The following is a 461,373-nucleotide window of genomic DNA, read 5'->3' as shown; positions in this document are numbered from 1 at the left end:
GTCGCGCAGCCACTGCGCGCCGCTGCCGATGCCGGCGAGCACGGTGTCGCCGCGCGGGACCGTCCCCTCCCGGTGGTCGCGCACCTCGAGCACCTTGCCGTCGCGCCCGAGCACCACGGCGGTGCCGTCGCCCTTGTGGATCGGGCCGTCGAAGAAGCCGGTGTACTGGATGATGTCGTCGGTGTCGGTGCACAGCCAGTCGTGCCGGGGGCGGGCCGTGGGCACCTCGTCCGCCGGGCCGCCGCAGGAGCGGATCACGCCCGGGGCGCGGTTGAGCCCGTCGAGGGTGCGCTGCGCCCCGTCGCCGGCCCGCAGTCGCATCGTCGTGCTGAGCTGCTGCACCGAGGGCTTCCGGTGCTGGTCGGAGGGCAGGACGAGGGCGCTGCGCCCACGGACGGCCTCGCTGATCAGCTCGCCGTGCAGCACCGACAGGCCGGCGACGTCGCCGAAGGTGCCGTCCTCCTCGTCGGAGCCGTAGCTGCCGTTGATGCCTGCGATGGCGTGGGTGCGCTGCACCATCTCGGCGAGGGTCTCGCCGCCGGGCACGTGGTCCAGGGACTGCCGGGCCTGGATGCGCTTGCGCTGGTCGGCCGAGACGCGCAGGACGTCGACCACCCAGGGGCCGGAGTGTGCGCGGTCGTCCTCGCCGGTGAAGTAGGTGCGGGCGGGCTTGAAGCCGGCCGTCCGCAGGTCCTTCACCAGCCGGGCGGCCGCGTCCTGGTCGGCGAGGCTGCCGACGCGGACCCGCCAGCCCCACGGCTGCCGGGACGGCAGGTCCTGGGGGCGGTCGTCGACGCGGGTGACGACGGGGGCGAAGCCCTCGGCGGTGAGCCGCCCCGCCAGTTCGCGGGCCGCCTGCTCCTCGCGGAGGAGGGCGACTTCGACGGTCCAGTGCTCCCGCGGGTCCTCGGTGCGTCCGCGCTTGATCCTGGTCCAGGTCACTCCCGGGGCGACCTTGGTGACCGTGCGGGTCTCCGGCAGGTCGCGGTCGCCCAACGGCAGGTGCTGCACGGATGTTTGGGTGGCGGCCGCCGGGGCCGTCATGCCTGCCGCGGTCGGTACGGATGTCAGCACGACCAGGCTCGCAGCCAGTGCCGACCAGCGCATACGTCTGATCCTCACCACTTTTCTCCCCTGCCCTCTCGGTGTCATGTCGCGATGTCATGTCACGGACTGTCGCCGCAGTGTGGACGCGCAGCGTGTCGCCTGCGCGAACACTCCGCTCAGCATGGCGGAATGAGGGGGGAACAGGGATGGGGCGGGAGTGCCGACTCCGACGGCTGATCCCCGGGTGAAGAACGCCCGCGATGGAGGCATCATGCACAGCATGGACCCCGATGAGCTCAGCGCCGATGAGATCAACGACCTGCTCGACGAGAACGAGCAGGATTCCGGGTGGTACGAGGACGACGCCTACGACTGGGTGCGCTGACCTCCCGGCCGGCCGCGCGCGGGCGAACGGGTGAACGCACGGCCGGAAGGCCCCCCGTGGTGCCTTCCGGCCCTGCCGCGTGCGTGCGGGCTCAGCCGCGGACCTTGTGGAACCACAGGCCGACGTTCGCGCCGCCGCTGAAGACGGCGCACACGTGCCGGTCGTAGCGGTTCCGGTCGTAGGGGTGGCTGTAGGCGTACTGGTTGCAGTTGTCGAAGGTCCAGAACCAGGTCTGGTACTCGTAGCACGGGTTGACGTTGCCGTTGTCGGCGCAGTCGGGGGCCGGGGACGCCATGATCCTGGCCGTGGCGGCGGGGTGCGCCGGGACGGCTCCCGATGCGGTGGCGGTGGTGGTGCCCAGGGCGCCCAGGGCGAGTGCCGCGGTGAGGGCGGCGGCGGTGCGGCGGAGCTTGGTCGTCATGAGGGTCCTCCTCGGTGGGCCGGTGCCGGTGCACCAGCGTGTCCGGGCCCGCGGAGCGCGGCCAAGCAGTTCGGGGAGAGCTGAAACGTAGGCCATGGATCGCCGGTTGGGGGGTTTGCCCCTCTCGCCACGATCGGGTGTTGTTTCGGGAAGAGTCGGGCTTTGTCTGTCATGTGCCCTCTAGCGTGGCGCCGTTCGGTCAGGAGGGCGCATGGAATATGTGCGGCTGCTGCGGATGCGGCCCGTGCTGGTGCTGTGGCTGGCCCGGAGCCTCTCCGTACTCGGCGACCACCTCTATGCGGTCGCGGTGATGTGGACCGTCTACGCGAGCACCGGTTCGGCCTCGCTCATGGGGCTCGTGGCGACCCTGGAGTCGCTGCCCTACGTCCTGCTCGGCACGGCGGGCCGCCGGCTGGTGTCCCGCTGTGCGTCCTACCGGGCCCTGTCCCGGGTGGACGCCGCGCGGGCCGCCCTGGTCCTCGCCCTGCCCTTCGTCTGGACGCCGGACGGCCGGGGCGTCTCCGTGCTGCTCGTCGGCGTGTTCGCGCTCGGCATCCTCGGCGCCCTCTTCGACCCGAACCTGGAGGCGCTGCTGCCCGGACTCGCCGGACCGGAGCGGGTGCAGCCGGTGACCGGGCTGTTCGACCTGACCAGCCGCATCGCCCGCATCAGCGGCCGGGCCGGCGCCGGTGTGCTCCTCCTGATGGTCTCCAAGCTGCAGCTCTTCGCGTTCGACGGCGCGGCCTTCGCGGTATCGGCCGCCGCCCTCGGCTGGCTCGGCCGCCGCAGCGCCGCCGTGCACCGGCACCGGCCCCTGCCCGGTCCGGACCCCTCGGTGCGGGCCTGGCCGCTGCTGCGGGCCCACCCCCGGATCGGCGCGGCGATCGCGGTGCACGGCCTCGTGCCGTTCTGTGCCGCCGCGACGAGCGTGGCGATGCCGGCCCTGCTCGCCACCCGGTTCGGCGCCGGCGCCGGGGCCTACGGCCTGGTGACCGCCGCGCTCGGTGTCGGGGCGCTGATCGGCAACCCCGTGGCGGGCAGCTGGCGGCCCGGGGGCTGGCCGGTCGTGTGCTGCTGCGCGTGGGCGGTCGAGGGGCTGGCGACCGTGGGCATGGGACTGGTGGGACGGGTCTCGGCACTGGAGGGCCTGTCCCTGGTGATGGGGCTGGCCGCCCCGCTGGGCACGGTGACGCTCCGGACGCGGCTGGCGCGCTTCCCCGCGGCCCAGCGGCTGCGGCTGATGGCCGTCGAGCACACGGCGGCGCGGTCGGGAGCGGTGGCCTCGACGCTGCTGGTGCCGATGCTGGCCGACGTGTCGGTGCGGGGCGCCTTCGGCGCGGCGGGGAGCCTCGTGGTGCTGGCGGCGGTGGGGGGCCTGTTCTCCCCCGCCCCGCCCTCGTCCGTGACCGGTGCCGGGGCCCCGCCCCCGGCACCGGAGCGCACCGCGCCCGGCGTCACGCCCCCGCAGCTGCCGGGGCGCTGAGCCCGAACGCCGAGTGCAACACCCGTACCGCGTCGCAGAGATGGTCGTCCTGGCACAGTACCCGCACCCCCGGCCGCAGGTACGTCACCGCCTCGATGCCCACGCCGGCATCGGCGAGCACGCTGCAGCAGCGGGCCACCGAGCCCGGCCCCGCCGAAGGGGCGGCGCCGATCACCGAGATGCTGCCGATGCGGTCGTCGCAGCGCACCCGGACCGGGTCCGGGGCCTCGGCCCCGGCGTCCTCGATGGCGGCGAGGACGGCGGGGATGTGGTCCGCGTGCAGGACGAACGACAACTCCCCGGGCCCGGCGCCGTGTTGCCGCATCTCGATGTCGAACCCGCCCCCGGCCGCGGCGGCCGCGTGCAGGATGCGCCCGGCCGCACCGCCGCGCCCGGGCGGTGCGACGACGGTGATCCGGGCGGCCTGGTGGTGGGTGACGCCGGTGACGGAGCCGCCGGGCGCCCCGGAGTCCTCGCAGAGCAGGGTGCCCTGCCCGGGGCCGTGCGCGGCGCGCACCCGCACCGGCACGCGGTGGCGCTGGGCGTACGCGACCGAACCGGCCGCGAGGACCTGGGCGCCGCCCGCCGCGAGGCGGCGCATCGCCTCGTAGCCGATGCGGTCCAGCCGGCGGGCGTCGGGGACGATCCGCGGGTCGGCCGTGTAGACGCCGTCGACGTCGGTGCAGATCTCGCACAGCTCCGCGTCGAGGGCGGCCGCGAGTGCCACGGCGGTGGTGTCGGAGCCGCCCCGCCCCAGTGTGGTGATCTCCGGGCCGCCGTGGGCCCGGCCCTGGAAGCCGGCCACCACCGGGACGAGTCCGGCGTCCAGCGCCTGCCGCACGCGCTCCGGCGTGACACCGGTGATCTGGGCCCGGCCGTGGTCCGCGGTGGTGGCGATGCCGGCCTGTGCGCCGGTCAGCGAGCAGGCGGGGACGCCCAGTGCGTCCAGGGCCATGGCGAGCAGGGCGCTGGAGATGCGCTCGCCCGCGCTGAGCAGCATGTCGGTCTCCCTGGCGGGCGGCAGCGGGGCCACCTGGGCGGCCAGGTCGAGCAGGTCGTCGGTGGAGTCGCCCATGGCGGACACCACCACGACCACCTCGGTCCCGCCGGCGCGGGACTTGGCGACGCGTTCGGCGACGAGCTTGAGCCGCCCGGCGTCCGCGACCGACGAGCCACCGTACTTCTGAACGATGAGGGCCACGGGTACCTGTCTCCTTCGGTGGGGTGGGCCGACAGGGGGGGGCGGCTACCGGCCCGCGGCCGGGCCGGTGACGGAACCGTGCGCGGCCGCGCACTCCTCGACGGCGGACACCAGGAGGGTGCAGGCGGTGTCGACGACGTCCTCGGTGACGTTGAGCGGTGGCAGCATCCGCACCACGCAGTCGTCCCGGCCGCCGAGTTCGACGATCAGACCGCGGCGCAGCGCGTGCTGCTGCACGGCCGCCGCGAGGGCGGACGCGGGCCGGCCGTCGCCGGGTGCGGCCAGTTCCACGCCCCACATCAGCCCGAGGCCGCGCACCTCCCGCACCCACGGGCAGCCGCGCAGCGCGGCGAGCCGGTCCGCGAACTGGGCGCCGCGGGCCCGCACGTTGGCGAGGACGTCCTCGTCGTGGATGATGCGCACGGCCTCGGCGCCGGCCGCGAAGGCGAGCTGGTTGCCGCGGAAGGTGCCGGTGTGGGCGCCGGGGGCCCAGGTGTCCAGCCGCTCGTCGTAGAGGATCATGGCGACGGGGGTGCCGATGCCGCTGAGCGCCTTGGAGGCGACGATCACGTCGGGCTCGATGCCGTACTGCTCGAAGGCGAACCAGGTGCCGGTGCGGCCGCAGCCGGTCTGCACCTCGTCGACGACGAGCGGGATGCCGAGCTCGCGCGTGATCTCCCGGACCCGGGTGACGAATTCCGGCCGGGCCGGGATGACCCCGCCCTCGCCCTGGACGAGCTCCATCACCACGGCCGCGGGGGCGGCGACGCCGCCGTTGCCGTCGCGCAGCGAACGCTCCAGCAGCGCCACGCAGTTGGTCTCGCAGGTCTCGGGCGACAGGGCCAGCGGGCAGCGGGTGCAGTAGGAGTACGGGAAGAAATGCGTGCCGGGCATGCCGTTGGGCACCGGCTGCTTCTGGGCGACGAGCCCGGTGAGCGCCATGGCGGCGTGGCTGCTGCCGTGGAAGGCGCCCTGGAAGGAGACGACGTCGCCGCGGCCGGTGGCGGTCTTGCACAACTTGACGGCGGCGTCGACCGCGTTGGCCCCGGTCGGGCCGCACATGTGCACCTTCATACGGTCGCGGAGGGCCGGCGGCAGCATCGACAACTGGGCCTCGACGAAGGCGTCCTTGGCCGGGGTGGGGAAGTCCAGGCCGTGGGCGAGGCTGCCGAGCTGCCGGGCCGCGGTCGCCACCAGGGCCGGGTGGCTGTGCCCGAGGGACAGGACGCCGGCGCCGGCCAGGAAGTCGATGAAGACGTTGCCGTCCACGTCCCTGACCCAGGGCCCGGAGGCCTCGGCCAGGGCTATGGGGATCCGGCGCGGGTAGGTGCGGGCGTTGGACTCCCGCAGCTCCTGGCGTGCCAGCAGCTCGGCCGAGCGGGGGCCGGGCAGATCGCCGTGGATCCGGGGCCCGGTCCAGGTGGCGGGGTCCGTCAACTGCGCTGTCATGGTTGCTCCGTGGGATGGGGGAGAAGCCGAGGGGACGGGGGTGCGGTGGTTCAGTACGGTCTGGCCGGGATGCCGCGCCAGCTGCTGCGGGCCGGCAGGTTCTCGCCCTTCATGACCAGCGAGAGGGCGTCGAGGCAGGTGCCGTCGCCGACGTGCGCGTCGTAGAGCACGACGCAGCGCGAGCCCACCGAGGCGCCCTCGCCGACCCGGACCCGGGACATCTTCATCACCCGGTCCTCGAACAGGTGGGTCTGCAGGGACGTCGCCTCGCCGACCGCCGCGTCGTCGCCCACCTCGACCAGGTCGAACTCGGTCATGAACGTGGTGTTCAGCCAGGTCCGCCGGCCGATGCGGGCGCCGAACAGGCGCATGACGGGGGCCATCCACGGGCTGCCGGTCAGGAGGTTCAGCAGGCCGGGCACGACCAAGTTCTCGAACAGCCCGGTGATCAGCTCGGTGCGGCGTACCCAGATGCCCCACAGCGGCTCCGTGCGCGCCCGGTAGCGGCCGATCACCAGCCACTTGAGGACGACGACCACGAGGGTGGCGGCCAGCGAGGACGCCAGCAGCAGCCCGGGGGCCAGGGCGAGCAGGGCGAGCGGCGGAGCGGTCTCGGCGGTCAGCGCCATGGCGTAGAGCAGGGCCAGTATGGACAGCCCGCCGAGCGTCGCGGGCAGGGTGACCCGGAAGAACTCGACGGCCAGCCGCGCCGCGATCAGCCCCGGGGTCGGGGCGAAGGTGTACTTGGCCGGGAAGCGCTGACTTTCTTCGCGGGTCGGCAGGAACAGGGCCGGCGAGCCGAGCCAGGTCGTCTCCGGCTCGATGTCGCCGTGCGGGGCGACGGAGTGCACGCCCAGCAGGCTGTTGTCGCCCAGCCGGGAAGAGCCCGGCACCAGCGCCCCGTTGCCGACGAAGCTGCGCCGGCCCACGGTGGCGGGCGCCAGGGCGAACCGCCCGTGGTGGAAGACCGCCGGGCCGACGACGGCGATGTCGGCGACGAAGCTGCGCTCGCCGATCTCCAGCAGGTCGGGATCGACGAAGCTGACGGTGGCCACCTCGGCCCAGCGCCCGGTCCGGGCGCCCAGCGCCCGCAGGAACGGCACGAGGTAGAGCGTGGAGTACAGGGCGTGGGTGACGGTCAGGCTCAGCGTCATCATCCCGTCGCCGAGCCACTTGGCCGCGCCGAAGCCGCTGCGCTCGCGGTGGATGCCGGTACGGGCCCGGGGCAGCAGCCCGCGCTTGACGGCGAGGACGAGCAGGCAGGTGGAGACGGCGGCCAGCGGACCGGCCGCCGCCGCGGCGGCCAGTGCCCCGGCGGGCCCGTGCTCCGCCGCCGCCCAGGCGGTCAGTATCCCGCCCGGCGTGAGCACCAGTGCGGGGGCGAGCAGCAACAGCACGGCGCCCAGGGCGTAGCCGGCCAGCACGGGCAGCGGCCAGCGGCCGTGGTCGGGGTCGGCCTCCAGCCGGGCGAGCAGCGCGGGCTTGCCGCTCTGCCGCACGGCGGGCGAGCCGGCCCAGTACTCCCCGTCCGGGACGGCGTGGTCGGCGGGCACGAGCGACTGGTCGCCCACCGCTGCGGCGTCGCCGAGGTCAGCGCCGGGCAGGACGACGCTGTTGGTGCCCAGGTGACTGCCCGCTCCGAGGCGCACGGGGGCCAGCCGGAGCCAGCCGCCCTCGACCGCGAACGGCTGGACGTGTGCCCCGTACCCGATGCTCGCCGCGTCGCCGATCTCCACCAGCGACGGCACGGCCGGCGGGGCGGCGATGTGGCAGCCGCGGCCCACCCGGGCGCCGAGCAGCCTCAAGTACGGCGGCAGCAGCGGGGATCCGGCCAGCACGGCGGCGGGGGAGAGGGCCAGTATCTTGCCCTGGAGCCAGAACCGCAGGTACGTCGCGCCCCACAGCGGATACCAGCCCGGCCGCACACCGGCCATGAGCAGCCGTCCGGCGAAGGCGGGCAGCAGGACGAGGTCCACCACCGTCCACGCGAGGTCGACGGCGACGAACTCGCCCCAGCCCAGGTGCGCCAGGGTGCCGAGCGGGCCGCCGCCGATGCCGTCGACGGGCAGGGCCAGCGTGACGCACAGCCGGTAGAACAGCACCAGGAGCGGCAGGCTGAAGACGAGCAACCAGACGTACAGCGCCCCGAGTTGGGCCAGCCCGCAGGCCCATACCCGGGCCGTGGAGTGCCGCCGGGGGGCCGGGGCGGGGACGGCCGGGCGCTGCGGGGGAGCGGCGGCGGCCCCGGCGCGCTCCCGGAGGAGCGCGGCGAGCCCACGGACGGTGGGACGGGCGTAGAGGTCGCCCATCGCCACGCCCTCCAGGCCCGGTTCCCTGCGCAGCCGGGAGACGAGGCGGGCCGCGGACATGGAGTGGCCGCCCAGGTCGCAGAAGAAGTCGTCGTCGGCGGAGAGTCCGCCGGTGCCGAGCACCTCCTGCCAGACGGCGGCCAGTTGCCGCTCCGCAGCGGTCTCCGGCGCGGTGCGGCGGGTGCGGCGGCGGCCGAAGGAGGCCGACGCGGGGGCGGGGAGCTGCGAGCGGTCCACCTTGTCGGCGGCGAGCAGCGGCAGGGCGTCGAGGATCTCGACGAAGGCGGGGATCATGTAGTCGGGCAGTCTGCGGCGCAGCGCGGTGTGCAGGCGCTCGCGCAGCTCGTCCTCGTCCTGCCGGCCGCGGTCGTGGAGGGTGAGGTAGCCGACGAGGGCCTGTGCGCTCCCGTCGGTCCCGTGCGGGACGACGACGGCACTCTCGACGGCCGGGTCCTCGCGCAGGACCTCCTCGATCTCGGCGCACTCGATGCGGTATCCGCGGATCTTGACCTGGGTGTCGACGCGGCCGAGGTACTCGATCTCTCCGGTGGGGGTGAACCTGCCGAGGTCGCCGGTGCGGTAGAGGCGGGGCACGTCGGCGCGGTCGGCCTCGACGGGGTTGGCGATGAAGCGCTCGGCGGTCAGCTCGGGCCGGTTGACGTAGCCCACGGCCACGCCCGGCCCGCCGACGCAGATCTCGCCCTCGGTGCCGTCGGGGACCGGCCGCAGCCGCTCGTCGAGCACGTAGACCCGGTAACTGGGCAGCGGGCGGCCGATGGTGACCGGCCGGTGCGGGTGCAGCTCGCCGCAGGTCGCGGTCACGGTGGACTCGGTCGGCCCGTAGGCGTTGAGGATCCGCCGCCCGCTGCGCGACCAGCGGTGCACCAGGTCGCGCGGGCAGGCCTCGCCGCTCACCAACAGGCTGCGCAAGGCGGGGAGTTCGCCCTCGATGGTGGTGAGCAGGGTGGGCACGCAGCACAGCACGGTGATGGCGTGCTCGGCGAGGAAGTCGGCGAGTCCCTGGCCGACGCGGCGTTCGCCGCCCGGCCCGGTGTAGAGGGTGGCCCCGGCGATCCACGCCGGCCAGATCTCCTCGACGGAGAAGTCGAAGGCGAGCGAGAGCCCCTGGTAGACGCGGTCCTCGCCGTGCACCTGGTAGACGGGGGTGGCCACGCGCAGGAAGTTGACGACGTTGGCGTGGCTGACGGCAACGCCCTTGGGACGGCCGGTGGTTCCGGAGGTGTAGATGACGTAGCACAGCGACGAGGGGTCGTCCGGCGGGGCGGCGCGGTCCGGGGGCAGGTCCGCCGCCTCGGCCTCGGCCAGGTCGACGTCGAGCACCGGGCAGGCCGTCCGGGCGGTGCGCTCGCGCAGGGCCGGGGCGGTGAGCAGGCACTGCACCGCGGCGTCCGCGGCGATGAACGCCACCCGGTCGGCGGGGAACGCCGGGTCGAGCGGCACATAGGCGGCACCGGCCTTGAGCACGGCGAGCAGGGCGACGTAGGTCTGCGGCGAGCGGTCCAGGAGGATGCCCACCGTGCCGCCCTCGCGCACCCCGCGCTGCCGGAGCAGCCGGGCCAGCCGGTTGGCGCGGGCCTCCAGCTGCGCGTACGTCAGCCGGGTCCCCTCGCAGATGACGGCGACGGCCTCCGGCGTCCGGTCGCAGGTCCGCTCAAAGAATTCGAAAAGGAATCGTACGTGGCGTACTCCGTCACCTTGTACCGGGTCGGGAGAATTCATGACGTGAGCCGGTGCGGTGGGCGCCGGGCTCACTCTCGTTTCAGGCACATGTCCCCCAGGTGAATGGGACTTGCAGGTTTTTTCGCACGCCTTCGCGGCAGCTTCGGGAGGGGCCGCGAGGTGGGCGGATTTCACGGGCGGAAGATTCGGCTGCCGTTGCCGGCGGTGGTTTTTCCGGGCGGCCGCCATTAACAACGCGTCAGGAAAACTAGGTGGCTGTATCCCGCGGGAACAGCGGGATTCTAGCCGACGTGGGACGCCCCAATTCGCGCCACCGGGACATGTCGCGCGCGTGGCGGGTGGGGCATGGATGAATCTCTGTGGCGCTTGGTCCGGACAGGGGATCTGCCGACGCCGACGCCCGTCCCCGCGTCAAGGTGAAATCCGGCTCCACCGGGGCGGTGGGTGCGGCTGGTTCTCATTGGTTGCGAAGACGCGCAAGTAAAAAATTCATCTTGTTACTTTGCGGTGCTGTAAACACCGCGCCAAAAAACGCTTGGTGATTATTCCGGGCGGCCTGCGCCGGACCCCGGTCCGGGAATTCCGGGCAGCGCCCGGCAGCTGATCCAGTCCCGGAAAAATCCGCCGAGGGGCATGTCCGCCACCTGCTCGGCGAGGGCGATGAAACCCCTGGTGCCGCCATTGCCGCCGCGATACCGGTCGAGCCACTCGCGGATCAGCCGGAAAAACCTCTCGTCCCCCGCGGTCAGCCGCAGCGCGTACATGGTCAGGGCGCTCCGGCTGTACACCCAGTCCTCGAACAGGGCGGCCGGGCCGGGGTCCGCGAGCACCGTGTCCGGGTCCGCGGCGCGCACCTCCGCCAGGTGCTCGGCCGCCAGCGTGCGCGCATCGGCCTCGCCGCACGCCTCCCACCACAGCCACTCGGCGTAGGTGGCGAGCCCCTCCTTGATCCACAGGTCCTGCCAGCCGGCGATTCCGGCGCTGTTGCCGAACCACTGGTGGGCCAGCTCGTGCGCCACCTCGTCCTCGTACCCGCGTCGGCCGTCCACGCGGTCGGTGCCGAACACCGCGAACGTCTGCGCCTCCAGCGGGTCGCCCACGTCGTCGTCGACCACCACGGCCCCGTACGCCTCGAAGGGGTACGGGCCGAACAGTTCGGTGAACACGGTCAGCATCTGCGGCTGGCGGCCGAAGTCGTGGGCCGCGCGCTCCGCCAGCCGTTCGGGGAAGGCGTTGCGCAGCAGCACGCCCGGCGGGCCGCCCGACTGTTCGTGGAAGACGAACCGGCCGACGGCCAGGGTCGCCAGGTAGGGCGCCATCGGCCCCGTGTGCTCGTACACCCACGTCGTGCGCCCCCGCCCGGCCGGACTGCGCAGCGTGAGCGTGCCGTTGGCACACACCTGCCAGCCGTCCGGGACCGTCACCTCGAACCGGTACGCCGCCTTGTCGTCCAGCCGGTCGTTGCAGGGGAACCACGAGGGCGCGCCCACCGGCTCGCTGGAGACGCGGATGCCCTCGCGGGTGGTGAACCAGCCCGCCTCGTCGTCGAGTTCGGGGATCCCGACGGGCCGCGGGACACCGCGGTAGTGCACCGTCACCTCGACGGGCTCCCCGGCGGGCAGCCGCCGCGGCGCGGCGACGAGCAGCTTCCTGCGGCGGTGCCGGAACCGGGCCGGTGCCCCGGCGACGTCGACGCGGGACACGTGCAGCCGGGCCAGGTCGAGCTCGATGACTTCGAGCTGCTCCGCGGGCACGACGGTCAGCTCCGCGGCCGCCAGGATGCGGCCCGAACCCGGTTTCCAGTCCAGGCGGATGCGGTAACGGCACACGCCGTAGCCGCTGTTGCCGTGGCCCGGGAAGTACGCGTGCGCCGGTCCGGGCACCCCGAAGCCCCCGGCGGGACGGCGGTGGGCGGGGCGGCGCATCGGCTCAGCGGGCCAGCCGGCCCAGCAGCGAGGCCGCGGAGGCGATGCCCAGCGCCGAGGCGACGAGGAGCACGGCGAAGTCGGCGCCCAGATGGGCGGGCGTGCCGATGAGCAGCCCGCGCAGCGCGTCCACCTGGTAGCTCAGCGGGTTCGCCCTGCTGACGACCTGCAGCCAGCCGGGCATCGCGGACACCGGGTACAGCGCGTTGGAGCCGAAGAACAGCGGCATCGTGATGGCCTGGCCGATGCCCATGAGGCGGTCGCGGGTGAGCACGATGCCCGCGATCGTCATCGACAGGCAGGAGAAGAAGGCCGAGCCGAGCAGCACCACGACCAGGACGCCCAGCAGCCGCAGCGGATTCCAGGTCAGGGAGACGCCCAGGAGCGCCGCGATGGCGATCACGACCACGGCCTGGATGACGGCCTTCACCCCGGCGGCGAAGGCCTTCCCGGTCACCAGCGCGGCCCGGGGCGTCGGGGTGACGAGCAGCTTGGTGAGCACGCCCGAGTCCCGCTCCCAGATGATCATGATGCCGTAGAAGATGGCGATGAACATCGCGGACTGGGCGATGATGCCGGGCGCGAGATAGTCCAGGTAGGGCACGTGGCCGGTGGGGATGGCGTGGATACGGGTGAAGGTCTCGCCGAAGATCAGCAGCCACAGGGCGGGCTGCACGGCCCGGGTGTAGAGCTCGGTGCGGTCGTGCCGCAGCTTCTGCAGCTCGACGGCGCACATCGCGGCCACCCGGGCCGGCACCACCCGCCAGCCGCTGCGGGCCTGCGGCGGGGTCAGCAGCAGGGCGTAGCGCTCCTTGGGCGGGAGGGGGTCAGCCGATGCGGGAGGCGGTGCGGCGGGTGCGGCGGACATCGCTGAACTCCCCTCGTTCGTCGGGGCCGGGCTCGTCGAGCCCGCTTCCGGCGAAGTGCCGGAAGACGTCCTCCAGGGACGGCGGGGGAGACTCCGCCCCGCCGGACTCCCGGCGGTGGGCGACCAGTTGGTCCTTGAGCTCCGCGGGTGTGCCCAGCGCGCGGATCCTGCCGCGGTGCATCAGCGCCAGCCGGTCGCAGCGCTGGTCGGCCTCCTCCATGGAGTGGGTGGTCACCAGGACCGTCATCCCGGTCCCGGCCCGGATGTCGCTGATGCGCTCCCAGACGCTGTCGCGGGCGATCGGGTCGAGGCCGATGGTCGGCTCGTCCAGGATCAGCAGCCGCGGCGCGCTGACCAGGGCCTGCGCCAGCTCCAGGCGGCGCACCATGCCGCCCGAGTACGTCGCGGCCGGCCGGTCCGCGGCGGAGGCGAGGCCCACCGCGTCCAGCGCCTGCGCCACCCGGGCGGCGCGCTCGCGGCGGGCCACGTCGAAGACCCGGGCGAAGAGGGCGACGTTCTCCTGCCCGGTCAGGCTCCCGTCGGCGGAGAGCTGCTGCGGCACGTAGCCGAGCAGGCGCCGCACCGCCATGCGCTGCCGGGCCGCGTCGTGGCCGAAGACGCCGACCACGCCCGGCGGCACGGGCAGCAGCGTGGTGATCGCCCGGATCGTGGTCGTCTTGCCTGCGCCGTTGGGGCCGAGGAGGCCGAAGACCTCGCCCGGCTCCACCTGCAGGTCCACGCCGTCGACGGCCTTGGTGCTGCCGAACGCGTAGTGCAGGCCGGTGCAGCGGACGGCCGCGACGGGCTCGTCCCCTTCGGTGTTCCGGACCGGGTTCACGGAACCTCTCCTGTCTCGCGCAGCGACTCGGCCAGCCTGCGCAGCGCCGGGAGCGCCGCCGTCAGAGCGGCCCGGTCGGTGGCGGCGAGCCTCTCCATCCGCTCGTGGAACAGGGCCGTGCGCTGCGCGTCCCACTCCTGCAGCTGCTCCCGGCAGGCGGGGGTCGGGTGCAGCAGCGCGGCGCGCCGGTCCTGCGGGTCGGCCTCGCGGTGCAACAGCCCTGCCGCCACCAGCTGGTTGACCAGGGTGCTGACCGAATTGGCCGCCAGGCACAGCTCGCGGGCGGCGGCGGAGACGCCGATGCCCGGCCGGGCCGCCACCACGCGCATCAGCTCGGCCTGGGCCCCGCGGAGCCGCGGCTGGGGCATCGCCCGCCACAGCCGGCGCCGGGCCAGTCGCTGGATGCCCGCCAGCACTCCGGCGAGCTCGTCGGAAAGACCATCTGCAAGACCCTCTGCAGGACCACTTGCGGCCATATCATCAGGTTAGCTCTGTGTGAGAGCTAACGGAAGGCGCCCGCAGGGCGTCCGGGCCGTGGGACGCGCCGTGCCCGCCGGGGTGCGCCGGGTCACCGCGAGCCGGCCGGGTGCACGGGCTCGAACGGGGCGACGTCGGTGGCGTCCACCGCGCGGCGCAGGGTCCGGGCGATCTGCACGGCGTCGCCCACCGCCCAGAAGTGGACGAAGAACAGCCGCGGTTCGTCGTCCAGCCCGTGGTTGTGCAGCTCGATGATGCTGACGCCGCCCCGGTGCAGCGCCGCCAGCACGTGCTGGACCTCGTCGGCCGTCATCGCGAAGTCGCCGTTGACCGCCGCCCGTCCGCCGCCGAGCGGCTGGAAGAGGAAGGCCGACATGGCGCCCAGGCCGGGCGGCATCTCCAGGCAGCCCATCGTCACCGTCTCGCGACGGAAGAAGAGGCACTTGTGGACCCCTTCGTCGTCGAACCCCTTGACGCCCAGAACGGCGGCGATCCGCTTGGTGTCAAGCCCCTTCACCCGCTCGACCGGCCGTGCCCGGGCCGGGGTCGCGGTCCGGTCGAGCGCCGAGCGCAGCGCGCCGGCCAGGGCCTTGGCGTCGTGGCGGTGACCGTGGACGTGGACCCACCAGACCTCGGGGGAGTGGGCCAGCAGGTGCTTGTGGATCGCCGTCTGCTGCAGGCCCTTCGCGTGCAGCGAGCCGATCACGTGCTGCAACTCGCTCTCGGCGATGGCCAGGTCGCCCATCAGCAGGGTGCTGCCGTCGTCGTAGCGGACGAAGGACACGTGGGAGCCCACGGCGAGCGCCGGGTGCACGGACACCCCGCGGGAGGTGACGCGCAGGTCGTCGCGCAGGAAGCCCAGCTGGTACTCGGCGCCTGCCATGATGCCCGTCCGGCCCATCGCCCGGGCGACGCCGTGCCAGTCCTCGGCCGTCGTCGTCACGGGCCGCAGCCGTCTCGTGGCGCCCGCCCCGTCCTGCACCGCCGGTCTGCCGCCGCGCGCCGCGGCCGTTCCCGCACCGGCCAGGACCGGGGCGAGCGCGGCGGCGGTCAGCACCCGCCGCCGCAGCACGTTCTCGGAATCGGAAGTATCCATGCCCTGCTGCGTACTACGAAGCCGCGGACAATGCACTTATTGAAGGGTGAAGCATGATCAACTACGAACAAATGGACCAGTGGTTTGCGGCGGAAGGGAGCGGAAGAGGTATCAGGCATGACCGAGAGCAAAGCGGCGCATGCCGCCGATGTGGCGCGTACCTACTACGACTCCGACGACGTCAACGGCTTCTACGTCCATGCGTGGGGCGGTGACGACATCCACGTGGGGATCTACACCGACGGGCACGACACGGTCGCCGCGGCCTCCCGCCGCACCGTCGGGCACCTGGCAGGGAAGGCGGCCGACCTGCTGCGTCCCGGCGGCACCGTGCTGGACCTCGGATCCGGCTACGGAGGCGCGGCCCGCGCCCTGGCGGAGCAGTACGGCTGCCGGGTGACGGCCCTCAACATCAGCGAGGTCCAGAACCGCCGGCACCGCGAACTCAACGCCGCACGCGGGCTCGACGGGCTCATCGACGTGGTCACCGGCAGCTTCAACGACATCCCCTTCCCCGACGGGAGCTTTGACGTCGTCTGGTCCCAGGAGGCCCTCTGCCACAGCGGCGACCGCGCCCGCACGCTCCAGGAGGCGGTACGGGTCCTCCGGCCCGGCGGCCGGCTGCTCTTCACCGACACCATGGCCGCCGAGGACGCCCCCGAGGAGGAGCTGCGCCCCCTCGCCGAGCGCCTGACCAACGCCGACTTCGCCACCCCCGGCTTCTACCTCCGGCAGCTGTCGCAACTGGGCCTGTCCGACGTGCAGTTCGAGGACCTCACTGCCCACATGCTCACCCACTACGAGCGCATCACCGGCGAGGTCGAGGCACAGGACCCGCAGCTGCTGGGCGCCGTGAGCGCCGCGTACGTCGAACGCCTGCGGGAGAACCTGCCCCGCTGGGAGTCCGCCTGCCGCGCGGGCCTGCTCAGCTGGGGCGTCTTCGACGCCCGCCGGCCGCCTGCGCCACGGTGACGCCCTCGCCGAGGCCGAAGGCCCTGTGCAGGGCGCGGATGCCCTCCGGGAGCCGGGGGGAGCGGCAGACCGCCGAGATCCGGGTGTCCGAGGCGGAGACCGTCCCGACGGGCACCCCCGCCCCGGTCAGCGTCTCGCGGAACGCCGCGAGCACGCCGGTCCGCTCCTTCATCCCGGACCCGACGAGCGAGACCCGGCCGATGTCGTCCCGGTACGTCACGCCCTCGTAGCCCAGCTCGTCGCGGTGCCGGCGCAGCGCGGCCAGCACGGAAGGGGCGTCGCCCGCGGGGAGCACCAGGGTGATGTCGCTGCGCGGCCCGTCCGGCGACGGCACGGCGTGGTGGACGACCAGGTCGCTCTCGGCGCCGGCGTCGGCCAGCAGCCGGAAGACGTCGGCCGTGGCCCCCGGCCGGTCCGGGACGGCCGTCATGGTGACCTCCGCACTGGCCAGGTCGTGGGCCACGCCCGTGAACGCGGCCGGGGGCGTGCGGAGTTCCTCCGGCGCCCCCGCGGACACCAGCGTGCCGGGGCCGTCGCCGTCGTCGGAGGAGCGGACGTGGACCGTCACCCCGTACCGGGAGGCGTACGCGACACTGCTCGCCGCCAGCACCTTCGCCCCGCCGACGGCCATGGCCTGCATGGCCTCGTACGTCAGGTGCTGCAGCTGCCGGGCCTCCGGCACGATGCGCGGGTCCGCGGTGTAGACCCCGTCCACGTCGGTGTAGATCTCGCACACGTCGGCCTTGAGGGCCGCGGCCAGGGCTATCGCGGTGGTGTCGGAGCCGCCCCGGCCCAGCGTGGTGACCTCGTTCGTCTCCCGGCTCACCCCCTGGAAGCCGGCGACCAGCGCGATCGTGCCGTGGTCCAGGGACTCCCGCACGCGCCAGGGCTCGATGCCGATGATCCGTGCCCTGCCGTGCGCCGAGCTCGTGATCACCCCGGCCTGCGCCCCGGAGAAGGAGCACGCGGGGGCGCCGAGCGTGTGGATCGCCATCGCCGTCAGGGCGTTGGATATCCGCTCGCCCGCGGTCAGCAGCATGTCGAGCTCGCGGCGCGACGGCACCGGACCCATCTCGTGGGCCATGCGCAGCAGATGGTCGGTGGTGTCGCCCATGGCGGACACCACCACCACGAGGTCGTGCCCCTCGGCGTGCGCGGCGACGACGTGCTCGGCGACGTGCTTGATCCGCTCGGTGTTCCGGACCGAGGAGCCGCCGTACTTCTGGACGATGAGTGCCATCAGATCGCGCCTTCCCCGGAGGCCGCACCGCCGTCGGGGCGGCCGGTGGACAGGGCCGGCCGGTACGGTCCCGGCCGGGGCGGGCGGAGCGTCATGGACCGCATGACGTGACCGCCTTCACGAGAATCGAACAGGCCGTGTCGACGACCTCGGCCGTGACGTTCAGCGGCGGCAGGATCCGCACGACGCAGTCGTCCCGGCCGCCGAGTTCGACGATCAGCCCCTGCCGCAGCGCATGGGCCTGCACCGCCGAGGCCATCGCCCCCGCGGGCCGGCCGGTGTCCGGGTCCGCCAGCTCGATCCCCCACATCAGGCCGCGGCCCCGCACCTCGCGCACCCACGGGTGACCGCGCAGCACGTCGAGCGCCTCCGCGACCTGGTCCCCGCGCGCGCGGACGTTGTCGAGGACACCGTCACGCCGGATGATGCGGATCGCCTCCACGCCCGCGGCGAAGGCCAGTTGGTTGCCGCGGAAGGTGCCGATGTGGGCGCCCGGCCCCCACTTGTCGAGCACGGCGTTGTAGAGGATGAGGGCGACGGGCAGGCCGGCGCCGCTCAGCGCCTTGGACGCCACGATCACGTCCGGCTCGATGCCGTACTGCTCGAAGGCGAACCACGTCCCCGTGCGCCCGCAGCCCGTCTGCACCTCGTCGACGATCAGCGGAACGCCGAGCTCCCGGGTCACGGCCCGGACCCGCTGCGCGAAGTCCGGGCGCGCCGGGACGACACCGCCCTCGCCCTGCACCAGCTCCATCAGCACCGCGGCCGGCCGCGGCATCCCGCCGAGGCCGTCGGCCAGCGCCTCCTCCAGCGCGCCGGGGTCGTTGTACGGGAAGAAGTGCACGCCGGGCATGGTGTTCTGCACGGGCTGCTTCGCGGCCACCAGCCCGCTGAGCGCCATGGCGGCGTGGGTGCTGCCGTGGAAGCCGCCCCGGAAGGAGACGACGTCGCCGCGCCCGGTGGCGATCTTGCACAGCTTGACGGCGGCCTCCACCGCGTTGGCGCCGGTGGGCCCGCAGAAGTGCAGCTTCATGCGGTCGCGCAGCCCCGGGTCCAGCATCGACAGCTGGGCCTCGGTGAAGGCGTCCTTGGCCGGGGTGGGGAAGTCCAGGCCGTGCGCGAGCAGACCCAGCTGGCGGCTCACGCAGGCGACGAGCTCGGGGTGGCCGTGCCCCAGGGAGAGCACCCCGGCGCCCGCGAGGAAGTCGATGAAGACGTTGCCGTCGACATCCCGGACGAAGCTCCCGGAGCCCTCGGCCAGCGCGACGGGCAGATGGCGCGGGTAGGTGCGGGCCGCGGACTCCCGCTGCTCCTGCCGCGCGAGGAGGGCGGCCGACCGGGGACCGGGCAGGTCGCCGGCGACGTGCGGGCCGGCCCAGGTGCCGGGACGGGCGAGAACGGTCATGACAGGCCTCCGCCAGAGTGAGCCGGTGCAGGGTCGCAGGGACGGGCCGGAATGCCTTGCCACCGGGTCCCGTCCGGCAGCGCCTCGCCCTTCATCACGAGGGAGAGCGCGTCCAGACGGGCCCCGGTACCGACCCGTGCGTCGTAGAGCACGACGGAACGGGCACCGACCGAAGCACCTGCCCCGACCGTCACATGGGACATCTTCATCACCCGGTCCTCGAACAAGTGGGTCTGCAGCGAGGTGACTTCGCCGACCGCGGCGTCGTCGCCCACCTCGACCAGATCGAACTCCGTCAGGTACGTCGTGGCCAGCCACACCCGCCGCCCGATGCGGGCGCCGAAGAGCCGCAGCACGGCGCCGATCCACGGGGTTCCGGCGAGGAGGTTGACCAGCGAGAGCACCACCAGGTTCTCGTACAGACCGGTCACCAGCTCGGTACGGCGCACCCAGATGCTCCACAGGGGTTCCACCCGCGGCCGGTACCGCCCCACGACCAGCCACTTCAGCGCCACCGTGATCAGCGTGCAGGCCAGGCCCGCGCCCAGCAGCAGGGCCGGGGCGAGGAGCAGGAGCGCGGTCGGCGGGAAGCGCCGGGCGATCTCCATCGCGGCGTACAGGACGCCCAGGCCGCTGAGCGTGCCGACGGTCGCGGGCAGGGTCACCCGGAAGTACTCGATGGCCAGCCGGGCCGCGATCAGCGGGCGGGTGGGGGCGTAGGTCAGCCTCTCGGGGAACGGCAGGCTCGCCTCGCGGTGCGGCAGGAAGATCGCGGGCGACCCCAGCCAGGTCGTCTCGGGGTCGACCGGCCGGAGCGGGGCGAGGGAGTGCACGCCCAGCAGGCTGTTGTCGCCCAGCCGGCCGGCGCCCGGCAGCAGGGCCCCGTTGCCCACGAAGCTGCGCCGTCCCACCTCCGCGGGCGCGAGCGCGATGCGGCCGCGGTGGAAGACGGCCGGGCCCACGACGCTCACGTCGGCCACGAAGCTCTGCTCGCCGACGACCAGCATGTCGGGGTCGACGAAGCTGACGGTCGCCACCTCGGACCAGCGTCCCGTGCGGGCGCCCAGCCCGCGCAGGAACGGCACGAGGTACAGCGTGGAGTACAGGGCGTGCGTCAGCGTCAGGCTCATCGTCATCATGCCGTCGCTGATCCACTTGCGGACCCCGAACCCGCTGCGCTCCGGGCGGATGCCGGCCCGGGCCACGGGCATGACGGCCCGCTTGACGAGGAGCGCGGACGTGCAGAGGGCGAGCACGACCAGGGGGCCGCTCGCGGCGACGGCGGCCAGGCCCCAGCCGGTGCCGTGGTACCAGGAGGCCCAGGCGACGAGGGTCGCGGCCGCGGCCGTGGTCAGCAGCGGGATCAGCAGGAACAGCAGGGCCCCGGCCGCGTACCCGGCCAGCACCCCGGGCGGCCAGGGCCGTTCGTCGGCGTCGGCGTCCAGGGCCGCCAGCAGCGGCGGGCGGGCGTCCTGCCGGGCGGCCGGGGCGCCGGACCAGTGCTCGCCGCCGGGCACGGTGACGTCCTCGGGCACCAGCGACTGCTCGCCCACCGTGGCCCGGTCGCCGATCACGGCACCGGCCAGCACCACGCTGTTGGTGCCCACGAAGCTGCCGGACCCGATCCGCACGGGCGCCAGCCGCAGCCGGCCGCCCGCGACGGTGTACGGCTGGAGCCGGGCCCCGTAGCCGATGCTCGTGCCCTCGCCGATCTCCACCAGGGAGACCGGCAGGGGGACGGCCGAGAGGTGGCAGTGCCGTCCGACCCGGGCGCCCAGCAGCCGCAGACAGGGCGCCAGCAGGGGCGAACCGGCCAGCAGCGCGAGCGGGACCAGGGTGAGGATCCTGGTGTGCAGCCAGAAGCGCACATAGGTGACGCCCCACAGCGGATACGTCCCCGGACGCACCCCGGCCATGAGGAGCCGGCAGCCGAGCAGCGGCAGCACCAGCATGCTCACGGCCAGCCAGGCCGCCTCCAGCAGCACGAACCACGGCAGCGGGATGTCGGAGAGCACGTCCAGGGCGCTGCCCGCCACGGGCTCCTGCACGGGGACGTCCCAGGACTCGAACAGCCGGTACAGCAGGACCACCATCGCCAGCCCGGGCAGCAGCAGCCACACGTACACCCCGGCCAACTGGGCCACGCCGCACGCCCGGACGCGGGCGGTGGAGTGGCGCAGCGGGGCCTGCGCCCCGGCGGGCCGCGCGGCGGGGACGGCCGAGGCCTCGACGAAGGCTGCCAGGTCCCGGACGGTGGGATGGGCGTACAGGTCGCCCATGGCCAGGCCCTGCAGCTGCGGGTCCCGGCGCAGCCGGGACATCAGCCGGGCGGCGCTCATCGAGTGGCCGCCCAGGTCGCAGAAGAAGTCGTCCTCGACGGAGACGTCGTCGGTGCCGAGCACGTCCCGCCACAGTGCGACGAGCCGGTGCTCCAGCGGAGTTGCCGGAGTGGCGCCGGACCCCGGGCGCCGGGCCAGCGGGGGAGAGGAGGGCGCGGGCAGGGCGGCGCGGTCGACCTTGTCGGCGGCCAGCAGCGGGAACTCGGGGAGGATCTCCAGGTGCGAGGGGATCATGTAGCCGGGCAGTCTGCTCTGCAGCCGGCCGCGCAGCCGTTCGCGCAGTTCCGCCCCGGCCACGGGGGAGGGGCCGCGGCGGAGGGTCACGTAGGCGGTCAGGCCCTGGGCGGCCCCGTCCCGCTCCAGCGGGGTGACGACGGCGTTCTCCACCGCCTCGTCCTCGCGCAGGACGGCCTCGATCTCGGCGAGTTCGATGCGGTAACCGCGGATCTTGACCTGGGTGTCGACCCGGCCCAGGTACTCGATCTCGCCCGTGGCCGTGAACCGCCCGCGGTCGCCCGTGCGGTAGATGCGCGGCACCTCCGCGCCGTCCCGGGCGACCGGGTTGGGCACGAAGCGCTCGGCGGTGAGCTCGGGACGGTTGACGTAGCCGATGGCCACGCCGGGGCCGCCGATGCAGATCTCGCCGCTCTCGCCCTGCGCGACCGTCCGCAGCCTGTCGTCCAGGATGTAGACGCGGTAGGTGGGCAGCGGGGTGCCGATGGTGACCGGCCGGTGCGGGAGGAGCTCGCCGCAGGTGGCGGTGACGGTCGCCTCCGTGGGCCCGTAGGCGTTGAGGATCCGGCGGCCCGGGCGCGACCAGCGGCGCACCAGGTCGGGCGGGCAGACCTCCCCGCTGACGAGCAGGCTGCGCAGGCTGGGGACGTCCGTCTCCAGGGTGGAGAGCAGGGTGGGCACGCAGCACAGCACCGTGATCCCGTGCCGTACGAGGAAGTCCGCCAGCTCCTGCCCGGCGCGCCTGCCCTCGCCGGGCCCGGCGACCACGGTCGCCCCGGCCGCCCACGCCGGCCAGATCTCCTCGACCGCGAAGTCGAAGGCGATCGACAGGCCCTGGTAGACCCGGTCCTGCGCGGTCACCCCGTAGACGGGGGCGGCCACGCGCAGGAAGTTGACGATGTTCGCGTGCGAGACGGCCACGCCCTTGGGCCGGCCCGTGGTGCCGGAGGTGTAGATGACGTACGACACGGACGCCGGGTCGACGGCGATGCCCGGTCTGCGGTCCGGCACGGCGGCCAGCGCGCCTTCGGACCGGTCGAGCTCCAGCACCGTGCAGGGCAGGTCCCGGGTCCGTTCGCGCAGCGACGACGAGGTCAGCAGGGCGCACAGCCCGGCGTCGCGGGCGATGTACGCCAGCCGGTCCGCGGGGAAGGACGTGTCGAGCGGGACGTAGGCGGCCCCCGACTTGATGACGCCGAGCAGGGCGGCGTAGCTGTCGGCGGACCGGTCGAGCAGGATCCCGACGGCGCTGCCCTCCGCTGCGCCGTGCGCCCCGAGCAGGTGGGCGATGCGGTTGGCGCGGCGGTCGAGCTCGGCGTAGCCGATGCGTCTGCCGTCGCAGAGGACGGCGGTGGCGTCCGGGGTCCGATCGCACGCACGCTCGAAGTAGGCGGCCAGGGTGCGGACGTCCGGGAGGGCGGCGCCGGACGTCCGTGACGGTACGCCCGGGTCGGCGTCCGTCCCGACGGAGTCTGTTGTCGCTGTCGCCTCTGCCATGGCCTTCTCCCTGCGCGCTCCTGCGCGGCAGATCGCCGTGCCCGGCACTGCTCATCCATGAATACGGTCGGGGGCCGGGTTCCATTCAGGCGGTACGCCCGAATTCCCGTACAGCGCCTGGCAAATTCTTGCCATCGATCCTTAAAGGAAAAGGAAAACGGGGAGGTCGGCCGACCGTCCACAGCGGTCACGGGAGGGGTGCTCCGCCTCCTCCGTCCCCTGGTGCGCTTCGGTGCACTTCCCACGGTAAGTAGCCATCCGGAAAAGGGAAAACGGGAGCGGTGCAGTACCCTGCGTCCGCGGCAACGGGCAACCCGAGGGTGTCCATTTGTGCCGTTTCTGCCGGTCAGGGGCGGGTTCCAGCGAAGATGATCTTGTGACTACAGATCTGTAGACAGCTAAGGCTTACCTGAATAAGGTATGGCTTCGCTAACCAGCACTACCGACGCCGCGGCGGGGAGAACAGCATGTGGGACGACGCGTTTCCGAGCTTCTTGATAGGTCTGAGAGAAGGGCTGGAAGCCGGACTCATCGTCTCCGTCCTCGTCGCCACCCTCGTGCGCGCCGGCGCCAAGTCCCGCCTCCCGCAGGTGTGGACGGGCGTCCTGGGCGCGATAGCCCTCTCCCTGAGCTTCGGCGCGGTGCTGACCTTCACCGCCGCGAGCCTCTCCGCCACCGCCCAGGAGGCGTTCGGCGGCACGCTCAGCGTCATCGCGGTCGCCTTCGTCACCGCCATGGTCTTCTGGATGCGGCGCTCGGCCCGCAACCTCTCCGGTGAGATCCGGGAGAAGGTCACCAGCGCCCTCGCCATGGGCACCGGCATGCTGATCGTCACCTCGTTCCTCGCCGTGGGCCGCGAGGGCCTGGAGACCGCCCTGTTCCTCTGGACGACGGCACGCGCCGCCGGCGAGTCCGCGGGCCCGATGATCGGCGCCGGCATCGGACTCGTCATCGCCGCGGGGCTCTGCTGGGGCCTGTACCGCCGGGTCCTGAAGATCAACCTCACGAAATTCTTCACCGCCACCGGCATCGTCCTCATCGTCATCGCCGCCGGCGTCCTCGGCTACGGACTGCGCGACCTCCAGGAGGGCGGCGTCCTGCCCGGGAAGACCGCGTTCGCGTTCGACCTGAGCCAGACCATCGACGCCGGATCCTGGTACGGCACGCTCGTCCAGGGCGTGTTCAACCTGACCCCGTCCATGACGTGGCTGCAGGTCGTCTCCTACGCCGGCTACCTCGCCGTCGTCATGACGCTGTTCGTCCGGGGCGTGCGCGGCACCCGCCCGGCGAAGGCGGAGGCCAAGGCCGAGGCCAAGACCGAGGCCGGGCAGGCCGGTTCCGCCGTGGAGGAGAAGGAGACGGACGGGGCCGCCGAGAAGGCGCCGCGCCGCCGCCCGGCGTGGCTGATCCCCGCGGCCGTCGTCGCCGTGCCCGCCGTCGCCGCCGGTGCCGTCGTCGCCTTCAGCGGCTCCAAGCCCGCCGGCGCCCAGACCGTCGCCGTCTCCGAGAAGGAGTGCGGCAAGGGCTTCACCGCCCCGCAGCCCGGCCGCCAGACCTTCCAGATGCACAACACCGGAGACAAGGCCTCCGAGGTCTACCTCGTCGACCCCGCCACCAACGCCGTCTACGGCGAGATCGAGGGCCTGGCGCCCGGCACCACGCGCGACCTCGTCGCCACCGTCGGCAGCGGCGAGTACGCCTGGCGCTGCGTGCCCACCGGCGGCAAGGCCGTCACCTCCGCACCGGTGCGCGTCAGCGGCGGCGGCAACGTCAAGGCCGTCAAGCCCGTCTCCGAGGAGGACCTGGCCGGCCCGCTGAAGGCCTACAAGGACTACGTCGGCAAGGGCCTGGCCACGCTGACGGACCAGACCGGCAAGCTCAGCGACGACATCCAGAAGGGCGACCTCGACGCCGCCCGCACCGACTGGCTCACCGCCCACCGCACCTACTCCTCCCTCGGCGCGGCCTACGGCACCTTCCAGGACTTCGACAAGAAGATCAACGGCCGCACCGCCGGACTCCCCGACGGCGTGCGCGACAAGGACTTCACCGGCTTCCACCGCGTCGAGTACGGCCTGTGGCACGGCGAGTCCGCCGACGACCTGCGCGGCCCGGCCCAGCAGCTGCAGCAGGACACCCAGGGTCTGCAGAAGGCCTTCCCCACCCAGGACTTCGACCCCTCCGACCTGCCGCTGCGCACCCACGAGATCCTGGAGAACACGCTCCAGTTCGAACTCACCGGCGACGCCGACCAGGGCAGCGGCACCACGCTGGCCACCGCCGACGCCAACCTCGCCGGCACCCGCGAACTCCTCGACGTCCTGCGGCCGCTGATCGCCGCGCGCGGCCCGCAGCTGCTCACCACCGTGAACGGCGACATCGACCGCGTGCAGAAGCTGCTCGACGCCGCGCACCACGACACCGCGTGGACCCCGGTCAACAAGCTCGACGCGACCGGCCGCGCCCGGCTGAACGGAGCCACGGGCCAGCTGCTCGAGGACCTCGCCCCCATCCCCGATCTCCTCGAGATCCGCAAGTCCGCCTGACCCGTGCCCCACGCCGAACCCTCCGAAGGGAACCAGAACATGACCGCCGAATCCGCCTGCCCGATGGGCTTCGCCGCCGGCCGCCGCGGTTTCGTCAAGACGGCGCTCGGGGCGGGCGCGGCCGGTGCCGCCCTCGCCGGAGGCGGCTTCGCGCTCGGCCAGGCCGGGACGGGACAGGCGCAGGCCGCCGACACCAAGAGCGCGGGCAAGGTCGACTTCCACGGCGCGTACCAGGCGGGCATCCTCACGCCGCAGCCCGCCGCCGCGGCCTTCCTCTCGCTCAACGTGATCGCCGACAACCGCAAGGAACTCGCCGACCTGTTCCGGACGATCACCGAGCGGGTCCGCTTCCTGACCGCGGGCGGCGCCCCCGTCGACCTGGGGGTCGGCGCACCGCCCTCGGACAACGGCATCCTCGGCCCGACGGTCCCCGCCGACCGGCTCACCGTCACCCTCGGCGTGGGCGCGTCCCTCTTCGACGACCGCTTCGGGCTCGCCAAGGCCAAGCCCCGCAAGCTCACGCCGATGCGGACGTTCCCCAACGACAACCTCCAGGCCGCCGAGTGCCACGGCGACCTCTCGCTGCAGATCTGCGCCGAGAACCAGGACACCGTCCTGCACGCCCTGCGCGACATCGCCCGGCACACCCGCGGCGCCATGCAGATCAAGTGGCGCATCGACGGCTTCCAGAACGCGCCCCGCCCGACGGGCGCGCAGCGCAACCTGCTCGGCTTCAAGGACGGCATCGTCAACCCCGACACCGAGTCCGCGCGCGAGATGAAGCGGCTGGTGTGGGTGACGGACCAGCTCGGCGAGCCGTCCTGGGCCGTCGGCGGCAGCTACCAGGTGATCCGCATCATCCGCATGCTCGTCGAGTTCTGGGACCGGGTCTCGCTGACCGAGCAGGAGAAGATGTTCGGCCGCCGCAAGGACACCGGTGCGCCGCTGGACGGGGCCAAGGAGACCGACAGCCCCAACTACGCCAAGGACCCCAAGGGCGAGGCGATACCGCTCACCGCCCACATCCGCAAGGCCAACCCCCGCACGCACGACACCGACGACTCGCGCATCCTGCGCCGCGGTTACAACTACGACCGGGGCGTCGACAACGTCGGCAACCTCGACATGGGCCTGGTGTTCTGCTGCTACCAGCAGGACGTCAAGCGGCAGTTCGAGGCCACCCAGGAGCGTCTGATCGACGAGCCGCTCGTCGACTACATCTCGCCGACCGGCGGCGGGTACTTCTACGCGGTGCCCGGCGTGAAGGACTCCAAGGACTGGCTGGGCCGGGGCCTGCTGGAGAGCTGAGCCGCGGGCTTGGCGATTTGCGGTGCTTCCCCGCGTCCCAAAGGGGCGCGGGGAACTGCGCGACCAGCCACGACGAGCCGAAAGCCGACGTACCGGCCTCTCAGTACCGGATGCTCCCGGCCCGGCCGGCAGGCGCAGACGTGCTCGGCCCGCCGCCAGGCGTCACGCTGAACGCCCCGCCCTGCAACGGCCCGGGCACGTACCCCCCGCTGACCAGCGCCTGCGGCCGGACGGAGTCGAACGGCTGCCCGTCCACCGTGATGCCGGAGAAGTCCAGGCGGGCGAAGGACGGATAGCTCTGCGTCGGCGACTCGATGACGGCCTCGGCGCTCGCGTTCTGGCCGCCGATGGTCTGGTCGACGTGCTCGGACCAGCCCTTGGTGGTGTCGGTGAGCGTCAGGGTGTAGCTGCCGCCGCCGTTGGAGACCACCGTCGCGGTGATGGAATCGCCTTCCGAGACCGGGTCGTTCCAGTAGACGGGCGGGGACGGGTACATCTCGTACCAGGCCGAGAGCACGGGCGAGCCGCTGGAGCAGTCGGTCTGCACCCCGGCCTGCTCCACCGACTGCGAGCCGTAGCCGTCGATGCCGACCCAGGGGGCGAAGAGGTCGTTGGCCGAGGTGCAGGTGGCGTGGGGTTCGGTCCACGAGCCGGTGATCGTGGTGAACGAGCCCCGGGCGACGTAGCCGCCCCAGTTGCTGTCCTGCAGGCGGGCGTTCAGCGGACCGAAAGCGGAGGCGTGGGCGCTCGCGGTGCCGGCCGGCACCAGGGCTGCGGACAGCAGGAGTGCTGCTGCCGCAGCCCTGGCCGTGGGGGGTCTGCGGGGGCCGGATCTGCCGATGATGCGCGCGATGCCCGGGGATATGCCCATGGGGCACGCTCCTTGGGGGTGTGGTGTGCCGGTGGGGGTGGTCGGCCGACCGGGGCTCATGGTGCGGGCGACGGTGCACGCCCTCAAGCAGCGCGGTCCGGCCGGAATCCGTTATGGCGGGAACATGTCATGATGTTTGGGTGGTGGTCCCTCACGAGTCCCGCCCGGCCCCCTCCGGACTCCTCGACGCCCTCGGCCTGTCGGAGCAGGAGGAGGCCGCCTACCTCTGTGCGGTGTCCGCGCCGTACTGCACGGCCGCATCGCTCGCGGACGAACTCGGCACCTCGGCCGAACGGGCCGGTCGGCTCCTGCAGTTGCTCACCGCGAGGGGCCTGCTCCACCGCCGCGACGGCGACCCCGACCGCTGGTCGGCGGCCGCCCCCGACCTCGCCGTCGAGGCGCTGCTGCTGCGCCGCGAGGAGGAACTGTGCCGCACCCGCGGCCGCATCGCGGAGCTGATGCGCACCTACCGCTCGGCCCGCCGCCCGTGCGCCACCGACCTGGTCGAGGTCGTCACCGGCACCGCCGCCATCGCCCAGCACTGGCGGTCGATGCTGGCCGGCGCCCGCCGCCGGGTGCTGCTCTTCGACAAGCCCCCGCACATCGTCCGCTCCGACCCGGGCCTCGAACGCGCCCTGCTGGGGCGGGGTGTGCAGATCCGTGTGGTGTACGAGGCCGGTTCGGTCGGCGCCCCCGGCCGGCTCGCCGAGATCCGCGCGTGCGTCGGCGCGGGGGAGCAGGCCCGGGTGCTGCCCGAACTCCCCTGCAAACTGGCCGTCGTCGACGACCGGTGGGCGATGCTGCCCCTGTGCACCGGCTCCGAGCTGCACGGGGCCATGCTGGTGCGCGCCTCGTCCCTGCTGGACGCGCTGACCGGCACGTTCGAGGCGTACTGGAACCGTTCCGTACGGGTCCCGGACACCCGGGCCCCGGCGGGCGGCGATCCCCGGGCGGAGCTGCTCACGCTGCTCTGCGCGGGATACACCGACGACAGCATCGCCCGCCTGCTCGGCGTCTCGCCGCGCACCGTCCAGCGCCGGGTGCGCGAGGTGATGGACGCGCTGGGTGCCCGCACCCGCTTCCAGGCCGGCATCCAGGCGGCCCGGGCAGGGCTGTTGTGACCGCTGTGGTGACTCCTGCGGCCCAAGTGTCACCTTTTGCCGCATCGTCGGCCGACGGCCCGCTGTTACGGTGACCGCGATTGCCGCCGACAGGAAGGTGCCCACTGCCGTGCTCGCGTTCCGAGGCTTCCGCAGGATCGTGTCAACCGCCCTGGCCTGCAGCGCCGTTCTCCTCGCCGCGAGCGGTGCGACGACGCCCGCACACGCGGGGCCGCCGGCCGCGCTCAAGGTCTGCACGACCGGCGACTACAAGCCGCTGACCTTCCGCGACGCCGCCACCGGCGAGTACAGCGGCATCGACATCGACATGGCGCGCGACCTCGCCGCGCACCTCGGCCGGCGCGCACAGTTCGTCCCGACGACCTGGCCGACCCTGATGAACGACCTTGCGGTGCAAGGGAAGTGCGACATCGCCATGGGCGGTGTTTCGATCACCGCCGAGCGCCGGGAGCAGGCGGACTTCACGGATCCGTACCTGACCGACGGCAAGGTCCCGCTCGTCAGGTCGGAGGACGTGGACCGGTACCGCACGCTGGACCAGATCAACCGCAAGGACGTCCGGGTGATCGTCAACCCCGGCGGCACCAACGAGAAGTTCGTCAGGGAACACCTCCCGGACGCCACGGTCACCGTCTGGAAGGACAACGCCACCGTCTTCGACGAGATCGCCGCGGGCCGCGCGGACGTGATGATCACGGACGCGCTGGAGGCCAGGTACCAGTCCGGGCAGCACCCGGGGCTGGCGCCCGTCCACTCCGACCGGCCGTTCACGGTCGTGGAGAAGGCCTACATGCTGCCGAAGAACAGCCCGCTCACCGGACAGGCCGACGACTGGCTGGCGACAGCCGTGTCGGACGGCACCTTCCAGGCGTACTACGACAGGTGGATGGCGTCGAGCCGTACGGAACGGACCGCGGTGGCGGCGGAGAGCAGCGCTGTGGTCTCCGCGAAGAGGTAGAACGTGTGCACCAGGCCGAACCGGGTGGTGAGGAGGCCCGCCAGCACGGAAGGAACGGAGAACGCCAGGTAGGCGACGACGAAGAACGCGGCCAGCGTCTCCCCGCGGCGCGCGAGCGGAGCGGCCTGGGTGATGCGGCGGCTGCTGCCCATGAACGCGAGGCCGAATCCGACGCCGGTCACCGCCGACCCGGCGAAGAACAGCACCGGGCTGCCCGTGAACAGGGCACCGGCAACGGCCAGGATGCCGAGGCACAGCGCGGCGCAGCCGACCGCCGAGGCGACCCGGTCCGGCACGGTGCTCCAGCGCAGGGCCCAGGTCAGCTGGGCGGCTCCGGCGACGCCCTGCATGCTCAGGATCACCAGGCCGGCGACGAAGGAGTCCGACCCGTGGAGCAACTCCTTGACCAGGCTGCCCGCGAGGCCCAGGTACAGCCCTCCGACCGCCCAGGCGACGGCCACCCCCATCGCGGCGACGAGGAACTCGCGGCGCGCCTCGGGCGGCACCCGCAGCGGCTGCAGGCGTACCACCCGTGACCACTGCCGTCCGGGCGCGGCGACCGTCTCGGGGACCCAGGCGCTGATCGCCGCCAGCACGACGAGCGAGACGCCGGCGAGCACGAGGAAGGGGGAGCGCAGCGGCGCCGGCCCCCACTGGGCCAGCGCGCCGCTGACCGTGGCTCCCACCGCGAGGCCGCTCGGCATGGCGGCGCTGTTCACCAGCCCGGCGGTCCGGTGGTCGGCGCGGGGGTGCAGATCGGCGAGGGCCGCACCGGCCGCACCGGTGAACACCCCGGTCGCCAGCCCCTGGACGGCGCGGGCGCAGTAGAGCCAGGTCACCCCGTCCGCGGCGAGGAACAGCGCGTAACTCGCGATCAGCGCGCAGAGACTGACCTGCAGGACCGGACGGCGCCCGATCCGGTCGGACAGCCCGCCGACGAGCAGGAGCGCCGCCAGGACCCCGGCCGCGTAGACGGCGAAGACCGTGGTGAGCGTGCCGGCGGAGAACCCCCAGCGCTCCTGGTAGGTGACGTACAACGGCGTGGGGGTGCTGTTCGCGGCCAGGACCGCGCCGACGCCGAAGGCCACGGTCCGGAAGGGGCGTGCGGGCCGATGGGTGCCGCTGTCGTCCCCGGTGTGCGTGGACGGTCGGTCGTCGTACGCGGTCATGCAGCCGTCCTCACGTCCGGAGCGTCGGCGGTGGCGGGCAGGTGTATCACCCAATGAACTTCTCCGGCATCCCGCAAGTTCCCCTGATCCGAAGGGGGTTGAGGCTTGACTGTGCGGATCGGCGCGAGTATTTGTACGTCGTCGAGCGATGGGGGCGTCCCGTTTCCGAGAATCAAGAGTGCATCAGCATGGTCTTGGCTCACCCCGACTCCCTGTACCGGCAGGGAATCACCGCGCTGCTGAGCACGGATGCCGGCTTCTCCGTCGTGGGGCAGGCTGGCGACGGGGACCACTGCATCGAGACGGTGGAGCGCGAGCAGCCGGACGTCGTGCTCATCGACTGCAGCATTCCCGGCCCGCCCCTGGAAACCGTGATCGCACGCATCGGCGCACTGACCCCGCGCACCAGAACCATGGTCCTGCTGGCCAGACGCGACGACCCCGGCCTGCTGCGGAGACTGGTGCGCCTCGGGGTGCGGGCGTTTCTGGTGCCCGACGGCGACCGCGACGAACTCCGCTCCGCCGTACGGATGGTGGTGAACAGCGGCGACCGGGTGGTCATGTCGATCCCCCGGGACATGATGCGGGGCCTCGGCGAATCCGGCCGGCTGCTCTCCCGGCGCGAGGTCGAAGTGCTCCGCCTCGTGGCGAAAGGCCTGACGAACAGCGAGGTCGGAGGAACGCTCTTCATCGCCGAAGGAACGGTGAAACGGCATCTGACCAACATCTACACGAAGCTCGGCGTGAGATCGCGGATCCAGGCCGTCAACAAGGCTTTTGTGCTGGGAGTGATGGGAGACAGAGGAGGTGTTTCGTCGCATGGCTGACGGATCCCCGGAGAACGACAGGACGGCCTCGCCGCCGTGGGCCGGAGGGTACGAGATCGTCGACCTCTCCGTACTGGTGGCCGAGGACCTGCCCTGCTACTGGCCCACCCACCAGCCGTACCAGGCGAAGGTGTGGAACTGGTACGAGGACAGACAGGACGTCGCCTCGGCCCCGCTGTACAGCAGGGAAGGCCCGTACGCGACCCGCTGGCTCGCCCTCGACGAACACACCGGGACCCACTTCGACGCTCCCTCCCACTTCATCCCGCACGAGGACTCGGGGCTGCCGAACGCAGGGGAGTGGGGCGCGGTGTCGGCGGACCGGGTCCCGCTGTCCCGGCTCAACGGCCCCGCGGCCGTCGTCGACGTCTCGGCGCTGACGGGCTCGGCCGGGGAGGCGTCCGTCAGCCCCCTGGTGACGGTGGATCACATCACCGCCTGGGAGGAGGCGCACGGCGAACTGGCCGCGGGCGACGTGGTGCTGTTCCGCTCCGGATGGGACTCCCGCTACCGCCGCGGTCCGGCCGGGCGGGCGTATGCGCACGACGTCATCGTCACCCGGTGCGGCGACGCCTGGCCCGCACCCGACGTCGCCACGATCGAACTGCTCCTGGACCGCGGCGTCCGCTGCGCGGGCATCGACGCCCCCAGCATCGCCCCCGTACAGGGAAAGCTGCCCGTCGAGGTGCACGTGACGGGCCTCGGCGCCGGCGCGGTCTTCGTCGAGGGGCTCGCCGGCCTGGACGCGCTGCCCCCGCGCGGCGCCTGGTTCTGCTTCCTTCCCGTCAAGCTGGAAGGGGCAACAGGGGCGCCCGGCCGGGCCGTTGCCTGGGTGCCCCACGCACGGTGAAGCGGCTCCGGCCCGCCGCCCGGGACCGGGGCGGCGGACCGGAACCGCCGCTCACTGCGCCAGGTACCCGCCGTCCACGGGCAGCACCGCCCCGGTGACGAACGAGGCCTCGTCCGAGGCGAGGAAGACGATCGCGGCCGCGACCTCGTCCGGCTCGCCGATTCTCCCCATCGGGTGCCTGCGTTCGATCTCGGCGAGGTACGCGGCGCCGCCCGGCTCGTCCGGCAGCCGGCGCACCCGGTCGGTACGGATCGTCCCCGGCGCCACGGCGTTGACCCGGATGCCCCGGTCCGCCCACTCCACCGCGAGGTGCTTGGTGAGCCCGGTGGCCACGAACTTCGCCGGCCCGTAGGTGCTCTGGCCCGCCTGACCGGCGAGCCCGGAGATGGACGACAGGCACACGATCGCGCCGCCGCCCGCAGCGGCCATCCGCTCGATGGCGAACTTGCAGGTGAGGAACATGCCCCTGCCGTCGACCGCCATGACGTGGTCCCAGTCGTCCGCGGACGCGTCCGTGATCCTGATCAGCGGCAGGATCCCGGCGTTGGCGACGAGCACGTCCAGCCGGCCGTACGCCTCGACCGCCGCCGCGATCATCCGCTCGGCGTCGGCGGGCACCGACACGTCCCCGGCCACCGCGGCCGGTTCGGTGCCCTGCGCGGCCAGCTCCGCGGCCAGTTCGCCGAGGGCCTTCCCGTCCACGTCGGTGAGGGTCAGCAGCGCGCCCTCCCGGGCGAAGCGCAGGGCGGTGGCGCGTCCGATGCCGCGGGCCGCGCCCGTGACGACCGCCGACTTGCCGGACAGCCGGCCGGGCCTGGGCTCCGGGGCCGGGCTCACGGCTGCTCCGTCCGGCCGTGGGAGCGCGGACGGGTGGTGATCGCGCCCAGCGCCGCCGAGGAGACGGTGTCGCGGTACTTGGCCATCACCCCGGCGGGGCACCGGGACGGCGGAGCCTCCCATTCCTTCAGGCGCTGGGAGAGCTCGACCGGCGACAGGTCCACGTCGACCACCCGGCCGTCCAGGTCGATGGTCACGAGGTCGCCGTCCCGCAGGGCGGCGAGCGGCCCGCCGTCGGCGGCCTCCGGCGCCACATGACCCACCATCAGCCCCAGGGTGGCCCCGGAGAACCGGCCGTCGGTGACCAGCCCCACCGAGGGCCCCAGGCCCCGGCCCACCAGGGCGGCCGTGACACCGAGCATCTCCCGCATCCCCGGACCGCCGCGCGGGCCCTCGTACCGGATCACCACGACGTCGCCCTCGGTGATGGCGCCGGACTGCACCGCGCTCATCGCGAGTTCCTCTGAGTCGAAGACCACCGCGGGCCCCGTCAGCCTGCGCGTGCCGGTCCCCGTGGTCTTGAGGACGGAGCCTTCCGGCGCCAGATTGCCCCTGAGCACGACCAGCCCCGACGACGGGGCGAACGGGGCACCGGCGGGCGCGATCACCTGCTGACCCGGCCGCTCGGCGGCCTCGGCCACCTCGTCGGCGAGCGAACGTCCCGTCACCGTCAGGGCGTCCCCGGCCAGCAGCCCCGCCTCGAGGAGGCGCCGGCCGACGAGCCGGGTGCCGCCCGCGATGTCCAGGTCGACGGCGGTGTACCGGCCGCTGGGCCGCAGGTCGGCGACGAGCGGGGTGCGGGAGCTGATCGCGTCGAACTCGTCGATGTCCAGTGGGATGCCGCTCTCCGCGGCGATGGCCAGCAGGTGCAGGACGAGGTTGGACGAGCCGCCGGTGGCCGCACACGCGGTGATCGCGTTGCGGAAGGAGTCCTTGCTCAGGATCGCGCTCGGGGTCGGACCGTCCTCCACCAGGCGGGCCGCGAGCACCCCGGCGTCCCGGCAGGCATCGGACTTGCGCGGGTCGCCGGTGGGCGGATCCATCGAGCCGAACGGCGACAGGCCGAGGAACTCCATGGCCATCGCCATGGTGTTGGCCGTGTAATGACCCCCGCACGCCCCGGCTCCGGGGCAGGCGCTGCGCTCCAGTTCGGCGAGCCCCGCGTCGTCGAGCTCACCGGCCGCATGACGGCCCACGCCCTCGAAGACGTCCTGCACGGTGACGTCCTTGCCCCGGAAACGGCCGGGAAGCGTCGTACCGGAATAGACGATGACACCGGGGATGTCGAGGCGCACATGGGCCATGGCCGCGGCCGGAATGGTCTTGTCGCAACCCACCAGCGTGACAAGCCCGTCGAGTGCGTGACCCCGGCCGACGAGTTCGATGGAATCGGCGATCACCTCGCGGCTGACCAGCGAGGTGCGCATGCCCACGGTGCCCATGGTGATGACATCCGATATGGCAATGGTGTTGATTTCCAGCGGAGTTGCCTCGGCCGACCTGACCCCGTGCATGGCCGCCTCGGCCAGCACACGGTGGTTGAGATTGCACGGCATCGTGCCGATCCAGCTGTGCGCGACACCGATCATCGGCTGGGCCAGTTCCCTGCCGGACAGGCCCGTCGCACGCAGCGCCGCCCTGGCCGCCGCCCGGTCGGGGCCCGTCAGAATGTGGTTGGCCCGGGAAGGACGAGATCCCGCCATCGCATCCACCCTCCGTTTCTGGGAGGGCGCTCACCCTAATCGCTCGGCCTGCGCACGGAACGAGTCGGCCGGAGGACAAAACAAAGAATCCGCTTACGTGGCAGACGCGGTGTGCCGAAGGTCGTAGCGCGTGAATGTGACGATGGTGGGATGCGGCTCCTCATGGCCCTGGGCAGAGTTGAATGACCTGATCGGGGCAGCACAGCACAGCGAAGGCGGGCTGGACTACCTTTGGGGGCGGCCGGGTGAGAGTTCTCTACATCGGTGACGTCGTGGGAACGGACGCCGCGGAACTCCTCGTACGCAAGATCGAGGACATGCGCCGGGCGTACGGCGTGGACCTGGTTCTGGTCAACGCGGAGAATTGCGCTCCGGACGGATTCGGCACGACCGTGGAGCAGCTGGAACGGCTCCTCGCCGCCGGGGTCGACGTCATCTGCGGAGGCAACCACTCCTGGGACAGCCCGCAGGCCGTGGCCTCGCTCGACCTGCCGCGGGTCCTGCGCCCCGCCAACGTCGAGGACGGCGTCCCCGGACGCGGCGTCCTCACCGTCGAGGCGGCCGGCACCACGGTGACCGTGGTGAACCTCGCCGACGCCTGTGCCATGCACTCCGCGAGAGGCGTGGCCGACAAGTTCTTCCCCGCCTACCGGGCCTGGAAGTCGGCGGAGAAACAGGGCGCGGTCATCGTCGACTACCACGGCGACCACGTCCTGGAGAAACAGATCTTCGCGCACGCCGTCGACGGCGAGGCGGCGGCGGTGCTCGGCAGCCACACGCACGAGCCGACCATTCCCCTGCACTTCCTGCCGGGCGGCACCGTACTGGTCACCGACGTGGGCATGACCGGCCCCGTCGGAGGCGTCCAGGGCTTCGACCCGACACACCTGGTGCGCAACCTGCGCGAACGGGGAAACCCCTTCGCGGGCGAACTGCCCGTACCCGTCGCCGGAGCACCGATCACCCTCGGCGCGGTGGTGATGAGCATCGTGGGCAACAGGACCGTCAAGGCGGAACGGCTGGACGACGCCGTGCTGACCGGATGAGCAGGAGAGGCCCCAGGATGACCGAGCCCACTGACGGAACCTTCGCCGCGTCCCTCACACCCCGCGACCCCGAACTGCCCGGCCCGCCGGAGTTCGCCACCGTGGAGGAGGAACGCCGGCACCGCAGGGAACAACTCGCCATCGCCTTCCGGATCTTCGGCAAATTCGGCTACGGCGAACACCTGGCCGGACACATCACCGTGCGGGACCCGGAACTCCACGACCACTTCTGGGTGAACCCCCTCGGACGGTCCTTCTCCCGGATCCGGATGTCCGACCTGATCCTCGTCAACGCCGACGGATTCGTCGTCCACGGCGACGCGCCCGTGAACAAGGCGGCCTTCGCCATCCACTCCCAACTGCACCACGCACGCCCGGACATCGTCGCAGCCGCACACAGCCACTCCCTCTACGGAAAGGCCCTCGCGGCACTGGGACAACCCCTGCTCCCCATCACCCAGGACGCCTGCCTGTTCTTCGAGGACAACGTCGTCGTACCCGACTTCCAGGGCATCGTGTACGACCCGGCGGAAGGCGCCCGCATCGCCAAACAACTCGGCACCATGAGCACGGCCATCCTCGCCAATCACGGCCTGCTCACCGTGGGCCGCAGCGTGGAGGAAGCGGCCACCCTCTACGTCCAGGCCGAGCGCGCCGCACAGGTCCAGCTCATCGCGGCGGCCGCAGGTGAACTCCGGCCCATCGACCCCGAAGTGGCCCGGTTCACCTACAGCCAGACGGGGCTGCAGGGCCAGAACTGGCGCGGATTCCTGCCGTTGCGGGAGGAGATCCTTTACGAACAGCCGGACGTTCTGCAGTGAGCCCCGCTGTCTGCCGGCATTCGGCGATGTCATGACCCGTGCCCCGCATCGGCGGGCTTGCGCCGGCCGGGCAGCGCGGGGTTCTCGAACTGGGCGCGCTGCATCTCGTACAGCTCGCGGAACACCCCGGCCGACGACGGGGCGAGGAGTTCCGCGAACGTGCCGGACTCCCGCAGCCTGCCGTCCTCGAGGACGTGGATGAGATCCGCGTACCGCACGGAGGCGAGACGGTGCGTGATCAGCACGACCGTCTGCCCGGTGTCCGCGAGCCTGCGGATCTGCTCGAAGACCTCCGCCTCGGCCTTCGCGTCGAGCGCGGAGGTCGGTTCGTCGACGATGAGGACCGGGGCGTCGCGGTAGCGGGCGCGGGCGATCCCGAGACGCTGCCACTGGCCACCGGAGATCTGGTGACCGCCCTTGTAGCCCTTGTTCAGCAGGGTGTCCCAGCCCCGGGGCAGCTCCTCCACCACCGAGTCGGCGCCCGCGTACGCGGCGGCCTCCTCCAACGCCGCCTGCTGCACCGGGCGTTCGGGGCGGCCGATGGCGACGTTCATGCGGCAGGTGAACGGCCACCGGTGGAAGTCCTGGCCGACCATCGCGAACATTGCCCACAGCCGGGCCCGGTCCAGTTCGCAGGCGTCGACGCCGTCCCACAGGATCCGGCCGCCGGTCGGCTGGTACAGGCCGGCCAGCAGTTTGGAGACAGTCGTCTTGCCCGAGCCGTTCTCGCCGACCAGTGCCACGATCTTCCCGACCGGGATGTCCAGCGTCACGCCGTCCAGCGCAGGGCGTTCCGTCGCCTTGTCGCTGCTGTCGCTGCTGCCGGGGTAGGAGAACGTGACGTTCTCGAAGCGGATGAGCGACAGCCGGTCGGGGACCGGGCGCCCGCCTTCGGGGACGGTCCACTTCTCGGCGTCCGCGAAGAGGCGCTCCAAGTCGTGCACGTAGCAGGCCTGTTCGTACAGGTCGTTGACGCGCAGGACGAGGGTGGAGAGGCTCTGCCCGCCGGTGCGGACGGCGAGCACGGCGGTGCCGGCCACCGACAGGGCCATCAGCCCGGTGGCGAGCAGGCCGCCCAGTGCCCCGTAGGTCAGCAGGGCGGCGACGCCGGTGAGGGCGGAGGCCGCCAGACGCACCTGGGCGGCGTCCGCGGCGAGGCGGGACTGCTCGGCCTCGGAGGCTTCCGACATCTGCCGGAAGTGGTGCAGCAGCAGCGGGCCGACACCGTGGACCCGGACCTCGGGCGCCGGGCCGGTGCGCATCAGGTCGTGACTCAGCAGCCGGCCGGCCCGCGCGTGCTCCATCCACCGCAGGTAACTGCCGTACCGTTCACGGGAGTTCCTCAGCGACGCCCACGACCGGGGCACGGTCATGAGAACCAGCAGCGGCAGCAGCACCGGGTGCAGGACGGTGAGCACACCGGCGGCGGCCACGAAACTCACCAAGGAGCCGATGACGCCGCTGCAGGCGCCGACCATGCGCCGGGCCGACTGGGCGCCGTACTGTGCGGAGTCCATCAGCTGGTTGAACTCGGCGTCCTCGATCGCCGCCAGCTCGACCTTGGCGACGTGTGCCAGGTACATCTCGGTGGCGACCCGTTCGACCTTCGGCTCCAGCCGCCCCGTGCCCGAGGCGGAACCGGCGTTCGCCAGCGCCCCGATGACGCCGGTGACGGCCACCCCGGCCATGGCGGGGACCGCGGCCTGCAGCCGGTGCCCGATCGAGCCGACGGCGAGCACGGCGGCCAGGACGCTGTTGACGGCGACCAGACCGATGGCCTGGCTGACCCCGCGGACCGACTCCCCGATGCCGACGGCCCACAGGGCACGACGGTCGGCCCGCCGGGCCAGCCGCACCGTGAAGCCCACGAGGCGCGGAAGGCGCCGGGCCATCGCCCACAACGACATCTCGAAATACGCGTACCTGTGGTCGTTCCACCGGGCCGAGTAGACCAGCGGCCCGCCGAACAACAGCTGTTCCGACGGCGACCCTTCGGCCTGCTGCTCCCTCTTCTCCTCTGCTGTCCGCTTCACGCCGCACCGCCCCCTGCCGGCCAGCCGTGCTCGGACAGCAGGTCCCCGGCACAGAACCGGCGCAGGACCGAGGCGGTGTACGGCACGCAGTCCGCCGGCGGCCGCGCGGGATCCGCCCACACCAGCGCGGAGCACTTCTCCGGCTCGCGAACGGACGGCTGGCCCGTCCACGCCTGCGCGGTGAACACGACCCCCATGCGGCCCTGCCCCTCGGGGCTGCGGTGGTGGACGACGTGGCAGAACTCCAGGTCGCGGCGTGCGATCGTGACGCCGACCTCCTCGGCGACCTCGCGCAGGGCGCCTTGCGTGACGGTCTCGCCGTCCTCCAGATGTCCTCCGGGCGGGCACAGCAGCCCGGAGGCGTAGACCTGCCCGGCCCGGCGGAGCAGCAGGACCCTCCCGTCGTCGCGGACCATCAGCACCATCACGTCGACCACGAGCCGGTAGCGCGGACGTGTCACCACTGAGGCCTCCCCGTGACCGTCGTGTCCGACTCGGTGAGACTCCGGAACGGCCGCTCCTGAACGTGGTGTTCGACTCGCAAACGCACCCCCGTGGCATTTGCGAGGCGGGTGTGGCGGTGATGCACTGGGCCCCCTCGTTGACAGCTGATCGGACGAGTGCTCGGAAAACGGCGCCCGAACGGGCGAGGTCACGGCTGTCGGCGCGCGCTTTGTCGCGTGGAAATTCGAGAGAGGGTCAACCGCCCCGCCATCACTGGGCGAGGCGCCGGAGCGAGGCTGTGCGATTCACTCCACCGTGGCCGCTCACCCGATCCGGGACTTGCGTTGCGGCCGGAAACGATCAAGGGGGCGGCTGTCGCCCGTGACGTCCTGCGGGTCCGCCGCCCGGCTTTGCAGACGGGGCGTCGGGGGCGGCTGGACGGGTGCCGGATCCGTAGCCGTACACCGGCTGGGACCCCCGACGTCTCCTGAGGTTCCATGGGGCACGTTTGCCAGGTGGTGGCGGTGTGCCCGACACGGGGCGTTCTTGCGGGCCGGTACCGGGTGAAGCGGCGACGCCCGCTCCGACCTGTACGCTTTCGGCTGCGTGCTGCACGAACTCCTCACCGGGGCCACGCCGTTCGAGGCCACCGGGCCGGTGGCGACGGGGGCGACACGTGGCAGTTCGCCGCGCAGGACAGGATCCGCAGCAGGCCCGCCATCGCCGACGGCACGGTCTTCTTCGGCAGCCTCGGCAAGAGCGTGTACGCGGTGTACGCGGCCACCGGCGACAAGAAGTGGAGCCTGGCCGACTCCCTGAACGGGATCGTGCACGCCGTCGACGCGGCCTCCGGCGGCCGGCGCTGGTCCGTCAGGACGGGGCTTCCGTGAACAGCCCGACGTGGCACAACGCCCCGGTCGCGGTCAACGGTTTCGTCCACGTGACCAACGAGAAGGGCCTGCCGGCCATCGATGCGGCCACCGGGACGGCTCCGTCCTGAGGGGCTTCATCGGTATTTCATCGCCTCCCACGACAGTTGGCGCCGACATGCCAACGAAGTGAGTGAACGGGGTCCCGATGGACGATCTGCTGCACAAGCTGGTTTCCGGAGCCATCACCGGGGGGCTGATCGCCCTGGTGGGTGCGCTGAGCATGGCCGCGCGCAGGCGGAGGGCGGCCCGGGATGAGGCCGCCGCGTCGCGCTCGGCGGAATCGCGGCCGGATGCCGGAGGACAGCCGCGCTGAGCCGGTCGGTTCGCCGTGACAGGCGAGGGTGCATGCATCCGGTCATCGGGTAAGGAAACGGTAAAAACGGCTGGTAGTGTCGTCGGCGAGTCAATTCGACCTACCTGAAGGACTTCCGTGACCATGCCCGTTCCGCCCGGTGAGCAGAACCCTGTGGCCCAGGAGCCGGCCGACCGGGATCCGTGGGGCCCACCGCAGGCGGGACCCGCCGCTTCGCACTGGCATCCGTACCCGGCGCCGATGCCGCAGGCCCGCAACGGCATGGGTGTCACCGCTCTGGTGCTCGGCATCATCGGTGTGGTCCTCGGTCTGGCCGTGGTCCTGTTCTGGGTGTCCTGGCTGCCGGCCCTGCTGGCCGTGGTCTTCGGCTTCGTCGGGCTGAGTCACGCGCGCAAGGGGCTGGCGACCAACAGGGCGATGGCGCTGGCCGGTGTGATCCTGGGCGGGGCCGGTCTGCTGATCTCGGCCGGCGTCGGTGTGTTCGCCGCGGTGGTGGTGAAGAAGACCGCCGACGACGTGCGTGCGAAGGCCGTCGAGGTGAAGGAGTCGGCGGCCGCGGAGGACGAGAAGAAGAAGGCGGAGGAGAAGGCCAGGCACCTGTCGTTCGGCCAGTCGTACACGTTCGGCAACGGCCTGAAGGTGACGGTGGCCGAGCTGCAGCCGTTCACCCCGGACGACTATGTGTTCGGCCACGCGAAGGGCAACAAGGCCGTCGAGGTGACGGTCACCGTCGTCAACACCGGCACGGAGCGGGTCTCGGTCGAGACGGGACTGCCCAGCGTCAACGATGCCAAGGGTGCCTCCGCGGAACTGGTGATCGACGGAAGCGGACGTCAGAAGGTCATCACCGGCTACGTCCTGCCCGGCAAGGAAATGGTCGGCAAGTACGCCTTCTCGCTGCCGCCCGACGCGGCCGACAAGGCCGAGGTCGAGTTCAGCCCCGACGCGAAGCGGTGGCCGGACGCCTACTGGTCGGGTCCTACCTCTTGAACAGCCCGCTCCGGCCGTCGAGGAACGCGGTGAGTTCGGCGGCCTCGGGGGCGCTCAGCTCGCCGTCGGCCACGAGTGCCTGCTCGGCGTGGTGGCAGGCGGCGTCGGGGTCGTCGTCCATCAGGGCACGGGCGATGCCCTGATGGGCACGGGCGGTCTGCAGGCTGCTGTCGATGGCGCGGGCGATGTCCAGCGCCCGCTGGTGCCGACGGTGGGCGGTGTCGCGGCGGCCTGCCGCGTGGTAGGTGGCGCCGAGGTCGTTGAGGACCTCGCTCTCCGCGCGCCGGTCGCCCATCCGGCGGTTGAGGGAGAGCGCGCGGGCGTGGTGGGTGATGGCTTCGCCGAACCGTCCCAGCTGCCGGTAACCGGCGCCCATGTTCGTCAAGGTGCGGGCCTCGCCCCACGGGTCGCCGATCAAGCGGTAGCGGTCGAGCGCCCGCCGGTGGTGGTCGAGGGCCTCCGTGGCCTGCCCCAGTTGGGCGTGGGCCGTGCCCAGGCTGGTCAGGCTCAGGGCCTCGCCCCAGGCGGCGTCGACGTCGCCGTCGATGCCGCCGTAGAGGGCGAGGGCCTGCCGGTGGAGGTCGATGGCCTCCTCGATCTGCCCCAACTGCTCTTGTGCGATACCGAAGTTGGTGAGGGTGACGGCCTCGCCCCACGCGTCGCCGATCTCCTGGCACAGGGCCAGCGCCTCCAGCCCCCGACGGAAGGCGTCCTCGTGGCGCCCGGCATGCCAACAGCCGATGGCGAGACTCCTCAGGGTCTCGGAGTGGGCCAGGCGGTTGTCGAGGCTCTCGGTGGCGGCCAGGGCGAGTTCGTGGGTGGTGACCCAGTCCAGGGTGCGTCCCCGGATGTCGAAGAAGTGCTGCAGGACATGGGTGTACTGCCAGACGTGCTCGTTCCTGCCGCGTGCGGCGGCGTGCGTGATCATCGCGACGAGGTTGGCGTGCTCGGCCTCGTACCAGGCCAGGGCAGAGGCCCGGTCGCTCACGTCCGGGGTGCCGGCGGGCGGGTGGGCGACCTCGAACGGGAGCAGCCGCTGCCCCGGAGCCACCACGGGGCGGGCGCTCAGCGCGGTGTGCAGATAGTGGTCGAGGAGCCGTAGCTCCGCCTCTTCCCGGTCTGCGGGCGGCTCGTTCTCCTGCAGGATTTCCTGCGTGTGCCGGCGGAGCAGGTCGTGCAGTTGATAGCGGTGGGGTGTGTACTGCCCCAGCAGGTGTACGTCGACGAGTTCCTCCAGCCACTGCCCTGCCGTCGCCACGTCCGTGTCCGCCAGGGCCGCAGCCGCGTACGCGTCGAGGTCGGCGCCGGGGTGCAGGCCGAGCAGCCGGAACAGCCGCTGACAGCCCGGGTCGAGGCGCGCATAGGAGAGGGCGAAGGCTGCGCTGACCGCCTGCTCGTTGCCGCCGGGGCCGGACCGGACGCGTCCCGCACGGAGCTCGGTGGCGAGGTCCCGGGCCGTCCACGCGGGCCGGTGGGCGAGCCGGGCCGCCGCCATCCGGATGGCCAGCGGCAGGTGGCCGCACAACTCGGCGATCTCGGCGACCGCTTCGGGCGCGTCGGCGACCCGGTGGTGTCCCGCGATCCGGGCCACCAGCGCGCACGCCTCCGCTTCGGGCAGCACGTCGAGCGAGAGCGGGACGGCGCCTTCCAGGGCCAGGAGCCGCCGCCGCGAGGTCACCAGTACCGCGCACGAGGCGGAGCCGGGCAGCAGCGGACGCACCTGCTCCGCGGTGGCGGCGTTGTCCAGCACCACCAGCGCCCGCCAGTCCGACAGCGTGGTGCGCCACAGGGCCGACCGCTCCTGCAGGGTGTGCGGGATGCGCGCGCCGTCGACACCGGCCATGCGCAGAAGGACCTCCAGTGCCGACGCCGGCCCCACCGGGTCGTAGCCCGGGGTGAAGCCATGGAGGTCGCAGTAGAACTGGCCGTCCGGGAACCTCCCGGCCATGAGATGGGCGGAGTGCACCGCCAGCGTGGTCTTGCCGACGCCCGCCATGCCGTCGATCGCGGAGACCAGCACGGCGCTCGCGGTGCCGCTGCCGACCAGCTCGGTGAGCCGGGCCACCTCGGCGGTGCGCCCGGTGAAGTCCGGTATGTCGTACGGCAGATACCGTCGGTGCCCGAGGTGCCCGGTCTCCGCCGCCCCCTCCGGCCCGTCGGCCGCGGCTGCGGCCGTGGCGAGCAGGCGCCGTCGGTCGTCCGCCTCCAGCCCGAGGGCTTTTGCGACTTCGCGCACCGAGGCGGGGCGGGGCACCCGCCCCTGTCCGGACTCCAGCGCGCGGATGGTCCGGGCCGACAGCCCCGCCCGCTCCGCCAGATCCTCCTGGGTCAGCCCGGCCTGCCGCCGGTAGGCGCGCAGCACTGTGTCGAACCGTTCGGCCATGTCCTCTCCCCGTCCTACGGACCCGGACCGAGCGGCCTCGGGCCGCACGGATTGACGTCCCGACTGTGACCACCACTGTGACCACCCGGCGAGAACGTCCGCTAAACGTCCGCTGGACGTCCTGTCGTTGGCGCGGGACGAACGGCAGCATCTGAGCGTGCCCTCTTCCTCACGTTCCGATCCTCGTATCCGAAGGAGCACGGTGAACACACCGCGAAGAATCGTCGCCGCCGCGTCCGTCCTCGTCGCGAGCCTCGGCTTCCTGGGGGCGACCTCCGCCTCCGCCTCCCCGCCTGCCTCGTCCGACGACGGGGTCCGCGTGACCAAGACGGCCGCAGCGGCGTCGGACTGTGCCTTTGCCGTCTACACCCCTGGCAACAGGCGCTGCTACAACGACCCGGGCAGCTATCCCATCGGCCCCATCACAGGGGTCAGCATGGTCTGTGTCAACTCCGGATGGGCGGTCTACGCCTGGGCGTACAACCCCGGAGAGAAGCACCACGCCAAGCTCCAGCACCAGTCCGACCCGTGTGACGACTACAACGGGGTACCGGGCAACACGGTCGTCGACTGGGTGGAGCTGCACCCCTAGCGGACAGGCAGGGGCCCAGGCAGGGTCCCGCCGCTCACGCCCCTGAGCGGCGGGGCTCTTTCCGTTCACCGGTGTGCCGGGCTCAGCCCTGGGTCTTCCAGACTCGTGCTGGGACCTGTCCGGCCGATCACGCGGAGATCGCCGACGCGACGTGGGCGATCCGACTGCAGTCGTCGATGCCGGCGGTCGGCTGGAGTCAGGGCGCACGGAGACACCGAACGGCAGGGCCGTATCCTGAGGCAGGCGATGCTGGCACTGCCGATGCGTCGCAGCCGCCCGTCGCAGCCGGGCGCCGCTTCACTCCGGGTATCAGATACCCGGCGAACGACCAGGAGTTGACCGTTGATCAGTCTGGCCGCAGTGGGGGGAGTGGCCCTGGTCGAACTGGGCATGGCCCTGACTCCGGGACCCAACATGATCCACCTCGCCTCTCGCGCGATCACCCAGGGCCGCAGGGCGGGCCTGGTCAGCCTGAGCGGGACCGCCGTGGGATTCCTTTGCTACCTGCTGGCCGCGGCCGCGGGCCTGTCCGCGTTGTTCGCCGCCGTACCGCTGGCGTTCATGGTGGTCAAGCTCGCCGGGGCCGCCTACCTCGCCTACCTGGCCTGGGCCATGCTCAAGCCCGGTGGCCGCTCGCCCTTCGCCCCGGCCCGGGACCTGCCTCCGGTCTCTGACCTCCGCCTGTTCTCGATGGGACTCCTGACCAACCTGCTCAACCCCAAGATCGCTCTCATGTACGCCGCTCTTCTGCCCCAGTTCATGGATCCGCAGGCGGGCCCGGACTGGGCGCAACTGCTCCAGCTCGGTGGCGTACAGATCACCGTGGGGATCTCCGCGAACGCTCTGATCATGCTGGGCGCAGCACGGGTGTCGGGGTTTCTGGCCGCCCGACCACGCGTGATGACCGCTCAGCGGTTCGCGTCAGGCGGCTTGCTCGGCGTCTTCGCGCTGCGCACCGCCCTGTCCCGTACGCCTGTCTCGGCCTGAGCCATGCCCGCGCGCCTGTGACATCGTGACTTCTACAAGTCGAGGGCGGCAGGCCGTGGCCCCAGCACACTGGAGGAGCTCGAGGAGGCCCGAGCGAAGAGGCCTGCTCCTCGTGCCGCCGATCCGCCTGCCGTCGAAGAGACGGTCGAAGTCGCGGAAGCGCACGTTCCCGTCAGGATCTTCACTCCTGTCGACGGTCCGCCGCGGGGCGTCTACCTGGACATACATGGCGGCGGGTTCTCCATGGACTCCGCAGCGCAAGGAGACAGACGCAACCGCGAGCTCGCAGACGCCCTGCACCTCGCCGTTGTCAGCGTCGACTACCGGCTGGCCCCCGAGCACCCCTGGCCGGCGGCACCCGACGATTGTGAAGCGGCGGCGCTCTGGCTCGTCGAAGAAGCCGGTGCCCACTTCGGAACGTCCCGACTTGCGACCGGCGGGAGCTCCGCGGGAGCCACACTCGCCCTGGCCACCCTGCTCCGGCTGAGAGACAGAGGTGCCGTTGGCCGGTTCACCGGCGCTGCACTCCAATTCGGGACATACGACCTGAGCGCACGAACCCCGGCCGGTCGCCGCATCGCGGACGAATACTTCATCCAGGCGTACGTCGGCCATGCGGAAGACCGCACGGTTCCCGACATCTCTCCCGTCTACGGCGTTCTTCGCGGGCTTCCCCCAACACTGCTGATTGGCTGCGCGACCGGATCACGCAATCGTAGGGACTGACCACGAGTCCGTGTCCGTGCCCGGCCCTGGTGATCCCCACCCCGGAGGCGGGGGAGTGACCGGCGCCGCCCCGACCGCCCGCGCCCCCCTACCTCTTCCCCGGCGACCCCAACGCCCCCGCAGTCTCCCTCAGTTGCCCGTGCACACCCCGGTGCGCACTCCCCGGCGGCAGCCACTCCCTCCGCAGCTTCGCCACACACGTGTAGTTCGCGTCGCAGACATTGGCCAGCGGCGACTCGGACGCCTGCGTCACCAGCTGGTAGGCGTCCAGCCGCGACAGCCCGAAGTCCCGGTGCAGCCAGTCCACCAGGCCGAGCTGGGCGATCCGGAAGGCGTCCTCCAACGGGCGGGCGGAACCGGTGGAGATGATGTGCGTGTCGGACTCCAGGCGCGGCCACGGTGTCGCGACGCCCTTCAACAGCTCGACGATCACGACCGTGTTCATCGCGCACTCCACGGCCACCCCGCACGTCTCGCCCTCGCCCTGCCGTGCGTGCCCGTCGCCCAGGCTCAGCAGTGCGCCCTCCACGTTCACCCCGAGGAAGCAGGTGACCCCGGCCCGCATCTCGGGCGTGTCCATGTTGCCGCCGTGCGCGTCGGGCACGAGTGCCGAGCGGACCTCCAGGTTCGCGGGCGCGACACCGACCGTGCCGTGCATCGGATCCATCGGCAGCTCGATCTCGGTGTCGCTGTCCCGGGCGCTGAACAGGCAGGTGCGGCGCGCCCGGTCGAGCTGCCACATCCAGACGACCTCCGGCAGCGGCTCGTGCAACGAGGCCGTCGCGTGCGTGGAGGTGAGCGCGCCGAACAGCGGCACGGTGGTGGACGCGGCCCGGTCGCGGGCCGGTTCGACGGACACGAAGTGCACGGCCAGCGTGTCCCCGGGCTCCGCGCCCTCCACGTGGAACGGGCCCGTCTGCGGGTTGAGGAAGGGGAACTCGCACACCCGCGAGACCAGGTCCTGCTCGGAGCGGACCCGCCCCGCGAAGCAGTCCTCCGTGTACAGGTCCAGCACGGTGCCGGGCGCGATCCGCGCCACCGGCGGCGCGCCGCCGAACGTCCAGGCGAACTCGCCCGGTTCGGGCCGTACGGTCAGGATCCTCGGATCACTCATGGTCCTGCAGCTCCGCTTCTCCGTCGGGCTCGTCTTCCTCGTCGAGATGGATCCGCCCGATCGCGGCCAGCCGCTCCGGATGCCGCCGCCGCAGCACCAGCAGCAGGACCACGCCGAGCAGCATCCACACGGCCACCACCGGACCGGCGTACGAGACGGGGGCCGTGAGCCGGGTGACGAACCAGAAGACCGGCAGCCCCGCGGCCGTCAGCAGGGCCGGCACGAACGCGACCACGCCCAGCGCCGGGACGAGCAGATGGCGCACGGGCCGCAACTCCGCGCGCCGGCGGCGCAGGAAGAAGCCCGCACAGGCGAGGTCGGCCACGATGTACACCCCCATGACCACGGTCACGATGACCGTCGCCAGGAGCGAGAAGGCCGTCGTCGGGCCGTAGGCGGCACCGAGGCCCAGCGCCACCGCCAGGGTGACCACGCCCTGCACGGCGACGGCGACCACGGGGGAGCGGTGCCGGGGGTGCACGACGGCGAGGGCCCGCGGCCACACCCCGATGCGGCCGAACGCGAAGGCCGTGCGGGTCGCCGCGTTGACACCCGCATTGGCATTGGCCACACAGGAGTTGACGACGGCCAGGAACACCAGCACCCAGAAGAACCCGAACGAGGCCCGCGCCACCCCGCTCCACGACGCCGCCCCGGCCACCCCGAACCCCGCGAACCTCCCGGGCCCGTAGAAGACGGTCATGGCGTAGGTGGCGGCCACGTAGAACAGCCCGACGCCCAACGCCGCCCCGACCACCGCCCGCTGCACCGTGCGCCGCGGCCGCCGGGCCTCCTCCGCCAGCGGCGCCGCGGCCTCGAACCCGGCGAAGCCCAGGACGCAGTACGCGGCGCCCGCGAGCACGCCGCCCGCGCCGCTGCCCCCGGGGGCGTGCGCGGTGGTGAACACGGAGAGGGAGTTGGCCGGTCCGGCCCGGACGACCAGCAGGACGGTGAGGACCAGGAAGACCGCGATCTCCAGCACGCCGAGGACGGTGCCGAGCCGCGCCGAGGCCCGGATCCCGTAGAAGCCCGCGACCATCACGACCGCCGCCCCCGCCAGCGCCCACGGCCACCACAGGTCCTCCGGGTACCCGGCCCACTCGCCGTGCAGCGTCCCGGCCGTGGTGAAGCCGATCTGGAGCATCAACAGCGCCGGGACCAGCGTCTCCACGAAGACGTACGCCCACGCGACGAGGAAACCGGCCGCCGGGTGCAGGCCCTGCGAGCTGTAGGCCGCCACCGACCCGGCGGCCGGAAGGCGGCGCGCCAGCTCCCCGATGCACGAAGCGGCCAGCAGACAGGCGAAGAGGGCGAGCAGCACGGACAGCGGCAGGCTGCCGCCCGCGAAGGCCGCACCGCTGGGGATCGAGGCCGCGATGGCGGCCCCGGGGGCCATCGAGGTGATGCTCTGGAACAGCACCTCGCGCATGCCCACCGCGTCGCGCCGCAGCCCGGCGCCCTGCCCCCGGTTCCCGGTCGTGGTCATCGGAGGCCAGGGTAGGGGCGGGGCGGGTACGGCGGAAGAAGGCCGACAGGCGTGCCCCGCCCGGCTGCTGCGCGGGGTGGAGAGGGAGGCGGTCTACCGCCCCGGGTGCAGGACGGATCTCCACCCCGTGCGGGACGCCCCGGAGCCGTGCGTCTCCCTATCTTTGCGGGTGCAGGAACCCCGACCGACGGAAGCGGGAGACCATGAAGACGACGATCGCGAAGCCGACGTTCTCGAGGACGAGAAGGACCACCGCCCTCACCGGCCTGCTCGGCGCGGCCCTCGCCGTGACCACCGCGGTGGCCGTTCCGGCCGCTGCCGCACCGGCGCACGAACAACCGGCGCAGCGGGCCGGTTACATCGGCTGCCTCTACTACGACGGGAACGATGTCGTCTCGCGCGGCGACCAGGGCAAGAAGGTGCAGGAGGTCCAGTGCCTGCTGGTCTACTGGGGCTACGACATCGAGGTCGACGGCGACTTCGGCCCCGCGACCGAGCGGGCGGTACGGGGCTTCCAGGGCCGGCACCACCTGCACGTCGACGGCATCGTCGGCCCCCGGACCTGGAGGGCCCTGCACAACGAGTGACGTGCGACGAATGACGTGCGGCGGACGGCTCAGTGGCCGCCGAACCTCACGCTCTTGAAGAGGAACTTGGCGGGGGCCTTCTGCCCGTGGCCGAGGCGGTGCTCCGCGCCCTTGCAGCCCTTGTCCGCGTAGACCACGGCGACGCCCTTGGTCTGGTTCTCCGCCTGGCGCGCCTCCTGTTCCAGGGCGAGGCACTTGTTGTCCGGCGGGTTGGTGATGAAGTAGGGCTTCCCCCCGGGGCCCCTCCAGTGGAACTCGCCGCTGGAGGCGCTTGCCGTGACGGCAGGCAGCGAGACGGCGAGGAGGAGGCCTCCCAGGGCGGAGACCGCAGTGCGGAACAGGCGCATCACAGATCCTTGCTCTCGACGGCGAAGCAGGCGGGGGAACGGCCCCCGATGCGCTCAACGAGGCTCGGCCCCGGTACGACACGCAGTTGTCCGCTCACGGTTGGTGACGGCCGGTCAAACAGGCCGGGGGAGCAGGGTGTTCCCTGCTCCCCCGGCACCCTTGCGGGTGAGTGTCCTACGGTGCGTCAGCCGCGGTGGCTCGCCCGGGCGAGAGCCGGGACGAAGCGGGCGGCGTCCACGGTGCCGACGCCGGTCGCCATGTCGTAGCCGTTGACCGCGGTGTAGCCCTCGACGCCCTGGTAGCTGTTGTTCGTACCGTCGTTGACGTCGACGATGCCGGTGTTCTTGCCGTGCGCGGACTGCTTGTACAGCGTGTACAGCGCCTCGTTGATGTTGCCCACGCGGTGCCCGGCGGCCTGGTCGGCCAGGGCCACGATGCCGGAGAACAGCGGGCAGGCCTCGCTGGTGCCGCCGGTGATGTCCCAGCCGGTCGCGGTCGGGTCGTAGCTGGAGTAGATCCAGGCACCGCCGTCGACCGCGGCGGCCATCGAGATGTCCGGGGTGCCGCGGCGGCTGCCGACGATGTTCTTGACGCCGTTCTGGAAGGACGGCCGGCCGAAGACGTGCGACTGGCCGCCGCCGCCCGCGCCGTGGTCGTTGTAGACGCTGTCCGGCTTGACGCGGTTGCCCTTGTCGTCGAGGTGCAGCTGGGTGCCGCCGATGGAGGTCACCAGCGGGTCGGACGAGGGCCAGGAGTTGACGCGCTCCTTGTAGTAGCCCTTGCCGTCGGCCGTGTTGTCGGTGGCGCCGCCGTCACCGGAGGAGGCGAGCACGGTCACGTGCTTCTTCGCGGCGTCCTGGAAGGCGTACCGCAGGTTCTTGATGCTGGAGAAGTCGCCCTTGTCGAAGCCGGGGAAGGTGTTCTCCGTCGCGCCGAAGCTCTGGCTGATCACGTCGCCGACGCCGCGGTCGATCATGGCCTTCTCGGCGTCCATCATCTCCGGCAGACCGGTGGTGCCCTCGGTCTCGGCGACCGCCGTCTCGACCAGGACGATCTTCGCGTCGGGCGCCACGGCGTGCGCCATCTCGACGTCGAGGGTGGTCTCGCCGGCCCAGCCGGTCATGTCCGGGTTCTTGGGGTCGAACGCGGGGACGTTGCCCCACTTGACGACGTCGACCTTGGTGCTGGGTATGCCGAACTGCTTGCTGTAGACGTCCAGGTCGTGCTGGATCGTCGGCGAGCCGAAGGAGTCGACGATGACGATCGTGCGGCCCTTGCCGGTGATGCCGGCCTTGTACAGCGGCTCCAGGTTGTACGCCTTGCGGTACTGGATCGGGTCGTAGCAGTTCAGCTTGAACTTGGCCTGGCACTGCTCGATGGAGAGCGGGCTGCCCACGGCGCGCACCAGGGTGTGGCCGGCGCTGGCCGGAACCGCCTTGGTGTGGGGGATCGTCGCAGCGTGCGCGGCGACGGTGGCCCCGGTCAGCGGGGCGGCCGTGAGCGCAACGGCGGTGAGGGCGGCGGTGACGGCCGTTGCGGCCGCGACGCGCGACCGGAGACGAGCTGCGTGCATGAAATCTCCCTGAGAGGACCGGAGCCGCACGGAGCGGCTGTCGCGATCTCACGGGATGGTCATGCGCAGATCAAGAGTATTTGACGCTTGATATCGAATGTTTTGCCTAAACGCGAAGTTGACGGCCGTTTGCGGAGTCATGCCCTCCGCTACGGCCCGTCCCGCCGGCTCCGTGCGCCGCGTGCGGGCCACCAATTCGCCCGGCCCGCCAGGCACATGACGGCCGGGACCAGCAGGGCCCGCACCAGGGTGCAGTCCAGGACGACGGCGACGGCCAGGCCGAAGCCGATGAGCTGCAGCATGGCCAGGTCGCAGGCGGCGAGGGAGGCCATGACGACGGCGAACACCAGCGCCGCCGACGTGAACAGCCGCGCGGTGCGCTGCAGTCCGGTGGCCACCGCGAGACGGGTCTCCGTGCCGTTGCGGTGCTCCTCCAGGATGCGGGAGAGCAGGAAGACCTCGTAGTCCATCGACAGACCGAAGGCCGTGCAGAACATCACCGCGGGGATGATGACATCGGTGGTGTCCGGGGCGTTGAGCGGCCCGATCAGCCACTCCAGCCGGCCCTGCTGGAAGACCGCGACGATGATCCCGAACGTGGCCGCCAGGCTGAGGGCGTTGAGCAGCACGGCCTTGACGGGCACCAGCAGGCTGCGGGTGTAGGCGAACAGCAGCACCAGCGTGGCGGCCACGGTGAGCAGGATCGCGGCGGGCAGCCGGTTGCTCAGCGCGTCCTCGGTGTCGGTCATCCGGGCCCCGGAGCCGCCCACCAGTGCGGGGGCGGGGGCGGGCTCCCTGCGCAGCCGTTCGGTCAGCAGCCGGCCCTCCGGGGACAGCACCGACGGCACCGCCGGGGTGATGCTCAGCCAGGTCCCGGCGGGCCCGGCGAAGCCCGTCCCCCGGGCGTCCGCGTCGGCCGTGAGCCGGCCGTTGCGGTACGTGCCGGTCGCCGTCTGCACCTGCCGCACGCCCGGCAGCTGCGACAGCCGCGCGGCGTAGCCGTGCACGGCCGCCGCGGCGGATGCCGCGCCCGGGCCGGCCTCGGGCGCGTCGGCGGTCAGGGCCTCGGCCGGGGGCGCGATGCGCAGACCCGGCAGCACCACCGTGGCCGTGTCCTCGGCCTCCGCGGCGAAGTCCGTGCGCAGCCGCTGCGAGGCCCGGGCCACCGGCGAGGAGGGCGGCAGGATGCGGTCGTCGTACATGCCGAACCGCACCCCGGCCCCCGGCGCGGCCAGCACCCCGAGCACCAGCAGGGTGCCCACGGCGACGGCCGCCGGGCGCCGCGTCACCCACATCGCCAGCCGGTACCAGCGGCCCTGCGCCACCGGCCGGCGGGCGCCGCGCCGCCAACGGGCGAACAGGTCGAAGCGGTTGACGCGCGCGCCCAGCAGCACCAGCATCGCGGGCAGCACCAGCAGGGCGCCGGCCGCCGAGCACACCGCCACGGCCGCCCCGCCGACGGCCAGCGAGCGGGTCAGCGGCAGCGGGAAGACCATCAGCGCACCCAGCGCCGCCGCCACGGTCGTCGCGGAGAACGCCACCGCCCGCCCCGCGGTGCCCAGGGCCCGCTCGGCGGCCTGCACGGGCTGCGCTCCCGCGGCGAGCTCCTCGCGGTACCGGCTGACCATCAGCAGGCAGTAGTCGACGGCGAGCCCGAAGCCGAGCGCGGTGGCGATGTTCAGCACGAACACCGACACCGTCATCACCTCGCTGAGCAGCCGCAGCACGGCGGTCGTGGTGACGACCGCGAAGCCGCCCACGAGCACGGGCAGCAGCGCGGCGACCAGACTGCCGAAGATCCACAGCAGGATCAGCAGCACCAGCGGCGCCACGATCAGCTCGGCGACCAGCGCGCCCTCGGTGCTCAGCCGTTCCATCTCGGCGAACAGCGCGGCCTCGCCGGCGGCCGAGACCTGCAACGGTCCCGCGTGCCCGGTCTCCCGGGCCGTCACGGCCTTGCTGGCCGCCAGCACGGCCCGTTCGTCGCCGTGGAACCGCACGGCGACCACGGCGCTGTGCCCGTCCCGGCTCCGCAGCTCGGGCACCTGCTGCGGCCAGTAGCCCCGCACCCAGGCCGTGTGCGGGTCGGACGCCAGACGCCCGGTCAGCGCCCGGCCCGCGTCCGCCGCCGCGGGCGCGTCGACCTGCCCGTCCGAGGTGACGACCAGCACCAGGTGCGGCTCGCCGCCGCCGAAGTGCGACGCGAGGAAGGCGTCGGCCCGGGTCGACTGCGCCGTGGCCGGGGTCCACCCGCCCGGTGCCAGCCGCTCGCCCACGCCGTGCCCGCCCACGGCGGCCGCCAGGGCCACCAGCGCGAGCAGGAGGAGCGTCCCCAGGGCCCGTCGCGGAGAGCCGTGGGCGACCCCTGCGAGAAGGGAATGGCGAGGCTTTCGGGGGAGCATCACATGGGCGTCCTTCGCAGGGGTCGGAAGCACCTCCCACCATTAATCATTCAATGTCAAAATAGGTGCATTGCGGTGATATGGGCGTGTCGCCCGGTCCGGAGGCGCCGGGCCGGCGGACTGCCGCCGCGAGGCCGGCCGCGATCCGCATGTGACATCTGTCAGCTCGCACCGGTGACATGGCCAACTGCACCGGTGTGCCGCTCACTTGCGACGATGGTGAACGCAAAGGTTCATCCACCGAGAGGACTTGGCCTTGTCCAAGCGCATCGTCGCCTTAGCCGTCGCCACCGCAGCCCTGGCGGGAATCGCCTCGGCGCCCGGCGCGGCGGCGGGAGCACCGGAAGGTGCGGAGATCACGGTCGGCGGGCGGGTCACCAACACCGTCTCCGCCACCGCCATCGGCGTCAACACGCCCTTCTGGAACCCCTATCTGAAGGATGCCAGGACACCCGGCCTCCTCCGCAAGGCGGGCATCAGGACGCTCTCCTTCAACGCCGGAGGGCCCACCGACCTCTACCACTTCGACCACGGAGGCTGGCTCAGCCCCGACCCCAACGGCAAGAACAACGGCGGATACGAGGACCTGAACCCCGAGTTCAGCTTCGACCGGTTCGCCGCCACCGCACGCGCTGCCGACGCCCGCATGCTCGTGCACGTCAACTACGGGACGGGCCCGACCGACACCAAGACCGACCCCAGCACCCCCGGCCACCCCAAGCCCGGCGACCCCCGAGAGGCGGCCGCCTGGGTGCGCTACGCCAACAAGACCCGCCACTACGGCGTCCGCGACTGGGTCATCGGCGAGGAGACCTACCTCAACGGCTGGTTCACCATCCCCGGCCGCGACTTTCCGCACGAGCCCGACGCCCACCCCGACAAGTCCCCGGCCGCCTACGCCCGCAACGTCATCGCCTACTCCGAGGCGATGAAGGCCGTCGACCCCGGCATCCGGATCGGCATCGGGCTGTTCCCCTACGACCCGGCGAAGCTGAACGAACCCGGCTTCAACAAGGCCATGAAGGAGTGGGACGACACCGTCCTCAACACCCCCGGCCTGGCCCGCGCCGTCGACTTCGCCGACATCCACTGGTACCACGCCGCCTTCAGCCACAAGCAGAGCGACGCCGACGTGCTGGCCGACACCGCGGCCACCGGCCCCGTCCTGCGCGCCCTGCGCACCGACCTGGACCGGGCCTCGGGGCCGGGGCACCGCATCGCGGTCACCGTCGGCGAGAGCAACTCCGCGACGCTCAACGCCACCCAGCAGCAGGACAACGCCGTGGGAGCCCTCTACCTGCTGGACAACAACCTGTCGCTCCTGGAGAACGGTGCTTCCGACATCGACTGGTGGGCCCTGTACAACGGCCCCTTGAACACGGGCACCGCCAACTGGGGCGATCTCGGCCTGCTGTCGTCAGGAGCGTGCTTCACCGTCGACAAGGGCGACAAGAAGGGCAAGCAGTGCCAGCCCCCGGTGGGCACGCCCTTCGCGCCGTACTACACGATGCAGCTGCTGACCACCGCACTCAAGGGCGGCGGCAGCACCCTCGCCACCGCCGTCTCCGGCGGCAGCGACACCCTCACCACGCATGCGGTCCGCCGGGCCGACGGCACGCTCGCGGTCGTGGTGGTCAACAAGGACCCCCGGCAGACGCAGAAGATCCACCTGAACCTGCCCCGGGGCTACCGCGCCGACCGCACGCTGACATGGCAGCAGGGCGACAAGGACCCGGCCACGCAGCACGGCCGGGTGCCCTCCGCCCTCGCGCCCTACTCCGCCGCGGTCGTGCTGCTCGCGCCGCGCGACTGAGCCGCCCCGAACCACTGCCCGAGCGCGGCGTCGAGCCCGTTGAGGTCCTCGTCGCCGTCCGTGGCCCACGCGACGAAGCCGTCGGGCCGCACCAGCAGCGCCGCAAGGTCCGGGTGCGAGGTGCACCGGGCCGTGACGGTCCGCACCCGGCCCCCGCACCCCTCGGCCCGGTCGGCGAGACCGGGTCCGGCGGCGCCGAGGTCGAGCAACAAGGCCTTGCCGTCGTGGAGATGATCGGCCAGGCGCGTGCCGTCGGCGAAGACGAGGTCCGGCGCGCTGTGGCCCGTCAGCGGATGGTCGCCCGGCAGGTCGTACGCCTGCCAGACGCCCAGGATCTTCTTGACGAAGTACGTGGTGCCCGTGACGGTGTCCATCAGATCGCGCACGACGCCGCGCAGCGCCTGCGCGTGCGGCGTCAGCCGCATGACCGCGATCTGCGCCCGCGTCCACTCCAGCACCCACGCGCCGATGGGGTGCCGCTCGGCCGTGTAGGTGTCGAGCAGCCCCTCGGGGGCCGTGCCGTGCACCGTGGCGGCCAGCTTCCAGCCGAGGTTCATCGCGTCGCCGATGCCCAGGTTCAGCCCCTGGCCGCCGAACGGCGAGTGCACGTGCGCCGCGTCACCGGCCAGCAGGACGCGCCCCTTGCGATAGGTGCTCGCCTGGCGTGCGTTGTCGGTGAAGCGGGTGGCGGTGTGCACCTTGGTGATCCGGACGTCCGCTCCGGAGACCTTGCGCAGGCTGGTCTCCAGCTCCTCGGCGGTCACCGGTGCGTTCCGGTCGGCCGGCGGGCCGTCGAACTCGACGGTGAGGATCCGGCCGGGGAAGGGGCCGTGGACGTAGATGCCGGTGTCCGTGCCCTGCCAGCCGCTGCCCAGGGCCTCCGCGCCCTCCAGCTCCACCACGGCCTGATGGCCGGTGATCTCCGGGTCGGTGCCGGGGAAGTCGAAGCCCGCGAGCCGCCGGACCGTGCTGCGGCCGCCGTCGCAGCCGACCAGCCAGCCCGCGCGGATCGTCCCCCCGCTCGTGCGGACGCTCACGCCCTCGTCGTCCGCGTCGAACCCCTCGAGCTCCACGCCCCGCCGCAGCTCCACGCCCAGGGCGACGGCGCGCTCGAGGAGCACGCGCTCCAGGTCGGCCTGGGGCACCAGGCCGACGTCGCCCGCCGGGCCGAGGTGGGCGAAGTCGGGGTCGGACGTGTCCAGCAGGTTGCCGTACAGCGGTATGCCCGCGAAGTGGCCCACGAACTTCGGCGCGCTCTTCGCCGCCTGCCCCTCGGGGGCGTGCGTGCGCAGGAACTCCGTGACCTCCGTGAGACGGAGCTCCTGCACCGCGGCCATGGCGGGCAGCAGGCCCCGCCGGTCGAACGCCACCGCGCTGGGCGCGTTGATGGCCCCCGCCTTGATCGTCCTGTCGGGCTCCGGCAGTCGCTCGACGACGACCACGGCCGTCCCTGCCAGCGCGAGTTCGCAGGCCAGCATGAGGCCCGTGGGGCCGGCGCCCGCCACCACGACGTCGTAGTCCGTGGCCCTGACTTCCTGGGTCATGTCTTCCATGGCACTCACTGTAGTCACTAAAAAGATGTGGCCGCTATATAATTTTGACGTGGAGGATCACAAGGATCACAAGGATCACAGCGAGAGCCCGGGGGCCCGGCAGCCGTCCCCGCAGGGCCTGACGCTGCGCGAACGGAAGAAGCGGCAGACGCGGCAGCGCATCTCCGACGCGGCCACGGAGCTGTTCTGCGCGCGCGGCTTCGACCACGTGACCGTCGCGGAGGTCGCGGAGGCCGCGCAGGTCTCGGCCATGACGGTCTTCAACTACTTCCCGCGCAAGGAGGATCTCTTCCTCGACCGCATCCCGGAGGCCGTCGAGCTCGTCGGCCGCGCGGTCCGGGAGCGGGAGCCGGAGCACTCCCCGACGGAGGCGGTGCGCCGGACGCTGCTCGAACTCCACGACCAGCGGCACCCGTTGGCGGGAGTGGCCGACCGGTTCGTGAACTTCTGGCAGGTCGTCATCGACTCGCCCGCGCTGCAGGCCCGTGCCCGCGAAGGCGTCGAAGAGGTGGAGGACGCGCTTGCCCGCGCCATCGCGGAGGAGTGCGGCGCCGGTCCCGGCGACGAAGGCCCGCGGCTGGCCGCGGCACTGACCGTCGCCGCCTACCGCACCGCCTACCTGACCGCGGTCCGCCGCCTGCTGGCCGGCGAGCGCGCGGAGGACTTCGCCGACGAGCAACGGGCGCTGATCCACCGCGTCTTCGACGCCGTGGAGCGCGCCCTTGGGCAGTGAGACGGCGACGGGGGCGGGCCCGGCCCGCCCCCGCGCTTCATCTCGCGCTCACGTGCCTCACTTGCACAGCGGCACCGGCGACAGGTTCTGCACGTAACGCGCAGCGACGTAGCCGGGCTTGCCGTTGCCGAGCAGGTACCACAGGTCGTTCCCGTTCACGTTCGCCCCGTGCTTCTTGCAGGACAGTTCGACGACCGTCCCCGGCTTGAGGGCGCCGAGGTACGTGGACGACTGCGTCGGGCGCTCGCGTATGGACAGCGGCAGTTTGGACACCACCTTGCCCTTCGGCGGGACCGGCTTCGCCACGGCGGCCGTTGCGGCCGAGGGCGTCTGGGCACCGGCCGGAACGGCGGCCAGGAGCGTGCCCGAAGTGATCAAGAGTGCGGATGCGCCGACAGCCGCCGCACGACGTACTGGCATATACATCATCTTTCCCCCTGTTTTCTCCTCAATGGGCTCAATGGGAGATGCATGGTGTATGACTCATGGGGGAGCGAAACGGTTGCATGGGGGCGCACGGCCCGTATGCACATCCCCCCTTCGGGGGTTTCCTCCCGCAATGGGGGCGTACGGCACGGGGATTGCTGCCAGCCTCGGCGGACGACGGACGGTCATCGGGACCGTCGGGACTGTCGTAACTGCAGAGGGCGGAGCGGATGAAGCGTACGGTGACGAAAGCGCGTTGGGCGGTGCGCACGGTGGTGAGCGCGGTGGGTGCCGCGGCGGTGTTCCTGGCCTCCGGCCCCGCGGCCTTCGCGGGTACGGCGTGTGAGGGGCCGGTCTGCCTCACCGTCGACAACAGCGGCCGGTACGTCGCCCGGGCCACGGCCACGCCCGCGAAGGGCGGTGACTTCTTCGGCTACTTCGAGCTGCACGGTCCCCCCGGCCTGCAGGGCAAGAGCGCAGCGCGGCACTGGCGCGCCGGCCAGAAGTACGGCGTGGCCCTGGGCCGCGTCGTCCCCGACCACACGAAGGTCTGCGTCGACAGCTGGAAGACGTCCGAGATCAGCAAGGACGTCAAGCCCGAGCACTACGGGCGCGCCTGCGTGGAGGTCCGCGGCCAGTAGCGCTCCGGCGACCGGCACACTGGAGAGGGGAGCCCGGCGCGGGGCCGGGCGACGGCTCCTCGGAAGGAGCGCACAGTGACCGAACGCAAACCGCCGGGCGTCCGCTTCGAGTCGTGGGTCGAGCAGCAGATCCGCGCGGCGGAGGAACGGGGCGACTTCGCGAAGCTGCCGGGCTTCGGCAAGCCCCTGCCCGGCGACGCGCACAGGCCCTACGACGAGAACTGGTGGGTCAAGGAGAAGATGCGCCGCGAGCAGATCTCCTTCCTCCCGCCGGCGCTCGCCCTGCGCAAGGAGGCCGAGGACGCCCTGGCCGCCGCGGCCGGCGCCGGGACGGAGGCGCAGGTCCGGCGGATCGTCGAGGAGATCAACGAGAAGATCGCCGCGGCCCTCAGGATGCCACCCCCCGGACCGCCGCTGCAGCTCGCCCCGTTCGACGTGGAGGAGGTTCTCACGTCGTGGCGCGAGCGCCGCGGCGGTCAGGAGATGGCGTGATGTGGTGAGGACAGGTTCCGGGCCGGGCGGGCAGTGTTGGGGCGGTCAGACACCCCCCGACACACGTGAGGACGGACGACATGAGGCTCACAGCCCTGCTGACCGTGCCACTGGCCGTGGGAGCGCTGCTGGGAGTCGCGGCATCTCCCGCCCCGGCCACAGTGCACGCCCCGGTCCGGGCCGGGGCGGCGGGCGTCGCCGACGTGACGCTCACCGATGCCGACGACGGCCGCACGCTGACCGTGCAGAGCGGTACGGACCTGCGGGTCCGGCTCACCGGATCCCGCTCGCCGGACGCCACCTGGGCGTGGAGCCTGCCGACGGCGGACGACGCCGAAGTCGCCGACCGGACAACGGCGTTGACCTCCCAGAACGGCAACGCCATGGCGGACTTCCGCACGCAACAGCCCGGCACCACGGGCATCGAGGCCTACAAGCGCTGTATTCCGGAGCCCGGCCGGGCGTGTCCCCACCTGGTCGTCCTCTGGAAGGTGACCGTCATGGTGCAGGACGGCCCGGGCCGTACCGCGGAGCAGCTCTCGCTCCCCGAGCTCGTCGAACGGGCCACGGACCGGGTCCGTGCCGCGCACCCGCAAGCCGTGCTGATGCTCGCGGCGGGGGACTCGCCCGGCGGGCCGGTGCGGGACATGGACCGGGTGACGCACTGGCGGTTCGTGTTCAACAACCGCGACAACTCCTCGGAGGAGATCAGCGGAAGCCTCGACGGCACCCTCGGTCCCGTCACCCCGCACACCGGCCGGTGGATGGGCGTGCTGACGATCGGCGAGCTCCCCGCGATGACCCCGGACCAGGCGTACGACCGGCTGGAAGCCGCCGGGCACGGTGACGCCTACCGGTACGTGTCCCTCGTGAAGCCGATGGGCACGCCGCCCTGGCACCTGCAGTACCACTTCTCGCAGCACCCCGGAGGCTGCGACGGGTACGCGGTCTTCACGGGCACGGGCGAGGTGTCTCCCATCTGCGGAAGCTGAGCCCCGGCCGGCTCGGCTGAAACATGACGCAACCTGCTGGATCCGGCATATCCGCTTATGGTGACCCCATGGCGGACGGGAGCGGCGACGGCGGAGACCGTACCGGCGCCGCCGGGCGGCGCAAGCGCCCCGGCGAGCTCTGGACGGCGTTCCGCCACTCGCCGTACCTGCCGGCCACGGTGCTCGTCCTCCTCGTGGCCGCGGCCGCCGGGCTGTTCGCCGGTTCGTACTCCTACGCCATGGCCAACCCCACGCCGCACCGCGTCCCGGTGGCCGTCACCGGGGTGGCCGAGTCCAAGGTCAAGCGCGCCGCGTTCGTCCAGGGCATGGAGAAGGCCCTGGACGCCGAACTGGAGCTGCACCACTACGCCACCTACCGGGCCGCCCGGAACGCGGTGGACGAACAGCAGGTCTTCGCGATCCTCCGGGAGCGCCCCGGCAGCACCCCTGGACTGGACGTCTCCGGGGCCTCCGGAGCCACCGTGGCGCAGCTGCTGGCCACGGCTGCGCCCGAGGTCGGCGCGTCCATCGGCGTGCCGGTGACCGTGCGGGACGTCAACCCGCTCCAGCCGGGCGACCCGCGGGGCCTCGCTCTCTTCTACATCACGCTCGCCGCGGTGGTCGTCGGAATGATCGGCTCCATCCAGCTGAGCGTGCACGCCCGCGACCTCACCCCGGCCGAGCGCATCGTCTTCACCATCGCCTACGCACTCCTGGGCGGCTTCGCCATCACGGCCATCGTGGACTGGGGACTGGGCGCAGTGCGGCTGCCGTTCGTCGAGTCCTGGCTGATCCTCGCGTTCACGATGTTCACGTCGGGCATGTTCTTCACCATGTGCAACACCCTCATCGGCCGGTGGGCGATGCTTCCGACGTGGGCCGTGCTGGTCATGCTGGGCAACCCGTCCTCCGGCGGCGCGGTCTCCTGGCCGCTGCTCCCCTCACTGCTGGGCTCGATCGGCCGCTGGCTCCCGCCGGGCGCCTCGGTCAACGCCCAGCACACGGCGGTGTACTTCCGGAGCCACCAGCACGCCCTCCCCTTCGTGGTGCTGGGCGTGTGGGCGACGGTGTCCTGCGCGGTCTTCTGGATCTGGCGCCACCGGCACCCGGGCGGCCGGGAACGGGAGGTCGGCGCGGTGGCACCGGGGTGACCCGCGCCTCCCTGCTCGCTCGGCTCTCTTGATTCGTCCGTCTCACTCGACGACGCGCACGTGCTCCGCGTGGACGGTGCCGTCCGTGTCCATGGCGGGCACGTACGTCACCCGCATGCCCTCGGTGACGAAGGTGAGGTCGTCGATGGCCTCGCGGGTCACCCGCACCTCGGAGCCGTCGTCGCCGTTGATGTACCCGTAACCCCTGGCCTGGTTGAACCAGCGCACCACGCCACTGACCCTGTCGCTCATTCCCCCGCCTCCCGCAATCGGGTGCTTTCTGTCAACTACCGTGTACCACAAGGGTGTTCCCGCGGTACAGGAGTGCGGCACACGCGGGCTCCGGCGCTAGCCTGCGGCGGGGGCGTACACCCACGCCTCGGCGCCCGAGGCCAGCGGCACCAGGGTGCGCCGGTAGTCGGCGACCTCGTAGTCGTCGGCGGCGGCCAGTTCGTCGTCCGTGACGAGCAGCGCGCTGCCCTCCACGCCGTCGGCCGGGTCGCCGGTGGGCTCCAGGACGGGGTGGTGGGCGGACTTGTCGATCATCCGGAGAGCATCGCCGTGATGCGCCCGCAGGTGCAACTCGGACGATGCACTCCTCGGGCGGTGCGCTGTGTCGTGCTCAGTGGTGCCAGGCCTGCCCGCCCGTGTTGTGGATCATCCGCTGCAGCACCTTGAGGGTCACGAGGTACTCCTCGTCCGTGATGCCGTCGTGCCGTTCCGCCCACATGGCCTTCTGCCGCTCCGCACACCGCAGCCGGACGGCCTCGCCCTCGGACGTCAGCCGGAGCCGGCCCGCATCGTCGAAGACGGCCAACTCCTGTTCGACCAGGGCGTCGATCTCGCCCTGGAGGGTGTCCTTCACGTCGAGGTAACCCTGGAGGAGCGCGGTCACCTCGGCCCGGGTCTTCCCGTGCTCGTCATTCGCCTGGTTGAGGACCCACCACTGGGGCTGGCTCACGCCGAACTCGGCCAGCCCGGCCCTGATATGCGTGACGACGGCCTTGTATGCGGCCCAGCTCCAGTAGCCGATGGGCTGGTTGACGAGTTCGCTGTCGGGGTGTGAGTAGTTCATGTGCACGAAGATAGAACCTCGACCAAACTTGAGGTCAAGTCACGTATCGTGGCCCCCGAAGTAAACGATCAGTCAAGAATGAAGAGACGAGGCCCCCGTTGTCCGCGCGCACCCGCACCGTCGTCGCAGCCCTGCTGCTCCCCGTGGCTCTGGCCGGATGTTCCGGTGGCGGCCACAAAGGCACGGCAGACGCCGACGGCAGGCCGGGGTCCGCGCAAGCGGCCCTCGCCGCACTGCCGGTGAAGAAGGCGGCGTCCAAGGACGGTTACGACCGCACCAAGCAGTTCGGCTCCGCATGGTCGGACTCCACGAGTGCCCCCGGCGGGGGCAACAAGTGCGACACCCGCAACGACATACTGCGCCGCGACCTGAAGAACCCTCGATTCGAAGACGGTTCGAAGTGCGTCGTCGCCTCCGGCACCCTCGCCGACCCCTACACCGGAAAAACGATCCGCTTCGAGCGCGGCCCGAAGTCCTCGGCGGTGCAGATCGACCACATAGTGGCCCTGTCCGACGCGTGGCAGACCGGCGCCCAGAAAATCCCCCAGGACCGGCGCGAGGCCCTCGCGAACGACCCCCTCAACCTCGTCGCGGCGGACGGGCCGGCCAACATGGGCAAGGGCGACAAGAACGCCTCGGCCTGGCTCCCGGCCAACAAGGACTTCGACTGCACTTATGTGGCCCGGCAGATCGCGGTGAAGAAGCAGTACAAACTGTGGGTCACGCCCGATGAGCGCGACGCGATGAAGAAGACGCTGTCGGGCTGCCCGTCCCAGCAACTGCCGACCGAATCCACGTCCGGGGTCCCGCTCAAGCAGTAGAGGGGGCGAACGCCGGGGCGCCCCGAAACGCGGTCACCACTGTCCACCGGAGCGTGACAGCAGGGGGGCCGGCTTGTGAGGCGACCCATAGGGCCCAGGTCACATACGACTCGCGGTAGTGGACCTCGATGGGGTCAATTCGGGCATTCTGCCTGCTTTGGGGGTGTCCCTTTCCGCCCGGTCCGGTAGTAGGTCACACCTTTGCCAGCGGGTTTTTCCGCCGCTAACACTGGTCGGGTCGCACGGCGCCGTCGAACGAGACACGGCGCTTCTTTCGCGCCAATGACGGCCACTGCGACTTCGCGACTGAAAGGGATCTTCTCGCTCATGCGCTCCACCATCTCCGGCTATACCGCTCTGCCCAAGGCCCACAAGTTCTCCGCCGCTGCCGTTGCGGCGACCGGCGTCGCCGCTGTCGCCCTGGCCGCCGTCGGCGCCGGCACCGCCAGCGCCGCCCCGGCCGTCAAGACGGTCGCCCAGAACCAGGCCTTCGGCGAGACCCAGCAGGACGAGCTGAGCAAGCAGACCGACACCGCCGCCGCCCAGGCCAAGACCGCCGCTGCCGCCGCCAAGGCCGCCGAGCGCGCCGCCAAGGAGGCCGCCAGCCGTTCCACCGAGCGCGCCCCGATCAAGGCCGAGAAGGCCGAGGCCGCTGCTCCGGCTCCCAAGGCCTATGGCAACAACCTGGACGGCTGGATCACCCAGGCGCTGGACATCATGAAGGCCAAGGGCATCCCCGGCTCCTACGAGGGCATCAAGCGCAACATCATGCGCGAGTCGACCGGCAATCCCCAGGCGGTCAACGGCTGGGACGTCAACGCCCAGAACGGCATCCCCTCGAAGGGCCTGCTGCAGATCATCGACCCGACCTTCAAGGCGTACCACGTCGAGGGCACCTCCTGGGACATCTACGACCCGGTCGCCAACATCGTCGCCTCCTGCAACTACGCCGCCGACAAGTACGGCTCCATGGACAGCGTCAACTCCGCCTACTAAGAGTCGTCAAACAGACACACAAGGGCGGCGGCACCCCCACCGGGGTGCCGCCGCCCTTCCGTGTTGCTAGGCGCTCTCCGACTTGCAGGCCATGAGATACGCCTGCCGGACCCGCTCACCTTCCTCGGGCTCGCGCACCGTCGTCGCGCGCAGGGCGAAGCCGGCCTCGCGCAGCAGGCCAGTGATGCGGTCCGGCGACAGCCGGTTGAAGTCCAGCGACACTGCGTGGCCGAACGGCTCCGCGATGTGCAGGGGTTCGTCGCCCACCTGGAAGGCGACCAGCAGATGACCGCCGGGGGCCAGCAGCCGGTGGAACTCGGCGAACACGGCCGGCAGCTGCTCCTGCGGCGTGTGGATCAGGGAGTACCAGGCGACGATGCCGCCGAGGGCGCCGTCCGCCAGCTCCAGCGCGGTCATGGAGCCCTCGTCGAACCGCAGACCCGGGTGCTCCCGGCGGGCCAGGGCGACCATCGCGGGGGACAGGTCGACGCCGAAGACGTCCAGCCCGAGCGCGTGCAGGTGTGCCGTGACGCGACCCGGGCCGCACCCGAGGTCCGCGACCGGCCCGGCGGCGCGGTCCCGCGCGCGTTCGGCGAACGCGGCCAGCATGGCGCGGTCCAGTGGCGTGTCGGCGAGCACGGTCTTGTAGCGCTCGGCGTAATCGACGGCTATGGCGTCGTAGAACGCCCGCGTGGTGTGCAGATGAGAGGGCGTGGTCACGGGGGAGCACCCTAGCGCCCGGTGCAACGGAGCCGCCGCGCGGGGTGATTCGCCGGTTTCCCGGACGTGCCGGGTCCGTATGCGGCAGATTCGGCACATGAGTGGCTACGAGGACAAGGTTCCCTCCTATCTGATGTTCCGGGTGGCCCCACAGGAAGGGCCGATTGCGGCATTTGTCGAGCAGGAGGCCTGGCAGGCCCGGAAGTTGTACCCGGACCTGATGGGCGTGGGCGTCGCCGAGTTCTTCTACGCGCACGAACGCGAGGCCGGCGGCTGGGAATTGTCCGCATACGGGTGCGACACCCCGCAACAGGCCCGCGACACGCTCGGATCGCAGTTCCGCATGCGCTCCAAGGAGGCCGAGGACGCGGGCGACGAGAAGGCCGCGAGGACCTGGATGGACGCGGCACTGCGCATGGACCGCGAAGTCGTCGACGAGCTGCGCGTGCTGGGACACCGGTTCAGGATCGTCCGGGCCTCCCACTTCATCCGCATGGGCGGCAGCGGCCCCGAGCCTCCCCGCCCCTCCGACCCCGACCCCGGGGAGACCGGCGAGGCGTACCGACTGCCGTCGCGCACCCAGGGGTTCGTCGTGGACCCGGCCGCCGGCACGGGCCTCTCGGACGGCATCCTGAAGCTGGACCTCGTCCAGTTCGTCGCCGCGCGCGGCGTACCGCCCGAGGTGGCCGAGGACGCGCGCCGCGCCGCCGGACGGTATCCCGGCGGGGTGCTGCTGCCGGCCGCGTTCATGGTCTCCGAGCGGGTCGACGGCCGGTGGCGGGCGCACCGGCCCGGCGCGACCTCCTCCACGCCGCAGGGCGCCCGGGACGTACTGGCGACCTGGCTGCGGGTGATGGCACCGTTCACCATGGAACTGGACGAGGCGGAACGCGCGGTGTACGCGCAGGCCGCCGACCGGCTCGACGACAGCCGCGGCAACGTGGTGAACGTCGCCGGAACCCGCTTCCGGGTGACGCGGGTCGAACGGCTCGTCCGCGTCGGCCCCGACGGCCCGGAGGGTCCCCGGCCCTCCGACTTCGACCCCGACCCGCCCGTCGAGGTCTCGGTGCAGCAGCTGAAGGACCGGGGCGAGTGGAAGGAGGAGGACGAACCGCTCGAACTGGACGAACAGACGCTGCGGCTCAAGGAACTGTGGGAGCAGGAGGAGGCCCGTCGCGCTGCGGTGAGGGGGCGCAGGAAACGCGCAGACGGAGTGTGAGAAAAATGGCGGGTGATGGGGGAGGCAAAGGCGCAACCTTTTACGAGTCCTGAACCTCCTTCAGTTGGGTGTTCGGCCGTGTCGCCGCACGCCAGCGCAGAGCTCGCCGGAAAACGGCTCGTAAGGGAACCGAGGGATACATGGGCTTGGGAGGAAGGGCTGCGGCCCGGATGGCACGGACAAACGTGGGGAGGGGCCGCAATGCCGAGCTGTTGATGCTCGCCTTCGCGGTACTCCTCACGCTGTTCGGCTACGCCTCCGTGGGGATGGCCGTCGACGGGAAGGTGCCGGGCTCGCTGTTCGGCTACGCCCTCGGGTTTTCGGCGGTGGCCGCCGCCGCGCACGGGGTGATGCGCAGATTCGCCCCGAACGCCGATCCGTTGATCCTGCCGCTCGCCGTCGGGCTGAGCGGCCTCGGGCTGGTGCTTGTCCACCGGCTGGACATTTCGTACAAGATCCGCTGGCACTCCGCGCCGGGCGAGACCAATCAGCTGATGTGGAGCGGGATCGGCATCGCCGTGTGCCTGGCCATCGTGGTGCTCCTGAAGGACCACCGCCTGCTCCAGCGCTACCAGTACGTCATGGTGTTCGCCGCGCTCGTGCTGCTGATCGCCCCGGCGTTCTTCGGCGCGGACACCTACGGCGCGAAGCGGTGGATCGTGCTGGGCCCGCTGTCGTTCCAGCCCGGCGAGTTCGTCAAGACCGGCATCGCGGTGTTCTTCGCGGGATACCTCACGCTCTACAAGGACGCACTCGCGCTGGCCAGCCGGCGGATCATGGGCTTCTACCTGCCGCGCGGGCGGCAGTTCGGCCCGATCGCCGCGGTGTGGGTGCTGAGCCTGGTGGTGCTCATCTTCGAGCGCGACCTCGGCACCTCGCTGATCTTCTTCGGCCTGTTCGTGATCATGCTGTACGTGGCCACCGAGCGCACCAGCTGGGTCGTGATGGGTCTGCTGATGTTCTCCGTCGGAGCCGTCGTGGTCGCCTCCTTCGAGCCCCACGTGCACGGCCGTGTCGCCGCCTGGCTGCACCCGATGGACTACTACAAGGTGCCCCGGCCCGCCGAGATCGTCTCCGACCAGGCCGCACAGGCGCTGTTCAGCTTCGGCAGCGGCGGCGTCATGGGCACCGGCCTCGGCAAGGGCCACTCGGACCTCATCAAGTTCGCCGGGCGCAGCGACTTCATCCTGACCACGGTCGGCGAGGAGCTCGGGCTCGCCGGCACGATGGCGGTCTTCGTGCTGTTCGCGCTGCTCGTCCAGCGCGGTCTGCGGGCCGCGCTCGACGCCCGCGACCCGTTCGGCAAGCTGCTGGCGACGGGCCTGGCCAGCGCCCTGGCGCTGCAGGTCTTCGTGGTCTGCGGCGGTGTCATGGGCCTGATCCCGCTGACCGGCAAGGCGCTGCCGTTCCTCGCGTCCGGCGGCTCGTCCCAAGTGGCGACCTGGGTGCTCATCGCGCTGCTGATCAAGATCAGTGATGCGGCGCGGAAACCCGATCCGGAGCCGGCGCCCGACGAGGACGACCAGGCGACGCAGCTGATCAGACACTGAGAACACGCAGAGGCCGGACCCGAGGGGGTCCGGCCTCTGCCGTCTCCGGTCATCGTCAGGGCGTCTGCCGGGGTGCGTCGACGACGGCGCGTTCCAGGACGGCGGTGGCGTGGACGAGCGTGCCCGCCGTGCCCCGGTCGCTCGTCCTGGTCAGGCAGGTGCGGGAGCCGAGGTAGCCGAGGCTCTGCCGGTCGAAGACCCACTCCGTGCGCTCACCGAGTTGCTTGTCCTCACGGGCGATGGCGATGCCGTGCCGGCCCTTGGCATCCGTCGCGTCGGGGATCTCGACAACGCCCGGAATCTTTGCGGCCGCCTTGTAGAGGGCGGCTTCGGTCTCGGGCGGCATGACGGCCGACAGGAGTCCGCCGAAGGCCTCGAAGACGGTCTGGTCCCCGTCCTGGCCCTTGACCGGCCGGACCTCCTTGCGGAGCCGCTCGTACAGGGCGTCGGGGTCGGTGGGCAGCGAGGCCAGCCACTGGTACGTCGGCCGGTCGAGGCCCGCCGGGACGGGATCGCCCATGACCGGGAAGTACTTCCCGTCCTGCTTGAGCAGCCCCTGGTCGTCCTTCCGCGGAGCCGACCTCTGGGGCAGCCAGTTCTCCCACTCCTTCGGCTCGCTCACCTTCACGGGCTTGTAGTGGACGGTCTCGGTCGTCAGGCCCCGCAGGTACACGTACTGGTCCTCGCGCACCGGCCCGGTGCCGGACTTCATGGCCACCGCCGCGATCCGGTCCAGCAGCACGACCGCTCCGCGGCCGGAGGCCGCTTCGGTACGGGGCGCTTCGGCGGGTGTCTGGGTGCGGTGTGCGTCCGGCAGCGTCGCGATCAGGACGCCGGCGACGGCCAGCGCCGTGGCGGGCATCAGTACGGCGGGGCGCAGCAGCCGGCGCCGGACCGTCGCGGCCAGCGCGCGGTCGCGGTCGATCTGCCGCATCAGCCGCTCCTTGTGGTGAAGGTGCCGGCCGGGCGGCAGGTCCCGTTCGGCCGGCGGCGGCAGCAGCCGGGACAGCTCTTCGCGCTCGGTGGTGTTCATCGGGCCTCCTCCTGGACGGTCAGGGCCGCGAAGGCGGCACCGCTCGGTGAATCCGGTGCTTCGAGTGGCTGGTCGGCGAGCCGGCGGAGCCGGGCACGGGCGCGGGACAGGCGGGAACGCACCGTCCCCACCGGAATGTCCAGGGCCTCCGCGACCTGCGCGTAGTCCAGCCCGGACCACACGCACAGGACGAGCACCTCCCGTTCCGGGCGCCGCAGACTGCCCAGGGCCCGGCGGACCGCGGCCAGCTGCCGTGCGTCGTCGATCCGTCCGGCCGCCTCGTCGGCGAAGTCCGCCACCGGCTCCGGGGCCGGGCGGCGGGCCAGGAAGGCGAGACGCCGGCCGACGCTGCGGTTGGCGTTGCGCGCCTTGTTCGTCGCGATCCCCAGCAGCCACGGCCTGAGCGAATCGCCGTCCGGCTCCAGCCGCTCCCGGGTGCGCCATGCCTCCAGGAAGGTCTCGGACATCACCTCCTCCGCCGTCGACCAGTCGCCGGTCAGCCGGTAGGCGTGGTTGTAGACCGTCCGCGCATGCTCCTCGTAGAGCTGGGCGAACGCGTCGCGGTCACCTGCTCGTAGTCGTGCGCGCATGCGGTCTCCTGTGTTTTGTGGTGCTCACACATCATTGCTCTCCGCGGCGCGCAGGCGGTTCCGGGTGACCTGGGTCACGTGTGCCGGTGGCGCCGTACGTAGACTCCGGCGCGGGCGGCGGCCTCGGCGGCCTCCGCGGCCCGGTCGGCGGCGGCCCGGTCGGGCGGGGTGTCGCCGGTCAACAGGCGGTAGTAGAGCGGGGCGGAGACGGCGCGGACGACCTCGTGCGGGTCGGTGTCCTCGGGCACCTCGCCCCGGTCGGCGGCCTGCTGCACGCACGGTGCCCACTCGGCGACTCGGGTGTCGTAGAAGCAGTGCAGGGCTTCGGCGGTCCGGGCGTCCCATGTGGCGGCCGCGATCACCGCCTTGAACAGCGGCCCTTGCCGTGCGTCGGTGAGCGTGCGCTGGACGAGCCGGGCGTTGGCCCTGAGGTCGCCGAGCAGGGAGCCGGTCTCGGTCCGGGGCAGGGACTGCTCGGCCATGTCCTGCAGCAGGTCGGCCACGAGGGCGGTCACCGTTCCCCAGCGGCGGTAGACGGTCGTCCTGCCCACCTGCGCGCGGCGTGCGACATCGCCGAGGTCGAGGTGGGCGAAGCCCTGCTCGGCCAGTACGTCCCCGGCCGCCTGCAGGACCGCCGCCCGCACCCGGGCGGTGCGCCCGCCGGGACGCACGGTCCCCGGCTCCGGCTCGGGCACTGGCTCCTCGGACTTCATAACGGGACTCCTGTTCCTTTAATGGCTCGCAGCTGGTACGGTCGTTGCATCCTAACGGGATCGTAGAACCGTTTATGGGAGGGGATTCGTCATGGAATACAGACAGCTGGGAACGTCCGGCCTCATGGTCCCGGAGCTGAGCTTCGGTGCGGGCACCTTCGGCGGCCGGGGAGAGCTGTTCGAGGCCTGGGGCACCACCGGCGCCCAGGAGGCGCGCCGCCTGGTGGACATCTGCCTCGACGCCGGGGTCACCATGTTCGACACCGCCGACGTCTACTCCGGCGGCGCCTCGGAAGAAGTGCTGGGCCAGGCCGTCAAGGGCCGCCGGGACCGGGTGCTCCTGTCCACCAAGACCGGCCTGCCCATGGGTGACGGACCCCACGACGCCGGCACCTCCCACGCACGCTTGATCCGCGCCTGCGAGGACGCGTTGCGCCGGCTCGGCACCGACTACATCGACCTCTTCCAGTTGCACGCCTTCGACGCGGCCACGCCGGTCGAGGAGGTGCTGGACGCGCTCGACCAGCTCGTACGGGCGGGCAAGGTGCGGCACACCGGCGTCTCCAACTTCTCCGGCTGGCAGCTGATGAAGTCCCTCGCGGCAGCGGAACGGCACGGTCGCCCCCGCTACGCCGCGCACCAGGTCTACTACTCGCTCGTCGGCCGCGACTACGAGTGGGAGCTGATGCCGCTCGCTGCCGACCAGGGCGTCGGCGCCGTCGTCTGGAGCCCGCTCGGGTGGGGGCGGCTCACCGGCAAGGTGCGCCGCGGGCAGCCGCTCCCGGAGCACAGCCGTCTGCACCGCACCGCCGACTACGGCCCGCCGGTCGCGGACGAGGACCTCTACCGCGTGGTCGACGTCCTCGACGAGATCGCGCAGGAGACCGGCAGGTCCGTACCCCAGATCGCGATCAACTGGCTGCTGCAGCGGCCGACCGTCTCCTCGGTCATCATCGGCGCCCGCAACGAGGAACAGCTCCTCCAGAACCTCGGGGCCGTCGGCTGGGCGCTCACCCCCGACCAGATAGCCCGGCTCGACGCGGCCAGCGCCCGGCCGGCCCCGTACCCGTACTACCCCTACTACCGGCAGGAAGCCTTCGCCCGCCTCTCGCCGCCCATCGTCAGGTAGGCGTCGTGGACCTGCTGTCCCTGCGGTACTTCCAGGCCGTCGCCCGCCACGAGCACATCAGCCGCGCCGCGGACGAACTGCGCGTCGCCCAGCCCTCGGTGAGCCGCACCATCGCCCGGCTCGAAACCGAGCTCGGCGTCCCCCTCTTCGACCGCCAGGGCCGCCGCATCCGCCTCAACCGCTACGGCACCGCCTTCCTGCGCCGCGTCGACCGCGCGCTGGCCGAACTCGACGACGCCCGCCGCGAACTCGCCGACGCGGCAGGGCCGGAACGGGGCAGCGTCGCCGTCGGCGCCGAGACCATGCTCACTCTCGCCGGGCTGCTGGCCGCCTTCCGGGACCGGCACCCCGGCGTCACCGTCCGCCTCTTCCAGTCCCACGCCCAGGAAATGGAACGCCGGCTCCGCGACCGCGAAGTGGACTTCTGCGTCGCCTCGCAACCGCTCGCCGGGCCCTCGCTGGCCTCGCTCGAACTCCTCCGGGAGGAGGTGCTGCTCGCCGTCCCGCCCGGCCACCGGCTGGCCGGGCGGGAGCGCGTCGGCATCGCCGAGCTCGCGGACGAGACCTTCGTCAGTACCCGCCCGGGCCACTGGCAACGCGCCCTGCTGGACCGGCTGTTCGCCGAGGCGGGCCTGGTCCCCGCCATTACGTGCGAGGGCATCGAGCCCGGCGCGACCCAGGAACTGATCAGCGCGGGCCTCGGTATCGGCCTCATACCCGAGATGTCCTGCCACGGCGCGGCCGTCGCCCCGGTCGCGTGGGTGCGGCTCGACGCGCCCGGCTGCCACCGCACCCTCACGCTCGTCTGGCGGCAGGACGCCTATGTCTCCGCCGCCGCCCGGCACTTCCGGGAGCTCGCCGTCGAGCACTTCGGCGGGATGCAATCATGCTTTTAGCGGCATGAACATATGGCAGAACTGGTCGTGGAAGGTATGAGAGTTCGTCTCTACGGTCGAGGATGAGTGCTCCGCCCGCCAAGGAGGTACGGCCCATGGCCAGCCCCAACCGTCCCACCGACCCCGCCGCGTCCGGGGAGTTCGTCGGCTACATGGACGCGATCCTCGCCGCCCTCGCCGTGCACGACCCGGCGCACACGGTGCTGACCGCTGCCGACGGACGCCGCATCGCCGCGGGGGAGTTCCGCGACGACGTATTGCAGACGGCGTGGGACCTGGCCGGCCGCGGCGTCGGCCGTGGCACCGTCGTGTGCCTGCTCACCGGCAACACCCCCGAGGCCGTTGCCGCCCGCTATGCCGTGAACCTCACCGGCGCCTGCGTGACCAGTCTCTACGAGGGCATGGCTCCCGAGACCCTGGCCCGCATCGCCGAGAGCGTCGAAGCCGCCGTGCTGCTCGTCGACTCCACCCGGTATGAGGATGCGAAGGAACTGCTGCCCTTGGTCCCGGGCCTCGCGGTGTTCACCCTGGGGCCCGGCCCCTTCGGCGAGGACCTGCAGGCGAGCTCCGCACGGCACGAGCCGCGGTCGTTCGCGTGCCCGGCAGGCCCGGAGGACGTCTGGAGCATCCGCCACACGGGCGGAACCACCGGGATCCCCAAGGGAATTCCCATGGCACACGGCCCCTACGCCGCCTCCGTGAACCAGCCCGCGAACCAACCCGCCGACGAGCCGCAGCGCTACCTCGCCTGCACGCCCCTCGCCCATCTCGCGGGTGTCTTCACCGACATGACCCTCCTCCAGGGCGGATCCGTCGTCCTGCAGCACTCCTTCGACCCCGGCGAGGTCCTCGCCGCGATCGAACGGGAGCGCATCACCGACGTGTTCGTCCTGCCGCCCTTGCTCTACCAGCTGCTCGATCACCCGCACCTGGCCGCCACCGACCACTCCAGCCTCCGCCGGCTCGCCTACGGCGGTTGCGCCGCCTCGCCCACCCGGCTGCGCCGCGCCGCCGAGGTGTTCGGGCCGGTGCTCTACGGCGCCTACGGGCAGTCGGAGGCCCTCACCCTCACCCTGGTGACACCGGAGGAGCATGCGGTGACCGGACGCGACGGCCGGATCACCACGGGCCGCCCGCTGCCCGGCGTCGAACTCGCCATCCGCGACGCGGCGGGCCGCACCCTGCCTCCGGGGGAGGAGGGCGAGATCAACGTGCGGTCCGCCGGGATGATGCGCGGTTACTGGAAGCAGCCCGAGCTCACCGCCGAGGTGATCCGGAACGGCTGGCTGCGCACCGGGGACGTCGGCTATCTCGACGAGAACGGCTACCTGTTCATCGTCGACCGGATCAAGGACATGATCATCGTGGTCGGCGGGCACGTCTACCCGGCCGAACTGGAGGACCTGATCCTCACCCACCCCGACGTCGCCCAGTGCGCGGTCTTCGGCGTCCGCCACGACGACGCGGCCGAGCAGGTCCACGTCGCCGTCGTCCCCACGGCCGGACGCCGCCCCGGCCTGGACGGGCTGCGCACGTTCGTCACCGCTCACAAGGGCCCGATGTACGCCCCGAAGGCCGTGCACCTGGTCCCGGCGATCCCGCTCACCTCCGTGGGCAAGCCGGACAGGAAGCAGCTGCAGGCCACGTACCGCAGCAGTGCCGCTGACTGATCAGGCCTCGGGCCGACGGCCGAAGTGCACGGTCTTGGCGGTCAGCAGGAACAGGTCCGCCCGGCGGTCGACGCCCGCCGGGTCGGCCGGGTCGAGCAGCCGGTCCAGGGTCGCCATGTCGTCGGGGTCCAGGAACTCGCCGAGCATGGAGCGCATCCGCTCCAGCCACAGGCGCACCGACCGCCGCGCCCCGTCGTCGAGGGGAGCGGGACGGTCCACCAGGAAGGACTTGCTGCGGACATCGGTGAGACCGGCGGTGCGCAGCATGCCGGACCAGTCCTCCACCACCGCGACCGTTCCGGGCAGTTCGTCCCGCATCCGGTTGTAGTTCAGCGCGCGCGCCGCATCCAGCCGCTCCTGCAGGCCGGGGCGTCCGAAGCCCAGGTCGCGCGGCAGCCAGCGGGCCGGCAGCCCGCCCTCGACGATGGCCAGCGTGCCGCCGGGCTCCAACAGCCGGGCCAGTCGGCCCAGTGCGTCTTGCTGGTCGCCGACGTGGTGCACGACCTGCGCCGACCACACCAGGTCGGCAGGCTCCAGGTCGGCGAGCCCCTCGGGGAACGCGGCCTCCCGGGTCCGCAGCCGCACACCGAGCCGCCCGGCGCGCTCCTGGGCCCGGGCGAGCAGCTCCGGCGTCCCGTCCACCGCGGTGACCTCGGCCTTCGGGAACGTCTCCGCCAGTCGGCAGGCCGCGACGCCGGGGCCGCTGCCGATGTCCAGGATCCGCCGCGGGTTCAGGTGCGCCAGCTCCTGCAGGGCCTGGCGCACGTAGGGGCTGTGCGTCTCGCCCTCGAGCTCCAGCAGATCGGCCATGGCGGCCCAGTCGAAGTCGCCGTCTGCGTGAGAGTGCGTGTGGGTGTGCGTGTTGGTGTGCGTGTGCTTGCCCATGTTCGTTCCCCTTCCCTCTGTCCGGTACCGCCGACCATGCGCTCGGCCGACGCGGATTGACAAAACTTGTTGCCGTTTCTGCAATAGAGGGATGGAAGACGTGCTCGCCGCCGTGGGGCCGAGGCTCAAGCACATCCGGCAGCAGCGCGGATGCACGCTCGCGGCACTCTCGAAGACGACCGGGATCTCGGTCAGCACCCTGTCCCGGCTGGAGTCCGGGCAGCGCAGGCCGAGCCTGGAACTGCTGCTGCCTATCGCCCAGGCCCACCAGGTGCCGCTGGACGAGCTGGTCGGCGCCCCGCCGGTCGGCGACCCGCGGGTCCGGCTCAAGCCGTTCCGGCGCGGGGATGCCACGATGGTGCCGCTGACCCGGCAGCCCGGCGGGCCGCAGGCGTTCAAGATGGTGGTGGGCACCGCCCGCAGCACCCCCGAACCGCGTACGCACGAGGGGTACGAGTGGCTGTACGTACTCAGCGGGCAGCTGCGGCTGGTCCTCGCCGAGCACGACGTCGTGCTCTCGGCGGGTGAGGCGGCCGAGTTCGACACCCGGCTGCCGCACTGGTTCGGCAGCACGGGGGAGGCGCCGGTGGAGATCCTCAGCCTGTTCGGTCCGCAGGGTGAGCGCATGCACGTCCGCGCGAAGCCGAACAGGGGCGGGGGCGCCCGGAGCGAGTGACTCCGGCAGCGGAAACCCCGAATTTCCGGACGCAGGATTGAGGGTTTCTACTGTCGGAGGCAGCTGCTCCGGCACCGGATGCAGGAGGGATACGCCGGCGTGCCTTTGAGCGAGTCGCAAGGATCGGACACGCCGGGTGTGCCGGAGCTGTTGGGGCTGGGGGTCGACGAAGGCTCGGGTGCCGGTGCCGGGGGTGTGCCGCCGTGGCGGCAGTAGTCACCCGCAGGGCCTGTTGTGGGGCAGGGGAGGGCGGGTGCGGCCGCCACAGTACTGTGGGCAGGGAGGGCGACGGCTGCCCCTGCGCTGCCGACGAGGAGCGCAGCGGCCACAACGGCGGCTGCGCGTCCGGCGATTCGCGTGAACATCTGGACCTCCGGTTCCGGTGGTGGTGTGGAAGGCACGGTAGCCGGGCGGTGATTGACTACGCGCATGGATTTCGCGCGAGCATGCCCTCCCTGCACGGACGTGCCGACAAACCGTTCCGGCCGTCGGGAAGCGCCCCCGTTCGACCCCGAACTGAGCGTGGCGCTGGCGGCTTTGGGGGACGGGGTGAGGGAGCCGTTCACCCCGGAGAACCTTGCGGCCCGGCAGGAGCGGGACGCTGCGGCCCGGCCCCGGCCGACGGTTCGGGAGCTGCAGGCCGACGGCCGCTTCGAGGTCGATGAGCTGCGTGTGCCGGGGACATCGGGTGACCCGGACGTCACGCTCGTGAGCGCACGGCCCGCCGGGATCGCCGGTCCGCTGCCGCTGCTGTACTACATGCACGGCGGCGGAATGATCATGGGCAATGCGTGGTCCGTACTGCCGCGGCTGCTGCACGAATGGGCTCTCGCGCTGGAGTTGGCCGTCGTCTCCGTCGAGTACCGGTTGGCACCGAAGACGCAGTACCCCGGGCCGCTGGAGGACTGCTGCACCGGATTCGTCTGGACGGCCGAGCACGCCGACCGGCTGGGCGTCGACGCGGACCGCATCATCATCGGAGGAAAGAGCGCCGGCGGCGGACTCGCCGCGGCTCTCGCCCTGTTGGCCCGTGACCGAGGCGGGCCCGTACCGATCGGGCAACTGCTTCTGTCTCCGATGCTCGACGACCGCAACGACACGTTCTCCAGCCACCAGATGGCAGGCGTCGACACCTGGGACCGCACCTCCAACGCCACCGTGTGGCGGGCGCTGCTGGGCGACCGGTACGGCGCTGCGGATCTGCCGCCCTACGCGGCTCCCGCCCGCGCCACGGATCTGTCCGGGCTGCCTCCGGCCTATCTCGACGTCGGGTCGGCCGAGACCTTCCGGGACGAGGGCGTGGCCTACGCCAATGCGATCTGGCAGTCCGGCGGCCAGGCCGAACTGCACGTGTGGCCCGGGGCGTTCCACGGCTTCGACACCTTCGCGCCACGGGCCGCCCTCAGTCAGGATGCCCGGAATGCCCGTACGCGCTGGCTCCGGCGCATCCTCACGCAGTCCCGTGCGGGCGGCGGGCGGGCGCCCGCCGCCGTCGGGTGACCGGTCAGCTCGAAGTCACCGGCGGGGCGGTCACTCCTGCATCTGCCGCAGCCGTTGCGCCTCTTGGAAGAGGCGGTCCGTGCAGTCCGCCAGTACGCCGCCCAGGAGCAGTTCCGGGGTGTAGAAGGACCGTGCGGAGTCGGCGACTTCCCGTGCGGACAGGGCGATCTGGTCGAGCCCGGTGCGGTGGAGCTCGTCGATCGAGCTTCCCCAGACGACGCGGGGGAGATTCGCCCAGACCATTGCGCTCATGCACATCGAGCAGGGCTCGCCCGTGGTGTAGAGGGTGGTGTCGGCCCAGCCGTGGTTGCCGTGCCGGCGCACGTAGTCGTTGATGGCGGCCATCTCGCCGTGCAGTACGGGGTTGTCCTTCGAGTCGTTGACCCCGGTCGCCAGTACCTCGCCGGTACGGGTTTCGACGATCACCGCGCCGAACGGGTAGGCAGGGTTGCGCTCGGCCTGTTCGATGGCCACGTGCATGAACCGCTCGTGGGCAGGGCTCTCCTGGGGTACGTGCCGAGGGCGGCTACGCGGAGCCGCAGCCCCCGTCATCGCCGCTCCGGCCACCCCTCCGAGAAACCGGCGTCTGTCGAAGTCCACACGCTTCCCCTCGCCCGAGGCCGACGGCACCGCGAGACCGTCGCACGAGCCTCTTCGGCCTGGGCGTTCTGCGGGCACGTCACAGTTTCTACCGCACAGCACCGCAGCAGGGGAGATGGCGTTGGCGAGGTGACGATCACGTCACCAAGGGATCAATTATGTGTTCGATTGACGTGGTGGCAGGATGAGGGAATGGCGACGACAGGGCAGCCGTGGGCATCTCATAGCGATCTGCTGGCGGCGAAGGAACGGGTGTACGACCCGAGTGGGTTCTCCTGCTCGCAGCCCGTGCCGGAAGCGGAGAGCGCGGAGTACACGGCTCACGAATTCACGCTGGACGGCCTGTCGGTCAGATTCCGTGTGGCCAAGACGACCCCGACGAAGGCCGGCCAGTTCGTCACCGTATGGCAGCGGTCCGCGGAAGGTCCGATCCGGCCTTTCGACGTCGGCGACTCCGTTGATCTCTTCGTGATCAGTTGCCGTGACGGTGACCGGTTCGGGCAGTTCGTGTTTCCTGCGGACGAGCTCTGCGAGCGGGGCATCCTCTCCAGGAACGGCACCGACGGGAAGCGGGCTTTCCGCGTCTACCCACCATGGGTGACCACCACGAGCCGCCAGGCCCGCAACACCCAGGCGTGGCAGGTGAAGTACTTCTTGGCGATCGGCGAAGCCGGGGCCGTGGACTTGGAGCGCGCCGGGATGCTCTATCAGGCCTAGGAGAGTCGGCTATGGGCCGGGGGCGGCTTCGAAAACGCCGGTGATGTTGTCGGGACGCTGCCGTACGGTGCCGTCATGACTGCTGCACCGACTGCTGGACTTGCCCGCCCGGTACGGGGAGTGAAGGTGTACTCCCGCCAGACGCTCGGCGCGTGCGTGCCGACGTACGGGCGGGTGGAGCTGGACTTCGAGCCGGTACCGGAAGGGGCGGCAGCGTCGTGTGAGTTCGCCTGCACTGCACATCCGGAACCGGTAGCCGAGTACCAACAGGCGCTCATACGGGGTGTGCTGCGAGAGCTGGCTGCCGAGGAATCCGACGACCCGGAAGCCCGCCGGGGAAGCCCGGTCGATGCGCGGGTCGTCGTCCGTGCCCTGTCCTGGCACTGGACCGATTCCTGCGAGCAGGTATTCGCCCGCTTGGGCGCTCTCGCGGTACGGGAGGCACTGCAATGTGTGGCGGAAGGCCGGGAGCCGAAGACGATCGAGACGCGAGTCAGGCTGTTCTTCTGATCCTTTCCGACAGGGCAGCTACGATACGGCGCTGAAGACGTCGCCGATCGCCTCCACCCACGCCGGGCCGCCGCCTGTGCCGAAGGCGACCGCGAGGGCGTACCCGATGGACACGTCGAGTGGATGGACGTCGGCCTCCGGTAGCCATTGGGCCTTTGCGCGTCCGTCGAGTTGGGCCCGGAATCGCCCGATGCACTGGCCGTTCCTCGTCAGTCGGCTCCGTAGAAACGACTCCGGCATCAGCTGGTACGTCGCATCCCTGCACCGGACATCCACTGCAAGGGAACGCCGGGTGATACCGGCCGGGCTCGGCAGGAGGATTGCGACGTCGTCGTCCACAAGGATCGTCAGTTCCTTGGCGACACGCGTGCCGATGGGCACGTCGTTCCCTCTGCTGCTGGCGGAGTGGGAACACTTACTCGCTGCTCTTCGCTTCGTTTCGACAGTTCACAAAACGTTCGCCACCGGGATGTCAACGTGACGGCATGTCCCGGCCAGAAGATATATGACCTCCTGCCGAAGCTGCGGAAGAAGGTCGCACAGCGCATGCGTTGACTCGCCGCTGACGGCCATGGCGGACGGCGCCGCCCCACCGTGACGGGGCGGCACCTTTCCTCCTGTTACAGGGCGCTGCCCTTGACCCAGTCGTTCCAGTCCACGTTCCAGGCGTTGAGGCCGTTGTCGGGGCGGATGGTCTCGTCCGGAGAGTTCTTCACGATGACGACGTCTCCGATGATGGAGTTCGCGTAGAACCACGCACCGGGTGTCCCGCTGTCGTTGGCGCCTTGCGCGTCCGCCAGGCCTATGCAGCCGTGGCTGGTGTTGGACCTGCCGAAGACGCCGCTGCTCCAGTAGTTGCCGTGGATAAAGGTGCCGGAGGTGGACAGCCGCATGGCGTGCGGGACGTCGGGGATGTCGTACTCGCCTCCGAATCCCACGGTGGACCCGTCCATACGGGTCTCCTTGTGCTTCTCGGATATCACCATCTGGCCGTTGTAGGTGGGATTCTCCTTGCTTCCCGCCGAGATGGGTATGGTCTTGACCGTCTCTCCGTCGCGCACCACGGTCATGGTGCAAGTGGCGACGTCGACGGTGCTGACCTGCGAACGGTCGATGGTGAAGGAGACGGTCTTGTCCTGTATCCCCTTGACCCCGGATGATGCCTCGACATCGGCCAGGCGGAGTTGCAGTGTGACCGTGGAGTCCTTCTCCCAGTATTCCTTGGGGCGGAAGTCGATCCGGGTGTCGCTGAACCAGTGACCGACCACTTCCTGGCCGCTGCTGCACTTCACCTTCAGAGCGGACTCGACCGCCCTCTTGTCCTTGACGGGCTTGTCGAAGGTGATGGACACCGGCATACCGACACCGACCTTCGAACCGTCCTCGGGGGTGAAGGTGCCGATGAAACTGTTCGCAGCGGAGACCGTGGTGAACGTCGCCTGCTTCGTGACGGGCCGGCCCTGTGCATCCTTGGCGCTCGCCGAGACCTTGTAGGTGGTCTCGCGTTCAAGAGGGGAGTCCGGCTTCCATGTCGTCTTGTCCGCCGACAGGGAACCCTTGACGGGAGTCTGTTTGTCGGCCGTGACGACGGTGACGTCGGTCAGTTCGCCCTTGAGGCAGCTCACCGAAGCGCTCGCGACGCCTGCATCGGCAGTGCCGTCCTCCGGCGTGATCTTGATGACTGCCTCCGAGGTCGGCCCGGCGGCGGCCTTGCCGCTGTCCGCCTTGCTGCGCGATCCGCACGCTGCGATCCCCAGCGTGCCGCCGACCACGGTCACGGCGCCGGCCAGGAATCGACGGCGAGATGAGGCGTCCGATCGCTGCGGCCTGTTGCTCCGGCTCGGCGGAAGATCACTGCCTGATTCGAGTCCCATGGAATGTCCTAGTCCCCGCCGCGCCTGCCTGCAGCAGGTCACGGCGGATGGTGAAGAGAAGCGTCGTCACGACCCACTGGGCACCCCGCAAGGGCGCGATGGCTCGTCAAGGCCGGGCATCGACATTCCGGTCTAGGTCCGCTGGATCTGCAACCGGTGAAGGTCGACCGAGCTGGACTCCGCTCGCGACGGTCCACGGATTCCCGCAGAAACGGCCGTGCTTCGGCCGGAGGATGCATTCGTCCTCGGAGCCGGCACCGGAGGGTCAGGGCTGTGCGGCAGGGCGTACAAAGCCCGGTCCCCGCAGCGCTCGCAGGTTACGCCCTTGCCGGACGACATATTCCCGGGCGAGTGCGCCGACGCCATTTCAGTGCTTGAGGCCTGGGAGGAAATGTTCGTCGTCCGGCTCGCCGCGGTGCCGAGGCATCCGTCCGTCTGCAGTTCCCAGGCCGTGAAGAGAAGCATGCAGAGAGCGGCAATCAGAGGCACAGTCCATCCGGGCACGAGGCAGCGACCGGGGCGTTCACGTCCCTGAGCCCGGATGCACATCCTCATGCCGGGCAGTCTACCGATTTGCTCAATATCTCAAACTCCGTTCCATACCGGGGATTTACACAGCCCATACACAGCGGACCGCCCCTCGCCTTCTGCTGGGCGCAGTTGACCGTGCAACGTCATTTATGTGGCGGAAACCTGGCTTCTGCTTTGCTCATCGCACCGACCGAGATTCGAGGTGTCCTGTTGTCTGCAGCCGACCGTTCACTGAGGAGCCTGCTGGAAGGTCCCGGCATTGTGCCGGCACCCGGGGCAGCTGATTCGATCACCGCTCGCATCGTCGAAGCCGCGGGGTTTCCCGCCGTGTATATGACGGGGTTCGGGGCAACGGCCAGCCGGTTGGGCATGCCGGACATCGGCCTGCTCAGCCAGACGGAAATGACCGAGCACGCGCGGAACATGACGCGTGCGGTGTCGATCCCGGTGATCGCGGACGCCGATACCGGATACGGGGGACCGAGCAACATCGACCGTACCGTTCACGAATACCTCCAGGCAGGTGTGGCGGCAATCCATCTGGAGGACCAGGCCGTACCGAAGCGGTGCGGCCAGATGAGCGGCGTACGGCTGATGGACGTGGACACCAGCGTCAAACGCCTGAGGTGTGCAGTCCGAGCACGCGGCTCGGCCGACCTGCTGATCATCGGGCGTACGGACGCACTGCCCGCGGCGGGAGTGGAGGAGGCGATCCGGAGAGCCCGCCTGTACCAAGAGGCCGGTGTCGACCTGGTCTTCGTCGACGGCATCAAGAGGATCGAGGAACTGGAGGCGGTGGCCGCCGCCGTAGAGGGCCCCAAGGCGGTGTCCGTCGTGGACGGGAACGAGACGACCGCGCTGACCGCTGCCGACCTGCAGGACCTGGGATTCCGCCTGGCCTTCTACGCGGTGACGGCCCTGTTCACCGCCACCCGCGCGGTTGCGGACGCGCTGGCCCACCTGAAGTCGGCCGGGACTCCGGCGGGGGGACCGCCACAACACACCTACGACGAGTTCTCCCGGCTTGTCGGGGCCGAGTTCCACAAGGACTTGGACGACCGGTACGGCAGCTGACAGGCCGTCGGCACCACCCTGATCTGAGCCGGGAGCGTGCAGCTCGCTCCCGGCCCAGCCCAGGTCACTGCGCAGCGGTCACAGCACGCGGACCGCGCCGGTCGGCATGTCCCACTTCATGTCGCGCTCCACGACACCCGTGCTCGGGTTCTGTGCGCCGATGAACTTGCCGCCGCCGATGTAGACGGCGACGTGGTAGGCGTTGCCTGCGGAACCCCAGTACAGGATGTCGCCGGGCTTGAGGTTGTCGAGGCTCACCTGGCGGCCCGCCGTCGACTGGCCCTGGGAGACGCGCGGCAGATCGATGCCGGCCTTCTTGTACGCGGCCATGACCAGGCCGGAGCAGTCGTACGAGCCGGAGGAACCGGTGCCGCCCATCACATAGGCCTTGCCGACCTGGGCCTTGAGGAACGCGACCACGGCTGCGGCGCTGCCGGTTGCAGAGGACGACGAGGACGAGGAAGAAGAAGAGGACGACTGCGAGGACGGTGCCGAGGGCTCGGACTTCTTCTTGTCCGACGAAGTACGGTCCGCAGAACGCGAGGCGCGGGACGGCCCGTTGTCCTTGGCCTGCTCGCGCTTCTTCTCCGCCTCGGCCGACTTGCGCTCGGCCTCGGCCTTGCGCTCGGCTTCCTCCCTGGCCTTTTTGGCGGCCTTCTTGGCGTCGTTCCTGGCGTGCTCGACGGCTTCTTCCACCTGTGCGCGAGCCTGCTGGTCGGCAGCGGCCTGATGCGTGGCGGCCGCGCTCTGTGCAATGGAGGCGGAGAGGCCGATGTCGAACGACGGCATCTCCATGGTCGATTCGGCGGGCTTCTCGGCTGCCGTGGCGGAGCCGGCCCCGGTGACGGCCAGAGTGCTGAGGACACCACCGGCAACGCCCGTACGGACCACCCACGACTGCAGGGCGGGACTGCTGGGCTTCCGGTGACTGCGTATGCGTGTTTGAGGGGACATAACACAACGGGCTATCAGAAATGATGCGGCGAATTCAAACATCGTGGGATATGCCACAGTTGACGCGCTTCGCCCTGTCCGTCAGGAGCGCCAAGAGGAGCCCTTCTCCGCTTCGAACGCCGGGCGGACGTCGACCGTGTCGTAGACGATGCGCAGGGTGGCGATCCGTCCGTCGTCGGCAAGTTCGGCCACGTCGACGACGTCGAAGGGGGGCCTCGGCCCCGGACGGCAGGCGGTCATGCACCCTCCTCGGGGCCGGGGAAGAGGACCCGGACGGTCAGCCCGCCGCCCGGGTTCGCCTCGGCGTCTGCTCGCGCCTGGTGGGCGCGGGCGATCGAGGCGACGATGGACAGGCCGAGGCCGGCGCCCTCGCCGCGGGCGTGCCGGCGCTCTTCCAGGCGTCGGAACGGTTCGAAGAGATACGGGACGGTCTCCGGGGGCACATGGGGCCCGCTGTTGTCGACCTCCAGCGCCCGGCCGTGCGCGGTGACGGTGACGTGGCCACCGTCGTGGTTGTAGCGGAGGGCGTTGCCGACGAGGTTGCGCACGAGGTGTGTCAGCAGGACCGGGTCGCCCTGCACCGTCACGGGCGTGGTCTGGGCCCGGACGGCGATGTGGTGGTCGCGGGCCTGCTGCGAGACGGCGTACTCGGCCGTCACGGTACGGACGAGCTCGTCGAGGGCGACCGGTTCGCGGTGGTCGAGGCCCTGGTCGGAGACGGAGAGCAGCAGCAGGCCCTCGATGAGCCGTTCGCTGCTGTCGGCGACCTCGATGAGCTTGCGGCGGATACGGGCGACGGCCTCGGGGTCCGAGGTGGCCAGCCCGATCTCGGCCGCCGCCCGCTGCACGGCCAGCGACGTGCGCAGCTCGTGTGCGGCGTTGGCGGCGAACCGCTTCTGCGCGCCGACCAGATGCTCTATACGGTCGAGCATGTCGTCGAAGGTGTCGGCGAGTTGCTTGAGCTCGCCCGATGGCGCGTCGAGGGCGATGCGCTCGTGGAGGTTCTCCCCGGACAGCTTCCGGGCGGTACGGGTGATCACCCCGACGGGACGCAGCACCCGCCCGGCCATCCACCACGCGAGCGCGACCGAGACGATGGCGAAGACGGCCAGGGTGATCAGAGAGATGGTCAACAGCTGGTTCTGGGTGGCCTGTTCGGCAGCCCGTGTGAAGGTGCTGACCTCTCCGGAGGGCTCGGCGCGTTGAAAGACTTCCGACCCTGGAGATGCGGAGGCAGCGGAGGGGTGGGAGGAAGGAAGAGGAAGCGCCGGAGTGGCGCCGCTGTCCATACGTGCCACCACCGCTCCACTGATGGTGGTGTACAGGCCCTGGGCCACGAGAAAGTTGATCAGGCCGATGAGCATGGCCCCGGCGAGTACGAGCAGTCCGCCGTAGAGCGCCGTCAGCCGGGCCCGTTCGCCACCGGGCAGCCGCATGCGTCGTGCGCGAAGCGTGAAGGCCCGGCTCATGCAGTTCCGCCGATGCGGTATCCGTGGCCCGGCACGGTGTCGATGACCGGGGGATCGCCGAGCTTGGTACGGAGTTTGCTGAGCGTGACCCGGACGGCGTTGGTGCGGTAGCTGGTGTTCTCCTCCCACACCTGCTCGATCAGGTCGTCGCCGCTGACGACGGCGCCCTCTGCGCGCATCAGCACTTCCAGCACCCCGAACTCCTTGCGCGACAGTGCGAGGTAGCGGCCGTCCCGGAAGGCCTGTCGGCGGGCCGTGTCCAGGGTGATGCCCGCCTGCTCGATGACGGGCGGCAGGGCGGGCCGGGCACGGCGGCCCAGGGCCAGGACGCGGGCGAGCAGTTCCTCGTAGGCGAACGGCTTGGAGAGGTAGTCGTCCGCACCCAGGCCGAGGCCCTCGACCCGCTCGCGCACGGAATCGGCGGCGGTGAGCATCAGCACTCGCGTCAGCAGGCGTGCCTCGACCACGCGGCGGCACACCTCGTCGCCGTGCAGGCCGGGGAGGTCGCGGTCGAGGACGAGCACGTCGTACTCGCCAAGGCGCAGCCGTTCCAGCGCCGTCAGGCCGTCGTGCGCGACGTCGACGGCCAGGGCGTCGCGCCGCAGCCCTTCGGCGATCATCTCCGCCAGGAATTCCTCGTCCTCCACCACCAGCACGCGCATGACATCCACGTATACATGACAGCGACCTTTCGTCGGCATAAACGTCCTCGTTGAGAGAAACGAAACACGGACGCGTGCCAGCCTGCGTGTCGTCGGCCACCGGGTCTTGGATACGGAGGAATTCCATGGGGAACGTCAGGTACGGCATGACGGCTGCATTCATCACGGGAATGGCCTTGTTCGCCGTCGGTTGCACGGGGGGTGGTGCGGATTCCGGCAAGGACAGCAGCGCGCAGGGCTCGGGTACATCCGGAGAGGGCAAGAAGGAGGACGACGCCTACAAGTACCGCCAGTGTCTGCGTGACAACGGTGTGAAGGTGGAGGAGCCCAAGGAAGGCCAGGCCGCGGGCATCGAGGTGAAGGACGAGAAGGCGTTCAAGAAGGCGAAAGAAGCCTGTAAGGACTTGCCCGGTGCCGGCAAGGAAATGAGCGCGGAAGAGCAGCAGAAGGCCCTCGACAAGTCCATCAAGTTTGCCCAGTGCATGCGTGAGCAGGGTGTCGACATGCCGGACCCGGAGCTCAAGGACGGCAACCTGACCGCGAAGGCGGGAGGCGGCCCCGACGTGCCCAAGGAGAAGATGGAGAAGGCCATGAAGGTGTGCAATGACAAGCTCGGAGAGTGAGCGCAAGCGCCCTGCCAGAAAGTACGTGATCGCCTCGCTCGTCGTGGCGAGTGCGCTGGTGGGCGGGGCAACAGTCGTCTCGGTGAGCGGTGACGACGGCAAGGGACAGGAGCGGCACGCGGACGGCCTGCCGCAGAAGACCGACACGGTCAAGCGGCAGGATCTGAGCAGCCGCACCCAGGTGGACGGCACCCTAGGCTACTCCAAGGAGCGCAAGCTCAACGGCGGGGCGCAGGGCACGGTCACCTGGCTCCCGGACACCGGCTCGGTGATCAAGCAGAACGAGGCGCTCTACGAGGCCGACGGCGCCAAGGTCTGGCTGCTGTACGGCGAGCGGCCCATGTACCGGAAGCTCAAGGCCGGGGACAAGGGGCCGGACGTCCGGCAGTTGAAGCAGAACCTGCGCGACCTCGGCTACGGAACGGGCCTGACCGTGGACGAGCAGTTCACCTCCGGAACGGCGGAGGCGCTGGGGCGCTGGCAGAAGTCCCACGGCCTGAAGCAGACCGGCGAGACGGGGCCGGACCAGATCGCCTTCGCGCCGAGCTCGGTGCGGGTCAAGAAGAAGGAGGCGGCCGTCGGCGACCAGATGGCCCCCGGCAAGCCGGTGCTGACCGTCACCGGTGCCGAGCGGGAGGTGCAGATCAAGCTCGACGTCTCCGATGCCGCTCTCGCCGAGCCCGGCACCCGGGTGGAGATCACCCTCCCCGGGGGCGACAAGGTCAAGGGGAAGGTCGCCTCGGTCGACCGCGCGGCCGGTTCGGACGACAAGGACCAGGGCGGTGGCGGGAAAGAAGACTCCGCCAAGATCACTGCACGGGTGACCTTCGCCGATTCGTCGGAGGTCAAGGGCATCGACCAGGCCCCGGTCACCGTCGACCTCAAGGGCGAGACGCACGAGAACGTGCTGACCGTCCCGGTCAACGCTCTGCTCGCCCTGCCCGCCGGCGGCTTCGGCATCCAGGTCGTGGAGGACGGGAAGGCCCGCGAAATCCCCGTCAAGCTCGGCCTGTTCGGGCAGGGCAGGGTCGAGGTCAGCGGATCCGGCCTCAAGGAAGGCATGAAGGTCGGAGTGCCCAAGTCATGACCACCGTCGCCAACATCGTCGCCAAGACCGTCGTCGAGCTGAACCAGGTCACGAAGGAGTACCCGGGCGGGGTCGCGGCGCTGCGCGGGGTGGACCTGCGCATCGAGCGCGGGGAACTGCTCGCGATCGTGGGTCCGTCCGGGTCCGGCAAGTCCACTCTCCTGCACATCGTCGGCACCCTGGACCGTCCTACCGCCGGCACCGTCGCCATCGCGGGCCACGATGTCGCGGCTCTCTCCGACCGCCGGCTGTCCGCACTGCGTGCCCGGCACATCGGCTTCGTCTTCCAGTCCTTCCATCTCGTGTCCGGGGTCACCGCCCAGGACAACGTCGCCGAGGGACTGCTCTACTCCGGCCTGAGCCGGGCCGAGCGCCGCAAGCGCGCGGCCACGGCCCTGGAGCGGGTCGGGCTCGGGGACCGGATGCACCACCGGCCCCACGAGCTGTCCGGCGGACAGCGGCAGCGGGTGGCCATCGCCAGGGCGGTGGTGGGCGAGCCGGACCTACTGCTGGCGGACGAGCCCACCGGCGCCCTGGACTCCGCCTCCGGCGAGGCCGTCATGCGGTTGCTGCACGACCTCAACGCGGACGGGGCGACCATCGCGGTGATCACCCATGACGGCGAGATCGCCGGGGCCCTGCCGCGTCAGGTGCGCATCCGCGACGGCGAGGTCGTCGAGGACACGCGCGCGAAGCCGGAGGACGCGGACACGCAGCCGCTGGAGTCGGCAGGAGGCGAGGAACAGTGCCACGCGACCGACTGACCCCGGCCCGCCTCGGTCCCCGTGACGTGCTGCACGTCGGCTCGGCAGGGCTGCGCTCCCGGCCGATGCGGGTCGTGCTGTCCGCGCTGGGCATCGCCATCGGCATCGCCACGATGATCGCGGTGGTCGGCATCTCGGCCTCCAGCAAGGCCCAACTGCTCCAGGAGCTCGACAAGCTGGGCACCAACATGCTCAAGGTCGCCCCCGGCGACGACCTGTTCAGCGGCCAGAAGACCAAGCTGCCCAAGGAAGCGCCCGGCATGATCGGCCGTATCCCCGGCGTCGAACACGTCGGTGCGGTCGGGGACCTGAAACCGACGGTCCGGCGCAGCGAGAAGATCTCCAAGAGTGACACCGGCGGTCTTTCCGTGAAGGCTGCCGACGAGGACCTGTTGAAGGCTCTGCGCGGCACGGTCGGTTCGGGCACCTGGCTCAACGGCGCGAACGGACGCTACCCCTCGGTGGTGCTCGGCAGCGTCGCCGCCGAACGCCTGGGCATCACCGCGCCCGGTCAGCAAGTCCTCATCGGCAACCAGTACTTCACGGTCATCGGCATCCTCGACCCGCTTCCACTGGCGCCGGAGATCGAACGGTCCGCACTGGTGGGCTGGCAGGCCGCGGGCACCCTCCTGGGCTTCGACGGCCACCCCACGCAGATCTACGAACGCTCCTCGGACGCCTCCGTCGAGTCGGTCGGCAAGCTGCTCGCACGGACCGCCGACCCGGAGAACCCGCAGAACGTCAAGGTCTCCAACCCGTCCTCGGCCCTGCAGGCCAAGGCCGCCACCGAGGGCGCGTTCGACAATCTGCTGCTCGGACTGGGCGGTGTGGCACTGCTGGTCGGCGGTGTCGGCGTCGCCAACACCATGATCATCTCGGTGCTGGAGCGCCGTCACGAGATCGGCCTGCGTCGCTCGCTGGGCGCCACCCGCGGACAGATCCGCATCCAGTTCGTCACCGAGTCGCTGCTGCTGTCCGGACTCGGCGGACTGGCCGGCGTGGTGTTGGGCTCGGCGGCCACGTACGTGTTCGCCGCCTCGGGCGGCATGCCCTGGGTCGTTCCCCTGTGGGCGGTCGGCGGCGGCTTCGGCGCCACCCTGCTCATCGGGTCGGTGGCGGGACTGTACCCGGCAGTCCGCGCCGCTCGGCTCTCGCCGACCCTCGCCCTCCAGGCGGGGTAGGAATACCGACCGCCGTGCCCGGGGTTGCGCGTGTGCCGCCGCGCAGCCCCGGGCACGGCCTTTCGTTGTTGCCCGCCGGGTGCGTCAGCCGGCGGCCGGGGGCGCCTCATGGGCCAGCAGGGCGGCTTGGACGCGGTTCTCGACCTGCAGCTTGGCCAGGATCCGGCTGACGTGCATCTTCACGGTCGCCTCGCTCGTGGACAGGGAGCGGGCGATGTCGGCGTTCGGCAGGCCCTGGCCGACCAGGAGGAAGACCTCGTGCTCGCGCGCGGTCAGCGATGCGATGCGGGTGCGCTCCTGTGCGGTCAGCCCCCGGTGGCGTTGCAGGAGGATCTCGATGACGTGCCGGGTCACCGCGGGGGAGAGCAGGGCGTGTCCCGAGGCCACCGTGTGGACGGCCTGGACGATTTCGGCGGGCCGGGTGTCCTTGAGGAGGAATCCGGCTGCTCCCGCATGCAGCGCCTCGGTCACGTACTCGTCGAACCGGAAGGTCGTCAGGATGATGACGGCCGGGGGAGCGGGCATCGTCATGAGCCGTCGCGTGGCGGCGATGCCGTCCATGCGGGGCATGCGGATGTCGACGAGAGCGACGTCGCAGGCGTGGGTCCCGGCCGCCTCGACGGCCGCCTGGCCGTCGGCGGCCTCGGCGACGATCTCGATGCCGGGGTCGGCCTCGAGGATCGTGCGCAGCCCGTGACGCACGAACGGCTCGTCATCGACGATCATGACTTTGATCAAGGGAAGACTCCGGTGGAGCGTGTGGTCCGGATGGTTCGGTCCGGGCAGGGTCGTGCGGGATGCCGGCGCGGACGCGGAATCCGCCGTCGCGCCGGGGGCCCGCCTCGAATGTTCCGCCCAGCAGGCGCAGCCGCTCGGCCAGGCCGAGCAGTCCGTGGCCTGCGGACGGCAGGTCGTCGGCGGGGCTCTCGGTGGCCACACCGTTGGCGACGAGGATCCGGACGGCCGGGCCGTCATTGGTCACCTCTGCCGTGACGGCGGCGCCGGGTGCGTGGCGCAGTGCGTTGGTGAAGGCCTCCTGCAGGACGCGGTAGACGGCGAGTTGGGTGGCGGCGGGAAGAGCGTCCAGGGGGCCGCGCCGGTCCAGGGTGATGTCCATGCCCAGGCGGCGGCAGTCGGCGACGAGCGCGTCGAGGTCGGCCACGGTCGGGGTGGGCTCCATCGGGGCCGTGCCGCCACGCTCGGGGTAGGTGAGGACCCCGAGGATGTCGCGCAGTTCCACCAGCGCCTGGACGCCCGCGCTCCGGATGTGCTCGGCCTCTTCGCGGACCCATTCGGCGCCGCGCCCGGCGCCGACCTGCAGGGCGCCGGCGGCCAGGACGACATGGCTGACGCGGTGGCCGACCACGTCGTGGAGCTCCCGCGCGATCCGGGTGCGCTCTTCCGCCTTCGCCCGGCCTTCGAGCAGGGCCTGCCGGCTCTCCAGCGCTGCGGCCCGTTCCCGCATTGTGTCGATCAGCCGTTGCCGGGTGGCCACGTAGAGGCCCATCACGAGCGGGGCCGCCACGAAGGGCACGCCGTGCACGAGATCCGGTCCGGCACCGGCCAGTTCCGAAGCGGCCGTCTCGGCGGCCAGCGCGCTCAGGCCCACGGCGGCCAGTTGTGCCGGGCGCCGGTACAGGCCGGCCAGGGTGTAGATCATGACTGCCAGCGCACCGGGTGCGTAGCACAGCACGTGGGCGACGAGGACGACGGCGGACACGGATCGTGTGAAGCGGCGACGCCACAGAACGAGCAGGCCGACCAGCCCCGCGACGAGGGCAGCCCACTCCGGCCTGCCCGTCAGGAGGCCGCTGGCCGGGTGGACCAGGGAGTCGCCGACGCCGTATGCGGCGGCTGCCAGGGCCAGCGCGACATCCGTCGGGGAGGGACGCCAACGACGCGTCGGCCGCGATGCGGAGTCGCCACGTGCCGTGAAATCCACGATGAAATCGTACGAGGCCGGCCGGCCCCGGGGGAATGTTTATCCGGCCGCTACCGGAAACAGTCAACCAAATTCCCGGGGCGGGCAACCGTGGATCCGCCCCCTGCCTCGGTCGATGACGCACCGCATTCGATGCGGTGCATTCCGCTGCCGGTGGGGCCGACTTTCGTCTGCCTGTGCACCCATCATTTGGGGGGTCGAACACGGTTCAGGTTTCTGTTGTCGTTGGCCCACGACTTCTCGGCCGCAGTGGCAGGGAAGACCCGGCTGAGGCGCCCGGACCCCGAAGAGCCAATGGGACCGGACGTTCTGTGGAAAGGAGCCGGAACCATGCCCACGACCACTCCCCGGCCATGCACGTCCCACACGGTGACATGGACCCGGCAGTCGTTCGGTCGACGACCGCTGCGTGACGTCCGGCTCAAGGCCCGCCAATGGCTCGCCGAACGCGGCTGCGACGGCGATCTCGTCGACACCGCCGAACTGGTCATCGCCGAACTGACCGCCAACGCCGCCGAACACGGCGGGCGTCTCACCGCAGTCAGCCTGGACATCGTGCCGCCCGAGGCCGACGGCCCGGGAACCCTCCGGGTGAGCGCGCACGACACGGGCCCGGACCTGCCGCCTCTCGGGGCATCGGGAACCGGCTCTGCGGAAGAGCCGCTGCGCGAATGCGGCCGCGGCCTGTGCATCGTGGCGGCCATGAGCCGTACCTGGGGGGCGGTCCGGCATCAAGGCAGGGACAAGCAGGTCTGGTGCGACCTGACGGTTCCGCAGCACCCCTGAAAGGGCGGCCGTCACCTACCTCCGCCCTGTACGGCCTCTCAGCTCTGCAGGCACCGATTCAACCGATACAGGAGTTCACATGTCACAGCGTCTGCGGGGCTCTGGTGTTCCGCCGTCCACCAGATGCCGCTTCGGCGGCCGAACCGCCTGCTGGCATGCCGCCGTTGACGTTCGTGGGAGATTCTGATGTCTGCTCTGGACTCACTCACCTCCGGCATTGAGAACACCGTCAACGGGATCTTCAACCCCATCGCCGAGAAGCTCGCGGGATTCGTCTTCGGCGAAGTCACGCTCTTCGGCACGACGTTCCCCTGGATCGTCGCCTGGCTGGTCGTCGCAGGAGCCGTCTTCACCTGCTGGTTCGGGTTCGTGCAGGTGAGGGGACTGCGCCTCTCCCTCGACCTGGTGCGCGGGAAATACTCCAAGAAAGACGATCCGGGAGAGGTCAGCCACTTCCAGGCCCTGACCGCGGCCGTGTCCGGAACCGTCGGGCTGGGCAACATCGCCGGTGTCGCGGTCGCCGTGACCATCGGCGGCCCCGGTGCCACCTTCTGGATGATCCTGTGCGGCCTCCTCGGCATGGCCACGAAGTTCGTGGAGTGCACACTCGGCGTCAAGTACCGGGAAGTCCACGAGGACGGCACGGTGTCCGGCGGCCCGATGCACTATCTGCGCAAGGGACTTGCCGAGCGCGGCATGGCGGGCGTCGGCAAGATGCTCGCCGTGGCGGCCTCCGTCGCCCTGCTGTTCTTCGGGCTGTTCGGCGGCAACCTCTTCCAGGCCAACCAGAGCTTCTCGCAGCTCAAGTCCGTCACCGGCGGTGACGACGGCCTGCTGGGCTCCTCCTCCGGGGCCCTGGTCTTCGGCCTGCTGCTGGCCGGACTGACCGGACTCGTCCTCCTCGGCGGAATCAAGTCCATCTCCAAGGTCACCGTCCGGCTCGTTCCCCTCATGGCGGGCATGTACATCCTGGCCTGTCTGGTCGTCATCCTGGTCAACGTGAGCGCGGTCCCGGCTGCCGTGTCCACCATCATCGGGGGCGCGTTCTCCCCCGAAGGCGTGACGGGCGGCGTCATCGGCGCACTGATCGTCGGCTTCAAGCGGGCGGCGTTCTCCAACGAGGCCGGCACCGGATCCGCGCCGATCGCCCACTCGGCCGTCAAGACCCGGCACCCCGTCACCGAGGGCCTGGTGGCGTTGCTCGAACCGTTCATCGACACCGTCATCGTCTGCACGATGACGGCCCTGACGATCGTCATCGCCTCCACCCCCAGCTGGGACAAGGCCCGGTCGGAAGCAGCCGAGTCCGGCGCGTCCCCCGAAGGCGTGACCATCACCTCGGACGCGTTCGCCACGGTCATGCCCTGGTTCCCCTACATCCTGACCGTCGCGGTGCTCCTCTTCGCCTTCTCGACGATCATCACGTGGGGCTACTACGGACTCAAGGCGTGGACCTACCTGTTCGGCCGCCGCCGCTCCAGCGAGCTCACGTACAAGGCCACTTACACGGCATTCGTCGCGCTGGGCTCGCTGCTGTCCCTGACCTCCCTGATAGACATGGCCGACGCCATACTCTTCCTGCTCGCGGTCGTGAACATCACCGGCCTCTACCTGCTGGCTCCCGTGGTCAAGAAGGAGCTCGACTCCTTCCTCGCGCTGGTACGGAGCGGCAAGCTCGGCCCGAACGCCGATGCCGGTCCGGCGGGGGCGGAGAAGGCCGACGTGCCGGTCGCGGTCGACTGACGGCTGTCGTCCCTATGGAACGTCCCACTGCGCGCAGCGCGGTGGGACGTTCGACGGACTGCGCCTCAACCCTGCGTCCGGTACGGCGTGCAGTGGCTCACCGGGCGCCCTTCGTGCGCGGCGAGGAAACGCAGCAGGTCGCAGGACGACTGGCCCAGCACCTGGTCATGGTCGGCCCCGGGGTACGTCTGCAGGGTGACGGCGGGTGAGCCCAACGAGCGCAGGTGACCGACCACTTCCTCGGTCCACACCGGCGGTACGTCGAGGTCGCCTCCGCCCTGGATGACCAGGACGGGCCCCGCGATCGCGGCGCGGTCCGGGTCACCGTAGGCCGCCATGGCGCTCCCGAGCCGGTTCAACTGGTCCTGGGTCAGGGGAAGGGTCTGGTCGGTGCCGACCCGGGACAGGGGCGCGTAGCTGTCCTTGAGGCATGAGGCCAGAGCCTGCTCGGCGGTCGGCAGCGTCGTGGGCCCGATCAGGCGGTGCAGGTCGACCGACGGTTCCGTGGCGCTCAGACCGGCCAACGAGTAGAGCGCGAAGGACAGTTCGCTGGACACGTGGGACGAGATGACACCGGGAAGCATCGTCCCGAGGTGACTGGCCGGTGCGACGGCGACGGCGCCGGCCAGGTGCAGTGCGGGTGCCCTGCGTGCTGCGTTGGCGGCGAAGAGAGCGGCTTGTCCGCCCTGGGAGTGCCCGACGGCGAACCACGTCGGGGCCAGGGACGGCGCCAGATGACGTCCTGCGGTGACGATGTCGACGACGGCGTTGCCTTCGTCGGCGCCCACCAAGTAGGTGTGCATGCCGGGTGTGCCCAGGCCGGGATAGTCCGATGCGGTGACGGCGTAGCCGGCCTGTATCAGGGTGCGCACCTGCTGGGCGTAGGAGTCGTAGCCGAGGTTCGGGGCCTGTGAGGGCGCGCATTTGTCGGCGACGCCGGTGGTGCCGTGCGCCCAGGACACCACGGGCCAGCCGCCGGGCGGGGGCGTCCCGCCGGGCAGGAGCACCGTGCCGCTGACGGCGATGTCGGCCCCGTGGCGGTCGGTCGAGTGGTACAGCACGGTCCAGCGTCTCGCGGCGGCGAGAAGGGGGTCCGTGCCGTGGTCGGTGGCGGCGATCAGCGTGCCGGGGGCACCGGACGGCAGCGGCTTGGGCACCTGGTAGGTGTGATCGCTGAGTGTGACGTTCCGCAGCGGGGCAGGTGCCCCGGACGGGTCGGAGCCGCATGCGCCTGCCGTTGCCGCGAGGGTCAGGGCGGCGATCAGGAGGCAGGCTCTCGTGGAGCGTTTCAGGCCGGGCTTTGTGCCGTCGGTTGAAGCGACGGCTGCGTCGGGTATGTGCCCGGCATCGGTTTCTTCCGCCCCGTTCTGCTCCTTGGGCATGACCCCAGCGTGGCACCTGTGCTGTTGTGGGTCGCAGATATACGCCGCCGCCCGGGTGAATCACCCGAGCAGGACGTGCCGGAGTCAGTCGGGACGCTCGGCGTTCGGATGGCGTGCCAGTGGGTCGGTCCAGGGGAACGAACGGACAGCCGGCTGGCGAGGGATGAGCGGTGTGCCTGTGCCCGGCACATCGGGCGCTGCGGGCTCGGGGTTGCGCCGTGCAGGCCGGCTGACGGTCTCCGGCTCGGATATCAGCAGGTCGCCGACCTCGCAGTCGAGAACGACGCAGATGATGTCGAGGCCCTTGAGCTTGATGGAGGTGGAAGTCCGCACAGCGGCCCGGACCGCAATCGATGCCGTTCGTCCGGATCCGGGCCACTGTGCGGCGGCTGCCCGTGGCCGTCACGGGGGAAGGACGGCCACGGGCAGCCGGGGCGCGCGACGAGGGCCACACGTCGACGTCGCACGCCGGGGCCCAGCCACTCATGCCCCTGCCGGAGTGCGGGCCGCGCTGAAAAACTAACGGCACGCGGGATATCCGTGCGCCATCCAAAGTCTTGTCAGGGCAGAAGGAAGTTGATTCCTGACGGCAGAGGATGAATCGACCGGTGCGCGACGCCCCCGATGCCTCACTGTGCAGTGAGCCTGCCGTGCTTGAGCCGGAGGATTTCGTCCGAGGCCTCGGCGACATCGCGGGAGTGGGTCACCACGATCACGCACTTCCCCTGGTCGTGGGCCAGCTTCCGGAACACGTCGACGATGCCGGCCGCGGTCTCGTGGTCGAGGCTTCCGGTGGGCTCGTCCGCGCACAGGACGTCCACCTCGCAGGCGAGCGCGCGGGCGATGGCCACGCGCTGCTGCTGCCCGCCGGAGAGCTGGAGGGTCCGGCGATTCTGATCCTCGTCAACGATGCCGAGCAGCTCCAGGAGTTCCCTGGCGCGCTGCTTCCTGCGCACCCCCTTCACGCCCGTGATCTCCATCGCCGAGGTGATGTTCTGGACCGCGGTCATGTACGTGAGCAGGTTCAGGGACTGGAAGACGGTCGCCACGTGCCGGTTGCGATAGCGGCCGAGGCCGAGCTCGGCGACGTCGCGGCCACGGAAGCGCACCGCGCCGGACGTGGGGGAGTCGAGGCCGCTGGCCAGGGACAGCAGGGTCGTCTTCCCGCTGCCGGACGCGCCCACGACCGCGTACATGCGGCCTGCTTCGAAGGAGTGGTTCACGTCCTTGAGCACGGCTCGCCTGCCGTTGCGGGTCGGGTAGGAGCGGGTGAGTCCGGTGAGCTGGAGGACGGGGGGCTGTGCGGTCATGGTCAGTCTCCCTTCACGAGGATGTCGCGCGGGGTGAGGCGCAGGACGCGGGTGCCGGGGACGAGGGTGGCCAGTGCCGCGATGCCGAGGCCCGTGGCCCCGACCTTGCCGATGTCGGCCATGCCGAGCCTGACGTCGATCTTGTCGATGGGGTCGACGCCGGACTTGTCGGCGGACGAGCCGTCCGGCGACGGGCCTCCCGGCCCGGTGACGGCACTGTGGTCGCGGCCGCTGTCCGCGTTCGCCGCATCGTCCTTGGCGGACGACACCTCGCCGGCCAGCAGCCAGTTGCCGACGCCCTGGGACAGGAACTGGCTGCCGGCGGCGGAGAGTCCGATCGCCAGCAGCGCGCAGGCGACGACCTCCACCAGGTGCTGGCCGAGCAGTTTCGTCTTCTTCTCACCGAGGGAGAGCAGGATGCCGAGTTCCTTGCGGCGTTCGCGCAGCGAGGAGGCGACGATGAGGGCGAGGATGGCGGTACCGGCGACGGCGACCAGCCAGACGGTGACGGTGGCGAAGCCGGCGGTCCGGGTGATCGGGCCGACCAGGGTCTTGTACTGCTTGTCGTTGACGTCCAGCGGGAAGATCTTCAGGTCCGCCCCGGCCGCCTCGGCATCCTTCTTCAGCCGGTCGACGTCGCCGGGGTCGCCCAGGGTGAATGTGGCCTGCTTGACCGTGGCGCCCTGGGCCGGGTCCTTGCCCAACAGCTTGGTGGCCCCTTCCGGAGTGACGTAGAGCTGGTTGGCGGGGTTCGTGATGGCCGGTACGTACTTGCCGGTGTCCGCGGTGCTGTTCTTGTAGATGCCGACGACGGTGAATTCGTGCTCGTCGGTGTTCGGCTTCTCTCCCGGCGGCGGGAGCTCGCCGACCTTGAGCTTGACCTTGTCGCCGACCTTCAGCTTGTTCTGCTTGGCCATGCGCTCCTCGACGACGACGGCGTCGCCCTTCGAGCCGGGCCCGATGCCGGTACCGGAGACGATTTTCGCGTCGCCGTTGCGGAACGCCGCGACGGAGTTCAGGTCGCGGACGCCGTCCGCCTTGAAGAAGTCGGTGCCCAGGGTGTCCTGCCCCAGCGGCGCAGGCACCGGCTGATACAGCTCGGTGCTCTTGGTGGGTGCGGCGCCGGAGTCCGACGTGTAGTTGCACTGCTTCACGACCGGCGACGTGCAGATCTTGTCGACGAGCTCGCGGTGCAGGTCGCCTTCCTTGCCGATGAGGCCGGGCGTGCCGCCGCCCCCTTGGGACTGCATCTTGCCGGACTCCATGAGGGCGTTGATGTCCAGCTGCATGGTGGCCACGGCACCGACGCGCTGCTTGGCGTCCGCGGCGGCGCGGGCCGCCGCGGACTGGATCAGGAATCCCGACAGGACCAGCGTGCAGATGACGAAGAACAGGCCGACCAGCATCAGGGATTTCCCCGGATGGCCACTGAGCCGCCACCACGCCCGTTTGAACAGATTCATTTCTCTCCCGGTGAACGGAAACGTCCCGAACGGATACGCACGCTAGGGGAGGCGGGATGTGAGCGGTGTTTGAGAAGCACCGTCCCGGCCGGTCGTTTCATGCACAGGACAATGGCGGTGCCGGGCAGGGATTTTGTGGATACTGGCAGCACGGGTTCCGGCCGATGGGCCGGAAACTCTCATGGAATTCTCAGGAAATGGTGATCGCTCGTGCGCGTGCTGGTGGTCGAGGACGAGAAGCACATGGCGCGGGTCCTGGAAATGGGGCTGCGGAAGGAGGGCATACCGGCCGATGTCGTGCACGACGGGACGACGGCCCTGGAACGGCTGGCCGTCTACGACTACGACGCGGTGCTCCTGGACCGGGACGTGCCGGGTGTCCACGGCGACGAGATCTGCCGCCGCATCGTCGCCATGGGGCTGGCCTGCCGGATCCTGATGCTCACGGCCGCCGGCCGGCCCGGCGACAAGGTCGACGGCCTCGGCCTCGGTGCCGACGACTACCTCGCCAAGCCCTTCGACTTCCCCGAACTGGTCGCCAGACTGCGGGCGCTCTACCGGCGCACGCCCATGGCCCACCCACCTGTGCTCGCCGTCGCCGACCTCACCTTCGACACCCACCGTCGCCAAGTCCTGCGCGCAGGCGCCGAGATCCGGCTGACGCCGAAGGAGCTGACCGTCCTGGAACTGCTGCTGCGCGCCGAGGGCGGCGTGCTGAGCACGGAATACCTGCTCGACAAGGCGTGGGACGCGCAGACCGACTCCCACACCAATGCGGTGCGCCTTGTCGTCCATACCTTGCGCCGGAAACTCGGGGAACCACGGCTGGTGCACACGGCCGTGAACGCCGGCTATTTCCTGAGGTCCGAGTGATAGCCGCGGCACTGCGCAGAAGGCTGCGGATGTGGCGCAAAAGGCTTTGCCGGGGGCGCGGTGGCAGGAGTCGTACGCTCGGTATCCACGGTCGGCTGTTCCTGTGGTTCGCCGGTGCTCTGTGCGCCTCCGGGGCCCTGATGGTCGCCGTCATCTACGCGGGCATCCGCTACATCCCGACCTACGACCTGACCAGGACCGTCAGTGCCCCTGCCGACGGCTCCGGGGATTCGTCCGCGCCACCCGTGCGGCCCGGTCAGCAGTCCCGCACACAGGGAGAGCCGGTGAAGAGCGATGCCCGTCCGGTCTCCGAAGGCGGGGTGCGTACCAAGGAGGACGTCTGGGCGACCGTGCTCGCCGTGTCCGTGGGCGGAATGCTGCTGGTGATGGCCGCGGGCCTGATCGCGTGCTGGTTCCTCACCCGGCGGCTGCTGGCTCCCTTGCAGACCATCAGCCAGGCTGCGGCGAAGGCCGAGGCGGGCGAGCTGCACCACCGCATCCACGCCGACGGCCGTGACGACGAGCTGAAGCAACTCGCCGACACCTTCGACGGGATGCTCGCCCGGATCGAGGAGTCCCTCGCCGCCCACCGGCGCTTCGCGGCGAACGCCTCGCACGAACTGCTCACGCCGCTCGCCACCACCCGCGCGATCCTCCAGGTGACGGCTACCGACAGCTCGGGGAAGGAGCTCGCCGAACTCGCCCCGGTACTCAGGGAGACGAACGAACGCAACATCACCATCGTGAACGCGCTCCTCGACCTGGCCTCCGCCGATCACGCGCAGTTCGACCCGGAGCCCGTGGACCTGGCGGCTCTCGCGGCGCGTACTGCTGCCGAACGGACATCGCGGGCGGAGTCGGAGGGGCTCCAGCTCACCGTCGAGGCGGAGGAGGTCGACTGTGCCGTCAGCGGCAGCAGCACGCTTCTGCGGCAACTGGTGCTCAACCTGCTCGACAACGCGCTCAACCACAACATGCCGGGTGGTTCGGTGCATCTGGCGGTCCACCGGGACGACGCCGTGGTCCTGGACGTCGTGAACAACGGAACGCCGGTCGACGAAGAACTCGTCGACCGGCTCTTCGAACCCTTCTACCGGCCACGGACCCGGCTCGCAGGTGACCGTTCAGGCCACGGACTCGGGCTGGCCATCGTGCGCTCGATCGCCGCGGCCCACCACGGAACGGCCACCGCTGTCGCCAACCCGGGCGGCGGGCTCACCGTGCGGGTCGGACTCCCCCCGCACAAGGGGGAGTCCGAGGGCCGGTGAGGCGGGGGCAGTGAATCAGGACGACCGGGCCCGCGGACGCCTTCGCACACTCGGGGTTGGGGTGGTGCAGGTTGAAGGCGGTGATCAAACCATTCGGCCAGCAGAGTGTCGAGAGATTCCGCCAACAGGTCCACACAATGTGACTTCCGATAGTCAAAAGGATCGCGTCGATCCACCATGGGCCACCTGGAGTCGACTTGTGACTCGTCTTCTCCTGTTTTCTTCGTCGTGTTGGTTTTCTGGGTCGTCATGGCGTGTCCGATGAGCCGAAGCGAAGGTGGGTGACCGAGGTATGGGGCGAGCGGAAGAACGCCGCCGACAGCGTGGAGCGGGCCGGGGAAGAGGGAAGGCCAAGAAGAAAGGGATACGCCGGTTCTTCACCTGGAGGAAGCTTCTCGGCACGTTCTTCGGTCTTTGTCTTCTCGCGATGGGCGCCTTCTGCGCCGTCTATGTGATGGTGCCGATCCCCAAGGCGAACGCCATGGCCCAACGCCAGAACAACGTCTACAAGTTCGCCGACGGAAAGGTCCTGGCCCGGCTCGGACAGGTCAACCGGGACATCGTCGGCCTGGAGAAGGTCCCCAAGCCGGTCCAGGACGTCTTCGTCGCCGCCGAGAACATGTCCTTCTACGACGACAACGGCGTGGATTTAAAGGGGATCACCCGCGGCCTGTGGAACACGGTCTCCGGCAAGGGCAAGCAGGGCGGGTCGACCATCACCCAGCAGTACGTCAAGAACTACTACCTGAACCAGGACCAGACGGTCACCCGCAAGCTCAAGGAGCTGGTGATCTCTCTCAAGGTCGATCAGCGGTACAGCAAGAGCGAGATCCTCGCCGGTTACATGAACACCAGCTACTACGGGCGCGGCGCCTACGGAATCCAGGCCGCGGCGCAGGCCTACTACGGCATCGACTCCTCCAAGCTCACCGTCGAACAAGGCGCGTATCTTTCGGCGTTGCTCCAGGCCCCCAGCCAGTACGACTGGGCAGTCGCCTCGGAAACCGGCAAGAAGCTCGTCACCGAACGCTGGAACTACGCGCTCGACAATGCGGTCAAGATGGGGGCCCTGGATCCCGACCGGCGTGCCGCGATGACGTTCCCGACCCCGGGCGCCCCCAAGCCCCCGCCCGGCACGGAGGGCCAGACCGGCTATCTGGTGCAGGCCGCCGACGCCGAAATGCGCCGACAGGGCGTGAGCGAACAGGAGCTGTACAAGGGCGGTTGGACGATCACCCTCAACGTCGACCGGAAGACCCAGAAGCTCCTCGAGGACGCCGTCAAGGCGGAGCTGACCAGCAAGCTCGATCCCAAGAAGAAGGCAGACCAGGACGTACAGGCCGGAGCCGTCTCGGTGAATCCCGAGACCGGTGCGGTCGTCGCGCTCTACGGCGGCCAGGACTTCACCAAGCACCAGCTGAGCAACGCGACCACCACCACCTATCAGCCCGGATCCACCTTCAAGCCGATCGTCTTCTCCCCGCGCCCCTGACGGGGCGCCGTGGTGCCGACGAACTCCCCGTAGGACCGATCGGCCCTACGGGGACCGCAGCGCGTCGACCGCGATCCGGGCGGCGGTGCCGATGACGGCGTCCGCTGCCGGAAGCGTGGCGGCGGTGCTGGCGGCGCGGGTGAAGACCGCGACGGCGTAACGGCCGCCGTCCGGGTACTCGACGACACCGACCTCGTTGCGCAGGGTGGGCAGGCTCCCGGTCTTGCCCGCGACGTGGACGTCGTCGAAGGGGAAGCCGGAGGCCAGCCGGTGCGGCCAGACCTGAAGGCCCATCAGACGACGGATCGCCGCGCCGTGTTCGGCGGGGCAGGCCTCGTCGCGCCACACGGAGCCGAGCAGGCGGGTCATCTCGCGCGGGGTGCTGCGGTTGGTGCGGGCGGGGTCGAGAGCCGTCAGCCGGGCGACGACCTGCGGATCGGTCAGTGCCCGGGCCTGGCCGGGACCGGCGTCCTCCCTGACGGTGGCCAGCATCTCGTGGAACGTGTGGACGGCGTGCGTCCGCGTCAGCCCGAGGCCGGCCGTGGCCGAGTTCACCGCATCGAGGCCGACCCGGTCCAGGAGAAGGTCGGCGGCCGTGTTGTCGCTCACGGCCATCATCAGGTAGGCCACGTCCCTCAGGGACATGCGGACGGTGTCGAGCATGGCGGCGAGCCCCGTGGGACCTGCGGTGCGGCCGGCCGGCGGGCAGGCGATCTGCTCGGTGAGATCCACGCGCCCTGCCGCGGCCTGCTGGTGGAGGGCGACGAGCAGGCAGAGCTTGTGCACGCTGGCGGTGACGACCGCCTCGTCCGCGCCCGCGTCGACCTCCGCGCCGGAGTCGATGTCGAGCGCGTGCAGCCGGCCGGTGACGCCGGCTGCGGCGAAGGCCGCGTGGATGCGGCGGCGGGTGGTGGTCGTGGTCGTCACAGCCAGTACTCCGATGCCGGGCGCAGGTAGAGCGGCCGCGCGGGTTCCTCCGCGCCGCCTGCGGCCGCGTCCAGCAGGGCGCGGGTGGTCGCTTCGGTGAAGGCGCCGACGGCGGCGTCGCCGCGCCCTCGGGGCCAGGCGACGGAATGCCGCCAGGTCAGGGGAGCCCCCGCAAGGGGACGCCAGACGATGTCCGGGTCCCCTTCGGCGGCGCGCGTGCTGTGGGCGTCCTTCGGGCTGAACGCGACGGCGCCCGCCGAGAGGATCAGGCCGCGGACGAAGCTGGTGCCCTGGCCCTGCCGGACGACGGTGGGCGTGTAGCCGTTGCGGGCGCACGTGGTCAGGATGTCGTCGTGGAGCGCCGGAGCACCGGAGCGGGGGAAGAGGACCAGTTCGTGTCCGTCGAGGGCGGCGAGCGGGACCTTGTCCAGCGCGGCGGCGGGTGCGTGGCGCGGGAGCAGCACGCCCACCTCGCGGCGCAGCACCGGGCCCAGTTCGAGACCGGTGATGTCGCAGGGGTGGTGGATGAGCCCGACGTCCAGATCGTGCGAGGCGAGCCGGGCGAGCTGCTGGGCGGTGGACAGCTCGTGCAGTTCCAGCTCGACACCGGCGTGGCGCTGCCGGAAGCCCGCCAGGATCGCGGCGACGGTCTCACCGGAGATGTCCGGCGGCAGCGCGGCGCGCAGCAGCCCGCTCTCCCCGTCCCGGATGCGGCGGGCGGTGGCCATGAGGGCCTCGGACCGGGTGAGCAGTTCACGTGCCTCGTCCAGCAGCAGCGTTCCGGCCTTCGTGATCGTCACCTGTCGGCTCGTGCGCTCGAAGAGGCGCACCCCCAGTTCGCGCTCCAGGCGCTGGATGCGCTGCGAAAGCGGTGGCTGGGCGATGCCCAGACGTGCTGCGGCACGGCCGAAATGTGACTCTTCTGCAACAGCCACAAAGCATTCCAGGTGCCGGATCAGGTCCATGAGCAGGAAGCATATTGCTTTTTAATCAATCTCTGATCGATATGACTCTTGGACATGCGGTGCGGGCCGCTGCTCTCCTCGTCCCGTGAGTACGAACGAAGGTCCGTCGAGGACCGAAGCCGAACGCCCCGCCCGGAAACGCCGCAGAACCGGCCCGGTGATCCGGACGGCCGGTGCGGCGGCCCTGGCCCTCGCCGTCGTCGCCGGTGGCGCGTACGCCGCCGAACTGGGCCCCTTCGCCCCCGGCCCGCCCGTTCCCGACCCCGACGCCACGGCCCAGGCACGGGCCTTCCTGGTCGACTGGGCCGAGGGGCGTCTGCCGAACGCCGGCGAGCGCACCACCAGCCCCGGCAAGGCCCAGGAGGTGCTGCGCAACTTCACCGCCGGACTCGGCATCGACAAGCCGACCCTGACCGCGCATTCGGCCACGGTCGCCGAGGACGGCACCGTCAGCGTCCCGTTCACGGCCGCCATGCCCGTCGCCGACCTCGGCACGTGGACCTACGACGCGACCCTCCCCCTGCGCAAGCAGGAGGACGGCTCCTGGAAGGTGGCCTGGGCGCTCTCCGTCGTCCACCCGCACCTGAGCGACACGGAGAAGTTCCGGCTGGACCGCGAGGGCGGCGACGGGGCCAAGGTGACCGACCGTGCGGGCCGCGCGCTGTCCAAGGACACGTATCCCTCCCTGGGACCCGTGCTCTCCCAGGTCGCCCGCGCCGCCGGAGCCGGTCCGCGCGGTGCGATCCAGCGCGTCGACCGCGCCACCGGACAGGTCAAGGACACCGAGGCCACCTTCGGCAAGAAGCCCGCCCGGTCCGCCGACCAGCCCGTCGGGACCACCATCGACTCCACCTGGCAGGCCGCCGCCGAGAAGGCCCTCGCGGCCAAGGCCGACGGCAAGAATGCCGCGCTCGTCGCCCTGCGGGTCGACAACGGCGAGATCCTGGCCGTGGCCAACTCCCCTTCCGGATTCAACCGCGCCGTCTCCGGCACCTATGCGCCCGGCTCCACCTGGAAGATCGTCACCACGAGCGCGCTGATGCTCAAGGACGCGGTCAAGCCCGACGACATCGTGGACTGCCCCAAGTACCTCACCGTCGGCAAGCAGTTCCACAACGTCGAGACGTCCGAACACCGCAACGCGACGTTCCTCAAGGACTTCACCGAGTCCTGCAACACCGCCTTCATCAGCCTGCGCGACAAACTCGGCGACCGCGAACTCGGCGATGTCGCCAGGAAATACTTCGGCGTCGGCCAGCAATGGCACACCGGCATACCGTCGTTCGACGGGTCCGTTCCGGCTCCCCGCGACGAGACGGAGAAGGCCGCCTCGATGATCGGGCAGGGCCGGGTGCTGGCCAATCCGCTGATCATGGCGTCCGTCACGGCCACCGCGGCCTCGGGCACGTTCCACCAGCCCACGATCACGCGCGGGAACAAGGACACGACGACGACCTCCAAGCTCCCGCAGAACGTGGTCGACCGGCTGAAGGAGATGATGCGCGCCACGGTCACCGACGGCACGGCGAAGGTCCTGGACGGCCTGCCCGGCGGCGTCGGCGCGAAGACCGGCACCGCCGAGGTCACCGAGGACGCCCCCAACAACGGCTGGATCGTGGCCCAGCGCGGCAACGTCGCCATCGCGTGCGTCGTCGAGCAGGGGAAGACCGGCGGCGCCTCGGCAGGGCCCATCGTCCGGAGCCTGCTCTCCGACGTCCCCGGCGACCCGTCATGACACGTACCGCGCGGGCCCACCCCGACCGTATCCACCGCACGACCGCGACGGGACAGTGATGAACGGGCCGATCAGACACATAGCCGTCTTCTGCGGGGTCACCGTGATGGCCCTTCTCCTCCGGGCCACTTGGGTGCAGTTCGTCCAAGGCGACACCCTGGCCAACGAACCGCACAACCGGCGGGTGCGGATCGAGGCGTTCTCCCAGCCGCGCGGCGACATCATCGTCGGGGGAGAGGCCATCACCGGTTCCGAGGCCACGCCCGGCTCGGACTTCCTGTACAAGCGGGTCTTCAAGGACGGCCCGCTGTACGCGCCGGTCACGGGCTACTTCTCCCAGGCGCAAGGCGCGACCTTCCTGGAAGGCGTCTACAAAGACCTGTTGAGCGGCAAGGACGACCGGCTGTACACCGGTCCCCTGGACGCGTTGACCGGTAAGAAGCCCCGGGGCGGCGACGTCGTCACCACGATCGACCCGGCAGCGCAGAAGGCCGCCTACAAGGGGCTGACGGACCTGAACGCCAAGGGTGCCGTGGTCGCCCTGGACCCGCGCACCGGCAGGATTCTCGCCATGGCGAGCACGCCGTCCTACGACCCTTCCGTCTTCGCCGGCATGTCGAGGAAGGAGGGGGAGACGTTCCAGAAGCTGGACAAGGACACGGACAAGCCACTGAGCAACCGCGCGATCCGCGAGACCTATCCGCCCGGATCCACCTTCAAGATCCTCACGGCGGCGGCCGCCCTGGAGAGCGGGGCCGTCACCGACATCAACGCCTCGTCCGGAGCCCCGTCTCCGTACCGGCTTCCGCTCAGCACGACGAAGATCGGCAGCGTCGTCCCCGACTCCCAGTGCGACCGCGTCTCGCTGAAGACCGGCCTGCAGTGGTCGTGCAACAACGTCTTCCTCGACGCAGCGCTCAAGACCGGCAAGGACAAGATGCGCGAGACGGCCGAGAAGTTCGGCTTCAACAAGGAGCAGTTCACCCCGGTGCGCACGGTCGCGAGCGCCTACCCCGACAAGCTGGACAAGCCGCAGACCGCGCTGACCGGCATGGGACAGGGCAGCCTGGCCAGTACACCGCTCCACATGGCCATGGTCACCGCCGGACTGGCCAACAACGGCAAGCTGATGAAGCCGTACATGGTCGAGGAGCTGCGTGGCGCCGACCTGTCCACCGTCGAGAAGACCGAACCCGAGGTGCTGAACCAGGCCGTTTCCGAGGACACCGCGAAGAAGGTGCAGGAAATGATGGAGTACACGGTGACCGATGGCACCGGGGACAAGGTGCGCATCGACGGCGTCACGGTCGGCGGCAAGCCGGGCACTGCGCAGCACGGCGCCGACGTACGCGACGAGCGTCCGTACGCCTGGTTCGTCTCCTACGCCAAGCTGAAGGACGGGTCGTCCCCGGTCGCGGTCGCCGTTCTCGTCGACCCCAAGGACATGAGCATCTCCCGTTCCGACATCGCGGGCGGGCGGTTGGGCGCGCCCATTGCCAAGGCGGTCATGAAGGCCGTGCTGGACCACCAGTAGCCGACCGGCAACACCAACGGCCAGTACTGCAGGACCGGGTGAAATCGGTGACCGGACGGATACTCTGGGACTCCTGGCCGGCCGCGGTCCGAAACGAGGCCTCTCGTGTCCCCTTCGACGAGCAAGCAGCTCGACCGCTTGGCCGACACCCTGCGGCGCACCGTCGATGCCGACCGGGTCGTCACCTCCGGGCCCGACTACGACGCCGGCGCAACCGTGTGGAACGGCGCGGTGCCGCACCGCCCCGGCGTGATCGTCCGGTGCACCGGACCGGCCGACGCCCGGGCGGCGGTCCTTGCCGCGCAGGAGTTCGGCCTGCCGCTGTCGGTGCGCGGCGGCGGCCACGACTGGGCCGGCCGGGCACTGACCGACGGCGGCGTGACCGTCGACCTGTCCGGCCTGCGCCATGTGCAGGTGGACCCCGCAGCAGCAGTGGCGCAGGTCGCCGGCGGCGCGACGGCCGCCGATCTCGTCACCGCCGCCCAGCCCTTCGGCATGACCGCAGCGGCCGGAACCGCAGGAGCGGCCGGCATGGTGGGCCAGAGCCTGGGCGGCGGATACGGCCCGCTGAGCGGCCGGTTCGGACTCGCGCTGGACAATGTGCTCTCCGCTGACGTCGTGCTCCCCGACGGCTCGCTGGTCACGACCGATGCCGAGCAGGAACCGGACCTGTTCTGGGCGTTGCGCGGCGGAGGCGGCAACTTCGGCCTGGTCACCGCGATGCGCGTCCGGCTCCACGCGGTGCCGACGCTCCTGTCCGGCACCATCCTGTTTCCTTGGACGCAGGCGGCCACCGTGCTGGCCCGGCTGGAGGAGTTCGTGCCCGACGGGCCGGACGAGTTGACGGTGCAGTGCGGCATCCTCGACGGCCCGGAGGGAGCGCCCGTCGTGTTCGTCGCCCCGACCTGGAGCGGCGACGACGCCCGCGCGGGCGAACGCGCCCTGGCACAACTCCAGGCCCTCGGCGAGCCCTTGATCGCCCGACTCGGCCCCACCACCATGCCCGACCTGCTCGCGGGCACCGACGCGCGTTTCCCCTTCGGCAGGCACGTCGAGATCCGCCCGCGAATCGTCGCCGCACTCGACTCCTCGGTACGGGCGGCCCTCCACGACGCGGGCAACGCCCTGACCTCGCCCCTGTCCGCCGTCTCCCTGCACAGCCTGCACGGCGCCGCGGCCCGCGTGCCCGCGATGGCAACGGCGTTCGCCAACCGCACCCCCCACCTCACGGCGGAGGCCATCGCCGTCTGGGAACCGGGCGACGCCCGAGAACATGAACACCGAGCCTGGGCACGCAGTCTGTCCGCCGCGCTGAGACCTGCCGCGCTGCCAGGAGGCTGCCCCGACCTGCTCGGGCCCGACGAGACCGAACAGATCGCACACGCCTACGGGTTGAACGCCGAACGACTTCTCGCAGCCAAGCGCCGATTCGACCCCGACGACGTCTTCCGCGCCACGTCGCTGCCCACCCGGCCCGGGACTCCGCCCGACCGGGCCCCGGAAGCAGGGTCGAGCGTCAACCGTTCGTGACCGTGGCGGGCGGCCGTCCGGCCGGGGGCACCGTGTCGGGCAGCGGCTCGTCGGCGCGCAGGGCCTCCCACAGCGCGCGGGCGTCCTTGTCGACCGGTACGACACGGTTGCGGTCGATGGCGTCCTCGGTGACCGGGAGCGTCACCATCTGCAGGTCCGCGGGGCCGAGCCCCGACAGGCTCCGGGCGAGTCCGGCCAAGGCCTTCACGGAGGCGAGGGAGCTGTCCGTGGTGAGCGCACCGGTGGCCGTGTCGGCCAGGTCGTACAGCTTCTTGGGGCTGGTGAGCAGGCCGACGTCCTCGACCCGGGCGATCAGCGCCTTGACGAAGGCCTGTTGAAGGCCGATGCGCCCCAGGTCGCTGCCGTCGCCGATGCCTTTGCGGGTGCGGACCAGGGCCAGGGCCTGCTCGCCGTCGAGGGTGTGCGCGCCGGCCCGGATGTCCAGGTGACTGTCCTTGTCCCTGATCGGCTGCTCGATGGTGAGAGGCACACCGCCGAGTGTGTCGACGAGCTTCTTGAAGCCGGCGAAGCCGACCTCGACGAAGTGGTCCATCCGTATCCCGGACATCGCCTCGACCGTCTTGACCGCGCATGCCGGGCCGCCCACCGTGTACGCCGTGTTGAACATCTGCCGTTCGCGCGCCGGAGCGGTCCCGCCGTCCGGTGTGGGGCACTCGGGACGCTCCACGAGCGTGTCACGGGGAATGCTCACCACGCTCGCCCTGTCACGTCCCGGGTGGAGGTGCACGATCATGGCCGTGTCGGAGCGGGCGCTTCCCTCGTCACGCCCGTAGGCCTCGTTGTCGCCCGAACGCGAGTCGGAGCCGAGCACGAGGATGTTCAGTCCGCCGCTGTCGGCGGAGTCGGGCCGGTCCGTGCCGAGTTGGGCATCGAGGTCGACGGAGTCGATATTGCCGTTGAGCTTCGCGTACAGCAGCGCGGTGGCGGCTCCGGAAACGATCACGAGTGACGCCGCGCCCCACGCCCCGTACTGCAGGGTCTTCCGCTGACGGGCCCTGGATTTCTTCCGCTTCCCCATGACCTGTCACCCCGCCTTCGGGAAACTGAAGCCGTATCCCTGCTCCTTGAGCCAGGGCAGCAGCTCCTCGAGGGCTTCCATCGTCTGGGAACGGTTGCCGCCACCGTCGTGGAGGAGGATCGTGGGACTCTGGGACAGCTGACGTTTGACCCGCTGAAGGATCGTCGTGCTGCCGGGCCGCATGTAGTCGCTCGGATCGACGTTCCAGCCGAGATTCCGCATCCCGTTGTCCGCAGCTGTTCGGCGGCTGTCCGGGGTGAATGCGCCGCCGGGTGCCCGGTAATAATGGACCTTCGCGCCGCCGGAGGCCGCCTCGATGAGCTTCTTGGCATCGAGGATCTCTTTCTGCTGGTACTCCACGGACTTCTTGTCCATGGCGGTGTCGTGGCTCATCGAGTGGTCACACAGCCGGTGACCCGCCGCGACGACCTTCTTCACCAGGTCCGGATGTGCCTGCGCGTTCGGCCCGGTCATGCAGAACGTCGCCTTGGCGCCGTTCTGCCCGAGCAGTTCCAGCGCCCGGGGGGTCCACTCCGGATCCGGTCCGTCGTCGAGGGTGAGATTGACGGCTTTCCCGTCGTCCTCCGTCTCGTGCACGATGTCCGGATCCACCTGATGCGGTTCTGTCTTCGGCGATGGCCCGGCCGACGCTCCGCTCTTGTCCGGCTCCCTGGTTCCGCCCTCCGAGAATGCCGCCATCGCAATGAGCGCGGCCACCAGGGCCACCACGCCTGCGGCCAGCTGTATTCGCTTGTTCCTGTACATCTCAGTCGCCCGCATGCAACCGCCCGCTTCTCGTATTTCCTTGCGTGCTGCGCCCTGTCGAGAACTACACGAAAAGACGGGCTATGCGGAGAGCTGTCATCGATCCATCACAAAACGGGAGTCCGGCCATCATCAACAGGGCCGCCGGGCGGCCCATAGCCGCAAGCGCAGCGCAGTATCACCCGCCGGGACGGAACCGCGGGCGCCAGGTCTCGTGGACGGATCCGTCCGGGGCGACGACGCCGATCTCCGGCCACTTGTCGAAGGCGGAACAGGGGTGGGAGATGCCCAGCTGTACGACGTCCCCGACGGCCAGGCCGGAGGCGTCGGTGAGGACCAGGTGGTGGTCGAAGATCTGCGTCGCGGTGCCTGCCGCACCCGGCGGGCCCACCAGCACCGGCAGCCCTGCATCGTGCGGCAGTTCCCGCTTGCCGGCGCCGACGACGGCCAGTCCCGGTTCGGGTACGGACACCACGACCGCGCGGACGGTCAGCGCGGGCCGGAGGCCGGGGACGGGAGTGACCTGCTGATAGGTGCCGTGGTCGTGGGTGACGTAGCAGCCCGAGCGCAGGACGCGCACCGGCTCGCGGCCGGGGGAGCGCTCGCCCGGCTCGCGGCAGGCGTCGGCGGCCAGGTCGGGGAAGGCGGAGCCGCCGATGGTGAAGACGGGCGGTCCGGCGGTCACCAGCGGTGCCAGCGCGCGAAAGGCCTCGGCGGCGGTGCGGCAGTGACCGGTGACGGCGGCGAGCGTGGCGGGGTCGCGGCGGTTGGGGCGCACCCCTTCATAGGCTGCGACGCCGGCCAGGGTCACGCAGCCCGGCGCCGTGGCCACGGCACGGCCGAGCGCGGAGGCCGCCCCGGCGCTGCGCACGCCGGTGCGGCAGCCTTCGGCGCCCACGTCCACGAGGAGACGCAGCGGCGTGCGGACGCCCTCCAGCGCGGCGACGGCGCGGGCCAGGCCGACGGCGGAATCGGTGAAGGCGTACAGCTCCAGGCCCGCCACCGTCTCCAGCCAGGCCCGGATCCGGGCCAGACCCGCCTCGTCCACCACCTCGTTGGCGATCATGATGCGGCGGACGCCCCACTCCAGGGCGACCTCGGCCTGGTCGACGGTGGCCACCGTGACGCCCCAGGCCCCGGCGGCGAGCTGCCGTTCGACGATCTCCCGGGTCATCGTCGTCTTGATATGAGGACAGAGCTCAAGGTCGCGCTCGCGGCACCAGCGGGCCATCAGCTCGGTGTTGTGCTCCAGGGCGGCCAGGTCGAGACGCAGCTCAGCGGTCATCACGTTCTCCACTATCTCGTACGGTCCGTCCACTATCCTAGACATAGCTGTTCCGTTTCCGGACAGCGTGTATCGCTTACTGGACAGGGAGGGGCCGATGGGACAGGCCGGCGAACCGCAGGAAGATCAGTCCGGGATCGGACAGCATCTGCGACGTGAACGCCTGGACAAGGGGTTCACCCTGGAACGTCTCGCCGAGGCGACCGGGCTGTCCCGCAGCTATCTCAGCAATGTCGAGCGGAACGTCAACAGCCCGACGATCAACACCTTGCGGACGATCGTCGACGCCCTGGGCGTCACGCTCAGCCGCCTCTTCCACGAGATCGACCGCCGCGAGCGGCGCGTCGTGACCCGCCCGGACCAGCGGGTGGAACTCACCCGGGCCGGGGTGGACGGCGTCACGTACACGCTGCTCAACCCGGCCTCGGGCGGCCGCCTGGAGCTGATGATGCTGGAGGTCGCGCCCGGCGCGTCCTCGGGCAGTCAGGCCCACACCCATGTCGGCGAGGAGGCGGGTGTGCTGCTCAGCGGCGAACTCGACTACTGGGTCGACGGAGTTCACCACCGCCTGCACCCCGGAGACGCCGTCAGCTTCGCCTCCACCACCCCGCACCGCTACCACAACCCGGGCACCGAGCCGGCGGTGTGCGTCTGGGCGGAGACACCGCCCGGCTTCTGACGGGGCGCGAAGATCCGCCGGACAGGCCCTAGTCGCGCAGCGCGTGGTTGTTCCACGTCCCGGCATGGATCTCGTTCCACATCTCCGTCCACCACTGCCGCCCGGACTTGCCGGTGATCTCCACGAGGATGTCGTCCGGCGAAGTGGAACCGTTCTGGTGGATGCGGTTGTTGAGCCGCATGATGATGCCCTCGCCCGCCGACTGCCGGTTGACGATGTAGTTCAGCATGTACGCGGTCGGGTTGTAGCCGCCGTTGTAGTCCGCCCCGTTCGGAGTGCCCGGCTTCTCGTGGACGTTGTAGACGTACTTGCGGTAGTAGTCGGCGATGCCCTCCAGCAGCCACCCCTCGCGCACGTTCGCGTCCTGCACCTGGTGCGTCAGCTCGTGGACCAACAGGCCGATGTCACCGGGGTTGTTCATGACCTGGCTGGGCCGGATGACGATGGTCTTCTTGTTGTCCCACTCGGGACGGGGATTCGGGTCCCACACCGCGGCCGCGCCCGATCCGGGGGCGAAGTACGAGGCGTCGAAGACGACGTTGATGTACGGCTTGACCCCGTAGGCGCCGCCGGTCAGGACCTGCTGGATCCTGGGGTACTGGTCCAGCAGCAGGCCCTTGTTCGCCTCGTACCAGGCCATCAGGCGGGCCGGGTCGTAGCCGCCCGCGTCGATGACCTTGCCCCGGATGTCCACCTGGCCGACGGGCGGGGCGGTGGCCTCGTCGAGGTTCCACAGCTGCCGTGCGTCGTTCGCGTCGCACGGTCGGGCCTCGATGCCCTGGTCGCCGTTGCGGTCGCCGATGCGGGCGAGGCAGCGGTCGCCGCCCTCGGAGTTGTGGAGCAGCCATGCCCGGGAGCCGGCGACGGCCTGCAGCCACCACTGCTGGTTGGGCCGGCCCACGTTGTTCCACAGCCCGACGCTGTTCGCGCGCAGGTCGCGGTCCACCACGGTGTTCGTGCCGGGAACCGTGATCGACCAGTTGCCGTTGGTGTCGTTGAGCTGCCATATCTGCTCGCTGCGCCGCTCGTCCCAGTCCCTCGTGTGCACTCCGGCGCCGTTGGCCTTGGAGTCCCACTGGAGGGCTCCGCCTGCGTAGTTCGAGATGCGGTACTGGTGACCGGAGGTGGGGAGCCGGTGGTCGTCGGCATGTGCGGCCGTCGAGGTAAGTCCCGCCAGCAGCGGAACGGCGGTGGCGACGACGACGGCGGACGCGACGGTGCGGCGGCGGTGGGTTCTGTGCACGGTTGACGCTCTCCTTCAGGGGTGTCCGCGGCCCGGTCGTGGGCCGCGGACATCACCGTCCGGCAGCGGAGTCAACAACGGGTCAACGTGTGCCGTGGGCGTGCCGATGAGGCGCATGTTCCACAAGTGGTGACAGTTTGTCTATGCCGGGCCTGCAGGATCCCTCCCGTGCCGCACCGCCCCCACCGGCGTCGGCACGGAACCTGCTCGCCCACCCCATGGAGGACACGCTCACCATGAAGCTGCTCGGTGCCACCCTGAAGGGTGCCGCTGCCGCCCTCGCGGCTGCCGCCCTGTTCGCCGCGTCGCCCGGCACGGCCTCGGCCGCGACGACCGAGGTCGTGAACCACACCAACGCCGGGGCCGGCTCCAAGACGTTCGCCCTCACGATCGACGACGGCCCCAGCCCCACCTGGACGAACCAGGTCCTCGACCTGCTGAAGGACCGTCAGGTCACCGCCACCTTCTGCGTCATCGGCGACCACGCCCGCCAGTACCCCGACCTCGTCAAGCGCATCGTCGCCGAGGGCCACCACCTCTGCAACCACTCGATGCACCACGTGAACCCCACCCGGCAGAGCCCGGACCAGGCGCGCGCCGACCTCCAGCAGGCCTCGGACGCGATACACGCCGCCGCCCCCGGCGCGCAGATCGACTACTACCGCGCGCCGGAGGGCGGTTGGACGCCGGACATCCAGCAGTACGCCGCGAGCCAGGGCATGCAGCCGATCGGCTGGTCCGTCGACACCCGCGACTGGGAGACGCCGGGCGTCGACGCGATCTTCCAGAACTACAAGCGGGAGTTCCAGGGCGGCGGAGTGATCCTCATGCACGACGGCTCCCAGGAGAACGACCGCAGCCAGAGCGTCGAGGCCATGGGCAACATCCTGTCCGACCTGGCCGACAACGGCTACACGGACGACCTCCCGGCCGTGCTCGGCTGATCCGCACACCACCGACAACTCATACGACTCAGGAGAATTCAGTGAAGCTCGCCAAGAAGATCAGCACCGTCCTGGCCACTGCGGCCCTGACCGCGGGCCTGGCCACGACGGTCGCCCTCCCGGCCCACGCCGACGGCGGGGTGCAGACCTGCACCGCCTCGTGGTACGGGGCGCCCGGCGAGATACCGCAGGGCTGGCCCACCGCCAGCGGCGAGCCGTTCGACGCCGAGGCGATGGCCGCTGCCAGCCGCGACCTGCCCTTCGGTACGCAGGTGCGCGTCACGAACACCGACAACGGGCAGTCGGTCACCGTCCGCGTCAACGACCGGGGCCCGACGGACACGAGCCGCTGCATCGACCTGACCAGAGGCGCGTTCAGCCGGATCGCCGACACGGACAAGGGGCTGACGCAGGTGACGCTGGAGGTCGTGGACAACTGACCGCGGAATGCGGGACGCGTCGGCTTCCGGGCTCGCAAGAGCCCGGAAGCCGACTGTTCTGCCCGCTGCTCCGGTCGAGTGGCTTCGCGCCGCCAAGCGCATGGCAGGGAGCTTCTTCGGGCCGCCGCCCTCGTTGGGCGCAAGGGGTCTTGTTCAGCCGGAACGCCGTGGTACGGCGTGAATGAAGAGGAGAATTCCCGTGCGTCGGATGAGTATCGCCCTGGCGGCCGCCCTTGCGGTCGGTGGAATGGGAGCGTCGGCGGCCGCCGCCCAGGCTGCGCCCGCTGCCCCTGCCGCAGTGCTGGTGCCCGGTGAACAGCCGCCCTGGCCCTACGCGGACTGCCTCGACGCTGCCAAGCAGCACAAGGAGACCCCCGAGTACGCCAAGTGGCACTGCGACGAACTGGTGAAGAAGGGCTGGATCAAGCCGCCGAACCCCGGGCCGCAGTCGAAGGCGAAGCCGAAGAAGAAGCCGGCGCCTCAGCCGAAGGCGTCCAAGCCCGCCAAGCCCGCGAAGGGGAAGGCCCCGTCGAAGGCCCCGTCACACGCCCCGCAGCCCAAGAAGAAGGCCGGGGCGCAGCCCAAGCAGGCTCCCCAGCCGGCTAAGCGACGCTGATCCGGTAGGCGAAGGCCGTCACGCTCAGGACGCCGTTGGTCACCCGCTCCTCGAACGGGACGGTGAGGTGATCGGTGGAGGCCGGCGGCGTTATCTCCAGGTAGGAGGCGTGCAGCACGCGCGTGCCGTCGGCGACGGCCCACACCAGGTCGGCCTCGGCCGACTGGCCGGGCTGGAGGAAGAGGGTCTGCTTGCCCGGGTCCTGGGCGAAGTACGTGCTGCCCCACCGGGTGTCGGCCCCCAGCGGCCGGTGCCCGGTGTCCTCCAGCTCCAGCCCCGGGTAGCCGCGCAGTGCGCAGGTGCGGTCGGAGGTGTTCGTCAGCCGGAGCAGCTTGCCCCGGTGGGACATGCCGACCTGCTCGGGGTCGGTGCTGGTGAGTTCGGCCCGCAGGCCGGACGTCCGGCAGGTGGCGGTCATTTCGCCCGGGGAGGCCGGGGAAGCCGGGGCGGCCGATGCGGCCTGGGCGCCGGCGAGCACGGTGCCTGCCGCGAGCGCAGCGGCCGCGACGGCCGCTGCGGCCGCCTTCCGGAGGGTGTCGCGCATGATGGAGTGTCCCTTTCCGTGTGACATGTCCACCCAGTCGATCACCTCGTCGCCGGACTGAACACCTCACCTTCACGCCATTTCCCGGGCGTTCCCGGGCTGGCCTACGCTGCAGAGGACGGCCTGCCGCGGGCGGTGCCGCAATGTGCCGAGGATGTGAGTGAGCTGTTCATCAAGATCTGCGGGCTGCGGACCGCCGAGGACGTGGACGCGGCCGTGACCGCCGGTGCCGACGCCGTCGGGTTCGTCTTCGCCCACAGCCCGCGCCGCGTCGACGCCGCGACGGCAAGGGAGTTGGCGGCACGCGCCGGGGACCGGGTGCTCACCGTCGGGGTCTTCCGCGGCCAGCCGCTGGAGGAGGTGCGGGAGCTGTCCGCCGCCTCCGGGATCCGGGCCGTGCAGCTGCACGGGGACGAGGGCTCCGAGTACTACGAGGCCCTGCGCCCGGAGGGCTACACGCTGGTACGGGCCACCGCACCCGCACCGGAGCGGCCGGAGTCCTGCGGTGCACTGGGGGAGGACCTGTTGCTGCTGGACGCCCCGGCGCCGGGGGCCGGGCGGCCGTGGGACTGGAGCGATCCCCGGTTCGCGCCGCCCGCCGGGCGGTGGGTGCTCGCCGGCGGACTGGACGCGGGCAACGTCGGCCGGGCCGTGCGCACGCTCTCGCCCTGGGGAGTGGACGTCTCCAGCGGGGTCGAGGTGCGGCGCGGCGTGAAGGACCCGGCGCTGATCACCGAGTTCGTGCGGGTGGCCAGGGAGGCCTCTGCCGCGAACGGGTGAGGGGGCCGTAACTCGGCCATTCGGCCAGAAATTGTTTTCCAATGGCGACTGGTCCGGATCCGTTCGGTGTTCGTAGTTTTCCCTTGTGAACACCCCTGCGACCGAAAACCCCGGACCCGTGCTGGCCGCACAGGACATCGACCGCTATTTCGTCTCGCCCGAGGGAGAGGTGCTCCACGCACTCGGCGGGGTCTCCCTGGCCGTGGAGGACGGGGAGTTCGTCTGCGTCGTCGGCCCCTCCGGCTGCGGCAAGTCCACTCTGCTGCGCGTCCTCGGCGGCCTCGACGAGGCCTCGGGCGGCAGCGTCCGGCTGCGGCCGGGGCTGTCGGTCGTCCCGCCGGTGGCCTTCGTCTTCCAGGATTTCGGCGTCCTGCCCTGGCTCACCGTCCGGGCGAACGCGGCCTTCGGCCTGCGCATGGCGGGAGTCGGCCGGGGGCTGTCCGAGCGGGTCGCCGACCGGTGGCTGGGCCGCGTCGGCCTGTCCGAGTTCGCCGACGCCTATCCCGGCCGGCTCTCCGGCGGCATGCGCCAACGCCTCGCGCTGGCCCGGGCGTTCGCCTCCGGCAGCCCGGTGCTGCTGATGGACGAGCCGCTGGGCGCCCTGGATCCGCAGACCCGGCTGGAGATGCAGGAGCACCTGCTGGAGCTGTGGCAGCTGGAGCACAAGACCGTGGTCATGGTGACGCACTCCATCGACGAGGCGCTCCTGCTCGGCGACCGGGTCCTGGTGATGTCCGGCCGTCCCGGCACGGTGACGGACACCTTCACGGTGCCCTTCCCGCGCCCGCGCACCCCGGGGATCCAGGACACCCCCGCCTTCGCACGCCTGCGCGTCCGCGTCCGGCAGGCGCTCCGCGGCCCCCGCATCCCGGCACAACGCACGGACGACGCGGACGCCGGCACCGGGGGAGGCGAGGAATGAGCACCCGCCCGCAGACCGCCGCCGGAGAAGAGGCCGTCCGTACGGCCGTTCGCGGGGCGCGCCAGGACGCCGCCCGTGCCGCCGTCCTCGGCGTCGCCGTGCCGCTGTTGCTGCTCACTGGCTGGGAGGCCGCCGCGCGCACCGGTGTCATCGACGCGCTGCTCTTCCCACCGCCCTCGCGCATCGCCGCTCAGCTGGCCGCCATGACGGCCGACGGCGAACTCGGTGGCCACCTCGCGGCCACCCTCGGCCGGCTGCTCCCCGGCTACGCGCTGGGCGCGCTCGCCGGGGCGCTCACCGGCTTTGCGATGGGGGTGTCCGCGACCCTGCGCGCCGCCCTCGGGCCGCTGTTCGCCGCGCTCTACTGCCTGCCGAAGATCGCCACGCTGCCCCTGCTGCTGCTCGTCTTCGGACTGGGCGAGACGCCCAAGGTGCTCTCCGTGGCGATCACCGTCTTCTTCGTGACCCAGATCAACACCCTCGCCGGGGTACGGCGGATCGACACGCGTGTCCTGGAGACCGCCCGGTCCTACGGGGCGTCCGGACCCAGGCTCCTGCGGTTCGTCCTGCTGCCCGGGGCCGCCCCGGCGATCCTCACCGGGCTGCGGACCGCGGTCGGGCTGGCCGTCGTGGTCGTCGTGGCGGTCGAGTTCGTGGACTCCGAGAACGGTCTCGGCTTCCTGATCTGGAACTCCTGGACCCTCTTCCAGCCCGACCGCATGTACGTGGGGCTGGTGACCGTCGCCGTGCTGGGGGCGGTGCTGTCCGCGGCCCTGGCCCTGGCCGAGCGGTGGCTGCTGCCGTGGCAGGCCGCCCGGCCCCCGCTGTTCGCCCCCTGGCGGGCCCGTACCCCCAAGCCCTGACCGGGCCCGCTCCACCTTTTCCCCTTCCCCCCTCACCCGGCTCCCGAAAGGAACCGTCCCGTGCGCCGCCGTATGCCGTCCGCCGTCGCCCTGTTGCCCGCGCTCGCCCTCCTTGCCGCCTGCCAGAGCAGCGGCGGGAAGGCGTCCGGGGGCGACGCCTCCGGGCCCACCCGTGTGACGGTGGCGCATGTGCCGTCCACGCTCTTCGCCCCGCTCTATCTCGCCCAGGCCAAGGGCTACTTCAAGGAGCAGGGACTCGACGTCGACCTGCGGAAGGTGCAGGCCGGGCAGGACGCGGTCCCGCTGGCCGGCACCGGGAAGGTGGACGCCGTCGTCGCCGGGTTCTCCGCCGGCCTGTTCAACGGCATGGCCCAGGGCCTGAAGGTGAAGGTCGTCGCCTCGATGGGCGCCTCCACCGGAGCCCGGCCCTCGCCCACCGCCCTCGAAGTCGCGAAGCGCGTGCTGGACTCCGGAGAGGTCAAGAACACCACGGACCTCAAGGGCCGCAAGGTCGCGGTGGCGGGCGGTGCGGGTGCCGCCGGCGGATACCAGCTGGCCGCGACCCTGCGCGGGGCGGGCCTGACGCTCAAGGACGTCACGGTCGTCAACGTCGCCATCCCCGACATGCGCAGCGCCCTCGCCGACGGCGGCGTCGACGCGGCCCTGGCACCGGCGCCGTTCACCACGGCCATGGAGGAGGCCGATGTGGCCGAGCCCCTGGCGGTACCGCCGCGCGGCACCTCCGCCACCGGCGTCGTCTTCGGCACCGCGTTCGCCGGGAAGCCGGCCGCCGACAAGTTCCTGACCGCGCTGCGCAAGGGCGCCGCCGATCTGCAGGGCGGCGGCGCGACGTCGGAGGAGACGGTGGGCGTCCTCGCCAAGGCGACGGGGCAGAAGGCGGAGGTGCTGCGCAAGACGCCGCCCTATCAGTGGGATCCCCGACTTGCGCCCGACACCGGCCAGTTGGATGCCCAGAAGCAGGCGTACCGGGATGCGGGGTTGCTCCGCTGAGGGTGGTTGATTTTCGGCTGCGGGTCCGCTGTGGCTGGTCGCGCAGTTCCCCGCGCCCCTGACGGGGCGCGCACACGTTTGCCTTGAGAAGGAGTGCCCGTGCAACGGATCGACCTCTCCCTGCCCGGTCCGGCCTCGCACCGGCGGGGGCGGCGTCGGTGGATCCCCTATGCCGCAGGCGGGGCCACTTTGTTGGCGGCTCTGGGTGTCACTGCGCTCATCACCGTAGGCAGCGGCCCCAACGCGGCCATGAGTCTTCCCGATGCCGGCGGCGCTGCCGACGGGCTCGGTCATAGCCCCGACTCCACGGATCGGGAAGAGAGCAAGAGCACGTCCGCTGCTGTCGTGACCGCCATACCTCCGAGCCCTTCCAAGGTGCCCGCCACGACGAAGTCCGGCCGCAGCGCCACGAGCGCCTCCGCCACCCCCGGTGGCGGTGCCACCTCCCGTACCCCCTCTGCCGCGGCCCCCACCGACGGCACCCTGCGCCGCGGCGACTCCGGTGCGGCCGTCCACGACATGCAGTACACGCTGTGGCGCCTCGGCTTCTACCACGGGCGTCAGTACGGCTCGTACGACGCGGACACCGCCGCCTCCGTCCGGAAGTTCCAGGAGTGGGACGGGGTGCGCGGGGACGTGGCGGGGGAGTACGGGGCGAACACCCGTCGCGCGCTGCAGACTTGGGCCGCCCGGCTCTGACGGCCTCACCTCGCGGACGGAGCCGCCGTCTCCGGCAGTACCCGGTCCCACGCCGCCGGCGCGAGGACGAAGCGGGCCCGGAGGACGAAGCGGTCCGCTCCCGCCCAGCCCGCGGCGAGGGTTCCGCCGGCTCCGGTGACGGCCTGGTGCAGCGCGTCCAGTCCGGCGGGGGCGAAGTCCTCGTGGATGCGGGGGCCTTCGGCGCGCCCGTTCGCCACCTCCAGCTCCACCGCGTCCGCGGTGAACCCCAGCCGGGCCGTGACGGGAGCGCCCGACGCGTGCTTGGCCGCGTTGGCCAGTGCTTCGAGGGCCACCCGGTACACCATCCGCTCGATGCGGACGGGGAGTTCACGGGGCGTCCCGGTCGTCTCGAACGCGAGCTCCACGCCGATGGTCTCCATGTTCCGCGCCAGTCCGGTCATGAGCTCGGTGTAGGAGATCAGGGAGGCCGTGCTGTGGTCCAGCGCCTCCCGCCGGCCCTGCAGCACCTTCGCGGATTCCCTGAGGTCCGCCATCACCCGGCGCGCACCGGCCTCCACGGCCAGCGCGGTCGGGCGGGCCGTGTCCGGGAGTCCGGGTGTCCGCAGCAGGTGACCGGCCTGCAGGACGAGCGCGGTCACCTCGTGCCCCATGCCGTCGTGCAGGCCGGAGACGATGCGGCTGCGCTCCTCCAGCAGGGTGTGCCGGGCCGCCTGCTCGACGGACAGTTCCACCTGGGCGATTCTGCGCCGCAGTTGGACGATTGCCGCGTTGCGGCGACGCATGAGTTCACCGATGACTGCCGGAATGGCGATCGCCGTCAAGGCCCGGAAGTCGGTGACGACGGTGGCCGGAGCGAGGGCCTGCGTCCAGATGCGGCCCGCCTGGTAGGTGAGCACCATGCCCCCGCACAGGGCGTAGCGGGAGCGGCCGCCGTACTGGGCGAGCGTGTAGGCCGCGAAGACCATCAGGGTGCGGTCGTCGGTGACGAGCGTGGCGCCGACGGCGGCGACCGCGCACAGGGCGGGCAGGCGACGACGGGCCAGGAAGGTCAGCGAGGCACCCAGCCCGACGGCGAGCGAGATGCCGTAGTTGTCGACGAGACCCGTGCCGAGGGTCTTGTCGTCCAGGACCAGGACGGACAGGATTCCGGCCAGGGCGACCGTGCCGATGTCGGACGGTTCGCCGTACCGGCAGGAACCCCTCGTCAGCTGCCGCCCCGTCGCCCACATACGCATTCCGCTTCGACTCGCTCTCCATTCGGACAAGAACGGCCACGCTGTCATACCGAACGGTCGGGTATGTCGGGCAAAAGGTGAACGGAAAGGGGAAGAATTCAACCAGTCGGGGACTGCGTTCCCTGGGCGAGGCCCATCTCGTAGGCGATGATGGCCGCTTGGGTGCGGTTGTCCAGTCCGAGCTTGGCCAGGGTACGGGAGACGTACGTCTTCACGCTCGCCCCCGACAGGTGCAGGGTCCGGGCTATCTCGGCGTTCGTCATCCCCGCACCCACCAGGGCCAGCACCCGGCGCTCGCCCTGGCTCAGCAGGGACAGCTTCTCCCCGGCCCCGTTCACCCGGATCGGCGTGTGGTCGGCGGCCCGGCGCACCAGGCTCGTCAGCACCTCCGGCGCCACCACCCGGCACCCCGAGGCGACCGTGTGCAGCGCCGCGAACAGCTCCTCCGGCCGCAGGTCCTTCAGCAGGAAGCCGCACGCCCCGGCCTCCAGCGCTTCGAGCACCCGCTCGTCCGTGTCGAACACGCTCAGCACCAGCACCATCGGCGGCTCGGGCAGCCGCATCAGCCGGCGCGTGGCCTCGACGCCGTCGACGCGGGGCATGTTCAGGTCCATCAGGACCACGTCCGGCCGGTGCACCGCCACCTGGCTCAGCGCCTCGGCCCCGTCGCCCGCCTCGGCGACCACCTCGAAGTCGTCCGAGGAGTCCACCAGCATGGTCAGGCCCATGCGGATGATGGCCTGGTCGTCCACGATCACTACGCGGATGGACATGAGTCCCCTTCGGTCTCGGTTCTCACGGGTCATGGTCGTGCAGGGCGTGGTCACGGCGCGGGCGCAGGTGCGGGCGGCTCCGCCGGGACGGGCAGCTCCGCCCGCACCCGGAAGCCCCCGTCGCGCAGCGGCTCCGCGCTCAGCAGGCCGCCTGCCTCCGCGGTCCGCAGCCGCAGCCCCGTCAGGCCCATCCGGCCCGAGCTGCGCAGCGCAACGGCCCCGGACGGTGGCCCGTTGCGCACCTCCAGCACGACCTGCTCGTCCTCGAAGGAGAGCTCGGCCGAAACCGCCGCGCCGGGCGCGTACTTGGCCGCGTTGGTGAAGGTCTCCCGGCAGATCCGGTACAGCAGCCGCTCGGTCTCCGCGGGCAGCGGCCGGGCGGTGCCGTGCAGCCGGTACTCGGCGGCCATGCCCACGGCGGACATGTTGCGCACCAGCCCGCCCAGGAACTCCGCGCAGCTGGTGGGGCCGGTCAGCGCAGCCCGGCGCCCGTCGCCGTCCCGCAGCACCTCCAGCATCTGCCGCAGGTCGGCCATCACCCGGTGCGCCGCCTCCCGCACGGCGACCGCCCCCTGCCGGGCCTCGCCGGGCAGGCCCGGCACCCGTTCGAGCGCGCCCGCCCGCAGCGCCAGGAAGGTGGCCTGGTGGCCGATGTGGTCGTGGATGTCGAAGGCGAGCCGGGTGCGCTCCTCCAGCAGCGCGAACCGCGTGGCGCTCTCGACGGCGCTCCCCGACCGCTCCAGCCGTTCCTTGAGCAGTTTGCGCACCGAGCGCTGGTGCCGGACGAGCCCGCCGAAGACGGCCGGGAAGGCGATCTCGACGACGACCCCGTAGTACAGCTGCGCGGTGCTGGTGTCGGCCATGCCGATGGAGTGCCGGGTGACGAGGTAGATCACGGCCACGACGGCCACGAGCCCGAACCGTGACCGTCCCCCGTAGTGCGCGACGGCGTACGAGGCGGCGAACAGCGGGGTCCGCTCGTCGGAGGCGAAGCTGGCGGCCAGCCCGGCGAGCAGGCAGAACTCGGGCGTACGGCGGCGCAGCACCAGCGTGGCCGCGGCGGTGACGGCGATCGCCGAGGAGAGGCAGTAGCCGTGCACCAGGCCGGTGGCGCTCAGGGAGTGGATCTGCAGGCACGACGCGACGGCGACGAGGAGCGCGATGCCGGTGTCGCAGAGCAGGTCCCGGAGCGGGCCGTCGGAGGCGGCCGGGAGCAGCGGGCGCCGCCACGCGGAGCGCACGGCCGCGGCCAGGGACGCGAGGCGTCCCGGGCGTGGGGGAGCCGGGACCGGGGGCCGGGCCGGGCGCGTCCGGCTGCCGGCGAGGCCGTCCGGACGGAGGGAATGTTCTGCGTTCATGTGTCTGCCCCTGTGCACCGGACGTCGGTCCGCACCTGTGGTCCACGGCCGCGGAGACCACCCCGGACCGTCACTCGCGGCCCGGGGTGTCGGCCGCGATGCCGGCCCGCTGCGCGAGGAGCGCGGCCTGGACGCGGTTCTCGGCGTGGAGCTTGGCCATGAGGCGGCTGACGTGCCCCTTGGTGGTGCCCTCGCACATGCCGAGGGCTTCGCCGATACGGGAGTTGGGCAGTCCGGCGCCGAGCAGCGCGAGCACCTCGTGCTCGCGCCGGGTCAGCCGGCCGAGCCGGCGGCGCTGGTCGGGGGTGACGCCGGGCGGACACCTGAGTGCGGTGTCGATCACGCGGCGCGTGACCTCGGGCGCGAGCACGCCGTGGCCCTGGGCGACCTTGCGGACGGCCGCGACCAACTCCCGTGGCGGCGCGTCCTTGAGCAGGAATCCGACGGCTCCGGCGGCCAGGGCCTCGTCCACGGAGTCGAGGCGGGCGCCCGTCGTCAGGACGACGACCGCGGGCGGCCGGGGGAGCCGTTGCAGCTCGGGGAGCCCGCACTCCGGGGGCGGCGCGGGAATGTCCGTCAGGACGACGTCCGGTGCGAGGGCGCGGGCTGCCGCAACGGCCTCCCGGCAGTCGGCCGTCTCGGCCACGACATCGATGTCAGCGCATGCCTGAAGCACCGATCGCAGGCCGCGGCGCACGTATGACGCCTCGTCAGATATCAACACGCGGACGGTGGGCGGCCGTTCCCTGGGCGGGGCCGGCCGGACCTCCGAGGCGGGGACGGTCTGCGAGCTGTGGCGGGGGGTGACACAGGGGACCATGGAGCTGCTTTCGGCGTCTCGGAAGACTGTCGGTGCACGCACGCCCCGGCGGAGCGGAGAACCGGTGCGGCATCGGATTTCACACTCTAGCCCACGAAATCGATCGAAAAGCAAAGCGTTTCTCCTGGTGGACGCCTGCCGGACGCCCGCTGGACGCCCGCATAAAACAACGTCAGTTACGGGATTACCGGTAAGTAATTGAAGGCTGATCGGAGTTGTTCCGCCCCTCGCAGGGCGGGACTTTCGACAGGGGCGGACAGGGACTTAGGTCCCTTCTGGTGCTCTCCCCGTGCATGACAGGGTCGGAACGGTCTGCACCGAGAACAGTGAGGGAGCGCGCGTGACCGCGTCCGTGTTGGTGGTCGACGACCAGGCGCTGATCCGGTCGAGCATGTGCCTGCTGCTGGACTCCACGCCGGAGTTCGACGTGGTGGCGGAGGCGGAGGACGGCGCGGACGCCCTCGCCAAGGCCCGCGCCCACCGCCCCGACATCGTCCTCATGGACGTCCGCATGCCGCGCGTGGACGGGATCGCCGCCACCGAACAGCTGATGCGCTTCACGCAGCCGCCCAAGGTGCTGATGCTCACCAACTTCGACGTCGACGACCGCGTCCTCGACGCCCTGGAGGCCGGGGCCTCCGGATTCCTGCTCAAGGACCTGTGCCCCCGGCGGCTCGCCTCCGCGCTGCGCACCGTCCTGGCCGGCGGCCGGGTCGTCTCCCCGGAGGTCCTCGACAGCCTGGTGCGCCGCGCCTCCACCACCGAGCGGGCGGGCGGCGAGGGAGTGGAACAGCGGCTGTCCCAACTCAGCGGCAGCGAACGGCGCGTGCTGGAACTCGTCGGCCTGGGACTGACGAATGCTCAGATCGCGCGCAAGCTGTACCTGTCGCAGGCGAGCGTGAAAACCTACGTCTCCCGGATGCTCGCCAAACTCGGCCTGGACAACCGTACGCAGGCGGCGATCCTCGCGTACGAGGCCGGGCTGACGGAGAGCGGGCGGTAGGGCGACGGGCTGCCGGATGCCTCCCGGGTCCGCCGCCCCGGTCGGCGTACGATCGTCGGGTGCCGTACATCGACATCGGCGAAGCGCAGCTCTGGACCGAGGACACCGGAGGCGACGGACCGCCCCTGGTGCTCCTGCACGCCGCCGCCGGAAACAGTACCTGCTGGGCCGAACAGCGCCCGCTGTTCGAGGCCGGCGGCCACCGGGTCATCACCTACGACATGCGCGGTTTCGGCAGGACCCGCTCCGCCCCCGGGCTGCAGGCCGCCGGGTCCATGACCGCCGACCTCGAAGCCCTGGTGAAACGGCTCGAACTGCCGCAGTTCTCCTTGGCGGGCACGGCACGCGGAGCCGTCTGCGCCCTCGAGTACGCCCTCGACAACCCCTCGTCGCTGAAGGCGCTCGTCGTGTCCACCAGCTACGGCGGACTCACGGACCCCGAGTTCGCCCGGTTCCGCGCGCGACACATCGCTCCGGGCCTCCTCGGCCTGCCGACCGAGGAGAAGGAGCTGGGCGCAACCTACCGGGCGGCACACCCCGAGGGCGTGATCCGCTTCCTGGACATGACACAGGGCAGCGACTGGGAGGAGGGCGGCTCCTGGCAGCCCGTGCGCGAGCCCCTGACCCTCGCCCGCCTCGCACGCATGGCGGTTCCGGCGCTGGTGATCGCCGGTGACGAGGACGCCTACGCCCCGCCTCCGGTCATGAGGACGATCGCCGACCACATCCCGGGCGCCCGGTTCGAGGTCGTGCAGCACGCCGGGCACAGCGCCTACTGGGAGCGGCCGCAGGAATGGAACCGTCTGGTGCGGCAGTTCCTGCACACACACGCCTGAGGGGCCGCCGCCATGTCCGTCCCACACACCGAGGTATCGGTACTGATCGTCGGCGGCGGTCCGGTCGGGCTCACCGCCCGGGCGCTGCTGGAGCGCTGGGGCGTACGGACCCTGCTGGTCGAGAAGCGCCGGGAGCTGTCGCCCTTTCCCCGGTCCCGGCTGGTCAACGTGCGCTCGATGGAGATCTTCCGCCACCTCGGGCTCGCCGCCCGGATCACAGCCGGTGCGTTCGCGCCGGAGTACGGGCGCATCCGCTTCCGCGACACCCTGGACGGCCACGACTTCGCCACGGCGGCGATGGTCGGCATCAACGCGCCGGTTCCCGAGAGCCCCGCGCTCGGCGTGGCCACCTCGCAGGACCGGCTGGAGCCCGTCCTGCTCGCGGCGACGGACGCACCCGTGCGGTTCGGGGCCGAGCTCGTCGGCCTGACCGAAGAAGGCGACGGCGTCACGGCCGTACTCGTCGACCGCCGACGCGGTGAGGAGACCCGGGTGCGGGCCCGCTACGTACTCGCCGCCGACGGCGCGAACTCCACCGTCCGGCAGTGGCTGGGCATCGGCACCGCCGGCCCGGGGGCGATGGGGGACTTCACCACCGTCGTGTTCGACGCCGACCTCACCCGCTGGTGCGCCGGGCAGCCCGCCGGCGTCTACTTCACCGCGCAGGGACTGTTCGCCCCGCTCTACCCCGAAGGAGGCTGGGCCTGGTTCGTCCCCACCCCCGACGACCCTGCGCACGCCGACTGGCGCGACCTCGTCTCGCGCGCCCTCGGCCCCGGCGTCGACGTCCGGGTCGACGTGCTGCGGGTTCAGCACTGGGTGATGAACGCGTTCGTCGCCGAGCGCTTCTGCCACGGCCGGATCCTGCTGGCCGGCGACGCCGCGCACGCGGTACCCATCGTCGGCGGCCTGGGCATGAACGCCGGCGTCTGCGACGTGCACAACCTGTGCTGGAAACTGGCGGGCGTGCTCCACGGGTGGGCCGGACCGGGCCTGTTGGACACGTACGAGACGGAACGGCACCCCGTCGCCGATCGGACGCTCCGTCAGGCGGTGGCGAACACCCAGCTCATGCTTCAGGTGCAGAACCGGCGCCGCGAGCAGCTCCGCGCCGGTGAAGCGGCGTCGGCCCGGATCGAACTGCCGTGGTCCGAGCGGTACTTCGCCCAACTCGGCCTCGTGCTCGGGGTCACCTACCGATCCGGCGCCGTCCTCGGCGACGACAGCGCTCCGGGGCCCGTACCGTCCGATGCGGGTACGGACTACGTCCCCACTGCCGACCCCGGCCGTCGCATGCCGCACGTGTGGCTCGCGCGCGACCGCTCCACGCTCGACACCGTCGGCGAATGGTTCACCCTGCTCACCCCGGATCCCGCCCACTGGGCGCAACAGGCCGCCGGCCCCTGGCCGCTGCGCATCGAGGCCCTCCCGGACGAGTTGTGCGACCCCGCCCCCCACGGGGCACTGCTGATCCGGCCCGACGGCCACGTCGCCGCCCGCCTGCACGACCGCCCGGTGAGCGGCTCCGCCCTCCACGACGTCCTCGCCGCGGTCACCTGCTGGTCGTCCTCCTGAGGCGTTGAGGTGCGCCCGCGCGATCCGCTGGTCCCCAAGGCCGGGATCGGAGTGGGGGGCGCGGAGGGCCCCGCACGGAACCGGGAGGTCGGGGTTCACGTGCGGGGCCGCTCACGAGGTGTGGGCCGTCAGACTCCGGTCAGGGTGTACGTACCCGTACCGTCCTGCCGGCCGCTGGAGTACTGGCGGATCAACTCTCCGTCCGCGTACCGGTCGTGGCCCATCATGGAGCCGGTGTACTTGTTCTGCAGCCCGACCTTCGAGCTGCCGGGTACGTCGCGGTAGATGTAGAACCGCTGGAGGTCGTCCTCCCCGCAGTTGGCCGTCGTCAGGTACGCCTGCTCCTGGTTGGCGATGTCCGCCGGGATGGTCGCGCATCCGCCGTTGCCCCAGTTCCACAGGGACGCCTCGAGGACTCCGTTGTTCTCCGTCACGTTGCACAGGCGCCAGTTGTCCAGGTGGGCGCTGAAGAATGTGGATTCGCGCAGACGGATGCCGTCGTTGGCCAGGAGCGGTGCGCTCCAGTTCAGGATCTTGCCGGGGACGTCGATCCTGTAGACGCCGGACTCGCAGTTGAGCGCGGCCCGCGCGCTTCGCCCGGTGGCCTTGGGCTGTGCGGCGGACGTGCCGCTGGTGGGAGCCGGGCGCTGCACGAGGCGGTCCTGTGTCTGCTTCGCTGTCGGGGCCACCGCGCCCGCCGGGTGCTCGGCCTTCGCGGCGGCCGAGCCGCAGTCGAGGAGGCCTTGTGCCTTGGCCATGATGCTGTTGGCGGGCACCTTGTCCTGGCAGCGCACCGCGCCTTCTTCGAGGGTGGTGTAGGTGGTGAAGCTGCCGCTGCCGGGCCCCTCGGTCCACTTCAACGCCCAGCTGCCGTCGCCCTGTTGGACTCGGTTGCAGTTGAGGCTTCCGTAGGTGCCGGTGACCTTCTTGGTGCCCTTGTAGACGCCGTAGTAACCGGGCCGTTGGAAGTTCCACGTGACCGAGGTCGACTCGCTGCTGGTGGTGGAGTAGTTGACCTGTACGTTCAGGCCCAGGCTGGCGCCGACGGTGCCGAGGGTCTGGACGGCGAAGCTGCCCTGGACGTTGCCGTTGAGGCCGACGGAGACCGAGATGGTGGTCTGGGTGCTGGTGGTGACGTTCTGGTAGCCGGTTGAGCCCTCGGTGACGTACCAGCCCTTGAAGTGGGTGATCGTCGGGGACACTTCGGTGGTCTTGATGAACGGGTGGCGTGTGCCGAGGTCGGCGGAGGTACAGGCGTCGCCGGGCTTCGGCTGGCCGGCGGCTGTGGCGGGGTTCGGATGCCCTGCCGCGGCGGCGGGGCCGGCCACGGCGGTGAGGGCGGCGAACGTCGACGTAGCGGTTACGGCGAGGGCTGCCAGCCCTCTGGCCCAGTGGCCGGGAGATCTTAAGTGGCTCATCATGCCCTTTCCCTGGCCGGGCGCCATGACGCCCCAGGCCGGAACCCTGCCAGTCATGTGGTGGGGAGCGGTGGTCGATCGAGGCGAATTTAGCGTCGGCAGCCACGCAGTGACGATGACGGAATCAGCCGGTCCGAAGCGAAACCCATGCCCCTTCATGGGCTGTTGAGCGGTCTTGACCTGCCCGGGGCTCATCAGAATTTCATCTGCGGAGCTACGATTCGCCATCACCGTCGTACAGATGGGCTGTTTCCGTCGTGATTCCGCTGCCGTCACCTCGACGGCCGGCGACCGCCGGACCGGTCTTTCATCATGCGTCGGCGCGACCAGCCGCCATCAAGCCACCGCGTTATTCGGCCAACTTGCACATTCTGAAACCGGGGGCCTTCGACGGCCGTGGTGCCTTGAATGTTTGCGCGCCGGAGTGAACGGCCCTATGAACGATCGGGGGCAGGCAAACCCCGAGCGCATGTGGTCCAGGCACGGAACACGTATATGCCACCGAAAAAAAAGGGGGGACCACCATTGAAACGTGTCAGACGACTGCCGGCTGCGATGACTGCTCTCGCCCTCACCGCAGCCCTTCTCGCCCTGGGCGCCTCGCCGGCCGCCGCCGCACCACTATCGGCGGCTCCCGAGGGCCACGGCACCTGCACGGCTACCATCCCCGGCTCCAAGCTCGCACGCCAGGGCGCGACATGGGCCTGCGTCAAGGAGCGGCCCGTCACCGCCGGGGATCTCGCCCGTATCCGCGCCCGCACCGCCGCTGCCCCCGGGGCCGCCGCTACTCCCCGGGACGGCGTCGACCCCGGGGACGACCCGGATGCCAGCCCGGAGGCGCTGTGCACCTCCGACAAACGCCAGGATGTCGTCTCCAACCGCCACGCCTACTGCGTGCGACACGGCATCGTGTACGCGCTCATGGACGGCCAGGACAATGTGATCGGCACCGCCCCACTTCTGGTCACCGCCCGGTCCGCGGTGGAATACAACAAGGTGAGGTGGGACGAGAGCATCACCGTGTACTCCTACGAGTTCACCAACGTCAAGAGTGTGAAGCTCTCTCTGTCGTCGTCGTGCACCGTGTGCACGGGCGGAGGGCCGCCCGCCTGGGGCGGCGGGGGCATCACGCTGAGCGCGAACCAGACGGACGAGACCGGGCACCTGTCCTACGAGACCACGACCCGGGGCGGCGGCGAGCGCTCGCGCAGCCAGATCGCCTACCAGAGCCAGACGGAGAGCGCCGACGCGCTCTACCCCATCATCAGCTACGGGCAGTGGGCGGGTCCCGCGGTGGCCTGTGACGGGCAGGTCGGCAACGGCCCCGGCTGCATCGCCACCGACAACCTGGCCAGGGTGACCCTCAGCAAGTCCCGGTTCGGGGCCGCCGCAGTGGCCTACGAATGGGCGCAGAACAACCTGAGCGGCAACAATGCCATGGGCACCGCGAAAAGGCCGCTCACGCGTGACGCCGACGACAAGCGGGAGCGCAGCAGGCGTTACTACAGCTGCGAGGCTCCCCCCAAGCCCTTCCAGCCGGACCTCACCGTCGTGGACGACTCCTGTGACGAGTTCCCCTTCGCCAGGACTACACAGGGCGGCACGCTCGGAGACCTGTGCGCGGAGATCATCCCCCGCGCCATAGGCGGCGGCGCATGGCGCGTTGATGTCGTACGCAACTCCGGCGTCGCGCCCTGCGTCAGGGCTCATGTCCCCAAGGGGGAGAACACGGGCGCGGGAGGGGAAGTGGGCCGTAAGGTTCAGTCCGAGCGCGTCCTCGACGGCGAGGCGTACCAGGTGGTCATCACCCCCTAGGCGGCAGGCCTCCCTCTCCGGGGGCCCGGGGAGGGAGGCCCGGGGCCAACCAGGTTCCCTCTGGCGGGTCATGCACGAAGCCACAGGCGTATGGCCGCAACGGTCACAGTGCCGTAGAAGTCATGGGCCCGCTTATCGAAGGTCGTGGCAACCGCCCGCTTGATTTTCAACTTCCCGATCAGCCGCTCCACTTCGTTCCTGCGAACGTAGCGGGCCTTCTCGAAGCCGGTAAGCCGGCAGGGCTCATCCGGCGCTTCCGGTTCGCCGCCTCTGAGCCCGCCGACCTCGACCGGCCCGGCCTGCGGCAGTACGCTCCGGAGTCCGTCGACGCCGCGCTCGCCGCAGAGGCGCGCCCTTGCCCCTGTGCGAGGTGGTGCGGTTGCGGCGGCCCCTGGAGGGAACCCGATGAGGATCGTGCAGGTCGCCAATTTCTACGGGCCCTCCTCCAGCGGCCTGCGCACCGCGGTGAACGCGCTCGGCGAGGGCTACGTCCGTGCGGGGCACGAGCGGGTGCTGATCGTGCCGGGCGGCCGGTACGGGTGCGTGCGCAGTGCCGCGCACGGCCTGCGGATGACGCTGCCGGGTGTGCCCGTGGGCAGGGGCTACCGGCTTCTGATCGCGCCGGGCGTGCTGCGCCGACTGCTGGAGCGGCTGGCTCCGGACTCGGTGGAGGTGTCGGACAAGTCCAGTCTCGTCCACGCTGGGACCTGGGCGCGCGCACGCGGCGTCCGTGCCGTGCTGTTCTCCCACGAACGGTTGGACGCGATCCTCTCGCCCAAACTGCCGCGATGGGTGCCGCTGCGGCGCACGGCGGACGCGTACAACCGCCGGCTGCTCACGGCGTTCGACGCCGTGGTCGCCGCATCGGCCTTCTCCTGCGCGGAGTTCGCCCGGATCGCGGCGCCCGTGCTGCACCAGGTGCCGCTGGGCGTGGACTTGGAGACGTTCTCGCCCTCGGCGGCGGGCCCGGCCGCCGGACGCGGCGGCCATGAGATACGGCTGGTGTACGTGGGGCGGCTGTGGAAAGAGAAGTATCCCCAGCTGCCCGTCGAGACGCTGCGGGTGCTGCGCCGACGCGGCATCGCCGCGCGGCTGGACGTGCTGGGTGAGGGACCCGAGCGGGCCGGGCTGGAGCGGCGGGCGGCCGGGCTGCCGGTGCGCTTCCACGGCCATGTCGCCGGCCGCCGGGCAGTGGCGGCCATGACGGCACGGGCCGACGTCGCGCTGGCACCGTGCCCGGTGGAGGCCTTCGGCCTGTCGGTCCTGGAGGCCCTGGCCTGCGGCACCCCGGTGGTCACGGCGGACCGGGGAGGTGCGGCCGAACTCCTCGCCCCGGACGCCGGATTCGCCGCGCCGCTGTCCGCACCGGAGACGGCGGACGCCGTCCTCGCCGTGCTCGACCGCCCCGAAGGTCTGCGGCGGGCAGCCGCCCGGGCCCGGGCCGAGCAGTTCCCGTGGTCGCGAACGGTCGCCCGCATGCTGGCCGTTCACGCCGGGCCGACCGCGAGGCCGGCCCTACCCCGAGCAGTCCGGCCCAGGAACAGGAACGTGTGATAGCGGCCGGTACCCGCTTCCCGGCTCGCGTGGGCGCGGCGTGGGGTGTGGCACCTCGACAACTCATGGCACGTCACCCAGCCCAGCAGTGCGGTGAAGGCCTCGAGAGTGACGTCGCGGACGGACTGCCCGACGTGCGTCACGGACCGCCGACACGTATTCAGGCCGGGCGGGCGTCCGTCCGGGTCCGCCACTCGTGTGCCGTGAGGGTGAACTCCTCGACGTCCCACCAGCGTCCCTGCTTGAAGTAGTGGTCCTCGACCCTCCCGGTGCGTCGGAAACCGGCGCCGAGCAGTACGCGCTGGGGCGCGGTGTTGTCGCCGTTCGTCCCGCACCACACGCGGTGCAGCCCGAGTTCGTCGAACGCGATGCCGACGAGGAGCTCGAGGGCGTCCACGGCCAGACCCTGATGCCGGGTGTCCGGGATCAGCGCGCAGCTGTGCACGTAGCCGGCCGTGTCCTCGGCGTCGAGACCGCATGTGCCTATCACGGCGTCGTCGGAGCGCCGTACGACGGCGAGTTGGTGCCGGATCCGCGGCCGGCGCGAGACGTCCGCGAGGATGTCGTCGAGCTTCTCCCCGGCTTCCGAGGGGGACAGGGTCTCCGTCGCCAGGTGTCGCGTGACCGTGGGGTCGCACCAGATCCGGGTGAGGGTGTCGAGGTCGGTCCGGGTGTGCTCCCGCAGGAGGACGCGAGGGTTGCTGCGGCGGACGATCTTCAGATTCACCCACGAATCGTACGCCGTCGCCGGCACCCGGCTGCTCGGTCAGGTCGCCGCCGACCATCCCACGATGCGCAAAGTGTCTGATACAGGCACTGAGACGAAGCGGACGATCGGTTTGGAAAATGTCCTCTTTTGGTGACATGGAACGCGACCTTTGTCGCAAGACTCCCAAGACGCCGCTCCCTAGCGTGGGCGCCGATCATCATGAACATTCCCCTGAGCAACACCTCGCGACCGGCCCCGGGCGAGGACGGCACCCGCCCGCCCCGGAGCCGGGCCCACCGCGGCGACGGACACCTGCGGCTCCTCTCCCGCCCGCGCCACTGGCGTCTGAGGACCCGGATGACACTCGTCCTCGTCCTCCCCGCAGCCCTCTGCATCAGCCTCGCGGTACCCCGGGTGACCCACTCCCTCGACCAGGCGGAGCAGTTGACCCGGACCGAGGCCACCGTCCGCCTCGTCGTCGCGGCCACCACGCTCGCCCACGCCCTGGAGAACGAACGCGACATCGCCGCGCTCACCCCCGGCAAGACCGGCGACGCCGTACGCGAACACCGCGCCGCGACCGACCGAGCCCTGGCCGCCTTCCGCTCCCGGGTACAGGCCACCGACGCGGACACACGCGTCGAACAGCGCGTGGCCGACGCCGAGTCCGCGCTGCACACGCTGACCGACGTCCGCAACAAGGCCTTCACCGACGCCACGGACACGGTGGCGAGCCAGACCGCCTACTCCGACCTCGTCCTCCCGCTCCTGAGCCTGGGCACGGAGGCCAACCACGGAGGCGACACGGCATCCACCGAAGGCTGGGCCCTGTACGCGCTGTCCGTCGGCAAACTGTCCCTGTCCAGCGAACGCGCCCTGCTGAACGCCGCCATTGCCCACGGACGCGTCACCCCCGACGTCGCCGCCGCACTGCTGGTCTCGCAGGGCTTCCAGGACATCGCCCTGCGCCAGTTCCGTTCCGCAGCCGTCCCCCAGGACGCGGCGGCCTACCAGCGCATCACCCAGCACCTCACGGAGACCGGCAAGCTGGCCCGCGCCGCCGCGGCCGCCGCCCAGCGCGACGCCAAGGGCGCCGCACCGACGCTGCAGGCGCAGCAGTGGCACCGGACGGCCACTCAGGCCCTGGAGGGCCTGCGCACGGTGGAGTCCGAGGTTGCCGACAGGATGCTCGGCTCCATCACGGCGGCGAAGGCGCAGGCCAGGAGGGACGCCGCGATGGACAGTGCGTTCGTCGCCGTCGCCCTGGGCCTGTCCCTGCTGGTGGCGGCGGCCGCCGCGCACTCGCTCGTCAGCCGGCTGCGACGGCTGCGCCGCGCAGCCCTGCAGGCCGCCGAGCACCAGCTGCCCGCCCTGGTCGCCTCCGTCTCCCAAGGGGCGCCGGGCCAGGTGGACCTGACCACGGAACCCGTCGACGTCGGCACCCGCGACGAGGTCGGGGACGTCTCCCGGGCCTTCGACGCCGTCATCCACGAGGCCGTGCGCCAGGCCGCCGACCAGGCGATGCTGCGCAAGAGCGTCAACGCGATGCTGGCCTCGATGGGGCGCCGCAGCCAGATCCTGGTCTACCGGCAGCTCGAAATGATCTCCGAACTCGAGCGGAACGAGGCCCACCCGGCGAAGCTGGAAGGCCTCTTCCGGGTCGACCACCTCGCCACCCGCATCCGCCGCCACTGCGAGAACCTGCTGGTCCTGGCCGGCGAACGCCCCGGCCGGGTGCACGCCGTCCCCGCACCGCTGCTGGACGTCGTCCGGGCCGCGGCGGCCGAGGTCGAGCAGTTCACGCGCGTACGCATCGGGGACCTGCCGGACGTGCACGTCTCCGGGCCCGCCGTGCACGACGTCAGCCACCTGCTCGCCGAGCTGCTGGAGAACGCCACCCAGTACTCCGGGCCCGCGGAACCGGTCCACGTGACCACCGGGGCGAGCCCGGCGGGCGGCATCGTCGTCAAGATCCGCGACCGGGGCGTCGGCATGCCCGCCGCCAAGGCCGCGGAGCTCAACACCCGCCTGAGCGACCCGCCCCTGGTGGACGTGGCCACCACGCGCCAGATGGGCCTGTACGTGGTCAGCCGGCTCGCCGAACGGCACGGTATCGACGTCGTGTTGTCCTGCAAGGGCGTCGGCTGCACGGTGGCGGTGGAACTGCCGCCGGCCCTGCTCGTCGTCCGCGCACCGCACCACGAGCCGTACGCCACCGTCGGGCATCGCACGCAGGAGACCCCCATGGCCCCACCCCCTGTCCCGGCCGGCCCCGTCCCGCCCGGACCCATGCCCCCTCCCCGCCCCGGCGGCCCCGTCGCCGCGCACGGGCCCGGCGAACGGCCGACCGGCGCCGGGCTGCCGCGCCGCGTGCCGCGCGCGTCGCTGGGCGGCACGGACACCGCAGGGAGGAAGGGGGCGGGTGCCGAAAGGCCTTCCCGCACCGGCTTCTCGCCCGACGAACTGCGCGGCCGCATGGCCGGGTTCCACGGCGGCGTGCGCCGGGCCCGGGACGAGGGCGGCGCCGCCGGTGTGCCGCGGCGGCCTGGCGAATCCCCGATTCACGAGTCGATGTACGAGAAGGGCACGGGCGCATGACGACGAACGGGACGGTCCACGAAGCGGACCCGCGGACCACGGCCGGCGATGTGGCCTGGCTGATCCGGGACTTCGTCCGGGCGACACCGGGCGTGCGGCACACCGTCGCCGTGTCCGCGGACGGACTGGTGCTCGCCGCCGCCGGCAACGGGCTGAGCGGTGAGGCGGCCGAACGGCTGGCCGCCGTGGCGTGCGGGCTGGTCTCGCTCACCCGCGGAGCGGCCGAGGTGTGCGGGACGGGATGGGTCAACCAGACGGTCGTGGACATGGACGGTGGCTTCCTGTGCACGATGACGATCTCGGACGGATCGGCGCTCACCGTGCTGACCGGCGCGGGCTGCGACATCGGGCTCGTGGCCTACGAGGCGGCCCGGCTGGTGGACCGCGTCGGCGCGGTCCTCACGCCGGAGGTGCGGGCGGGACTTCGCCGGATGCTCATGGACTGAAAGGAACGAGAATGTTCGCGGCGTAAGAACCGCGTAAGCGTGAATTCGCCCGGCGGCGGGCCGTGTTGCCCGCCGCCGGGCGAATTCTCTGTGTGCGGGATTCGTCGGATGCGCCGTGTGATGACAACGGGTCGACCCCTGTCGGCCAAAGGTTGACAAGGGTATCTCCAACAGGCCCGACGGGTAATTCCGAGAGCTAACGTGATCTCAGATCGCGTTTCACGAACCAACCACTTCAGGCAGGGAGTCACGGGTGCCCACATATCTGTCCCCGGGTGTCTACATGGAGGAGACGGACGGCGGTTCGCGTCCCATCGAGGGCGTCGGCACCGCGGTCGCGGCCTTCGTGGGATTCGCCGAGCAGGGCCCGGTCGACGAACCCGTACGGGTCTCGAACTGGAATCAGTTCACCACCACCTTCGGCGACTTCGTCGAGGGCTCCTATCTCGCGCACTCGGTCTACGGCTACTTCGCCAACGGCGGCGGCTCGTGCTACGTCGTCCGCGTCGGCGGCCGGCCGAACGGCCCGGAGGCCGTGGCCGCGAGCGCGGCCGGTGCCCAGACCGTGCCGGGGGCGGCACGGTCCCACGTCCTCGGCGGCTTCCGGGTCGCGGCGCTGCCGTCGGCGGCCGACAAGGACGTCACCGTCGAGGTGCAGCAGCGCCCCGCCGCCCAGCCGCCGAAGGCGCGCCGGGCACCGGCGGCGGGCGACAAGGCCGCAGGCAAGGACGCCGAGCCGCCGACGGGCGGCGCCCAGGACGGCGCCGGCACCACGGGCCCGGATCTCTTCCAGCTCGTCGTCAAGTCCGGTGGCAAGCAGGTCGAGTCGTTCGACGTCTCCGCCGACCGGGCCTCGGACCAGTACGTGGTCACCGCGGTCCGGGAGCGCTCGCAGTTCATCTCGATCCTGGAGGGCACCGCCGCCAAGGACGCCGCCCTCGCCCTCCCCGAGAAGCAGGAACTCACGCTCGCCGCCGCCCCGGCGGCCGGGGCGGCCCCGGCCGCCACGGGCGCCGAGGTGTCGGCCGTGGGCCGCTACGTCGGCGATGTCGCCAAGCGTTCCGGCCTGTCGGGCCTGGAGGCCATCGAGGAGGTGACCATGCTCGCCGCTCCCGACCTCATGGCCGCCTACCAGCAGGGTGCCCTGGACCGCGAGCAGGTCAAGGCCATCCAGCTGGCGATGATCAACCACTGCGAGAACATGGCCAACCGCATGGCCATCATCGACCCGCTGCCGGAGATGCTGCCGGCCGAGGTCCACGACTGGCGGCAGAACGAGGCGGGCTTCGACTCCAAGTACGCGGCCCTGTACTACCCGTGGGTCAAGGTCGCCGACCCGGCCACCGGCAAGAGCATCATGATGCCGCCCTCCGGCCACGTCGCCGGCATCTACGGCCGCAACGACTCCGAGCGCGGTGTGCACAAGGCTCCCGCCAACGAGGTGGTGCGCGGAGCCCTCGACCTGCCGCTCCAGGTCACCAAGGGCGAGCAGGAGTTGCTCAACCCGGCCGGCATCAACTGCATCCGCAGCTTCCCCGGCCGCGGCATCCGCATCTGGGGCGCCCGCACGCTCTCCAGCGACCCCGCGTGGCGCTACCTCAACGTCCGGCGGCTCTTCAACTACCTGGAGGAGTCGATCTACCAGGGCACCCAGTGGGTGGTCTTCGAGCCCAACGACGAGCGGCTGTGGGCCACGATCCGCCGCAACGTCGGCGCCTTCCTGGACGGCATGTGGCGCCAGGGCGCGCTCTACGGCGCCAGCCCGCAGGAGGGCTACTACGTCAAGTGCGACGCGGAGCTCAACACGCCGGACGTCATCGACTCCGGACAGGTCATCGTCGAGATCGGCGTGGCTCCCGTGAAGCCGGCCGAGTTCGTGGTCTTCCGGCTCTCGCAGCAGTCCCTGGGCGGAGCCTCGGCCGAGTAACAGGGCCTGCTCCCCGTCCAGTCCATCCAGTCCATCCGTTTCCAACTGAGAGGAACAGTCAGCCATGAGTGGCGGTACCCCGGCCGAGATCGTCGGCGGAGTCGGGCAGACCTTCGGCTTCCAGCTCGACAAGTCCCAGATCGGCCACCTGATCAGCATCGGTGAGATCACCGAGAGCCTGTCCGTCGAGAAGACCCAGGTCCAGACGGGCGACGGGAAGTCGGACTGGGTGCTGGTCACCACCGACCAGCAGCCCGGCAGCGTCCAGGTCGTGATCGTGGCCAACGACAAGAACATCTCCGAGGTGGACAAGTGGTGGGAGGAGTGCCGGACGGGCCAGCCCGGCCGCTACCGCAACGTCACCCTCGAACGACAGGGCCAGGACGGCAAGGTCGTCGGCCGCACCAACCTCATCAACGCGGTGCTGGGCTCGCGCAGCAAGAGCGGCATGAGCGCCGGTCAGAACAACATGACCACGCTCACCCTTGAGATCCACTTCACCCGGGTGGAAGAGAAGAAGTGAGGCGCGGGCGTGTGACGGAGGGGCCCGCCAGGACCCCCGACCCGGCCCCGGCCGGGGCTGCCGACCGCACGCGCGAGGAGGGCGCGGGACGGACCGACCCGTCCCGCCCCCTTCCCACCCTGCCCACGGAGTTCCCGTTCACGCTCCCGCGTGGCTACGTGGACGACGAGGGCCGGGTGCACCGCGACGGCGTGATGCGCCTGGCGACTGCCCGTGACGAGCTGTTCCCGCTGCGGGACCAGCGCGTCCAGGACAACCCGCCGTACCTGTCGGTCGTCCTGCTCGCCCGGGTCGTCACCCGGCTGGGAACGCTGACGGATATTCACGCCAGCATGATCGAGGACCTGTTCGCCGCCGACCTGGCGTTCCTGCAGCGGTTCTACGAGCAGATCAACACCGACGGCACCGCGATCGCGCGGACGGCGTGTCCGCAGTGCCACCACGAGTTCCCGGTCGACATGGGGAGCCGCCTGGGGGAATGACGGTGTACGCGGCCGACGACCTCTATGCCGAAGTCGCGTACATCGCCTACCACTTCCACTGGCCCCTCAACGACATCCTCGACCTGGACCACGGCGAACGCCGCCGCTACGTCGCGGAGATCGGCACCATCAACCAACTGACAGGCAAGGAGTAGCACCGTGCAGCAGCACCCCGCGCCCGTCGTACCGCTCGCGCTCGGCGGACGGCTGCGCACGGTCACGGAGGAGGAGCGCACGCGCCGCCTGCTGGCGACATGGCGCGACCACCGGCTGTCCTCCGGACTGGCCACCCAGGTCTCCCCGGTGCCGCCGCTGGTGTTCCGGGCGCCGGAAGGGCGGTATCCGGTGGGGTCCGGGCGGTACCGCGAGAAGGCCCGCCTGGTGTGGGCCGTGTCCGAGGAGGAGGCGTGGCCGCCCGGGGCCGTCGGTGTTTCGGCTCCGGATGCGCACCCGGTCTCGGAGCAGACGGGTGCCGCCTGGTGGCGGCGCGCACTGGGCCGTACGTCGCGGACGGTGGTGCGGCGGGCACGGCGCTCGTCGCGGCGGCGTGCCGAGGGCGGGACGGGTGCGGCTGCCCGGCAGACCCCCGAAGCCCGTGGGGCCGAGGGTGACCGGCCGGCGAGGGCGGCCGTGGGGCGGTCCGCGACGGAAGGCGATGCCAGGCCCGAGCGGGTGCGCACGCATCGGCAGAAGCGGTCGGCTTCCGGCCCGTCGGCAGTTGGCTCTTCGCTCGGCGACGACCGGGCGGCGTCTGAGCCTCGCTCGCGATCCGCTCGGCGGGTCGGTGCGAGTGGCGTCCCCCGAGAGCCGGATTCCACCAGTGCGGAACGTGCCGGTGCCGTGTGGTCGACCGGGGCCGTTGCCCCCGAGCCGGTGGCGCGCGAGGCCACGCTGCGTGGCCAGGACGGCCGTGGGGACTGCAACCCACCTGCGGCAGGCGATGATCGGGATCAGCGCCGGCGTAGCAGTGCCGAGACGCACACCGTGCAGTCCGGTGCTCGCACGGTGTCGCCTGCGGCGCCTCCGCGGGGTGCGCAGACGGACACCGGCAGGCGCGCTGAGGCACAGGCCTCGGAACACCGTCGCACGGCACGCGACGGTGGCATGGCCGGCGGGCGGCCGCAGGTCTCGCAGCCCGGGAATGCGGGAACGGTGGGGCGGATCGCCGATGTGCCTGCGCACGATGCATCGCTGTCGGACCTGGCGCAGTCGGACGATGGCGCTCGCGCCGATCGCAGTGTCCGAGCGGCTTCGGAGTCCGGTGTCGTACCGGCGCCCGAATCGAGCGCGCCCCGTGCCGGCACGGGGCGCACGGCTTCACCGGGTTCGGCAGAGCGCACCGGTCGCCGTGAGAGCGTGTCTGACGCGCAGCAGGCACGACTGCACAGCGTGGCCGAATGTCCCTCGGACAGCGGAACTTTGGTGCCGCGGCCCGAGGTGAGTGATGCAGTATCGGCGAACGGTTCGCGCACGCTCGATGAGGAGATGCTGCCGGCGCATGCCGTTCGGCGGCCTGATGGTCACGTCTCTGTGAGGCGTGACAGCCTCGGAGAACAGGCCGCGTCGGGCCGCGAGGTGACGCGCAGCGGCGCAACCGGCAGCGGGCCGACGACGCCGGACGCGGGCGTGACGTCTGCTGGTCCGGCCGAGCCTGATGCAGGTACGGCGAGCCCGTGGAATCCGGATGCGCGACAGTCGCGCCCGTCGCCGGGCAACCGCATGCTCGATGCACGTGACGACGGCGGTGACGGGGAACGCGTCCAGACGTTTACGGCTCCTCCGGTTCCCCTCGTCCGGCGCGGCAACAGCCGCGGCGGGGAAGGGCTGTCGATATCGTCCCGCCGCCCCGTTCCGTCCCTTGCCGCCCGGTCGACCCAAGGTCAGGGCATGCCGACGCGGGCCGCTCAACCTTTGAGCAGAGCGGAGGCGCGACGGTCGGCGCTCACCGTCGGGGAAGCAATGGCGCCTGGCGCCACGCCGACGAACACTGCCCGGTCACATGTGGCCGGCGCCGCGCCGCTCCGATTCGTCGTTCCTGGCCTTGACCAGGCCGGTGCGCCGGGTCCGGGTGCCCTGCACCGCCCGCAGCAGCTCTTCCGCGCCGTGCCCGTACGGTCCCGTGTCCCTGTCCGCGACGCAACGCCGTTCGGCGGGACCGGCACGTCAGGACGAGCCCAAGCGCCCGCTCCGGAAGGAGCTGCGGGCGGTGCGGCGGGGTACGGGGCTGCGCTCGCCGCACCCACCGCAAGCACGGGCGGCCACGACGTCCGGGTCCGGGAGCCGGCCGGAGCCGCATGGCGGGGTCCGGTGCACCTCCCGCGCCGTGGTACTCGGGGGCCTGCCAACGGCTTCGGCCCCGAGCCGCGCGTGGCCACGACACCGCTGCAGTCCCTGGCCAGTATGCCGGCCGGAAATTCCGCAAGACCGGTCGCCGTACTGAATCAGGCACACCCACCGGCCGTGCAGGGTGCGGGAGTTATCGGGCACGTTGAACTGCTCGCCGCGCCCGTTGCCAACCGGCCCGCTGTGCCGAGGCGGGCGCCTGTGCCGCATTCGCTTGCGCTCCGGCATCCGAAAGTCCTGGCGCCCGTTGCCGACCGGCTTGTTCGGCCCATGGCTGCACGGTCCGCGGGGTCTGGACCCGCGGCGGGCCCCCGGTCCGCCACCGGCGCGCTCACTGCGCTCACGACCGACCGGCTTGGCGAGACGGCCGCCGGTCCGGCGGTCGACCGACCTGCCGTGTCGGAGTGGATATCGGTGCCGCACTCACCGGCCGTGCGGGGTACGGGAGTTCTCGGTCTGGTTGAGCCGCTCGCCGTACCCATTGCCGGCCGGCTTGCTCGTCCTGCGGCTGCGCGGTCCACGGTGACCGAGGCCAGATGGCCCGCTGGTACCGCGGCCGGCCGGGAGGCCGGCTCTGTCACTGGTCCGTTTACTGTGCCCGTGACCGACCTGCTTGCCGGTCCTTCCACAGGGCCGGACCGGCCCGCAGCGCAGGAGTGGGCATCCGTGCCGCACTTGCCTGCTCTACGGGGTCCGGGGAGCATCGGTCCGGTTGAGCCGCTCGCCGTGCCCATTGCCGGCCAGCTTGCTCGGCCTGCGGCTGCGCGGTCCACGGTGGCCGAAGCCGGACAGCCCGCCAGTCCCGCGCCTCGTCAGGACACCAGCTCCGTCACCGGTCCGTTCACCGTGCCCGTGACCGACAGGCCTCTCGGCCCTTCCTCAAGTCCGGTTGAGCCGGTCGCCGTGCCCGTCGCGGACCGGCTTGTTCGGCCTACGGCCGCGCGGTCCATGGCAACCGGGACCGAATGGTCCGCTGCTCCGGCGGCCGGCCAGGACGTCAGGCCCGTCACCGGTCCTTCTGCAGGGCCGGCCGGTGCTCCGGCGGGTGACTGGCCCGCCGTGTCGGAGCGGGTGTCTGTGTCATACCGACTTCCCTTGTGGAACCCGGGAGTTGGCGGTTCCGATGAGCGTCTCGCCGTGCCCGTCGCGGACCGGCTTGTTCGGCCTACGGCCGCGCGGTCCATGGCAACCGGGACCGAATGGTCCGCTGCTCCGGCGGCCGGCCAGGACGTCAGGCCCGTCACCGGTTCTTCTGCAGGGCCGGCCGGTGCTCCGGCGGGTGACTGGCCCGCCGTGTCGGAGCGGGTGTCTGTGTCATACCGACTTCCCTTGTGGAACCCGGGAGTTGGCGGTTCCGATGAGCGTCTCGCCGTGCCCGTCGCGGACCGGCTTGTTCGGCCTACGGCCGCGCGGTCCATGGCAACCGGGACCGAATGGCCCGCTGCTCCGGCGGCCGGCCAGGACGTCAGGCCCGTCACCGGCGCTTCTGCAGGCCCGGCCGCCGCTCCGGCGACTGCCCGGCCCGCCGTGTCGGAGCGGGCGTCTGCACCGCACCGACCTCCCTTGCGGAGTCCGGGAGTCAGCGGATCCGTCGAGCGCCTCGCCGTGCCCGTCACCGGCCGGCTCGTTCGGCCTACGGCTGCGCGATCCGCCGTGCCCGGGGCCGAAGCGCTCGCCGTGCCCACGGTCGGCCGGGACACCACGTCCGTCACGGGTGCGTCCACCACCCCCGTCACCGGTCGGCCCGTCCCCGCCCCCGTACCCGAACAGATATCAGAGCCACAGCCGCCATCCGCCCTCCTGCACCGAGGAGTTCGCACCGTCAGGCCCACCCGCGCACGCATCGTGCCGCTCACGGGCCCGGCCCTCCCCAACAGTGCGGTTGCCCCGGAGTCGTACGCGACGGGAAACGTCCGCGTACCCGCCGCCCAGGCCCCGGCACCGGGCGCCGGGCCCGCCGTCACCGAGCGCTGGGGCATCCCGGCCCCCTGCCTCCCCCGGCAGGGCACCGCCGCACCGACATCAGCACAGAATTCAGGGGTTTGACGACCATGCCACCCGCCAAGACCGACCTCCTGGTCAGCCACCGCTTCCGGCTGACCATCGACCGCCAGGACCTCGGCTGCTTCACCACCTGTGAAGGACTCGGCTGTGCGGTCGAGGTGGAGGAGTACGCCGAGGGCGGCAGCAACGGGTTCACCTGGTACCTGCCCAAGCGGCTCACCTACCCCCCGCTCGTGCTGTCCCGGCCCGTCGGGCCCGACGCCGGGAAGGCGTTGAGCTGGATGCACGCCGCCGTGACCGACCGGCGCCGGGTGACCGGCGAGATCGCCGCGCTCAAGAGCGACGGCACCGTGCTGGCCCGGTGGGGGCTGATGGGTGTGGTGCCCGTCTCGTGGAGCGGGCCGACCTTCGACGTGAACAGTCCCATGGCCGGCATGGAAGTGCTGGAGATCGTGCACCACGGGTTCTCCGAACCCGGAAGCCGGTGAACGACCAGTGAGAGAAAGGACGCCCACCCATGCGGGGTGAGAACACGGACAAGATGGAACGCGCCGCCCTGGAGTGCTACGCGCCACCCACCGGCTCCGGCGGTGAGCCGCGCAAGCTGTCCGGCGAGACCGTCAACCTGCAGTTCAACCCGGCGGAACTCACCCTGGTGAAGGGCGCCGCCTGGGCCCGGCACCACGTGCGCTCCGCGGCCGCGGCCGCGACGCCGGAGTTCACCGGGTCGGAGCCGCGCGTGCTGACGCTCCGGGTGCTGCTGGACGGGGAGGGCAAGGACGGCTCGGTGGACGAGCGGGTGTCCCGGCTCCTGAAGTGGTGCGCGCCCACCGAGGACAGCATCCACGCGGACCTGCCGTCGCCGCCCTGGGTGCGGTTCCGGTGGGGGAAGTCCTCGTCGGTGTCCTTCATGTCCTGTCTGCGCAAGGTCGAGGCGGTCTACTCGCTGTTCTCGCCGCAGGGCAGTCCGGAGCGGGCGGTGTGCGCGCTGACGCTGGAGGAGATCGGGCTGGCCCGCAAGCGGCAGAACCCGACGTCCGGTTCGCCGGACTCCCGCCACGTGCACACGGTCGTCGCCGGGGACACGCTGCCCTCGGTCGTCCACCGCAGGCTGCGCAAGTCGCCCACCGAATGGCGGGAGATCGCCGAGCGGAACGGCATCGACGACCCGCTGCGCCTGCGCGCCGGCCGCTCCCTGGTGCTGCCGGCCGGGGGCGGGGACCGGGAACCGGCCTGAGGCACGGACGCCCCGAGCCTGTACGAACACGACCGAGAGAGAAGGCTGTTGCCGTGGTGCGACGTCACACCGCCGGGCTGCTCGCCCGCATCGGCGGCAAAGCGCTGCCCGAAACCCTGACCCAGACCGTGGCCTGGGCGTCCGTCGAGGAGACCCGGCACTCCTCGGCATCCTGCGAGCTCGGCTTCCGGGACCCGGGATGCGAACTGCCGCGCCGGACCGGGCTGCGGCTCGGTTCGCCGCTGGAGCTCGTGGCCCGTACGGGCACCGGCAGCAGCGAGCTGTTCACCGGGGAGATCACCGGATGCGAGGTGGTCGCGGGGGAGTCGGGGACGTACACCGTCCTGCGGGCCGAGGACCTCTCGCACCGGCTGCGCCGCGGCCGCCGCGTCACCTTCTACCGGCAGATGGCGGCGAGCGAGATCGCCGCCAAACTGGCACAGAAGGCCGGGCTCAAGCGGGGGCGCATCGACAGCACGCCGCTCGTGTACGAACACCTCGCGCAGGCAGGGGAGTCCGACTGGGACTTCCTGCGCAGGCTCGCGCGCGAGAGCGGCCACGACGTGTTCGTCCGCACCGGTGCCCTGCACTTCCGCACCCTCGCCAGTGCCTCCGAGGCCCCCTCGCCGCGCACGCGCGCGGAACAGAGCCCGCTCGTCCTGGAGTACGGGCAGAACCTGCTGAAGGTGCGGTCCACCGCCTCCCTGCGCCACCAGGTCACCGGTGTGCAGGTGCGCGGCTGGGACCCGGACGCGGGCAAGGCGCTGGTCGCCGAGCGCAAGGCCGGGCGGACCGCTTCCCGTGACGTGCCGTGGCGGCCGGGCGGCGACGCGGTGCGCGGCGAGCCGCTGTTGCTCACCTCGCTGCCGCGCACCGGGCAGAACGAGGCCGAGCACGTCGCCGCCGCCATGGCGCAGGAAGTGGCCGCCGGCCTCACCGGGTTGCACGCGGTCGTCGGCGGGGCGCCGGAGCTGCGGGTCCGCTCGGCGGTGACGCTCACCGGGCTCGGCGACGGCTTCGACGGCCGCTACACGGCCACGTCCGTGCGCCACGAGTTCCACCCCGACACCGGCTACCTCACCGAGGTCACCGTCCGGGAGGGCGACGGTCCGGCGGGGGAGGAGACGCGCCCCGGCGACCCCGAGGCCGCCGCCCCGCGCCTGGCCGGGCTGGTGTGCGGGCTGGTGAAGGACATCAAGGACCCGATGAAGCTGGGCCGCGTCAAGCTCACCTTCCCCTGGCTGTCCGACGACTACGAGAGCGACTGGGCGCGCACCGTCCAGACCGGCGGCACCAAGGACGGCGGGATCGTCTCCCCCGAGGTCGGCGACGAGGTCCTCGTCGGCTTCGAACAGGGCAGCCTGGACCGTCCGTACGTCATCGGGGGCCTCTACAGCAAGCAGCGTCACCCCGGCAGCCACGCAGTGGACGCCTTCTACGACGGGACCAAGGGCGTCACCAACGTCCGCTCGTTCGTCTCCCGCACCGGCCAGCGGCTGGAGCTGCTCGACGCCGACGGCGGCCCGAAGGGCGTGCTCATGGCCACCGGCAACGGCAAGCTGCGGCTGGAGCTGAACCAGGCCAGGAGCACCGTCACCGTCTCCAGCACCGGCGACGTCGAGATCACGAGCTCGGGGGCCGTCAAGGTCAAGGGCAGCAAGGGCATTTCGCTGGACGCCGGGACCGGAGCCCTGGAACTCAAGGGGGGCAAGGTCGACCTCTCCGGAACCTCGGTGAACGTCGAGGGCAAGGGCATCACGACCATCAAGGGCTCGATGATCAAGCTCAACTGACCGTCCCCCACCACCTCTTCACGCAAGGAGACCGTGCCCATGCCGCCCGCAGCCCGTGTCGGCGACGCCATGTCCCACATCCCCAACCCCGGCCCCGTGCCGGTGCCCGCCGGCACCGGGGCCGTCGCCCCGCCCGGCATGCCCAACGTCCTGGTCGGCGGGCTGCCCGTCGCCGTGGCACCCGGACTCGCCCTGTGCGCGGTGCCGCACGGACCGACGCCCCTGCCGCCCGCACCGGTCATCCCCACCCCCATGCCCCGGCCCGTGTTCGTCGGCGGCCGGCCCGTGCTGCGCATGGGCGACAAGCTGCCGTGCGGCGCCGCGATCGTGGGCGGCTGCGCAACCGTCGTGATCGGCGGGTGAGATGAGCGACGCCTTCATCGGACGGGGCTGGGCCTTCCCGCTCGGCGTCGGCCCCTCCGGCGGGGTCGGCATGGTCGACGGCGACGAGGAGATCCGGCAGGCCATCCGCCTCGTCCTGGGCACCGACCCCGGGGAGCGGCCCATGCGGCCCGAGTTCGGCTGCGCCATCCGCGACCACGTCTTCGGCTCCGTCGACGCCTCCGCCATGGGCGCGGTCGCCCACGAGGTGCGCCGGGCGCTCGACCGCTGGGAGCCGCGCATCGTCGTCGACGACGTCGAGGTCACGCAGGACCCCGCCGAGCCCGAGGTGCTGCGTGTCCACCTCGCCTACCACCTGTCCCACACCAACAGCCGCCGCAACCTCGTCTTCCCGTACTACGTGATCCCCGCCCGTCACGGCGCGGACCACGGCACGGCCACCTCCCTCCAGGAAGGCACCGATGCCCCTGCCTAGCCCCCACCTCGACGACCGGCGTTTCCAGGACCTGGTCGACGACGCCAAGCGCTTCATCCAGCGGCGCTGCCCGGAGTGGACCGACCACAACGTCTCCGATCCGGGCGTCGCCCTCGTCGAAGCCTTCGCGCAGATGGTGGACCAGCTGGTGTACCGCCTCAACCGGGTGCCCGAGAAGGTGCACCTGGGATTCCTCGACATGCTCGACCTGAAGCTGACGCCACATCGGGCGGCGCGGGCGGACGTGACGTTCTGGCTGGCCGCGCCCCAGGAGACGGCCGTCACCGTGCCCGTCGGCGCGGAGGTCGCCACCCCGCGCACCGGCAGCGGCCAGGCGTGCGTGTTCACCGTCGACCGCGAACTGCACATCGTGTCCAGTGCGTTCCGGCACATCGCCACCAGCGAACCGGGCCACGCCGCAGTCGTCGTCACCGAACGCTTCGCCGCCGGCGACCCCGTCACCTGCTTCGCGCAGCAACCCGCCGTCGGCGACAGTCTGCTGATCGGCCTGAGCGAGGCGGCACCCCGGTGCGCCGTGGCCCTGCGCGTGGACTGCGCCCTGGAAGGCGTGGGCGTCGACCCGAGCCGCCCCCCGCTGGTGTGGGAGGCCTGGTGCGGCGAGCAGTGGCAGCCCTGCGTGGTGGACCACGACACCACCGGCGGCCTCAACCGCCCGGGCGAAGTGGTCCTCCACCTCCCCGAGGGCCACACGCCCTCCCTCATCGGCCGCCGCCGCGCCGGCTGGCTGCGCTGCCGCGTCGTGGAGAGCGAACCGGGACAGCCCGGCTACTCCGCCTCGCCCAGGATCAGCCGCATCGAGGCCTTCACCATCGGCGGCACCACCTCCGCCACCCACGGCGAGATCGTCCGCGGCGAGGACCTGGGAACCTCCGACGGCACGCCCGGTCAGGTGCTGCCCGTCGAACAGAGCCCCGTCGCCGCCGGATCCCTGCGCACCGTCCTCACCGACGGTCCGACCGGCCGCCACAGCTGGACCGTCGTCGGCTCCTTCGCCGACTCCGGTCCCGCCGACCGCCACGTCACCGTCGACGAGGTCGCCGGCGAGGTCCGCTTCGGCCCCGCCGTCCGCGAACCCGACGGCACCGTCCGCCAGTTCGGCGCCGTCCCCGAGCCAGGCGCCCGCATCAGCGCCGCCGAGTACCGCAGGGGCGGCGGACGCGCCGGCAACGTCGCCGCCGGAACGCTCAGCGTGCTGCGCACCCCGCTGGCCGCCGTCGCCCGCGCCGCCAACCGCGCACCGGCGAGCGGCGGCGTCGACGCAGAGACCGTCGAGGGCGTCAAACTCCGCGCCGCCCAGTGGCTGCGCACCCAACGGCGCGCCGTCACCGCCCGCGACTACGCGGTCATCGCGCGCGGCGCCTGCCGCGAGGCCGGGCGTATCGAGTGCGTGGAGACCCTCGGCGAGCACGGACACGGCCCCGTCCGCGTACTGGTCGTCCCCGACGTGCCCGCCGAGGCCCTGGAGAACGACTGGCGCACGGCCGTGCCCTCACAGGCCCTGCTCGCCGCCGTCGCCCAGGCCATCGACGTGCGCCGCCCCCTGGGCACCCGGGTCGCGGTCAGCGGCCCGTCCTACCAGGGCGTCACGGTCGTCGCCGGTGTCGAGGCCGCGCCCGGCGAGGACCCCGAGCGGGTGCGGGCCCGGGTGCTCGACGTCCTGCACGCCTTCCTCAGCCCTCTCCCGGGCCCCGACGGCAGTCCCGGCCGGCCCCTCGGCCGCACCCTGCGATCGAGCGAACTGCACGCCGCCGTCGCCGCGGTGGAGGGCGTCGACGCCGTCGAGAAACTGGAGATGTACCCCGCCGACCTCGCCACGGGCGAGCGCTCGGCCGCCGCCCAGCGCATCGAACTGGACCCCACGGCCCTGTTCCTGTCCTACCGGCACCAGGTCGCCGTGGCCCCCGCACGGCAGCGCACGCACGGGCCGCGCAGCGGGGGGACGGCATGACGCCCACGAGCCGGCGCCCGGGCCCGGACCGCTCCGCGGACACCCCCGCGTACCGGTCGCTGCTGGCCGCCCTGCCCGCGGTCTACCGGCAGGGGGACTTCGCCGACCGGTTCGTCTCCGGCTTCGACGACGTCCTCTCCCCGGTCCTCGAAACGCTGGACTGCCTGGACGCCTACACCGCCCCCGGCACCGCCCCCGCCGACTTCCTGGACTGGATGCTCGACTGGACCGGCGCCGACCTGCCCGCCTCCGTCCCCGAAGCGGGGCGCCGCTACGCCCTGGCCGCGGGCGTCCGGCTGCAGGGCCTGCGCGGCACCCGCACCGGTCTGGAACTGATGGTCCGTCATGTCCTGTGCGGCCACGTGGAGATCGCCGAGACCGGTGGCACCCGGTACGGGCCGTGGCCCGACGACACCGCCGAGGACCACGAACCGCCCCGCGTCCGGGTACGCGTCACCCCGCCCGCCGGCATGCCGGCGCAGGACGTCGTGCACGTGGTGCGCGACTGGCTGCCCGCCCACGCCCACGCGACGATCGACGTCGCGGACCCCCGGCCGGCGGGCCCGCCCGGCCCGCCGCACCCGGACGTGAGGTGACATGGCACGCCACGCGCACACGCCCGGCGTCCGGGAGCCGTGCCCCGGCTGCGAGAGCCCCGTGGGCCGTGGAGAGGTCTTCTGCGGTGCCTGCGGGGCGTACCTGGACTGGACGGCCACCCCCGCCGAACCGCCGGACGCCACCCAGGTCCTGCCGCCCGTACCCCGGCAGCGCACCCCGCGGCACCGCCGCCAGGACGAGCAGGAACCCCGCGCCCCCCGGCCCGCACGGGACCACCGCCCCACCACGCTCCTGCCCCCCGGCGACGAACCCCGGGCCGAACAGACGCTCAGGCTCTTCGCCGTCAAGGACACCAGGGACACCGGCACGCCCCCGCTGGCCTGCCCGTCCCCCGGCTGTGGCCGCGACAACCCGCAGGAACGGCACTTCTGCCGGCACTGCGGCGAACTGCTGCGCCCGCCTCCGGAACCCGAACACCTCCCGTGGTGGCGCCGGATCGTCGAGGACGCCCGCACCCGCATCCGCGAACGCCCCGCCGTCTGGCACCGCAACCGCTCCTGGTACGTGCTCGCCGGTGCCGGCGGCGTGGGCCTGGTCGTCGTCCTCGCCGGAGGCGGACCGTGGCTGGCCGGCCCTGCGGTCACCGCCGCCGGACGCGTCCAGGACAGGTTCGCGGCGAAGACCGCCGTGGTGCCCGACACCGTCTCGGCGTCCAGCGAACGCGACGGCTTCGCCGCCCGCTGTGCCGCGGACGGCGTCAACAACCGTGCCTGGGCGCCGAAGAATTCGGGCGCGGACGCGCGCGGGCAGTGGTGGGAGGCGGACTTCGGCCAGCCCTTCCGCCTCACCTCGCTGGTCATCCTCAACGGCGTGTCCCAGCAGCCCAAGGACTACCTCGCGGCCGGCCGGCCGCACCGCCTCAAGGCCGTGGCGATCACCGCGGACGACCGGGCCTTCGTCAAGGACATCACCCTCGCGGACCAGCCGGGCCCGCAGACCTTCGGCTGGGGCGTGGACGACGTGCGGGCGGTGCGGCTGCAGATCGAGGACGTACGGGTCGACGACGCCGCCGGCGCCAAGGCGCCGGTCGGGCTGGCGGAAGTGCAGTTCTTCACCCGCAAGGGATGAGGCGGACAACGGAACACATCCGATGAAAGACGGAAGGAGGAAGAGCACACATGAGCCTGCGGGCCGAACTGATCGTCCCCGGCGACTCGGTCGCACCCGGCGAGCGGACCTCGGCCGACCTCCTCGTCTGCAACGACGGCCACATCGTCGACGCCTACGACCTGGAACTCCTCGGCGACCCCGGCGACTGGGACACCCGGCGCCTGGGCCGCGTCGTCGTCTTCCCCGGCACCAGCGAGCAGATCACCATTCCCCTCGCCCCGCCCCGCAGCGGCCAACTGACCCCCGGACCCCTGCCGTTCGCCGTCAAGGTCGTCTCCTCGGAGGACCCCGGCCGCATCGCCGTACCCGAAGCCGCACTGGCCGTGGGCGAGTTCTTCGACGTGGAGGCCAAGCTCGCCCGCAAGACGGTCAAAGGCCGCTTCAGCGCGGCCCAGTTCGTCACTCTGCGCAACGCCGGCAACGCCCCCGCACACATCCGGATCCGGTGCGCCCCCCAGGAGGACACCGCGCCCGTACGCGTCCGTACCCGCCGCGCCCGGGTCGAACTGGACCCGGGGGAGCGGGCCCGCATCGGCATCGACCTGAACAACACCAAGCCCACCCTGCTGGGCGGGACCGAGGCCTGCGCCCTGCGCCTGCGGGTCGAGTGGGACGCGCAGGCCGAGCAGGAACTCGAGTTCACCTACGAACGCCTGCCCTTCCTCACCAAGAAGGCCGTCAAGGGCCTCGCCCTCCTGGCCGCCGCGGCCGTGGCCGGCGTCGCCCTGTGGCTCTCCCCGGTGGGAGGCAAGGCCACGCCCAAGACCCAGTCCCTGCCCGGGCCCTCCCAGCAGAAGCAGCAGGAACAGAGCGAGAAGGACAAGGAGAAGGCGCAGAAGCAGGAGCAGGAGAAGCAGGACAAGGAGAAGGAGGCGGAGGAGAAGAAGAAGGAGGAGGACAAGGCGCCCAAGCAGAAGAGTCTGCAACGGCCCCTGAGCGTGACGGCCGAGCGGGGCACCAAGTCGGACCAGTACACGGTCCCCAAGGGCTACGAACTGCGGCTCGCCAGCGTCTCCGTCACCGTCGGCGGACCGGCCAACGGCACCTGGAAACTCACCGCGCACCAGGGGACGTTCGCCAACGGCACGATGGCCCAGGGATACCAGCACGAGTGGAAAGAGCCGCCCTACACCGTCCCCGAGGGCAAGTCCGTCAAGCTCACCGTGGAATGCCCCGTCACCGCCGCCGGTGCTCCGTCTCCGCAGCCCTCCGCCGGGCCGTCGGCGAGCGGCGCCCCCTCTCAGCCGCAGCCCACCACCTGCACCGTCACGGCCCAGCTCGCCGGAATCCTCGTGCCCACCAAGGGTCCCTTCAACTCCCCGCCGCCCCTCAAGCCCGCATGAACGGAGCAAGGCAAGTGAGTGTTGTCCAGCGCGTCGACGACGCCCTCAAGGAAGGACTGGGCCGGGGGCCGCTCAGCGGGTCCCGGATACCCGTCACCTTCGACACCCCCGGATCGGAATGGTCCGCCCGCCGCAGCGGCCCCTGCGTCAACGTCTTCCTCCACTCCGTCGAGGAGGACGCCCAGCGCACCCAGACGGGCCGGATCGGCGTCGTCGACGAAGAGGGGACGGTCATCGGCTACCGCCGCCCGCCCCGCTACTTCGTCCTCTCCTACCTCGTCACCGTGTGGGCGCAGACCGTCGCCGACGAACACCGCCTGCTGGGACGGCTGCTGGAGTGGTGCGCCGTCACCGAGGAACTCGCCCTGCCCCAGGACGGATTCGGCCCCCAGCCGGACCGCCTCGGCCTGCGGGTGCGCGCCACCGGCGGGGAGAGCAGCGAGACGCCTGCCTCGCGCGTCTGGTCCTCCCTGGGCACCCCGGCCCGCCCCGGGCTCGACCTCGTCGTCACCGTCCCGCTGGAGCGCGAGCCCATCGGCACCGGCCCCGCGCCCGTGCACGGCCTCGCCCTGCGCACGGGCCGCCTTCCGGCCCGCCCCGAGGACGACCCGGCGCCCCGGTCCGCGCGCCCGCGGCGCCGCGTGGAGGAGGTCCGGTGAACCTGTTCGCACAGCGCTTGGCCATGGCGGAGGAACGGCTGCGCCGTCTCTACCTGGAGCGCGAGGAGTACGAGACCGGCAGTGAACCGGAGGAGTCTCCCGCCCTGCCGGACGCCGACGAACTCGGCCGTCTCGCGGCAGAAGGCGACCCGCTGGCCCGCCTGATGACCGAGTTCGCCCTGACCGGACAGGAGGCCGACCTCCTGGTCACCTGCCTGCTGCCCGACCTCAACCCCGTGTGCGGCGCGGCCTTCCGCGCTCTGAGCGGCCTGGCAGGATCCCGGCCGACGGTCGCCGTCGTCCTGGCCGTCCACGGCATCACCGTCCCGGACGCCGTCACCCGCGGCCTCTTCCGCGAGGGGTCGCGCCTGTCGGCCGCCGGCCTGATCGCGTACGAGAACCCCGAAGCCGCCTTCCCCGACCGCGTCCCGTACGCCCCCGACCGGGTGCTGGGATTCCTCTCCGGCGACCGCGACGGCGTCCACGGGGGCGGCCGCTGGCTGCACCTCCTGCCCGACGGACCGGCAGCCCCGGACCCGGACGCGACGGCCCGGCTGGCCGCCCGGCTGGAGGCCGAGCCGCACCGAGCCCACTACCTCCGCCAGGGCATCGCCGGCGAGGCCCTGCCCACCGGGCGCGCCGCCCTGGCCGCCGTCGGCCGCGTTCCCCTGCTGCTGGACCCCGACGCCCTGGCCGCAGCCGAACTCCCGCCCGGCAGGCTCGCGGAGAGCATCGCCCTGGAGGGCCGGCTGCTCGGTGCCGGCTTCCTCGTCCCCGTTTCTGACGCTCCGGAGAACACGGAGGTGCTGCGGCGCGTCGTGGCCCGCCTCGACGAGGAACCGGTGCCCTTGCTGCTGTACGGCGGGCAGGAGTGGACGGCCTGCGGATGGGAAACGCCGCTGCTGCCCGCCGAGACCGACCTGCGGCCCGTCGACCCGCCCGCCGAACGCCTCTGCCCGGCCGCGCTGACGGCGGTCGAACGCCTCCACCGCAGCGCGGCCCTGCGCTCGACCACCGTCCCCCCGGAGACCGTGCGTACGGCGGCCCGGGACCGCGCCGCCGCCGAACTCGGCCGCCTGGCCCGCCGGGTGACCCCACAGGTGGGCTGGACCGATCTCGTCCTGTCCACGCCCGTGCGCACCCGCCTGGAGATGCTGGTCGCCCGCGTGCGCCACCGTGACGCGGTCCTGGACGGCTGGCGTCTGCGCCGCGGCGGCGGCCGCGGGCGCGGCACGGCGGCCCTCTTCGCGGGGGAGTCCGGCACCGGCAAGACCATGGCCGCCGAGGCCGTCGCCGGTGAACTCGGGCTGGACCTCTACATCGTGAGCCTGCCGTCGGTCGTCTCGAAGTACATCGGCGAGACCGAGAAGAACCTGGAGCGCATCTTCGCCGCCGCCGAAACCCTGGACGCCGTCGTCCTCTTCGACGAGGCCGACTCGATGTTCGCCAAACGGGGTGAGGTGCGCGGCGCCAACGACCGCCACGCCAACATGCAGAGCGGCTACCTCCTGCAGCGCCTGGAGGCCTTCGACGGCCTCGCCGTCCTCACCACCAACCTCCGCTCCAACATCGACACCGCCTTCACCCGCCGCTTCGACGAGGTCGTCGAGTTCGACAGCCCCGGCCCCCAGGTCCGCGCCCGGCTGTGGCGCACGTTCCTGGGCCCGGCGGCCCCCGAGAACGCCCCTCTCGACGCCCTCGCCCGCGCCTACGACCTGGCCGGCGGCAGCATCCGCGCCAGCGTCGAGACGGCCGCCTTCGCCGCGGCCGCGCACGACCGCGAGGTCACCCTCTCCGACCTCCTCGACGGGGTCGAGACCGAATATCGCAAGCTGGGCCGCCTCTTCGACGGCTCCCCACAGATAGGCACCTGACGGTGGAACAGGAACACCTGCAGCGTCCCGCTCCGAAGTTCACCGCGCGGCCCGACGCACCGCGCCCGCAGCACGCCGACCGCTTCGGCACCGGCGGCCGGGGACTGCCCGGACTGCTGTGGAACCGGGGCGCGAAGCGCCGGGAGCGCGAACTGGGCGCCAGGCTCGGCGTCACCCTCGGCCCCGGCGACGGTGGCGGTCAGCACTTCAGCCACTCCGAACTCAACAAGCTGGACAAGGTGTTGAGTGCCCTCCCTGCGAACGACCTCAACAACGACAGCGGCTCTCTGCGCGGCATCGTGCGCGGCGGCGGCCAGGGTGGCATGGTCAGCCTCTACGACTCCGAGACCAGCCAGGTCCACATCCAGCACCCCGCCGGCATGCCCGCCTGGATCTACACCCGCCTCCAGAAGGGCTCCGGCTGGCAGCGCCGTCTGATGGACCTCGGCGCGGCCGTCGGCTACGAGGGCCTGAGCGTAGGCCAGCGGTGCTCGGTCATGGGCTGCTCGCGCAGCCGGCGCCAGGTGATGGGCGGCGGCGCTCTGGCCCACGGCAGTCTGCTCGGCTGGACCCTGCGCCACGAGATCGGCCACAGCGTCGACCAGCGCCACCGGTGGGCTTTTTCCGAAGCGGACAAGCCCGAATTCGGCGGCTGGCAGGCATATGCGGGTTCCTATGGATGCCGGGCAGTCGCCCGCGCCTTCCTCGCCCCCCACGGCATCACCGACGAGGACGTCTGCGGATGGCTGGCCAAGCGCATCGCACCCGATGCCGACGGCAACGTGGCCCTGAGCGACACCCTGGCCGCCGACTTCACCCGTGACTGGCCCGAAGCGGCAGGGAACGTGGGCCGGGACGGCCTCCGACAGCTGGCCAAGGACCTGAAGTTCGCGACCGCTCAGCCGTGGATGCTCCCCGACGGCGGCGCATCCCGCCTCACCCGCGACGGGCGCGTCTACCAACTCGACCAGTACGGCTCCTGGTGCAGCTACCTGGCCTCGGCCCGCGACCACATCGTCTCGCCGTACCAGTTCTCCTCCGCGGACGAGTGGTTCGCCGAGGCCTACGCGGCCTACCACGACCCCGTACCGGGCAACACTCCGCGCCACCGCCTCCACCCGGACGCCGCGGCGTGGTTCGCGGCGAAGGCCAGTGGCAAGTAGCAAGTGATCATTTGAGGGATCGGCGGCGGACAGCCTGCCCGGGTGCCGTCGCCGAACCTGCGCCACTCCGTCAGAGCGGTCGTCCTCGACGAGGACGACCGCATTCTGCTGTGCCGCCTCACCATTGGCGGCGCTGATCGCCGACGGGGTTCCGGACGGACCGGTCTTGCTGGGTCTTTAGGTCGGCAGCAGCAGGAAGTTGAGCCAATGGAAGTCGTGGCATGCAACTTTTGGCGATGGTCGCGGCGTGCAGATGCTCCCTAGCCTGGAAATCAGGTCACATGTCCAGGGATTGGCGGGATCATGCACAACTGGCGCAGTGGACGGATTTGCGGGATTGCCGCAGGGGCGATAGCGATCGGGCTGACAGGTTCCTCACTGGCGAGCGCGGACGGGCGGGTCACAGGCGCGCAGCCGAAAGCGGAAGTCGTCGTGGAGGAGCACGCCGCCGGGCGGCAGGACGACCCCGTGAAGGTGGAGGTGGACGGCCCTGCGCAGGTGAACTTCCGCAAAATCACCATTCCCCCGGGATCGGGCACGGGGTGGCACTGCCACTACGGCAACCTGGTCGCCGTGGTGAAGCAGGGCGAGCTGACCCATGAAATGCAGTCGGGCGGTACTCACACGTACAAGGCCGGGGACTCGGTGATCGAGGGCAGCGGTTACGTGCACCAAGGGGTCAACAACGGCACCGAGGACGTCGTGCTCTGGGTCACCTATGTGACGCCCGAGGGCAAGCCGCTCGCAGAGACCGACCTGACGAAGTGCGACAAGAGCGCCAAGGGCCAGGGAGGGAACTGACCGCGAGGTTGCGGAGGCCCTGAACGATCAGGCCGGTCTCCTCGGCGACTTCACGCCGCAGGGCATCCAGCAGGATCTCGTCCGGAGCGACACCACCGGAGGGCAGCTCCCACAGCCCGCTGAGGTAGTCGTCGGCCGACCGGTGCAGGAGCAGCACTCTGCCGGTCGGGGTCGGCGATGACGGCGCCGACGACGGTCTTGCCGATGCCGTCGCGCACGGCAGCGCGGATCAGGTCGGCCAGGAGCCCGGGCGTGGTGGGGTGTTCAGTCCGTGAAGCTGTTACGCCCCGGTCCAATGTCCTTCTCGATAGGCTGCTTTGGCTGGAGGGCGGTGGCGGTGCAGCCGCGCCGGGTTCAAGACGTGTCGAAGGAAGGCTGGTATGGGGGAGAGGCTGAGGCTTGCCGACGTCGAGCACGTGCTGACGGACGAGCTTGTACCGCTGATCACCGACAGTTTCGACAACCTCGTCACAGTAGCCGTTGCGGAGGCCACCAACGGCTACCTCCCGCAACGCACCCGTCGCCTGTTGCGCAAGGCAGAGTGGCGACTGGACTGGCAGGACGCTCTGCTCTGCGCCTGCGGAGAACTCCAGGTCGCCGTCGAACGGATGCGCTACACCCGTGACCCTCGTCTGGAACCCACCGAGCACCGGCTGCGCCGTGTCCGCAACCGCGCGCACGAGGCCGGTGTGCTGGCCAAGAAGTTGCGCAGCAACGATTTCAACAACAGCGCGGAACGAAAGAGCGGAACGAATTCCCACCTCACCGCTCTGGGCTGGTTACGGAAGGCGTTCCCGGGTGAGTACGCAGAGCTTCTTCAGCAGGAGCGCGCCCGCCGGAACGTCCGCGACAAAGTCGAGAGTCCCTCGTTCCGGAACGTGCACGAGCAGATCAAGTATGCCTGTGAGCAAGGCGAGATCACCGCGCCGCACACTCCGGAGGCCGAAGCGCTGCTCGGTGCCGATGACGCTGCCGTACGGCTCGCTGCTGCCGACGACGCCAAGGACCAAGAAGAACGCAACATGGCGCTGCGCCATCCCCTGATGCTGGGACGGTGGGAGAACGCTCTGAGAGAACTCGGGGAGAGGACCGCAGAGCGAGCGCGCGTGGAAACTCCTCATGGGTTGGGAACCCTCCCGGACGACTTCTACGCCCTCCCCATGGAGGAAGCGATGGCAGTGCTCAACGCCCGCCGATTCCTCGCGGCCATCCAGCAGCGGCGTCTTGAGTACAAGCGGTACGTCCGTCAGATCACCCAGGCGCTGCGCGAACGGGGACGCGAAAGCCCCCACGCCATCGCTTCGGCCGAAGCCAAGGCCGCAGCCGGCCAGCTGCTCATCGAGGGGCACCCGTCCGAGTACGCCTACGTCCGCGCCGTGCTGCGGCCCCATGAAACGCACGATGGCTTTCTGCCCGGCTCGCTTGTCACCAGCCCGCAGCGCGCCGAGATCAAGCGTCGTGTCCTGGCGGCCTTGGCGGACGGGACGTGGAAGCAGCCGGCGGCGTCGGAAGCGTATGGCGTGGGGTGAGTCCCGGCACAGGCGCCACAGCCGTCCGGTGCCGGAGCAACTGCCTCCGACAGCGGAAACCCTCGATTCTGCGTCCGGAAATTCGAGGTTTCCGCTGCCGGAGTCACCCGGTACAACGTGGCCGGCCTGCTGCAGATGGCCGGCACCTTCGTCACCGCCGTTGCCTTGAAGAGGGCCGGGACCGCCGATGCGCTTCAGCAGTCCACCGCCGTGGTGGCCGTCTCGGACCTGCCCAACCCGGCGGCCGCCGCCTTCGCCATCATCTTCGTCCGCAAGCTCACGGCCATGCAGGAGCCGGGGCCTGCACCCGAACCGGCTGTCCGGTAGCCCTCCAGCAACGTGCCGTTTCGCTCGTGACCTTGATGACGTTCTCGACGTCATACGGCGCGGCCCGGACCTGGAACAGGCATGGGAAACCGTGGTCGAGAACGTCACGCGCCCCCGCCGATCGCCCACGACCGGAACGCACGCGGCCGGTGCGTGATCAGTTGCCGACCCCGAGCCGGTCCTTCCAGACGTGGACGTGCTCGGCAGGGGCGAACCGCCCCGCATAGGCAGGGGTGTTGAGCACCCGCTCGTAGGCCGCATAGTCCGCTGCCAGACCGGACGCCTGCTTGGCCAGGTCCCGCCCCTGCTTGCGGAAGGCGTCGAACTCGTCGTCCGGGACGCCCCCGCCGAAGCACGAGGTGAGGGACAGAAGGCCTCCACGGGTACGGGCCTTCTCCGCCTTCCGCACGGCCCGCTCGAACTCCTCCGCCTGTGCCAGGCGCTTCGCCTGCTCCTCCCGGAACAGGGCGTTCGCCCCGTCCCGCCCCAGGCTCGGGATCATGTCCCGCACCGTGCGGATGCGCTTCTCGTCCTCCACTCGCGACAGCAACTCCTCCAGCCGCTCCGCCTCCGCCGGATGGAAGCCGTGTACGTCGGCGATCCGGGCCCGCAGGAAGTCCGGCAGCTCCGTGGCCAGCTTCTGCTGGGTCTCCAGCGCATGCGGACCGGTGAACGGCAGCAGGTACTGCAGCGAGAAGACCGTGCGCAGGTTGTCCCGGCCGGCGAGGAACAGGGCCTCGGCCTCCAGCCGCTTCAGCTTCTCGCTCTCCCTGTCCCGGTGGAACACCCGCAGCGGCATCGCGGCCCGCTTGCGCGCCAAGCGGTCCTGATGACTGAGCAGGAACCCCTGGACGTCGCCGGACCGCGCGGCGGCGTGCTGGGCCCGGGAGCCCACCGCCGTCTCCCACAGCCGCCGCGACAGCGGATCCCGTGCCCCCGCCAGCCGCTCCACCTGCGCGTCGAGCTCCTGCTCCGGCAAGCCGGTCAGGGACGCGGCGAAGGCCCGGGCCTCGCGCTCGTGCAACCAGTCCCGGACGGCTCCGTGCACGGCAACGGCCTGTGCAGCCTCCGCCTTCCCGGACGTGGCGCCCGCCGCCTTGGCCAGCAGGCGTTCGGCCGCACGGACGGCCTCGACGGAGTGCCCCGCCAGGTCGAGGCCCGTCCCCGCACCCACCGCCTGCCGCGCGGCGGCTGCGACGGACGAACCCGCCACGTAGTCCTTCTCGTCGTCCGTCAGCGTGTCCAGCTGCGGCAGCGTCGCCGTCAACTGGTCCGCGAGGCGGCCCAGATGCTCCACGTCCGCCTTGCGCCGGCGCCGCGCAATACGGGCACGCCGGGGCTGCAGCCCCGGCGGCAAGTACTCCAACAACCCCTTGTCGTGGTCGCGTTCACGCGCCTCGGTGCGCCAGCCGGCCACACGCACCTCGGTCGCCGCCCGGTAGCCCTCCACACCGCCCTGCGCCGCCACGGCCTTGAGCAGGCCCGCCCGTACCGCGGCCGCCGGGTCGGCCGCCTGCGCGTCGTCCAGCGCGAGCATCCGCCCGGCCTCCCCGCCGGGCAGCGGGCCCGCCTCCCGCACGGGATTCGCCATCCCCAGCCCCCGGCGCACCCGCTCCAGCAGCGCGTCGGCCCAACGCCGCGGCGCCGACCGGGCCGCACGCCGGCGCTCCCGCTCCTCCTCGTGCCGCTCCTTCTTCACCGCGGCCCGGGCCAGCTGGCGCAGCTGCAGGTCCGCCAGCGACGCCGACACGGGGGCGGGGCCGGCCTGGGGCTGCGCAGCCGTCCTCGCCCGCGCCGCGGACGACTTCTTCGGCTTCGGCAGCAACTCATGCGTCACGGACGCCGGTCCTTTCGAGGGACGGTTCAATCGACGGTGAAGACAGATTGCGCGCAAGAGCCGTCGGGTCGATGTCCGCCCGGCGGCACGCACGCGCCAGGACGTGCGGCAGATCGGCACCCACGGGCGCCGTCGCCAGCGCCTCCGCCACCACCCCCGCCCGGTGCCGACCGAAGTCCGGCCGGGGCCCCGCGGGTTCCCATGCCGCCGCCACCCCCGCCCCGAGCGGCTCCGCGAACCGGGACACCGAGACACCGACCCCGGGCAGCCTCTGCAGGGCTGCTGCAACGGCGTCGGCGACGTGCCGGTCCGCGGCGGAGAGCCGGACCGTCAACGCATCCTGCCGCGGATACCGGGCGGGTTCCGCGAGGACTCGGGCGGTGAAGGACACAGCCGCTCTGTCCTCCAACGCCTGCAGGACAGAGCCCCAGACCGCCGGTGCGAGTGCCGGGTCGGCGAGATGCACGTACACGCGCAGCATTTCGCCGCTGCCCGGCTTCTGCACCCGCGAGCCGCACGCCGTAACCCAGCCGGGCGAGGCGTCCGGTACGACCCGGCAGTCGTCCGGCACGGCTCCGGAGAGGGCCGCCTCGTACGCGGGATCGGCACGCGGCGGTTCCGCAGGAAGCGCCGGCGCGGAGTGTCCGACGTGCAGGAGCGCGTGGAGCGCGACGGCGAGCCGGCCCCGGAACTCCTCGGGCGAGCGGCCCGTGATCCGGTGCCCCAGGACGTAGGCGGCGTGCCGGTCCTCGGCGATCTCGACGCCGCTCAGCGCCGCGAGCAGGTGGGTGGAGGAGCGGTGGGGGACAGGGACGTCGAGGGTCACGGAGGCCCTTTCGGTGTCATAAGGCATAGGTCGTAAGGGAAGTGATGGAACATCAACTCCGTAAGTACGCCTCTCTGACGAACCTGCGCGCCGCGTCCCGCCGCTCGCGCGGCACCGCCGCGACCACGTGCGGCGTGGCGATGCGCAGGCCCGTCGCGGCCGTGCTCACGTACGGTGTCATCTCCAGCACGGCCGGCACCACGACCTTCTTCGCCGCCCAGCCGGCGGCCTCGCCCGGCGTGTGCAGACGCTGCTCGCGCATGTACGCGGGCGGCAGCCCGCCCGCGACGGCGGCCTGCGCGTCCTTGACGTCCCGCACGGCCTGCAGCAGCCGGTCGACCGAGGTGGTGTCGACGGCCTGCGTGTACGCGTCGTAGCGGACGGGCAGGCGGTTGAGCGTCTCCTCGGCGGCGTGCAGCGGCGCCTTGTCCACCTCGGCGGGCTTCTCCGCACCGGCGTAATGGGCCACCATGCGACCGGCGTTGGCCAGCCGGTACAGGTTCTTCACCGGGTTCACCACGACGCTCGGGACGGCCCCGCCCGTGAAGGCGTTCACCGTGGCCTTGACGGGGGAGAAGAGGTAGTCGAGGTACATCGCGCTCTCCCACCACCGCTCCCAGGAGTCCTTCAGCCCGGAGAACGCGTGCGGTGCGCCGACCTTGCCCTTCACCCACGCCGAGTACGGGCTGTCGACCAGGTTCTTGTCCCTCACCAGTTCCCTCGGCTCGACCAGCAGGGTGCGCTGCGAATAGTCCCGCTGCCCCGACTGCTCGTGGCTCTTGCGCGGCTTGTAGCCGAACTCCCGGGCGACGGCCGCCTCGTTGAGGCGCCACACCGTGTTGCGGGTCACGGCCGTCTCGTCGTATGTCTTCGCCAGGCCGGCCGCCTCCGCGGGCAGGGCGTCGCGGAAGGCACGCGCGGTGCGCGAGGCGGCCTCGAAGGCCGGCAGCTGGAGGAAGTTGTCCGCATGGAGGAAGGAGACGCCCGAGGCGCCCAGCAGCGCGTGCCGCAGCGCCGTTTCGTCGCCCAGCGCGATGGCGGCGCTGCGCGTGGTCGCGTACGTGCCGAAGGCGCCCGGCGTCAGTGTCCGTGGCACCGTGACGGGGGACGTGTCGTACGCCCCTGCCAGCATGTGGGTGGCGTGGCACAGCAGGCTCGCCAGCATCACCACCGGGCTCCACAGGAACGCATCGGTGACGCCGCCGAGTTGGAGCACGGTGGCGTACGGCAGGCCGATGACCGCGCAGCTGCCGCGGCCGTCCCGCGCCGCCTCCGCGTCCTGCGGCACCACGGCCGTCGAGCGTATGTCGCGGCCCGCGTTGGCGATCAGCACCCGGATGTCCCCGGCGGGCCGGGGCGGTCCGCCCGCGGGATCGAGCTCCCGGAAACCGCCGTCGTGCCCTCCGCCCGGGGGAGTCGGTACGGGCAGCAGCTTGGGCACCGCGCCCGTCAGCGCCCTGCCGGTGGGCACCTGCCCCAACTGGTCCACCAGTTGCGCCGCGTACCCGGCGAAGGACAGCCCGCCCGCGGGCCTGCGGTCCTTCTCCCGCCCGCGGGCCCGGCGCAGTGCCTCGGCGACCGGCAGCACGGTCTTCTGCAGGGCCTTGGTGGTCAGCCACGTGTCGGGCGCACCGTCGTGCCGGCGCTGCCAGTACGGCTGCGCCGTGCCACCCGTCACCGACTCCAGCGGTTCCTCGGTGCAGGCGATGCCGGGCGCCAGCATGACCGCGTCCACGTAGTACGGCTCGGGACGCCCGCCGCCCTGCTGCCGGTCTCCCAGGTACAGCCGGCGTCGCCGACGCGCGGGGGCCGGGCCGCGGCCGTCGGCCGGGGTCCGGGGACGCTCGGGAGCACAGGGACGCATGGCTGACTTCACGTGGACCCCCACCGCTTCTCACTGCAGATGATCACGACGATCGCAGTACCCGCGGCCTCGCCGAAGAGCCGAAAGTTGACACTTCCGGAACAGAGGTTGACCGGTCGGCCGACGGGCCGCCCCCGCCCCCCGCTCAGCGGCGAACGGGTATCAACCATCGACTGACACACAGTCAACTTTACGGATCCTTTAACTCCCGTCGATCCGGGCTAGCTTGCGTTCCGGTTCGGGGAACCTGATGTCGGATCGAGACCAACGCGAGGCGTGTCCCCACCCGTCTCGCCCGGAAGGACAATCCATGTTCCGTGCACACAGCCGGGAGGCTGGTGCGGGTGCCGTCATGCGCCGGAGCCTCGTCGCGACGGTGATCGCGGCGGCGGGAGTGCTCGCCGCCGCGGCACCGGGGGCGGCGGACGGCAACGACGGCCCGTCCGGCGAGGGCGCCGGAGCCACCGCGACCCTCAAGGGCCTCGCGGCAGCGGGCACGGTGGAGCTCAAGCGCAACGGGCGCCCGGAGCAGGTGCAGGCCGGCCTGTTCAACCTGGACGTCGCGGGGACGGGCACGCTGCAGACGTACTGCATCGACGTCTTCAACCCGACGCAGCCCAGCGCCCGTTACCAGGAGACGCCCTGGAAGCAGAGCTCGCTCCACAGCAACCGCGACGCCGGAAAGATCAACTGGATCCTGCAGAACTCCTACCCGCAGGTGAAGGACCTCGCCGCCCTCGGCAAGGCGGCGGGCACCGGGCCGCTCACCAAGGAGCAGGCCGCCGCCGGCACCCAGGCCGCGATCTGGCGGTTCTCCGACCACATCGAGACCCGAGCCAAGGACCCGGCGGCCGACAAGCTCGCCACATACCTGGAGAAGGCGGCCGAGCCCCTGCAGGAGCCCCGCGCCTCCCTCGCCTTCGACAAGCCGGCCGTCTCCGGCAAGAGCGGCGAGAAGCTGGGGCCGCTCACCGTCACCACCTCCGCCTCCGGCGTCCGGGTGGGGCTGAACTCCCAGGAGAAGGACGTCAAACTGGTCGACGGCGACGGCAAGCCGGTCACCACTGCCTCCAACGGCACGCGCCTGTACGTCGACGTGCCCAAGGGAACCGCCGCCGGAACCGCCAGGCTCCGCGCCGAGGCCACCGCAACGGTCCCCGTGGGACGGGTGTTCACCGGCGTCGGGCAGAACAAGTCCAGCCAGACCATGATCCTGGCCGGTTCCACCAGCAGCACCGTCACCGCCGCGGCCTCCGCGAGCTGGTCGGCCGATGCCAGGGCCGCCGTCCCCTCCGTCGAGGCACGACAGAACTGCGACAAGGGCACCGTGGACATCACGGCCACCAACAAGGGCGGCACGGAGTACACCTTCTCGGTCGCCGGCAAGCAGCACACCGTCAAGGCGGGCGGCTCCGTGACCGTCCCGGTCCCGGTCGCCGACAAGCAGACCTACGACATCAAGGTGACGCTGCCGGGCGGCGAGGAGCGCCGCTTCCAGGGCGTCCTGGACTGCCGCACCGTCGCCCAGGGCGCCACGGGCGGCACCGGCGGCAAGCCCTCCGCCCCGGCCACGCCCGCCACTTCGAGCCCCGACGCCTCACCCTCCGCAGGCACCGCGGGCGGCGGCTCCGGCAAGTCCGCCGGCGGCGACCTCGCGAACACCGGAGCCAGTGCGACCACTGTCGCGGCGGGCATCGGGGCCGCGGCCCTGCTGGCCGTCGGGGCCGGTGCGGTCGTCCTGAGCAACCGTCGAAAGGCCCGCGCGGGCAAGTGACCCGGGGCCCCGCCGCGTACGCGACGACCGACCCGGAGGGAGGTGGCGTTCGGTGACCACCGAAGAGATGCAGTTGGAAGAGCTGCTCGTGGACGGGTGGTGAAGGCCGGCCGCCGAGAAGGGTCTCGGCGAGTGCGACGCGGAAGACGCGCACTGACCTGACCTGACCGCACAGCGAGAACGGATGGCCCCGGCAGAGGTGCCGGGGCCATCCGCCGTTCCCCGCGAGGCGCGCACGCCCCGCCGGACACGCCCTCGCAGCATGTCAACTTTCGAGGACGTCACTCGTCACCATCCGCCGACACGGCCCGCGCGCCTCGCCGCCTACAGTCGAGCGCCGGGGGATGAGCCGCCCCGTCCCCGACCCCGAATGAGGCCCCCGGTTGCTGCTGGACGACCTCGACGCCGTGCGCCGGTTCGCCGGACTGCTCGATCCCGACCTGCCGTTCAAGCTGGCCCTGGCCGCCATCCTGGACGACCGTTTCCCCGGGGGCGCCGACTTCCTCACCCTCTACCGATGCGTCCAACAGGCCGCTTGGTCACCGACGGAGACGGCCACCGGCCCCGGGCACCTCGGAGCCCATGAGCTCCGGGCGCACCTTCAGGGCCCGCTCGCCCCGCACCTCCCTCTCCGGGACAGCGCGCTCCCATCCGTCCGCCGGCTGGACGAACTCCGCGTCCGGGCATGGGAGTTCCTGCGCACCGGGTCGGTGGGCCCGACTGATGCAGCTGACCCGATGGCGGACTGGCCGGCCCATGTGCGCGCACCGGAATCCATACGGTGCTCCGTCCAGGCCTTGTCGGCAGTTCCCGGCGAGCCGCAGTTGGTCTTGAACGGCCTCGCTGCCGGACACGGCACGGGGCCTGCGCGCCCCGAAGACGGCCGGGTCCATGCCGCGGTGGGCATCTCGTCCGCTTCCACGGTCGATCACGTCATCGACCACCCTGCGGACTCCACCCACCACACCCCCGACCGCCGGATCCCGCTCACCGATCTGACAGTGGTACTCGACCGGCGCCGAGGCGTGCCGGTGCTGCGTTCCGTCAGGCTGGACGCCGAGGTGATCCCGCTGCACCCGGGCGCCCGCCCTGTGGCACTCCTGCCGTCGGTGCTGCGCTTCCTGGTCCGCGCCTTCACCGTCCACGGCTCCCTCGGCCGCCCCTTGTGGACCCACGCGCTCACCGGTGCCGACCGCCATCCGCGGGGCGTCCACCACCTGGCGCGCGCCACCCTGGGCCGGATCACCCTCGGCCGGGCTGCGTGGTACTTCCCCGCCCGTATCCTCCCGTCCCCGTTCGCGGACGGTCTCCGTGAACTCGGCCTCCCGCACCGCTTCTTCGCCCGCACCCTGCCGGGCCGCGCCTGGCGGAAGGGGCCGCACCGCCTCGGCAGGCCGGTTGCACCCCTGTACGTGGACGTGACGTCGCCGCAGCTGCTGGAATCCTTCGCGCGGCTGCAGCGCGGCGCCGCCGCCGACGACGTCCTGCTCCTCCACGAGGCACTGGGGACGGTCGGTGCCGAGTACGCCCTCGACGTCTGCTCACCGGACCTGCGCGCGCGAACGGACGCCGCCACCGGCGCCGGATGAAGCGCCTCAGAACACGGCCACCGTGGCCGGCCCCGCCGGGATCCGCACCCAGGACATCCCCACCGCGCCCGTCACCCGCCACTGCCCGGGCCGGCCCAGGGCCACGTCCTCCGTCGCCCAGATACCGCCTTCCGTCGCCCGCAGTTCGGTCGTCACCGTGCGGCCGTCCGTGATGTGAGTGAAGGTCAGCCCCACGGCCTGCAGGTCCCGTACCGTCCCGGAACGGTCGGTGGCCACCGCGCGGACCGCGGAGCCGCCGGAGTCGGCACGGTCGAAGGTGACGCTGAGAACGCCCTTGCCGTGCAGGCCGCACAGCGATCCGGCGGCCGGGTCGTAGTCCAGCGCACGGGTCACCGGAGCCGACCGCAACTCCCGTGGCGTCTCGGGCGCTGCGGCGAGGTACCCCGACGCGCAGGCGGCCGCGACGACGGACAGCAGCACGGCGGCGGTGAGTGCCCGACGCCGTCCCTCACGAGCACGGCGCCACAGCACGGCCCCCGACACCCCGGCCGCAGCGAGCGCAGACACCCTCACCACCGAGGCCGCGCCGTAACCGGTGTGCCACAGCGCCCATGACGACCCCGCCTCGCTCACCGCCAGACCAACCGCACAGACCACCGCGACGGGCAGGGCGGCCAGAGCCCCGCGCGCAGCCGCGGCACCCCGGGGCCGTAGGCACGACAGCAGCACGGTGCCCAGCCCGTACACCGACGCCGCCGACTGGACGGCGGCGACGGCCGGGACGAGCGGAGCCGTCTCATCGGGGTAAGGGAGCCGGGCCGTCCAGATCCAGCACAGGGCGAGTACCAGCGCCGCACAGCCCGCCCCGACTCGCATGCCGGGCCCTCCGGTTCCGCGCAGCACACCGGTGAAGAAGCCCTTCATGCGCGGTACGTACACGCACGCCAGCAGCACGGCGGCTGCGAAGGCCACGGCATACGGGACGGCGGAGAGCAGCAGGCTCATGGATCCTCGGTCGGTGGAGGGAAGGGCAGGGAGCGCCCCCAGGAGGAGCGCGCGGTCTCCGACCGTAGGCAAGGAGTTCGCGGATCACGCGTGCACAAAGGCGACGGCGGACCGCAGATGGTTGATCAAACGGGGCGTCAACTGTCAGCCATCGGTGACATGTCGACGACTTTCTACGGACAGATACGGACCAACGCGGCGGATAGCTTGCCCGTGAACTCTCCCGTGCCGCACCGGCACCGCTCCGGGAAACCGTCCCCGCGTCCCCGCGTTCCACGAAGAAGGACTGCCTGCCCATGCCCCTCCACAAACGCCGGACCAAGCGGAAGGTCCTGATCTGCGCCGCGGCCGTCGCGGCGGCAGGCGCCCTGCTGCCGCTGGCCTCACTCGCGAGCGCGGGGGAGGACAGCCTCCAGGCCGAACTCGACATGGGCCGGACGACCACCTGGTGGTCCAACGCCGCCTTCGTCCTGAAGAACGGCACCTCGTCCGCCGAGAAGGACTGGACACTCGAGTTCGAGGTGTCGGCGGGCACGGTCCAGGTCAACTCCTCCTGGACCACCTCCGCCGAGCAGCAGGACCGTCACGTCGTCCTCAAGCCGACCGAGCACGGCGCCGTCGCCGCCGGGGCGCACCAGCGCATCGACCTCGGCATCCAGGGCGACGGCAAGGCCGTCCCCGAGATCACCGGCTGCAAGCTCGACGGCGAGCCGTTCTCCTGCGGCGGCAAGGACGACGGGCCCGACACCGAGGCGCCGACCGCGCCCGGCAACCTCACCGGCAAGGCGGAGACGAATGGCACCATCTCGCTGAAGTGGAGCCCCTCCACGGACAACCGGAAGGTCGTCTTCTACGAGGTGTTCGACAAGGGCAAGAAGATATTCGCCACCAGCGGCGACGTCACCGAGGCGCTGCTGACCGCGCAGAACACCGGCATACGGCCCGAGCAGCGCTACGACCTCTCGGTCAAGGCCGTCGATGCGGCCGGCAACGTCTCCACGCCGAGCAACCGCATCACCGTGACCACCCCGGCGGACACCGGCGGGGACCACTGGCCCCCCACCGCCCCCACCTCGTTGGAGGCCAAGGCCACCGGCGCCACCACCGCCCGGCTGACGTGGAAGAAGTCCACGGGCACATCGTCCCCCGTGGCCGGATACCGGGTGTACCAGAAGGGTGTTGCGGAACCGGTCCGCACCACCGGTCCCGACACGCTGGACGCGGACATCGCGGGCCTGAAGGCGTCGACGGCCTACGCCTTCACCGTCAAGGCCTTCGACGCCAAGGGCAACGTCTCGCCCGCCAGCAACGAGGCCACGGTCACCACCGATCCGTCCGACGAGCCGGCCCCCGGCGGCAGTGCCCCCACCAACCTGGAGGCGAAGACCTGGGCGGTGAACGACGGCCCGGCCGTCGTGCACTACCTCGGGCTGACCTGGGACGTCCCCAAGGGCCAGGGCGACATCCTGCGCTACGAGGTCTACCTGGACGGCAAGTTCAGCACGACGGTGAGCTACTACGACCCGGCCACCGCCACCGGAGTGCCGCCGGGCCCCGCGAAGGGCGGCAAGGCGCTCGCGGAGATCACGCTCGGCGGGGAGCCCGGCGCGACCCACAAGGTGAAGGTGCGGGCCCAACTCGGGAACGGCAGCTGGGGCGAGTTCTCGGCCGAGAAGTCCGTGACCGCCAAGAAGAACCCGTCCTGACCCCTGCCCGCCCCCATGTGAAGGAACACGAGCCCGCCCCATGCGCATCCGCCACCTCACCCCCTGCCGCACCGCGGCCCTCCTCGCCGCCCTGTGCACCGTTCCCGTCCTCGTCCTCGGCCCCGGCGCCCCGGAAGCCTCCGCCCACGGCTCCAACCAGGGCCCGATGTCCCGCAACTGGTACTGCGTCAGCGGTGCGGGCGGCAGCATCTGGAACCCCGACTCCATCAACGATCCCGCCTGCCGCGCCGCCGCCCGGGCCAGCAACGACCTCACCGCGTACGGCACATGGCAGCAGCTCGCCCAGGGCAACGTCGCGGGCAAGCACCGCAGCATGATCCCGGACGGGAAACTGGTCGGCGCCAACGTCAAGGGCTTCGAAGGCATGGACCTGGCGCGCGGCGACTGGAAGGCCATCGACCTGTCCGCCATCCGCAAGAACGGCGGCGACTTCGAGTTCGTGTGGCAGGCCACCGCCTCCCACACCGGGCACATCTCCTACTACATCACCAAGGACGGCGTGGACACCACCAAGCCGCTCAAGTGGTCCGACCTCGAACCCACCCCCTTCCTCGTCGGCTACACGCACGCAGGCCGCACCACCTCCGGCGGCACCGACGGCATGAGCGCCACCTACCGGCACGCCACCCGCCTGCCCGAGGGCAAGACGGGCCGGCACGTCATCTACGCCATCTGGCAGCGCCAACTGCCCGCCGCGCACGACGCCTCGCCCAACCACCGGCTCGAAGAGGAGATCTTCGGCTCGAACAACAGCGACGAGTCCTTCTACGCGACGCTGGACGTCACCCTCTGAACAGCCCCTCGCCACCCACCGACCCACCACCGGCCGGACAGCACAGCAGGGCTCCTGCCGGAGACAGGAGCCCTGCGTGTTCGACACCGCGCCCACCAGCACGACCCACACGCACCGGCGGCCCTCCGGCGCCCGTCCGGTGCCCGCCACCACCAGCGACCCCACCGTGGCCGCGCGCCACCGCCTGGCGGAGGCCGGCGACGACTGGACGGAGGCCAAGCGCCGCTACTCCGGCAGCCCGGCGGGCAAGGAGGCCATGTGGAGCCTCGTCCGCTTCCGCAAGTGGTACGTCGACGCCAAACTCCTCGAACTGCGCTTCAGGTTCCCGGGCCTGCGCATCCGGTCGGTCGGCAGCGTGACCCTCACCTCCGACTACGACATCACGGTCAGCGGCCCGGGCGACGTGGACGCGGTCGAGTGGTTCAACGACACCTTCCGCCGGGAGTGGGGGAAGGAGTCCGCGACCGTCTTCGACACCAACCTCTACGTCAAGGACTTCATGCCGGAGCGCAGCAACTTCGCCCTCCCGCCGATCGATACGCGCGGCCCGGACGCGCCCTGGTGGGGTGACTCCCACCGCCCCCGCCCCTGGACACACGACGCGGCCACGGGCACCTGGCAGCCCAGCGGAAAGCCCCGTATCGACCCGGAGGGGACGGACACCCCCATCGCCCAGCCGAACTCCGAACCGGGGCGCACAGAAGCGGAGTTCGACCAGGACGTGGCCGCCCTCACCAAGCAGCGCACGTACATGAGCCAGGAGGAATGGGACGCCTACGCCACCGACCTCGTCCGGCGCACCGACCCCGCGCAGCGTGCCGCGGTCGTCACCCGCTACCGGATGGCCGACAGCGTGCACGCCCGGGCCGTCACCGACCTCGCGGCCCAACTCGCCGAGGAGACCGGCGGAGCGCCGCGCGGCCTCACCGGCAGGCAGCTGATCGACTTCCATGAACACCACCAACCCGACGCGGTCGTCAGGGCCCGCAACAAGCTCTACGTCCGCACGGCCCGGCAGGTGCGCGCCACCCAGGCCGCCCACGCGCTCACCCCGACCGACGCGCTCGCCGTGCTCGCCAAGCAGCAGACGAGCTACTCCCTGTGCCACGCGATGGAGGCCTACCACTCGGAGGGAGCCGTCCGCCACGTGGTCGGCGGCCAGGCCGGTTCCGGCATCAGCGTCACGGCGGCGCAGTATCTTCAGTCCTTCAACGAGCAGTTGGGCGACTTCCTCAAGGACCTCCTGCACCACCCGGAGTCGGGAGAGGCCTTCTACCAGAGCGCCAAGTATTTGATGCGGCTGGTCGACGCCGCGCAACGAGCGGTCGCCGCCACCGGCGCCACCCTCCGCGACGAGGACCTCGCCCTGCTGGAGCAGCTGTCCGAACTCGGCCACGACGACTACGTGCTGTTGCGCATGCGCAAGAACAAGGACCGCTTCGACGGCATGCCCGTGGCCGACAAGTCGGCGACGGCGACCTACGCCTACCAGTACGCCCTCGGCATCGCCGACAAGGACGAGTTGCGCCGCCGCGTCCTCGCCCTCGCCGCCGAGATCAATGCCCGCGTGCGCGGCAGGCTCGGCTGAGCCCGGCCGTGGACCGTCACAACGCGGCCTGGGCGCCGGGTTCCAGGGTCAGCTCGCCGTCGTCGTGGTCGTAGTCGTACAGCTCGGCGTAGCGGCCCCAGTCGATGGCGGTCCCCAGCTGGTTGCGGGCCTCCTCGGCGGAGAAGCCGCGCCGGAGCAGGTCCAGGAAGAAGCCTTCGCGCAGGGTGTGGCCCTCGGTCGCGGCCAGGGCCTGGACGATGGCGCGGATCAGAGGAGCCCGCGTTGCGGCATGGCGGGCGAAGAGTTTCTTGCTGGTGAGGATGTCGGCCGCGGAGAACTCGCGGCCGGCGTCGGTGATGGTGATCCGCGGACCCTCGACCCGGGCGAGGCCGAGCATGACGGCGGCGTCGACGAGGGGGAGGAGGTCGTCGACCTCGAAGTTGAGCTCGTCGGCGATCTCCGCCAGCCCGTCCTCGCCCCCGCGGGCGATCAGGATCTCCAGCAGGCCGGCCAGTCCGCCGACGCTGACGTCCGGCAGCGGAGCACTGATGGGGGTCGGCGCGGGTGCCGGACGGGCCGGTGCGCCCGCCGTCGTGTCGACGGCCTGGGCGGCTGCCGTCTCACGGCCGGTGAGGACGGCGTAGACCGTGTCGACGAGGGCTTCGAAGCGGGGGTGCTGCCGGTCGCGGGGGCGCGGCAGGCCGACGGTGAGTTCGGCCTGGATCCGGCCGGGGTTGGAGGACAGCACCAGGATCCGGTCCGCCAGGAGTACGGCCTCCTCGATGTTGTGCGTGACGATCAGGATCGACTTCACCGGTGCCTCGTGCCCCTCCCACAGGCCGACGAGTTCGGTGCGCAGGTTCTCGGCGGTGAGCACGTCCAGGGCGGAGAACGGCTCGTCCATCAGCAGGGCGTCGGGCTCGACGACGATGCCCCGCGCGAAGCCGACCCGCTGGCGCATGCCGCCGGACAGCTCCTTGGGGTAGGCCGACTCGAAGCCGTCCAGGCCGATCAGGTCGATCGCCTTCAGAGCCCGTCGGCGGCGCTCCTCCTCGCCGACGCCCAGGGCGGCGAGGCCGAGTTCGACGTTCTGCTGCACGGTGAGCCAGGGCAGCAGCGCGAAGGACTGGAAGACCATCGACACCCCGGGGTTGGCGCCGGTGAGGGGTGTGCCGCGGTACGAGACCGAGCCGGCCGACGGGTTGATCAGGCCGGCGACGCAGCGCAGCAGTGTGGACTTGCCGGACCCCGACTTGCCCAGCAGGGCGACGATCTCCCCCTCGGCCAGGTCGAAGCTGATGCCGTCCAGCACCGGCAGGGCACTGCCGTCCGGGGTGGTGAACGTCTTGGTCACCGAATCGGCCCGGACGATCACCGCCCCGGGCGGACGCGGACTGGAGGTGGGGGCTTCGCTGCTGGACACGGATCCTGCCTCGGGAAGCGGACGGGGACGGACGGAGGGGAGACGGAGGGAAGGGGACGGGGTCAGAGGGCGTAGCGGGTCTCGGCCAGCCGGTACAGGCGGCGCCAGAACAGCCGGTTCGCGGCGACGACGTACAGGCTCATGGAGAAGATGCCCACCAGGATCCTCGGGAAGTTCCCGGTGGCGGTGGCTTCGGTGATGTAGGCGCCCAGTCCGGTGGCGGTGAGATGGTGCTGCCCGTAGTCGACGACCTCGGCGACGATCGAGGCGTTCCACGCGCCGCCCGCCGCCGTGATGCCTCCGGTGACGTAGGAGGGGAAGACGGCGGGCAGGATGAAGTCCCGCCAGCGCAGCCATCCGCTCACCCGGAACGTGGTCATCGCCTCCCGCAGATCGGAGGGGATCGCCGAGGCGCCCGCGATGACGTTGAAGAGGATGTACCACTGGGCCCCCAGCGCCATCAGCAGCACCGCCCCGAAGTTCAGCGAGATGCCGAGCGCGACGAAGGCGGCGGTGGCGAAGGGGAAGAGGAAGTTCGCCGGGAAGCTCGCCAGCACCTGGACCACCGGCTGCGCGAACCGGGTCACCCGGGGGTTCATCCCGATCCACACACCGATCGGTACCCACACCACGGTCGCGACCACGAGAAGGACGATCACGCGCCCGAAGGTGGCCGCGCCCAGCGCCAGTGCGTGGCCGAACGCGCCCAGTCCGACGGTGGAGTTCACATAGCCGAAGGCCTTCCAGGCCCCGTAGACCACGACCGCGCTGACCACCCCGGCGAAGAACACATCGCCGGTCCGCTCCCGCACCGGCGATCCGCCGATGGCGTGCTCGGCCAGTCCGAACGGCCGCATCAGCCGGTCGAGCGCGGGCCAGAGCGGCTTCAGCGGACGCCCCATCATCCGCGGTACCTCCGAGCGCCGCAGGAAGTCCAGCACGAAGCTGCGCGGGTGCTCGGCGGCCCCCGCCTCCTCCACCCGGAACCGCTCCGCCCAGGCGGTGACCGGCCGCCAGAAGAAGGCGTTGACGGCGATCACCAGCACGACCATCACGGCGATGGCGTAACCCACCTTGCCCAGGTCCCCCTGGGCGATCGCGGCAGCGGCGTAGGAGCCCATGCCGGGCAGTGCGTACTGGTGGTTGAGCACGGAGATGGACTCCGACGCGGCCAGGAAGAACCAGGCCCCGCCGAAACTCATCATCCCGTTCCACACCAGGGGGATCACGCCGCTGGGCACGTCCAGCTGCCAGAACCGCTGCCACTTCGTCAGCCGCATCACCCGGGCCGCCTCGTCGAGTTCCCGCGGCTGGGAGACCAGCGAGGCGTAGAAGGCGAACGTCATGTTCCACGCCATCGCCGTGAAGATCGCGAAGATGGAGGCGCACTCGAGCCCCAGCTCCGAGCCCCGGAACAGGCTGATGAACGCGGTGACCGTCACCGACAGGAAACCGAGGACGGGAACGGACTGCAGGATGTCCAGCACCGGCAGCAGTACCTTCTCGGCCCTGCGCAGGCGGGCCGCCGCCGTGGCGTACACGAAGGTGAACAGCACCGATGCCAGGAGAGCGAGGAACATCCGCAGCAACGACCGCGCCGCGTAGAACGGAAGGTTCGACGGATCGGTCGACACGGCCTTGGGCGCGGTGCCCGGCAGGAACGGCGCGTTGAGCGACGGAGCCAGCCGCAGCAGCCCGTACAGCAGCGCCACCAGCGCCACCACGACCACCAGGTCGACCCAGCGCAGGCCCGGCCTCCGCCACACTCCCTGGGAGGGAAATCCGCCCGTCTCCACTGCCGGCCGCCTCCATGTGTTCGCGGCTCGTCCGTTCGTCCGGCCAGGAAAGCATGCCCTGCACCATTGGTGTCACACCTGCACGGGCGACACGTCGGCCGCCCCCCGGCGAGACCGGCGCGCCCGGCCGGTTGGCCTAGGGCGTGTCCGATGGGTCAGCACGGGCCCCGCGGCGCTCCCCCAGCTACCTCCCCCAGCTACCGCTGGGGGTGCCCCCAGGAGGTGCCCCCAGGCACGGCACCTCGCCGCGTTGTCGCATCACCCGAGTACGCCCAGTACGCGGGTAATGCTCCGCCTTGCGATGCTCCCCCAGCTACCGCTGGGAGGTGCCCCCAGCACCGGACGCCGCGGGGCCCGCACTGACCCATCGGACACGCCCTAGGAACCCGCCGGGTTCCCGGGGACCTCCTGCTCGGCCCAGATGATCTTGCCGGTGGGGGTGTAGCGCGTCCCCCAGTGCGCGGTGAGCTGGGCGACGAGGAAGAGGCCACGGCCGCCCTCGTCCTCCATGGCCGCGTACCGCAGGTGCGGCGAGGTGCTGCTGGCGTCGTGGACCTCGCAGGTGAGGCGGTTGCCGTGGATCAGGCGGACGAGGATGGGAGCGCTCGCGTAGCGGATGGCGTTGGTGACCAGTTCGCTGAGGACGAGCTCGGTGGTGAACTCCAGCTCGTCCAGGGACCATTCGCGCAGTTTCCGCAGGGCCCGGTTGCGGGAGTCGGCGACGGCGGCGAGGTCCGGCGGCACCTCCCACTGGGCGATGCGGTCGGCAGGGAGGGTACGGGTGCGGGCGACGAGGAGCGCGATGTCGTCGTCCTGCCGGTCGGGCACCAGGGCGTCGAGCACGGCGGTGCAGGTGTCCTCGGGCGCGCGGCCGGGGCGGGCCAGCGTGGTGTGCAGGAGGGCGAGCCGGGCGTCGACGTCGTGGGCGGGGTGCCTGAGGAGGCCGTCGGTGAAGAGGACCAGGCTGCTGCCCTCGGGCACGGACAACTCGGCGGCCTCGAAGGGGATGCCGTCCACACCCAGGGGCGGGCCGGTCGTCAGGCCGGGGAAGTCCGTGGTGCCGTCGGGCAGGACGAGGGCGGGAGCCGGGTGGCCGGCCGTGGCGACGGCGCAGGTGCCGGTGGTGGAGTCGTAGACGGCGTACAGGCAGGTGGCGCCGGCGACCTTCGGCTGCCGGTCGGCGGCCGCGGTCTCCTGGTCGATGCGGGCGGCCAGTTCGTCGAGATGGCCGAGGAGTTCGTCCGGCGGCAGGTCGAGGGTGGCGAAGTTCTGCACGGCCGTGCGCAGCCGGCCCATGGTGGCCGCGGCGTGCAGGCCGTGCCCGACGACATCGCCGACGACCAGCGCGACGCGCGCCCCGGGCAGGGGGATGACGTCGAACCAGTCCCCGCTCACCCCGCCGGGAGCAGGAAGGTAGCGGTGGGCGACCTCGAGCGCGCGCTGATCGGGCAAGCCCCGCGGCAGCAGGCTGCGTTGCAGGGCGACGGCCATGGCGTGCTCGCGGGTGAAGCGGCGTGCGTTGTCGATGCAGACCGCGGCGCGCGCCGACAACTCCTCGGCCAGGGACAGGTCGTCCTCGTCGAGGGGGGCGCTGTCCCCGGTGCGCCAGAAGGCGGCCACACCCATCAGGACGCCGCGCGCGGAGAGCGGCACGGTGATGACCGAATGGAGGCCGTGACCGAGGGCGCGCCGGGTCACGGACTCGTCGGACGAAAGGGCGTGGGGGCTGGTCCGTACGTCCTTGACCAGGACGGAGCGCCCAGTGGCGAAGCTCTCGGCCGTCGGCGTGGTGGCGGGGCAGGCGTGGAGTTCGTCCACGCGGTCCAGAGGCCGGCCGTCCTCCTGGCAACTGGCCGCCACGCGCAGCAGTTCCGGCGCCTCGCCCTCGCCGCCCGGCTGCGGCTCCTCACCGCTCAGGACGGGCTCGGCGAGGTCGACAGTGACGCAGTCGGCGAACCGGCGGGCCACGTCGGCCAGTTCCTGGGCGGTGCGGCGGACGTCCAGCGTGGTGCCGATGCCGGTGCTCGCCTCGTACAGCAGACGCAGCCGCTGTCGGCCGAGCTCGACCTTCTCGGAGAGCAGGTGCAGCTCCGTCGAGTCCCGGAGCGTGGCCACGCCGCCGGGAGGGCCGCCCGCACGGTCCGTCCGCCGGCTGTTGACCACCAGCTGCCGGCCTCCGACCGGTACCACCTCGTCGCTCGTCGCCCGACGGAAGCGCAGGAGGTCGGCGAGCCGGGGCGGAAGACCGAGGCCGCCGACCGGAAGGCCTTCCACTGTCCGCGGCAGGTCGAGCAGCCGGCGGGCTTCGTCGTTGGCCATCAGGACCCGGCCGTCGCCGTCGACGATGATCACGCCCTCGCGGACGGAGTGGAGCACGGCGTCGTGGTGCTCGTACATCCGCGTCATCTCGGCCGGGCCGAGGCCGTGGGTCTGCCGCCGCAACCGCCTGCTCACCCAGGCCGTTCCCGCCGTCGACAGGCCCAGCGCCACCGCTCCGGCACCCAGCATGATCGGCACGTCCTGCAGGACGGCGCTGCTCACGTGCCGGACCGTCACCCCCGACGCCACCATGCCGACGACGGTGCCGCCCGCATCCGTCACCGGGACGATCGCCTGCACCTCGTCGCCGAACGGAGAGGTGTCGACCTCGGTGATGGCACGGCCGTTCTGCGGCGGACCGATGTCGCCGTGGAACTTCTTCCCGATCAGGTCCGTCTTCGGACTCGTGTAGCGGATGCCGTCGCGGTCCATCACGGTGACGAAGTCGACGGCGGCCTGCGCGCGGACGGCCTCGGTCAAGGGCTGGAGCACCGCTGTCGGATCGGAGCCGCGCAGGGTGTCCACCAGGCCGGGGCCGTGGGCGAAGGCCTCGGCCGCGGCGAGGGAATGCTCGCGCGCCGCCTCGATCTTGTCCGCCCGCTCCTTGAACAGCAGTGTGGTCGCCACGACCGCGACCAGCAGCAGGGCGATCAGGAACTGCAGCACGAACATCTGTCCGGCGACGCTGCGCAGCCAGGCCATCGGATCCGGACGCCGCTTCGCCGCTCTCCGGGAACCCGGGTCCGGCAGATCGCGCCGGGAGCGGCGGGGGAATCGGGACATGGCCACCTGTGTACCGCGCGCACCTGGTGCGAACACCGCGCACCACGCCGATTCCCCCGACCGCCGCGGCGCCCGTCAACCGGTGAGCGCTGCCGCGGTCGCGCGGGCGAAGGCCTCCGGGTTGTCGAGCATGATGTTGTGCCCGCAGTCCGGGACGGACACCACCTCCACCCCGGCGGCAGTGAGCGCATCGGCACCGGGCAGCGGCCCGTCGGCCTCGGGGAACAGGAAGGTACGGGGTATCTCCAGGTCCAGCAGCAGTTCGCGCATCGTGGGAACGGTGCCCCTGACGAGGTGGGCGGCACTGCGGTACAGCGCCTCGCGGCCGGCCAGCCGCATCGTGGACCACCAGTGCGGGCCGACCCGGTCGCGGACCTCGCGCCAGCCCCGCTCCACGAACTCCTGCTCGGAGTACGCCGCGATGCCGCTGCTGCCGCCGGCGCCCGGCGTGCGGGGCAGCGGGTCGAGGTTGGCGTCGACCAGCACCAGCCGCGAGACCAGACGTGGGTGCCGCGCGGCCAGGACGACGGCCACCGAGCCGCCCATGCTGTGCGCGATCAGCTCGGCGCCGGCCACCGCTGCGGCGTCCAGCGCTTCGGCGAGGGCGTCGGCATGCGACTCCAGGGTGTAGTCGAAGTCGGTGGGCCGGTCGCTGATGCCGTGCCCGAGCAGGTCGACCAGCAGCGAGCGGCGGCCGGCCAGGAGCGGGTGGACGGCGATCTCGGTGAAGTAGGCGGGCGAGGTCGAGCCGAGCCCGTGGAGGTAGACGCGGGACGGTTCCTGCCCGGGCAGTTCGACCCAGCGGATCCGGTCGCCTCCGGGTGTCACGGTGGCGTGGTGCATGTACTGATTCCCCCTGTGCCGGTGGTCAGGATCAAGTGCCGGTGAGGCTACTGGACGCAGAACTCGTTGCCCTCCGGGTCGGCCATGGTCACGTGACTGCCGGCCGGCTCGTCGACGACCTGCAGCACCCGGGCACCGAGCCGTTCCAGGCGCTTCACCTCGGCCTCGCGCTGCTCCGGGCCCACGTGCAGGTCCATGTGGAGACGGTTCTTGCCCGGCCTGGGCTCGGGAACGGTCTGGAAGAGGATGCGGCGGCCGAGGCCGATGCCGGTCGATGCGTCGACCGGGTCCTCGGGGTGGCGCACCGCGGCGGCGTGGGTCCAGGCCTTGCGGCCGTCGACGACGGTGAGGAGCTCGTCGCCGATCGCGCCCATGCCGAGCAGCCGCTCGATGAGCACGCTGTTGTCCTCCACCTCGTAGCCGAGGGCCTCGGCCCAGAAGGCGGTCAGCCGCAGGGGGTCGGCGCAGTCGACGACGAGCTTCCAGTGCACGGCCATCGGGTCCTCCGGTGTCTCCACGGGGCCCGTCCGGAACGCGGTCCCCTCCACGGGAGGATCATCGCGTACGGCTATGACAATGCGTCCGGAGCGATGACCAGGATGGCCACGTCGTCCTGGAAGACGCGCGTGTGCCGCGGCAGGTCGGTGTCGAGGAAGTCGACGACCTCGACGGGCCCGGGCGCCGGCCGCCCGGCGAAGCGGGCGTCGAGCCGGTCCAGCAGCGGATAGAAGGCCCCGTCCGGATCGCGGGCCTCGATCAGCCCGTCGGTGCACAGCAGCAGGACGTCGCCGTGGGCGACGGAGTGGGTGTAGGCGACGGGACGCTCGGACGACAGCGCCGCCAGTCCCAGCGGGAGGGAGGGCGGCCCGCTCAGGACGCGGACCTCGCCGCCGGAGATCAGAACCGGCTCGATGTGCCCGCAGTTGACGATCGTCACCCGGCGCGCGAGGTGGTCGTACTCGATCAGGGCCGCGGTGACGAAGAGTTCGTCGTCGGGGATCTCGGCGGCCTCGCGGGCGATGCACCGCTGCATGCTGGTGGCGACCGCGAGCAGGCCGCCGGGTTCGTGGGCGGCCTGGCGGAAGCAGCCGAGCAGGTCGGCGACGGTCCGCACGGCCTGCAGGCCCTTGCCGCGCACGTCGCCGATGACGGCGCGCTCGCCGGCCTCGGTGGCGCGGATGTCGAAGAGGTCGCCGCCGACCACGGCCTCCGCGGGGCGGTAGAGACCGGCCGCCAGCACATGCCCCACGCGCTGGGGCACGGGCCGCAGCAGGGTGCGCATCAGGGCCTCGGCGACCGAGTGGGAGTGGACCAACCGGGCCTGCTGGTGCCGCCGGTGGGCGGCCAGGGCGGTGCCGAGGACGCCGACCAGGGCGGTGGAGACGTACGCGCCGACGTAGTGGCGCTCGAACGCGAAGTGGGCCGGGCGGCCCGCGCAGCACACGGTGCCGGCCAGCACGCCCTCCAGCGCGGCGGCGAAGACGGTGATGGCGGCGACGGCGACGGGCCCGTAGGAGTAGGCCGCCACCACGGGCAGGGCGATGAGCAGGAAGCTCACCGGCCATTCCACGGGGGTGAGCGGTTCGAGCAGCAGGACGAACGCGACGTAGGCGGCGGGCATCCAGCGCATCCAGCCCGGCGTGGCGGGCTCCTCGAGGACGGAGTCGCTCAGTCTCACCGTGCGGTGCTCCCCGGCCGTGCCGGCGCCGCCCCGGTGTTGCCGGTTCACCTAATGCCCCCAGCGGAGTCGCAGCTCAGGGCCCACAGCGTGCCGCGGCCGGGCGGCCCGTACCGGCCATTACGCCGTCAGCGGCATGTCACAGACCGTCCGGCACGGTGGCCGTCGGGCCGGATATCCCCTCTACTGGGCCATGACGCAGCAGCAGGAGGAGACGCCATGCAGAAGATCACGACGTTCCTGTGGTTCGACGACCAGGCCGAGGAGGCGGTGGAGCACTACATGTCCTGCTTCGGCGACTCCCGCATCGTGGACGTGCGGCGCTACGGAGAGGCAGGCCCGGGCCGGGCGGGCGCGGTCATGACGATCGTCTTCGAGCTCGCCGGACAGCGCTTCATCGCCCTCAACGGCGGCCCCCAGTTCACGTTCAACGAGGCCGTCTCGCTGTCGGTCGACTGCACGACGCAGGAAGAGGTCGACGAGCTGTGGGCGAAGCTCTCCGCGGGTGGTGAAGAGGGCCCGTGCGGCTGGCTGAAGGACAGGTTCGGCCTGTCGTGGCAGATCGTCCCGCGCAGGCTCATGGAACTGCTCGGCGACCCCGACCCCGCCACGGCGGAGCGGGCCATGAAGGCCATGCTCGGGATGAAGAAGATCGACATCCAGGGGCTCGAGGACGCCTGCGGACAGTGAGCCGGAGGCGGTCGCGAGCACGCCGGGTAGGGTCAACGGCCATGAAAATACTCGTGCTTGGCGGTACCTCGTTCGTGGGCCGCGCCATCGTGGAGGACGCCCTGCGCACCGGCGCCGACGTGAGCCTGTTCCACCGGGGCAGGACCGGGGCCGGCCTGTTCCCCGGGCTGCCCCGGTTCATCGGAGACCGGGACACCGGCGACTACGAAGCCCTGCGCGAGGGCAGTTGGGACGCCGTCGTGGACGTCAGCGGCTTCCGTCCGCGCGACGTCCGGCAGGCGATGGACGCGCTCGGCGACCGCGTCGGCCGGTACCTGTTCATCTCCAGTCACGCGGTGTACGAGAGCGCAGGGCTCGCCCCCGGCTCGACCGAGGACACCCCGCGGCGCGAACCCCTGCAGGACGCCGAGGTCCTCGACAACCAGACCTACGGCCGGCTCAAGGTGGCCTGCGAGGACGCCGTCCTGGCCCGCTACGGTGCGCGGGCGACGATCGTGCGGCCGGGCAAGGTGGCCGGTCCGTACGACCCGACGGACACGTTCACGTACTGGGTGCGACGGGCCGCGCGCGGGGGACGGGTGGCGTTGCCCGCCGACCCGGAGCAGCCGGTGCAGGTCGTCGACTCGCGCGACGTGGCCCGCCTGGTGGTGCAGTTGCTCGCCGACGACCGTCCGGGAGCGTTCCACGCGGTGGGCCCGGCCGAGCCGGTCACGCTCGGCGGGCTGATCGGGACCTGCGCGCAGGTGGCGGGCACCGAGGTGGAGATCGTGCAGGTCCCGGCCGACGGCGTACCGCCCATGTTCCCGCTCGTGCGCCCGCATTGGCCGTCGCAGCAGCGCAGCCCGGCACGCGCCCGGGCGGCGGGGATGCCGGCCACCCCGCTGGAGAGGACGGCTGCCGACGTCCTGGCCTGGGACCGCGAGCGCGGCGAGCCGCCCTTGCAGCGCGGGTTCTCCCCGGAGGAGGAGCGGGCGTTGCTCGCGCGGCTGTCCGGCTAGGGCCTGTCCGGCGGATCTTCGTCGCGCGGCCCCGCAGCGCCCCGTAAGGGGCGCGGGGAACTGCGCGACCAGCCACGATGCACCCGCAGTCGAGGTTCCCCCAGCTACCTCCCCCAGCTACCGCTGGGGGTGCCCCCCCAGGAGGTGCCCCCAGGGGCTTCGCCCCGGACCCCAGAGGTAGTGCGTCGGCTGCAGGCCGTCGCTGGCTGGTCGCGCAGTTCCCCGCGCCCCTTACGGGGCGCACCGCACCCACGAGCGAAGATCCGCCGGACACGGCCTAGAGTGACCGCATGCCGCCCCTGATCATCTTCTGCCGTGACCCGCTCGCGCCCCGGCGCGTCGACCCGCACTTCGCCGACGAGGCGCAGGCCGCCCGCGGGCTGGGGCTGCAGGTGGCGCTCCTCGACCACGACGCGCTCCTCACCGGGGACGTGCGCGGTGCGCTCGCGGGGGTGCCGCGCGACGCCGGTGCGGCGTGGTACCGGGGCTGGATGATTCCCGTTGACCGGTGGGACGCGCTCGACGCGGCGCTCGCAGACCGTGGGGTCACGCTGCTCACGTCCGCCGAGCAGTACCGCCGGGCCCACGAACTGCCCGGCTGGTACGGCACGTTCGCCGAGGCCACGCCGCGCAGTGCGTGGTGCGCGACGGCCCCCGGCCGGGTGCCTGCCGCGGCGGAGCTGGCGGAGTGCGCCGCGGTGCTCGGTCCCGGTCCCGGCATCGTCAAGGACTTTGTGAAGTCGCGGAAGCACGAGTGGGACGAGGCCTGTTACGTCCCCGACCTCGCCGACACCGGCCGGCTCGCCGCGGTCGTCGCGCGGTTCGTCGAGCTGCAGGAGGAGTTCCTGGCGGGCGGCGTGGTGCTGCGCGCCTTCGAGCGGTTCGCGGACACCGGCGAGGCGCGGGTGTGGTGGGTGGACGGCGTCCCCGTCGTCACCACGGCCCACCCCGACACCCCGGACCGGCTGCCCGGGCCGGAACTCGCGGGCGTGGCACCCCTGGTCGCCGCCCTGGACTGCCGGTTCGTCACGACGGACCTCGCGCTGCGCGAGGACGGTGCGTGGCGGGTCGTCGAGGTCGGGGACGGGCAGGTCGGCGACTGGCCGGCCGGGACCGCCCCGGAGCCCCTGCTGCGCGCCCTGGCCGCGGCGGGGGAGACGGGCGCCTGCGGCGAACGAGTGAGCGTTCGGAACTTCCCCGCCTGAGAACGGTTACCCAGGTGACCTCCTCTCGGAGGGCATCCCTCGCAGGCGAAAGGCAAGAACGTGCTCAGGAAGGTACTCGCGACGGCCGCCCTGACGGCATCGGCGGCCGGTGTCATGGCCGCACCCGCCGTGGCATCGGGTGGCACCCAGGGACACGACGCGAAGAGCGAATTCGGCAGCACGCAGGCCGGGGGCAAGGACAGTCCCACACTGAGCATCCTGCAGGGCGCGCTCAACGATCCGTGCGTCGCCATCGGCCGCCTCAATGCCGATTCGCTCCTGTTGATCCTCAACATCGGGATCCAGGACGTTCCTGTCCTCTCCGCGCAGCATCAGTCGCAGTGCACCGAGAACTCCATCATCCAGGACGGCGACGACCAACTGTCGCACCTGCTGGATCGGATCCCGGTGGTGTCCGGAAACGGCTCCGGCAACGGCTGAGTCCGTCGGCACCGGCCGGAACCGGCCTCCGCGGGCTGCGGGGGCCGGCGTTCCGGTCGCCCGGGCCGGCGGGCAGAACGCGAAGTCACCCCGCTGCAGCCGCCGGGACCGGCCGCCCGCTGCAGCGGCAGGCGCACAGCCGTCGGCGTACGGCAAGGCCCGTCCGGAGTCCGGACATGCGGCCGCCGGGTGCGTGACGAGGACCCATACGATTACGACACATGCGTGCAACGGGCGGCCACGCACGGGCGCGTTGCCGTCTCGGCATGCGTCCGCGGTGTGCACCACGCCGCGGCACTGGCCTGAACCAGGGCTGGCCAGTGGGCGGTTCGTGACCCGGAGGGGCAAGGCGACGCCGCTGACGTGCTCGGCACAGGAGTGGAGTGGTTGCTCGGCGTCCGGTCGGCCGATGGTGCCGCGCTGACCCGCGAATCCCCGTCCGCGACGCAGTCGTGGCATTTCCTCTTGTCCAGCTGCGGGCCGTGTCACGACCCACGGCGGCACCAAGACGGCCCGGCTCACGGACGAAGCTGGGCAGGCACCCGATCCACTTGACATTCTCGGTCTGGCCGCCGACATGCTCGCCGTGGTCAGCGCCTGGCTGACCAAGCTGATGCTGGACGGCTGAGCACCGGAGCCTCGTCAGCCCGGCTGATCAGGCTGGGCGCGGGACGGAACTCGACCGCAGCGTTGGACTGCTTCCGACGACCGGCTGTTCACGGTCGTGGAGGGCTTCGCCGGACTGGGGAATTTCGAACCTCCGGCTCCTCGACTGGCTGGCTCGCCTGGCGTGGAACGTCGGCGGCGGCCCCGGCTTGGCCGTCGACAGGGCCATCGGCATCGCCTGGGCAGCCGTCACGATCGACGGCTTCCTTGGGTCGTTGAAGGGCGGTGGACGAAAGGAAGTGGTGGGTCCAGCAGGCGCTTGGGCTGCTTGTGGTGGCACGGGCCAGAATCCGCAAGACCGTTTCGCAGTCAGGAAGGGCGTTCACTTTCAGCAAATCTGCACGGAGTCACAAGTCATCCTGCTAGCTTGTGAGTTGTGACCACTCATGTGAAGCGGGCGTTCAAGTACCGCTTCTATCCGACTGATGCGCAGGCGGCGGAGCTGTCGCGTACGTTCGGGTGTGTGCGGAAGGTCTACAACATGGCGCTGGCCGCGCGGACCGAGGCGTGGGTGCTGCGGGCCGAGCGGGTGAATTACAACGCCACGTCGGCGATGCTGACTGAGTGGAAGAAGACGGAGGAGCTGGCCTACCTCAGCGAGGTCTCCTCCGTCCCGCTCCAGCAGGCGCTGCGCCACCTGCAGGCGGCCTTCACCGGTTTTTTCGCCAGGCGGGCTGGGTATCCGCGTTTCAAGTCGCGGAAGAAGTCGCGGAGGTCGGCGGAGTACACCACGAGTGCGTTCCGGTTCCGGGACGGCCGGCTCACTCTGGCGAAGATGGCGGAGCCCTTGGCGGTCGTGTGGTCCCGGCCCTTGCCCGAGGGGGCGGAGCCTTCGACGGTGACGGTCTCGCAGGATGCGGCCGGGCGCTGGTTCGTCTCCCTGCTGTGCGAGGACCCCGCAGTGCGGCCGCTACCGCAGACGGACATGGTGGTCGGTATCGACGCCGGGCTGGAGCACCTGCTCACCCTGTCCACGGGGGAGAAGATCGCCAACCCCCGGCACGAGCGGCGTGACCGGGCCCGGCTGGCGAAGGCCCAGCGGGCGCTTGCTCGCAAAGCCAAAGGGAACGGTGCCAACCGGGCCAAGGCCAGGCGCAAGGTGGCTCGTATCCATGCCCGGATCGCCGACCGCAGGCGTGATGTCCTGCAGAAGGTCACTACTCGGCTCGTGCGTGAGAACCAAACGCTCGTGATCGAGGACCTGTCCGTCCGGAACATGCTGAAAAACGGCAGCCTGGCCCGGGCGATATCGGATGCGTCCTGGCGGGAGTTCCGGAGCATGCTGGAGTACAAGGCCCGGTGGTACGGCCGCGAAGTGATCGCGGTCGACCGCTGGTTCCCCTCCTCCAAGCTGTGTTCCGTGTGCGGCGCCCTGCAAGTACGGATGCCGGTCAACGTCCGTACGTGGACGTGCGGCAGTTGCGGTACGACCCATGACCGGGACGTGAACGCGGCACGTAACCTCAAGGCCGCCGGGCTGGCGGTGTCGGCCTGTGGAGCCGGTGTAAGACCTCAACGGGAGCCCTCCCGGACGGGGCAGTCGGCGACGAAGCAGGAAGCCCTACAGCGCGAGCTATAGGAATCCCCCCTCGCTCACGAGGGGGGAGGAAGCCAAGGAGTCCGACAAGGACAACCCGGAGACCGGCGTCGTCCTCTCCGGCGGTCAGCGCCAACGGCTCGCGCTGGCCCGGGCGTTCCTGCGGGACCAGCGCGACCTGATGATCCTCGACGAGCCCTCGGCCGGCCTGGACGCCGAGGCGGAGCACGAGGTCCACACCGCCCTGCGGCGGCACCGCGGCCGCCGGACCAGCCTGCTGATCTCGCACCGGCTCGGAGCGGTGCGCGACGCCGACGTGATCGCCGTGCTGGAGGACGGCCGCATCGTCGAACAGGGCACGCACGACCGGCTCGTCGAGGCGGACGGACGGTACGCGCGGCTCTTCACTCTGCAGGCCACCGGCTACCGGGCCGCTGGACCCCCGGGCGACCCCGCGTTCACGGGAGACCTCCGGTGACGGCGGCGCCCGCACGACGGTTCCTGCCGGTCTGCGGGGCACTGGCCGCGGCCGGCCTGGCGGTGGCGGCGCGCAGCGTGGTGGTGGTCACCGTGCGCGGGGAGAGCATGGCGCCGGCCTTCCGCGACGGCGACAGAGTGCTCGTGCGGCGCGGCCGGCGGCCGTCGGTGGGCGAGGTGGTGGTGGCCGAACGCCCCGCGGCCGGCGGCACCTGGCCGGGGCCGCCCGTGCGCGCGTCGGACGGAGCGACGGCCGTGCAGGGGCGGGTGTGGCTGATCAAGCGGGTGGCCGCGGTGCCCGGCGACCGGATCCGCTTCCGCGGCACCGGCGGCGCGGAGCGCGTGCCGCCCGGCAGGCTGGTGCTGCTCGGCGACAACCGGGCCGTCAGCCACGACTCGCGGCACCTGGGGTACTTCCCGGCCGACCGCGTGCTGGGCCGGGTGCTGCGGTGGAGGTCACCGGCCTCCTGAGCACCGTTGCCCTCCGTTCATCCGGCGGTGGCCCGTCGTTCGGAATCCGGTCTTCCATTCACCGCCGTCATGCCCTCATACTGGGCCGCCCACGTCACTTTCGTTGAAAGATCCACGACAGAGTGCCCATACCCGTTTTCCTCCACGGCCGCTCCGTGCGGCTGGAGCCGCTCGGCGAGCAGCACATCGAGGCCCTGGCCGCCGCGGCCGGCGAGGACCGCAGCAGTTTCCTCTTCACCCCCGTGCCCAGCGGCGTCGAGGCGATGAAACGGTACGTCCACGACGCCCTGGAGGCCCGGGCGGCCGGCCGTGCGCTGCCCTTCGCCACGGTGCGGACCACGGACGGCGCGGTGGTGGGCTCGACACGGTTCTGCGAGCTGGACTACTGGCAGGGCCCGGTGCAATGGCCGCCGGCCCCGCGCGGACCGCTGGGAGATCCGCTCACCGCGGTGCCCGACGCGGCGGAGATCGGCGGCACCTGGCTCGCGGCGGGCGCCCAGGGCACGGGGATCAACACCGAGACCAAACTGCTCATGCTGCGCCACGCCTTCGAGACCTGGGGCGTCCGCCGCGTCTCGCTGCGCGCCGACGCCCGCAACCTGCGCTCGCGCGCGGCGATCGAGCGTCTGGGCGCGGTCCTCGACGGGGTCCACCGGGCCCACACCCGCGGCCTGGACGGCATGGTCCGGGGCACGGCCTTCTACTCGGTCCTCGACGAGGAGTGGCCCGCGGTGCGGGACGGGCTGGAGAAGCGCGTGGGGCGGCAGTTGCGTCCCCTCGTTCCAGCCGCGTAACAGGAGAACGCCCGAAATCTACCTATGTGTACCGGTCGCTTGTGAGGCCAGGTCCAGGTGTGTCACGGGATATGTGGATTCACTGAACTGACGGGGTGTATCACGCGGTAACAGGCACGTATTTGTGTGATGGAAGTGTGTGCGAAGATTCCGTCGCCCGGTCCGCTCGGGCCGGGAGGCAAGGAGTCACTACGTGAAGAGAAAGACGCTGAAAATCGCCGTCGGCGTGGCAGCGGCTGCGGGCGTGGGGGCAGTGCTGCTGCCCAGCACCTTCGCGAACGCGGGCGAGGCCCGCAACACCGTGGACAAGGCAACGGCCGCTTCCTTCGGCCGCATAGCCGACGACGTGATCACGCAGCGCTCGGCCGTGCTCGTCGACGGCAACCGTCAGGGCAGCCGAATAGAGACGAACGAGAAGAAGGTCCGTCTCTCCAGCCGCTGGGAGCGCAACGAGGAGGACGGTCTGTCCTCGCTGCGGACCCGTAAGAAGCGCCTCAACTCCCTCGGCGAGGCGTACACCGGGGCCGAGACCCGGGTCACCACGGACAGCACCTCGGTCAAGGGCGGCCGCGCCACGGTCGTCGTCACCGAGGTCACGGTCTACCACTACAAGCAGCTCCGTGGCGACGAGCCGCGCACCACGGGCTTCACGGCCCACCACGAGCTCAACTTCCACCGCGTGTCGGGCGGCAAGTGGGAGCTCGCGGACATGAAGCCGCTGGACGACGGCCCCCGGGCCATCAACCAGCCGCAGAAGACGCCGGCTGCGACGCCGGACAAGGGCGGTCCCCTCAAGGCCACGCCCGCGTCCATCGACTGGCCGGCGCGTTCGGTGCCCAAGTCCCAGAAGCCGGGCGGCTACGACTACAAGGCCATGGCCGCCTACGCGGAGAAGTACTGGCGGAACTACAACCCCCAGTACCGCGACTACAACGGCCAGGGCGGCGACTGCACCAACTTCATCAGCCAGGCCCTCAAGGCCGGCGGATGGAAGGACGAGGCCGGCTCGGCCTCGGACTCCCGCAAGTGGTGGTCCAACTCCAAGGCCGACTCCACCTCGTGGGTGGGCGTCAACGAGTGGTCGACGTTCGCCATGACCTCGAAGCGGGCGACCAGCCTGGCGAACGTCTACCAGATGGACGTCGGCGACATCCTGCAGATGGACTTCGAGGGCGACGGGTCCAAGGACCACTCCATGATCGTCACTTACCGGAGCCGGCTCGGCATCCCGTACGTGACGTACCACTCCACCAACACCTTCCGGAAGTCGGTGGCGAGCATCATCGCCGCCAACCCGGATTCGGTGTACTTCGCGTACCGCACCTGATGAACGGCACCGGTCGTGCGGCTCGCTCCCTGCGGGGCGGGGTGCACGGCCGGTGTGCCTTTGTCTGCGGGTCGGCTGTGGCTGATCGCGCCCACGCGGCGGAGCCGCATGACGTAACGGTCCCGCGCCCCTGACGGGGCTAGCATCCGCACATGGCTTTCGATCCCTGGTCTCCCGCCTTCGTCGCCGACCCCTATCCCGGCTTCGCCGAGCTGCGTGCTGCCGGACGGGTCCACTGGTTCGCCCCGAGCGGGCAGTGGCTGGTGCCGCATCACGCGGACGTCCGGGCCCTGCTGGGCGACCGGCGGCTGGGGCGGACCTATCTGCACCGCTTCACGCACGAGGAGTTCGGGCGCACCCCGCCGCCCGCCGCGCACGAGCCCTTCCACGTCCTCAACGACAACGGCCTGCTCGACCTCGAAGCCCCCGACCACACCCGGATCCGCCGCCTCGTGACGCAGGCGTTCACCCCGCGCACGGTCACCGCCCTGGCGCCCGTGGTCGAACGGCTGGTGCGCGAGCTGGTGGACGGTCTCCTCGCCGAGGGCGGCGGCGACCTGATCGCGGACGTGGCCGAGCCGCTGCCCGTGGCCGTCATCGCCGAGATGCTCGGCGTCCCGGAAGCCGACCGCGGGCTGCTGCGGCCCTGGTCGGCCGCCATCTGCGGGATGTACGAGCTCAATCCGGACGAGGCGACGGCACAGCGCGCGGTACAGGCCTCCGTCGAGTTCTCCGCCTACCTGCGCGAGTTGATCGCCGACCGCCGGGCCCGCCCGGCCGACGACCTGATCAGCGCCCTGGTGGCCGCCTGCGACGAGGGCGAGCGGCTGACCGAGCAGGAGGTGGTCTCCACCTGCGCCCTGCTCCTCAACGCCGGCCACGAGGCCACCGTCAACACCACCGGGAACGGCTGGTGGGCGCTGTTCCGCCACCCCGGCCAGCTCGCCGCCCTGCGCCGCGATCCTGCGCTCGTGCCGCAGGCGGTCGAGGAACTGATGCGCTACGACACCCCGTTGCAGCTCTTCGAGCGCTGGGTGCTCGACGACATCGAGATCGACGGCACCGTCATCGAGCGCGGCAGCGAGGTGGCCCTCCTGCTCGGCTCCGCCAACCACGACCCCGCCGTCTTCCCCGACCCCGAGCGCCTGGACGTGACCCGCACCGGCAGCGCCCACCTCAGCTTCGGCGCCGGGATCCACTACTGCCTGGGGGCGCCGCTCGCCCGGCTCGAACTCGCCGCGGTCTTCGGTGCGTTGCTGCAGCGGGTGCCGGACCTGCGACTGGTGGCGGAGCCGCAGTGGAAGCCGGGGTTCGTCATCCGGGGGCTGCGGGAACTGCGGGTGAAGTGCTGAAAACTCCACATTTCAGAGGTTGGTTACCTTTTCACCCTTCATGTCCTGAAGAGTGTGATCCACGCACACCGCCAGAATGATCAGCAGCGTCGGGTCCTCCTGGCTCATCACGTCGACGGCGTAGGCGTCGCGGATGGTGAACCAGCGCCGGGAGATGTGGGCCAGGGTGACGCCCTGGTCCCGGTCCTGGATGTCGAACTCCTTGTCCCAGAAGTTGCCGGCGATCCGCAGCCGCCGCCCGTCGCGCAGGCTCACCTTGAAGCGGTCCCCGAAGAACGTGAACGCCCGCTTGCTGATCCGCGCCTCCACCACGCCGTTCCGCTCGATGAGGATCGTGTGGTGGAGGGTGAAGAACTTCTTGACGATGCTGGCCACCTGGTTGTTCTGGGCGTCCACGAAGACGAAGGTGCCGCGCAGCCGGAAGAACTTCCTGTTGACCTTGAAAATCTTCTCCCGGTGCTCGGTCTCGACCCACGCCTCCTCGTGGAAGGCGAGCATGCGGTCGCGTACCAGATAGCGCATATTCCTGACCCCCGTTCACCACGCCCGTCCGGGCGGCGGCACTGTATCCCTTCCGAGCGTAGTCGGTCGGAGCGGGGGCTCCGTATGATCGAACACCCTGTACGCGATCACCGGGAGGCAGGACGGCCATGACCGACCGACGAGTTGTCATCGTGACCGGCGGGGGAACGGGCATCGGAGCCGCAACGGCGAGACTGCTGCGTGCCGCCGGGCACCGGGTGGTCGTCTCCGGCCGCAGGCCCGGACCGCTGCAGCGCATCGCCGAGGAGACCGGCGCCCTGGCCCACCCGTCGGACGCCGCCGACCCGGATGCCGCCCGGGCGCTGGTCGAGGCGGCCGTCTCCGCCTACGGGCGGCTCGACGGGCTGGTGCTCAACGCGGGGATCGGCCGCAGCGGCGCCGTCGGCGACCTCGCGGTGGAGGACTGGGAAGCCGTCATGAGCATCAACCTCAACGGCCCGTTCCACCTCATGCGTGCCGCTCTGCCGCACCTGTTGCAGGTGCAGGGCTCGGTCGTCGCCGTGGCCTCCGTCGCTGCTCTGCGCAACGGGGTCGGCAACGCGGCCTATGCCGCCTCCAAGGCGGCCCTGCTGCAGCTGTGCAGCTCGCTCGCGGTCGACTACGGGCCGCAGGGCCTGCGGGCCAACACCGTCTGCCCCAGCTGGATCCGCACCGAGATGGCCGACCGGCGCATGGCCCGCTTCGCCGACGAGGAGCAGCTGGGGGAGGGGGCGGAGGGCCTGGAGGCCGCGTACGAGGAGGCGGCCCGGCTCATCCCGGCCCGCCGCCCGGGCAGGCCGGAGGAGGTGGCGGAGGCGATCGGCTGGCTGCTGTCCCCTGCCGCCTCCTTCGTCAACGGTGCGGTGCTCACGGTCGATGGCGGGGTGACGTCCGTGGACCCCGGGACCGCGGGCTTCGCCTTCCGTATGGAGCCGCGGGGGAGGGGACAGGGCTGACGCTCCGTCAGAATCAACTGAGCAAGTTGCCTGGAGCTACGACCTGGTGTTGATCGCCTGCACATGCTTAGCATGGCCACCTGTTCAACGAGGTGGATCGCAGGAGGCGTTCGTGAGCACCGACCAGCAGTGGGACATCGTCTCGGGCATCGGCATCACCGCACTGGCGGTGGCGGCCGCCAGAGCCGTCGAGACCAGTCGGCCGGACGCCCTCATCCAGGACCCGTACGCGGTCCGCTTCGTCGAGGAGGCGCGGCCGCCCGTGCCGATGCCGACGACGGCTGCCGAGGCCGAGGCCGACGGTGCGCGGCGGTACTGGCCCGACACCTCCACGTACATCGCGGTACGGACCAGGGCCTTCGACGACTTCTTCCAGGAGGCCGTAGCGGCCGGCGTGACCCAGGCGGTGGTGCTGGCCTCGGGGCTCGACGCCCGGGCCTTCCGGCTGCCCTGGCCGGCGGGGACCGTCGTCTACGAGATCGACCAGCCGCTGGTCCTGGACTTCAAGCTGCGCGTCCTGCGCGAGCAGGGAGTGGCCGCCTCCTGCGAACACCGGCCGGTCGCCGTCGACTTGCGCAACGACTGGGCCACGGCGCTGGAAGCGGCGGGCTTCGACCGATCGCGGCCCACCGCCTGGCTCGCGGAAGGGCTCCTGCCCTACCTTCCCCCGGAGGCCGAGGAGGAGCTCTTCCAGGAGATCCACCGGCTCTCCGCCCCCGGCAGCCGTTTCGCGGTGGAGACCTTCGGCAACGTCGCGGCGGCGATGGGCAAATCGGCTGCGGACGGCAGCATCCGCAGCATGGGCGTCGACATCAGCGGCCTGATCCACACCGACCGGCGGCCCAAGCCGGCGGACCGCCTCGGGGACCTGGGCTGGCGCACGCGCAGCGTGGCGGCCGAGGAGGCGGCCGCAGCCCACGGGCGCCCGCTGAGTGACGAGTTCGCGAAGCGGGAGGCCGTGCACGTCTTTGCCCGGTTGCCTTAGCGCCCCGTAAGGGGCACGGGGAACTGCGCGACCATCCCCCAGCTACCGCTGGGAGGTGCCCCCAGACGCGCCCGCAGTTGCGGTTGTCGGGGCTTCGCCCCGGACCCCTGGGTGGTGCGTCGGCTGCGGGCCGGTGGGGGCTGGTCGCGCAGTTCCCCGCGCCCCTTACGGGGCACCGGCCCTCAAATATGCGCCCGCCTGGGCCAGATAAAGCTGACGGTACGTGTCGTTCACCCCCATGAGCTCCTCGTGCGTCCCGCTCCCGACGACGCGTCCGCGCTGCAGCACGTAGATGCGGTCCGCCGCGAGCACGCTGGAGAAGCGGTGGGAGATCAGCAGGACCGTGCGCCCGGCGAACAGGGACCGCATGCGGTCGAAGAGTTCGGCCTCGGCGCACGGGTCCATCGACGCCGTCGGTTCGTCCAGGATGACCAGAGGCGCGTCCCGGAAGAAGGCGCGCGCCAGGGCGATCCGCTGCCACTGGCCGGGCGACAGGTCCGCGCCGCCGCTGAACTGGGGGCCGAGCCGCGTGCGATATCCGGAGGGAAGACCGGTGACGATGTCGTGCACGCCGGCCCGCCGCGCCGCGCGCACGGTCCTGGCGGCATCGCCCAGGTACCGCGGGTCGCCCAGGGCGATGTTCTCGCCCGCGGTGAACCAGTAGCGCAGATAGTCCTGGAACAGGACGGTGGAGGTCACCGTCAGCTCCGCCGGGTCCACGACCGGCCTGCCGTCGACGAGCAGTTCGCCCGCATCCGGCCGGTACAGACCCGACAGCAGCTTGGTGAGCGTGGTCTTGCCCGAGCCGTTCTCGCCCACGAGCGCCACCGTCTCGCCCGCGTGCAGCCGGACCGACACCCGCTCCAGCGCGGGCCGGCGTCCCGACGGGTACGTGAACGAGACCTCCCGGGCCTCCAGCACGGCGAAGGAACGGCCGGTGAGCGGGGGAGCGGCGGCCGGTGACCCGGTGGGCGCGGCGGTGAACTTCCGCAGCGCATCGAGGTAGAACGCCGAGGCATTGGCACCGCCGAGGGCCGTGCTGACCATGACGCCCTGCTGCGCGGCGAAGAACAGGCACGCCACGGCGGTGAGCGCGGACGCCGTGCCGAGCTGCCCGGCGGCCGCCGCCGCGATCACGACGGCCAGGGCGCCGGCGACCGTGGCGTCACCGGCCAGCCGGGCCAGGACCTCCCGCCGCAGCACCCGCAGTTTCAACACCCTCTCCTTGGCCAGGACCTGGTCGTAACAGTCCGACAGCCGACCGAAGAACACCCCGGCCAGCCCGAACGCGCGGATCTCCTTGGCCTGGTCGCGGCCGGTGAGCAGATCGATCAGGTACCAGCGGGTCCTGCTGTTCTCGGCGAGCCGCCGGTCCAGGGCGAACGTTGCACGCTGCCGCCACATCGACACCCGGACGGCCGGGATCGTGGCGACGGCGAACAGGGGGAACAGCCACCACACCATGGTGGTCAGCGCCGCCCCGACCGTGACCGTCGTGGCGACCGCGCGCAGGGCGGTCACGAGCAGTGCCGGGAGCTGCGGGAGGTACGCCTGCGCGGCGGTGAGGGCGAGCCTGACCCGGTCGTGGAACTCCGGATTCTCGAACTCGGCCAGCTCGGCCCGCGCCGCGGCCGCGACGACCCGCTCCACCGCGTCGCGCTCGATGCTCAGCCGGAACATCGACTGGTGGTATTCCAGGGCCTGTTTGACGATGCTGCCCACGAACCCCATGGCCAGCAAGGCCGCGGCGTACCCGGCGGACGTGCCCAGCGAGGGTGATTGCCCGCTTGTGGATCCGGTCAGCCCGGACAGGGCGTTCTTCCCGACCAGGACCGCACCGCCCGTGCCCAGCGCCTGGACGCCCTGCAGGGCGAGGACGACGATCAGCCGGTGGCGGTCGGCCTGCCAGGCCGCGGAGAGGCCGAAGACGATGAGCAGCCGGAGGCTGTTGAACGGGAGCCGTTGTGCGGGGGCGCCGTCCGGAGCATCGTGGTGTTTGCTCATTGGCCTCTCCCTGCGGGCCGTTCGTGGCTGGTCGCGCAGTTCCCCGCGCCCCTTCGGGGCGCGGGGGACCGGGCGGCACAGGCAATTGCATGCCTGTGCCGCTGTGAGGGTCAGGTGCTCACCTGCCGGTGAAGACCTTCAATTAGGAGCAAGCTCCCTGGCAGCAGTACTTCTTGACACCGCTCATACAGCACGCGCCGTCGCCGCAGCTGTCCGTACGGCACTCGTTGTAGCCCGAGGGGCAGCTGCCCGCGCAGAACGGCGCTGTGCCGTCCCAGTAGCAGTTGGCCTCGCGGGACGCGGTGTAGGACACCATGGTGATGCCCGTGCGCGTGGTGGCGATGTCCTCGATGTTTCGCATGGTCGTGATTCCTTTTCTTTTCAGGCGTGTTCGGTGATGTGCGTGTCCGTGCACTGCCTTCAGGCACGGCGGGTGCTCGCCTCCTTTCCGGTCGTGGTCAGCCAGTGGGATTTCGCCGCCAGACTCGCGGCGAGTCCTTCTCGTGTCCGTACGGTGTGGCCCTCTCCCGGGAGCACGGCCAGCCGGGCGCGGGTCCCGTTGGCGGCGAGCGCCTGGAAGAGGAGAAGTGCCTGGGTGAGCGGTGTGGCCGGGTTGCGGTCGTCCTCGCCGTGGATGATGAGGACGGGCATCCGGATGTCCGGGGCCCGGACGATGGCATCGACATCCCGGTAGAGACCCGGGGCCTCCCACAGGCTGCGGGTCTCGTCCTGGAAGCCGAGGGCGGTGAGATGACGGGAGTAGGCGCCGCTCTGCGCGACGCCTGCGCCGAACAGGTCGCAGTCGGCCAGCGCGATGAGGGCGAGCGTGGCACCGAAACTGGTGCCGCCCACGGCCAGCGGGACGGGGCCGGTGTACCGGTCGAGCCCGCTGCGCAGGACGCCCTCGCGGATCTGCCGGACGATCCGGGGCCGGATCCGCTCGTCCGGCGTGCGCCGCCACCAGCCGAGGTCCAGGCGCAGGTCGAGCACCGCGTGCCCGTCCAGGGCCAGCCACGCGGGGTCGGGCCCGAGCGGGACGTACCGGCCGGCCGCCTGGGACAGCCAGACCAGCACGCCCGCCGCCGGGCCGCGCGGGAGATGCAGGTACGCCTCGGTGCCGGAGCGTCCCGTGCGCAGCCGGACGGGCGCAGGGGCGGCCGCGGACGGGGTTTCCGGGACCGTGACACCGCCGAACGCGACGTCCTGCCAGCGGCGTACGGTGACCGGCCGCCTGCTGCCGGGCAGGGCGTGACGGGACAGCGGGACGGCCGCCGTCGCGCCGGGGGCCATGCTCCACATCACGGCCTCGTTGCCGGCGTGCAGGGTGGCGAAGCGCATCCTGTCGGCGGTGCGCGGGCCGACGGCCAGGATCTGCAGGGGAGTTACCGGGTGGCCGTCGAGTCCGGCCACGTGCACGGCTCCGCCGTCCACCACCACGACGGCGTGCCCGCCGTCCCGGTGCTGCGCCAGAACCGTCAGCAGCCCCGCGTGGTCGCTGTGCAGGAACCGTCCGTGGTGCCGGTGGAGGACGCGCCGCGCGGCACCGTTCCAGGAGACGATGTCGAAGCCGTCCGCGTGCCCGGTGACCAGGACGAGGCCGCCGAGCCACTGGAAGTCCAGCAGCGGGGCGCCGTCCAGTTCGATCACCTGCTCCCCGGCGCCGTCCGGCCAGGCGGCCGCGACCAGGCCGGGTGCGTGGGCGGCGACGGCTCCCCGGGCGGTGGCGCGGACGTCACGGTAGCCGCGGGGCGCCAGGCCGGCGTGCCGGAGCGTGCCGGAGGCGGGGTCGGCGAACCGGTAGTGCAGCCGCAGGTGTTCGGCGGTGGCCTCGGCCAGGGCCATCCGGATGCGCTGCCCCGGTACGGCCTCGAAGAGGTACTGGGGTTCGCGCAGTCGCGCGGGTGCGGCGGCGGGCAGGACGAGCGCGCCGCCGCTCCAGGCGACGGGTGTCCCGTCGCCCGCGGTCATTGCCGCCGGGGTGTCCAGCAGCCGCACCCGCCGCGCCCGGACGTCGGCGATCCAGCAGCGGGGCTCGCCGCCGACGAGTGCCGTGCCCGCGAACCGCCCTGCGCTGTGCGCCGGTTGTCCGAGCACGTCGTGGAGCTCGGGCGGCGCCCAGTGCCGCCCGTCCGGCGAGACGGTCTCCAACTGCCCGGTGCGCAGCCCGGCAGGAGCACTGTCGTCGCCGGGCACGGCAGGCGGGTAGCGGTGCCGGTGCACCGCCCAGCCGTACCCTTCGCCGGCCGAGCCGGTGACCGTCCCGGCCGGGTCGTTCAGCAGGGCGTGGACCGTCCGCGCGAAGCCGGTCATGGTTGTTCGGGGAACCTGGCGAGTTCGATCAGATAGGTGTCGGGCGGCCGGTCGGTGTCGACCGGCACCCCGTCCACCGCGACCCAGGTGAAGACCGGGTACTCGCCGTCGTTCGCCGGAAGGGGCTCGGCCCCCAGGACCAGTTGTGCCGGGTAGCCGCAGTGCCGCAGGGCGGCGACGACGGCGGCGGTCTCGTCCATGGACGTGCCGAAGCCGGACAGCAGGCGCCGCATGACCAGCACCGCGGTCACCGGCGGGCGCGCCCCGGCCGTGCACTCCACGGATCGCTCCGCCTCCTCGATGAGCTCGGGCAGCGTGCGCCGGCGCAGCCGCAGCGAGGTCCGCAGTTCGGCGATCATCGTGTGCTCCCCGTCAGCGCGCGGTCGGCTGCGGAACGCCGAAGCACGTCGCGGATCAGCGACAGCCCGTGGACGGGCCCGGTCACAGGGACGCCGTCTCTGTCGTAGCCGACCACCGCCGGGAACGCCCGGCCGGCCTGTTCGGCGTCCTCCTCGGTGACGGCTTGCCGGAACTCCAGCGACTTGTCCGTCAGCGCCGCGTACCTGCTGCGCTGGGCCTCCAGCGCAGCACAGTACGGGCATGACTCCGCGGTGAAGACCACGAAGTGGTCGACGTCGCCCACCGGTTGGCGCGCGCGGGCGGCGGCGCGCCACCACAGCCCCGCGGCCACGGCGCTCGCCGCCGCCACGGACGAGGCGGCCACGACCGTGGCCGCGCGGACGGACAGGTCGCCGGGCACTCCCGTGACCGCGAGGGCGGCGACGCATGCGCAGCCCACCGCGTGCAGTGCCGAGAAGCGGGTGGGCAGCCAGCCGCCGAAGCAGGCGCAGCGGCGCCCGTGCAGGACCGTCGCGGCTGCCGCGTACGCGCTGAAGCACGCCGCGAGCGGCAGCAGCCGCACGGCCACCGGGAGCGGGGCCAGCAGCACGGCCACGACCAGGGCCTCGGCGGCCGACACCGCACCGGGCCCGAGGACTGTGCCGAGGCGGCCGGTCACCGGCCACACGATGCGCGCCGACTCGCGGTCGGCGAGCTTGGCCACCAGGCTGAGCCACAGCAGACCGCAGCCCGCCGCGATCGCGGCCCCACCGGACAGAACGTTCATGCCCCCTCCTCACCCCTCCTCGAACGACATCCAGCCGTCCGCCAGGCCGCGGCGGATCTCCTCGGTGAGCGCGGGCGGCAGCAACAGGTCCACTACGGCGCGCTGTTGGATCAGGCCCGCGAGACGGGTGCTGATCTGCTGGACGCCGAGCCGTGTCCGGTCGATGACGACGGCGTCGCCGAACGGCATCACGACCAGGCGCACTCCCTCGTTCAGGACCAGGATCATTGCGGCACCGCCGTGTGCATGGCTTCGCCGTACCGCTCCGCCGTGACGTACAGGCGGTGCAGGGCGGGCGCGTCGAAGAGGACCTTGCGGCTGTCGGCCAGCACGGCCTTGAGGCGGTCGGCGTCGATCCACGGGCTCGACTCGACCCGGGCCAGCAGCCGGGCGCGCTGTTCGGTCGTCGCCAGGCAGCGCGTCACGAAGGCCGCCGCGAGGAGCTTTTCGCGTTCGGCGGGTGTGGTGTCGGCGGGCCGCCACCCCACGGGCACCAACTCGCGCAGCAGCGGCACCGGATCGACGTAGCCGCCGCGCAGGCGCCGGCGCAGCCGGCCGTCGAGGGCGAGGTGCGCGAGGGCCCCGACCACCACCGGATGCGCGCTCAGCAGCACTGGTTCGGGACCGTTGGGCCGCCGGGAGGGCAACGGCCTGGACTCCAGTGCGTCGATGACGGCGGCGAGTGCGGCGCCCGCACCCTCGGCGGGCACCAGGTGGCTGCCGGCGTCGGCGGAGCCGACCGGCGCCCGGGTCGCCCGCGCGGCCTGCGACATCCAGCGCGCGGGCTCCAGGCGGTCACGCTCGACGTCCGCAGGAGGAGACGGCTCCGCGGGTGCGGATGCCGCGTGCTCCGGTGGCAGCCAGGCGCGCCAGCCCCGGTGCCCGCGCAGAGCGGGCACCGGAGGGGCACCGGCCAGCCGCATCCAGCCGGTCCGCAGCCGTCCCGCACCGGTGGGCGGCCCGGTCAGCGCCCGGACCAGCGCCCGGCCGCTCAACAGCCGGACCGGGCCCGGGCCCAGCAGCTCCGGACCGGGCGGCCAGGGGTCGGCCTCGTGGGCGTAGCAGGCCCCGAAGCGGTTGCAGGCCTGCAGCCAGGTCTGCGTCCCGTCGATCAGGGTGGTGCCCGGGACGAGCCGCGCCCGCCTGCGCTCCAGCACCGGCACGTCCACGTGGAGGTGCACCCTGCGCACCTGGTCGCCGCAGGATGCCGCGATCGCCGCCGCCCCCAGGCCGCCTCCGTCCCCGAGCAGCCCGTCGGCCGCGCCGGCCGGTGTGTCGGCGGCGGCGTGGGCGAGCGCGCGGCGCAGTGTCGCGACCGGGCCGCACCGTCCGACCAGCCGCCGGGCGCGGTGGGCGAGTTCGGCGAGATCGAGTTCCGCGAGGTCCAGCCGCTCGTGCCCGCCGCTCACTGAGAGGGCCGTTCCGCAGGCCAGTTGGAAGACATTCTCGTAAGGGGTGAGCGGCGCGGGCAGCACCGCACCGTCCAGCGCCGCCGCGACCGCCGCCGGCCAGGGCTCCGTCGTTTCGCCCGCCAATTCCCGGAGATCGGTGGAGAAACGGACTGAACTGTTGAACACGGAATAGAAGAGCGGGACCTGGGACAGGGCGCCGCGCCCCAGTTCCCCGGTGCGCGGGCACACCCACGTCTCGGCGATGCGGCCCGCAGTGGCGAAGACCCCGGCCGTGACCGGCTGTTCGCCGCGCCCCCCGATCGCAGCCCGGTGACGGTTCCCGCAGGAGCACAGGGAGTCCACGGCCACCCGCCCGTCCTCCACGGCCCCCGCGAATCCGGTGCGCACACCTCCCGCTGCGCATGCGGCCAGAAATGCCATCGGGAACCCCCATCCGAATGGCCGACGAAATTACGCCCCTTTTCGTGATGGTGGTCCTGACGGGTTGACGCGTCAAGGCGTTGGAATGCCAAAAAAGACTTCCGATAATTGAATCGTCCTATTGGCCGCCCGGTTGCGTTGCCGCCTCGCACCGCCGTCGAATTCCCGGGGCTTTCGTGCCGCGTCGTGCCGCGTCACTTCTCTCGGGCGACGGCCTGTTCGTAGAGCTTCCGGACCGCGGCGTCGAAGTAGGGGCTGTAGGAGACGTCGTCGGTGTTGCCGCCGTGCTGGTAGCCGCCGATCACGCCGATGACGGAGCCGCTCTGGGTGACCGGGTCGAAGCCGACGAGCCACGGGCTGCCGCTCGTCCCGCCGCTGTAGCCCGTGCAGACGATGCGCATCTGGTGCGCGCTCTGCTGCGAGGTGCGGTTGCCGCAGGTGATGGGCTCGTCGCCGCCTTCCGGATAGCCCGTGACCCGCACCCTGTTGGTGAAACCCTTGTCGGTGCCCAGCTTGTTGGCGCCCAGCACCTCGCCGATGTGCTTGCCCTTCAACGGCTTGAGCACGATGAACGCGACGTCGAAGTCGGGGTCCCCGGCATCGGCCCAGCGCGGGTCGACGACGATGGACGACGGCTGCCAGATCCCGTCGGGCGTACGGCCGTTGCGATAGGCCGGGGTGAAGACGATGTCGCTGTTGTAGCCGCCGCGGCCCCCGCTGTGCACACAGTGCGCCGCAGTGATCAGAAGGGATCTGCCGGGGCTGGCCACGACGCTGGCCGTGCAGAAGTGGTCCCCTGAGGTGTCGTGGGCGAACAGCGCACCGACCCGCGCGTTGGACAGCGTGGGCCGCGCCGTGCGGGACGTGCCCGGATGGTGGACGATCGCCCTCGCATGCACCAGCCGGGAACTCGACCAGAGGCTCGGCGCGGACGAACCATCCAGCCCCCCTTCCTGTTCGCCGGGCCCCTGGGCGCAGCCGGCGAGGGGGAGCAGGGCGAGGAGGAAGGCGGCGACAAGGGGCGGACAGGATCTTCGCCCGGGGGCCGCCGGGCCGGTCGTCGAAGGCATCTGCGTCCTGGCGCTCTCTCGGTCCGGGGGATGCGGGTCTGCAGGGGAGCAGCGCGGAATCAGGACGGACGGTACACAGAAACGGCTGCACCGTCCGGGATTTGGCCGCCTTCGGCGGTCCGGCGGGTCGCAGACCACCGACGCGCGCCGGGCGCGGTGTGCTCAGGAAATTTTCCGTCCATCGGAGGAATTCGGGGGTGAACTCGCTTGCACGCGGGGATGATTGAGCACGCTGGTCCGCGTGACGGGATGGCTGTGGCTGAGGACCGGGTGTGCGGTGACGTTGACGGCGGTGGCCGTCCTGGCGCCTGCGGGTGCCGCTGCTGCGGACGACGGGAGTGCGGCTGCGGCAATCACCGGGGCGCCGGTGCTGTCGGTGGTCGCCAAGAATCTGCTCACCAAGAACCTGCCGCTCCGGGTGCCGGACCACCCGCCGTCGCACGCCCATGTGAGGGCGCTGGGAGGCGCGGTGACCGCAGATGCGGTCGACACCGGCGTAGGGCAGATCTGCGTGGACGCGCATGTGGTCGTCATCGATGCGCATGCGGAGTTGGTGCATCCGGGGCTGACCTGCCCGAAGCCGGCCCCGCCGGGGGCCGCGCCGCCTCCCGCGCCGCCCGCGCCTCCGGCTCCGGCGCCCCCGGGCGGTGCTGCCCCTCCGGCTCCTGCTCCTCCGGGCGGTGCGCCACCCGGGGCTCCTCCTGCGCCTGCGCCTCCGGGCGGTGCGCCCCCTGCGCCCGCGCCTCCCGGAGGTGCACCTCCGGCCCCCGCTCCTCCGGGCGGTGCGGCGCCTGCGCCTCCGGGCGGAGTGGCGCCTGCGCCTCCCGGAGGTGCGGCGCCTGCTCCCGTGCCTCCGCCGGGCGGGGCCGTGCCACCGGGTGGCGCTGTCCCTCCGGGCGGCGCCGCGCCTCCGGCTCCGGTACCCCCGGCCCCTGCGCCTCCGGCTCCTCCCGCCCCGGCGCCCCCTGCTCCGGCACCCCCGGCACCCCCGGTCGTGGTGCCGCCCCCTGCGCCCGCCCCGGCACCCCCACCCGCTGCCCCGGCCCCGCCCGCTCCTCCTGCTCCGGCGCCCCCGGCACCCGGGCCCGTACCGCCTGCCCCCGGTGTGCCCGGTCCGGCGGCGCCCGGTCCCGCCGGGCCGCCACCCGGTGCCGTCCCTGTCGTCAACCCGCCGGCACCGGCGGCCCCCAACCCGCCGGCCGCCCCGTCCCCTTCCCCCTCCCCGCCGCCCTCTTCACCGGCTCCGCGGCCGCCTGCGCACCCGCCCGTGCCCCTGCACCCCGGCTATCACCACGCCTCAGGATCCGTGAACAAGCCGCCCGCATCCGGGATTTCGATCGTCACGTTCGCCCTGCTCATCACCGCACCGGCCATCCTGGCCGCCGTGCTGCTGCGCCCCCGCTCCGGCTGGGGTCGGCGCAACTGATGCAAACGGCCGCGCCGTCGTCGGACGGCGCGGCCGGGATGGGCGGCCCGCAGGCAGCCGGCTGACCCTTGAGACGGTCACCGGGGAGCGTGCGGCCCGGGGCGGAAACGGTCGACCAGGAAGACCGCGAGGCCCAGGACGTAGAAGGCCAGGCCGAAGGTCACGGCGTTGCCGAGCACGCCGAGGTAGCCGTGGAGGTCGACGTCGAGGAAGGGGTACGGGTAGCGGCCGTCGGTGCCCGGGGAGAGGAGGGCGCCGCGGGCGAGGGCGAAGGGGAAGTAGAGCAGCGGGTAGACCAGCCACTGCGCCGCGAAGACGAACCGGAAGCGGCCCGGTGCGGTCAGCAGCAGCCAGTCGAGCACGGCCGCGATGGGGGTGACCGTGTGGAGGAGCTGGTTGGCGATCGATTCCAGCTGCGTGCGGTCCGCGGTCATGGAGAAGCCGCTGGAGGCGTTGTCGAGCACGAAGTGGAAGACGATGCCCGTGATGCAGATGTAGAGGAGGGCTGCGCCGGTGATCCTGGGGGACACGGCGGGCCGGGCGGTCCAGGCGCGGTGGGCGGACCAGGCGAAGACCAGCGCGATCAGGAGATTGGACTGGACCGTGAAATAGCTGAAGAGCCGCCCGAGGTCGTGCGAATCGGTCACGTCGAAGGCGACACCGGTCAGCGCGGCCAGGGAGACGAGGGCGCGGAAGACCGCCGCGACGGGACGGCGGTGCAGCGGGACGACGGCCGCCGCCGGCACGCCTGCGGTGCTCGTCGTGCCCACGCGGCTACGAGAGGAGGACGGATCGATCATCCGTCCACGGTACGGGTGGGCCGGTGCTGATGATCCGGTCGCCGGCGGGGGCGGGAGGCGGCGGGCCGTCGCACCAGACCGGGACGACCCGCCGGATTCCACCGCTCCTGAAGGGGTGTTCGGGGGAAAAGGGTGCAGAATGCCTGCTGCCTGCACGCTCGGACGCTGCCCGGCACTGTTATCCGTCCGTAACCGTCCGGGCTGTGACCTGGGCCGCTTTCTCGCGGCGCGGGAGCAGCAGCGGGGTGGCCAGGAGAACGACTCCGGCGGCGGCTATCGCGGTGCGGGGGCCGGTGAGGGCGGCGAGCAGGCCCCACAGGGCGGTCAGCGTGGCGATGGCGGCGCTGCTGCTGACCGACCATGCGGTCAGGGTGCGGGCGACCCGGTCGGGGGCGGTGTGTTCGAGGCGGCAGGTGGCCAGGACGGGGTTGAACACGGCGCAGCAGGTCACCAGGCCGAACTGGACGGTGATGATGAGGACGATGCCGGGGATGCCGGGTTGGACGAAGGCCAGCCCGAGGGGCCAGCAGGCGCGCAGTGCCCCGGAGGTGAGGAGCACCTTGCGCTGCCCGAACCGCGCGACGAGCCGGGGCGCGAGGCGTGAGCCGACGAGGCCGCCGATGCACGGGGCCGCGAAGACGAGACCGTACTGCCAGGGCGCGAACCCGAGAGGGCCCAGCAGGAGGACGGCGAGCAGCGGTTCGGAGGCCATGATCAGACCGTTGACCACGATCGCGTTGAACAGCAGCGGGCGCAGCGTGGAGTGGCCGAGGATGTGGCGCCAGCCTTCGAGCAGATCGCCTGCCCGCAGGCGCGGTGCGCCGGTGCGCTCGGGACGGGGTTCCGTCCCGCCGATGGCGCGGATGCCCAGCGCCGAGAGCAGATAGCTGACCGCGTCGGCCGCCACGGTCGTCACGGGGCCGAACATCCCGACCGCAGCCCCGCCGAGCGGCGGTCCGACCACGATCGAGGTCCACGTCGTGGACTCGAACCGGCCGTTCGCGACGAGCAGGTCCTCCGGCGGCACGAGCGACTTCAGGTACGCGCCGCTGGCCGCGTTGAAGGCGATGTTGGCCGTGGCGACGACGATGGAGACAACCAGGAGTTGGGCGAAGGTGAGCAAGCCGAGCGCGAAGGCGGCGGGGATGCTCGCCAATGCCGCGAACCGGGTCAGGTCCATCGCCATCATGACCGGCCGCTTGCGGCGGAACTCCACCCACGGACCCAGCGGCACTGCGGCCACCGCTCCCACGGCCCGTCCCGCCGCGGCCAGCGCCGCCACCTGGGACGGCCCGGAGTGCAGCACGAGGATCGCGATCAGGGGAAACGCGCCGAACCCGAACGCAGTGCCGTAGGAGCTGACGGCGAACGCCCCCCACATCCACCCGAACCGCCGCCCCAGTGCCCGCCTGCCCGCCATACCCCACACACCCCTCGCCGCTCCGAACGATCACACGCTGATCACCGGCATCAAAGCGACTTGCAGCTGGCGGGATCAAACAACCGACGAGCCAGGAAAGCACAACTATGCGTTGTGCGCTTCCGCGCCTGCCCCGTCGACCTGGTGGACCTGGTGAACCTGGTGGACCTGTGCGCGGGCACGGGCGTACGCGGCCCGGACCTTCTGCTCGGCCGCGCCGCCGTCGGCCGGGGCCGGGACACCGGCGTCGGCGTGGCCCTCGGCCCGCTCGGGGTCGAGGGCGTGATGTGGATCTACGCCGGTGCCCGAGTGAGCCGCATGGCTTCGGCGGTGACGTCGGCGTCGATGTGCGCGAGTGTCCTGTCGCCGTATTCGAGGATGCGGTATTCGTCGTCGAGCTCGGCGAGCCGCCGGGTCAGGGGCAGTTCGTGCCCGAAGCGGTTGTGGACGCGGAAGGCCAGATCCGGCGGCGTCAGTTCGCCGGCCAGCATCCGCCTCGCGAGTGCACGCGCTGCGGCTTCCCGGCCGGCGATGCTGCCGACGGGGTAGAAGACGAGCCCCAGTTCATCGAGCGCCGAGGGCAGTAGGTCCGGGACGTCGTAATCCGCTTCGGCACGAGTGCAGGCGGCGAGGGTCTGCAGAGCAGGACTGTCGAGGCCGGCAACGAGGGCGTCACAGGCAGCGGAGACGACGTCCGCTGCCGAGACTTCGCGGAGGCTCCAGAGAACGGCATGGTCCTGAAGCTTGCGGGCTGCTGATGCGACCGACGACATGGGTACATGCTTGCACCCACGGATCAACGGGTCGAACGGCTTTCACGGCGACGTTTGCGCCTGCTCAGGGCACCAGGACGACCTTCCCGAACTTGCCCGGACCGGCCAGGCGGTCGTAGGCGTCCGTGAACCGGTCGAGGGAGAAGGCCGCGTCGACGGGCACGCGCAGCCCGCCCCGGGCCAGCAACGGCATCACGGACGTCCGCACGGTGGCGGCGAGGAGCGCCTTCTCGGCGGGTGAGCGCCCGCGGATGGTCGTGCCGATCAGCTGGGCTCGCGCGAGCATGAGGTCGAACATCCGCAGTGGCGCCGTCGTGCCGGCCTGGACTCCGACGACGAGGACCTTGCCGCGGCTGCGGAGCAGGGCGACTCGCTGCAGGCAGTCCTCGCCGCCGACCAGTTCGACGATCACGTCGTACGGCGCGTGCGCGGCTTCCTCGTTGGGCGTGACGACGTCCAACTGGCCTTCGGGGGCAAGTGACTTCACCCGGTCGTGGAGTTCGGCTCGTCGCACGCTGGCCACGACGTGCGCCCCGGAGACCGCGGCCACCTGCACCATGGCCGTGCCCACCCCGCCTGCCGCGCCGCTGACCAGGACCCGGTCACCGGCGCGGATCCCGGCCTGGGTGACCAGGGCGTCCCAGGCAGTGCTGAACGCTTCCGGGAAGCCGGCGGCCTCCTGCCACGACAGGCCTTCCGGCACCGGCAGGAGGAGATCGGCGGGGATCGCGATCCGCTCGGCGTGGCCGCCACCGCCGACCAGTGCCATCACCCGATCTCCCGGCGCGGCCCCCACGACACCGGGTCCGACCTGCTCGACCTGGCCGGCGACCTCCAGGCCGGGCACGTCGGCCGGCCAGCCCGGTGGCGCCGGGTAGTCCCCGCGTGCCTGCTGCAGGTCGGCGGCGTTGAGCCCCGCAGCCCGTACCCGGACCACCACCGTCCCCGGTCCCGCGACCGGCTCCGGACGCTGCTCCAGCTGGAACGTCCCTTGCGAATTGATCACTACGGTTCGCATGAGGGCAATGTATGCCGGTGTCCTTGCGGGCGCGGACGAGGGGGCCGGGGACTACCGGCTGATGCGGATCAGCGGACGACCTTGTAACTGAGGGCCGGGTAGGGGAAGTCGGCCTGGTGCAGACTGCCGAGCCCGAAGGACAAGTCACTGGGCCGGCCGGGGAGCCCGGTGTGGCAGTCGCGGTCGAAATAGACCTCGATATCGGCGGCGGTGAAGTTGACCGCGGACAGGGCGGGCTCCGGAAGGTTCTGGCAGGCGGTGTTGCTCATGTCGACCGGCATCTGTCTGCCCGTCAAGTCCTGGCCTGCGGAGAAATAGGCCACGGGGGCGTGGGGCAGGCCGGTCGCCGCGGCAGGCTGGGCGAGGCCCAAGCCCATCAACAGCGCGGCCCCGGAGGCGGTGACGGCGCCACCGGTCAGATACTTCTTCCTGAGTGCAGACATGAGCGCGCTTCCTTTCGGGCGGAACGGTGGAACGGTCCGGGCAGCGGTGAGCCGCTAAAGCCATTGCATCTTCAAACAAGGGTGTCATGGCGTCAACTCCTCTCTGTGCAAGAGAAGTTCGGTGATATCCCCTACATCTCCCTTTTGCATCTCCCTTTCGAGGAGGGTGCGGAAGGTCCCCGCGGGCCGACCGGTGGCGCGGTCCATGCCGGCCAGCATCGCGGCGAACTCCACCGGCATCAGCTCGGCGAGGCGATCGCGCAACTGCTCGTAGGGCAGTCGACGGCCGCGATGTCCTCGGCATCGACGAAGCCGACCCGGCCGCTCCCGGTTGCGGTCAGGACGGCGCCGTCCTCACGGATGCTCAGAGCGTGCGCATGCGCGCCGGTGAAGTTCTGCATGAACCACGAAGGCCGCAGCACCGCCCACTGTGCGAACAGATCGGGCAGGGCCTGGTGCACCTTCCCCACCGCCGGGCCGCCATCGCGGCAGCGGCCGGCGTCGGCAAGGGCACGCTCTTCCGTGCCTTCGGCGATCGCGCGGGCCTGCTCCGCGCGCTGTACGAGGCGCGGCTCGAACCGATCGGGGAATCCGTCGAGGCCGGCCCACCGCCCCTGGGGCCCGGCGCCCCACCCCAGGAGCGTGTACTTGCCTTGCTCGACGCCGTCTTGTGCTTCAAGCTCGACAACCGGCGCCTCGCGCCGGCCCTGGAGGAGGACGGGAGCAGCAGTCCGTACGAGGCGGAGCACTACCGACGGTGGCACGGTCTGCTCCGCGCCGTCGTCTTCACGCCACATCGTCAACTCGCCGCATGTGGAAAGGAAAAGGGGAAACCCGGCAGGAAAGAGGATCTCCGCCCGCAGGAGTCCTGAGGCAACAGGAAGGGGGCCGCTCCCATGTACGCATCCCCGTTCGCCTTCACTGCCGAACAGGAGCGCATACGCTCCGGGGTACGGGAATTGCTGCACGGCGACGCCGTGCAGCGCGAGCTCGCCGGGCTGCGCGGCGCGCGCCCGCAGCCCTTGCCCCGGGACGCCTACCGTGCGCTCGGCGCCCGCGGCTGGCTGGCCCCCGACTGGCCGCCCCGCTACGGCGGACTCGGGGCGTCCCTGGCCGAAGCGGCCGTCGTTGCCGAGGAGATGGCGCTGTGCGGGGTCCCGGACAGCGCCCGCGTCAACACGATCGACAACGCCGGCCGGACGCTGCTGGCCGCGGGCGACGACCGGCAGAAGGCGGAGCACCTGCCCGCCATGGCCGCCGGGGAGGTGCTGTGCTGCGTGCTGTACAGCGAACCGGGCGCGGGATCCGACCTGGGGGCCCTGCGCACCCGGGCGGTCCGGGACGGGCCGGGCTGGCGGCTGAGCGGCGAGAAATGCTGGAACGTGGGCGGTCACGTCGCCGACTACGGCATCTGCGCGGCGCGCACCGGCAGCGGGGCGAGCCGCTATGCGGGGATCAGTGTGTTCCTGGTGCCGTTGCGGGACCGCCGTGTACACATCGAGGATGTGCCCGGCGTCCTCCCCGAAATGTTCCAGCGCATCGTGCTCGACGGCGTCCGGGTGCCCGCCGGCGCGCTGATCGGCCCGTGCGGCGGGGGCTGGCAGCTCATCAACGACGCGCTCACGCTGGAGCGTACCGGCGTGTATCTCTACGGCCGGGCCAGGCGCTGGCTGGATCTGCTCGACCGGCTCGGTGCGGTGCCGCGCTCCGACGAGCGCGCCGTGCGTCTGTCGGAGAAGCTGGCGGCGGCGCGGCTGCTCGCCTGGGACTGCGTCGCGCGCCTCGCGTCCGGCGAGGACACGACCGCGGAAGCCGCCGCCGCGAAGTGGTGGAATGGTGAACTGGCCTCGCAGGTCGCCCGGTTGGCCTGGCAGGTGGGCCCCGCATGGGAGGGCGGCGCGCGGGAAGCGGACCCGGCCGCAGCCGAACTGGCGGACGCGCTGTGCGAGCTGCCCGCCCTCTCCCTCGCCGCCGGCACCTCGGAGATGATGCTCGCCACGGTCGCCTCGGCCCTGCTCGACCAGGCCTCGTCCGCCGCCGCGCCGCGCACCCTGCGCGACGGCGCTCCCGACGAGGGGGCGGCGGAGGCGGTCGTATGAGGACGCGCCTGTCGTCCGCGCAGGAGGAGCTGGCCGCGCACTTCGAGGCCGAACTCGCCGCGGCCGCCGACGAGGACGAGGTGTGCGCCCGCTGTGACCGGCACGGCTGGCTGCGCCTGACCCTGGCGGCCGACCGCGGGGGCCCGGGTCTCGGCGAGGCGGAGGCTGTGCTCCTCGCCGAGCAGCTGGGCCATGCCCTGCACGGCACCGCGGTGCTCGACCGGCTGGCCGCGGCGGAGGGCAGGGGCGTGCACGGGGCGAGAGTCCGGCTGCGGCGTGGCGCGTACCTGCTGGGGCTGGCGCGGCGAGCCCTCGGCCAGGCCGTCGCGTATGCCCGCTCCCGCCGCCAGTTCGACGGCCCCCTCTCCCGCTTTCAAGCCGTGACGTTCCCCTTGGCGGCCCACCATGTGCGGGTCCGGGGCCTGTGGTTGCGTGCCTGCGAGCTCGCGGCGCGCGTGGACGCGGCGCAGGGCGTGCGGGCCGGGGCCGCGGCGTTCGCCGACCTGGCCGACGCGACCGCCTTCGACGCCGTCGGGCATGCCCTGCACGTCCACGGCGCACGTGGCCTGACCCGGCAGGAGCCGGTCAGCGCCTGCTACCGGCTGCTGCTGGCCGCCGGGGCCCGGCCCGACGACAGGCCCGGGACGGCGGACAGCACCGGAACGGCCGACAAGGCCGGTCGAGGTGAAGCGGCCTGTCAGGGTGAAGTACCCGGTGCGGCACGGCTGCTGGCCCGGCGGGTGCCGGCCGCCTGGCGCGCGGACCACGCCCCGGTGCCGGGACCGGAGTGCGCGCACGTCCTCTTCGCGGATTCCGTACGGCGGTTCGCGGACCTCCCGGCCGTGTGCGCACCGGACGGAGCATATCTGACGTATCGTCAACTCGACGAGCGTGCAAACCGGCTCGCCCACGCACTGCGTCGCCGCGGCGTGCGCGCGGACACCACCGTGGGCATCTGTCTGCCACGTGGCGTCGACCTGGTCGTGGCGGTGCTGGCTGTCCTCAAGGCCGGCGGCGCGTACGTGCCGCTCGACCCCGCCTACCCGCCGCGCCGGCTGGCGTTCATGGCCGCCGACAGCCGGGCGATCGCCATCGCCACGGCGGACCCGTGGGCCGGCCGCCTCCCCGCGACTCCGGCCCCGCTGGTCCGTACGGACGCCGACGCCGACGAGATCCGTGCCTCTCCTGCCGGGCCGCCACCGGACGACGCCCGGCCCGGGTCCCTCGCGTACGTCGTCTACACCTCGGGCTCCACAGGCACCCCCAAGGGCGTCGAGGTCGAACACCGTGGGCTGGCCAACCGTCTGCGCTGGGAGCGGCAGATGTTCCGGCACGGCCCGGGGGACGCGGTGCTGCACCACGCCCCGCTGGGCTTCGACGTCGCCGCGTGGGAGATCCTCGCCCCGCTCGTCTGCGGCGCCCGGCTCGTGTTGGCCCCGCCCGAGGGGGCCCGGGACCCCCGCCTGCTGCTGGACACCGTCGTCGACCAGCGCGTCACGGCGCTGACCCTCGTGCCCTCCCTGCTGGATGTGCTCCTGGACTGGCAGCCGGGTCTCGAGCGGGCCACGGCACTGCGGCACGTCTTCGCCGGCGGCGAGGCACTGTCGCCGGAGCTCGCCCGCCGGTTCCTCACGGCCGTGCCGCACGCCGGGCTGTACCACTTCTACGGGCCCAGCGAGGCGAGCATCGATGCCACCTGGTGGCACTGCACCCCGGACAACATCGCCGAGGGCGTGCCCATCGGACACCCCCTCGCCGGAGTGCGCACCTATCTCCTGGACGACGCCGGGGCGCCGGTGCCCGTGGGCGCGACCGGCGAGCTCGTCGTGGGCGGCGTCGGCGTGGCCCGCGGCTACCGGGGCCGCCCCGGGGACACCCGGGAGCGCTTCCTGCCCGACCCGTTCGCCGCGGAGGCCGGGGCGCGGATGTACCGGACCGGGGACCTGGCGCGCCACCGCCCCGACGGCGCCCTCGACTTCCTCGGCCGCGCCGACGACCAGGTGAAAGTGAGCGGATTCCGGGTGGAGCCGCGCGAGGTCGAGGCCGCGCTGGAGGAGCATCCGGCCGTCCGGCAGGCGGTGGTGAAGGCGGTCGGCGCAAGCGGGCTCGTCGGCTTCGCGGCCTGCGACGGCCACGCGCAGGACGCCGAGAGCACCGACGCCGTGGACGGAACGCACAGCCCGTTGTGGCAGGAGCTGATCGGCTGGCTCCGTGAACGGCTGCCCGCGCACATGGTCCCCGGTGTCGTACAGATCCTTCCGGCGTTCCCGCTGCTGCCCAACGGCAAAGTCGACCGTGCCGCGCTGACGCCGGTGCAGGAGGGCCCGGCGCCTGCCGCAGCGGACGGGCAACTGGCCGGGCAAGTGGCGCAGTTGATGGGCGACGTGCTGGACCGCTCCGGCATCGGCCCCGACAGCGACTTCTTCCGCCTGGGCGGCACCTCGCTCCAGGCGGCCCGCTTCGTCGCGCGCCTGCGCACCCGGCTCGGCGCCGGCATCGACTTGCGGCACTTCCTGGAGGACCCCACCTGTGGCGGTGTCGTGCGCCGCATCGAGGACGGCGACGTGCAGGGGCGGGGGCTGCCGTGAGCGGTACGCCGACGCGGCTGTACTGCCTGCCGCACGCGGGCGGCACCCCGGCCGCGTACCGTGGCTGGGCCGAGGCCCTGGCACCCGGCATCGCCGTGGTGCCGCTCCAACCGCCGCGCCGGACCGGGCCGGACGCGCGGCCCGCGACAGTGGCACGGGCCGCCGGCACCCTGGCCGGGCGGCTCGCCCCGGAGACCAACCGCCCCTACGCATTCTTCGGGCACAGCCTGGGCGCGCTGGTGGCGTTCGAGACCGTACGGGCACTGCTGCACCGCGGCTGCCCGGCGCCGCGCCGCCTGTTCGTGTGCGGATGCGGGCCGCCGCCCGTCGAGGCGGTCGCGGGCCGCGCGCTGCACACCCTGCCGGACGAGGACTTCCTGCGGGCGGTGGGCCGGCGCGGCGAACTGCCGCCGGAGGTGCTGGCGGACGAGGAACTGCAGGAGGTGCTCGTGCCGCAGCTGCGCGCCGACTACGCGCTCGCGGAGACCTACCAATACCGCCCCGGACCGCCTCTTCCGTGCCCGGTCACGGTCCTGTGCGGGCAGTCGGACCCGCTGGTCGACCACGGACGGTTGCCCGCCTGGCGGGAACACACCACGGCCGCCGCCCCGGTGCGGTTCGTGCCCGGCGGTCACCTGCTGCTGCACAGTGCTGCGGCGCACCTGCACGGCGCGGTGCGCGCGGCCCTGTGAGCAGCAGCGGCCGGCGACACGAGGGAAGGAGAAAAGATGGCCTCGGCATCCAGCGCCCACCCGCTCGACCCGCTGTCCAAGGACGAGATCGGCGCCGTGAACGGGATCCTGCGCGCCGACGGGCGGATCGGCGACGCGTCACGCTTCGTCAGCATCACCTTGAAGGAGCCGCCCAAGGCGGTCGTCCAGGTGTTTTCCGACGGCCCCGTGCCCGACCGGGAGGCGTTCGTGGTGCTGCGCGAGCCCCGGCGCCGGGCCACCTACGAAGCGGTCGTCTCGCTCACCCGTGGCAGCGTGACTGCCTGGCGGCACGTGCCGGGAGCCCAACCTGCGCTGACGGAGGCGGAGTTCCGCGCATGCGAGGAGACGGTGCGCGCCGACGCCCGCTGGCAGGCGGCCCTGCGCCGGCGCGGCGTGACCGACTTCTCCCTGGCCGTCGTGGACTCATGGACGGTCGGCTGCCGGGGCCCGGCGGACGAGCGGCGCAGCCGTCGGCTGGTGCATGCGCTCACCTTCGTCCGCACGGGTCCGCGCGACAACCCGTACGCGCGGCCGGTGGAGGGGCTGCGCGCGCTGGTGGACCTCGACGAGATGACGGTGCTCGAGGTGGCCGACGAGGACGGGCCGCCACTGCCCCCGCACGCCGGGAACTACGCGGCCGACCTCATCGCCCGCGACGACAACTGGACCACCGTCACCGCCCCCGGGCCCGCGCTCCGTCCCCTCGACATCACTCAGCCCGAGGGCCCCTCCTTCACGGTCGACGGGCACGCGGTGTCCTGGTGGAAGTGGCGGCTGCGACTGGGCTTCACGCCCCGCGAGGGCCTGGTGCTGCACCGCGTCGGCTTCATGGACGCCGGACGCGAGCGGCCCGTCCTGTACCGCGCCTCGCTGTCGGAGATCTTCACCCCGTACGCCGACCCGGGCCTCGTCCACCGGCACAAGGCCGCCTTCGACGAGGGCGAGTACGGGGCGGGGTTCGTGGTCAACTCGCTGGAGCCGGGCTGCGACTGCCTGGGCGAGATCCGCTACGTGGACGTCGTCGTGCACGACGACCACGGCGCTCCCGTCACCCTGCCGCGCGCGATCTGCCTGCACGAGGAGGACGTCGGGGTCGGCTGGAAGCACACCGACTTCCGCACCGGGGAGGTCGAGACCCGCAGGCAGCGCCGCCTGGTCGTCTCCAGCTTCGCCGTCCTCGGCAACTACCAGTACGGCTACTTCTGGTACTTCTGCCTCGACGGCACGATCGAGTTCCAGATCAAGCTCACCGGCATGGTCTCCACGGGCGCGGCCGGTCCCGACGCCCCGCCGCGCTGCGGCACGCTGCTCGCCCCCGGCCTCTACGCCCCGAACCACCAGCACTTCTTCAACGTCCGCCTGGACATGTGCGTGGACGGCAACGAGAACGCGGTCCACGAGGTCGACGCCGAGCGCCTTCCGCAGGGGGAGGACAACCCGGAGGGCGGCGCGTGGGTCGCGCGGCGCACCCTGCTCGCCGACGAGGCCGCGGCCCAGCGCCTGGCCTGCCCCGCGACGGGCCGTTTCTGGCTGATCACCAATCCGGCCGTGCGCAACAGGCTGGGCGAGCCCGTCGCGTACAAGCTCGTGCCGGGCGCGACCGCGCTGCCCCAGGTGCGCGACGACGCGTCGGCGCACCGGCGCGCGGCGTTCGCCTTCAAGCATCTGTGGGTGACGGCCTACGACCCCGGGCAGCTGTTCGCCGCGGGCGCCTACCCCAACCAGCACCCGGGCGACGGCCTGCCCGCGTACGCGGCCGCCGACCGGCCGCTGGACGGGACGGACCTGGTCGTCTGGCACACCTTCGGCGACCACCACGTCGTGCGGCCCGAGGACTGGCCGGTCATGCCGGTGACCACCGTCGGGTTCCAGCTGAAGCCCTTCGGCTTCTTCGACGGGAACCCGGCCCTCGACGTGCCGCCGCCCCGACCGCACTGCTCCCGGGAACACAGGAGGGAGAGCAGGCAGTGACCGACCGCTACCCGACCCGTACGTCACGAGCCCCCGAACTGCTCGCACGCGAGGACCCCGTGTGCTGGGGCGAACCCGGCGGGGGACCGCTCGGCGAGGAGGACCTCGCCGTGTACGCCGCCACCGGATTCCACTGCGCCGAGCGGCTGCTGACCGACGACGAGGTGGCGCAGTGCAACGCCGAGCTGACACGGCTCGCCGGCGACCCGCGGCTGCTGCACGACGACCGCCTCGTCCGCGAGGGCGGCACGGGCGAGGTCCGCTCGGTGTTCGAGGTGCACCGGCTCAGCGAGCCGGTCGCGCGCGTCCTGGCCGCGCCCAAGGTGGTCGGCCTGGCGTGCCAGATCCTCGGCTCCGAGGTGTACGTGCACCAGAGCCGTATCAACTACAAGCCGGGGTTCGGCGGTGGGCCGTTCTACTGGCACTCCGACTTCGAGACCTGGCACGCCGAGGACGGCCTTGCGGCCCCGCGAGCGCTGTCCGTCTGTCTCGCGCTCGCGCCGAACCACCCGCACAACGGCGCCCTGATGATCATGCCCGGCTCGCACCTGACGTTCGTGACGTGCCGGGGGTCCACCCCGCCCGGCCACTTCCGGCGCTCGCTGAGCAGCCACGATCCGGAGATCGGCACGCCTGACCGGGCCAGCCTCACGACGCTGGCGGACCGCCACGGCATCCGGATGATCACGGGACCGGCCGGGTCGGCCACGGTCTTCGACTCCAACTGCATGCACGGCTCGAACGGCAACATCACGCCGTTCCCCCGGGCCAACCTCTTCGTGGTGTTCAACAGCGTCGACAACGCGCCGGGGAAACCGTTCGCCGCCCCGGGGCGGCGCCCGTCCTTCATCGCGGCCCGCGACATCACGCCGTTCGGGAGGTGAGCCGTGCGCCTGGCCCCGGCCGGTGGAGGGGCATGCCTCCGCGGCCTGGCGGCTCAGGGCCGGGTAAGGGAGGTTGGCCCAGTGCAGGCTGCGAGCCCGAAGGGCAGGTCGCTGGGCGGTGAAGCCGACCGCGGACAGCACGGGCTCCGCAGGTTGCACCATGAGTGTTGAGGCATCCAACCCCGTTGTGCGAAATGGCATTTCATGCCCTCTCCCGGAGGCCGATACGGTCGGATTCATGGAGTGGAATTTTGCGACGGTCGAACAACTCGCGGCTGCCTTGCGTGCCGGTGAAGTGACCTCGGCGGAACTGACCGACGAGGCGATCGCCCGTATCGAGCGGGACGACAAGGAGATCAACGCGATCTGTGTGCCGGACTTCGACCGTGCACGGGCCGCCGCGCGTGACGCCGACCAGGCGCGCGCCCGCGGTGAGGACCGGCCGCTGCTCGGTATTCCGGTGACGGTCAAAGAGTCCTACAACATCGCCGGACTGCCCACGACTTGGGGCATGCCGCTGCACCGGAACCACATGCCGGCCGAGGACGCGGTGCAGGTGTCGCGGCTCAAGGCCGCGGGCGCGGTGGTGCTCGGCAAGACCAACGTGCCCTTGGGGCTGCAGGACATACAGAGCTTCAACGAGATCTACGGCACCACCAATAACCCGTGGGACCACGGTCGCACGTCGGGCGGATCCTCCGGCGGATCAGCGGCGGCCCTGGCGTCCGGATTCGGCGCGCTGTCCATCGGCTCCGACCTCGCCGGTTCGTTGCGCACCCCCGCACACTTCTGCGGTGTCTACGCACACAAGCCGACACTCGGGCTGGCGGCGTACCGCGGTATGGTCCCGCCGCCCGCACCGGCATTGCCGGCCGACCCCGACCTCGCCGTCGTCGGTCCGATGGCACGCTCTGCCCGCGACCTCGCGCTCCTGCTCGACGTCATGGCCGGACCGGACCCGCTGACGCTCGGTGTGGCGTACGACGTGACGCTGCCGCCCGCGCGCCACGAGCGGCTCTGCGACTTCCGGGTCCTGGTCCTCGACGAGCATCCGCTCATTCCGACCGGGTCCGCTGTGCGGGCGGGCGTGAAACGGGTGGCCGACGCGCTTGTCGACGGCGGCGCCCGCGTCGAATGGCACAGTCCGCTGCTGCCCGATCTGACCGAAGCCGCGATGCTCTACAGGCAGTTGCTGTTCTCGGGCTCCGTTGCACGTTTTCCCGTCGAGGCGTACGAGCAGCTGCGGACCCGCGCCGCCCGACTGAGCGCGGACGACCAGAGCCTCGATGCGGCGCTGCTGCGCGGCATGGTGCTCAGCCACCGCGACTGGATCGAGGCGAACAACCGTCGCGAGCTCCACCGCCACGGCTGGCGGCAGCTCTTCGCCGAGTTCGACGCCGTGGTGTGTCCCATCACGCCCACTCCCGCGTTCCCGCACGACCACAAACCCGATCCAAGGGAACGCCGGATCGACATCGACGGCGTCGAGTACCCGTACTTCGACCAGCTCGTCTGGGCCGGTCTGGCCACCATGCCCGGCCTGCCCGCCACCGCCGTACCAGCGGGCCGGTCCCCCGAGGGTCTGCCGGTGGGAGTGCAGCTCATCGGTCCGATGTTCGAGGACCGCACCCCGCTGCGGCTGGCCGAACTGCTCGAGCAGAAGACAGGCGGCTTCCAGGCACCGAAGTAGGGCGTACTGCCTGGGTGCCCGTCGAGGGCGAGGTGCGGATCGCGACGAGGTCCCCGGAATGCACACAGTCGCTGCGCGGCACGCGAGTGCCAGCCGCCTCCCGCAACACGACAGAAGGTCGTCGCTGCAGAAGATCGGGGAGGCATTCATCTCCGTCGGCTCCGCCCCAGAGGTTACGACTTGCCGAACGGCAGCCACCTGATCTGGGCATGCGGACGCGGCCCGGTCCACCCTGCGCCCTGACACAGCGTCACACGTCACCCTTTGCCGATGAGATGTACGCCGTCCTGTGACAGCCGAAAGAGATGTACCAAGTGGTCGTCCGGAGACAGATCTGCTGACTTCTCCCCTCTTCTCTGCGCTGCCGGCCGGGGCCACGATCTTGGCGTGAGCCGATCTTGCGGCTCCGTTGTCCCGGAAGACCCAGCAGAGAGGAAACATCCATGAAGAACAACAAGAAGGCCATGTCCGCGCGTTACACCGTTCCCGCCCTGACCAAGGTCGGCAGCTTCGGCAAGGACACCAAGGGCGCCTCGCAGCGCGGCAAGATCGACACCACGGCGTCCGGCTACCGGATGGTCTGACCCGGATCGCGTGATGGCCGGTCATCCCCGATGACCGGGGAGGCGGGGGCGCTCAGTCTCCTGAGTGCCCCCGCCTCCCCACCTCATCCGGACAGGAAGCGTGAGCTCGTATGAGTGCTATGCCACTGACAGGACATCTGCTCGTCTTCCCCGATTCGCCCGGTGGAGCGTGGGCCCGAAAGAAGGTCCCCTTCACTCTCCCCCAGGACGCGGTGCACCCGTCCGGGCGGCCGTGGCTCGCCGGGTGCTGGGCCGCGGACGACCTCGTCGTGGCCGGGGCGGGGCCGGTTCGGGTGGCGGTGTTCGGGACGCCCGGCACGGTCGACCGTGAGCAACTGGGCGCAGCCGCCGCCCGGATACGGTGCCCCCAGGATCTGGACCGGCTGGCCCGGGAGCTGCCCGGCAGCAGTCACCTGGTGGCCTCGGTGCACGGCCACGTACGGTTCCAGGGCACGGTGACCGGCACCCGCTGCGTGTTCACCAGCCGGTTCGAAGGCGTGCCGGTCGCGAGCGACCGTGCCTGGCTGCTGGCCCGGCTGACCCGTGCCGAGCCGGACGAGCAACTGCTCGCGGCCAGAGTGACCACGACGGAATTCATCAGCCCGCTCACCGAGCGGAGTTGGTGGCGCGGGGTGGAGCAGGTGGAGCCAGGCTCCTGTCTGTTGCTCACCGGGGACGGCGCGTCCCGTACGCAGCGCTGGTGGACTCCGCCGGAGCCGGTGTTGCCGCTCGCCGCCGGGACCTGGCGGGTGCGCGAGGCGCTGCGCGAGGCCGTCGCAGTGCGGCGCCCTGTGCACGGCCGGCTGTCGGCGGACCTGTCCGGCGGAATGGACTCCACCTCCCTGTGCTTCCTCGCCGCCGAACACACCCCCGGTCTGCTGACGTTCCGCTGGACGGGCGGAAGCCCGATCGACGACGACGCCAACCACGCCGCCCGGGCCGCCGGTCTGCTGGAGCGGGCCGAGCACCTCGTCGTCCCGCCGGGTGAGGCGCCGCCCGTATTCGCTCCCCCGTATGCGCTCGCCGACGCCGAGGCGCCGCCACGGCTGACCCGGGGGCTCAATCTCATCCGCTACGGCGCCCGGCGCGTCGCCGGGCGCGGCGCGCGGCTGCATCTGGCCGGGCACGGCGCCGACGAGCTGTTCTGCGGCAGTCCCGCTTATCTGCACACCCTGGTACGCCGCCGCCCTGTGACCGCCCTGCGGCAGGCTCGGGTGCACCGCGCGCTGCGCCGCTGGGAGTTGCTGCCCACGCTGGCCGGGCTGGCGGGGCGGGAGGATCTGGGGACGTGGTGGCGGCGGTACGCGGTCCGACTCGGCGCCGTCGGGCCGTCCGCGCGGCCGGCTGCTCCGCCGCTCGGCTGGGGCGAGATGGCACCTGCGGCACCCTGGGCCACTGGTGATGCGATCACCGCCAGCAAGCGCCTGCTCCGCACTGTTGCGGACGAGGCCGGGCCGCTGGCCGCGGACCGGGGGCAGCACCGGGCACTGGTCCTGTTGCGTGCATCCGCCGCCTCCGCCCGTGACCACGCCCGGGAGTACGCCGCCCAGGGCCTGCGGCTGGAGCTTCCGTACCTGGACGACCGGGTCGTCGAGGCCGGGCTCGCGATCCGCACGTACGAGCGGTACACCCCCTGGCGGTTCAAACCGGTCCTCGCGGACGCGCTCCGCGGTGACGTACCCGACTTCGTCCTGGACCGCTATACCAAGGGCCACCACGACGACACCGTGCAGCAGGACCTGCAGCGGAGTCTGCCCTTCCTGCTCGACCTGTTCGACGGCTCCGAGCTGGCCGCACGCGGGCTGGTCGACACCGGCCGGCTGCGCACCGCCCTGCTGACCCCGCCGGAGGCCGGCAGCGATGCCCTGCTCCCGGCCCTCGAAGCAGCACTCGGCGCCGAGTTGTGGCTGCGAGCGCCGGCCGGCACACACGGGACCGGCTTCGGGGAGGCGGCATGAGCAGCCCCTGTGCCGTGCCCCCGCGGATCCGTCTGCCGCTGCACCGACGCATCCTGCCGTGTGCCGCGGCGGCCGCCTCGGCCCTGCTGATCAGGCTGCCGCCCCGTCATCTGGCCGCCGTCCTGCGGCGGGTGCGCGGCCGGGCCCGCCCGGCGGGCCCGGCGCAGACGTCCGCCGCCCGCACCGAGGTCATCGCGGTGAGCCTGCGCTGCGCGGTCGACGGATGCCTCCAGCTCTCGACCGCGACTGCCCTGCTGTGCCGGATGCGCGGGGCGTGGCCGACCTGGCGGGTCGGCGTGCGCACCACCCCGTTCGCCGCCCACTCGTGGGTGGAGGCGGACGGACAGGTGATCGACGAGCCACTGCCGGACGGCTACTACCAACCCCTGATGACCATCGCACCCCTGCCGGCTCCACCGGACCACGGGGAGAAGGAGAAGAGATGTTCCTGCGCCTGACGCCCGGCACGGTCACTGCCGAAACCGATGACGGAACGATCCTGCTGAACCAGCGGAGCGGCGGCTACTGGCAGCTCAACCCGACCGGGGCCCAGGCCCTGGCAGGACTGCTGGCAGGCCGCGCACCCGACCGGATCGCCGACGACTTCTCCGCCACGTACGGCATCTCGGCCGCACAGGCACGGACCGACCTCACCGCGCTGACCGAACACCTCGTTGCGGCCGGGCTGGTGGAAGCGGTCTGATGTTCCGCAGGCTGTGGGAGATGACCGAGGGGCACCGGAAGGCGCTGGGCGGCGCGCTGCTGCTCACCCTGGCCGCCGCCGGGCTGGGCATCGCCCAGCCCCTCGCAGCTCAGGCACTGGTCGACGCGCTCACGGCCGGGCAGCCCGCCCGCAGCTCGGCCGCCGTCCTCGTCACGCTGCTGCTCGCCCAAGCGGCCGTCGGCGGATCCGCGTACTACCTGCTGGAGCGGACCGGCGAACGCTTCACCCGACGCCTGCGCACGGGCCTGTTCGCACATCTCCTGCGGATCGAGATCCCCGTCTTCGACCGAATGCGGGTCGGAGACCTCCTCTCCCGCGCCTCCACCGACGTCCTCGTGCTGCAGGAAGCGATGACCCAGGTCTGTGTGCAGCTTGCCGCCAACCTGATCGTCGTCGCCGCCGTCGCCACCGCCCTGTTCCTGACGGACCCGCTCCTGATGGGCCTCGTCACGGGCATGCTGCTCGCCGACGCCCTCCTCGTCGCGCGGATCTCGGTACGAGTCGGCCACGCCTCCACCCGGTTCCAGGCTGCCGTGGGCCGTATCGCCGCCGAGGCCGAGCGAGTCCTGGGCAGTCTGCGCACCGTACGCGCGTACCGCGCCGAGGAACGGGAGCTGCGCGCCCTTGCCGACGCCGCCGACGAGGCGTACGCCGCGGGGCTGCACCGCGTCCGGCTGACAGCAGCCGTCAACCCGCTGGCGGAGGTGGCCGTCCGCAGCGCCTTCCTCCTGGTCCTGCTCGTCGGCACCGTCCGGGTCAGCCAGGGGAACCTGTCTCCGGGCGCGCTCGTGGCCGTCCTGCTGTACGTCAGCCAGCTCGCGTTTCCCCTGGGCCAGGCCATCGAGAGCATCGCCGCCGTCTACAAGCTCAAGGGGGCGGCCGACCGGGTGCAGGAGGTGTACGCCTGCCCCGCCGAGGACGCCGCCCCCGCGGCACCCGATGTCCCGGCCGCGGTATCCGGCGCTCCAGCGCTGGAGATCCGTGACCTGGCCTTCGGCTACAGCGCACACACGCCCGTCCTGCACAACCTCACCCTGACCGTCCCACGACACGCACTGGTGGCCCTGGTCGGCAGGTCCGGGTCGGGCAAGTCGACCGCCTTCGCCTTGGTCAACCGCTTCTATCAGCCCTGGAGCGGATCCATCCGGATCGACGGCCGGGAACTCGCCGACCTGGCTGGGCCGCAGGGCCGCGGCGCGCTGCCGGCATGGCGCTCCCGAATCGGCTGGGTCGAGCAGGACTGCCCCGTCCTGCACGGCACGCTGCGCGAGAACCTCCTGTACGGCGCTCCGGACGCTCCGGAGGCGGAGCTGTGGCGCGCAGTGGACCTGGCCGGCCTGCAGGGGACGGTCGACCGGCTGCCGGACGGGCTGGACACCGAGGTCGGAGAACGCGGCAGTCGGCTCTCCGGCGGGGAACGTCAGCGGGTGGCCATCGCCCGGGCCGTACTCCCCAGGCCTCGCCTGCTGCTCATGGACGAACCGACCGCCCACCTCGACCCGGCCTCCGAGTCGGCCCTGACCACGTCCCTGGGCAGGCTGCGCCGGGAGTGCGCGCTGCTGGTCATCGCGCACCGGATGTCCACCGTGCAGGCCGCCGACTCCGTCGTCCTGCTGGACGGCGGCAGGACCCTGGCCTCCGGCACCTACCACGAACTGCTGCAGTCCCGGCCGGAGTTCCGACGACTCGTCGGGCGCTCCGCCTCCGTCCCCGAACCCCCGGGACCCGGCTGACGAGCCGGCCGGAGACCAGCAGAACACCAACCAGACACGACAGAGAGAGACGGCATGTCCCAGATATCCCGACGCAAGGCCCTCGGACTCGCAGCCGCGGCCGGAGCCGCCGCCTCGGCCACGGCACTCGGCGCCACCCCTGTCTCCGCGGCCCCCCGTAAGTCACCCGACTCCGCACCGACTCCGAAGTCCGCGGCACCAAAGGCCGGTTCGACGCCCCGTTCCCTCCAGGAGATCACCGACGCCTGGGGCAACTGGATGGCCCGGACCCAGTTCCCCCATTCCGGGGGGTATTGGTTCACCGAGTCGACCGCCTACGGGCGGCAGGGCGCGCTCGATCCCTACCACCAGTACCAGGTCAACCAGAAGTACAGCGGCATCGTCTACGACGCCAGCGCGCCCTCCCCGGAACCCGGCGAGGTCACCTCCGTGGTGACCAACTACCGCAACGGCACCGAACTCGAGCAGACGGTCGAGTACCGCCAGGCCATGCTGACCCGGCGGAACCTGAAGCTCTCGGTCACCGAATCACTGCAGATCGGCGTTACGTCGTCGGCCAGCGTGACCATCCCGGGAGTCGCCGACATCGGCCAGACCACCACCATCCAGACGGATCTGTCATCCACCAAGGAATTCGGCATGGACAAGGAGCAGGAATGGTCGGTGACCCTGCCGCTGCGCATCCCGCCCAAGTCACATGTGGAGGCGACGCTGGTGGTGGGGACACAGGAGTACGACATCGACTGGACCGCCATGGTCACACTGACCGGCCGGGCCGCCATCTGGTTCAACAACAAGGTCGACTTCAACCACAACGGTGACCTGCACTACCTGTGGTTCCCGTCGATCGAGCGAGTGCTGAGCGACACACGGAAGAACAACCTGATCGACACCACCGGGTACGAGGTCGTCGGCAGCAGTGTGCAGGCCCGGGCCCGGGGCGTCTTCTACGGCGGCCAAGGTGTCGCCGTCAGCGTGAACACCAAGCAGTACCCGCTCGACGGGCGGGGTGCCGTCCTCGAGCGGCGCATCCCGCTCGGCCCGGACGGCAAGCCGGACTCCCTGTCGGCCCGCTGACCGCCGCCCGCCGCTCGGTTCCCGTGGCGGCGTGCTGCCTCCGACAGTGACCCGGAGGTCTGCGCCCTGGCCGTCGACGGAGCAGACCTTCACGGCCGTATTGCCGATCTCGTCCACCAGCGTCCTGTCGGCGTGAGGGTCGCGTCCTTGGTTTGGCGGCGGCGGCCGCGATCGTCGACGGATCCGAGAACACGGGCACGAGGGCCAGGGCGGCGGTCGGTACCACCGCTGTCCTGACCGACGTGGATCGTAAGGATCGTGTGAAAGGTGGCTTCGTTTCTCCTCACGGATGTTGCAGGTGTTGCGGGTGTTGATGTCTGTCTCCGAGCGGTGTTTCAGACCCGCACGCCGTGGCCGTGGGGGAACACGGGGTCCGCCGTGTCGTTCGGTACATCGGGCCGTGCGGCCTCGACCGCGGCCATGGAGCGGGGGAGTTCGAAGGGAAGCAGGCCCTCCGCGTGCGCGCGGCCGAAGGCGACGTCCAGCAAGGCCTCGTCGCTCGCACCGTAGTCCGCGATCAGTGCCGCTGCGCGCTCGGCGATCTCCGGTATGACGGCGGGCCGTTCCAGGTTGATGCAGACCAGCGTCGGCACCGTGTCCAGGAGCGCGAGCACGGGGGCGAGCTCCTCCTCGGTGAAGGCGAGCGTGCCGGAGTGGAAGAAGGACTCGAAGCGGTTCGGGCGGTGTTCGTAGGGCGTACGGAGCCGGATGATCGCGAGGTCGGCCGTCGCCGGGTCGGTGACCACGGAGCCGTACACGGCCGCGGCCTCGGCGTCGAGGTTCTCGACGTACACCTTGGGCCGCCCGGTGACCGGCAGCAGCGATGCGTTGTCGGCCAGGACGGTGAGTGAACGGCGCTGGGCCTCCGCCCCGGCAGCGGTGAACTCGCTCGCGCCGACGATGTCTTCGGCCAGGTCCGGGTCGACGCGGCGGTTGTCGAAGAGGCCGAGCACGAACTTCTCGCGCAGCAGGCGGCGTACCGATGCGTCGATGCGGGATTCCGCGATCCGGCCCGAGCGGACGAGCTCGACAACGATCTCGGGGCAGTGCTCCCCGCCGAACTGGTCCGCGCCCGCTGCGAGGGACTTCTCGGCGCGCTCGGCGACGGAGAGGTGTTCGCAGCCCCAGGCACGTGCGGAGTGCATCTCGCCGAAGATGGGAGCGTCGTTGAGCAGGCCCCAGTCGGTGCAGATGATGCCCGTGAAACCCAGTTGCTCGCGGAGCAGACCGGTGAGGACGCCCTTGTTGAAGCCGAACCCGACCTCTTCCCAGTCGGTGCCGACCGGCCGGCCGTAGTACGGCATCATCTGCGAACACCCGGCCGCGATGGCCGCCTTGAACGGCTCCAGGTGCAGGTCGCGCAGGCCGCCCGGGTAGACCTGGTCCTTGCCGTGCGGGAAGTGCGGGTCCTCGCCGTCCTTCTGCGGGCCGCCGCCGGGGAAGTGCTTGACCATGGCGGCGACCGACTCCGGACCGAGCTCGTCGCCCTGCAGCCCCTTGACGTACGCCGCCGCCAGCTCGCCCGCGAGCCGCGCTTCGGAGCCGAAGGTGCCGGACTGGCGGGACCAGCGGGGCTCGGTCGCCAGGTCGATCTGCGGATGCAGCGCCACACGGAAGCCGACGGCCAGGTACTCGCGGCGGACGGTGTCCGCGAACCGGTGCACCAGCTCCGGGTCCCCGATCGCAGCCAGCCCCAGCGGTTCCGGCCAGGCCGAGAAGGCACCGGCGTTGAAGGAGGCGCCGATGTTGTCGGTGAAGGAGTGCCGGGGGTCGGTGGAGAGGGTGACCGGGATGCCGAGCCGGGTGGCGGCCGCCAGCTCCTGCACCGCGTTGTGCCACAGGGCCATCTCGCGGGGGCCGTACTGGCCGAGGAGGTTGAAATGGGTGAGCTGCCTGTCCTTGATCAGCTCGGTGGTTCCGGCGGTCGGGGTGGAGCCGTCGGGGTCCTCGGCCGGGGAGCCGTCGGGGTTCATCGTCAGCATGTCCTGGAACAGCTGGCCCGCCTTCTCCTCCAAGGTCATCCGGGAGAGCAGGTCGTCGACGCGCCGGTCGACGGGGAGCGAAGCGTCCTGGTACGGGTGGACGGTCATGTGGCCGGTACTCCTTGCTACTTGCTGAGAGTTACTTGCTGCGAGCTACTTGACGGAGCAGATCAGCTGGACGAGTGCCGCTCCGGCCGCAGCCGCGATGCCGCCGAAGAGGAAGAGCGCTCCGTAGTTGCCGCCGCCCGGGCCGATGGCGAGCAGCAGCGGGGCGATCATCGGGACGAGGGACTGCGGCAGGGCGTTGGCGATGTTCAGCACACCCATGTCCTTGGCACTGGTCTCCGGATCCGGCAGGACGGCCGCGGCGAGCGCCACGTCGACGGCGAGGTAGAGGCCCTGCCCGAAGCCGAAGACACCCACGGCGGCCAGGAATGCCCCGAAGGACGAGGCCGTGGCGATCCCGGTGAGTCCGACGGCGATGACGAAGGCCGAGGCGAACACGAAGGGCTTGCGGCGGCCCGTGCCGTCCGAGAGGGAGCCGCCGAGCAGCGAGCCTGCGACCACACCGGCGACGGTCACGAGCGTGGTGAGGAACATCCTGCCCGGCACGTCGCCCTCGGCGACGCCGATCCGGTCCATCAGGAAGTACACCTGGTAGCTGGTGACACAGGAGATGCCGACGAAGACCAGGAAGCGACTGGCGAAGTTCCAGGCGTAGTCGGGGTGTTGGACCGGGTTCACCCAGAAGCTGCGCAGGAACTCGCGGACGCCGTACGGCGCGAAGCTGCCGGGCCGGGCCGGACGGTCCTTCATCACCAGGGCGAGGGCGCAGGCGCCGGCGACACCGAGGAAGGCCGGGACGACGAAGGCCGCGGCAATGTTGCCGTTGAAGACCTTGGCCAGGAACGTGCCGCAGACCATCGAGACCGACAGCATCATGCCCACGAGCCCGGAGACCCGGCCGCGCTGGTGGTCGGGGATCAGGTCGGGGATACAGGCGGTGATCATGCAGAGAGAGGCGTTGCAGCCGGCCTGTGCGATCGCCCAGCCGACGAGCAGCAGCGGCACGCTGTCCGCAAGGGCGACGACAGTGAGGCCTGCGCCGGCGACGAGCGCGCCGCCGACGAGCCAGGGGCGCCGGCGCCCGAAGCGGCTGGTGGTGCGGTCGGAGAGGGCACCGAACAGCGGGTTGCCGATCAGCGCCAGCAGGGCGCCGACGGACAGCACCGTGCCGAGGGCCGTCCCCCGCTCGGCCTCCGGCACGATCTGGGCAACCCGCAGGGCCAGGGTCACGACGAGCGGGGTGAAGACCGCCGTGCAGACGCCGAGTTGGGCTGCGGCCAGGGCGAGGATCAGCTTGACCGGCGCGTCGGGGGGAGCCTGTTCGGCGGGAGCCTCGAGGGCGGGGACGGCCGGCGTCCTGCGCAAGCAGGAATGGGTGTGGGCATGGCGGATGTCGGCCATGGCGGCTCCAAGAAATTCCGGTGCGGCTTCTTTGCCGCGCCTGCGGCCTCAGGCTAGGAGCGGACCGCCGGGTAATTGCGCGGAAAAGGGTGGTAGCAGGTCGACAAATGGGGACGTGGATCGGTCGACTGGGGATGTCTGGATGTGCTTTCCCCGGGGGGCTGGATGGCTCTCCATGTGTCATATGGAATCTAACTAGTCGAATCGGTGATCATATGTCGACGAAGTGAGGCCATTACTTGACGAAAGTTGAGATCGGGGGCGCAGTCCGGTCAAGGGGAATCCTGATGTGACCGTCCGCCGCCGTCATCCGCTTCAGACTGCTTGGAGTGCGGCAGTCGGCGCGTGCCGTGAGGCGCGGACGGCGGGGTAGACACCGGCGGCGGTGCCGATGAGGAGCGTGGAGCCCAGGCCGGTGGCGATCGCCCACGGCGGCAGGTCGAACGGCACACCGCGCCAGGCGGCGTAGCCCGCGGTCGCACCCGTGCCCAGCAGGGCGCCGGCGATGCCGCCGAGGGCGGACAGGAGCAGTGATTCGGTGAGGAACCGCATCCGGATGTGGCCCCGGGTGGCGCCCAGCGCTCTGCGCAGGCCGACTTCGTGCCGTCGTTCCAGTACGGAGATGACCATGGTGTTGGCCACGCCGACCCCGCCGACCAGGAGTGCCACGCCGCCGAGGGCGAGCAGCAGCCCGGTGAAGGCTCCGCCCGCGGCCGCCTTCGCCGCCAGGGCGTCGGAGGGGCGGCTGACCGCCACGTCCGCCGGGCTCTGTGGGTTGATCGCCCGCGGGAGCAGTTCGCGTACCTGGTCCACGGCGTCGTCCGCTGAGCGTTCGTAGACCGTGGTGGGGTGGCCGTCGAAGCCGAGCAGCTTGCCGGCGGCGTCCCGGGCTCCGGGTCCTGGACGTCCAGGCCGTTCTTCCGGAGGCAACTCGCGTACTTCACCTGCTGATCGTGATCCTGGGACTGTCCGGACGAGCCGCCCGGGCTGCTGCCGGCGGGACCCTGCCCGTCTCCCTTGTGGAAATTCCTTCCGTGGGCGTTGACCGGGCGAAAGTGAATACGCCAACCATGCTGCCTGGCAGGGGATTTCCATCACCTAGCCATTCATCCGACCCTTCTTTTGCCGACCCTGCGGTCAACTTCTGGAAAACCCGCCCCCGTATACCCTGTCCGGAACGGAGACACCCCTGTTCAGGTGAGGGAGCGGATTGCGATGCGCGTCCTGGTGGTCGAGGACGAGGAATTCATTGCGAACATGACCGCGGCCGGGCTGCGCCGAGCCGGGATCGCCGTCGACGCCGCCCACGAACTGCGCACCCCGCTGGCCGTCCAGCGGGTCGGCCTGGAGGTGGGGCTGCTCGACGCCGATCCGCAGCAGGTGGCCGAGATCCGCTCCGTGCTGCTGGATGCGGCCGACCGCATCGAACGGCTGCTCGCCGGGTTGCTCCTGCTCTCCACCAGCGAGCAGGGGCTGGACCACTCCGAGCCGGTGGACCTGCACACCGTGGTGCGGGAGGTCGTCGCCGACAGCGCGGAGGACGCAAGCGCGGCACAGGTCGCCGTGGACGCGCGTCTGGACGCGATGACCGTCGACGGAGACGGGGTGCTGCTCGACCGGCTCGTCCGCAATCTCGTCTCCAACGCGATCCGGTACAACACCCGTCCGGGCCGGGTCGAGATCCGGCTGGGGCGTGACAGCGGTGAGGGCGGCAGAGAGCGGGCCGTCCTCGAGGTCGGCAACACCGGGCCGGCCGTGCCTGCCGATGTGGTCCCGCACCTCTTCGAGCCGTTCCGCCGGCTGCGTCCCCGCCAGCACGCCCCGGGGGAGGGCAACGGGCTGGGCCTGTCCATCGCGGCGTCGATCGCCACCGCCCACCGGGGCACGATCACTGCGGAACCGCGCCCCCGCGGCGGCCTCACCGTGCGCGTGGTGCTCCCCCTGCTCCCCCTACTTTCGTCGGCCGGCGAATACCGTCCTTCGTCTGCTGACGCGGGCGCGACGTCCTGCAAGGATCGGGATCCTGTCCGCCGCCCGTGATCTTTCGACGCGCGGGCGCACGATCGACGACGGGATGCAGGGAACACAGACCATGCAGTCGAGGAACAACGCTGTCACCAGCCTCGCCGACCCGGGAACCGTGGCTGCGCCGGGGGTGGCCGTCGACGGGGTCAAGGTGCTCGAAAGGGTCGCCGCCCTGCCGGTCAGCATCTGGCGCTACCAGTGGGACCCGGACCAGGTGTGCCATCTGGGTCCCATGTCCGAGGACTGGTACGCCGCCTTCGGCCTCGGCCAGGACGACACGGCGATCGACTGCGTCGACGCCCAGGGCGTCGCCCTCGTCGCCATCCAGGCACTGCACCGCGAGATCGTCGAATTGCGCCGGGCGCTGGACGCCCTTCGCGCTACGGGGCCCGGCTGCGCAGCCCCGGCCGGTCCGTGAGGCATCCTGCTCGCATACCTCGACCGCATCCGTCCCCCGTCTGCCCCTGTCCGTCCCACCGAACGAACACACCGCATGAAACATCCGGAACCGCAGCGCGCCTGGCGCCCGTCCGCGACGGACGTCGCCGTCGCCATGGCGGCCGCGGCCTACGGCGTGGGCGACTCGCTGGTCCTGCCCCGGTCCGGTCTCCTCACCGGCCACCCCGAGCCGGCGGCCGTCGTGTCGGGGCTGCTGGGTGTCCTGGTGCTGTGGCGCCGCCGCTGGCCGCTGGCCGTGACCGCGGGCGTGCTCGTCGGGCACGTCGTGTCCTACGCCCCGGCGGCGCTCATCGCCGCCCTCTACACCGTCGGAGGCAACTACCGCTCCCGGCCCCGGATCCTGGTGACGGTGTTCGTCGTGGCGCTGGGCTCCCAGATGTGGTCCGCGCAGGCGGGCGGACGGGGTCTGGACGTGTTCCACGGTCTGGCGTTCGTGGCCGGGCCGCTGCTGGTGGGCCTGTACGCGGCGACGCAGCAGCAGCTGACCGCCAGCGTCAAGGAGCGGGCGGCAGCCCTGGAGAGCGAGCAGGCCCTCATGGCCGAGCAGGCCCGTGCGGAGGAGCGCGCCCGTATCGCCGGTGAGCTGCACGACGTTGTCGCCCACCGGGTCAGCCACATGGTGCTCGCCGCGGGCATCCTCAGCGCCGGCGCCGACCGCGGGGGCGACCGGGTGCGCACCGAGGCCGAACGCATCCGCCGCACCGGGGTACAGGCCCTGGAGGAACTGCGCGAGATCCTCGATGTCCTGACGGCTCGTCAGGCCATGGGCGACGTGCCGCTGGAGCCCGTCCCCACCGCCGCCGACCTCGGTGCGATGGTCGAGGACTGCCGCCACCTCGGCATGGACGTCGCTCTGACGGTGAGCGGCGCCCTCGACGACCTGCCCGCCGCCGTGCAGGCCACCGTCTGCCGGGTCGTGAAGGAGTGCCTCACCAACGCCTTCAAGCACGCCCCCGGCGCCGCCGTCGCCGTCGATGTCCGGCGCGGGACGGACACGGTGTGCATCGAGGTCGCCAACGGGCCTGCCACCACCGCCCCCCGTCCGGACCTGCCGTCCGGCGGCCACGGCCTGGTCGGACTGGCCGAGCGGCTGCGCGTGCTGGGCGGCACCTTCCGGGCCGCCGGCCGCCCCGACGGCGGCTTCGTGGTCCGCGCAGAGGTACCCGTCCACCGCGAACGGTCCGCGCCGTCCCCGTCTGCTCCGGAGGAGCCGTGATCAAGGTTCTGATCGTCGACGACGACCAGTTCGTCCGCTACGGGCTGCGCACCGTCCTGGAGGACGACCCGGAGATCGAAGTCGTCGCCGAGGCCGACAACGGCCTGACGGGCGTGGTGGCGGCCGGCGTCCACGCCTGCGACGTGGCCCTGGTGGACATCCGGATGCCGCGGATGGACGGCCTCGCGGCCACCCGCGCGATGCTCGCCCAGCCCTCGCCGCCCGCCGTCATCGTGCTCACCACCTTCGGACTGGACGCCTACGTGAGCGACGCCGTGGAGGCGGGGGCGGCAGGGTTCCTGCTGAAGGACACGCCCCCCGCCGAACTGGTACGCGCCGTTCACCAGGTCGCCGAGGGCCATGGCATGCTCTCCCCGGCCGTCACCCGGCAGATCCTCGACCTGCTGCGCCACCGCCCCAGGACTGCCTCCCCCGAAATCCGCGGCAAAATCGACACGTTGACACCTCGCGAGCGGGACGTGCTGGAGCTGCTGGCGCAGGGCCGGTCCAACGCGGACATCGCCGCTGCCCTGTTCACCAGCGAAGCCACGGTCAAGATGCACGTCAGCCGGGTGCTCGCCAAGCTCGGCGTCGACAACAGGGTGCAGGCGGCGCTGCTCGCCCGCGACGCGGGCCTCGGCCTGCCCTGAGCCGAGACCACAACTCGGCAGCGCCACTGCCGATTTCGAGAACGGCCGATCAACTTTCGCCGATTCCGTGCACAGGCTCCGTGGCCGTAGCGTCAAGTGGCCGGTCCGGGCTCACGCCCTGCCGTCCCGCATCGACGACGAGGAGTCACCACCATGTCCGTTCCGCTGGTCCGCCCCCGTGAGAACCGGATGATCGCAGGCGTCTGCGCCGGCCTGGCCCGTCGATTCGACATGAGCGCCAAGACGATGCGGGTACTCGCCGTCCTGTCCTTTCTGCTGCCCGGAACACAGGTGCTGCTCTACCTCGTGCTCTGGGTGCTGGTGCCCGAGGAGGAGCGCATCGTGACGACCACGGTGGCGTGACCGGCTTACCGCCCACCGCTGCCGCAAGGGGGAGGGCCCAGGTTGCCGAGCGCGCGACCTGGGCCCTCTCTTCCTCCTCCCGGGCTTCCGGTTCAGCGGGTGCGGCCCCCGGCCCGGCGGCCCGCCTCGACCAGCCCGGCCACCGTCGCCGCGGCGTCGGCACCGGTGACGACGGCCTCGCCGACGAGGACGGCCCCGGCCCCCGCCGCCGCGACGGCCGCGACGTCCTGCGCGTTGCGGATACCGGACTCGGCCACCTTCACCGCCGATTCCGGCAGCAGCGGCGCGATGCGGCCGAAGGTGCTGCGGTCGACCTCGAGCGTCTTGAGGTTGCGGGCGTTGACGCCGATCAGCTCCGCCCCCAGGGCGGCCGCACGCTCGGCCTCCGCCTCGTCGTGCACCTCGACGAGGGCGGTCATGCCCAGTTCCGTCGTCAGCCGGTACAACTCCGTGAGCTGTGCGTCCTCCAGAGCTGCCACGATCAGCAGCACCAGGTCCGCACCGCAGGCGCGGGCCTCCCACACCTGGTAGGCGGAGACGATGAAGTCCTTGCGCAGCACGGGGACACCGACGGACCTCCGTACTGCGCGCAGGTCTGCCAGCGAGCCGAGGAACTCCCGTTCCTCCGTCAGCACGCTGATGGCGGCGGCTCCGCCGCGTGCGTACTCGGCCGCGAGCAGAGCCGGGTCGGGGATGCGGGACAGCCGGCCCTTGGACGGGCTGGCCCGTTTCACCTCGCAGATCACCGCGACGTCCGGGCCGGACCACGCGGACACCACGTCGCGCGCAGGGACGGTCGCCAACGCCCGGTCCCGCAGCACCGGCAGGGGCATGGACTCCTCTCTCCTGAGAAAGTCCTCCGTCGCGCCGGCCACCAGGTCGTCGAGCACGGTCATGGGTGCACCATCCATTTGTCTGAGCCTCGCTCTGGGCAATGCCGATCACGGTAACAGTGGTCCTTCGGCCTTGGCTGCGGCGAAAGTTGACGCTGTCAGACGACTTCGTCGAGGTTCGGCACCGAACCAGTCCATCGGGTGCCTGGCATTCCGGAACTGTGCCGCCGCCAAGTGGGTCAGCGCATGCAACTTCTGCCGACAGACGCGGGATGCCGCACGTTCCAGCATGGAACTTCAGCCGGATTTCCGACGTTTGAGAGGCCAGCCATGCGTAAGTGGCTTGCAGGATTGATCTGTGCGACAGCCGCGGGAGTGTTGGCGCTCGGAGTGGAGAGTTCCTTCCCGGCCAATGCGGGTGAGCAGCGTACGGACATGCAGCTGAGGGAGATCTCCGTCGAGGAGCACGCCGCGGGCCGGCAGGACGACCCGGTCGAGGTCGGGGTGAGCGGGCCTGCTCAGGTGAACTTCCGCAAGATCACGATTCCGCCGGGCAGCGGAACGGGGTGGCATTGCCACCACGGCAACCTGGTCGGAGTGGTGCAGCAGGGGGAGCTCACCCACCAGTTGCGGGCGGGCGGCACCCATGTCTACAAGGCAGGGGACGCGGTGATCGAGGGCAGCGGCTATGTGCACCAGGGCTACAACAAGGGCACCGAGGACGTCGTGCTCTGGGTCACCTATGTGACGCCGGAGGGCAAGCCGCTCGCGGAGAACGACCTCGCACGGTGCGACAAGGACGCCACGGACCATGAGAACCGGTGACCGGCGGCGCTGCCGACCGTGAACCGGGACAGGATCCCCGTGCCCGGCAGAATGCTGCGGAACACCGCACCGCGTCAGCCGTCCCCGCCGTCCGGACCCTCCGGGGACAGCCCGGCGCGGTACGCGAGCAGCGCGGCCTGCACCCGGTTGTCGGCGTCGAGTTTGGCCATGATGCGGCTGACGTGGCCCTTCGTCGTGCCCTCGGCCATGCCGAGGACTTTGCCGATGCGGAGGTTGGACATGCCGGTGCCGAGCAGTGCGAGCACGTCGCGCTCGCGGTCGGTGAGCCTGTGCAGCAGCCGGCGCTGGGCGAGCGTGAGGCGGGGGCCGCGGTCGCGGGCGGTGGCCAGGACACGGCGCGTCACCTCGGGGGAGAGCGCCCCGTGGCCCTGGGCGATCCGGCGCACGGTGGTCAGCAGTTCGCGGGGCGGGGAGTGCTTGAGCAGGAAGCCCACGGCGCCGGCGGCCACGGCCTCGTCCACGTAGTCGTCGAGGGCGAAGGAGGTCAGGACCACCACGGCGGGCGGGCGCGGGAGTTCGCCGATCTGCCGCAGTGCGGACAGCCCGGACATGCGCGGCATCCTGATGTCCATGAGGACCAGGTCGGGGGAGAGCCGGCGGACTTCGGTCACGGCCTCGACACCGTCGGCGGCCTCGCCGACGACGATGAAGCCGTCGCTCGTGTCCAGCATCGACCGCAGGCCGTAGCGCACGAGCGGGGCGTCATCGGCGATCAACACCCTTGCTTCTGGGGCCGGTTCGGCTTCCGACGTGGACGACGGCCGTTCCGGGCCTGCGGTGAACGGCGCCGTATCCGGCGACTCCTGCGGGCTGTTGTGGGGGGTGCCGGCACAGTGGGCCATGGGAGCTGCTGCTTTCGGCCTTCGGGGCCCGCCGGTGCCGTGCACGCCGTTGTGGTCCGGTCGGCGGCGCACTGCTGGGGTGACCGGCTCCGTGCTCCTGGGTGCCGACCGGGGAATGGATCCGGCGTTGCGCTGGGATTGCCCGACTGTATCCCAGGAGTGTTCAAGGAGAGGTAAAGGTCGAATGGCCGGCGGGTATCGCGTTTCGCGTTCCGCAATCGGCTGCCAGAAGTACAACAGGGTGGCGCGGAAAGGGAATTCGCGATGCCAGGACTTCAGCCCCTCGGGCAGGGGACCTTGGGCCCTTCTGGAGAGGATTTCCGGGCTGGCAATGTTCAGGCTGGTCATGGCCTTTCAGGCCGGTGTGGCGATGAAAGGATCCGAAGTGCCCGCATCCGTCATGGTGGTCGACGACCAGGAGGCGATCAGGTCGAGCCTGCGCCTGCTGGTGGAATCGACCCCCGAATTCGAGGTCGTCGCGGAGGCCGGTGACGGCTTCGAGGCGCTCGCCAAGGCACGTACCCACCGCCCCGATGCCGTGCTCATGGACATCCGGATGCCGCGTGCCGACGGGATTGTGGCGACGGAACGGCTCATGCGCTTCGTCAGCCCGCCCAAAGTGCTGGTGCTGACCAGCTTCGACGTCGACGACCGGGTGCTGGACGCCCTGGAGGCGGGCGCTGCCGGTTTTCTGCTCAAGGACCTGTGCCCGCAGCAGCTGACCGCCGCACTGCGCACGGTGATGGCGGGCGGCCGGGTCGTGGCGCCGGAGGCGCTGGAGAGCCTCGTGCAGCGGGCCTCCGCCGGTGAGCGGGAATGTGGTGCGGACGCGCAACATCGCCTGTCCGGGCTCAACGGCAGCGAACGGCGGGTGCTCGGGCTGATCGGCGCCGGTCTGAGCAACGCGCAGATCGCCCGCCGGCTTCACCTGTCGCAGGCGAGCGTGAAGACCTACGTCTCGAGGATGCTCGCCAAGCTCGGGCTGGACAATCGCACCCAGGCCGCCATCCTCGCCTACGAGGCCGGGCTCGCAGACAGTGAGCGGGACCACGGCCTGATCTGACGGGCCCGGCGGCGCAGGGCGTCCCGTCACCTTCGCCGACGGGGCGCTCTGCGCTGCGGTCGTTTTGATTGTCATGCTCTGGATAGCTACTGCCGGGTTTCGGCCCGTGCGCCGAGAGCCCCGGCGACGAAGGCGCCCTTCTCGCAGGCGGTACTGCCCGACTTTCGTCGGGGGTCGAAGGCAGACGTTCAGTTGTTCTCGCCCACGTCGACCGGTGCTTGAGTGAAGAACGGATCCGGGGGAGTTGTCGCCTCGGCCTTCTGTTCGGAGATATACACCCAGATGCACGCAGAACAATTCTTCCGGCTGCGCCCGCCTCCCTCCCTGCCCCGCGCGGCCGACCGGCGCCTGCTGCGCGACGGCGGCTTCCGGCTGCCGGCGGGCGCTCCCGACACCGCCACCGGCCGGGGACGAACCGGCGGTGACCGGCGATCCGGCCCGGCCGGAGCAGGAACGAAGCGGTGATTCCAGCTACCAGGGGGCATGGGCAGCATGACTATTCGCGTGATGATCGTGGCCGACCAGGCCATCATCCGGATGGGGCTGACGACGCTGATCGACTCCTCCGACGAGTTCGAGGTCGTCGGCGAGGCGGGCGACGGCGCCGAGGCGTTGCCGCAGGTGACCGCGCACCGGCCCGACGTGGTGCTGATGGACCTGAACATGCCCCGGATCGACGGGGTCGAGGCCACCCGCCGCCTGAGCCGGCTGCCCGAGCCGCCCCGTGTCCTGGTGCTCGGCGTCTTCGGCACCGACGACCGGGTGCTGGAGGCGCTGCGTGCCGGAGCCTGCGGGTTCCTGCTGAAGGACCTGCGCCCCGACGAGCTGTTCGCCGCCATGCACACGGTCGTCCTGGGCGGCCGGGTGATCGCCCCCGAGGTACTGACCAGCCTGGTGCGCAAGGCCGCGGACCGCACGCCGATCCGGCTCAACGGGGCGCGCGAGAAGTTGTCGCTGCTGAGCCAGGGCGAGCGTCGGGTCCTTGCCCTGGTGGGTGCGGGCATGACGAACACTCAGATCGCCCGCGCGCTGGAGCTGTCGGGGGCCAGTGTGAAGACCTATGTCTCGCGCACCCTCGCCAAGCTGGGGCTCGACAACCGTACTCAGGCCGCGATCATCGCGTACGAGACGGGGATCGCCGGGCCCGGCGCGCCGCCGCCCGCCGCCGGCGCGGGGACGCCGGAGCCGTAGCCCGGCTCCGGGTCGGATGGCATGGCATCCGGAGCCCGGTCGGCTTCGGCCGACCGGGCTCCGCGTGGCTTCGGGCCTGCCTGAACCATGTTCAGCCGACTTTTCGGCCCGGTCCCTGATCCGGCCTGCTCCGGGCGGCCCGCCGCAGGGCGCGGCGCTCGTGTTCCGCCGTGCCGCCCCAGATGCCGTGCGTCTCGCGGTTGGTCAGTGCGTAGTCCAGGCAGGGCTCCCGGACGGGACAGCCCGCGCAGGCCTCTTTCGCGGGTTCGGAAGACTGGCCCCGGACGGGGAAGAAGATGTCGGGATCCGTCTGTGAACATACGGCATCGGACTGCCAGTCGAGTGCTTGGACGTTGAACTCTGCGGCAAGTATGGGCAGATTGATTCTCTTCTTCACAGGGATCTTCCGTAAACTGCTTTGTTCGTCAACTGAAGAGGGACGTTAACCGACGGTCCGGCAGGTGAGCGGCGCGATAAGTTGATCCCGTCAATCGTTTTGCGACCCTTGGTCGATCCGGGACCCGGTGCAGTCCAGAACGGCTCTGAGGCGGTAGCCGCCGTCCGGCAGTGCACCGGCTTCGAGCCGCCCTCCTTCGGCGGTCAGGGCCTCGCGCAGGCCCCGCAGCCCCAGGCCGCCGGAGTCGCGGGCCCGGCCGGCGGCGGAGGACGGCCCGTTGTCCACCGAGAGGGACACGGCGGCGGCAGTGAACTCCAGCGTCACGGTGACCGGGGCGCCGGGGGCGTGCTTGGCCGCGTTCGTCAGTGCCTCGCGGCTGACGCGGTGGAGCACCGCATCGGCGCCGGAGGACAGTTCGCGGCGGGTGCCCCGAACCCGGTAGGTGATGTCCATCCCGGCCACCTCCATGTTCCGCACCAGGACCGGCAGGAACTCGGCGCACGGGAGCTGACGACGAGCAGGCCGGCCGTCGGCGTCCTCGTCGTGCAACACGCTGATGACCGCGCGGAGTTCATGCATCACCGCGATGGCGGTGTCCGTGATCCTTTCTGCGACGGCGCGCGCAGGCGGCGGCAGGTCCGGTACCTGCTGGAGGCAGCCCGCGTGCAGCACCAGAACGGAGGTCTGGTGACCGACGTTGTCGTGGATGTCGTAGGCGAGGCGAGTGCGCTCCTCCAGAGCCGCGAACCGGGCGGCGTGCTCCGCGGTCAGTTCGGTGTGGCGGAGACGGTCGCGCAGCAGAGCCTGAAGGGACCGTTCCTTGCGCAGCAGTTCACCCATGAGCGCCGGCAGGAAGATGTCCACCGCCACCCCGTAGCCCAGCTCCTGGAGCGATGACGCGGCGGTGCCGACGAAGCACCGGGTGGTGAAGTAGAGGGAGGCCGTGCCGACGACGGTGGGCCAGCGCATGCGGCCGCCGTACTGGCCCAGCGAGTAGAGGGCGACGATCAGCGGGGTTCGCTCGTCCGAGGCGAAGGTGGCCAGCAGGGCCGCGGTCACGCAGACGATGGGGTGCCTGCGGCGGATCACGAGTACGGCCGCGGCCGCGGTGGCGGCGGCGCAGCTGAGCGGATAGCCGTCGATCAGGCCCGTACCGCCCACCACGGTGATCAGTACGCAGGACAGCGCCGCGACCGCGCCTGCCAGCGCAACGTCGATCGTGCGTGTATCGCTCCACCGCTGCCGGTCCCGGCGGTCGGAAATCATCGGTGTCCAGCTCCGGTTGTCACGTTCTTCGTCACGTTCTTCATCACCTTCGTCGTCGCTAGGAGCGTAGGGTCCGCCGCCGGCCGCCCCGGGCGGCAAACGGTGGAGGCGGAGCACCGAAGGAGGACACGGGACCAACCAAAGGCGCCCTGCTGTGTGGTGGATGCATCCATAACGTTGGTGCAGTGCCCCTGTCGTGGCACTGCCTCTGCACCGCATCCCCGAAGAGACGGAACGCCCGCGCCGTGATCCCCACACCGCCGCCGCAGCGAACTCGCCTGCTGGGCTGGGAACGTGGAGCGGGCGGCCGTGTCCGCCCGGCCGTCCGGGTGTGCCCCGCCCTGCTGACGCTGCTCGTCGGCGCATGGCGGATCGGCCGTGCCGAGGTGTGGCGGGACGAACCGGCCACCTGGAGTGCCGCCACTGGCTCCCCGGGCCGGCTCGTGGCGTCGGCCGGTGAGGTCGACGGGGTGTACGCCCCGTACTACGCGTTCATGGACGGCTGGGCGCACCTCTTCGGCGACTCCGCGGTCTCCCTGCGTACGCCGTCGCTGGAGCGGCGCTCGCTGCCGTGCGTCCGCGGGCAGTGGCGGTTGCCGCAGCCGTGGCTGCGGCAGGAGCTCCCGGCCAGGTGGCCGTGCGCACCCACGACCACGTCTCCCGCGCCAACCACCCCACGAGCCGGACCGGTTACTCCGATGCGGCCCGCATCATCGCCGACCGGCAGCAGTGGGGCGACGCGATGGTGTACGGGGAGCGCCGCACGTGGCTCCTGGACGCGGGGCTCGCACGCCTGCTGGGTGACCGGCTGCCGCGCGACGTGTTCCTCGACCGCACCGACTACGCCGAGTGTCTCGGCGACAAGCCGCCCCTGCGGCTGTGGGTGCTCACCGCCGGTGAGAACTCCGGCCCGTTCACGCAGGACGCGGTCAAGGGGGCACCGCCGAGCCGCCGCAGAAGACACACGTGCTGCGCACCTACTACGAGACCGCAGAGACCTTTCACCCGCCGGGGCTCACCATGACGCTGATGACCTTGCAGGAGAGCGATGAGTGACAAGAACCTCACCTGTGACGTCCCCTGTTCCCCACCCGTAACGCCCCTTGTTCCCCGTCCCGAAGGAGTCACCGTGCAGCAGCCCGCACAGACCGCCTCTGCACCGCCCCGCACAGAGGTGCCATGCGCGGGCCGACGCCCGGCGGGTGCCGACATCACCCCGGACGAGCAGCTGCGCAGGGCGCCCTCCGGCTGGCTGGCCGTGATCGCCGCATGCGCGGGGGCGGTGGCCGCCGCCTGGCCGGCGATCGGCCTGCTCCCTGCCGGACCGGCCGAGTACCTCGTGCCCGACACTCCCCGCAACGCGCTTGCCGCACATGCCACGTTGGGCGCCGTCGTCGCCGTGGCCTCTCTCGCGGTCGTCGTCGTGGCGCTCGCCGGGCTTGCCCGGGTGCCCGGCGGCAGCGCCCTCGTGCTGACGTTCTGTGGCCGCTACTGCGGCACGGTGCGCAGGGCGGGACTGGTGGGGACGAACCCGCTGCCCCTGCGCCACCGGGTCGATGTCCGCCTGCACCACTGGCGCAGCGACGAAGTGCAGGCGACCGACCGGGAAGGCGTTCCGCTGCGCTACGCCCCGGAGGTCGCCGACGTCGTGCGCCACAGGCAGTTGGCCGTACTGGAGGCGAAGGACCGGGAAGCGGTGCTGAACCAGGTGGCCGGGACCGTGGAGACCGCGACCGCGCGACTGACGCGGAGCGATGCCGTGGAGTGGGACGCCTACGAACGTAAAAGTTTCGTCCGGGAGTTGACCCTCGCACTGTACGCGGACCGAACCGCCGCCCCGGTGCCGCCCGTGGCGAAGGCCGACGAATGACGCCGCCCGCGGCCCGGCCGCCCGTGCGCGTCCTCGTCGTCGACGACCAGCCCCTGATGCGGTGCGGGCTGCGCGGGCTGATCGACACCTTCCCGGACTTCGAGACCGTCGCCGAGGCGGCGAGCGGCGCCGAGGCGGTGGACCGGTGCCGCGAGCTGCGCGCCGACATCGCCGTCGTGGACCTGCGCATGCCCGGGATGGACGGCGCGGAGTGCACCGCCCGGCTGCTGGAGCTGCCGGAGCCGCCCAAGGTGCTGCTGCTCACCGGTTTTCCCCTCGACGGGCGGACCCTGGGCAGCCTGGCCTCCGGCGCCGCAGGGCTGCTGGGCAAGGACCTGCGGCCGGCCGAACTGGCGGCCGTCCTGCGCTCGGTGGCCGCCGGCACCGGGGTCGTCTCCTCGGACGTGCTGTCCCTGCTGCTGACCCGGCAGGAGGAGAGCACGGGCATGGGGCAGCAGCGGGCGCGGGAACTGCTCACCCGGCTCAGCGCGAGCGAGCAACGGGTGCTGGCACTGGTCGGATCCGGCATGACCAACGATCAGATCGCCGACCGGCTCGGCCTCTCGGGGGCGAGCGTCAAGACGTACGTCTCCCGCGCACTCGCCAAACTGGGGCTGGAGAACCGCACCCAGGCCGCCCTGATCGTGTTCGAGGCCGGACTGAGTGCGGAGCCGTGGGAGTCCGGCGGCTGACGCGGCCTGCCGGGCATGCCGTTCGTCGATCCGCTGTCCACTTTCTCCGACGCTGCGCCGCGGTGGCCGGCCCTAGGGTGACGAGAACAGGCCCGGACGCCGCCGAGGGACCGACACAAGCGTGCCCCTCGCCGTCGGGCAGCCGACAGGACAGACGCCCGGCGCCCCGAACCGAATGCAGGAAGAAACAGATGACCGCTGGGCCCCGCGCCGCCCTCGTCCTGCGCCGGCGCCAGAACCCCCAGGACCTTGATCGTCCCAGGCGAAGTCCGGCTGACGGGCCGGGACTTCGAGTGCCGCGTGCCTACGCGTGAACTGCTGCACAACCGGCTGCTGCGGCAGGAGAACCGGGGACCTCCGCCTGGCGGCCGTTCCGGTACGGGGTGGAGCCCGCCAGGGTCGCGGTCCGCCCGTTCTGCACCGCGGACAACGACCTGTCCGCGGTGGTGACCGAACTTGCCTGACGACAACAGCACAAAGAGCGGAAGGAACGGCATGAAGGTCGTGTTCCTGATTCACAACGCCTACGCCATCGGAGGGGTGGTCCGCGCCACGGCGAACCTCGCGGCGGCCTTCGCGGAGCGGCACGAGGTCGAGATCGTGTCGGTGTTCCGCAACGCCGACAAGCCCGCGCTGCCGCTGGACCCGCGGGTCAAGCTGGTGCCCCTGGTGGACCGGCGGCCGGGAGCGGGCGACGAGGCACACCCCCTGCACGCGGAGCCGTCGCGCGTCTTCCTCACCCTGGACGGCTTCGCCCCCGGCTACACCCGGCTCGCCGACGAACGGGTCGGCGACTTTCTGCGCCAGACCGATGCCCAGGTCGTCGTCTCCACCCGGCCGGGACTGTCCGCCTACCTGGCGGCCTGCACGGATGCCCCGTACCTGCGCGTGGCCCAGGAACACGAAGGGTTCCGCGCCGCGCGGGGACGGATGCGCGCCGATGTCGACGCCGTCTACCGGGAGTTGGACGCGGTGGTGCCGCTGACCGAGGCGGACGCCCGGCTGCACCGCGAGCACTTCGGCGACACCACAGTGCGGATCACCGTCATCCCCAACGTCGTTCCGGCACCGTCCGTCACTCCGCCACGGCAGCGCGCCGCACTGGTCGTGGCCGCAGGAAGACTGGCCCGGACCAAGCGGTTCGACCTCATCGTCGACGCCTTCGCCCAGCTCCTCCCCGACCACCCCGACTGGCGACTGCGCATCTACGGCCGCGGCCCGGACGAGGCACGGCTGCGCCGCCTGATCAACGAGCGGGGCCTGTACAACCACGTGAGCCTGATGGGTTCCCGGGCGTCGCTGGACACGGAGTGGAGCAAGGGCGCCATCGCCGTCGGCGCCGCCGTCCGCGAAACCTTCGGGATGCCCCTCGCCGAGGCCATGCAGTGCGGACTGCCCGTGGTCAGCACCGACTCCCCGCACGGGCCACGGGAGATCATCAAGGACGGTGTCACCGGACTGCTCGTCCCCAACGGCGACGCACAGGCGCTCGCGGGCGCGCTGCGCACCCTCGTCGAGGACCGCGAACTGCGCGAGCGCATGGGCGCCGCGGGCCGGCTCGCCGTCCGCCGCTTCGCCCCCCACCGGATCGTGGCCCGCTACGAGCGGCTGTTCGCCTCCCTGGCCCGCACGGAGCCGCCGGCGGCGGACTGCACGGTGCTCAGGCCGGGCCTGCTGCGTATCCGGCTGCGCCCGGTGGGGATGCTGCCCGCGGACACCGCGCTCGTCCTGCGACGGCGCGCCAGGACGGCGGACGAGGTCCGCCTCCTCCGCAACGGGGCCGACGGCGGCTGGGTCTTCGACGTGGAGACGGACATGACGGAACTGCCCGAAGGACACTGGGACCTGACGGCCGATGTGCCCGGGCGTCCCCCCGTGCCCCTGACCGCAGGGGTGGTCGAGACCGCGGAACTGCTGCTCCGGGGAGGCTCCGGCCCGGCGCCGCTGAGCTGGTCCATCCCGTACGCCACCGTCGACGGCAGGCTTGCACTGCGGGTATGGAGACGGGAGCGGCACGCCGAGATCACCGACGTGGCCGTCGAGGCGGGCACGGTCACGGTCACCGGGCGGCTTTTCGGACCGGACGGCGCGACGCCCGTGGACCGGCCCACCGCCGTGCTGCGCGCCCGGCGCAGCACCCGCGCGGCCGACCTCGAACTGCCGCTGGAGATCCGCGCCCCGGGACCGGGCCGGCGCGACCCGTGCACCTTCACGCTCTGCTTCGCCGCGGCCGACCTCGGCAGCGCCGGGGCCGGGCCGCACGACGACTGGGACCTGTGGCTCGTCCCCCGTGCGGAGCAGGATCCCGTGCGCGCCGGACGACTGCTCGACGACATCGTCAACCGCAAGAGCGTCGACGTGTACCCGCACATCGAGGTCACCGCCGCGGACCGCGGCCCGGTGCGCGTCCGCCCGTTCTTCACCCCCTCGAACGAACTGTCCGTGAACGCCGTGGAATCGATACCGGCCCCTGCAGAGCAGGACAGCGCCGGATGAGCGACTCACAGCGGCCCGGCGAGGCTGTCCCCCTGCAGATCTGCTGCCACCCCGACGACGACCTCTGCTGCATGAACCCCGACCTGCACCACGCCCTGGCGTCCGGGGCCTCCGTGACCATCGTCCGCCTCGCCGCGGGCGAGGCGGACGGCCGCAACGGCTCCCGTGGCACGCCGCAGAGGCAGCCGAGGCCGGCGATGCCGGCGAGGAGCAGGCCGACCATGCTCCACACGGTGATCCGCAGCGCCCTGCGGCGGGAGGGGGTCTTCGGTGACATGCCAGCGACGCCAGGGGCGGCCGGAGCCGGGAGACGCTCTCCAAGGTCGACTGCGGAGCATGCAGGGATGACCGGGTCAGCTCCCAAGCAGCGCTGGAACGCGGATGGTTGCCGCTGCGTGCGGGACTGCGGCCAGCGTGCCCGCGGCCACCGCGGCGGCCAGCGCCGGGGCCGGCGCGACCGGTACGAGCACGTGCGGCGGCCGCGGCCCGCGCCACCGCACCGCAGCCGTTGCCACCATCGTGCCGCACACCGCGGCGCCCGTGCTCACCAGCGCCGCGAGGCCGAAGTCGGTGCCCCGCGGCGCCCGGTCCGAGCCCGCCCCGGTCCAGGCGGTCCAGCCGCCGGTGACGGCCGCGAGGGCCAGGGCGGCCAGGGTCGTCATGGCCGGGACGCCGCCCCAGCGGTTCAGGGCACCGCACGAAGTGAGCACGCCCAGCCCCACGGCCGAGGCCGGCAGGTGCGCCACGGTCAGCGCATCGGTCCCTTCACCCGGGGTGCGGTCCCACAGAGGCCACAGCAGGCCGACCGACAGCGTCAACAGGACCGAGGCCCCCAGGACTTCGCCGGCACGGGACGGTCCGCGCAGCACCCGATGCTGCGCGGTCGGCGCGCGAGGAACCCGGCCGGCGCCCCGGACAGCAGGGCGCAGGCGGCGGAGGTCAGGGAGTACAGGACTGCCGTCGTCACGTGGTGGTCGGGAAGCAGCCTCATGGTCCTCGGTGTTGCTTTTCGGCCGGTTCGCGTGGGCCGGTGCTCCGGCCTGCTTCAGCAGACCCGGCGTCTTCTCCCGGAGGGATCGGAACTGCTGGGTGTGCTGCCAATGTGACGCAGGTCGCCGTCCTCTTTGGATACGTGCCTGATCAACTCGCCGGGTCACCGAAGGGCAACTCCAGCACGAACGCCGCCCCGCCGCCCGTCGGTTCGGGCGCCACGTACAGCCGTCCGCCGTGCCGCGCGGCGATGTCGCGGGCGATGGCCAGGCCCAGGCCGCTGCCGCCCGCGTCCCGGCTGCGGGACTCGTCCAGCCGCGTGAAGCGCTCGAAGATCCGTTCCCGGTCGGCGGGTTCGACGGCCGGGCCGTCGTTGTGCACCTGCACGCGCCAGACGTCCCCGGTGTGCTCGACGGACACGGTGACGGTCGTACGGGCATGGCGCACCGCGTTGTCGAGGAGATTGCGCAGCAGTCGCATGAGGTGCAGGGCGTGGCCGCGCACGGGGACGGTCTCGGGCGCGTGGACGCCGATCGCAGGCCCGTCGGGCCGTACCGCACGTGCCTCGTGGGCCAGTTCACGGGCCAGGCCCGCCAGGTCGACCAGGGCATCCTGCTGCCCTCCGGCATCCGGGCGGGCGAGGAAGAGCAGGTCGTCGGCGAGCGCCTGGATGCTGCGGGCGGCCGTCAGCGCGTGCCGGGTCGCCTCCGGCCAGGCGGTCCGCTCGGGGTGGGCGAGAGAGATCTCCAACTGCGAGCGCAGCGCCGTGATGGGGCTGCGCAACTCGTGCGAGGCATCGGCCACGAAGCGCCGCTGCTGCTCGGCCGCGCGCTCCAGCCGGTCGAGGGTTTCGTTGGTGGTGACGGCCATGCGGGAGATCTCGTCCCGGGCGCGGGGTACGGGGACGCGCCGGTCCAGCTGCCGTTCGCCGAGCTCCGCGAGTTCGGAGCGGATCGCCTCCACGGGGCGCAGGGCGCGCCGGGTGGCGACGTAGGCCGTGGCGGCCACGATCAGGGCGGCCACGGGGACACCCGTCCACAGGGAGGGGGCCAGGCCGTCGACGGCGGCCTGGGCCACGTCGGGCAGGACGACGACGTAGACCGTGTAACGGCCCCCGGAACGGCCGAACATGGTGGGCTCGCCCTGGGCGACGTCGACGGAGGCCGCGACGAGGGTCAGGGTGCGGTGGGCGAGCGGGGCGGCGGAGGGGGCCCCGTCGCCGGGTGCCGGCCCGGCGGCGAAGCTGACGGTGCCGGTGTCCGGGTCGGTGGCGGGGGACGCGCCCACGGGTGCCGGTTCGAGGGCGCCGAAGCGGACGGTGCGGGTGTCGGTCCAGTCCGGGCGCGCGTCGGCGGGCGCGGCGGGCAGCTGCTCGGCGAGCCCCTGGTAGCTGCCGGCGCCGTTGCCCTCGGTGCCGATCCTGCCGTCGGGCTTGAGGACCAGGTACGGCCAGTCCGACTGGTCGGCGGAGATGCCGTTCGCCCGTTGGCTGAGGATGATGTTCCGGGCCACGGCACGGGCCTGGACCCGGGCCTTGTCCACGGTGTCCGCGTAGCACGCGGCGTACAGGCGCTGCTGGAGCCACCACGCCCCGCCGCTGAAGACCACGAGCGCCGCCAGCCCGGCGAGAGCGGCGGTGCGGACGCGGGTGGGCAGCCGGTCAAACATGCAGGGGGCCGTCCTCGACCAGCCGGTAGCCGGCGCCGCGCACCGTCTCTATGGAGTGCCTGCCGAAGGGCGCGTCGATCTTGCGGCGCAGGGTGCTGATGTAGACCTCGACGATCGCCGTCCCGCCCGCGTAGGCCATGTCCCACACCTCGTCGAGGATGTCGGTCTTGGACAGCGCGGTCCCCGGGGCCTGCAGGAGGCACTTGAGGACGGCGAACTCGCGTGGGGTTACGGCCACTTCGGTGTCGCCGCGGCCGCAACGGCGGGTGGCCGGGTCGAGCCAGAGGTCACCGCAGCGGAGCGTTTCCCCACCGGTTCCGCCGCCGCGGCGGATCAGCGCGCGCAGCCGGGCGCACAGCACCACGTAGGAGAAGGGCTTGGTCAGGTAGTCGTCCGCGCCTGTGTCCAGGCCTTCGGCCTCGTCGTGCTCCCCGTCCTTGGCGGTGAGCATCAGGACGGGGGTGTGCACGCCGGCCGCGCGCAGTTCCGCACAGACCCGGTAGCCGTGCACGCCGGGCAGCATGATGTCGAGGATGATCGCCCGGTAGGAACGCCGCTGGGCCAGCCGGAGCCCGGCCAGACCGTCCGCGGCGAGGTCCACCGTGTATCCCTCGGCCTCCAGACCGCGCCGCAGCGCTGCACCGACCTGCGGATCGTCTTCCACCACCAGGATGTTCATGGCGACCAGGATGGCAGATGTATGCGTCTGTTCCTTAAGCCGTCTTAGGAATCTTTAGTGGCTGTTAGGCGCTTTTCATGCACTCTGTGCGAACCTCCGGCCGACCCGTGCCGGGCCCCGAGCGTGAAGGGTGCTCATGGACGCACAGGACGACACCGCGACGCTGCCCGCCGTCAGAGACGCCGCCCACACCCCCGACGGCGGCCGTCCAGCCGCCCCGTCCCGGAGGAAGAAGGCGGCGACGGGCACGCTGGTAGCCCTCGCCGTCCTGCTCACGGGCGGCGGCGTGACCTACACCTGGCTCCGCGACCGCCCCGCCGCGGAGGCGCCCGAAGGACCGGGCGAGGCCAGGTCGGTCGCAGTGATCAGGACCGACCTCGGCGAGCAGAAGACCATGGCCGGAACCCTGGGGTACGGCGAGGCGACGACCGTCAAGGGCCCGGGCGCCGGCACGGTCACCTGGCTGCCGAAGGCCGGGGAGACGGCCGAACGCGGCAAGCCGCTCGCCCGCATCGACGACCGGCCGGTGACCGTCTTCTACGGGGACATGCCCCTGTACCGCAAGCTGGGCCAGGCCCCCGAGCCGTCCGCCGGAGCCTCCGCGAAGAGCAGCTCTCCCGCCTCCGGCGAGCCCCGTCCCGCCACGACCCCCTCGCCCGGCGGTGCCGGCGACGTCGCGGGACCCGGCACCCGCGGCGCCGACGTGAAGATCCTGGAGGAGAACCTCTACGCGCTGGGCTTCCGCGACTTCGGCCGTCCCGACACCCTCCTCACCGACGCCACCGTGACGGCCGTCAAGCGCTGGCAGAAGGCCAACGGCGACCAGCATCCGTCCGGCGTCGTCGATCCCGCCGACGTCCGCGTCATCGCGGTCAGCGCACGCATCGGTGAGATCAGGGCCCACGTCGGTGACCGCGCCGACGGCGAGCTGCTCACCCTCACCGGCGGCACCCGCTCCGTGACCGTGCCGTTGCCGGTCGCCGACAAGCCGCTGGCGCCCCAGGGCACCAAGGTGACCGTCGACCTGCCGGGAGGCGCGAAGAGCACCGGCACGGTCCGCGACGTCGGCACCGTCGCCGCCCAGGACGGCAAGACCGGCTCCGGCGGCGACGGCGGGGGAGCGGACAGTGCGGCGGGCGATGCCAAGGTCAAGGTCACCGTCTCGCTCGACGACCCCGGCGCTGCCGACGGCCTCGACGGGGCCCCGGTGTCGGTCGGCTTCACCAGCGGTTCCCGCACCGGCGTCCTGGCCGTGCCCGTGGGCGCCCTGGTGGCGCTGCGCGAAGGCGGTTACGCGGTGCAGGTCACCGGACAGGGCGCCGAGAAGCCGCACCTGACCTCCGTGAAGACCGGGATGTTCGCGCAGGGCCTGGTCGAGGTCTCGGGACCGGAGATCAAGGAGGGCGTCCGGGTGGTGACCGCACAGTGACCGGCGTCGCACGCCCGATCCCGCCGCCCGTCCTGGAGCTGGAGGACGTCTGGAAGAGCTACCCGGGCGGTGTCCATGCACTGCGCGGCGTCTCCCTGTCCATCGCCGAGGGCGAACTGCTGGGCATCGTCGGCCCGTCAGGCTCCGGCAAGTCCACCCTCCTGCACCTGATGGGCATGCTCGACCGCCCGACCTCCGGCAGCGTGCGGGTGCGCGGCCGGGACGTCGAAGGGCTCGGCGACCGCCGGCTGTCCGCACTGCGCGGACGCTCGCTCGGCTTCGTCTTCCAGCAGTTCCACCTCGCCGAGGGACTGACGGCCACCGACAACGTGGCCACCGGCCTGCTCTACGCGGGCGTGCCCGCCCGCCGCCGACGGGCCATGGCCCGCGAGGCCCTGGCACAGGTCGGTCTCGCCGACCGGGCCGGGCACCTGCCCCACCAGCTCTCCGGAGGCCAGAAACAGCGCGTCGCCATCGCCCGCGCCCTCGTCAACCGCCCCGCCCTGGTGCTCGCCGACGAGCCGACCGGGGCCCTCGACAGCCGCACGGGCCACGCCGTGATGGACCTGCTGCGGGAACTGCACGCTGCCGGCACCACCATCGCCGTCATCACCCACGACCGGGAACTGGCCGCCACGCTGCCCCGCCGGGTGGAGATCCTCGACGGCCGCGTCCGGCACGACACCGGCACCCGCCCGCCGGCGAAGGGAACCGCATGATCCCCCGCTTCCGCAGGACTGCCCGGCAGGACGCCGGAGCGTACGGCACGGAGGACGTCCGGCCCGTACGCCTGCCACTGCGGGACGTCCTCGCGCTGGGCGTGCTGCGCCTGCGCACCCGGCCCGCCCGCGCCGTGCTCTCCGCCCTCGGCATCTCCATCGGCGTCGCGACCATGGTGATGGTCGTCGGCATCCCCGCCTCCGGAAAGCAGGCGCTCGACGAGGACATGGCACGACTCGGCACGAATCTGCTGAAGGTCCAGAAGTCCGCCGACGCGGGCGGGATGCGCAGCGAGGAACTGCCCGAGCAGGCCGCGGCCATGGCCGCGCGCATCGGGCCCGTCGAGGCCACCGCGGCGGTCGGCAAGCTGCCCGGCGTGTCCGTGCGCCGCTCCGACAAGGTCCCCGCCGGCGACACCTCCGGCGTTTCCGTCGTCACCGCGAGCGGTGACTTCCGCACGGCACTCGGCGCCGAGGCCCACGCCGGCGCCCTGCCGGGCGGGGCCGCCGGCGCGTTCCCCACGGTCGTCCTCGGCGCGACCGCGGCCCAGCGGCTCGGCATCACCGACCTGCAGCCTCAGGACGGCACCGCCGGACCCCAAGTACGGCTCGGCGAGCACTGGTTCACCGTCACCGGCATCCTCAAGTCGATGCCGCTGCTGCCGGAGATGGACTCCACGGCCGTCGTGAGCCTGCCGGCCGCCAAGGAACGGCTCGGCTTCGACGGCCACCCCTCCGTCGTGTACGTCCGGGCGAGGGAGTCCGCCCTGGACGACGTCCGCGCCGTGCTCGCCGCCACCGTCAACCCGGAGAAGCCCTCCGGCGTCTCCGTCAGCCGGCCCTCCGATGCGCTGCGTGCCAAGAAGATGACCGAGACGGCCTTCTCCTCCCTCTTCCTCGGGCTGGCCGGGGTCGCGCTGCTCGTCGGCGGGGTCGGAGTGGCCAACACCATGGTCGTCTCCGTACTGGAGCGCCGCACCGAGATCGGCCTGCGCCGCGCCCTGGGTGCCGCGCGGGGCCAGATCCGCGCCCAGTTCCTCACCGAGTCGGTGGTGCTCTGCCTGCTGGGCGGCATCGCCGGCGTGGTCCTGGGCGTCGCCGGGACCGCGGCCTGGGCCGCCTCCCAGGCCTGGCCGGCCGTCCTGCCGCTGCCCGCCGTGTTCGGTGGCCTGGGCGCAGCGCTCGTCGTCGGCACCCTCGCCGGGCTCTGGCCGGCCGTGCGCGCCGCACGCCTCACTCCCACCGAAGCACTGGCAACGTCCTGAACTCCCCGGAAAGAGAAGGCCCTTATGCATCGCATCATGCGCTCCGCCGCTCTGGCACTGGCGGCTGTCACCGCCACCGCACTGCTGGCCGGCTGCGGCAGCAGCAGCGGCTCGGGCAAGGACGGCGACAACGTCGCATCGCTCCGGAAGCCCGGTGACGCCGCGACGCCCCAGGGCTCCGGCGGCCCCTCGGCCAAGAAGTACAAGGCGGGCAGCAAGGAAGCCGCTCAGGCGTACGACGCGTGGCACGCCGAGTTCCGGACGTGCACGGCGAGGAAGGCCGAGCAGCAGGGCATCGAGGTCGTGGAAGGCACCGGCAAGGACGAGGGCGAACTCAGGCCGAAGGGCCGGAAGCAGTTCGTGTTCGGGCAGGACGCGAAGGGCAATACCACCTACGACAGCCCTCTTACCCAGAAGTGGTTCGAGAAGGTGATCGGCCCGTGCCGCCAGGAGCACCCGCTGCCGGAGGCCGACGACGACAAGGGCGACGCCGCACACCTCGCGCAGCTGCGCAAGACCTACGAGTGCCTGCGCGGCGAGGGACTGCAGGGGCTGCACGAGCCGACTGCGGACGCCCCGGAGCTCTTCACCCCGGAGGGCACGGGCAAGTACCTCGGCGACAACCCCGACCCCAAGGCCAAGGCGGCACTGGACAAGTGCGGAGCCGGCCGGGGCTGAGCGCCGCCGCGCCCGGGGCTGCACCGTAAGGGAACCCGCGGCGTGGTGCGCCCCCCTCCGCTCCGTGGCCACGGTACACACGGGGGCATGGCCCGACCGAGTATCCGCAGCGTTGCCGCCCAGATGTTCGTGCTGCAGGTGGTGATTGTGCTGCTGCTCGTGGTGGCGGCCGTGACCACGCTGCTGCTGAAGGCCCGCGCAGACAGGTTCCAGTCGGCCCGCGACCGCTCGCTCGCCGGGGCCGAGGCCTTCGCCCACGGCCCCGGCCTGGCGGACGTGCTGGGCGGCCCCGACCCGACCGCGGTGCTGCAGCCGCTGACCGAGGCGGCCCGCAAGGAGGGCGGGCTGTCCTTCATCACCGTCATGAACCCCGACGGCACCCGCTACACCAACCCCGACCCCTCCCTGATCGGAAGACCCTTCCGGGGCACCCTGGGGCCCGCGCTCAAGGGCGGCCGCACCGTCGAGACGGTCGAGGCCACGCAGGGCGAACGGGTCCAGGCGATCGTCCCGGTGAAGGACGCACGGGGCGCCGCCGTCGGCCTGGTGGCGGCCGGCATCCAGGTCAGCCAGGTCAGCAGCACGGTCAACCGACAGCTCCCGGTCCTCGTCGGCGCCGGCGCCGTCGCGCTCGCCGTGGCGACGGGCGGCACGGCGCTGGTCAGCAGAAGGCTGCGGCGGCAGACCCACGGCCTCGGCACGGCCGAGATGACGCGGATGTACGAGCACCACGACGCGGTGCTGCACGCCGTCCGCGAAGGCGTGGTCATCGTCGACGGGGACGGGAAGGTCCTGCTGGCCAACGACGAGGCGCGCCGCCTCCTCGGCCTGCCCGAGGACGTGGACGGGCGGCACGTCTCCGGGCTCGGCCTCGCCCCCCGGACGGCCGATCTGCTGGCCTCCCGGCGCGTGGTCACCGACGAGGTGGTCCCCGTCGAGGACCGGCTGCTGGCGGTGAACACCCGGCGCACCGACCGCCGCGGCGGCCCGCCCGGCAGCGTGGCCACCCTGCGGGACACCACCGAGCTGCGCGCCCTCGCCGGCAAGGCCGAGGTCGCCCGCAGCCGGCTCGCGCTGCTGTACGAAGCGAGCGTGGCCGTCGGCACCACCCTCGACGTCGAGCGCACCGCCGCGGAGCTCACCCAGGTGGCCACCCGGGAGTTCGCGGACTACGCGAGCGTCGACCTCGCCGAGCCGGTCCTGCGCGGCGAGGAACCGCCGGTGCTGACATCGGGCACCGAACCGGCCGAGCTGTACCGCGTGGCGCTCAGCGGCGCCCGGGACGACCATCCCCTGTACCGGGCGGGCGGGCCGGTGAGGTTCGCCGCGCCTTCTCCGGCGGCCGTGGGCTTCGTCAGCGGACGACCCGTACTGGTCGCCGACTTGGAGACCGAATCCAGCTGGCGGACCCAGGGCGCCGAGCAGAACCGGGCCGTGCTGGACCACGGGCTGCGTTCGCTCATCACCGTGCCGCTGGCGGCGCGCGGCGTGATGCTGGGAATCACCACCTTCTGGCGCACCCGCGACAGCGAACCCTTCGAGGAGGACGACCTGTCCCTGGCGGAGGAGCTGGCGGCCCGCGCCGCGGTGTGCATCGACAACGCGCGCCGTTTCACCCGCGAGCACGCCATGGTCGTGACCCTGCAGCACAGCCTGCTGCCGCGCGAACTCCCCGAGCAGAACGCCCTCGACGCCGATCACCGCTACCTGCCCTCGCCGGCCGGGGTGGGAGGCGACTGGCTCGACGTCATCCCGCTGCCGGGAGCCCGCGTCGCGCTGGTCGTCGGCGACGTGGTCGGCCACGGCCTGCACGCCGCCGCCACGATGGGCCGCCTGCGCACCGCCGTGCAGAACTTCTCCTCCCTCGACCTGCCGCCGGACGAACTGCTCAGCCACCTCGACGAGTTGGTCGCCCGCATCGACCAGGAGGCGGCATCGGCGGACGACGCGTCCCCCGTCGCGGGAGCGACCTGCCTGTACGCGGTCTACGACCCGTCCACCGCGACCTGCTCGATGGCCAGAGCAGGCCACCCGCCGCCCGCGATCGTCCTGCCCGACGGCACGGTGGAGTTCCCCGAGCTCGCCGCCGGACCGCCGCTCGGCGTGGGCGGCCTGCCCTTCGAGGCCAAGAAGCTGCACCTCCCCGAAGGCACCGGCCTGGTGCTCTACACCGACGGCCTCGTCGAGGACCGTGACCGCGAACCCGGCGCGGGCCTGGGGACGTTGACGGCCGTGCTGTCCCGCCCCGGACGGACACCCCGGGAGGTCTGCGACGCGATGCTTGAGGCGCTGCCTCCGGCAGACGACCGCCGGGACGACATCGTCCTGCTGGCCGCCCGCACCCGCGTCCTTCCACCCGACCGCATCGCCGCCTGGGACCTCCCCTCCGACCCCGCAGCGGTGGCCCAGGCCCGCGCCGACGTCACCCGACAGCTCACCGCATGGGGCCTGGACGAGGCCGTGTTCACCACCGAGCTCATCCTCAGCGAGCTCGTCACCAACGCCATCCGCTACGGCACCGAACCGATCCGGCTGCGCCTGCTCCTCGACCGCTCCCTGATCTGCGAGGTCTCCGACGGCAGCAGCACTTCCCCGCACCTGCGCTACGCGGCCGACGAGGACGAGGGCGGCCGCGGCCTCTTCCTCATCGCCCAGCTCGCCGACCGCTGGGGGACGCGCTACACGGCGAGGGGAAAAGTGATCTGGGCCGAGCAGGCGCTGCCCATGTAGCCCGATGGAGGATCAGCAGACCAGGACGCCGACACCACCTGGAAAGTCGGCCAGGGCACCGCCATCGAGGGACGGCCGCGAGTCCGCCCAGCGCGCCACGGTGGCCTTCACCGTCAAGTAGGCGAGCAGGCGAGCAGGCGAACCGGTACTCCTCCTGCGCACCGAGCGCCGGGGGTCAGGACGTCTCGATCCGGGATCGTCCCGTCGGCGTTCACGGCATGAAGTCCGGCGAATGGAATTTGAAGCTCGGTGACTGAGAACACGAATCGGAGTGGCGCCATGCCGAACACAGGAACAGAAGCCCGCCGCGTCCGGGGCCGGGTGGCGGCCGCGCTGATCGCGGCCGCTTCACCGGCCTTGTCCCTCACCGGATGCGCGGACAATGCGATCTCGCCGCGTTCGGCACGCAACCTGGCGCTGGACGACAAGGATACGGCTGGAACGGGCTCCGAAGTCGACTGCCAGAAGGCCAAATGCATAGCCCTGACTTTCGACGGCGGGCCAGGCAAGGACACGCCCCGACTGCTGTCCTTGGGCATCCTGCTCCAGGGAGCGTCAGGTACGTGCTCCCTCCCGGCCCCGGAAGTCCTCGACCGGCGAGGAGAGGAAACTGCCGGGGCCGATTTGCCCGTCGGGGCGGTACCGGAAAGGATCGGCGGGCCGCTCGGTGCGAGCGGCCGGTGATGCCCGGGAAGAACAAGGCGGGGGCGGGATGAGCGAGCACGGCCGACGGCAGCGGCACCGGACGGTGGATCGCGTCGTGTGGATCCTGGAGGCCGCCGCGCGGGCGCCGGGCGGGGTGACCGTGGCCGAGTTGGCGCGGACGGTCGGGGCGCCCGCGAGTTCGGTGCAGGATCTGGTCAACGGCCTTGTCGCGACCGGTTTTCTGGTGGAACAGCACCGGCGCTTCGGACTCGGGCCCGCCCCGCACGTCCTCAACCTCATCGCCGGCCGGGTCGTCCCGCGGATCAGTCGGGCCGAGCTCGGCGAAATGAGCCGCGTCGCGGGTACCCCGGTGCTGCTCACGGTGCGGGTCGGGCTCGATGCCGTGTACCTCGCGCGCGGCGGCGAGGACCACATTCCCCGCCTCGTGCCGCTCGCCGACCAGCACGTCGCCCGGCCGCTGCTGCGCACCGCCGCGGGCCGTCTGCTGCTGGCCTTCACCGACGAGGCGGAGCGCCGCGGGCTGCTCGACGAGCTCGCCCGCCACGACCCCGAGGCGGTCGCCGAGTTCCGCACTGCTCTTCCGGCGATCCGCGCGTCGCGGATCAGCCGCAGCGAGGGGCTGGCCGACCCCGAGGTCAGCGCACTCGCGATCCCCGTCACCGACGGCCCCGTCGTCACGGGAGCCCTCGCCCTGATCCACCAGCGCCGCGGCCGCTCGGAGCGGCTGCGCCTGGACCGGGCGGCGGCCCGGCTCCTCGCGCACATCCAGGAGAGCCGGATGTGATGTCCGCATCGATTCACGGATATCCGTGAATCCGGGCGCTCGTCCGGTGCCGGGAACGAGCATCCCGGCATGACTTCGAACGCACTGACCACGACCGGTGAGATCGTCTCCCGGCTGCTGCACACCCTCGGCGACCCCGATCCGGCCCGCGGGGCCGAGGACATCACCGTCGTCGGGGCCGACCCCCTGGTGCCCTCGGTGCACCGCCTCGCCGATGCCATGTCCGCCGCGATCGGCGTCTTCGGACGGCAGACGGCGGCGGTCGGCGAACAGCGCGGTCACCGCCACCAGAAGGTGGAGGTGCAGGCCGGCGCCGCGATCGACCAGCTCATGGCGACGTATCACACGACGCTCTCGCGGCGCCCGCTCACCGCCCTCCTCGACGATCCGACACTGCTCGGCAACAACGACTTCTACCGGGCGCGCGACGGCCGCTGGATCTACATCATCACCACCTATCCGCATCTGCGGGACGCGGTCTGCTCCGTGCTGAGGTGCGGGCTCGACAAGGTGGGGATCGCGCAGGCCGCGGCCGGCTGGGACGCCTTCACCCTGGAGGAGGCCATCTGCGCGCGCGGCGGCGTCGCCTGCGCGGTGCGCAGCCGGGACGAGTGGCTCGCGCACCCCGCGGGGCGCTATGTCGCGCAGCGCCCGGTCGTCGAGATCGAACGCATCGGCGACGGACCGGCCCGCCCGCTGGAGCCGATCGACGAAGCCGACGAGGCGCTCACGGGCGTACGGGTGCTCGATCTCACCCATGTCATCGCGGGTCCCGTATCGACGCGACTCCTCGCCCAGTTCGGCGCCGACGTGCTGCACCTGACGCGTCCCGACCGCCCCGACCCGATCCCGATGATCGCGATGACCGGCGGCGGCAAGCGCAACGCCTACTGCGACCTGCGCGACGACCACGACCGTGCGGCCTTCCACGACGCACTCCAGGACGCGGACGTCTTCGTGCACGCCTACCGGGGACTCGCCCGGCACGGGGCGTCGACCGAGGAACTCGTCCGGTGCCGCCCCGGACTCATCACCCTCGAATACCACGCCTGGGGCGCCGAAGGCCCCTGGGGCGAACGCGGCGGATTCGACCAACTCGCCTGCTCGGCCACCGGATTCGCCGTCGAGGAGTGGACGGACCGGCCCTCGCTGCCGCCGACGTACCTGCTCAACGACTACCTCGCCGCCTACCTCGGGGCCGCCGCCGTCGCAACGGCCCTGGGCCGGCGTGCGACGGAGGGCGGCTCCTGGCGGATCCGCGTGACCTTGGCCGGGGTGTGCCACTGGGTGCAGGAACTCGGGCTGCTGGCGCGGGAGGACGTACTCGGCCTGGCCCTGCCCGGGCGCGTACCGCTCGCCCCGCTGTCGACCACCGCGACCGACTTCGGCCCGCTCACCGAACCGGCGACGCCGTTCGCGTACAGCGGGCGCACGGTCCCCCAGCCCGGCCGCCGTTCCCCGCTCGGCTCCGCCGATCTCCAGTGGCGCTAGGCCACGTCATCCGTCCGCCCCGCCAACTCCCCAGAAGGAACCCGAAGATGCCCGAGAAATCGAGCGGCCCGTCCGGCAGCGGACTCCTCGCCGGAGTCCGCGTCATCGAACTGGCCGGCGTGATCATGGCCCCGTACGCCGCCCAGCAACTCGGCGACCTGGGCGCCGACGTGGTCAAGGTCGAGCCGCCCGCCGGTGACATGACGCGCCACTACCCTCCACGGCGCCACCCCGGCATGGGCGGCACGGCGCTCAACCTGAACCGCAACAAGCGCAGCGCCGTCATCGATCTCAAGGCCCCGCACGGCCGCGACGCCCTGCTCGCCCTGCTGCGCACCGCCGACGTCTTCATCACCAACCTGCGCCCGCAGTCCCTGGAGAAGCTCCGCCTCGGCTACGGCGACGTCGCGGCCGTCAACCCCCGCTTGATCTATACCAACGCCCAGGGCTTCCGCAGCGACAGCCGCTACGGCACCCACGCCGCCTACGACGACATCATCCAGGCGGCCAGCGGCCTGGTATGGCTCAACCACAAGGTGTCCGGCCAGCCGCACTTCGTCCCCACCGTCCTCGCCGACAAGATCTGCGGCATGCAGATCGCCCAGTCGGTACTGGCCGCACTGCACTACCGGGAGCACGGCGGCAGCGGCCAGCACATCGAGGTCCCGATGGCCGATACCATGCTCGCCTTCAACCTGGTCGAGCACCTGGGTGCGGCCACCTTGGAGACCGACGGGGAGTTCGGCTCGGCCCGCTCGCTCAGCCCGCAGCGCCGGGCCCAGCGCACCGCCGACGGCTGGATGTGCATCCTGCCGCACAGCGACGGCAACTGGCGGGACTTCACCGCCTTCGTCGGCCGCCCCGACCTGGCCGACGACCCACGCTTTGCCACCGGACCCGAACGGGCCCGTAACGCCGACGTGTTCTATCCGCTGCTCGCCGAATTGACGCCACGTCACACCAGCGCCGAATGGCAGCAGTTCTGCGACCGGGTGGGCATCGCCGCCGCCCCGGTGCTCGATCTGGAGTCCGCCGCCACCACCGCCTACGCCCAGGAGGGCGGCCTGCTGCGCAATTCCGAGCACCCCACCGAGGGCCTCTACCGGGTGATCGGCCGCCCGGTCCGCTACTCGGCCGACCCGGATCCGGAGCTGCGCCACTGCCCGGGCATCGGCCAGCACACCGACGAGGTGCTCGGCGAAGTCGGCTTCGACCCCTCCTTGCTGCACTCCACACACTGACGGAGCGAATCGCCCATGTCTTCTTCGCCTTCGACGCTTTCGCCGATCGCATTCCCCGACGTCACCCTGCCCGAATCGACCCGCCGGCTCCGTACCGAGGTCCGCGCCTTTCTCGATGAGGAGCGTGCCCGCGGCACCGTGCTCGGCCGTCCCGACTCCTGGCTCGCCGGCTGGGATCCCGGCTTCAGCCGTCGCCTCGCCGAGCGCGGCTGGGTCGGCATGGCCCTGCCCACCGAGTACGGCGGAGCGGGCCGCGGCTTCCTCGAACGCTACGTGGTGATCGAGGAACTGCTCGCCGCCGGCGCCCCGGTCAGCGCCCACTGGGTCTCCGACCGGCAGGCCGGCCCGTCCATCCTCCAGCACGGCACCGAGGAGCAGCGCCGCTTCTTCCTGCCCCGGATCGCCGCCGGACAGTGCTTCTTCTCCATCGGCATGAGCGAGAAGAGCAGCGGCTCCGACCTCGCTTCGGTGCGTACCCGCGCCGAACGCACCGCCGACGGCTGGCGGTTGACCGGAACCAAGATGTGGACCGGCGGCGCCCACGTCAACGACTACGCCATCGTGCTGGCCCGCACCGACGACGCCGAGGACAAGCACGCCGGCCTCAGCCAGTTCATCGTCGACCTGCGCGCCCCGGGCGTACGGGTCGAGCCGATCCGGCTGATGAGCGGCGAGCACCGCTTCAACGCCGTCCACCTCGAAGGCGTCGACGTCCCCGACGGCATGCTGCTCGGGCAGCGAGGCGACGGCTGGAAGCAGGTCACCGGCGAACTCGCCTTCGAACGCAGCGGCCCGGAACGCTACTTGTCCACCTTCCCCCTGCTGGTCTCCCTGCTCCGCGAACTCGGACAGCACTCCGCCACGGCCGAACAGCTCACCCAGGTCGGCATCCTGACGGCCCGCCTGTACAGCATCCGCCGGCTCTCCCTCGGCGTGGCCGCCGCACTGGACGCCGGAGCCTCGGCCGACACCCGGGCCGCCCTGGTCAAGGACCTCGGCACCCGCCTGGAGGGCACGCTGATCGACACCGTCCGCAGCGTCCTGCCGACCCCGGCCGACCCGCACGCCACCCCCGGCAGCCACCCCGAACTGCTCTCCTTCGCCCTGCTGCACAGCCCCGGCTACAGCCTGCGCGGCGGCACCAACGAAATCCTTCGCGGCATCATCACTCGTGGTCTGGAGCAGCACTGATGAACACCCACACGATCGACACCGGCGCTCCCGTCATCCCCGCCGACGCCTACGACACCACCGCCTTCTACGCCGACCCGGACGCCATCGCCACCGTCACCAACACCACTGCCGCCGACGCCGTGGCCCTCCCGTCCCCGGACGCGTCCACCGCCGAACTCCTCACCGCCGCCCAGGAGGCGGGACGCCGTGCCGTCCCCGCCCCGTTCGCCGAGACCGCCCTGGTGGCCCGCCCATTGCTGCGTCGCGCCGGTCTCCCCGTCCCCGAAGGCCCGCTCAGCTACGCCATTGCCCCCGACCTGACGATCCATTACGCCCACCCGGCCACTTCGGGCGTCGGCTCGGCCGGCTGCTCGGGCGACGACGACACCCTGCTGGTCACCGGCACCCTTCGTCGCGTCCCCTGGGCCCGCGCCGCCGGCGCCGTGGTCGTCCTGGCGACCGCCCCCTCCGGCCCCGTCCTGTTCACCCTCGCCCCGGACCGGGCCGTTCTCACCCCCGGTGGCAACCTCGCCGAGGAACCCCGCGACGACCTGCACCTCGCCGCCCTGGACATTCCCGCCTCACAGGTCCGCCGGATCCCTCGGGAACTGCTGGAGGAAGCCGAACTCCGCGCGGCCCTGGCCCGGTCGGCCCTGATGGCCGGAGCCGCCGAACGCTGCGTCGAACTGACGGTGGCCCACACCACGGCCCGCACGCAGTTCGGCCGCCCGCTCAGTCGCTTCCAGGCCGTCAAGCAGGAGGAGGCGCGGCTGATCGAGGAGACCGCCCTGGTACGCGCCGCCGTCCAGGCCGCCGCCGCACCGCTGGACACCGGCGGCCCGGCCGCGCGGTTCACCGTCGCCGCCGCCAAGACCCAGGCATCCGCCTCCGCCGCCGAGATCGCCCGCATCGCCCACCAACTCCACGGTGCCATCGGCATCACCCGGCTCAACCCCCTCCACCTCGCCACCACCCGCCTGTGGTCCTGGCGCGACGAGGACGGCGACGAAACCCACTGGGCACGCCGCCTGGCCCGGTCCGTCCACGCCGCCACCCTCTGGCCCGCCCTCACCACCGAGCCCTGATCCCTTGCCCCCGCACCCTCCCCACGCTTCGCAGCGATGTGGGCCGGGGAGGACCGCGCGGGCGCGTGTGGCGCCTTCACGGCTTTCTCGGCGCCAACCGGCCCCACCAGTCCGGCCTCCGGCGGGGCGCCTGGGGTCTGCCGAGGCAGTCGCAGATGCTGGCCAGCTGCGTCGGACTCGAAGCAGCCGACCAACTCGGGGCGGTGGGAGGCCGGTGCGGGGCCACCGACGGCCTCCCAGCCGGCCGCCCATCGACCAGGCGGTGTCGATTCAGGACCGGGGGCTCTTCAGGCTCCGTGCGGTGAGTCCGATGAGTGTTGTTCTTCTTGTAGAGGTGCCTCCCAGGTAGCGGTGATGTCGCGGGCGACGTCACGCAGGAGGTCGATCAGCATGTCGGCGAGTGGTGTGAGGCCGGCGTCGGCCTTGGTCAGGGCGTAGAGCTGGCGATAGGGCCTCGGGTGGGCCAGTTCGCGATGGGTGGTGCCGGGCGCATGGGTCAGGGCCAGGCGTGATACCAGAGCCACAGCGCTGCCTGTGCCGACGAGGGCCTGGACAACGTCGTAGGACTCGGTCTCGAACCGCACGGTGGGAGTGAAGCCGGCATCGTGGGCAGCGTCGTGGAACTGTTCGCGGGCGGCGTGGCCGGCCAGGATGGAAACCCACGATTCGTCGCGCAGTTGCTTCAGGCGCAGTTCGGTGTCGGCGGGCTGCCCGGTGGCCAGCGGGTGGTCGTCGGGGAGAACCACGACCATCGGGTCCAGCAGGAGCGGGTGGGCGCGTAGGTGCGGGGGCGGCACGAGCGGTGTGCCCCAGGACGCGACGATGACGAGGTCCAGGCGCCCTGCGCTGATCTCGTCCGCTCCGCGTCCGGACACCACGTCCACGACGGAGACGTCGGCGTCCGGATGGCGGTGCCGCAGCGCCGTCAGGGCGGGTGGCAGCAAGTGCAGGGCAGCCGCCTGGAACGTTCCGATCCGCAGCCGCAGGGAGAGATGACCGAGCAGCGAGGCCAGTTGCGCCTCGGCCTTGTCCGACGCCTCCTCCACGGTTCGACCGTGGGAGGCGAGCAGCGCACCGGCTGCGGTGAGTGTTGCTCCGCGAGGACCACGGATGACCAGGGGCACCTGCCAGTCGCGCTCGGCCTTGACCACCTGCTGTGTGACCGCCGCGGGCGTGAGCTGGAGAGCGCGAGCCGCCGCCGTCAAGGAGCCGTGCCGCTCGATCAACGCGAGAAGCCGGAGTTGTCCCGGGTCCACCACCATTCACTAATTCTAACGCTGCACCACCATCTTTTAACTTCCCTTACAAGTGCGGGAGAGGAAGCCTGGTGGTCCACCCATCGACCGTGATCCCCGGAAGGGTTCCGCCCCCATGCCTACGCATGTGCCCGTTTTCATCGCCACCACCTTGCTGCTGGCGATGCTGCCAGGCGCGAGTCAAGCCATGTTGATCCGTCAGGTTCTGGAAGGCGGGCAACGCACAGTCCGAGGCACGCTCGCGGGCAACGCCACCGGCTTCCTGCTGTGGTCCACGGCCGCCGCGGCCGGGCTGTCTGCCGCCCTGCTGGCCAGCCCGCGCGCGTACGCGGTACTCCGGATCGCAGGCGGCATCGTGCTGATGATCCTCGGAGTGAACACGCTGCGGACCGCGCTCACCACCGCCTCCACCCGTCCGCTCCGCGAGAGCGGGCGCCGCACCGGCTTCGCGGGCGGATACCTCACCGGTCTGAGCACCAACCTCGGCAACCCGAAGGCCGGCGTGTTCGCCGTCTCGGTCCTGCCCCAATTCGTGACGGCGAACGGCCCGGTGTTCCTGTCGACCGTCGCCCTGGGAGCCCTGTGGGCGCTCGTCAGCGCCTCCTGGTACCTGCTGCTCACCTGGGCCGTCGGCCGAGGGCGCGCCTTGGTGTCGCGGCCGACCGTCCTGCGGGGGCTCAGCGTGACGACCGGCGTCGTCCTGCTCGGGCTGGGCGCCGCGGTGGCAGCGGGTGTCTGAAGGCCGGTCCGGTCGTTCTTCCGACACCCGGTCGCGCGGGCCATCTGCCGCCCTTGTGCACCGGCAGCCATGGGGTTGCCCTGCACGGCCGGTGGCGACCGAACACACCAGGACAGCCGCCCCGGCTTCACCGCCCACTCAGGCCCACATAGATCCCACGCGGGAGCGAGGAAGCCGATGACGCACGCGATGACACCGGACGGAACCCGCATCGCCTACCAACTCCAGGGCCAGGGGATGCCCTTGGTCCTGCTGGCGGGCCAGGCCAACAACCACCACTGGTGGGACTCGATTCGCGCCGACTTCCACCCCGCCCGCAGCACCCTCACGCTCGACTACCGCGGCACCGGCGACAGCGACAAGCCCAACACTCCTCACAGCACCGAACTGTTCGCCCAGGACGTCATCGCCGTCCTCGACGAACTCGGCATCGACCGGGCCGACGTCTACGGCACGTCCATGGGCGGACGGGTGGCCCAGCAGCTCGCGGCCCGCCACCCCCACCGGGTGGGCGCCCTGGTCCTCGGCTGCACCTCACCCGGCGGCCCGCACAGCGTCGAACGCGGCAACGACGTCCGCCAAGCCCTGGCGCAACCTCAGCCCGGAGCCGCGCGACAGGCCCTGCTGGAGCTGATGTACACCCCCAATGGCTCGACACCCATCCCGGCCCGCACCACACCGTCGGCGACCCCGGCATGCCTGCCCACGCCCGGCGCCACCACCTCGCGGCCGGCAACCGGCACGACGCCTGGGACACCCTGCCGGACATCAGCGCACCCACCATGGTCGTCCACGGAAGCGACGACCTGCTCAACCCCACCGCCAACGCACACCTGCTCACCGACCGCATCCCCAACGCCCGACTCCATCTGATCCCCGAAGCCCGGCACGCCTACTTCGAGGAGTTCCGCACCCACGCCAGCCCCTTCGTCCTGGACTTCCTCACCACCGCGCACAAGCTGTAGAACAGCGCAGCCGATACTCGTCCAGCCAGTCGAAGCCCATACCGCTGCGGGTGATGCGGCCGGCCCCGCTCTGGGCGTGCGGTGCGGGGTCCTGCGCGGCCGGCTGGAGCGGTCCCGCAGTCCCGGCTCGCCCTCGGCCCGCCACCGGCGGATCCACTTGTGGACGGTCGTCCAGAAGATGCCCACCTCGGCCGCGAAGGGAGCATCAGCGGGCGCTATCGGCCGGCAAGGTGCTCCAATGGGTCGGGGGCCAGGCGACGGCAACGGCGCGGCCCACCACGTCCTCCACCGGGACCATGCCGTGGTTCCTGTCGCCCTGGTGGTAGCGGGAGTCCTCCGAGTTCTGACGGTGGTCGCCCATCACCCACACCTTGCCCGGAGGCACTGTCACCGTGAACCGGCCGCCTCGCTCGTCGACGCTGCACGGGGTGTTGCCGCCGTAGACGTACGGTTCGGTGAGCGGCTTGCCGTTGACCTTCAGCGGGTCCGTGCCGTGGCACTCGACGGTGTCTCCCGCCACCCCGATCACTCGCTTGATCAGATCCTTCTCATTGGCGGACGGTGTCAGTCCGATGTACGCGAGGGTCTTGCGCAGGGCGTTCGGGTGCGGTGTCGGCTGGTCCTTGAGCCAGCCGTCCGGGTCGTGGAAGACCACGACCTCGCCGCGTTGCGGCGTCGAGCCGAACCACGGGGTGAGCTTGTCGACCAGAACGCGGTCTCCCAGCTGAAGAGTGTTCTGCATCGAACCGGAGGGGATGGAGAACGCCTGCACCAGGAAGGTCTTGATGCCGAGTGCCAGCACGAGCGCCAGCACCACGAGGACGGGGATCTCCTTCCATAAGGGGCGCCGTTTCGAGGACCGAGACCTCTGCCCGGTCCTCTCCGCCACATTGTCCACGCCCGTCTCCCTAGTCGATTGCCGCACCTGGTTTGTCTGTCTCCCCGCACAACGAACGGGAGTTCCCGCCTCGCCCTGAGATACGGTGATCACAGCAGGCCGTGGGCAGGGAATCCGGGAGGCGGCAGTGTCCAACGTTGTGCTGGTGCACGGAGCGTGGGGCGACGGGTCGATCTGGCAGGCGGTGATCGCCGCCCTCCAGGACGAGGGGCACCGTGTGGTGGCCGTTCAGCTGCCGTTGACCTCGTTGGAGGAGGACATCACCTGGACGCGGCGGCAGATCGCGGCATTCGACGAACCGGTGACACTGGTCGGCCACTCCTACGGCGGCATGGTGATATCCGGGGCCGCGCATCACAACCCCAGCGTCGCCGCGTTGGTGTACGTCGCGGCCTACGCCCCCGACGAGTCCGAGACGCTCCTGGCGCTGACCGAGCGCGGGGCAAGGGCCCAGGGCCGTGATGCGATCCGGTTCGGCGAGGACGGCTGGTCGACCCTCGACCCCGACCTGTTCGGAGAGGTGCTCGCAGCCGATGTTCCGGTGACGACGACCCGAGTCCTGGCAGCGGTGCACAGGCCGACTCACGGTGCCTGCTTCTCCGGTCCGTCAGGGCGCGGTGCGTGGCACGACCTGCCGTGCGGCTATGTCCTCTCCACGGACGACCGGATGCTCGATCCCGGGCTGCAGAAGTGGTTCGCGGAACGGACGAATGCCACGGTCACGGCACTACCCGCCAGCCACTTCTCCATGGTCTCGCGCCCCGGTGACGTGGCTGCCGCCATCAGCAGAATGCTGTCGGCCGGAGCCCCGCCCGAGCCGGTCTGACCCGTCAATCGTCATCGTCGACAGGGACGTTCAGCCTTTGGAGTGGAGGACGGCTCTCGTCGCATGGCCCGCATGGCGTTGGGCAGAAAGGCCGCAGCAGGGCCGGGGGGGCGGTCTGTCACGCGCGTCGTGTTGGGGGAGGGGGTGGGTCGCCGTGGCGGTTTCCCGTGTCCTGGCCCGTGTTGCCCGCCCATCCGGCGGCCCTGCGGGATCCGGCGGTGCCTATCAGGCCGTCCTGGCCCGGGGCGAGGACGACGTGCGCAGTGCCCAGCGGCTGCGGTACCAGGTGTTCGCGACGGAGCAGGGGGCCCGCCTGCCCTCCGCTGCCGACGGGCTGGACGTGGACGGGTTCGACGGGGTCTGCGATCACCTTCTGGTCCGTGACGAGGCGACCGGGGAAGTGGTGGGAGTCTACCGGCTGTTACCCCCGGGAAGATCCCAACAGCTGGTATCCGACGGACTGTTCGAGCTCGGCGCCGTCACCTCACTGAGCGGAGGGCTGGTCGAGATCGGGCGGGCGTGCGTGCACCAGGGGCATCGCAATGGTCTGGTGGTGCTGTGCCTGTGGGCGGGCGTCCTGCGCTACATGACGGACCGCGGGCTCCGATGGCTCGGCGGGTGCGCCTCCGTGCCCCTGGCCGACGGCGGGGCCCAGGCCTCCGCTGCCTGGCAGACCGTCCGCGCCCGGCATTACGCACCGGCCGCGTACCGGGTGCGGCCCCGGACCCCTTGGAACCCGCCGGACCCCGGTCCGTGCCCGCCTGCTGCGGTGCCGTCGCTGCTGCGCGGCTACCTCATGCTGGGCGCCTGGGTCTGCGGACCACCGGCGCTGGACAGCAGCTTCCGTACGGCGGATCTGTTCACGCTGCTGGCAGTGGACCGGGTGCCGAAGAGCCGCCTGTCCCCGCTGCAGGCAGTGGCGTCATGACCAAGGCAACCGGCGCAACCGGTGTGACCGATGCCGCCGATCCATGGCGGCCCACGTCGCCGTGCAGCCGATCCTGCCTGCCCGGGCCGGCGGAACAGAACCGGGTGGGGCCGCTGCGGCGACTCCTGCGGCTGACAGCGGTGCTGCTGTCCTGCTCATTGATCGTCGTGCCTGCGCTGTCCTCCGCAGCAGGCCGCCGACTGCGGTTGCGGGCCTACCGCTGGTGGATCCGGCTGACCGTCCGGGCCATGGGCGTCCGGGTGTGCTTCACGCCGTCCGAGACACCGCCCGAGGCCCGGCCGCAGGACACGGTGCCCGGCCTGCTGGTGCTCAACCACACCTCGCTGCTCGACGACCTCGTTCTCATCGGCTACGACCCCGCCCGGCCGCTGAGCAAAGCGGACGTACGGCGATGGCCGGTCGTCGGATGGGCCGCAGCGCTCGGCCGCACGCTGTACGTCGACCGCGAACGGCTGTCGGCGCTGCCCGCCGCCGTCGCCGGGGTCACCCGGGCGTTGCGCGCCGGCGACCGGGTGTTCGTCTGTCCCGAGGCGACGACGTGGTGCGGCTCGGCCTGCGGGCCGTACCGGCCGGCGTTCTTCCAGGCCGCCCTGGACGCGGGCGTGCCCGTCCTGCCCGTGGTGCTGCGGTACCGGTCGGCCGGCCGTACCACCACGGCGGCCGCCCTGGTCGGCCCCATGTCCGTGGTGGAGTCGGTCATGCTGCTCATCGCCCAGCGTGACCTGGTCGTCGAGGTCGAGCGGCTCGATCCCCTGCCGGCCCGCCCGGAGTCCGACCGGCGGTCCCTGGCCCGGGCCGCCGAGCAGGCGGTGGACCGTGCCATACCGGAGGTGCCCCGGCTCCGGAAGCCGGGAAGCCCCTGCCGGCCGGCCGCTCTCGTGGCCACCGGCGAGCCGTGACGCCCGTCGTTCGTGGGCCTGTTCAGTCTTCCCCGGTCCTTCCGGACCTCGACCGCCCGAGGAATCTCGTCCATGACCGACAGCCATGACGGTTACGACCGCGTCTATGCATTTCTCACCCGGGCCCTCGTGGAGAGGATCGGCTGCGCACCCCACGAGCTCGGCCCCGGCCGCACCTTCGCCGAGCTCGGGCTCGACTCCGTGTCGATGCTTGAAGTCTCACTGGTCCTTGCGGAACACGCGCCCGGTACCGTCACGTTGGAGGACTTCACCATGAGCACGTCCCTCGGCGAGGCGGCACGGATCATCGGCGCCGCGTCGCGCACCGGCACCGCCCCGTCCGCCGCCGCACCGGAGGAGGCCGGGGACAGCCGGTGAGGCGGACCGCGGACACCACGGACGTGGCCGTCACCGGACTCGGAGCGGTGACTCCGGCCGGTCCGACGGCGCCGGAGACCTGGGCCGGCCTCCTCTCCGGGGTCCCGCGCGCAGTGCCCGATCCGCTGCTCGCCGGACTGGCCGTCGACTTCTCCTGCCCGGTCCCCTTCGACGTGTCCGCACGCCTGGGATCACGCCTCGCTGCCCGGCTCGACCGCTACACGGCCATGGCGGTGGGCGCAGCCCGCGAGGCCGTCGCCGACGCGCGGCTGGACACCTCCCAATGGGATTCCTCCCGCGTCGCCGTCGTCATCGGTACGGCATCCGCCAGCACCGAACACCACGAGCAGGTCTACGCGTTGATGGGTGCCGGCACACCGGAGAAGGTGTCTCCGATGGCACTGATGCGCAGCATGCCCAACATGTCCGCCGGGGAGGTCGGCATCGACCTCGGTGCCCGCGGCCCGAACCTGTCCGTCTCGACCGCCTGCGCCTCCGGCGCCACGGCAGTGGGTCTGGGCTGCCACCTCGTACGGTCCGGCGCCTGCGACATCGCGCTCGTCGGCGGCAGCGAGTCGATCCGCACGCGCACCGCTGCCGTGTGCTTCCACCAGATGAGGGCGCTGTCCACCCGCCGGTCCGATCCGAGCGCCGCGTCACGGCCCTTCGACGCCGGGCGTGACGGTTTCGTCCTCGGTGAGGGTGCCGGGGTGCTCGTGCTGGAGAGGGCGGCACACGCCCGCGCCCGGGGCGTCGCCCCGTACGCGTACCTCGCCGGGTACGGCGCCTCGTGCGATGCCCACCACATGACGGCACCCCACCCCGGCGGCCGCGGCGCCGCACAGGCGTTGCACAGTGCCTTGGCAGACGCCGGTCTCGCCCCGGCCGACATCGGCCACGTCAACGCCCACGGTACGTCGACCAGGGTCAACGACCTCGCCGAATACCGTGCGTTGAGAACGGTCTTCGGCCAGGAGCCGCCTCCGGTCACCGCGTTGAAGGGGGCCCTGGGACACGCGGCCGGCGGATCCGGCGGCATCCAGGCGGTGTGCGCGGCGCTGATCCTCCGGCATCAGATCATCCCGCCCACCCCCAATCTCGACGTCCTCGACCCCGCCATTCACCTCGACGTGGTCACCGCAGCTCCCCGGCGCACAGCGGTGGGTGCCGTGGTCAGCAATTCCTTCGGCTTCGGAGGCCAGAACGCGGTACTGGCCTTCCGCGCAGCGTGACGGTCGCGCTGCCGAGCCAATGGCTCGACGACTTGAGGTGCCCCCACCGTGCACGGCGCGCGCCAGGCCGTGCCCGCCGACGTCCGCCACCGCACCACCGGTCGCGCGTACACGCATCGCGGCGTGGCCGGTTCTCGTCGCTCATGAGCGGGAATTGCCGGTGCGGCAGAGGCACTTGGGGCGGGGGTTTTGCGATGACTGCTGCGAAGGCGGGGAAGCATCCCGCGGCCTGCGACCCTTCCGGGGTGCCGGCCCGGCGGAGGGCCGGGGCGCACACCGGTGTCGTCGAGTTCTTCGAGCGGGATCCGTCCGGCCGGTTCGTTCCCGATCAGGTGCTCAAGGTGCTGCAGCGGGCGGGTGTTCTGGCGGACGACCCCCGGATCGCCGAGACCATCGCCTATCTGAAGCGGGCCCGTCCGGCCGGATCGTCGGTGACCGTCGAGGAGTTCACCGCCGGGACCCAGCGCAACAGCGGCATCATCGAGCGGGCCGCCCGGGGAGAGCTGGCCGTACCCGACTTTCCCGCGCTGGTGGCCGATGTGCGGCGGATCCACCGGGAGGTCCGGGCCGATGTGCGCGGTGCCGTGGCCGACTACATTCCGCAGCTGGCGCGGGTGGAGGCGGACCGGTTCGCGATCTCGGTGTGCACGGTGGACGGTCAGCGGTTCTCCATCGGCGACGCGGGAGTGCGCTTCTGCCTGCAGTCGGTGTCCAAGACCGTCAACTACTGCCTCACCCTGGAGGAGCACGGGCCCGACACCGTCCATCGCCATGTGGGACGCGAGCCCAGCGGCCAGGGGTTCAACGAGCTGACCTTCAACAAGGCCGGGCTGCCGCACAACCCGATGATAAACGCCGGGGCGATCATGAGCTGTGCGCTCATCCAGCAGGGTCTGGACGCCGCGGACCGCTTCGACTTCGTGGCCGACGCGTGGCGGCGGCTCGCCGGCGGGCGGGCCGTCGGCTTCAACAACTCCGTCTACCTGTCCGAGCGCACCACCGCGGACCGCAACTTCGCCCTGGGGTATTCGATGCGCGAACGCGGGGCGTTCCCGCCCGGCACCGATCTGCTGGACACCCTGGACTTCTACTTCCAGTGCTGCTCGATCGAGCTCACCGCCCGGCACCTGGCCATCGCGGCGGCCTCCCTGGCCAATGCCGGGGTGTGCCCGCTGACCGGGGACCGGGTCTTCTCCGCGGGGACGGTGCGCCACTGCCTGTCGCTGATGTCCTCGTGCGGCATGTACGACTTCTCCGGGGAGTTCGCCTTCACCATCGGGCTGCCGGCCAAGAGCGGCGTCTCCGGCGCGCTGATGCTGGTCGTCCCCCAGCTGATGGGCATCGCCGTGTGGTCGCCCCGGCTGGACGCCCAGGGGAATTCGGTGCGGGGCATCGAGGTCTGCCGGCGTCTGGTCGACTGCTACAACGTGCACACCTACGACCTGCTCACCGGCTTGGGGCCCGGGACCGGCAAACGTGATCCGCGTCTGCGGCGCGACCAGAGCCGGATCGAGGGCATCGTGGGCCTGTGCTTCGCCGCCAGCCAGGGCGACCTCGACGAGATACGCCGCCTGGCCGCCTGCCACGTCCCCCTCGACGCCGCCGACTACGACGGACGCACCGCGCTCCATCTGGCAGCGGCCGAAGGCCACATGGACGTCGCGGCCTTTCTGCTGTGCAAGGGGGTCGACCCCCGGCCGGTCGACCGGTGGGGCCATACGCCGCTGGACGACGCGAACCGTTCCGGACACCGGGGGCTCGCAGAACTTCTGGCCAACGCCGTTGAGGCGTCTGCCGCCGGGTAACGCGCAGGGCCCCGGCACGTGCCGGGGCCCTGCGCGTACCGGGGTTCAGGCCCCGACAGCCACCTTCGCCGGCTCGTCCCCGGCCTCGGGCGCCGTCTCCCGGGCGGTCCCGAGGACCGGGTCCGCGTCCGGCAGCCCCGCCTCGTGGGCGCGGACGCCGGCGCGGACGGCCCAGAAGTAGAAGCCCAGGGCGGACACGGCGACGAGCGCGATGTCGGCTCCGCCCGTGATCACGCCGTGGCCGCCGAACTCCTTGCCGCCGAGGGCGGAGAGCCCCGCCATCCACAGCAGGAACGCGGCCATCCACCAGGCCGGTGCGAACTGGCGGCGCAGGTCCGTCTCCCCACGGCGGCGCAGGACGATCGCGGCGATCGGCACGGAGACGAGGGTGAGCAGGGCGACCTTGCCGGTGTTGGGCCACTTCGACCAGTACAGGGCGCAGGCGGCGAAGGCGAAGGTGAGCGGGCACAGCACCGAGGCCGCGGGCAGGCGGAAGGGGCGGGGCAGATTCGGCTTGGTCTTGCGGAAGACGCCGACCGCGATCGGGCCCATCAGGTAGGAGACGACCATGGCCGCGGAGACCACGCTGGCGAGCGCCTCCCAGCTGTGCCCGATGGTGAGCAGCAGCAGCACGGAGAAGGCCAGGTTGAGCCACATCGCGGGGCGGGCGACGCCGTAGCGGGGGTGCACCTCGGCGATCTTCTTGGGGAAGAAGCCGGTCTCGGCGAGGTTCTGGGCCAGGTAGGCGGCGGAGGCGACGTTGCCGATGTTGGCGCCGTTGGGGGAGATGAACGCGCCGAACTGGAGCATGGTGACGACCCAGTGCAGCATCAGCAGCTTGGCGAGGTCGGCGAAGGGGGAGGCGAAGTTGATGCCGCTCCAGCCGCCGGCCTCGGCGAGCTTCTCGGGCGGGACGGCGCCGAGGAAGGCGACCTGCAGGGCGAGGTAGATGACCAGGCCGAGGGAGAGCGCGCCGACGAGGGCGAGCGGGATGGCGCGGCCGGGGTTCTTGGCGGCGCCGCCGAGGTTGACGACGGCCTGGAAGCCGTTGAAGGCGAAGACGACGCCCGAGGTGGTGACGGCGGTCATCACGGCGGACCAGCCGTTGGGGGCGAAGCCGCCGTGGTCGGTGAAGTTGCCGGTGTGGAAGCCGGAGGCGATGAGCGCGGCGACGGCGAGGACCGGGATGGCGAACTTGACCAGGGTGAGCAGGTTGTTGGCGCGGGCCAGCAGGGCCACGGACCAGTAGCAGGCCAGCCACAGGGCGAAGGTGAGGACCAGGGCCGTCGCCATGCCGGTGGCGGAGAGCTTGCCGTCGGAGACCAGGTCCTGCGCCCAGCCGAAGCTCCAGGACGACATGTACTGGGTGCCGGCGATGGCCTCGATGGGGATCAGCGAGGCTGTCGCGATCCACACCGCCCAGCCGGTGACGAAGCCGAGCACCGGGCCGTGCGAGAGGGAGCCGAAGCGGGCCATGGCCCCCGGCAGCGGGTAGGCGGCACCGACCTCGGCGTACGACATGGCGATCATGCCGATGAAGACGGCGCCGATCACCCAGGCGACGAGCGCGGCGGGCCCGGCCACCTGGGCGGCCTGCCCGGCCCCGAAGAGCCAGCCGGAGCCGAAGATGGAGCCGAGGCCGATCATGATCAGGGCGAAGAGGCTCAGGCCCTTGCGATTGGCCGCGCTCATGTCCACAGTGGGCATCCGTTCTGGCGTGGGGTACACGAATCGAACGCCTACTGTATTTACTTTTAGCCAGTCTTTGCCAACCGGCCCCGGGAGCCCGGCCCGGGCCCCGGGAGCCCGGCCCGGGCCCCGGGGCCGGCCCGTGGTCACCGGGCGGTGTCGGCCCCCTGGTACGGCGCGGCCGCGTGCTGGGCGGCGTAGACCAGAGCGGGCTTGATCTTGGGCCAGAAATAGCCGTCCTGGCAGGAGAAGGCGGGCGTGAAGCCGCTGCACCCGCGTCCGTCGCTGTCACCGATCTCGATGGTGAAGCTGGCCAGGCCGAGCTTGTCGTACGTCCAGTCGTCGGTGCCGCCGGAGGCGTCGTAGAGGATCTCCCCCGCCTGCCCGGACTGGTAGCCGGTGATCGACCCCATGCGCCCGGCGAGCGCGCGCAGCGCGGCGTCGTTGCCGGTGTGGATGGTGTGATCCGCCTCCCACGGGAAGAGGACCATGCTCGCGTCGCTGTGCAGGCTGATCATCAGGCCCTTGGCACCGGCGGGCGCGGGGTCGCTGTCGCCCGTGCCGGTGCGCACGGCCGGGTACAGCTGCCGGAAGAGGCTCTCCAGCCCGGTGTTCTCCGCCTCCGAGTCCGCGGCGGGCCCGAGGTAGACCTCGCTGCACGGCTGGGTCGAGGTGCCGAGGCCGCCCCAGTGGGTGCCGGCGTTGCGGTTGAGGTCGACGCCGGTCTGCCCGGTCCAGCCGCAGGAGACGCCGTTGGCGTTGTCGGCGTTCTTGCGCTGCAGGACCGGGTTGTCGCCGCCCTGGGCGACGATGTCGACGCCGTCCGGGTTGGCGATGGGGACCACCCACATCTCGGTGGAGTCCATGAGCCGGGTGATGTCCGGGTCCTTGCCGTAGTCGGTCGTCAGCGTGTCGATCCAGCGCCAGGACATCTCGCCGGTGGTGATCTCGCGGGCGTGGATCTGGCTCATGAGGAAGAAGCGGGGCTTGGCCGCGTTGGGGTTCAACTGGCAGTCGCCCGGCTTGATCTTGGTGATGCAGATCGCCTTGAGGTCGTGGCCGCCGGCCCCGGCCTGCTTGAGCCAGGACTGCCCGTAGGTGACGGTCGTCGCCATGTCGGGGTGTGCGGCGGCGACCTGGTCCAGGTGCGCGTAGTGGGCGTCGACGGTGTGGTAGCCGCCGTCGTAGGTGCCGTCCGCGTCGGGGCGGGCGTGTGCCGAGGGATTGGATCTCGGCATCGTCGACTCGACCGTCGGCGCGAAGCCGAGCCGGCGCAGCCCGGCGGCCGAGCTCCGGTCGCCCAGGACGAACAGGTCGTCGCCCTGGCGGCGTTCGAGGAGGTCGTAGCCGGCCCGGATGAGCTTCTGCGCATCCTGCTTGTGGTGCGCCGGGACCCGGTAGACGACCGCGGTGTCGGGGGAGGGCGGGGGAGCGGCCGTGGTGCCGGCCACTGCCGATGAGGCCTGCGGGAACATGGCCGCGGCGGCCAGGGCCGTCGCTCCGGCGGCCAGCGCCGCCAAGCGTGTGCGGGACATGGATGGCCTTCCGTGGGGGGGGGTAGCGGTACCGCGCGCGGGCCGGGCCGGAGAGCGGCGACCGGGCGCGCGCCTCGGCCGGCCGCCGTGGCCGTGCCGCAGGGCCCTGCGGCGGTCCCGGGCAGCCGGTCCTTCGTCCGACGGCGCTGACTGCGGGAGGCGCCGGAGGTGTGGTGCGGCGCTCCGCGGGGGGCTGATGCCGTCAGGCCGACGCTCGGAGGATGGCATGCTCGCGCCAAGAAGAGAAGGGGGTGTGCGGGACCCGACGTGCTGCCGGTACGCCTGCGCCTGCCAGAATCGGCACCGTGCGGGAGGTCAACAGCCTTGGGGAACTGGCCACATGCTGCCGCGGCGACTCGTTGTGCCGCTGGGCGGCCCAGCGTCTGGGCGAGGGCAACCGCGCCTGGGCGAGCGCCGACGGCCGCGCGCTCGCCGTGGCCGGGCGCGCACTGTCGACGCGCGACCGGCTGGCCGTATGGGGCGACCCCCGCTCCGCCGTCCCCCTCGCCCGCGAAGTGCTGGACGAACTCGGCCCGACCTACCGCCCGTTGGGCGACCGCGACCTCATCGACGTACTGGCGGCCGAACTGCCCGGTCTGTCCCGCTCCGGCGACTTCGGCTGGATGGACCGCACACGGCCCGGCCCGCCCCTCCCCGCCACGGGGGACGCGCGGTGGCTGCCGCAGAGTGCGCTGGACGAGGCAAGTGCCGTCGTGGCAGCGGGATTTCCGGAGTCGTACGCGCAACCCGGCGGCCCCGGGGCCGGGCGCTGGGCCGGAGCGCGCGACGGCGCCGGCCGGCTCGTCGCCGTGGGCGCCCTCGCCTGGTCCGCGCCCACCGTCGGCCTCCTCTCCGGCATCGCCGTGCTCCCCGAGGCGCGAGGCCGCGGCCTCGCGCGCCAGGTGTGCGCACTGCTGCTGGCCGAGGCGCTCTCCCGGTACGGCACGGCCGCGCTGATGGTGGACGACGACAACCGGGCAGCCCTGCAGCTGTACCGCAGCCTGGGCCTGCGGTACCGCCCGCTGCGGGCAGCGGGCCGACGAGAGCGGGACACGCCCTGAGTTCCCGGTGCTTGTCCCTCCTGTCCGCGCCGGTTATGGATGGTCGGCATGCACCTGCGGATCACGCTCGTCACCGCGTCGGCCCTCGCCCTCCTCGCCTCCTCGGCCCTCACCGGAACCGGCCGCGCGGCCCCCGCCCGGCATCCGCACGGCACGGGCCTCGACAGCCCACGTGCCAAGGAGGTCGCCATGGAACTGGTGGCCAGCGCCGAGAACTCCACCCTCGACTGGCGCAGCCAGTACGGATACCTCCAGGACATCGGCGACGGGCAGGGATACACCGGCGGGATCATCGGCTTCTGCTCCGGCACCGGCGACATGCTCGACGTCGTGCTCCGCTACACCCGCCGCAGACCGCACAATCCGCTCGCGCCCTACCTGCCCGCCCTGCGCCGGGTCAACGGCACCGCCTCGCACGCCGGCCTCGACGCCCCCTTCGAACAGGCATGGCGCACCGCCGCCCGCGACCGGGCCTTCCAGGCCGCCCAGGAGGAGGAGCGCGACCGCGTCTACTTCGGCCCCGCCGTGCGGCGCGCCAAGGCGGACGGGCTGCGCGCGCTGGGCCAGTTCGTCTACTTCGACGCGATCGTGATGCACGGCAACGGCCACGACAAGGACAGCTTCGGCGCCATCCGCGCGAACGCGATGAAGAAGGCGCGGCTTCCGGCCCGCGGCGGCGACGAACGGGCGTATCTCAACGCCTTCCTCGACGCGCGCAAGGTCGCGATCAAGGACGAGACGGTGCACGGCAACACCACGCGCGTCGACACGGAGCAGCGGGTCTTCCTTGATGAGGGCAACTTTGCCCTCAGGCCGCCGCTGAGGTGGCGGACGTACGGCGACGCGTACGAGATCGCCCGCTGGCCTCGGCCTGCACGCGGCGCCTGAGCGCGTCGCGCCGATGTCCAACTGTGCTGCGGAGCGCGCCGGTCACGCCCGTCCCCCGCTGCTCCAGGCCAGCGAGTCGGCGAGCGCCCGGGCGTAGTCGGCCGCGCCGAGCGGGACCGGGCGTCCGGTGCCGGGGGAGCCCATGACCCCCTCCAGCAGGCGCAGCCGGGGCAGGAGCAGGTCGCACAGTTCGTCCATCGCGCGCGGCAGGGCGCGCACGGTACCGGGGCCGAGGACCTGGGTGGAGAGCAGGCCGCCGGACAGGCGGCGTGCCTCCGCGACCCCGTACAGAGCCGCCAACGGGCGCAGGGCGGCGGCGAGTTCGGGGTCACGGACCTCGCCGACCGTGCGGGCCACCTGCTCGGCGGCCAGGCGGCTCGCGTGCGCCGCGCCGAGCTCGTACGCCGTGGTCAGCAGGGGGTTCCACAACTCAAGGCCGCGCAGCCCGTGTTCCTCTCCCCGGTGCAGGGCCCTGCGCAGTCCGGCGGTCAGGCGCGCCTCGTGGGCCCGGGCGGCGGTGGGCCACCAGGTGAGGCTGCGCGGCGGGATGCGCGAGGGCGGGGCCGTTCCCCCGTCGGCGGGCCTCGGCCGTTCGGCCAGGGTGAGTCCGGTGTCCAGGAGTATCAGCCGGTTGTCGCCGCCCGCGCTGTCGAAGGCGTGCGCGAAGCCCTGGTACGCGGCGAGCCGGTTGAGGTCCAGGTATCCGGCGAGGCCGCAGCGGTGCTGGCACTCGGCGGCCAGACGGGCGGTGGTGCTCGCCGCGTGGGCCTTGTACACCGAGAGGACCGGGTCGACCGCCGCCCAGGGGGAGAAGGCCGTCCCGGCGGAGCGTGCCGCGCCGGGAGACCGCTGCCAGGCGTCCAGGGCCGCGTTGCCCATGCACGTCAGGGCGAAGGACTCGGCCAACGCCCCCAGCACCGCGTGCTGCTGGATCCGGTAGGCCAGGACGGGCGAGCCCGGCGCGAGCCGCCCGTTGCTGCGACGGTGGGTGGAGTGACGCAGCGTCAGGACCGCGCACTGGCGGGCCATCGCGGCCAGGGCCGAGGGCAGGGTCGCCCACAGCGCCTGCCCCACGCTCAGCGTGCGGTGCAGCCGCGCGTCCGGGCCGAGGAGGGGGTCGTGGAAGGTGCCGTGGTCGTCGATGCGGGCGGTGTCGCGCAGCCAGTTCCGGTAGGGCAGGCGCACGCCGTCGAACCGGACGAGGGCGTGGTCCAGCGGCAGGGTACCCAGGTCCAGGGGTGCGGAGATCCGCACGCCGGGCAGCAGCCCTTGCTCGTCGCACAGGTTGACCAGAAAGGAGAACACCCCGCAGTCCTGGTGCGCGGTCTGCAGGCGTGCGCACACCACGGCGGTCTGCGGCTCCCCGAGAGCGCCGACGCCGGCGAACTTCGCCGCTCCCGCATCGGGGGTGGTGAGGACGAACTCCCGCTGCTCGGCGTCGAAACGGGCCGTGGTGCGCAGCGCCAGGTGGCTTCCCGCGTCCCCGGTCTCCGTCGCCAGGAAGACGCCCTTGGCGTAGCCGCTCTCCAGGGCGTCCAGTTGTGACCGGAGCTCGGCGGGGTCGCCCGCCAGGGAGAGCACGGATCCCAGGCAGAGCACGTAGTGCGAGAGGGCGGCCAGGTACAGGGGCGGGTCGGCGGTGGCCGTGCTGGTGCTCATGAGGGCGAGCAGGTACGGGTCACCGAGCAGGTCCCGGGCCGGCGGCAGGGCCTTGGCCAGCCGGCGCAGGGCGTGGTGGGTCCGCCGGCCGTGGCCGGCGCGATCCGCCTCCGGTGCGGCGCCGGCCGTGAGCGCGGCCGTCAGCCGCTCGTACAGCTCGACCGGGTGCGGTCCGCCGACGATGCGGGTGAGTTCGGCCTCGGCCCCGGTGTGGGGGATCATCGCGAGGCCTCCGGGGCGGGAGGGGCACAAGTGGTGGCGGGGGCGGTCTGGTTGCGCAGGCGTTCGGGGTGCCGCCAGGGGAAGCCGGGGTCCGCCAGCGGGGCGTGGGCCGTGGCCGCGGCCGCGGGAAGCGAGCTGCGGACGCTGCGGGTGAGGGCTTGCCCGGTGCCGGCCTCCAGCAGCAGCGTGACCGGCGACGTCCACACCTGGCGCAGCACCTCGGGGACCCGCGCGGGGTGGACGAGGCAGTCGGCGAGCCCGCGGTGGACGTCGTCCTCCTTGCCGTACGCCCGGCCGAGAACGGCGGAGTGCACGGGGAAGCGCGCAGGTGCCGCGGGAACGCGGCGGATCGACGCGGCGAAGCAGTGCGCCTCGTCGGTGAGCGAGGGGTGGTGGGAGAGGAAGGGCAGGTGCAGGCGGGTGGCGGACACACCGCGCCGCCGGGCGGTGCGCTCCAGGGCCGCCACGGCGGCCGAGGCCCCGCCGACCACCGTCTCGCCGGGGTCGTTCACACAGGCCAGGGCCAGCCCGCGGGTGTGCGCGGCGCACATGAGGACGTGCGCCTGCTCCTCTCCCGTCCGCAACACGAGCATGCTCCCGTCGCACCGGGCCAGGGAACGCGCGAGCAGACAGGCGATGTGGGCGCCCCCGGCGGCCTCGAACACACCGGCCGCCGTGAGGGCCGCGATCTCGCCGAAGCCCACCCCCAGGGCCCGCTCGGGCGGCAGTCCGACGGTACCGAGGGCCCGGCTGACGGCCAGCGAGGAGCAGAACAGGGCCAGTTGCGGAGCCCCCGGCGCGGCCGCGGCCAGCTCACGGCCGCTGGGCGGCGACGTCCCCAGCAGCCAGGGACCCAGCGGCCTGATGCCGAACTCGGCGGCGACGCCGTCGGTCTGCCGGAGCACCCCGGCGAGGGCGTCGTGCACGGGCCGGTGCATCCGGGCGGCCCGCAGCAGGGGACCGAGCGCGAAATCCCCCTGCCCGGGGAAGAGGTGGACGATGCTCACGGCACAGGCTCCTTTCGCCGGCCCGCGGAGCCCGGAAAGGCATGAAGGCATTTCCCTTGCTCATTTCCCTTGCTCAATTCAACAATGCCGGGCGCGCCGGGAGTTGTGCAGGCGGCACCGGAGGTGTTGAACGGAGTGAAAGTGTCCGCCCGGCCGCCGCCTTCCCGGCGCTAAGCGCCGGTACCGTCCGCCCTGTTCCGCCGCGACCCGCGCGAGAACCCGTGCGGCGGCCGGGGTCCGCCGATAAGGGGCGAGCAGACTGCGCAGCCGGACGGCTGCGGTGTCGGCCGCACCGGAGCGCAAGTACCGGTAATGCTCCAGAAAAGAGTGCCACGAGAGGCAGGCCTCCTCGATATGCCCGCTGCGGAGCAGAATTTCCGCCCGTTGAGCGTGGCTGAGCGCCAGTCCCCGGCGGTCCGTTGCGGGACGTACGGCCAGTGACCGGGCCAGTGCCTCGCACGCGGCGGAGGAATCCCCCAGGAATCTCAGGGCTCTCGCGCGCTGGAAGTCCAGTGCGGCAGGCGTGTAGGTGGTGAACGGCCCGTGCTCGTGGCCCGGTTCCGCGGCCGGTTCCATGGCCGATTCCATGCAGTGTTCCGCATGGCCGAGGGAACGCAGGGCCTGGCGCCGGAGGCCGTAGGCGGCCTGGGCCACGGCGAGTTGGGCGAGGAGATACGCCCCCGGCCCGCCGCCCGCCCGCTGCCCCGCCTCCGCTGCGGCCTCGGCGGCGTGCAGCGCGGCCCGGTGGTGCCCGAGTGACAGTCCTTGTGCGCTGAGGCCGCGCAGGCCGATCGCCCAGGCCAGTCGGTCACCGGATTCGGCGGCGAGTTGCTGGGAGATGACGAAGCACTGTTGCGCGAGCCCGTGGGCCGCGGTGTCCTCGTACATCCTGGCCAGCAGGAACGTCAGTCGGGAGGCCTCCACCAGGGCCGTCCTGTGCGCGTGTTCCGTGCGTGCGGAACGGAGCCAGTGGGCGACGTCCTGGGTGAGGTAGGCCGCCAGGGAGGAGCGTGCGGCGCGGCCGCCGTGGGCGTCGAGCGACGCGGCGTAGAAGCGCTCGGCGCACTGCAGCATGCGGGTCTCCGCGTCGGCGGGGTGGTCACCGTGCCAGGGGAAGGGCTTCCGCGGCGCCGGTGTGTCCTGGTGGGCCGTGCGGAGCAGCGCCTCGCGGTAGGGCTGCTGTTGTGCCGCGACTCTGCGGGCAGGGTCGGCCTCGGCGCCGGCGAGGGCCACGAGTCCGGCCTCGGGGGAACGTTTCCTCCGCCGGTCGGAGCGGGGGTCTCCCTGCGGTGGCGCTGTGGCGAACCCCGCGGAGGCCGGGGAGACGGTGCGCTGCAGGCGCCGCGTGAACACCTCCGCCACCAGCTCCGGCACTGGCGCCCTGGGCCGGGTGCCGCTGAGCCAGTGCGCCACGGAGGTGCGGTCGTAGCCCAGGCTCAGACCGACCTCGGCGGCGGCCGCGTTGACGGCACGGGCGAGCGCGCCCTGCGTCCACCGGGCCTCCGCCAGCAGGGCGCGGAGCCTTCTGTTGGGACGGCGGCCGGATCGGCGGTGGGGGCGGTGCGGTACGGGCATCCCGTTCTCCTGCCGGGCCGGTTCGGCCGGTTCGGCCGGTCGCCGGGACATTGTGATTTCCGCACCATTCCACGGCGCGCGGATGCCGGGGGTGTCCGGATAATTCCCCGGGTGATGCCCGCACGAACCGGAAAACGGTCTGCGGGGAAATGCGCCGGTGCACAACCGGGCACGCTCGCGGGGGTGCACCTGGATACACCCCTCTTGGGCAGCTACCCGCAATGGCCGCGCTCTCGCGGACCGGCATCGTCGACGTCGACGCACAAAGACCGAGTGAGCGGGAGACCAGGCAACATGCGGGAACGGGAACAGGAACAGGAACGCGAATGGAAGGCGGAGGCAGGGGTGTACCTCGCCGTCGCATTCGTGGCGGCAGGGGTGTTCGGGGCGGTGCAGCCTGCGACGGGGATTCCGCCGGAGGTCGTCCAGCTCACGCAGTTCGGCCCCGCCGCAGGGGTGGTGACGGTGGGCCTGCTGTGGCCCTCCCGGGTGCGCCGCCGGCTCTCCGGGATCCTGCCCGGCCGCCGCACGCGGGGCCCGGTGGGGCGGGAGGCGCTGTTGCTGCTCACGGCGCCGCTGATCATCGCGCTGAGCGTGGGCGCGTACGCGTGCGTGGAGGGCACCGCCCGGATGACCGGTCCGCGCACGCTGCAGAACCCCTTCGCACTGATCGTGGTGGCCCAACTGGTCGGCGCGTGCGGCGAGGAGATCGGCTGGCGGTGCCTGCTCCAGCCCCTGCTGCGGACCCGGTTCGGACCGCTCGGCGCATCGGCCCTGGTGGGTGTGGTGTGGGGCGTGTGGCACGTACAGGTCTTCGCTGAGGCCCCGGCGTACGCGGCCGGCTTCCTGCTGGCCACCGTGGCGATGTCCGTCGTCCTCGGGCTCGGCCTGGAACGCGTCCAGGCGAACCGGCTGCTGCTGGCAGGCGGATTCCACACCCTGGTCAATCTGGGGATGCTCCTGTTCATGGACGAGGAGTCCGGCGCGGTGCTGCCCATGGTGCTGTTCGGCGGCGCGTGCCTGCTGGCAGCGGTGCCCTGGGTGCTGCGTTCACCTGCGGTTAAGATCCTGGCGGCGACGCAGGGGGCGCGCCGGGGGTGACGGAGCGACAGGTGATCATGGCACGGGGGAAGGGGCATCTGCGCGACGCCTGGGTCGCGGTCGGCCGGTGCCAGCTGCTGTCGCTGGCCGCCCTCGGGGTGTCCGCGACCGGCGGGCTCGTGGTGTGCGTGCTGCTCCTGCTCCCCGTCGGAGCCGGATTCCCTCTGCTGCCGCGCGCCGCGACGGCCCTGCGCCGGCTCTCCGACCGGTACCGCTCCTGGGCCGCCCGTTGGACGGGCACGCACATCAGCCCGCCCGGACCGCTCGCCCGCGAAGGCTCGGTGAGCCGGCGCCGGCAGGCGTCCGGCATCCTCGGCGACGAGGGGTTCTGGCGCGACCTCCGATGGGCCTGGCTGGAACCGTGGGCCGGCGGAGTGCTCGTCGCGGTGCCGCTCGCGCTCATCGAGTACGGGGTGTTCGGCGCGCTGGTGCAGCCCTTCATCTGGCGGATCCTCGACGACGGCAACTGGTACGCCTTCATCCCCGTCCACTCCACCGTCACCATGGTCGCGGCCCTCCTCCTCGGTCTCGCGTTCATCGCGGCGGGGCTGCGCCTCGCCCCCGCGGTGCTGCGGCTGCACGGCCGCTGGAGCCGCCGCGTCCTGTCGGCGCCGCGCACCACCGAACTCGTCCGCCGCATCGAGCACCTCACCGACACCCGCGCCGAGGTCCTCGACGTACAGGCGGCCGAACTCCGGCGCATCGAACGGGACTTGCACGACGGGGCGCAGGCCAGGCTCGTCGCCCTGGGCATGACCCTGGACGAGGCGACCCGGCTGCTGGACACCGATCCGCAGGCCGCCCGCGAACTGCTGCTGGAGGTGCGCGCGACCTCGGAGCGGGCGCTCCAGGACCTGCGGGACCTGGTCCACGGCATCCACCCTCCCGTCCTCGCCGACCGTGGTCTCGGCGATGCCGTCCGGTCCCTGGCGCTCGACAGCTTCCTCGACGTCCACGTCGAGGCCCGGCTGCCCGGACGGCTCCCCGCACCCGTCGAATCCGCCGCCTACTTCGCCGTCGGCGAGCTCCTCGCCAACGCGGCCAAGCACTCCGGCGCCCGTGAGGTGCACATCCGCCTGGACCATACGGACACCGCACTGCGCATCACGGTCACCGACGACGGCCACGGCGGTGCGGACGCCTCCCGGGGAAGCGGACTGCACGGCATCCGGCGCCGGTTGAGCACCTTCGACGGAACCCTCGCCCTGCACAGCCCGCAGGGCGGACCGACCACCGTGACCCTGGAGATACCGTGCGCGTCGTCCTTGCCGAAGACCTCTTCCTGCTCCGGGACGGGCTGACACGGACCCTCCAGGAGCACGGATGCGAGGTGGTCGCGGCCGTGGACAACGGCCCGGCCCTGCTGCGCGCCCTGTGCGAGGAGGACCTGGACGTCGCCGTGGTCGACATCCGGCTCCCGCCGACCTTCACCGACGAGGGTCTGCAGGCCGCCCTCCGGGCCCGTCGCACCCGCCCCGGACTGCCCGTCCTGATCCTCTCCCAGTACGTCGACCAGCTCTACGCCCACGAACTGCTGGCCGGAGGCGAGGGGGCCATCGGCTACCTGCTCAAGGACCGGGTCACGCACACCGCCCAGTTCATCGACGCCGTACGCACCGTCGCGGCCGGCGGCACCGTCATGGACCCCCAGGTCATCGCCAAACTCCTGGCCCGCAGCGACGCCAGGGGGAACACCGGGCAACTGACCCCGCGCGAACACGACGTGCTGAAGCTGATGGCGGAGGGCCGGTCGAACGCCGCCGTCATGAACGCCCTGCACATCAGCGAGAGCGCGGTCGCCAAGCACACCGCGAGCATCTTCGCCAAGCTGCGGATCGAACCGTCCGCCGACGACAACCGCCGCGTCCTGGCCGTCCTGGCCTACCTCAAGAGGTGACGTCAAATGGTGACGTCCACTCACGCTAGGGTGCGGGCGTGAGTCTTCAAGTGGTTATCGGTTACGGGCCCGCCGGAGCGGCCACCGCACGGCTGCTGGCCGAGCAGGGGCACTCCGTGTGCGTCGTCACCAGGTCCGGCCGTCGTCCCGAGCCCGGCATCGAGCACGTCGCGGCGGACGCCGCCGACTCCGCGCGGCTGGCCGAGGTCGCCCGGGGCGCGGTCGCGATGTACGGCTGCGCCGCGCCGCCCTACCACCGCTGGGCGGCGGAATGGCCGCAGCTGGCCGCGTCGATGGGCGCGGCGGCCGAGGCGACCGGGGCCGTCCTGGTCGTGCTGGGCAACCTCTACGGCTACGGTCCGGTGGACCGTCCCCTGACCGAGGACCTGCCGCTCGCGGCGACCGGCCCCAAGGGGCGGGCGCGGGCGGCCGCGTGGGAACAGGTGCACAAGCTGCACGAGGACGGCCGCATCAGGGCGGTCGAAGTGCGGGCCTCGGACTTCTTCGGGCCCGGCGTCACCGACGGGGGCCACCTTGCCTCGCGGGTCGTACCGCGCCTGCTGCGGGGCAAGTCCGTCTCGGTGCTCGGCGACCCGGATGCGCCGCACAGCTGGACGTACCTCCCCGACGTGGCCCGGGCCCTGGTCGAGGCCGCGGGCGCGGAGCAGGCCTGGGGGCGGGCATGGCACGTGCCGACGGCTCCTGCACAGTCGGTCCGGGAGATGACCGGCCGACTGGCCGCCGAGGCGGGCACGGGCCCGGTCGCGGTACGGAGGCTTCCGCAGGCGGTCCTGGGCGCGGCGTCGCTCTTCTCGCCCCTGATCCGCGAACTGCGCGAGATCCGCTACCAGTTCGACCGGCCGTTCGTGGTGGACTCCTCCGCCTACGAGTCCGCGTTCGCGGTGCACGCCACACCGGTCGAGGAACAGGTCGGGGCCACGGTGACGTGGTGGCGTGAGCGACAGCAGGCGTGAAGTGCGGTGCGTGCTCGCGACCCTAGGCGCGGGGAACTGCGCGACCAGCCACGACGGCCCGCAGTCGACGCACCGCACTTCCCGCGGACCGCTTAGGCGGCGGCGCCGGCCCTCCGGTCGCGGCGCTGCTTCAGGTGACCCACGGTTGCCAGCGCCGCGACCACGATCGCTGTGCCGGCGAGCTGCTTGAGGCCGTCCCCGCTGCAGGCCATGACGACGAAGACGCCGATGATGGCGGCGAACGCCAGCCAGGTGAGATACGGGAAGCCCCACATCCGCACCGTCAGCAGCTCGGGCGTCTCGCGCTCCAGGCGGCGGCGCATCCGCAGCTGGGTGAGGCAGACGATGCACCAGACGACCAGGACCGCGCAGCCGGCGATGTTCAGCAGCCAGGCGAACACGGTGGTCGGCCAGATGATGCCGGCGATCACGGCCGCGAAGCCGAACACGCAGGACGCCAGTACGGCGGCCATCGGCACGCCCCGGGTGACCTTGGCCAGGAAGCGCGGGCCCTGGCCCCGGCTGACCAGGGAGTGGGCCATGCGCGACGAGCCGTAGATGTTGGCGTTCATCGCGGAGAGCAGGGCCACGAGGACGACGACCTTCATGATCGTGCCGGCGGCGGGGATGCCGAGGGTGTCGAGGACGGTGACGTAGGGGCCGTCGGTGGCGACGCGCGGGTCGTTCCACGGCACCATCGTGACGACCACGGCCATGGAGCCGATGTAGAAGACGGCGATGCGCCAGACGGCGGTGCGCACGGCACGCGCCACGTTGCGGCTCGGATTGTCGGACTCCGCCGCCGCGATGGTGACGGTCTCGAGGCCGGCGAACCCGGAGACGGTGGTGAGCAGTCCGGCCGCGAGCCCGGCGGCTCCGGCGGGGAAGAAGCCGCCGTGGCCGGTGAGGTTGCCGGTGCCGGGGGAGTCGCCGAAGACCCCGAGGATGCCGAGCAGGCCCAGGACGAGGAAGGCGACGATCGCCGTGATCTTGACGGCGGAGAACCAGAACTCGAACTCGCCGAAGTTCTTGACCGCGGTCAGGTTGCTGGCGCAGAAGAACACCATGAAGACCGCCACCCAGCCGTAGGCGGGGAGGAACGGCACCCAGCTGTGCATGATGGCGCCCGCCGCGGTGGCCTCGGCGGCCACGCCGGCGCACAGCATCAGCCAGTACATCCAGCCGGAGGTGGTCCCGGCCCAGGTGCCGAGCTCCTCCTCGGCGTGGACGGAGAACGATCCGGTCGAGGGCCGGGCCGCGGACATCTCGCCGAGCATCCGCATGATCAGCATGACGAGCGCGCCGGTGCCCGCGAAGAGCAGGACGATGGCCGGTCCCGCCGCGGCGATGCCGACGCCCGAGCCTACGAAGAGCCCCGCGCCGATGACCCCGCCGAGCGCGATCATCGAGAGGTGGCGCTGCTTGAGTCCGTGCGACAGCACGGGCGTGGCAGGCTCCGTCGTGGGCGGCGGGTCCTGGGGGGACCGGGTGATCGTCCGACTCATGGTCGCACCTGTTCATTACGTGAGACGTTCGGTGAGCCCCACGAGTTTGCGGGGACAGCCTGCGCTTATGACGTGAACGCCCACTATTCGAACGTTTTCCTAACGTGGGGTGAGGGTGCGGATGCGCAGCGGAAGATCCAATTGAACATGATGTTTTCAATAATCCATTGACGCCGCATCGTGCGGTGATCCACTCTGGAGGCATGACGACGACTCCCGGACAGCCCGCCGACCCCTTCGCACCCCCGCACCCGGAGCAGGCCCGGGCGCAGCGCGTCCACGCCTCCCTGTTCCGCATCGCCGAGCGCCACGCGGCCACGGACGAGCAGCGCCGGCGGCAGGTCCACCCCCATGTCCTCGCCCCGCACGAGGCCGTCCGCCTCGTGGCCTTCCTGCTCAGCGGCGCCGCCCTCCCCGAGGACGGCGAACCGGAGGTGGACCGGGCCGACATCACCGCCGCTCTCAGCCTCGTCCCCCTCGCGCGCGGGGACATGGACGAACTGGAGGCCGGACTGCTGCGCATGGCCCGCGGCCGCGGGATGACCTGGCAGGAGATCGCCTTCGGCCTCGGGCTGGGCACCCCGCAGGCAGCCCGGCAGCGTTACGAACGGCTTGCAGGGCGCACCGCGGCGGAGGAGGAATGAAAGGCGGCGCAGGTTACTTGAATTGGTGGATGTCGGTTTCGGTGAAGAACTTCAGCACGGCCAACACCGCGACCACCTGCGCCAGTACATAGGCGATCTGCGCGGAGAAGCTCCTGATCTGGTACACGGACAGCAGGAGCCCGACCCGGTTGGGCCAGAAGCGCCGCTCGGAGCGGAAGGTGTCCGCATCCATGGCGAGACCGGTGAGGGTCAGCACCGGAAGCATCAGGAAGATCCCGAAGATCCCTGTACCGATCCCCTGGTCGGTGATGAGGTTGGCCACAGAGCCCAGGCCGATCAGCAGGGCGTAGGCGATCACCAGGCCCAGGGCGCGCGAGGGGCCTCTGCGGCCGGGAAGCAGCCGCCAGAGCGCGCCCAGGACCAGGCCCGCGCCCGCCCAGGTGAGTTCGGAGGAAACGAACGTCCACGCCACTTCGGGGGCCCCGAAGAAGTACTGGCCCGTACGCATCCACTGATGCTCCGGCGAGTAGATCAGCCACACGATGATCACGCTGGCCGGCAGGCCGAAGGCAGCTGCCAGGAGCGCGGCACGACGGGCGTTGTCCCACCACTTGGCGTGCGGCCCCCAGCTCAGGGCGACGTCGACGACGGTGATCCCGCTGGGCATCGACGGCCGTGCGGTGCCGGTGCTCCCTGGCGGTGGGCGCCAGCGATGCAGGCCGCTCAGTTCCTTCTCCACTGCGTGGCGGCTGCGCGTGCTCTCGGAGTGCCCCTGCTCCATGCTGCGCAGCGCGCCGACCAGCTCCCGGTAGCGGTGCGCACGGGCGATGAGGTCGTTGCGGGCCGCTTCGGTGATCGACTCGCCCAGTGCCGGAGCGCCCTCGTAGCCCTCGAAGTGCTGGTTCAGTACCGCCCGGCGCTGCCCCACGGCCAGCAGGCCGTACAAGGCGGCGATGTCCAGAACGAGCCAGAGGCTGGCCAGGCCCTGGCTGCCTGCGTACGAGCCCTGCCGCCAGGCCACCACGACGGCGAAGAACACGGCGAGCAGCAGACAGTCCAGCTTGGTGGGGCTCGCGAAGGGCACCCGCAGCCCCAGGTCCCTGGCCCGCAGCAGGGCCACGACCGCCAGACTCGTCAGGACCCAGGTGTGGGAGTAGGCCCATGTCGGGGCCTGGAAGGTGGCGTTCACGAAGGCCTGGCCCAGGGACGTCAGGTATTGCGAGTCGTACCCGGTAGCGGTGCGGTCCATCAGCCAACTGATCCGTTGCCAGTTCCGCTGGTCGGCCCACGCGGCCCAGCCCATGAACAGCACGGTGACCCCGGCGGTCCAGGTTCCGACCCGGCGAAGCCGCCACGGGGCCGAGGCCGGCTTGAGCAGCCCGCCTGCGTGGGCGAGTGACCAGGCCCAGAGCATCAGAGCGGTGAACCACAGCCACAGCATTGCCGCGTTCATCGCCGCCAGCACGATCACGCCGGAGACGGAGAGACTTTTGAAGGCGGTGAACGAGGAGGGAAGTCCGAACAGCGGCGGTGCTGCGGCCACCAGTGCTCCGGCCGCTGCCGCCAGCGAGCAGGCCAGCAGCGCCGGGAGGCGCGGACGGGCGGAGACGGCCAGGATCCAGGCCGCCAGGAAGCCGATCAACGTCTGCCAGCGGGCTACGTCGCTCAGCCAGTGCGGTGTCCCGCCTGTCACCGTGGTGAGGTTGACGACGAGCCTGTACAGCAGCAGGATGGTCACGCCCATGGCGGCTTTGACCAGACCCCAGCGCAGCAGGGCCGTGCTGCTGCTCTGCTCCAGCTCGGTGAGCTCGTCCCCGGCGGGCTGACGGCGGGCCCGGAGGGCGGCGAAGACCACTACGGCCGACGTCCCCAGCCACCAGGTCGTCTCCCCGGCGGCGCTGGCGACCAGCCACGGTGCGGTCTGTGAGCTGTTCTTCGCCGTCCAGGCGCGTTGCCACGGCGGTGCCACCCGGACCGTCACCTTGCGGTCGGGGGTGAGGCCGGTCCACACCAGGTGGCCGTTGCCGACGGTCGAGGGCCTGGGGGACACCTGGGAGACGTCAAGGCCGCCCAGATCGATCCGAATGCGGTCCCAGTGCGAGTTCTTCAGCGCCGGTGACGGAGCGAGGGCCATGCCCCACTTGCCCGTTCGCACGTCGATCGACCACGGTCCGGTCAGAGCCGCCCCTGGCCGGTTGAACCAGAAGAGCGTGTCGTACCGCACCCTGACCCAAGAGGCCTCCGCATCCACGCGCGGACTGTGCGGACGCCACTCGTCGCGGCGCAGCGCGGGTTCCGGCCCGCGCAGGAGGCATCCCATGGCGTGCCGGTAGGTGCCGGAATTCTCGCTCAGCAGCAGGTCATTGGCGTAGGGCCAGGAATTGGGGACCTTGATGACCATGGTCCCGGAGGCCTCGACGACGGCGTGGCCGTGATTGACGATACGCAGTTCGGCTTCCGTCCGGGCCGTGGCCAGCTGCTCGGTGCGGCAGTCGCCCGCGGCCTCCGCCCGGCCCGGCCAAGCGCCCCACCACGCCAGGCAGGCGAGCAGCAGTGCGGCGCACTGTCTCCACCAGTGCGCCGCTGTCCGGGTGTTCTGCCGCACGTGGGTGCCCTTACGATGCCGTCTTCGTCTTCTGCTTGCTCGTCGGGCATCCACTGGCCGGAGTGCACTGCAGGATCACCTGGTATGCGTGGCCGGCGACCTTCTGGTCGCCGTTCCTCACGAACCGCCACTGCGACGGCCGCGTGTGTTCGGTCGTCGTCGCCTTCTCGACGCTGACCCGCAGGGTGCGGGCGGCGACGTCGTGGGTCTCGACCAGCACCTCGTCGGAGGCGACGGGGAAGTGGTCGTGCAGCAGGCACAGACCGAAGCGGTCGAGGTTTCCGTGCTTCTCCAGCACGGCCACGAGATCGCGCACGAACCGCTCGTCCTGCGGGCCCAGGCCCTCGGCCTCCTCGAACCGCGGAAGGGCCCCGCGAGCAGTGCTGGCCTGATTTCCCATGATGCGCTCCCAGAAATGGCGTAGTGGCACGTGAGTGGCAGTGGAAGCGTAAATGCGGGCATATGCTCCCCGCATTTCGGGCAAGCCGCACGGGGTGTCCGGGCCATTGACGGCAGTCGCGGACAACTTTATTTTTTGACGAACGCGAAGGGGGTTCCGAGGGTGAACCGTCGATTATCACGTGTGCTCGCGGCCTGTGCCGCAACGGCCGCCGTCCTGCAGCTCCCGGCCACCGCCGGGGCGGCATCGCCTGTGCCGTACAGCGATACCTGCGCGGTCAAGCCGAGACCCACCGGCCCGGTGCTCCAGGGATATTGGGAGAACTGGGACGGAGCGGCCAACGGCGTCCATCCGCCGCTCGGCTGGATCCCGATCACCGACGCCCGGATCCGCGACCACGGATACACCGTCGTCAACGCGGCATTCCCCGTCATCCGCCCCGACGGCACCGTCCTGTGGGAGGACGGGATGGACGCGACGGTGAAGGTCGCCACCCCGGCCGAGATGTGCGCGGCCAAAGCAGCCGGTCTCACCGTCCTGCTCTCCATCGGCGGCGCGGCGGCCGGGATCGACCTGAGCTCCGGCGCCGTCGCCGACCGCGTCGTCGAGACGCTGGTGCCCATCCTGAAGACGTACAACTTCGACGGCATCGACATCGACCTCGAAACCGGACTCACCGGCGGCGGCAACATCAACGAACTCTCGGCCTCGCAGGCCAACCTCATCCGCATCATCGACGGCGTGCTCGACCGGATGCCCGCCGGATTCGGCCTGACCATGGCGCCCGAGACGGCCTATGTCACCGGGGGCAGCGTGACCTACGGCTCGATCTGGGGCGCCTACCTGCCCATCGTCAAGAAGTACGCGGACAATGGCCGCCTGTGGTGGCTGAACATGCAGTACTACAACGGCAGCATGTACGGATGCTCGGGCGACTCGTACGAAGCCGGAACGGTCGCGGGCTTCACCGCGCAGACGGACTGTCTGAACACCGGACTGGTCGTCCAGGGCACCACCGTCCGCGTCCCCTACGACCATCAGGTCCCCGGACTTCCCGCCCAACCGGGAGCCGGCGGCGGATATATGCCGCCGGAAACCGTGGCGCAGGCGTGGAACACCTACGCAGGCGGACTGAAAGGGCTGATGACCTGGTCGGCCAACTGGGACGGTTCACGGGGATGGACCTTCGGCGACAATGCCAGGGCTTTGCAGGGCCGCTGAATTCGGCCCGCGGGCGTGTCCGTGGACAACCCCATCCCCGATCCGTAGCGTGACGCGCAACGCAATCGGCTGTTCGATCGGCCCGATTGTGCCGAGACGCACGAACGACACGTCCATGATTCCCGCGGAGGCCTCCGGCATCTCCGATCCCCTCGGCAGGCAATTCCCTTGCCACGCCCTTTCCCTGCCCTTTCCTTCGCCCGCGAAGATCGGGGCGTGCGGGATGCGCAGCGAATGCGCCACCGGGTTTTCGTGGCAGACGCGAGACGGAGCCGAGGATGGAACGCATCGACAGGGCGGTGGCCGTCGTGGGCGTCGGCTGCCGGCTGCCCGGCGGCATCACGGACCTGGACGGCCTGTGGACCGCCCTGCGCGAAGGGCGCGACCTGGTCGGCGAGATCCCGGCGGACCGGTTCGACAAGAACCGTTTCGTCGACCCCGGCGCCGTCCGCCCCGGCCGGAGCCGCACCGCGGCCGGGGGCTTCCTCGACGACGTGGCCGGCTTCGACGCCGCCTACTTCGGGATCGCGCCGGACGAGGCCGCGCACATGGATCCGCAGCAACGGCTGCTGCTCGAAATGGCCGTCGAGGCCCTGGACGACGCCGGCATCCCGGCCGAGTCGCTGGCCGGCTCGGACACCTGCGTCTTCGTCGGCATCTCCGAAGCGCACTACGGCACCTTCCAGACAGCGCTCGGGAGCCACGCGAGCCCGTACGCCGTGACGGGAGCCAGGCCCTCGATCGCGGCGAACCGTCTCTCGTACTGCTTCGACCTGCACGGCCCGAGCATGGCCGTCGACACCGCCTGCTCCTCCGCCCTGGTGGCCCTCGACCGCGCCTGCCGCACCCTGCTGGACGGCACCAGCCGCACCGCCCTCGTCGGCGGGGTCAACGTACTGCTCAACCCCTTCTCGTTCACGGGACTCTCGCACGCGGGGATGCTCTCGCCGAGCGGTCGCTGTGCCGCCTTCTCCGCCGAGGCCGACGGGTTCGTGCGGGCCGAGGGCGGGGGAGTGCTCGTCCTCAAACGGCTCGCCGACGCGCTGGCCGACGGCGACCGGATCCACGCGGTCATCGCCGGTACCGGCACCAACTGCGGTGGCCGCACGGGGGGTTTGACCCTGCCCGGCACCGAGAGCCAGGAGGCACTGCTGCGTTCCGTCCACCGGCAGGCGGGAGTGGCCCCGGACGACCTGGTCTACGTCGAGGCACACGGCATCGGCACCGCTGCCGGCGACCTGGCGGAAACGGGCGCGATCGGCCGGGCGCTGGGGCAGCGCCGCACCACCGGCCCGCTGCCCATCGGCTCGGTCAAGTCCAACCTGGGCCATCTCGAACCCGCCTCCGGCATGGCCGGCCTGCTCAAGGCGCTGCTGGTGCTGCGGTACGGCCTGGCCCCCGCGACACTGCACGCCCGGCCGCTCAACCCGGACATCGACTTCGCCGGGCTCGGCCTGGCCCCCACCGTCGCCCCCGTGGGGCTGCCGCGCCGGGCGCGGGCGGCGGTGGGGGTCAACTCCTTCGGCTTCGGCGGGGCCAACGCCCACGCCGTCCTGACCGCGCCTCCGCGCCTGCCCGTCCAGCAGGAGCACGGGGCGGGCCCCGTACCGGTGGTGGTCTCCGCCCGGTCGCCCGAGGCGCTGCAGGAACTGGCCGCACGGGTCGCAGCACGGCTGCGCCGGGCCACGGACGCCGAGTTCTACGACCTCGCCCACACCACCACCCTGCGCCGCAGCGCCCACCCCTACCGCGCCGCCGTCCTGGCCGGCGGCCCGCAGCAGGCGGCGGACCGGCTGGACCGGATCTTCGCGGACGCGCCCTCCGCCGCGGCCGAGGTCCGCAAGGCCGAACGGGACACGGTGGCCTACGTCTTCTCCGGCGACGGCTCCCAGTGGCCCGGCATGGCCGCCGAGCTGATGCACGCTGATCCCGTCTTCGTCTCGGCCGTCGAGGAGGCCGACGCCGCCCTGGCCCCGCACCTGGGCTGGTCGGTGGCAAAGGAGCTGACGCACCCCGTCGCAGCCCGCTGGCAGCGCACCGAAGTCGCCCAACCCCTGCTGTTCGCCGTGCAGATGGGCATGGTCGCCGTGCTGGCCGCCAACGGACTGCGCCCCGCGGCCGTCGTCGGGCACGGCGCGGGCGAGGCGGCCGCCGCCCTCGTCTCCGGGGCACTGACGCTGGACCAGGCCGCCCGGGTGATCGCCGAACGCAGCCGCGCCCAGGGCGCCACCGTGGGCACCGGGCGGATGGCCGCCGTGGGCCTCTCCGGACCGGAGGCCCGGCAGTTGCTGGCCCCGTACGGAACGGCCCTGGAGCTCGCGGGGATCCACAGCGACCGGGACGTCACCGTGACCGGCGACCCGGACGCCCTGGCCGCCCTCGGCGCCCGGCTCAAGACCCGCGGCGTCTTCTTCCGCGACCTCGGCCTCGACTACGCGTTCCACAGCCGCGCCATGGACCCCATCGCCGTCCGGCTGTGCACGGCCCTGACCGGGCTGGCCCCGGCCGCCGTCCGGATCCCCATGGTCTCCACCGTCACCGGAGCCCCGCTGTCCGGCGAGGAGCTGACGGCCCGTTACTGGTGGCACAACGTCCGCGAACCGGTCCGCTTCGCCGACGCCGTCGCCCATGTCCTCGCGGACGCGGCCGACATCGTCCTGGAGATCGGCCCGCACCCGGTGCTGCGCCCCTACCTGCGCCGCACCCGCGCCGTCTGCATCCCCACCCTCCACCGCGACGGCGACGGATCCCGCGACACAGCCGCCGCGGTCGCCGCCCTCGTCGCGGCGGGCGCCGCCGTGGACTGGCGGCCGCACTTCCCCCGCCCCGGCCGCGTGGCGGACCTGCCCGGCTACCCCTGGCAGCGCGAGCGGCACTGGCACGGAACCCCGCAGGACTTCGTCCTGCGCACCGGCGGCACCGGCCTGCTCGACCACCCCCTGCTGGGCGAACGCCTCCCGGCGCCGCACCCGTTGTGGGAGGGCGCCGTCGAACCCCAGCTGGTGCCCTGGCTCGGCGACCACAGGGTCGCCGGAACCGTGCTCATGCCCGCCGCCGCGTACGTCGAGACGGCCCTGTCCGCCGGACGCCGGACCCTGGAACGGCCGGTGGAGCTGCGCCACCTGGAGATCGCCGGACCGCTGCCGCTCGACTGGCCCGCCCCCGTCGGCGTCACGCTCCACACCGCCCTCACCCCCGAGGACGGCACGTTGGCCATCGGCAGCAGCCAAGGCCGCGGCACCGCCTGCCGGCCCGTCGCCCGCGCCCGGGTGCGCACCCTGCCCGGCACGGCCCCCGCCCCGCTCGACCCCGACGCGATCCGCGCCCGCTGCCCCCGCACCGTCGACGGCCCCGACCACTACCGCGCCTGCCGCCGCGCCGGCCTCGACATCGGACCCGCATTCCAGGTGCTGCGCGAACTGCACGTCGGAACGGAGGAGTTGCTGGCCTCCTACGAGCACGAGGCCCCGGGCGATCCGTACACGGTGCATCCGGCGGTCCTGGACGGCCCCCTCCAGGCCGCCGTCGCCCTCGTCGGACAGCAGGCGGGCGACGGGCAGTTCTGCCTTCCGTCGGCGTTCGGCTCGGTACGCGTCTGGCGCACCCCCTCACCCGCCGGCATCGTGCACCTGCGGCAACGCAGCCGCACCGGGAGCGAGTTCGGCTGGGACATCACCTACGCCGACGCGGACGGCACCGTCACGGCCGAGATCGAAGGCTGCCGCGTCCGGATCGCCCACCACCCCGACCACGCCCCCCTGACCGTCCGGCACACGGTCCTGCGCGCCGCCCCGCTCCCCGCAAGCCCGGCCGCCTCCTCCCCGCTGCCCCCGCCGCCGGACCTGATGGCGGCCGTCCCGGACCGGACCGCGGCTCTGCGCACGGCCTTGAACGACACCGGATACGACCGCTTCACGGCCGCCGTCGAAGAGACCGGCGCGCACTGCTGGCGCGCAGCCCTGGACGGGCTGCTCGCCGACGCCGGACCCGGCGCGCCGTTCCGCGTCTCCGGCCTCGTGGCGCACGGGCTCCGGCCGCGTCACCGGCGGCTGGCCCGGCTGATGCTCCCCCTCGTCGCCCGGCACGGGCTCGCCGAACCCGCCCGCGACGGCTACTGGCGGCTGACGGGCACGGCACCGCGGCACACGGCCCTGCTGCGCAGCCTGGTCGAGGACCATCCGGCCTTCCACCCCGAGACCGTCCTCCTCAACCGGCAGCTGTGCCGGCTCCCCGAGGTGCTCCGCAGCACCGTCGAACCGCTCGACGACACCGCGTACGAACACCTTTGTGCCACCGCCCCCGCACACCGCTTCACCCAGGACGTCGCCCGCGCCGCGCTGGGCGAGATCCTCCGGCACTGGCCCGAGGACCGGCCCCTGCGCATCCTGGAGCTGGGTGCGGGAACACACGCCCTCACCGCGGCCCTGCTGCCCCTGCTCCCGGCCGACCGCACCCGCTACACCTGCACCACCAGTGGTTCCGTCCGTGCCGAACACCGCTTCGCCGCCTACGACTTCGTCGACCACCGCACCCTCGACCTGGACACCGACCCCGTCGCCCAGGGCTTCCACCCAGGGGAGTTCGACCTCGTCGTCGCCGACGACACCCTGCACACCGCTGCCGTCCTGACCGCCGCCCTGCGCCGCCTCCGTATCCTGCTCGCCCCCGGCGGTCTGCTCCTCGCCACGGAACCGCACCACGCGCAGCGGCTCGGCCTCCTCGAAGGCAGCACGGAAGCCTTCTGGCAGCGCGCCGACCGCGCGATGCGCCCGCAGCACCGGCTGCTGCCCTGGGACCGGTGGGTGCGACTGCTGGGGGAGTGCGGCTTCACCGACACCGCGCGCACGGGCATCGAGGAGCGTTCCGTCCTCCTCGCAACCGCCGACCGGCCCCCCGTACGCGAACCGGCCCTGCCGGAGCCGACTCCCGGAGCCCCCTGGGTCGTTGCCGTCGAGAACCCCGCCGAGGTGCCGACGGGCCAGGCCCTGTGCGACCTGCTGGGCGGCACCGGAACGGTCGTCGCAACGGACGACGTTGCCGCCTGGAGCGCCCAACTGCCCCACGGGGCAAAGGAACCGGGCGTCGCCCTGCTGCTCGCCGAAGCCGAACCGGGCGGCACCGCCTCCCGGACGGCCGCGCGCGCTGCCGTCCTCCGGGCCCTGGCCGCCGCCTGCGCCGGACTGCCGGACGATGTGCGGCCGCAGGTGTGGCTGATCACCCGGCCCAGCGGCCTGTTCCCCGCACCGGAACGCCCCGACCACCCGGCCGACGCAGCCGTCTGGGGCGTCGCACGCACACAGGCCGATGCGCACCCCGGCCTGCAGCTGCGCCGGATCTCCCTGGACCGCAGCGGCGACCCGGCCGCCGACGCCCTGCGCCTGGCCCGTGAACTGCTCGCGCCCGGCGACGAGGACGAGATCGTCCTCACCCGGCGCGGCCGGTTCGTCCCCCGGGAGACCGAGCGCACCGGCGGCGAGCCCGCGCCCGTTCGCGCCGGTGCGCCGTTCGTCCTGGACGTCCGCACGCCGGAGCCGTCCCGTCGGCCGGTGTGGCGGGAGGCCGGGCCGCTCGCACCGGGCCCCGATGAGATCCTGGTCGAGATGCGGGCCGTCGCGCTCGGCCATGGCGACCCCCTGGACACCGAGTTGCACACGGAGGGTGCCGGCATCGTCCGCGCCGTCGGACCGGGGGTGTTCTCGCCCGAAGTCGGCGACGAGGTCTGCGGCATCATGCCCGCCGCGCTCGCCTCCCACGCGGTCACCCGGACGGACACCGTCATCCGCATCCCCGAGGGCCTGAGCCACGCCGAGGCGGCGACCCTTCCGGCGGCCTTCACCACCGCCCACGTCACCCTCGTCCACCGGGCCCGGCCGGAACCCGGCGAGACGGTCCTGGTGCACGAGGGCGCCGGGTCCGCCGGTCTCGCCGCCCTGCAGTGCGCCCGCACCCTGGGCGCCCACGTCATCGCCACAGCCGGCAACGAGATCGCACGCGACCTGCTGCGCACACTCGGCGTCGAGCACGTCCTGGACTCCGGCAGCCTCGACTTCGTCCCGCGTGTACGGGAACTGACGGGCGGGCGGGGAGTGGACGTCGTCGTCAACACCCTCGGCGGCGAAGCCGCCGCCCGGAGCCTCGACCTGCTGCGCCCCGACGGCCGCTTCATCGAACTCGGCACACAGCCCATGCCGCTGCGCCCCTTCCGGCGCAGCCTCACCGTCATCGGCTTCGACCTCGACTCCGTACGGGGGCGGCAGTCGGCCCACGGCCTCGCGGAGTGCATCGCCTCCGGCGCATACCGCCCGCTGCCCCACTCCGTCCGTCCGGCTGCCAGGGTGGAGGAGGCGTTCCGACAGCTCCGGAACCCCCGGCACACGGGAAAGGTCGTCGTCTCCTTCGACCCGCTGGACGAGCCCGTGCCCGTCGAACCGGGGCCGACTGCACGGACGTTGGACCCGGAGGGCACGTACCTGGTCACGGGCGGGCTCGGCGGCCTCGGCGCCGCCACCGCCGCATGGCTCGCCGACCGCGGCGCCCGGCACCTCGCCCTGATCGACGGCCGTGGAGCCGGTGGACCCGACGCGGCGGCCGTCCTGCAACGGCTCGCCGGGCGAGGGGCGGCGGCCACCGCGTACGCCGCCGACGTCACCGACGAGGCAGCCGTACGCCGCGTGATCGCCGCTGTGGACGCCACCGGACATCCTCTGCGGGGCATCGCCCACTGCGCGGCGCACGAGGACGAAGACCCGTCGGCCGGCTTCGCCGCCGCCTTCGCTGTCCGGGCCGCCGGGGCGGACGTCCTCCACCGCCTCACCGCCGACCGCGAGCCGGACGTCTTCCTGCTGCACTCCTCCGTCGGCGCGCACGCGGGCACCCCGGCCCACGCGCCGTACGCCGCCGCGAGCGCCTACCTGGACGCGCTCACCCGTGCCCGCCGCCGTGACGGACGGTGCGGCGCTGCGGTCTCCTGGGGGCCGATGGCCGACGCCGGTACCGGCAGCGGCGAGGCGTTCGGCGTTGCCGGGCGGGCCCTTGACACGGGGGCCGACGTCTTCGGAGTCGGCCGCCACCGCTGGGCGCGCACCGACAGCCTGCTCGCCGCGGCCGGTACCGCAGAGCCGGACGACGACCGCGCGGAACTGCTGCGCTCCGTGGCCGCCATGCCCCCGGAGGACGCCGTCCGCACCGTCACCGGCATCCTGGCCCGCCTCCTCGGTGCCGTGCTGCGCACCGACCCGGCCGTTCTCGACGCGGACCGCGGGCTGCAGGAGTTCGGCCTGGACTCCCTCATGAGCGCCGAGTTCCTCCTCCGGGCCCGCGAGTACTTCGCCGTGCGGCTGCTGCCCGCGGAACTCATGGGCAGCGGCCGCACCTTGGCCCATGTCGCAAGGCTGGTGCACCGGCACCTCGCGCAGGCGCCCGCCGGCATGCCGCCCGGCCGGTAAAAGATTTTCCCCAAAGCGACTCCCCGCCGGCCCGATGGCTGAATCACACTCTTCCCATGAAGATCCACAATCCCATCGGGCGGCAGTTGAGGGAACGAGCCCTGCGTGCGAAGGCGGCCGTCGCCGCGACGGCCGCGGCCCTTCTCGCATCGGGCACGCTCATATCGGGCACGCCGTCCGCCCACGCCGACGCCCCGGCGGCTCCGCCGAGGATGACCGACGGTTCCGGACTGACCCAGACCGGCGAGGCCACCGGCACCGCCACCAACTTCGTGATCACGGTGAAGACCGCCGCGGTCGCCGGGGAGCACCACATCCGGATCCTGCTGCCGGACGACTACGCGACCGCGCCCGCGAAGCGCTACCCGGTCCTCTACTTCCTGCACGGCGCGTCCGACGACCCGGCCAACCCGGGCCTGGCCTACCCCGCCCTCGCCGCGACCCAGAAGATGATCACGGTGATCCCGGACGGAGGCCGGCGGGGCTGGTACACCGACTGGCGCGATCAGAACACCGCCGCCGGCGCGCAGAAGTGGGAGACCTTCCACATCGGCCAGGTGCTTCCGTTCATCGACGCCAACCTCCGCACCATTGCGGACAAGAAGGCGCGGGCCGTCGCCGGCATCTCGATGGGCGGCTTCGGCGCCCTGCACTACGCCCAGCGGCACCCGGACCTTTTCCGCCAGGTCGCCTCGCTCTCCGGCGCCAATGACCTCTCGGTGAACCACCTCGTCATCCGGGGCGCCGTCGTCGCCACCCTCACCAACGTCGGCGCACCGTTCTGCGGTTCCAGCTCCGGCACCACCTGCGCCCTCGACTTCGGTCCCGCGGTGTCCAGCGACGCGGTCTTCGGCTCGCCGTACCCGGTGTTCAACGCCGACCGGCTGTGGAACGAGGCGGACCCCACCTCCCACATGGGCATCCTGGCCGACGCCGGCATCGGCGTCGCGCTCTACACCGGCAACGGCAACGGCAGTCCCGCCAACGCGGAGTTCTGGGCGGAGTCGGCGACGGTGCACGCCAAGAACGCCCTGGAAGCGCGTGGATACCCGGTCCACTACGTGAACTACGGCAACGGATCCGGCTGGGGCACCACCTGCAAGGGCGGCCACGACAGCGGCTGCTGGACGCAGGACCTCACGGACTACGTCCCGCGCCTGGAGGCGGCGTTCGCCGAGGCCTGAGCCCGGCAACGGGCACCTTCGCGGGAAGCAGTGCGTCGACTGCGGGCTCGTCGTGGCTGGTCGCGCCCACGCGGCGGAGCCGCATAGAGAACCGTCCCGCGCCCCTTCGGGGCGCGATCACGCACCGCACTTCGCCGAGGCGGCCTAACGTGTTGCCATGCGCGACGACACACCCGACGCAACGCGCCGTGTCCGCCTGAGCCGGACGTTCGACGAGGATGCCGAGCTGTACGAGCGGGCCAGGCCCGAGTATCCGCCGGAGCTGTTCGACGACCTCGCCGAGACGGCCGGTACCGGCCCCGGCTGTCGCGTCCTGGAAGTCGGGGCCGGCACCGGCAAGGCGACCGTGCCGCTCGCCGGACGCGGGTGCCGGATCACCGCCGTCGAACAGGGCGCGAACATGGCCGCCGTCGCCCGGCGCAAGCTGGCCGGGTACGAGGCCGTGGAGGTCGTGACGGCCGGTTTCGAGACCTGGCCGCTGCCCGGGGAGCCGTTCGACGTGGTCGTCTCGGCGACCGCGTTCCACTGGATCGATCCCGCGGTGCGGATGGTCAAGGCCGCCGACGCACTGCGGCCCGGTGGCGCCCTCGCCGTGATCGACAACCGGCATGTGGCGGGCGGCAGCGAGGAGTTCTTCGCCGAGGTCCAGGACTGCTACGAGCGTTTCGATCCGGCCACCCCTCCGGGGCTGCGGCTTCCCGCTGCAAAGGACCTCGACACCTCGGAGTACGCGGACGAGGTCGCACGCAGCGGCCGGTTCGGCCCCGTAGTCTTCCGGCGCCACGAGTGGGAGCTGACGTACACCACGGCGGAATTCCTGGACGTGCTGCAGACCTACTCCGGTCACCGGGCGCTGCCGCCGAAGGCCCTGGAAGGGTTGCTGGGGTGTATCGCCGCACTGATCGACGCGCGGTACGGGGGCCACGTCACCAAGCGGTATCTGACGGAGCTGCGGGTGTCGCACACGGCTCCGTCGGCTCCGCGCCTCCGGTGAGTGCGGTCATGCGCCGCCCTGTGGGCGCGTCCTGTCGAAGCGGAGCACTGCTTCGACGGTGCGGCGCAGGGAGCGGACGGCCGGAGGTGCGGCGTAGGAGAGCCGGAACAGCAGGAGTTCGGCCTCGTCCGGCCTGCGGGGGACGACGGCGGTGAACCTGGTGCGCAGGGTGCGCAGGGTGTCCGTCTCGGAGGCGTCGAGCCCGGCGCCGTCGCCCCGTTCGGCGCGGGCGAACAGGTAGAGGAGGGAGGACAGGGGCTGGAGCCCCAGGCCGTGAGAAGTCGCGGTGAGCCAGAGGCGTTGCAGCGCGCGGCCGCCGTGGACGTAGGCGCGGGGTTCCGTACCAGGGACGGTCAGGCAGCCGATGGCCGAGGAGGCGGCAACGGCCTTGCGGGCGCCTTCCTCGAATGCCGCGCCGCCGCCGATCCGGCGGATGAAGGCGAGGTTCGACCAGTGCCGGGCCATGCGGACGCCGGCGAGGTCGACGTCGTCGAGGCCGAGAGTGGCGACGTCGAGGCCGTCCCGGGTGCGCCGTGCCTCTTCGGGGCTCCAGCGCAGTTCGTTCATCATGTCCCGGTGCAGCTGCGGGGAGAGCATCCGCAGCCGGTCGCCCGCGCCCAGGATGCGGCCTGCCTCGTCCAACTGGGCGCGGTCGGTGACGAGATGGAGCCGGGTGCCGTTCTCGGTGGCGCAGTCCGTCAGCGCTGCGGCGTGCGCCTCGGCGAGCGGGCGGTCCGGACCGGGATCGCGGTTGGTGGTCCGCCGCTCGATCCAGTCGAACAGGGCAGGGCGCGGGGCATGGGCCGCTCTGGAGAAGTCCAGCCGGCAGACGAGGCCGGGGTCGGCCGGATCGGGGAAGACGCGCGCATGGCAGGCCCATCCCGAGGCCTGGGCGGCGAGGTGAATGTTCTCCACCGCCGCACCGATGGCCAGATGGGTGGCGGACCGTTCGAAGTCGAGCAGGGTCGCCGGCTGTGCGGCGTCGATGCGGCAGTCCAATGCATCGCCGTATGCGGTGAATTGCCAGGGCTGGCTGTTGCCGCCGGACGGTGCCCGGATCGCGTGGGCGACCAGGCGGCGGATCCCCTCCTCGCCCAGGGTGTCGCTTCCGGGATCGGGCAGGAGGAGTGCGGCGGGTGTCGCTTCCGGGACGGGTTCCGGTGCGGGAACCGGTGCGTTCACGGGGACTTGCGTTCCTGCGCGGATCAGGTCGTCGGGATCGACGACATAGCGGCCCGAGGCGGTGAACCGGCCGAGGAGGAGGCGGCGCGCGGTGTCCGTGACCAGTGCGGCACCCAGGGCCACTCCGGAGGCGAGCTGGGGCCATGAGGAGAGGGTGCTGCCTATTTCGACCAGCGAGGGGACGAAACGTTCGGAGGGCTCGTCCTGCCCCAGGATGCGGAGGACGTACGGGACTTTCTCGCGGGTCGACATCGCCTTGACGTCGGCGGCCGCCACACCGTCCAGCAGCCCGTGCAGGAGCGGGCGGCCGGGTTCGCGGTCGAACCGTTCCACGTCCAGCATGCCGCGCTCATTGGTCTCCATCACGACGGGAATTCCGAGCGCACGGGCGCGTTCACGGGCATGGATCTTGAGGTACAGGTCGTCGCATTCCTCGACGAGCAGGTCGGTGCGGCCGCCGCCGGCGAGGAACGCGTCGACGTTCTCCTCGGCCAGCCCGTCCGGCCAGACGGCGATGTCGAGGTAGGGGTCGATCTCGTACATCTGCCGTGCGGCGATGACGACTTTGGGCAGGCCGATCTCCGCGACCGAGGCGCGGAGCCGGTTGATGTTCGACAACGAGAGGCTGTCGAAGTCGGCGAGCCGGAACCGGTTGCCCACGCCTTCCTGGGCGAGGGTGACCGCACTCGCGGCACCCACGGAGAGGCCGATCACGGCCAGGGTCTTCTGCGCCAGGAGGCGCTGCTCCGCTGCCGTGATCTTGTAGCGGTTGCGGGACTGGCGGAGCTCGCGGTACTCGGCCGGCGGCAGCACGTGGACGAGCTGCCGCGACCACGGGTACCACACCCAGGTGCCGTACGAGGCCGGACGCATCCCGCCGAGGTGGTCGGCGACCGCCGAGGCCAACTCGCCGGAGTCCGGCCGCCAGTCGGGTCGCCGGGCGGTGAGGAGTTCCGCCAGCTGTTCGGTGAGCGTGTCCCTGACCGAGATGACGGCACCGCGTTCGAGCAACTCGGCCAAGGCGGAATGCTGCTCCGGGTCGGCCGGTGTGTACAGCTCGGGGCGCCACGGAGCCGTGCCGTCGGCCGGCTCGGTGAGGGCGTCGAGACGTGCTTCGAGATGCGTGTCGAGATCCATCGGGCGCCTATCGTGCCGTCGCCGACAACTGCGGGCCGGCGAAGAGCCGGAGGCCGAGCCGGTCGGAGGCCGCGCGGGCGACGTCGTCGGATATGCAGGGAGCCCGGTCCAGGGCGCGGTCCAGCAGCGTCATCGCCTCGGTCAGCCGTTCCTCGCGGCGGCGGACGTTCTCGGCCTTGTCGATGGAGTAGTACGAAGTGACCCCCGGAAACGGCCTGTCGGACAAGGGGTGGTCGAGTCCGAAGCGGTAGCCGCACCATTCGTAGGCCCTGACGCGTTCCGCGGCGCAGCTGCCACAGACCACGGTCGCCCCCAGCTTCTGTGCCGTCACGGTGGCGACGACGACCAGCAGGGCGGCGAGGTGGCGACCGCTCCAGTCGCTCTCCACCCATAGACCGCAGACCTCTGCCACCGACTCCCCGGCCGTCAGCTCGTCCGCAAGGGCCCGGTCGAACTCCTCGCTCGCGAGATGGATTTCGGAGGGCAGTCGACCCGCAACCCTTCGATGGATACGGATTCCGCCGACGAGCCCTCCCTCGTCGTCGAACGCCGCAAGACAACTCGGCGGGTCGAGCGTGGTGCGCGCATCCGTGCTCCCGTACCGCGTCATCGCCCCGTGGCCGAGCCGGGAATAGGCGCGCTGCTGCGCATCGGGATAGGCACGACGGGCGGGGTCGTCGAACCGGGCGTCGAGCAGCCGGATGTGCATCGGGAATACCTCGAAGCGTGGGGCCGGCCCGGAGCGCGGCTCGGCTCGGGGCAAGGCCGAAAACTACGGGTCCGCCCTGCGGCCGACCATGTGATTTTCGGTCATGTGCGCTGCCCTGATGGCGCGTTCCCGAGCCGGTACGCTCGGCCGCGAGACAGGGACGGCTCCGGCAGGAGGGCGGAACAGAGTGGTCACGGACCGGCACGCTCACTCGATGACGTACACCGACGCCGATGCGGCGCGGCACTACGAACAGGCCCTCGGCAGCCTGCTCCACTTCCGCGAGGAGGTCGCCGCCGAGGCCGGGGCGGTGCTCCAGGCCTCGCCCCGGTCCGTCATGGGGAACGTCCTCCGGACCTACCTCGGCCTGCTGGGCACGGAGGAGAAGGACGCGGCCGAGGCGGCCACGGCCTTCGGGGCGCACCGCCGGGACGTGCCTCCTGCCGGCCTGACCCCACGGGAACGCATGCACGTCGAAGCGGCCTCCTGCTGGCTGGGCGGTGACATGCACCGGGCGGGGCGCATCCTCGCCGAACTCGTCGTGGCGTACCCGAAGGACGCCCTCGCGCTCGCGGTCGGCCACCAGATCGACTTCCTCACCGGCAACGCCACGCTGCTGCGCGACCGCATCGGCGGCGCCCTGTCCGCCTGGGACGTCGACGATCCGCACTACGGCCTGCTCCAGGGCATGTACGCGTTCGGCCTGGAGGAGGCCGGGCACTACACCCTGGCCGAGCGCGTCGGCCTGGAGGCCGTGGAACGCAACGCGCGCGACGTCTGGGGCATTCACGCCGTCGTGCACGCCTACGAGATGCAGGGACGGCACGAGGACGGCATCCGCTACCTCGACGCCCGCACGGACGACTGGTCGACCGGCAACTATCTCAACGTGCACAACTGGTGGCACTACGCGCTCTATCTGCTGGCGACCGGCCGCACGGACAGCGTCCTGGCCGTCTACGACGACGCCGTGCACCACGAGGGCTCGGCCGGGGCGGCCATGGAACTCCTGGACGCCGCATCGCTGCTCTGGCGGCTGTACTTGACGGGCACCGACACCGGTGACCGCTGGCCCGCGCTGGCCGACGCCTGGGCACAACGGCATGACGGCGCCTACTACGCCTTCAACGACGTCCACGCCGTCATGGCCTACGTCGGAGCCGACCGCATCTCCGATGCCGAACGGCTCGTCCGAGACCGCGAAGCATGGTTGCGCGGCGCCGGGACCGGTCGTCCGGCGCTGTCCAATGTCGCGATGACCGCGGAGATCGGCCTGCCGGTGTGCCGGGCGCTCGTGGCGTACGGGCAGCGACGGTACGCCGACGCGGTCGACCTGCTCGTGCCCGTACGGCACCGCCTCCACGGCTTCGGCGGCAGCCATGCCCAACGGGACGCCGTGCAGCGGACCTTGGTCGAGGCGGCTCTGCACGCCGGACGCCACGACCTGGCCCGCACCCTGCTCAGCGAACGCCTCAACCTGCGCCCCCAGTGCCCCTACGGCCGGGACGCCCGGGCCCGCCTGCAGAGCGCATAGCGTTTCTCGTCGCGTGTGACGTGCGGGTTGGCCTGCCCGCATGGGACTGGACATCACCGTGCTCATGGTCGATTGGGGACAGCTGGCCCGCATAGCCGCCGACGAGCGCCTGGAGGCGCTGGACGACGCCGCGTACCCGCCCTTCTGCTGCCCCTCGTGCGCCGAGGCCGACGCGTCGGTGAAAGGCGGCTGGGTGTGGCCACGAGGGGAGGAGCACCCGTGGTACGCCGAGTGCCGGTTCTTCCGGACCACCGGTTCCTACCAATGGCACGTTCATCTGAGCAACGCTTGGAAGGACATGAGGGAGTTCGCAGCCTCCGACCTGCGCGACTCTCTCGACACCGTCCTCGGCGGCCTGATCCCGGACGCCCCCGCCCCCTGGGGCCCGGAACTGCTGCTGCTCCGCACACCGGACGAGGTGCCTGCCCTCGCCCGGTCCTGGCACTGGGCCGCGCCCCGGCTGGGTGAACTCCGCGAACCCTGGCGCCTCGATCAGGGCGCCGATCCGGAAGGGTGGGGCGGGGGGAGGCCCTTGCACAGGGCAGCGGCCTTCGGCTCGCCGGAGGTCGTCGCGGAACTGGCGCGCCGCGTTGCGGACGTGGATGCGCTCGAAGACGGGGTGACCGCATTGTGGGAAGCCGTTCTCTCCGGCCGGCCGGACAACGCGCGGGCCCTCGCCACTGCCGGGGCGGATCCCTGGCGGCCCCTGACCGGCGGCTGGTCGCCGGGACGGCTCGGCCTGGCCGGGCCGACGCCGGATCTGTTCCCCGTGCCCGAAGGGGAGCGCGGTCTCACGGAGGTTGAGCATGTGGCCGCGCAGGAGGGCAGACGGCTCGTCGCGGCATTGGGCAGCATCTGCTCCGAGGGTACGGGCCTGGCGTGCGTGGCCGGGATCGATGCCGAGGAGGCAATACGCCGCCTGGAGGCGACACTTGTCGTCGGCGACGAGCTGGACGTGTTGGTGGAGGAGCCGTACGCGTACGACATGGACGACGGCCCGCGGACCATCGGCGTGACGACCGTGCCGGGCGGCTGCGTCGTCACCCAGCCGTGGGGGTACGCGCCGCAAATGCCGGGCGCACTACAGCGGTTGTCCGTCGGAACCGTCTGCTATGGCCTGTACGCCAACCCCAAGAGCGGCAACCAGGGCAGCATCGCCCGCAACGGGGTCATCGAGGGCTGGGACCTCCACCCCGGCGGCGGGCCGCACCCGGGGGACGCACCCGAGGAGGTCCTGGCCTCCTACCTCTACCACCACAACGCGGTGGCCTACTCGTGCGCCTGGGCGGGACTGCGCGTGACCGATGCGCGCGCCGTCGTCGGGCCGCCCGACAAGTGGGTCGAACTGCCCGAGCGCGACTACTGGAGCCACAACACCACCGACTGAACACCCCTTGGAAGGGCTCCCCATGGCACTGCCCGCCATCACCCCGTACGCCCTGCCCGCGCCCGACCGGTTCCCCGCCGCCCGCGTGCCCTGGAGGATCGACCCGGCACGCGCCGTGCTGCTTGTCCACGACATGGAACGCCACTTCGTGGACGCCTTCACGCCCGGCACCGAGCCCATCCGCTCCGCGGTCGCCAATATTGCCACTCTCACCACGGCCGCCCGTGCGGCCGCGGTGCCCGTCGTCTACTGCGCCCAGCCCGCCGGGCAGTCGGCCGAGCAGCGCGGTCTCCAACGGGAGTGGTGGGGCCCGGGCGTGGGCGACGACCCCGCCCGCGCGGAGATCATCGACGAACTCGCCCCCGTCCCGGGTGACATCGTCCTCACCAAGTGGCGCTACAGCGCGTTCCACCGCACGGCTCTCGCCGATCTCCTTGCAGAGCGCGGGCGCGATCAGCTCGTCGTCACCGGCGTCTACGCCCACATCGGCTGCCTGATGACCGCTGCCGATGCCTTCCAGCGGGACGTCCAGGCGTTCCTGGTCGCCGATGCGGTCGCCGACTTCGGCGAGAAGGAACATCTCGACGCCCTCGCGTGGGTTGCCGGGCGATGCGGGATCGTGCTGTCCACGGAGGCAGCCGCCGCGGCGCTGACGTCCCGATGACGGGAGAAAAGGAATGGCCATGAGGAGCGGGCCTCCACCGTCACGGCAGCGGCGGAAACCTTGCAGACGCTGGCCGAGCGTTGGAACCGGCCATCGGCTGTGGCAGAGCGTCAAGGGCGGGTCGCATGCGGCCCGTTCTCCGCATTCCTGCTGACGCCGACCCGCTAGTGCGACAGGATGTCCGCTTGTCGTCCTGACGAGCGAAAGGCGGTCCGCATGCCGCACCCCGCCCCGCAGCCGATCCCCGAACGGGCCGACCCGCTCACCGCCGAACTGGTGGTGGACGTCGCCGCCGCCGTGGCACCGGCCATCTCGCCGGACGGCCGCCTGGTCGCCTACGGAGTGGTCGCGAACAGCGGAGGCGACGGGCGTCCGCACGGGTCCATCTGGGTCGCCGCCGCCGACGGCAGCACATCCCCGCGCAGGCTGACCGACGGCACGGCCCGCGACCTCGCCCCGAAGTGGGCGCCGGACTCGGCCTCTGTCTTCTTCGCCTCCGACCGCGAGGAGCAGGGCACCGCCCAACTCCAGCGGATCCGTCTGGACGTCAGCGAGGCCATCGCCGAGGCCGAGGCCGTGACGAGCTGGCGCGGCGGCATCTGCGGCTACTGGCCGCTCTTCGACGGCCGCACCGTCGCCCTGCTCGCCGAGGACGAACCCGCCGCCGAGGACAACCGTCGGGAAGCCGGGCGCGACGACGCCAAGGTCTGGGGCCGGCACCTTCCCGCCACCCGGCTGCGCCTGCTCGACCTGGAGACCGGCGTGCTCCGCACCGTGGACGGCCTCGGTGACCGGCATGTGGTCGAGCTGGCCCAGCGTCCGGACGGCGGCCCGCTGGCGGTGCTGAGCTGGTCCACCCCCGAGCTCGACCCCGGCGTCATGACGGCGGAACTGCATGTGGTCGACCCGGGCTCGGTGACCGTCCACGACCTGGGTCCGGTCGGGATCGAGGCTCGGTCCCCGGCCTGGTGGAACCACAACGGTGTCTGGCATCTGGCCCACCTGGCAGTGACCCCCGGGCACCTGGTCGGCGGGCTCGCCGTGATCGACACCGTCCCGCCGGCGACCGGCCCGGCCGTCGGACACCGCAACCTCACCGTCGGCATGTCCGTCTGTCCGACCGGGCTGGTGCAGGTCGCGGACGGGCCCCCGCTCGCGCTGTTCGCCGACGGGCTGGACACCGCGCTCTACCGGCTCCACCCGGAGTCCCTGCGCTTCCACCGGTTGTCCTGCGCCCCCGGCATGCTCGCCGGGCTCACCGCGAGCCGCTCCGGGGAAACCCTCGCCGTGCTGGCGAGCACGGCGTACGAGCCCAAGAACGTCCATGCAGGACCCACCGGCGGACCACTGGTCCGGCTCAGCGACACCAGTCCGGAACTGCGCAGGATCCACTGGGGTGTTCAGGAGCGCCTCGGCTACCAGGCCTCCGACGGACTCCCGTTGGACGGCCTGCTGATCCTGCCGGCCGGCCGGACTCGGGAGACCGGTCCGTTTCCGCTCGTCACCCTGGTCCATGGTGGCCCTTACTTCCGTGCCGCCGACGAGTTCACCCTCAATGTGGTCGATTGTGGCCAGTGGCTGGCGACCGCCGGGTACGCGGTCTTCCTGCCCAACCCCCGAGGCGGGTCGGGCCACGGCCACGAGTTCGCCGCCGTGGCGGCGGGCGCAGTGGGCGGCGACGAGTGGACCGACATCCTCGCCGGGATCGACCTCCTGGTCACCGAGAGAGTCGCCGACCCCGAACGCCTGGGCATCTCCGGATGGAGCCACGGCGGTTTCATGGCCGCCTGGGCCATCGGCCGGACCGACCGGTTCAAGGCCGCCATCGTGGGCGCGGGCATCAGCGACTGGGGCATGCAGGCCGGGACCGGCGACTGGGGGATCCTCGACGCGGCGCTCGGCGGCAGCACCGGATGGCAGGGCCCGGGACCACACGTCCACGACCGGCACAGCCCCATCTCCTACGCCTCCAGGATCCGCACCCCGGTGCTGATCCTGCACGGAGAGCAGGACACCAACGTTCCGCTCGGCCAGGCGATCCACTTCCATCGCGCGCTGCGCCACTTCGGGGTCGAGCACGAGTTTGTCGTCTATCCCCGCGAGAGCCATGGACTCGACGAGCGCGCCCACCAGCTCGACGCCCTCCGGCGCATCCGTGCCTGGTACGACCGCTGGCTGTAGGCCCGGGCCGGGGCGTGTATCGAGGCGGGGCCGATCTGCGGAATCGACCCGAGCTGCCTCGCCGGCCTCCACCTCCGCGCCTCCATGATCCGGATCAAAGACCGCACCGGAGCCACTCGTTGATCACGATTCAATACGCGCCCCAGCGGTCCAGGCAGGTCCGGCCCCACGTCGAAGGGGGGCCGGACCTGTCGACGAGCGGCGTCAGGCAGCTCGGCGCCGGCGGCGCAGCGCCGCCACGGCCGCGCCCGAAGCCGCGAGGGCGACCGTGCCGAAGGCGGCGGGGAGCCACGAGGCGGAGGTGGCGGTGCCGGGCTGCTGCCCGGCGTCCTCGGCCAGGGCGTAGCCGCCGGCCAGGCCCTTGCGGTCGTAGGACGAGCCGGGGAGTTTGTCGCCGTAGCGCTTGGCGACGAGCTGCTGGTAGGCGGCGAGCGTGACGTGCGGCTCGCCCTGCAGGGCCGTGGAGGCCTCCTTGTTGAGGGGTTCCACGGTCCCGGCGCCCGTCAGCCGGTACCAGGCGTGGAGCTGCGGTTCCAGGAATGTGCGAGCCTGCTCGGTGCCGCGCTCTGCGGCGCCGATGTCCGCCTCGCCGTCGCGGATGCCGGCCAGGTGCCAGGAGCCGCTGCCGGGTTTGGGCATCAGGAACACGGCGGCCTGGTGGCCGTCGGCGGCCGAGACGCGGGAGGCGAGGCCGGAGAGCCGCAGGGCCGTTCCGGCCGTGGGCCGGGTCCTGCCGGTGACGAACTCGGGGGCGAGTTCGTACAGGGGTACCGGCTTGCGGAGGTCGAAGTGCGGTGCCGGGGCAGGCGGTTGTGCGAGTCCGCGCCGGTCGCCGCCGGCCGTTCCGCCGTCCGCGCCGGCGGCCGGGGCCGGGTGTCCGGTGGTCGTCAGGAAGCGGGCCACGGTGGAGTGGACCTGGTCGGAGCGCAGGACCTGCTGGGCGGCGGCGTAGTCGGAGGCGGCGGGTGCGGCGGGGCCGTCGGCGGCCTGCGCGGGGCCGGCCGCGCACAGGGCGGCGACGGCAGTGGCCGCGCACAGGGTGGCGGCGCGTCTGGTCGTACGGTGCATGGTCGGTGGTCTCCTCAGCCCTGGATGCCGGTACGCGTGTGGGTCCACCGGAAGGAGTTGTTCCCGGCGTAGGTGGAGTAGTCCCACCACGTGTAGGTCTGTGTGCTCGGCCAGGGATCGCCGACCGCGATCATGTTGCTGTTGCCGTCGTAGCCGTAGATGACGTTCATGTGGCCGCCGCCGGAGGTCCAGCCGATGCGGACGGCGAACGGGCGCCCGCCCGCGATCTCGGTCTGCGTCTCGGAGAAGGACGCGTTGCGGTAGAGGTCGCGGCCGCTGTTGCGGAAGCCCATGTTGGCGAGGCCGTTGGCCATGTCGCCGAGTGTCGCGGGCTGGTTGTTGCAGTCGAGGCCGCCGTTGCCCTGGGCCGCCAGGCGGCAGAAGTCGTACTGGTTGTACTTGGTGTAGCCCCAGTAGTTGGCGATGGTCAGGCCGGAGGCGTCCCAGCACCACTGGTCGCGGACCTGCTTCTGCATGCCGATGTTGAGGACCTTCTGGGCGGCGGGGCGGCTGGTGCCGCAGACCGGCAGGCCACCGGTGTCCTCGCGGATGAACGCGTCGGCGAGGTAGTAGCTGCCGGACCAGATCCAGCGGGAGTTGTTCTCGACGACGTCGCCGGTGGTGCGGCAGGCCATGGGGATGCGGTCGCCGGGCCGGGACGTTCCGGTGACGCCGGCGGACAGCGACGGCTGTGAACGCTGGTTGATGGTCGCGAAGTTGCCCTGTCCGCCGGTGACCGTGCCGGTGGCGGCGGCCTGGGCCTGGGGCGCTAAGGCCGTCAGCAGCCCGCCGGAGAGGGCGGCGACGAGGGCGGAACGCAGCGCCTTCTTGCGCGCTGGTATGCGGAATCTGTGCATGGGGGGTTCCTTGGTCGTGCTGAGGATGTGCTGGGACGTGCTGGGCGTACTGGACGTGCTGAATCTGTGCGCTTCCTGTGTGGGGCGAGGGGGTGGCGGGAAGTGTGCCAGAACAGATGTGCCGTCAGGCAGTCATGATTTCGAGGCGAGATGCGGCCGAGGGATCCGAGGATGAGGCGGGAGGGAGCGGACGCCGGGCAACTGACTCCAGAGTCAGCAGCCTTACCGGCCGGAAACAAATGGTCCGTTCCAAGTCCCGTCGTTTTCCGTTCCGTTGCTTAATGAGATCGTTATCGTGGAACGGAAAAATCCGGTTGTGTGCACTGGCCCTGAGTGGCGGCACTGTCACCCACGATCACTTCGACGGGAGCAGGTGAGATCGACGTGCTCGTGGCCAACGCCGCGCTGCCGGCGTCGGGTCTGCTGTCCGACTACTCCATCGACCAGATCGACCGCGCGCTCGACGTCAACCTCCGCGCGCCCATCGTGATGGCGAAGCTGGCCGGTGAACGCATGGCCGCCCGGCGCCGCGGCCACCTGGTCTTCATCTCCTCGCTGTCCGGAAAGGCCGCGTCCGGGCAGGCATCCCTCTACAACGCCACCAAGTTCGGGATGCGCGGCTTCGCCCTCGCGCTCCGCGAGGACATGCGGCCCCACAACGTCGGTGTCTCGACGGTGTTCCCCGGCTTCATCAGGGACGCGGGCATGTTCGCCGACTCCGGCGCGACCCTGCCCCGCGGAATCGGCACGCGTTCACCGCGGGACGTGGCGCGCGCGACCGTACGGGCCGTCGAGCAGAACCTCGCCGAGGTGGACGTGGCCCCGCTGAGCCTGCGCCTGGCGACCCTGTTCGGCGGCGTCGCCCCCGGCCTGGCAGCCGCCGTCCAGGGCCGTTTCGGCAGTGACGGGGTCACCGAACAGATCGTCGCGGGCCAGCGCGACAAGCGCAGCGCTAGCGCTCCGCCGGAAGTGCAGTGCGTCGGCTGCGGGCCCGTTGTGGCTGGTCGCACAGTTCCCCGCGCCCCTTCGGGGCGCGATTCGGGGGCGCGATCAGCGAGGGGTGGCCGGGCTCACGCGCGTGCCGGTCCGTCAAGCGCGTCGCCTCCGCCGTCGACGAGGGCCGCGTCAGGTGATCTGCCGCCGCACCAGCTCGTGGAACAAGCCGGACGTGTCGGCGAGTAGTCGGGCCGGCGTGCCCTGCTGGACGATCCGGCCCTCCGACATCACCACGACCCGGTCGGCGTCCATGACGGTGGAGAGCCGGTGGGCGATCACGACGCGGGTGGCCCGCAGGGCGCGGGTGGAGTCGATGACGATGCGCTGGGTCTCGTTGTCCAGCGCGCTGGTCGCCTCGTCCAGGAACAGGATGCGCGGCTTGCGGACGAGGGCCTGGGCGACCATCAGCCGCTGGCGCTGGCCGCCCGAGACGGCGCCGCCGCCGTCGGACAGCATGGTGTGCATGCCCATGGGCATGGCCCTGATGTCGTCGGCCAGGCCCGCCGACTCGGCGGCCTCCCACGCCTCTTCGAGCGAGAAGCTCTCGGCCCCGCAGATGCAGTCGAGGATCGAGCCCGAGAAGGGCTGGGCGTTCTGCAGGACGACGCCGCACTGGCGGCGGACGGCGGCCCGGTCGAGGGCCGCCAGGTCCTGGCCGTCGTACAGGACGCTGCCGGTGGCCGGTTTGTCGAAGCCGATGAGCAGGCGCAGCAAGGTCGACTTGCCGCAGCCGCTGGCCCCGACGATCGCGACGAACTCGCCCGGCTGCACCCGGAACGACACGTCGTCGAGGACGAGCGGGCCGTCTTCGGCGTACCGGAAGCTCAGGTTGTGCGCCTCCAGGGCACCGCTCAGCGTTCCCGGCCGGACACTGGAGCCGCTCACCTCCGGGGTCTCCCGGAACAGCGGCCCGACCCGCTCGAACATCGGCTGTACGGCGGCAGCCGAAAGGAGCGCACCGGTCAGCTGGGTGACCGAGGACAGCAGCATGGTCACGGCGGTGCTGAAGGTGAGGAACGCACCGGCGGACATGCTGCCCCGTGCCGGTCCCGCCAGCAGCACGAACATCACGAGCGTGCACAGCGGCAGACACACCGCGTTGAGCACCGTGACGATGTTCTTGATCCGGCCGATGCGCTGCTGCAGCACCCGGGTCCGGGCGAACTCCTTCGCCCAGGCTGCGTACGCGAAACTCTCGGCGGCGGCCACCCGCAACTTGGGCAGCCCGCGCAGGGTCTGGAAGGCGCGGTTGTTGAGCCTGTCCTCGAGCCCGATCAACTGCCGCTGGTAGCGCAGCTGCCACAGCCCCAAGCCCAGGAAGGCCGCGGCGATCACGAGCAGCAGCGCGATCGCCGCCAGCGCCAGCGGCACGCTGTAGGCGAGCAGCAGGACGAGGTTCACCGCCCCCACGGTGCTCGCCTGCACGGTCACCGAGCCGATGCCGGACAGCACGCGCCGGATGGCACTGATGCCCATGGCCGCGCCGGCCAGTTCGCCGGTGGAGCGGTCGGTGAAGAATCGCGTCGGCAGGCGCAGCAGCCGGTCCCATACGGCAGGTTGCAGGGTGGCTTCGATACGGCCCTCCAGACGGAGGACGGAGATGTTCTGCAGCAGCATGAAGGCGGCCGAGACGACACCGGTGGCGACGAGCGCCAGAGAGGTCTGCACGATGAGGTCGTTCGCGGCCTGCGGGACGTACGAGCCGAGCACCTTGCCGGTGGCGACGGGCACGAGCGCGCCCAGGCCCACCGCGACCAGCCCGCCCAGGAGCAGGGAGCGCAGCTCCCGCGCCGTGCCGCGCAGGCTGAAGCGCAGCAGCCGCAACAGGCCCAACTCGCCGTCGGGCAGCGGTCGGTAGAACATGACGGCGCGCGGCGCGAAGGCGGCCTCGTCGGCCTTGCCGACGCGTTCGCGTGTGCCGGTGGCGGGATCGACGGCCTGGTAGCCCCCGCGCCGCCACAGCAGTGCCACCGGAGTCTCGTCGTCAGCGCGCCGGCCCACCAGGGGCCCGTTGTCCTCCCGCCACCAGCGGCCGTCGAGCCTGACGACACGGGTGCGGATCCGGGAGGCGAGCGCGATGCGCTCGACGGGATCCACGGGCCCGGAGCCGGCGGCGCCGCTGCCGCCGGGCCCGGTCAGCGTGATGCCGGCCTCGTCGGCGACCAGGCGGCACACGGCGAACGTCGCGTCGTCCCCCGTGCTGCGGTGCGCGCTGCCACGGGAACGGCCGATGGAGGCCAGCAACGCCCGGTCGGCCTGCGCGCGGGCGGCCTCACCGGCCTCGACACCGGCCGCCGCGCGGTCCTCGTGGGCGCGTTCGAGCTCCTCGATCCGGTCGTCCAGGGCGTACAGCAGCCGGTACTGCTGGTCGACCATGCCCTGCCACATCGCCGCGTCGACGAGGAGCACACCGGCGGTGTCGTGCCCTTCGTAGAGGGCGCCGTACTGCACGTCGCCGGGGGAGATCTGCATCCACAGGACGTCGTCGTCGGCCGCACCCTCCTGGTAGAGCGCACGCAGACCGCGTCCCACGCCGAGCGCGAAGGCGTTCTCCAGGGGACTCGGCGCACCGCCGACGGCACCGTGGGAGACATGCCCGTACGGATCGTGTCCGTACGCGTTGTGCCCGTACGGATCGTGTCGGTACGCGCCGTACCCGTACGGATCGTGGTCGTACGACGGACGGTTCAGCTCGCGCAGCTCCACGCGGCGCAGCCGGCAGCCGTGGACGGGCCTGCCGAGCAGGGTGTGCCGGGGGCCCTGGGCCGGGCCCAACAGCAGTGTGCCCGCTGCCAGTCGGCCCAGGAAGTGCCAGTGGCCGGCCTGCGCCGCGTCGACCGCGAACAGGTCCAGCTCGCCGTCCACGACCAGCCACAGGACGTGCGGCCCCTCCAGGGAAAGGCTGCGCAGCCCCGCGCAGTCGACGGCCGTGCCGAGTCCGCCGAGCGCCTCCACGACCGGGTCGGTGGCGGCGGCCGGGGCGTGGTGGGGAGAGGTCACGTCAGTGCTCCTTGACCAGTCGGGCGTACGCGCCCTGCGCGGCGAGCAACTCCTCGTGCCGCCCGCGCTCGACGACCGTGCCGCGGTCGAGCACGACGATCTCGTCGCTGTCGCGCACCGTGCTCAGCCGGTGGGCGATGACCACGCAGGCACAGCCGCGCCGCCGCAGGTTGTCCATGACGATCTGCTCGGTCGCCGCGTCGAGTGCGCTGGTCACCTCGTCCAGGACGAGGACGCTGGGGCGCCGGACCAACGCCCGTGCGATCTCCAGGCGTTGGCGCTGGCCGCCGGAGAAGTTGCGGCCGTCCTGTTCGACGCGGCTGTGGATGCCGCCGGGGCGCCGGGCCACGACGTCGTGGACGGCGGCGTCCTGGAGGGCGGCGACGACGGCCTCGTCGGAGACGGACGGGTCCCACAGGGCGACGTTGTCGCGGACGGTGCCCTCGAAGAGGAAGAGGTCCTGGTCGACGAAGGAGACGGAGGCGGCCAGCGCGCCGCGCGGAATGTCCTCCAGCCGCATGCCGTCGATGCGGACGGCGCCCTCCCAGGGGGCGTACAGGCCGGAGACGAGCCGGGAGACGGTGGACTTGCCGCTGCCCGAGCCGCCGACGAGCGCCACCTGCCGGCCGGGGCCGACCGAGAGGGAGAAGCCCTTGAGCAGGGGGGCGTCCAGCGGGCTGTGGCCGAAGGTGACGGCGTCCAGTTCGACGTGGCCCGTCAGGCGGCGGGTACCGGCGGGCGGCTCGCGCCGCGCGTGGAGCGGATCGACGGGGAAGTTCTCGACGTCCTTGAGGCGGGCGACGTCGGCGGCGAAGTCCTGGACGCGCCCGGCCACGCCGTTGAGACGGGCGATGGGGGCGGTGAAGCCGGTCACCAGGGCCTGGAAGGCGACCAGCAGGCCGACCGAGAGATGCCCTTCCACCGCCCGCAGGCCGCCGATCATCAGGATGAGTGCGCTGTTGAGCGCCGCCAGCGTAGGGGCGACGACCGCGAGCCAGGCGCTGGGCACGCCGAGCCGCTGCTGCACGTCGAGGGTGACCGCATGCCGCCCGGCCCACCGGCGGAAGAAGCCGTTCTCGCCGCCGGTGGCCTTCATCGTCTCGATGAGCTGCAGGCCGCTGTAAGCGGTGTTGAGGAGTCGCGCGTTCTCGGCGCGCAACTGCTCGGTCCCGGTGGCGCGTACATGGACGGCCACGCGCAGGGCGACGACGTTGAGCAGCGCGATGCCGATGCCGACGACGGTGAGTTGCGGGTCGTACGTCCACAGCAGCACCGCGTAGAGGACCACGACCACCGCGTCCACTGCGGCGGCGGCCACGTCCCTCGCCAGGGTCTCGGCCACGGCGTCGTGGGACTGCAGCCGCTGGACGAGATCGGCGGGACTGCGCTGGGCGAAGAAGGTGACCGGCAGCCTGAGCAGGTGCCGCAGGAAGCGGGCGCTGCCCAGGGTGGAGGAAATGATGCGCCCGCGCAGCAGGTTGGCCTGCTGCAGCGCGGTGAGGGTGGCCGTGAGCAGCAGGGCGGTCGCCATCGAGGCGAGGAGCACGCCGGTGAGGGAGGTCCGGCCGCCGATGAGGAACGTGTCGATGTACGTACGGCTCAGCGCGGGCACCGCCGCGCCGACGACCACCAGCAGGAGGCTGGAGAGCACGGCGGCGAGCATGGTGCCGGACGTGCCGCGCAGGCGGGCGGGCAGGGCGGCGAGGATGCCGGGTCTGCGGCCGGTGCGGCGGAACCCCTCGCCGGGCTCGAAGGTGAGGACGACGCCGGTGAAGCCGGTGTCGAACTCCTCCATGGGAACGAAACGCCTGCCCTTGGCGGGGTCGTTGACGTACACGCCCCGGCGGCCGAGGCGGCGGCCCATGCCGTCGTAGACGACGTAGTGGTTGAACTGCCAGAAGAGAACGGCCGGGGCGGGCAGCCGGGCGAGTGCGGCCAGGTCCATCTGCATGCCCTTGGCCCGCAGCCCGTGGCCGCGGGCGGCCTTGAGGAGGTTGCCGGCGCGCGAACCGTCCCGGGAGACGCCGCAGTCGATGCGCAGCTCTTCCAGGGGGACGAAGCGGCCGTGGTGGCCGAGCACCATGCCCAGTGCGGCCGCGCCGCACTCCACGGCCTCCATCTGCAGCACGGTGGGGGTGCGTACGGGCCGCGGCGTCCTGCCCCTGGGCACGGGCACGGGCACGGGGGCTGTGCCCCGGCGGCGCCGGTGGCCGGGAGCGGGCGTGCGCAGCGGGGCGTTGTCCTGTGTCGCGGTCATGGGAGCAGCCAGTCGACGGGCCGCTGCGCGGCGAGGTGGACGGCGGCGGTGACGGGCGTGGTGGAGCCGAGGGGGTACGGGGGCCCGTCGGCGGAGGTCCACCGGTAGCCCGACTTCGTGGCGGAGGAACGCTCCAACTGCACGAGCACTGCGACGGGATCGCCCTGCCGGGAGAACTGCGCGGCGAGTCGGGTGTCGCCGAGGAAGCTGCTGATCTGGGCCTGCGACTGGGGGGCGTGGCCGACGGCCTCGACGCGGCCGCGGAGCATGCCGAACCGTTCGCGGGGGACGGACTGGACGGTCAGGTCGACCGGGGCGCCCGGGGCGATCGTCCCGCCGCTGTCACCGGGTACGTAGAGCATGGCCACCAGTGGGTCGTCCGGGTTCTGCACGCGCTCCACGATCGCCACGTCCGCGCCCGTGGCGAGGACGCTGCCCGTCCTGGCGGCCAGCGTGGTCACCCGCCCTCGGGCCACTGCCCGCACGGTCCGGGTGCCGTGGTCCGTGGAGACCTCGACGAGCGGGGTGCCCGCGGAGAGCAGCTGTCCCTCCTCGGCGAGGACTGCGGTGACTTGTCCTGCGTAGGGGCTTTGCAACAGGTAACTACCGTCGGGGTGGGTGAGGATGCCGGGTGCACTCAGCCTGGAGGACACCGATCCGGTGAATACCCAGACGCCGGCCGCGGCCATCACGAGGAGTGTGACGGCGAGGACGAGACGTCCCTGCGGGCGGGCGAAGTGCACGGGCAAATCGAGTTCTTCGGGCGATTGCAGCTTGGAAAGCGCCTTCTGGCGGAACTGCACGAACCATTCCTTCGACTGCATTCTCGACAGGCTTGTCGAATTGCTCGGGGGGACTTGGGGATCTCGGGGAAACGGCCATGAGCCCCGGAACAGGGGAGTAGTTCCGGGGCTCATGGGTTTCCTGCGATGCATCACGGCAGCGCGGACGCGACCGTCAGGCCGTGGAACTCCCCGGACCCTGCTGTCCGGTGGCGGAGTTCACGCTCAGAGGCCGGCGACGCCGACGTTCAGGCCGACGATGCCCTCGACCTCACCGGGCAGGGCCTTGGCGGCGCCCACCGTGTTCAGCGAGGTCACGGTGTTGACCACGTTGTGAACGTCGCCGGTCACGGCGCCGAGAAGACCACCGGAGATCGCGACGCCACCGGCAATGGCGTCCAGCTCGGCGTCGTCGATCTCGCGGGTCTCGATGTCGTTACGCATGGTGTGTGCGCACCCTTCGTTCGTCTGACTCTTTCTCAAAAAGACGATGGGCAACGGGAAATCCGTCCCACCGCCTCCCACGACAACCCGGCCGAAATCGACCGCCGTTCAAAGGGTCGCCGCGGTGCCGCAGATATAAGCACGCGAACGGGCTGCGCGGCCAACCGCGTTGCTGAATGCGGGCGCGGGAGCGCGCCGTCCGAACAGGTGACTTTCCGATTCCTTTGCCGTATCGGTGCGACTTCTTCACAAGATCGAGTAACAGATTCGCGCCCTCTGTCCCGCTCCCGGAACATAGTTGGACACAGCGCCATCAAGCGTGCCGGGCATAACCGGCATTCCGCGGGGTGGTGGGGAGGGGGGTGCGATCAGGCGTCGCAGTTGTAAAGATTTTTTGAAGCGACGCACGGTGGGGGTCGTGTGACAAGCCGTGGTGGCCCCCGGTCGGCCAGGGCGCGCCCGTGCGCCACGCTCAGGCCACCGTGGCGAGTTCCCGGGCCGGCTGCGTCTGCTCGTAGGCGTGGCCGACCCGCAGGAGCGTGGGCTCGCCGAGGGGACGGCCGAGCAGCTGCATGCCGATCGGCATGCCGACAGAATCGTGACCGACCGGAACGGTCAGGGCGGGCAGCCCGGTGATGTTGGCGGGGGAGGAGAGGCGCACGTAGGCGTCGGAGACGCCCTCGACCGTGCCGTCGGGCCAGCTGACCGTCTCCTCGTCGGCGCCGACTGCGGGCATCGGCACGCTCGGGGCGGCGATCACGTCGACCTGATCCAGCAGCCGGGCCCACTCGGCGCGCATGAGCGTGCGGGCGCGTTGCGCACGTACGTAGTCCCCGGCGCTCATCAACTCGCTTGCCTCCAGGAGGATGCGGACGTCGTCCTGGTACAGCTCGGGGACCGTGCGCAGGCTGCTCTCGTGGTAGGCCCCGGCCTCCGGCACCATCAGGCCCCACTGGGTGGCCTGGACGTAGCGGGTCATCGGGATGTCGACCTCGACGAGCCGTGCGCCCAGGACTTCCAGCTGCCCGATGGCCTGCCGGACGGCGCTCTCCATGCGCGGATCGACGTTGTCGAAGTAGTAGGTGCGCGGCAGGCCGATGCGCAGCCCCGTCAGGTCCGTGCCGGCACCGGGCCGGTAGTCCGTGGCGGGCACGGACAGCGAGGCGGGGTCGCGCGGATCGTGTCCGGCCAGTGCGGTCAGGACCAGGGCGGCGTCCTCGACGGTGCGGGTGATCGGGCCGACGTGGTCCAGTGACCAGGACAGGGAGGTGACGCCGTGGCGGGGGACGAGACCGTAGGTCGGTTTGAGGCCGACGACCCCGTTGAGCGCAGCGGGCACCCGGATCGACCCGCCGGTGTCGGTGCCCAGGGCGAAGGTCGCGGTGCCCGATGCGACGGCGACCGCGGAGCCGCCGCTCGAACCACCGGCGACCCGGCCGGGGTCCCAGGCGTTGCGGGTCTGCGGAGTGGTCAGGCCGAACGCGAACTCGTGGGTGTGGGTCTTGCCGAGCAGGACCGCGCCGGCCGCGCTCAGCCGCGCGGTGACCGTGCTGTCCGCCGTCGCGCGATGGCCGGCGCGCACCCGGGAGCTGGCCGTGGTGGCCATCCCGGCGACGTCGATCAGGTCCTTGAGCCCCATCGGGATGCCGTGCAGCGGCCCCCGGTAACGGCCGTGCGCCGCTTCGTGTTCGGCCTCGCCCGCCGCCCGGCGTGCCTGCTCCGCGGTGACCGTGACGTAGGCGCCGAGGTGCGGTTCCACTTTCTCGATGCGGTCGAGGACGGAGTCGACCAGTTCGACGGGGGAGAGCCGCCGGGCACGGATCGCGTCCGCGGCGGCGGCGAGGGACAGCTCATACGGTTGCACCGTGCGGCTCCTGTCCGGCGCGGTAGGCAGCGGCGGGCGGGACGTCCGCGAAGTCCAGCTCGCGCAGGACCGCGACGACGCCGTGGATGTGGTCGGCGACGGCGGCGACCGCGGCGTGACGTTCGGCGGGCAGTACGAGCCCGGAGCGGGCGGCCCAGCGGGCGGCCTCCGGCGGTGTGAGTTCGACGGCGGTCATGGACCTTCTCTTTCTCGGTCGGGGGTGGAGCGGCGGAGTGTCCGAAGGCGTCAAAGGCCGTGCGCGGCATGGAGCCTTAAGGCGAATTCTTTGCGTTAAGTATTCTAGGTCGGCGTCACTCCGAAACGCAAACCCTTAGCTTTTAGCTGTTCTCAGGGGACCCGTCGACAGCCTTCAACCAACTGCTCGACGTTCGGCAGGACAGCACGAGGGAGGTCACCGATGCCCGTGGACTCCTTCATCCGGCTCCGCAACCGCCGCTTCGCCTACCTGGACTTCGGCGGCCCCGGACCCGTACTGCTGGCCCTGCACGGCCACTTCGGGCGCGGGCGGATCTTCGCCCCGCTGGCCGCCGCGCTCGCCGGGCGCTGCCGTGTCGTCGCGCTCGACCAGCGAGGGCACGGATTCTCGGACAACGGCGGCGACTTCACGCCCGACGCCTACGTAGCCGACGCCGCGGCCTACGCGGACGCGCCGGACGTGTGCGCCGCGGAAGTCCGGTCGTTCCTGGACCGGATGCGCGCGGTCCCGGATATCCTCGGATGTCGTGCGACGACATGACGGGGACGTCGGGGACCGGCCGGGCGCGGGCCGTCGCGCGGCGGCGCTCCAGCCGGGCTGGGGCTTCACGCACACCCGGTACAGCGCGGACCACGGCACACCGGACGCCACCGAAAGGGCCGGTGCCCTGCTCTCCGCGCAGCCCCTGCCGCAGAACCAGCACATCATGGGCTGGGGCGCCGAAAACCCCGAACCGGCGCCCGGGCGGTACGACTTCCAGGCCCTCGACGAGCGCGTCGCGCTGATGCGGGCCACCGGCGCGACACCCGTCCTGACCCTGTGCGGTGCCCCCGACTGGATGAAGGGCGGGCGGAAGGGGCGTACCGACTGGTCGCGGCTGGAGGCCGCGCCCGACCCCGGGCACTACGCGGACTTCGCGCGGCTGGCGGGGGTGGTCGCCCGCCGGTATCCGGACATCCGGCACTTCCTCGTGTGGAACGAACTGAAGGGCTTCTACGACGAACGCAAGCGCCGCTGGAATCACGAGGGGTACACCGATCTGTACAACCTCGTGTACGCGGAGCTGAAGCGGCAGAACCCGGAGAACCTGGTCGGCGGTCCCTACGTGGTCGTCGACCACGATCCGCCCGGCGACGAGGACGGCTCACCCGAGGTGCGCGGCCCCTGGGGCGGGCTCGACCGGCGCACCGTCGACGTCGTCCACTACTGGAACGCGCACAAGGCGGGTGCGGACTTCGTCGTCGTCGACGGAGCGAGCTACACCCGTGAGGGCCACCGGGCGATCCCCGACGAGTTCGCCGCCACCGGGAAGTTCGCCGATGTCACCCGCTGGCTGAGGAGCGTCACCGGGCTCCCGGTGTGGTGGGCCGAATGGTACGTCGAGCCGCCCGCCGAGGACGACGGGCCGGGCGGCCGGGACGGCTGGAGCGAGCGGCACCGCACCGCCGTGCATGCCACCGCGCTGATGAAGCTGGCGGTGGGCGGTGCGGCGGCCGCCTTCTACTGGAATCCGCAGCAGGCCGGGGGCGACTGCCCCGGTTGCCTGTGGCGGAGCACTCAACTGCACGACGGAGGCGGCGGGTTGCCCATGGCGCGGCTGCTGGCCCGGTTCGCCCGGGAATTCCCCCCTGGCACCGCGTTCCGGCCGGTCCCTGCCACCGCGGCATTCGGCGCCAGGATCGAGGTCCTCGCCGACGAGGCGGCCGTGCTCGTCGTCAACACCGAGCGCCGGCCGGTCGCGGCCCGGGTCGACGGGCGGGTGCTGGCCCTCTCGCCGTACGAGGTGCGGTGGTTGGACCGGGCATAGCGCCCCTTCCTCTGAACGGCTTGTCGCCCGTCGGCCGCTTCCCACCCGGGCACGCTGCCCAGCCGGGCGAACGCCAGGGAGACGTCGGCGAGTCGGGATGCGGCGGCATCGGTGCCGGGGGCGGTGTCCAGGGGAAGCGAGCCGGGCGGGAGACCCGTCGCCGGAGCGGGGGTTCGCAGTGCCGCGGCGATCTGTGCGGCCGCGGCGTGCGCCGCGTCGTCCTCCGGGGCCGTCGGCCGGAGGCGGGGGCGCAGCAGGAGCAGCCCGTCGTGGATCTCGATGACCCGGCGGTAGAGGGCGAAGCGGAGCCGGCGGGGGAAGAGGAGACGGCGATTCCCCGGGAGAGCCGTCTCGGGGAAGGCCCCGTGCAGCGCCAACCACAAGAGGCCCAGCGCCCGGTAGGTGCGGCGGCACCACCACCAGTGGCGCAGCGCGGGCCAGGCGCGGCCGCACTGCCTCCGGCGGTCACGAGGGCCGTGCACAGCAGGCCCAGCGCCATGGAGACCGCGTCGTCGCCGTCCGTGTGCCGGCCGGCGAGCAGGGCGAGCCGGACGTCGTCGAGTCCCCAGGCCGTCCAGACCAGCCCCGCGGCCGCGGCGGCGGTGAGCAGGCGCAGCCCGGTGCGGTGCGCGCCCGCATCCGCCCGGCGGGCCCGTCGCGCGACCGTCCTGCACAGCGCCGTCAACTGCCAGGCGGGATAGAGCACGAGCACCGCGTCGTAGGCGGCCAGGACCGGGCGGTGCCCGTCGTCGACGAAGAGCCGGCCGTCCATGTGGGCGGAGTCTCCTTCCTGAGCTCGCGAAGGGAGGAGGGCACTTCAACTCATCGGCAACCAGCCCGTCGACTACTGGGTGACGGGCAATGTCGTCACCGGCGACGGCACGTCGTCCGCCCTGTGCAACCGCCCCCGGTCCTGGGCGACCAGGACGATCCGCCCGGTGGTGATCGGGGTGACGGGACAGCAGGGCCGGCTCGTCGGCTACGGCGGCAAGTGCGCCGACATCCAGCACGGCAGCACCAATGTCGCCACTCCGGTGCAGATTTACGACTGCAACGGCACCGGTGCGCAGTGGTGGACCCTCGGCACCGACCACACGGTCCGCGCCCTCGGCATGTGCCTGAACGTCGTCTGGGGACGCAGCGAGAACGGCACCAAGGTCGAGATCTACGACTGCATCCCCTCCAGCCAGGGCGAGCAGTGGATCCCGCAGGCCGACGGATCGCTGAAGAACGTCCTCACCGGCAAGTGCCTCGACGACCTGGGCTTCAACACCGACAACGGCAACCAGTTGGGCATCTGGGACTGCAACGGCCTGCCCAACCAGAAGTGGACACTGACCCCTTGACGCACCGTACGTGAACGGCGGCCCGGGTCCGCCGGTCACCCCGGGCGCGGCCCCGCCGCGCCCGGCGGGTCCGGCAGGGCCTGCGACTCCACCCGGGGGAGTACCAGCACCCCGGCAGTGATCATGAGCACCCCGACGGCCTCCGGGACCAGCCACCACCCGGTGCGCACGTGCTCCTCGTACACCACGAGCCCCAGGGTGACGCTGACGAGCGCATCGCCCAGGGTGAGCGCGGGCTGCGAGGCGAGCAGCGGCCCCGATTCCATGGCGTTCGAGAGCAGGAAGAGGGAGACGGCGCCCATCACCACGAAGCCGTAGGCCTGCCAGGTGGTGAAGAAGGCAGCGGCGCCCTGCCGGGCGAAGGCGACCGCGGCGTCCTTCATCAGGGCGGCGGTCAGCGCGTACCCAACGGCGGCGGAGGTGGCGAACAAGGCGGCGCGGGCCTTGCCCCGGGGGCGCGGAAGAGCGGCGACGACACACACCGCCATCGCGGCGAGCGCGGCCACCACGGCCGCCAGCCACCGCGCGGCGGCCACGTGCACGTGCTCGCCACTGGGCGCGGCGGCGGCCAGTCCCAGCCCGAGGCCCCCGGCGACCGCCGCGATGGCGGCCCAGCCGTACCCGGGCAGCCGGCGGCGCAGCACGGGGCCGGCGATCAGCAGGGCGAAGGGGAGCTCGCTGACGACGATCGGCTGCACCAGGGAGAGCGAGCCCAGCGAGAGCGCGAGGGCCTGGAAGACGGCCGCGCAGATCACGGCGGCGATCCCGCCCAGCCACACGGGACGGTGCAGCAGATGGCGCATCAGCCGCAGGCTGAAGGCGTCCGACCGGGGCGCGGTACGGGCGGCCGTCCGCTGGAGCACCACGGCCGCGGCGTTGCTCACCGCGGCCAGGACGGCGAACAGCACGGTGAGCACGGCGGCCACGGGGTTCCCTCCGGTCACAGGCGGTCGACGGCGCCACGATGACCGCCACGATGACAGAGCCGCCACCGGGCCCGCGCGGCGCACCACCGGGGCGGCCTGCACGGTCACCCGGCCGCGCCCGCCCGGGCCGACGCCGTCGCTCGGCGGCCGAGGGAGGCGAGGGCGAAGAGCAGCCCGCCGGCCATGAAGAACGGCTCGTACACGAAGGTCGAGAACCGGTCCATCGCGTCGAGACCGGAGGCCGTACGGGCACCCACGGCCAAGGCCACCCACTCCGGGACGGACGATGCGGCGTGGAGGAGCAGCAGTGCGGCAGTGCCCCGGACGGCGACGGTGAGCAGTCTTGCCGGGAACCGTGTGCCCCAGGGCCGGACGAGTGCCAGGGCCAGGGCAGCGGCCACGGCGGAAAGGGGGACGGCAAGGATGTCGATGACGAGGAGCGGGGTGTTGCCGAGCACGGAGAGGCCGGCCGGCAGTCCGATCCGGCCGCCGAGGAGCCAGTACACGTGGACCAGGGAGAAGGCGGTGGCCCAGACGGCCGCCGCATAGGCGGCCGCCCGGAAGATCGAGCGGCGAAGGCCGGCTTCACGGGAGTCGGCGGTGGTGCGGGTTTCGGTGTCCATGCGGTCCACGTTCGCCGGTCGGGCATGCCGTGCGAATCGTCCGGCCGGTCCGTTCCGGTCCCCTGTCCGGGGGAGCGGTACTCGCCCCGGAGGCGGACCTCGGCGCTGGTGGCCGAAGCGGCTGTGCCGAGCGCCGGGCATGCCCTGCTGCCCCGTAACTGCCCCGTAAATGGCTGGCCTTCGTGATGTCCTCGGCGGGATGATGTTCTCCCCGCCTGCGAAGGGACCGAGATGACGACTGCCGCATCCGAGCCGGCCGGCTCCGAGCCCGAAGTCCGCACAGCAGCAGGGACGGTGCGCGGCGGTACGGAAGAGGGCGTGGCGGTCTTCCGCGGCATCCCGTTCGCCGAGCCGCCGGTGGGTGCGCTCCGGTTCGCCGCACCGCAGCCGGTCAGGGGCTGGGACGGTGTGCGCACGGCCGTGTCGTACGGCCCGCCGCCTCCGCAGGCCGGGGCCTTCGGCATGGACGCGCTGTCGCGGGACGCGGCGGGTGACGACTGGCTGACGGTCAACGTCTGGTCGCCCGAGCCACACGCGGGAGCGGGGCTTCCGGTGCTGGTGTGGATCTACGGCGGCGCCTACATCATCGGCATGTCCAGCCTTCCCGAGTACGACGGGGCCCGCCTCGCGCGGGAGGGCGGTCTCGTCGTGGTGACGCTCAACTACCGTGTGGGCATCGAGGGCTTCGCGCAGCTCGACGGTGCGCCCGCCAACCGGGGACTGCTCGACCAGGTCGCCGCGCTGGAGTGGGTGCGCGACAACATCCGGGCCTTCGGCGGCGACCCGGACCGGGTCACGGTCTTCGGCCAGTCCGCCGGTGCGGGGTCGGTCGCCGCGCTGCTGGCCATGCCGCGCGCGGCCGGTCTCTTCCACCGGGCGGCCGCGCAGAGTGTGTGCGGGACGTTCTTCTCGCCGGAGCTCGCCGCCGACATCGCCGGTGTCTGTGCCGCCGAGCTGGGGCTGCACCCCACGGTGGCCGATCTGTCGACCGTGGCTCCGGACCGGCTGCCCGCAGCCGGTGATGCGGTCGCCGCCAAGGCGGCCTCGTTCGCGGAGCGCTGGGGGCAGCCTGCGCACAAGTCGGTCCTGTTCTCGCCCGTCGTCGACGGTGACGTGCTGCCCGCCACGCCCTGGCAGGCCCTGGCGGACGGCGCCGGCCGGGGCGTCGACGTCCTCGTCGGGCACACCCGTGACGAGCAGCGGCTGTTCACCGTGGTCGAGGGCATGCTGGGCAAGGTGACGGAGGAGCAGGCGGCGACCACTCTGGATGTCTTCGCCCCCGGCCCGGACGGCGCGCGCCGGTACCGCGACGGATACCCGGCCGCAGGACCGGGCGAGCTGTTCGAACTGGTCGGTTCGGACTGGCTGTTCCGCATGCCGAGCCTCCACCTCGCCGAGGCGCAGGCCGCCGGCGGCGGCCGGGTCCATCTGTACGAACTGGCCTGGCCGGCCCCGGGGATGGGGGGTGCCTTCGGCGCCTGTCACGGCCTCGACATCCCTCTCGTGTTCGGCAACCTGAGCAGCGGCCTGCCCGCCATGCTGCTCGGTGAGAGCCCGTCTGCTGCCGCGGAGGAGTTGTCCGCGCAGATGCGTACCGCGTGGACCTCGTTCGCCGTCCACGGCGACCCCGGCTGGCCCGCGTACGACGCCGAACGGCGCCTCACCCAGGTCTTCGACGCGTCATCGGCCGTCACCGCCTACCCGGAGGAGGCCTCCCGCCTGCTCTGGCAGGACCACCCCTTCCCGGTGCTGCCACTGATCGGCGGGTAGGCGGCCCGACTCAGTCCGCTCTCGGCGGCATGGCTGCCAGCGCGGCCCGCGCGATGTCCCGGGCCTCCGTCTGGCATGCGGGGTGTTTGGCGCCGTCGAGGTAGACCCGTATCGCGAGGTTGCCGTCGCGGACGTTGAGCTGGCAGCTCTTCCGTTCGGCCGCGGAGTCCGACCAGTAGGCATCGTCGCCGAATCCGAGGCCGGTATCGCGCTTGCCGAACCTCGCGCCGTCGGTGAAGTCCTTCCGCTGGCTCTCCGTGCCGTTCTTGCCAGGGTCCGAGCGGAACACCTTCCACGAGACGTCGGCGCTGGGGGAGTAGTTCCAGCCGTCCGGCTGGGGCTGGTCCCTGTCGTACCAGGAGCACTCCGTATTCCCGGACGTGCCGTCTTCGCGGGTGATGTCCTTGTCCTTCCTCCGCTCCTCCCGCAGCGGAAGCTTGGGCACGGCCTCCGAACACACCGGCATCGTCACGTACTTGTCCGGTGTGCTGCTGCCACCGTCGTCGCGCAGCAGCAGGTAGGCGCCCGTGCCGAGTCCCGCCGCGAGCACCGCACCCGCCGTCACCCAGGCCACGGGGCGCCGGCGGCGCGGCGGCCGGGCGGGGGCGGGGGTGTCGTAGGTGGTGAGCACGGCCGTCCGCGGGGCGGCGGGGCCGCCGCCCCGCACGAGCGCCGTCCGTTCGGGGTCGCCGTCGAGCAGGCCCTCGACCCGGGCCCGCTGCTCGTCGACCATCCGGTGCACGGCGGGCGGCCAGGGCCGGGACGCCGGGGCCACCGGGCCCAGGAGGGCGAGCAGTTCGGCCGGCGTGGGCCGGTCGGCCGGGTTCTTGGCCAGGCAGCGGGCGACGGTCCCGTGCAGGGAACGGGGCACACCGCTCAGGTCGGGTTCGGTGTGGATGACGTTGTAGAGCGTCTGGAGGGCGGACGGGCCGGCGAAGGGGCTGCGGCCGGTCGCCGCCAGGACGAGCACCGCGCCGAGGGAGAACACGTCGCTCGCCCCGGTCAGTTCGCGGCTCTCGGCCTGCTCGGGCGACATGAACGGGGGCGAGCCGATCACCCAGCCGGTGCCCGTGAGTTCGGTGGCGTCCCCGGTCTCCGCCGCCCGTGCGATGCCGAAGTCGATGACCCGGGCGCCGTCCTCCGCGAGCAGGACGTTCTCGGGCTTGAGGTCGCGGTGGACGAGACCGGCCCGGTGGATCTCGCCCAGGGCCGTCGCCAGGCCCACCGCCAGGCGGTGCAGGGCCCCTTCCGGCAGTACGCCCGCGCGCTCCACGGCCGCACCCAGCGAGGGTCCGGCCACGAACACCGAGGCGAGCCAGGGCTGTTCGGCGTCCGCGTCGGCGTCGAGGACGGCCGCCGTGTACGCGCCGGACACCTTCCGCGAGGCTTCGACCTCCCGCCGGAAGCGGGAGCGGAAGCCGGCGTCGGCCGCGTGCCGCGCGTGCACCAGCTTCACCGCCGCCGGCCGGCCGTCCGGTGCGAGCCCGAGCAGGACGCGGCCCATGCCGCCCCGGCCGAGCTCGGTGAGGAGGAGGTACGGCCCGGCCTTCTCGGGTGTACCGGGTACGGAGTGCGGTGCGCTCACAGGGACTTCACCGCCGCCACGCTCTGGCGGGCCATGTCCTTCGCGAGGTCCTCGCAGCTGCCCTTCGGGTAGTGGACGCCCTTGATCGCGATGAACAGCTCCAGGTTGACGTCCCGGGCGTACAGCACGCAGTTGTTCTCGTCGGAATCCTTCAGCCACATGCCTTCCTCCACGAACCCGAGCCCGGAATCGCGCGGGGTGTGGCCCTGCATGAAGAGGCCCTCGTAGTGCTCCTTCGCCTGCTCGGCACCGGTGGGCCCGCCCGGGCGGGAGCGGTAGAGGTCCCAGGTGATGTCGATCCGGTCGCCGGAGCGGCTGTCCCAGACACAGGCGCTCTGCGGATGGGTGTGCCCTTCGCTGTCGCGGTACTGGAACACCTTGTCGGGGAAATTGCCCCAGGCCCTGCCGAAGGCGGGCGGGGCCTTCATGCTGGTCCCGACCTGATTGCAGGTCGGGACCGACTTGATGTACTTGTCCTGTACCTGCGCGAGCGGGGTCGAGCCGGGGGCCGGCACGGGGGCGGGGAAGGCCGCGTAATAGACGTTCTCCGGGCCGATCGCCAGGACCGCGCCGGCCGCCATCGCGAGCACCACGCCCGCCACGGTCGCGGGGGTCCGCCACCGGGGGCGGCGGCGCGGCGGCGGGGGAATCGCTGCCGGGGGCGCGGTGGGCGGCGGGGGCACGGGGGCGGGCGTGGCCGCGAGCCGGTCCGCCCAGGCCCGGCGTTCCGCGATCCGCCCGTACACGGTCTCCGGCCAGGGGTGTGCGGAGGGGGGCAACGGGCCGATCAGCTGGAGGAGTTGCGCGGGCGTCGGCCGCGCGGCCGGGTCCTTGGCCAGGCACGGCTCGACGATGCGGCGCAGCGGGGGCGGCACGGAGTCCAGATCGGGGAGGTCGTGGGCGACGGCGTGCATGAGCGCGAACGGCGAGTCCCCGGCGAACGGGGTCCGGCCCGTTGCGGCCGTCACGAGCGTGACGCCGAGGGAGAACACGTCGCCCGCCGGGCCCGGTTGCTCGCCCCGGACCTGCTCGGGCGACATGAACGCGGGCGATCCGATCAGCGCGCCGGTGTGGGTCAGCTTCGTCTCGTGGTCGGCCGCGCGGGCGATCCCGAAGTCGACGACCCGTACGCCGTCCTCGGTCAGCAGCACGTTCGACGGTTTGAGGTCCCGGTGCACGAGCCCCGCCCGGTGGATGTCGTCCAGGGCCTGCGCAAGTCCGGCCCCGAGCAGCCGCACCGCCTCCTCGGGCAGCGCCCCGCCCGCGTCCAGAGCCTCGCTCAGCGAGGGACCCGGCAGGAACAGCGAGGCGAGCCACGGTGTCGGCGCGTCCGGGTCGGCGTCGACGACCGGCGCGGTGTAGGCGCCGGACACCCGCCGCGAGGCGTCCACCTCCCGCCGGAACCGTGAGCGGAACCCGGGATCCTCCGCCAGGTCGGCATGGATCCGTTTGACGGCCACGAGCCGCCCGTCCGGTGCCACCCCGAGCAGCACCTGTCCCATGCCGCCCTGGCCGAGCACCCCGACCGTCCGGAACGGCCCCACGTGCGTCGGGCCGTCCGCTCCGAGTATCTGCATGTCGAATCGTTCCTCCCCCTGGCCTCCCCTGAGGCTTGCTGGATCTTACTCAGTGACATTTGTTATCCGTTCGGATAACGTTATCCGCATGGATAACGAGCTCTACGGCCGCACGACGGCTTCCCGGTGTGGATGAAGGCGGAACAGGCCGTCGTCGGTGTGCTGCTGGCGTCGGCCGCGGTCATGGTGGGCCGCAAGGGTGTCCGCCGGGCCTACGCCGGGACCGGCGGGCAGGCGTGAAGGCCATGACGACCCGCCAGGCCGCGACCGCGGCCCGCAAGGAGCAGATCACCCGCGCCGCGACCGTCCTGCTGGCCGAGCGCGGCTATCAGGCCACCACCTTCGAGGCCATCTGCAAGGAGGCCGGGCTCAGCAGCAAACGGCTGATCACGTATCACTTCTCCGGCAAGGACGAGCTGTTCGCGGCCGTCGCCGATCTGGTCGTCGCCGACGGCGAGACCTTCATGCGGCCCGCCCTCGACGCCGCGACCGGCGCCCGCGAACTGCTCGCCACCGTCATCCGCGCGAACGTCGCCTTCCTCGCCGCCCATGCACAGCAGGTACGCGCGCTCCAGCAGATCCTGCTCAACGGCGGCCTGGGGGCGTACGAGCGACACCACGTCGAAGGGCTGAGACGACTGTCCCGCCTGTTCGCCGACGGGCAGCGCGAGGGGGTCTTCCGCGCCTTCGACCCGCAGGTCATGGCGGCGTCGCTGCGTGCCTCCATCGACAGCACGGCCCCGCTGCTGTCCGCCGGCCTCGACCCCGACACATGCGCGAACGAACTGGTCGAACTCTACGACCGCGCCGTACGGCCCGAGTGATCAGCTGCTCAAGCGTCGTCGTTCCGTGGCGCGGTGACCGGCAGCGCGGTGCCGTTCGGGCTGCAGCGCAGGGTCCAGGCGCCGGGCGCGGCGATGTTCTCGTGGATGTGGATGTCGACCTCCGTGGCCGGCCGGCCGCCCGGGACGTCGGCGTGGTCGGCGGTGCAGACGATCTGGGAGATGGCCGTCACGTCGAGTTCGCCCGAGGCCACGGTCACCGGCACGTGGACGTCCACGGCTCCCGGCTCCGTGGTGGCCCTGACCGCGCCGAACCCGGTCGGCACCACGAGGACCGCCTCGGCCTCGGGGGCTGGTCCCGCACCGGCGTCATCGTCACCGCCTCCCTCGCCGCCGCCGTCGCGTCCAAGATGCTGGTAGAGGACCCCGTCCGCTTCCGGGCCCGCTGGGCCGCCGGCCGCCGGGGCCTGGTGGCTCTCGCCGCGGCCTGCGCAGCCCTGCTCGCCCTGTGGGCCCTGCTGCCCCAACCGTCGTCCGGCGCGGGCTCGGTCGACGTCACACGGCTCGCGGCGGCCCCGGACGACCCCGCCGGGCCCGGTCGGCATACTGGGAGCTGATGACGACCTTCAGCTACCCCGAGGTGGGCGCCACCCGGCGGCACCGGCTGCCCGACGGGTACCGCCACCTCCGCGAAACCACCCATCTCGGCCGCGGCCGGGCGGTGTTCGAGGCCGCCGCCGACGCGGTGCTCGACTGGACCATGCACCGCGCCGCCGGCGTGCGCATCGCCCCCGGCACGCCGCCCGCCGCCCCCGGCGTCGCCGTGACCCCCGTCCTGGCCCGCGGCCCGCTGCGGATCGCCGCGCCCTGTGAGGTGGTGTGGACCGTACGGGACGAACGGCGGGCCGGCTTCGCCTACGGAACGCTGAAGGGCCACCCCGAATGCGGCGAGGAGTCGTTCGTCGTGACCCTCGACGGGGCCGAGGACGTACGGCTGACGGTGACCGCATTCAGCCGCCCGGCGCGCTGGTACACCCGGGCCGCCGGACCGCTGGTCCCGGCCTTCCAGCGGGCGTACGCACGCAAGTGCGGGCGCGCGCTGCGCGACAGGGCCGGCGGCTCCGCCTGATCCGTAACTTCTTCTGTCAGGGTGTCTTGACGCGCCCTCATTGTCAGGCAATCCTGACAGCATGAGCGCCGAGGACTCACCGGCCGCCGAGCTGGCAGGCCAGGTCACCGACAAGGACCCCGCCATCGGGCTGCAGGCCGTCGTCTCGCTGCGGCGCCTGCTGGAGGAACTGGAACGCCTGCACGTGGACAACGCCCGGGAACAGGGCTGGACATGGCAGGCCGTCGCGACGGCACTGCAGGTCAGCAGGCAGTCGGTCCACGAGAAGCACGCAGGCCGGCGCAAGGCCATGGGCAAGGAGGAGTAACAACGTGTTCGATCAATTCACCGAGCTCGCCAAGCGGGCCGTGGTGGCCTCCCAGGATGCGGCTCTCTCCCTGGGGCACGACTTCATCGGCACCGAGCACATCCTGCTCGGCCTGGCCCAGACCGCGGGCACGGCAGGCGAAGTGCTCCGCGAACACGGCGTGGACCTGGCGCAGACGCGCCAGGAGGTCGTGCGGCTCCTGGAGGAGTCCGGGGCGTCCGCGACCGGCGGCCAGGCGGCGAAGGACGCCCTCGCCTCGATCGGCATCGACGTCGCCGAGATCCAGCGACGCGCCGACGACACCTTCGGCCCCGGGGCCTTCACCTTCCCGCGGCCCGCCTACACCCCGCACGCCAAGACGGCACTGGAACTGACCCTGCGCGAGGCGGCCGCCCTCGGGCAGCAGCGCATCGACACCGAGCACATCCTGCTCGGCCTCGTCGCGGAGGGCGAAGGCCTCGCCCTCGCGGTCCTGACCGCACTCGACGTGGACCCGGCGGCCCTGCGTGCGTCGGTCCTCAACCGCGTGACGCCGCAGGCCTCTTAGGGCGTGTCCGATGGGTCAGCACGGGCCCCGCGGCGCCCCGGCACGGCACCTCGCTGCGTTGTCGCATCACCCGAGTACGCCCGGTACGCGGGTAATGCTCCGCCTTGCGATGTACCGCACCGGACGCCGCGGGGCCCGCACTGACCCATCGGACACGCCCTAGTACGGCAACAACGTCTCGTTGCTCGTGGTGGTCCTGGGGACGAGTGCGCGTGCGATGCGTCGTCGTGCCCGCGGCGGGCTGCTGCCGCCCGGCCCGGCTGCGCCCACGACATCACCGCCGCCCGTCGCGACCGCATCACCACCCGTGGCAGGCGGTCACGCCGCATCCGGCGGGGGCGTCGGGAACATCAGCACCCCCGCCCCGCGTCCTGCACTTTCGCCGGTGGCTTCATGACGGGCAAGGCGTTTCCTCCGGGGGAGCGGGTCCGTCCGGGCCGCGCGCCTGAGGGAGGCGGTGGAGTCTGCTGTGGCCGAGGCCGAGGCCGAGGCCGAGGCCGGGGCCGGTGTGCGGGGGTGTGTGGTGTGCAGTGGGTCCTGGCGGCGGACGTCGATCACCTGGCCGGTGAGGGGGGAGAGGAGGGCGTCGATGGAGGTGGTGGCGACGGTGTGGGAGGTGAGCAGGGAGTCTTCGGGTTCGTCTCCGAAGGCGTTGAGGCGCATGGGGGTGCGGGTGCGTTCGGGGTTGATGCAGTTGACGCGGATGTGGTCGTCGGCCCATTCGTCGGCGAGGGACTGGGTGAGGTTGACGGTGGCGGCCTTGGTGGAGGAGTACAGGCCGTAGTGGGCGCGGCCGCGGGTGTAGCTGCTGGAGGTGTAGAAGAGCAGCTGGCCGCGGGTCTGTCTGAGGTAGGGGTGGGCGGCGCGGGCGATGTGGATGGGGGCGAGGTAGTTGACGGCGGTGGCGTGGGCGATGTCGTCGGGTGAGGTGTCGGTGAGCTTGCCGATGCGCAGCAGGCCGGCGGTGTTGACGACGTAGTCGATGCGTCCGGCGCTGGTGTGGGCGTCGGCGAGGGCGGCCTGGACGTCACGCGGGTTTTCCACGTAGGTGCCGGTGGTGGTGCGGCTGTATTTGAAAACCCGGGCCCCGTGCTGTTCGGCGAGGGCGGCGACGTCGGCGCCGATGCCGTAGCTGGCTCCGAAGATGACGACGACCTTGTCCCTGAGCCTGCTGTGGCAGGCATCGTCGCCGTCGTGTCCGGGGATGCGGTGGGTGGCGAGCTGGAAGAGCTTCTCGGCGATGAAGATGTCCACGGGGTGGGTGATCTTCATGTTGTGCTCTTCGCCGCGCACGACGTGGACCGGGGTGTGGGGGAGGTAGCGCAGGACGACGGAGCAGTCGTCCGTTGCCTCGAACTGCGGGTCGCGGGCGGCCTTTTCGTAGGCCTGGCGGATGGTGGAGAGCTTGAAGCCTTGCGGGGTCTGTCCCCGGCGCAGGGCGGCGCGCTGGGGGACGGAGGCGATGAACTCGCCTTCCTCCGCGCGGGTGTGGGTGGTGATGACGGTGTCGGCGGAGGGGATGGCCACATCCACGGCTCGGTGGCGGGACAGGGCGCGGACGCAGTCGCAGATGATGCGCCGGGAGACCAGGGGGCGTACGGCATCGTGGAAGAGGACGTTGGGGTCCTCGCCCGGCCGCGCACTGGCGGTCAGGGCCGTGATGGCACGCCGGGTGGTGTCACTGCGGGTGCCTCCGCCGGCGTGGATTCCGCGGACCTTGGTGAAACCTGCCCGGGAGACGATGGCCTGGACCTCGCCCAGGTAGTCGGGGTGCATGTAGACGACGATGTCGTCGATGTCGGGGGAGTCCTCGAAGACGGCGAGGGTGTGTTCGATGACGGGTTTGCCCGCGATCTTCACCAGTTGCTTGGGCAGAGGCAGCCCGACGCGGCTGCCGGTTCCGCCGGCCAGGACAACGGCGACGGTGCGGGCGGTGGTCTGGGGGGAGCTGCTCATCACGGGTGGGCCATTTCCTGGGCGGGGGAGGCAGAGGGTTCCTGGAGGGAGGGATCGGTATCGGGTGGCGCCGGGGTGCTGGGGGTGCACAGGCGGTTGACTTCCGCCGTGAAGCGCTCGGTGCTCGAAGGGGTGCTGGGACCCAGCAGGTGGCTCTTCAGCGCGAGACGGTCGGTGAACAGCGTGTCCAGGCCGGGGCAGCGGGCCGCGGCGAGCGCCTTGACCAGCCCCGAGCTGTCCGGGCTGATGAGGTAGGCCGCGTCCGCCGCCGGGTTACGGGCCCGGAAGGTGCCGGCGGGGGTGCCTTGGGGGTTGGTGATGGCGTACGGCTTGGCCGAGTGCAGGAAGTCCGTCACGACGCTGGAGATGTCGCTGATGAGCACATCGGCCTGGTTGAAACAGGAATACAGGCCCGGCCGGCTCGAGGTGACGGCGCGATGAAGATCTGCACTGCCGGTTTCCCAGTACAGAGCCTCCCACCTCTCGGCGAGACTGCGGGCAGCCGCCGTGCGGCCTCGCAGATCCTGCAGACGGGCAGCGTCGTAGAAGTCGTGGCGGGTGAGCTCGGTGAACCGCCCGTGCAGCCGGGCCAGCTCGCACGAGCGGGGCCGCAGCGGTGCGGGGCCACCATGGCGCCGGAGGTTGTCTTCCTCCAGCAGGGCCAGCACGGCGCGGTGCGCGGCCGCGGCGGCCGGTGAGCGGGTGCCGGTCAGCGGATGCGGCCGGTAGATCACCCGCACCGGCTCACGCTGGGCCAGCAGGGCCGCCACCAGGGTTTCGCCCATGCCGGTCAGCGAGGTGTAACAGGCATCATCGGTCCAGCCCTCCCAGGTAGGCGCATACAAGACCGTCGGCATGCCGCACGGGCGCTTGCCGGTGTACGGGGTGATGGCGCCCAGCTGCGGGCGCCCCACCTCGACGATGGATCCAGGGCTGATGGCATGCCCGGTACGGCGGTAGCGCTCGCGACCGGCGGGGCCGGCGACCCAGATCTCGTCGTAGACCTTGCTCACGCGATTGCTGCTGGCCTGCTTGTCACTGTCACCGTGACCGATGAAGACGTGTTTGAGGTGGGCACGCTGGAGCATGTGGACGTTCTTGCCGGCATTGCCGGGGTAGAGGACCACCCGCAGATCACCCATGTCCAGACGGGCAAGATGCTCGGCCTTGGGCACACACACCACCGGCACCGTGGTGGGAGCCAGACGCGCGAGCATGGCCCGCTCACGCAGGATCAGCACCGGCCTGTGCTCAAGACTCTCCAACGTCTTCAGCCACATGTTGACCTGGTACATGAAGTTCTTCGGCAGCGCGGCGAAGCTGAAATACAGCGCCACCTCGGGCCGGTAGGCATCCAGCGCCTGATTGACACCCGCAAGGACCGTCTCGGCGTCAGGGGTACGCAAACAGGCACGGGCACGCCAGACGAAGACGGCCAGGGTCACAGCAGTGGCGGCAACGGCCAGGGCGGTGCCGGCCACCGCAAAGCCAAGGACACCAGTTGCCAGGCTCGTCAGTATTCCCGTGGTCAGGAGCAGATCCAGGTGCAGGATCTTGCGGGTGGAGTGGCGGTAGAACAGCCGCGGAGGCAGCGCAGCAACCGCCGATCCCGGCACCTCGAGACCCTGCACATCCACCGGATGCAGGCGCCGCTTGCGCTTGATCCGCAAAGCAACCGCGTAATAGGCATCTTGCAGAGGCTGCAGCGCCATCAGACCTGCCACCGTGACCGGGACGAGAACGTCTCCGGGCCCCGTGGCCATGGCAACCAGGGCAAGCAGCAGGACCTGGCGCAGCACGAAACGCATCACCAGACCGAACCGGCAACTGCGCATCCTGGCCAACTGGCGCGCCCCGCAGCCATGCAGGGCCCCATCGGCGACGTAAGTGGCAGCGGCAGCCACACCGAACAGGACAACCGAGCCCTGCAGAGCAGCAACCAGCATCAGCACATAACTGGTGACCAGAACGGCCGTCAGGCCCTGTCCCAGCCACGCTGGAAAACTCTTGCTGTACACGGGTCCTTACCCCTTTCCGATGTTCCGGGACGGCGCGCCCCCGCGCCACAGCGGGGCCGCAGGCATGACAGACGGGCATGAATGACGGACGGTCAAAGTCCGGCCGGAGACGGTGAGATGCACACGCACCTCCGCCACACCGTGGGCGAAGCGTGGACGCACAGCCATGGGCACCACCGCGGTGAACAGTTGCCACCGCCCGGTATGGTGCTCACGCCCCACGACCTTGGGCAGCGGGTCCTCGGCGTCGGTCGGCACCAGCCGGGCCACCGCCTGCGAGCGGTTGCCCCGGCGGTCCACCACCTCCACCCGCAGCCCGCCCTCGGCAAGGCCCTGGACACCCACACGGCCCTGGACGATCACCTCCTGGCGGTTGCCTGGATGACGCCGTACCCGACTGACCAATACCTGCGTCTGCGCAGTGAAATAGCACCCGCCCACATCCAACGCGGCATGACGGCCCATGGTCAGATACGGCGTCACCAGCTGCACACCGCCGCACTGCGCACCCGGCAGCACCCGCAGACGCCACAGATCACCGACGGGCAGTTCATCAGCCGTCTTCAGACGCACCTCACGCAGGACACCAGGCGCGCACAGCCGCACCCACACGTCCCACACACCGGACGACAGCGGCCCGGCGGCATCTGCTGCCAGCGGGTCCACCACAGCCTGGAAGCCGACATCCGCCGCCGTACCAGCCGGCGCCGAGCCCGCCGTATCCGCCGTATCCGCCGGCCCAGCCTCAAAGGTGGTCGGCAGGAGGGCCTCCGCATCGGTCGCACGGTGTCGCAAAAACGCCTCCACACCCACCGCGGCACCAGGCACGTTCTCCACCCGGCAACTGCCGCGCAGATGCAGCAGATCACCACTCCACCCCATCGAAGCCAGGACTGCCCGGGGCGTCAGCCGGTGATAGACACCGCCGACATCCACAGCCAGCTTGCCGCCCTTGGTCCGGTACGCAACCGCCGACACCGCAGGCACCGACAGATCACGGCCGCCGGGCAACTGCCACCCCCCGCTCTCCGGCAGAGCAAGCCGCGCCTCCTTGACCACCCCCTGGGCCTCCACCTGGACATACACATCCCACACACCGCGCCCCAGCCCACCGCCGGCCGCCACACGGTCAAGACCGACCACAGCCCGGAAGCCCACACCGCTGTAGTCATAGCGCCCTGCCCCGTGCTCACCGGTCGGCTCAGGCATCGGCACCGATTCCGCCGGCACCGTCCACTGCTGCGTACCACCGCGCCGGCGCAGAACCAGGCGGGTGCTCACCTGCCGGGCATCGACCCGGTCGACATACGCATACCCCGACACCACCAGCCGGCCCTTGTCCCACCCCAGCCCGGTGACCGCCTGCCGTACCCGCAGCCGATCCGTGACATCGAAAACATGATCAGGAACACCGGCAGCAGCGTCACGGAAGAACGGGTACGGACGGTAGATGCGCCCGCCCTCGACCAACTCCTTGCCCACACCGTCTCGTTCGGGCCGGTAGCCGGCCAGGTGCTCAAGCTCGGCATCTCTGCCCTCCATCAGGCAATAAAGACGCAGCCAAGCGATCGCGGAGACCTCCCCCACCATGCCCGCCTCCCAGTACCGGCGACACAGCACACGCCCCCGGCGCACCACCTCCGCCCGCTCCGCCGCATCACTGTCCCGATCACACAGCACGGGAAGCACAGCCTTGTCGACCAGCGCGCGGAAATGCCGTGCCAGCAACCGCCGCCGCCCCAACGGATCATCCACACGGGCATCGACCAGCGCCATGACCCGCTCGATGTGCACCACACGCTCATGCACCGTGCGCCTGCGCGCCGAGATGTTCTCCCCGACCTCCCGCCGCCGCAGAAAATAGCAATCATAGTTCCCGACCACAGAAATAGTCCGGGCGGCCAGATACACCTCGGTCATGAAAATCTGGTCCTCACCCAGCCACAAATCCTCAGGAAAACGGATCCGGCCACGCTCCAGAAGCGACCGCCGGATCAGCTTCATGGAATTCAGCGAACGATACACCTCGGACGAAAACAGATCAGCCCTGTCGGCATGCCGGTACGCCCTCACCGAGGACCCCCGACCGACGCCGACAACCTTCCCCAGCACGACATCGCTGCCCTGCTCGCCGGCCATCGCCAGCATCCGCTCAAGCGCCTCCCGGCCCAGGTAATCGTCCGCGTCCACAACGAACACATACCGGCCGCGCGCCAGATCGAGCGCACGGTTACGGGGGCGAGACGGACCACCGGAATTCTCCTGATGCACGACCCGGATCCGCGGATACTCGGCCGCAAAACGGTCGAGCTCCTCCGCGCTGCCGTCCGTGGAACCGTCATCGACAGCGATCACCTCGATACGCCGCCGGTCGACCGTCTGGCAGACAATCGAATTGAGACATTCGATCAAATAAGGCATGGCATTGTAGACGGCCACGACAACGGAAACATCAGGGCTGGAATTCTTGCGGGGGGAATTCGTGAAAATCATATCGATCAGGGGTGGGTGAAGGGGTGACGCACCCACCTTTCCCTTTCGGGTGTCGGGGGGCGTATGCAGACGGCAGGTCGGGTCGCCCGTAATGTGAACTTGCTGAACTGCCACCGGCAGCAGCCTCATCAATATGCTGCAAGGAAGCCCTACCGCCGTAAATGGACACAGGTAAACCATCGACAGCGAAAGATGACTTCCTCCTGTGCGCATCGCACATCCGCCTTCAGGAGACGCACACCGCCCCGGCTCGTGAGCAAGGCTCCGAGGCCGGGGTGCCTCACCCCGCTCAAGGCACTGTTCGATGTGGTGGCCGGTCCGCTTGCCCGGTCCGTGACACCAGGAGTGTGCTGACGGCGGTGGCGGGCAGCCGTCTTTGACGGCTGCAACTCGCTACGGGCGCCCGACCAGCACCGGCCGCCAAGATCCACAACTGCGACTGGAGTGCAGCCGAAGGCGGCCATCGTAGGCGGCCGAGAGTCATCTTTTGGCTAGAACTGTCTTGTGCCCTTGATGGGAAAGTTGCCTTGTCGTTTCCGGAACGGGAACGTGCCGGCCTAAGCCGTAGGCCATTGCGCCAGAAGATCTGACGCGCGACACCAGGTGTTCCAATGAGCCTGACAGTGAGGTTCCGTAAAGGGTGCAGTCGGGCGGCGCGATCAAACGCCTCGCGTGGCCGCATGGATACCGTTTCGCTGAACGGTGGAAATTCGAAGAAAATTAAGGAGTGGAATCTCATGGCCTTCAAGGGTGACGCTGCACTGAGTAGAGACGAAGCATCATCTCCTAAGCCCAGTAGCCGCAAGAGGCCGTGGCTGCAGGCGAGCGCCGCCGCGGTGGTGGCCGCCGCTATCGCCGCCGGCGGAGCGAGTCCGGCCATGGCCGTGTCCGAGCCGAAGGCGGGGCTGACCGCGGTGGCGGAGAAGCCCGGACTTGGTTCTGCTGCGCAAGGGAGCAGCACTGAGGTCGTGGGCGAGCGGGGTTACGGGCTCGACAAGGTTCCCGAGGAAGTGAAGGCCGGCGGAGTCACTCAGTTCGCCGGTGGGAGTCTGGCCCTTTTCGCCTTGAAGGAAGGAAACGTGTACGCGTGGGGTTCTGACGCCTACGGCCAGATCAGCAAGATGCCGGAGGAGATCAAGAGGGGAGGTGTCGACCAGATCGCGAGTGGTGTCACCGGAACGTACGCCGTCAAGGACGGCAAGATGTACGCATGGGGCCAAAATGACTGGGGCAGCATCGATGTCCCCGACGAGCTCAAGGACGCCAATAACGTCAAGTCGATTTCCGCCGACATGTATAACGGCTTGGCTCTCCTCGACGACGGGAAGGTAATTCCGTTTGGCTCGCAATGGTGGGGCATGCGGGACATGCCCGAAGAGATCAAGGCGGGCGGAGTGGATGATATTGCCGCCGCTTACGATACTCAGTACGCCCTGAAGGGAGGGAAGGTCTACTCGTGGGGCTGGGAAGCGGGAGGGAGCAAGACCAAGGTTCCAGACGAAATCAAGGCAGGGGGCGTGGAAAAGATCTTCCCTGCTTACCATTCGGTCTTCGCGGTGAAGAACGGGAACCTTTACGGGTGGGGAAATGACGAGGGTAATATTGTCTCGAAGATACCGGAGGAGCTGAAGTCGGGGGGCGGGGTGACGTTCGCAACGGGTAACGCTTTCACCGCCTATGCCGTCAAGAACGGCAAGCTGTACGCATGGGGTACTGACTACATGGGCAGCCTTGACAACGCCCCCGTCAAGCAGAACGTCGGCACTTCCGTGATGGCAAAGTTCCAGTACGGAGCGGTGTTCGCCGTCAACAACATTGCGGACCCTGCCATCACCAGCCCAGCCGGCGGGGCCACTGTGGGCACGTCCTTCACGGCGACCGGGACCGCCGAGCCGCAGGCCAAGGTGAAGCTCCAATTGGGCGGTACGTCTGTCACCGTGGTCGCCGACGGTAATGGCGCCTGGCGCCATGATTTCAAGAACGTGGCTGAGGGAGCCCAGGCTCTCAAGGCCACGCAGTCCAATCGCGGCCTGACATCCAATGTAGCGACGCGCAATTTCACGGTGGATGCCAAGAAGGACACGGCTGCGGCTCCGGTGGTCACGTCGCCGGGCGCGAACACCACGGTGAATTCTCCGGTCAAGTTCGAGGGCACCGCGGACTACGCCAAGGGCGTGCGGAAGGTCAAGCTCACCGACAAGGACACCGGCAAGACCCTTGCCACCTATGGCGTGAACACCGCGGGCAAGTGGTGGTCCGGCAAGAACGCCCTGGTGAAGATGGATGCCGGCAAGCACACCGTCACCGCCACCAGCATCGACGCCACGGGCAAGACAGGCGCCACCAGCACCACCTCCTTCACCGTGAAGGACACGGCTGCGGCTCCGGTGGTCACGTCGCCGGGCGCGAACACCACGGTGAATTCTCCGGTCAAGTTCGAGGGCACCGCGGACTACGCCAAGGGCGTGCGGAAGGTCAAGCTCACCGACAAGGACACCGGCAAGACCCTTGCCACCTATGGCGTGAACACCGCGGGCAAGTGGTGGTCCGGCAAGAACGCCCTGGTGAAGATGGATGCCGGCAAGCACACCGTCACCGCCACCAGCATCGACGCCACGGGCAAGACAGGCGCCACCAGCACCACCACCTTCACCGTGAAGTAGGTATCCGTCGGCTGGTTCGAACTCATACAGCCGCAACACGGGTTGGGTGTGCACTGTCGTGCGGTACACACCCAACCCTGCTCGCACGCCACTATCAGCTGCCTGCGTCAATACGCACAGGCGGGGAGCGAAGGAAGCCGGCCGGCTGCCTGACTTCTGCCAAGGCGGAGGCTACAGTGATCAGCCACAGAGGACGTACGGGATGGCAGGTGAATCCTCATCGTCGCCTTCACTGCTGTGACGCTCGACGAGGTGACTCAGTCGTGGTAAATACCGGCTCCCCTAATATGCGGATGAATCTCAAGGGCGAAGGAGCCCTCGGTGGCACGTGTGTCGGCGCGGCCATGTCCGGTGCACACCGGACTTGTCACCGGGTGCAGTCCGGTGCGCGCATGAGTCGCAGCATCGAGACGTTCCGGCACGGCATCAGGTTGCACTGGCAGATCATCGACTGGCACCCCACGCGGCCAGTCGGCACATTTCCCGAGTAGCCCGTTCCCTGAAGGACAGCATGGGTTCCAAGACTGAACGAGCGGTTGCCCGGTGCAGACAGGTCATTGCTGCGATCAGACCGGCCGGCGTCCGGCAGGGGAGCTTCGAGGACGCGAAGGTGGTGGTGCGGCTGAGCTTTCTCGACCGTTTCCACGACCTCGGCCCGTGGGCGATCGATGCCATGCTGTGCGCCATCGCGGTGGCCGTCTCAATCCTCAGCGTTCATTATTATGGAAGAACTGGCTCTTTCTACGGACCTTTCGGGACGTCGCTGTTCGTTGCACTGCGTATCTTGGCGGTATTTTTGTGGCGTAGGCTGCCGGTTGTCACGTTGATTCTCGGTTTCCTCGCCACCGCTGCCGACGGTGATCGCGTGATCATTCCTCTGGCGGCTCTCGGGATAGGCCTCTACACCAATCGTCCGGAGACGTACGCGGGTCTCGCCGTCCTGATCTACCCGGTCGTCGGACTCCACTGGAACCCTAACGTGGTGGGGTTTTTGTTCAACGCTGTCACCGGGGTGTATCTTATCGCGCTTCCCATGGTCGCCGGCGTATTCGTCCGCCGCAAGAGGGAGCTGCAGTTCTATATGGAACAGAAAGCTCGAAAGCTGAGGGAGTCGATCGACCAGTCGGTCCATTATGCCGTGGCAGAGGAACGGACCCGCCTGGCCTTTGAAATCCACGACGGCTTGGGCCACCAGCTTTCTGTTCTCGCGATCCAGGCTCGGGTCGTGCAATTGGCGCCGAGTGATTCTGATGCGATGCGGTCGGCAGTTGCAGCAATTCCTGAAGCTGCCCAGAGAGCCGTGCAGGAGATGCATGTCATCCTTTCCTCGCTCAGAGGGGGTGCCGACCATGATTCCTCTCAAGAGTTTTCCGCGACGGCTCGTCTTGAGTTCGTGCCGACACTCATCGAAAATCTCCAGAAAACTGGCGTGGACGTTGAGTATGTTCGACGAGGGGAATCTCGTGATGTCCCTGCCGAGGTATCGCATCTCATTTACCGCGTCGTACAGGAAGGGCTCACCAACGCGGTCAAACACGCCACCGGCACGCATATTCGCATCACGCTCGAGTTCTTGGCCCGCCGTATCGACGTGAGCGTCTACAACTCTCGTCCCGAGGGGGTATTGCTCGACATCGGATCGGGCGGGACAGGCCTGGACAGCCTGCGCAGGCGCTTGGAGTCCGCAGACGGAAACCTGACCGCGCTGTCCACCCGCGAAGGCGGGTTCCTTCTCAAGGCCGCGCTTCCCACACCGCACCTCCCCGGGACCCCGCCGGTCACCCCGTGACAGGCGGCACCAGCGCCAACGCAGTCACTGCAAGCACGGCGACGGTGCCGCATCGCGTCGGGGGTGTCGGTGCGGAGGTGCTTGTTACGCAGTGCCGGCGGATCCTGTCCCTCGTGGCGGTGCCGGAGACCGCCGGCGGAGCAGGGCCACACAACCGCCTCGCGCGTCGGGCCGGGGCAACTGACCGCCAACAGGCCCCGGCCCGTCGCTCGACAAGCCTCCGCGCCTGAGCCCCCGCCTGCTCCCTTCTTTCGGCATCTACTCCCGTTCCCCGGACGTCACCTTTCGTCCAGCGGAATCCGTCGTGCAGTGCATCATCTTGGTGAGAATGAAGCCAAGATTCCCCGAACAAACATGTGCGGATTCCTCGCCGGCGGAAGGCAAAGGCCGACGGGTCAAGCTCCGGGCGGTGTTGATCGCCGCATCCATCGGAGTGCCGGCCATCGTTTTTGCCCTCGCGGCCTGGCTCGGAGTCATGGTGGGAGAAGCGATCGGCTGGTGATTACGCCGCGCGTAGTGAATGTGCACCGACTATATGCTCTCATCGGCGTGGCGCCCCGTATGCAGCTGACAGGCGTGCAACATTCACCGATCGCACACGACTCCCTCTGGTGCCTGAGGCGTGCAGTAGGCCGCCCGACGGCTCCACCAGCCTCTCGCATCCTCGGACTACGGCACAGACATCCTCACAGCTCGCCTGAAGAAAAATGGAGACCGCGTGATTCGCGTACTCATCGTCGATGATCAACCCGTGATCCGTACTGGTCTGCGCACACTGCTCGCCATGGCGGAGGACCTCACCATCGTGGGCGAGGCGGGTGACGGGGCCGAAGCGGTCAGCGTGACACGCGAGCTGGAGCCGGACGTCGTACTCATGGACCTCGACATGCCGAATGTGGGGGGCATCGATGCGACGCTACAGCTCCTGCGGATAGTCCATCCGCCCAAGGTCATCATCCTGACCACCTTCAACACCAACGACGCCGTCCTCGGGGCCCTGGAAGCAGGCGCCTCGGGCTTCCTGCTGAAGACAGCCACCCCCCAGGAGCTGACCTCCTCCATCCGTTCCGTCGCCTCCGGCGCAAGCGTCCTGTCGTTCGACGTCCTCAGACGCGTCACCAGCCGCTCCGCAGCCCGAACCCCGGTGCGCGTGCGCGACCTCAACAGGAAGCTCGCCCTGCTCAGGGAAACCGAGCTGAAGGTCCTCGCACTCGTCGGCGGCGGGCTGGCCAACCAGGAGATCGCCAAAGCCCTCAACCTGTCGCTGACCAGCGTCAAAACCTACGTCTCCAGGATCCTCAACACCCTTGGCATGAACAACCGGACACAGGCCGCGATCCTTGCCTACGACCTCGGCTTCGCCTCCAGCGACCCGGCCACCATCGACATCGAGCTCCCGGCCGCCGACGAGGGCGACCCGCCCCAGTAGCCCCGCTTTCCCGCGGTCGGTCGCTGACCATGACCGCCCCCTACCCGCTTGGCCCCGTCCAACGGCACAGGCCAAGAGACCAGTCGGCGGGCCCCGAGGGCGGCCTGCACGGTACACGACGCGGGCACGCTGCACCCAGGAGCCCTCCTGGATCGGCGCACGCAGAAGGGCCGTCGCAGCTTGCCCTTCTGCCGCCCCAGGCCCAGTCGGCCATCCATCCGGGTAGGGCGAGCGGCGGACATCGCGGCGCGTGCTGCACCCGGCCGGCGCCGGTCAACAGTACTCAAGACACGAATTGGGCGACCAGTGCGCCAGCTTGGCCTTTCTGGCATGCGCGACCGTGGCTATCGGCGAGTACCGCCATAGGCCGATTTCCCTTTCAGCTGTTCTGGTCGCTGGAAAGGTCACCTTCCAGCGTCGGTGGATCGACTTTTGCCGTCCTCCGTAGCAGGAGCGCCTGGCCATGATGGGAACTCCGTCACCGGACCCGCCGTGTGCCGAGGTCTTGATCTTGCTGCCTGAGGCTCCGGGACGGAAGCCCCCATATACAGCTACATCGCGGCGGTCGCCCAGGTGGTCCGCTGCGACGGCTTGAGAAGGGACCAAAGCCCGATGGCGACAGATACCGACACTCGCGCGAGCATCATGGCTGCGAGCGCGACGGGAGCCCCTCATCAGCAGGCTGCCGCTTTCGGCCTTGGCCGACAGCCGTCCCGACAGTTGTCCGGGCCACCCGGTCGGAGTCGGCGTGCCAGGACGGCAAGACGTTCACGTGAGGCAGGGCCCGCGGATGGCCCCGGAGAGCGGATGGGCCTGGGCCGCCTGGCCGGCAAGAGTGTCGGGGTGACCGTGTTTGCGATGATCGTCATCTCGACGCTCTACCCGATTGCCTCGTACCTCTTCGGAATCGTCCAGTATTTCCCAAGATAGAACGTCCACCGGCGCGAGCGAACCGCCGCCGTGGCGCTCCCATCAGCTGGGAATCGCCTTCCCGTGCCTTGCAGATCTGCGCTGCCTGTCCTGTCATGGAGTGCCGCGAACATGCCGCGGCTGTGCCCGAACCGTTCGGCATTTGGGGTGGCACCACGCCCCAACAACGCGGCTGGGACGCGACGGGCCGTCCCCTGCGTACCCCAAGCCCCTTGATCCTCGGGATGCCGGTCGGTGTGCTTGTTCTCGGCTGTACCCGTGCCCGTCGTCGTGCTCCTGTGCCCTGTCCGCGGCCGTGTCACCGGTACCTCAGGCGTGACGCTGCTCCAGAGCTGGGGTCCGGCGGTTCGAGGCCAGGCGTCCCGCGAAGACAGACGGGCGTGCACCGGCAGCGCCGGCGGCAGAAGCTCCAGCTCACGCTGGAGATCGTCAAGCGTAGCGACGACACCGAAGGCTTCACCGTCCTGCCTCGCAAGTGATGTGTGGAGAAGGCGCTTTCGTGGATCATGCGGGCTCGTCGGCACTGCCAGGACCACGAACGGCTGCCGCAGGTCAGCGAGTTGCTCATCACCTGGGCGTCCATCACGCTGCCCCTGGTCGTTTGTGTTCCGCCACTGCGGTTACCTGACGCGAAGGAACACCTGGCGGCCTGTTGGCCGGTGGCCCTGCAGGTGTGCTGCCATCACGTGCAGGGTGGGGTGGCAGAGCGTGTGTGTGGGCAGGAGGGGCAGCTACGCAGTGTCTGCAGGGGCGGGCAGGGGGCGGCGTTGTGCTACTTCGAGGCTGAGGTTGTTCCATCCGTGGGTGTAGAAGACGGAGACCGTGAGCTCCAGGCCGTCCTCGTCGGCCGGGACGATGACTTGCGGCCGTCGTGCGAGGGTGTCGAGGCCGTCTTCCTGGAACCGACCGAAGCGCACAGTGCGCAGTACTCCTTCGGCCCGTACGTCGAGGAAGAGGTCCCAAGTGCCGTGGGTGATGGGACTGCCGGCGTCGAGGGTGCGCAGGTCGATGTCGGCGGTGAAGCCGGCGAGGCTGTGGTCGGGGTGGCGGGTTCCTTCGGGAGTGGCGAGGTGGGGGGTTGCGCGGGTGGCGGCGGGGATGCGGTGTTCTTGCTGTGTCTGCCGGTTGAGCAGGGTGATTTCGGTGGCCATGTGGCGGGTTTCGAGGGTGTCGATGTAGGCGTGACCGGTGAGGCGCAGGGTGGAGGTGCTGCGCCATTGGATGTGGTCGAGGCGATGGGGGGTACGGAGAGTGTCGGTGATGTCGTAGAGATGGTCGGGCAGGCCGGCGCCGGGGTCGCGGAAGAGGGGGTAGCGGCGGTACATGCGGCCTTGGTCGACGAGGGTGTCGGGGTGGTGGTGACGGGGGTTGTAGTGCGCCAGGGTGGTCAGTGCGTGGTCTTTGCGGTGCTGGAAGGCGTGGAGGCGTATGCGGGCGAGTTGGGAGAGCTCTTGTGTGATGTCGGGGGTGTAGTGGGTCTCGCACAGGGTCCGGCACCGCTTGAGGACGTCGTGGCTGTAGTCGGGGTCGGTGGTCTGCTGGCGTACGGCGGGGACGATGGCCTTGTCGATCAGGGCGCGGAAGTGGCGGCCGAGGAGTCTGCGGCGGCCGGTGGGGTCGGTGACGCGGTCGGCGATCATCGTCATGACGCGTTCGATGTGCTGGACGGTTTCGTCGGCGTTTTTGCGGCGTGAGGTGATGTTGCCGCCGTCCTCGCGCAGGCGCAGGTAGTAGCAGTCGTAGTCGCCGACGACGGAGATGGTCCGGGCGGCGAGGTAGGCGGCGGTGACGAAGAGCTGGTCCTCGCCGAACCAGAGGTCTTCGGGGTAGCGGATGTGTTCGCGTTCGAGCATGCTGCGGCGCATGAGCTTGGCGCTGTGCAGGGTCCGGTAGACCTCGGAGGTGTACAGGTCGGCGCGGGGGGCGTGGCGGTGGGCTTTGTCGGAGACGGCGCGGCCGAGTCCGACGAGTTTGGCCAGGACGATGTCGCTGTGCTGTTCATCGGCCATGGCCACCAGGCGCTGGAGGCTTTCGCGGCCGAGGTAGTCGTCGGCGTCGACGACGAAGGTGTAGCGGCCGCGGGCGAGGTCCAGGGCGCGGTTGCGGGGCTGGCTGGGGCCGCCGGAGTTTGTCTGGTGGATGACGCGGACCTGGGGGTAGCGGTCGGCGTAGCGGTCCAGTTCGGTGCCGCTGTTGTCGGTGGAGCCGTCATCGACGGCGATGACCTCGATCTTCTCCATGCCCAGGGTCTGGGTGACGATCGACTGCAGGCACTCGGACAGGTAGGGCATGGCGTTGTAGACGGCCATGATGATGGTGATGTCGGGGGTTTGTGCGGGGGCGGGGGGCTGGGTGTTCACGGCAGGAGAGGTGCTTTCGGCGGACGGGGGCGGGGTGGCGGACCGCGGTGTTGTGGGCGGGTGTGGGGGTGAGGGTCAAGTGGGTTGAGGGGCGGGGGTGTTGCAGGGTGCTGCGGGTGCGGGTGCGGGCTGGGGGGATGGGGGTGGTGCCGGGCGGGCGGGGGGTTGGGTGAAGGGGTTGGCGGTCACGGGTTCGGCGACAGCGCCCGGGGGGTAGGCCTCGGTGGCCTGGCGGGCGAGGGTGTTGACGGCGTCGTTGAAGCGGGCCATGGGGTCTGCTGCGCCGAGCAGGTAGTGCTTGAGAGTCTGGCGGCGGGGTGCGCGGGGGTCGTCGGCGGCTGAGCGGGCGGCTGCCAGGCAGTCCTGGAGGGTTTCGCAGGAGGGGCCCAGGAGGTAGGCGGCGGATGCTGCGGGGTTGTGGGTGCGGAAGAGTTCGTCGTCCATGCCCTGGGGGTTGGTGACGGCGTAGGGCTTGACGCTGGCGAGGAAGTCGGAGACGACGCTGGAGACGTCGCTGATGAGCAGGTCGGCTTCGTTGAAGCAGTCGTGGAGTGTGGGCAGTTGGCCCGTCAGGACCTGGTGGCGGGATCCTCGGGACTGCCAGAAGATGCGGTTCCATTCGTGCTGCAGGTCGGCCCAGCGGTCCCGGGGCGGGTGGGCGAGGGCATGGCGGTCCTTGCGCCACAGGCCGTAGACGCCTGCCACGGTCCAGTTCCTCAGGGCGTCCATGCGGTGTTCGAGGCGGGCGAGCTGGGTGTCGCCCTCGGCCTGCGTGACCCGGTGGCTGGTGTGGTCGCCGTGGGCGTGCTGGTGGCGGTCGGCGGCGTGGTTGGCGGATGCCAGCAGGGCAGTGATCTTGCGGTGTGCGGCTGTCGCGGCTGCCGAGCGCTTGCCGGTCAGGGGGTGGGGCCGGTAGAGAATGCGGACCGGGTCGGGGTGGTTGAGGAGCATGCGGATGATCTTCGGGCCCATCAGCACGAGCGAGGTGTGGTAGGGGTCCTCGGTCCATCCCTCCCAGGTAGGCGCGTACAGCACGGTGGTGGCACGACCGGTGGGCAGTGGGGATGCGGGGGTGACCGAGGTGAGCTGGGGGCGGCCGACCTGGACGATGGCAGCGGTGTCGACGGCGTGCCGTATACGGGTGTAGCGGTCCTGTCCGGCCTGGCCGGCGACCCAGATCTGGTCGTAGACCTTGCTGACCCGGTTGCTGCTGGCGAGCTTGTCGCTGTCGCCGTGGCCGATGAAGACGTGCTGGGCCTCGGCCATGCGCAGCATGTGCACGTTCTTGCCGGCGTTGGCCGGATAGAGGATCACGCGGGCTTCGGGCAGGTCCAGCAGGCTGAGGTCATCGGCCCGGGGAATGCACACCACCGGCAGGGGGGTGTAGGCGAGGAAGCGCAACGTGGTGACCTCGCGCAGGAGGATCAGCGGGCGCTGGTCCAGGCGGGCGAGGGTCTCCAGCCACATGTTGACCTGGTAGGCGGAGTCCCGCGAGCCGGCGGCGTAGCTGAAGTAGAGGACCACCTGGGGGCGGTAGGCGGCGAGCTTGGCGTTGAGCAGGGCGAAGACCTTGGCATGGGAGGGGACGCGGCGGCACCGCACCACGGTGGGGAGCATCGCCAGGAGTGCGCCGGTGGTGAGCACGATGGCTGCTCCGCAGCCCAGGAGGGCGTGGCTCCACTGCTCGGTGGCCAGGGCGGCGAATCCGCCGGCCATGACGAGCAGGTCCAGGTGCAGCAGGAGCTTGACCGCGCGGCGGCGGAAGGCCAGGGCGGGCGGGGGCGCGGGCATGCCAAGGGCGCTGAGGTCGAGGTTGCGTACCCGCGCGGGCAGGGAACGACGCCGCTGGACGAAAGCACACAGGAACAGATGGCCGAGGCGCAGCATGTTCAAGACCACCAGCGCCACGGTCAGGTCCAACAGAGCGGCGCGCGGTGCACCTGCGGCCGGGAGAAGGACCAGCAGGGAGGTGTGGCGGATGACGGTGCGGGTGCTCAGCCCGTACTTGAGGCGGCCCAGCAGGCGCAGACATGCCGGCTCCGCGCGGTGCAGGTGGACATCGGCAGCGAAACCGGCCACCACAGCGGCCGCATAGGTTTGCGTGGAGGCGCCGGCGGCGGCCACCAGCAGGACGGGCTGGCACAGCAGGAGTATCAGCACGACCGGAAGATTCCGGGCCTGCTCCACCTCGGAATGCCGCAGGACGGTCGACAGCACGATGTTCACCCCCGTCCCGCGGTGCGACGGCGGCGAGGGGCCAGGCGCGCCGGCCAGCGGCGGGGATGTCGCTCAGCAGGTTCGGCGGGGGCGCTGGGCAGGGGGAGGCGGCGGGCCACCTCCAGGCTGAGATTGCCGTGAGGTCGGGTGAAGAACACCGTCGCCACCAGAGCGGTCTTCGCTCCCCTGCCGGCAGGGGCAATGATCAGCGGCCTGCGGGCGGTGGCGTCGAAGGAGGCCGAGCGCGCACTCCCGATCCGCACGCGTCTGCTCACCCCCTGGGCATGAACGCGCAGCAGCACATCCCATGTCCCCGCAGTGACCGGCCCGCCGCCGGCCACCGTGCGCAGATCGACCTCCACGGCGAAACCGGCCGTGCCGCGGTCGAGACCGTCGGCGTCGGGGTGGGGGCCGGAGGCCAGATGGGGGGTGGCTTGCAGCTCGACGGGCACATGGTGCTCCAGGCGCGTCCCACGCTCCCGCAGGACCAGCTCCGTGCCGCGGTACCCGCTCATCAGCCCCTCTATGTAGGCGTGGCCGGCCAGATGCACTCTCGTCCCCCGCCAGGCCATACGGTCCAGTCGGTGCACCACCTGCAGGGTGTGGGTGACATCGAACAACTCGTCCGGGATACCGGCCGTTTCGTCCTTGAACCCGGGCAGCCGCAGATAGACACGGCCGCCGATGACCGCCTTCTCCGGCGCCTCACGCCGGGCGTCGTGGCGGGCGAGCACCTCGAGCATGTCCGTCTTGTCCTGCAGGAAGCAGTGCAGGGTCACGCGGGCGGGGGCAGACAGCTCGCCTGCCATGTCCTCGTCCCACCACTGCCGGCACACAGCCATCGCGCGCTCGAGTGTCTCCTGGCGGTAGGCGCCCTCGAAGCGAGGTGAGCGCACCACGGGAACCACGACCTTATCGACCAGAGCACGGAAATGCCTGGCCAGCATCCTCCGCCGCCCCACCGGATCCTCCACCCGGTCCGCAACCAGCCGCATGACCCGCTCGATATGAGCGATCCGCTCACCCGGTGTCTTCGGCCGCGACGTCAGCGGCGTACCGCCGTCACGCCTGCAGGCGAAATAGCAGTCGTAGTCGCCGACCACAGAAATCGTCCCGGCAGCCAGATACGCCTGCGTCATGAACAACTGGTCCTCACCCAGCCACAGATCCTCGGGAAAACGGATCCTCTCACGCTCCAGAAGCTCACGCCGAATCAACTTTATTGAATTCAGCGTCCGGTACACCTCAGAGGTGAACAAGTCCACGTGCTCAGCGTGCTGGTACGCCTTCACCGACACCGGCCGGTTCACACCCACATGCTTGGCCAGGACGATGTCACTGTGCTGGGTGTCGGCCATGGCCACCAGGCGCTGGAAGGCTTCGGGGCCGAGATAGTCGTCGGCGTCGACGACGAAGGTGTAGCGGCCGCGGGCGAGGTCCAGGGCGCGGTTGCGGGGCTGGCTGGGGCCGCCGGAGTTTGCCTGGTGAATGACGTGGATCTGGGGGTGGAGGGCCGCGTATCGGTCGAGTTCGGCACCACTGCCATCGGTGGAACCGTCGTTGACGGCGATGACCTCGATGCACTCCATCCCAAGGGTCTGGGTCACGATCGACTGAAGGCACTCGGTCAGATATGGCATGGCATTGAAGACCGCCATGACCACTGACACATCAGGCACCGTCTCACTCTCATGTGCCACATCCGCAGGAGGTACGGAAGGAAACATCGTGCAGCCTTCGGCGGTCGAACAGCCGTCGATGCGGCCGTGGGAAGAGAAAAGGAACACCTGGACGCAAGCGACCGGGTCACCCCCCCCACACACACAACGCTACGGATCACCCCCAGGCCACAGCCCCGTGAAGGTACACGGCCAACATCGAAAGTAGACACCACATTCCGTGGGTTCCCCACTGCCCGGTTCCTCTTCGGCGAGGAAGGCGCAGAAGTGGCAAGTGGCACGTTCGAGGCTGTGTATCTGGCAACCGATATCGACTGCTGCACGAAGGAGGTCATCGGCTACGCGATGGACGACCATTGTCAAACTCCTCTGATGTTCCGGGGCAACCGTAATTCGGCCCGCAGCAGGAAACTCATGAAGGGGGTGATATTTCACTCCGACAGAGGAAGTGAATGTATGTCGGTCGAGTATTCAGGCGTCCTGAGGGAACTCGGGCTGCGACGTTCCTCCGGGCGTACCGGAATCTGTTTCGGCAATGTCATGGCCGAATCATTCTTTGCTGTTCTGGAGAACGGGCGCGTCTCCTGAAAAGGCCGGTCGAAGCCCTGTCCGGAAAACGTGAGGCGCTCAGCACGCCCCCGGCGTGGAGCGGGTACGCCGGGTGACGTGACGTGTCAGGCGGGAGCCGATGGCACGGGCAAGCAACGCGTGGAAAGGAAGTGCAGGCGTGGACATGGAGAGGGTTCTTCGCGTGTAGTGGGTTCGGGGGCGTTGCGTGCGAGGCGGTGACAGGCGCGGGACGATGCCCGGGCGGGTCAGGCCACGCGGCGGATGTCCCAGGGGAACTGTTCCCAGTAGTCGCCGAGTTCGGTGGTTTCCACGGTTTTGCCGGGGTGGGGGGCGTGGACCATCTTGTCGTCGCCGATGTAGATGCCGACGTGTCCCCAGTTGCCGTCGTTGTCGAACACGATGAGGTCGCCGGGCTGTATGTCCTTGCGTTCCACGGGCTGCCCGGCGTGGCGCTGTTCCTGCGTGGTGCGCGGGAGGGTGACCGCCCCGTCGGTGGCCTGGTGGACGGCGTAGGTGGTCAGGCCTGAGCAGTCGAACCCGCCTTGAGTGGGGCCGTCGGTGTTTCCGCCGCCCCAAACGTAGGGAAGGCCGACCTGGGCCAGGGCCACGTCAACGATCGCGCTGGTTTTCAGGCTGCCCAGCTCGGGGGCGGGGCCGCCCTGGGCCAGCCCGGCCTTGGCCGAGCACACCGGCCATGCACCCGGCCCCTGGGAGGCGAGCACGTTTTCGGCGATGGCGATCTGCTGTTCCTTGGTGGCGAGATCGGCTCGGGCTGCATACTGGCTGCCTCCGAACTCCTCCCAGGTGCTCTGGGTGAACTGCAGGCCGCCGAAGAAGCCGTTGCCGGTGTTGATCTTCCAGTTGCCGCTGCTCTCGCAGTCGGCGACCTTGTCCCAGGTCGAGACGGTCGCGGCCTGTGCGGAATCGGTGCCGCAGTAGCCGATGAGAGACGCGGCAGCGAACATGACGAGGGCGGGCAGTGCGTACGGCCGGAGGCGGTTGAGTCTGCTGGGCGAGGGCACGGAGGTCTCCTTCTTGGGGATGCGGGCTGGTGGCGGAGCAAGTGAGGCGGCCGCCTGCGAGTTGCGCCTGGCCGGCGCAGACTCTGAGCGAGGCCAGGGCTGCCCTTGGGCATGTAGCCGTCGGGGCAAACCCGGCGCGTCACGGCCGCTGCACTGCGCCGTATCCGAGTCTGCGAGTGCACGAGTTGTGCGAGAGACGACAAAGGTTGACCTCGGCACGCCTTAGGCGAGGGGCTTTGGTGAGCGTCGGGGTGTCTTTCGGTCTGCCCGTGCCGGGATGATGCTGATCCGCATCGCTGGATCACCGGGACGGCGAGTGCCTTTGGGCGCGTCCTCTCGCGACGGGGGAGTCGGAGCCGGTTGCGTACCCGGGTTCCGGGTCCCTGTTTGACGGTGAGGTCGTGTCCGCAGAGCCGGCGTGAGTACCGTCGGCGAGTGCCGTTGCAGCTGTTGAAGCTGCAAGAGATTCCGGCCGTCAACTTTCGCTGAAAGTTACCAGGATTAGGTCTGCCTAATGTGTGCCAACCGTGCCTTGTTCTAGCGGCACATGTTCACCGGCCGCTTCGAGGGAGCCACCACGATGAAAAGTTCGGTCAGCGCAGCGGTGCACGCCCGCCGCCGACCCCGCGCCCGGCGTGTCCTGCTGGGAGCGCTGGCTCTTCTGCTGACAGGTACCGTCATGACCGCAGGGGCTGCGTGGTGGGCGGTTGACCACTACACCGGGAGGATCGGGCGTATACCCGGGGTGTTCCCCACCGGTGTGCCGCAGCCGGCATCGGGCAAGGGCGGGGTGACGTTCCTGTTCGCCGGGCTCGACGCGCGCTCGGATCTTCCGACCACGGGGACGGACGCGCAGGGTCCACTGTGGAAGGAAGGGATGCAGCGCAGTGACACGATGATGCTGGTGCACCTTCCTGAGGACCGCTCGGGTGCTTTTGCTGTTTCCCTGCCCCGTGACTCGTGGGTGGATGTTCCCGGGCACGGGAACGCCAAGCTCAATGCCGCATTTTCGTGGGGTGGTCCCCCGTTGCTGATCGATACGGTGCAGCGTCTGACCGGTGTGCGGGTGGATCACTTCGCGGTGCTGGACTGGAGTGGCTTCACGAAGCTGACCGATGCGCTGGGGGGTGCTGACATTCCCATGGCGGATGGGAGCAAGCGGCACATGAGCGGTGAGGAGGCCTTGTCGTATGTGCGGGCCAGGAAGAACCTCCCACGCGGTGACCTGGACCGGACACATCGTCAGCAGAACTATCTGCGTTCGGTGTTCAGCAAGCTGCTCTCCAGCGGTTCCGTCACGGACCCGTTCCGGTGGAAGAAGCTGCTGGATGCGGTTACCGAGACGGTCAGTGTGGACGACCGGCTCTCCGACAGCGATATCCGAGGCCTCGCCTGGGACCTGAAGGGGGTCAAGTGGGCGGGCATGGTGTTCATGAACGCGCCGGTGACCGGTACGGGCATGGTGAGCGGGCAGTCGGTCGTCCATCTGGACCGGGAAGCCGGCCAGGGGCTGTGGGACGCGATGGCAGAGGACACCATGGCGCAGTACGTCGACAGCCACACCCTCGACCGCCTGGGTGACCGTACCCCCTGACGGGTTCCGGCGTTCTCGGGCCGGGGCGGGCAGTCGGCCTTCGGTGTCAGGGGATGTCCTGAGCGATACCGTGTGCTTGTGGGGTCTGCGGGCGTGCAGCGGTGGAAGACCTGTGCCGGCGACCCGGCCCGCCGCGCCGCCGTGGAGCGCCGCGCCCTGCGTCCGGCCCGCGATCTCGTGACCGCCCCCGGAGGCTTCCGGGGCGTGGCGGACTTGACGCGGGCCGCCCGACGGACATGAATTCAGGGGAAGCACCGATCGAGCAGCGAACACCCAGCGTGAAGGATGTGCGATGGCGACAGGGACCGTGAAATGGTTCAACGCGGACAAGGGATTCGGATTCATCAGCCAGGACGACGGCGGGCCGGACGTCTTCGTGCACTTCTCCGCTATTCAGTCCCAGGGCTTCAAATCCCTCATGGACAACGACAGAGTCGAATACGACCTGGTGCAGGGAGCGAAGGGACCGCAGGCCGAGAACGTCATCGTCCTCGAGCAGTAGGCGCCCCTCCCCGACGCACGCGCAGTGCCGTGCAGGCCTCGGCCTGCACGGCATCGCCCTGTGCGGAGCCCCGCTCGTCGCGGCCTTCGACCAGACCACCTGCGTCAACGAGCACTGACGGCGCACGCTGATTCCTGCCCCCCCTTCTCACGGCCGCACGGCCAGGGGATTCGGGATCGGCAGATAGCAGGGGGCGGTGCCGTCCGCGTCGATCCACCGGGACAGGAGGCTGGCCTTGCCCGGTACCGTCGGCGTGGTGAGGAGCGCGGTGGCCCCCGGGAGGCCGAGCTCCTTCTCGTACCGCGCCAACTCCCGCCGCGCGAGGGGCCACAGCGCGTCCGCGGACCGGGGGAAGCAGTGGGCCAGGGCGTTCGCGATCTCGGTGAGGTTGTTGACCACCAGGCAGTAGGCCAGGCGCTGCGCAGCGGCCGCGCGGGGCGTCTCGGGGACCACTCTGGCGCCCTCGGTGTCGCGGAAGACGGCCTGGACGGGGGTGCCGTCCGCGTCGACGGCGATCAGGGTGTTCTGGAGATGGCACTCGACCGCGACGCCGTGGCGGGTCCAGGCCTCCAGCACGGGCGGGACGACCCGGCCCAGGTAGGCCGACCACCAGGGCAGCGGGTCGGTGAGACGGTCGAGGGGGCTGCCGTCGAAGCCCTCGGGGAGGGCGGCGGCCAGCACGGCCGTGGCGCCCGGGACCAGGCGGCCGTCCAGGCCGTCGCGGACGAGGACGGGGAACGTCTCCTCCAGGCCGCGGACCGTGCGGTGCCCGCGCTCGCCGAGCCAGGCCGCGGGGCCGCCCATGGCCCGGAAGGCGGCGGCCACCAGCGGGTCGGTGCGGCTCACGTGGCGGAGTTCGTGCGGCCGTATCCGCCGGACGTCGTTGGTGATCTGCACCTCCAGGCTGAACTTCAGGAACAGGTCCCGGGCCCGCCCGGGGCGTTCGGGGCTTCCGGGGACGTGGACCGTGCGGACCGAGGACGTGGCCCTGGCCTCCCAGGGCGTGCTGCCCAGCCGGACCAGGCGGCCCCCGGCGAAGGCGGCGCGCACGGCGGGCAGGCGGCGGGTCAGGCCGAGCTGCCAGGGGTGGGCGGGCAGCAGCCGGTAGCCGGGCGGGGCCTGGCCCAGGGCGTCCAGGGCACGGGTGTCGCCGTCGTCGATCACGGCGTCCTCCCGCACGCCCAGCAGGACGAGCGGGAAGCGGCCGTACGCCTCGGGGGCGTAGCGCAGCCAGGCACCGGGCGGGCCGCCGCCGGTGCGGGCCTTGGGAGCCGGGTGGTAGGGATGGCCCATGACCAGCGCCTGTTCGGAGCGCAGCCACGGATCACCGGGCGGCACGGTACGGGCGCGGGCGGCGAGGAGGGCTTCCACGGCCGCGCGACTGGCGGCCATCTCGGCGGCCAGGGCGGCGTTGGAGCGCCCGGTGACGGCACGCATCTCCTGCACGGCCACCTCGACGAGGCCGGAGTGGCACAGCGGCTGCCAGGTCGTGCCGGTCCACAGTTCGGGCGCGGAGGGCCGGTGGCCGGTGCGGACGCGCAGCAGCCGGCCGCTGACGCGCAGGCGGTGGACGGTGCGGCCGGCGGCCGGTTCCCCGGCGGGTGCGGCTGCTTCGCGGAGCAGGCAGTTGAGCAACGGTGCGACGGCCAGTGCGTCGGCTGTCCGGGCTGCATCATTCATCGCCCGTCAGTATGTGTGGGAGGTGTTCGAATGCGGTAGGACACGCGCGTGTGTCGCACTGATGCCGAGCGGGACCTTGCGAAGGAACTGGACAACGTGCGCCCGGAGTTGGCGGCCGCGTACGACACCGTGCTGCCCGTGGCGCGGGCGGCGGTGCTGGCGCGGCTGTGGCGGGGGCTGGTCCACGAGCCGCTGCCCTGGGTCGCGGACCGGGCCGTCGGGCGTGACGGTGTCACGCTGCATCTGGCGGACGGGCGGCGGTTGCACGGCCCGCCGTCGGACCCCTGGGCGACGGGCACGGAAGTCGACGTCCTGGCGCTGGACGGTCGCCCGTACGACCATCCGGCCCGGCTGCTGACGGCCCTGGCCGTGCCCGGCGGAGAGCGGCTGGCCGCCGAACTGGACCACAGCGTCGCCTCCTTGGCACTGTCCCGCACGACGCCCCGCCCCGTGGGCCCGCCCGCGGCTCCGTGGGAGTGGGAGCAGCGGTCGCCGGACGGCCACCCCTACCACCCCACCTGCCGGTCCCGGCCCGGCTTCTCGGCCGCCGAACAGCTGGCGTACGCACCGGAGCACCGGGCGGTGGTGAGCCTGCGGCTGGCACCGGTCACGGGTGCCATGGTGCGGGGCCCGTGGCCGCGGCAACTGCGGGACGGCGAGGCCGTGTTGATCCCGGTGCACCCCTGGCAGGCCCGGCACGTCCTGACCGGCCGCACGCTGCTCCCCGGCCCGCAGGCCCGTCCGCTGCTGGCCCTGCGCTCGCTCGACCTCGGCGGTGACGTGCACGTCAAGACCGCCCTGAGCACCCAGATCACCTCCGCCGTGCGGGACATCTCCGCCTACTCGGTGGAGAACGCGCCGGCCACCTCCGAGGTCGCCGCGCGCGTCGCGGACCGCCTGGAGGGCCGGCTGCACATCGCCCGCACGCTGGCGGCGGCCGGGGCCGGCACGCCGGATCTGGCGGCGGTGCTGCGGGAGTCGCCGTACGCCTGCGCAGGCGCGGGGGAACAGGTCGTGCCCGTGGCCGAGTTGCCCGCGCTCTTCGCGCCGCTCGCGCCCGCGGAGCGCCGGGAGCGGATCACCGGGTTCGCGCGGCTGGCCCTGGGGGTCTGCCTGGAACTGCTCGACCTCGGGGTGGCCGTGGAGGGGCACGGACAGAACCTCCTCGCCGTCGTCGACGCCGGGGGCCGGACCCGGCGGCTGGTCTACCGCGACCTCGCCGACATCCGCATCAGCCCGGCCCGGCTGGCCCGGCACGGCTTCCCGGCGCCGCCGCTGACCGGCCGGCTGCTGAACGACGACCCCTGCGTCCTGCGCCGCAAGGTCTTCGGCTGTCTGGTCACCGGCGCGCTGGGCCCGCTGGCCGGCGACGCCGCGGCACTGGGCGCCCTCCTCGAGGACGCCACCCGGGATCTCCCCCCGACCGAGGACCTGCGGGCGCTCCGGGAGGAACGGCTGCCGGTGAAGGCGCTCACGCTGATGCGGCTGGCGCCGGGACGGGACCGGTGGGCGCTGCTGCCCAACCCCATGACGTCGTGGCCGCGGTGACGCGCCCGGCAGACTGCGTCGGCCGTCGTCGAAACGGTGCTTTCGGCGAAGTGGGACCGGGGCGGCCATACGGTGAATTGCCGTGTCTGCTTTCGGAGTCCACTTCGGTCGGAGCCGACGGGCCGGTCATGGGCTCTTAAATTCTTCTCAAATTCCCCTGCCAACGTGCCGGTCATGCGCACAGACCGGACCGGCGCTCCGACCCACAGCGCCCCTCTTTCCGTAGTCATCGGTGCGGGCGGCACCGGTGGACATATCTATCCAGGCCTTGCACTTGCCGACGCATTGCGAAGGGCCGTGCCCGATGCGGTCGTTTCCTTCGTCGGGACCGAGCGCGGACTGGAGACCACGCTCATTCCCCAGGCCGGCTATCGGCTGCACACCGTCGACATGATTCCGTTCGACAGGTCATTGGGCGCCAGACGCTATCTGCTGCCTGCCGCACTGCTGAAGTCCGGTGCCCAGTGCCGGACGATCCTGCGCGAGCAGGGTGCCCACGTGGCGGTCGGCATGGGCGGTTACCCGAGTGCCCCGGTGATCGTGGGGGCCCGGATGGCGGGTCTGCCGAGCCTGGTGCACGAGTCCAATGCGGTGCCGGGCCGCGCGAACAAGTTCGCCGCCCGGCTCACCCCGCACCTCGCCCTGGCCTTCGACCGCAGCCGCGAGCATCTGACCGGCGGCGAACGGGCCGAGACCGTGGGCATGCCGCTGGTCGGACCGCTGGCCGGCCTGGACCGCGCGGCACTGCGCGAGCGGGCGCGGCGGGAGTTGGGCATACCCGGGAACGCCCGGATGCTGCTGGTCAACGGCGGCAGCCTGGGCGCGGCACGGCTGACGGAGGCCGCCATCGGGCTGGCGGCCCGCCGGCGGTCCCGCACCGACCTGCGCATTCTGATCAAGACCGGGCCGGCGGCCCTGGACGAGGCGCGGGCCCGGCTCGCCGCGCTGGGCGGGGACGCCGTCGCCGAGGCGGTGTCCTACCTGGACCGCATGGACCTCGCCTACGCGGCCGCCGACCTGGTGGTGTGCCGGGCCGGCTCGGCCACCGTCGCGGAACTGGCCACCATCGGCATGCCGGCCGTCCTCGTCCCGTACCCGCACGCCCCCGGCGACCACCAGACCCACAACGCCCGCGTCCTGTCGGACGTCGGCGCGGCCCTGCTGCTGCCCGACGCACAGACCGGCGCCGAGAGCCTGGACGCCCTCGTCACCCCGCTGCTCGACAACCCCGCCCGGCTGGCCGCCATGAGCCACGCCGCCGACCCCGGCACCCATGCCCGGGCCGCCGACCTGCTGGCCGCCAAGGTCATCGACCTGGCCGCGAACCCCCAGTCCGACCGCACCGCAACCCCGTTCCAGGAGTCCGCATGAACACCCAGGCCGCGACGGCACGCACGAGCACGCCGCAGCACCCTGCATGGAAGGGCCGTACGGTCCTGGTCACCGGCGCCGAAGGCTTCATCGGCTCCACCCTCGTCGACCTGCTCGTCGAACAGGGCGCGAACGTCCGGGCGTTCGTCCACTACAAGCCGTATGCCGAAAAGGGCCACCTCGCCCATCACCTGGGCTCCGCCGGCCCCGTCGAGATGCTGGCGGGCGACGTGCGCGACGCGGGCCGGGTGATGGACGCCGTGGCCGGCTGCGACACCGTCTTCCACCTCGCCGCCCTCATCGGCATCCCCTACAGCTACGACTCGCCCGGCGCCTACGTCCAGACCAACGTGGTCGGCACCGAGAACATCGCCGAAGCCTGCCGCCGCCACGCGGTGCGCCGCCTGGTGCACACCTCCACCAGCGAGGTCTACGGCACCGCCCTGACCGCCCCCATCAGCGAGGACCACCCCCTCCAGCCGCAGTCCCCGTACTCCGCCTCGAAGATCGGCGCGGACATGATGGCGCTCTCGCACCGGCACGCCTTCGACCTGCCCGTCACGGTCGTGCGCCCGTTCAACACCTACGGTCCCCGCCAGTCGGCACGCGCCGTCATCCCGACCATCCTCGCCCAACTCCACTCGGGCGCACGGGAGATCAAGCTCGGATCGCTGACGCCCACGCGCGACTTCACCTACGTCACCGACACCGCGGCGGGTTTCATGGCGATGGCCGACTGCGACCGCGCCCTCGGCGAAGTGGTCAACCTGGGCACCGGACGTGAGATCGCCATCGGCGACCTCGCCCGGGCGCTGATCGCCGCTTCCGGACACGAGGCCGAGGTGGTCGTGGACCCGGCGCGACTGCGGCCCGCGGGCAGCGAGGTGCAGCGGCTGCTCTCCGACAACTCGCGCGCCCGTGAATGGGCGGGCTGGGAACCGCAGGTCTCCCTGGAGGACGGGCTGAAGCACACCTCGGCCTGGGTCGCCGACAACCTCCACCTGTTCGCACCGCAGCGCTACCAGGTGTAGGGGACGGATGTGGACCGGCTGACCTCGTGTGCTGATATATCAGGCCATATGTGCGATTCGTCACAGAGGGGGCCTCTGGTCTACACCTCCATGCGAAGCAATAATTTTTCAAAGCTTTGATGGAATTTTTGCTTCCGGACGCCCCGAAGGACGCCCCATGAGCGCAATCGACTCGTTCATCGTCGACGTCAACGACGTCTTCTGGACCTACCTGCTGATCCCGCTGGTGATCGGCGCGGGCCTGTATTTCACGGTCCGCTCCAAAGCGGTGCAGGTACGACTGTTCCCCGAGATGCTGCGTGTCCTCAAGGGCAAACCGCAGCCGGGGGAGGACGGCGGCAAGGCGGTCTCGTCCTTCGGCGCGTTCACGATCTCCGCTGCTGCGCGCGTCGGCACCGGCAACATCGCCGGTGTCGCCACCGCCGTCACGCTCGGCGGCGCGGGCGCGGTGTTCTGGATGTGGATGATGGCCGTCATCGGCGGCGCCTCGGCCTTCGTCGAGTCGGCCCTCGCCCAGCTCTACAAGGTGCGCGGGGCGGGCGGCTCCTACCGGGGCGGCCCGGCCTACTACATGCAGCGCGCCCTGGGCAAGCGGTGGCTCGGCGTCCTCTTCGCCGTCACGATCACCGTGACCTTCGGTTTCGTCTTCAACGCCGTCCAGTCCAACACCATCACGAGCGTCGCCACCGCCTCGCTGCCCGCCTCCGAGGCGGAGTGGTTCGGCCCGGCGATCGGCCTGCTCCTGGCGGCACTTCTGGGCCTCGCGGTCTTCGGCGGCGTCAAGCGCATCAGCTCGGTGACCACCGTTCTGGTCCCCGTGATGGCCGTCGTCTACCTGCTGCTCGGCAGCGCCGTGGTCCTGCTCAACCTCGGTGACCTGCCCCGGGTGTTCGGCGACATCGTCGGCGGCGCCTTCGGCTTCCGGGAGCTGGCGGCCGGCGGCATCGGAGCCGCCATCCAGCAGGGCATCCGGCGCGGCATGTTCTCCAACGAGGCGGGCCTGGGCTCCGCCCCCAACGCGGGCGCCGCCGCCGAGGTCTCCCACCCCGTCAAGCAGGGCCTGGTGCAGGCGCTGGGCGTCTTCTTCGACACCCTGCTGATCTGCTCGATGACAGCCTTCGTCATCCTGACGACCAATCCCGAACTCGGCGGACGCCAGGGTGCGGACCTCACTCAGAGCGCCCTCACCGACACCCTGGGCGGCTGGGCCGGGCACGTCCTGACGCTCGTCGTCTTCATGCTCGCCTTCAGCTCGATGATCGGCAACTACTACTACGGCCAGTCCAACATCGAGTTCATGACCGACAGGCGCTGGGTGCTGCCCGCCTACCGCACCCTGGTCCTGGTGGTCGTCTTCCTCGGTGCGCTCGGGTCGGTGAGCGTCGTGTGGAACCTCGCGGACGTCTTCATGGGCCTCATGGCCCTGATCAACCTCCTCGCCATCCTTCCGCTCTCGGCGATAGCCTTCCGCCTGCTGGACGACTACCTCGCGCAGCGACGGCTGGGCCTGGACCCGGTGTTCACCCGCGACCGGCTGCCGGACCTGGACGGCGTGGAGTGCTGGGAGGCCCGGCCGGACCGTTCCCCGGCGACTGCGCCGGTGTGATCCCGGCCCGGGCGGGCGGTGGCTGGCATGCCCACGATAATGACGTCATGATCGCTGAAGCGGACACCCCGCTCGCCCACCGCATTCTGCTCGTGGAAGGCCGCGCCACCGAGAAGGTGCTCGCGGATGTCAGCCGGGCGCTCCCACGGCTGTCCGTGAACGAGGAAGCCCTCTTCCTCTCGTACAACTACGCGGATGTTCCGGTGGGCAGAAGCTACGGCTGTTGCTACCGGCGCACGGACGCGAGCGACGTCGTCCGGGTCACCACCACTGTCGTGGCGGTGACCCAGCAGTGGGCCCACAAGTGGGACGCGATCCCGCACGGCTGGAAGACCCTGGCCGTCCTGCGGTTCGAGCCGGAGATTCCGGAGATGATCCGCGACCTGCCGACGGCATCCCGGTGGCACGAACACCCCATCGCCGTCCACATCTCGGACCAGGACACCTGGGAAGCGCGCGTCAAGATGGGGGAGGCGCAGGCCGATTAAGCTGATCCTGCAGCTGGTTCGCCCCCGCCCGCCAGGCGGGGTGCGTCGTAAGAGGGAACCCGGTGGGAATCCGGGACTGCCCCGCAGCGGTGAGCGGGAACGACCGCCGTCATACGCACTGGGCCCCGCGAAGGGGCCGGGAAGCGACGGCCAGTGGGTGTCTGCTCCCGGCAGATGTGCCCGTGAGTCCGAATGACCCGGGAGTCCGCCGGGGTCTCCGCGGACCGCATGACCTTCCTCGCCCCTGTACGGGCCGGAGACCTCCTCAGGGCCCACGCCGCATGTATACCCGCTACATATCCGCCCCGCGCGCCTTCGGGGCGCGGTGATGCAGTGCACTTTTCCTGCGGCCGGCCAACCCCGTTCAACGCAGCTTGTCGGCCTCCCGTACGTGGTGGAGGTGGATGAGGACGTCGAAGGACGGGCCGATCGGGACGTCGGTGAGAGGGCAGGGGTATTCGGTGCCGATACTGCGTCTGGGACGGGCGGAGTCGAGCCATGCGCGGGCCTCGGCCGGGGCGGTGCGGATGTCGAGGAAGTAGTCGGTGCGACGGACCCGGTCGAGGGTGTACTCACTGGTGCCGGGGTCGGCCGCACCGACGGTGAACTTCTTCCACGGGCCCACAAGGCTCTTGTCCTGCGCCAGGAAGGAGCCCTGGCCGAAGGAGAATCCGATGGGGACGTAGCCGTTGCCGAGTGCCTCGCGCAGGAACCCGCCCTGCGCCTTCGGGTGCGTCTCGGGGTCGTCGGGCACGTAAGCCACATGCCCGTTGTGTGCGGACAGCAGCATCCGGTGGCCGGTGTGCCGATGCCACCAGGCGACGGTCTCGGCCATCACCCGGTCGCGGTAGACCATCGCGGCCGGTATCGCCGCGGCGTCCTCAAGGTCGCAGGCGAGAAACGTGGCGGTCCGGGCGAGGAACCGGGCGTGCTGCACCGTCCAGGTGAACTCGTCGCCCTCTGCGTCTCGTTGGGCTTCCAGCAAGCCGAAGGCCTGCTGGGCGTCGGCCGCCAGTCGCTGTCGCTCCGGCAGCGGCCTGCGCAGGTAGGCGGCGCCGTCGTCGAGGGGACGCAGGCCGGCGTAGAGCTCGGTGAAGCGCGGCAGCAGATCCGGGTGGTGCCGCCGGACGTAGCCCGTCACGCGCTCGAAGAGGTCGTCGCCCACCCTGGGATAGCCGATGTCGTCGCCCATGAAGTGGACGCGGTGGCCGGGATGCCGGCGGTTGTGGTCCCGCATCCACTCGATCAGGTGCAGGAACTCCTCGCGCTCCCACGGTGATCCGCCCAGGGCCTCCTTCACGACCTGACGCGCGTCCCCTCGCCCGCTCTGGACGTACTCGTCGAGGCGCAGTCCTGCGGGCCAGCTCATCTCCAGGGCGAAGGTGGTGAAGCCCTTCTCCTCGACGAGATACCGGAAGACCCGTTCCTTCATGGCGAAGAACTCGTGCGACCCGTGCGTGGCCTCGCCCAGGCCCACCACCTTCGCGTCGCCGATCATCGCCCCGAGGGGCCGCAGGTCGGCCGTGTCCGACCCCGGTTCCGTCGACCGCAGCGGACGGGCCGCCTGCTCCAGCACACGGACCGGGTCCTGGCCACCGGGCTGTGCCGGGTCCCTGCGGGCTGCGTGGGCGGTGGTGGGGGCCAGTAACGCACCCACCCCGGCTGCCGCCGCGATCAGCAGCCGTCGTCGCCCTATCCGTTCGGTCATCCCGATCACTCCTCAACTCGCATGGTCCAAGCCGGGAATGATGATCGCGCCGACGGCGCGGTCGCGCCCTGGTGCCAGCCCCCGGGTTCTCCTGGGGCAGCCCCTATGGCGCCTGCTCCACGATGCGCCGGGCGATCGTGAAGGCCGCGTTGGCCGCAGGCACCCCGCAGTAGACGGCGGTCTGGAGGAGTACCTCGGAGATCTCCTCCGGCGTGAGGCCGTTGCGCAGCGCGGCCCGTACGTGCAGGGCGAGTTCCTCGTGGTGGCCGCCTGCGACGAGGGCGGTGAGGGTGACACAGCTGCGGGTGCGGCGGTCCAGGCCGGGGCGGGTCCAGATCCCGCCCCACGCGTAGCGGGTGAGGAAGTCCTGGAACGGCGCGGTGAAGGGCGTCGTGGCGGCAGCCGTCCGGTCGACGTGGTCGTCGCCGAGGACGGCGCGGCGCATCGCCGCCCCCGGTGCCGTGGACTCCGGGGTTCCGGTGAGGTGGTGGTGCAGGGCGGCGAGAACGGCCTGCGGCTGCTCGACGGTGGCCAGATGGGCGGCGCGGGGGAGTTCGACGAGGGTGGAGTCCGCGATGCCGTCGGCCAGTTCGCGCGCCCGGTCCAGGGGGACCGCCCGGTCCTCGCGGCCGGCGACGATCAGGGTCGGGGCGGTGATGCGGGGCAGCTCGGCACGCAGGTCGGCGGCGGCCAGGGCACGGCAGCATGCCGCGTAGCCGGCCGGGTCGACGGACCGGTGGTCCCGCACCAGGGCCTCGGCGGCGGCAGTCCGCCGGAAGGCCGGGGTGAACCAGCGGGCGGGTGCCGAGGCGGCGAGGGCGCCGATGCCCTCTTTCCGTACCAGACGGCCGCGTTCGTGCCACGCCGACGGCGTGCCGAACCGGGCGGCGGAGCAGATCAGGGCGAGGGAGGTGACGCGCTCGGGATGGCGGGCGGCCAACTGGGCGCCGACCGCGCCACCGAGGGAGATCCCGGCGTGGGCGAAGCGCTCGGCGCCGAGGGAGTCGGCGAGGTCGAGGACCAGGCGGGCGAGGTCGTCCACGGTGGCGTCCGGCCCGAGGAGGGAGGCCGGTGAGCCGCCGTGCCCGGGCAGGTCCCAGCGTATGCTCCGGTGTCGGCGGGCGAGGCCGGGAAGCTGTGGGTCCCATACGGCGAGCGAGGTGCCCAGCGACGGGCCGAGCATCAGGACCGGGGCGTCGTGCGGACCGTCGATGCGGTGGTGGAGGAGGCCGCGGTTCACGGGCGTTCCCCGAGGGCTCGGTCGGTCAGGGCCTGGGAGCAGCCCAAGTAGCCTGCAGGATCAGCAAGTTCCTGCAGGTCGGGCAGTTCGGTCGTGGAGAGGTCGGTGCGGAGGGCCTCTTCGAGGCTGCAGCCCACGGCGGCGGTCACGCGTGCGGCCCGGGACAGCGCGCTCCTGGCCGCGCTGCGGCCGATCAGTGGAGTGAGGGCCACGGCGAGGCGTTCGGCGGCGATCAGGCCGCCGGTCCGGTCGAGGTTCTCCCGCATGCGGTGCGGGTGGACACGCAGGTTCTCCGTGAGATCGGCTGCGTGCCGTGCGGCGGCTCCGGCCAGACGCAGTGCCTCGCGCAGGGGTTGCCACTCGGAGTGCCAGGCTCCGGCCGGCCGTTCGTCCTCGGCGGTGAGGGCGCCGAACAGGACGGCGGCGAGCGCGGGGAGTTGACGGGCAGCGGCCGTGATGAGCACGGCGCGGACCGGGTTGGACTTGTGCGGCATGGCCGAGGATGCGCCGCCGTCGGCCTCCGTGAGCTCGCCGATCTCCGTGCGGGACAGGGTGAGCACATCAGCGGCGATCTTGCCGAGTGCGCCTGCGGTGAAGGCGAGCGAGGCGGCGAGGTCGGCGATGGGCGTGCGCAGGGTGTGCCAGGGGAGGACGGGTTCGGCGAGCCCGGTCCGCAGGGCGTACGCGGTGATCAGCCGCAGGCCGAGGCCGGGGTCGGGGGCCGCGCCCGTCGCCTCGGCGCGGGCGTGGAAGGCGGCCAGAGTGCCTGCGGCACCGCCGAGTTGGGCGGGAAGGGCGTCGCGGGTCGTGGCCAGGCGGCGCTGTGCTTCGCGGACGAGGCGGTACCAGCCGGCCGCCTTGAGCCCGAAGGTGATCGGCACGGCGTGCTGGGTGAGGGTACGTCCCGGCATCACGGTGTCCCGGTGCACGGCGGCGAGCCGGGCCAGCGCACCGGCGGTACGGTCCAGGTCGGTGAGGGTGAGGTCCAGGGCGCGGACGGCGACGAGCATCAGCGCGGTGTCGAGGATGTCCTGGCTGGTGGCGCCCTGGTGCACGGAGGCGGCGGCGTCCGGGACGCGGGCCGCGACGGCGGCGGTGAGGTCGGCGACCAGGGGGAGCACGGGGTTGCCGCAGGAGCCGGCGCGCGCCGGGATCGTCCGGACGTCCAGCTCGCGGGCGGCGGCGGTGACGGCGTCGGCGGCCGTGCCGGGCGCGAGGCCGAGGTCGGCCAGGGCCTGCGTCAGGGCGGCCTCGGCCTGCAGCATGGCGGTGAGGACCGCCGCGTCGCCGGTGGCGGCGGCCACCGGGGTTCCGGCGGCGACAGGGGTGAGAAGACCGAGGTCGTCGGGCGGTTGAGGGACGAGTGGTCCCTCGTCGTCAGTCGAAGTCAAGGAAGACCGTCTCCTTCTCGCCCTGCAGCCGGATGTCGAAGCGGTGCACGCCGGCGCCCTCCGGCCGGGTCCGGAGCGTCGCCCGGCGTTCGGCGGGCAAGGCCGCCAGCAGAGCCTCGGCGTGGGTGAGGTGATGCCCGGTGAGGTAGGCGCGGGTGAAGAGATGGTGGAGCAGGCCGCGGGCGAAGACGCACACCGAGAGGTACGGCACGCCCCCGGGCGGCAGGGTATGCAGGGCGTAGTGGCCGTCGGCGTCGGTGGCGACGCGGCCGAAACCGGTGAACGTCACGCCGTCACGGCCGGCGTGGCCGCCCGTGGCCGGGTCGCGGCGCAGGGAACCGGGCGCGCCGCTGCGGCTGCCGTCCGGCGCGGGCTGCCAGAACTCCAACAGCGCGTCGGGGACCGGTGCTCCGGCACCGTCGAGGACGTAGCCGTGCACGGTGATGGTCTGCGGGTGCCCGGCCGGGGCGACGTGATGGCCGTCGGGGGAGGACAGCGCGCAGCCGTAGAAGGGGCCGACGGTCTGGGAGGGGGTGGCGAGGGGATTCATGAGCGGCTTCCCTCGGTGCGGGTGGCGGCGGGGCCGTCGAGGACGATGTCCCAGCGGTAGCCGAGCGCGTCCCCCGCCGCGGACAGGTCGTGGTCGTAGCCGGCGATCAGGCGGGAGCGGGCGGCGGTGTCGGTGACGGACTGCAGGATCGGGTCGTAGGGCAGCAGCGGGTCGCCGGGGAAATACATCTGGGTGACCAGGCGTTGGGTGAACGCTGCGCCGAAGAGCGAGAAATGGATGTGGGAGGGCCGCCAGGCGCCGGTGTGGTTGTGCCACGGGTAGGCGCCCGGCCTGACCGTGGTGAAACGGTAGCCCCCTTGACGGTCGGTCAGGCAGCGCCCGGTTCCGGTGAAGTCGGGGTCGAGCGGGGCGGGGTGCCGGTCGCGGCGGTGGGCGTAGCGGCCGCAGGCGTTGGCCTGCCAGATCTCGACGAGCTGTCCGGTGACGGGGCGTCCGGCCCGGTCGAGGACGCGGCCGGTGACGGTGATGCGCTCGCCGAGCGGTTCCCCGGCCTGCCCGCGGGTCAGGTCGGCGTCGGCCTCGGTGACGTCGGTGATGCCGAAGACCGGGCCGGAGAGTTCGGCGGCCTCCGGGTCCCGGAGGGGGACCAGCGGCTGCCGGGGGTGGCGCAGGAGGCTGCTGCGGTAGGGCGGGTAGTCGCGCGGGGGATGGTGGCGGACGGTGCCGGAGGCCGCGTAGGCCGTGGCCTGTTGGCCGATCTCGTGCGTGATGTCCTGCTGGGTGGGAGGCCTGGAGGGCACGGGGTCACCTTTCGGGGGAAAGCCCGGGAGAGAGCGTGGGGCCTGGTGTCACCGGCGCCGCGGTCCGGCGCGCGACCTCGGCGGCATCGACCCCGGGCGCGGTCCCGACCAGGACCAGTCCTGTGCCGGTGACGTCGAGGACGCCGAGGTCGGTGATGATCCGGTGCACGCAGGCCCGGCCGGTGAGCGGCAGCGAGCACTCCTCGACGAGCTTCGGGGAGCCGTCCTTGGCGGTGTGTTCCGTCAGCACGATCACGCGGCGCGCCCCGTGCACGAGGTCCATGGCGCCGCCCATGCCCTTGACCGTCCTGCCGGGGACCGACCAGTTGGCCAGGTCGCCGTGGGCCGAGACCTGCATCGCGCCGAGGACCGCGGTGTCGATGCGGCCGCCCCGGATCATGCCGAAGGAGAGCGCGGAGTCGAAGAAGGCCGCGCCCGGCAGCGCCGTCACGGTCTCCTTGCCCGCGTTGACGAGGTCCGGGTCGACGGCGTCCTCGTCCGGGTACGGGCCGACGCCGAGCAGCCCGTTCTCCGAGTGCAGGACGACACCCGCGTCCTCGGGCAGGAAGTCCGCGACGAGCGTGGGCAGTCCGATGCCGAGGTTGACGTACGAGCCGGCCTGCAGCTCCCGGGCGGCACGGGCCGCCATCTGGTGCCTGGTCCAGCTCATGCGGCGCGCACCGTCCTGCGTTCGACGGGCTTGTGCGCGGCCTGCTGTGGCGTCAGTGCGACCACGCGCCGGACGAAGATGCCCGGCAGGTGCACGTGGTCGGGGTCCAACTCGCCCGGTTCCACGAGCTCTTCGACCTCGGCGACGGTGATGCGCCCGGCCATGGCCGCGAGGGGGTTGAAGTTGCGGGCGGTCCTGGCGAAGACCAGGTTCCCGTGGCGGTCGCCCCGGGCCGCGCGGACGAGGGCGAAGTCGGTGGTGATGGCGTGTTCCAGGACGTGGGCACGGCCGTCGAACTCGCGGACCTCCTTGGACCGGGAGACGGCCGCGACACGGCCGTCGGCGGTGTGGCGCCGGGGCAGCCCGCCGTGGGCGACCTGGCTGCCGATGCCCGCCGGGGTGTAGAACGCGGGGATGCCGCAGCCGCCGGCCCGCAGGCGTTCGGCGAGGGTGCCCTGCGGGGTGAGCTCCACCTCCAGCCCGCCGTGCAGGTAACGGCGCGCGAACTCGGCGTTGTTGCCGATGTACGAACCGGTCACCCGGCGGATCCGGCCGGCCGCGAGCAGGATGCCCAGGCCGTGGCCGTCCGTGCCGCAGTTGTTCGAGACCACGCTCAGTCCGCCGGCGCCCTGTTCGTACAGGGCCCGGATCAGGGTGTCCGGCACGCCGACGAGGCCGAAGCCGCCGACGGCGAGGGACGCGCCGTCCTCGATGTCCGCCACTGCCTCCGCGGCGGTGGGCACCGCCTTGTCCATCACGGCTTCGCCCGTCACGCGGCGAAGCGGTAGACGGCCTGCGCGACGGCGGCCGGTTTGGGCTGTCCGTCGACTTCGACGGTCAGGTCGACCGTGACCTCAGCGCCGCCCTGGACGCCCCTGGCGGCGGCGATGACGCCGCGGGCACGGATCCGGGAACCGACGGGGACGGGAGCGGGGAAACGCACCTTGTTGAGGCCGTAGTTGACGGCCATGCCGACGCCCCGGACCTCCAGCAGCCGGTTCCACAGCGGGATGAGCAGGGCGAGGGTGAGATAGCCGTGGGCGATGGTGCCGCCGAAGGGGCCTTTCCTGGCGCGTTCGACGTCGACGTGGATCCACTGGTGGTCGCCGGTGGCGTCCGCGAAGGTGTCGACGCGCTCCTGGCCGACCTCCAGCCAGTCACTGTGGCCGAGGTCGGTGCCGGTGAGCGTGAGGAGTTCGGTGATGCCGTTGACGGTACGGGGCATGGTGGAGCCTCTCCGGAGAAGGGGGGAGGGGGTGGTCAGTGCTGCCCGTGGGCGGCCCGGAGCAGGCGCTTGAGCAGCTTGCCCGCACCGTTGCGGGGGAGGGAGTCGGTGAGGACCACCGATTTGGGGATCTTGTAACGGGCCAGGCGGCCGTCCAGATGCGCGGTGAGCTCCTCCGCGGACGCGGTGGCGCCGGGGAGCAGGACGACGACGGCGCGGCCGGCCTCGCCCCAGATCGGGTCGGGCACGCCGAAGACCGCGCATTCGGCGACGGCCGGGTGCTCCAGCAGCGCTGCCTCGACCTCGGCGGGGCAGACGTTCTCGCCGCCCGAGATGAACACGTCCTTGAGCCGGTCCACGAGGTGGAAGTAGCCGTCGGCATCGACGGTGGCGAGGTCGCCGGAGCGGAACCAGCACCCGTCGCGGAAGGCGGCGGCGCTCTCTGCAGGGCGGCCCCAGTAGCCGGGGGTGACGTTGGGCCCGGCGACCAGGACCTCGCCCGGCTCCCCGGGGCCGGCCGGCTCGCCGGCCGGACCGAGCAGCCGTACGTCGGTGAAGAAGTGCGGGACGCCCGCCGAACCGGCGTGGCCGGCCGCGTCGTGCCGGTCGAGCAGCAGCACACCGGGCGCGGTCTCGGTCATGCCGTAGCCCTGGACGAAGGCGAGACCGCGGTCGAGGTAGCGGCGGATGGTCCCGTCCGGGACGGGTGCGCCGCCGCACATCAGGGTGCGCAGGCTGCCGAGGTCGGCCCCGTCCCAGCCGGGAGCGGCCGCCAGCGAGTCGTACATGGCGGGGACGCCGAACAGGCTGGTGATCCGGTGCCGTTGGATCAGCTCCAGGACGCGCTCGGGGTCGAAGGCGGACTGGAGGACGGCGGTGCCGCCCTTCAGGAGCGTGGGCAGGCAGGTCATGTTGAGTGCGGCCGTGTGGAAGAGCGGCGCACTGACAAGGGTGATCTCGTCGGAGGTGAGGTCGCTGTCGACGAGGACGTTGAGGCTGTTCCACAGGACGTTGCCGTGGGTGAGCACGGCGCCCTTGGGGCGGCCGCCGGTCCCCGAGGTGTACATGATCATGCACAGGTCGTCGGGGCCGACCGGCTGCTCGACCGGCTCGTCCCTGGATCCGTCCAGCAGTGTCTCGTACGTCTCTCCCTCGGCCTCCAGCACTTCGGTGCAATCGCCGAGTTCGGGTGCGGCCGGGTGCTGCAGGCTCAGCAGCAGCCGGCTGCCGGAGTCCTGGAGCTGGTGGCGCAGCTCCGGCACCGCAAGGCGGGTGTTGAGCGGGACGAAGACCGCGCCCAGTGATCCGGTGGCGAACAGGGCCTCCAGGAAGGCGGGGTGGTTGGGGCCGAGGAAGGCCACCCGATCGCCCTGCCGGATGCCGTGTGCCCGCAGCAGGTGCGCGAGGCGGGTGGAGCGGTCGTGGAGCTCGGCGTAGCTGGTGGTGTGCTCCTCGTGGAGCAGGGCGGTGCGGTGCGGGGTCCTGCGGGCCCGCCGGGCGGGCCAGGAACCGATGCCGTGGTGCTGCAACGCATGACTCCCCTGGTCGGCTTCACTGGTGGCGGTCCAGGCCGAGCAGCCTGGCGGCGTTCTCCTTGAGGATCTTGGGGCGGACCTCGTCCTTGAGCGGGAGTTCGGCGAAGTCGGCGAGCCAGCGGTCGGGGCTGATGAGCGGGTAGTCGGAGCCGAAGAGCACCTTGTCCTGCAGCAGGCTGTCGGCGTAGCGGACCAGTTGCGGCGGGAAGTACTTCGGGGACCAGCCGGACAGGTCGATGTGCACCTGCGGTTTGTGGGTGGCGACCGCCAGTGCCTCGTCCTGCCAGGGGAAGGAGGGATGGGCGAGGACGATGGGCATGCCGGGGAAGTCGGCGGCGACGTCGTCGACGTCCATCGGATTCCCGTACTTCAGCCGGATGCCGCCGCCTCCGGGCGCGCCGGCGCCGATGCCGGTCTGGCCGGTGTGGAAGACGGCGACGGCGCCCGCCTCCTCGATCGCCTCGTACAGCGGGTAGGCCGACCGGTCGTTGGGGCGGAACGCCTGGAGGACGGGGTGGAACTTGAATCCCCTGATGCCGAACTCGTCCACCAGGCGGCGCACTTGGCGCACGCCGGCCCTGCCCTTGTGCGGGTCGATGCTGGCGAACGGGATGATGACGTCGGGATTCTGCCGGGCGGCCTCGGCGACCTCCTCGTTGGGGACGGCCGGGGTGCCGGTGGCGGCCTCGGCGTCCACGGTGAAGACCACGCAGGCCATGCTGCGCTCGCGGTAGTGGGCGGCGATCTCGGGGAGCGTGGGACGGCGGTGAGCGGCCTTGAAGTACGTTCCGGCCGCGGCGTCGAGTTCGTCGGAGAGGGAGGCCTGCCCGCGGGAGGAGACCTCGGCGTGGGTGTGCACGTCGATGGCGACGAGCCCGTCGACGTTCACCGGGAGGCCCCCCGCGCGGTGCGCGGCGCCGGAATGCCACAGGTCTCGGGGGCGCGCCCGACGGAGACCGGCCAGGCGGCGGCGATCGCCTCCGCGCTCCAGCCGCCGTCCGCGTAGGCGACGGCGCTCTCCTGCGGGTGGGACCACAGGGCGAGTTTGTCGCCGCCGATGCCGATGCACTGGCCGGTGATGCCGGCGGCGGCGTCGGAGGCGAGGAAGACGGCCAGCGGGGCGACGTCCTCGGGGGTGCCGAAGCCTTCGCCCTTGCGCAGGGCGTCGGGCAGCGGGGTGCCGTGCCGCTCCAGTGCCTCGACGTACGGGGCGAAGGCCGGGACGGTGCGGGTCATGGCGGTGGCGGCGACCGGTATCACGGCGTTGGCCGTGATACCGTCGCGCGCCAGCTCCATGGCCCAGGTGCGCACCATCGCCGCGATGCCGGCCTTGGCGGCGGCGTAGTTGGTCTGGCCGAAGTTGCCGCGCTGCCCGGCGGGCGAGCCCGCGACGACGACGCGGCCGCCCCTGCCCTGCTCGCGCATGCGCCGTACCGCCGCCCGTACGCAGGTGAAGGTGCCGCGCAGATGGACCCGGACGACGGTGTCGAAGTCGTCGTCCGTCATCTTCCACAGCACCCGGTCGCGCAGGACGCCCGCGTTGGTGACCATCACATCCAGCCGCCCGAAGGCGTCCACGGCGCGGGCGACCAGGGCCTCGGCGGCTTCGCTGCCGCCGACTTCGGCGGTCTCGGCGACGGCCCGGCCGCCGGCCTCCTCGATCTCCTTGACAGCGGCGGCTGTTGCTTCCGCGTCCACATCGTTGACCACGACGGCGGCACCGGCTGCGGCGAGAGCTTTGGCGTAGGCGAGCCCCAACCCGCGCCCGCTGCCGGTGACGACGGCCACTTTCCCGTTCAGATGCATGAGTTGCATGGGAGTGCTCCTCGACTGGGGGTGGAAGGAGGCGTTCACGTTAGGCACTTCTCTCGTATGTCGTCAATCAAGTGCCTAATATTTCGGCCTGCCCCGCACGGCGGCCGCAGCGCCGCCTACGCTGTGCGCGTGACCAGCCTCGAACCCGCCCCGCGCCCCCAGTCGTTGATGCTGAACTTCTTCGGCATCCATGTGCTCGGCCGGGACACCGCCCTGTCCTCCGGCTCCGTGATCGAGGTGTTCGCCCGGGTCGGCGTCACCGAGGAAGCGGTCCGCTCCACCTTGACCCGCATGGTCGGCCGGGGTCTGCTGGAGCGGCACCGCAGGGGCCGCAAGGCGTACTTCGCCCTCGCCCCACGTGCGGTGACGGTCCTTCAGGACGGCCACGACCGCATCTGGCGCACCGGGGCCGTCAACCGTGACTGGGACAGGCAGTGGACCCTGGTCGGCTACTCCTTGCCGGAGGCCTGGCGGCGCGAACGGCACGACCTGCGCTCCCGGCTGACCTGGGGCGGCTTCGGGCTCCTGCAGAACGGGCTGTGGGTGGCCCCCGGCGTGGTGGACGTGGCCGCGCTGCTCGGCGACCTCGGGCTGGATGCCCATCTGCGGGTCTTCCGCGGCACGGTGCTGGCGCCTACGGAGGCCGGACAGGTGGTCGAGTCCGCCTTCGACACCGCCGCGATCGCCGCCCAGTACCGCACCTTCCTGGACCGCTGGAGCCCACCCGGCGCCCTCGGCGAGGACCCGCTGAGCGGCCAACTGCTGCTGCACACGGACTGGCTGGAACTCGTCCGGCGCGACCCCCGCCTCCCCGCCGAACACCTGCCGGCCGACTGGCCCGCGATCCGCGCCGAGCAGCTCTTCCACACCCTGGCCCGGCACTGCGCGGCCGCGGCCCGCGCGGAAGCGGAACGGATACTGGACGCCATCCCCGCCCCTTCTCCCTCGGCAACCCCTTGACCGCTGCTGAAAATCCGCCCTACATTCGACGCGCTCTCCGCCGCGCCGGCGCATCGCTGCGACCCGTACCGCTCCTCCCCGCCCACCGCCCCAGGAGCACTCCGCCATGCGCACACGCCTCACACGCCGCATCGCCCTTGCCGGCGCCGCCTTCACCCTCGCCCTCACCCCCGCCCCGCCCGCCGCCGCCCGCGCCGGGGCGGCCGCAGAACACCGCACCGGCACCCTCGCCGACGGCGCGAACTGGGTCGCCGACATCCCGCCGCACTGGAACGGCACACTGCTGCTGTACAGCCACGGCTACGGCCCCCTCCGGGCCCAGGACGCCCCCGACCCGGCCACGGGCGCCGCCCTGCTCGCCGAGGGCTACGCGCTCGCCGGCTCCTCCTACGACCCGCACGGCTCACAGTGGGCCCTCGGCAGCGCGGAACGCGACCAGTTCGCCACCCTCGACGCCTTCACCGCCACCGTCGGCCGCCCCCGACGCACTATCTCCGTCGGCCAGTCCATGGGCGGCCTCGTCAACGCCCGGATCGCCGACGACACGCACGGCAGGATCGCAGGCGCACTCGGCCTGTGCGGCCTCGTCGCAGGCGGGACCGACCTCAACAACTACCAACTCGCCGGCGAGACCGCCCTCGCCGCACTCCTCGCCCCGGCCGACCGGATCCCTCTGACCGACTACCCCAGCACCGCAGCAGCCACCGCTGCCGCCAACTCCCTGACCGCAGCGGCCGAAACCGCCCAGCGCACCCCGCAGGGCCGCGCCCGCATCGCCCTGGCGGCCGCCTACCTCAACCTGCCGGCCCGGTCCCCGGACCAGGACCCGCCCGACGCCGACGACCCGGCCGGACAGGAGACACAGCAGTACCAGTGGCTCGCAGCCGGACAACTCCGCTTCATCATGACCGCACGCTACGCCGTCGAACAGGCAGCAGGCGGCGACAGCGGCACCACGGAAGCGCTGAACTGGCGCGCTCTGCTGGCTGGTTCACCCCACTATCGTGAGGTCCGCGCCCTCTACCGGACAGCCGGCCTCGACCTGGACGCCGACCTCGCGACCCTGTCCCGGGCCCCCGCCCACCGCGCGGATCCGGCCGCGGCCCGCTGGATGCGCAGGACCTCCACGGCGGACGGGCGGTTGACCGTGCCGCTCCTCGACCTGCACACCACCGCCGACCCCCTCGCCCCCGCCGAACAGGAGACGGCCTTCGCCACCCGCGTCCACGGCACCGGCAACGGCCCGCTGCTGCGGCAGGCGTTCGTCGCCCGCAGGGGCCACTGTGCCTTCACTCCCCACGAGATCCTCGCGGGCCTGCACGCGCTCGTCCGCCGGATCGACAGCGGCCACTGGCCCGCGACCGGCGCCGCCGCCCTGACCGCCGACCAGCCGGCCGGCACCACGGCGTTCACCGACCACCGCCCCGGCCGGCTGGTCACCCCCTGACCACGGACCGGGCGTCAGACCCCCGGTCCGTCGCCGGCCTGCCGCGCCCAGTAGCGCCAGCCCGCCTCGATCTGCCGGGCCGCCCAGACCGTGGAGGCCTTCTCCACGCTCTCCTCATGGCCCGTGAAGTCCCGGATCTCACCGGCGGCCAGCGCGGTGAGGTGCAGCGCGCAGGCACGGTGCAGCAGGACCGCCGTCATCACCGCGTGCGCGACGTCCGGGCCGGCCGCCACCAGGCCGTGCTGCGGCATCAGGCACGCCCGCGCGGCGCCCAGGTCGCGGGCCAGCGACCGGCCGAGGCCGGGGGAGTCGACCAGGCTGGCGGTCGCCGTGAACCGCGGCAGCCCGTGCTCGGCGAAGAGCACGGCGTCGTGACTGATCGGCCGGAGCGGCACGTCCAGGGCGCTGAAGGCGTTCACGGCGGCCGCGTGGGTGTGCACGGTCGCCCCGACCTCGGGGCGGGCCCGCATGATCTCGGTGTGGATCGGATACTCCTTGTGCGGCGCACCCGCACCGACGAGCACGTCGCCCTCCCAGGAGACCAGTTGCACCCGGTCGTGCCGGATCTCCTCCAGCCCCCAGCCGGGCGCCTTCATCCACACCCCGCGGCCCTCGTCGTCGCGCAGCGCCAAGTGCCCCCAGACCATGTCGCCGTGGCCGGCCGCCGCCAGCGCCCGGCTGCCGAGGGCCGTGAGTTCGGCGAGAGGGTGAGCGGTGTTGTCCATGGGGCCTCCTGTCAATGCCGAGGTCTCCCATCCGACCACTCCGGGATCACGTCGTCCACGCCCAGCCGCCGCACACCCGGCACGTGGTCGTCCAACTCGCCGGGTTCGAAGCGGCACATGCCCACCACGTGCCAGAACTCTCCCGCCATGTCGCCGTCGAACTTGTAGCCGCCGGACGGTGTCAGGGCCGCCCAGCCGCTCTCCACGCCGATCAGCGTGGCCCGTGCCGACGGGGTGCCGTCCTCCGGCACCGCCCAGAGCCGGACCGTGCCGTCCGCGCCCCCGCTGGCGAGCAGGGAGCCGTCGGGGCTGAAGGCGAGGGCGAGGATCCGGCCGGTGTGGCCGGTGAGGCGGCCGGCGTCCGTGCCGGTCAGGGGGTTCCACAGGCGCACGACGCGGTCGTCGCCCCCGGTCGCCAGGAGCGGGCGGGTGGGGTGGGCCGCGGCGGTCCACAGCCGGCCGGCGTGGCCGCGCAGCCGGTGGACGACGGTGCCCTCGCGCCAGACGATGGCCTGGCCGTCCCAGGACGCGCTCGCCAGCCACGCGTCGCCGGGGCCGTATACCACCGCGTACACGCGGTCGCTGTGCCCGGCGAGTTCGGCCACGAGGCGGCCGGCGGTGAAGTCCCACAGGCGTACGTACCGGTCGTCGCAGCCGGTGGCCAGGCCCGAGCCGTCCTTGCGGAACGCGATCGACCGGACCCGGCCCCGGTGCTGGGCGAGGTTGGTCACCAGGGTGCCCGTGCTGCGGTACCACAGCCGGACGGTGTCGTCGTCGTTGGCGGTGGCGAGGAGCTCGCCGTCGCCGCTGAAGGCCTCGGCCCACACGTGGTCGGTCTCGGCGTCGAGTTCGCGCTCGTACTCGCCGGTGGCGGCGTTCCACAGGTAGACGTCGCCGTCGCTGCTGGCGGTGGCGAGCACGGAGCCGCGGGGGTGGAAGACGGCCGAGACCAAACGGTCGTTCCGGCCGGTCAGTTCCCGCACCCGGCACCCGGTCGCGGTGTCCCACAGCCGTACGACGCCGTCGTTGCCGCAGGCGGCCAGGTGGTGGCCCGTGGCGCTGAAGGCCAGCCCCGTCACCTTCCGTCCGTGGCCGCGCAGGATGCGCCGGCCCTGTCCGGTGGAGGCGTCCCACATGCGCACCACGCCCTCGTTGCCCACGGACACCAGCAGCGGGCTGCCGTCCGGGGCGCCGCCCCCGGGGCGGAACAGGCAGGCCCAGACCGACCCTTGGTGCTCGTCGGGCTGCCGGCGCAGCGGGGTGACCGACCAGGCGTCGGCGTCGAGTGCGACCTGCCAGAGGCAGACCTCGCCGTCGCTGTCGCCCGCGGCGAGGAGGGCGCCCGCGGGGTCGAAGACGACCTGATAGACGGCGCCGCCCCGGTTCTTGACGGGATCGCCGACGGCGGTGCCGGCCACCGGGTCCCACAGCCGCACCTGGCCGTCGGTGTCGCCGCTGGCCAGCAGCCGGCCGCCCGGGTGGAAGGCGAGGGTGTAGACGCGGCCGGTGTGGCCCGTGAGGTGGTGGAGCAGCTGCCGGTCCGCGACGTCCCAGACGCGCACGGTGCCCGGGCGGCCGTCGCCGCCCCGGTCGCCGGTGGCCAGCAGCGTCGCGTCCGGGCTGAAGGCGGCGCGGTAGACGGCCCCGCGGTGGCCTTTCAGTTCGCCCAGCAGGTGGCCGGTCGCGGTGTCCCACACGCGTACCGCCGCGTCGGCGTCGCCGGTGACGAGCAGGGTGCCGTCGGGGCTGAAGACGGAGGTGTAGACGGGCGCCCGGTGGCCCGGGAGCCGGTGGGCGACGGCTCCCGTGGTGGTGTCCCAGAGGGTGACGGTGCCTTCCGCGTCGCCGGTCGCCAGCCGGGTGCCGGACCGGTCGAGGGAGACGGGCCACACCCCGTCGCGGTGTACGTCCAGTTCGTGGCGGCAGGCCCCGGAGACCGGGTCCCACAGCCGTACGACGCCGTCCGCCCCGCCGGTGGCCAGCACCTGCCCGCGGAACTTCACGGCGTAGACCCGGTCGGTGTGGCCCTGGAGGGTGCGCAGTGCGGTGCCGGTCGCCGCGTCGCACACCAGGACCCCGCCGTCGTCGCTGCCCAGGGCGAGGAGTTCGCCGCCGGGGCTGAACGCGACGGGCTCGGGCAGCCGGCCCGTGCGCATGCCGTAGCCGTACGGCACCCCGACCGCCGAGGGCCGCAGGCCGGGTTCGGCGGGCAGCCCGGGCGCGACGGAGGCGAACCGCAGCTCGGGGCTGTCCAGCAGCTCCCGGTCGGCCGCGGTGTTGATGAGCGCCGACTGGTACCAGCGGCTCCCGGCCACCCGGACCCCGTGCAGCGTGGTCCGCATCAGCCGCGCGCCGCGCAGGTCGGCGTCGCGCAGGTCCGCGCCGGTCAGGTCGGCGTCGGCGAGCCGGGCGCCCGCGAGCCGGGCACCGCGCAGCACGGCGCGGGACAGGCCCGCGCCGATCAGGCTCGCCCCGGTGAGGTCGGCACCGGTGAGGTCGACGCCGGAGAAGTCGCGGTAGGAGAGGTCCTCCCCGGCCAGCAGGGCGCCGCGCAGGTCCGCGTGGGCGGGGACGCGGAGTCTGCTGAGGACCTTGATCGCGTTGGCCCTGGCGGTGCCCTGCGCCTCGCCGCCGGCGTCCGGCCAGTCGACCAGGGTGCGTTCGGCCCACTCGCGGACGGTGCGGTGGTCGGCGATGTCGCACAGGAACTCGACGGCCAGCTGGCTCAGCGGGCGGCGGGTCAGCAGTCCCAGGGCGCCCTCGTCCGTCCCGCCCAGGCCGGCCGCCACCTCGCGCGCCACCAGCCACTCGACGACCGAGCCGTGGATGAAGCGGAACTGCCCCTCGTCGGTACGCACGAGGAGGCTTCCGGCGCCGACCGCGTGCGCCGCCTGCGGCACCGACAGCCTGCTGTCGGCCAGTTCGGTGAGCGCGGTGGCCACATCGGTCAGCTCGTCCATGCGCAGGCCGCTCTCGCCGCTCTCCCACAGCCGCAGGGCCAGCGTCGTCACGGCACGCCACAGCTGGTCCAGGCTGAGCCCGGGAGGGCCGCCCCGGCCGCCGCGGCCGCGCCGCTCTTCGAACTCCAGCCACGCGGTGAAGACCTCCTCGTACAGCCCGGCGGGACTCAGGGCGCGCCCGGCACCGGTCACGGTCCGCAGCCGCTCGTGGTCGAGGCCCGCGACGAAGCTGAGCAGCCGCGGGTTGCGGCACATCGTGAGCAGGTCGGGAACGGCCTCCAGGAGCCGCACGCGCCGGTCGGCGGCCACGTCGTCGCCGTAGCGGGCGGCCAGGTAGGCGCGGATCTGCTCGGGGCTGAACTCCTGGAGCGCCAGCAGCCGGCGCTGCGGCAGCAGCCCGACGCGCTCGCCGAGCGCGGTCAGCACCTGTGCCTGCGACCTGAAGTGCTGGGTCCGGCTGGTGACCACGATCTTGGCGTTGTCGACGGCCGCGTCGAGGAGCACCTGGAGATGATCGGCGGCCCGGTCGTAGCTGACGTGCCGGACCAGCTCGTCGAACCCGTCGAAGAGCAGGACGATCCGGCCCTGCCGCAGCATGTAGCGGAAGGCGCGCAGGTCGATGCTGTCCACGCCGTGCGTGGCCAGGTGGGCGGCGACGAGCCCGTCGAGCGAGTGCGCCTTGTCCAGGGTGTTCAGCTCGATGAACAGCGGGGTCAGGTGCGGCAGTTCCGCCGGAAGACGGCGGGCCAGCTCCCGCAGGGCGAACGTCTTGCCGTGGCCGAACTCGCCGAGCAGCAGGATGAAGCGCCCGTGCTCGGCCTCCAGCAGCTGCAGCAGGTCGTCCACGACCGCGTCCCGCTCCACGGCTCCCGGCCGCTCGATCTCCCGGTAGCGCTGGGGCAGGTAGAGGCCGGGCGGGTACTGCGGGTCGGCGCCGATCCGCTCGGTCTGCGCCGCCACGTGGTCGCGGAGGTCCAGCAGGCCCTGGAACTCGGTGAAGCTGCGAACGAGGACGCCGCGGCGACGGGCCAGTTCGCGCACCGTAGAGGGCAGCGGCGGGCCCTCGTGGACGAGGACGGCGTCGGTGTCGGTGCCCGACGCGCGGAGCGTGTCGACGAGTTGCTGCGCCTCCTCGGGGCCGAGGGCGCCGGTGCGGACGGCGATGCGCTGCTGCCGGACGAAGCCCGCCTCGGTCCAGGTGGCCAGCAGCCCGGGCGCGTCGCCGGGGATGAGCCGGAGGTGGACGCCCTCGTAGCGGACGCGGCAGACCTCGGAGACCCGTGCGACGAGGGCGTCCAGGGGGCTCTGCACGGCACGGCTCTCGGGCTCCGTGTCCTCGCCCTCGGCAGGCAGCGCGGGGTCGAGGTCAGCCGACGGCTCCGGCTCCTCGGCGGCGGAGAGGGGCGACGGGCGCGGCGGCCCGAAGACGTGCCCGGCGCCGCGCCACGAGGTCTCCCACTGCCAGGGCGGCCGGCCGGGCCAGCGGGTGAGCCCCTCGGAGGTGATGCGGAGCAGCTGGTACCGGCCCGGGGCGGAGGTGCCGAGGACCGGCAGCTCGCCCGCTGCCAGCGGCAGCGCGGCGGCGGTGGGCGAGCCCGACGCGGTCCGCGGGGTGCCGTGGGGGCCGTGCAGCAGCACATGGAGGCGCGGGGCGACGAGGCGTGCGAGGGCGTCGGTGTCGCGCAGCACGGCCGCACTCTGGCGGCGCCCCCGCTCGCCGGTCCGGCCGTGCTCCGGGCCGCCGGGGGACGCGGCGGCGCCCCGTCCGGCGTCCAACCGCCCGTGGGTTTCCGGCGGATGGCGCAGCGCGCCCAGCCGCAGCCAGCCGTCCTGCTCGTAGCGGCGCAGGGCCTGCGCGAACCAGGCCGCCTGCTCGGGGCCGAGCCACGGGTACTGGTCGTCCGGCCGGTGGCTGTGCGCCATCGAGGAGTTGAGGCCCGCGACGACGGTGCGCAGGGCCGGTACGGGGAACAGGCTCCAGGGCTGGTCGGCGTCGAAGACGGCGTCCAGGCCCTGGTAGAGCTCCTGGAACAGGCGTGCGTAGTGCCGCCACTTCGGCCAGTAGGGCGGTCTGGGCTGCAGTTCGTCGGCCTCGCAGGTGCTGAAGTAGGCGCGGCAGGCGGCCAGGTTGACGTCCTGCTCGCCGGGCACCACCACGAGCCGGTCGGCGGCCAGGCCGAGGCGGGCGCGCAGCCCGGTGAGGAAGGTCAGCGCCTGGTCGCACTCGCGGGGGCCGCCGGAGGCGGTCAGGTCCCCGGTGACGACGAGCAGGTCGGGCGCGGGCGCCCCCGCGTCGGTGAGTTCGACGAGGTCGCCCCAGACCGCGGCCTGCAGTGCGGCGGGGTCGGCGCCCCGGCCGAAGCCGGGCCCGGCGAGGTGCAGGACGGAGACGGCCTGGCGGGCGTGGCCGCCGTCGGCCGCCAGGGGGTAGCCGGGCGGTGCGGCGGGACGGCGCCGCCCCGGCCAGCCCGGGCCGCCGGGCTGCGGACCGGACGAGGGGTGCGGGGCCGGTGCCGGGGCGGGCGGCTCGGCCGGGCCGCCGGGGAAACCGGGGTGCCGGTCCGGGCGCGCCCGTCCGGCGAGCGCCTGGCCGACCCGGGTCATCAGCAGGTCGCGGGCGGCCGCACCCTCCTGGACGCCGACCAGGTCGACATAGGTGATGGTGGCCAGCAGGCCTTCGACGGGGATGTCCTCGACGCGGACCGTGATCAGCCTGCGGTCGGGGGCGTCCGGATCGGCCCGCAGGGCGGCCTGCCACTCCATGCGGCCGTAACGGGAGTTCTCGTAGTGGTGGGAGAGCACGGCGATCACGGCCGCGGACTGGCTCACGCCGCGGTCCATGAAGTCGACGAAATTGGTTCCGGGTACGAAGTCCCAGGCCTGGACGACGGTGCGGTAGCCGGCCTCCTCCAGGGTCCAGGCGATCCACGTCGCCCAGCGCTCGTCGGCCGGGGAGTAGCTGATGAAGAAGTCCAACAACCCTTGTTGTGCCGCCTGTTCACGCCCCTGGGCCATGTCTCCATGGTACGGGTCGTGAAGTCGTCGGTCACTGGATCGCGCGATGCCCGTGCGACACCCGTGCGATGCTCTGACCATGTATGTTGTTCGGGCCCTGGCCGCCCTGAAGCGTCTCCACAGGCTGGACTGGCTGGCCGGGGGAATCCTGCTCTGCGGTCTGCTGTGCCTCGCCGGGGGCGCGCTGCCCACGGAGCACGCGCGGGACGCGATGGAGCGAATAGCCCCGTTGCTGGCATTTCTCGGCACCGTGATCGTCCTGGCCGAACTGGCCGGGCGCGCCGGTGTGTTCGACGTGGTGGCGACGGGCGTGGCCCGCGCGGGCCGGGGCAGCTACGGCGTGCTGTTCGTGCTGTGCGTGGTGTTCGCCTCGGTGACCACGATGACGCTCAACCTGGACACGACGGCGGTGCTGCTGACCCCGGTCATGCTGGCGCTGGCCTCGCGGGTGGGGATCGCGGCGGTGCCGCTGGCCATGACCACGGTGTGGCTGGCGAACACCGCGAGCCTGCTGCTGCCCGTGTCCAACCTGACCAATCTGCTGGCCGCGGACCGGGTGGCGCTCACCCCCCTGGGCCTGGCCGCCCGGATGTGGGCACCCCAACTCGCCGTGATCGCCGTGACCATGGGCTGCCTGTGGCTGTTCTACTGGCGGCCCGGCAGACGGGGGGCGCAGATCTACGTGCCGCCGGAGCCGTACCGGCCCGCCGACCGGGTGGTGTTCCGGGTGTGCGGGGCGGCCTGCGCCGCTTTCCTGCTGGTGCTCCTGCTCGACGTCGTCCCGCTGTGGGCGGCGTCCGCCTCGGCCGCCGCGGTCGTGGTCGCGGTGTACGCGGTGCGGCAGCGCGCGGCGCTGCGCCTGTCCCTGGTTCCGTGGCGGCTGCTGGTCCTCGTTCCGGGGCTGTTCCTGGTCGTGGAGACGCTCGACGTCCACGGACTGCACCACGTGCTGTCCGCGGCGGTGGGTTCCGACGGCGGGCTGTTCGGCATGTTCCGGGCCGGGGCGGTCGGCGGAGGCATGTCCAACGCACTGAACAACCTGCCCGTCTACCTGGCCGGCGAGTCCGCCGTCCCGGTGGCCAACCACGACCAGCTGTTGGCGCTGCTGATCGGCACCAACGCGGGCCCGGTGATCACCCCGTGGGCGTCGCTGGCCGCCCTGCTGTGGTTCGAGCGCTGCCGGGCCCAGGGGGTGGAGGTGCCGCTGGGACGGTTCATGGGCACGGGTGCGGTGCTCGGGGTGGGGGCGGTGCTGGCGGGCACGGTGGCGCTGGCGGTGGTGCGATAGCGCCCCGAAGGGGCGCGGGGAACTGCGCGATCGGCCACGACGCGCCCGCAGTCGAGGATCTCGGGGCTTCGCCCCGGACCCCTGGAGGCGGTGCGTCGGCTGCGGGCCGTCGGTGGCTGGTCGCGCCACGCGGCGGAGCCGCATATGTCAACAGCCCCGCGCCCCTACGGGGCGCCTGGTCAGGCGACCACCAGTCCGCTCGGGGAGGCGGCCAGCCCCAGGGGAGCGCTGCCGACGACCTTCAGCGTCCTCGCGTCGATGGCGTCGACCGTGCTGGAAGCGTTCGTGGACACCCAGACCGTGTCGCCGACGGCCGTGATGCCCGTCGGGACGTGGGCCACGCGCACCGTGGCGATCAGCCGGTGGGTGCGGGCGTCGAGCACGGTCACGGTGTCGTCGTTGGCGCCCGTGACGTAGACGCGCGAGCCGTCCGGGCTCACGGCGACCTGCCAGGGGGCCTTGCCGACGCGGATGCGTTCGCCGGTCCGCAGGCCTGCGGCGTCGACGACCGACAGGGTGTTCTGGAGGGTGTTGACGACGTAGACGTGCTGCCCGTCCGGGTGCACGGCCACGCCGTTGGCCTGTGCCTGGTCGGTCAACGTGTGCCGGACCTCGCCCTGTTCGGCGTCCATCACGGACAGGCCGTCGGAGCAGGTCACGTAGAGCGTCCGCCCGTCCGGGCCGGGGGCCACGCAGCGCGGTGCGAGACCGGTCTCCCAGGTGTCGCTGAGTTTGTCGGAGCCGGTGTCGACGACCGAGAGGGAGCGCGATCCGTCGGTTCCGGTGGCCGGGCCGGTGGCGGCGACGTAGAGGTACGCGCCGTCCGGGGAGACCGCCACCCCGTGCGGGAAGAGGCCGACGGAGACGGTGGTGACGATGCGGCCCTTCGCGGTGTCCAGGACGGAGACGTTGCCGGCGCCGGAGTTGCTGATGTAGACCTTGCTGCCGTCGGGGGTCCTGGCCGCGCCGAAGGGGTTGGTGCCGGCGTAGATGCTGGCGACGAGTTTGTGGCTCGCCGGGTCGACGACGGAGATGGTGTTGCTGACGATGCATGCCGTGTAGACGTGCGGGCCCGTGCGCGGGGCGTTCCTGGGCGCCGCGTCCTGGGTGCCGGGGAAATCGGTTCCCGCGGTGCCGTGCGGGAAGTCGCCCCTGTGCGTGGTGGCGTTCTCGACGATGCGGCTCTTGGTGTACCGGGGGACGGCGCCGATGAGGCTCTTCGTTCTGCTGTGCGGTGCCGGAGCAGGTGTGGATCTCGTACGTGCGTCCGGTTCCTCCTGGTGCGGCGGGCTCTGGTCCTCGCCCGGGATGGTCGCCGGGGGCAGCGTGGCGACGTTGTACTCCGCGTCCCAGAACCGGTCCCTGGTCGGCGGCAGGGGCGGGAAGGCGCGGTCGCCGGGCAGGCCGAGTGCGGAGGTGAGGTCGCCGAAGGTCCGGCGTCTCCAGTCGCTGATGTTCGGCTCGCGTACTCCGGTGAGGCGCTCCAGGAAGCGCAGGACGGAGGTGTGGTCGAAGGGCTCGCTCGCCACGAATCCGCCCTGGGTCCACGGCGAGACGATGATGCACGGCACCCGGATGCCGCCCCCGATGGGCTGTCCGCCGACGAACTCGTCCGGCGTGCCCTGCGGCGGCAGCGGCGGGACCACGTGGTCGAACAGGCCGTCGTTCTCGTCGTAGTTGATGATGAACACGGTCTTGCGCCAGACGTCCGGGTTCGCGGCGACGGCGTCCAGCAGCCCGGCGAGGTAGTCGGCACCGGCTGCGGGGAGGTAGTCCGGGTGCTCGCACTGAGGGGACGTGGGGATGATCCAGGACACGGTGGGCAGCTGCCCGGCCCGTGCATCGCGTTCGAACGCACCGGCCGGGCCGATGGTCAGGCCGTGCTCGTAGAGCGGATCCCCGGGCCGGGCGTCCTGGAAGGCCTGGAAGAACTCCAGGGGGTTGCAGCCGTAGTCGTCCTCCTCCTGGTAGACGTGCCAGGACACGCCCGCCTTGGTCAGCCGCTCGGGGTAGGTCGTCCAGCGGAAGGGCGACGGGATCGAGTTGCTGATGACGGGCCCGCCGTGCCGCCCGTTCGGGTCGATCGTGCCCGTCCAGTGGTAGAGCCGGTTGGGCCAGGTCGGGCCGAGGACCGAACAGTGGTAGGCGTCGCAGAGGGTGAAGGACTCGGCCAGCGCGAAGTGGAACGGGATGTCCTCGCGCCGGTAATAGCCCATGGTGTACGGGCCGTTGTGTTCGCCGTCGGCCTTGCGGTGCGCGGGGAGCCAGTTGTCCATGCGGCCGCCGTTGACCGCGCTGTGCTGCACCGTCCACGCGTGGCTCGTCGAGGGGATGGCCTGCGAGCTGGTGTTGAGGGTGTCGAGGTGGAAGGGCAGCAGGTAGCCGTCGGGGTTGGCCGGGTCCGGCTGGTAGAAGACGGAGCGCCCGCCGGGCAGGGTCACGGCGTGCGGGTCGTCGAAGCCCCGGACCCCGCGCATCGTGCCGAAGTAGTGGTCGAACGACCGGTTCTCCTGCATCAGGATCACGACGTGCTCGATGTCGTCCAGCTTCTCCAGCCGTCTGGGCGCGTCCGCCATGGCACGTCTCAGATTGGGCGGGAGCAGGGCGAGTGCGGCGGCGAGGCCGCCGCCGCCCAGTGTCGATGTGAGCAGCCGACGACGGGAGAGCTCGGTCATGGTCCACCTCGGTGCCGGGATCGGGAACGCGCGCCAGCACACACCACGCAGCTCTCAGGCACAAGAGGGCACACGCGTCCCATAGGCCTGTGGCTCAGGGCGACTTGTGGTGGATGCAGCAGCGTGCATGGTGTGCAGCGCCGGGCGGAGAGCTTGCGTCAGCGGGGCCACTTCTCCGGAGTGCTGCTGGTGGTCACGTGGCAGACGGCGGGCTTTCCGGGGCCGGGGGACTTCCCCTCGGCGACGACGCGGATTCCGTCCAGCAGGATGCGGCAGGAGGCGGTCGCGTCCCCGGTCGGGGTGATCTCGACACGGGCCTCTTCGCCGGTGATGACGGTGACCTGCGTGCTCCAGGGGAGTGAGGTCGTTCCCAGCCGTTCGATCTTGTGCCCGGGCTTGGTCCTGTCGGGGTTGTGCCGGTAGCCGAGGGCAGTGGCCTGCGGTTCGCCGCCGGTGGAAGCGGCCTCGTAGGTGAGGTCCCAGGCGTTCCCGCCCCGCCACTCCTTGATCTTGGTGATGTTGCTCTTGCCCCAGAGCAACCCGCCGGCTATGAGGGTGACGATCGCCACGAAGGCGATCACGAAAAAGGTGCCGCCCCGGGTGCGGCGAGATGACTGGTGCGGGGATGCCATGGTGACCTCGGCCTGTTTCTGTGCTGAACGCTCAACCGTGCCGCGTGGTGCTGTCTGCGGTGCCGCAGGCGGCTTCTTCACTCTCCGTGTCACCGTACCCGGGGTCATCACGGCGAGTGATCGTCCTGTTGGCCGGTCTCCTGCTCCCCCTCCGGTCGCATCCTTCCCTCCGTGGAGGACGGCCCAAGGGTGGGGAGGCTTCAACTTTCGTATCGCTCCTTCAGTGATCGCCACACGTGATCACCACACAGTGATCACCACGCAGCGTTCCCGCGTGTTCGTCAGGACTTCATCCGGCAGCAGTTGACCAGGCCGAGCAGGTGCGGCATGTCCTCCGGCCGCCCGGCGACGAAGCTGCGGTCGGTGTCCGGGCCGATGGCACCGCCGCGGAACGGCCCCCCGTCCAGGGTGCGGATCTCCACCCCCGCCTCCATGGCGAGCAGCGCCCCGGCCGGCAGGTCGACGGCCTCCGCGCGGTAGCCGACGAACCCGTCGATGTCGCCGCGGGCCAGCATGGACCACGTCAGCAAAGGGGCCCACAGCTGCAGCAGCCGCCGGGAGTTGCGTTCGAGGCCTGTTTTGAGCGCGCGCGCCCGGGGGTCGTCGCGGGCCACCCCGTACCCCTGGGTCCAGCCCAGCAGGGGCCCGGCGGGCGAGGGCGTGCGGGAGGCGACCCGCAGGGGGCCGTGCGGCCCCCGGGCCCCGCAGCCGTGCAGCGCGGACCACGTCCTGCCGGTGACCGGATCGTGCACCACGCCGACGACGGGCACATCGCCCGCGCACAGGGCGATGCCGACGACGCAGGCGGTCAGCCCGATGGCCACGTTGTTGGTGCCGTCCAGCGGATCCACCAGCCACGTACGGCCGTTGGCGGCGGCGCCGGCCAGCTCCCCGGCCTCCTCGGCGAGGATCCGGTCGTGCGGGAAACCCGCCCGGATCCGCTGCACGATGACGTCCTCGGCCATGGTGTCCAGATCGGTGACGACGTCCCCGAGAGACCCCTTGGACCTGACCGCGTACTGCTCGGAGGCCTCGCCCCGGAGGTGCGCGCGCAGCAGCGCGCCGGCCTCGCGCGCGGCGCCCACCGCCAGCCGGTGCTCGGCGGCGAAGCGGGATGCAGGCAGTGGCAGGTCCTGCGCGTCATCGGCGGTGAGGAGCATGGATCCTCCTGAGGACGGAGCCCGCGGTGCGGGCGGACTGCTCGGCGTCGCACTGCTGTCGTACCACCCGGTGCCCCGCACCATGCAACGGCCCGAGGGAGAGGTCACGGCCGCCCGGCCGGGAGCAGCCCAGCAGCACGGTCGCGGCGCTCCGGCCGGACACGAGGGTGGTGTGGAACTCCCCGGCGGGAAGGGTGTAGACCTCTCCGGCGCCACTGGTCTGCGCCACGCCCGGCTCGTACGCCACCAGGCGGGGCGTCGGCCGGAGTTCGTCGACTCCCGCGGGATCGCTGACGATCTCGAAGACGCGGTGCGTGGGCCGCTCCTGATGACCCGTCACCCGCACCGGAACATTGACCACTTGCCCGTACAGCACACAACTGGTCAGGTCCCAGCTGTGGGCATGCACCTGCGACGTGGTCAGCGCGGATGCCGTCCCCTGCATCCCCTGCATCCCATACGTCTCGTGCGCGTCGGCCCCGAAGACGTGGATGCAGACGCCGCAGCCGCCCTCGCGCTCCACGGGAAAGCAGAGGAAGCCCAGGGGATGCCGGACGGCGCGCATCTCCCGCCGCCCGGCGGCGATGTCACCGAGCACGGAACGGGCGGCCCGGAGCAGCGGTCCCGTACCGCAGCGGCCGTCCGCTGCCTGCTCGAAGAGCCGGTGGTCCACTGATCGGTCGTCCACGGCGCCTCCCGCTGCGCAGGTCACCTCCGGTAGGGGTTCTCCGCATGCAGCGCCTTGTCGATGATCTCGCCCACGTCCGGGTCGGAGAAGGCCGTGGGCAGGGCCAGTCCGATGCTCTCGAAGAGCCGGTGGGCCTCGTCGACGGTGGGCTCCTCGCTCAGCGGCTCGGCGTGGCGCAGATCGACGGTGGCCGCCTGCTCCCGGCTCTGGTGGAGCTCGGTGACGTAGTAGTCGTACAGTGGCCGGTCGCGCTCCACCAGCAGATTGGCCCGTCTCGGATCGTCCTGCGTGATGATGAGGCACGAGTCGGACAGATCGAACCGCAGCGTCGGAACGCCCGAGGACAGATAGACCTCGGCCTCCAGGGTGTCCAGCCGCTGCCGGTACCAGCAGACGGCGAGCACCGTGGCGAAGGCCTCCTTCCGGGCCCGGTCGACGCTCCAGGGGTCGGACGGCAGGAAGTCCAGCCGGTGGGCGAAGGTCTGCCGGAACCGCGCGTACGCCGCGCACGCCCGCTCGTCGGCCGGATTCACGATGTCGATCTTCATGGACAGGGGGCGGCGGTGGATCCGGGCCTGCTGCACGCAGACCGGCAGGGTCACCGCCCGCAGGTACGTCCCCGTCCCGCCCTTGAACACCCAGCGCTCGGTGGTCTGCCGGGCCCGGTCCAGCGCCCGTTCCAGATCGCCGCCCGACAGCGACTTCACCATGACCAGGTCCTCGATCGCCCGCTGCGCCCCGGTCGTGGCCTCGCGGATGTCGGCCATCCGGTGCCGCCGCTCGGCGAGGTTCCCGTAGACCAGCGCGCCGAGCACCAGCAGGGTCGCCCCGGAGCCTATGCCCGGCCCGAGATGGTGATCGAAGATCTCCATCAGGCCGATGACCAGGGCCGCGCCCATCGCGACGACCGCGTCCAGGTTCTTGATGGTCCAGGCGACGGCATTCTCGACCCGCCGACCGGTCCCGCCGTTTCCGACTGTCAACGTCAACAACCCTTCCCCCGGTAGGACTTCATCGTAGGAGGGGGCGGAGGGGAGGGGATAGGGAGCAAGGCATGCGAGGGATCAGGAAGAGCCCTTGCGCGCGGTGACGTAGCTGAACGGCGTGGAGACCCCGGCGCTGTGGTGGCCTGCGGCCGCGAGCGCCATCGCCAGCCGCTCGCGGGGCTTGAGGTCCAGGCCTGCGGTGGCGTGCAGGGCGCCGAGCGCGAACTCGCCCCCGCACCCCACGGCGGCGTATCCGTCGGCGGGTTCGGCTGTCTGGTAGTCGTCGTAGACGGCGAACAGGCGGCCGTGGACGCCGACGAGGAACGTCCCGGCCTGCTCCTGCTCGGAGTCCTTGCGCGCCCAGCCGCCGTCCTTGTGCCCCGCGCGCCGGAGGCGATGCGCTCTGGGCGGCCAGGACGTCTGCGGCCGGTACGTGGCGGACCCGGTCGGGTGACGCGCCCAGCTCCCGGAACAGGCGCCGGGACAGCGAAAGACTCTGGTCCCGTGTGGCCACGAAACCGGCCCCGCTGGAGGAGGCCGCCCGGTGGATCATCCCGCGAGTGAGCGGGGAGGCGAGCATGTTGGTGAGGGGCGGTGACATTCAGGAACAGGCAGTCCTCGGACGGAGGCGGCAACTCCACCGATGATGCTGCCCCGCCTATGTGATCCGACGCGACAGCAGGGCCGGCGGCTGCCGCCACAGCCGCAAGGGCGCCTGCCGCAACTGCCCCGGCCAGCACACTGCGCCGGCTCAACGGCCGCTCTACCACCGGCGCGGCGCCGACGCCGGCGGCCGCCCCCGTTGGCCGCCACGGCGGGCCCGGCGCCGACGGCCCGGGCGGGCAGGCCGCTGCCCGTCCCACCGGCCCCGGGCCGCCTGCCGTTGCCACGGCACACCGCACGGCCTGCCCCGCTGCGCGCTCAGGCGGCGGCAGCCCCGAACCACCGGGACAGCCCGCCGAGCAGATCCTCCTGATCCTCACCGACCCACGCCACGTGGCCGTCAGGCCGCAGCAGCACTGCGGGCACGTCCAGTTCCTCGGCGGCGTCGACGACATGGTCGACGCGGTCGGCCCAGCCCTCCACCGAGAGCCGGCCGGTCCGGTCGAGCAGCAGCCCTCGGCCGCCGTGCATCAGCTCGTAGAGGCGCCCCTGCTCCAGCTTCATGTCCGTTATCCGCCGGCCGAGCAGGTCGTGACCCTCGCCGAAGTCGTAACGGACCCCGAGAGCCGTGATCTTCTCGGTGAGGTAACGGTTCACCTCCTCGAAGTCCATCAGTTCCGACACCAGTCGGCGCACCGCCTGGGCACCCGGCTCGGTGGACATCAGGTGCATCTGCGCGCGGGTGTTGTCCAGCACGTCGGCGGCCACCGGGTGCCGTTCTGCCTGGTAGGTGTCCAACAGCCCCTCCGGGGCCCAGCCGTCGACCTCGGCGGCCAGCTTCCAGCCGAGGTTGAACGCGTCCTGGACGCCGAGGTTGAGGCCCTGCCCACCGGTCGGCGGGTGGATGTGCGCGGCGTCACCGGCCAGCAGCACCCGGCCGGCGCGGTAGCGCTCGGCCTGCCGGGTGGCGTCGCCGAACCGGGACAGCCAGCGCGGCGAATGCACGCCGAAATCGGTGCCGGCGACCGCCCGCAGCTGCTTCTTGAACTCGTCGAGCGTCGGCGGGACCGTGCGGTCCTCGGCCAGCCCGTCGGCGGGCACGACGACGCGGTACACCCCCTCCCCGAAGGGCCCGAGGCCGAACCGCTTCTGCGTCTTGCGGACTTCGGCCACCACCTCGGCCACCGTCTCCGGGGAGACGCCCACCTCCATCTCGCCCAGCAGCGTCTCGACCCTGGTGGGCTCCCCGGGGAAGCCGATACCGAGCAGCTTGCGCACCGTGCTGCGGCCGCCGTCGCAGCCGACGAGGTAGCGCGAGCGCAGCCGCGTGCCGTCGGTCAGCTCGGCGGTCACCCCGTCCTCGTCCTGGCTCAGCCCGGCCAGCGTGCAGCCGCGCCGGATCTCGGCGCCGAGCTCGGTGGCCCGCTCGGCCAGCAGGCGGTCGGTGACGGGCTGCGGGATGCCCAGGACGTAGGAGTGGGTGGTGTCCAGCTCGGGCGCGGGCTTGGGAATGGCTGCGAAGAAGCCCACGTTGAGCGGGTACTGCCGGCCGTTCTCGAGGAACCGCTCCAGCAGCCCGCGCTGGTCCATCACTTCGATGCTGCGCACGTGCAGACCGAGCGCGCGCACGAACGGGGTCGGCTCGGTCTCCTTCTCCAGCACGACCACGTGCACGCCGTGCAGCCGCAACTCGCTTGCCAGCATGAGGCCGGTCGGTCCGCTGCCGACCACGATGACGTCGATCACAAAATCCCCCATTGAACAGGTTGAACGCGGGCCAGCCGCTCTGCGCGTTTCTGGCCTCGGCCGGAGATTCTGCGTCATGACCGGGGCCTTGTGGCAAGGCCCCCAATGCGCTATATCTTAAGAGTGGCAAGGAGTGGTCGTACTCCTTGCCTTTGTCGTTTCTGCGGCAGGTCGGGCGGCCGGACCGGCATCACTTCATCACTTCACCCACCCAGCAAACATGCAGGTCAGATGGGGGTAGCTCCCTTTGGGAGGCCCCTCATCCGACGGCCTGCGATCGACAGCTCGTTGAGCAGGCAGTCTGGGACGTCGAGACCGCATACGGCATCCGCACCCCGACCGCCCCGGACGCCGACATCCCGAAGGGCACCGTGGACCCGAAGTCCGCCGGCATCCTCTTCGCTCATCCAGTGCTGTGACCGGGATGGTTCACCGTGATCGGAAGGCGGCTCGCGGGACGGGCGCACGCGAAACGGCTGGTATTACTGGGGCATGCAGGAAGAGATTGCACGCTCCGCGATCGACACGTTCATCTCCGCGTTCAACGCCTCGGACGACAGCTATGTGACTGCGCTGCTCTCCCAGGCTCTGACTTCGGACGTGGTCTTCTGGGGGCCGTTGGGTCGCAGCGAAGGAATCGCGGCGGTCGAGCGGTTCGTGCTGGACATCCGGCGCCACCCGGCGGGGACCGGCACGATGGTGCGCTGCTCGGCGGTGGACATGCCTGACGAGTGGGCCCGGTACCAGTGGGTCTTCACCACGCCGGATGGAGGTCCCCGCCTGGCGGGAACGGACGTCGTCCATCTGCGGCGAAGCCTCATCGACCAGGTCATCGTCTTTGCGGGGGAGATCAAACCGTCAGCCTCCTGAATCATCCTTCTGTCGCTGCCCTTCTCCTGAACGTGCCTCCTTCGGCGTTCGGGGGCTGCGGTTCGCGGCTGGTCGGGTGGCGGTGTTGAGGGGGTGTCCGCCCCAGCGGATGCCCTTCTCGCTGCGGACGCGGGCGCGTTCCTTGCGTTGGGCGGTGAGTAGTCGGGGTGACGGGCGTTGGTATTGCGCCAGCGCAAGTAGCGGTGCAGTGCCTGGGTTTGCGCGGGGTGGCTGCGGTGGTGTGGGCGGAGAGGTGGTCCAGGATGATGGAGACCGGGGCGCCGTCGAGTCGGGCGGTGCGGATCGATTTGAGCGCGGCTGCCAGGGTGTTGGCGGTGCCCTTGCGACGCCGGTTGACGCCCCACAGGCGGCCGTCGCCCACGGAGTAGCAGCCGTGGAAGCAGGTGACGCCGTGAGTGCGGCGGTAGGTCGCTGGCAGCCGGTTTGGCTTGCCCTGTTTCGCCCACCTGCTCGATCCGGTCGAGCTTGGCGTCGCGATCAGGGTCGGGCGACTCCTTCCCGGTCTTGGTGCGCTGGAAGGTGATGTTGAAGCGGTGGATCACATCGCGCACGGTGTCCTCGTCGGCCTGGACCAGCTGGGCGATCACCGGCACCCGGTTCCGCCCGCCGAGGCGAGCAGCATCATCGCGCGCCGGTAGCGCCCCGAACTCGTGCTGCCCCTGCGCATGATCTGCTGCAGCTTCTGCCCCTCCTGGTCGGTCAGTCTGACACGGACAGGCTCGGCCACCGGGCCTCCAGCGATCGGATCGGACGTCGCCGCACATCCAACCGCCACGACCGCCAACCCGGTGAACCTATGCGGTCACAGCACTACTAGCCGACATCCGGCAGGGGTGGGCAACTGCACCTCTCACCGTCGGCGAGCGCAGGCCCTCGTCCCGAGGTACGGCGCCGACCTCGCAGACGACGAGGCCGGCACCCTCCAAGGCGCGACGGACCGAGCGGTCCGGTACAGGTGCGAGCGCGGTGTCGGCAAGATCGCTGCGCACCTGAACGGCCGTGACTACGTGGATGGATACGAGGATTTCGAGGAGTGACCGCGACTAACTGAGGGCGTCTTCCAGATCAGCAGCGCCATGCACCGGCAACACGTTCTGCGGCGCGAAAGCTCCCATCGGCGACCCGCCGGGACACCTCTTCCCATTCGCGGATCACCCTGCGCTTGCCGTCGGGGATTTGAAGCCATTCCGCACGCGTGACGAGTCTTCCTGCATACCAGGGATCCCAGGAGATGCCGTAGAAAGTGCCGATATCAGGGAGCAGGGTCGTAAGGCAGTGGAGGGTTCGGCGGTGGTACCACTTACTGACAGCCGTGATTTTCAGCCCGGAATCCAGGGCTTCGCGCAGGAACGGCAGCGAGAACTCCACGTTCTGCCAGGTGTTGCTGGACCCGTCCTCGAACCTTATGGCAGCCTCGGGGACATCGCGCTCCATGAGGAGCCTGCGGAACTCCTGACCCTCGATAATTCCGTTGTGGCGGTTGACGCCGCCGGTAGCGATGATCAGCGGCGCCAGTCCTCGGTGATACCGCTCCGCCGCGATATCAACCGGCTGGATCTGATTCGTTCCGAAGAGCAGGTGAGCGGTCGGCTCATCCTCTGGTGGAGGCGCTTCGATGTCCACGAATGCCGTACAGGCGTCGACTTGCTCACTGCTGAGGTGATCGTCGTGCACTTATTCTCCCGTCGGTGCGAGGAGCTGAAGACGGTGCGATGCCTCCAGGTACCGGACGCGGTACTCCTCGGCCTGCTGCGCGTTGGCGAAGTCTCTTTCTAGTGCCCGGTCGAGCTTTCCGGCAAGGGCCAGCGTGGGCCACGCAGGGCGCTTCCCGGCGAGCGCGGCGTGGCCTGCGGAGACGGCTTCGTCAAGGTTCCCGCTACCGGCGTGAGCAAGGCCCAGGATCAGCAGGGCACGGGCGTAGCCGGATGGCTGCTCGCCGCGCTTCCGCGCCTCGTACTGGTAGTGGGTCTGGAGTACCCGGTTCGTTGCCGATACCGACTCCTGGAACTGTCCCAGCAGCAGGAGGGAGGTTGCCGTGTAGGGCGGCTCTTCCGCCGGGGTGATGGAGAAGGCCCCGGTTTCCCTGCTGCCGGGAGCGAGCCGTACCAGTGCCTTCGTGGCGTAACGCCGGGCTGTTTCCGTATGGCTGACGTCGCCGGCCATCGCTGCCGCACGCATTTCCTGTGCGGCCAGCTTGGCGTGAACCGCTGTGCCCATCGCTGTCGCTTCCCGGCCTTTCGACGCCAGGAGGACGGACTGTCGCGGCTGCCCCTGGTAGAAGGCGATCATCGATCGTGTCAGAACAGCCCATCCCGCCAACTCCGGGTGCCGCGCCTCCTGGCTTCTGCGTTCGGCGTCAGCGCACCAGATATGGGCAGCTGCGTGATCTCCTGCATCGCACGCGGCAATGCCGAGCAGGCACGACAGCCAACCGACGGCGAGTGAGATGTCTTTGTGCTGCGGAACCTGCCTGGAGCCTTTGAGGATTTCGCTTGTATATGACCTCACCGCGAAAATCTCGTCGTACGCGGCGTCAGGGGGTGCGGCGCAAATAGCCAAAGAATAGTGATCGATCAGTTCGCTGAGGTTGTCCGCTATGGACCTGGGGCTGTCCTGGTTCACCAGGTCCAGAGCCTCGATAGCGCGTTGCCCTCTGCCCAGGGACAGAGTGGCCAGCGCGGCGGCACTCATCGAGAATAAAGCGCGCCGTTTCATGGAATCGTCCTCCACGCTCACAGGGGTGCCGTACGGGATGTTCCCCGTCAGTGGCATTGTCTCCCCGGCATGTGCGAGGGGCGGCCGAAGATCCAGCTCCAGGACGGCCGCCAGGTGCGGCAGCCACTCGTTGGGCTTCCGCCGTCCGGTCTCCCACCGGTAGACGTCGTTGGCCGTGCAGGTGTCCCAGCCAGAGACGCGATTGAGCTCGTCGGCGAGGTGCTTCTGAGTCCATCCGCGTTTCAGCCGAGCTGCCTTGGTCACAGATCCCAGGTCCGAGGGCGGCATCGTCGGCATGCTTCAACTCTCCTGTCAATCTGCCCCGTTGGCAGAACCGTGGCAGATCGCACGGCAGATGTGCAGAGTGCCGCCCATGCCGTTGAGTCGGCGTAGCCGCCCGGGACCGTCTCCAGGTGGGTTATGTCCCTGGTCCTGGAGATCCCGGACGGCACCCCGACAGCGGCCCCTTGCCTGAACGCGTCCCCCGGAAGGGGGAAGAGGGTCCGCCTCCCTCGAACGAAAGAGGACAAGGTGAGTGCAGCAGCCTCACGGGCGCACCCCGAGAATGCCGCCAGCCGGGAGGCGCGATGAACGCCGGCCTTCCCCCGTGGCTGCACGAGGGCGCAAAGGTCTTCGACCCCGGGGTTGAGAGGGAAGCCATCGTCCAGTTCATCGGGGAGTGGCAGGACCCCTATACCAATCGCCGCTTTCCCAACGCGGTCTTCCTCCGGCCTCCCAGCGGTGGCCGGGAGTGGATCGCCAACAACCCGAGGGTGCTGAGGAAGGCGGACCGGTGAGCGGCCGTCGCGCCCGCGACGACGACCTGATTGACGTCACCCACCCGGCGAAGGCCGTACTCCTGCTCCTCACCGGGGCCCTGAGCGTGGGTGGTGTTGCTCTTGCCGGACACGACGCCCACGGCGCTTCGGCACCGCCACTGACAGCCCGCTGCACGACTGAACCGGCAGGAGGCTCTGCGTGCCTACCCACCGCTTAGCCGTCCGCAACTTCCTGGACGGACCCGCGCTCACCCCTGCGGACCTGACGATGGTCTTCCTCGTCCGCGAGGACGGTGATCGGCCGGACCGGCCCATGCCGACGATTGTCGTCGGTGAGATCCCCAAATCCGTGCATGAGCTGGCCGCCCTCGGAATCCGCTCGGTGAAGATCTTCGCCGGAAGCCGACTGCGCGATGCTCGTGCGTCTCAGTCGGTGTCGTCGCACGGGCTGATGATGCGCGCGATCCGGCAGGTGAAGGAGACAGAGCCGGGTATCGCCGTGATGACGGAGACCTGTCTGTGCTCCCACACCGACACCGGCGAATGCTTCCTGACCAGCTGTGGCGCCCCCGATATCGAGGCCACGGCCGAGGTGCTGGGTGAGCAAGCCGTGGCGCAGGCCGACGCCGGCGCGGACATCGTGGGCCCGGCCGCGATGATCCCCGGCACCACGGCCGCCGTACGGGCAGCACTCGATACGGCGGGGCATACGGATGTGGCGATCATGCCGCATCTGATCTTCAACTCGGCGCTGTACGAGGGCTACCGCACCACCATGGGCGCCGCTCCGGCCTCCGGGCAACGGGCCTTCCAGATCGCCCCGGGGCGAGCGGACCAGGCCGTTCAGACGGGGCTGGGGTTCGTCCGCGAAGGGGCGGACATGCTCCTGCTGGAGCCCGCACTGTTCAGCGTGGACACGCTCCTTCGGCTGCGGAAGCTCTGCGCGGCGGCGCTGATGCCGTTCTCCGTCTCCGGCGAATACCAGCGGCTCACCAGCGACGGAGATGTGCGCCCGCTCGCCGAGGCGTTCACGATGCTCAAGCGGGCCGGGGGCGACCGCATCATCACCTATGGCGCAGTGGAGATCGCCCGCAGGCTCTAGGCGCGGATCCCGGCCAGGATGCCGTCCGCCCCCCGCTTCATCAGTTCCACAGCTACCGCCTGCCCCAGTCCCTCCGGGTCGTCCAGGGGCCCGTTGGCGGTGGCACGGACCTGTTCTTTGCCGTCCAGGGAGGTCACCGTGCCGGACAAGTGCATGCTGTCGCCGCTCGCCGTGGCGTGGGCGCCGACCGGCACGGAACACCCGCCGTGCAGCGCTTCCAGCATCGACCGTTCCGCGCGTACGGCCGAGTCCACGATGGGGTCACCGATGCCGGCCAGCAGTTCCCGCAGGTGCTCGTCTTCGGTGCGGACCTGGATCGCGAGTGCGCCCTGCCCCGGCGACGGCGGGAACGTTGCGACGTCGAGGTGTTCGGAGATCTCGGCGCCGATGCCGAGCCGACCGAGTCCCGCGGCGGCTAGGAGGACTGCGTCAACGGCGCCGGGGCCTTTGATCCGGCCCAAGCGTGGAGGGACGTTGCCGCGGATCGGGACGGTGACGACGTCGGGGCGCAGGGCGCGCAGCTGGGCGATGCGGCGCTGGGCCCCAGTGCCGACGCGGGCCCCGGGCGGCAGGGATGTGAGGGTGTGGCCGCACAGCACGTCCCGGACGTCTTCCCGGGGGCCGGGGACCGGCAGGACCATCAGGCCCGGTGTGGGCTCGGTGGGCAGGTCCTTGAAGGAATGCACGACGACATCGACCTGGCCTGCAAGCAAGGCGCGCTGTTGCTTTCCGGAGAAGGCGGACCCGCTTTCCGTTTTCGCCGCGACCTCGGCGAGCGAAGCCGTCCGGCGGTCCTCGTCACCGCCTTCCAGGATCACGCGCTGCCGGAAGGTGACGTGTGGGAACCGCTCGCGCATCGGCCCCAGCCATTCCCTGACCTGCGCTCGGGCCAGACGACTGGCCCGTGATCCGACAATCACCGTGGTCATAGCGTCAACTCTCCTTCTTCGGAGGGGCGTTGGGCGCACATGCTACTGCGGTTCATCAGTGCCTTTTTCCAACTATTTGTCGGCGCGTTTTCCGACTGATTGTCGGCATTTGAGAACCGGAGGAACAACCATGGTTGAGCACCTGGCAGGCCGGTCGCGAGCCGCGTTCGAGACGTCGCTTCCACACATCACCTCATGGGCTGCCACGCTGATCCGCGATCACCTCGGGCGCGTGCTGCTCCTCCACAAGTCCGGAGCCGGGCCCCGCGCATGGCAGCTCCCCGGCGGTCACCTCGACCACCACGAGTACCCCATCGGGGCCGCGCTCCGGGAACTGACCGAAGAGGCGGGCGTCGCTCCTGGGCGGCGGCTCCGACTGATCGGCCTCGATTTCGCCCTCCCCGCGAACGACTGGACCGGTAATCGTATGGGGTTCTTCTTCGACGGCGGTCGGCTCGAAGTCGAATACATGGACGCTTGCGTCGAGTTGTCCGGCGAGCACGACGACTGGGGGCTGAGGGCGATGGACGACTGGTGCACCTTGATGAAGCCCCCGGACTGGCAACGCATTCAGTACCTGGTCGGTGCGGCCGACAACGACACGGTCGCCTACCTCCACGAGATGGGACAACCCAAGTGAGCAGCACGCCCGAACTGATCCGGATCGGCACCCGCGCGGCACCCATGGCGACCTTCCAGGCCGAACAGGTCGCCGCACTGATCCGCAAGCACGCCCCCGACACACGGACCGAGATCGTCACCCACACCACGGAAGCCGACAAGTGGCAGGGCGACCTGGCGCGGCTCGGCGGCAAGGGCCTCTTTACCAAGGCCATCGACGAGAAGCTCCAGCGCGGACAAGTCGACGTCGCCGTGCACTGTATGAAGGACGTACCAGGCGACCAGCCCTTACCCGAGGGGCTGATCTTCGGCGCGTACCTCCCCCGGGAAGACGTCCACGACGTTGTTCTCTTCCCCAACGGGTCGGACCACAGCAGCCTCGAACACCTGCCCCCGGGCGCGGTCGTCGCTTCCTCCGCCGTTCGCCGCAAAGCCCAGATCCTCCGCGACCGGCCTGACCTTCAGGTGGAGCGCGTACGCGGGCTCGTCGGCAGCCGCGTCGAAAGGCTCGACAAGGGCGCTCACGGCTGGAGCGCCATGGTTCTATCCATGGCCGGCCTGCGACGCCTCGGCCTGGAAGGCCGGGCGGAACAGGTCCTCTCCCTGGAGGAGATGCTCCCTGCCGTGGGGGCCGGGGTCATCGGGGTTGAGTGCCGCCGCGACGACGGCCCCGTGCTGGGGGTGCTCCAGCAGATCAACGACGAGAAGACGATGAAGGAGCTGACGGCCGAGCGCGTCATGCTTCACGGCCTCCGAGGGCACTGCAATTCGCCTATTGCTGGCCGCTGCGTCACCGGCCCCGACGGGCAGCTCGTCTTGCGTGGCATGGTCTTCAGCCGTGAAGGCGCACACTTCGCGCACGCCCAGCTCTGGGGAGAAGACGGCAACGACCCCGCAGTCCTGGGCGCACGGGTCTGTGCCGAGCTTCTTCGACAGGGAGCCCGTGACCTGATCATGGGCATCCCTCACTGAATGAGCACGCGGCGACCCCCGGCTCGCCACTCAGGCCAGGGGTCGCCGTACCGGACTTAACCCGGCAATCTGGCGCGCGACAGCCGCGTCAGACCCTGGGCTCTTCTGGCGGAGCAATGCTCTTTGCCGCTTCGTCTGTCCATGGAGGCGTCGAGCAGTCAGCTATCGGCATTTTCCCGACCCTCCCGGCGGAAAACTTGCCCCTGAGGACTCACTGTGGGAACCGTAGAGGACAGGGCCCTTTCTCTCCCGTACCCCACGGCCGCGACCCCCACGGCAAGTGCGCCGAGCAGCACGGCCGGCAGGGCCAGCCAGGGCGGCGGGCCGAACTGAAGGACCGCACCGCCCAGCGCGCCGCTCACGGCCATGCCCAGGTAGAGCACGGAACTGTGCAGGGCGACGGCCAGGGGACCGCCCGAGCCCGCGAGGAACAGCAGCCGGTGCTGCTGGGGGACGACGTACATCCAGGCGGTGAGCCCCCAGCAGCACATCGCCGCCGCCGCGGCCGGCAGGCTCCGGCACCACCAGGGCAGCAGCGCCAGGTCCGCGGTCATCCCGCCGACCGCGAGCAGCAGCGTGATCCGGCTGCCGAACCGGTCCGTGGCCCAGCCTGCCACCGCGTTGCCGACGAGCGCGCCCAGGCCGAAGACGAGCAGGAGCGCGGCGAGCACGCCGGCCCGGGCCCCGGTGGCGGGTGCCAGGGCGGTCCCGATGTAGGTGTAGACCACCTGTTCCGAGGTGACGGTGAACAGCGAGACCACGAGCACGGCGAGGACCGCGGGGTTCCTGAGCCCGGCGAAGCGCTCGGCGAGCGTGTACCGGGGGCCCGGCGGCAGGGCCGGCAGCCATGCCGCCACGCCGAGGAGTGCCGCCAGGCCGAGCACGGCCACACCGCCGAGCGTGGCCCGCCAGCCGAGTGTCCCCGCCGCCAGGGTGCCCAGGGGGACGCCGAGTGCGGTGGCGGTGGTGATCCCGCCGATCACGGCGGCCAGGGCCTTCGCCCGGTGGCGGGGCGGCACCAGGTCCGCGGCCGCCGCCGAGGCCGCGGGCGTGAAGCCGGCCGCACCGGCGGCCGCCACGATCCGGCCGAGCACGACCAGCCCGTAGCCGGGGGCGACGGCGGTCAGCGCGTTCCCGGCGGTGAACACCGCCAGCGCCGCGGCCAGTGCGCTCCGGCGGGAGAGCGAGGCGGTGAGCGAGGAGACGACCGGAGCGGACAGGGCGTACACGGCGGCGAACACGGTGACCAGCTGGCCCGCCGCACCGACCGTGACATCGAGGTCCCGGGCCAGGTCCGGCAGGACCCCGGCGATCACATAGGCGTCCGTGCCGATGGTGAACGCGGCGGCGGTGAGGATCCACAGGACGGGTGGCACAGGCTTCTCCGGGGTGGGGCTGGCATCAGCGGAGGGCGAAGCGCCGCGGGGCCGCGCGTCGGCCCTCGACGACGTCGCAGACGAACTCTCCCCAGGCGGGGCCGTGTTTGAAGCCGTGCCCGGAGTCGCCGCCGACGATCCAGACGTCGGAGCGGCCCGGATAGCGGTCCAGGAGGAAGTGCTCGTCGGCGGTGAGCGCGTACGAGCACACCTCGCGGTGGGTGACGGGCGAGTCGGCGAGGTCGGGCAGGCGGGCACGGACGTAGGTGCGGAGTGCTTCCGGGTCCTCGGCGGGAACGGGGTCGGCCGGGGCGCCGGGGGGCGTCTCCACGTCGGGGACGACCTTGACGCCGTGGGTTCCCACGGCGGGGATGCCGTAGCAGCCGTGGGCCCGGTCCAGCCAGGCCGGTTGGCCGGCGCCCGCCGCCCAGGGGCCCTCCGGTGGCAGGTACCAGCTGTCCTGCCGCACCGGGCGGACGGTGGTCAGTCCGGGGAAGAGCGCGGGCAGCGCGGTGCCGACGGCCCAGACGGTGAGGTCGGCGCGGCAGGGCTCGCCCTCGACGACGGCGGTGCCGCCGTCGGGGCGGGCCGCGGCCCTGAGCAGCACGGCGCTCCGCTCGACGGCGGATTCCGCGAGTGCGGTCACCGCCTGCCGGGCCAGGAGCACCCCGGCCTCCGGCTCGAACAGGGCCGTGCCGTCGGAGAGTTCGAAGCCGTTGGCGAAACCGGGGAAGCGGCGACTCATGGCTCCCCCCGGCAGGACGTCGGCGGGGACGGCCAGGCGGGCGAGGTGCGCGGCGGCGGCCCGCTCCCAGGCGTCGTCGTCCGGCGGGCCGAGGGTGAGCACCCCCGTCGGGAGCAGGAGCCGGCGGCCGGACTCCCGTTCCAGCGCCCGCCAGGTGGCCGTTGCCCGGTGGGCCAGCTCGGTGTACCAGGGTTCGGCGCCGTGCGCGCAGCGCAGGATGCGGGTCTCGGCGCTCGAAGGGCCCTGCGTTCCCGGCTCGTTGGGGTCGACGACCCGTACGGACCAGGAGCGCAGGGCGAGTGCGCGGGCGACGGAGAGGCCGAAGACGCCTGCTCCGACGACCAGGGCCGTTCTGCTCACGTGCAGGTCACCACGGCCTCGTCACGAGGGAGCCCCCCGAGGAGTCCCGTCACGGCTTCATGATCCGCTCTTCGAGGTCGGCCGGCAGCGTCTCGAAGAAGCGGGCCCCGGTCTCGACGCGCTGTCCGGCGGCGGGCGGGCGCACGCCGTCCCAGTGCGGGGTGCCGGTCTCGCCGAGCGCGGTCCACAGCTGTTCGGCGAACTCCGGCATGACCGGGTGGGCGAGCTGGGCCAGCAGGCGGGCGGCGGCGGCCTCCGCGGCGAGCGCTCCGGCGGTGCGCCCCGCGTCGCGCGTGCGGCTCTGGGCGGCGTCGAAGTCCTGTGCGCAGGTGACGAGTTCGCACAGCAGCCGGGTGGCGCGGCGGGGCGAGAAGGCGGCGGGGGAGTAGGCCTCCAGGCACTGCTCGGCGATGCCCTCCAGCAGGCGAAGGAACCGCTCCTGGGAGGGCAGCGGAGCACCGGCGGGTATCGCGCCGTCGGCCTGGGTGGCGAGCCGGGTGAACAGCCCGGTGAGCCAGGACTGCCAGCGCCCGGCGAGCTCCTGGTCGGCCAGCTCGTGGAAGCGGCTCCAGGTGAAGGACGTCCGCTCGTTCTCGGGCCGGTCGTGGGCGAGGACGAACCGCGCGGTGCTCGCGGGGACCGCGGCCAGCAGGTCGTTGGCCCAGATGGCGTGGCGCCTGCTGGTGGAGAACTTGGACGCACCCAGCTGGTAGAACTCGTTGGTCACCAGCGCCTTGGGCAGCTGGAAGTCGGGGTCGTAGGCCATGAGCAGGGCGGGCTGCAGCAGGGCGTGGAAGTAGCCGTTGTCGAAGCCGAAGTACTGGGCGATCTCCGTGTCCGGGTGGTTCCAGACCGTGCGCCACTCCTCGGGGTCCCGGCCCGCCGCGCGCAGCGCCTCGGCCAGCTCCGCGAAGTAGCCGGGCATCATCTCGGCCCAGACGTAGATGCGGTGGTCCTCGAAGCCGGGGACGGGCATGGGCAGGCCCCAGTCGGTGGGGTGGCCGACCGGGATGTCGGGCAGCCCCCGGTCGATCATGTCGGCGCACAGCGCCTCCAGTTGGGGGCTCATCGCGGTGGCCGCGTGGAAGGCGCGCAGCCGCTCGGCGTACTCGCTGAGCGGGAAGACCAGCCGCTCGACGGCGCGTTCCACGGGCCGGCCGCCGCACGCGTTGCACACGGGGGCGACCAGGTCGGTGACCCGGTTGGGCAGGGCGCAGTTCTCGCACGAGTTGCCGTCGCTGCCGGCGCCGCAGTGCGGGCACTTGCCGGTGAGGTGCGCCTCGAAGAGGTAACGGTCGCAGTCGGCGCAGAACAGGGCCTGTTCGGTGCGGACCTGCAGCGCTCCCCGGGCGTGGAGGCGGGCGAAGAACTCGCGGACGAGGGCGGTGTGCAGCTCCGAGCGCCAGGGCCGGACGTAGACGTCGGGGGCGAAGCCGGCCGAGTCGAAGATGCGGGCGATCTCGTCGGCGAAGCCCTCCGCCATCTCCAGCGGGTCGCCGCCGTCGCGCCGGGCCTTGGTCGGCACGTAGCTCTGGTGGAGGTCGGAGCCGGTGAGGAACAGGCCCTCCCCGCCGAGGAGTCGGTGGGCCCGGATCCTGATGTCCGCGCCCGAGTACGGGCCCGACAGATGGCCGAGGTGGAGGTCGCCGTTGGGGGTGGGAGGCGCTGCGGTGACCAGGGTGAAGGAGGGCATGTGGGCTCCGGTCGGAAGCGGGGTGCCGGGGCGCGTGCGGCCCGGGTCGGCACAGGGTGGATCAGAGGTCGATCGGTCCGTGCGGGACGGGCCAGTACACCGAGAGGAAGACCAGCCGCTCGGTGTCGCCGGCGTTGCGCACGTGGTGCAGGCTGCCGGCCGGCAGGAGGGCGGTGACCTCGGGTCCGACCTCGCACTCCTCGTCGTCGACGGTGAGGACGCCGTGCCCGGAGAGGAACACGAACATCTCGTGGTCGTCGTGGCTGTGCGGCTCGGTGGCTCCTCCGGGCTCGACGACGGCGCGGCCGACGCCCCAGGGGGCCAGCTCCTCCCCGCCGTGGGGGTAGATCTGCTGGAAGCGGATGCCGTAGGCGTCGACGAGCTGGTCGTCGCCCGTTTTTCTGATCAGCATGGCTGCTCCGGGTTCTCGGGTGGGACGGGATGCGGTGCTCCCCCGGCTACTGCTGGGGGAGCACCCAGGCCCAGGCGGCGGTCAGGTGCGGGCGGCGGAACCGGCCGCGCGGCCGGACGCGCCGGCGCCGGACGGGCCGGGGACCGGGGGGATCCCGAAGGTGGTGAAGGCGGTCCGGGACGGCAGACGGTGGACCTCCCGGCCGGTCAGCGCGTTGAGGATGACCGCCGAGCGCCAGGCCGCGAGCCCGAGGTCCGGTGCGCCGACGCCGTGAGTGTGCCGCTCGGCGTTCTGGACGAAGACCGAGCCGCGGACGGGGCCGTCGAGGACGAGCCGCTGGTCGGCGTCGACCTCCGGCCGTCCGGCGGAGTCCCGCACCAGGAACGGGTCGAGGCCGCGCAGGAGGGCGTCGGCGGGACGCTCGGCGTAGCCGGTGGCGAGGACGACCGCGTCGGTCACGAGGGTCTCGCGGCCGCCCTCCTGGGTGTGCTCCAGCTCCAGCTCGATGCGGCCGTCCAGGCCGCGGGCGCCGACGACGCCCGTCGCGGGGCGCAGGACGGCGTCGGGCCAGCCGCCGCCGATGGTGCGCCGGTACAGCTCGTCGTGGATGTCGCCGAGGGTGTCCCCGCTGACCCCCTTGTACAGCTGCCACTGCGCGGGCAGCAGTGCGTCGCGGGTCCGCTCGGGCAGGCGGTGGAAGTAGCGGGTGTAGTCGGGGGTGAACTGCTCCAGGCCCAGCTTGGAGTACTCCATGGGCGCGAAGGCGGGGGAGCGGCTGATCCACTGGATGCCCTCGGCGCCGGCCGGGCGGGCGCGCAGCAGGTCGAGGAAGACCTCGGCGCCGGACTGTCCCGAACCGACGACGGTGATGTGCCGTTTGGCGAGCAGGTCCTGACGGTACGTCAGGTAGTCGGCGGAGTGCAGGGCCGTGACTGCCGCGTCGGCCGCGAGGGGACGGAACACTGCAGGAACGGAGGGCTCCGTTCCGATGCCGAGGGCGAGGTTCCGGGTGAACTCCCGGCCCGCCGACACCTCTTCGCCGCCCGCGCTCTCGTAGGTGTAGTCGACGGCGAACGCCTGGCGCCCCTCGTCCCAGGCGACCGCGTCGACCTGGTGGCCGAAGCGGCAGTGGGGCAGCGCCTCGGCGGCCCACCGGCAGTAGGCGTCGTACTCGGCCCGGTCGATGTGGAACTTCTCGGCGAAGTAGAACGGGAAGAGCCGCTCGGTGGCCTTGAGGTAACCGAGGAACGACCAGGGGCTGGCGGGATCGACCAGGCTCACGAGGTCGGCCAGGAAGGGGACTTGGAGCGTGGTGCCCTCGATCAGGAGGCCGGGATGCCAGCGGAACTCGTGGTTCCGGTCGAAGAACGCGGCGCGCAGGCCGGGGACCCCGTCGGCCAGTGCGGCGAGCGAGAGGTTGAACGGGCCGACTCCCACGCCCAGGAGGTCGAGCGGCTCCGCCGCGGGGTGTGTTTCTGTCGTCATCCCCGTACTTTCGTCATCAAGGCGTCATAAGGCGGGTTCCGTTCGCACACCCTTGCGCAGTCGCGTCCCAATGGCAAGCGTTCCACGGTTACTTGATCAAATACTGGTTCCCTGCGGGGTCCCTGCGGGTTCCGCCCCGGGTGATCAGGACCTCCCTTGCCAAAACGCCCCCGGTGCAGGCAGTCTGACGCTCGTCTTCGAACGGTTCGTTCGAGTCGCACCGATGAGAAAGCCGCGATATGACCGAGCAGGCGCCGAACGTGCCGCCCGACGTCCTTCCCGAGGTCCTTCCCGAGACCGAACGCACCCGGCACCGGCGCCTGCGCGAGCAGGGCAGCCACAGCCGTGCCGACCTCGACGCCGTCCTGCAGGCCGGATTCCTGTGCCACCTCGGCGTGGTGGTCGACGGCACCCCGATGGTGGTGCCCACCGTGTACGGGGCCACCGCCGGAACGCTCTACTTCCACGGCTCGGTCGCCAGCCGCAGCCTGGTCGCCTCGCCGCAGGCGCCCGTCTGCGTGACCGTCACCCACGTCGACGGCCTGGTGCTCGCCCGTTCCGTCTTCGAGCACGGCGTCAACTACCGCAGCGCCATGGTCTACGGCGTGCCCCGGCTCGTCACCGACCCCGAGGAGAAGCTCGCCGGCCTGCGCCGCCTCACCGAGCACGTCACTCCCGGCCAGTGGGACTACGCGCGCCGGCCCAGCCGCAAGGAACTCGCCGCGACCTCCCTGCTCGCGCTGGATCTGGCGGAGGCCTCGATGAAGATCCGCACCGGACCGCCGGACGACGGTGACGGCCCCGACGCCGAACTCGGCCTCTGGGCTGGTGTCCTGCCGCTCCGTCAGCACTGGGGCGCGCTGGAGCCGGACCCGGCGCTGGCCGACGGCATTGGTGCCCCCTCCCACCTCACCGACCGGGAACACAGGCCGTTCTAGGGCGTTGCGCCCCTTACGGGCCGGGGCCTCGGGAACGTCGACTGCGGGCGCGTCGTGGCTGGTCGCGCCCACGCGGCGGAGCCGCATATGTCAACAGCCCCGCGCCCCTACGGGGCGCAGACCCTGCCCCGCAAACTCGCACCTCAGCTCACCGGGCGCCCACCCCTGCCCGGATTCCCAGGAGTTACCGCGATGACCCTCGCCACCGGCACCCCCCGCGACACCCGGGACGCCGTCCTGCACCGCCAGCACAGCCGCGAGTCCGCCGCGCGGACCTATGCGCGCACGTTCCCCATCGTCCCGGTCCGCGCCGACGGCATGACGGTGGAAGGCGCGGACGGCCGCCGCTACCTCGACTGCCTCTCCGGCGCGGGGACCCTGGCCCTCGGCCACAACCACCCCGTGGTGCTCGACGCCCTCCGGCGCACCCTCGACAGCGGGGCCCCGCTCCACGTGCTCGACCTGGCCACTGCCGAGAAGGACGACTACACCGGCGCCCTCTTCGAGAACCTGCCCCGGGACTTCGCCGAGAGCGCCAAGGTGCACTTCTGCGGCCCCGCCGGCACGGACGCCGTCGAAGCCGCCCTGAAGCTGACCCAGACCGCCACCGGCCGCCGCGGCGTGCTCGCCTTCACCGGCGCCTACCACGGCATGACCGCCGGCGCGCTCGCCGCGACCGGCAACGTCGCCGTGAAGCAACCGCTGCCCACCGGCGGCGAAGTGACCCGCCTGCCCTACCCCTACGCCTACCGCTGCCCCTTCGGCGTCGGCGGCGAACGCGGCGCCGAACTGTCGGCCGCCTACGTGGAGCGGCTGCTGGACGACCCGTCCGGCGGCGTCCTGCCGCCCGCCGCCATGATCCTCGAAGCGGTCCAGGGCGAAGGCGGCGTCATCCCTGCCCCCGACGGCTGGCTGCGCGAGATGCGGCGGATCACCGCCGAGCGCGGCATCCCCCTCATCGTCGACGAGGTCCAGACCGGGGCCGGGCGCACGGGCGCGATGTGGGCCGTCGAGCACAGCGGGATCGTGCCCGACGTCATGGTGCTCTCCAAGGCCATCGGCGGCAGCCTGCCCATGGCGGTCGTCGTCTACCACGAGGACTACGACGGCTGGCAGCCCGGAGCGCACACCGGCACCTTCCGCGGCAACACCCTCGCCATGGCGGCCGGCGCCGCGACCCTGCGGCACATCGCCGCGGCCGGCCTGGCCGAGCGCGCCGCGGTCGTCGGCGCCCGGATGACGGAACGGCTGACGGCCTTGCGCGGCGAACTCCCCGTGATCGGCGACGTCCGCGGACGAGGCCTGATGATCGGCGTCGAGCTCGTCGACCCCAGCGGCACGCCGGACACCTGCGGCGCGCACCCCGCCGCCCCGGAGCTCGCCGCCCGGGTCCGCGCAGGCTGCCTCGCCCGCGGCCTCATCGTCGAACTCGGCGGCCGGCACGACGCCGTACTCCGCCTGCTGCCGCCCCTGACCATCACCGACGAGCAGGCCGAGGCGGTCCTGGACCGCCTGGCGGACGCGATCGCCGAGGCCTCCGCAGCCACGACGGGCGGCCGGCCGTGACCGCACACGCTCACCAGGGCACCCCCGACGCCGCGGCGCTGGCCGGAGGCGTCGACGGGCCCGACGCCCTGCGGCCCCTGCTCGCCGCCGTCCTCGACTCCCTCGCCGAGGGAGCGGTGCGGCGTGACGGGCCGCTGCCGGCGGGCGGCCCCGCCGGCGTGGCCGCCCAGGTGGCCGACTCCCTTGCTGAGCTGGGAGACCAGGGAGATCAGGGAGTTAAGGACGCCCTCGCGCACCTCACCAACCTGCTCGCCCGCGGCAGCGCCGACCCCGCCGACCCGGCCTGCGCCGCCCACCTGCACTGCCCGCCGCTCGCCGTGGCCGTCGCCGCCGACCTGGCCGTCAGCGCGCTCAACCCCTCCCAGGACTCCTGGGACCAGGCACCCGCCGCGACCGAACTGGAAAGGGTGCTGGTGCGGGAGCTCGCCGCCCTGGTCGGCTACGACCCGGCGCAGGCCGCGGGCGTGGTGACCTCCGGCGGCACCGAGTCCAACCTGATGGGCCTGATGCTCGCCCGCGACCGGGAACTGACCCGCGAGAGCGGCCGCCCGACCGAACTGGCGGGCGTGCCCAGTCATCTGACGCCCCGTCTCTTCGCCTCCGCCGCCGCGCACTTCTCCGTGCAGCGGGCGGCCGCGGTGCTCGGCCTCGGCGAGGCGGCGGTGGTCTCCGTCCCCGTCGACGCCGACCTGCGCATGGACCCCGACGCGCTGGAGCAGTGCCTCAAGCACGCCGTCGCGGAGGGCGAGATCCCGGTGGCGGTCGTGGCGACGGCGGGCACCACCGACACCGGCGGCATCGACCCGCTGCCGCGCATCGCCGATCTCGCCGCCGAGTACGGCGCCTGGCTGCACGTGGACGCCGCCTACGGCGGCGGCGCCCTGCTGTCCGACCGCCTGGCCCCCCTGCTCGACGGCCTGGGACGGGCCGACTCCGTCTCCCTGGACTGGCACAAGCTGGGCTGGCAGCCGGCCCCGGCCGGGGTGTTCCTGGTCCGCCGGGCCGAGACGTACGCCCCGCTGGCGCGGCGGGCCGTCTACCTCAACCCCGCCGACGACGAGGAGGCCGGCTACCCCAGCCTGCTGGGACTGTCCCTGCGCACCACCCGCCGCCCCGACGCCTTCAAGATCCTGGCGACGCTGCGGACGCTGGGCAGATCCGGCCTGGGCCGGCTCGTCGACGCCTGCCACGACCTCGCCCGGCACGCGGCCGCGACGATCGAGGAGCATCCGGCGCTCGAACTGCACACGGCCCCCGTGCTCACCACCGTCGTCTTCCGCTACCGGCCGGCCTCCGCCGACCCTGCCGGGGCCGACAAGATCAACGCCGCGCTGCGACGGCGCCTGCTGCACGAGGGCCGGGCCGTGGTCGGCCGCACCGAACTCCCCGGCGAGGGCCCCGGCCGGGTACGGCTGAAGCTCACCCTGCTCAACCCGCACACCACACCGGCCGGGGTGGACGCCCTGCTGCACACGGTCGTCGCGGCCGGGAAGGCAGAGGAGGCCGAGGTGCCGAGGTTCGACCAGGGCCTGTCCGACGGGTCAGCACGGACCCCGTGATGCGCGTTGGAGGCCGCCATTTCTTCTGCCGTGCGGAGTGAGTGACTCCGGCACCGGATGCCGTGGGGCCTAGAACGTGTTCGATGGGTCCGGCGATTGGCCGTGGGTGTCCTGCCGTTGCGTGGTGCCCCACTCCCACATGCTGCGCACCACCGGCTCCAGTGCCCGGCCCTGCGGCGTCAGTGTGTAGCGGACTCGTGGGGGCCAGCCGGGGGTGCGGTGGCGCTCGATCACGCCCGCGCCGGTCAACTGGGCCAGCCGGTCGGAGAGGACCTTGTCCGAGAGAGCGGGCAGGGCGGCGGACAGCTCCGAGTACGTGGCCTGGCCACGGCGCAGGAACTCGCGGAGCACCAGGGGCGTCCATCGGCCGGCCAGCGCGGCGAGGGTGATGTCCACGGGGCAGAACGGCTGGCGGCCTGGCGGAACAAGGTCGCTGTCGGGACAGTCCGCCAGCGGGCCGTGGTCACCCGGCCATGTGTGTCCAACCGTTTGGTGAGTCACGACAGCCCTTTCTAACGTCCCGTGTGAACAGTCCGCCTGCTCCTCTCGGGGGTCCTCATGCGCATCCATCACCTGAACTGCGGTTCTCTCCGGAAGATTCCCCCGCTCGGCGGGGAACGCCGCACAGGCGCCGCGCCCGGCCAACTGGCCACCGTGTGCCACTGCCTGCTCATCGAGACGGACTCGGACGGGCTGGTCCTGGTCGACACCGGTCTTGGTACTGCCGACCGGCGCGACCCCGAAGGGACACTGGGCGCGGACTGGGTGGCCTACGCCCAGCCCGCACGGGACCCCGAGGAGAGTGCGCTGCAGCAGATCATCCACCTCGGCTACGCACCGCAGGACGTGCGGCACATCGTGCTCACCCACCTGCACCGCGACCACACCGGGGGGCTGCCGGACTTCCCCCGCGCACGGGTGCACGTGCACCCTGCCGAGTACCGGGCCGTCACCGACCCCGACAGCCCGCACCACCAGCACAGTCTCGACCGCTTCATGCCGGCGCACCGGGCGCACGGACCGCTGCTGACACCCGCCGTCGCGGAGGACGGTGCGCAGTGGTTCGGCTTCCCGGGCGTGGCCCGTCCGCAGGGACTGGCCTGCGAGTTGCTGCTGGTGCCGCTGCCGGGCCACTCGGCGGGCCACTCGGGCGTCGCCGTGCGCGACGATGCCGGAAGGTGGCTCCTGCACGCGGGAGACGCGTACATGTACCACGGCGAGATCGAGCAGACCCCGCCGCTGTCCCACCCCGCCTTCGCCCCGGTCCAACACGGAGCACAGACCGACATCGAGGCCCGCGTCGCCACACGCGACCGGCTGCACGCCCTCCACCGCGACCACGGAGACCAGGTCACCGTCTTCAGCGCGCACGATCCCTGGGAACTCGCCCGCTTCACCACGCCCACAAGTGCGTGATCCCCCGGGAGACCGTCAACGGGGCCTACTGAATGTCAGAGTGGCCAACGAGGTCAGGGCTCAGGCCGAGATGCCGGCACTGCCCCGCACCCGTCACGCCGCGCCGAACACCACCGCCGAATTCTGGCCTCCGAAGCCGAAGTTCTGCTTGACGGCGACGCCGATCGAGGCGGGCCGGCCCACGATGGGGGTGTAGTCCAGGTCGCAGTCGGGATCGGGGTGATCCAGGTTCGCGGTGGGTGGCACGTACTTCTCGCGCATGGCGAGCAGCACGCCGACGCTCTCCAGCACCCCGCTCGCGCCGCACGCGTGGCCGATGACCGATTTCGGCGCCGTGATCGCCACGTGCCGCGCGTGCGCGCCGAAGGCGCGCTTGATGGCCGCGGTCTCCGCCCGGTCGCCCTGCGGCGTCGCCGTTCCGTGCGCGCTGACCAGGTCGACGGCATCGGTGCCGAGCCCGGCGTCGGCGCAGGCCAGTTCGATGGTCCTGGCCGCCACCGCGCCGTCCGCCCGGGGAGCCAGCGGATGGTGGGCGTCGCAGGTGGACGCGGCGCCGAGCACCTCGCCGTGGACGGTCGCGCCGCGCCGCAGCGCGGAACGTTCGGACTCCAGCACGAGCACGGCGGCGCCCTCGGCCGGCACCATGCCGTCACGGTCGCGGTCGAAGGGCCGGGACGCGCGGGCGGCCTCTGCCGCCGGGCGCCGGGAGAGCACGTCCAGCAGGGAGAACGGCGCGAGGCACGGCACGTCCAGCCAGCTCTCCACGCCGCCGACGAGGGCCACGTCGGCGGTGCCGTCGCGCACCGCGCGCATTCCGGCCCCGATGGCGTCCGTCGAGGAGGCACAGGCGGTCGAGAGGGTGAGCACCGGCCCGGTGACGCCCAGTTCCTGGGCGATCAGCCCGGCGGCCTGGTTGGGCAGCAGACGGAGCAGACCGAGCCGGTTCATCTGCGACCACCCGCTGCGGCGCAGCACCGTCACGAGCTGCGCGGTCTCGTCGAGCCCGCCGCCACCGGTGCCGACGTACAGCGCCCCCGGCGCACTGTGCAGCCGTGCGTCCGCCCGGGCCTTGACCGCCGCGGCGAACAGCAGCTGCTGAAAGCGCGAGGTACGGCGGACCTGCGGGGCGGACAGGTAGTCCCGGGGGTCGAACCCCTCGATCACACCGCCGACATGGCACGGAAACGGTTCCTCGAGGTCCAGCGCCGAAAGCGCGGGGCGTCCTGCGGACAGGGCGTCCCACAGCGCGTCCGGTGTGGAGCCCGCGCACGACTCGACGCCGATGCCGGTCACCAGCACGCGGTGACGCACGGCTTCGGTCATCGCAGCGTCCCCGCCATCGCGTCGGCCACGTCCCCGACCGTGCGCAGGTCGGCGATGCGGATGTCGGTGTCCGCCAGGTCGACCCCGAATTCCTGCTCCAGCACGGCGATCAGCTCGAGCGCCTCCATGGAGTCGAGCCCCAGCACCGGCCGGCCGGGATCATCGGAGTAGAAGAGGGCCGATTCGCGGGATATCGCCGTTCGTGATGCGCCCAGCTCCGGCCGGATTTCGATGATGGCCCGGGTCACCACGTTCAACACCTCGGTCATGAGGCATTCCTTTCGTCAACTCTTTCGGGTCTTTCGGGTCTTCAGGTGTTCAGGGCCGGACGGCGGAGAAGTAGACGCAGCGCCGCGTGATGGTGAACGGGGCGCGCTCGTATTGCTGTTCCAGCGTCTCGGCGAGCAGTTCCGCAGCGGTGACCCTGTCGATCCCGGGCAGTGCGGCGGTGGCGAACATCGGGGTCGCGCACAATGCGGTGAGAAAGCGCGGGCCGAGGGTGAACTCCCGCTCGGTGGTGACCAAGTCGGTGAATCCCGCCGCGCCGAGGGCGGCCCGGTAGTCCGCGGCACTCCTGCGCAGCCCCGAGGGCCGGCCGCCACCCGAGCGGGCCAGAGGGAACCCGCGCTTCCGGGCGGTGCTGCGGGCCGTGCCGACCAGCTCGGCGTACAGCGGCAGGTCGGCGGCGGTCTCCGCGCCCGCGTAGAAGGCGGAGTTGAACACCAGACGGCCGCCACCGGCGAGGACCTGACCGATCGCGCCGAGCGCCTCGCCGAGGTCGGGGACCAGGTGAATGCAGTTCGCCAGTACGACGGTGCCGAAGGCGTCCGGTGGGAACAGCCGGGAGACCGAGGCCGCGTCCCCCGTGACGAACCGGGCCCGGTCGGCCAGCCGGGCCCGTGCCGCGTCGAGCAGGCCCGGATCGGGATCGACCCCGACCAGGGACATGTCCGGGTCGCGCAGCAGCAGTTGCTCGCTGACCGCTCCGTCCCCGCAGCCCAGGTCGAGGACGGTCCGCCCGGAGCCGACCGGGACCAGGTCGAGCAGCATACCGTTCAACTCGGCGTATTCCGGGTCACGACGCAGCGCGGCGTATTCCGTGGACGGCTGTTCACCTGCCCCGTCCCGGGAGGAGGCGGAACCGGTGTCTGCTCGTGCTTGTTCACTCATGAATTATCCTCCGGCGGAACGAATGACGGAGGCTGACGCTAGCAGCGCATTCCATGGGCAACAAGCGGGGTTTCATTGCCACTTCATCGTGGCCGGATAGCTTGATCACGCAACATCGGGAACTCGTGAGGAGAGCATTGTGTCGGTGACGACGGTCCGGCTTCACGCATTGTCCGGACGGTAAGTGCATTGGATTTCACGGAATTGGGCGACAGTACGGTTCCCGCGGGGCGGCTGGTGTTCTGGACGCCGACCGCTTCGGCCGCGGCCTGGGCCGACGACCCGCGCGTGCCCGCGCTCGTCCATGAGCACCACGTGCGCGGCGCGGCCGCGCGAGGACCGCGGCACGTCGACCCGGCTTGGATCGGAGTGGCGTTCGGCGTGGGCCGGGCCGCCCGCCACCAGGTGGGTTCCGCGTTCTCGGACTGGCTGCGCAGGCACGAGCACCTGCGCAGCAGGCTGGACCCGGCCCGCGAGCACTGCATGCGCCGCACGCTCCCCGCGGGCGCGGTCACGCTGCGACAGGAGCACGTCGGCGACTTCGCCGACGGCGCCTCGGTCCGACGACAGATCGAGGCCTTCTTCGACCGCAGCGCCCGACCGCAGGGCTGGCCGCACGTCGTCTTCGCGACGGTCGAAGGCGCGGGTGGCGTGACAGTGTTCGTCGGCACGGACCATGGCATCGTGGACGGCTGCACGCTCGCCATGATCCCGGGACAGATCCGCGACGCCCTGGCGGGCCGCGCCGAGGACGCGCCCGGGCCGACCTACCTCGATTTCGGGGCCGAGGAACGGAGTCTGGTCGACCGGTTGCCGCCGGGGCCCGAACACGCCGACCACTGGCGTGCGTTGCTCGGCGACGCCCACGGCAGGACCCCCGCCTTTCCGCTGCCCCTCGGCGCGTCCGAGACGCCGGCCGCGCAGTGCAGCGCCTACCGCTGGCTGCTCGGCGGACCGGCGGCCGCGCGGTTCGCCGACGCGTCACACGCAGGAGGCGGCACGACCGCCGCAGGGCTGCTCGCCTGCCTCGCGCTCGCCGCGGCGGAGGTTACGGGGGAGGATGCGGGGGAGGATGCGGGGGAGCCGCTCCTGTCCGTGGTCAACCTGGCCGACACCCGGCCCGACCGGTGGCGCGGGGCACCGGGCTGGTTCGTCGGCCTGCACCCGGTGCGGATCCCGGCGCTTCCCGGTGCGGCCTTCGCCGACACCCTCGCCCTCGCCGCCGCCGAACTGCGGCGGCGCCGGCCGGGACCGGGCAGTTCGCTGCCGCACATCAGCCGGATGCTGCGCAGGGAGGTCCATCCGCGGTTCGTGGTGTCCTACATCGACGTACGGCGGGTCGCGGGCACCCCGCCGCGGCCGGAGGACCGGATGCTGCGCAGCCGGATCCACGGCGCGGCCGAGGTGTATGTGTGGCTGACCAGGAGCGAGCGCGGCGTGCACCTGTCGACACGCTTCCCCGACACGGCCGTTGCGCGCGTCAATGTGGGGCGTTTCGTTCTGGCTGCGGCGCGGGTCGCTGCGGGTGTTGCGGAGGGGCGGCGGGCCGAAGTGGTGCCCTTGTCGGCTTAGGGCCTGTCCGGTGGGTCAGCACGGGCCCTGGCGCGGGTCCGTCGTGGCTGGTCGTGCCCACGCGGCGGAGCCGCATGTGTAGCTGCCTCGCGCCCCTGACGGGGCGCGGTTCGGCGTCCGATTGCATCCGATGAAGGAGGAACCCCACCGTGCGTATGACCCAGATTCTCGACTGGCAGCCCGAACCCGGTGAAGTGGTCGAGTTCCAACTCTCCACAGACCAGGCGCCCGTGGCGCACGACGTGCCTGCCTCGTATTTCCAGCAGGCGCACTTGCGGCTGGCTGCCGCCCATCGCGCCTCCGGGCGGCAGCAATCACCCTGGGTGGCCATGGCGTTCGACCTGGAGGGCCGGGTCGACCTCGACGCGCTCGCCGATGCGTGGCAAGGGCTCGTGCGCCGGCACGAGGCGTTCCACACCTGGTACGAGCCCGATACCGAGGCCCTGACCGGGTTCCGCATACCGCCCGATTCCCTCACCGTGCGCCCGGTGCGCATCGGCGACTTCACGAGTACGGGCGAGCTGCGCGCCCACCTGCACCGGCGGATCGACGAGCAGACCGCGGTGAGCCGGCTGGGCATGCTGGCCGGAGTGATCCGGCGGGACCCGGCATCCACCGTGTACTTTGCGATCGACCACGCCTACAGCGACGGGCACTCCCTGGCCCTGCTGTTCCACGAGATCCGCGCCCGGTACCACGCGGCCCGCGGCAGGACCTCGTTCGGCCCGGCGGCGGCACCCGGTTACCTGGAGTGCAACCGCCGTGAGCGCGAACGCTCCGCGTCGCTGACCGCGGCCTCGCCGGAGCTCGTCGCATGGTCGGAGTTCCTGGCCGCGGAGGACGGCGGATTTCCCGACTTCCCCGTGGACCTGGGCAACGACGCCCACGCACTGCTGCCCGCCGTACGGCTCGAATACCCGGTGCTCACCGGCGTCGAGGCACGCGCGTTCCGCGCCTACTGCGCCCAGCACGGCGGCGGGTTCGCCGCGGGTGCCTTCGCCGCACTGGCCCTCGCACAGCGGGAGTTCACCGGCAACGACGTCTACCGTGTGCTCACCGCCGTCTCGACCAGGGCCTATCCCCGGCTGCTCCACGTGCACGGCTGGCTCGTCAACCTCGTGCCGCTGCTGTTCCGGCTGCCTGCTGCGCCGACGCTCGCCGACGCGATCGGCTCCGCACAGCAAGGCTTCCAGCGCGCCCGCGCGGGGTACGACGTGCCGCTGCACCGGGCCCTCGAACTGCTCCTCGACGGCGGTGAGGTCCCCGGCATCCCGCCGATGGCGTCCTATCTGGACGGGCGGACCGCGCCGGGCTCCCGCGACTACCCGAGCGCGAACGCGACCGTCCTGACGGGCCCCGACAACGCCAACGGCGTGTCGCTGTGGCTCAACTGGTTCCACGACCGTGCCGACCTGGTGGTCAGCATGCCGGACACCCCGCAGGCCGCCGCGGGCGTGCCGAAGTACCTCGACCGGGTCAGGGAGATCATGCTCACCGCAGCGTCGGGCCGGAGCGCCCTGCCCCATTAGCCCGGCGTGACCAGGAAAGACAACCCTGTGTGGGATGGGTAATGTTTGACCTCGTGTGACGGTTGTGATGACTGTGACGGGGGTGTGAGGAGGGGGCAGTGGGCGGGATAGTGATCTATCTGCCGCAGGGGAGCGGCGATGCCGGTGCGGAACCGTACGCGGACGATGCGGTGACGCTGCGGCTCGGCCCGGGGGAGGTGGCGCGGTTCGGACGGGGATCCGCGACGACACCGGTCGAGCTGCGCCTCGTCGACGAGGCGATCTCCCGGCTGGCGGGCGAGATCCGCGTGACCGACGACCATTGGCAGCTCAGCAACCACAGTACGACCCAGAGCTATCTGGTGGAGAACCCGGAAGGGGCGGGGGAGTACCTGAGGGTGCCGCCGCGCCGGGCCGGAACGCCCATCCCCTTCGAGTTCTCCCGGGTCGTGCTGCCCACCCGCCGCAACACCACGGTCGCCTTCCAGGTGTTCGCCCCCGACCACGTCTACCTGGACCCGGACGGCATGGGCGGGCCGTGGGGGAGCCGCACGGTCACCGCGTACTCCCTGGACGAGACCGCCACGTACTTCCTGGTGCTGGTCGCGCTCTGCGAACCACGGCTGCGGGACGAGTCGCCGGTCGCGGTGCCGACCACCCCGCAGATCGTCGAGCGGCTCAAGGGCCACGCCACCTGCTCCCGGCTGACGCCCCGCGCCGTCAGCTCGCACATCGACTACCTCGCCGAGGAGAAGATGCGCATCAGCGCTCCGGCCGGATACGACCCCGGCAGGGCGGCCCGCCGCAACGGCAAGCGGGAGGCGATCGTCGGCCTCGCCCTGCGGTTCGGGCTCGTACGCGAGGAGCACCTCGCGCTGCTGCCGCTCCGGGCGGTGGGATGAGGCGCGTACCGGGAAGCGACGACGCGGAACCGCTCCCGCCCGGCTGCCGCATCGGCGACTGGGAGGTCACCACGCCGATCGGGGCCGGGGGCTGGGCAACGGTCTATGCAGGAAGGCGTGTTGGCGGCGATGCGGGCGACGATGTCGCGCTCAAGATCCTGTCCACCGAGGGTCTCGCGCCGCGCCAGGCCCGTAAAGTCGCCGAATCCGCCCGGCGCGAGGTGGAACTCGACCGCCGGGCCCGGCACCCGCGGCTGATCCGCATCCTGGACTCCGTCGTGCTCAGTGAACCGGACCAACCATTTCTGGACGGCGCGATCGTCCTCTTCATGGAGCGGGCCACACGCAGCCTGCGCGACCTGATGGACGCCGGGCCCACCGAGGCCGAAGGCGCCCGGCTGATCACCGAGATCTGCGAGGGCCTGGCGCACCTGCACCGCGCCGGCTGGGTGCACGGCGACCTCAAGCCGGACAACGTCCTGCTGATGGCGGACGGTTCGGCCAAGCTCGCCGACTTCGGGCTCGCCACCGAACTGACCGGCACCCGCGGCACCCACGGATACGCGCCCCCGATGGGCACGTTCGACTACCTCCCGCCCGAACGCTGGAAGGCCCCGCTCGGCGAACACGGCGTGCAGGTCCGGCCCAGCGCCGACATCTGGGCCCTGGGCATCATGATCCACCAGCTGTTCGCGGCCGGCACCTCGCCGTTCCCCGGCGCCACGCCCGCCGCACACGCCGCCGCGACGCAGGAGTACGCCGCCGGGCGGGCACCGCTCCGCATGGACAACGCCGTACCGCCGTTCTGGCGCGCACTGGCCGCCGACTGCCTGGCCCCCACCCATGCCCTGCGCGCAGCCCACACCGCCGAGAGCCTGCTGGCGCGCATCACCGCGCGGCAGGCGGACAAGAGAACGTCACCAGCAGGACGCCGGTACCGACTTCCCCACGCCGCCCTCATGGCCGCCGCAGTGTGCGGGGTGGCCGTGGCGAGCTGGTCGTACGCCGCGCACGACAGCGAAGCCGGTGCGCCCGCCGCAGCGACTGCCGCCGAAGCCGTCGGCCGGATCCGGGTGTTCAACACCGAGCAGGCCTGCAAGGACCGGACGGATCGCGTACCGGACTGCAGCCTCGGCCTGGCGATCGACCCCCTGCATCCCTACACCGTCGACAACGTCGTCCCGACCCGCGTGTGGCACGGCGACGTCCTCGCCGCCGACTGTCGGTTCCCGCAAGGGGTGCCCATCGTCGACGAGGCGGGCAGGTGGTCCGCCCAGTGGTTCCGCGTCCGTCTCCCGCACGGCTCCGCGCAGCCCACCGCCTGGCTGCCCGCCGTGCGCACGAAGGACCGCCCAGCCCTTCCCGAGTGCCCGCGCCCCACGCCCCTGCGGTGAGGCGGCACACCCTTCCTATCTCCGGCCGTCGAGCGCTGTCACCCCGGATCGTTCCGGGTGCCGTGCTCACGCGCCCCACGGCTACCTTGCGGGCCGTCGGTCCACGGACCGCCGCACCCACCGCGGCCCGAACGGGAGGAGCAAGCACGTGCGTGGCCTACGTACACAACGGGCAAGACGGAGAACGACGATCCTGTCCGTCATCGCAGCCGTTTCCGCCGTTTCCACCCTTTCCGTCCTGGGAACTCCGGCCTGGGCACAGGGCGCCGGCAGCATTCCGGGTCCCCTGGCACACGCCGCACCGGCTGAGGCCTACTGCGACATCCCCGCGGAACGGGACATAGCGGTGACCCGCAAGGTCTACGAAGTGGGCCAGCGCCGGAACGTCTCCGACAAGGTGATGCTGGCCGGTTTCGAGACGGGCTGGGTCGAGTCCCGCATGAACAACCTGGCCTGCGGAGACCGGGATTCGCTCGGTGTCTTCCAGCAACGGCCCTCGCAAGGCTGGGGCAGCCGCGAGCAGATCCTCGACGTCGACTACGCGGCGAACAAGTTCTTCGACGTCGCCCAGCAGATGGAGCCCCGCATGGAGGGCAGCTCTGCAGGCCAACTCGCCCAGGCGGTCCAGCGCTCCGCCTATCCGCTGCGATACGACCAGGCCGAGGGCACCGCCCGGACGATGCGGGACGAGGCCTTCCAGCCGTACGGCACGATCGGCGCGAAGTACGGAAACCTGGGCGGTCCCGGCGGCCCGCTCGGCGATCCGGTCCGCGCCGAGGAGGACGCCCAACTGGGCGGGCGTTTCCAGCTGTTCCGCAACGGGATCATCATCTGGCATCCGGATGCGGCGTTTGCGATTTACGGCGACATTCTGTCGAAGTTCTGGGCGACGGATGCGGAGCGGGCCTGGGGTTTCCCGACGATGGACGAGGCCGATGCGGCCCAGGCGCCGAACGGGACGAAGGGCCGGTACCAGTTCTTCGAGCGGGGCTTGTTTCTGTGGTCGCAGCAGACCGGTGTGCATGTGGTGCACGGGGAGATCTACAAGGCGTTCCACAACGCCGGACATGAGGCCGCACTGGGCTACCCGATGACTGACGAGGTCGATGAAGCGGGCGGCGGCAAGGCCCAGAAGTTCCAGAAGTCCACCATCCACTGGAACCCCGCCAAGGGCACCTGGATCACCGACAACTGAACGGGGGAGAGCCATGAGATCGAGAAGACCGAATCTACTCCTCCGACGGGCATGGGGAGCGGCGGCGCTGACGCTGGCGGCCCTCGCGGCCACCCTCACCGCGGCACCCGCCGCGAACGCGTCCGACCCCGACGGACCGATAGGCCGGGGCGAGACCATGGACCGCTCGTGGTCGTGGGTCGCCGAGCAGGTGCCGTACAGCTGGGACGGATGCCACCGCAACCAGTTCGGCTGCTATCGCCCGGACTGCTCGGGCTTCGTGTCCATGGCCTGGAACCTGGGCTCGTCCCTGACCACCTGGACCCTGTGGAACGTGACCTCCGACATCCCGGCGAGTGACCTGCAGCCAGGTGACGCCCTGTTGAGGGACGATCCGGACCCGAAGGCCACGCACCATGTGGCCCTGTTCGTCCGGTGGGCGGACGCCGGTCACACCCAGCCCGTGGTCCGTGAGGAATACGACTTCGGGCACGTGGCCGAGGAACGCACGTGGGGCAATGGCCTCCGCGGATTCTCGCCCCGCCGCTACAACCGCCTGGACGACCTGATGCCCTACGGCTCGATCAGGGCGAAGTACGACGGCATGGGCGGCCTGAACAGCCCGCTGGGCCCACCGGTCACCGGCGAGCGCGACTCCATGATGGGCGGCCGTTTCCAGCAGTTCCGCAACGGGATCATCATCTGGCATCCGGATGCGGCGTTTGCGATTTACGGCGACATTCTGTCGAAGTTCTGGGCGACGGATGCGGAGCGGGCCTGGGGTTTCCCGACGATGGACGAGGCCGATGCGGCCCAGGCGCCGAACGGGACGAAGGGCCGGTACCAGTTCTTCGAGCGGGGCTTGTTTCTGTGGTCGCAGCAGACCGGTGTGCACGTGGTGCACGGGGAGATCTACAAGGCGTTCCACAACGCCGGACACGAGGCAGCACTGGGCTACCCGATGACTGACGAGGTCGATGAAGCGGGCGGCGGCAAGGCCCAGAAGTTCCAGAAGTCCACCATCCACTGGAACCCCGCCAAGGGCACCTGGATCACCGACAACTGACGATTGTTTCCTTCCCCCTTTCTTCCTTCCCCATCACAACCTGGAGGTCATGTTGAGCGAGCACCGCCCCACCCGCAGGAACATCCTGAAGGCCACCGGAGGGTTCTCCGCGGCCATGGCCCTCGGCGCCGGAAGCGTCCTCGCGACGGCCTCGGCCGCCCACGCGGCCGGCGACGGCTTCGGGCTGCACATCGCGGAACGCGGCGAGGCCGATCCCCGCATGTGGTACTACCGTTTCGAGACCGCCGAGATCGGCTGGAAGCCCGCCGTCAACGTCCTGCTCCCCGACGACTACCACACCAGCGGGCGCACCTACCCTGTCCTCTACCTGCTCCACGGCGGTCTGCAGGACTTCATCGAATTCGACCGCCAGGGCGTCCGCGCCTGGACCGCCGGCAAGCCGATCATCGTCGTGATGCCCGACGGCGGCCAGGCAGGCTGGTACTCCAACCCCGTCAGCACCAACGTCGGCCCCCGGAACTGGGAGAGCTTCCACATCAACCAGCTGATCCCCTGGATCGACGCGAACTTCCGGACGTACGCCGAATACGACGGCCGCGCCGTCTCCGGATTCTCGATGGGCGGCTTCGGCGCCCTGAAGTACGCGGCCAAGTACTGGGGTCACTTCGCCTCGGTGAGCGCGCACTCGGGCCCGGCCAGCCTGCGCCGCGACTTCGGCGCCGTCGTCCACTGGGCCAACGTGTCCTCCGCGGTCAAGGACCTGGGCGGCGGCACCATCTACGGCGCGCCGCTGTGGGACCAGGCCAGGGTCACCGCGGACAACCCGGTCGAGCGCCTGGAGAGCTACCGCAACAAGCGGATCTTCCTGGTCGCCGGCACCAGCCCCGACAAGACCAACCCCTTCGACATGTTCAACGAGACCCAGGTACTCGCCGGCCAGCGGGAGTTCCGCGGCCTCCTCGACCGGGCCGGCATCCCGCACGAGTGGCACGAGGAGCCCGGCGGCCACTTCATCCGCCCCGACATGATGATCCGCGACCTCGACGGCATCATCGACCGCCTGCGGAAGGCGTAGGGCCTGTCCGGCGGTTCAGGACAACTGGCCGTTGTAGTCGGGCAGCTTGAAGCCCTTCTCGAAGTAACCGCCCTCGAAATCGGTCGAGCGGTTCCCGATGTTGGCGGTGATCGTGTAACCGTCCTCGCTGAGCTCCTGGCGGCAGCGGGCCTTGCCCTCGCCCTTGCTCTCCCCGTGGTCGCGCGTGCAGACGGCGTCCACGGGGTAGCCGGCATCCTCCAACTGCTGCTGCGCAGAGGACGGGGAGGTACGGGCGGTGACGAACAGCACGGCCACACCGTGCTCGTTCGCCCACTGGGCCACCTTGAGCACCGGCTTGTTGGCCCGGCCCGCGTGGTAGTACGTCTCCAGCGCGGTGTTGTCGATGTCCAGCACGATGGCCGGCTTCTCGGCACCCTTGCCGACGCGGCGCTCCAGCCACGGAATCACGGGCGCGACGGCCTGCTCGACGTCGCCCTGCCACGTCTGGTAACCGGGCACCGCACGTGCCGGAGCGGCCTGCGCCGCGGTGGCGGCGGTCAGGGAAGCGGCGGGCAGGGTGACTGCTGCCAGCGCGGCGAGAGCGGCTATGCGGGACTTCATGACGGACATCGATCCAGGTCCTTCCGGTGAACGGCGTGCCATTCAAAGATCAACATCGCGAAAGGACGTACGGGCGAATCACAGGTGTCACACGTGTGAAGAGTGCAGGGCGCGCGGCGCCGCCCGCCGGCAGACCGTACTCGACCTCGCCCAGCGCCTGATCGACCCGGCCTTCCTCTGACCGTCGGCCTGATGCCGACCGTCAGGCGTTCGGCACGGCGACCGCACTGTCCTCCGGCTCGGTGGCCTGAACGGGAGTGTCGGTAAGACCGAGACGCAGGTGTTCGACGTGGTAGAGGGCCTGGTCGAGGAGCTCTGCGACATGGTTGTCGTGAAGGGCGTAGACCACGGAGCGGCCCTTGCGGGTGCCCGTGACCAGGCCGAGGTTGCGCAGCAGGCGCAGCTGGTGGGAGCAGGCGGACTGTTCCATGCCCACCGCGGCGGCCAGCTCGGTGGCGGGCAACGAGCCGTCGCGCAGGCGCGCGAGGATCAACAGGCGGGACGGAGTGGCCAGCGCCTGGAGCGTATTGGCCACTTGTGCGGCATTGGTCGCGTCCAGGCGTGCACGCGGGACGGCGTTCTTCGCGGGAGCGGCTCCATGACCCATGGATTCATGTTACCGGCCCGCATGAACACATGAATCGATGTTCATGTGTTCCTGTATGGTGGCGGGGCTGGACCTGCTCTCCCTCCGCATGCGAACGAAGGATCTCCGCTGCGATGACCTCCACCCTCACCCTCCCGTCCCCGGCGGCCGAGGGCGTCCGTGACACGGTGGCACCCCGGCGCCGTACCCGGATCCTCGCCCTGCCCGAAGCGCGCTGGGCCGCCGCCGCCCTGGTGCTGTTCTTGATCGCGCTGCCGCTGCAGTTGCTCGGCGCGCCGGTGTGGGCGTGGGGTCCGCTGTACGCGCTGACCTACCTCACCGGCGGCTGGGAACCCGGCTGGGCCGGGCTTCAGGCCCTGCGCGAGAAGACCCTCGACGTGGACCTGTTGATGGTGGTGGCCGCGATCGGCGCGGCGGCGATCGGGCAGGTGCTGGACGGCGCGCTGCTGATCGTCATCTTCGCCACCTCCGGCGCCCTGGAAGCGATCGCCACCGCCCGGACCGCGGACTCGGTGCGCGGTCTGCTCGACCTCGCCCCCGCCACCGCGACCCGCATCGCCGACGACGGCAGCGAGGAGACGGTGCCGAGCGCGGACCTGCGCATCGGCGACACGATCCTGATCCGGCCCGGTGAGCGCGTCGGCGCGGACGGCCGGGTGCTGGACGGGGCGAGCGAGGTCGACCAGGCCACCATCACCGGCGAGCCTCTCCCGGTCGCCAAGGAGACCGGGGACGAGGTGTTCGCCGGCACCCTCAACGGCACCGGTGCCCTGCGGGTGAAGGTCGAGCGGGATCCGTCGGACTCGGTGATCGCACGGATCGTGGCCATGGTCGAGGAAGCCTCCGAGACCAAGGCCCCGACCCAGCTGTTCATCGAAAAGGTCGAACAGCGGTACTCGATCGGCATGGTCGCCGCCACCCTGGCCCTGTTCGCGCTGCCGCTGCTCTTCGGCGCCGCATTCCAGCCCACGCTGCTGCGGGCGATGACCTTCATGATCGTCGCTTCACCGTGCGCGGTCGTGCTTGCGACCATGCCGCCGCTCCTCTCCGCGATCGCCAGTGCCGGGCGTCACGGCGTCCTGGTCAAGTCCGCCGTGGTGATGGAGCGGCTCGGGCAGGTCGACCAGGTGGCGCTGGACAAGACCGGCACCCTTACCGAAGGCACTCCCCGCGTCACCGACATCCGCCCCCTGTCCGCCTCGGGCCTGGACGAGGACGGCCTGCTGGCCCTGGCCGCGGCGGCCGAGCACCCCAGTGAGCACCCGCTGGCCCGCGCGATCGTGGACGCCGCCCGCACCCGCGGCCTGACCATCCCCGTGGTGGAGGACTTCGCCTCCGCTCCGGGCACCGGCGTCACCGCCATCGTCGACGGCAGGACCGTCGCCGTCGGCAGCCCCGCACGCCTGCTCGACGGACGCGACGGCCACCCCGCCGCCGACCTGGCCGCACAGCTGGAACAGGAAGGCCGCACCGCGGTCCTCGTCGACGTCGATGGCGTCCCGACGGGCGTGCTCGGCATCGCCGACCGCCTGCGCGACGAAGCCGCCACGACCGTCGCCGCTCTCGCCGCGCTGACGGGCACCGCACCCGTGCTGGTCACCGGCGACAACCCGCGCGCTGCCGCCCGCCTGGCCGAGGAAGTCGGCATCACCGAGGTCCGAGCAGGTCTCCTGCCTCAGGACAAGGTCGCGGTGGTCGGCGAACTGGAGAAGGCCGGACGCAAGGTGCTGGTGGTCGGTGACGGCGTCAACGACGCCCCGGCGCTGGCCGCTGCCCACACCGGCATCGCCATGGGCCGAGCTGGCTCCGACCTCGCCCTGGAGACCGCCGACGCCGTCGTCGTCCGCGACGAACTCGCCACGATTCCCACGGTTGTCGCTCTCTCGCGGCGGGCCCGCCGCCTGGTGGTGCAGAACCTGGTCATCGCCTCGGTGTTCATCACCGGCCTGGCCGTCTGGGACCTGGTGGGCACTCTGCCGCTGCCGCTCGGTGTCGCCGGGCACGAGGGGTCGACGGTCATCGTCGGTCTCAACGGCCTGCGCCTGCTGGCCGATGCCGCCTGGCGCCGCGCCCGCAACGGCGGGTGACTCGCCGCAACCGCAAGGCCGCACCCGCTGCACAGCCACCGCCGTCATCGACGGGCGGGGAGAGTGATCCATGCGGACGCGGATCCCCGCATGGTCGTGCTGTTCCCGGGCGGTGATCTCGACGGAACTGCTGCCGAGGTCAAGCCGGGATGTTCCACCCGCTGATCACCCGCCGTCCGTGCTCCGTGCCGAGCACGGACAGCGTGGCGGTCCCCAGCCGGTACAAGGCGCCCGCTTCCGTCCCCTGTCCCAGCCAGTGGGCGGTCAGGGCGCGCAGCACGTGGCCGTGGGCGAAGAGGGCGACGTCGCCGCCCGTCTCCTCCAGCACGGCGCAGGCGCGGGCGAGGACGTTGTCGCAGCGATTGCCGACCTGGGCGAGCGTTTCGCCCGGGCGTTCGGGGCCGTCGGTCGGGACGCCGTCGCGCCACAGGTCCCAACCGGGCCTGGCCTGCTGGATCTGCGCCGTGGTCATGCCCTCGTACGCGCCGTAGTCCCATTCCATGAGCCCCGGCTCCAAGGCGACGCCCGTCCCGCGCGGCAGGCTCAACTCCGCCGTGCGCACCGCGCGTTGCAGCGGGCTGCACAGCACGGCGGTGATGCGCCGCGCGGCGAGGACGGGGACGAGCGCGCGGGCCTGCGCCTCGCCCTCCGGGGTGAGGGGGACGTCGGTGCGGCCGGTGTGCCGGTCGGTGCGGCTCCATTCGGTCTGGCCGTGCCGGATCAGCAGCAGTTCGCCCGTGTCGGTGGTCATCGTTCCTCCGGCAGGTACCAGCGGTAGGGGCGGATCAACCGGTGGACGCTCTCCGGTCCCCAGGATCCGGGCGCGTACGACTGTACCGGCGGCGGGTCATGGAGCAGCGGTGCGGAGACCTCCCACAGGCGCTCGATGCCGTCGGAGCTGGTGAACAGCGACTGGTCGCCGAGCATCGCGTCGAGGAGGAGGCGTTCGTAGCCCTCCAGGGCGTGGGCGGTGGTGAAGCAGTCGGTGTACGCGAACACCATCTCGGCCTCGCCGAGGCGCATTTCGGGGCCGGGTTCCTTGGCGAGGAAGCGGGTGGTGATGCGGCCGGGGTCGTCGAAGTCGATGACCAGCGCGTTGTGACGGCCCTCGGCGGTGTCCTGCGTCGTGAGGGGGAACATGCGCAGGGCCGGTTCGCGGAAGCCGAGCGTCACCATGTGCCGTCCCTGGCCCAGGGCCTTGCCCGAGCGCAGGTAGAAGGGCACTCCGGCCCAGCGCCAGTTGTCCAGTTCCACGCGCAGGGCGACGAAGGTCTCGGTGTCGGAGTGCGGGTCGACGCCGGGTTCGTCGCGGTACCCCTCGTACTGGCCGCGCACGACGTGCGCCGGATCCAGGGGGCGCAGGGCGGCGAAGACCTTGTCCTTCTCCTGCCGCAGGGAACGGGCGGTGAGGGTGGCGGGGGGCTCCATCGCCACGAAGCCGAGGATCTGGAAGAGGTGGGTGACGATCATGTCGCGGAAGGTGCCGGTTCCTTCGAAGAAGCCGGCCCTGCCCTCGATGGTGAGCTGCTCCGGTACGTCGATCTGCACGTGGCTGATGTGGTTGCGGTTCCAGACGGGTTCGAAGAGGCCGTTGGCGAACCGGAGGGCGAGGATGTTGTCGACGGACTCCTTGCCGAGGAAGTGGTCGATGCGGAAGACCCGGGACTCGTCGAAGACGGCATGGATGGTCGCGTCGAGCGCGCGGGCCGACGCCAGGTCCGTGCCGAAGGGCTTCTCCACGATGAGCCGGCCGCCTTCGGCGAGGCCGGTCGAGCCGAGCTCGTCCACCACGGAGGGGAACGCCTTCGGCGGCACCGCCAGGTGGAAGAGCCGGCGCGGGCTGCCGCCGACGGCCCGCTCGGCCTCGTGCACGGCCGCCAGGAGCGGTCCGGTGTCGTCCGGGTCGGCGGCGCCGAAGGACAGCGCGTCCTCGAACTCCCGCCAGGCCGGGCCCTCGGGCCGGGCGCTGCCGAACTCGGAGACGGCCTCCCGGGCGTGCTTGCGGAACTCTTCGGTACCGAGCGCCTCGGCGGCCGGCGCCGAGCCGACGATGCGGTACCGGGAGGGCATCAGCCCGGCGCGGGCGAGGTGGAAGAGGCCGGGGAGGAGCTTGCGTTTGGCGAGGTCGCCGGTGGCGCCGAAGAGGACGATGACGTGGTCGTCGGGGCGTGGACCGTGTTTGCCGGCGGTGCGGGCGGGGCGGCTGGACACGGTCACTCCTTCTTCTCGTCGTGGCCCCCGAATTCGCTGCGCATCGCGGAGAGCACCTTGCCGGTGAACTCGTCCAGCCCGCGCGAGGCGTAGCGCTGGTTGAGCGCCGCACCGATGACCGGGGCGGGGACGCTCTCGTCGATCGCCGCCTGCACCGTCCAGCGGCCCTCGCCGGAGTCGGAGACCCGGCCGGTGAAGGCGTCGAGCCCGGGGGAGCGGGCGAGCGCGTCGGCGGCGAGGTCGACCAGCCAGGAGCCGACGACCGAGCCGCGTCGCCACACCTCGGCGACCTCGGCCACGTCGATCTCGTACCGGTAGGCGTCGGGGTCGCGCAGCGGGGCGGTCTCCGCGTCGACGGTGCGGCCGCTCAGGCCCGCGTCGGCGTGCCGGATGATGCTGAGGCCTTCGGCGATGGCGGCCATCATCCCGTACTCGACGCCGTTGTGCACCATCTTCACGAAGTGCCCGGCGCCGCTGGGGCCGCAGTGCAGATAGCCCTCGGGAGCCGTGCCGCCGGCCCGGGTCCGGCCGGGGGTGGGCTCGGCGCTGCCGGTGCCGGGGGCGATGGTGCGGAAGACCGGGGCCAGCCGGGTCACGGCCTTCTCGTCGCCGCCGATCATCAGGCAGTAGCCGCGGTCGAGGCCCCAGACGCCGCCGGAGGTGCCGCAGTCCACGTAGTGGATGCCGTGCGGGGCGAGCCGGCCGGCCCGGGCGATGTCGTCGCGGTAGAAGGAGTTCCCGCCGTCGACGACGATGTCGTCGGCGTCCAGCAGGGGCACGAGCTCGTCGAGCGTGGACTCCACCGCTCCGGCGGGCACCATCAGCCAGACATTACGGGGCGGTTCCAGCGCTGCGGCAAGCTCTTTGAGTGAGAAGGCCGCGGTCGCGCCTTCCTGCGCCAAGGCCTGGACCGCGTCGCGGCCGATGTCGTTGACGACGCAACGGTGGCCGTCGCGCATCAGCCGCCGCACCAGGTTGGCGCCCATCCGGCCGAGCCCGACCATTCCGATCTGCAGGGGCGAGTCCGTGGTCATGGCTGGTCTCCCCGTGGTCGGCGCGAGCTCTCCTTTCAGTACACGTCGTCCCGGGCCGGCTCGCATCCGGGCCGGGGGAGCGTCCTGCTCATGGCTGCAGGGCGGCACTCAGATCACGGGCGAGTCGCGCGGTCGGCGCCCCGGCCTGTTCGACGGGGTACATGTGGCGTCCGGGAAACACGGGCTGTTCAATGCGTACCAGCCGAAGGCACTTCCCGGGCGAAGAAGCGTCGGGTCCTACCCGCGCGCGGGCTCCAGTACGAAGACGGGGATCACGCGGTCGGTCTTCTCCTGGTATTCGGTGTACGGCGGATACGCGGCGACCGCGCACTCCCACCACTCGGCCTTCTCGTCCCCGGTGACCTCACGGGCCACCATCCCCCGGCGCACGGGCCCGTCCTGGAGCTCCACGTGCGGGTCGGACTTGACGTTGAAGTACCAGACCGGGTGACGTGGGAAGCCGCCCTTCGAGGCCACGGCCGCGTACCGCCCGTCGTGTTCCACGCGCATCAACGGGATCTTGCGGATCCTGCCGCTCTTCGCGCCGCGCGTCGTGAGAATGACGACGGGCAGGCCCGTGTCCCAGAGCGTCGTCCCCTGCGTGCCGCCCGAACTCTCGTACAGCTCGACCTGATCGCGATGTGGTGTCCGACAGGTGGTCAGGCGAAACGCAAAGTGCCCACGACCAGCAAGCAGCAGGACGCCACCGCTCCTCCACCGCAACGATAGGGACGAGCAGCCTCCGAGCGCACCCCCAATTTCCTCGGTGCACCGCGCTGTCGATGTGCACGTGTCCTGCGCAGGAACGGACCTTCTTGGTGCCCTGGGTAGAGAAGTTTTCGGAGTGCGGCTTTCGGTCAGGTAGAGGGTTCTTGAATTCGCTGCTGTCGCAACTGACTCCCGGGTCGGTTCGCGCCCCGCTGGTGGCACTTGCTCACCCCACGGCGCACGACTGCGCGACCTTCACTCCAGCCGCGCGCCACTGGGTCACATCCTTGTGTCCGGCAAGGCCGGGTCAGAGGTTTTTTCGCAACTGCCGCGGCGATGCGGCATGAGCTTTCCGCACCCGGCGTCATCGGTGTCCAATATTGCACTCCCCTGTCCTCCGCGGCGCTGGAAAGGTGTGGGCGGCAACGCGGCCGGAAAGCGGCCGGCAGAGCGGGAATCCCATCGACGACAGGAGTCTGGCGATGACCACCGCGTCCTCCTCGGTCCAGTTGATCGACGAACTCAGGGACTATCTGGCCGAGCACAAGGAGTTGGCCGACCTGCTGACGGATTCGCTCAAGCAGGCGCGCGCGAATGCGGCAGAAAAGAACAATCTCAAGCCCGATTTGTTCGACGCGCTGGAATGGCCGCAGGACGTCTCCGGCTACCTCGACTACCTGGACACGTTCTCCCGGTGGGCGCCGAGTCAGGGCCGCAGCGCCGCCTGGACACTCGACGCAAAGCACGGGCAGCAGGAAGTCTTCGACCGGCTGTGCCACTTCTACTACCTCATCGACCAGCCGGTCGGCAATGGAAAGCCCACGATCGTGCAGAACGATCCATGGTTCAAGACCTGGCTGGTCGAATACGTCACCGCGTGGGGGAGCTTCCTCGACACGACGGCGTCGTTCAGCGACGAGCACCTCGAGACGTTCAGGCGCTCGCTGCTCTACCGCATTGACGACTCGATGGTCGGCGAACAGCCCAACCAGAAGCCCAACGAACCGAGCGGCTGGCTCACCTTCAACCAGTTCTTCGCCCGCGAGCTCAACCCCGGCCTGCGGCCGATCGGCGAACCGGAGGACAACCACACGGTGACCATGCCCGCCGACTGCACCTACAAGGCGACGTACGACATCGACAAGGACTCCAACGTCGTCGAACAGTCCGCCGGTCCGCTACGGCTCAAGCTCACGCACACCATCGGATCGGTCCCGGAGCTCCTCAAGAAAAGCGCGTACGGCGACAAGTTCGCGAACGGCAAGTTCGTGCACTACTTCCTCGCTCCGTACTCGTACCACCGCTTCCACACCCCCGTGGCCGGGAAAGTGATGGAGTGCTTCCCCGTCCACGACAGTGTGTACCTGGACGTCACCATCGGCAGTAACGGGCAGTTCGACGCCCCGGACAACAGCGCCGACGGCTACGAATTCACCCAGGCACGCGGAGTCGTCGTGATCGACACCGCCGGCTCCCCATACGGAGACGTCGGGCTGGTCGCGGTCATCCCGGTGGGCATGGCACAGGTTTCGTCGGTCCACATGACGATGACCAAGGGTGCCCAGGTGCCGAAGGGCGAAGAGTTCGGCTACTTTCTCTTCGGCGGCTCCGACATCATCCTCCTGTTCCAGGAGGGCCACGTGCCGGACATCAACACGGACGGCGGGTACCGCCTCTACGGCACTCCGATCGCCGACCCCGCGCCCCCGACAGAGCTCTGACGCCGACCGCCCCCCCAGCCACGTCAGGCGGCGGTACCGGCGCAGCCCATCCGGCAGTATGGCCCCCGGCGGCGACCACGCGCCGGGGGCTCGCGCGGGGCGTCAGGTGCGGTCCGCCGCGATCAGGAGGTAATGGAAGCTGCCCTCCTTGTATGCCGTCAGGAAGGGGTCCTCGATCCCGGTCGCCACCGAGGACTGCGCCCGCAGTTCCCAGTACGGAATGGTCTGGGCGGTCAGATCGACGACGTGGACGGGGACCTGGCCGGCCACACCCCGTTCCCCGGCCTGGGAGTTGGCGAAGCCGACCTGGTGCTCGGAGATCGTCACGCCGTCCACCGCGCAGCCGAAGCGCTGGTGTGCCATGAAGCTGGTGCCGCCGCGGCCGGACCCGGCGTCGAGGAGCTGGTCCTGGGCCGTGATGCTGCCGAGGTGGTCGAGGAGGACCTCGGCCTGTGCGGTCTCGAGCCGGTGGAGTTCCTCGATGACGCGCCGGTCCCGGGTGCTCTCGGGGCCTCCGTAGTGGTGGTGGTAGAGGCCGTCGACCTCGCAGAGGCGGAGGTTGACGGGGGCCTGCTCACTGTCCCAGTACGCCGCGACCGACTTCTGGTAGGAGGTGCGGAGGACCTTGGCGGTGTGTCCGATCGTCGAGGCCATGGGGAACTCCTCTGTTCTGCGCGGCGGTCATGCCGCGTTGTAGCGTGGGGTGGTGCTGTGCCATTCGCGATTGCCGCCGAGCCAGGCCCAGGTGCCGGCCAGGAAGCGGCGCAGCGCGGGTGAGCCGTCGGCGGCGAGGACGACGGCCTCGGCCTCGAAGGTGTGGACGAGCTCGTCATGGACGAGGACGCTGCGGTGCACGGCCTCTTCGAGTGCGCATTTCTCCTCGGCCGCGATCACCGTCGGGAGGTTGAACTCCAGGCCGGGGCCGGTGCTCTCGCGTGCCATCGAGTAGAGGTCGTTGACGAGTGTGGCGGCGGTGCAGGCCATGCTGAAGGCCCGGCGCACCCGGGGGGCGTAGTACTCGGCGGCGGGGACCTCGTAGCCGCCGACGGCGTCGACGAGGGCGACCATCGGCAGAAAGCTGTTGCACTGGCGGTTGACGAGGTACTCCCAGACCGGGGGCATGCGTTCGACGGTGCGCCAGCCGGCCTCGGCGTTGAAGCCGGCGAAGAGGCCGGCCATCTCGTGGGCGAGCCGTCCGAGTTGAGCGGGGGCGGCATAGCGGGCGATGTGGTCGAGGGCCGAGCGCAGGGCGGTCAGGGCGGGGTCCACGGCGGCGTTGGCGACGCACAGCCGGGGGCCGAGCGCCCGGGGATCGGCCCCGATGAGGTAAGCCTTGGCTACGGCGTGCCGGGAAGCGGAACGCAACCCGGCAAAACAACTGCGCCTGTTGACATCGCGGTTGTGGTGATTCACCGGGGGACTTGTGGCGGTACTGCTTCCATCCGGTCCCGGTGCCGCCGTACGAAGAGCGCGCTCCGCGAGCAGACCCGGCTGCCCGGGCGGCGGGGGTCAGTCGACGCGGATGGTGCGCCCGCTGATCCGCGCCGGGACGATGCGGATCCACAGGCTCCGTGCCCCGCCGGCCCACGGCTGCGCCCCCGGACGTTCCGCCAGGGCGCGTACCGCGTCGGGATCGGTGACGTGATCCGCGGTTCCGGCGACGAGGACGCTCCAGCCGTTCCTCAGCTGTTCGTCGATGTGGTCGGTCTCGAAGGCCAGCCGGTCCCCGGCGGCCGCAGCCGCTGCGCCCCCGGGATCCGTGCGGTAGACGATGGTGCACGCGTCGACCAGGAAGTTGACGGGCAGCACCACGGGGCCTGCGTCGGCGGACAGGCCCAGGCGGCCGATGCCGTGGGTGCCGAGCCTGTTCCAGCATTCGCGTTCCGAAAGCTGCATGAGGACCGGATGGGGCGCTGCCGTCGACCTGCCCGGCGCGGCATCGCTGCGGCCCTCCACCAGGTCTTCGTAGGGCATCTCCAGCGTGGCGGCCAGCCGCATGAGAGCGGCGGGGTCGAAGCCGCCGCCCAGCGACTCCAGATGGCGCAGGTACGCGACGGACATGCCGGCGCGCTCGGCCACCTCTTCCCGCGTCATCCCGAGCTGCTCGCGTCGCAGCGAGGCACGGGCGGCCATGCTGTCGCCGCGGGACGGTGCACCGGCCGGACCACCGGGTTGCCCCTCTTCGCCGTGCACGGCCGCTCCTCCGCCGCTCGCCCGTCAGTGACTGCCCGGGCCGCGTCGTCGCCACGGCCCGGTTGCTCACCCTCCAGACGATCAGACGGAGCGGCGTCGTGCCAGTGCTGATCGCCCGTTCAGCGGGACGTCAGGCCTGTGGGTCGTCGACCGGCGGCTCCGGGACCCCGGCCCCGGCAGCGGGTGTGGTGAGCCGGAGCTCGACGTTCACGACGCCCTCCACCGCCCGTACGAGCCGTGCCACGAGGGGGACCATCGACGTGTCGGCCAGCGAGCCGGAGAGGGTGACGACGCCTTCCGTCACCGTCACCTCCACCGTCGGTTTCCGGTTGCGGAACAGTCGGGCGACGACCTCTTCGCCGACCTCCCGTGCGATGTCCTCGTCGTCACGGAGGTACACCTTGAGCAGGTCGCTGCGGCTGACGATGCCGGCGAGCATGCCCTGCTCGTCCACGACGGGGAGGCGCTTGACGCCCTTGCGGGCCATCGCCCGGGCGGCCTCCGCCACGGTCGCGTACGCGTGGATCGTCACCGCGGGGGCGCTCATCAGGTCCTCGGCGGTGCCCCCGGCCGCCTTGGCCAGGTCGTCGATGCGGCGGAGCCGGTCGAAGCGGGCCGGGTCGCCGTCCTTGAACTCCTCCTTCGGCAGCAGATCGGCTTCGGAGACGACGCCGATGACGCGGCCTTCGCCCTCCAGGACCGGCACCGCGCTCACCTTCCACTCCGCGAGCGTCCTGGCGATCTCCTTGTAGGGGGCGGAACGGCTGACCGCCACGACCGTCTGGGTCATGACGTCGCTGACGGTGCGCTGGGTGCTGTTCATCTCTGACTCCTCGCGAGCCGGACAGCCTTATGGAGCGGGGAAGCGGCCGCCCGTGTCGTCGTCCGTGTACGCGAGCCGCTCGTGGACCGCGACCACGCCGTCCACGGAACGGCACAGCCGCTCGATGACCGGGATCATGCTGCGCGCCTCGACCGTCCCGGTGAGCGATACCTGCCCTTCCGAGACCTCGGCGGTCACGGCCGACGGTGTCAGGCCCAGCGTCTTCTGCAGGAGGTCGCGGTGGATCTCCTCGCGGATGGCGGTGTCCTCACGGAGAAAGACCCGCAGGATGTCGGCACGGCTGATGATGCCGACGAGCCTGTCGGTCTCGTCGACCACCGGGAGCCGTTTCACGCCCTGCACGGACATGAGCCGGGCCGTCTCCACGACGTTCCATTCCGGCCTGGCGCACACCGGAGGTGCCGACATCAGCTCTTCGGCCCTGGCGCCCTCGGCCTTGGCACGCTCCCACGCCTCCAGGTTCGGGACCAGGGGACGGCCGAAGGGATCGGGCTGGTCGGCGGCCTTGCGCATCAGGTCCGCCTCGGACACCACGCCGACCACCCGGCCGTCGCGGGCCACGACCGGCACGGCGGTGACGTCGTTCTCCGCGAGCTCCCTGACGATCTCCTTGAAAGGGGTGTCCGGGCGCACCCGGACGACTTTCCTGGTCATGAGTTCGTCGACCGTTCGGTGCTGCAGCATGGCCCCGCTCCTTCTCCCGAAGTTCTGGGTGCCCCGATTCCAGCGTGGCAGGATCCGGTCCCCACCGGATGAGCCGGTCGGCCCAGGTCCCGGGGACGCTCGGCCCTCCTGGTGCCGGACGGCAGCGGAGAGACGATGGAAGAGGCCCCGTACCGGGCCTGCCATCCCCGGAAGGGAGAGTCCGGTGACTGCACCACTCACGATCGACGACGCACGCGTGGCGGAACTGGTGCGGGACGCGGTGGCCGCCCCGTCCATGCACAACGCACAGCCCTGGCGTTTCCGTTACACGCGCGGCAGCCACAGGTTCCGGCTCTACGCCGACTTCGAGCGGGCCCTGCCGCACTCCGACCCCGACGCTCGCGCTCTGCACCTGGGGTGCGGAGCCGCCCTGTTCAACCTCCGTGTCGCCGTCGCGAACGCCGGCTTCCACCCGAGTGTCACGCTCCTGCCGGATCCCGACGACGCGGCGCTGCTCGCCACGGTGCGGCTCGGCGCCCCCGCCACCGGCGACGTCGCCCTGGCCCTGCTCCACCCGGCCGTCCACCGGCGGCACACCAGCCGGTACCCCTTCTCGGAGACCGAGATCCCCGCCAACCTCAGGACGGCCCTGGTCGAAGCCGCCCGGGAGGAGGGCATCGCACTGGCCTTCCCGGCCTCCTGGCACCTGCGCTGGATGGAGGAGCTCGTCGAGGAGGCCGAGGCCCGCAACCTCACCGACGACGGCAGCGAGGACGACCTGGCCCGGTGGACCCGCATCGGGCCCGCCGAGTCCGACACGGCCACCGACGGCGTCCCGGACTACGCCTTCGGGCCGCGGAAGCGCGGCGGCCGGGCCCCGATGCGCGACTTCTCGGGCGGAAGGCCGGTGCCGGACCTGGGGTCCACGCCCTTCGAGAACGAACCGCACCTGGCCGTCCTCAGCACCGACGGCGACCTGCCGCGGGACTGGCTGTGCGCGGGCGAGGGCATGGAGCGCGTCCTGCTCCTGGCCACCCTGGAGGGGCTGGCCACCTCCTTCTCCACCCAGGCCCTCGAATGGCCCGACCTGCGCTGGCCCCTGCGCGACCCGTCCTCCGGAACGGGCCACGTGCAGATGATGCTGCGCCTCGGGTACGGCCCGAAGGGGCCCAGGGTGCCGCGCCGGCCCGTGCAGGACGTCCTGGTCACCGAGGACTGAGCCACCGAGGACCGTCCGCACGTCCGTCACGCCCTCAGCCGTGCGGGACGACCGCCACCGGGCACCGTGCGTGATGCAGCACGGCATGGGTCACCGGCCCGGCCGTGCTCCAGGCCCTCCTGGGCCATGACCTCCGGCACACCACCGACCCGGCTGCCGCGCCAGGGCCGGGTGGCCCCGTCCCGGTCCTGACCGGCCCGTGCGGGCGGAGCATCGAGGGCTCATGCTGGGAGGAAGCCGCCTGTGACGGGGTCCGGCACAGCAGTGCCGACGCCGGAGCGGACCGGCCGGAGAACCGTGAGGGGTCATGCACGCACACCTCGGAGACCGCCTTGTCGTCGAGAGCCCGTCGACGGGGGCGACCAGGCGCGACGGGGAGATCGTCGGTCTGCACCACGCCGACGGCACGCCGCCGTACGACGTGCGGTGGTCGGACAACGACAGGGTCACCCTGGTCTACCCGGGGCCCGACGCCCATGTGCAGCACCTCGAACACGAGGACAAGGCGCCGCGGACCTGGCGAGGAGCGGCCTGAGCCTCATGCGTGCGGTACGACGGCGACCGGACAGGCCGCGTGGTGCAGCGCGGTGTGGCTGACACGGCCGAGCTGGAGGCCGACCCGGCCCTGCCGCCCGGCGGCTCCGAGAACCAGCAGGTCGGCATCGGCAGAGAGATCGACGAGCACCCTGTGTGCCCGGCCTTCGACGGGTGTCCGGTGGACGGTGACCTGTGGGTGCTCGCCCTGCGGCCCGCTCAGCGCCTCGGCCAGGAAGGCCGAGGCCCGCTGTTCGTGGGCGTACGCGGTGTCGCCTGCCAATGCCGTACGGTCCGCCGGGTGTTGCTCCGCGCAGCGCCAGGCGCGTACGGCCCGGAGCTCGCACCCGCGCGCTTCCGCCTCGCGGAGGGCGAAGCGGATGGTGGCTGCGGACTCGCCGGGCTCGCCGACGCCGACCACGATCCTGCCGCACCGGCCCTGCACGTTGCGGTCCTCGCCCCGCACCACGGTCACCGGGCAGTGCGCGCGGCCCGCCACGGAGAGGCCGACCGAACCCAGCAACAGCCCCTTGACGGCTCCGCGTCCCGAGGAACCGGTCACCAGGGCGGAAGCCTCGTGGGACTCCTGTACCAGGGCGGGCACGGCGTCCTCGGGCACCACCACGGGCTGTACCTTCACGTCCGGAGCCCGCTTGCGGGCGCGCTGCTCGGCCGAGGCGACGACCCGCTCGGCCATGACCTCGTCCGCGGGCCGTTCGCCGCCGAAGGACGGGACCGACCCCTCGTAGCGCTCCCACAGCGATGCGTACACGATCCGCAGGGGCAGACCGAGGCGTGCCGCCTCGTCCACGGCCCAGTCCAGAGCCGTCAGGCTGCCGTCGGATCCGTCGACGCCGACGACCAGGGGAAGCTCCATCGTCCTCACCGCCTTGCCTTGTGATCACGGGGAGTACGGGCCTCTCCGGGGGCCGGTCCGGCCCCCGGAGGCGGCATGGCGTGGTCAGTCGGCACGCCGGATCGGAACCGTGCGTGTGGCCGGTTGCTCCTTGGCTGCTCGCGGCACGGTCACGGTGAGGATGCCGTCGCGGTATTCGGCTTCGGGCCCCTCGTCCGCGATCGGGAACGGCAGCCGGACGGACCGCTCGAACGAGCCGTAACGGAATTCCGAGTGCCGCTTGTCCTCCTGGCTCTCGGTGTGCTCGGCCCGGACGGTCAGGGTGTCGCCCTCGACCGTGATCCGGATGTCCTTCTCCGGGTCCATGCCGGGCAGTTCGGCGCGCAGCACGTACCGCCCGCCGCCGTTCGTCACCTCGATCGGGATCACGTGCGAGTCCCGGACTCCCCAGCCCACCGGCACATTGGGGAACCCTGCGCCCAGCCACTCCATCAGCTCCGGCAGACCGGAGCGGTGCCTGAGCCTGCCATGACGGGCCTCCTTCTCCCCGGCGGTGCTTCACCGTCTGTGCCTTCTCTCCTCCCACCATCCCGCACCCTCGTGACCCGGCCTTGGGCCACCCGGCCCTGAGACCGGGGCCGGACGGGACAACATCGCCGCCCGTGGGCCGTCCGGCTCGTGACACGCGGGGGAGCGCGGGATCATCCTCGGAGGCGAGGAGAACGAGCACCACGGCAAGGAGCACGGGACCATGGCGGGAATCGTGGCGTACGGAGTGACCACCGACGAGAGGCCGCTGCTGGAACGGGCGCTCGGCCGCGACCACGACCTGCGGTGCCTGGACCTCGTCCTCGACGCGGACACGGCGTCGACGGCGACCGGCCGGAGGATCGTCTGCAGCAGCGTCAACGACGTCCTGGACGAGGACGTCCTGCACGCCCTCGCCGCAGGCGGCACCGAGCTGATCACGCAACGGGCCACGGGGTACAACAACATCGACCTCGACGCGGCCCGCGGGGCGGGCCTGGCCGTGTCCCGGGTCTCCGCCTACTCCCCCTATTCCGTGGCCGAGTTCGCGTGGGCGCTCGCCCTGGCCGTCGACCGCAGGATCCCGCGGGCCGTCGGCCGCACCCGTGACTTCGACTTCCGCCTCGACGGCCTGATGGGCCGGGACTTCCACGGTCGCACGGCGGGCGTGCTCGGCACCGGGAAGATCGGTACCGCGTTCGCCCGCATCGCCGCGGGATTCGGGATGCGGCTGCTCGGCCACGACGTCGCGCCGAACCCGGAGTGCGAGGCGCTGGGCATGGAGTACGTCGACCGCTCACGTCTGTTCGCCGAATCCGACCTGCTCAGCCTGCACGCGCCGCTGGTGCCCGCGACGTATCACGTCGTCGACGCCGGGGCACTGGCGCGTATGAAGGACGACGCCGTTCTGATCAACACCAGCCGCGGCGGCCTGCTGGACGCCCAGGCGCTCGTCGAGACCCTGCGAGCCGGGCGGCTGGAGGGCGTCGGCCTGGACGTGTACGAGGAGGAGGCGGGCGTCTTCTTCTTCGACAAGTCCCTCGAGGTCATGACCGACGACACCCTCGCCCGGCTGATGACCTTCAAGAACGTCCTGATCAGCTCGCACCAGGCGTACTTCACCCGCGACGCGGTCGGCCAGATCGTGCGGGCCACGGCGGACAACATCGCCGACCATCTCGCCGGGCGGACCGGGGAGAACACCCTGGTGCCGCGTCCTTCGCCCGTGTGAGGCGGCCTTCGGCCCCTTCGCGGCCGAAGCGTCAGCAGATGCGGGGCAGTTGTTCCCCGACCGGCATGTCCACCACGCGGCGGGCGCCGACGACCGTCCGCATCACGACGCGCCCGGGGCGCCCGCCCGCCGGAGCCACGTCGCCGATCCGCACGGCCCCGCTGCCCTCGGGCAACGAGCGCATGGCCCGCAGGGCCTCGTCGGCCGCCCGAGGAGACACGAAGGCGACCAAGCAGCCCTCGTTGGCGACGTGCAGCGGGTCGAGGCCGAGGAGGTCGCAGGCCGCTGCGACCGGGCCCGGCACCGGCACCGCGCCCTCGTCGATCTCCACCGCCACGCCGGAGTCGTGCGCGATCTCGTTGAGCGCCGCCGCGAGCCCGCCCCGGGTGGGGTCGCGCAGGGTGTGGACGTCGGCGCCGAGGCCGGCGAGGGCGGCCACCAGACGGTGCAGCGGGCGGGTGTCGGAGGCGATGTCGGCCTCGAAGCCCAGCCCTTCGCGCGTGCTGAGCACGGCGGTGCCGTGCAGCCCGATCGGCCCCGAGAGCAGGACGGCGTCCCCGGGACGGGCCGCGGCCGCGGACACGGAGAGTCCCGGCAGGCGCCTGCCGACTCCGGTCGTGGTGATGAAGACCTTGTCGGCCGCACCCCGGCCGACGACCTTGGTGTCACCCGTGATCACCGGCACGCCCGCCTCCTGGGCGGCCTTGCCCAGCGAGCGGAGCACGGCCTCCAGCTCCGAGAGCTCCAGCCCCTCCTCCAGGAGCAGCGCCACGGACAGGGCCACGGGTTCGGCCCCGCGCATCGCCAGGTCGTTGACCGTGCCGTGGACGGCCAGCGACCCGATGTCCCCGCCGGGGAAGAACAGCGGGCTGACGACGAAGCCGTCCGTGCTCATGACCAGGCCCCCGCCGCCCGGCAGGAGTGCGGCGTCCTCCAGCGGGGCCCCGCGGCCGTCGCCGAGGGCAGGGAGCACCAGGGACTCCAGCAGCTCGGCGGTGAGCCGCCCGCCGGCTCCGTGGCCGAGCAGGACGCGTTCGTTCTCCGAGTAGGGCAGAGGGCATGCGGCGGTCATGCGGAGCTCCCTTTCGTGGCTGCGGCGGCGGTTCGTCCGGCGGAGTGGAAGGCCGCGCAGGTGCCCTCGGCCGACACCATGGGGGCGCCGAGGGGGTGGCGCGGGGTGCAGCGCGTGCCGTAGGCGGTGCAGTCGGTGGGCAGCTTGGCGCCGGTGAGGATGCCGCCCGCGATGCACTCGGGATGCTCGGCGGAGTGCAGGGTGTCGACCGCGTAGCGCTCGGCGGCATCGAACGCGGCGAATTCCGGGCGGAGTTCGAGGCCGCTGCGGGGGAGTTCGCCGACGCCCCGCCAGGCCCGGTCGGTGATCCGGAAGACCCGGGCGACCGCGGACTGCGCCTCGCCGTTCCCTGTCCGGCGTACGGCGCGCACGTACTGGTTCTCGACCTCGGCCCTGCCTTCCTCCAGCTGCCGGACGGCCATCAGAATGCCCTCCAGCAGGTCCAGGGGCTCGAATCCGGTGACGACGACGGGGACTTCGTACCGGGCGACGATGGGCTCGTATTTCGTCCAGCCCATCACTGCGCACACGTGGCCGGCCGCGAGGAACGCCTGGACCTCGCACTCGGGGGAGTCCAGCAGCGCCGTCATGGCCGGCGGCACGAGGACGTGACTGACCAGCACGGAGAAGTTCCGCAGTCCGAGCCGGGAGGCGTGCAGGACGGCCATGGCGTTGGCCGGCGCGGTGGTCTCGAACCCGACGGCGAGGAAGACGACTTCGGCCTCGGGATGCTCCTCGGCGAGCCGCACCGCGTCCATGGGGGAGTAGACGACGCGTACGTCCGCGCCGCGTGCCCGCAGCGCCAGCAGGTCGGTGTGCGACCCGGGGACGCGCAGCATGTCGCCGAAGCTGGTGAGGATCACGCCCGGCCGGGCCGCGACGGCCATGGCCCGGTCGAGGGTCTCCAGCGGGGTGACGCAGACCGGGCAGCCGGGCCCGTGCACCATGCGCATGCCGGCGGGCAGGAGTTCGTCGATGCCCTGGCGGACGAGCGTGTGGGTCTGGCCGCCGCAGACCTCCATGATCTGCCAGGGGCGGGTGGCGGTGCGGTGCAGCTCGTCCAGCAGGCGCCGGGCGAGCAGCGGATCGCGGTATTCGTCGAGGTACTTCACACGGCTGTCCTCACGCTCGTTCGACGGTCAGGTCGAGGAAGTGGGCGGAGCAGGAGATGCACGGGTCGTGGTTGCGGATGGCGCGTTCGCACAGGCGCGTCAGCCCGGCGTCGGTGGCGTCGCCGCGCGTCAGTTCGGCCTGGACGATCCGCCGCAGGTCCTCCTCGATGGCACCCTGGTTCTGCGACGTCGGCGGGACGAGGCGGGCGTCGGTGACGATCCCGTCCGCGTCGAGGACGTAGCGGTGGTACAGGGTGCCGCGCGGGGCCTCGGTCGCCCCGTGGCCGGCGCCGGCGCGCGGAGTGACGCCCACGGCCGGGCGCGGCGGCGGCTCGTAGGCGTCGATCAGGCGCAGGGCCTCCTCGATCGCGTACAGCACCTCCACGGCCCGCACGACGATGCTGCGGAAGGGGTTGCGGCACGCGCCGTCCAGCCCGGCGGCACGGGCGACCTCCCGGACGGCGGGCGGGAGCAGGTGGCCGCTGACGGCGTACCGGGCGAGGGAACCGGTCAGGTGCCGGCGGCCGTCGAGCCGGGCCTGGAGCGCGGTGGAGTGCGGCACTTGCTCCTCCACCACGTGGGCGGTGAAGTCCCGCACCGGAAAGCTGCGCGGCTCCTGCCCGTCCCCGTACGGGAGGACGGTGGGGGTGCCGCCGTCGATGGCGTACGTGCCGGGTTCGGCGAGCGCGAACAGGTCGGCGTCGCACACGGCGTCGGGGAAGTCGAAGCCCGCCACCCAGCGGACGGTCTCCTCCGCATCGTCACGGGCCCGGCGCAGTCGCTCGGCCAGCGGGCGCAGTTCGGCGCGCGTGGGAGTGCGGTGGAAGCCGCCGACGCGGACGTTGACGGGGTGGATGGAGCGGCCGCCGAGCAGTTCCAGGACGGCGTTCCCGGCCTGTTTGATCCGCAGGCCCCGTTCGACGTCCGCGCGGCGGTCGCGGGAGAGGTGGATGGCGCTGTCGTACCCGAGGAAGTCGGGGGCGTGCAGCAGATAAATGTGCAGGGTCTGGCTCTCGATCCACTCGCCGCAGTACAGCAGGCGGCGCAGCGCGGCCAGTTGGCCGTCGACGGTCACGCCGCAGACGTCCTCGATCGCCCGGCAGGCGCTCATCTGGTAGGCGACCGGGCAGATGCCGCAGACCCTGGAGGTGATGTCGGGCGGTTCGGTGTGCCGGCGCCCGCGCAGGAACGCCTCGAAGAACCGGGGCGGTTCGTAGATCTTCAACTGGGCAGCGGCGACCGTGCCGTTGTCGATGCGCAGGAGCAGCGCTCCTTCTCCCTCGACGCGGGTGAGGGAGCCGACGTGCAGGACGCGCGAACCGCGGTGCGTCACGGTTCCTCCCTCTCCGGCTCGATCGCCGCGAACTTCGCGGCGTTGAAGGTGTGGAGGATCCGCAGCACGTCGTCGTCGCTCATGCCGTCGCTGCGCAGCAGCGGGATCATCGCGGGCATGTTCGTCGAGCCGGACGGTCCGAAACAGCCGTAGCAGCCGCGCCCGTAGGCCGGGCACAGGGCGCCGCACCCGGCGTGGGTGATCGGCCCGAGACAGGGGGTGCCGTGGGCGACGGTCACACAGGGGGTGCCGCGCCGCTTGCAGGCGAAGCAGACGCTGTGACGGGGGATGTCCGGCCTGCGTCCGGCGAGGAAGGCCGTGATCACCTCCAGCAGCTGTCCACGGTCGATGGGACAGCCCTGGAGCTCGAGGTCGACGGGGACATGGGCGGCGATGGGGGTCGAGGTGGCCAGGGTCTCGATGTACTCGGGCCTGGCGTACACGATCTCGCGGAACTCGTCGACGTCCGCGAAGTTGCGCAGCGCCTGGACGCCGCCGGCCGTGGCACAGGCGCCGATGGTGACGAGCGTGCGGGAGTCGGCGCGGATCCGCCGGATGCGTTCGGCATCCTCGGCGGTGGTGACGGAGCCCTCGACGAGGGACAGGTCGTAGGGGCCCGGTTCGACCGCGCTGGAGGCCTCCAGGAAGTGGGCGATGTCCACCTCTCCTGCCAGCGGCAGGAGTTCGTCCTCGCAGTCGAGCAGGGTGAGCTGGCAGCCGTCGCAGGAGGCGAACTTGAAGACGCCGAGTCGGGGACGGCGCGGAGCGGTGGCGTCCATGGTCACAACTCCCGCACGGACAGCAGGGGCTCGGCACGCTCGTAGCCGACGACGGGGCCGTCGCGGCACAGCAGCAGGGGCCCGAGCTGGCAGTGGCCGCAGTGGCCGGTGGCGCAGTGCATGTTGCGTTCGAGGGAGATCAGGATCCGGTCGGGGGCCAGGCCGCGGTGGAGCAGTTCGCGGGCGGTGGCGCGGATCATGACCTCGGGGCCGCAGACGAAGGCGGTGGTTCCGGCGGGGGAGAAGACCGCTTCGTCGAGCAGAGTGGTGACGACGCCGACCCGCCCGCGCCACCCCGGCCCCGGGCGGTCCACCGTGATGCCGCAGTACGGCCTGGCCCAGTCGTCCGACTCGTCGCGGTAGAGCAGATCGTCGGGGGTGCGGGCACCGACCAGGACGTTCAGCCGGCCGTGGCCCTGCGGCGCGGTCAGGGCGGCCTGCACCAGCGGCCGCAGCGGGGCCAGGCCGATGCCGCCGGCGACGACGAGCAGGTCGTCGCCGGCGGCCGATGGCAGGTCCCAGCCGGTGCCGAACGGCCCGCGCATGCCGACCACCGCACCCGGCGCGAGCGCGTACAGGGCGCGGGAGACCGCGCCGACCGCGCGGACGGTGTGCACCAGGCCGCCGTCGGGGAGGATACCGGCCACGGAGATCGGCGCCTCGCCCACGCCGAACGCGTAGACCATCGCGAACTGGCCCGGTACGAAAGGCGGCAGCGCCTCGTGGACCGGCTCCAGGCGGACGGTGACGGTGTCGGCGGTCTCGGGACGGGTCTCCGCCACGCGGTAGGGAACGGGAACCGCCGTCACCGCGGTCCTCCGCTCCCGTACGGGCCGTAGAGGTCGAGCAGGCGGGTACGGGCGGACCGCAGCCGGTTGCCGATGGTCCCGATGACGTAGGTGAGCAGCGCGTGGTCGAGTGCCGGGTCGCGGTTGCACAGCTCGAGGACCTCCTGGGCGTCGAACTCCCAGGCGCGCACCGGGCTGACGGCCTCGGCACCCAGGTGCCACTGCCGGGGCGGGCACACCCAGGACCAGCCCAGCAGGTCCCCGGATCCGATGGTCTCGACGACGGCCGGCCGCCGACCGGGCACGTGCAGGTCGAGGGCAACTCCACCGGTGTGGATGACCCAGAAGCGGTCGGCCTTGGACCCCTCCTCGAAAATGCGGGCGCCGACGGGGAACGACACTTCGCGGCCGAGTGCCATCAGCCGGTCGCGGTGGTCCTCGGGGATGGTGGAGAAGAGGCCGGTCCTGATCATGACGGGCTGTCCTTGTCGCGGGCCTCCTGGTGGAGGGCGTGGGCTTCTTCGGTGATGTCGATGGCGACCGGGCACCACACGATGCACCGGCCACAGCCCACGCAGCCCGAGCTGCCGAACTGGTCGTACCAGGTGCCCAGTTTGTGGGTCATCCACTGCCGGTAGCGGCTGCGCCCGGACGCCCGGACGGGGCCGCCCTGGAGGTGGGAGAAGTCGAGGTCGTAGCAGGACTCCCAGCGGCTCCAGCGCTCTGCGTGGTCGCCGGTGAGGTCGGTGACGTCCTCGGTGGTGGTGCAGAAGCAGGTGGGGCAGGCCATGGTGCAGTTGCCGCAGGTCAGGCAGCGGGCCGCGACATCGTTCCAGCGCTCCGCGTCCAGGGTTTCGGCCAGCAGCGCCCGCAGGTCCACCTCCGGCATGGTGCGGCCCATGCGGCCCGCTGCGGCCTCGACCGCCTCCGTCGCCGCGGTGCGGGTCGCGGAGTCGGCGGTCCGGCGCGGCAACTCGGCCAGGACCTCGGCCCCTTCGGGTGTTCCGGCGCGGGCGAGGAAGCGGTGCCCGGCGTCGTCGAGCACTTCCGTCATGGCGATGTCGTATCCCGGTCCGGCGGCCGGGCCGGTGCCCATGGAGACGCAGAAACACGTGGCGCCGGGCTCGGTGCACTCCATGGCGATCAGGAACGCGCCGCTGCGCCGGGCCCGGTAGGCATCGTCCTTGTGGCGTCCGCCGGTCAGCACCCGGTCCTGGACGGCGATGGCGCGGAGGTCGCAGGGCCGCACGCCCAGGAAGGCGTACGAGGCCGGATCGTGCCGCTCGGGCCGCACCGTCAGCTCGCCGTCGGGGCCGCGGTCGGCCGTCCACTGGCGGACGCGCTGCGGGAGCAGGAAGTTCTTCCAGGACTGCGGTCCGGCACTGTGGGCGAACGCCGCCTCGTCCTCGCGGCGCACCACCCGGTAGTGGCCGCCCTCCAGCTCCACGCCCCAGCCGTAGGGCAGCTCGGCGGCGGACTCCAGTTCCGCCAGGACGATGACGCCGTCGCGCTGCGCGGGACCGACCACCGTGCGGCCGCGCGCACGCAGGACCTGCACGAGAGCGTCGAGCCCGGCCCGGTCGAGGACACACACCATGTCCTCCGGGTCCGCAATGTCCCGCGCAGTGGTCGCGGAAGCCATGGCCTCTTCTCCCGTCCGGTCGTGGGCGGTAGCGGATCAGTCCTCGGCGAGGCCGAGCAGCGTCTGCTCGGGGGGCCGGGGCGGACGCGAGTCGTCGACGCGGTACGCCAGCTCGTCGACGACCGAGACGACCCCGTCGACCTGCGCCGTCAGCCGCAGCAGCACCGCAACCTCGCTGCGCCGCTCCAACTGCCCCTTCAGCGTGACCACACCGTCGAGCACGTGCACCTCGAGCGTGCCGGGAGTGAGCCACATGGTGCCCACGACCAGGTCGGAGACCACCTCGCGGTGGATGTCCTCGTCGGGCCGCAGGAACACCCGCAGCAGATCGCGGCGGGTGACGATGCCGGCCAGCCGGTCTTCCGCGTCCACCACGGGGAGCCGCTCGATGCGGTGACGCGCCATGGTCCGGGCGGCCCGGGCGATGGTGTCGTCGGCGTGCACGGTGATCGCGGGGCGGGACATCAGCCCCTCCGCGGTCGACGCGGGCGGGTCGCCGCGGCGCCTTCCGCCTGCACGCCGCCACGGACGCCGGCGGGCGGGGGAGGGATCCGCCGGGAGGGCGGCCTGGCGCAGCATGAGGTCACTCTCGGAGATCACTCCCAGGACCCTGGCATCGTCGTCCACCACGGGCAGGCCGCTGATGTCGTGCTCCGCCAGCAGCCCGGCGACGTCCTTGAAGGGCGTCCGGGGAGGCACCGACACGACGTCCTTCGTCATCAGGTCTCCGACCCTGTCCTGCCTCATGATCATCGTGGCCTTTCCCTCGTGCCGCGCCCGCTGTCAGCGCAGCCGGCGCAGGTACGGGTCGTGGACGTGGCGCGGAACCAGCCGGATGCGGGCGTCGAGTGCGGTGACGCCGTCCGGGCCCGCCACCACCGGGTTGAGGTCCGCCTCCACGAGCTGCGGCAGGTCGCACGCCATCCGGGACAGGCGCAGCAGCAGCTGCTCCAGCGCACCCAGCTCGACGGGGGTGCCGCCCGCGCCGCCGGACAGCAGGCGCGCGCAGCGCGGTGCGGTGATCAGCTCGTCCACGTCGCCGGGGGTGAGCGGGGCGAGACGGGCGGCGTGGTCGGCCAGGATCTCGGTGGCGGTGCCGCCCTGGCCGAAGAGCACGAGGGGGCCGAAGACCTCGTCCTGGACCACTCCGGCCACCAGTTCGAGGACGTGGGGTGCCTGCGGCTGTACGACCACGCCGGAGAGCCCGGCGCCGAAGCGTGCCGCGAAGTCGCGGTAGGCGCTCCGCACGTCGTCCTCGCCCTGGAGGTCGAGGCGGACGGCGCCCTCGGCCGTCTTGTGCACCAGACCCGGCCGGTGCGCCTTGAGCACCACGCGCCCGCGCGGCCCCACCAGCCGCCGTGCCGCGGCGACGGCGGCGTCCTCGTCGCACACCCACTCCCAGGCGACCTGGGGGACGCCGTAGTGCCCCAGGAGCCGTGCGCAGGCGGTGGGGTCGAGCCAGCCGCCCTCGGGGTGCCCGGCCAGCCAGGCGGCCGCATCGGCCCGGGCGCCGTCCGTGTCGATGCCGGGCAGCTCCGCCGCCTCGGCCTGCGGCCGCGCACGCCACCGGGCGTGGGCGACGGCGTGGGCCAGAGCGCGGGCGGCGTCCTGCGGGTCGGCGTAGGCCGGCACGGTGCCGCCGCCGTCGGCCGCCAGCAGCGCGACGCGCGTCGGCTGTTCGAGGAGAACCGCCGCCGTCGTGCACGGCGCGCGGTCCGGGCCGTGCGTGAGGGCCCGCGCGAGGTCGTCGCCGGTGGCCGCGGCGAGGGCCGTGGGGACGAACACGCCCAGCACGGCGTCGACATCGCGGTGCGCCGCCAGACGGTCGAGGCAGGCGCGCAACTCGGCCTCGGAGACGGCCGCGGTGGCGTCGACCGGATTGCCCGTCGTGGCACCGGCGGGCAGCACGGCCGTGAGCTCCGCGGTCAGCCCCGGTTCCAGCGGCAGGACGTCCAGCCCGGCTTCGCTGCAGGCGTCGGCCGCCAGCACTCCGGCTCCGCCGGCGTTGGTGACCACCACCACCGAACCGCCCGACGGCAGCGGCTGGGAGTGCAACAGGGCCACGGTGTCCAGGAGTTCGCCCAGACTGCGCGTGGCGATGATCCCGGCCTGGGCGAAGAGCGCCTGCCGGGTCATCGTGGGCGTGGCGGCCGCGGCCGTGTGCGAGGCCGCCGCCCGGCGGCCGGCCTCGGAGCGGCCGGCGTCGACGGTGAGCAGCGGCATCCGGCGGCCGACCCGCCGGGCGGTGCGGGAGAAGGCCCGCGGATTGCCGAAGGACTCCAGGTGCAGCACGGCGAGCCGGGTGCGCCCGTCGCCCTCCCACCACTGGAGCAGGTCGTTGCCGCTGACGTCGTACTTGTCCCCCAGCGAGACGAAGCTGGAGACGCCGATGCCGAGCCGGGAGAGGCCGCTCAGCAGGGCGATGCCCACGCCCCCCGACTGCGTGGCCACGCCGGCCGTGCCGGGCAGCGGCACGCGGGCGGCGAAGGTCGCGTCCAGCCCGACGCCCTGCTCCGTGTTGGCCAGCCCCAGGCAGTTGGGGCCCACCAGCCGCATCCCGTACCGGCGGCAGGCGGCCCGCAGCGCAGCGGCCTGACCGGCGTCGAGTCCCGAGGTCACGACGAGCAGCGCCCGTACCCCGCACCTGCCGCACTCGTCGGCGACGGACGGCACCGCGGCGGCGGGGACGGCGAGGACGGCCAGCTCGGGTGCCTCGGGCAGCGCGGACACCGTCGGGTGGCAGGGGACGTGTTCGATGGCCCGTGCGTGCGGATTGACAGCCGCGACGCAGCCGGTGAACCCGCCTGCGCGCACGTTGTGCAGGATCGCCCGGCCCACCGAGCCCGGCCTGCGGCCCGCTCCGACGACGGCGACGGAGCGCGGGCGCAGCAGCGGTCCGAGGCTGGCGACGTCGGCCGTGCGGCCGCGGGACTCCACGGCGGACAGGTAGTGCTCGTCCTGGGACAGCCCGACCGTGACGTGGACCTCCGGGCCGTCGAACCGGCGCTTCAGCGGGAGGCCGAGGTCCGAGAAGACCCGGAGGACCGGGTAGTTCTCGCTCAGCGCGTCGGCGGTGAAGACGTCCAGGCCGTCGGCGCGGGCGGCGTCCGCCAGATGCTCCAGCAGCAGAGTGCCCACGCCCCGGTGGTGCCAGTGGTCGGCCACGGCCAGCGCGATGTCGGCCCGGCCCGGGACGGCGGGGTCGGCGTGGTACTCGGCGACGCCCACGGCCTCGCCGTCCGCCTCGGCGAGCAGGGCACGCTCGCCGGGCCGGGCCGGGGCGCACAGGTGCTCGGCCGCCTGCCGGCCCGAGCCGGAGCCCGCCGAGAAGAACCGCAGACGGAGGTTCTCCGGCGACATCCGCTCGTACAGCCGCAGCACGGCGGCACGGTCCCCGGGCCCCGCCTGCCGGACCCGTACCGTCGTGCCGTCCGCCAGCAGAGCGTGCACGGGCGGCGCAGGCGGTGAGGGAAGACCCGTGGTGTCCGTCATCGTCGCTCTCTCCCTCCGGTCCTCTCCAGAGTCCACCGGGGACGCGGCCCGCGCGGATGGGCTGACCGGGCCGGAGCAAGGGCCGACCGGCCCCTGCCGGGGGTACGCGTCGTGCCGGCTACTGCGCCTCCGCCGCGGGCAACGGCTCGCCGAGCTCGCCCTCGACGACGTCGGCCATGGCCCGCAGCACGTCCAGGGTGCGCCGCGCCTCCGCCTCGTCGACGGTCGTGATCGCGAAGCCGACGTGGACGACGACGTACATGCCGACGTCCGCCGCGGGCGTGTAGTCCAGACACGCCTCGCGGCGCACCCCGCCGAAGTCGACCGTCGCCATCCGCAGCCCGGCACGCTCACGGATCTCCAGAATCCTGCCCGGAATGCCCAGACACATCGCGCTCACTCTCCTCGCTGGAAACGGGCCGCGGCGACCGCCGCCTGCCCGTAGCCGATACCGCCGTCGTTCACCGGCACCGCACGGCCGACCAGGACCCGGAGCCCCTGGGACCCCAACAGCGCCGTGACATCCCGCAACAGCCGGACGTTCTGGAAGCAGCCGCCGGACAGGCACACCGTGCGCGGTGCCCCGGCCGCCACGACCCGCTCGACGAGGGCACTCGTCACCTCGGCGACGGTCCGGTGGAACGCGGCCGCCAGCCGGGTCACCGGCTCGTGCCCGTCGACTCCTTGGAGCAGGGCGGTGAGGGTGGGCACCGGGTCGTACACCCACAGGCCGTCGACGGACACCAGACGCCAGGGCAGCGCGTCGGCACGCCCGTTGCCGGCCGCCGTCTCGAGCGCCACGGCCGACTGGCCCTCGTACGTCGCGTCGTCGCCGAGGCCGAGCAGGGCGGCCGCCGCATCGAAGAGCCGGCCCGCGCTCGACGCGCGGGGGCAGTTGACGCCCCGCTCGACCATCGTCCGCACCACGTGCACCTCGTGCGGATCGCGGCGCTGCGTGAACGAGCGGACGAGCGCGGCCGAGGGCAGCCGCGCGCCGAGCGGTTCGACGCCGTGGAGGTATCCCAGGGCCATGCGTGCGGGCCTGCGCACGGCCGCCGCACCGCCCGGCAGCGGAGCCGTGGCGAACCGGCCCGCCCGGCGGTAGCGGGCCAGGTCGGCGACGAGGATCTCCCCGCCCCACAGCGTGCCGTCGTCGCCGAACCCCAGCCCGTCGTAGGCGACTCCGACGAACGGCCCCTGCACGCCGTGCTCGGCGGCACAGGCCGCGACGTGGGCGTGGTGGTGCTGCACGGCGATCCGGCGGGCCAGCGGCAGGGCCCTGGCCCACTGGGTGGACAGATAGCCCGGGTGCAGGTCGTGGGCCACGGCCTGCGGTGCGATCCCGGTCAGCCGGACCAGGTCGGCGTACGCCGCCTCGAACGCCTCGAGCGTGCCGGCGTCCCCGAGGTCGCCGGTGTGCGGTCCCAGGAAGGCCTGTTTCCCCTCCGCGAGGGCGAAGGCGTGCTTGAGCTGCGCGCCGGCCGCGGCGATCGGCACCGTGGCCGGCGTGTGCAGGGGCAGGGGGGCGGGTGCGAGCCCGCGGGCCCGGCGCACGGTGAGGACCGTACGCCCCGTCGGCCGCACCACCGAGTCGTCGTAGCGTGCGTGGATCGGCCGGTCGTGGGAGAGAAAGCCGTCGGCGACGGAGGCGAGCGTGGTCCTCGCTGCCGCGTCGTCGATCGCGATGGGTTCGCCGGAGAGATTGCCGCTGGTGACGACGAGCGGTCTGTCCAGGTCGTGCAGCAGCAAGTGGTGCAGGCCGGTGGTGGGCAGGAACAGGCCGACGGAGCCGGTGCCCGGGTGGACTCCCGGTGCGAGGCAGGTACCGCGGCGTGCGGCGAGCAGCACGACCGGCCGTGCGGGCGAGGCCAGCGCGGTGCGTGCGGTGCGCGGCAGGCGGGCCAGCCGTCCGGCGGCATCGATGTCGCGCACCATCACGGCGAACGGCTTCGCAGGCCGGTGTTTGCGTGCGCGCAGCCGGGCGACGGCACCGGCCTGCGTGGCGTCGCACACCAGCTGGTAGCCGCCGAGGCCCTTGACAGCGATGACGGCGCCGTCGTCCACGGCGGCCACGGCCGCGCGCAGCGCGTCGTCCCCGGTGATCCCGTCCCAGGACAACCGCGGTCCGCAGGCGGCGCAGGCGACGGGTTCGGCATGGAACCGCCGGTCGCCGGGATCGGCGTATTCGGCGGCGCACGGCGCGCAGAGCGTGAAGTGCCGCATGGTCGTGCGCTCACGGTCGTACGGCAGGTCCACGATGACGGTCGCGCGGGGGCCGCAGTCGGTGCAGTTGACGAAGGGGTAGCGGTGACGGCGGTCGGCCGGGTCGAACAGCTCCGCCAGACACGCCTCGCAGGTCGCGGCATCCGGGGGGATCTCCCGCGACGGCCCCCGGCCCCGCTCGCCGGTGCTGCCGCGCACGGTGAAGCCCGAGCCGGGAACCGGGGAGGGCTCCGTGAGCGGTGCCGTTCCCACGTGGCGCACCTGTGCGAGGGGCGGTGCGTCCTCCCGCAGGGCCCTGACCAGAGTGCTCAGGGCCCGTGGCGATCCGGCCACGGACAGCTCGACGCGGCCTCCGGTGTTGACGACCCAGCCGTCGACTCCCAGACGGGTGGCGGTGCGGTGGACGAAGGGGCGGAAGCCGACCCCCTGCACCGTGCCGGACACCGTGATCGTGCACGCGACCCGCTCGCTCACCGGCCCGGTGCCCCACCGCGGGCGGCGGCGTCGCGGTGCTGCGCGATGTCCGCTTCGATCCGTTCCGCCAGCGGTTCCACCGCCGCGGCGACGGCTGCCGTGAGCCCCGTCCCCAGCGAGCCGTCCGCGCCCTCGACCGCGTACACGATCATGTGCCGGGGCATGCGGCCGAGCGTCCGCGACAGCTCCACGGCCTCGCCGAGGCCGAGTCCGTGCGTGCTGGAGGTTCCCGCGTGCCCGATCTCGTGCCGGTCCAGCTCCAGCCGGTGGACCCGCCCCGGGTGTCCGGGGTGCGCGTGGGCGGCGTCCACGACCACGGCCAGTGCGCTGTTCTCCCAGAGCCCGATCAGCCGGCCCGGGTCGCCGTCGCTCGCGGCGAGAGCGGTTCCGGCGGGCAGCGGCCGCCGCTCGGCGCGCTCCTGCAGCCGGGCGACGACTGCGGGGCCCACGCCGTCGTCGCGCCGGAACTCGTTGCCGACTCCGATGACCACGATGCCGGTCGTGACCGCCATGGCTCACTCCCTGTCTCCGGGCGTCCGGACTTCGATGATCGGTGGAACGGGCCGGTCCCGCGCGGGGCCGAACGGCCCCGGTCCGGTCCGAACCGCCTTTCCCCGCACCGGCCGCACGACCACCGGCGCGGAGGCCGGTGCGTCCGGACGGGTCACCACGGACCCGCCGGGGTGACCGGCGCACCCGGGTCACGGCGGTGTCTGCTCTTCTGGACGGAGGACCGGAAGCGAGGACGGCCATGCCGGAGTGGACCTGGGAGTACGAGGGCTACGACCCGTCCGCCGAGGGGCTGCGGGAAGCCCTGTGCACCGTGGGCAACGGCTGCTTCGCCACCCGCGGGGCGGCGCCCGAGAGCAGGGCCGGCCTCGGGCACTACCCGGGCACGTACGCGGCCGGCTGCTACGACCGCCTGGTCTCGGCCGTGGCGGGGCGCGAGGTCGAGAACGAGGACCTCGTCAACCTCCCCAACTGGCTGCTCCTGCGCTTCCGGCTGCTGCCGGCCGACGGCCCGCCCGGCCGGTGGTTCGCGATGCACGACAGCGAGATCACCGACCACCGGCTGGTCCTGCACCTCAGGCAGGGCACGCTGACACGGACACTGCGCCACCGGGCCGCCGACGGCCGGGTGCTGAAGGTGGAGCAGTGCCGGCTGGTCCACATGGGGGACCCGCATGTCGCCGCACTGCGCACCGTGTTCACTCCCGAGGGCTGGTCGGGACGGATCGAGGTGGAATCCGGTCTCGACGGGGACGTCGGCAACGCCAATGTGCCCCGCTACCGCGCCTTCGAGCGCCACCACCTCACGGGGTTCCGCACCGGCGCCGCCGAGCCGGACGCGGTCTGGCTGCGCTGCCGCACCAGAACCTCGGACATCGGCATCGGCATGGCCCAGCGGACCGTCGTGACCGGCTGCACACCCGCGACGACGGCCAGGGAGACGGGCGGCCGCCTGGCCGTCCACCGCCTCGAACTCCCCGTCCGGGACGGGCGGTCCGTCACCGTCGACAAGACCGTCACGCTGCACACCTCCCGCGACCGGGCGATCAGCGACCCCTTCACCGCCGCCCTCGAACGTCTCGCTGCGGCACCGGACTTCACGGCCCTGCTGCGGTCGCACGCCGTCGCGTGGGAGCAGTTGTGGCGCCGGGCGGACCTCCGCGTGCCGGACGAGGCGGGGCGCGTGTTGCGTCTGCACGTCTTCCACGTGCTGCAGACGCTCTCCCCGAACACCGCCGACCTGGACGTCGGGGTGCCGGCGCGGGGTCTGCACGGCGAGGCGTACCGCGGGCATGTCTTCTGGGACGAGCTGTTTGTCCTGCCCTACCTGAACCTGCACTTCCCGGAGGTGTCCCGGGCGCTGCTGAACTACCGCCACCGCCGGCTGCCCAGGGCGCTGCTGGCCGCGCGGCAGGAGGGACGGGCCGGGGCGAGGTATCCGTGGCAGAGCGGCAGCGACGGCCGCGACGAGACCCAGACGCTGCACCTCAACCCGCGGTCCGGCCGCTGGGTGCCGGACCGCTCGCGGCTCCAGCACCACGTCGGGTCGGCGGTCGCGTACAACGTGTGGCAGTACTGCCAGGCGACGGGCGACGTGAAGTACCTGCACACCAAGGGCGCGGACATGCTGCTGCAGATCGCCCGTTTCTGGGCGGGCAGCACCGAGCCCCACCCGGCGGGCGGCCGTTACCGCATCCGTGGGGTCGTCGGCCCCGACGAGTACCACGACGCCTACCCGGACGCCGACCGTCCCGGCATCGACGACAACGCCTACACCAACGTCATGGCCGTGTGGGTGCTCACCCGGGCCCTGGACCTGGTCCGGACCCTGCCGGACCGGCGACGCCAGGAGCTCGTCGAGCGCGGCGTCCTGGACGTGGACGAACTCCCGGCCTGGGAGGAGATCTCCCGCCGCCTGCACGTGCCCTTCCACCACGGGGTCGTCAGCCAGTTCGACGGCTACGGGGACCTGGCCGAGCTGGACTGGGACGGTTACCGGGAACGGTACGGCGACATCAGGCGGCTGGACCGCATCCTCGAAGCCGAGGGCGACTCGGTCAACCGGTACCAGGCCTCGAAGCAGGCGGACGTGCTCATGCTCGGCTATCTCTTCTCGCCCGCCGAACTGTCCGCACTCTTCGGGCAGTTGGGATACCGGCTGACGGACGAGGCCTGGCGCCGCACCGTCGACCACTACCTGCGGCGCACCAGCCACGGATCGACCCTCAGTGGCCTGGTCCACGGCTGGGTGCTGGCCCGGGCCCGCCGGGCCGACGCCTGGCGGTACTGCCGGGAGGCGCTCGAGGAGGACGTCGCGGACGTCCAGGGCGGCACCACCGCGGAGGGCATCCACCTCGGCGCGATGGCCGGCACCCTGGACCTGGTACAGCGCGGCCTCACCGGCCTGGAGACCCGCGAGGACGCCCTCTGGCTCGACCCGGTGGAACTGCCCGGACTGTCGGAATGCGGATTCACCATCCGCTACCGGGGCCACTGGGGGATCGGAGTGCACCTGAGCGGCGACCGGCTGACCATCGGCGTGCCGGACTCGGAGGAGTCCGCGCTCAGGGTGGTGGTGCAGGGGCATCCGGTCACGATCGCGCCGGGGGAGACCCGTGCGATGACGCTGCAGCACGGCCCGCCGGAACCCGGGGACTTCAGTGCTCGTGCAGGACGGCCTTGAGGAGCACGATGACCAGGCCGAGGACCAGGTTGACGACCCCCGAGGCGATCACCCGCCGGCGGGAGCCGCCGGCGCGGACCTCAGCCGCGCCGGCCCAGCCGATCTGTTCGGCCAGGGCGACGGAGAGGGCGAACCAGGCCGTCCCCTCCAGGCCCAGCCCCAGCAGCGGGCTGATCGCCACGGCCACGGCCGGGGGCACCGCCGCCTGGGCGATCGGCCACTCCTGGCGCGCCACGCCGCTGATCACGGCCCGGGTCGGGTGCCGGTAGGTCTCCCGCTCGCCGACGAGGCGGGAGTAGACGTGCGCGGCCCAGAACACCAGGCCGGTGACCAGCAGGAGCAGCACGAGGCCCACCCGGCGGTAGGGCCCGAGCGCCCCGGTGCCGGCCACGACGGAGGCGGCCAGGAGCGCGCCGTAGACCGCGCCTCCGTAATCGGTCCGCGGCTGCTCCCGCCGGTGCCGGCCCTGGTCGTCCGTTCCGCCGTCCGTGCCGGCGCGAGCTGTCACGTCCTCAGGATCACCGGGGACGCACCGGTGCGCACGACGGGCGGGGCGGGCCAGGGGAGTGACAGTCGCCCGTGCGGGTGTCGCCGGGCCGTGCCCGCGGGGACCCACTGCACGACGAGGGCTCGGCACGGGAGCACCAGCCGGAGGAGGACGCCATGCGGAGCAGCGGAAGGACGGCAGGGCAGGGGTTGCGGACACCACGCGTCGCCGCGGTGGCGGGCATCGTGTCCGCGCTGCTGCTGGCCGCCGCCATCGTCCTGGTGCGCCTGGCGGTGCCGGAGCATCCCCAGGACGCCGCGGAGTGGTTCGCCGACACCTCCCAGCGCGGCAGCCTGACCACAGCGCTGGCCCTGGTGCCGTTCGCAGGAGTCTTCTTCCTGTGGTTCATGGGCTGCTTCCGGGACTACGTCGGCGCGGCGGAGGACCGGTTCTTCGCCACGCTGTTCCTGGGCAGCGGGCTGCTGTTCGTGGCGATGCTGTTCGTCCTCGCGGCGACGGCGGGCAGCCTGCTGGCCGTGACCGGGTTCGCGACGCACTCTCCCGGGCAGGGCCGGGACGAACTGTGGCAGTACGGGCGCCACTTCGTCCTCACGCTGCTGTCCGGCTACTTCACCCGGATGGCCGCCGTGTTCGTGCTCTCCACCACCACGATCGGGCACCGCCTGGGTGTCTTCCCGCGCTGGCTGGCCTGGCTCGGCTACCTCGTCGCCCTGGTGCTGCTCTTGTCCGTCAGCAGCGCCGGTCACCTCGAACTCGTCTTCCCGGTCTGGATGCTGGCCGTCAGCGGTCACATCCTCGTCTCCGCCCTGCGCACCCGCGTCAGCCCGTCTGCAGGTCCTGCAGGGTCAGCGCCGCCGCGATCACACCGAGATGACTGAACCCCTGGGGGAAATTGCCGAGTTGGCCGCCGGTGCCGGGGTCGATCTCCTCCGCCAGCAGCCCGAGGTCGTTGGCGCAGCCGAGGACGAGGGCCAGCCGTTCCTCGGCCTCGGCCGTGCGGCCCGTGCGGGCAAGGGCGTTGACCAGCCAGAGCGTGCAGAAGACGAAGGTGCCTTCGTCGCCGGGCAGGCCGTCGTCGGTGCGGTAGCGGTAGCAGTGGCCGCCGCGGGTGAGTTCCGCGTCGATCCGGTCGACGGTGGCCCGCATCCGCGGGTCGTCGAAGGGCAGGAAGCCGCGCAGCCCCAGCTGCAGCGCGGCGGCGTCGAGGGCGGGGGAGTCGAAGGCCTGCATGAAGGCGCCGGTGCGCGGGTCCACCCCGTGGCTCTCGATCCGGGCCCGGATCGCGTCGCGAGCCCGGGCCCACCGCTCGCGGTCACGAGCGTCCGCGACGCCCTCGCCGTGCCGCTCCAGCAGGCGGACCCCGCAGTCGAGGGCGCTCCAGGCCATGAGCTTGGAGAAGACGAAGTGCCGTCTGCCGCCGCGCACTTCCCAGATGCCCTCGTCGGGCTCCTCCCAGCGCCGGGCCGCCAGGTCCACGACCTCGCGCAGGAACGCCAGCCCCCGCGGCCCGGGCAGTCCGTTCCGCTCCGCCAGGTACCCGGCGGCGGCGACGATCTCGCCGTAGACGTCCAGCTGGAACTGGTTCCAGGCGCCGTTGCCGATGCGCACGGGCCGGGAATCCTGGTGGCCCCGCAGATGCTCCAGCCGGAACTCGGGCAGCAGCCGCTCCCCGCCGATGCCATACATGATCTGCAGCTCCTCGGCGCGGCCCGCAGTGGTGCGCAGCAGCCATTCGCCGAAGCGCCGGGCCTCGTCGGTGTAGCCGATGCCCGCCAGCGTGGCGAGCATGGCGGCGGAATCGCGCAGCCAGCAGTAGCGGTAGTCCCAGTTGCGCTCCCCGCCGGGCGCCTCCGGCAGCGAGGTGGTGGCGGCCGCGGCGATGGCGCCGGTGCGGTCGTAGACGAGCCCCTTGAGGACGAGCGCGCTGCGCACGACCGCCTCCCGGTACGGGCCCCGGTAGGTGCAGCGTGCCGTCCAGCGCTCCCAGAAAGCGGTCGTCTCCTGCAGGCGGCTGCGCAGTTCGGGGGTGGGCAGCCGGCGCACCTGCAGGCGGCCGGCCTCGCCGTGCGTCAGTGCGACGTACCGCTCCTCGCCCCGGGCGACCGTGGCCCGGGCGGTGCAGGTTCCGTCGGCGTGGGGGAGCAGGGGCAGCAGGTCGCTCTGCAGCAGCAGGGTGTCGGCCCCGCCGCCCGCGACGAGCAGGCCGTCGGCGGCGGGTTCGAGGAAGGGTGTGGTCAGGCCGTAGTCGAAGCGGGGTGCGAAGACCATCTCCATCGGTACCTCGCCGGTCTCGCCGTGGATGCGGCGCAGCAGCAGATGGCCGGGAGGCCGGCGCCGGGGGCGGCCGGGGTGGTCCGGGTCCTCGTGCACGGGCAGGCAGTCGGTCACCGTGACGGTGCCCGTCGGCGTCCGGAACCGGGTCTCCAGGACGTTGGTGCCGGGCAGGTACCGCCGTGTCGTCTCGAAGACACCGGCCGGTGCGATGCGGAAGTACCCGCCGATGTCCCGGTCCAGCAGCCGCGCGAACACCGAGCGGGCGTCGAAGCGGTGGAAGCAGGCCCATTCCACGGACGCGTCCGGGCCGACCAGCGCGAGCGAGTGGCAGTCGCTGAGGAAGGCGTGGTCACCGATCGCCGGGGGATCGTGCGCGGGCATGGGCTTCCCTTTTGGTGGCGCTCCACATGCGGACGACGCGCAGATGCGCAGTAAATGGAACATACCTCGTGAAAAGCGTCGGAGCGCGACAGCGGCGAAGGGCCACGTCCGTCATAAAACTTGTCGTCGACCTCAACCGGTGCCAGGGCTGTGCGCAATGCGCGTTCCTGGCACCGGACGTGTTCACCCTGCACGGCGAGGAAGCGCTGATGTACGCGCCCGTGTGCGACGACGCCCAGCGCGAACACGTGCTCAGAGCCGCCGCGACATGCCCCGTCCGCCTCGACCAGGATGGCCTGGACCCCATCCCCCGGGGAGCGACGGTCCTGCTCGCCCTCGGCTCGGGCAACCGCGACGAGCGGCGCTTCACGGACCCCGAACGCTTCCGCCCGGAACGCCCGGACAACCAGCACCTCGGCTTCGGCAGCGGCATCCACAACTGCTTCGGCGCCCCGCCGGCCCGCCTGGAGACCCAGCTCGCGCTGACCGCGCTCGCCCGCAGGCTCAGGAACCCCGCCCTGGTGGAGGACCCGCCCCCGTACCGGCAGAACCCGGCCCTGCGCGGGCCCCGGCACCTGCCCATCGCCTTCCAGGGACTACAGGCCCGAGCCCGCTGCATCCGTCGCGGTGAGGCGGAGGGTGAACCAGATGGTCTTCCCCCGGTCGACGGGACGGGTGCCCCAGCTGTCCGCCAGGGCGTCGACGAGCAGCAGGCCGCGGCCCGACTCGTCCCCCACCTCCGCGAGCCGCGGCTGAGGGGGCTGGGGACTGCGGTCGGTCACCTCGACGGTGAGCTCGTCCGTCCCCCTGCGCACCCGCAGCTGGATCGGGCCGGTGGCGTGGCAGATCGCGTTGGTCAGGACCTCGGAGGTCAGCAGCCGGGCGTCGTCGAGCGCCGCGGAGCAGTCCCACGCGGCGAGGGTGACGGTGAGGAACCGCCTGCCGTCGGCGGCCGCGCAGGGCTCCGACGGCAGCTCGGTGCAGGCCCAGGCGAGCGGGGCGGGCGGCAGCCGGACCAGGAGCAGGGTGATGTCGTCGTTGTGGCCCGCGGCACCGGGCAGAAGGGCCGCGAGGGCCCGGTCCGCCGCCGCCTCGAGGCCGCACGCGGAACGGAAGGCACAGCTCAACTCCGAGGCGAGCAGGGAGATCTGCTGCTCGATGTCGGTGGCGGGGGTCTCGACGAGGCCGTCGGTGTAGAGGGCGAGGGTGGAGCCGGGCGGTACGTCGACGACCGCTTGCTGATGAGGGACGTCCCCGACGCCCAGGGGAACGCTGACCGGTACGGGTATCGGGCTGACCCGGTGGTCCGGGGTCGCGAGCAGCGCGGGCAGGTGACCGGCCGAACAGATCGCCATCTGGCCGGCGTCGGGATCGATGACCAGGTAGCTGCACGTGACCAGCTGGTCGGGCAGATCGGCCACGATGGTGTCGAGCGCCTGCATGAGCTGCCGGGGCGGCATCCCCGTGCGGGCCAGGGCGTTGGCCGCGGAACGCAACTGCCCCATGACGGCGGCGGCTTCGAGGCCGCGGCCCATCACGTCCCCGATGAGGACACCGACCTGGCCGCCTCCCAGAGGGACGAGGTCGAACCAGTCCCCTCCGACGCCGGCGCCCTGGGTGGCCGGCAGATACCGGCTGGCGGAGTGCAGGCCGGGGACCTCCGGCGGGGTTCCCATGAGGCTGCGCTGCAGGGTCAGGGCGACGTGCCGCTGCTGCTCGTAGAGCCGGGTGAGTTCGGCTTCGGCGCGTTTGCGCTCGCTGATGTCGCGGACGATCGCACAGGCACCGATCACGGTGCCGTCCGCGTCACGGGTCGGCCAGAGCGTGACGTCCACGTCGAGCAGCGCGCCGGTGTTCGTCACCCGGAGCGTCTCGAAGTGCTCGACCTTCTCGCCGCGGCTCAGTCGGTCCATCAGGGCGCCGATCTCGTCCTTGCACGCGGGAGGGGCGAGCAGGGACACATGGCGGCCGACGGCCTCGTCCGCCGTGTAGCCGTAGAGCTGATGGGCGGCGGCGTTCCAGTAGGTGATGCGGCCTTCGAGGGTCTTGGCGAGGATCGCGTCCTGGGAGGACTCCACGAGGGCCGCCAGCTCGTTGATCCGCCGTTCGGCTGCCTTGCGTTCGCTGACGTCGCGCACCGCCGCGGAGAAGAGGAGTCCGTCGGCCGTCTCCAGGGGGCTGAGGCTGATCTCGACGGG

Annotated in this window: 389 protein-coding genes, 19 pseudogenes and 1 riboswitch (2 of these 409 cut by a window edge); of the genes and pseudogenes, 211 read left to right on the top strand and 197 right to left on the bottom strand. The window is 71.6% G+C overall.

Annotated elements, in window-relative coordinates; genetic code table 11:
- Both ACMATS_RS03855 and ACMATS_RS03850 read right to left on the bottom strand, forming a co-directional pair.
- Positions 1–1,122, bottom strand: the 5' portion of a protein-coding gene (locus ACMATS_RS03855; protein ID WP_414166879.1) for a phosphodiester glycosidase family protein. It extends 465 nt beyond the left edge of the window; 1,122 of the gene's 1,587 nt are visible here — the first part of the coding sequence; the start codon lies at positions 1,120–1,122; its stop codon lies beyond the left edge, outside the window.
- Between the two features lie 401 nt (positions 1,123–1,523).
- On the bottom strand, positions 1,524–1,853 hold the full coding sequence (locus tag ACMATS_RS03850) for a hypothetical protein (RefSeq protein WP_390778850.1): 330 nt from the start codon (positions 1,851–1,853) through the stop codon (positions 1,524–1,526).
- A gap of 211 nt (positions 1,854–2,064) precedes the next feature.
- On the opposite strand from ACMATS_RS03850, the gene ACMATS_RS03845 reads away from it, so the two are divergent.
- Positions 2,065–3,336, top strand: a complete 1,272-nt coding sequence (locus tag ACMATS_RS03845) for an MFS transporter (RefSeq protein ID WP_414166878.1) — start codon at positions 2,065–2,067, stop codon at positions 3,334–3,336.
- Here ACMATS_RS03845 and ACMATS_RS03840 read toward each other — a convergent pair.
- The 8 genes from ACMATS_RS03840 to ACMATS_RS03805 form a co-directional block, all read right to left on the bottom strand.
- Entirely contained in the window at positions 3,308–4,537 is a 1,230-nt protein-coding gene (locus ACMATS_RS03840; protein WP_391149621.1) for an aspartate kinase, read from the bottom strand. The two genes, ACMATS_RS03845 and ACMATS_RS03840, sit on opposite strands and share 29 nt — an antisense overlap.
- A gap of 45 nt (positions 4,538–4,582) precedes the next feature.
- Positions 4,583–5,986 carry an aspartate aminotransferase family protein gene (locus ACMATS_RS03835; RefSeq protein WP_414166877.1) on the bottom strand — a complete coding sequence of 468 codons (1,404 nt, stop codon included), beginning with the start codon at positions 5,984–5,986 and terminating at the stop codon, positions 4,583–4,585.
- A 50-nt stretch (positions 5,987–6,036) separates the two neighbouring features.
- Positions 6,037–10,035 carry a Pls/PosA family non-ribosomal peptide synthetase gene (locus ACMATS_RS03830; protein ID WP_414166876.1) on the bottom strand — a complete coding sequence of 1,333 codons (3,999 nt, stop codon included), beginning with the start codon at positions 10,033–10,035 and terminating at the stop codon, positions 6,037–6,039.
- A 503-nt stretch (positions 10,036–10,538) separates the two neighbouring features.
- Positions 10,539–11,921 (bottom strand): M1 family metallopeptidase, encoded by a 1,383-nt coding sequence (locus ACMATS_RS03825; protein ID WP_414166875.1) that lies wholly within the window; start codon positions 11,919–11,921, stop codon positions 10,539–10,541.
- 4 nt (positions 11,922–11,925) lie between these two features.
- The gene (locus ACMATS_RS03820; protein WP_390778856.1) at positions 11,926–12,789 is read right to left on the bottom strand and encodes an ABC transporter permease; all 864 of its coding nucleotides are present in this window, start codon (positions 12,787–12,789) and stop codon (positions 11,926–11,928) included.
- Entirely contained in the window at positions 12,749–13,627 is an 879-nt protein-coding gene (locus ACMATS_RS03815) for an ABC transporter ATP-binding protein (protein ID WP_391149628.1), read from the bottom strand. The genes ACMATS_RS03820 and ACMATS_RS03815 overlap by 41 nt, the downstream gene beginning before the upstream one ends.
- Positions 13,624–14,103 (bottom strand): MarR family winged helix-turn-helix transcriptional regulator, encoded by a 480-nt coding sequence (locus ACMATS_RS03810; protein ID WP_414166874.1) that lies wholly within the window; start codon positions 14,101–14,103, stop codon positions 13,624–13,626. The genes ACMATS_RS03815 and ACMATS_RS03810 overlap by 4 nt, the downstream gene beginning before the upstream one ends.
- Positions 14,104–14,195: 92 nt before the next feature.
- Positions 14,196–15,200: a DUF1259 domain-containing protein gene (locus tag ACMATS_RS03805; RefSeq protein ID WP_414166873.1), complete on the bottom strand. Its 1,005-nt coding sequence runs from the start codon at positions 15,198–15,200 to the stop codon at positions 14,196–14,198.
- A gap of 117 nt (positions 15,201–15,317) precedes the next feature.
- Between ACMATS_RS03805 and ACMATS_RS03800 the strand changes: the two genes are divergently transcribed.
- Positions 15,318–16,172 (top strand): SAM-dependent methyltransferase, encoded by an 855-nt coding sequence (locus ACMATS_RS03800; protein WP_414166872.1) that lies wholly within the window; start codon positions 15,318–15,320, stop codon positions 16,170–16,172.
- On the opposite strand, the gene ACMATS_RS03795 is transcribed toward ACMATS_RS03800, so the two are convergent.
- The 3 genes from ACMATS_RS03795 to ACMATS_RS03785 all read right to left on the bottom strand — a co-directional run bounded on the left by ACMATS_RS03795 (position 16,126) and on the right by ACMATS_RS03785 (position 22,887).
- On the bottom strand, positions 16,126–17,412 hold the full coding sequence (locus ACMATS_RS03795; RefSeq protein ID WP_414166871.1) for an aspartate kinase: 1,287 nt from the start codon (positions 17,410–17,412) through the stop codon (positions 16,126–16,128). The genes ACMATS_RS03800 and ACMATS_RS03795 overlap by 47 nt on opposite strands.
- 91 nt (positions 17,413–17,503) lie before the next feature.
- Entirely contained in the window at positions 17,504–18,817 is a 1,314-nt protein-coding gene (locus ACMATS_RS03790; RefSeq protein ID WP_414166870.1) for an aspartate aminotransferase family protein, read from the bottom strand.
- A complete protein-coding gene (locus ACMATS_RS03785; RefSeq protein ID WP_414166869.1) occupies positions 18,814–22,887 on the bottom strand; it encodes a Pls/PosA family non-ribosomal peptide synthetase in 4,074 nt (1,357 codons plus the stop codon). The genes ACMATS_RS03790 and ACMATS_RS03785 overlap by 4 nt, the downstream gene beginning before the upstream one ends.
- A 467-nt stretch (positions 22,888–23,354) precedes the next feature.
- Between ACMATS_RS03785 and efeU the strand changes: the two genes are divergently transcribed.
- Together efeU and efeB are read left to right on the top strand one after the other, a co-directional pair.
- A complete protein-coding gene (gene efeU / locus ACMATS_RS03780; protein WP_414166868.1) occupies positions 23,355–25,433 on the top strand; it encodes an iron uptake transporter permease EfeU in 2,079 nt (692 codons plus the stop codon).
- Positions 25,434–25,472: 39 nt separating this feature from the next.
- A complete protein-coding gene (efeB, locus tag ACMATS_RS03775) occupies positions 25,473–26,741 on the top strand; it encodes an iron uptake transporter deferrochelatase/peroxidase subunit (RefSeq protein WP_391149650.1) in 1,269 nt (422 codons plus the stop codon).
- Positions 26,742–26,841: 100 nt separating this feature from the next.
- Here efeB and ACMATS_RS03770 read toward each other — a convergent pair whose 3' ends face one another.
- Complete coding sequence (locus ACMATS_RS03770) at positions 26,842–27,612, bottom strand: G1 family glutamic endopeptidase (RefSeq protein ID WP_414166867.1); 771 nt, start codon at positions 27,610–27,612, stop codon at positions 26,842–26,844.
- A 140-nt stretch (positions 27,613–27,752) separates the two neighbouring features.
- Between ACMATS_RS03770 and ACMATS_RS03765 the strand changes: the two genes are divergently transcribed.
- Both ACMATS_RS03765 and ACMATS_RS03760 read left to right on the top strand, forming a co-directional pair.
- Positions 27,753–28,733: a helix-turn-helix transcriptional regulator gene (locus ACMATS_RS03765; protein WP_414166866.1), complete on the top strand. Its 981-nt coding sequence runs from the start codon at positions 27,753–27,755 to the stop codon at positions 28,731–28,733.
- Positions 28,734–28,842: 109 nt separating this feature from the next.
- A complete protein-coding gene (locus ACMATS_RS03760) occupies positions 28,843–29,691 on the top strand; it encodes a transporter substrate-binding domain-containing protein (protein WP_414166865.1) in 849 nt (282 codons plus the stop codon).
- On the opposite strand, the gene ACMATS_RS03755 is transcribed toward ACMATS_RS03760, so the two are convergent.
- Positions 29,607–30,860 (bottom strand): MFS transporter, encoded by a 1,254-nt coding sequence (locus ACMATS_RS03755; protein WP_414166864.1) that lies wholly within the window; start codon positions 30,858–30,860, stop codon positions 29,607–29,609. The two genes, ACMATS_RS03760 and ACMATS_RS03755, sit on opposite strands and share 85 nt — an antisense overlap.
- 53 nt (positions 30,861–30,913) lie before the next feature.
- Here ACMATS_RS03755 and ACMATS_RS03750 point away from each other — a divergent pair, with 53 nt between their 5' ends.
- Both ACMATS_RS03750 and ACMATS_RS03745 read left to right on the top strand, forming a co-directional pair.
- A complete protein-coding gene (locus tag ACMATS_RS03750) occupies positions 30,914–31,687 on the top strand; it encodes a LuxR C-terminal-related transcriptional regulator (RefSeq protein WP_391149668.1) in 774 nt (257 codons plus the stop codon).
- The gene (locus ACMATS_RS03745; RefSeq protein WP_414166863.1) at positions 31,680–32,537 is read left to right on the top strand and encodes a cyclase family protein; all 858 of its coding nucleotides are present in this window, start codon (positions 31,680–31,682) and stop codon (positions 32,535–32,537) included. The genes ACMATS_RS03750 and ACMATS_RS03745 overlap by 8 nt, the downstream gene beginning before the upstream one ends.
- A gap of 51 nt (positions 32,538–32,588) precedes the next feature.
- On the opposite strand, the gene ACMATS_RS03740 is transcribed toward ACMATS_RS03745, so the two are convergent.
- Together ACMATS_RS03740 and ACMATS_RS03735 are read right to left on the bottom strand one after the other, a co-directional pair.
- Positions 32,589–33,374 (bottom strand): SDR family NAD(P)-dependent oxidoreductase, encoded by a 786-nt coding sequence (locus ACMATS_RS03740; RefSeq protein WP_414166862.1) that lies wholly within the window; start codon positions 33,372–33,374, stop codon positions 32,589–32,591.
- A complete protein-coding gene (locus ACMATS_RS03735; protein ID WP_414166861.1) occupies positions 33,371–35,077 on the bottom strand; it encodes a dihydroxy-acid dehydratase in 1,707 nt (568 codons plus the stop codon). Before ACMATS_RS03735 ends, ACMATS_RS03740 begins: the two co-directional genes overlap by 4 nt.
- A gap of 245 nt (positions 35,078–35,322) precedes the next feature.
- Here ACMATS_RS03735 and ACMATS_RS03730 point away from each other — a divergent pair, with 245 nt between their 5' ends.
- Positions 35,323–36,123 (top strand): YmdB family metallophosphoesterase, encoded by an 801-nt coding sequence (locus ACMATS_RS03730; RefSeq protein ID WP_414166860.1) that lies wholly within the window; start codon positions 35,323–35,325, stop codon positions 36,121–36,123.
- A 17-nt stretch (positions 36,124–36,140) separates the two neighbouring features.
- Entirely contained in the window at positions 36,141–36,944 is an 804-nt protein-coding gene (locus ACMATS_RS03725; protein ID WP_414166859.1) for a class II aldolase/adducin family protein, read from the top strand.
- Positions 36,945–36,973: 29 nt separating this feature from the next.
- On the opposite strand, the gene ACMATS_RS03720 is transcribed toward ACMATS_RS03725, so the two are convergent.
- A complete protein-coding gene (locus ACMATS_RS03720; RefSeq protein ID WP_414166858.1) occupies positions 36,974–38,977 on the bottom strand; it encodes an ABC transporter ATP-binding protein in 2,004 nt (667 codons plus the stop codon).
- Positions 38,974–39,441 (bottom strand): NUDIX domain-containing protein, encoded by a 468-nt coding sequence (locus ACMATS_RS03715; protein WP_390778877.1) that lies wholly within the window; start codon positions 39,439–39,441, stop codon positions 38,974–38,976. Before ACMATS_RS03715 ends, ACMATS_RS03720 begins: the two co-directional genes overlap by 4 nt.
- 504 nt (positions 39,442–39,945) lie before the next feature.
- Here ACMATS_RS03715 and ACMATS_RS03710 point away from each other — a divergent pair.
- The 3 genes from ACMATS_RS03710 (at position 39,946) to ACMATS_RS03700 (ending at position 41,656) form a co-directional block, all read left to right on the top strand.
- On the top strand, positions 39,946–40,311 hold the full coding sequence (locus ACMATS_RS03710; RefSeq protein ID WP_414166857.1) for a PQQ-binding-like beta-propeller repeat protein: 366 nt from the start codon (positions 39,946–39,948) through the stop codon (positions 40,309–40,311).
- A gap of 187 nt (positions 40,312–40,498) precedes the next feature.
- On the top strand, positions 40,499–40,666 hold the full coding sequence (locus ACMATS_RS03705; protein WP_390778879.1) for a hypothetical protein: 168 nt from the start codon (positions 40,499–40,501) through the stop codon (positions 40,664–40,666).
- 123 nt (positions 40,667–40,789) lie between these two features.
- Positions 40,790–41,656: a DUF4190 domain-containing protein gene (locus ACMATS_RS03700; RefSeq protein ID WP_414166856.1), complete on the top strand. Its 867-nt coding sequence runs from the start codon at positions 40,790–40,792 to the stop codon at positions 41,654–41,656.
- On the opposite strand, the gene ACMATS_RS03695 is transcribed toward ACMATS_RS03700, so the two are convergent.
- A complete protein-coding gene (locus tag ACMATS_RS03695) occupies positions 41,646–44,039 on the bottom strand; it encodes an ATP-binding protein (RefSeq protein WP_414166855.1) in 2,394 nt (797 codons plus the stop codon). The genes ACMATS_RS03700 and ACMATS_RS03695 overlap by 11 nt on opposite strands.
- 202 nt (positions 44,040–44,241) lie before the next feature.
- On the opposite strand from ACMATS_RS03695, the gene ACMATS_RS03690 reads away from it, so the two are divergent.
- From ACMATS_RS03690 to ACMATS_RS03680, 3 genes and pseudogenes are all read left to right on the top strand, one after another.
- Positions 44,242–44,631, top strand: a complete 390-nt coding sequence (locus tag ACMATS_RS03690; protein WP_390778882.1) for a hypothetical protein — start codon at positions 44,242–44,244, stop codon at positions 44,629–44,631.
- 342 nt (positions 44,632–44,973) lie between these two features.
- On the top strand, positions 44,974–45,618 hold the full coding sequence (locus ACMATS_RS03685) for a LysE family translocator (protein ID WP_414166854.1): 645 nt from the start codon (positions 44,974–44,976) through the stop codon (positions 45,616–45,618).
- A 24-nt stretch (positions 45,619–45,642) separates the two neighbouring features.
- Positions 45,643–46,308 (top strand): annotated as a pseudogene (locus ACMATS_RS03680) (alpha/beta hydrolase fold domain-containing protein); the annotation flags it as partial.
- 124 nt (positions 46,309–46,432) lie between these two features.
- Here ACMATS_RS03680 and ACMATS_RS03675 read toward each other — a convergent pair.
- Together ACMATS_RS03675 and ACMATS_RS03670 are read right to left on the bottom strand one after the other, a co-directional pair.
- Positions 46,433–47,458 (bottom strand): acetamidase/formamidase family protein, encoded by a 1,026-nt coding sequence (locus ACMATS_RS03675; protein WP_414166853.1) that lies wholly within the window; start codon positions 47,456–47,458, stop codon positions 46,433–46,435.
- A complete protein-coding gene (locus ACMATS_RS03670; RefSeq protein WP_390778885.1) occupies positions 47,451–48,944 on the bottom strand; it encodes an APC family permease in 1,494 nt (497 codons plus the stop codon). The genes ACMATS_RS03675 and ACMATS_RS03670 overlap by 8 nt, the downstream gene beginning before the upstream one ends.
- A gap of 203 nt (positions 48,945–49,147) precedes the next feature.
- On the opposite strand from ACMATS_RS03670, the gene ACMATS_RS03665 reads away from it, so the two are divergent.
- Complete coding sequence (locus tag ACMATS_RS03665; protein WP_391149692.1) at positions 49,148–49,531, top strand: peptidoglycan-binding domain-containing protein; 384 nt, start codon at positions 49,148–49,150, stop codon at positions 49,529–49,531.
- A 29-nt stretch (positions 49,532–49,560) separates the two neighbouring features.
- Here the strand turns inward: ACMATS_RS03665 and ACMATS_RS03660 are convergent, their stop codons facing one another.
- From ACMATS_RS03660 to ACMATS_RS03650, 3 genes are all read right to left on the bottom strand, one after another.
- Complete coding sequence (locus ACMATS_RS03660; RefSeq protein WP_414166852.1) at positions 49,561–49,878, bottom strand: hypothetical protein; 318 nt, start codon at positions 49,876–49,878, stop codon at positions 49,561–49,563.
- 185 nt (positions 49,879–50,063) lie between these two features.
- Positions 50,064–51,452, bottom strand: a complete 1,389-nt coding sequence (locus tag ACMATS_RS03655) for a S8 family serine peptidase (protein WP_414166851.1) — start codon at positions 51,450–51,452, stop codon at positions 50,064–50,066.
- Between the two features lie 149 nt (positions 51,453–51,601).
- Positions 51,602–53,854: an MMPL family transporter gene (locus ACMATS_RS03650; protein ID WP_414166850.1), complete on the bottom strand. Its 2,253-nt coding sequence runs from the start codon at positions 53,852–53,854 to the stop codon at positions 51,602–51,604.
- A gap of 256 nt (positions 53,855–54,110) precedes the next feature.
- Between ACMATS_RS03650 and ACMATS_RS03645 the strand changes: the two genes are divergently transcribed.
- Positions 54,111–55,667 carry a hypothetical protein gene (locus ACMATS_RS03645; protein WP_414166849.1) on the top strand — a complete coding sequence of 519 codons (1,557 nt, stop codon included), beginning with the start codon at positions 54,111–54,113 and terminating at the stop codon, positions 55,665–55,667.
- On the opposite strand, the gene ACMATS_RS03640 is transcribed toward ACMATS_RS03645, so the two are convergent.
- Positions 55,628–57,211: an FAD-dependent monooxygenase gene (locus ACMATS_RS03640; RefSeq protein ID WP_414170650.1), complete on the bottom strand. Its 1,584-nt coding sequence runs from the start codon at positions 57,209–57,211 to the stop codon at positions 55,628–55,630. The two genes, ACMATS_RS03645 and ACMATS_RS03640, sit on opposite strands and share 40 nt — an antisense overlap.
- 58 nt (positions 57,212–57,269) lie before the next feature.
- On the opposite strand from ACMATS_RS03640, the gene ACMATS_RS03635 reads away from it, so the two are divergent.
- On the top strand, positions 57,270–57,953 hold the full coding sequence (locus ACMATS_RS03635; RefSeq protein ID WP_414166848.1) for a TetR/AcrR family transcriptional regulator: 684 nt from the start codon (positions 57,270–57,272) through the stop codon (positions 57,951–57,953).
- A gap of 57 nt (positions 57,954–58,010) precedes the next feature.
- Here ACMATS_RS03635 and ACMATS_RS03630 read toward each other — a convergent pair whose 3' ends face one another.
- The gene (locus tag ACMATS_RS03630; RefSeq protein ID WP_391149699.1) at positions 58,011–58,373 is read right to left on the bottom strand and encodes an SH3 domain-containing protein; all 363 of its coding nucleotides are present in this window, start codon (positions 58,371–58,373) and stop codon (positions 58,011–58,013) included.
- A gap of 248 nt (positions 58,374–58,621) precedes the next feature.
- Here ACMATS_RS03630 and ACMATS_RS03625 point away from each other — a divergent pair, with 248 nt between their 5' ends.
- The 4 genes from ACMATS_RS03625 (at position 58,622) to ACMATS_RS03610 (ending at position 61,655) form a co-directional block, all read left to right on the top strand.
- The gene (locus tag ACMATS_RS03625) at positions 58,622–59,020 is read left to right on the top strand and encodes a hypothetical protein (protein ID WP_390778893.1); all 399 of its coding nucleotides are present in this window, start codon (positions 58,622–58,624) and stop codon (positions 59,018–59,020) included.
- 75 nt (positions 59,021–59,095) lie between these two features.
- The gene (locus ACMATS_RS03620; protein ID WP_390778894.1) at positions 59,096–59,512 is read left to right on the top strand and encodes a DUF1992 domain-containing protein; all 417 of its coding nucleotides are present in this window, start codon (positions 59,096–59,098) and stop codon (positions 59,510–59,512) included.
- A gap of 80 nt (positions 59,513–59,592) precedes the next feature.
- Positions 59,593–60,504 (top strand): hypothetical protein, encoded by a 912-nt coding sequence (locus ACMATS_RS03615; protein ID WP_414166847.1) that lies wholly within the window; start codon positions 59,593–59,595, stop codon positions 60,502–60,504.
- Positions 60,505–60,572: 68 nt separating this feature from the next.
- Positions 60,573–61,655 (top strand): ABC transporter permease, encoded by a 1,083-nt coding sequence (locus tag ACMATS_RS03610; RefSeq protein ID WP_390778896.1) that lies wholly within the window; start codon positions 60,573–60,575, stop codon positions 61,653–61,655.
- Between the two features lie 42 nt (positions 61,656–61,697).
- On the opposite strand, the gene ACMATS_RS03605 is transcribed toward ACMATS_RS03610, so the two are convergent.
- From ACMATS_RS03605 to ACMATS_RS03595, 3 genes are all read right to left on the bottom strand, one after another.
- Positions 61,698–61,907 (bottom strand): cold shock domain-containing protein, encoded by a 210-nt coding sequence (locus tag ACMATS_RS03605; protein WP_390778897.1) that lies wholly within the window; start codon positions 61,905–61,907, stop codon positions 61,698–61,700.
- A gap of 96 nt (positions 61,908–62,003) precedes the next feature.
- Positions 62,004–62,237 (bottom strand): gamma-glutamylcyclotransferase, encoded by a 234-nt coding sequence (locus tag ACMATS_RS03600; RefSeq protein ID WP_414166846.1) that lies wholly within the window; start codon positions 62,235–62,237, stop codon positions 62,004–62,006.
- A gap of 40 nt (positions 62,238–62,277) precedes the next feature.
- Entirely contained in the window at positions 62,278–62,730 is a 453-nt protein-coding gene (locus ACMATS_RS03595) for a MarR family winged helix-turn-helix transcriptional regulator (RefSeq protein WP_414166845.1), read from the bottom strand.
- 98 nt (positions 62,731–62,828) lie between these two features.
- Here ACMATS_RS03595 and ACMATS_RS03590 point away from each other — a divergent pair, with 98 nt between their 5' ends.
- Positions 62,829–63,551: an HNH endonuclease family protein gene (locus ACMATS_RS03590; protein WP_390778900.1), complete on the top strand. Its 723-nt coding sequence runs from the start codon at positions 62,829–62,831 to the stop codon at positions 63,549–63,551.
- A 327-nt stretch (positions 63,552–63,878) separates the two neighbouring features.
- On the top strand, positions 63,879–64,547 hold the full coding sequence (locus tag ACMATS_RS03585; RefSeq protein ID WP_414166844.1) for a transglycosylase SLT domain-containing protein: 669 nt from the start codon (positions 63,879–63,881) through the stop codon (positions 64,545–64,547).
- A gap of 66 nt (positions 64,548–64,613) precedes the next feature.
- Here the strand turns inward: ACMATS_RS03585 and ACMATS_RS03580 are convergent, their stop codons facing one another.
- Entirely contained in the window at positions 64,614–65,267 is a 654-nt protein-coding gene (locus ACMATS_RS03580) for a class I SAM-dependent DNA methyltransferase (protein WP_390782422.1), read from the bottom strand.
- Between the two features lie 97 nt (positions 65,268–65,364).
- On the opposite strand from ACMATS_RS03580, the gene ACMATS_RS03575 reads away from it, so the two are divergent.
- Positions 65,365–66,486, top strand: a complete 1,122-nt coding sequence (locus ACMATS_RS03575; RefSeq protein ID WP_390782423.1) for a DUF5954 family protein — start codon at positions 65,365–65,367, stop codon at positions 66,484–66,486.
- A 170-nt stretch (positions 66,487–66,656) separates the two neighbouring features.
- Positions 66,657–68,036 carry an FtsW/RodA/SpoVE family cell cycle protein gene (locus ACMATS_RS03570; protein WP_390782424.1) on the top strand — a complete coding sequence of 460 codons (1,380 nt, stop codon included), beginning with the start codon at positions 66,657–66,659 and terminating at the stop codon, positions 68,034–68,036.
- Positions 68,037–68,091: 55 nt separating this feature from the next.
- On the opposite strand, the gene ACMATS_RS03565 is transcribed toward ACMATS_RS03570, so the two are convergent.
- The 3 genes from ACMATS_RS03565 to ACMATS_RS03555 all read right to left on the bottom strand — a co-directional run bounded on the left by ACMATS_RS03565 (position 68,092) and on the right by ACMATS_RS03555 (position 70,372).
- The gene (locus ACMATS_RS03565; RefSeq protein ID WP_414166843.1) at positions 68,092–69,069 is read right to left on the bottom strand and encodes a CU044_5270 family protein; all 978 of its coding nucleotides are present in this window, start codon (positions 69,067–69,069) and stop codon (positions 68,092–68,094) included.
- Positions 69,066–69,659 carry an RNA polymerase sigma factor gene (locus ACMATS_RS03560; protein ID WP_414166842.1) on the bottom strand — a complete coding sequence of 198 codons (594 nt, stop codon included), beginning with the start codon at positions 69,657–69,659 and terminating at the stop codon, positions 69,066–69,068. Before ACMATS_RS03560 ends, ACMATS_RS03565 begins: the two co-directional genes overlap by 4 nt.
- Before the next feature lie 74 nt (positions 69,660–69,733).
- Positions 69,734–70,372: a TetR/AcrR family transcriptional regulator gene (locus ACMATS_RS03555; RefSeq protein ID WP_414166841.1), complete on the bottom strand. Its 639-nt coding sequence runs from the start codon at positions 70,370–70,372 to the stop codon at positions 69,734–69,736.
- A 91-nt stretch (positions 70,373–70,463) separates the two neighbouring features.
- Between ACMATS_RS03555 and ACMATS_RS03550 the strand changes: the two genes are divergently transcribed.
- From ACMATS_RS03550 to ACMATS_RS03540, 3 genes are all read left to right on the top strand, one after another.
- On the top strand, positions 70,464–71,501 hold the full coding sequence (locus ACMATS_RS03550) for an aldo/keto reductase (RefSeq protein WP_414166840.1): 1,038 nt from the start codon (positions 70,464–70,466) through the stop codon (positions 71,499–71,501).
- Between the two features lie 5 nt (positions 71,502–71,506).
- Positions 71,507–72,397, top strand: coding sequence for a LysR family transcriptional regulator (locus tag ACMATS_RS03545; RefSeq protein WP_390782429.1), 891 nt, complete (start codon positions 71,507–71,509; stop codon positions 72,395–72,397).
- A gap of 95 nt (positions 72,398–72,492) precedes the next feature.
- Positions 72,493–74,067 carry an AMP-binding protein gene (locus ACMATS_RS03540; RefSeq protein WP_414166839.1) on the top strand — a complete coding sequence of 525 codons (1,575 nt, stop codon included), beginning with the start codon at positions 72,493–72,495 and terminating at the stop codon, positions 74,065–74,067.
- On the opposite strand, the gene ACMATS_RS03535 is transcribed toward ACMATS_RS03540, so the two are convergent.
- Entirely contained in the window at positions 74,068–74,952 is an 885-nt protein-coding gene (locus tag ACMATS_RS03535; protein ID WP_414166838.1) for a class I SAM-dependent methyltransferase, read from the bottom strand.
- Between the two features lie 91 nt (positions 74,953–75,043).
- On the opposite strand from ACMATS_RS03535, the gene ACMATS_RS03530 reads away from it, so the two are divergent.
- Both ACMATS_RS03530 and ACMATS_RS03525 read left to right on the top strand, forming a co-directional pair.
- Positions 75,044–75,628 carry a helix-turn-helix domain-containing protein gene (locus ACMATS_RS03530; RefSeq protein ID WP_414166837.1) on the top strand — a complete coding sequence of 195 codons (585 nt, stop codon included), beginning with the start codon at positions 75,044–75,046 and terminating at the stop codon, positions 75,626–75,628.
- A 465-nt stretch (positions 75,629–76,093) separates the two neighbouring features.
- Positions 76,094–77,128: an alpha/beta hydrolase gene (locus ACMATS_RS03525; protein WP_414166836.1), complete on the top strand. Its 1,035-nt coding sequence runs from the start codon at positions 76,094–76,096 to the stop codon at positions 77,126–77,128.
- Between the two features lie 30 nt (positions 77,129–77,158).
- Here the strand turns inward: ACMATS_RS03525 and ACMATS_RS03520 are convergent, their stop codons facing one another.
- Entirely contained in the window at positions 77,159–77,608 is a 450-nt protein-coding gene (locus ACMATS_RS03520) for a nucleoside deaminase (RefSeq protein WP_414166835.1), read from the bottom strand.
- Positions 77,609–77,920: 312 nt separating this feature from the next.
- On the opposite strand from ACMATS_RS03520, the gene ACMATS_RS03515 reads away from it, so the two are divergent.
- A complete protein-coding gene (locus tag ACMATS_RS03515; protein ID WP_414166834.1) occupies positions 77,921–78,445 on the top strand; it encodes a MepB family protein in 525 nt (174 codons plus the stop codon).
- 126 nt (positions 78,446–78,571) lie between these two features.
- Positions 78,572–78,955, top strand: a complete 384-nt coding sequence (locus ACMATS_RS03510; RefSeq protein ID WP_414166833.1) for a hypothetical protein — start codon at positions 78,572–78,574, stop codon at positions 78,953–78,955.
- An 18-nt stretch (positions 78,956–78,973) separates the two neighbouring features.
- Here the strand turns inward: ACMATS_RS03510 and ACMATS_RS03505 are convergent, their stop codons facing one another.
- Together ACMATS_RS03505 and ACMATS_RS03500 are read right to left on the bottom strand one after the other, a co-directional pair.
- Positions 78,974–79,336, bottom strand: coding sequence for a hypothetical protein (locus ACMATS_RS03505; RefSeq protein ID WP_414166832.1), 363 nt, complete (start codon positions 79,334–79,336; stop codon positions 78,974–78,976).
- 239 nt (positions 79,337–79,575) lie between these two features.
- Positions 79,576–80,829 carry a L,D-transpeptidase gene (locus ACMATS_RS03500; protein ID WP_414166831.1) on the bottom strand — a complete coding sequence of 418 codons (1,254 nt, stop codon included), beginning with the start codon at positions 80,827–80,829 and terminating at the stop codon, positions 79,576–79,578.
- A 705-nt stretch (positions 80,830–81,534) separates the two neighbouring features.
- Between ACMATS_RS03500 and ACMATS_RS03495 the strand changes: the two genes are divergently transcribed.
- Positions 81,535–82,434, top strand: coding sequence for an isocitrate lyase/PEP mutase family protein (locus ACMATS_RS03495; RefSeq protein ID WP_414170649.1), 900 nt, complete (start codon positions 81,535–81,537; stop codon positions 82,432–82,434).
- Between the two features lie 78 nt (positions 82,435–82,512).
- On the opposite strand, the gene ACMATS_RS03490 is transcribed toward ACMATS_RS03495, so the two are convergent.
- The 4 genes from ACMATS_RS03490 to ACMATS_RS03475 form a co-directional block, all read right to left on the bottom strand.
- Entirely contained in the window at positions 82,513–83,388 is an 876-nt protein-coding gene (locus ACMATS_RS03490; RefSeq protein ID WP_414166830.1) for a C40 family peptidase, read from the bottom strand.
- An 81-nt stretch (positions 83,389–83,469) separates the two neighbouring features.
- On the bottom strand, positions 83,470–83,628 hold the full coding sequence (locus ACMATS_RS03485; RefSeq protein WP_414166829.1) for a hypothetical protein: 159 nt from the start codon (positions 83,626–83,628) through the stop codon (positions 83,470–83,472).
- Positions 83,625–84,824: a sensor histidine kinase gene (locus tag ACMATS_RS03480; RefSeq protein WP_414166828.1), complete on the bottom strand. Its 1,200-nt coding sequence runs from the start codon at positions 84,822–84,824 to the stop codon at positions 83,625–83,627. The genes ACMATS_RS03485 and ACMATS_RS03480 overlap by 4 nt, the downstream gene beginning before the upstream one ends.
- 29 nt (positions 84,825–84,853) lie before the next feature.
- A complete protein-coding gene (locus ACMATS_RS03475) occupies positions 84,854–85,519 on the bottom strand; it encodes a response regulator transcription factor (protein ID WP_414170648.1) in 666 nt (221 codons plus the stop codon).
- A 125-nt stretch (positions 85,520–85,644) separates the two neighbouring features.
- Here ACMATS_RS03475 and ACMATS_RS03470 point away from each other — a divergent pair, with 125 nt between their 5' ends.
- From ACMATS_RS03470 to ACMATS_RS03455, 4 genes are read left to right on the top strand one after another with little or no spacing between them, the layout of a single operon-like run.
- Positions 85,645–86,142 (top strand): hypothetical protein, encoded by a 498-nt coding sequence (locus tag ACMATS_RS03470; protein ID WP_390781676.1) that lies wholly within the window; start codon positions 85,645–85,647, stop codon positions 86,140–86,142.
- Positions 86,123–87,229 (top strand): peptidoglycan-binding protein, encoded by a 1,107-nt coding sequence (locus ACMATS_RS03465; protein ID WP_414166827.1) that lies wholly within the window; start codon positions 86,123–86,125, stop codon positions 87,227–87,229. The genes ACMATS_RS03470 and ACMATS_RS03465 overlap by 20 nt, the downstream gene beginning before the upstream one ends.
- On the top strand, positions 87,226–87,993 hold the full coding sequence (locus ACMATS_RS03460; protein ID WP_390781674.1) for an ABC transporter ATP-binding protein: 768 nt from the start codon (positions 87,226–87,228) through the stop codon (positions 87,991–87,993). Before ACMATS_RS03465 ends, ACMATS_RS03460 begins: the two co-directional genes overlap by 4 nt.
- Entirely contained in the window at positions 87,975–89,174 is a 1,200-nt protein-coding gene (locus tag ACMATS_RS03455; protein WP_414166826.1) for an ABC transporter permease, read from the top strand. The genes ACMATS_RS03460 and ACMATS_RS03455 overlap by 19 nt, the downstream gene beginning before the upstream one ends.
- Positions 89,175–89,258: 84 nt before the next feature.
- Here the strand turns inward: ACMATS_RS03455 and ACMATS_RS03450 are convergent, their stop codons facing one another.
- Together ACMATS_RS03450 and ACMATS_RS03445 are read right to left on the bottom strand one after the other, a co-directional pair.
- Positions 89,259–89,900: a response regulator gene (locus ACMATS_RS03450; RefSeq protein WP_391152266.1), complete on the bottom strand. Its 642-nt coding sequence runs from the start codon at positions 89,898–89,900 to the stop codon at positions 89,259–89,261.
- Complete coding sequence (locus ACMATS_RS03445; RefSeq protein WP_414166825.1) at positions 89,887–91,116, bottom strand: sensor histidine kinase; 1,230 nt, start codon at positions 91,114–91,116, stop codon at positions 89,887–89,889. Before ACMATS_RS03445 ends, ACMATS_RS03450 begins: the two co-directional genes overlap by 14 nt.
- 330 nt (positions 91,117–91,446) lie before the next feature.
- Here ACMATS_RS03445 and ACMATS_RS03440 point away from each other — a divergent pair, with 330 nt between their 5' ends.
- Together ACMATS_RS03440 and ACMATS_RS03435 are read left to right on the top strand one after the other, a co-directional pair.
- Positions 91,447–91,902: an ATP-binding protein gene (locus ACMATS_RS03440; protein ID WP_414166824.1), complete on the top strand. Its 456-nt coding sequence runs from the start codon at positions 91,447–91,449 to the stop codon at positions 91,900–91,902.
- 186 nt (positions 91,903–92,088) lie between these two features.
- Complete coding sequence (locus tag ACMATS_RS03435; protein ID WP_414166823.1) at positions 92,089–93,645, top strand: alanine/glycine:cation symporter family protein; 1,557 nt, start codon at positions 92,089–92,091, stop codon at positions 93,643–93,645.
- Between the two features lie 65 nt (positions 93,646–93,710).
- Here ACMATS_RS03435 and ACMATS_RS03430 read toward each other — a convergent pair whose 3' ends face one another.
- The 4 genes from ACMATS_RS03430 to ACMATS_RS03415 form a co-directional block, all read right to left on the bottom strand.
- Complete coding sequence (locus tag ACMATS_RS03430) at positions 93,711–95,027, bottom strand: alpha/beta hydrolase family protein (RefSeq protein ID WP_414166822.1); 1,317 nt, start codon at positions 95,025–95,027, stop codon at positions 93,711–93,713.
- An 84-nt stretch (positions 95,028–95,111) separates the two neighbouring features.
- A complete protein-coding gene (locus tag ACMATS_RS03425; protein ID WP_414166821.1) occupies positions 95,112–95,360 on the bottom strand; it encodes a hypothetical protein in 249 nt (82 codons plus the stop codon).
- A 296-nt stretch (positions 95,361–95,656) separates the two neighbouring features.
- Positions 95,657–96,337 carry an ABC transporter ATP-binding protein gene (locus tag ACMATS_RS03420; RefSeq protein WP_414166820.1) on the bottom strand — a complete coding sequence of 227 codons (681 nt, stop codon included), beginning with the start codon at positions 96,335–96,337 and terminating at the stop codon, positions 95,657–95,659.
- 2 nt (positions 96,338–96,339) lie between these two features.
- Entirely contained in the window at positions 96,340–97,800 is a 1,461-nt protein-coding gene (locus tag ACMATS_RS03415) for an ABC transporter permease (RefSeq protein WP_414166819.1), read from the bottom strand.
- A gap of 210 nt (positions 97,801–98,010) precedes the next feature.
- Here ACMATS_RS03415 and ACMATS_RS03410 point away from each other — a divergent pair, with 210 nt between their 5' ends.
- The 3 genes and pseudogenes from ACMATS_RS03410 to ACMATS_RS03400 all read left to right on the top strand — a co-directional run.
- Positions 98,011–98,673, top strand: coding sequence for a response regulator transcription factor (locus ACMATS_RS03410; RefSeq protein WP_390781664.1), 663 nt, complete (start codon positions 98,011–98,013; stop codon positions 98,671–98,673).
- Between the two features lie 140 nt (positions 98,674–98,813).
- The gene (locus ACMATS_RS03405; protein ID WP_414166818.1) at positions 98,814–99,941 is read left to right on the top strand and encodes a sensor histidine kinase; all 1,128 of its coding nucleotides are present in this window, start codon (positions 98,814–98,816) and stop codon (positions 99,939–99,941) included.
- 292 nt (positions 99,942–100,233) lie between these two features.
- A pseudogene (locus ACMATS_RS03400) lies at positions 100,234–101,421 on the top strand (transglycosylase domain-containing protein); the annotation flags it as partial.
- 57 nt (positions 101,422–101,478) lie between these two features.
- Here ACMATS_RS03400 and ACMATS_RS03395 read toward each other — a convergent pair.
- Together ACMATS_RS03395 and ACMATS_RS03390 are read right to left on the bottom strand one after the other, a co-directional pair.
- Positions 101,479–102,360 carry a serine hydrolase gene (locus ACMATS_RS03395; RefSeq protein WP_414166817.1) on the bottom strand — a complete coding sequence of 294 codons (882 nt, stop codon included), beginning with the start codon at positions 102,358–102,360 and terminating at the stop codon, positions 101,479–101,481.
- Positions 102,357–103,325: a LysR family transcriptional regulator gene (locus ACMATS_RS03390; RefSeq protein ID WP_390781661.1), complete on the bottom strand. Its 969-nt coding sequence runs from the start codon at positions 103,323–103,325 to the stop codon at positions 102,357–102,359. The genes ACMATS_RS03395 and ACMATS_RS03390 overlap by 4 nt, the downstream gene beginning before the upstream one ends.
- An 85-nt stretch (positions 103,326–103,410) precedes the next feature.
- On the opposite strand from ACMATS_RS03390, the gene ACMATS_RS03385 reads away from it, so the two are divergent.
- The 3 genes from ACMATS_RS03385 to ACMATS_RS03375 all read left to right on the top strand — a co-directional run bounded on the left by ACMATS_RS03385 (position 103,411) and on the right by ACMATS_RS03375 (position 108,124).
- Positions 103,411–105,060: a penicillin-binding transpeptidase domain-containing protein gene (locus ACMATS_RS03385; RefSeq protein ID WP_414166816.1), complete on the top strand. Its 1,650-nt coding sequence runs from the start codon at positions 103,411–103,413 to the stop codon at positions 105,058–105,060.
- Positions 105,061–105,118: 58 nt separating this feature from the next.
- Entirely contained in the window at positions 105,119–106,594 is a 1,476-nt protein-coding gene (locus ACMATS_RS03380) for a peptidoglycan D,D-transpeptidase FtsI family protein (protein ID WP_414166815.1), read from the top strand.
- Positions 106,595–106,699: 105 nt separating this feature from the next.
- Positions 106,700–108,124 (top strand): FAD-binding oxidoreductase, encoded by a 1,425-nt coding sequence (locus ACMATS_RS03375; RefSeq protein ID WP_414166814.1) that lies wholly within the window; start codon positions 106,700–106,702, stop codon positions 108,122–108,124.
- Here ACMATS_RS03375 and ACMATS_RS03370 read toward each other — a convergent pair.
- The 3 genes from ACMATS_RS03370 to ACMATS_RS03360 all read right to left on the bottom strand — a co-directional run bounded on the left by ACMATS_RS03370 (position 108,111) and on the right by ACMATS_RS03360 (position 111,213).
- A complete protein-coding gene (locus ACMATS_RS03370; protein ID WP_391152253.1) occupies positions 108,111–109,163 on the bottom strand; it encodes an LCP family protein in 1,053 nt (350 codons plus the stop codon). The genes ACMATS_RS03375 and ACMATS_RS03370 overlap by 14 nt on opposite strands.
- A 6-nt stretch (positions 109,164–109,169) precedes the next feature.
- Positions 109,170–109,943, bottom strand: a complete 774-nt coding sequence (locus ACMATS_RS03365) for a polysaccharide deacetylase family protein (protein ID WP_414166813.1) — start codon at positions 109,941–109,943, stop codon at positions 109,170–109,172.
- A 163-nt stretch (positions 109,944–110,106) separates the two neighbouring features.
- Positions 110,107–111,213 carry an alanine racemase gene (locus ACMATS_RS03360; protein ID WP_414166812.1) on the bottom strand — a complete coding sequence of 369 codons (1,107 nt, stop codon included), beginning with the start codon at positions 111,211–111,213 and terminating at the stop codon, positions 110,107–110,109.
- Positions 111,214–111,310: 97 nt separating this feature from the next.
- Here ACMATS_RS03360 and ACMATS_RS03355 point away from each other — a divergent pair, with 97 nt between their 5' ends.
- Complete coding sequence (locus ACMATS_RS03355; RefSeq protein ID WP_390781654.1) at positions 111,311–111,892, top strand: helix-turn-helix domain-containing protein; 582 nt, start codon at positions 111,311–111,313, stop codon at positions 111,890–111,892.
- Positions 111,893–111,920: 28 nt separating this feature from the next.
- On the opposite strand, the gene ACMATS_RS03350 is transcribed toward ACMATS_RS03355, so the two are convergent.
- Positions 111,921–113,135 (bottom strand): basic secretory protein-like protein, encoded by a 1,215-nt coding sequence (locus ACMATS_RS03350; RefSeq protein ID WP_414166811.1) that lies wholly within the window; start codon positions 113,133–113,135, stop codon positions 111,921–111,923.
- Positions 113,136–113,278: 143 nt separating this feature from the next.
- Between ACMATS_RS03350 and ACMATS_RS03345 the strand changes: the two genes are divergently transcribed.
- The 3 genes from ACMATS_RS03345 (at position 113,279) to ACMATS_RS03335 (ending at position 115,135) form a co-directional block, all read left to right on the top strand.
- Positions 113,279–114,079, top strand: a complete 801-nt coding sequence (locus ACMATS_RS03345; protein WP_414166810.1) for a polysaccharide deacetylase family protein — start codon at positions 113,279–113,281, stop codon at positions 114,077–114,079.
- 41 nt (positions 114,080–114,120) lie between these two features.
- Positions 114,121–114,519, top strand: a complete 399-nt coding sequence (locus tag ACMATS_RS03340) for a septal ring lytic transglycosylase RlpA family protein (RefSeq protein ID WP_390781651.1) — start codon at positions 114,121–114,123, stop codon at positions 114,517–114,519.
- 199 nt (positions 114,520–114,718) lie between these two features.
- Positions 114,719–115,135 (top strand): hypothetical protein, encoded by a 417-nt coding sequence (locus ACMATS_RS03335; protein ID WP_414166809.1) that lies wholly within the window; start codon positions 114,719–114,721, stop codon positions 115,133–115,135.
- Here the strand turns inward: ACMATS_RS03335 and ACMATS_RS03330 are convergent.
- Complete coding sequence (locus ACMATS_RS03330) at positions 115,122–115,679, bottom strand: DUF4232 domain-containing protein (RefSeq protein ID WP_414166808.1); 558 nt, start codon at positions 115,677–115,679, stop codon at positions 115,122–115,124. The two genes, ACMATS_RS03335 and ACMATS_RS03330, sit on opposite strands and share 14 nt — an antisense overlap.
- 165 nt (positions 115,680–115,844) lie before the next feature.
- Here ACMATS_RS03330 and ACMATS_RS03325 point away from each other — a divergent pair, with 165 nt between their 5' ends.
- From ACMATS_RS03325 to ACMATS_RS03305, 5 genes are all read left to right on the top strand, one after another.
- Positions 115,845–116,459 carry a phosphoribosylanthranilate isomerase gene (locus ACMATS_RS03325; RefSeq protein WP_391152314.1) on the top strand — a complete coding sequence of 205 codons (615 nt, stop codon included), beginning with the start codon at positions 115,845–115,847 and terminating at the stop codon, positions 116,457–116,459.
- 85 nt (positions 116,460–116,544) lie between these two features.
- Positions 116,545–117,381, top strand: a complete 837-nt coding sequence (locus ACMATS_RS03320) for an ABC transporter ATP-binding protein (protein WP_414166807.1) — start codon at positions 116,545–116,547, stop codon at positions 117,379–117,381.
- Complete coding sequence (locus tag ACMATS_RS03315; protein ID WP_414166806.1) at positions 117,378–118,244, top strand: ABC transporter permease; 867 nt, start codon at positions 117,378–117,380, stop codon at positions 118,242–118,244. The genes ACMATS_RS03320 and ACMATS_RS03315 overlap by 4 nt, the downstream gene beginning before the upstream one ends.
- Before the next feature lie 60 nt (positions 118,245–118,304).
- Positions 118,305–119,255, top strand: coding sequence for an ABC transporter substrate-binding protein (locus ACMATS_RS03310; protein WP_414166805.1), 951 nt, complete (start codon positions 118,305–118,307; stop codon positions 119,253–119,255).
- A 345-nt stretch (positions 119,256–119,600) separates the two neighbouring features.
- Positions 119,601–119,954, top strand: a complete 354-nt coding sequence (locus ACMATS_RS03305; RefSeq protein ID WP_414166804.1) for a peptidoglycan-binding domain-containing protein — start codon at positions 119,601–119,603, stop codon at positions 119,952–119,954.
- Positions 119,955–119,959: 5 nt separating this feature from the next.
- On the opposite strand, the gene ACMATS_RS03300 is transcribed toward ACMATS_RS03305, so the two are convergent.
- From ACMATS_RS03300 to ACMATS_RS03285, 4 genes are all read right to left on the bottom strand, one after another.
- Positions 119,960–121,165 (bottom strand): sensor histidine kinase, encoded by a 1,206-nt coding sequence (locus ACMATS_RS03300; protein ID WP_414166803.1) that lies wholly within the window; start codon positions 121,163–121,165, stop codon positions 119,960–119,962.
- A 104-nt stretch (positions 121,166–121,269) separates the two neighbouring features.
- Positions 121,270–121,944 (bottom strand): response regulator transcription factor, encoded by a 675-nt coding sequence (locus ACMATS_RS03295; RefSeq protein WP_390781643.1) that lies wholly within the window; start codon positions 121,942–121,944, stop codon positions 121,270–121,272.
- A 50-nt stretch (positions 121,945–121,994) separates the two neighbouring features.
- Positions 121,995–123,302 (bottom strand): sensor histidine kinase, encoded by a 1,308-nt coding sequence (locus ACMATS_RS03290; RefSeq protein ID WP_414166802.1) that lies wholly within the window; start codon positions 123,300–123,302, stop codon positions 121,995–121,997.
- A gap of 70 nt (positions 123,303–123,372) precedes the next feature.
- Positions 123,373–124,026: a LuxR C-terminal-related transcriptional regulator gene (locus ACMATS_RS03285; RefSeq protein WP_390781641.1), complete on the bottom strand. Its 654-nt coding sequence runs from the start codon at positions 124,024–124,026 to the stop codon at positions 123,373–123,375.
- 436 nt (positions 124,027–124,462) lie between these two features.
- Between ACMATS_RS03285 and ACMATS_RS03280 the strand changes: the two genes are divergently transcribed.
- The 3 genes from ACMATS_RS03280 to ACMATS_RS03270 are packed head-to-tail and all read left to right on the top strand — an operon-like array spanning position 124,463 to position 127,536.
- Complete coding sequence (locus ACMATS_RS03280; protein ID WP_390781640.1) at positions 124,463–125,125, top strand: response regulator; 663 nt, start codon at positions 124,463–124,465, stop codon at positions 125,123–125,125.
- A 59-nt stretch (positions 125,126–125,184) separates the two neighbouring features.
- Entirely contained in the window at positions 125,185–125,961 is a 777-nt protein-coding gene (locus ACMATS_RS03275; RefSeq protein WP_390781639.1) for an alpha/beta fold hydrolase, read from the top strand.
- Between the two features lie 12 nt (positions 125,962–125,973).
- Complete coding sequence (locus tag ACMATS_RS03270; RefSeq protein WP_414166801.1) at positions 125,974–127,536, top strand: FAD-dependent monooxygenase; 1,563 nt, start codon at positions 125,974–125,976, stop codon at positions 127,534–127,536.
- A 128-nt stretch (positions 127,537–127,664) separates the two neighbouring features.
- Here ACMATS_RS03270 and ACMATS_RS03265 read toward each other — a convergent pair whose 3' ends face one another.
- Positions 127,665–128,954 (bottom strand): hypothetical protein, encoded by a 1,290-nt coding sequence (locus tag ACMATS_RS03265; protein ID WP_414170647.1) that lies wholly within the window; start codon positions 128,952–128,954, stop codon positions 127,665–127,667.
- A gap of 555 nt (positions 128,955–129,509) precedes the next feature.
- On the opposite strand from ACMATS_RS03265, the gene ACMATS_RS03260 reads away from it, so the two are divergent.
- A complete protein-coding gene (locus ACMATS_RS03260; RefSeq protein ID WP_414166800.1) occupies positions 129,510–130,769 on the top strand; it encodes a hypothetical protein in 1,260 nt (419 codons plus the stop codon).
- 68 nt (positions 130,770–130,837) lie between these two features.
- Here ACMATS_RS03260 and ACMATS_RS03255 read toward each other — a convergent pair.
- Positions 130,838–131,111: pseudogene (locus ACMATS_RS03255) on the bottom strand (IS5/IS1182 family transposase); the annotation flags it as partial.
- A gap of 63 nt (positions 131,112–131,174) precedes the next feature.
- On the opposite strand from ACMATS_RS03255, the gene ACMATS_RS03250 reads away from it, so the two are divergent.
- Entirely contained in the window at positions 131,175–132,323 is a 1,149-nt protein-coding gene (locus ACMATS_RS03250; protein WP_391152232.1) for a glycosyltransferase, read from the top strand.
- A 160-nt stretch (positions 132,324–132,483) separates the two neighbouring features.
- Here ACMATS_RS03250 and ACMATS_RS03245 read toward each other — a convergent pair whose 3' ends face one another.
- Entirely contained in the window at positions 132,484–133,050 is a 567-nt protein-coding gene (locus tag ACMATS_RS03245) for a GNAT family N-acetyltransferase (RefSeq protein ID WP_390781635.1), read from the bottom strand.
- A 201-nt stretch (positions 133,051–133,251) separates the two neighbouring features.
- Between ACMATS_RS03245 and ACMATS_RS03240 the strand changes: the two genes are divergently transcribed.
- From ACMATS_RS03240 to ACMATS_RS03150, 19 genes are all read left to right on the top strand, one after another.
- Complete coding sequence (locus tag ACMATS_RS03240; RefSeq protein WP_390781634.1) at positions 133,252–135,630, top strand: nitrate- and nitrite sensing domain-containing protein; 2,379 nt, start codon at positions 133,252–133,254, stop codon at positions 135,628–135,630.
- On the top strand, positions 135,627–136,076 hold the full coding sequence (locus ACMATS_RS03235; protein WP_414166799.1) for a roadblock/LC7 domain-containing protein: 450 nt from the start codon (positions 135,627–135,629) through the stop codon (positions 136,074–136,076). Before ACMATS_RS03240 ends, ACMATS_RS03235 begins: the two co-directional genes overlap by 4 nt.
- A 253-nt stretch (positions 136,077–136,329) precedes the next feature.
- A complete protein-coding gene (locus ACMATS_RS03230; RefSeq protein ID WP_414166798.1) occupies positions 136,330–138,003 on the top strand; it encodes a phage tail sheath family protein in 1,674 nt (557 codons plus the stop codon).
- A gap of 64 nt (positions 138,004–138,067) precedes the next feature.
- Positions 138,068–138,526 (top strand): hypothetical protein, encoded by a 459-nt coding sequence (locus ACMATS_RS03225; protein ID WP_390781631.1) that lies wholly within the window; start codon positions 138,068–138,070, stop codon positions 138,524–138,526.
- Positions 138,527–138,537: 11 nt separating this feature from the next.
- Positions 138,538–139,008 (top strand): hypothetical protein, encoded by a 471-nt coding sequence (locus tag ACMATS_RS03220; RefSeq protein ID WP_390781630.1) that lies wholly within the window; start codon positions 138,538–138,540, stop codon positions 139,006–139,008.
- On the top strand, positions 139,005–139,163 hold the full coding sequence (locus ACMATS_RS03215) for a DUF6760 family protein (RefSeq protein WP_390781629.1): 159 nt from the start codon (positions 139,005–139,007) through the stop codon (positions 139,161–139,163). Before ACMATS_RS03220 ends, ACMATS_RS03215 begins: the two co-directional genes overlap by 4 nt.
- Positions 139,164–143,402: 4,239 nt before the next feature.
- Positions 143,403–143,843, top strand: coding sequence for a phage tail protein (locus tag ACMATS_RS03210; RefSeq protein ID WP_390781680.1), 441 nt, complete (start codon positions 143,403–143,405; stop codon positions 143,841–143,843).
- A gap of 29 nt (positions 143,844–143,872) precedes the next feature.
- Positions 143,873–144,592: a LysM peptidoglycan-binding domain-containing protein gene (locus ACMATS_RS03205; RefSeq protein WP_390781628.1), complete on the top strand. Its 720-nt coding sequence runs from the start codon at positions 143,873–143,875 to the stop codon at positions 144,590–144,592.
- A gap of 53 nt (positions 144,593–144,645) precedes the next feature.
- Entirely contained in the window at positions 144,646–146,385 is a 1,740-nt protein-coding gene (locus ACMATS_RS03200; protein WP_390781627.1) for a VgrG-related protein, read from the top strand.
- A gap of 39 nt (positions 146,386–146,424) precedes the next feature.
- Complete coding sequence (locus ACMATS_RS03195) at positions 146,425–146,748, top strand: PAAR domain-containing protein (protein WP_390781626.1); 324 nt, start codon at positions 146,425–146,427, stop codon at positions 146,746–146,748.
- Between the two features lies 1 nt (position 146,749).
- On the top strand, positions 146,750–147,202 hold the full coding sequence (locus ACMATS_RS03190; protein WP_390781625.1) for a GPW/gp25 family protein: 453 nt from the start codon (positions 146,750–146,752) through the stop codon (positions 147,200–147,202).
- Positions 147,189–149,171 (top strand): putative baseplate assembly protein, encoded by a 1,983-nt coding sequence (locus tag ACMATS_RS03185; protein ID WP_390781624.1) that lies wholly within the window; start codon positions 147,189–147,191, stop codon positions 149,169–149,171. The genes ACMATS_RS03190 and ACMATS_RS03185 overlap by 14 nt, the downstream gene beginning before the upstream one ends.
- Positions 149,168–149,767, top strand: a complete 600-nt coding sequence (locus tag ACMATS_RS03180) for a phage tail protein (protein ID WP_391152219.1) — start codon at positions 149,168–149,170, stop codon at positions 149,765–149,767. Before ACMATS_RS03185 ends, ACMATS_RS03180 begins: the two co-directional genes overlap by 4 nt.
- 1 nt (position 149,768) lies before the next feature.
- On the top strand, positions 149,769–150,857 hold the full coding sequence (locus ACMATS_RS03175; protein WP_414166797.1) for a discoidin domain-containing protein: 1,089 nt from the start codon (positions 149,769–149,771) through the stop codon (positions 150,855–150,857).
- Positions 150,858–150,907: 50 nt separating this feature from the next.
- A complete protein-coding gene (locus ACMATS_RS03170; protein WP_391152213.1) occupies positions 150,908–152,242 on the top strand; it encodes a hypothetical protein in 1,335 nt (444 codons plus the stop codon).
- 14 nt (positions 152,243–152,256) lie between these two features.
- Entirely contained in the window at positions 152,257–152,901 is a 645-nt protein-coding gene (locus ACMATS_RS03165) for a DUF4255 domain-containing protein (protein WP_390781620.1), read from the top strand.
- Positions 152,898–154,775, top strand: a complete 1,878-nt coding sequence (locus tag ACMATS_RS03160; RefSeq protein WP_414166796.1) for an ATP-binding protein — start codon at positions 152,898–152,900, stop codon at positions 154,773–154,775. The genes ACMATS_RS03165 and ACMATS_RS03160 overlap by 4 nt, the downstream gene beginning before the upstream one ends.
- 2 nt (positions 154,776–154,777) lie before the next feature.
- Positions 154,778–155,938, top strand: a complete 1,161-nt coding sequence (locus tag ACMATS_RS03155) for a hypothetical protein (RefSeq protein WP_391152210.1) — start codon at positions 154,778–154,780, stop codon at positions 155,936–155,938.
- A gap of 303 nt (positions 155,939–156,241) precedes the next feature.
- Positions 156,242–156,739, top strand: coding sequence for a cupin domain-containing protein (locus tag ACMATS_RS03150; protein ID WP_414166795.1), 498 nt, complete (start codon positions 156,242–156,244; stop codon positions 156,737–156,739).
- Here ACMATS_RS03150 and ACMATS_RS03145 read toward each other — a convergent pair.
- Positions 156,651–156,896, bottom strand: a complete 246-nt coding sequence (locus tag ACMATS_RS03145; protein ID WP_414166794.1) for an NUDIX hydrolase — start codon at positions 156,894–156,896, stop codon at positions 156,651–156,653. The two genes, ACMATS_RS03150 and ACMATS_RS03145, sit on opposite strands and share 89 nt — an antisense overlap.
- 223 nt (positions 156,897–157,119) lie before the next feature.
- On the opposite strand from ACMATS_RS03145, the gene ACMATS_RS03140 reads away from it, so the two are divergent.
- Both ACMATS_RS03140 and ACMATS_RS03135 read left to right on the top strand, forming a co-directional pair.
- On the top strand, positions 157,120–158,268 hold the full coding sequence (locus ACMATS_RS03140) for a hypothetical protein (RefSeq protein ID WP_414166793.1): 1,149 nt from the start codon (positions 157,120–157,122) through the stop codon (positions 158,266–158,268).
- A 117-nt stretch (positions 158,269–158,385) separates the two neighbouring features.
- Positions 158,386–158,595, top strand: a complete 210-nt coding sequence (locus ACMATS_RS03135) for a hypothetical protein (RefSeq protein ID WP_414166791.1) — start codon at positions 158,386–158,388, stop codon at positions 158,593–158,595.
- A 157-nt stretch (positions 158,596–158,752) separates the two neighbouring features.
- Here ACMATS_RS03135 and ACMATS_RS03130 read toward each other — a convergent pair whose 3' ends face one another.
- The 3 genes from ACMATS_RS03130 to ACMATS_RS03120 are packed head-to-tail and all read right to left on the bottom strand — an operon-like array spanning position 158,753 to position 163,122.
- Positions 158,753–160,432, bottom strand: a complete 1,680-nt coding sequence (locus ACMATS_RS03130) for a hypothetical protein (RefSeq protein ID WP_414166790.1) — start codon at positions 160,430–160,432, stop codon at positions 158,753–158,755.
- On the bottom strand, positions 160,422–161,258 hold the full coding sequence (locus ACMATS_RS03125) for a T3SS effector HopA1 family protein (protein WP_414166789.1): 837 nt from the start codon (positions 161,256–161,258) through the stop codon (positions 160,422–160,424). Before ACMATS_RS03125 ends, ACMATS_RS03130 begins: the two co-directional genes overlap by 11 nt.
- Before the next feature lie 52 nt (positions 161,259–161,310).
- A complete protein-coding gene (locus tag ACMATS_RS03120) occupies positions 161,311–163,122 on the bottom strand; it encodes a hypothetical protein (protein WP_414166788.1) in 1,812 nt (603 codons plus the stop codon).
- Positions 163,123–163,432: 310 nt separating this feature from the next.
- On the opposite strand from ACMATS_RS03120, the gene ACMATS_RS03115 reads away from it, so the two are divergent.
- Both ACMATS_RS03115 and ACMATS_RS03110 read left to right on the top strand, forming a co-directional pair.
- Positions 163,433–164,896 (top strand): Cys-Gln thioester bond-forming surface protein, encoded by a 1,464-nt coding sequence (locus ACMATS_RS03115; RefSeq protein ID WP_414166787.1) that lies wholly within the window; start codon positions 163,433–163,435, stop codon positions 164,894–164,896.
- Positions 164,897–165,279: 383 nt separating this feature from the next.
- On the top strand, positions 165,280–166,485 hold the full coding sequence (locus ACMATS_RS03110; RefSeq protein WP_414166786.1) for a hypothetical protein: 1,206 nt from the start codon (positions 165,280–165,282) through the stop codon (positions 166,483–166,485).
- Between the two features lie 6 nt (positions 166,486–166,491).
- On the opposite strand, the gene ACMATS_RS03105 is transcribed toward ACMATS_RS03110, so the two are convergent.
- Entirely contained in the window at positions 166,492–167,451 is a 960-nt protein-coding gene (locus ACMATS_RS03105; RefSeq protein ID WP_414166785.1) for a hypothetical protein, read from the bottom strand.
- 296 nt (positions 167,452–167,747) lie between these two features.
- Between ACMATS_RS03105 and ACMATS_RS03100 the strand changes: the two genes are divergently transcribed.
- The 3 genes from ACMATS_RS03100 to ACMATS_RS03090 all read left to right on the top strand — a co-directional run bounded on the left by ACMATS_RS03100 (position 167,748) and on the right by ACMATS_RS03090 (position 171,559).
- Positions 167,748–169,157: a fibronectin type III domain-containing protein gene (locus ACMATS_RS03100; protein WP_414166784.1), complete on the top strand. Its 1,410-nt coding sequence runs from the start codon at positions 167,748–167,750 to the stop codon at positions 169,155–169,157.
- 40 nt (positions 169,158–169,197) lie between these two features.
- Complete coding sequence (locus tag ACMATS_RS03095; protein ID WP_414166783.1) at positions 169,198–169,971, top strand: lytic polysaccharide monooxygenase; 774 nt, start codon at positions 169,198–169,200, stop codon at positions 169,969–169,971.
- A 76-nt stretch (positions 169,972–170,047) separates the two neighbouring features.
- Complete coding sequence (locus tag ACMATS_RS03090; protein WP_414166782.1) at positions 170,048–171,559, top strand: hypothetical protein; 1,512 nt, start codon at positions 170,048–170,050, stop codon at positions 171,557–171,559.
- A 16-nt stretch (positions 171,560–171,575) separates the two neighbouring features.
- On the opposite strand, the gene ACMATS_RS03085 is transcribed toward ACMATS_RS03090, so the two are convergent.
- From ACMATS_RS03085 to ACMATS_RS03060, 6 genes are all read right to left on the bottom strand, one after another.
- Positions 171,576–172,943 carry a nitrate/sulfonate/bicarbonate ABC transporter ATP-binding protein gene (locus ACMATS_RS03085; RefSeq protein WP_414166781.1) on the bottom strand — a complete coding sequence of 456 codons (1,368 nt, stop codon included), beginning with the start codon at positions 172,941–172,943 and terminating at the stop codon, positions 171,576–171,578.
- Positions 172,944–173,005: 62 nt separating this feature from the next.
- Positions 173,006–174,739 (bottom strand): ABC transporter permease, encoded by a 1,734-nt coding sequence (locus ACMATS_RS03080; protein WP_390781604.1) that lies wholly within the window; start codon positions 174,737–174,739, stop codon positions 173,006–173,008.
- Positions 174,740–175,117: 378 nt separating this feature from the next.
- A complete protein-coding gene (locus ACMATS_RS03075) occupies positions 175,118–177,841 on the bottom strand; it encodes a SpoIIE family protein phosphatase (RefSeq protein ID WP_414166780.1) in 2,724 nt (907 codons plus the stop codon).
- A 75-nt stretch (positions 177,842–177,916) separates the two neighbouring features.
- Positions 177,917–178,684 carry an alpha/beta fold hydrolase gene (locus ACMATS_RS03070; RefSeq protein WP_414166779.1) on the bottom strand — a complete coding sequence of 256 codons (768 nt, stop codon included), beginning with the start codon at positions 178,682–178,684 and terminating at the stop codon, positions 177,917–177,919.
- A gap of 47 nt (positions 178,685–178,731) precedes the next feature.
- Positions 178,732–179,181, bottom strand: coding sequence for a VOC family protein (locus ACMATS_RS03065; RefSeq protein ID WP_390781678.1), 450 nt, complete (start codon positions 179,179–179,181; stop codon positions 178,732–178,734).
- Between the two features lie 71 nt (positions 179,182–179,252).
- Positions 179,253–180,362: a PP2C family protein-serine/threonine phosphatase gene (locus ACMATS_RS03060; protein ID WP_391152190.1), complete on the bottom strand. Its 1,110-nt coding sequence runs from the start codon at positions 180,360–180,362 to the stop codon at positions 179,253–179,255.
- A gap of 219 nt (positions 180,363–180,581) precedes the next feature.
- On the opposite strand from ACMATS_RS03060, the gene ACMATS_RS03055 reads away from it, so the two are divergent.
- The 10 genes and pseudogenes from ACMATS_RS03055 (at position 180,582) to ACMATS_RS03010 (ending at position 190,320) form a co-directional block, all read left to right on the top strand.
- Positions 180,582–181,052: a VOC family protein gene (locus tag ACMATS_RS03055; RefSeq protein WP_391152188.1), complete on the top strand. Its 471-nt coding sequence runs from the start codon at positions 180,582–180,584 to the stop codon at positions 181,050–181,052.
- 41 nt (positions 181,053–181,093) lie between these two features.
- Positions 181,094–182,050, top strand: a complete 957-nt coding sequence (locus tag ACMATS_RS03050; protein WP_414166778.1) for an SDR family oxidoreductase — start codon at positions 181,094–181,096, stop codon at positions 182,048–182,050.
- Positions 182,051–182,340: 290 nt separating this feature from the next.
- Positions 182,341–183,255, top strand: coding sequence for an ATP-grasp domain-containing protein (locus tag ACMATS_RS03045; RefSeq protein WP_414166777.1), 915 nt, complete (start codon positions 182,341–182,343; stop codon positions 183,253–183,255).
- A 60-nt stretch (positions 183,256–183,315) separates the two neighbouring features.
- Positions 183,316–183,696, top strand: a complete 381-nt coding sequence (locus tag ACMATS_RS03040) for a rodlin (protein WP_390781597.1) — start codon at positions 183,316–183,318, stop codon at positions 183,694–183,696.
- A 1,042-nt stretch (positions 183,697–184,738) separates the two neighbouring features.
- Positions 184,739–185,941, top strand: a complete 1,203-nt coding sequence (locus ACMATS_RS03035; RefSeq protein ID WP_414166776.1) for an RNA-guided endonuclease InsQ/TnpB family protein — start codon at positions 184,739–184,741, stop codon at positions 185,939–185,941.
- A gap of 37 nt (positions 185,942–185,978) precedes the next feature.
- Positions 185,979–186,377: pseudogene (locus ACMATS_RS03030) on the top strand (ATP-binding cassette domain-containing protein); the annotation flags it as partial.
- Positions 186,374–186,847 carry a S26 family signal peptidase gene (locus tag ACMATS_RS03025; RefSeq protein WP_414166775.1) on the top strand — a complete coding sequence of 158 codons (474 nt, stop codon included), beginning with the start codon at positions 186,374–186,376 and terminating at the stop codon, positions 186,845–186,847. The pseudogene ACMATS_RS03030 and the gene ACMATS_RS03025, both read left to right, overlap by 4 nt.
- A gap of 122 nt (positions 186,848–186,969) precedes the next feature.
- The gene (locus ACMATS_RS03020) at positions 186,970–187,641 is read left to right on the top strand and encodes a GNAT family N-acetyltransferase (protein WP_390781591.1); all 672 of its coding nucleotides are present in this window, start codon (positions 186,970–186,972) and stop codon (positions 187,639–187,641) included.
- A 193-nt stretch (positions 187,642–187,834) separates the two neighbouring features.
- On the top strand, positions 187,835–188,968 hold the full coding sequence (locus ACMATS_RS03015) for an amidase domain-containing protein (RefSeq protein WP_390781590.1): 1,134 nt from the start codon (positions 187,835–187,837) through the stop codon (positions 188,966–188,968).
- 152 nt (positions 188,969–189,120) lie between these two features.
- Positions 189,121–190,320, top strand: a complete 1,200-nt coding sequence (locus ACMATS_RS03010) for a cytochrome P450 (protein WP_414166774.1) — start codon at positions 189,121–189,123, stop codon at positions 190,318–190,320.
- 12 nt (positions 190,321–190,332) lie between these two features.
- On the opposite strand, the gene ACMATS_RS03005 is transcribed toward ACMATS_RS03010, so the two are convergent.
- Positions 190,333–190,842, bottom strand: a complete 510-nt coding sequence (locus tag ACMATS_RS03005; RefSeq protein ID WP_390781588.1) for an LURP-one-related/scramblase family protein — start codon at positions 190,840–190,842, stop codon at positions 190,333–190,335.
- Positions 190,843–190,970: 128 nt separating this feature from the next.
- Between ACMATS_RS03005 and ACMATS_RS03000 the strand changes: the two genes are divergently transcribed.
- On the top strand, positions 190,971–191,798 hold the full coding sequence (locus ACMATS_RS03000) for an SDR family NAD(P)-dependent oxidoreductase (RefSeq protein ID WP_390781587.1): 828 nt from the start codon (positions 190,971–190,973) through the stop codon (positions 191,796–191,798).
- A 112-nt stretch (positions 191,799–191,910) separates the two neighbouring features.
- Entirely contained in the window at positions 191,911–192,783 is an 873-nt protein-coding gene (locus ACMATS_RS02995; protein ID WP_414166773.1) for an SAM-dependent methyltransferase, read from the top strand.
- Positions 192,784–192,948: 165 nt separating this feature from the next.
- On the opposite strand, the gene ACMATS_RS02990 is transcribed toward ACMATS_RS02995, so the two are convergent.
- The 15 genes and pseudogenes from ACMATS_RS02990 to ACMATS_RS02920 all read right to left on the bottom strand — a co-directional run.
- A complete protein-coding gene (locus tag ACMATS_RS02990; protein WP_414166772.1) occupies positions 192,949–194,787 on the bottom strand; it encodes an ABC transporter ATP-binding protein in 1,839 nt (612 codons plus the stop codon).
- A 142-nt stretch (positions 194,788–194,929) separates the two neighbouring features.
- Positions 194,930–195,148: a hypothetical protein gene (locus ACMATS_RS02985; protein ID WP_414166771.1), complete on the bottom strand. Its 219-nt coding sequence runs from the start codon at positions 195,146–195,148 to the stop codon at positions 194,930–194,932.
- 59 nt (positions 195,149–195,207) lie between these two features.
- The gene (locus tag ACMATS_RS02980; RefSeq protein WP_414166770.1) at positions 195,208–197,097 is read right to left on the bottom strand and encodes an alpha/beta hydrolase family protein; all 1,890 of its coding nucleotides are present in this window, start codon (positions 197,095–197,097) and stop codon (positions 195,208–195,210) included.
- The gene (locus tag ACMATS_RS02975) at positions 197,094–197,456 is read right to left on the bottom strand and encodes a hypothetical protein (RefSeq protein WP_414166769.1); all 363 of its coding nucleotides are present in this window, start codon (positions 197,454–197,456) and stop codon (positions 197,094–197,096) included. The genes ACMATS_RS02980 and ACMATS_RS02975 overlap by 4 nt, the downstream gene beginning before the upstream one ends.
- Positions 197,453–198,223 carry a hypothetical protein gene (locus ACMATS_RS02970; RefSeq protein ID WP_414166768.1) on the bottom strand — a complete coding sequence of 257 codons (771 nt, stop codon included), beginning with the start codon at positions 198,221–198,223 and terminating at the stop codon, positions 197,453–197,455. Before ACMATS_RS02970 ends, ACMATS_RS02975 begins: the two co-directional genes overlap by 4 nt.
- 9 nt (positions 198,224–198,232) lie before the next feature.
- Complete coding sequence (locus ACMATS_RS02965; protein ID WP_414166767.1) at positions 198,233–198,451, bottom strand: hypothetical protein; 219 nt, start codon at positions 198,449–198,451, stop codon at positions 198,233–198,235.
- Positions 198,448–200,022 carry a hypothetical protein gene (locus ACMATS_RS02960; protein ID WP_414166766.1) on the bottom strand — a complete coding sequence of 525 codons (1,575 nt, stop codon included), beginning with the start codon at positions 200,020–200,022 and terminating at the stop codon, positions 198,448–198,450. The genes ACMATS_RS02965 and ACMATS_RS02960 overlap by 4 nt, the downstream gene beginning before the upstream one ends.
- A gap of 227 nt (positions 200,023–200,249) precedes the next feature.
- Positions 200,250–201,125 (bottom strand): trypsin-like serine peptidase, encoded by an 876-nt coding sequence (locus ACMATS_RS02955; RefSeq protein WP_414166765.1) that lies wholly within the window; start codon positions 201,123–201,125, stop codon positions 200,250–200,252.
- 530 nt (positions 201,126–201,655) lie between these two features.
- The gene (locus ACMATS_RS02950; protein WP_414166764.1) at positions 201,656–202,270 is read right to left on the bottom strand and encodes a hypothetical protein; all 615 of its coding nucleotides are present in this window, start codon (positions 202,268–202,270) and stop codon (positions 201,656–201,658) included.
- 358 nt (positions 202,271–202,628) lie between these two features.
- Positions 202,629–203,351, bottom strand: a complete 723-nt coding sequence (locus ACMATS_RS02945; RefSeq protein ID WP_391152159.1) for a Pr6Pr family membrane protein — start codon at positions 203,349–203,351, stop codon at positions 202,629–202,631.
- A 178-nt stretch (positions 203,352–203,529) separates the two neighbouring features.
- The gene (locus ACMATS_RS02940) at positions 203,530–204,771 is read right to left on the bottom strand and encodes an MFS transporter (protein WP_414166763.1); all 1,242 of its coding nucleotides are present in this window, start codon (positions 204,769–204,771) and stop codon (positions 203,530–203,532) included.
- 293 nt (positions 204,772–205,064) lie between these two features.
- Positions 205,065–205,544, bottom strand: a complete 480-nt coding sequence (locus ACMATS_RS02935) for a hypothetical protein (RefSeq protein ID WP_390781232.1) — start codon at positions 205,542–205,544, stop codon at positions 205,065–205,067.
- Between the two features lie 64 nt (positions 205,545–205,608).
- Entirely contained in the window at positions 205,609–206,562 is a 954-nt protein-coding gene (locus ACMATS_RS02930; protein WP_414166762.1) for an alcohol dehydrogenase catalytic domain-containing protein, read from the bottom strand.
- A gap of 68 nt (positions 206,563–206,630) precedes the next feature.
- The gene (locus ACMATS_RS02925; protein ID WP_414166761.1) at positions 206,631–207,005 is read right to left on the bottom strand and encodes a hypothetical protein; all 375 of its coding nucleotides are present in this window, start codon (positions 207,003–207,005) and stop codon (positions 206,631–206,633) included.
- Positions 207,006–207,089: 84 nt separating this feature from the next.
- Positions 207,090–207,553, bottom strand: a pseudogene (locus tag ACMATS_RS02920) (hypothetical protein); the annotation flags it as partial.
- Between ACMATS_RS02920 and ACMATS_RS02915 the strand changes: the two are divergent.
- The 13 genes and pseudogenes from ACMATS_RS02915 to ACMATS_RS02855 all read left to right on the top strand — a co-directional run.
- Positions 207,482–207,877, top strand: a pseudogene (locus ACMATS_RS02915) (TetR/AcrR family transcriptional regulator); the annotation flags it as partial. The pseudogenes ACMATS_RS02920 and ACMATS_RS02915 sit on opposite strands and share 72 nt — an antisense overlap.
- A gap of 24 nt (positions 207,878–207,901) precedes the next feature.
- Entirely contained in the window at positions 207,902–209,104 is a 1,203-nt protein-coding gene (locus tag ACMATS_RS02910; protein ID WP_414166760.1) for an acyl-CoA dehydrogenase family protein, read from the top strand.
- Positions 209,101–211,692 carry an amino acid adenylation domain-containing protein gene (locus ACMATS_RS02905; RefSeq protein ID WP_414166759.1) on the top strand — a complete coding sequence of 864 codons (2,592 nt, stop codon included), beginning with the start codon at positions 209,101–209,103 and terminating at the stop codon, positions 211,690–211,692. Before ACMATS_RS02910 ends, ACMATS_RS02905 begins: the two co-directional genes overlap by 4 nt.
- Positions 211,689–212,384, top strand: coding sequence for a thioesterase II family protein (locus tag ACMATS_RS02900; protein ID WP_414166758.1), 696 nt, complete (start codon positions 211,689–211,691; stop codon positions 212,382–212,384). Before ACMATS_RS02905 ends, ACMATS_RS02900 begins: the two co-directional genes overlap by 4 nt.
- A gap of 36 nt (positions 212,385–212,420) precedes the next feature.
- Positions 212,421–214,376, top strand: coding sequence for a primary-amine oxidase (locus ACMATS_RS02895; RefSeq protein ID WP_414166757.1), 1,956 nt, complete (start codon positions 212,421–212,423; stop codon positions 214,374–214,376).
- Positions 214,373–215,260 carry an ectoine hydroxylase gene (gene thpD, locus ACMATS_RS02890; RefSeq protein ID WP_414166756.1) on the top strand — a complete coding sequence of 296 codons (888 nt, stop codon included), beginning with the start codon at positions 214,373–214,375 and terminating at the stop codon, positions 215,258–215,260. The genes ACMATS_RS02895 and thpD overlap by 4 nt, the downstream gene beginning before the upstream one ends.
- A gap of 238 nt (positions 215,261–215,498) precedes the next feature.
- Positions 215,499–216,950, top strand: a complete 1,452-nt coding sequence (locus tag ACMATS_RS02885; protein WP_414166755.1) for an amidase — start codon at positions 215,499–215,501, stop codon at positions 216,948–216,950.
- A gap of 443 nt (positions 216,951–217,393) precedes the next feature.
- Positions 217,394–217,534 (top strand): lasso RiPP family leader peptide-containing protein, encoded by a 141-nt coding sequence (locus tag ACMATS_RS02880; protein WP_414166754.1) that lies wholly within the window; start codon positions 217,394–217,396, stop codon positions 217,532–217,534.
- Positions 217,535–217,653: 119 nt separating this feature from the next.
- The gene (locus tag ACMATS_RS02875; protein ID WP_414166753.1) at positions 217,654–219,492 is read left to right on the top strand and encodes an asparagine synthase-related protein; all 1,839 of its coding nucleotides are present in this window, start codon (positions 217,654–217,656) and stop codon (positions 219,490–219,492) included.
- Positions 219,489–219,950: a lasso peptide biosynthesis B2 protein gene (locus ACMATS_RS02870; protein ID WP_414166752.1), complete on the top strand. Its 462-nt coding sequence runs from the start codon at positions 219,489–219,491 to the stop codon at positions 219,948–219,950. The genes ACMATS_RS02875 and ACMATS_RS02870 overlap by 4 nt, the downstream gene beginning before the upstream one ends.
- Positions 219,935–220,195, top strand: a complete 261-nt coding sequence (locus ACMATS_RS02865) for a lasso peptide biosynthesis PqqD family chaperone (protein ID WP_390781240.1) — start codon at positions 219,935–219,937, stop codon at positions 220,193–220,195. The genes ACMATS_RS02870 and ACMATS_RS02865 overlap by 16 nt, the downstream gene beginning before the upstream one ends.
- Positions 220,195–221,949 (top strand): ABC transporter ATP-binding protein, encoded by a 1,755-nt coding sequence (locus ACMATS_RS02860; RefSeq protein ID WP_414166751.1) that lies wholly within the window; start codon positions 220,195–220,197, stop codon positions 221,947–221,949. Before ACMATS_RS02865 ends, ACMATS_RS02860 begins: the two co-directional genes overlap by 1 nt.
- Before the next feature lie 54 nt (positions 221,950–222,003).
- Positions 222,004–223,026, top strand: a complete 1,023-nt coding sequence (locus tag ACMATS_RS02855; RefSeq protein WP_414166750.1) for an ETX/MTX2 family pore-forming toxin — start codon at positions 222,004–222,006, stop codon at positions 223,024–223,026.
- Between the two features lie 335 nt (positions 223,027–223,361).
- Here ACMATS_RS02855 and ACMATS_RS02850 read toward each other — a convergent pair whose 3' ends face one another.
- From ACMATS_RS02850 to ACMATS_RS02840, 3 genes and pseudogenes are all read right to left on the bottom strand, one after another.
- Complete coding sequence (locus ACMATS_RS02850; protein ID WP_414166749.1) at positions 223,362–225,116, bottom strand: glycoside hydrolase family 3 protein; 1,755 nt, start codon at positions 225,114–225,116, stop codon at positions 223,362–223,364.
- 45 nt (positions 225,117–225,161) lie between these two features.
- Positions 225,162–226,475 (bottom strand): MFS transporter, encoded by a 1,314-nt coding sequence (locus ACMATS_RS02845; protein ID WP_414166748.1) that lies wholly within the window; start codon positions 226,473–226,475, stop codon positions 225,162–225,164.
- A 315-nt stretch (positions 226,476–226,790) separates the two neighbouring features.
- Positions 226,791–227,357, bottom strand: a pseudogene (locus ACMATS_RS02840) (ABC transporter permease); the annotation flags it as partial.
- Positions 227,358–227,690: 333 nt separating this feature from the next.
- Here ACMATS_RS02840 and ACMATS_RS02835 point away from each other — a divergent pair.
- From ACMATS_RS02835 to ACMATS_RS02815, 5 genes are all read left to right on the top strand, one after another.
- The gene (locus ACMATS_RS02835; protein WP_414166747.1) at positions 227,691–228,515 is read left to right on the top strand and encodes a hybrid sensor histidine kinase/response regulator; all 825 of its coding nucleotides are present in this window, start codon (positions 227,691–227,693) and stop codon (positions 228,513–228,515) included.
- Positions 228,516–228,567: 52 nt separating this feature from the next.
- Entirely contained in the window at positions 228,568–228,918 is a 351-nt protein-coding gene (locus ACMATS_RS02830) for a hypothetical protein (RefSeq protein WP_414166746.1), read from the top strand.
- A 75-nt stretch (positions 228,919–228,993) separates the two neighbouring features.
- On the top strand, positions 228,994–230,175 hold the full coding sequence (locus ACMATS_RS02825) for a sensor histidine kinase (protein ID WP_414166745.1): 1,182 nt from the start codon (positions 228,994–228,996) through the stop codon (positions 230,173–230,175).
- The gene (locus tag ACMATS_RS02820) at positions 230,172–230,825 is read left to right on the top strand and encodes a response regulator (RefSeq protein WP_390781249.1); all 654 of its coding nucleotides are present in this window, start codon (positions 230,172–230,174) and stop codon (positions 230,823–230,825) included. The genes ACMATS_RS02825 and ACMATS_RS02820 overlap by 4 nt, the downstream gene beginning before the upstream one ends.
- Before the next feature lie 153 nt (positions 230,826–230,978).
- Complete coding sequence (locus ACMATS_RS02815; RefSeq protein ID WP_414166744.1) at positions 230,979–231,188, top strand: PspC domain-containing protein; 210 nt, start codon at positions 230,979–230,981, stop codon at positions 231,186–231,188.
- Between the two features lie 92 nt (positions 231,189–231,280).
- On the opposite strand, the gene trpC is transcribed toward ACMATS_RS02815, so the two are convergent.
- Positions 231,281–232,084 carry an indole-3-glycerol phosphate synthase TrpC gene (gene trpC / locus ACMATS_RS02810; protein ID WP_414170646.1) on the bottom strand — a complete coding sequence of 268 codons (804 nt, stop codon included), beginning with the start codon at positions 232,082–232,084 and terminating at the stop codon, positions 231,281–231,283.
- 372 nt (positions 232,085–232,456) lie between these two features.
- Between trpC and ACMATS_RS02805 the strand changes: the two genes are divergently transcribed.
- Entirely contained in the window at positions 232,457–232,846 is a 390-nt protein-coding gene (locus tag ACMATS_RS02805; protein ID WP_390781252.1) for a cupin domain-containing protein, read from the top strand.
- Positions 232,847–232,920: 74 nt separating this feature from the next.
- Here the strand turns inward: ACMATS_RS02805 and ACMATS_RS02800 are convergent, their stop codons facing one another.
- Positions 232,921–233,586 carry a response regulator gene (locus ACMATS_RS02800; protein ID WP_414166743.1) on the bottom strand — a complete coding sequence of 222 codons (666 nt, stop codon included), beginning with the start codon at positions 233,584–233,586 and terminating at the stop codon, positions 232,921–232,923.
- Between the two features lie 508 nt (positions 233,587–234,094).
- On the opposite strand from ACMATS_RS02800, the gene ACMATS_RS02795 reads away from it, so the two are divergent.
- The 3 genes from ACMATS_RS02795 to ACMATS_RS02785 all read left to right on the top strand — a co-directional run bounded on the left by ACMATS_RS02795 (position 234,095) and on the right by ACMATS_RS02785 (position 235,963).
- Positions 234,095–234,772, top strand: coding sequence for a response regulator (locus tag ACMATS_RS02795; protein ID WP_390781254.1), 678 nt, complete (start codon positions 234,095–234,097; stop codon positions 234,770–234,772).
- Between the two features lie 282 nt (positions 234,773–235,054).
- Positions 235,055–235,237: a hypothetical protein gene (locus ACMATS_RS02790; RefSeq protein WP_414166742.1), complete on the top strand. Its 183-nt coding sequence runs from the start codon at positions 235,055–235,057 to the stop codon at positions 235,235–235,237.
- A gap of 27 nt (positions 235,238–235,264) precedes the next feature.
- On the top strand, positions 235,265–235,963 hold the full coding sequence (locus ACMATS_RS02785; protein WP_414166741.1) for a response regulator: 699 nt from the start codon (positions 235,265–235,267) through the stop codon (positions 235,961–235,963).
- A gap of 91 nt (positions 235,964–236,054) precedes the next feature.
- Here ACMATS_RS02785 and ACMATS_RS02780 read toward each other — a convergent pair whose 3' ends face one another.
- Both ACMATS_RS02780 and ACMATS_RS02775 read right to left on the bottom strand, forming a co-directional pair.
- Positions 236,055–236,360 (bottom strand): WhiB family transcriptional regulator, encoded by a 306-nt coding sequence (locus ACMATS_RS02780; protein ID WP_414166740.1) that lies wholly within the window; start codon positions 236,358–236,360, stop codon positions 236,055–236,057.
- 90 nt (positions 236,361–236,450) lie between these two features.
- Complete coding sequence (locus tag ACMATS_RS02775) at positions 236,451–237,626, bottom strand: sensor histidine kinase (protein WP_414166739.1); 1,176 nt, start codon at positions 237,624–237,626, stop codon at positions 236,451–236,453.
- Positions 237,627–238,257: 631 nt separating this feature from the next.
- Here ACMATS_RS02775 and ACMATS_RS02770 point away from each other — a divergent pair.
- From ACMATS_RS02770 to ACMATS_RS02755, 4 genes are all read left to right on the top strand, one after another.
- Positions 238,258–238,650 (top strand): hypothetical protein, encoded by a 393-nt coding sequence (locus tag ACMATS_RS02770; protein WP_414166738.1) that lies wholly within the window; start codon positions 238,258–238,260, stop codon positions 238,648–238,650.
- 105 nt (positions 238,651–238,755) lie between these two features.
- Positions 238,756–239,496: a hypothetical protein gene (locus ACMATS_RS02765; RefSeq protein ID WP_414166737.1), complete on the top strand. Its 741-nt coding sequence runs from the start codon at positions 238,756–238,758 to the stop codon at positions 239,494–239,496.
- Positions 239,493–240,188, top strand: a complete 696-nt coding sequence (locus tag ACMATS_RS02760) for a response regulator (protein WP_414166736.1) — start codon at positions 239,493–239,495, stop codon at positions 240,186–240,188. Before ACMATS_RS02765 ends, ACMATS_RS02760 begins: the two co-directional genes overlap by 4 nt.
- 495 nt (positions 240,189–240,683) lie before the next feature.
- Positions 240,684–242,684: a glycosyltransferase gene (locus ACMATS_RS02755; RefSeq protein WP_414166735.1), complete on the top strand. Its 2,001-nt coding sequence runs from the start codon at positions 240,684–240,686 to the stop codon at positions 242,682–242,684.
- Positions 242,685–243,037: 353 nt separating this feature from the next.
- Here the strand turns inward: ACMATS_RS02755 and ACMATS_RS02750 are convergent, their stop codons facing one another.
- From ACMATS_RS02750 to ACMATS_RS02740, 3 genes are all read right to left on the bottom strand, one after another.
- Entirely contained in the window at positions 243,038–243,553 is a 516-nt protein-coding gene (locus ACMATS_RS02750; protein ID WP_414166734.1) for a hypothetical protein, read from the bottom strand.
- 271 nt (positions 243,554–243,824) lie between these two features.
- Entirely contained in the window at positions 243,825–245,342 is a 1,518-nt protein-coding gene (locus ACMATS_RS02745) for a sensor histidine kinase (RefSeq protein WP_414166733.1), read from the bottom strand.
- Positions 245,335–246,021, bottom strand: a complete 687-nt coding sequence (locus ACMATS_RS02740) for a response regulator transcription factor (protein WP_414166732.1) — start codon at positions 246,019–246,021, stop codon at positions 245,335–245,337. The genes ACMATS_RS02745 and ACMATS_RS02740 overlap by 8 nt, the downstream gene beginning before the upstream one ends.
- Positions 246,022–246,157: 136 nt before the next feature.
- Between ACMATS_RS02740 and ACMATS_RS02735 the strand changes: the two genes are divergently transcribed.
- The 11 genes from ACMATS_RS02735 (at position 246,158) to ACMATS_RS02685 (ending at position 259,282) form a co-directional block, all read left to right on the top strand.
- Positions 246,158–247,450 carry a peptidoglycan-binding protein gene (locus ACMATS_RS02735; RefSeq protein WP_414166731.1) on the top strand — a complete coding sequence of 431 codons (1,293 nt, stop codon included), beginning with the start codon at positions 246,158–246,160 and terminating at the stop codon, positions 247,448–247,450.
- The gene (locus ACMATS_RS02730; protein ID WP_390781267.1) at positions 247,447–248,169 is read left to right on the top strand and encodes an ABC transporter ATP-binding protein; all 723 of its coding nucleotides are present in this window, start codon (positions 247,447–247,449) and stop codon (positions 248,167–248,169) included. Before ACMATS_RS02735 ends, ACMATS_RS02730 begins: the two co-directional genes overlap by 4 nt.
- Positions 248,166–249,434 carry an ABC transporter permease gene (locus ACMATS_RS02725; RefSeq protein ID WP_414166730.1) on the top strand — a complete coding sequence of 423 codons (1,269 nt, stop codon included), beginning with the start codon at positions 248,166–248,168 and terminating at the stop codon, positions 249,432–249,434. The genes ACMATS_RS02730 and ACMATS_RS02725 overlap by 4 nt, the downstream gene beginning before the upstream one ends.
- 24 nt (positions 249,435–249,458) lie before the next feature.
- Positions 249,459–250,112, top strand: coding sequence for a hypothetical protein (locus ACMATS_RS02720; protein ID WP_414166729.1), 654 nt, complete (start codon positions 249,459–249,461; stop codon positions 250,110–250,112).
- Positions 250,113–250,199: 87 nt separating this feature from the next.
- Positions 250,200–252,842 carry a SpoIIE family protein phosphatase gene (locus tag ACMATS_RS02715; RefSeq protein ID WP_414166728.1) on the top strand — a complete coding sequence of 881 codons (2,643 nt, stop codon included), beginning with the start codon at positions 250,200–250,202 and terminating at the stop codon, positions 252,840–252,842.
- A gap of 279 nt (positions 252,843–253,121) precedes the next feature.
- Complete coding sequence (locus ACMATS_RS02710; protein ID WP_414166727.1) at positions 253,122–253,526, top strand: hypothetical protein; 405 nt, start codon at positions 253,122–253,124, stop codon at positions 253,524–253,526.
- A gap of 28 nt (positions 253,527–253,554) precedes the next feature.
- Positions 253,555–254,292 carry a helix-turn-helix domain-containing protein gene (locus tag ACMATS_RS02705; RefSeq protein WP_390781271.1) on the top strand — a complete coding sequence of 246 codons (738 nt, stop codon included), beginning with the start codon at positions 253,555–253,557 and terminating at the stop codon, positions 254,290–254,292.
- Positions 254,293–254,361: 69 nt separating this feature from the next.
- Positions 254,362–255,783 carry a CoA transferase gene (locus tag ACMATS_RS02700; protein ID WP_414166726.1) on the top strand — a complete coding sequence of 474 codons (1,422 nt, stop codon included), beginning with the start codon at positions 254,362–254,364 and terminating at the stop codon, positions 255,781–255,783.
- Positions 255,784–255,830: 47 nt separating this feature from the next.
- Complete coding sequence (locus tag ACMATS_RS02695; protein WP_390781273.1) at positions 255,831–257,024, top strand: CaiB/BaiF CoA transferase family protein; 1,194 nt, start codon at positions 255,831–255,833, stop codon at positions 257,022–257,024.
- A gap of 15 nt (positions 257,025–257,039) precedes the next feature.
- Entirely contained in the window at positions 257,040–258,215 is a 1,176-nt protein-coding gene (locus ACMATS_RS02690; RefSeq protein ID WP_414166725.1) for an acyl-CoA dehydrogenase family protein, read from the top strand.
- Complete coding sequence (locus tag ACMATS_RS02685) at positions 258,215–259,282, top strand: acyl-CoA dehydrogenase family protein (protein WP_414166724.1); 1,068 nt, start codon at positions 258,215–258,217, stop codon at positions 259,280–259,282. Before ACMATS_RS02690 ends, ACMATS_RS02685 begins: the two co-directional genes overlap by 1 nt.
- 287 nt (positions 259,283–259,569) lie before the next feature.
- On the opposite strand, the gene ACMATS_RS02680 is transcribed toward ACMATS_RS02685, so the two are convergent.
- The gene (locus ACMATS_RS02680; RefSeq protein WP_414166723.1) at positions 259,570–260,544 is read right to left on the bottom strand and encodes a LysR family transcriptional regulator; all 975 of its coding nucleotides are present in this window, start codon (positions 260,542–260,544) and stop codon (positions 259,570–259,572) included.
- Positions 260,545–260,653: 109 nt separating this feature from the next.
- On the opposite strand from ACMATS_RS02680, the gene ACMATS_RS02675 reads away from it, so the two are divergent.
- A complete protein-coding gene (locus tag ACMATS_RS02675) occupies positions 260,654–261,277 on the top strand; it encodes a LysE family translocator (RefSeq protein WP_414166722.1) in 624 nt (207 codons plus the stop codon).
- 177 nt (positions 261,278–261,454) lie between these two features.
- Positions 261,455–262,242: pseudogene (locus ACMATS_RS02670) on the top strand (alpha/beta fold hydrolase).
- Between the two features lie 72 nt (positions 262,243–262,314).
- Here ACMATS_RS02670 and ACMATS_RS02665 read toward each other — a convergent pair.
- A pseudogene (locus ACMATS_RS02665) lies at positions 262,315–262,506 on the bottom strand (helix-turn-helix domain-containing protein); the annotation flags it as partial.
- Positions 262,466–263,167: pseudogene (lepB, locus tag ACMATS_RS02660) on the bottom strand (signal peptidase I); the annotation flags it as partial. The pseudogenes lepB and ACMATS_RS02665, both read right to left, overlap by 41 nt.
- A gap of 100 nt (positions 263,168–263,267) precedes the next feature.
- Between lepB and ACMATS_RS02655 the strand changes: the two are divergent.
- The 6 genes from ACMATS_RS02655 to glsA all read left to right on the top strand — a co-directional run bounded on the left by ACMATS_RS02655 (position 263,268) and on the right by glsA (position 269,229).
- Entirely contained in the window at positions 263,268–263,966 is a 699-nt protein-coding gene (locus tag ACMATS_RS02655; protein ID WP_414166721.1) for an alpha/beta fold hydrolase, read from the top strand.
- Positions 263,967–264,138: 172 nt separating this feature from the next.
- Positions 264,139–264,894 carry a GNAT family N-acetyltransferase gene (locus tag ACMATS_RS02650; RefSeq protein WP_414170645.1) on the top strand — a complete coding sequence of 252 codons (756 nt, stop codon included), beginning with the start codon at positions 264,139–264,141 and terminating at the stop codon, positions 264,892–264,894.
- Positions 264,891–265,814, top strand: a complete 924-nt coding sequence (locus ACMATS_RS02645) for a lysophospholipid acyltransferase family protein (RefSeq protein ID WP_391152127.1) — start codon at positions 264,891–264,893, stop codon at positions 265,812–265,814. Before ACMATS_RS02650 ends, ACMATS_RS02645 begins: the two co-directional genes overlap by 4 nt.
- 72 nt (positions 265,815–265,886) lie before the next feature.
- Positions 265,887–266,192: an acyl carrier protein gene (locus ACMATS_RS02640; protein ID WP_414166720.1), complete on the top strand. Its 306-nt coding sequence runs from the start codon at positions 265,887–265,889 to the stop codon at positions 266,190–266,192.
- Positions 266,189–267,424: a beta-ketoacyl-[acyl-carrier-protein] synthase family protein gene (locus tag ACMATS_RS02635; protein WP_414166719.1), complete on the top strand. Its 1,236-nt coding sequence runs from the start codon at positions 266,189–266,191 to the stop codon at positions 267,422–267,424. Before ACMATS_RS02640 ends, ACMATS_RS02635 begins: the two co-directional genes overlap by 4 nt.
- A 194-nt stretch (positions 267,425–267,618) precedes the next feature.
- Entirely contained in the window at positions 267,619–269,229 is a 1,611-nt protein-coding gene (gene glsA / locus ACMATS_RS02630; protein WP_414166718.1) for a glutaminase A, read from the top strand.
- Positions 269,230–269,274: 45 nt separating this feature from the next.
- On the opposite strand, the gene ACMATS_RS02625 is transcribed toward glsA, so the two are convergent.
- Together ACMATS_RS02625 and ACMATS_RS02620 are read right to left on the bottom strand one after the other, a co-directional pair.
- Positions 269,275–270,921 carry an APC family permease gene (locus ACMATS_RS02625; RefSeq protein ID WP_414166717.1) on the bottom strand — a complete coding sequence of 549 codons (1,647 nt, stop codon included), beginning with the start codon at positions 270,919–270,921 and terminating at the stop codon, positions 269,275–269,277.
- A gap of 143 nt (positions 270,922–271,064) precedes the next feature.
- Positions 271,065–272,453 (bottom strand): M14 family zinc carboxypeptidase, encoded by a 1,389-nt coding sequence (locus tag ACMATS_RS02620; RefSeq protein ID WP_414166716.1) that lies wholly within the window; start codon positions 272,451–272,453, stop codon positions 271,065–271,067.
- Positions 272,454–272,758: 305 nt separating this feature from the next.
- On the opposite strand from ACMATS_RS02620, the gene ACMATS_RS02615 reads away from it, so the two are divergent.
- Together ACMATS_RS02615 and ACMATS_RS02610 are read left to right on the top strand one after the other, a co-directional pair.
- The gene (locus ACMATS_RS02615; protein WP_414166715.1) at positions 272,759–273,514 is read left to right on the top strand and encodes a GNAT family N-acetyltransferase; all 756 of its coding nucleotides are present in this window, start codon (positions 272,759–272,761) and stop codon (positions 273,512–273,514) included.
- Between the two features lie 48 nt (positions 273,515–273,562).
- Entirely contained in the window at positions 273,563–274,402 is an 840-nt protein-coding gene (locus tag ACMATS_RS02610) for a chitosanase (protein ID WP_390781286.1), read from the top strand.
- Between the two features lie 42 nt (positions 274,403–274,444).
- On the opposite strand, the gene ACMATS_RS02605 is transcribed toward ACMATS_RS02610, so the two are convergent.
- The 3 genes from ACMATS_RS02605 to ACMATS_RS02595 all read right to left on the bottom strand — a co-directional run bounded on the left by ACMATS_RS02605 (position 274,445) and on the right by ACMATS_RS02595 (position 278,916).
- Positions 274,445–276,283: an acyl-CoA dehydrogenase gene (locus ACMATS_RS02605; protein ID WP_414166714.1), complete on the bottom strand. Its 1,839-nt coding sequence runs from the start codon at positions 276,281–276,283 to the stop codon at positions 274,445–274,447.
- A complete protein-coding gene (locus ACMATS_RS02600) occupies positions 276,280–277,290 on the bottom strand; it encodes an acyltransferase domain-containing protein (RefSeq protein ID WP_414166713.1) in 1,011 nt (336 codons plus the stop codon). The genes ACMATS_RS02605 and ACMATS_RS02600 overlap by 4 nt, the downstream gene beginning before the upstream one ends.
- A 78-nt stretch (positions 277,291–277,368) precedes the next feature.
- Complete coding sequence (locus ACMATS_RS02595; RefSeq protein WP_414166712.1) at positions 277,369–278,916, bottom strand: hypothetical protein; 1,548 nt, start codon at positions 278,914–278,916, stop codon at positions 277,369–277,371.
- A gap of 222 nt (positions 278,917–279,138) precedes the next feature.
- Between ACMATS_RS02595 and ACMATS_RS02590 the strand changes: the two genes are divergently transcribed.
- From ACMATS_RS02590 to ACMATS_RS02575, 4 genes are read left to right on the top strand one after another with little or no spacing between them, the layout of a single operon-like run.
- On the top strand, positions 279,139–279,966 hold the full coding sequence (locus ACMATS_RS02590; RefSeq protein WP_414166711.1) for a CPBP family intramembrane glutamic endopeptidase: 828 nt from the start codon (positions 279,139–279,141) through the stop codon (positions 279,964–279,966).
- A complete protein-coding gene (locus ACMATS_RS02585) occupies positions 279,963–281,267 on the top strand; it encodes a sensor histidine kinase (RefSeq protein ID WP_414166710.1) in 1,305 nt (434 codons plus the stop codon). The genes ACMATS_RS02590 and ACMATS_RS02585 overlap by 4 nt, the downstream gene beginning before the upstream one ends.
- A complete protein-coding gene (locus ACMATS_RS02580) occupies positions 281,219–281,863 on the top strand; it encodes a response regulator (protein ID WP_390781292.1) in 645 nt (214 codons plus the stop codon). Before ACMATS_RS02585 ends, ACMATS_RS02580 begins: the two co-directional genes overlap by 49 nt.
- 38 nt (positions 281,864–281,901) lie before the next feature.
- Complete coding sequence (locus ACMATS_RS02575; RefSeq protein WP_414166709.1) at positions 281,902–282,837, top strand: NAD-dependent epimerase/dehydratase family protein; 936 nt, start codon at positions 281,902–281,904, stop codon at positions 282,835–282,837.
- Positions 282,838–282,929: 92 nt separating this feature from the next.
- On the opposite strand, the gene ACMATS_RS02570 is transcribed toward ACMATS_RS02575, so the two are convergent.
- Complete coding sequence (locus ACMATS_RS02570; protein WP_414166708.1) at positions 282,930–284,342, bottom strand: amino acid permease; 1,413 nt, start codon at positions 284,340–284,342, stop codon at positions 282,930–282,932.
- 203 nt (positions 284,343–284,545) lie between these two features.
- Here ACMATS_RS02570 and ACMATS_RS02565 point away from each other — a divergent pair, with 203 nt between their 5' ends.
- A complete protein-coding gene (locus ACMATS_RS02565; RefSeq protein ID WP_390781295.1) occupies positions 284,546–284,986 on the top strand; it encodes a DNA-binding protein in 441 nt (146 codons plus the stop codon).
- Between the two features lie 13 nt (positions 284,987–284,999).
- Here the strand turns inward: ACMATS_RS02565 and ACMATS_RS02560 are convergent, their stop codons facing one another.
- Together ACMATS_RS02560 and ACMATS_RS02555 are read right to left on the bottom strand one after the other, a co-directional pair.
- A complete protein-coding gene (locus ACMATS_RS02560) occupies positions 285,000–287,552 on the bottom strand; it encodes a DUF6185 family protein (RefSeq protein ID WP_414166707.1) in 2,553 nt (850 codons plus the stop codon).
- Between the two features lie 10 nt (positions 287,553–287,562).
- Positions 287,563–287,952, bottom strand: coding sequence for a hypothetical protein (locus ACMATS_RS02555; RefSeq protein WP_414166706.1), 390 nt, complete (start codon positions 287,950–287,952; stop codon positions 287,563–287,565).
- A 162-nt stretch (positions 287,953–288,114) separates the two neighbouring features.
- Between ACMATS_RS02555 and ACMATS_RS02550 the strand changes: the two genes are divergently transcribed.
- The 4 genes from ACMATS_RS02550 (at position 288,115) to ACMATS_RS02535 (ending at position 298,796) form a co-directional block, all read left to right on the top strand.
- Entirely contained in the window at positions 288,115–289,173 is a 1,059-nt protein-coding gene (locus ACMATS_RS02550; RefSeq protein ID WP_414166705.1) for a chitinase, read from the top strand.
- A gap of 278 nt (positions 289,174–289,451) precedes the next feature.
- Complete coding sequence (locus tag ACMATS_RS02545) at positions 289,452–296,618, top strand: SDR family NAD(P)-dependent oxidoreductase (protein WP_414166704.1); 7,167 nt, start codon at positions 289,452–289,454, stop codon at positions 296,616–296,618.
- A gap of 56 nt (positions 296,619–296,674) precedes the next feature.
- Positions 296,675–297,802 carry an alpha/beta hydrolase gene (locus tag ACMATS_RS02540; RefSeq protein ID WP_414166703.1) on the top strand — a complete coding sequence of 376 codons (1,128 nt, stop codon included), beginning with the start codon at positions 296,675–296,677 and terminating at the stop codon, positions 297,800–297,802.
- A gap of 157 nt (positions 297,803–297,959) precedes the next feature.
- Positions 297,960–298,796 carry a class I SAM-dependent methyltransferase gene (locus tag ACMATS_RS02535; RefSeq protein ID WP_390782247.1) on the top strand — a complete coding sequence of 279 codons (837 nt, stop codon included), beginning with the start codon at positions 297,960–297,962 and terminating at the stop codon, positions 298,794–298,796.
- A 6-nt stretch (positions 298,797–298,802) separates the two neighbouring features.
- Here the strand turns inward: ACMATS_RS02535 and ACMATS_RS02530 are convergent, their stop codons facing one another.
- Together ACMATS_RS02530 and ACMATS_RS02525 are read right to left on the bottom strand one after the other, a co-directional pair.
- Positions 298,803–301,115, bottom strand: a complete 2,313-nt coding sequence (locus tag ACMATS_RS02530; protein ID WP_414166702.1) for an Rv1355c family protein — start codon at positions 301,113–301,115, stop codon at positions 298,803–298,805.
- A gap of 7 nt (positions 301,116–301,122) precedes the next feature.
- Positions 301,123–301,824: an N-acyl amino acid synthase FeeM domain-containing protein gene (locus ACMATS_RS02525; RefSeq protein WP_414166701.1), complete on the bottom strand. Its 702-nt coding sequence runs from the start codon at positions 301,822–301,824 to the stop codon at positions 301,123–301,125.
- Positions 301,825–302,038: 214 nt separating this feature from the next.
- On the opposite strand from ACMATS_RS02525, the gene ACMATS_RS02520 reads away from it, so the two are divergent.
- The 4 genes from ACMATS_RS02520 to ACMATS_RS02505 all read left to right on the top strand — a co-directional run bounded on the left by ACMATS_RS02520 (position 302,039) and on the right by ACMATS_RS02505 (position 307,590).
- Positions 302,039–303,358, top strand: coding sequence for a tetratricopeptide repeat protein (locus ACMATS_RS02520; RefSeq protein WP_414166700.1), 1,320 nt, complete (start codon positions 302,039–302,041; stop codon positions 303,356–303,358).
- A gap of 460 nt (positions 303,359–303,818) precedes the next feature.
- The gene (locus ACMATS_RS02515; protein ID WP_414170644.1) at positions 303,819–304,745 is read left to right on the top strand and encodes an ankyrin repeat domain-containing protein; all 927 of its coding nucleotides are present in this window, start codon (positions 303,819–303,821) and stop codon (positions 304,743–304,745) included.
- Positions 304,746–304,767: 22 nt separating this feature from the next.
- On the top strand, positions 304,768–305,409 hold the full coding sequence (locus ACMATS_RS02510) for an isochorismatase family protein (protein WP_414166699.1): 642 nt from the start codon (positions 304,768–304,770) through the stop codon (positions 305,407–305,409).
- 216 nt (positions 305,410–305,625) lie between these two features.
- Entirely contained in the window at positions 305,626–307,590 is a 1,965-nt protein-coding gene (locus ACMATS_RS02505) for a S9 family peptidase (protein WP_414166698.1), read from the top strand.
- A 204-nt stretch (positions 307,591–307,794) separates the two neighbouring features.
- Here ACMATS_RS02505 and ACMATS_RS02500 read toward each other — a convergent pair whose 3' ends face one another.
- Together ACMATS_RS02500 and ACMATS_RS02495 are read right to left on the bottom strand one after the other, a co-directional pair.
- Positions 307,795–308,658 carry a hypothetical protein gene (locus tag ACMATS_RS02500; RefSeq protein WP_414166697.1) on the bottom strand — a complete coding sequence of 288 codons (864 nt, stop codon included), beginning with the start codon at positions 308,656–308,658 and terminating at the stop codon, positions 307,795–307,797.
- A gap of 14 nt (positions 308,659–308,672) precedes the next feature.
- Positions 308,673–309,515, bottom strand: coding sequence for a papain-like cysteine protease family protein (locus tag ACMATS_RS02495; protein ID WP_414166696.1), 843 nt, complete (start codon positions 309,513–309,515; stop codon positions 308,673–308,675).
- A 333-nt stretch (positions 309,516–309,848) separates the two neighbouring features.
- Between ACMATS_RS02495 and ACMATS_RS02490 the strand changes: the two genes are divergently transcribed.
- Positions 309,849–310,697 carry an SDR family NAD(P)-dependent oxidoreductase gene (locus tag ACMATS_RS02490; RefSeq protein ID WP_414166695.1) on the top strand — a complete coding sequence of 283 codons (849 nt, stop codon included), beginning with the start codon at positions 309,849–309,851 and terminating at the stop codon, positions 310,695–310,697.
- Here the strand turns inward: ACMATS_RS02490 and ACMATS_RS02485 are convergent.
- The 6 genes from ACMATS_RS02485 to ACMATS_RS02460 all read right to left on the bottom strand — a co-directional run bounded on the left by ACMATS_RS02485 (position 310,641) and on the right by ACMATS_RS02460 (position 319,054).
- On the bottom strand, positions 310,641–313,511 hold the full coding sequence (locus tag ACMATS_RS02485) for an NHLP bacteriocin export ABC transporter permease/ATPase subunit (protein WP_414166694.1): 2,871 nt from the start codon (positions 313,509–313,511) through the stop codon (positions 310,641–310,643). The genes ACMATS_RS02490 and ACMATS_RS02485 overlap by 57 nt on opposite strands.
- Before the next feature lies 1 nt (position 313,512).
- On the bottom strand, positions 313,513–315,768 hold the full coding sequence (locus ACMATS_RS02480; RefSeq protein WP_414166693.1) for an NHLP family bacteriocin export ABC transporter peptidase/permease/ATPase subunit: 2,256 nt from the start codon (positions 315,766–315,768) through the stop codon (positions 313,513–313,515).
- The gene (locus tag ACMATS_RS02475) at positions 315,765–316,571 is read right to left on the bottom strand and encodes an HlyD family efflux transporter periplasmic adaptor subunit (protein WP_390782276.1); all 807 of its coding nucleotides are present in this window, start codon (positions 316,569–316,571) and stop codon (positions 315,765–315,767) included. Before ACMATS_RS02475 ends, ACMATS_RS02480 begins: the two co-directional genes overlap by 4 nt.
- A 204-nt stretch (positions 316,572–316,775) precedes the next feature.
- Positions 316,776–316,994, bottom strand: a complete 219-nt coding sequence (locus ACMATS_RS02470) for a hypothetical protein (protein ID WP_336411433.1) — start codon at positions 316,992–316,994, stop codon at positions 316,776–316,778.
- A 472-nt stretch (positions 316,995–317,466) separates the two neighbouring features.
- On the bottom strand, positions 317,467–318,858 hold the full coding sequence (locus tag ACMATS_RS02465; protein WP_391152079.1) for an amidase: 1,392 nt from the start codon (positions 318,856–318,858) through the stop codon (positions 317,467–317,469).
- Positions 318,845–319,054, bottom strand: a complete 210-nt coding sequence (locus tag ACMATS_RS02460) for a hypothetical protein (protein WP_414166692.1) — start codon at positions 319,052–319,054, stop codon at positions 318,845–318,847. The genes ACMATS_RS02465 and ACMATS_RS02460 overlap by 14 nt, the downstream gene beginning before the upstream one ends.
- A 222-nt stretch (positions 319,055–319,276) precedes the next feature.
- Here ACMATS_RS02460 and ACMATS_RS02455 point away from each other — a divergent pair.
- Positions 319,277–319,519: pseudogene (locus tag ACMATS_RS02455) on the top strand (alpha/beta fold hydrolase); the annotation flags it as partial.
- 82 nt (positions 319,520–319,601) lie between these two features.
- Positions 319,602–320,882, top strand: a complete 1,281-nt coding sequence (locus tag ACMATS_RS02450; RefSeq protein ID WP_414166691.1) for a xylan 1,4-beta-xylosidase — start codon at positions 319,602–319,604, stop codon at positions 320,880–320,882.
- A gap of 77 nt (positions 320,883–320,959) precedes the next feature.
- On the opposite strand, the pseudogene ACMATS_RS02445 reads toward ACMATS_RS02450, so the two are convergent.
- Positions 320,960–321,364: pseudogene (locus tag ACMATS_RS02445) on the bottom strand (DUF6545 domain-containing protein); the annotation flags it as partial.
- 369 nt (positions 321,365–321,733) lie between these two features.
- Between ACMATS_RS02445 and ACMATS_RS02440 the strand changes: the two are divergent.
- Positions 321,734–322,228, top strand: a complete 495-nt coding sequence (locus tag ACMATS_RS02440; RefSeq protein ID WP_414166690.1) for a ricin-type beta-trefoil lectin domain protein — start codon at positions 321,734–321,736, stop codon at positions 322,226–322,228.
- Between the two features lie 35 nt (positions 322,229–322,263).
- Here ACMATS_RS02440 and ACMATS_RS02435 read toward each other — a convergent pair whose 3' ends face one another.
- Positions 322,264–323,154 carry a DMT family transporter gene (locus tag ACMATS_RS02435; protein WP_414166689.1) on the bottom strand — a complete coding sequence of 297 codons (891 nt, stop codon included), beginning with the start codon at positions 323,152–323,154 and terminating at the stop codon, positions 322,264–322,266.
- A gap of 104 nt (positions 323,155–323,258) precedes the next feature.
- A complete protein-coding gene (locus ACMATS_RS02430) occupies positions 323,259–323,777 on the bottom strand; it encodes a DUF3995 domain-containing protein (protein ID WP_414166688.1) in 519 nt (172 codons plus the stop codon).
- Between the two features lie 231 nt (positions 323,778–324,008).
- On the opposite strand from ACMATS_RS02430, the gene ACMATS_RS02425 reads away from it, so the two are divergent.
- Complete coding sequence (locus ACMATS_RS02425) at positions 324,009–325,547, top strand: carboxylesterase/lipase family protein (protein ID WP_414166687.1); 1,539 nt, start codon at positions 324,009–324,011, stop codon at positions 325,545–325,547.
- A 10-nt stretch (positions 325,548–325,557) separates the two neighbouring features.
- Here ACMATS_RS02425 and ACMATS_RS02420 read toward each other — a convergent pair whose 3' ends face one another.
- Both ACMATS_RS02420 and ACMATS_RS02415 read right to left on the bottom strand, forming a co-directional pair.
- Positions 325,558–327,132 (bottom strand): serine/threonine-protein kinase, encoded by a 1,575-nt coding sequence (locus ACMATS_RS02420; protein WP_414166686.1) that lies wholly within the window; start codon positions 327,130–327,132, stop codon positions 325,558–325,560.
- The gene (locus ACMATS_RS02415; RefSeq protein WP_414166685.1) at positions 327,129–328,709 is read right to left on the bottom strand and encodes a serine/threonine-protein kinase; all 1,581 of its coding nucleotides are present in this window, start codon (positions 328,707–328,709) and stop codon (positions 327,129–327,131) included. Before ACMATS_RS02415 ends, ACMATS_RS02420 begins: the two co-directional genes overlap by 4 nt.
- A gap of 245 nt (positions 328,710–328,954) precedes the next feature.
- Between ACMATS_RS02415 and ACMATS_RS02410 the strand changes: the two genes are divergently transcribed.
- Entirely contained in the window at positions 328,955–329,533 is a 579-nt protein-coding gene (locus tag ACMATS_RS02410; protein ID WP_414166684.1) for a TetR/AcrR family transcriptional regulator, read from the top strand.
- A gap of 8 nt (positions 329,534–329,541) precedes the next feature.
- On the opposite strand, the gene ACMATS_RS02405 is transcribed toward ACMATS_RS02410, so the two are convergent.
- Positions 329,542–329,769, bottom strand: coding sequence for a hypothetical protein (locus ACMATS_RS02405; protein ID WP_414166683.1), 228 nt, complete (start codon positions 329,767–329,769; stop codon positions 329,542–329,544).
- On the opposite strand from ACMATS_RS02405, the gene ACMATS_RS02400 reads away from it, so the two are divergent.
- From ACMATS_RS02400 to ACMATS_RS02385, 4 genes are all read left to right on the top strand, one after another.
- Positions 329,758–330,108, top strand: coding sequence for a hypothetical protein (locus ACMATS_RS02400; RefSeq protein ID WP_414166682.1), 351 nt, complete (start codon positions 329,758–329,760; stop codon positions 330,106–330,108). The two genes, ACMATS_RS02405 and ACMATS_RS02400, sit on opposite strands and share 12 nt — an antisense overlap.
- Entirely contained in the window at positions 330,108–330,620 is a 513-nt protein-coding gene (locus ACMATS_RS02395; protein WP_414166681.1) for a DUF1990 family protein, read from the top strand. The genes ACMATS_RS02400 and ACMATS_RS02395 overlap by 1 nt, the downstream gene beginning before the upstream one ends.
- A 61-nt stretch (positions 330,621–330,681) precedes the next feature.
- Positions 330,682–330,927: a hypothetical protein gene (locus tag ACMATS_RS02390; RefSeq protein ID WP_390782274.1), complete on the top strand. Its 246-nt coding sequence runs from the start codon at positions 330,682–330,684 to the stop codon at positions 330,925–330,927.
- Between the two features lie 4 nt (positions 330,928–330,931).
- Positions 330,932–331,474: a Clp protease N-terminal domain-containing protein gene (locus ACMATS_RS02385; protein WP_391152049.1), complete on the top strand. Its 543-nt coding sequence runs from the start codon at positions 330,932–330,934 to the stop codon at positions 331,472–331,474.
- Between the two features lie 318 nt (positions 331,475–331,792).
- On the opposite strand, the gene ACMATS_RS02380 is transcribed toward ACMATS_RS02385, so the two are convergent.
- From ACMATS_RS02380 to ACMATS_RS02370, 3 genes are read right to left on the bottom strand one after another with little or no spacing between them, the layout of a single operon-like run.
- The gene (locus ACMATS_RS02380; RefSeq protein ID WP_414166680.1) at positions 331,793–333,430 is read right to left on the bottom strand and encodes an SDR family NAD(P)-dependent oxidoreductase; all 1,638 of its coding nucleotides are present in this window, start codon (positions 333,428–333,430) and stop codon (positions 331,793–331,795) included.
- Positions 333,430–335,448: a hypothetical protein gene (locus ACMATS_RS02375; protein ID WP_414166679.1), complete on the bottom strand. Its 2,019-nt coding sequence runs from the start codon at positions 335,446–335,448 to the stop codon at positions 333,430–333,432. The genes ACMATS_RS02380 and ACMATS_RS02375 overlap by 1 nt, the downstream gene beginning before the upstream one ends.
- Before the next feature lie 6 nt (positions 335,449–335,454).
- Entirely contained in the window at positions 335,455–337,941 is a 2,487-nt protein-coding gene (locus ACMATS_RS02370; RefSeq protein WP_414166678.1) for a glycosyltransferase, read from the bottom strand.
- 680 nt (positions 337,942–338,621) lie between these two features.
- Here ACMATS_RS02370 and ACMATS_RS02365 point away from each other — a divergent pair.
- From ACMATS_RS02365 to ACMATS_RS02345, 5 genes are all read left to right on the top strand, one after another.
- Positions 338,622–340,604, top strand: coding sequence for a hypothetical protein (locus tag ACMATS_RS02365; protein ID WP_414166677.1), 1,983 nt, complete (start codon positions 338,622–338,624; stop codon positions 340,602–340,604).
- A 511-nt stretch (positions 340,605–341,115) separates the two neighbouring features.
- Entirely contained in the window at positions 341,116–342,393 is a 1,278-nt protein-coding gene (locus ACMATS_RS02360) for a sensor histidine kinase (RefSeq protein WP_414166676.1), read from the top strand.
- A gap of 328 nt (positions 342,394–342,721) precedes the next feature.
- On the top strand, positions 342,722–342,895 hold the full coding sequence (locus ACMATS_RS02355; protein WP_414166675.1) for a hypothetical protein: 174 nt from the start codon (positions 342,722–342,724) through the stop codon (positions 342,893–342,895).
- 216 nt (positions 342,896–343,111) lie between these two features.
- Positions 343,112–343,822, top strand: a complete 711-nt coding sequence (locus tag ACMATS_RS02350) for a response regulator (RefSeq protein WP_414166674.1) — start codon at positions 343,112–343,114, stop codon at positions 343,820–343,822.
- A 926-nt stretch (positions 343,823–344,748) separates the two neighbouring features.
- A complete protein-coding gene (locus ACMATS_RS02345) occupies positions 344,749–345,231 on the top strand; it encodes a WhiB family transcriptional regulator (protein ID WP_414170643.1) in 483 nt (160 codons plus the stop codon).
- Positions 345,232–345,483: 252 nt separating this feature from the next.
- Here the strand turns inward: ACMATS_RS02345 and ACMATS_RS02340 are convergent, their stop codons facing one another.
- The 3 genes from ACMATS_RS02340 to ACMATS_RS02330 all read right to left on the bottom strand — a co-directional run bounded on the left by ACMATS_RS02340 (position 345,484) and on the right by ACMATS_RS02330 (position 351,056).
- On the bottom strand, positions 345,484–347,112 hold the full coding sequence (locus tag ACMATS_RS02340) for a glycosyltransferase family 2 protein (protein ID WP_414166673.1): 1,629 nt from the start codon (positions 347,110–347,112) through the stop codon (positions 345,484–345,486).
- Between the two features lie 75 nt (positions 347,113–347,187).
- Positions 347,188–349,329, bottom strand: a complete 2,142-nt coding sequence (locus ACMATS_RS02335; RefSeq protein WP_414166672.1) for a hypothetical protein — start codon at positions 349,327–349,329, stop codon at positions 347,188–347,190.
- A gap of 5 nt (positions 349,330–349,334) precedes the next feature.
- Positions 349,335–351,056 (bottom strand): glycosyltransferase family 2 protein, encoded by a 1,722-nt coding sequence (locus tag ACMATS_RS02330; protein ID WP_414170642.1) that lies wholly within the window; start codon positions 351,054–351,056, stop codon positions 349,335–349,337.
- A gap of 219 nt (positions 351,057–351,275) precedes the next feature.
- Between ACMATS_RS02330 and ACMATS_RS02325 the strand changes: the two genes are divergently transcribed.
- On the top strand, positions 351,276–351,596 hold the full coding sequence (locus ACMATS_RS02325) for a DDE-type integrase/transposase/recombinase (RefSeq protein WP_414166671.1): 321 nt from the start codon (positions 351,276–351,278) through the stop codon (positions 351,594–351,596).
- Between the two features lie 227 nt (positions 351,597–351,823).
- Here the strand turns inward: ACMATS_RS02325 and ACMATS_RS02320 are convergent.
- Together ACMATS_RS02320 and ACMATS_RS02315 are read right to left on the bottom strand one after the other, a co-directional pair.
- Positions 351,824–352,156, bottom strand: a pseudogene (locus ACMATS_RS02320) (C40 family peptidase); the annotation flags it as partial.
- Between the two features lie 60 nt (positions 352,157–352,216).
- Positions 352,217–352,543: pseudogene (locus ACMATS_RS02315) on the bottom strand (transglycosylase family protein); the annotation flags it as partial.
- A 604-nt stretch (positions 352,544–353,147) separates the two neighbouring features.
- On the opposite strand from ACMATS_RS02315, the gene ACMATS_RS02310 reads away from it, so the two are divergent.
- From ACMATS_RS02310 to ACMATS_RS02300, 3 genes are all read left to right on the top strand, one after another.
- On the top strand, positions 353,148–354,194 hold the full coding sequence (locus tag ACMATS_RS02310; protein WP_414166670.1) for an LCP family protein: 1,047 nt from the start codon (positions 353,148–353,150) through the stop codon (positions 354,192–354,194).
- 78 nt (positions 354,195–354,272) lie between these two features.
- On the top strand, positions 354,273–354,434 hold the full coding sequence (locus ACMATS_RS02305) for a hypothetical protein (RefSeq protein ID WP_414166669.1): 162 nt from the start codon (positions 354,273–354,275) through the stop codon (positions 354,432–354,434).
- Between the two features lie 52 nt (positions 354,435–354,486).
- Entirely contained in the window at positions 354,487–354,696 is a 210-nt protein-coding gene (locus tag ACMATS_RS02300; protein ID WP_390780528.1) for a cold-shock protein, read from the top strand.
- Between the two features lie 147 nt (positions 354,697–354,843).
- On the opposite strand, the gene ACMATS_RS02295 is transcribed toward ACMATS_RS02300, so the two are convergent.
- Positions 354,844–356,376, bottom strand: a complete 1,533-nt coding sequence (locus ACMATS_RS02295; RefSeq protein WP_414166668.1) for an IucA/IucC family protein — start codon at positions 356,374–356,376, stop codon at positions 354,844–354,846.
- A 48-nt stretch (positions 356,377–356,424) separates the two neighbouring features.
- Between ACMATS_RS02295 and ACMATS_RS02290 the strand changes: the two genes are divergently transcribed.
- The 5 genes from ACMATS_RS02290 to ACMATS_RS02270 all read left to right on the top strand — a co-directional run bounded on the left by ACMATS_RS02290 (position 356,425) and on the right by ACMATS_RS02270 (position 362,420).
- The gene (locus ACMATS_RS02290; protein ID WP_414166667.1) at positions 356,425–357,924 is read left to right on the top strand and encodes an IucA/IucC family protein; all 1,500 of its coding nucleotides are present in this window, start codon (positions 356,425–356,427) and stop codon (positions 357,922–357,924) included.
- Positions 357,925–358,098: 174 nt separating this feature from the next.
- Positions 358,099–359,295, top strand: coding sequence for a UDP-N-acetylglucosamine--N-acetylmuramyl-(pentapeptide) pyrophosphoryl-undecaprenol N-acetylglucosamine transferase (locus ACMATS_RS02285; RefSeq protein WP_414166666.1), 1,197 nt, complete (start codon positions 358,099–358,101; stop codon positions 359,293–359,295).
- Positions 359,292–360,326 carry an SDR family NAD(P)-dependent oxidoreductase gene (locus ACMATS_RS02280; protein ID WP_414166665.1) on the top strand — a complete coding sequence of 345 codons (1,035 nt, stop codon included), beginning with the start codon at positions 359,292–359,294 and terminating at the stop codon, positions 360,324–360,326. The genes ACMATS_RS02285 and ACMATS_RS02280 overlap by 4 nt, the downstream gene beginning before the upstream one ends.
- Positions 360,327–360,483: 157 nt before the next feature.
- Positions 360,484–361,932 carry an alanine/glycine:cation symporter family protein gene (locus ACMATS_RS02275; RefSeq protein WP_390780533.1) on the top strand — a complete coding sequence of 483 codons (1,449 nt, stop codon included), beginning with the start codon at positions 360,484–360,486 and terminating at the stop codon, positions 361,930–361,932.
- Between the two features lie 47 nt (positions 361,933–361,979).
- Positions 361,980–362,420, top strand: coding sequence for a hypothetical protein (locus ACMATS_RS02270; protein WP_414166664.1), 441 nt, complete (start codon positions 361,980–361,982; stop codon positions 362,418–362,420).
- A 48-nt stretch (positions 362,421–362,468) separates the two neighbouring features.
- A riboswitch (cobalamin riboswitch) is annotated at positions 362,469–362,619 on the top strand.
- Positions 362,620–362,784: 165 nt separating this feature from the next.
- On the opposite strand, the gene ACMATS_RS02265 is transcribed toward ACMATS_RS02270, so the two are convergent.
- The 11 genes from ACMATS_RS02265 to ACMATS_RS02215 all read right to left on the bottom strand — a co-directional run bounded on the left by ACMATS_RS02265 (position 362,785) and on the right by ACMATS_RS02215 (position 373,306).
- The gene (locus ACMATS_RS02265; protein WP_414166663.1) at positions 362,785–364,128 is read right to left on the bottom strand and encodes an erythromycin esterase family protein; all 1,344 of its coding nucleotides are present in this window, start codon (positions 364,126–364,128) and stop codon (positions 362,785–362,787) included.
- 103 nt (positions 364,129–364,231) lie between these two features.
- Positions 364,232–365,368 carry a 3-oxoadipate enol-lactonase gene (gene pcaD, locus ACMATS_RS02260; RefSeq protein ID WP_414166662.1) on the bottom strand — a complete coding sequence of 379 codons (1,137 nt, stop codon included), beginning with the start codon at positions 365,366–365,368 and terminating at the stop codon, positions 364,232–364,234.
- Complete coding sequence (gene pcaB / locus ACMATS_RS02255; RefSeq protein ID WP_414166661.1) at positions 365,365–366,759, bottom strand: 3-carboxy-cis,cis-muconate cycloisomerase; 1,395 nt, start codon at positions 366,757–366,759, stop codon at positions 365,365–365,367. Before pcaB ends, pcaD begins: the two co-directional genes overlap by 4 nt.
- The gene (gene pcaG, locus ACMATS_RS02250) at positions 366,746–367,309 is read right to left on the bottom strand and encodes a protocatechuate 3,4-dioxygenase subunit alpha (RefSeq protein WP_414166660.1); all 564 of its coding nucleotides are present in this window, start codon (positions 367,307–367,309) and stop codon (positions 366,746–366,748) included. Before pcaG ends, pcaB begins: the two co-directional genes overlap by 14 nt.
- On the bottom strand, positions 367,306–368,070 hold the full coding sequence (gene pcaH / locus ACMATS_RS02245; protein WP_414166659.1) for a protocatechuate 3,4-dioxygenase subunit beta: 765 nt from the start codon (positions 368,068–368,070) through the stop codon (positions 367,306–367,308). Before pcaH ends, pcaG begins: the two co-directional genes overlap by 4 nt.
- A gap of 4 nt (positions 368,071–368,074) precedes the next feature.
- Positions 368,075–368,740, bottom strand: a complete 666-nt coding sequence (locus ACMATS_RS02240; RefSeq protein WP_414166658.1) for a 3-oxoacid CoA-transferase subunit B — start codon at positions 368,738–368,740, stop codon at positions 368,075–368,077.
- The gene (locus ACMATS_RS02235) at positions 368,737–369,495 is read right to left on the bottom strand and encodes a CoA transferase subunit A (protein ID WP_414170640.1); all 759 of its coding nucleotides are present in this window, start codon (positions 369,493–369,495) and stop codon (positions 368,737–368,739) included. Before ACMATS_RS02235 ends, ACMATS_RS02240 begins: the two co-directional genes overlap by 4 nt.
- Positions 369,496–369,509: 14 nt before the next feature.
- Positions 369,510–369,965, bottom strand: coding sequence for a MaoC family dehydratase (locus tag ACMATS_RS02230; protein ID WP_390780540.1), 456 nt, complete (start codon positions 369,963–369,965; stop codon positions 369,510–369,512).
- Between the two features lie 35 nt (positions 369,966–370,000).
- On the bottom strand, positions 370,001–371,494 hold the full coding sequence (locus ACMATS_RS02225; RefSeq protein WP_414166657.1) for an acyl-CoA synthetase: 1,494 nt from the start codon (positions 371,492–371,494) through the stop codon (positions 370,001–370,003).
- 22 nt (positions 371,495–371,516) lie between these two features.
- Entirely contained in the window at positions 371,517–372,389 is an 873-nt protein-coding gene (locus ACMATS_RS02220; protein WP_391151999.1) for an amidohydrolase family protein, read from the bottom strand.
- Entirely contained in the window at positions 372,386–373,306 is a 921-nt protein-coding gene (locus ACMATS_RS02215; protein WP_414170639.1) for an SDR family oxidoreductase, read from the bottom strand. Before ACMATS_RS02215 ends, ACMATS_RS02220 begins: the two co-directional genes overlap by 4 nt.
- Before the next feature lie 138 nt (positions 373,307–373,444).
- Between ACMATS_RS02215 and ACMATS_RS02210 the strand changes: the two genes are divergently transcribed.
- Both ACMATS_RS02210 and ACMATS_RS02205 read left to right on the top strand, forming a co-directional pair.
- Entirely contained in the window at positions 373,445–374,275 is an 831-nt protein-coding gene (locus tag ACMATS_RS02210) for a PaaX family transcriptional regulator C-terminal domain-containing protein (RefSeq protein WP_414166656.1), read from the top strand.
- 106 nt (positions 374,276–374,381) lie between these two features.
- Positions 374,382–375,722, top strand: a complete 1,341-nt coding sequence (locus ACMATS_RS02205) for an alpha/beta hydrolase (protein ID WP_414166655.1) — start codon at positions 374,382–374,384, stop codon at positions 375,720–375,722.
- A 14-nt stretch (positions 375,723–375,736) separates the two neighbouring features.
- Here ACMATS_RS02205 and ACMATS_RS02200 read toward each other — a convergent pair whose 3' ends face one another.
- The gene (locus ACMATS_RS02200) at positions 375,737–376,447 is read right to left on the bottom strand and encodes a class II aldolase/adducin family protein (protein WP_414166654.1); all 711 of its coding nucleotides are present in this window, start codon (positions 376,445–376,447) and stop codon (positions 375,737–375,739) included.
- Between the two features lie 11 nt (positions 376,448–376,458).
- Complete coding sequence (locus tag ACMATS_RS02195) at positions 376,459–382,422, bottom strand: TIR domain-containing protein (protein ID WP_414166653.1); 5,964 nt, start codon at positions 382,420–382,422, stop codon at positions 376,459–376,461.
- A 79-nt stretch (positions 382,423–382,501) separates the two neighbouring features.
- On the opposite strand from ACMATS_RS02195, the gene ACMATS_RS02190 reads away from it, so the two are divergent.
- Positions 382,502–383,710: an SLC13 family permease gene (locus tag ACMATS_RS02190; protein ID WP_414166652.1), complete on the top strand. Its 1,209-nt coding sequence runs from the start codon at positions 382,502–382,504 to the stop codon at positions 383,708–383,710.
- Positions 383,711–383,889: 179 nt separating this feature from the next.
- Here ACMATS_RS02190 and ACMATS_RS02185 read toward each other — a convergent pair whose 3' ends face one another.
- The 8 genes and pseudogenes from ACMATS_RS02185 to rox all read right to left on the bottom strand — a co-directional run bounded on the left by ACMATS_RS02185 (position 383,890) and on the right by rox (position 392,200).
- Complete coding sequence (locus ACMATS_RS02185) at positions 383,890–384,702, bottom strand: beta-propeller fold lactonase family protein (protein ID WP_414170638.1); 813 nt, start codon at positions 384,700–384,702, stop codon at positions 383,890–383,892.
- Between the two features lie 261 nt (positions 384,703–384,963).
- Positions 384,964–386,385 (bottom strand): annotated as a pseudogene (locus ACMATS_RS02180) (alkaline phosphatase family protein); the annotation flags it as partial.
- A gap of 158 nt (positions 386,386–386,543) precedes the next feature.
- The gene (locus ACMATS_RS02175; RefSeq protein WP_414166651.1) at positions 386,544–387,017 is read right to left on the bottom strand and encodes a hypothetical protein; all 474 of its coding nucleotides are present in this window, start codon (positions 387,015–387,017) and stop codon (positions 386,544–386,546) included.
- A gap of 281 nt (positions 387,018–387,298) precedes the next feature.
- A complete protein-coding gene (locus ACMATS_RS02170) occupies positions 387,299–388,177 on the bottom strand; it encodes an inositol monophosphatase family protein (RefSeq protein WP_414166650.1) in 879 nt (292 codons plus the stop codon).
- The gene (locus tag ACMATS_RS02165; protein WP_414166649.1) at positions 388,158–388,865 is read right to left on the bottom strand and encodes a hypothetical protein; all 708 of its coding nucleotides are present in this window, start codon (positions 388,863–388,865) and stop codon (positions 388,158–388,160) included. Before ACMATS_RS02165 ends, ACMATS_RS02170 begins: the two co-directional genes overlap by 20 nt.
- A 20-nt stretch (positions 388,866–388,885) precedes the next feature.
- Positions 388,886–389,854 carry a hypothetical protein gene (locus ACMATS_RS02160; RefSeq protein ID WP_390780551.1) on the bottom strand — a complete coding sequence of 323 codons (969 nt, stop codon included), beginning with the start codon at positions 389,852–389,854 and terminating at the stop codon, positions 388,886–388,888.
- A 75-nt stretch (positions 389,855–389,929) separates the two neighbouring features.
- A complete protein-coding gene (locus ACMATS_RS02155) occupies positions 389,930–390,094 on the bottom strand; it encodes a hypothetical protein (RefSeq protein ID WP_414166648.1) in 165 nt (54 codons plus the stop codon).
- Between the two features lie 678 nt (positions 390,095–390,772).
- A complete protein-coding gene (gene rox, locus ACMATS_RS02150; RefSeq protein WP_414166647.1) occupies positions 390,773–392,200 on the bottom strand; it encodes a rifampin monooxygenase in 1,428 nt (475 codons plus the stop codon).
- Between the two features lie 492 nt (positions 392,201–392,692).
- Here rox and ACMATS_RS02145 point away from each other — a divergent pair, with 492 nt between their 5' ends.
- Entirely contained in the window at positions 392,693–393,070 is a 378-nt protein-coding gene (locus ACMATS_RS02145) for a nuclear transport factor 2 family protein (protein ID WP_414166646.1), read from the top strand.
- Positions 393,071–393,148: 78 nt separating this feature from the next.
- On the opposite strand, the pseudogene ACMATS_RS02140 reads toward ACMATS_RS02145, so the two are convergent.
- The 3 genes and pseudogenes from ACMATS_RS02140 to ACMATS_RS02130 form a co-directional block, all read right to left on the bottom strand.
- Positions 393,149–393,818, bottom strand: a pseudogene (locus ACMATS_RS02140) (IS630 family transposase); the annotation flags it as partial.
- Positions 393,819–394,156: 338 nt separating this feature from the next.
- A complete protein-coding gene (locus ACMATS_RS02135; RefSeq protein ID WP_414166645.1) occupies positions 394,157–394,765 on the bottom strand; it encodes a YdcF family protein in 609 nt (202 codons plus the stop codon).
- A complete protein-coding gene (locus ACMATS_RS02130; RefSeq protein WP_414166644.1) occupies positions 394,766–396,103 on the bottom strand; it encodes a helix-turn-helix domain-containing protein in 1,338 nt (445 codons plus the stop codon).
- A 290-nt stretch (positions 396,104–396,393) separates the two neighbouring features.
- On the opposite strand from ACMATS_RS02130, the gene ACMATS_RS02125 reads away from it, so the two are divergent.
- Entirely contained in the window at positions 396,394–396,603 is a 210-nt protein-coding gene (locus tag ACMATS_RS02125) for a hypothetical protein (protein ID WP_390780558.1), read from the top strand.
- A 181-nt stretch (positions 396,604–396,784) separates the two neighbouring features.
- On the top strand, positions 396,785–397,687 hold the full coding sequence (locus ACMATS_RS02120; protein WP_390780559.1) for a hypothetical protein: 903 nt from the start codon (positions 396,785–396,787) through the stop codon (positions 397,685–397,687).
- On the opposite strand, the gene hemC (ACMATS_RS02115) is transcribed toward ACMATS_RS02120, so the two are convergent.
- A complete protein-coding gene (hemC, locus tag ACMATS_RS02115) occupies positions 397,684–398,616 on the bottom strand; it encodes a hydroxymethylbilane synthase (protein WP_414166643.1) in 933 nt (310 codons plus the stop codon). The genes ACMATS_RS02120 and hemC (ACMATS_RS02115) overlap by 4 nt on opposite strands.
- 130 nt (positions 398,617–398,746) lie before the next feature.
- Here hemC (ACMATS_RS02115) and ACMATS_RS02110 point away from each other — a divergent pair, with 130 nt between their 5' ends.
- Both ACMATS_RS02110 and hemC (ACMATS_RS02105) read left to right on the top strand, forming a co-directional pair.
- A complete protein-coding gene (locus ACMATS_RS02110; RefSeq protein ID WP_390780561.1) occupies positions 398,747–399,256 on the top strand; it encodes an NUDIX hydrolase in 510 nt (169 codons plus the stop codon).
- Positions 399,253–400,209 (top strand): hydroxymethylbilane synthase, encoded by a 957-nt coding sequence (gene hemC / locus ACMATS_RS02105; RefSeq protein ID WP_414166642.1) that lies wholly within the window; start codon positions 399,253–399,255, stop codon positions 400,207–400,209. Before ACMATS_RS02110 ends, hemC (ACMATS_RS02105) begins: the two co-directional genes overlap by 4 nt.
- Positions 400,210–400,367: 158 nt before the next feature.
- Here hemC (ACMATS_RS02105) and ACMATS_RS02100 read toward each other — a convergent pair whose 3' ends face one another.
- From ACMATS_RS02100 to ACMATS_RS02080, 5 genes are all read right to left on the bottom strand, one after another.
- Positions 400,368–401,585 carry an MFS transporter gene (locus ACMATS_RS02100; RefSeq protein WP_414166641.1) on the bottom strand — a complete coding sequence of 406 codons (1,218 nt, stop codon included), beginning with the start codon at positions 401,583–401,585 and terminating at the stop codon, positions 400,368–400,370.
- 25 nt (positions 401,586–401,610) lie between these two features.
- Positions 401,611–402,690, bottom strand: coding sequence for an FAD-dependent oxidoreductase (locus tag ACMATS_RS02095; RefSeq protein ID WP_391151971.1), 1,080 nt, complete (start codon positions 402,688–402,690; stop codon positions 401,611–401,613).
- Positions 402,691–402,739: 49 nt separating this feature from the next.
- Positions 402,740–404,383 carry a methionine--tRNA ligase gene (locus ACMATS_RS02090; protein ID WP_414166640.1) on the bottom strand — a complete coding sequence of 548 codons (1,644 nt, stop codon included), beginning with the start codon at positions 404,381–404,383 and terminating at the stop codon, positions 402,740–402,742.
- A gap of 61 nt (positions 404,384–404,444) precedes the next feature.
- Positions 404,445–404,795, bottom strand: coding sequence for a cupin domain-containing protein (locus tag ACMATS_RS02085; RefSeq protein WP_390780566.1), 351 nt, complete (start codon positions 404,793–404,795; stop codon positions 404,445–404,447).
- Positions 404,796–404,876: 81 nt separating this feature from the next.
- On the bottom strand, positions 404,877–406,280 hold the full coding sequence (locus ACMATS_RS02080) for a lysine N(6)-hydroxylase/L-ornithine N(5)-oxygenase family protein (RefSeq protein ID WP_414166639.1): 1,404 nt from the start codon (positions 406,278–406,280) through the stop codon (positions 404,877–404,879).
- 239 nt (positions 406,281–406,519) lie between these two features.
- Here ACMATS_RS02080 and ACMATS_RS02075 point away from each other — a divergent pair, with 239 nt between their 5' ends.
- From ACMATS_RS02075 to ACMATS_RS02065, 3 genes are all read left to right on the top strand, one after another.
- Complete coding sequence (locus ACMATS_RS02075; RefSeq protein WP_414166638.1) at positions 406,520–407,218, top strand: pyridoxamine 5'-phosphate oxidase family protein; 699 nt, start codon at positions 406,520–406,522, stop codon at positions 407,216–407,218.
- A gap of 192 nt (positions 407,219–407,410) precedes the next feature.
- On the top strand, positions 407,411–408,784 hold the full coding sequence (locus ACMATS_RS02070; protein ID WP_414166637.1) for a diaminobutyrate--2-oxoglutarate transaminase: 1,374 nt from the start codon (positions 407,411–407,413) through the stop codon (positions 408,782–408,784).
- Positions 408,781–410,343: a pyridoxal phosphate-dependent decarboxylase family protein gene (locus ACMATS_RS02065; protein WP_414166636.1), complete on the top strand. Its 1,563-nt coding sequence runs from the start codon at positions 408,781–408,783 to the stop codon at positions 410,341–410,343. Before ACMATS_RS02070 ends, ACMATS_RS02065 begins: the two co-directional genes overlap by 4 nt.
- 69 nt (positions 410,344–410,412) lie before the next feature.
- Here the strand turns inward: ACMATS_RS02065 and ACMATS_RS02060 are convergent, their stop codons facing one another.
- Positions 410,413–410,739: a winged helix-turn-helix transcriptional regulator gene (locus ACMATS_RS02060; protein ID WP_414166635.1), complete on the bottom strand. Its 327-nt coding sequence runs from the start codon at positions 410,737–410,739 to the stop codon at positions 410,413–410,415.
- Positions 410,740–410,901: 162 nt separating this feature from the next.
- Here ACMATS_RS02060 and ACMATS_RS02055 point away from each other — a divergent pair, with 162 nt between their 5' ends.
- The gene (locus tag ACMATS_RS02055) at positions 410,902–411,759 is read left to right on the top strand and encodes an MBL fold metallo-hydrolase (protein ID WP_414166634.1); all 858 of its coding nucleotides are present in this window, start codon (positions 410,902–410,904) and stop codon (positions 411,757–411,759) included.
- Between the two features lie 93 nt (positions 411,760–411,852).
- Here the strand turns inward: ACMATS_RS02055 and ACMATS_RS02050 are convergent, their stop codons facing one another.
- From ACMATS_RS02050 to ACMATS_RS02040, 3 genes are read right to left on the bottom strand one after another with little or no spacing between them, the layout of a single operon-like run.
- On the bottom strand, positions 411,853–413,082 hold the full coding sequence (locus ACMATS_RS02050; protein WP_414166633.1) for a beta-ketoacyl-[acyl-carrier-protein] synthase family protein: 1,230 nt from the start codon (positions 413,080–413,082) through the stop codon (positions 411,853–411,855).
- Positions 413,079–413,351 (bottom strand): acyl carrier protein, encoded by a 273-nt coding sequence (locus ACMATS_RS02045; protein WP_414166632.1) that lies wholly within the window; start codon positions 413,349–413,351, stop codon positions 413,079–413,081. Before ACMATS_RS02045 ends, ACMATS_RS02050 begins: the two co-directional genes overlap by 4 nt.
- A 49-nt stretch (positions 413,352–413,400) precedes the next feature.
- Complete coding sequence (locus tag ACMATS_RS02040) at positions 413,401–414,252, bottom strand: class I SAM-dependent methyltransferase (protein WP_414166631.1); 852 nt, start codon at positions 414,250–414,252, stop codon at positions 413,401–413,403.
- Positions 414,253–414,441: 189 nt separating this feature from the next.
- On the opposite strand from ACMATS_RS02040, the gene ACMATS_RS02035 reads away from it, so the two are divergent.
- From ACMATS_RS02035 to ACMATS_RS02005, 7 genes are all read left to right on the top strand, one after another.
- Positions 414,442–415,824 carry a hypothetical protein gene (locus ACMATS_RS02035; RefSeq protein WP_414166630.1) on the top strand — a complete coding sequence of 461 codons (1,383 nt, stop codon included), beginning with the start codon at positions 414,442–414,444 and terminating at the stop codon, positions 415,822–415,824.
- Positions 415,825–415,979: 155 nt separating this feature from the next.
- On the top strand, positions 415,980–417,353 hold the full coding sequence (locus ACMATS_RS02030; protein WP_414170637.1) for a condensation domain-containing protein: 1,374 nt from the start codon (positions 415,980–415,982) through the stop codon (positions 417,351–417,353).
- Between the two features lie 98 nt (positions 417,354–417,451).
- On the top strand, positions 417,452–418,234 hold the full coding sequence (locus ACMATS_RS02025; RefSeq protein WP_414166629.1) for a serine/threonine protein kinase: 783 nt from the start codon (positions 417,452–417,454) through the stop codon (positions 418,232–418,234).
- Positions 418,231–419,628: a serine/threonine-protein kinase gene (locus ACMATS_RS02020; RefSeq protein WP_414166628.1), complete on the top strand. Its 1,398-nt coding sequence runs from the start codon at positions 418,231–418,233 to the stop codon at positions 419,626–419,628. The genes ACMATS_RS02025 and ACMATS_RS02020 overlap by 4 nt, the downstream gene beginning before the upstream one ends.
- Before the next feature lie 346 nt (positions 419,629–419,974).
- Positions 419,975–420,823, top strand: a complete 849-nt coding sequence (locus tag ACMATS_RS02015) for an LGFP repeat-containing protein (RefSeq protein WP_414166627.1) — start codon at positions 419,975–419,977, stop codon at positions 420,821–420,823.
- A gap of 13 nt (positions 420,824–420,836) precedes the next feature.
- Positions 420,837–421,868: an NlpC/P60 family protein gene (locus ACMATS_RS02010; RefSeq protein ID WP_414166626.1), complete on the top strand. Its 1,032-nt coding sequence runs from the start codon at positions 420,837–420,839 to the stop codon at positions 421,866–421,868.
- Positions 421,869–421,917: 49 nt separating this feature from the next.
- Positions 421,918–422,904: an alpha/beta hydrolase gene (locus ACMATS_RS02005; protein WP_414166625.1), complete on the top strand. Its 987-nt coding sequence runs from the start codon at positions 421,918–421,920 to the stop codon at positions 422,902–422,904.
- Between the two features lie 15 nt (positions 422,905–422,919).
- Here the strand turns inward: ACMATS_RS02005 and ACMATS_RS02000 are convergent, their stop codons facing one another.
- Positions 422,920–423,495, bottom strand: a complete 576-nt coding sequence (locus tag ACMATS_RS02000) for an HAD family acid phosphatase (protein WP_414166624.1) — start codon at positions 423,493–423,495, stop codon at positions 422,920–422,922.
- 193 nt (positions 423,496–423,688) lie between these two features.
- Positions 423,689–424,093 carry an ArsR/SmtB family transcription factor gene (locus tag ACMATS_RS01995; protein WP_390780583.1) on the bottom strand — a complete coding sequence of 135 codons (405 nt, stop codon included), beginning with the start codon at positions 424,091–424,093 and terminating at the stop codon, positions 423,689–423,691.
- Between the two features lie 113 nt (positions 424,094–424,206).
- Between ACMATS_RS01995 and ACMATS_RS01990 the strand changes: the two genes are divergently transcribed.
- Positions 424,207–426,180, top strand: a complete 1,974-nt coding sequence (locus tag ACMATS_RS01990) for a heavy metal translocating P-type ATPase (RefSeq protein WP_414166623.1) — start codon at positions 424,207–424,209, stop codon at positions 426,178–426,180.
- Between the two features lie 139 nt (positions 426,181–426,319).
- Here the strand turns inward: ACMATS_RS01990 and ACMATS_RS01985 are convergent, their stop codons facing one another.
- The 4 genes from ACMATS_RS01985 to ACMATS_RS01970 all read right to left on the bottom strand — a co-directional run bounded on the left by ACMATS_RS01985 (position 426,320) and on the right by ACMATS_RS01970 (position 430,088).
- Positions 426,320–426,931, bottom strand: coding sequence for a histidine phosphatase family protein (locus ACMATS_RS01985; protein WP_414166622.1), 612 nt, complete (start codon positions 426,929–426,931; stop codon positions 426,320–426,322).
- Positions 426,928–428,391: a glucose-6-phosphate dehydrogenase gene (zwf, locus tag ACMATS_RS01980; RefSeq protein WP_414166621.1), complete on the bottom strand. Its 1,464-nt coding sequence runs from the start codon at positions 428,389–428,391 to the stop codon at positions 426,928–426,930. Before zwf ends, ACMATS_RS01985 begins: the two co-directional genes overlap by 4 nt.
- A 2-nt stretch (positions 428,392–428,393) precedes the next feature.
- Positions 428,394–429,425, bottom strand: a complete 1,032-nt coding sequence (gnd, locus tag ACMATS_RS01975) for a phosphogluconate dehydrogenase (NAD(+)-dependent, decarboxylating) (protein WP_414166620.1) — start codon at positions 429,423–429,425, stop codon at positions 428,394–428,396.
- Positions 429,426–429,662: 237 nt separating this feature from the next.
- Positions 429,663–430,088 (bottom strand): nitroreductase family deazaflavin-dependent oxidoreductase, encoded by a 426-nt coding sequence (locus tag ACMATS_RS01970; protein WP_414170636.1) that lies wholly within the window; start codon positions 430,086–430,088, stop codon positions 429,663–429,665.
- 527 nt (positions 430,089–430,615) lie between these two features.
- On the opposite strand from ACMATS_RS01970, the gene ACMATS_RS01965 reads away from it, so the two are divergent.
- Complete coding sequence (locus ACMATS_RS01965; RefSeq protein ID WP_414166619.1) at positions 430,616–431,854, top strand: phosphatidylserine decarboxylase; 1,239 nt, start codon at positions 430,616–430,618, stop codon at positions 431,852–431,854.
- Between the two features lie 102 nt (positions 431,855–431,956).
- Here ACMATS_RS01965 and ACMATS_RS01960 read toward each other — a convergent pair whose 3' ends face one another.
- From ACMATS_RS01960 to ACMATS_RS01940, 5 genes are all read right to left on the bottom strand, one after another.
- A complete protein-coding gene (locus ACMATS_RS01960) occupies positions 431,957–432,508 on the bottom strand; it encodes an SAM-dependent methyltransferase (RefSeq protein ID WP_414166618.1) in 552 nt (183 codons plus the stop codon).
- A 27-nt stretch (positions 432,509–432,535) separates the two neighbouring features.
- The gene (locus ACMATS_RS01955; RefSeq protein ID WP_414166617.1) at positions 432,536–433,219 is read right to left on the bottom strand and encodes a terpene synthase family protein; all 684 of its coding nucleotides are present in this window, start codon (positions 433,217–433,219) and stop codon (positions 432,536–432,538) included.
- A gap of 144 nt (positions 433,220–433,363) precedes the next feature.
- Complete coding sequence (locus tag ACMATS_RS01950) at positions 433,364–434,047, bottom strand: helix-turn-helix domain-containing protein (protein WP_390780592.1); 684 nt, start codon at positions 434,045–434,047, stop codon at positions 433,364–433,366.
- A 130-nt stretch (positions 434,048–434,177) separates the two neighbouring features.
- A complete protein-coding gene (locus ACMATS_RS01945) occupies positions 434,178–434,870 on the bottom strand; it encodes a CBS domain-containing protein (RefSeq protein WP_390780593.1) in 693 nt (230 codons plus the stop codon).
- 27 nt (positions 434,871–434,897) lie between these two features.
- Positions 434,898–435,572: a CBS domain-containing protein gene (locus ACMATS_RS01940; RefSeq protein WP_414170635.1), complete on the bottom strand. Its 675-nt coding sequence runs from the start codon at positions 435,570–435,572 to the stop codon at positions 434,898–434,900.
- A 187-nt stretch (positions 435,573–435,759) separates the two neighbouring features.
- On the opposite strand from ACMATS_RS01940, the gene ACMATS_RS01935 reads away from it, so the two are divergent.
- Positions 435,760–436,755, top strand: coding sequence for an Acg family FMN-binding oxidoreductase (locus tag ACMATS_RS01935; RefSeq protein WP_414166616.1), 996 nt, complete (start codon positions 435,760–435,762; stop codon positions 436,753–436,755).
- A gap of 307 nt (positions 436,756–437,062) precedes the next feature.
- Positions 437,063–437,269: pseudogene (locus ACMATS_RS01930) on the top strand (DUF1918 domain-containing protein); the annotation flags it as partial.
- 24 nt (positions 437,270–437,293) lie between these two features.
- Here the strand turns inward: ACMATS_RS01930 and ACMATS_RS01925 are convergent.
- Positions 437,294–438,166: a universal stress protein gene (locus tag ACMATS_RS01925; RefSeq protein ID WP_414166615.1), complete on the bottom strand. Its 873-nt coding sequence runs from the start codon at positions 438,164–438,166 to the stop codon at positions 437,294–437,296.
- Positions 438,167–438,250: 84 nt separating this feature from the next.
- Complete coding sequence (locus ACMATS_RS01920) at positions 438,251–438,574, bottom strand: Hsp20/alpha crystallin family protein (RefSeq protein WP_414166614.1); 324 nt, start codon at positions 438,572–438,574, stop codon at positions 438,251–438,253.
- Positions 438,575–438,896: 322 nt separating this feature from the next.
- On the opposite strand from ACMATS_RS01920, the gene ACMATS_RS01915 reads away from it, so the two are divergent.
- The gene (locus ACMATS_RS01915) at positions 438,897–439,904 is read left to right on the top strand and encodes a 2-hydroxyacid dehydrogenase (protein WP_414166613.1); all 1,008 of its coding nucleotides are present in this window, start codon (positions 438,897–438,899) and stop codon (positions 439,902–439,904) included.
- A gap of 31 nt (positions 439,905–439,935) precedes the next feature.
- Here the strand turns inward: ACMATS_RS01915 and hypE are convergent, their stop codons facing one another.
- The 12 genes from hypE to ACMATS_RS01855 all read right to left on the bottom strand — a co-directional run bounded on the left by hypE (position 439,936) and on the right by ACMATS_RS01855 (position 453,331).
- A complete protein-coding gene (gene hypE / locus ACMATS_RS01910) occupies positions 439,936–440,976 on the bottom strand; it encodes a hydrogenase expression/formation protein HypE (RefSeq protein ID WP_414166612.1) in 1,041 nt (346 codons plus the stop codon).
- Complete coding sequence (gene hypD / locus ACMATS_RS01905; protein ID WP_414166611.1) at positions 440,973–442,088, bottom strand: hydrogenase formation protein HypD; 1,116 nt, start codon at positions 442,086–442,088, stop codon at positions 440,973–440,975. Before hypD ends, hypE begins: the two co-directional genes overlap by 4 nt.
- A gap of 10 nt (positions 442,089–442,098) precedes the next feature.
- Complete coding sequence (locus tag ACMATS_RS01900) at positions 442,099–443,421, bottom strand: Ni/Fe hydrogenase subunit alpha (protein WP_414166610.1); 1,323 nt, start codon at positions 443,419–443,421, stop codon at positions 442,099–442,101.
- Positions 443,418–444,200: an oxidoreductase gene (locus ACMATS_RS01895; protein WP_414166609.1), complete on the bottom strand. Its 783-nt coding sequence runs from the start codon at positions 444,198–444,200 to the stop codon at positions 443,418–443,420. The genes ACMATS_RS01900 and ACMATS_RS01895 overlap by 4 nt, the downstream gene beginning before the upstream one ends.
- Positions 444,201–444,202: 2 nt before the next feature.
- Entirely contained in the window at positions 444,203–445,009 is an 807-nt protein-coding gene (locus ACMATS_RS01890; RefSeq protein WP_391151916.1) for an FAD/NAD(P)-binding protein, read from the bottom strand.
- On the bottom strand, positions 445,006–445,461 hold the full coding sequence (locus ACMATS_RS01885) for a Crp/Fnr family transcriptional regulator (RefSeq protein ID WP_390780603.1): 456 nt from the start codon (positions 445,459–445,461) through the stop codon (positions 445,006–445,008). Before ACMATS_RS01885 ends, ACMATS_RS01890 begins: the two co-directional genes overlap by 4 nt.
- Complete coding sequence (locus tag ACMATS_RS01880; RefSeq protein ID WP_414166608.1) at positions 445,458–446,630, bottom strand: 4Fe-4S dicluster domain-containing protein; 1,173 nt, start codon at positions 446,628–446,630, stop codon at positions 445,458–445,460. The genes ACMATS_RS01885 and ACMATS_RS01880 overlap by 4 nt, the downstream gene beginning before the upstream one ends.
- A 36-nt stretch (positions 446,631–446,666) precedes the next feature.
- Positions 446,667–447,383 carry a CBS domain-containing protein gene (locus ACMATS_RS01875; protein ID WP_414166607.1) on the bottom strand — a complete coding sequence of 239 codons (717 nt, stop codon included), beginning with the start codon at positions 447,381–447,383 and terminating at the stop codon, positions 446,667–446,669.
- Positions 447,384–447,413: 30 nt separating this feature from the next.
- The gene (locus tag ACMATS_RS01870) at positions 447,414–450,122 is read right to left on the bottom strand and encodes a GNAT family N-acetyltransferase (protein WP_414166606.1); all 2,709 of its coding nucleotides are present in this window, start codon (positions 450,120–450,122) and stop codon (positions 447,414–447,416) included.
- A gap of 118 nt (positions 450,123–450,240) precedes the next feature.
- The gene (locus ACMATS_RS01865) at positions 450,241–450,513 is read right to left on the bottom strand and encodes a HypC/HybG/HupF family hydrogenase formation chaperone (RefSeq protein WP_390780607.1); all 273 of its coding nucleotides are present in this window, start codon (positions 450,511–450,513) and stop codon (positions 450,241–450,243) included.
- A gap of 5 nt (positions 450,514–450,518) precedes the next feature.
- Positions 450,519–452,819 carry a carbamoyltransferase HypF gene (hypF, locus tag ACMATS_RS01860; protein WP_414166605.1) on the bottom strand — a complete coding sequence of 767 codons (2,301 nt, stop codon included), beginning with the start codon at positions 452,817–452,819 and terminating at the stop codon, positions 450,519–450,521.
- Positions 452,816–453,331: a hydrogenase maturation protease gene (locus ACMATS_RS01855; protein WP_391151905.1), complete on the bottom strand. Its 516-nt coding sequence runs from the start codon at positions 453,329–453,331 to the stop codon at positions 452,816–452,818. Before ACMATS_RS01855 ends, hypF begins: the two co-directional genes overlap by 4 nt.
- A 239-nt stretch (positions 453,332–453,570) precedes the next feature.
- On the opposite strand from ACMATS_RS01855, the gene ACMATS_RS01850 reads away from it, so the two are divergent.
- Positions 453,571–456,012 carry a glycoside hydrolase family 65 protein gene (locus tag ACMATS_RS01850; RefSeq protein ID WP_414166604.1) on the top strand — a complete coding sequence of 814 codons (2,442 nt, stop codon included), beginning with the start codon at positions 453,571–453,573 and terminating at the stop codon, positions 456,010–456,012.
- On the opposite strand, the gene ACMATS_RS01845 is transcribed toward ACMATS_RS01850, so the two are convergent.
- The gene (locus ACMATS_RS01845; RefSeq protein ID WP_390780611.1) at positions 455,987–456,520 is read right to left on the bottom strand and encodes a hypothetical protein; all 534 of its coding nucleotides are present in this window, start codon (positions 456,518–456,520) and stop codon (positions 455,987–455,989) included. The genes ACMATS_RS01850 and ACMATS_RS01845 overlap by 26 nt on opposite strands.
- A gap of 155 nt (positions 456,521–456,675) precedes the next feature.
- Between ACMATS_RS01845 and ACMATS_RS01840 the strand changes: the two genes are divergently transcribed.
- Positions 456,676–457,398, top strand: coding sequence for a hypothetical protein (locus ACMATS_RS01840; RefSeq protein WP_414166603.1), 723 nt, complete (start codon positions 456,676–456,678; stop codon positions 457,396–457,398).
- Here the strand turns inward: ACMATS_RS01840 and ACMATS_RS01835 are convergent.
- Entirely contained in the window at positions 457,340–459,175 is a 1,836-nt protein-coding gene (locus tag ACMATS_RS01835; RefSeq protein WP_414166602.1) for a glycoside hydrolase family 15 protein, read from the bottom strand. The genes ACMATS_RS01840 and ACMATS_RS01835 overlap by 59 nt on opposite strands.
- 26 nt (positions 459,176–459,201) lie before the next feature.
- Between ACMATS_RS01835 and ACMATS_RS01830 the strand changes: the two are divergent.
- Together ACMATS_RS01830 and ACMATS_RS01825 are read left to right on the top strand one after the other, a co-directional pair.
- Positions 459,202–459,441, top strand: a pseudogene (locus tag ACMATS_RS01830) (ferredoxin); the annotation flags it as partial.
- Positions 459,442–459,480: 39 nt separating this feature from the next.
- A pseudogene (locus ACMATS_RS01825) lies at positions 459,481–459,777 on the top strand (cytochrome P450); the annotation flags it as partial.
- Here ACMATS_RS01825 and ACMATS_RS01820 read toward each other — a convergent pair.
- Positions 459,772–461,373, bottom strand: the 3' portion of a protein-coding gene (locus ACMATS_RS01820; RefSeq protein WP_390780614.1) for a PAS domain S-box protein. Its footprint extends 312 nt past the window's final position; the window shows 1,602 of its 1,914 coding nt (coding positions 313–1,914); its start codon lies beyond the right edge, outside the window; the stop codon is at positions 459,772–459,774. The pseudogene ACMATS_RS01825 and the gene ACMATS_RS01820 overlap by 6 nt on opposite strands.

Origin of the sequence: Streptoverticillium reticulum (genome assembly GCF_047456005.1) — a bacterium.
GTDB classification, from domain to species: Bacteria; Actinomycetota; Actinomycetes; order Streptomycetales; family Streptomycetaceae; genus Streptomyces; species Streptomyces reticulum.
The sequence above is the reverse complement of the archived record's forward strand: the minus strand, read 5'-3'. Positions and strand labels throughout refer to the sequence as shown.

Bases quoted from the DNA above. Each gene is read 5' to 3' on its own strand.
- ACMATS_RS02080 (WP_414166639.1), bottom strand. From the start codon at position 406,280: ATGACGACAGAAACACACCCCGCGGCGGAGCCGCTCGACCTCCTGGGC.
- ACMATS_RS02940 (WP_414166763.1), bottom strand. From the start codon at position 204,771: ATGGCGGGCAGGCGGGCACTGGGGCGGCGGTTCGGGTGGATGTGGGGG.
- ACMATS_RS02565 (WP_390781295.1), top strand. From the start codon at position 284,546: ATGACGACGACTCCCGGACAGCCCGCCGACCCCTTCGCACCCCCGCAC.
- ACMATS_RS02680 (WP_414166723.1), bottom strand. From the start codon at position 260,544: ATGGTGGTGGACCCGGGACAACTCCGGCTTCTCGCGTTGATCGAGCGG.
- ACMATS_RS03190 (WP_390781625.1), top strand. From the start codon at position 146,750: ATGAGCGACGCCTTCATCGGACGGGGCTGGGCCTTCCCGCTCGGCGTC.
- ACMATS_RS03265 (WP_414170647.1), bottom strand. From the start codon at position 128,954: ATGAGCCACTTAAGATCTCCCGGCCACTGGGCCAGAGGGCTGGCAGCC.
- ACMATS_RS03845 (WP_414166878.1), top strand. From the start codon at position 2,065: ATGGAATATGTGCGGCTGCTGCGGATGCGGCCCGTGCTGGTGCTGTGG.
- ACMATS_RS02965 (WP_414166767.1), bottom strand. From the start codon at position 198,451: ATGATCCTGGTCCTGAACGAGGGAGTGCGCCTGGTCGTGATGCCGTTC.
- ACMATS_RS02500 (WP_414166697.1), bottom strand. From the start codon at position 308,658: ATGCACCGTACGACCAGACGCGCCGCCACCCTGTGCGCGGCCACTGCC.
- ACMATS_RS02425 (WP_414166687.1), top strand. From the start codon at position 324,009: ATGACGACTGCCGCATCCGAGCCGGCCGGCTCCGAGCCCGAAGTCCGC.
- ACMATS_RS03705 (WP_390778879.1), top strand. From the start codon at position 40,499: ATGGACGATCTGCTGCACAAGCTGGTTTCCGGAGCCATCACCGGGGGG.
- ACMATS_RS03470 (WP_390781676.1), top strand. From the start codon at position 85,645: ATGGGGAACGTCAGGTACGGCATGACGGCTGCATTCATCACGGGAATG.
- gnd (WP_414166620.1), bottom strand. From the start codon at position 429,425: ATGACCACGGACTCGCCCCTGCAGATCGGAATGGTCGGGCTCGGCCGG.
- ACMATS_RS03595 (WP_414166845.1), bottom strand. From the start codon at position 62,730: ATGAACTACTCACACCCCGACAGCGAACTCGTCAACCAGCCCATCGGC.
- ACMATS_RS02790 (WP_414166742.1), top strand. From the start codon at position 235,055: ATGCACGCAGAACAATTCTTCCGGCTGCGCCCGCCTCCCTCCCTGCCC.
- ACMATS_RS02925 (WP_414166761.1), bottom strand. From the start codon at position 207,005: ATGTCTGCACTCAGGAAGAAGTATCTGACCGGTGGCGCCGTCACCGCC.
- ACMATS_RS03075 (WP_414166780.1), bottom strand. From the start codon at position 177,841: ATGTCCCGATTCCCCCGCCGCTCCCGGCGCGATCTGCCGGACCCGGGT.
- ACMATS_RS03235 (WP_414166799.1), top strand. From the start codon at position 135,627: ATGACGACGAACGGGACGGTCCACGAAGCGGACCCGCGGACCACGGCC.
- ACMATS_RS02110 (WP_390780561.1), top strand. From the start codon at position 398,747: ATGGTTGAGCACCTGGCAGGCCGGTCGCGAGCCGCGTTCGAGACGTCG.
- ACMATS_RS02285 (WP_414166666.1), top strand. From the start codon at position 358,099: ATGCGCACAGACCGGACCGGCGCTCCGACCCACAGCGCCCCTCTTTCC.
- ACMATS_RS02970 (WP_414166768.1), bottom strand. From the start codon at position 198,223: ATGAACGTTCTGTCCGGTGGGGCCGCGATCGCGGCGGGCTGCGGTCTG.
- ACMATS_RS03405 (WP_414166818.1), top strand. From the start codon at position 98,814: ATGGTCGCCGTCATCTACGCGGGCATCCGCTACATCCCGACCTACGAC.
- ACMATS_RS02545 (WP_414166704.1), top strand. From the start codon at position 289,452: ATGGAACGCATCGACAGGGCGGTGGCCGTCGTGGGCGTCGGCTGCCGG.
- ACMATS_RS02410 (WP_414166684.1), top strand. From the start codon at position 328,955: ATGACGACCCGCCAGGCCGCGACCGCGGCCCGCAAGGAGCAGATCACC.
- ACMATS_RS02310 (WP_414166670.1), top strand. From the start codon at position 353,148: ATGTTCACCGGCCGCTTCGAGGGAGCCACCACGATGAAAAGTTCGGTC.
- hypE (WP_414166612.1), bottom strand. From the start codon at position 440,976: ATGACCGCCGCATGCCCTCTGCCCTACTCGGAGAACGAACGCGTCCTG.
- ACMATS_RS02295 (WP_414166668.1), bottom strand. From the start codon at position 356,376: ATGAATGATGCAGCCCGGACAGCCGACGCACTGGCCGTCGCACCGTTG.
- ACMATS_RS02945 (WP_391152159.1), bottom strand. From the start codon at position 203,351: ATGATCGATCCGTCCTCCTCTCGTAGCCGCGTGGGCACGACGAGCACC.
- ACMATS_RS03370 (WP_391152253.1), bottom strand. From the start codon at position 109,163: ATGGGGAAGCGGAAGAAATCCAGGGCCCGTCAGCGGAAGACCCTGCAG.
- ACMATS_RS03540 (WP_414166839.1), top strand. From the start codon at position 72,493: ATGGCCAGCCCCAACCGTCCCACCGACCCCGCCGCGTCCGGGGAGTTC.
- ACMATS_RS03830 (WP_414166876.1), bottom strand. From the start codon at position 10,035: ATGAATTCTCCCGACCCGGTACAAGGTGACGGAGTACGCCACGTACGA.
- ACMATS_RS03575 (WP_390782423.1), top strand. From the start codon at position 65,365: ATGAGTGGCTACGAGGACAAGGTTCCCTCCTATCTGATGTTCCGGGTG.
- ACMATS_RS03785 (WP_414166869.1), bottom strand. From the start codon at position 22,887: ATGGCAGAGGCGACAGCGACAACAGACTCCGTCGGGACGGACGCCGAC.
- ACMATS_RS03055 (WP_391152188.1), top strand. From the start codon at position 180,582: ATGCAGAAGATCACGACGTTCCTGTGGTTCGACGACCAGGCCGAGGAG.
- ACMATS_RS02675 (WP_414166722.1), top strand. From the start codon at position 260,654: ATGCCTACGCATGTGCCCGTTTTCATCGCCACCACCTTGCTGCTGGCG.
- ACMATS_RS01850 (WP_414166604.1), top strand. From the start codon at position 453,571: ATGCCGGAGTGGACCTGGGAGTACGAGGGCTACGACCCGTCCGCCGAG.
- ACMATS_RS01960 (WP_414166618.1), bottom strand. From the start codon at position 432,508: ATGGCCTCGACGATCGGACACACCGCCAAGGTCCTCCGCACCTCCTAC.
- ACMATS_RS03215 (WP_390781629.1), top strand. From the start codon at position 139,005: ATGACGGTGTACGCGGCCGACGACCTCTATGCCGAAGTCGCGTACATC.
- ACMATS_RS03450 (WP_391152266.1), bottom strand. From the start codon at position 89,900: ATGATCGTCGATGACGAGCCGTTCGTGCGTCACGGGCTGCGCACGATC.
- ACMATS_RS02715 (WP_414166728.1), top strand. From the start codon at position 250,200: ATGGCCCGACCGAGTATCCGCAGCGTTGCCGCCCAGATGTTCGTGCTG.
- ACMATS_RS03355 (WP_390781654.1), top strand. From the start codon at position 111,311: ATGGGACAGGCCGGCGAACCGCAGGAAGATCAGTCCGGGATCGGACAG.
- ACMATS_RS03675 (WP_414166853.1), bottom strand. From the start codon at position 47,458: ATGAGTGATCCGAGGATCCTGACCGTACGGCCCGAACCGGGCGAGTTC.
- ACMATS_RS02230 (WP_390780540.1), bottom strand. From the start codon at position 369,965: ATGCCCCGTACCGTCAACGGCATCACCGAACTCCTCACGCTCACCGGC.
- ACMATS_RS02855 (WP_414166750.1), top strand. From the start codon at position 222,004: ATGTCCCAGATATCCCGACGCAAGGCCCTCGGACTCGCAGCCGCGGCC.
- ACMATS_RS01865 (WP_390780607.1), bottom strand. From the start codon at position 450,513: ATGTGTCTGGGCATTCCGGGCAGGATTCTGGAGATCCGTGAGCGTGCC.
- ACMATS_RS03820 (WP_390778856.1), bottom strand. From the start codon at position 12,789: ATGTCCGCCGCACCCGCCGCACCGCCTCCCGCATCGGCTGACCCCCTC.
- ACMATS_RS01885 (WP_390780603.1), bottom strand. From the start codon at position 445,461: ATGATCAGGACCGGCCTCTTCTCCACCATCCCCGAGGACCACCGCGAC.
- ACMATS_RS01840 (WP_414166603.1), top strand. From the start codon at position 456,676: ATGCGGAGCAGCGGAAGGACGGCAGGGCAGGGGTTGCGGACACCACGC.
- hemC (WP_414166643.1), bottom strand. From the start codon at position 398,616: ATGACCACGGTGATTGTCGGATCACGGGCCAGTCGTCTGGCCCGAGCG.
- ACMATS_RS02805 (WP_390781252.1), top strand. From the start codon at position 232,457: ATGCAGCTGAGGGAGATCTCCGTCGAGGAGCACGCCGCGGGCCGGCAG.
- ACMATS_RS02850 (WP_414166749.1), bottom strand. From the start codon at position 225,116: ATGACCGTCCACCCGTACCAGGACGCTTCGCTCCCCGTCGACCGGCGC.
- ACMATS_RS02265 (WP_414166663.1), bottom strand. From the start codon at position 364,128: ATGACCGAACGGATAGGGCGACGACGGCTGCTGATCGCGGCGGCAGCC.
- ACMATS_RS03605 (WP_390778897.1), bottom strand. From the start codon at position 61,907: ATGAGCGACAGGGTCAGTGGCGTGGTGCGCTGGTTCAACCAGGCCAGG.
- ACMATS_RS02990 (WP_414166772.1), bottom strand. From the start codon at position 194,787: ATGAGCAAACACCACGATGCTCCGGACGGCGCCCCCGCACAACGGCTC.
- ACMATS_RS03210 (WP_390781680.1), top strand. From the start codon at position 143,403: ATGCCACCCGCCAAGACCGACCTCCTGGTCAGCCACCGCTTCCGGCTG.
- ACMATS_RS01875 (WP_414166607.1), bottom strand. From the start codon at position 447,383: ATGATCATGAGGCAGGACAGGGTCGGAGACCTGATGACGAAGGACGTC.
- ACMATS_RS03795 (WP_414166871.1), bottom strand. From the start codon at position 17,412: ATGGCACTCATCGTCCAGAAGTACGGCGGCTCCTCGGTCCGGAACACC.
- ACMATS_RS03240 (WP_390781634.1), top strand. From the start codon at position 133,252: ATGAACATTCCCCTGAGCAACACCTCGCGACCGGCCCCGGGCGAGGAC.
- ACMATS_RS03735 (WP_414166861.1), bottom strand. From the start codon at position 35,077: ATGGCGGGATCTCGTCCTTCCCGGGCCAACCACATTCTGACGGGCCCC.
- ACMATS_RS03270 (WP_414166801.1), top strand. From the start codon at position 125,974: ATGTCCGTCCCACACACCGAGGTATCGGTACTGATCGTCGGCGGCGGT.
- ACMATS_RS02070 (WP_414166637.1), top strand. From the start codon at position 407,411: ATGACCCTCGCCACCGGCACCCCCCGCGACACCCGGGACGCCGTCCTG.
- ACMATS_RS02710 (WP_414166727.1), top strand. From the start codon at position 253,122: ATGCCGAACACAGGAACAGAAGCCCGCCGCGTCCGGGGCCGGGTGGCG.
- ACMATS_RS02755 (WP_414166735.1), top strand. From the start codon at position 240,684: ATGAAGGTCGTGTTCCTGATTCACAACGCCTACGCCATCGGAGGGGTG.
- ACMATS_RS01855 (WP_391151905.1), bottom strand. From the start codon at position 453,331: ATGGCGGTCACGACCGGCATCGTGGTCATCGGAGTCGGCAACGAGTTC.
- ACMATS_RS02875 (WP_414166753.1), top strand. From the start codon at position 217,654: ATGCCACTGACAGGACATCTGCTCGTCTTCCCCGATTCGCCCGGTGGA.
- ACMATS_RS03520 (WP_414166835.1), bottom strand. From the start codon at position 77,608: ATGCACGTGGCCATCGAACAGGCCGAGCGCAACCCTGCCTACCCGTTC.
- ACMATS_RS03005 (WP_390781588.1), bottom strand. From the start codon at position 190,842: ATGCGCTATCTGGTACGCGACCGCATGCTCGCCTTCCACGAGGAGGCG.
- ACMATS_RS03170 (WP_391152213.1), top strand. From the start codon at position 150,908: ATGAGCCTGCGGGCCGAACTGATCGTCCCCGGCGACTCGGTCGCACCC.
- ACMATS_RS03640 (WP_414170650.1), bottom strand. From the start codon at position 57,211: ATGACCCAGGAAGTCAGGGCCACGGACTACGACGTCGTGGTGGCGGGC.
- ACMATS_RS02370 (WP_414166678.1), bottom strand. From the start codon at position 337,941: ATGATTTTCACGAATTCCCCCCGCAAGAATTCCAGCCCTGATGTTTCC.
- ACMATS_RS02845 (WP_414166748.1), bottom strand. From the start codon at position 226,475: ATGGCCGACATCCGCCATGCCCACACCCATTCCTGCTTGCGCAGGACG.
- ACMATS_RS03250 (WP_391152232.1), top strand. From the start codon at position 131,175: ATGAGGATCGTGCAGGTCGCCAATTTCTACGGGCCCTCCTCCAGCGGC.
- pcaG (WP_414166660.1), bottom strand. From the start codon at position 367,309: ATGAATCCCCTCGCCACCCCCTCCCAGACCGTCGGCCCCTTCTACGGC.
- ACMATS_RS03515 (WP_414166834.1), top strand. From the start codon at position 77,921: ATGGCGACGACAGGGCAGCCGTGGGCATCTCATAGCGATCTGCTGGCG.
- ACMATS_RS02870 (WP_414166752.1), top strand. From the start codon at position 219,489: ATGAGCAGCCCCTGTGCCGTGCCCCCGCGGATCCGTCTGCCGCTGCAC.
- ACMATS_RS02415 (WP_414166685.1), bottom strand. From the start codon at position 328,709: ATGCAGATACTCGGAGCGGACGGCCCGACGCACGTGGGGCCGTTCCGG.
- ACMATS_RS01925 (WP_414166615.1), bottom strand. From the start codon at position 438,166: ATGGAGCTTCCCCTGGTCGTCGGCGTCGACGGATCCGACGGCAGCCTG.
- ACMATS_RS02040 (WP_414166631.1), bottom strand. From the start codon at position 414,252: ATGAGTGAACAAGCACGAGCAGACACCGGTTCCGCCTCCTCCCGGGAC.
- ACMATS_RS03585 (WP_414166844.1), top strand. From the start codon at position 63,879: ATGCGCTCCACCATCTCCGGCTATACCGCTCTGCCCAAGGCCCACAAG.
- ACMATS_RS02860 (WP_414166751.1), top strand. From the start codon at position 220,195: ATGTTCCGCAGGCTGTGGGAGATGACCGAGGGGCACCGGAAGGCGCTG.
- ACMATS_RS03290 (WP_414166802.1), bottom strand. From the start codon at position 123,302: ATGAACGCAGAACATTCCCTCCGTCCGGACGGCCTCGCCGGCAGCCGG.
- ACMATS_RS02480 (WP_414166693.1), bottom strand. From the start codon at position 315,768: ATGACCGCGACACAGGACAACGCCCCGCTGCGCACGCCCGCTCCCGGC.
- ACMATS_RS03465 (WP_414166827.1), top strand. From the start codon at position 86,123: ATGACAAGCTCGGAGAGTGAGCGCAAGCGCCCTGCCAGAAAGTACGTG.
- ACMATS_RS02605 (WP_414166714.1), bottom strand. From the start codon at position 276,283: ATGATCCCCCACACCGGGGCCGAGGCCGAACTCACCCGCATCGTCGGC.
- ACMATS_RS03810 (WP_414166874.1), bottom strand. From the start codon at position 14,103: ATGGCCGCAAGTGGTCCTGCAGAGGGTCTTGCAGATGGTCTTTCCGAC.
- efeB (WP_391149650.1), top strand. From the start codon at position 25,473: ATGACCGCCGAATCCGCCTGCCCGATGGGCTTCGCCGCCGGCCGCCGC.
- ACMATS_RS03530 (WP_414166837.1), top strand. From the start codon at position 75,044: ATGGAAGACGTGCTCGCCGCCGTGGGGCCGAGGCTCAAGCACATCCGG.
- ACMATS_RS02930 (WP_414166762.1), bottom strand. From the start codon at position 206,562: ATGCGAACCGTAGTGATCAATTCGCAAGGGACGTTCCAGCTGGAGCAG.
- ACMATS_RS02645 (WP_391152127.1), top strand. From the start codon at position 264,891: ATGACCAAGGCAACCGGCGCAACCGGTGTGACCGATGCCGCCGATCCA.
- ACMATS_RS03010 (WP_414166774.1), top strand. From the start codon at position 189,121: ATGGCTTTCGATCCCTGGTCTCCCGCCTTCGTCGCCGACCCCTATCCC.
- ACMATS_RS02815 (WP_414166744.1), top strand. From the start codon at position 230,979: ATGTCCGTTCCGCTGGTCCGCCCCCGTGAGAACCGGATGATCGCAGGC.
- ACMATS_RS03260 (WP_414166800.1), top strand. From the start codon at position 129,510: ATGACTGCTCTCGCCCTCACCGCAGCCCTTCTCGCCCTGGGCGCCTCG.
- ACMATS_RS03550 (WP_414166840.1), top strand. From the start codon at position 70,464: ATGGAATACAGACAGCTGGGAACGTCCGGCCTCATGGTCCCGGAGCTG.
- ACMATS_RS02520 (WP_414166700.1), top strand. From the start codon at position 302,039: ATGACGTACACCGACGCCGATGCGGCGCGGCACTACGAACAGGCCCTC.
- ACMATS_RS03065 (WP_390781678.1), bottom strand. From the start codon at position 179,181: ATGGCCGTGCACTGGAAGCTCGTCGTCGACTGCGCCGACCCCCTGCGG.
- ACMATS_RS03205 (WP_390781628.1), top strand. From the start codon at position 143,873: ATGCGGGGTGAGAACACGGACAAGATGGAACGCGCCGCCCTGGAGTGC.
- ACMATS_RS03850 (WP_390778850.1), bottom strand. From the start codon at position 1,853: ATGACGACCAAGCTCCGCCGCACCGCCGCCGCCCTCACCGCGGCACTC.
- ACMATS_RS02055 (WP_414166634.1), top strand. From the start codon at position 410,902: ATGCGCATCCATCACCTGAACTGCGGTTCTCTCCGGAAGATTCCCCCG.
- ACMATS_RS02720 (WP_414166729.1), top strand. From the start codon at position 249,459: ATGCATCGCATCATGCGCTCCGCCGCTCTGGCACTGGCGGCTGTCACC.
- ACMATS_RS02610 (WP_390781286.1), top strand. From the start codon at position 273,563: ATGCACCTGCGGATCACGCTCGTCACCGCGTCGGCCCTCGCCCTCCTC.
- ACMATS_RS03700 (WP_414166856.1), top strand. From the start codon at position 40,790: ATGCCCGTTCCGCCCGGTGAGCAGAACCCTGTGGCCCAGGAGCCGGCC.
- ACMATS_RS03725 (WP_414166859.1), top strand. From the start codon at position 36,141: ATGACCGAGCCCACTGACGGAACCTTCGCCGCGTCCCTCACACCCCGC.
- ACMATS_RS02695 (WP_390781273.1), top strand. From the start codon at position 255,831: ATGCCCGAGAAATCGAGCGGCCCGTCCGGCAGCGGACTCCTCGCCGGA.
- ACMATS_RS02835 (WP_414166747.1), top strand. From the start codon at position 227,691: ATGCGCGTCCTGGTGGTCGAGGACGAGGAATTCATTGCGAACATGACC.
- ACMATS_RS03390 (WP_390781661.1), bottom strand. From the start codon at position 103,325: ATGGACCTGATCCGGCACCTGGAATGCTTTGTGGCTGTTGCAGAAGAG.
- ACMATS_RS02005 (WP_414166625.1), top strand. From the start codon at position 421,918: ATGTTGAGCGAGCACCGCCCCACCCGCAGGAACATCCTGAAGGCCACC.
- ACMATS_RS02470 (WP_336411433.1), bottom strand. From the start codon at position 316,994: ATGCGTAACGACATCGAGACCCGCGAGATCGACGACGCCGAGCTGGAC.
- ACMATS_RS03485 (WP_414166829.1), bottom strand. From the start codon at position 83,628: ATGACCGCCTGCCGTCCGGGGCCGAGGCCCCCCTTCGACGTCGTCGAC.
- ACMATS_RS03750 (WP_391149668.1), top strand. From the start codon at position 30,914: ATGAACTTCTCCGGCATCCCGCAAGTTCCCCTGATCCGAAGGGGGTTG.
- ACMATS_RS02830 (WP_414166746.1), top strand. From the start codon at position 228,568: ATGCAGTCGAGGAACAACGCTGTCACCAGCCTCGCCGACCCGGGAACC.
- ACMATS_RS02525 (WP_414166701.1), bottom strand. From the start codon at position 301,824: ATGCACATCCGGCTGCTCGACGCCCGGTTCGACGACCCCGCCCGTCGT.
- ACMATS_RS02785 (WP_414166741.1), top strand. From the start codon at position 235,265: ATGACTATTCGCGTGATGATCGTGGCCGACCAGGCCATCATCCGGATG.
- ACMATS_RS03755 (WP_414166864.1), bottom strand. From the start codon at position 30,860: ATGACCGCGTACGACGACCGACCGTCCACGCACACCGGGGACGACAGC.
- efeU (WP_414166868.1), top strand. From the start codon at position 23,355: ATGTGGGACGACGCGTTTCCGAGCTTCTTGATAGGTCTGAGAGAAGGG.
- ACMATS_RS03565 (WP_414166843.1), bottom strand. From the start codon at position 69,069: ATGAACACCACCGAGCGCGAAGAGCTGTCCCGGCTGCTGCCGCCGCCG.
- ACMATS_RS02235 (WP_414170640.1), bottom strand. From the start codon at position 369,495: ATGGACAAGGCGGTGCCCACCGCCGCGGAGGCAGTGGCGGACATCGAG.
- ACMATS_RS02190 (WP_414166652.1), top strand. From the start codon at position 382,502: ATGTATGTTGTTCGGGCCCTGGCCGCCCTGAAGCGTCTCCACAGGCTG.
- ACMATS_RS03790 (WP_414166870.1), bottom strand. From the start codon at position 18,817: ATGACCGTTCTCGCCCGTCCCGGCACCTGGGCCGGCCCGCACGTCGCC.
- ACMATS_RS03000 (WP_390781587.1), top strand. From the start codon at position 190,971: ATGACCGACCGACGAGTTGTCATCGTGACCGGCGGGGGAACGGGCATC.
- ACMATS_RS03150 (WP_414166795.1), top strand. From the start codon at position 156,242: ATGCACAACTGGCGCAGTGGACGGATTTGCGGGATTGCCGCAGGGGCG.
- ACMATS_RS02215 (WP_414170639.1), bottom strand. From the start codon at position 373,306: ATGCATCTGAACGGGAAAGTGGCCGTCGTCACCGGCAGCGGGCGCGGG.
- ACMATS_RS01965 (WP_414166619.1), top strand. From the start codon at position 430,616: ATGACCACCGCGTCCTCCTCGGTCCAGTTGATCGACGAACTCAGGGAC.
- ACMATS_RS02205 (WP_414166655.1), top strand. From the start codon at position 374,382: ATGCGCACACGCCTCACACGCCGCATCGCCCTTGCCGGCGCCGCCTTC.
- ACMATS_RS02935 (WP_390781232.1), bottom strand. From the start codon at position 205,544: ATGTCGTCGGTCGCATCAGCAGCCCGCAAGCTTCAGGACCATGCCGTT.
- glsA (WP_414166718.1), top strand. From the start codon at position 267,619: ATGACTGCTGCGAAGGCGGGGAAGCATCCCGCGGCCTGCGACCCTTCC.
- ACMATS_RS02355 (WP_414166675.1), top strand. From the start codon at position 342,722: ATGAAGCCAAGATTCCCCGAACAAACATGTGCGGATTCCTCGCCGGCG.
- ACMATS_RS02725 (WP_414166730.1), top strand. From the start codon at position 248,166: ATGATCCCCCGCTTCCGCAGGACTGCCCGGCAGGACGCCGGAGCGTAC.
- ACMATS_RS02625 (WP_414166717.1), bottom strand. From the start codon at position 270,921: ATGAGCGCGGCCAATCGCAAGGGCCTGAGCCTCTTCGCCCTGATCATG.
- ACMATS_RS02300 (WP_390780528.1), top strand. From the start codon at position 354,487: ATGGCGACAGGGACCGTGAAATGGTTCAACGCGGACAAGGGATTCGGA.
- ACMATS_RS03225 (WP_390781631.1), top strand. From the start codon at position 138,068: ATGAGTGGCGGTACCCCGGCCGAGATCGTCGGCGGAGTCGGGCAGACC.
- ACMATS_RS03115 (WP_414166787.1), top strand. From the start codon at position 163,433: ATGTTCCGTGCACACAGCCGGGAGGCTGGTGCGGGTGCCGTCATGCGC.
- ACMATS_RS02380 (WP_414166680.1), bottom strand. From the start codon at position 333,430: ATGAGCAGCTCCCCCCAGACCACCGCCCGCACCGTCGCCGTTGTCCTG.
- ACMATS_RS03695 (WP_414166855.1), bottom strand. From the start codon at position 44,039: ATGGCCGAACGGTTCGACACAGTGCTGCGCGCCTACCGGCGGCAGGCC.
- ACMATS_RS01985 (WP_414166622.1), bottom strand. From the start codon at position 426,931: ATGACCACCGACACGGGCGAACTGCTGCTGATCCGGCACGGCCAGACC.
- ACMATS_RS03105 (WP_414166785.1), bottom strand. From the start codon at position 167,451: ATGAGCCTGCTGCTCTCCGCCGTCCCGTATGCCGTGGCCTTCGCAGCC.
- ACMATS_RS03630 (WP_391149699.1), bottom strand. From the start codon at position 58,373: ATGCCAGTACGTCGTGCGGCGGCTGTCGGCGCATCCGCACTCTTGATC.
- ACMATS_RS02505 (WP_414166698.1), top strand. From the start codon at position 305,626: ATGCCGCACCCCGCCCCGCAGCCGATCCCCGAACGGGCCGACCCGCTC.
- ACMATS_RS01995 (WP_390780583.1), bottom strand. From the start codon at position 424,093: ATGGGTCATGGAGCCGCTCCCGCGAAGAACGCCGTCCCGCGTGCACGC.
- ACMATS_RS02085 (WP_390780566.1), bottom strand. From the start codon at position 404,795: ATGCTGATCAGAAAAACGGGCGACGACCAGCTCGTCGACGCCTACGGC.
- ACMATS_RS02045 (WP_414166632.1), bottom strand. From the start codon at position 413,351: ATGACCGAGGTGTTGAACGTGGTGACCCGGGCCATCATCGAAATCCGG.
- ACMATS_RS02130 (WP_414166644.1), bottom strand. From the start codon at position 396,103: ATGCCGACGATGCCGCCCTCGGACCTGGGATCTGTGACCAAGGCAGCT.
- ACMATS_RS02000 (WP_414166624.1), bottom strand. From the start codon at position 423,495: ATGTCCGTCATGAAGTCCCGCATAGCCGCTCTCGCCGCGCTGGCAGCA.
- ACMATS_RS02570 (WP_414166708.1), bottom strand. From the start codon at position 284,342: ATGAGTCGGACGATCACCCGGTCCCCCCAGGACCCGCCGCCCACGACG.
- ACMATS_RS03490 (WP_414166830.1), bottom strand. From the start codon at position 83,388: ATGTCCCCTCAAACACGCATACGCAGTCACCGGAAGCCCAGCAGTCCC.
- ACMATS_RS02395 (WP_414166681.1), top strand. From the start codon at position 330,108: ATGACGACCTTCAGCTACCCCGAGGTGGGCGCCACCCGGCGGCACCGG.
- ACMATS_RS01945 (WP_390780593.1), bottom strand. From the start codon at position 434,870: ATGAACAGCACCCAGCGCACCGTCAGCGACGTCATGACCCAGACGGTC.
- ACMATS_RS02175 (WP_414166651.1), bottom strand. From the start codon at position 387,017: ATGGCATCCCCGCACCAGTCATCTCGCCGCACCCGGGGCGGCACCTTT.
- ACMATS_RS01990 (WP_414166623.1), top strand. From the start codon at position 424,207: ATGACCTCCACCCTCACCCTCCCGTCCCCGGCGGCCGAGGGCGTCCGT.
- ACMATS_RS03670 (WP_390778885.1), bottom strand. From the start codon at position 48,944: ATGACCACGACCGGGAACCGGGGGCAGGGCGCCGGGCTGCGGCGCGAC.
- ACMATS_RS01895 (WP_414166609.1), bottom strand. From the start codon at position 444,200: ATGGACGCCACCGCTCCGCGCCGTCCCCGACTCGGCGTCTTCAAGTTC.
- ACMATS_RS03180 (WP_391152219.1), top strand. From the start codon at position 149,168: ATGACGCCCACGAGCCGGCGCCCGGGCCCGGACCGCTCCGCGGACACC.
- ACMATS_RS03570 (WP_390782424.1), top strand. From the start codon at position 66,657: ATGGCACGGACAAACGTGGGGAGGGGCCGCAATGCCGAGCTGTTGATG.
- ACMATS_RS03650 (WP_414166850.1), bottom strand. From the start codon at position 53,854: ATGCTCCCCCGAAAGCCTCGCCATTCCCTTCTCGCAGGGGTCGCCCAC.
- ACMATS_RS01880 (WP_414166608.1), bottom strand. From the start codon at position 446,630: ATGGCTTCCGCGACCACTGCGCGGGACATTGCGGACCCGGAGGACATG.
- ACMATS_RS02360 (WP_414166676.1), top strand. From the start codon at position 341,116: ATGGGTTCCAAGACTGAACGAGCGGTTGCCCGGTGCAGACAGGTCATT.
- ACMATS_RS02030 (WP_414170637.1), top strand. From the start codon at position 415,980: ATGACCCAGATTCTCGACTGGCAGCCCGAACCCGGTGAAGTGGTCGAG.
- ACMATS_RS03435 (WP_414166823.1), top strand. From the start codon at position 92,089: ATGTCTGCTCTGGACTCACTCACCTCCGGCATTGAGAACACCGTCAAC.
- ACMATS_RS03185 (WP_390781624.1), top strand. From the start codon at position 147,189: ATGCCCCTGCCTAGCCCCCACCTCGACGACCGGCGTTTCCAGGACCTG.
- ACMATS_RS03475 (WP_414170648.1), bottom strand. From the start codon at position 85,519: ATGCGCGTGCTGGTGGTGGAGGACGAGGAATTCCTGGCGGAGATGATC.
- ACMATS_RS02705 (WP_390781271.1), top strand. From the start codon at position 253,555: ATGAGCGAGCACGGCCGACGGCAGCGGCACCGGACGGTGGATCGCGTC.
- ACMATS_RS03315 (WP_414166806.1), top strand. From the start codon at position 117,378: ATGAGCACCCGCCCGCAGACCGCCGCCGGAGAAGAGGCCGTCCGTACG.
- ACMATS_RS03295 (WP_390781643.1), bottom strand. From the start codon at position 121,944: ATGTCCATCCGCGTAGTGATCGTGGACGACCAGGCCATCATCCGCATG.
- ACMATS_RS03360 (WP_414166812.1), bottom strand. From the start codon at position 111,213: ATGACCGCTGAGCTGCGTCTCGACCTGGCCGCCCTGGAGCACAACACC.
- ACMATS_RS02050 (WP_414166633.1), bottom strand. From the start codon at position 413,082: ATGACCGAAGCCGTGCGTCACCGCGTGCTGGTGACCGGCATCGGCGTC.
- ACMATS_RS03070 (WP_414166779.1), bottom strand. From the start codon at position 178,684: ATGCACCACGCCACCGTGACACCCGGAGGCGACCGGATCCGCTGGGTC.
- ACMATS_RS02865 (WP_390781240.1), top strand. From the start codon at position 219,935: ATGTTCCTGCGCCTGACGCCCGGCACGGTCACTGCCGAAACCGATGAC.
- ACMATS_RS02885 (WP_414166755.1), top strand. From the start codon at position 215,499: ATGGAGTGGAATTTTGCGACGGTCGAACAACTCGCGGCTGCCTTGCGT.
- ACMATS_RS03045 (WP_414166777.1), top strand. From the start codon at position 182,341: ATGCCGCCCCTGATCATCTTCTGCCGTGACCCGCTCGCGCCCCGGCGC.
- ACMATS_RS02330 (WP_414170642.1), bottom strand. From the start codon at position 351,056: ATGTTTCCTTCCGTACCTCCTGCGGATGTGGCACATGAGAGTGAGACG.
- ACMATS_RS03430 (WP_414166822.1), bottom strand. From the start codon at position 95,027: ATGCCCAAGGAGCAGAACGGGGCGGAAGAAACCGATGCCGGGCACATA.
- ACMATS_RS03555 (WP_414166841.1), bottom strand. From the start codon at position 70,372: ATGAAGTCCGAGGAGCCAGTGCCCGAGCCGGAGCCGGGGACCGTGCGT.
- ACMATS_RS03615 (WP_414166847.1), top strand. From the start codon at position 59,593: ATGAGGCTCACAGCCCTGCTGACCGTGCCACTGGCCGTGGGAGCGCTG.
- ACMATS_RS03655 (WP_414166851.1), bottom strand. From the start codon at position 51,452: ATGCACGCAGCTCGTCTCCGGTCGCGCGTCGCGGCCGCAACGGCCGTC.
- ACMATS_RS02540 (WP_414166703.1), top strand. From the start codon at position 296,675: ATGAAGATCCACAATCCCATCGGGCGGCAGTTGAGGGAACGAGCCCTG.
- ACMATS_RS02895 (WP_414166757.1), top strand. From the start codon at position 212,421: ATGGCCTCGGCATCCAGCGCCCACCCGCTCGACCCGCTGTCCAAGGAC.
- ACMATS_RS02700 (WP_414166726.1), top strand. From the start codon at position 254,362: ATGACTTCGAACGCACTGACCACGACCGGTGAGATCGTCTCCCGGCTG.
- ACMATS_RS03415 (WP_414166819.1), bottom strand. From the start codon at position 97,800: ATGAATCTGTTCAAACGGGCGTGGTGGCGGCTCAGTGGCCATCCGGGG.
- ACMATS_RS03095 (WP_414166783.1), top strand. From the start codon at position 169,198: ATGCGCATCCGCCACCTCACCCCCTGCCGCACCGCGGCCCTCCTCGCC.
- ACMATS_RS03330 (WP_414166808.1), bottom strand. From the start codon at position 115,679: ATGCGCGACACCCTCCGGAAGGCGGCCGCAGCGGCCGTCGCGGCCGCT.
- ACMATS_RS03665 (WP_391149692.1), top strand. From the start codon at position 49,148: ATGAAGACGACGATCGCGAAGCCGACGTTCTCGAGGACGAGAAGGACC.
- ACMATS_RS02270 (WP_414166664.1), top strand. From the start codon at position 361,980: ATGATCGCTGAAGCGGACACCCCGCTCGCCCACCGCATTCTGCTCGTG.
- ACMATS_RS02640 (WP_414166720.1), top strand. From the start codon at position 265,887: ATGACCGACAGCCATGACGGTTACGACCGCGTCTATGCATTTCTCACC.
- ACMATS_RS02735 (WP_414166731.1), top strand. From the start codon at position 246,158: ATGGACGCACAGGACGACACCGCGACGCTGCCCGCCGTCAGAGACGCC.
- ACMATS_RS02955 (WP_414166765.1), bottom strand. From the start codon at position 201,125: ATGCCTTCGACGACCGGCCCGGCGGCCCCCGGGCGAAGATCCTGTCCG.
- ACMATS_RS03195 (WP_390781626.1), top strand. From the start codon at position 146,425: ATGCCGCCCGCAGCCCGTGTCGGCGACGCCATGTCCCACATCCCCAAC.
- ACMATS_RS03175 (WP_414166797.1), top strand. From the start codon at position 149,769: ATGGCACGCCACGCGCACACGCCCGGCGTCCGGGAGCCGTGCCCCGGC.
- ACMATS_RS02685 (WP_414166724.1), top strand. From the start codon at position 258,215: ATGAACACCCACACGATCGACACCGGCGCTCCCGTCATCCCCGCCGAC.
- ACMATS_RS02530 (WP_414166702.1), bottom strand. From the start codon at position 301,115: ATGGATCTCGACACGCATCTCGAAGCACGTCTCGACGCCCTCACCGAG.
- ACMATS_RS03440 (WP_414166824.1), top strand. From the start codon at position 91,447: ATGCCCACGACCACTCCCCGGCCATGCACGTCCCACACGGTGACATGG.
- ACMATS_RS02125 (WP_390780558.1), top strand. From the start codon at position 396,394: ATGAACGCCGGCCTTCCCCCGTGGCTGCACGAGGGCGCAAAGGTCTTC.
- ACMATS_RS03345 (WP_414166810.1), top strand. From the start codon at position 113,279: ATGCCGGGCCTGCAGGATCCCTCCCGTGCCGCACCGCCCCCACCGGCG.
- ACMATS_RS02170 (WP_414166650.1), bottom strand. From the start codon at position 388,177: ATGCTCCTCACCGCCGATGACGCGCAGGACCTGCCACTGCCTGCATCC.
- ACMATS_RS03745 (WP_414166863.1), top strand. From the start codon at position 31,680: ATGGCTGACGGATCCCCGGAGAACGACAGGACGGCCTCGCCGCCGTGG.
- ACMATS_RS02280 (WP_414166665.1), top strand. From the start codon at position 359,292: ATGAACACCCAGGCCGCGACGGCACGCACGAGCACGCCGCAGCACCCT.
- ACMATS_RS02535 (WP_390782247.1), top strand. From the start codon at position 297,960: ATGCGCGACGACACACCCGACGCAACGCGCCGTGTCCGCCTGAGCCGG.
- ACMATS_RS03140 (WP_414166793.1), top strand. From the start codon at position 157,120: ATGGGGGAGAGGCTGAGGCTTGCCGACGTCGAGCACGTGCTGACGGAC.
- ACMATS_RS03770 (WP_414166867.1), bottom strand. From the start codon at position 27,612: ATGGGCATATCCCCGGGCATCGCGCGCATCATCGGCAGATCCGGCCCC.
- ACMATS_RS02510 (WP_414166699.1), top strand. From the start codon at position 304,768: ATGGCACTGCCCGCCATCACCCCGTACGCCCTGCCCGCGCCCGACCGG.
- ACMATS_RS02275 (WP_390780533.1), top strand. From the start codon at position 360,484: ATGAGCGCAATCGACTCGTTCATCGTCGACGTCAACGACGTCTTCTGG.
- ACMATS_RS02905 (WP_414166759.1), top strand. From the start codon at position 209,101: ATGAGGACGCGCCTGTCGTCCGCGCAGGAGGAGCTGGCCGCGCACTTC.
- ACMATS_RS03535 (WP_414166838.1), bottom strand. From the start codon at position 74,952: ATGGGCAAGCACACGCACACCAACACGCACACCCACACGCACTCTCAC.
- ACMATS_RS02740 (WP_414166732.1), bottom strand. From the start codon at position 246,021: ATGAACATCCTGGTGGTGGAAGACGATCCGCAGGTCGGTGCAGCGCTG.
- ACMATS_RS02825 (WP_414166745.1), top strand. From the start codon at position 228,994: ATGAAACATCCGGAACCGCAGCGCGCCTGGCGCCCGTCCGCGACGGAC.
- ACMATS_RS03660 (WP_414166852.1), bottom strand. From the start codon at position 49,878: ATGCGCCTGTTCCGCACTGCGGTCTCCGCCCTGGGAGGCCTCCTCCTC.
- ACMATS_RS02620 (WP_414166716.1), bottom strand. From the start codon at position 272,453: ATGTCCCGCACACGCTTGGCGGCGCTGGCCGCCGGAGCGACGGCCCTG.
- ACMATS_RS03365 (WP_414166813.1), bottom strand. From the start codon at position 109,943: ATGCGGGCGACTGAGATGTACAGGAACAAGCGAATACAGCTGGCCGCA.
- ACMATS_RS03805 (WP_414166873.1), bottom strand. From the start codon at position 15,200: ATGGATACTTCCGATTCCGAGAACGTGCTGCGGCGGCGGGTGCTGACC.
- ACMATS_RS03835 (WP_414166877.1), bottom strand. From the start codon at position 5,986: ATGACAGCGCAGTTGACGGACCCCGCCACCTGGACCGGGCCCCGGATC.
- ACMATS_RS02195 (WP_414166653.1), bottom strand. From the start codon at position 382,422: ATGGCCCAGGGGCGTGAACAGGCGGCACAACAAGGGTTGTTGGACTTC.
- ACMATS_RS03100 (WP_414166784.1), top strand. From the start codon at position 167,748: ATGCCCCTCCACAAACGCCGGACCAAGCGGAAGGTCCTGATCTGCGCC.
- ACMATS_RS03460 (WP_390781674.1), top strand. From the start codon at position 87,226: ATGACCACCGTCGCCAACATCGTCGCCAAGACCGTCGTCGAGCTGAAC.
- ACMATS_RS02775 (WP_414166739.1), bottom strand. From the start codon at position 237,626: ATGATTTCCGACCGCCGGGACCGGCAGCGGTGGAGCGATACACGCACG.
- ACMATS_RS02390 (WP_390782274.1), top strand. From the start codon at position 330,682: ATGAGCGCCGAGGACTCACCGGCCGCCGAGCTGGCAGGCCAGGTCACC.
- ACMATS_RS02010 (WP_414166626.1), top strand. From the start codon at position 420,837: ATGAGATCGAGAAGACCGAATCTACTCCTCCGACGGGCATGGGGAGCG.
- ACMATS_RS01835 (WP_414166602.1), bottom strand. From the start codon at position 459,175: ATGCCCGCGCACGATCCCCCGGCGATCGGTGACCACGCCTTCCTCAGC.
- ACMATS_RS02975 (WP_414166769.1), bottom strand. From the start codon at position 197,456: ATGATCGCCGAACTGCGGACCTCGCTGCGGCTGCGCCGGCGCACGCTG.
- ACMATS_RS03480 (WP_414166828.1), bottom strand. From the start codon at position 84,824: ATGCGGCTGCCCGGTGGCGAACGGGCCCGGCTGACGGCGCTCTACGGC.
- ACMATS_RS02460 (WP_414166692.1), bottom strand. From the start codon at position 319,054: ATGACCGCCGTCGAACTCACACCGCCGGAGGCCGCCCGCTGGGCCGCC.
- ACMATS_RS02980 (WP_414166770.1), bottom strand. From the start codon at position 197,097: ATGACCGGCTTCGCGCGGACGGTCCACGCCCTGCTGAACGACCCGGCC.
- ACMATS_RS02240 (WP_414166658.1), bottom strand. From the start codon at position 368,740: ATGAGCTGGACCAGGCACCAGATGGCGGCCCGTGCCGCCCGGGAGCTG.
- ACMATS_RS02430 (WP_414166688.1), bottom strand. From the start codon at position 323,777: ATGGACACCGAAACCCGCACCACCGCCGACTCCCGTGAAGCCGGCCTT.
- ACMATS_RS03050 (WP_414166778.1), top strand. From the start codon at position 181,094: ATGAAAATACTCGTGCTTGGCGGTACCTCGTTCGTGGGCCGCGCCATC.
- ACMATS_RS02365 (WP_414166677.1), top strand. From the start codon at position 338,622: ATGGATACCGTTTCGCTGAACGGTGGAAATTCGAAGAAAATTAAGGAG.
- ACMATS_RS02200 (WP_414166654.1), bottom strand. From the start codon at position 376,447: ATGGACAACACCGCTCACCCTCTCGCCGAACTCACGGCCCTCGGCAGC.
- ACMATS_RS03420 (WP_414166820.1), bottom strand. From the start codon at position 96,337: ATGACCGCACAGCCCCCCGTCCTCCAGCTCACCGGACTCACCCGCTCC.
- ACMATS_RS03500 (WP_414166831.1), bottom strand. From the start codon at position 80,829: ATGGGACTCGAATCAGGCAGTGATCTTCCGCCGAGCCGGAGCAACAGG.
- ACMATS_RS02595 (WP_414166712.1), bottom strand. From the start codon at position 278,916: ATGTCCCGGCGACCGGCCGAACCGGCCGAACCGGCCCGGCAGGAGAAC.
- ACMATS_RS02495 (WP_414166696.1), bottom strand. From the start codon at position 309,515: ATGCACAGATTCCGCATACCAGCGCGCAAGAAGGCGCTGCGTTCCGCC.
- ACMATS_RS03120 (WP_414166788.1), bottom strand. From the start codon at position 163,122: ATGCGTCCCTGTGCTCCCGAGCGTCCCCGGACCCCGGCCGACGGCCGC.
- ACMATS_RS03800 (WP_414166872.1), top strand. From the start codon at position 15,318: ATGACCGAGAGCAAAGCGGCGCATGCCGCCGATGTGGCGCGTACCTAC.
- ACMATS_RS02090 (WP_414166640.1), bottom strand. From the start codon at position 404,383: ATGCCCTCCTTCACCCTGGTCACCGCAGCGCCTCCCACCCCCAACGGC.
- ACMATS_RS02020 (WP_414166628.1), top strand. From the start codon at position 418,231: ATGAGGCGCGTACCGGGAAGCGACGACGCGGAACCGCTCCCGCCCGGC.
- ACMATS_RS02910 (WP_414166760.1), top strand. From the start codon at position 207,902: ATGTACGCATCCCCGTTCGCCTTCACTGCCGAACAGGAGCGCATACGC.
- ACMATS_RS02075 (WP_414166638.1), top strand. From the start codon at position 406,520: ATGACCGAGCAGGCGCCGAACGTGCCGCCCGACGTCCTTCCCGAGGTC.
- ACMATS_RS02985 (WP_414166771.1), bottom strand. From the start codon at position 195,148: ATGCGAAACATCGAGGACATCGCCACCACGCGCACGGGCATCACCATG.
- ACMATS_RS03300 (WP_414166803.1), bottom strand. From the start codon at position 121,165: ATGTGGGCGACGGGGCGGCAGCTGACGAGGGGTTCCTGCCGGTACGGC.
- ACMATS_RS02690 (WP_414166725.1), top strand. From the start codon at position 257,040: ATGTCTTCTTCGCCTTCGACGCTTTCGCCGATCGCATTCCCCGACGTC.
- ACMATS_RS03825 (WP_414166875.1), bottom strand. From the start codon at position 11,921: ATGCGCCGCCCCGCCCACCGCCGTCCCGCCGGGGGCTTCGGGGTGCCC.
- ACMATS_RS02745 (WP_414166733.1), bottom strand. From the start codon at position 245,342: ATGTTTGACCGGCTGCCCACCCGCGTCCGCACCGCCGCTCTCGCCGGG.
- ACMATS_RS01915 (WP_414166613.1), top strand. From the start codon at position 438,897: ATGGCGGGAATCGTGGCGTACGGAGTGACCACCGACGAGAGGCCGCTG.
- ACMATS_RS03380 (WP_414166815.1), top strand. From the start codon at position 105,119: ATGAACGGGCCGATCAGACACATAGCCGTCTTCTGCGGGGTCACCGTG.
- ACMATS_RS01870 (WP_414166606.1), bottom strand. From the start codon at position 450,122: ATGACGGACACCACGGGTCTTCCCTCACCGCCTGCGCCGCCCGTGCAC.
- ACMATS_RS02880 (WP_414166754.1), top strand. From the start codon at position 217,394: ATGAAGAACAACAAGAAGGCCATGTCCGCGCGTTACACCGTTCCCGCC.
- ACMATS_RS03610 (WP_390778896.1), top strand. From the start codon at position 60,573: ATGGCGGACGGGAGCGGCGACGGCGGAGACCGTACCGGCGCCGCCGGG.
- ACMATS_RS02145 (WP_414166646.1), top strand. From the start codon at position 392,693: ATGCAGGAAGAGATTGCACGCTCCGCGATCGACACGTTCATCTCCGCG.
- trpC (WP_414170646.1), bottom strand. From the start codon at position 232,084: ATGACCGTGCTCGACGACCTGGTGGCCGGCGCGACGGAGGACTTTCTC.
- ACMATS_RS02555 (WP_414166706.1), bottom strand. From the start codon at position 287,952: ATGGGAAATCAGGCCAGCACTGCTCGCGGGGCCCTTCCGCGGTTCGAG.
- ACMATS_RS03560 (WP_414166842.1), bottom strand. From the start codon at position 69,659: ATGCGCGCACGACTACGAGCAGGTGACCGCGACGCGTTCGCCCAGCTC.
- ACMATS_RS02760 (WP_414166736.1), top strand. From the start codon at position 239,493: ATGACGCCGCCCGCGGCCCGGCCGCCCGTGCGCGTCCTCGTCGTCGAC.